This window comes from Paenibacillus sp. M2 (genome assembly GCF_046713495.1).
GTDB classification, from domain to species: Bacteria; Bacillota; Bacilli; order Paenibacillales; family Paenibacillaceae; genus Paenibacillus; species Paenibacillus amylolyticus_B.
Window position 1 is genome coordinate 4,834,437 of the sequence record NZ_CP169648.1, and the last position, 461,373, is coordinate 5,295,809.

The window sequence follows — 461,373 nt, forward strand, 5'->3', positions numbered from 1 at the left end:
TCAGACTAAGCGTTCCATAGATGCCCGGTTCGCGTACACCAAGCATGTTCAGGTTCGGACCATTGATCACAATAATTCGTTTCATCGCTGCTCCACCCTCTCTGCAAATAACCATCTGCTATTTTAACACAGCCATTGCCGGATTGAGAAGCTTTTTTGCGCTATGCCCCCGCTTGCTCCGGCTCGCGTTTGCGTTCGTCCGTGTACTCCATGGCTACCGTGTAACCAATGAACAGCCCCCACAGCAAAAAGAAACAGAGTTCCGTGATGATTGAATCCCACGTTAAACCATTCAAAGGTTTCATCATCCCCAGTTTGGGTCCTACCAGGATAAAGAGAATCAGCCACCAGACGATTCCATACACCATGCCGGGTAACGGCCCTTTCAGTTTTCTAATCGTGAACGTGTATAACAAGGATGCCAAGATGGAAAAGACGATAAAAAACAGCCAACCTGTCAAATGTCCTGCTGCGGTATATATATATTCATGTTTGAAAAAAGGCTCGGCCAGAAATCCGACAGGTACAATCGTAAAATGCAACAGATAGAATAGCCAATGCAGCCCACCCCAGATAAAACCGGCAAAAAAGCCAAGCTCTAACGCAAAGGAAAATGGCTTGGTGTAGTAGTGTGCTTGACCTTGCCTCTGGGTAGGGCGCCTGCCCTTGTACTTTGGCTGCCGCTCATTGGGTCGTTGACCTTCATCTTGTGATGTATCTTCATGCTTACGTTCTGTCATCGATATTCTCCTTCATTCAGTTGATAATCCCGCATTATGCCTCAAATTTCCGCTCCGATTCTACGAGGTAGTATGTTCAAAACAGGACAATCTTAACAACATCCTTCAAGGTTTGACTCACAAACTAGAAATTGGTCTTAAAATTCGATACAATAGGGTTATTAAACTGCCTTTGATCGCGAAGGCCTAGAACAGAATAGGAAGGTGAATAATTTGCCTCAACAATCCAAGCCTGTCAGCTATGGGGGGCAAGCTGTCATTGAAGGCGTAATGTTCGGTGGGAAACATGTCAACGTTACAGCTGTTCGTAGAAAAGACGGCGAAATTACGTATCTGGAAGTTCCCAAGCAAGACAAGTCCTGGGTCATGAAATTGCGGCGGATTCCTTTATTACGCGGAATTGTCAGCATTATAGATTCAAGTGTCAAAGGTAGCAGACATCTCAATTATTCTGCTGACGCCTATGCTGATGATGAACTGGAACCTGAAGAGAAAGCCAAGCAAAAAGAGAAAGAAGGTTCGGGCTGGAGCCTAAGCATGATCATTGGTGTGACCGCCGTCGCCATCCTTTCATTCCTTTTTGGTAAAGTTGTGCTCACATTGCTTCCTGTTGTTATCGAGAATTTTCTATTCAAAAATGCATTCGACAATCAGTTTCTGCATAATTTACTGGAAGGCGGCATTAAGCTGATCCTGTTACTCGCTTATCTGTGGTTAATCTCACAGACACCGATGATTAAACGTCTCTTCCAGTATCATGGGGCGGAACACAAAGTAATCAGCGCACATGAAGCTGGTGAAGAACTGACACCGGAGAACGTGCAAAAGTACAGCCGACTGCACTACCGCTGCGGAAGCAGCTTCATTATGTTGACTGTCATTATCGGAGTGTTTCTATACTCCCTCTTCACGTACGATAACCTCTGGGAACGGATGGGTCAGCGTCTGTTGTTATTGCCAGTTGTGCTAGGCATTTCTTTTGAACTGCTAAAGCTCACGAATTCGGTACGTGATATTCCTGTACTGCGTTATCTTGGATACCCGGGATTGTGGCTGCAATTGCTGACAACAAAAGAACCGACCAACGAACAGGTAGAAGTATCCATTGCTTCGTTTAACCGTATGCGTGAGTTGGATGCCAAGCTTGCCAATGTCTCTGCTACGTCAGAAGTACCTGTTGCAACACTCGATCCTGTGAAAGGGTGAATGATATGAACAAGCAGGCAATCTTATTTTGGACGTTCATCGCACTAGCTGCTGTTGGAGTCTTGACTTGGCTGGGGAACGCTAGTCCATCCAGGATCATTATTCCTCTGGTCGTGTTCGGAGCTGTATTCCTGCTGTACAAATATCCGCCTCGTCGCTGGGCAAGCAAAGCCAAAACACCGAAGATTAAACCATCGGCACGAACCATGGCGAAAGTTAATGCACAGTCCAGTGCCAGAAAGAGCAGCGGCTCTTCAAAGAAACGCAAGGATTATCCTTTCCAAGTGATTCAGGGACAAAAAGGGAAAAGCGATGAAGATATACCGAAATTTCACTAATATCGACTGAACATACAAAAAAGCAGTTCTCCCAACATGCGGAGAATTGCTTTTTTCACGTTTATACAGGAATCAGAGGTGGAGCTTCTGCTTGTTTCTTGCGCAATTCTTTTCTTTGTTTGTCCAGCTGTTCACCATACATTTTCATATTCCATCCGTTGAAAAATTCGCTCCCTGCGGTAGCGCCTGATCGATATAAGGCTGTGCTGTCCTGTAACGATAGATGAAATTGCGTTGGTTTAATCCCAAGCGTTGGTATCTTCACTGTCCGAAACCGGTTAATCTGTTCGATATAGCGTTCATCATGTGCTGTAAGCATCGTCTCTACAAGGGCCTGAAGCATGCTTAGCGGTCCTTTAATCCGGGCAGGTTCTACTTCCGTCTTCCCTACCATTTTGAATCCGACAACCGGAATAACGTCTCCTCCTCGTTCCGAGCGATCACCATCGAAGAGCCACAACGGGAAATTGCTAAGCAATCCACCATCCACGACATACACGAACTGATCTTGAAAAGGAAGACCTTTGGAAAATACCGGCGACTTGCGTATGACTACCGGATCGAAAAAATATGGGATACTGCAACTCATACGTACCGCCTTTGCAACATCCAGCTTCGCAGGGTCAATGCCGAACCGCCGAATATCGTCTGGCAACACCAGAATGGTCCCATTGGATATATCGGATGCGGTAATAAGCAACTTGCCTAGTGGCAAGTCAGCGAATGTGCGAATCCCTTTTTGCTCCAGCATCTTGCGAATCCATGATTCCAATGCCTCCCCCGAATACAAACCTTTCTTCAAGAACAGCCTCGCTGCGGGGCCAATCCATCGGGTATTAAATATGGGGGAACGACGAAGCAATGAAACAAAGGGTGTATTCTCGATAATGACTTTCATCTCTTCGGCCCGGTAACCCGCCGCTAGCAGAGCAGCTACAATGGAGCCGGATGATGTGCCAGCCACCCGATTGAACTGAATGCCACAATCTTGAGCACCCTGCACAGCACCCGCAAGCGAGATTCCTTTGACGCCTCCACCTTCAAACACCGCGTTAATTAACACAACAAAACCCCCGTTCTCCAGGCAGCCACGTTTCTACTGCCACTCTATGAGAACAAGGGTTTGTCTTATAACTGTATCGTTAAAATGTTCTAGAGACCATAGTACGCTTTTAATTTGGCAATTACGCCGAGAGGATTCTTCGTCAGGTGCTGTGAACTAAAGAAAATATCCCCTTTGACCGAACCATACTTCTTGTTGTAGTTCAGCTGATCGATGATCTCCTGTGAAGTCTGCCAGCCAATTTCCGGCGTACCTAACTTATAAGGAGAGTGACCGATATACAATTTTACATTTGTATTAGCCACTTCATTCGCCCACCAGTCCACAACTTTGTCGTATCGGGCTACACTCAGTGTCATACTCCAATACACCTGCGGAGCGACATAGTCGATCCATTCCTGGTTAATCCATGTCCGCACATCTGCATTCATGCTGTCATACGCGGTTACTCCCGCTTTGGTATCAGAACCTGTCAGATCAACGGATTTATTACGCCATACACCAAATGGACTAATTCCATATTCAACGTTACCTTTCACCCTGTGAATGCTCTGTCCGAGCTGCTTGACGAACTGATTAATATTGTCCCGACGCCATTCAGCACGGTCTTTGGTATTCAATGTGTTATAGGTTTTGAAGGCTGCATCATCATTAAAAGTCACATTGGATGGATAGAAATAATCATCCAGATGTACACCATCAATATCATACTGATTGACCACTTCCATGATCGTATCGATAATATGCTGTCTGGCTTCCGGGATACCCGGGTTAATGTACATTTTGCCGGATGCATTCACAATCCAGTCGGGATGAAGCTTCGAGATGTGGTTTGCAGCCAAGTTTGATGTACTTGCTGAGTTCGTTGCTCTAAACGGATTAAACCAGGCGTGGAACTCCAAACCTCGTTTATGTGCTTCCTCGACCATAAACGCGAGGGGATCATAACCTGGATCTTTACCTTGTGTTCCTGTCAATACGCTGTTCCAAGGTACCAAACCTGAAGGATAGATGGCATCCCCATTGGCTCTCACTTGGACAAATACAGCATTAATGCCCATACCTTGCAACGTATCTAGCTGTTTCGTATACTCCTGTTTTTGCTTCTCTACATTTCCCTTGGCACCGGATGAAGGCCAGTCTCCATTCACAGTGGAAATCCAGGCTCCCCGCATCTCTTCAGAAGCTGGTACAGTGCCCGTGCCTCCAGGCTCCGCTGGGGTTACCGGGGTTGGTTCAGGAGTTGGGACTGATTCGTCTCCTGTGTACAGATCAATGGTCTGGGCTGCTTGATTCCAGTTCACTCGAATGCCCAGGTTCTCACTGACAAATCGAATGGGTACCATGACCCGACCTTGTTTCAATTCGACCGATGCATCCAGACCAACTACAGCGTTATCCACGGTTGCCTGCTGGCGCCCGCTCGTCATAGAGATGACCGAATCAGATTTCTGAATGGTCACGGTACGAGTAGCTTGAGACCATAGAACAGACGCACCCAGTCCTTCGCTAATAACACGCAGAGGTACCATCGTTACATTTACTTTGGGCAGGATGTAGGGTGATACATCCGATTCCAAACGGTTGCCGTCTAGAAAAATAGCGATTTCCTTCTGCCCGGCCGCTTGTGCCGTCATGCCTGCTGTCTGTAATCCAAGTACAAAAATGAGCAGCAGCATCAATCCTTTACGAACGTTCATTAGTGCAGTCCTCCAAAATCATTATAAATTTGCGGTAAATTCTACTAGTTTAATAGACGCTCCTAGCGTTCGTTTAGTTGCGATAATCACCAAATTATGGTGTGATTGCACACAAAAAAATGCTTCCTGCCATTGAAACGGCAAGAAGCATCCTTTGATCACAGGATACAATTCATTGTATATCACCATGTGTATTCCACTGCTGAAACTTAAGACTCCGTATTACTCATGACATCCTGAAGGTTTTTGAGGTCACGCAACCGGCTCTCATCCTGACGGAAGTATTCAACCAAGGACTCAATGCATGTAATGGAGTCCCAGCTCAGATGATGTTCAATGCCTTCAACATCATTGTAGATATTTTGTTCCTGAACACCAATCGTTGTCAAAAATTGTTCAAGCAGATGATGGCGCTCCATCAAACGTTTGCCCATCTTTTTACCTTTTGGCGTAAGCACCAGTCCGCGGTACTTTTCGTAGATCAGGTACTCGTCTTTGTCCAGCTTTTGGATCATCTTCGTCACCGATGAAGGATGTACTTCCAGTCCTTCAGCTATATCAGACACACGAGCATAGCCCTTTTCATCAATTAATTTGTATATACGCTCCAAATAATCTTCCATACTGGGCGTTGGCATCTGCTTCCCTCTTTTCTCTCTGACCGGCCCCTATTCGTGCCTGGTCCCTATCTTATAATGATACATGTTATCAATACGCATTGGCAAGTCCTGCACAGTTCAGAGCGCGCTGTTACACAAGTAATTGGCAGGCGTGACTTCTCCCCAAACGAGGCAAACTAAGCAAAGTTCCGCAACGAAAGGAGTGATTTCGTGAGTACAAGTGTAGCCTCTCCGCCAGTTCGTAAAGCAAAAGGTACTAAACCCTTTATTCCCGATTTGGTGTATTTTGAACCCGGTGCGCTGGAATATGATAAAGGTAAACGGATTATGGAATGGGTCACATCCAAAAACATCCCTTATCAAATGACCACATCCCATAACCGAATCACAAACCTGCCCGGTGAAACCGAACAAGAAAAGTATCGGATGGCGAAGCGTACTCTGGTCGTTGGTGTGCGCAAAACACTCAAGTTTGACCAGTCGAAACCTTCAGCGGAATATGCCATTCCCATCTCTACCGGCTGTATGGGGCACTGCCATTATTGTTATCTTCAAACGACACTTGGTGCGAAACCTTATGTCCGTGTCTATGTTAATACCGAGGAGATCATTCAGGCAGCCAAAGGATACATCGAAGAACGCGCGCCTGAAATCACACGATTTGAAGCCGCCTGTACATCTGATCCCGTAGGACTCGAACATATCACGGAAAATTTAAGTGACTTGATCCGTTTTATGGCGGAAGAAGAATATGGGCGTTTGCGATTCGTAACCAAATATCATCACGTTGATCCGTTGCTGAACATTAAGCATAACGGCCATACCCGTATCCGGTTTAGTGTCAATTCGGATTATGTTATCAAAAACTTTGAACCGGCTACCTCCAGATTTGAGGAACGCATTGAAGCTGCTGGCAAAATTGCACACGCCGGTTATCCCCTGGGATTCATTATCGCTCCTATTATGTGGTATGAAGGCTGGGAAGAAGGATACTCGGATCTGTTGCAGAAGCTGGCAGATACGCTTCCAGAGGAAGCAACCAAGGATCTTACCTTTGAGATGATCCAGCACCGTTTTACCAAAACAGCCAAAGCAACCATTGAGAAACGTTATCCTAAAACCAAGCTGGAGATGGATATCGAGAAACGTAAGATGAAATGGGGCCGCTGGGGCCAGTACAAGTATGTGTATAAAGATGACCAGCAAGATGCGCTGCGCGAATTCATTACGGAACGGATCTTTGAACATTTCCCACTAGCCAATATTGATTACTTCACCTAAACGAAAAACAGAACTGCCCATTATAATATGCTGGTATAGGCATTCCTAACAAACGATTAAAAAGCAGGTTACATGACCCAGAATGTCTCTGGTAACATGTAGCCTGCTATGCCATACATAATAATATTCGAATTCAGTTCATCCGTTTAAATAATCATCCAGTCTGGTGTAATCTGCTGCAACCAGATCGTAATCTTGGTCATCTGATCTGTAAAAAGCAATACCCCAAGGAACAACATTAATGCTCCCCCGACTTTCATCATGACATTGGAATACCGTAAAATCCAGCGTGTCGATCCAATGAAAAAGGCCAAAATGAAGAATGGGATGGCAAACCCTGCCGTATAACCTGTAATCAACGCCAACCAGGTTGTGGGCTCACTTGCAGCCATTGCAATGATCGCTGTTAGAATAGGGCCAATACAAGGCGACCAACCTGCTGAGAAACCGATACCAAATATAAAAGAGCCCAGATAGCCTGCTGGTTTCCATTTCATATCCAGCTTGCGTTCCTTCATCAGAAACTGCGGCTTGAACACACCAAGCAAAAATAACCCCATAAGCATAATCAAAATTGCAGACAATTGCCGAATCAGTTCTCGGTTATCATTGAAAAATTGGCCAAACAGTCCAGCACCAAGGCCAAGCGAATAAAATACTGCCGAGAAGCCTAAAATAAACGCCAGCGTATGCGTCATGGTCTTAAAGCGGACTTCGCGCTGATTGCGGTCATCCTTTAATTGTTGCACCGTCATCCCTGTAATGTAGGAGAGGTATGATGGATACAGCGGAAGACAACATGGTGATATAAATGAGACCAAACCTGCTACAAAAGCCATCCATACATTAACATCAGGCATGAAGCGGATGTCTCCCTTCCCCGGGCTCACGTGCTTGCTCGTTCAGTCGTCAGGCTCGGAACCCTTTTTTCCCAATCATCGTCAGAATCAGCATCATGATCAGCAGTAATACAATCGTTGCTCCAGGTGCGAGGTTCCAGATACCTGCTACAACCAGTCCAAGGACTACGGCAATTTCGCCGATCACCACGGACAAAATAATAGCAGATTTAAAACTTCGAGCCATCAACAGGCTGACCGCTACCGGAATGGTCAATAGCGCTGACACCAGAAGCGCACCAACAATCTTGATCGCCGTGCTTATGACAAGTGCTGTCATCACAGTGATTAACATGTTCAGAATTCTCACAGGCAACCCTGTAACCGCTGCCGCATCTTCCTCAAAGCTGAGCAGGAAAAATTCCTTATGTAACAATGCCACTACAATCACCACGATCAGCGTAACCACACCTACGAGCTTCAGATCCGTAGCGTCTAATGTATATATACTGCCGAACAAATAACTCATGACATCTGCATTATATCCTTTGCCCAGCGTAAAGAACAAGGAAGCAAGAGCCACGCCACCGGACATGATAATGGCAATCGATAATTCGGCGTAACTCTTGTACGCTTTGCGCAACTTCTCTATCGCAAATGAAGCAAGTACGGCAAATATCAAGCCCACCGCAATGGGATACACTTCGATCAGGAATCCAAGGGCAACCCCGGCAATGGTCACATGAGACAAGGTGTCCCCGATCATGGATAACCGCCGCAAGACCAGGAACAGTCCAATTAACGGAGCGGTAATGCCGATTAACAACCCACCCGCCAGCGCACGCTGAAAAAAATCACTCATTAATATTTCCAAAACAAACACGACTCCTTCGGCATTACTTACTCTAATCTAATGGGCCATACATACGGCTAGCGTACCTGTGCAGTAGTATGTTGCAGATTGGTCTCTGCACAATCCTGTACCTCATGCGAATGACGGACATGAAAATTAATTTTGCCATTCGTTACGGCAGCTTCAGAACCCAGATAACTCTCCATCCGATCCATATCATGAGACACCATCAGAAAAGTCATGCGGTGATGTTCATGCATATGGGTAATCAGTTCAAAGAAACTGGCCTGTGATTCGGCATCAATACCTACTGTGGGTTCATCCAGAATCAACAGATCCGGGTGATTGATAAGCGCTCGTGCCAAAAATACACGCTGCTGCTGTCCGCCGGACAATTGACCAATACGTTTGTTCGCCAGATCTTCAATCCGCATAACCTGCATCGCATCCGTGCACTGTTGCTGACATTTGCGAGACATACGACGGAACATGTTTTTGTTATTGTACAAACCGGACATGACCACTTCACGAACGGTCGCAGGGAATAACGGGTTAAATGCATTCTTTTGTGGCACATATCCAATTCGGTCCCAGTCCTTGAACCTGCGGATCGACTGTCCGAATAGTTTAATATCTCCCTGCGCAGGAGGCAATAATCCTACCAACATTCGCAGCAATGTCGTTTTACCCGCCCCATTGGAACCGATAATCCCGACAAAGTCCCGTTCCTGGGCCATAAAATCGAGATTCTCAATCACTCGCTGGTCCCCGTAGGAAAATGATAGTTTCTCGATCTCTATAATTGGATCATGACATAGTGGCATGATTTGCTGCATGGCAAAGCCGCCCTTCTTTATATATAAGGATTGCATAGCGTTCTAAGAGCCTTCACCGCGAACGGTAAAGACTCTTCGACATGAATCCTTCATTCTATCTTATTTTAATGCGATCAGCAGATTTTGCAAATTTTTCTCCATGAGGGTGAAATAATCATCCCCGTTTGTTGCCTGCTCCTTGGTCAATCCCTCAACCGGATTAAGGACCATGGTCTCCACTCCTGCTTCACTTGCCAGTGTTTTCGCCAATTTGTCAGATACCAGCTCTTCAAAGAAAATGTATTTGATGCCTTCATCTTTAACCAGTTTCGCAAGCTTCACAATATCCTGTCCTGTCGGTTCAGCATCCGGGGAAAGTCCCATAATGGCATGCTGGGTTAATCCATAATCACGTGCAAGGTAGCCAAACGCTTGGTGCGAGACAACAATTTCATTGTTTGGTACGTTAGCCAATTCATCTGTAAAACGTTGATCCAGCGTCTCAAGCTTCGTACGAAGCTCTTCATAACGTTGTTCGTAACCTGCTTTGTGATCAGGATCTGTTTCGACCAGACTATTTTTGATGTTTTCAGCCATGATCATGGCCGATTTCGGACTAACCCACGTATGTGGATCAATATGATGATCAGCGACATCTTCACTGGTAGCCTCATCTGTATGTTCATCCGCATGCTCGTCTTCGTGCTCTTCGCCGTGACCGTGCCCATCATCACCCTCAGCGGTTAACAGCTTAACCCCTTCGCTGACTGCAACAGACTTCACCTGAGTATCACTATTCAGCGACTTCAGGAAATTCGGCACCCATCCTTCCAGTCCAGCTCCATTATAGAAAAACAGCTGTGCCTTGGACGTATTAACGATATCCTGACTCTTCGGAGTCCAGTCATGTGGCTCTACTCCCGTTGGCAGCAGGTTAATGACATTGGCATCCTCACCACCGATTGCCGTCGTAAAAGCATATACAGGATAAAATGTCGTCACAACGTTTACCTTGCCTTCCACAATCTTCGCACTATTGGAACTATCCTGCCCACACGCTGACAATACCAGCAAAGTGAGAATAAGGAAACCCGTCCACAGTAACTTCATGTTACCTCTTTTGCTCGTCTTTCCTGTCCGGTTATCCTGAACTTGATGTTGCACTTTATAAAATGTCATTATGATTCACTCCGCATCTCTTAATCGTAAACATTACTGAAAGAATTATAGGTAACCTGAACCTACTTGTCAAGCCATCTCGTCCTATTCATTCTTTCCTGAAGTACGGAGTTCATAACAGTATATGCTTGTTCTCTTCCCGTCAGATACGAATTATATCAATAAAAAAGGGACCCGAATTACATCGGGCCACCTTGAGTCATAGTTACGACAGAATTTGAATCAATTTAAAGGTATTATGAAATTGATTCTTTTTATTTTACTTGTGCGCCATTAGGCATGTTGTCTGGTACTGTAGCCAGTGTGAGCTGGTCGCCATGTGATGCTGCAAGGATCATACCCTGAGACAGTTCACCACGAAGTTTCACCGGTTTCAGGTTAGTCACACAGATGACTTTGCGTCCAACCATCTCTTCTGGCGAATAGAACTTTGCGATGCCAGAGACGACCTGGCGCTGCTCATAACCCAGATCGAGCTGCAATTTCAGCAACTTATCCGCTTTTTTGACAGGTTCGCAGGCAATGACTTGCGCTACACGCAGTTCAACTTTGGCAAAATCGTCAATCCCGATCTCTTCCGTACCTTCTGGTGCGGTTACCGGTTCAACAGCTGCTGAAGCTCCAGCACCTGCTTGACTTGCTTCAGGCTCTGCTGCTTTTTGGCCACCAGTCATTGCTTCGGAGATATAAGCAATTTCCTGTTCGGAATCCAAACGAGGGAAGATTGGATCACCTTTTTGCAATGCGTTTCCAGTTGGAACCAGACCCCATTGCTTGGCTGTATCCCAAGCCGTAAGTTCACCTTCCTGAATGCCTAGCTGTGCCCAGATTTTATGAGGAGCACGTGTCAGGAACGGTTGCAACAGAATGGAAGCAATTCGCAAGCTTTCGATCAGGTGAGCCATAACGGATGCCAATTCATCGCGTTTTGCCTCATCACGAGCCAGTGCCCATGGCTGCGTCTCATCAATATATTTGTTGGTGCGACTGACAAACTGGCTGATCGCTGTCAGTGCTACGGAAAACTGCAGGTTTTCCATCGCCTGTTCCACTTTTTCCACCGTAGCATGGCCTGCTTCTTCCAGAGAAGCATCAAATTCCGTTACATTCGAAGCAAACGCAGGGGCTTTGCCTTCAAAATATTTGTCTACCATGGCAACGGTACGGTTCAACAGATTACCCAGATCGTTTGCGAGGTCGGAGTTGACACGCTCTACAAAGCTCTCTGGTGTAAACGTACCATCCGAACCAAACGGTACTTCACGCAGCAGGTAATAACGCAGTGCATCGAGACCGTAACGGTCAATCAGAGTAACTGGATCAACAACATTGCCTTTGGATTTGGACATCTTGCCATCCTTCATCAACAACCAGCCATGTGCAAACACTTTCTTCGGCAAGGGCAGATCCAATGCCATCAACATAATTGGCCAGTAGATTGTATGGAAACGAACAATTTCTTTACCTACCAGATGTACATCCGCAGGCCAGAACTTGTTATACAGAGATGCATCGGATGAACCGTAGCCCAGAGCTGTAATATAGTTGGACAATGCATCAATCCACACGTAGACCACGTGTTTTGGATCGCCTTTAACTTTGACGCCCCATTCAAATGTAGTACGTGATACAGCCAAATCTTCAAGACCCGGCTTGATGAAGTTGTTGATCATCTCGTTCTTACGGGATTCCGGCTGAATAAAGCCCGGGTTCTCTTCATAATATTTCAACAAACGATCTGCATATTTGCTCATACGGAAGAAGTAAGATTCTTCTTTGACCAATTCAACGGGGTGTCCGCTATCCGGGCTCTTGGCCGAGATAATCTCACCCTTCTCATTCTTCTCTACATCCACCAGTTGAGTCTCCGTGTAATACGTCTCATCCGGAATGCTGTACCAGCCTTCGTACTCGCCTTTGTAGATATCTCCCTGTTTCAGCAAACGGTCAAAGATATCCTGAACAATGGTTTTGTGACGCTCTTCGGTTGTACGGATAAAGTCGTCATTGGAAATGTCCAACTTGTTCCACAGCTCCTTGATCCCCACAACGATATCGTCGATAAAAGCTTGCGGTGTCTGCCCTTTCTCTTGTGCCTTGCGCTCAATCTTCTGACCATGTTCATCGGTTCCTGTCAGATAATGAGCATCATAACCGCGTAGACGCTTGTAACGAACCATCGCATCTCCCGCCACAGTTGTATACGCATGCCCAATATGCAATTTGTCACTCGGATAATAAATCGGGGTTGTCAGATAAAATGTTTTTTGGTCAGCCATGAATGACTTCTCCTCCTTCAAATGTTCCTGCTTCATGTGATCCCTTCGTCCAAAACAACTAAAAAAGAACACAAAAAACTCCCGCCCCTATGGGACGAGAGTTGCTCTCACGTGTTACCACCCAAATTCCCCATGTTTTTCGCAAAACACAGGCTCTGTCGGTCCTTCGACCGCCCATTAACGCTGGATCACGCCTCAGCCTTACGACAGCAGCTCTGAAATCACTGTCTGCACGCTCGAAAGAGGTTCCTCCGGGACCATATTCCATCCTCCTCCCAGACCGGTTCTCAGCTCATCCGGCTCTCTGCACTGGGGGTGTGTCTGTACTTATCCCTTCACTGGAAATCATATAGAAGTTGTTCAAAAAGTCCACTTTTGATTACGAATCATGCCTACCGGCCTCATCAGCGTCGAAGTTGAAATTCAGTCGAAATGTCCGTTGCTCACGTAGGTTCCTACGCTCCGCTACTCCATTTCTAACTTCATTCCATCTTCTCGGTACTGAAAACCAGACTTTTTGAACGTCATATATAGGAAAAATATACTGAAATGCGGACCCCTTTGTCAAGTGGACAGCAACCTCAAGCTCAATCCTGGCCTGCTTCCAGGCCACCCGAATACTTCAGGCTATAACGTTACTCTGATACCAGAGTAGACTTCTCCGCCTTTGGTGGCACCAGATCTACACCGCCTGGATGAAACGGGTGACATTTGGCAATACGTTTCGCTGTTAACAACGAACCTTTGAGCGCACCGTGCACTTCAATCGCCTCCATGGCGTAAGCCGAACAGCTCGGATAGAACCGACATGTTGGCGGTGTTAATGGAGAGATATAGTTGCGGTACACCCGAATGGGTGCCTGAGCAATTCTGCGCGATAACTTCATGGTCAGTGCTTCCCATGAGCGTGTTGATGTCCCGATGCCGCTTTGGCCGGAGCATGCTCAGCACAGTCCTTGCAATATCCAAACACCTCGAACTTGTGGTCTACAACCTGAAATTGCTCAGGCGCATCCGCAAGCTGCATCGGGCAAAAAATAATAGGATATGTCTTCTGACACTTCAGACAGATCATATGATGGTGATGATGATCTTCACTACAGTGAGCTTTGAATTTGACGCCATCTTCGAAGATGACCTGTTCCAGTACACCCAGTTCCTGCATCACCCGCAAATTCCGGTATACTGTGTCAAAACTCAGTCCGCTGTAAGTCTTACCCATATATTCATAGACGTCCTTGGGTGTAAGATACCCTGGAGACTCGGCAAATAACCGGGCCAGTGTTTTCCGCTGATCGGTAATGCGAAGCCCCTGTGAGGACATGGTCGAAATAATCTGTTCTGTCGACAGCATGATCTAAAGCACCTCCTGTCATACGAGCATTTTGCATCATTCATAGAGCGACAGTTTATTCGGCAAAAGCGAAAACTTTTGCCTTCTTGTATACCTCTAATAATGCATCAAATTACGATTAGAGTCAACGAAGACACCGGGTTAGGTCATTCCAACATCACATAAAAAGGACTCCATGCACATGCATTGCCATTAGTCTAGCTTGAACTAATGACATTACATTTTGATGGAGTCCCTTCCTGACGGTTCAGATGATCAATCGTTCGGGCGACTTTTAGGGTGAACGGGTATATATGATATAAGCTTTCACTCCAAACCGTCCGTGCATGTTCATGTTATTACTTTTCAGCCGGAAGCGGCGTGAACAGCAGGTTAACAGGCAAGTTACTTCCTGGTGCCGCCGAGAAGAGAATGGTTACACTCTCGCCGTACGAACCTGTGCGATACATAACGCTTTGCTCATTAGGTGCAGTTACAGATTTACCTGTGGAAATCTGAACGACCTGTCCATTCACGAGTGCCACACCTGAATATCTGCCTCCACGAGGGTTAAATGAAATCAACGTGCGTGGAGCAACATTATTCAATGTAATTTTGTACAATACACCGAAGTTACCTGCGTTGGACGCTTCCGTGTAAGCCATAGGGTCCGTTCCCACAAGGTTTGGATCACTTGCATTGTCTCCAAGTGGAAGACGTGCAGGTTTCGACCCTACTTCTTGATCGTACGTAATGATCCGTGTTGCATTTGGATAGGTACCACGGTTGTGAACTCCATCACGATCCAGAACCGGCAGGCTCGACAACACTTCCATCGGGTCCTTGTTTTCTTCAATCATGATAATGTTGTAATCCAATTCATAATCACTGAATACATCCGAATACAAGGAAATGACTTGTCCCTGTTTCATCGGAAGAACGCTCAGATCATTGAGAATCAGCTTGCTTTCTCCTGGCTGGATGTAGACTTTCTTTTGTCCGGTACCATTCTGCATGGATTGGAACCAACGGTCAATGGACAGCTTTCCAGCTACCGTTGCAAAAGGAGACGGTCCTGCAAAACCCATGTTTTGCTGGTCAATCGACGCCGTGTATGCATTGTTGTTTGTCGCTACAACATACATTTTTACGTTTTTGCCCGTGTTGTTCACATGGTGAATCATGAAGCGTGTCTGTCCGAAGGAAGATTCCTTGTACACAATACCTTCCGTATTCACGGTTTCCGGGCTGTTACTGCGGATCAGCAGACTTGGTTCATCATAATAAGTGAAAGGTACTTTCTCCAATGCTGGTACTCCACCACCGTCAAAAGTGAACTTCTCACCAACTGGTGTGAACAATTGATTGAAGTCAGTCACACTATAAAGTGTTTCTCCCGTAATATTGATCATCTTGGTATAGCTATCGCTAGCACCATGTTTATCAGTAACTGTAATCGTTACGGTCTTCGGTCCTGGAACAAAGAATGCAAGTGCATTGTTATCCCATTCGGTTTTAACAATTGCATTCTCATCATCTGTGCTTTGATCAATATAAGTGATTTTCTCACCCATTTTGTATTCTTCTTTATCTGTCGTAAACATTGCGACAGGTGGCAGATTCGGTCTTTCAACCTTAATCGTAACCGAATACGGATCACTCCACTGACCACTTGAATCCTGGACCGCATAGGTTACTGTGTATACACCTGGTTGGTCGAATGAATCCTGACGGCCTGTCCAACGTTCATCTACAATGCTGAGTCCCTTGGGAGAGCTGGATCTGGTTGTGTAGGTTACCTGGTCTCCGGCAAAGACCTCTTTTTGTACCGTGAAGCTTGCCACCGGTTTGGTACTCAGATTCAATACAACCGTTTTGGCAGATTGATTTACTTTATACGAAATGTCCAGAGCCTGTGTAATTGAAGTCAACGGCACCATGAACGTATTTTTTTGTTGATAAGCCGCGCCCTTCATCGTTCTGGACACACCATTAACGGTATAGATCTTGCTGTTTGTTTTGAAACGCAACTCATCTTCACCACTAATAATGATTGTTTCTTTAGTTGTGTTATCATATTTGACATCATAGCCAACCCGATCAACGAGAGCACGGATCGCTACATAGGATACACCATTTTTAACAGCCATCGGCTGTCCAGCAAGATACGTTTTGCCATCTTGCATCATTTTATTACTGTTCATATAAAGAGTGAGGTCTCCACCCCCGCCTCCAGCAACAGATGAACCGCCTGTAGATGGTTGCTCCACTTCTACTGGTGCAGGTGCTGGTGTTTCCTCAGCTGTACCTTCTTCGTCCGTAGGTTCAATTACCGGCTCAACAGGAGTCGCGTCTGTTCCTGTAGGAACATCTGTCTCAGGGTTCACTTCTTCAGTTGTTTCATTATTTGATGTTGGCGTGTTTGTTCCGGATTTCACTTCGGATTCCGCGATGGTTTGTTCTTTCTTCACAACCTCCACGGATTTAACTTTGGCTGTATTCACTGATGTAGTATCGCTCTGATCTGCTGATTGTGCATTGGCAGGAATCACTGCAAACGCCTGAAACACAGCAAAAGCGGTAAGTATGGACAATTTCTTCTTCAAATTCATTCTTTGTCTTTGGCTCCTTCTGCTCCCATTTTATAAATATCCCCCTCAAAAAGTCATATTATTAGACGCTTGGAACCGGGAAAAGTTGCTAAAAAGTTAAGAGGAGAATTGTAAACTTTTAATAGAAGGAAAATACTATGAAAATAGTTATCTATCAATTATCTTTTTAGCTTTCATATCCCAAAATTAGCCAATAGAAAATTCCAACAAAAAAATCTCTCCAGGAGATGGTCAATCAGCACCATATCGCAGAGAGATATAAGGATTGATAGGTCTAGCGCAAACGGACAGGCAGACTTCCTGTTGGCTGCAGTCCACCGGTTAACACATGGGACAGTACCCGAACAACTGCAGGTGTATTCTCATACGTACACACATAACTTCCCGGCCTCGAAATCTCCAGCAGATCGTATGGATTGCGCAGAGCAATGACAATCAGCGAATGATTCTCACTCAGCTTTTCAACCAAATACTGTTGCCCTTTCGGAAGATGACCTGCAGATGTGTACGTACACACGATAACTTGCTCACTTTCCAACACTTCACCCAATATCCGATCCGCTTCATCATAGGTGGGCTGAGTAGTAATTTTGTGCTCACGAACTCTGCCTCGCAGCTGCGATAACGCCATACCCAACGATTCTGTATGGGACCATGGTTCATCCACCTCTGTCCGTTGCACAACCTCAGGCCAGATGACATATACGTCCTTCTCTGGGTTCAACGGCAGCAGCCCATCATTATGAACGATTGTAATACTGCTTGAAGCAATCTTGAACAACGTCAATTCGTTGGGCTCAGTGGGTTTAGTGGATTCAGTGCAATCAACAGGTCCAACATTGGTTGCTTCGACCGTTTCACTCGCTTTCGGCGAAACCAGATGATCATTCTGCTGGCCGCAGCGCTCTCTTTTCCATGTCATAATGCGTTCCACCGCCTGATGAATAACCTCTTCCGAAATGCGCCCCGTTCGAACTGCTTCCACAATGGCTTCCAGCGCAGCAACCTGATCTTGCAAGGTATGACTCACCAGAATCAGATCTGCTCCTGCTTCCACAGCACGAACGGCAGCTTCAGCTACCCCATATGGCTTGGATATCGCATGCATTTCAAGACAGTCTGTAATAATAATGCCTTCAAAACCCATTTCTTCACGTAATAGGCCCGTTAACACCTTATGCGACAACGTTGCCGGAATGGGCTCGGGCTCAATCGAAGGGAACATCACATGAGCTGTCATAATAGCATCAACTCCGGCCTCAATCGCCCGGCGGAACGGTAGCAACTCCATCTGTTCCAGCCTGTTTCGATCATGAGGTACTGTAACCATACCAAGATGAGAATCTACGGCGGTATCTCCATGTCCCGGAAAATGTTTGGCAGTAGCAGCTATGCCCTGTGATTGATATCCGGTGATGGCTGCTACGCCATGAGCAGCCACACTTTCAGCATGTTCACCATACGAACGCACACCAATGACCGGGTTAAGCGGGTTGTTATTCACGTCGACCACTGGCGCAAGGTTCATATCAATACCGATGCTTTTTAACTCACGACCCAGAATTTGGGCACACTCCAGGGTATATTCCGCATTGCCTGTCGCACCAAGCGCCATATTACCCGGCACTTGGGTCATTCCCTCTTTGTCAATCCGTGCAACCATGCCACCTTCCTGGTCCACCGAAATCATGAGTGGTAGGGCCCCCGCTTCAGCAGCCATATCTTGCAGTTCGGCGGACAGCCGTGTCAATTGATCTACACTTTCGACATTGCGCCGGAAATAAATGACACCCCCGACGTGATAGTCACGGATTAAGCGAGTAATCTGTTCATCTGCTTGCTGACCGTGAAATCCACACATCAACAATTGGCCTACCTTTTGCTCCAATGTCAGATCATTCAAGGGTTTCATTTGACATCTCCTCCCGTTTCCCTTGCTACTACAAACCCAATTGTTTACTCTGCCTGTACTCGGAGGGTTTCATGTGGAAGTGTTTATGAAACACCTTGGAGAAGTAACGGCGCTCCTTGAAACCTGTTGCTTCCCCAATCGCTGTAATGCTCCATTCGGTTGTACTCAACAATAAAGCGGCACTTTCCATCCGTTTCTGCGTCATGTATTCCACAAAAGTAACACCCATTTGAGTTTTAAATAGCTGGCAGAAGTATCCCGGGCTGATTCCGAGCCAATCTGAGACTTCATCTATTCCCAAGTCCTGTTGCAGTCTGGCGTTCATGTAATCACATGCAGATCGGATTAGTTCCGCTATCGAGGGACGCGGTTGAGTTTGTTTACCTTGACAGGCATGAATAATGACCTCTGCAAGTTCAATCAGTTCTCTCATGGATACAGCCTCTTGCAGCGCATTCCAGAAATTCACTTCGTCCTTTTCAGCCATGACATTGACTTCGCGCAGTTCCCGAAGCATGTGTACTAGCATATAGCGAACATGGGTTTCATCTATCTTGTCTATTGATTGCTCGGCATTCCCCATTCGCTGTTTAAGCGCATTCATTACATCTTGTAATCCTTGTTTATTCCATTGTCGAATACACCGTGTGATAAGCTCCAGATCGTCTCTTGTTATCCATGTACCGCCCCTTTTGGAAACCTCATGATCATACGATAATGAAGATCCCGCGCAGCCCGAATTCAATACCTTGTCTTCGCTTTCCGAATGTGTCATTAGAATTCTCTGACAATGCTGGTACCGTTCAAGGATTTGCTGTTCCAGTTTTACGAGTACATGATCCTGAACTACCCTTGCTTTTACACCTGAATCCATGGACAATATCGCATTCAATTCAATTAATAGTTGATGTGCCAACTCCTCTGACTGAAGTTTCCACTCGCCCGATGCGTCTAACAAGATGCACCACTCTCCTTTGCGGGTAGAAAGAACCTGGCAGCCATTAGAGATTCTATCCGTAACTTCCCTAAGCATGGAACTTATTCCCTCATGCCATCTTACATGCTGGACCTCGGACCAGCCGATGGAATGGCGAAAATAACCGACTACATCCACCAACAGCACCGTATAGCCTACAAAAGGAGGCATGAATTGAGGCACAGAAACAGGATCAGAAATCTTCATCTGGGCTTCTCCTCGCAACAAGTCCATCAACTGTTTATGTCTGATCCAACTTTCCATCTCTTGGCTGCGATAACGTTGCGATTCGTTTTCCAGACGTCTCTTCTGGATCTGTCCGACAAGCTCTCGCAGTTTATGTTCCAGATTCAAATAATCAATTGGCTTACATATGTATTCATGTACGTTATACTTGATAGCGGTTCGAGCATATTCAAACTGCTGATACCCGGTCAGTAAAATAATTTCACACGTTTCACCCTGTTCTCGCAGCAAACGAATAAGTTCCAATCCATCCATAGACGGCATCCGAATATCACACAAGAGAATGTCTGGATGACTTTCTGTTACTTTCCCCAGCGCTTCTACACCACTTCTCGCGGTACCTGTGATTTCAATCCCCATCTCTTCCCAGGGTAAAATATAGTTCAAATTCTCCAGAATCGGCAGCTCATCGTCAACCAGCATTGCAGTCAGATTCATCCGGCTTCCTCCTGCTCATATAATGGAATGATGCATCGAATAACTGTGCCATACCCCGGTGCTGAACATATAAATATGCCATACCCGGCCCCGTATTGAATACGAATTCGATCTGCCACACTTCGTAATCCCAATCCCCTTCGCTCCGTTATGGACGATAATGATTCCGCCCCTTCCGCGAGCATATCTTCCGGTGGATCTTCTGCCATATACTCAAATCGTGCGAGCATTTCCTGGGGAATACCGATCCCATTATCCTCAACACATAACACCAGATGACCCCGTTCTGCATATGCGCTTATCCGCAGTACACCTGGATAGGTGATCCCCTCAAACCCATGTTGAATGCTATTTTCCACCAGAGGCTGGAGGGTAAGCTTAAGCAGAATTGAGCTGTATAAATGGGGTGGAATGTCAATCTCATAGGTGAACAAATCACTGAACCTGTACTGTTGAATCTCCAGATAACTCTGCAAATGTCTTATTTCCTCACCCAGCGGAATCTCTTCCTGATCCTGAATGCTGATACGAAGCATATTGCCCAGCCTGGTTACCATCTCGCTTACTTTGCGCCCCTCACCACGCAATGCCAAACCATTGATCGATTCCAATGTATTGAACAGAAAATGGGGTTTGATCTGGGCTTGTAGTACACGTAGTTCTGCCTGGGCCTTCTGCTCCTGCTCTGCCCGAACACGACGGAATAATCCCCCGATTCGATCCAATAGCTCATTGAACCCTTGTGCAAGCAGTTGCATCTCGTCAAAACCTTTTCCTTCCACCCTCGCATTAAAATCACCATCGTCCACACGACGCATAAACCTTACAAGTACAGCAATGTTGCCCGTAATGCGATTCATGAAAAATAGATTAAAGATCATGGCAGCGAACAGGCACGACAGAATAATGATGACAGACCAACCTGCAAAGGCATTTGTTTCCGCAGATAAGGCTTCCCATGAGGTCACACTGACGAGACTCCAGTTATAGTTCTTCAGATGATATTGCGAAATAATGCTTTCCTTGCCGTCAAAGACCGTTCTGACACTGCTAAAGCCGGGACCGTACCTGCCGGATTCAGCACCAAGGTTTTGCATGTTCTCACCGTTATATATACCTGCAGGATCATAAACGATCAGTCCTTCTTCATTAATTAACAGGAACGACGTATCCTGTGCCGAATCGCTGATTTGCAGGTGACGGAAGATCCGGTCGATCTCTCCTTTTTTGATCTGAACAACAAGCATGCCGATATTTTGAAAATAACTGAGTTCTTTGACCAATCTGATTTGGGTGAAGACAGGTTCTACCCCGGTTAATTCGGGATATTCCAGAGGTGCGAGCCATTTAGGCACACCATTAAGTTGCTGAATTTCGTTGAATAAGGGATGCACTTTGAATTGCTGAAAAGGAAGGGCTTGAAAGTTCTCTTTGGTGAAAATGGATACAATCTGGTTGTTCTCGGAAGAACGCAAATCATATAAAAAGGCATAACTGATGAACGGATAATTATATAGAAGGGAACGGAAATTGCGCTGGCTGGCATTCAGGGATAACTGATTACCGGTCCCCAGATCCTGCTTGGTCGGATCTTTGGCGTTCAATGCCATCTGGAAAACCGATGTGGCTATCCCGTTGTCGGTCACATTGTTAATCTGCTGAAATACATTCTCGATATTGTAACTAATGGCCTGAAGCGCATATTCGGCCTGTTGATTGTATTTTTTCTCAATCGTATGTGACGTGACCAGAAACATGCCAATGCCAAGCGCACACATGGGTACAATGATCAGCAGCAGAAATGCCAAGGCCAGCTTCATTCGCAAGTTCATATCCCGTTCTCCCTATTCACTGGTTCATGGTATTAACCTTTGACACCACCTGCAGTTACGCCTTCTATAATTTTCTCCTGGAGTATGGCGTAGATCACAAGTACAGGTACAACGCTGTATACAATACCTGCCGACATCTGGGCATAGTTCATCTGATATTGATCCCGAAACTGGACCATGCCCACGGGCAGCGTACGCAATTTATCGGTGGATAAGAAATAGTTGGCGAGTAAAAATTCGTTCCAGTTCCCGAGGAAATTAACGATAAAAACGGTAACAATAGCCGGAACCGTAAGAGGTATCACTATTTTAGCAAAGATACCCGGGGCCCTCAAGCCGTCCATGACCGCCGCTTCCTCAATTTCGCCAGGCAGAGAACGCATAAATGCCGCCAGTATAATAATGGTAAACGGGATCGCATTCGCCACATAGGGCACAATCAATGCCAGATGCGTATCCAATATGCCCATTTTGCGTACAAGCAGATAGATCGGCAGCATGAGCGCATTGTTGGGAATAAGCATGCCCGCCAGAATCAGGCTGTACAGAAACAGACTCCACTTTCGGTGTCTCATCCGGGTTACGGCAAAAGCAAACATGGCCCCGAGGACAATCGTACACGCCGACGATAAAACCGAAATGTACAGGCTGTTCCAGAAATACGTGCCAATCTTGGCATTCACCCAAGCCTCCACGTAATTGTTAAACTCCCATGTTGTAGGTAACCCGAATGGATTCAGGGCGATTTCATTGTTATCCTGCTTGAAGGAAGAGAAAATTACAAATAAAAAGGGAAACAAAATCGCGATCAAGTACAACATTAACAACACATGAGGTATACTACTTTTTATGCTTTTCGGCATCAATATTCCACCTTCTCGCCCCGTCTCGCCACCAGCAGTTGATACACCGCAGTGAGCACAAGCGTCAGAGCAAAGATCAACACTGCAATGGTATTGCCATAACCATATTTGAAGTTGGTAATCGCATATTTGATCATGTATGTCGCCAGAACCTCGGTGGACCCTGCGGGCCCACCTTTGGTCATGACAATCACGATGTCGGCTGCTTTCATGGCACCTGCGATGGACAACATGATCACCACTGAAATGATCGGGCGAATCAGCGGCAACGTTATCCGCATTGCACGTTGTACCGCCGTTGCCCCATCAATTGCAGCCGCTTCATCCAAATCCCGGGGAATCGCCAGTATGGCCGCCAGCACCATGACAATGTAAAATCCCGTCCACTGCCAGGCATTGGTCACCAAAATGGACAACATGGCAAATCGGTTATCCGATAACCAGTAGATTGGATCGATGCCCAGCACATGAAGCATTTTGTTTAATAGCCCGATATTCGGTTCATAGATGAATCCCCATAAAATACCGATAACGGCTGTCGACATGATGGATGGTAAAAAAACAGCTGTTTTATACAGACCTTTCAGCCTTTTCACATTGGCAATCAGAAGCGAAAACAGGACGATTAGAGGTACCTGAATCAGTACCGAAAATCCGATGAAAAAGCCGTTATTCCGTGTGGAAATCCAAAATCGTTCATCGGTCAGTGCCTTCACATAGTTGGATAAACCCACAAAACGTGGCTCAGCCGATACCCCATTCCAACTCGTCAGACTGTAATATAGGGAGCTACCAATAGGGTATAGAAAGAACATTACAAACAGAATTAGGGCCGGCATTACAAAGAGCGTATAGATTAACGGGCTGCGGAGTGAAGTATTCATGGTCAGCCTCCTTCAGTCACTTCAACGATCGCAGTTTCAACTTGGATTGGTTTATTCCACTGAAGCGTTTGCTTCCTCCTGTACCTTTTGCAGTTCTTCAGCCATTTTCTCTGGCGTGGTCTGCCCACCAATCAACTTCTGGATTTGCAAATTACTGATCTCTGTTGTCACATCCGCCTGCACGAGTGCATCAAATGCCGGGAACGACGTCTTGGACGCATTAAGCACGGCCACGATTTCTTTCATCAGATCATCGGTAATGCTATCGGTTAACACTTTCTCATCCAGCTTCATGGCAGGCAACACACCATCTTCCACAAGGCCGCGAACCTGCATATCTTCATTGTAGAAATTTTTGATAAAAGCTTTCACTGCTTCCAGCTTCTGCGGGTCATCCGCCACTGCTGCCGAGAATCCGTATCCATTGTTAACATCCCGCATCAAGGACGTCTGATCACCTGCTCCGTTCTCTACCGGAGGCATATTGAAGAATCCAACCTTGCCAATGAGCGATTCACCGCTCTGACCTTCCTTGAATACAGATGATTTCCATGTTCCGTCATACATTAATACCGCTTCTCCACTTGTAAATTGCGTGGTATATTCGGCATACTCGAAGCCCAGTTCACCTTTTTTGAAATAACCCTTATCCACCCATTCCTTGTGTTTGGCAAAACCTTGCACAACACCCGGGTCGGTCCACTTCGCTTCACCTGTTGCAAACTTTGCGGTAATCTCCGGCCCGGCATATCGGGACCACAGATGGTTGGTTAACATAAGCGGTACCCAGCCCGCCTTGGATGCGGAAGCAAGCGGCACTTTGCCATCAGCCTTGATCTCGGCCAGTATGTTGTCCAATTCAGCCATGGTGGTTGGGGCTTTCCATCCTTTTTGTTCAAAGTACTCTTTATTATAGAAAAAACCTTCGCCGGAACCGCCAATTGGCAGTCCATAGACTTTGCCTTCATACGTAAACGGTTCAAGGGATGTAAACTGGTCCTGAATGCCCAGCTCTTGCAGGATTGGCGTCAGATCAAGCAGCATACCTTCCTTCGCATAAACTTTGGAATCCGGGCTACCGAACAGTTCAAATATATCGGGCGGGTTACCTGCCGCCATCTCTCCGCGAAGCTTCTCCTTGCGATTCACATCGGATTCGACGCCATCCAGCGTAAAGGTCAGATTGGGTACCTCTCCCTCAACTTTGTCCACAACATCCTGCAGAATTGCCAGTCTTTTCTGTTTGTCGGCCCCCACCTGTGTGTGGCGAAGAAGCATCTCAACCGGTTCCTTACTTGTCTCCTCCACAGGTGTATTGCCTGCGCCCTGTTGTGGCTCGTTACTTGAGCCTGCACATCCCGCCAAAGTCCATGAAGTGATAAGCAATAATGAAAGCAGCAATGTCATTCTTTTTTTCATCGGGTTGACCCTCCTCAAGATATTGAGCATTTGGCTTTACACTCTGATTATAAAAAGCCGGAGCTTACATCGTAAGGATGACAATTCATCAATGGAGGGATAAAATCCTTCACTGGACAAAAAACAGCCCCTGCGAAGTGTATTCGCAAGGGCTGCTTGGTTGGTATATACGTTGAACTTAAGAATATTTACACTTGCCACTTCGATGACAGAACAACCTTCTGATCGCTGTTATCCCCCGATTTTTTTGATCCACTTTTACAAAAGTGAAAATCTAGGGATAGCATATGCTTCCGATGTAGCTTTCTTGCAGAAAGCTTTTAGGCGAACGCTCCGCTTCTTCAGCTTATTTCTGTCCTCTTCGTTCTTTTGTAAATAGTTAGTTCAAATTATATACATCCTGCATATAAAGGTAATTACTTATCGGAACAAGCCACGCCAGCCGTTTCCTGGCGACCTTGTTCGATCAGGCGATACGCTCGCTCCACTTCTTCTTCACTTGGCGAAGGAACTCCATCCAGTGGATATACTTTACCGAGCGCCTCCCATTTGTAGATCCCCATCTGATGGTATGGAAGAATTTCGAACTTCTCAACGCCATTCAATGTTCCGATAAACCGTCCGAGGTTAAGCAGATCCTCTTCCTCGTTATGAATGCCAGGCACATACACGTGGCGTATCCACATTTTCCGACCTTGCTCCGATAACCACTTGGCTGTTTTCAACGTTCTCTCGTTGGATTTGCCTGTCAGCTTGATATGTTTCTCGTCATCAATATGCTTGAGATCCAGTAGAACCAGGTCTGTGTTATCCAGCAGATCGTGAATCCGTTCCGGTTCGTTAAATCCGTTGCTGTCCAGTGTCGTATGCAATCCCCAGCGACGTTTCACTTCTTTGAAGATTTCAGCTACGAAGTGAGCCTGCAACGTCGGTTCTCCGCCAGATATCGTGAGCCCGCCTCCGGAACTACGATAGTAGGATAGATATGGCTCAATCTCAGCCAATACCTCCTCTAGCGTCATTTCTTTTCCACCATCCAGCGCCCATGTATCAGGGTTGTGGCAATACTGACATTTGAGTAGACATCCTTGCATAAAAAGCACAAAGCGGATGCCTGGGCCGTCAACCGTCCCGAAAGTTTCGAGTGAATGAATATGTCCGTTAACCATGCTGCCTCTTCCTTTCTGTATCCGCATCCGCTGTGCGTTTAATATGATTTGGAATGCCTAGCTCTAGCGGTCTTCTACTTGCAAATTAATTACATCGAGCCATGGAACGTACGGTTGATGACATCCAACTGTTGTTCACGAGTCAATTTAATGAAGTTAACGGCATATCCCGATACCCGTATAGTCAGTTGTGGATAGTTTTCCGGGTGATCCATCGCATCAATCAATTGCTGACGATCAAATACGTTAACGTTCAGGTGATGAGCGTTTTGACCGAAGTAACCATCCATCATCGCAGTCAGATTGGATTTACGTGTAGTCTCCTCTTTACCCAATGCTTTTGGCACGATGGAGAAGGTATTGGAAATTCCGTCAAGACTGTGTTCATAAGGTAATTTGGCTACAGAGCCAAGGGATGCCAGTGCACCTTTTTTGTCACGACCATGCATTGGGTTCGCACCTGGAGCAAATGGTTCACCTGCTTTACGACCATCCGGTGTAGTCCCTGTTTTCTTACCATATACCACGTTGGAAGTGATCGTCAGAACGGATTGTGTTGGAACTGCGTTACGGTAAGCTTTGTGCTTGCGAATCATGCCCATGAAGTTCTCGACCAGTTCAACAGCAATGCTGTCTACGCTGTCTTCATTGTTACCGTAACAAGGGAAGTCTCCTTCGATTTCAAAATCAACGGCGATGCCTTGTTCGTTACGAATTGGTTTTACTTTGGCATATTTGATTGCACTCAGTGAATCTGCTGTAACCGAGAGACCGGCGATACCACAAGCCATTGTACGTACAATGTCACGGTCATGTAATGCCATTTCGATACGCTCATAGCTGTATTTATCGTGCATGTAGTGAATGACGTTGAGGGTGTTCATATACAGTTTCGCCAGCCACTCCATCATTGGTTTGAAGCGTTTCATAACCTCATTGTAATCCAGCACTTCGCTAGTGATGGCAGGATACTCAGGTCCAACTTGTGCTCCGGATTTCTCGTCACGACCACCGTTGATCGCATACAGGAGAGCTTTTGCCAAGTTGGCACGAGCGCCGAAGAATTGCATTTGTTTCCCGATCTTCATAGCCGATACACAGCATGCAATACCGTAATCGTCACCATAGATTGGACGCATCAGATCATCATTTTCATACTGAATTGAACTTGTTTCGATGGATACTTTACTGCAATAATCTTTGAAAGCTTCTGGAAGTTTCGTGGACCAAAGTACAGTCAAGTTCGGTTCTGGTGCAGGACCCAAGTTGTGCAGTGTATGCAGGAAACGGAAGCTGTTTTTGGTTACGCGTGTTTCACCATTCACTGACATACCACCGATGGACTCAGTCACCCATGTTGGATCTCCACTGAACAGTTCGTTGTAATCCGGTGTACGCAGGAATTTGACAATCCGCAGTTTCATTACAAAATGGTCAACCAATTCCTGAGCCTGTTCTTCGGACAAAATGCCCTCTTGCAGGTCACGTTCAATGTAGATATCCAGGAAAGAAGATACACGTCCCAGTGACATCGCAGCACCGTTCTGTTCTTTGATCGCAGCGAGATAACCGAAGTACAACCATTGGAACGCTTCTTTTGCTGTTGTCGCTGGTAAGGAAATATCGAACCCGTGCATATCGCCCAATTGTTTCAATTCTTGCAATGCACGAATCTGTTCAGACAATTCTTCCCGCAGACGAATGACATCTTCATCAATGACATCAACTTCGAGTGCGTTCAATTCGCCTTTTTTGTTACGAATCAGGAAGTCTACCCCGTACAAAGCTACACGACGATAGTCACCGATGATCCGGCCACGGCCGTAAGCATCTGGCAGACCTGTGATAATCCCTGCTTTTCGCGCTGCACGCATATCGGAAGTATAAGCATCGAATACACCTTGGTTATGTGTTTTGCGAATGTTCGTAAATATATCAATGACGCCTTGAGGCAATTCGAAGCCGTATGCTTCACATGCATCAATCATCATCCGGATTCCGCCTGTTGGTTGAATGGAACGTTTGAACGGAGCATCGGTCTGAACGCCGACGATCTGCTCTTTGGATTGATCCAGATAACCTGGTTGGTGAGAAACAATAGTCGCTGGTGTGTTCACATCAACGTCAAGGACACCGCCGTTATCCCGTTCTTTTTTGGTCAGATCAGATACGATCTCCCACAATTCTTTGGTATTCTGGGTTGCATCTGCGAGAAATGCATCATCACCGTAATACGGAGACAAGTTGTGTGCCAGAAAATCATTCACGTCTACGGATTTGGTCCATGTTCCTTTGGTAAAGTTTCTCCAGCCTGTTTGTTGTTTGACATCTTTTTCAATCACCGACATCGTAATCCCTCCACTAATTTGGATTTCTGGACACATAACATCTTGCTTCATTCGTATCATTGTGTGCCCAGAGCCGCGATTAATGTGAATTGTTTCACATAAACCGGAACATGTTCTCTCTACTTGGGAACCGGAACCGCGGAATGAATGTTTTTCTTACATTTTCAGTATACGACTTGGGGCTTTCATCATCTGTGATTTTTGTCACAAAGTCAGTGAACTAACTCACTCCACCTGCGCTGTGTCCCAATGAACCCTGTAAATTCACACTTAGCCACTGCGCGGGCAGAACAACTTCCGATCGCTGTTATCCCCGGATTTTTTCGATTTTATTTTTCAAAGGGGAAAATCCGGGGATAAAGGCGAACGCTCCGCATCTTCAGTTTTTTCTGCCCTCTCCGTTATTGTGTGAACATCTGGATCAAACAACCTCATCACGGATTCCGTGTAACCTCTTTAGGACCATTGCTCCCTTAAACTCGGAGCAAACAAGGACTTTGATCATTTCCTGAAAAACAGGTGCTTCGCTCTTCTGTTTTTCTGCCCTCTCCGTTATTGTGTGAACATCTGGCTCAAACAGCCACCTCACGGATTCCATGCCACCTCTTTAGAACCCTTTGCTCCTCTATGCTCGGAGCAAACAAGGACTTTGATCATTTCCTGAAAAACAGGTGCTTCGCTCTTCTGTTTTTCTGCCCTCTCCGTTATTGTGTGAACATCTGGCTCAAACAGCCACCTCACGGATTCCATGCCACCTCTTTAGAACCCTTTGCTCCTCTATGCTCGGAGCAAACAAGGACTTAGGATCATTTCCTGAAAAACAGGTGCTCGCTCTTCTGTTTTTCTGCCCTCTCCGTTATTGTGCGAACATCTGACTCAAACAGCGACGTCACGGATTCCATGCCACCTCTTTAGAACCCTTTGCTCCTCTATGCTCGGAGCAAACAAGGATTTAGGACCATTTCCTGAAAAACAGATGCTCGCTCTTCTGTTTTTCTGCCCTCTCGTTATTGTGCGAACATCTGACTCAAACAGCCACGTCACGGATTCCATGCCATCTCTTTAGAGCCCTTTGCTCCTCTATGCTCGGAGCAAACTAAATCTTAGAATAAATTCTGAAAAACAGGTGCTTTGCTCTCCTATTTTTCTGCCCTCTCGTTATTGTGTGTAAGACGGCAATCGGGGCTCCCCTCTCGGGGAACCCTGATCTTCTTGCCGTAAGTCACGCTTCGTTCTAGATTTGTTATTCAAACTTTCCGTAGAAAGCGTTGCGGTATACATCAGCCAGTTCAGTTACCAACGGCAACTTCGGATTGGCAGTTGTACATTGGTCTTCGAAGGCACGGTCAGCCAGATAATCTACATGTGCTTCAAAGTCTTTGGCATCAAATCCGATTTCCTGGAACGATTCTTCAATGCCCAATGTTTTGTTCAGTTTGCGAATGGCATTGATAAGACTGGTTACGCCTTCTTCTGTTGTACGTGCAGGCAATCCCAGAATCCGGGCAATTTCGGCATACCGCTCATCCGCTATAAAGTGCGAATATTTCGGGAACGATGCAAATTTGGTCGGTTTTTTCGCGTTATAACGAATGACGTGCGGCATCAGGATCGCATTGGTGCGTCCGTGTGCGGTGTGGTACTGACCGCCCCATTTATGCGCCAAGCTGTGGTTAATGCCCAGGAATGCGTTGGCAAACGCCATACCGGCAATGGTGGAAGCATTATGCATTTTCTCTCGAGCCAGTTTATCTCCTTGCAGCGCAGATTGCTCCAGGTATTGGAATACCAGTTGGATTGCTTTGATCGCAAGTCCATCCGTGTAATCATTTGCCATAACAGATACATAAGCTTCAATCGCATGAGTCAGTACGTCCATACCTGTATCGGCAACGGCTGTTCTAGGCAGGGAGTATACGAACTCCGGATCGACAATCGCTACGTCTGGTGTCAGCTCATAATCTGCCAATGGATATTTGGTGTTACCTTGATTTTTATCCGTAATAACCGCGAACGATGTTACTTCAGAACCTGTACCTGATGTGGTTGGGATCGCTACAAATTTCGCTTTTACGCCGAGACGTGGATATTTGTAGATCCGTTTGCGGATATCCATGAATTTTTGTTTCAGATCGTTGAAGTCCGTGTCTGGATATTCATAGAACAACCACATGGCTTTGGCAGCATCCATCGGTGATCCACCACCGAGTGCGATAATGCAGTCCGGTTGGAAGCGGCGCATCATTTCGGTTCCGCGATCTACTGTTGTTGTGGATGGATCTGGCTCAACATCGGAGAATACTTCGATTGCTACTGGCATTTGGCGTTGACGCAGATAGTGTTCTACCTTTTCAACATATCCAAGTTTCACCATCATGGCATCCGTAATAATCGCCACACGTGTGATATCAGGCATTTTGGCAAGATACTGTGTTGCCCCTTTTTCGAAGTAGACTTTGTTCGGCACTTTGAACCATTGCATATTCACGGTACGGCGAGCCACCCTTTTCACATTGATTAAGTTCACAGCGGTTACGTTGGAAGAAGTCGAGTTACGTCCGTATGATCCGCATCCCAGTGTCAATGATGGCATATTTGTGTTGTAAATATCCCCGATGGCACCGTGTGTGGATGGTGAGTTCACAATAATCCGTCCAGTTTGCAGACGATCTGCGAATTTGCCAATCACTTCTTCATTTGTGGAATGGATAACCGAGGAGTGACCCATACCGCCAAAAGCAACCACTTCTGCTGCACGTTCAATTCCCTCTGCTGCCGTTTTAACTTTGTAACAAGCGAGTACCGGACTTAATTTCTCAGCCGACAATGGGAATTTTGTACCTACCCCTTCAATCTCGGCCACGAGAATTTTGGTGCCTGCTGGAACTTCAATACCACACAACTTCGCAATGCTCACCGCAGATTGACCAACAATCGCCGGGTTCACCGCACATTTCTCGGCATTAATCGCACCTGCTGTCAATTTTGCTGCTTCATCTTTGTTAACAAAGTAACAGCCATTTGCAATCATTTTTTTCTTCACTTGATCGAAGATCGGTTCTTCAATGATGACCGCTTGCTCGGAAGCACAGATCATGCCGTTGTCGAAAGACTTGGACAGGATCAAATCCGTTACTGCCTGATTGATATCCGCGCTTTTCTCGATGAAACAAGGTACGTTACCTGGTCCTACGCCCAGTGCAGGTTTACCACAGCTGTACGCTGCACGTACCATGCCTGATCCGCCTGTTGCCAGAATGAGAGCCACATCATTGTGATTCATCAGTTCGTTTGTACGATCCATGGAAGGATCATCAATCCATTGAATACAATCTGCTGGTGCACCATGTTTCACAGCCGCTTCCAGCAGGATTTTGGCAGCTTCCCGGCTACAATTCTGTGCAGATGGGTGGAAACCAAAGATGATCGGGTTACGCGTCTTGATGGAGATCAGTGCTTTAAACATCGTCGTTGATGTTGGATTGGTAACTGGTGTAATCCCCATGATGATGCCGACCGGCTCCGCAATTTTCTGGAAGCTTTCATACTCGTTATCTTCAATCACACCTACGGTTTTGTCATACTTGATGCTGTGGTACACATATTCTGTTGCAAATATATTTTTGGTGATTTTATCCTCATATACTCCGCGGCCTGTTTCTTCTACGGCCATCTTGGCGAGCATCATGTGTTTATCCAGACCCGCAAGCGCCATCGCTTGCACAATCCGGTCAATCTGCTTCTGATCCATCTTCATGAATGCGGCGTGTGCTTTATTCGCTTTGTCGATTAACGTTTGAATATACTGACCTGCTGTCGGTTCTTTTGCTGGGGCGACTTCGTTCTTTACAGCCATCTCCCTCATCCTCCTAAAGGTTCGTATTAGTTTGTCTCTCTCGTTTACATTCACATCGTAACATGACAATAAACTTAATTATGTGATTTTTTTCACAAAGTATAACAAATTTAATTTAAGTTTTGTAGTGTCCTTCATACGACCATTTCCACTTCCTATTTAAAATATAGGGCTGTAAAATTCATCCTCTCCACTAAAAGTGAATTTTATCACAATGTTTGAAATTTCGTCATTTTTGCCCCCTTTCCTTCCCCCTCAAACGGTAAGATTAGGTATATACTGAACTTAAAAATTGAACCACCGCAATTTGTACCGTCCTTCCTCCCGGCCGAGATGACCTGATCAGGACGGCAACGGTTTGCGGCAAACCTCGGAGACTACTGGAAACTACAGAAGGTCGTCCGATGGACATAAAGGGGAGATAGACTTATGACAGAACTAACAACTGTACTGGAAAAGCGCGGCAATACCAATTGTTTCTCGGAAGCGAATTTCAACCATTTGCTGGTTACCATGAAAGATAGAACCTATCCGGAAGGTACACATCTGTACTGGGAAGGAGACGTCTCTGACAAACTTTATTATATGAAACGGGGCCGTGCACAGATCACCAAATCCACGGATGAAGGCAAGGAACTGATCATGTACATGTATCAGTCCGGTGATATGATTGGGCAGGCTGATCCCTTTTTTGGCTCTAAACACAGCTTCTCAGCGGAAGTGCTGGAGGATAGTGAGATCGGTGTACTGGAGCATAAAGACCTGGAGATGTTAATCTGCCAGCATTGTGACTTTGCGATCGACTTTATGAAATGGATGGGCATCCACCACCGGTTGACACAGACCAAATTCCGGGATCTCATGTTATATGGCAAACCGGGTGCACTTTGCTCCACCCTCATTCGGTTGTCGAATTCGTATGGTGAGCCGCATGGAGAGCATGTCATTATTCACAAAAAAATTACCCACACGGACCTGTCCAATATGATTGGAGCCACTCGTGAAAGTGTAAACCGCATGTTAAGCGACCTGCGTAAGAAAGATGGGATTGAATATGACAATGGCATGATTGTCATCAAAGATCTGAAGATGCTGCAAGGAATCTGTCACTGTGAACTTTGCCCGAACGAGATCTGTCGTATTTAATATTTGACTATGCTAATCGGATGTTGCTTATATATTTAATGAAAAAAAGCCCAGTTCTCTAAAAAGAGATTGGGCTTCTTGGTATACTTAGGATGCATTGGTCAATTCAAGCTTTACCGCATCACGTGGATTCAATTTCATGTCCAGACCATTTTCCATTAATTCTTTGTCATTCACCATAATGACCCATCGCTCATTCATACGAGGCGTAACATTCTCGACCGAAACAACAAATTTGTTATTCTCCGACATTCTTACAATGCCGCTGGACTTCAACACATCACGAACTGTGCACTCTTGAACGTAGACGCCGGCATATTGACGATTAAGGGTTGGCATAATGTTTCCACCGCTAACCTTGAGTAACGTTGTCTGATATGCAACGCCATCCCCCCCACTGTCAGCGGCTTTCACGTAAATGATCACTTCATCTTTGGCATGAAGTTCCATGTCCCAATCTTCCTGCTCAATATCCTTGCCATTCAATTTGACAGCCCAGCTAAGCGAAGAATCCAGAGAAACTTCACCGACGGATTGAATCCGTTTGCCATCTGCCGTAAAATCGACCAGTCCGCTATTGAGTAATGCTTTTTTGAGTGTCAAACCCTCACTAAAATCTCGCTTAATGGACTTTGTTGCATCAGGCAAAAACGTACTGCCATCTACAGCCACTGTGATTGTATTCGCTGTTTCTGTCTCTTTGACAATTGGCTGCTCAGAAGGCTGTGTCTCACTACAACCAGCCAAGATCGCCAGTAGGAGCAAACATACACCTATGTAACCGGGGATTTTCTTCATCATGTAGGTAACACCACCCTGCGTAAAATCATTCACCCTGTTGTCCATAACCTCTATTATGGCACAACCTTCGGCAAAAAAAAGTGTCAAAGCCGTTACTTTTATTGCGCGTGCCCTCCAGAGAGGGCTTATACAACAAAGAGAGCCTGCACACAGGCTCTCCAATCTAAATCATTTTTATGTTCTCATTGGTTCCGTTATCACTGGACACTAGCCTGCATATATGTCCGTCCTCCATCGCCATCTTTCAGATATGGATTAAGCCCAAAGAACTGCTCCTCAGATACGTATACACCTGTCAGCAATCGCCCTTCAAGCAATCCACCGTCCACCTGCACGCAGCATGAAGGTGCGTCTACATACTCCTGATACAAAGGAATCTGCCCATATTGTTGATGTACCTTGAACACCTTCCCTTGCTCATGCAAAGGTCGTTCCGAAAAATAGGTAGGCACAATATAACGGGCAATGACATCCAGTTCCTGCACGCTGTAAAAGGGTTCATCACCCAGCCATGGTGCAAACATTCGAATCTTCTCATATTGTGACCAAACAACCGCCTGAATCAGCATTTCTGCCTGAACCAGCCGACCTTCTCCCACATCCAGAACCAACCGCTTACCCTGGATGGTTTCTTCCATCTGAGAAGTCGTTGAATCAGGTTGTCCCAGCTCACATCCGATACACTTCCAGCCCCTGGACGTTTGAATCCATTTTTGCAGCACCGCCGGAGCTAATCTCGGACCATCGCTGTTCACAGAATGCGTATTCACTTCGGCAAGATCATCCTTAATTGAACGGGAATATGCGGTGCGCTTGAACAACTCCGCAGCTTTTTTATAAATTAGATGGACCTGAATGGATGCGCTCTCAAGTTCTGCAATATCTTCTTTGCCGTAGCGTACTTCACGGGATAAGCTTTCTTCTCTCATGACAAGTGGGCCTCCTTCGCTCCGGCCGTCTGTGGCCATTTTCTATAGATTATACTACAACTCATGACAACATGTGCATAGCCCAAGAGAAAAACGCCGATCAACCTAATACTTAAGACAAAAACCCCTGATTTCCACGGAAATCAGGAGTCTATGTCATTCATGTAACAAAAGTGGGTGATGCTTATACGTTAGTCAACCCACTGCTCAGCCCAGTCTTGAATTTGATTCATGACGGGCTGGAGCGCTCTACCTTTCTCCGTCAGTTCATATTCAATACGAACTGGCGTCTCGGGATAGACGTGACGAACCAGAATACCTTCACTCTCCAGATCTTTCATCCGTTCGGATAACATCTTATCACTCATGGATGGAATCAGATTGGAGATATCCTTGAATCGCTTCGAACCACTCATCAACGTTTGAATAATTAAACCATTCCAGCGCTTGCCCAAAAAAGAAAACGCCGTCTCGAAACGCGGACACATCCGCAAGTCTTGACCTTCCACATTAATCACCTCTTTAGAGATCACTCAAATCAACTTACATTTTGTTAGTATATTTCATAATAACATATTTAAGCTTCAAAGAAAACGCCTGCAACTAAAAAGTTTAAATTTTAGAAGCATAACATCCAAAATGGATCATACATCCCAGTATACATTACACGCTGCGTCGTAACCATGGGAAATATCGTATAACTTCCCCATAGTACTATCTTACCCAAAAAGAACCCAACTGCCACAGTCATCATCGACTCGGAGAAGGGTTCTTTTTGAATGAAACTTATAATTTCCATTTCACGATTGAGTTAGTGAATTAGACCAGCACGCCACCAAATGGTCTTACAGGTTCGCTCTTGCCAAATTCCGGCTTAAAACTGCGGGCAGGATATGCCCATTTAACAGCATTGCTGATCACTCTTAATATTTCCGGCTTGTAATAGGTCGGATACGTCTCATGACCTGGTCGGAAATAAAAGATTTTACCTTCACCACGCCGGAACGTACATCCGCTCCGGAATACTTCCCCACCCTGGAAGTTACTTACAAACACCAGTTCATCTGGTACTGGAATATCGAAGAATTCGCCGTACATCTCTTCTTTTTCCAATACAATCTTGCCTTCGATGCCATCCGCAATCGGATGAGATGGGTTAACACACCATACAATTTCCTGCTCGTCAGCTACACGCCATTTCAGATCGCAGCTGGTTCCCATCAGCGCTTTAAATGGTTTGGAGAAATGACCTGAATGGAGCACAATCATTCCCATCCCGTTCAGCACTCGCTGCGCGACCTTCTGTGAGATCTCATCGCTTACGCGATCATGTGCCATATGTCCCCACCATATGAGCACATCTGTGGAATTCAGCACTTCATCACTTAATCCGTGTTCAGGCTGATCCAGTGTAGCTGTACGAATAGCAAAGCCTTCGCCGCCAAGTCCGTCAGCCAGTGCTCGATGCAGACCATCCGGGTAGACTTCCCTTACTTCATCGTGAATTTTCTCATGGACAAATTCATTCCAAATGGTGACGTTGATCATATTCAATTTCCCCCTAGTGTAGCTCTAAACCCACCACATATCGCCCAGCGGTTCTTCGATTAATACTTGCTGGAGATTTTGCACGGCTTTAGAGAATCCTTCTTCAACCGACATCAGACCGTCTTCGTGCTCAATACTTACTACATAATCATATCCGACCAGACGCAAGGCACTCATAATATCTGCCCAAGTCTTGTTATCATGTCCATAACCAACCGAGCGGAACTGCCAAGCCCGATCCAGCATATTGGTATAGTCCTGCATATCCGTTACACCGTGTTTGTTCACGTTTACCGGATCAATTGTTGTATCTTTTGCATGGAAGTGATGGATAGCTCCTTCACGTCCCAAGATGTGAATTGCCTGAACCGGATCAATACCTTGCCACCACATGTGACTTGGGTCCAGATTGGCTCCGATCACTTCACCTGCTGCTTCACGCAATCTCAGCAACGTTGCTGGAGTATGAACGGAGAATCCACCGTGCAGCTCCAATCCAACTTTTACGTTACGATCTGCTGCAAATTTCCCCCACTCTGTCCAGTAAGGGATAACTTTGTTCTCCCACTGCCACTTCAGGATCTCCTGGAAGTCATTTGGCCATGGTGCAACAGGCCAGTTCGGATATTTGGCATCCTCATGGTCTCCCGGACAACCGGAGAAAGTATTCACTACAGGTACTTCCAACTTCTCAGCCAGTTCTACCGTTTTAACAAAATCATCGTGAAATCCTTTGGCAATATCCTTTTGCGGATGTAGCGGGTTACCGTGACAGCTAAGTGCACTGATCGTCAAACCACGTGATTCCACTGCATTTTTGAAATTTTTCAGTGCTGTAGGATTGCTTAACAACTCATCTGGCTTACAATGTGCATTGCCTGGATGTCCGCCTGTTCCGATCTCTACTGCTTTTAATCCCTTGGATGCTACATAATCAAGAGCATCCTCCAATTTACGTCCTCCGAATAGTACCAAAAATACGCCGAGTTTCAAGTGCAATTCCTCCCTGGATTAGATATCGTATGATTGCTGAATTCATGAATATTGAACTACAATTACCGTTCAGATCACATGCCTGTTTGATTAGTGTGGAAAATCGAGAGTGTTTCTATCCTGAAATTGAACGTAAGAATACTGGTTATTCTGCTTCACTCGTAAGAGCATCAAGCTTCGAATACTTTTTACTCAGACTAGTGGGATTCCACGGTTTCAATCTCAGTTTGAACTGTGCGAGTTACTGCAAAAGAATCATAGCTGCTCTCCAGATGTATGTGCTTGCCTTCAAGTGAAGAACGCTGGAATGAATGCATGGCTTCCAGTACGTGATAAGCAAGCTTGCCACTGGCTTTGTGTTCCCGTCCAGCACGAATGGATTCAACCATTTCCGTTACGCCGATGCCACGTTCGTTTTGTCCACTTTCGAAGACTGGTTTGACCGTCTCCCAAGTATCTTGACCGTATCTGCGAACCTTCACTTCCCCGTTAAAATAATTGGGGTCCGGTACACTAAGCGTACCTTCTGTACCATAGATTTCAATACGTGGCAGATCCGAAGCTCCGCGAATATCAAAACTGGTGATCATGGTTGCAATGGCACCTTCTGCAAAATCAATGGTTCCTGCCAAGTGAGTAGGCGTCTCTACTTGTAGTGCTGTGCCTTCCTTCGGCCCAGAGCCAATCTTGCGATCTGCAATCTGTATGCCTGCCGAGGCGCTGATTCTGCGAATCGGTCCAAGCAGCGTAATCAGAGCGGTCAGGTAGTAAGGTCCCATATCAAACATGGGTCCGCCGCCTGCAACATAAAAGAACTCCGGATTAGGATGCCAAGCTTCTGGTCCTCCACCCATAAAGAATGAAGTCGCTGCAACCGGCTTGCCAATCAGCCCATCCTCAATGGCTTTACGAGCTGTCTGTATGCCTGAACCAAGGAAGGTGTCCGGTGCAGAACCAACATACAATCCCTTTTCCTCAGCCAACTCAACAACCTTGCGACCATCCTCAAGAGAAATTGCCAGCGGCTTCTCGGCATACACATGTTTGCCTGCTTCGAGTGCAGCCAGATCGGTCATCGCGTGACTGCCAGGAACCGTAAGGTTCAACACAAGTTCAATTTCGTTATTTTGCAGCAACTCATCTACATTGTAAACGTTTGCGATATTAAATTCATCTGCCCGTTCCTGAGCGCGTTCACGAATCAAATCCGCAACAGCCACGACTTCAATGACCGGGTTGTTTTTGAGATTTTCCAAGTAGATGGCGCTGATGTTACCACACCCGATGATGCCTGCTTTCATTTTCTCCACTGTGACGTTCATCTCCTTACGCATGGTGAAAATCTGCGTTTGAATGGTTGAGATACATATGTTTTGTTCGATGTTTCCTGTTCCTTAAATCTAATACTATGGTATTCCGTTTCAGCTTCAATTAAAATGAATAATATGATTGAAACATGAACTATCTGGTCATAATTTTCAAATTGCAAGGAGTATGCCCATGCCGACAGATCAAACCTGCCAAGTTCTTACAGCAGGCTTTTCATTTCATCGTAAACCCTACGCTATGGTGCAGCCTGAAGGGGTGAAGAACTACCTGTTAAGACTGCAAACAGACGGACGTTGCCGTGCACGCATAGACGGGGACATGTCCCTGGTGGATGCGGGCGATCTGCTTCTTTTTGATCCTGACGAGCCCTATGAGCTGAGAATAGACAATGAAACCAATCCGATGGGAGAACGACTGGTAGAGAGTGGCGACTATCACATCTTCTTTAATGGTTCCTGGGTGGATGAGTGGTGGAAACGTCACAAACGGCCGACCCGAATCAAAGTCGAACTGACGGAAAGTCTCTTGGTCCTGTTTCGACAGCTCGTACTGGAGCAGCGCCGCATCTCCAATCCTTATCCGGAAATTTCAAGTTATTATATGCGAATTTTATGTCTCGAAGTGGATCGTCTGCTCGCGGAGCATCCAACGATAACCAACACCAATTACGTGGCTTATGAGATCAAAAACTACATTGAAGAAAACGCTTCCTCTTTATTCAAGCTCGATGATGTGGCAACACATATTGGCATCAGTGTTTCACGGGGTGTTCATCTCTTCAAAGAAGCGTTTGGCAAAAGCATCATGCAATACACGCTTGACGTACGGCTGAATATGGCCAGGGAACGGATTATTTTCAGCCCTATGACCCTGGAGCAAGTGTCTGAGTCTTCCGGCTTTAACAACTATACCTATTTTCATCGGGTATTCCGTTCCCGGTTCGGCATGTCCCCGAAGGAATTCCGCGTTATTCACCGGGAACAGATGTAATCATAGCAGTATACGTAAGTTGAACTTATTTGCGCGCGGCTATGGCCTCGGATACAACCATCGCCATATCTTCATTGCCAAACATGGACAACACGCCAAGTACCGTATCATCCGGGATCTCACCGGCTTCCTCCTTGGATACAATCAGCTTCTGCACCTGCTGCAAACGCTCATTGCTCTGCTGATTCGGGTAGGCTTGCCGGTACATCTCTTCCGGGTCCAAACCATTATTGACACACCACTGGGCAAATACGAGGATCATCATCTCTTCTTCCTGTTTATAGGTTTCTATAACAGCTTCCTCGATCTGTTTATTACGTTCCTTTTCATATTCATCCATGACTTGTATTCCTCCGTATGTGTATTCTGCAATTATTTGCGAATCAATTGTTCCGCCAGTTCATGACTGTCCATGACATGACTTGCACTGATCAGGCAATCATCAGGTGAGTCCAGACAAGCCAGGAAATTATCAACTGCTCCGCTAAAACCTCTGCGTGTTAACACGGTGTCCCAGCTCCCGAACGTTTCTTTGGTTTCCAGACTCCCCTGTTCCATGCAGCTGATCGTGTCCATGTTCACCACTTCAACAGATCGTCCACCACCATGCAATTCGATCTTCTCCAGATCTGCCCCAGCTTCACGCACCATATCGAATCGACCGTAGGCTGTTCTGCCCAGCTTGGCCGTTCCGGTTGCATGCAGCAGTCTGTCCAGATCATTCTTCCGAATCCATTGATGAAGCAACTCCACATTATGATCTGAGTACCACAACATCAGGTCCAGCATATGGATGAGATCATCATAGATGGTTTCTGCCGCAGGACGATCCTGAATGCCTGTACGATGTTTGGTCACTGTCAGGGACTCAAAGCCTTTTCCACCCTGCATCCATTCTTTCGCTTTTTGGTACATCGGTGCGAATCTGCGGTTGAAGCCCACTGCCAGCAACAGCCCTTGTGCCTCGGCAAAAGCAGTCATCTCTTCCGACTCCCGAATCGTATAGGATAATGGCTTGTCTACGTACACGGCTAATCCCTGTTCCAGACACTGCATGACAATATCAAAGTGTGCTTCCGTTGCTGTATGTACAAACACCGCATCCAGATCCCAGGACAACAGTTCTTTCAGATCCGTTGTTCCCCGTTCTAATCTATACGCCTTTTGAACGGCTTTGACCGGCTCCGGAGATCGGTTCATAATGCCTACAATCTCCACGTTCGGATGAGCTGTTAACAGCGGCAAATATACTTTACGTGCAATATCGCCGAGGCCGATAATTGCAACTCGTTTACGTTGGGTTGTTTCCATGATGATCATTCCACCTTCAGTTCGGTTCTATATTTCCACGTCCTATAGTGTAACCCTTCAGACAGCAACTTGCCAGTGATTGCAGCAGACTTCGCACGAATTGTTCAGACAATGGGCGAACGTGGTAAACTTAGGAGGAACAGCAGTACAGATCGGGACACGACCAGACCTGCCTGATCTGAAAGGAGCGTTTGGGATTTTGCGAAAATGGTTATGGCTTCTGTTATATGTTTTACTTGCAGGAGTCACGTTTATTTACAGATATGAACTGCTGGCCTGGACCGATCTTCATCAGTCCATTCCGCTGTTACTCGCCATGGCAACATTGTTTGCTCTTGTGCCTGTCATTCCTTATAAGTTTGTTATTATCGCCTTTGGTTACAGTTACGGTACCACCACGGCAGCCTGGATATGCTGGCTTGGCACCACACTTGCAGCCATGCTCGTTTATGGCGGAGCAAGAACCATCTTCAGACATCAGGCGAGATCGTACCTCGAACGCATTCGGGGTCTAAACCGTTTTACCACATGGATGGAAGCACATCCGTTCATGGGTGTCATGTCGATGCGACTGTTGCCGATCGTGCCTCAGATGGCCGTTAATATCTACGCAGGTATAACGTACACGCCATTCTGGGTCTTCATGCTTGCCACGGCCATTGGGAAAATGCCAGCGATTTTTGTATTTGCCTATGCAGGTGCACAGGCTGAAACCTCAATCTGGCTGAGCCTGGGGATTCTTGCCGGATATCTGGTGCTCATGGCCATTGTATTGCTCTTATTTCGCTTTCGATCACGCAACAAAGCCTGAATTCAGAATGCGCAAACCGTTCAGATTCAGCTTGTTTTCATTCCGGCTTGGTTGGCTTGCCAATTCAGGATATAATAGAAGAGCAAGCCTAATGCTTGTGTAACAAGTTTTAATAAAACGGTAGATTGCTGGAGCTCGAACACGAGCGCTAAATCTTCATCAGAAATGGAGTGACTATAGCATGGAACAACATTCAAGTGAGTTAGCAACTTTTGCAGGCGGATGCTTCTGGTGTATGGTATCCCCCTTTGAAGAACTGCCCGGTATTCATAAGATCGTATCGGGTTATACAGGAGGACATACCGAGAATCCAACATATGAAGAGGTCTGCTCGGAGACAACAGGACATGTAGAGGCTGTACAAATTACGTTCGACCCTGCCATCTTCCCTTATAAGAAACTGGTTGAACTGTTCTGGCAGCAGATTGATCCTACGGATACAGGCGGGCAATTCCATGACCGTGGATCTTCCTATCAGACGGCCATCTTCTATCACAGCGAAGAACAGCGCCAGATTGCGGAAGCTTCCAAAGCGGAGCTGGGACAAAGCGGACGTTTTGACAAACCAATCTTCACTCCCATTTTGCCAGCCAAACCGTTCTATGAAGCGGAAGAACATCATCAAAATTATCACCGGAAGAACCCTGCCCATTACAAACGCTACAGCAAAGGTTCTGGACGTGTAGATTTCATCGAACGCAACTGGACCGGTAACGTGGATAAAGACGGGCTGAAAGAGCGTTTGACGCCGCTTCAATATGAAGTTACGCAGAACAGCGCGACCGAGCCCGCATTCCATAACGAATTCTGGGATCACCACGGTGACGGTATCTATGTGGATATCGTATCTGGCGAGCCATTGTTCAGTTCTACCGACAAATACGACTCCGGCTGCGGCTGGCCGAGCTTCACACGTCCATTGCGTGACCACAACGTGAAGGAAAAAACCGATCTCAGCCACTTCATGATTCGTACCGAAGTGAGAAGTCGTGAGGGCGATTCCCATCTGGGTCACCTGTTCAACGATGGTCCTGCCGAAGCAGGTGGAATGCGTTATTGCATCAACTCTGCGGCACTTCGTTTTGTACCCAAAGAAGACTTGCAAAAAGAAGGATACGGTGAGTACGCCGTCCTTTTCCAATAAGTTTTAATACAAAAAAAAGCAGTGGGATGATCCCGCTGCTCTTTTTGTTGTACATTACAATTACATCATACTTACGATCCAACCGATCCAGTACGCAAATGGAATTAATAACAACTGTGCCACCATTGTACCGAATAAACGAGATACCAGCATGCAGCCATAAATCTGATTCATGCGATCCAAACGGATCTCGCCACGTAATGATCGGTCACTGAGCAAGGAAATCCGCGGATCAATCAGGATGGTTAACAAAATAGTCGCTATTCCGTTAATTAACCCGGTTGATTGGGATGCAGCTACAGCCTGCCCTGGGTAAAGGTACGCTGCATATAAGCTGGACAGGACACCTGTGGTATAGATTGCGGTTACCGCTACATTAAGCAACATTAACCGTCTTGGCATCCCATGTTGTACCAATCGTTTGGCCATCTTCCAGGATGGCGGAGTGATGTAATACGTTGCATTTCTAATCTTGCTTCGCTTCAGCATACCGCGAACCATTGCTGGGATAGAACCGGCTGCTTCAAAATGTACAACCATTCTCGACGAGAGCTTCACCATGGTTGGAAAACACAATATGGCTAATGCCGTTCCAATCGTTGCCGCACCCATCAACCAGTGCAGCTGTGCTGCAAAGTGTGGATTGGCTCCACGTGTTGCAGTATCCACCAGATTACCTACCATTGGCCCCTGGGCCATATTCGAGGTTCGAGAAACCAACAGCAAGATACCTGCCAATGAAATGGCCAGCGCGATTCTGCGGGTGCGTAATCCACCGAGGCGGAGCGCGTATGACAAGCTGTCTGCGGCATGAATCAGCATAGTGAACAACATAGGGATTGCCAGGCTAAGACTAAACATATGTATGTACTCCTTTATCTTCCTCTTATTGAATTTATTTCTTTCATGGACAGCATTATACGCCTCCAGCTTGCAAAAGTATAGGAACGAGATCCTTTTATATAAGTTGAAATAAAGAATGTTTACACCGGACACTCCGATGACAGAACAACCTTCCGATCGCTGTTATCCCCAGATTTTTGATTCCTTTTAGAAAGGGGTAAATCCGGGGATAAAGGCGAACGCTTCGCTTCTTCAGGTTTTTTCTGTCCTCTCCGTTTCGTGTAAATGTTTATTTCAATTTATATAGGTCATCGGTAAATGCACTTACGACCTCGGATATTCATCGTTTATCCCTCTCCTCACAGGGTAATATACAACTAATCCATTATTGTACAGGAGGGGTTCATATGCCTTGGAACAAACAGGATTATCCGGTATCCATGAAGAACCTGGAACCACGTGTCAGACATAAAGCAATTGAGATTGCCAATGCTCTGCTCGATGACGGGTATGAGGAAGGACGCTCGATTGCCATAGCGACAGCTAAGGCGGAAGAATGGGATGAAAATCATCCCGCACCGGAAAGTTCAAAATCGGACTCCACAACTTCTTCCGATAATTCCAACCCTAAAAAGTCGTCTTCCACGGATCGTCGTCATTCCGAGCCCGTTTCTTCGTCCAAAAGTCATGATAACATCCATGTAGTACCTACCGACTCCGGTTGGGCGATCAAGGAAGAAGGAAAGTCTACCTATCTGTACACATTTGATACTAAGGCAGAAGCTGTAGATAAGGCCAAAGAACTGAGTAGCAAACAAAATATTCGAGCGATTATCCATAATCAGGATGGTCAGATTGCTTCTTCGATCAAGCCCTGAATGAATCGGAAAACAACAAAATCCCTTTTGCTGCTGAAAAGCAGACAAAAGGGATTTTATATGAACGTTAACGATCAAGACCTGAATATGATGCATACAGGTTATGGTTGTTCTGAAACGTATGGTTAATTGGATACCCCTCTAGCCACCGTAGTCCGTTGTGAAATAGCAGCAGCGTTAACCGCCTTGGCTGCAGCCGATGGCATCGGCAATTTCACAGCTGAAGTTGTAACCACGGTTCCGCGAGCCGGAACACTAACGACGTACGTGATGACTTTGCTGGCAATCCATACGGCCAGAATCGTATATAAAGTTTCTTTTACCGGAAGAAAGAAAAGCGACAATCCCAATACAAAAGCATCGCTGACAAAGAAAACGGTTCCCAGCTTCCATCCCTTCCAGCGGCTAACCAGCACGGCGAGAATATCATCGCCGCCTGTCGCTCCGCCGAATCGAAGCACGATCCCAGCGCCTACCCCTGTCAATACACCGGATAGAACTGCCGGAATCCACAGATTTCCGTTAAACGACAATACCAGTGTGGAGTATCGTTCAAAGCCGTCATAGAATAGGGAAAATGCAGCGACGCCAAGCAATGCCTGAATCATGAATTTCCAGCCTTTGAGGAACCAAGCCAGGATCATGACCGGAATGTCCAGTAACAACATACCGATAGCAGGTGATAAGCCTGTTGCGTATTTTCCGAGCAGGGCCAGACCAACAAATCCGCCCTCCGATAAATGATTCTGAAAGTTAATGTGATAATAAGCAAAAGCTAAAATAAATGTACCGAGTAGCATAATGGCGAATTTGATCGCCTCTGTTTTAACGTGTTGTAAGGTTAACGATGTTCTCTTCATTCAGGTTCCCTCGCAGTTTGTAGGTTGGTTTTTAGACCGACCGTACCCTGCAAAAGGTAAGCCTGGAAGAACTCATCGTGTACGTCCTTCGAATATTCATTCCAATCCCCTCTTTCGCAGAGTCAGCCGTTTTTTTGAACCGGTTGGTGTACTCTACAAGGGGCGCTATGTGTATGAGAGATCGTAACGTTTCCAGATCGTCCTTGGGGAGATTGTCCTTCGGGAACTCATGGTATCCTGATCCTTTCTGTTCTGTTGTGGTTAGCTGTGCTCAGTTAAACTGAAAAATAACTACAATGCATAAGCTTGAACATTTAATTGTACACTTACACTTGGATTACAGTACCCTCTTTCGATCGCGGTTATCCCCGGATTTTTGGAATTCCATTTTCCCTCTGGGGAAAATCCGATGATAGCTTATGCTTCCCAAGCTACTTTCATTCAAAAAGCTTTCAGGCGAACGCTTCGCTTCTACAGATGGGTTCTGCACTCTTCGTTCCTGTGTAAATTGTAAATCCAACTTACAGCAGTTGCAAGTTCATTCAGTTTAAACACCAAAGCTAACTTGCTTGTTCTTCTATTATATAACACCAACGTGACCGGGTCTAAACAGCCGACCCCTCAAAAACAGGCATAAAGCAGCCTTTGGACTGCTCCAGCAGTCATACGGCAACACCAGGATAAGCAATGCTTGCTAATGGTGCAACCTGCTCCTTTATTCTATGACCGAAGCTTCCAAAAATAACTGTCAGTCACCCAACTGTGACAAATTGGGGCCTTTTTTTATTTTTTGGCCCTTTTTAAAGGAATCATTTTCCTTTCAAACATACACTATAGCAAACGTAATCGGCTTTATTCTTTGTCCAGTTCAAACGTTTCCATACTTACCCTGCTGTTTATGGTATAATATAACAATTGAATCCCACTACCGTTTAAGCGAGGCGGATTGATGAAAACGTTAAAGCCAAGAGTCTTTATTGGCTGCTCGCTGGAAGCGAAGCCGATTGCAGCCGCAGTACACGAAAACTTACGTTTTTCAGCCGAAGTTACCCCTTGGTATTCCGGGGTTTTTAATCCAAGCAGCTATACCATGGACGATCTGGAAGTAGAGGTCCGTACGACTGACTTTGCCATTTTTATTTTTCATCCGGATGATATATCCAAAATTCGCGGGAAGTACTACGCGTCGGTCCGGGATAATACAATGCTGGAAATGGGTCTGTTTATGGGTCGTCTGGGACGAAAACGTATTTTTTTCATTCTTCCTGAGGATATTACAGACATCAAGGACACAACCAAGGTCGAAGGATTGCGTATGCCCACAGATCTGCTGGGGTTAAATCCACTCGTATATGAAATCCGTTCTGACGGAAAGTGGGCACCAGCCGTGTCCGTGGCATGTTCCAAGATTGCAGACAGTATTGAGGAACAAGGACGCTGGAGTGATCCAGAATTGGAGAACATTATTGAGAAGCATAAACGCACTGAGGGAGAAGCGAGGTTACAACTGCTTAAGTTGCTGCGGTTCTTTAGGGAATTGCTGCGCACCCGCAAAGCAGATGCCAAGATGCTGGAGCGAATGAGTGATGCCCTGCGTACCGCCTTTGTCTCTCATCCTCCATTTGCCGTACGTGGCACAGCCATATACCGTACAGATGACAGTGGTTATATTGAGCAATTATGTGGTAATGTTGGAGAACCGGGAAGAAAGTATGACTTGTCCGCTAACGACGACAAACAACCGGATGATCCCAAGCGCATCCTGGTGATTGATTCTTACCGGGAGAACAAGATCAAGATCAACCTGTATGATGATTACCTTGAGAAAGAGTATCTGCTATGCTATCCTGTAGCCAAGAGGTATGTAATCACCGTTCACATTATTGGACATATTGAAGCGGATGAGGCGGTATTTCAGCAGATTGACCTACAGAATCGTCAACTGTTCAACGCCATCAACGATTTGTTAGGAGGCGAACCGGAATGAAACCGGAAACGAAAAAAATAAGCAAGCGCTGGGGCAACGAAAAAAAGGTACGCCTCAGTTCTGCGCCCGAATCATCACGACCGGTTCCGGAACCCAAGGAAGAAGATCGTTTCCACAAGCCGGCCGTACCGCTAACGACCATTGGGCCCTCCCTGAAGGGCAAGGAAAGACCTTATAAGGTCATCCTTGAAAAAGAGGCGTTCTACGAAAAGCCTCAATATCTTGCTTAATTTCTGAACACATCATCAAACCTGCCGCTGAATCGGCAGTATTCCATAGGCCCCGCCGCCCAAGGCAGGGGCTTTTTTGTTGCTCATTTTCGCTAAAATAAAACTGCTTCTACTCGTTGACCTGGTGCCATCGTGTTAAGCAAGACACCCTCTAATCATGATCGCAATTCATTGCAGTAACTCATTGCTTGTAATTACTTCTGTAGCAGACTGCATTGCATAGGGCTTATTTGGTTTATGGCCTTAGGTTTCCTGCAAAACCCATAAATTATACCTAATTTTGGAGCGGGCTTGTCCTGTTTGTTGCTATCAACAAACTAAAGAAGAAGAGGAATGATCGTAATAGTTCACTTCTTTTCTACTACTTGTTATTTCCAATTATAATATAAGAACATATGTTCTGTAAATAAAAAAAGAAAAATATATTTTGGCCTATAAGAATTTCAATAAGAGTTGATTAGACTTTAATTTCATCCACAAAAAAACAGGCAACGCACAACCTCGCACTGCCTGTTTCATTAGTCATTATTTCGCAATTTCGTACTTATACGTTGGGGCTGTCTAAATCAGACCAGACTGTTGAAGTAATCTGCGTATAATTACAGCTGTTTCGGCACGGGTAATCGATTGATTCGGAGCAATAGTATCTTGTCCACGTCCAGACACCAGTCCAGTGGAGATGCTGGCCGCTACTGCTTCTTTCGCCCAATTTGCTACCTGCTCAGCATCTGCGTAATCAGACCATTGCTGAATGTTCGCGGCAGATGCAGCTGTTTCCATTCCAGTCACTGACATCGCTCGTGCAATAAGTGCCATCGCTTCCTGACGAGTAATCTGTGTCTGTGGTCGGAATGTTCCATCTTCATAACCATCGATTAATCCATAGCTAGCCGCCGTATTCACAGCATCCGAGTACCATTCGCTTCCATTCACGTCTTGGAAAGAGTTAATCTGTTCTCCAAGTTTTATTCCTAATCCACGTACCATTATGGCCGCGAACTCTGCACGTGTAACTCCACGGTTCGGTTCAAAGGTTGTGTCCGTGATGCCTTCAATAACCATACGTGAACCCATATCATTTACTTCTGTCTCGGCCCAGTGTTGCGCCACATCGTTGAAAATATGCGGGTGCCAGATAACGGCATACACACTGTTGGTCAAGCTGTTAATCTGTGCATGGTATACCCCATTGACCTGAGTAATTTTTGTAGGTACATGACGTACAGTTCCTTCTGCATCCACGACAACACCTGTGGTGATCTGGTTAGGATCAACGTTTCCTGGTAATGCAATCGTACGCGATACATAACTATTGAACTTATCCACACTCACGGATTTGCCATCGAAGGTGGCTGTTACTTTGAAATCAACTGGTGATCCCAGAAGAGCATATCCATTTAGCTGAGCTGCTGATTGTGCTGTCTGTATGACTGCTTCTGTCGGCTGTAAAATTTCAATTTGCAGTTTGATGTTCTCCAAGGAATTGTCAGAATTCACACCTAGTTGCTGCGCGAGCTGCTCAATATTAACCTGCTGTGCAGGTAACGTGTACGAGGCAATATCCGTTTGCAGCACCAATACGGCTTGTTTCTCAGCCATGAGTTTGACTGTCTGGCCCGTCAATTCACCAATAACCAGATCTCCTTGGCTATTACCTGTTACAGGGATCGTGACAATGGCGTTGTTCCCCTCGGTTTGAAGTTTTTGTGCAATGAGAGCTGCGTCCACTGTAAGGGTTACAACTTTTCGCCCGTTCACTTCAGTAGTAGTTAAGATTCCAGCGTTCTCGGCTTTACCGTTCACGAGCACCTGAGCACCTTTAGATGGGGGAGTTACAACGGGATTAGTCACTGGTGTATTGGCACTGTTTCCACCAGAACTGGAACCACCTGAGTTTCCATTGCCACTCGATCCGCCTGAACTATCACTGTTGCGCTTGATATTGAGTGTATATGTTTTATTGCTTACTCCATCCAATGCAGTCACTTCAATAATAATTGTATTCATGCCACTGACTAACTGCACGACTGTACTATTACCACTAACACCATTAATTTTCACTGTGGATCCAGTTTGATCCGGTTTAACGCTAATTTCAGTCGTGCTAACGGAACTATTGACCGTTACTTCATAAATCTCCACATCCGGATTGAATGTCGGAGTTAATGTGATCGAAGGTATAGCTATTTCACTCAATTTGGCATTGGTGATGTCAATTCGATTGATGTTAAGTTTATAGTCGTTACTGGTGCCGTCCTCCGCTTGAACATTAATGTTTACAAGGTTTGAGCCGTATACCAGATCCGTAACTGTGTATGTGTATATACCATCTGTGACGGTTTCATCTGTAGCGCCTGTTACGTGTACGACTTGTTCTTCATTTGCTTTGCTTAGAGAGAAGTCTAAAATTGTCACGTCAGATTCAACATCTACGCGGTAATCCAGCTCATTTACAGAGAAGTCTGGTGTCAGCTGCCCTGAACTTACCGTAAGGGTGGAGAGTGTTGCAGTAGATGACATCCATTTCGCATAAAGCGTAATATTTTGCGTCAGATTCGTATTGAAGTCAAAAGGTTGAAGCAGTTGGCTATCCTGATACCAGCCCGAGAACGTATATCCTGCTTTTTCCGGAGCATCAGGATTTACTGCTGGGCTGTTATAGTTCACCTTTTGATTGTCAATCTCAGTTCCACCATTCGATTCAAATCTAATATTTACATACAGTGGTTGCCACTGTGCATACAACGTCACATCACTATCGTTCATGGAGAAGGTATCTGCTGCGCTGTAGCTGGTTCCGCTACCATCTGCCGCTGTATTCCATCCGATGAACTGATGATCTTCCTTTTCGAGCTCTCCAGTGTTATCAAGGACAGTTACTGTTGCGTCTTGTTCATATTTCAGATTATCCACAGGAGACATTCCCGTTGTTGCACCATTGGCATTGTAAGTCACTGAATGTTCTGTAGATAGCGTCATGACCGTCAGCTTGTTATTTTTATTTCCGTCCGCATAAGCAACGTAGGGGTTTCCATTTGGACCAAATGCGAGTGAAGTTTCATTGATTTGGCCAGCGGAAAATGGTTTTCCTCCAACCACGGTCCATTGAGTCCCGTCCAATTTCATCATTACACCCTGTTGCATCACCATGCCATTACTGGGTTGATTTTTAAAAGCTGTGTACGGTACACCTTGTGGGTCAAATGCTAGAGACATACTGTTTAATGTACCGGAGGAAAATCCTGGATTACCTACAAATTCCCACTGGGTGCCGTTAAACTTCATAACTGTAGCTTTAAAACTATTTGCTCCATCTTGAAAAGCAAGGTAAGGTACATTATCCGGGCTAAATGCCAGGGATGGATAGGAAGCTTCACCTGCTGTAAATAAAGAATTCCCCACACTTTTCCACTGTGCATCTAAGAATTTCATTACCGTTGCTTTTCTATTCGTTGAATCTGTGTAAGCAAGATGGAGAATACCCGCAACATCAAACACTATTGGAGATAATCCAGAAGCATTATTTGTTGTAAATCCGACTGGGCCAACATTTTCCCACTGATTTCCATTCAATCTTTTCACTGTAATCTTATTACTCACAGATTGATCACGGTACCCGACATAAGGAATGTTATCAGGACTAAGTGCAATTGATACATGAACCGCTGCCGCAGCTGAAAAACCAGCACTACCTACAATCTCCCATTGTTCTCCGTTAAATTTCATAACTGTTGCTTTACTTCCATTATCGCCATCCTGATAAGCTACGTATGGAGTATTATGAGAATCAAATGCGAGCGATGAGGTGTTATGTATCACGCCCGTAGAGAAACCTGCAAGACCTACGGATTGCCATGCTCCAGAAACGAATTTTAGAACCGTTGCTTTCCCACCTTTGGCTCCATCCTTAAATACGGTATACGGTGTACCTTCCTGATCAAAAACCAAAGTAATATTCTCCACCTGTGCTGATGTAATTCCGGCTCCGCCTACATCTACCCATGTTCCACTTGCCGCATAAGCACGATCTACACCTAACGCCCGAAACCCTGGAAATCCTCCAAAAATTAAAGCAGCCACAATTAACATCGTTATCACTTTTTTAGGTTGTAGTAAGCGCCTATTCATCACTATCATCCTTCCGTTCATCCTATTAGATTCCCTGACCTTGTATCACCTTGCTCTGACCCCGTGTCAATCTTATAAATCTTCTTAAGAGCTACTCAACTACTATGGCTCGCATATCATCAAACGTACATCCGTTGGAATATGTATTTTTTTTAATATTAGTACTCCTTTCTATGTGGTTTGAAATTTTAAAGATAGTATAACGAGTTACTATAAACAAACTCTAAACACGGGGAGTACATTCTCCTTTTATGTTCTGTATTTCGACGAGGCGAAGTTGCCTGTGATCCTTATTCCACAAGGATTTTCATGTGATTTAAACGGGTTTAAAGAGAAAATGTATATATTTTCAGATTGAAACCTGCATGACTCAGGATTATGCTGACTATAATATAAACAGGAACATCTGTTCCTAATTAGAACAATATATTTATGGCTAAGGAAGTGAACATATGGCCGCCTCTTCCACTTCAGCCCCAACGCCTGCGGACGAAGATCATCGTCTGATTAAAGGTATGGTTGTGCGTACGCTTTTGCTGGATGTACTGGAACGGGATATTCAAACGCTGGATACACTGCTTCTGAAAATGCCCGAGGTCTATATCCTGTCGCTCACCCGCATTCAGAATGAAGTACTTAAGGAGATGCTGGGACTGCGTAAACAGATGAGAACCCGTGGAGTAAAAGTTCTGGAGGAAACGCGGGGAAAGGATGGCATTGAAACCGTTTATTTGTGCAGGGGATACATGCAACGGTTCTATATGCTCTGGACATTTGCACGCAATGAGGTCAAAAATGAGCTGAGTCATCATCTGCAGATGGATCTGACACAACAGGTTTGACAATTGACGGGTTGACCATCGCTAGCTGTGTTCATTAAGATGGGGAAGAGATATCCAACCATTCCAATAAGTCATGAATTGATTTCAACTGGATATCTCTCAACGTCTTATCAATCAAGGAGCTGTACTTCATGGATCTGAATACACATTCGATTAAACGAACACACGCACATACAGGCATTGCTGCAGATGTAACCGAGCTGATCGGCCAGACACCTGCCGTTAAACTGAACCGGCTCACAGGCAGCGACTCTGCTGACGTATACGTGAAACTGGAATACTTCAACCCCAGCGGCAGCGTCAAAGACCGTGCCGCCTATAACCTGATCGTTCAAGCTGAACGTGCAGGACTGCTTCTTCCCGGTGCTACCATTATAGAACCAACCAGTGGCAACACGGGCATCGGTTTGGCCATGAACGCTGCTGCCAAAGGATACAAAGCGATCCTAATCATGCCGGACAATATGTCCAAGGAACGCATCAACATCCTGAAAGCCTACGGCGCAGATGTGGTGCTCACCCCTGCTGCGGAGCGGATGCCAGGTGCAATTCGCAAAGCGAAAGAACTTCAGGCAGATATTCCAGGAAGTTTCATTCCGCAGCAATTCGAGAATCCGGCGAACCCTGACATTCATCGAATCACCACAGCGCCCGAGATTATGCAGCAGATGGATGGCAGGCTGGACGCCTTCATCGCTACGGCGGGAACCGGCGGAACCATTACCGGGACGGGAGAAGAACTGCGCAAGCAGTTACCCGATATCCGCATCTATGCGGTGGAGCCCAAAGGGTCTCCGGTGTTGTCCGGTGGCGAGCCCGGACCACACAAGCTCGTCGGTACAAGTCCGGGGTTCATTCCGGACATCCTGAATACCGACGTATGGGATGCCATCATCCAGGTGTCCGATGAGGACGCACTGGATACGATGCGGCAGCTTGCTGCCCGGGAAGGGCTGTTGCTCGGCCCTTCCTCTGGCGCTTCGGTGTGGGCCTCCCTTCGCATCGCGAAGGAACTGGGGCCAGGGCACCGGGTGCTCTGCATTGCGCCGGATACAGGGGAACGGTATCTGAGCATGGGTATTTTTTAACAAAGAAAAAATCCGTACACAAAGTATATTGGAGAAACCATCAAAATAAAAAAATAAGCTCTTGCTCACATACGGATGATGAATCCGCAGAGAACAAGAACTTATTTTGGTAAGAAACCTTATCTAGAACAAAGCAAGAACATCTAACGTAAGCTGGTTAGTGTGTCAGGGTTGTCCATTCCACACCTTCGGGAAGCAGAGCCGCAATGCGGTCTTTGGCTTCCTTTTTGGTATACAGTGATTCATCGAGAATGACCGCGGAACCGGAATCTGTGCTTGTCCGAATCAGACGTCCGAGACCTTGCTTCACACGCAAGAGCATATACGGAAGATCGATCTCTTCGTATGGTGCAGCTGACGCACTGCGTTTTGCATTGAAGACAGGGTCCTGTGGCGGATACGGGAGCGACCAGATCATCACGTTGGATAATGACGGTCCTGGAACGTCCAGCCCTTCCCACAGATTAACGGAGCACAGCACACTCTCCTCATCCTGCTGGAACGCCGCGATCAGATCGCTGATCTCCCGGTCACCCTCATACATAAAGCGCAAACCTTCTGCTTCAGGCACATGAACGATATCCTGCTTGAACGCACGCAATTCCTCCATCGTACGGAACAGGATGAGCGCACGTCCTCCACTCTCCTGAAGCATGGACACCGCATCGCGCATGCGATTTTCATTTTCGGGATGACCCGGTATAGCTTCATCGGTAATCTTCATCTTCATTTTGTCCGCATAATCATACGGGGAAGCCACCGAGAACGATACAAAATCATCAATACCCAGGCTGTCCGCCACATAACGGAATGAACTATCCACAGATAACGTTGCAGAGGAGAACACGATTGGAATACCTGTGTTGAACACACGCTCATTCAGCATTTCCTTCACGGTACGCGGCATGATCGATAAGGTCGTCTCATCCTCGCTCTCTTCTGCCCAACAGATGTAACCATCTTCCTTACGGAACAAAGCAAGTGCAGACTGAATCATGTCCAGATGTTCTTCCACGACACGCATCTGATAACCGTCCAGCGAGAACAATCCGCTCTCGAATACCAACTCTTCACCGATCGCATCCAGCACACTGGTCAGACGTTCAATCTCACGCAGAAGCGGAGCTTCTACTCGAACTTCTTTCCGTTCCGATCCCGGAATCGCCACCGTATACGTATCGAGCAACGCAAACAGGCGTTCACTGCTCTCAATCGCTTCATCCACACGCTCGGCGAGGGATTCACGAATCTCTCCTTCAAGCAGGCGAGTCACGAGTTCCTCGAAGATGCGGTGTTTCAGCTTGTAACTCAGTGCGTTCAGGGCTGCTTCTTCCAGCAAATGTCCTTCATCAAATACAACCGAGCTGTGATCAGGCAGCAGGGGCAGTTGTCCCTCGCGTTTGCGTGCATCATAGGTCCAGACATGCTCCATGTAGTAATCATGGGAACAGATGATGATGTCTTTGGAACGACGGTAATGGTCACGCGATAGCGTCAGGCCGCAACGTTGTCTTTTTGGACAAACAAAACAATCCTGGAACGGGTCCCAGTTGATTTTGTTCCACTGACGATCGTTCAGATGTGGATACTGTTTCCGGTCACCATACGGATGGAAAGCCTGAAGCGTTCCTGGCGTGTTCACGAAGTCTGGAAGACTCTCATGCACCTCTTCAATCACCTGCGCGTCCTCATCCGCGAATCGCACTGCACTTAATTTGTTCAGACAGACGTATTGGTCCGGGGACTTGCCCAGACGTGCGTCCACTTCCAGATCCAGATGTGCAGCCAGCTTTGCAATATCTCCGCCAGGCTTCACAAGCTGTTCAATCAAGGACTCATCGGCACAGGCGATCACCGCCGGTTTGCCCGTATAACGTGCATAACAGACCGCGTAGAGCAGATAGACTAACGTCTTGCCTGTTCCTACTCCGGCTTCCGCCATAATGGTCTTTTTATCTCCATAGGCCCGTTCGAGCTGGTACGCCATAAAAATCTGTTCATCCCGTACCTCGAAGCCGAACTCAGGCAAAATATCGTAAAAAACATCGGCAACCCACTCTCCCAGACGGGATACAAAAGGTTCAGCCGGATCATATGCAAAAGGATAACGTTGTGTAGACAATCCTTGGTCAGCCTCCATTCTTAGACAAAGCGGTCCTATTTCATTTTCCCGTTCAAAAAAGGCCGCTGGACAAAAGTTAATTATCTCACGCAGCGAGGCGGGTGACAAGCTTTTTTTACGAGGGAGCTCGAAGGGCAGTTGGTTAGGTTTTTCAAAAGGTAGCTTTGATGTTCGTTGGTTGCCACGATGTATAGAACCTGCCCACAGGGAAAATATATACAGGAATCCAACTTAAGGAAAGGTGGCGTTCCACTCCATGGATAACCATTCTTCACAATCCGAGCATTCCTCAGACCAATCAAGCGAGACTTTAACGGACCGACAGGGTCACCCCATCACGGACAATCAGAACGTACGAACCGTTGGCAGCCGTGGACCGACAACACTGGAGAACTATCATTTTCTCGAAAAGATCACTCACTTCGACCGCGAACGCATTCCAGAACGGGTTGTGCATGCCCGGGGTGCTGGTGCTCATGGCGTATTTGAAGCGTATGGCACGGCCGGGAATGAACCGGTATCGAAGTATACACGGGCACGTCTGTTTCAGGAAAAAGGAAAAGAAACCCCCGTATTCGTTCGATTCTCAACGGTTATTCACGGTGGACATTCTCCCGAGACGCTGCGGGACCCGCGTGGCTTTGCCGTGAAATTTTATACGGAAGATGGCAACTGGGATCTCGTCGGTAACAACCTGAAAATCTTTTTCATTCGTGATCCGCTCAAATTCCCGGACATGGTACATGCCTTCAAGCCAGACCCGTTGACCAATGCACAGGATATGGAGCGGTTTTTCGATTTTGTCTCACTCAGTCCCGAAGCTACCCATATGGTGACGTTCCTCTTCTCCCCTTGGGGTATTCCGGCCAATTATCGCCAGATGCAAGGATCAGGTGTCAATACATACAAATGGGTCAATGAGGAAGGCACGGGCGTGCTCATCAAATACCACTGGGAACCGCTCAATCAAGGCATACGTAACCTGTTGCAAAAAGATGCGAGCGAGATTCAGGGGCAGAATTTCAACCATGCCACGCTGGATCTGTATCATGCCATTGAACAAGGCGATTATCCCGAATGGGAGCTGTGCGTTCAGGTGATGGAAGATGGCGAGCATCCGGAGCTGGACTTTGACCCGCTGGACCCAACCAAGTTGTGGCCACAGGATCAGTTTCCGTTTCTGCCTGTGGGCAAAATGACGCTCAACCGCAATCCCGAGGATTATTTCAATGAAGTGGAGCAAGCGGCATTTGGCACCGGTGTATTAGTGGACGGTCTGGATTTCTCGGATGACAAGCTGCTGCAAGGACGTACCTTCTCCTATTCGGATACCCAGCGTCACCGGGTCGGTGCGAACTACCTGCAACTGCCTGTGAATGCGCCGAAGAACCGTGTTGCGACCAATCAGAGCGGCGGGCAGATGCAATATCAGGTGGATCGTGCACCTGGTCAGAATCCGCATGTGAACTACGAACCCTCCTCTCTTGGCGGGTTAAAAGAAGCGGCGCCACGTGGTCCGGAACATGAACCGTTGGTGGAAGGCCGACTTGTCCGCGAGAAAATCGAACGTACGAATGATTTTGGACAAGCCGGGGATACCTACCGGGCATTCGAGGATTGGGAGCGGGATGAGCTGATCAGCAACATGGTCGATGCTCTGGCCCAATGCAAACCGGATATCCGGGAGCGCATGATCTCTCATTTTACCCAAGCGGATGCCGATTACGGTCGTCGTGTAGCGGAAGGACTGGCGTCAGTGCCTACCGATGATAGTGCGACAGTCCAACCGAAACATGAACCAAGTGTCGAGCAAGCGAAGAAACGCAGCCGGGAGACGGACGGATATTAAAGTGGGCAGCGTTGTAGAACTTTCGTCTATGCATCGCTTATAATGCATGAGATTGTTCGGACGATAAGTACCAGCGTTGGTTTAATGGAGCACATCGCTTGATTCGATAAGCCTTGCCATGAAGGACAATGCCTACAATGAACAGATAATGCCACTTCGAACATCGCCCCAATAGTCTCGTTGCCTCTGGCAGCCGCTATGGGGCTTTTTGTTATGCGTTGATTGCCCCATCATTTCGATAGAGGGAACGGATTACGTTTATGCCCCTATTGGATGCGTGCTACTCTTTTTTGAAAATGCGAAGTTCATTTGGGTGGATTGAGGGTGAGTCTCGTGCCTTGAGGGTTGTAAAAGCGTGCATCTCTAGGTTCATTTCAGATGATTCATCGTTAAATCAGGGCTACCAACCAATGTCAGGATTACATGTAACCTGTGAAACCCCAAGCAATGGGAGCGACTACGCCTAACCTGCCTGTGTCTAGACCCATCTGATCAAATGATTATTGAAGATAACGTTTACAACATTTACCATAAAACTATGCTGTACAGAGAGTATTCATTCCATCGCAATGATCTACTTCATCGATGCATCTGTCCGGCATACCGCAACAGCTCACGCATTCTATTTTCCATTAACCAAGGAGGTCTATTAATGAAATTATTCCCATCCACATCTACTCATGTGTCTGCACGATCTGTACATTCCCTGAAGGAGCGTTCCCTCAAATCAAAAATGGCCCAGATCTGTCTGAGTGCCGCATTCCCTCTTTTATTAATTGGTGGTGGATCGGTTAGCGCGGCGGATGTAATCGAGAGCAGCTTGCAGAATAATCCATCAGAAGCCGTGGCTACCTCAAGTGTGACACTTGCTGCGGGTGATCTCTATGTCTCCCCTAACGGCTCAGCCAGCAATCCGGGGACCATAAATAGTCCAACGTCGCTGGCCAACGCATTGACCCAGATCGCCCCGGGTAAAACGATCTATCTGCGCGGAGGAACCTACAGCTTCTCGCAAACCATTACCATTGAACGCGGTAACAGCGGCACCTCCTCACAACGTAAAAATCTGGTAGCGTATGGATCGGAAAAACCAGTCTTTGATTTCTCCGCTCAAGCCTTCGCTTCCACCAATCGTGGACTGCAAATGTTCGGAGACTACTGGTTCGTCAAAGGTCTTGAGGTGAAAGGTGCGGGTGACAACGGCATCTTCATCGGAGGCAGCTACAACCGCTTGGAGCAGATCGAAGCCCATCACAACCGGGATACGGGCATTCAAATGGGACGTTATGCTTCCACCGCCGCCAAGAGTGAATGGCCTGCGTATAATGAAGTCATTCGTTCCTACTCCCACAACAACTATGACCCAGATGACGGCGAGGATGCAGACGGTTTTGCCGCCAAACTGACCGTTGGCCCGGGCAACGTCTTCGACGGTTGTATTGCCGCCTATAACGTGGACGATGGCTGGGATCTGTATAGCAAAACGGATACAGGCGCCATTGGCGCGGTCACGATCCGTAATAGTATTGCCTACGCCAACGGCGCAACGTCAGACGGTACCTCCACCTCCAACAGCGATGGTAACGGCTTCAAGCTCGGCGGCGAGAAGATTGCCGTGAATCATATTGTGGAGAACAACATTGCGTTTAATAATAAAAAGCACGGCTTCACCTACAACAGCAATCCAGGTTCGATCCAGATGAAAAATAACACTTCCTGGAACAACGGCCAAAGCAACTTTGCCTTTGATGTAGGCACCCATATCTTCACCAACAACCTGTCCTTCCAAGGCGGCGCCAGTGACAAAACAAGCGGAATCGACGTCAGCAGCACCAACGTCTGGTGGAAAAACAAAAAAAGCGAGAACGCCAAAGGCCTGCTCGCCAGCGCAGCCGACTTTGTCTCCCTCGTGCCTTCGGTAACGCGTAGCGCGGACGGAACGCCTGTGTTGGGTAATTTCCTGAAGCTTGCGGGTGGTAGTGATCTGATTGGATCGGGTACGCCATCGGGTACTAATATTGGGGCGCGGTAGGTATGTGAATAAGTAAGATAAAAGAATAATTAAAAAGCAAATCCCCTCCCCCAATGCCAGCCTAATCGGTGGTAATGGAGGAGGGGTTTTTTGGGTTTAAGTTCGTAGTCTGCTGGCTTATGAGGTATGCAGATACTCACGGTTTGGCTAAAACCTCAATCATCAGTCTGCCGCCTGTGCGAAAACCTTGCTCAAACGCCGCTTCCACATACATGGACGTGGATTGACCGATCAAGTCGATCAGTTGTTCCAAAGCATCGTACTCGTTCCCCGTAAGCTGTGTTTTGTAACCCTGCATGAGGTCTGATATTTGACGATTGATCTCCTGATACTCAGCTTGCTCAGGATGAATTGACTCATCCAACCGCAGGTTTCCGTGAAACAAATCCTCGATCAGGTTTGACATGTTATTCTTCATGGTAAGGTCACCTCAGGAAGATTGTATATCAAGGAATGAGGTGAGATGCGAATTTAGCGGAAAATCCGCTAAGTATACATTAATACCAAGATTCTCCGTTAAGCTCTCAGGTCCAAGCCCTACTCGAAAGTGCGATAACCTATCGAGGTCTGCATTGCTTTACAATTCAAATGTTGTTTTATCGGGAAATGGTCCATTTTCTCTATGTAGCATTTTGCCAGTTTTTTTTGAGCTGCCCTATCGAAATTAAATTTCGACTCCTTATTAGCGTTTACTACTGGCTCTACTTCTTGAATGGTTTCCTTCTTTTATTTAGTTCAATCTTTCCCATGACATGTTCATTTGGACCAAAATAATAAATAACCTTTTCATCATCTTCATAATCCTTCAACAATAATACAAAGGAAGCCATTAAATTCCCCTCCTTGAGCATTTGAGATGATGTCTGAAAATTTATTTACTCTCAAAATCTTTAACTTGCTCAATCTTTTGTGCAAAATCACAAGCATCCTGAAAATCTTTTTTTGTATAAAGTTCGGTCAACTCATTCGCCTCTTCCTGCCAATCGGGTCCATACTGTAAAAGGTAATCGGTAAACCATTCATAGTAGGACAGGTTGGACGGATTCAACAGAATCAATCTTTGATACATCTTCATCACACAAGGGATCGGTAGAAAGAAATGAGTAAGCTCATAATTAATGGCTTCTAATAAATGATCTGAGTTGTTCGTATGATCTATCTCAGATAGCAATTCATTGGATAGAGATTCTACAGCCTCTCTCGTTGTTTTTAATTCTGCCTGATCTAATTTTGACCAATCCTGGTCAATCAACTGATGCAATTCTTCCACTGTCTTCTGTATAGTCAAGCTAAATATCCCCTTTATTTTTTATTTTGGATAATAGGTAGAGACCCTTAAAGTACCATCAGGCGTTTGTGTTACGGTATAGCCCATCGTTTTCTCATTTACTTGAATCGTTCGCTCAATCGTTTTAGGAGGTCTAGGGAAATCAATATTTGCCTTATTGGCTAATTCCATATCTTTAAGTATAACGGATTCAATCTGATCCATGGTGCCAATATCTTGAGCATTTCCTGTTCGATGGCCACTTCCACGGTAACCATGTCCACTATTAATTTCTACTTTAGTTCCGTCTATCTCAAAAGTACGTTTTAGTGCATCACCTTCCCCTTTAGTCCCAAGTGGCTTCAATTTAACTTCTCCGATATCAGGAGCCTGTCCCGTAACCCCAGAACCACTCTTTTGCTCATTCGCTTTCCTCGCCTCAGCCGCTTCCAAATTCTTTTTAATCTTCGCTACAGCTGGATGAGAAGAAGGTAAGCGAAACGGACCTTTGCCACCCGGCATACTCCCGCGAACCATCTGAAATGCCATGAATAGCTGGCTAAACTTTAGAGAAGTCAACATCATCTGAGCATATTTATCGGATACAGGCTCGCCTGTGAACGGATCAATTCCCATTTCAAAGCCTTTGATCTGCATCGCAAAAATATCTTCCCCTGACGCTTCAGCAGTTACAGCCTGCATTCGATTAATATCCAAATGCCCCTGATCTCTCTCATAAGCTTGGAGTGCAGACTGATCCGTAACTCCATTCTCGTTGACAGGCATCGACATCCACTTTCCAAAAACATTGACTTGTGCCATCCCATAGCCCTTATCATCCGAACCGGCATAATATCTCGAGGTCTCCATCATCGCTACAGCGCCCACAGTACCAACGGCATTACCCAGACTCACCTTCTGAGCATCAGCATTCTCAAACCGCATGGCGATATCCTCGAGTTCCTTGGAGATGCCCACCATACTTTCCAGCGCCTTCTGCAATACCGGGCGTGACTGCTCAAATTCATAGTAGAATCGCTCCTGCGTCACACCCAGCCACATCTGCTGAAGGAACATGATCTGTCTTGAGAGATCCTCCCGTATATGCTCCAATTGATGTCTCGCCTGATCTATTTGATTCGATACGTTATGTAACTGTTTAGGGGTAACTTTAATGGTACTCATCCATTTTCACCGCTCATCTAAGATATAATAAAACTATGTTAGCAGAAGTTTAATGGCAATGACATCCGGCTAACCTCCTGATTTCACTGCATCAATCCACGCTTAGAATGATTTATATCCGTCCCTCAGCCCCATACGATCTCTATTTAGGTGCACACATGTTCCTGAGGGTTTTCCTTTTACGACTACAGGATACTGTAGCATCTTTACTGCGACGAGAAACACGCTTTAACAATTCATAGAATTAATAAATAAACTTGACTTGAATTGGTAATTAGAGGTACTATATGTTTATATAAATGGAATATATTTCAATTTAAATAATTATTTTGAATTTTATATTTTCACCAAAAGTATCAGGGCCTACCACAACTAAAATATCAATTATTATAATTGAGTTTACCATTTTGTCTGCAACACATAATCATTGGCAGGCATTCATTTTACATATACATTCCTACTTCATAGAGTCTTCTAGCCTGTAGAGTTCTACCTCCTTAATTTCTTTTTCAGTAAAGAAAAAAAGGGGAAGGGCCATCTCTTTAAAAGAAAGGAGGGCAAGAGGCTTTAATCTGCAAGCAGGTTTATTTGTCGTAACCGCATGTTTTTGTAAAAGAATACCCATAACAAGAAAGGTGGAATTTATTGCTATGAGAAAATTGTTTAGTTTAGCTCTTATACTTGTTCTAGTGCTTTCGTTTAATGTAGCTGCCTATGCAGATGGTGATGTGACTCAAGCCAAACCGTTGACAAAGGAAGAAATTATTAATTCCAAAGAATTCCGTGAAGCTGTAAAAGCGGCTAAGGCTGAATTTGAAGCGCAGAAAGCTGATAATGCGGGTGGTCCAGTTCTGTTTGCGCCGGCACCGAAAGTATCTCACATTAATGTATACGGTGTTGTATCTCCTAATGGCGGTCAAGAAATTTATGGCTTCAATAACAACCCGCTCTCCACGACCAATGATCATGGGGGTGCATGGATTCAGTGTATTACGTTCCAGATCGGTTATGACAGCAGTCACTTCGGCAAACTCGCTGGCAATACAATGACAAACAACTGGTCTGAAGCTATTGATCTGGACGGTGATCGTGTCATAGATGCTTTTGCCCATTCTTGGGTTTATGAATCCCCTAATTCAACAGGCGGACAATTTGTAGGTACGGTCTATTCCATTAACATCCCAACACAGTGGACCGCTTGGATTAATGTTCGTTAACAGGAAGGATGTTATATGAATATTCGGGGAATTCGCCATCCTGGTTCTATCCTGAGTAATACGAGAAGTAAGCCCAAAAGTTCATCATCTTTGGATACGAATCGGATCGCCCCAATATGATATGACAGCTCATTCTTCTGCTAACAATTGCGTTAGTGTATTTTCTTAGACTGCCTTGAAGAAGTATGTCAAGAAGTCCAGGAAGCGTGGAACAAAGCAGAGGGAAAAACAGTGGCTTCTTCAATCCATTAACTGATGCTGATGGTAAAATTGAGGTCCCTCCTTTCTCACGCAACATATGGAGATGGAATACAACCCGATGCTTCGTTATGGTGCTAGGGAAGCTCTGTACGCATGGATAATGTGTTTGCAGACAAAGATTCCGCCAAGTCTTTAATTCTGGTTTGATGGACACGGATTTGATTCTTGATCAGACGCAGGGTTATACATCCCCCTGCGTCTTTTCTCATTGTGACATTAAAGGGCGCGACTTTGTATAGGAACCCACGTTGTATAGTAGGCTACTTTCCCTCTGCTTGTATGAATACATTCGTGTTCTCGTCAGATCGCTCTTCGGAAAAGCCAAAGTTCAACCAATCAAAGTTTCCTACGTCTTTCACATCTGTAATCTTATGCTCTGCCATATAACGAACCATTTCGCCTCTGGCCATTTTAGCCCAGGTTGCCTTTTCAACCAGCTTCCCATCGACCATTTGTCCGAATATACAAGTAATGAACCTGGTTTCCTCACTCAGAAAAGGCAAAATATTTTGCAATCTCTAAAACACTAACCACAAATTTAATAGATTGTATTTTGCCAGACTTGCATTGGAAAATGCCTAATAAATACATTATGTTTGTGCAAACTGTGCATATAATACACTCAGGACCTCTATCACCATAAATTGCATTTCTTGAGATTTGCTTTGTAAGAGTTATCTCCTCTCGTTGCAGCATTAAGCAACATTCAACTTTATAAGATGTCAAGTTTTTACGTACCTGATGGATCATTATAACAACTGATTATTACTCATGTAAGAATACAAGTTCAAACTACGTCGATCGTTCTAATTCATATCACAATTAAGCACTTCTTCTTGCTTTGCCTATTTTCATTGCAGCCGTTATCTTTTCCTTCAAGAATGAATAACTCCTCTACTTAATCAATTCTATCGGCCAAAAAGAAAAAACCTTAAGGACATTGCCCCAAGGTTTAAGCGTAGGAAACTATACATTTTCATTATACGAAATAGACTCAAATAATTGACCAAATACAGGTATTAGTTTAGTTACATACCAATTTACGTCAGTTATTTTATTATAACTTTCTACATCAAGGACTTTTCGATTGATATCAGGACTCATAAGTATGGTACCATTCTCTTCAATTAAAAATGTTCCCCCTACATCAGTATCTTTCCAAGTCATTGCCACTCCAATTAATTCTCTTTGATTATCCTTTATGACTAAAATCTTTAGTAACTCCTCTAGAGGAATTGATTTACGTTGCCAATTAAATTCATTATCATCTCCAATTGGTAGATAAGTCACTTTTCCTTGATCGTTATAAGACCAACCGAAATCTACGAGTTTGCGAAGAATAGTCATTCTTGAGATTTGCTTTGATAAACTTATTTCAATGGATATTGAAACAGACATGCAAAATCCCCCTTATCTTTAATCTAAAAATTCCTTGAATCCAATCCCTTTTTTAGTCAGCCAATCTTGATCTGCTGAGGTATTTTAGTGTTTGAATACAAGTAATATTTCGCATCATTACTATTTTCAATCTCAAGCCTAGAACCCATATCTGATTTAAACTTTGCTACTCCACCATTTATTTCCGACACCACCATCAAAGTCACGACCACCTTTTGAGAAGCTTCCATTTCCACCTAACTGCTTGCTTAAGTAAGCTTCAAGGTCTTTACCAATAAACCCTTTGGCACTCGAGACATTATTTGAACCCTTGGTGATTGTCCATTATTGAAAGTTGATGGCTTACTTTTTGCTGACCGCTTCCACCCCGACTTCCATCGCAACTTCACTCATACTCATATGTTCTTCGTTCAATAGCAGCCTCCATTTTTAATTCACAGAGTACTTTTTGTCCTTTTTATCCATGAAAAATCCCCTTCGTTTGGCAAAATTAAGTCCATCTTAACAGATGTCTTTTTACTTTTGTCTACTAAAAGGGGATGATACCATGTTTGATGGTTTTTTTAACACAAGAATTATACCAACTAAAATTTAACTTAAAAATTTTCAGAAGTTACTTCTTATGATTAAAAGCTTACTTTTACATTATTTAAACTTTTCTAAATCATAGTATGGATTTGAAATATTATCTCCAACCTCCACAATTGTCTCTTTAATTTCATTTAAAATCATTAAATCTATATTACCTTCTTCACTTATAGAGTCTTTTATTTTAATAAAACATTTTTCTAAACCCAAGTTAACAACAATTGAGAGTATAATGTCTACATCTTCATACAAAGTTGTATTCCAAAGCCTCCCCAAAACGACATCTACATCATTTCTTGTTTTCTCTTCTAAAAGCTCATAAGTCATGACTTGTCGATCTGTTAATTCGGCTAGGATTAACAAAAATTCTTTTTTATCAAGAATCTTATTTTCAAAATCTTTCAAAACATTCTTGAATAATGACAGTAAAACTTCTGGAGGTAACCTATCAGCTAACTTCTCAACATCTCCAATATTCATTTGTTCACTTCCCTTTTATTGGAATATGAACTTGATCCAAAGATTGATTTTTTGTCCAAGTTCCGTCTGTCTTCAATTGTTTATTTCCTATTTTTATTTGTGCTGTCCAACGGGTCCCCGATGCAGAACCGGGATATCTCATTCTTGCAACAGGGTCAGGCGAATGCCATCTAATTATTGCCTTCTGTCCATCAGCAAGTACAAATTCATATTTTGCCCCTGCTTTAATTGTATCTGTTTTTACAAATGTATTTTTTGTTCCCTTTGGAATCATTGACTTTAAATGAGTTATCCTAATTTCACCATTTTTCAATAATTTTTGGGCGAAACTCCTTGCTGCATCTCTTGTTAAACCATTTATAGAACTTTTTCCCGTTATAGATTTAGAGCTCTTCGGTTTTGAAGTACTAGGTTTGGATGAATTGCCGCTTCCACCTCGACTTCCACCACCTCCATTACCTCCATTAGGGCCCATACGTCCTGCGCTTGCACTACCACTACCTTGTCCCAAACCTTCTAACGAGTTTTTACCAGGTCTCTTATTATGCCCACTCGGATCCACATATTTTATCGGATTATTACTCACATACGAATACAAATTCAAACTAAGTGGATCATCCAGTTCTCCCTCATACGTATCCTCACCGATGAAACGTGCCATGCCTGGATCATACCAGCGTGCTCGTAAATATTGCAACCCTACCGTATCGTCCCAATACTCCCCTGCATAGCGAAGAACATTCGGTACGGTTTCCTCTGTTGTTAAAGGTCCACCCCAGATATCATAGGTATAGCTGTTTAGCACTTTTCCTGCATCGTCCACAAGGCCAACGACATCGCCATGACCGTTCAATTGGTAGTATTCCAGTTTACCTGTTTGCTTGTCCTGGCGAGCCCATAATTGTCCGTACAGATCATAGATATAGGCATATGTTAGCTCTGCTTTTCCAGACGTTACAGCGGCCTCAGCCATAAGTTTGGCTTCTTCATCGTAATAATAACGAATCGTTTGGTCGCCTTCCGTACGTTCATACAACAGTCCATCTCCATTATAGCTGTAGGTTACCGTTTTGCCTTCACCAGTTGCTTTAATCAGACGATTCTGGCTGTCATACGTATACTGTGCATCCTTTAGACCGTATACCTTACCACTTACAGTACTGTACCGGTTACCATTGGAATCATATGTGTAACTTTCTTTTTGGGTGCCCGTTTCTGTCTGAATTCTACTCAGTTCATCATACGTGTATTGATCGGTTTCCCCGTTTTGTGTACGGGACGTGATATTTTTGTTGCCGTCGTATTGATAGGTAAACTGTTGAACCACGGACGTCCCTTGAGAGACCGTGACTCCCGACAGGTCATATCCGCTGAACTGATAACTTGTGCTGAGTCCGTTCCCAAACGACAAATTCTCCAGTAAGCTGTTGGACGAGTAACTGAATGTCATACGATCCACAGGCGTCGTTCCCGATGCTGCGAGTGCAGAAGCCCCTCCTGAACCCGAAGTAATATCCATGGAGGTTACCCGATTCATTGCATCTACTTCGCCGTGAATGCGCAAGGATTGTCCTTTGGCATCCGTTAAGGTATACCCTAAACGTTGCTGGGTATTGTTTTCGTAATCAAGTCGTGTCCCATCCGGGAACGTCATTCCGTTCAGCATCCCATCTGCTGCTTGATAACTGTACGTGGTCTTTCCATGATCATCGGTCATCGATGTTCTGCGGCCAATCTCGTCGTACGTATAGGATACATTCGTATCCGGTGCTTTCATACCTGTGAGCATGTTGTCACTGTTATACGTATACTCTGTTACTTTCCCAAGTCGATCCTGTTTTTTAATCAGATTACTTTTCTTATCGTAATATAACGTTGTCGCATACCCGGCTGGACTCGGATGCGTCTGTTTAATGAGTCTTCCCAATTCATCATACTGTTTTGTGACTGTTTGTGTATTCGGTGATACGATCTGTGTCACTTGGCCCTGATAGCTATAGAAGTAGCGGCTTGTCTCTTGCTTCGGTGTTGTCACTGTTGCGATCTGTCCAAGCGCATCATACGTATAGGTCGTTCGTTGACCGTTACCATCGATAGATGCAATTACGTTACCATCGATATCATACTCGGTTTGTTGTAACGGAACGTAGGCACCATTCCGATATTCTTCCACCGCTGTCACTCGACCGAGTAAATCCATCTTCTCTCGTGTTTGATTGTCGGCAGCGTCCTTATAGACCACCGTTTGGGCCACAGCATCAATGTTGGTAGTTCCAGTGGTTCCGTCCGGATACTGCGTCTCAATCACTTGGCCAAACGCGTCGATCACAAATCTCGTTACGTTGCTCTCAGCATCTTCAGCAGCCGTGACATTACCTTCGCGATCATAGGCGTACTTGTACGTAGCCTCAGCCGTCTGCTCTTCTACCAAAAGACCTAACGGATTATACCGCTCGGTCGTGACAATGCCATCTGGTGATGTATTTGTAATGATGTTCTTAACATCATCGTACGCCGTAGTTGATTTCGTACCATCAGCATGGACGATTTGTAGAAGTCGCCCTTCCTTATCATACTGATACGATTCCTGTTCCCCGGACGCATCGGTTGTCTTTTCCAGTTCACCAGCATTCGTATATTCATACGATTCCACGAGAGCTTCTGCTTTACCAGCAGCATCATTCACGGTTATGGACTTGGATTTCACCAAATGCCCTGCATTAGCCACATAACTCAACGTAGCTACGCTGTCTTTAGATAAATAGCCACCCTTATCCGTGGTACTGGTGACTCTTCCTTTATCATCTAGCTTCAATTCCGATTCAGTGAGCAACTGACCACCGTATCCATTTTTGGTGGTAGTGCGTAATGCGTCACCTTGATTGTTGTATGTCGTCTCGGTATATCGCTCTAACGAGCTGTTAATTTTCGTGGTAGATCGGACAGGCTTGATCCAGTGATATGGAGCCTTACTCGTTTCATAGTCATAAGTGGATTCTTGTCCGGTACTGCGCTTTTCTGAAGTCACCATTCCATTGGCATCGTAGGCCATGATTGTGGTTAGCTTCTCACCTGCACGTCCACCCTCACTAACCCACTCCGTCATTTGAGTCGGAAGGTTTCGCTTCGTCTGGTTATCGTACTGCAACTCCGTGGAATAAGTCACGTCATCTCCAGTTAACGTGTGCTTATCTACGCGAACCAAATCTGGATGAGCTGCAGCGCTAAACGTTTTGGAGAACGTCCAAGTATCTAAAGTGTTCTCTGCTTTCACTTTCGTTGTCCATGATGCGGGTTGACCGTATGCTTCCAGGTCTTCTCCAGAATATTCAAAGTTAACCTTGTCCAGAACGCCTTCGCCTTCCGTTGTACTAAACTGGCTCTTGCGCTCTCTTACTTTGAATACGAAATGGGAGGAAGCTTCGCCAATCTGCTTCAGCGCCGGAATATATGCATAATCCGTTATAGCTGATGAAGGGCTTGTAATACGCGATAACAGCGCTGTATGCATCACACCTTGAGCATTTTGGTTGCTTTGCAACTCAGGTAAAAAGTTGAATTTGGATTCCGGATAATAATACGTATACGTCGTTGTCCGATCGAGAGCATCCGTGTATTCTCGCAAAATGCGAATGCCTTCGTCCTCGCGTTGCGTGTATGTTGCTTTCCGATCCGTTCCGGCAAGCTGTACAGTAACCTTCAGGTTGTCATAAGCAAATGTCAGCGCCTGACCTTCACTGTTTTCAATTCTTGCAATGGCTTGGTTTCCATTCAATGTCGTATAGTGAAAATTCACGCTATTGCGGTAGCCATCTGTAATTTGCAACAGTTCTCCGGCTTCATTAAATAGATAATCATAGCCGTTACGGATGGATAGACGATAACTGCTAGATACGCCATCAACAGTCACGGTCGCATCTCGCTTAACGGTTAAGTCATTCCATACGTAACCTTCCAGTTCCAGGTTCGAGTTTAAGCGGTAATAGCCCACGCCTGGAATCAGAATATATTGATTATCACCACGCTTTTCCATGAAAGGAATGTCCCAACGCCAGCCTTGCCCCAATCCAGCAGAGAGTTCTTCCTTGCGTGGCGTAACCATATTGGAATATGTCTGTGTCGTTTCGTCATATTCAACGCCCAGCTGTCCACTCGCTCTAGCGCTGTCATAGACGCGTGTCAGATCAAACGGAATGAGACCAGGTAGAGAAAGGTCAGTACTCTGAATCATCATTTCCCCTGTAGCGGTTGAGATGGATTCTGCTCCATAAGACGTCATATAAAGCGATGCGTCATCTCGGATATCGACATGGTTAAGTCCAGTTTCGTCCACGGTCGTTCCCGTACCTGGAGTATCCTCATTAAGAGCATTAATCGAGAAGTTGTTTTGCTGTGATGAACCGGAAGGGCGTAGCCCCTCCATTTGAATTGGTTCGCTTATTTCTTGTGCTTCTAGCCATTTCTCAGCAGCCTCGCCGCCTGTGCGATCTGTCTGTAAAGCTTTATACAACTGGTACAGCGAGTAACCTTGATCTAGTTTTTTCTCAATCCAATCTTCCTTGATACCAAATTGCTCTTTTAAACTATGGATAGTAATGTAGGTAGCGGAAGGAAGGGAATCCCTGCCTTCTGCCGCCGCTGCTGTTTGTCCTCCATATCCAAAAGAACCGAATCCACTAAGAACCAATATGACGCATAACCAAGTAATCGTTATTTTCTTAAACACTCCATCACCTCAACCTAGATTTAGACAATCATTAATTAAATGGGAAAATCTTTTTCGTTCGTTTCGTTAAATTACCGTTGCGATCATACTCAAACACAATTTGATCTCCTGTAAATAGAACGACTTTAAGCAATTGATTGCCATAGCCGTACTCATAGCTATTGTCATTACGAATGTTCATCCATGCTGCTTTTATGGCTCCCTGAATCGGTTTTCCTTCTTTTTCACTTAGCTTGAGATAATAATTCTGTCCACCTTCAAGCTCCCATTCAAGAACGGTATATTGCTCACCATATACCTGTTCTTGCTCTATTGAAGCAGCTACCGGAATGCTCAATTCCTTATCTGAATACAATTCGATCCGAGGCTCAATAGAAAAATCACCTGATTCCTTTATCGCAATCCGATACTTGTCAGAGCTATAGGGGCTAAAACGGTAGTACACATTCCCTTGCTGAACTGTGGGAAGCGCCGTCTCTGTATTTTCATACAAAGTCAGAAACTCCACTTCCACTTCCTTGACCGTAAAGTTACGGTAAGGACCTACAAATCTCAGCGATTGGGATGACACATTATGCACCTGAAAGTCAAACTTCCCAGGTATGTTTTGTGATCCTATCGCATTCTTCCCTTCCCTAACAACCCCTTGATTCTGATTCCGAATAACGTAATCATAGGTCAACCCTTCTACATGAGATGTAATGAGCGGTGCTGAATAAGATGATGTGTTGGAGAATAACACCGTGTCATTTGGAGCCAAACTCCGTTTGATGAGTGCAGGCTCTTGACTAGGACTAGCTGTCACAGGAATGTCATACTCAATCGTTACCGGCTCTGAAGATACTACGGTTAAGACTAGCGTTCCACCCGCTGGAACTTCCCATGTTTCAAGACTTGAACCTTCTGTTAGATACCGATATTTATCTGTTCCTTCATAGACCACAAAATCCACAATGGAATTGGTTGCTCTAATCCGATTCAACTGAGCAGGTTCCGAACCCGGATTTGTAAATACTGCGCTCTGCCCTTGGTTAACAGTGATTTCCGATTCTGGTGAAGGGACTTGATCATCTTGTCCACGGAAAACGCGGTAAATCCCACCATACGTTATGGGTTGATCCGAGATGTTGGTAACAACAACTTTTTTACCACCCAAGACATACGCCTCGATCGCTGTTGCTGTTCTACTGCTTGACACTGTTCCATCTACGTTGTAAATCGTGTAATCATACACCCGTCCCGCGCTGCTGGAAGCATCATTTCGGACCCTTTTCGAATCTGAGCTTATGTTGGTAAAGGCATAGCTCTCGCCTTTGTTCAACGTAACGCGCAGATAAGCTGGTTCCTGGCTATCCACTACAGAGAAATCATCCGTGTATTCAAATGTTACAGGTGTACTTCCCCCTACGGTAACGACGGCTTCACCACCAGAAGGAATGGTAGCGAGACTTACATTGCTATTGAATTTGTCACTATGTGCTCTGCCGTCTGCCTTATACACCACAATATCAAACAGTGCACCTAATTTTTTGGCGTTACTCCGTATTGGGTTGCTGAGTGAGCCTCCATTATGGAATTTTACCGATTGACCCGGTGATACCGTAATCTTAGTTAGTGCTTCATTTGGTCGATCCTCTACATCAAAAATGGTGTAAATCGCACCTATGGTTACAGGCTCCGCAGATACGCCTGTAATTACTGCTTTATTTCCATAGTAAACAACTGGTTCAACCGCTGTTGCTTTTCTTGTACTCCGTTCTGTGCCATCCGGATAATAGGTGACGTAATCAAATATCCGCCCTTGGGTTGTGGACGCATCACTATCTAGATATTCCCGATCGGTACTGTTATTCCAAAATGTCGCGCTTTCTCCCTGTTTGAGTGTTACGCGATGGTACGCAGGTTCCATGCTTTCTTCAACCGAGAAATCATCCGTATAACTAAACTCAATTGGGACTTGCCCAACTACGGTCACGACTGCGTAACCTTGTGAGCGAATGATCGGATTAGTATTTTTGTTGAATCCATCCGAATGAACGACGTTTTCTGCTGTATAAAGAACATAGTCAAAAAGGGCTCCATTGGTACTGCTGGCATTGTTTTTTATCGGATTGGCCAACGAACCATTATTACTGAAAATCATAGATTCTCCAGGATATACAGTGATTCGAGTAATTGCATCGCCACCGGCTTTTTGGACATCAAATGTCCGATAGGGCACACCATATGTTACAGGCGTTGCTGTAACCAAAGTTACAACGGCGGTTCTTCCTGCTGCTACAGTAGGTTTAGTGGTCGTATTCGTCCCTGTAGAACTTTCCGTTCCATCCGGAAGATAAACAACGTAATCATGCTTATCTTTGGTCGTTCCATCCGTTTGGAGTGCATCGGATTTGGAACTGATATTAGTGAACTGGTAGCTATCTCCCTGATATAGCGTTGTACGCGTATAGGCTGGCTCATCGCTCCATTCACCGGTATAGACTTCATAGGGAAATCCAACACTAACAGGCTGTGAGCCCGCTCCAGTAATAATGATTTCGTTCCCTTCTGCAAGTGAAGGTTTTCCCGTCGTTTCGAAATTGGAAGCTACAAGACTACCATCTTCTTTGTAAGAAGCGTAGTCTATCTTCCTATCCTGAGCTGTGGAAGTATCGGCACTTAGAACTCTTGACTGTGTCCCTTCATTAAAGTATCGATAGCTCTCTCCTTTGGATAACGTAACCCTAAGCATGGCTGGGTTAGCTGATACACTGTAGGAAAATTCGGAACGAATTGTCACTGTAAACGGATTTTGACCCGTAGATGTCACCACAGCTGTATACCCCGAACCTACCGACAAACTGCTAATAGAATTCATGTTTTCGCTCATGATGCTGCCATCTGGTCTATAAATAACGTAATCGTATGCACTGCTTCTTGAAGTCGCGGCATTGGTACTTAACGATCTTGCGGCACTTCCGTTATTCGTGAACGTATAGGAATCTCCGGGACTCATGGTCAAAGTTCCGTCTGCCATGGCCATAGCTTGAGGAGAGAAAGAGTTTTCCCCGTATGTATCATCAGTTACCGTCGCTTCATCTTCTGCTTCTTCGATAACTTCGTCTACACCTTCCGGTTCTTCATAGAAATCCGGATCAATATCTTCCAGATATTCGTTGTCTGTTAAAGCTGATTCCTCCATAGAAACATCAACATTCTCCGCGCTACTTTCACTTGTTATTATGGCATCCGATTGATCCGAAAGCGCATAACCGCTAGTCGGATACATGGTTCCAATCAACAACAAAGCCATCAGAAAAACAATAAAACCTTTTCTTAAACTCATGGAATTCATATTCCTCCTTTATGTTTTTTTCTCCATTTCTTCCCTCAACAGATGTATAAATGGAGTCCGATAAATCATTATCGTCATTTTCCTTATTTTAGGACATAGTAAATTAGTCCCTAAATTCAGGGACTTTTTTCCTTTTATATCTCAGATAACAATTTAAAATATAACCTGTCATTATCCTGATACAAAATAGAATAATAGATTAGATGTATTTCAAATGCTATTTCATTTGAATTAATCGTCTTTCCTATTTTCATTAGAACTTAGATTTAATATCCAAAAAATAAAAAAAGCCGCCAGTTGGCGACTTTTGGGTGAATAAATAGTTAACATTCTGATATATGATCAGCGGACAGCAGGCTACTGTCCCTCTGAATATATAAATACATAAGTACTCTCTTCCGACTTCTCTTCTGAAAAAACAAAACCTAACCGATCAAAGTCTCTTATATCCTCTACATCTGTAATCTTCCGCTCAGCCATATATCGTACCATCTCACCTCTGGCCATCTTGGCCCGGGTTGCCTTTTCAACAAGTTTTCCATCAACCATTTGTCCGAACACACAAGTGATCATCCGGGTTTCCTCTTTCAGGAAAGGCGTGATGTTCTTGCTATACTCTTTGGAAGCCAGATTCAGAATGCAGTTGCTTTCCGATTGAAGCTGATCTGCCAACTTGCTGCCCCAGAATTGATAGAGTGACTTGAAACCTGGACCTTTCAGCTTGCCCTGCATCTCCAACCGATAAGGGGTAACCCCATCCAAAGGCCGCAACATGCCATAAAAGCCGGATAATATACGTAAATGCTGCTGAAGATACGCCAGTTCCTCATGTTGAAAAACACTTGGCGCCATATATTGATACTGAATGCCCTCATAGGCATATATTGCTGGTGTCAGATTTGCTTTTAAATTCATCTTCTGAATCCGCTCCACGTTCTGTTCGGCGATTGCATCGTTACACTTCCACATCGCTTTGAGTTCGTCATAGGATAACTCTTTAAGCAGACTCAATAGCTGTTCTGACTCGTTTATAAACTGCGGCATCTGCGCGATAGCCATAAGATCGGTATCAATCTTCATCTTTTTAGCTGGTGATATAATAATTCTCATCCTGCTGATCCATCCTTAATCTACCGTTGTTTTTGTCGTTATTCATTGTACAGGATTGGCTAGGTGAATCCAATGGTGAAGCTCACGGTTTTTCCTGCGGTATCTTTAAAAAGACTCAAAAATGAACAAGTCAGCCCAAGATTGGACCGGCTTGTTCATTAGAATCAATAAATTCAATTGGATGGATGAGAAAGCAAGGTGTGCATTTCAAACCGCAATTAGGGAGATACGCTCCCCGCGCCGCTATTTTGCTCTGTTTTTGTAGTCGGCAATTGAATCATTGGCGTATTTGACCCACTTACATATGGAAGGGCTCCATCCCATTTCTTGATGGTTTCATATTCAACGAGTTGGCTCGATAAGGATTGTTGAAGCTCTTTATTAGCTTTAGCTTGACCTTCTGCTTCGATCAATAGTTTGTCTGCATTACCTTGCGCTTCCACGCGCTTGCGTTCTGCTTCTTTCTTGGCAATCTCCAGTTCAGTCGTTTTACGTTCCAGTTCTTGAGAAGCTTCGACACGTTTATCGATTGCTTCCTGAGTCTTGGCGTCAGGTTGAGGAACACCTACGGTAACGTTGGATACGATAAAGCCTAACTCTTTAACGTCATCCGAAAAACGTTGTTGCACGTCCACGCCTGCTTCAGATGACTTCTCACCATACACATCAATGACTGTAAACTTGGAAATACCTTTACGAGCTGCATCACGGAAACGTGTTTTGAGATATGTATCCTCAATTTCTTGAATGCTAATTGGCCCAAATGTGTTGAAAATAGAAGATACTTTACTTGGTTCTACTTGGTAGTTATAAGCAAAATCGATTGTGATGTTTTTTCCGTCAGACGTAGCAATCTGAATATCTCTGTATTCCACCGTTTGAATTCGGATCGGATATTTGGTTACTTTATCGAACGCTCCAACCAGTTTCCACCCTTGACTCAGTGTGCTATCTTTTACCCCTCCATTGGGTGAATACACGACCCCAACATAACCATTAGGAATTCGTGTGACGAAGAAGGTCACCAGTAATACTCCTACAATAATAACGAATGCAACTGTAATTGCCCCTACTCTAAACGTCCTTGAATTTTTCATCACCATTCTCCTCTTGTTTGAATTTATTGTATTTCTTCAGAATTCTACTACCTATTTTATTGAATAGCGGGATCATTAATGCCCATAGAATAAATGCTAGGATCAAGATTAAAATGATTCCCCCAATAAATGGCATATTCGTCCTCCCCTCTTTGGATGTAACCGAGTACAAATTTATAAATAGCAACTAATTATATCCTTCTTTATATATACTTTGTAAATTCATATTAGGTTTCAAGATATCCGGCGTCACTTCCTGTAGACCTCTTTAGATACAAACATATTCCGAACAAGACTGCCTTAGTCTTACAAAAAAAAGAGCCATCAAATTATTTGATGGCATTTACCAATGTGTAACTCTATACGAACCAAAATTTATAAACCATTGTACAACAGGCTACTGTCCCTCTGAATATATAAATACATAAGTACTCTCTTCCGATTTCTCTTCTGAGAAAACAAAACCTAACCGATCAAAGCTTTTGATATCCTCCACATCTGTAATCTTCCGCTCAGCCATATATCGTACCATCTCACCTCTGGCCATCTTGGCCCGGGTTGCCTTTTCAACAAGTTTTCCATCGACCATTTGTCCGAACACACAAGTGATCATCCGGGTTTCCTCCTTCAGGAAAGGCGTGATGTTCTTACTATACTCTTTGGAAGCCAAATTCAGAATACAATTGCTTTCAGATTGAAGCTGATCCGCCAACTTGCTGCCCCAGAATTGATAGAGCGATTTGAAACCTGGACCTTGCAGCTTACCCTGCATCTCCAACCGATACGGCGTAACGCCATCCAAAGGCCGTAAAATGCCATAAAAACCGGATAGTATGCGTAAATGCTGCTGAAGATACGCCAGTTCCTCATTTTGAAAAACACCCGGTGCCATATATTGATACTGAATGCCCTCATAGGCATAGATAGCTGGCGTAAGATTTGTTTTTATATTCATATTCCGAATCCGCTCCACGTTCTGTTCAGCGATTGCATCGTTACACTTCCACAACGTTTTGAGCTCGTCATAGGATAACTTTTGAAGCAGACTCAATAGCTGTTCTGACTCGTTTATAAATTGCGGCATCTGCGCGATAGCCATCAAATCGGTGTCGATCTTCATCTTTTTAGCTGGTGATATGATAATTCTCATCGTGCTAATCCATCCTTAATCTACCTTTGTTTTGTCGTTATTCATTGTATAGGATTGGATGGGTAAATCCAATGTCAACGCACATTCATTAATATCGTGGTGTATTTGAAAAGAACTACAAAAATGAACAAGCCAGCCCACTAATGGACTAGCTTAATCATTAAAACTAAAAAAGGCATCATCAAACTAATTGTTGTTACTGAATCAAATACTCTTGTGATGTTTAACTATATGTGGTCTATAGTTTTTCAAGCCATTTCATGCAAGAGATCTATTTCATCAAATATCCTTAAGTAAATCGTGTTCAAGGTCCCAAGGTTCTATTGTTTTTATTGCACTCAGCGGAATCAGTAATCGTGTATCATCGTGAGCCTCTTCAGGTACAATCACTATAACATTATTATGGTAATAATAATTAGTGTACATACCAATTACATTTAAGTTGTCAAGAAAAGTTATCTTGATACCTCTATTTAGATACCCCTTCATAAATATCTCTTGTTTTTCCACAATCTATCCTCCTATATCTTAATTATTAAATTTTTGTTTCCATCAGCCCAATCGTTATCGCACTTACAATTGAAAAAGCTTTTTGTTTAATAGCTGATTGGTTTTCCACTCTAATTCGACTTAACTTATTATGTATTTCCACTTCAGCCTTCCAACTTCCATAATTCCTATATATTCTAACACAATCGGTTTGATATTTTGATCTGTTCCTCCAATACATTTGATTGATACTCCTCTAAAACGGTTCTATTTATCCACTCATAATGGACCCTAGTCCTTACGGAACAAAAACTCCTTCTTTATCGCCTGGGTCCTTATATCTATGTTACTTTATCCACTTGTCAATCTTCTATTACCTGAAGTTAGGTCGTTATTCTCATTATCTCAATGCTCCATTTTGCTATGATTATTATTACTTTGACCGTGAAATCTATTCCACCAATATCATATCAGGTCATATTATTTTCAGATCACAACTAGGTGGGTTGATGATCTTATTTAAATATATTGTTAGAGAGAAAGGGTGTCTCATCCTATGTTTATTGTTCAAATACTGCTCGCTATCGCACTTCTGGGCAGCTCAGGCAGCTCAAATTATGCCACTTCTACACAACTAGAAATCAACCAAATACAGCCTATGGATTCTTCTCCTGAACAAGTCATGGAAACCGGTTTAGAACCTTTCCGGTCCGAACGCAATTATAATGGATGGGAGCCAGAACTCGATCAATTCGAGCAGGCCGCCAGCAATCTTCAGAACAAGCTATATGAAAGTGTTGTGTCACCGATACTATCAAAACCTGGAGAGACAGGAATATTTGATTATGGCGGGAATCTGAAATTACTAAAGTCTGTGCCCCTGAATACACGTTTTGAACGTGGCCCACTAACCATTCATATTGTTCATGCCCAATTATTAGAGGCCAGTGACATTCCTGAAGACTCACAGAAAAACATTTCCATTCTAAATCGAGAAGATATCGGTTCCAAGATCACTTATATTAATATTCTCTACACTGTTGAAAATACAACCGATCAGAATATCGGTTTTTACGGCTTAAACTCCGTTCATCCAAACACGGGAAAGCCGATCTCCGCAGATCGCAATTTTATGAGAAAATCATATGTCTATAATCAGTATGATGGCGTAGTTATTGATAATACGAATTACGGTTTGGTATATACCGATGACCCCGACAAGCTGGAATCCATCGAATTGGTTTTCAATAGGATCTATGACCATGACACTGGAGAAACCATTGTAGAGCCTACTTCGTTAAATATCCCTTTCACGTTCCAGAAGTAATATTAAACCCCGGCCACGTACCTGCAGATGAGCAGATTACAGCCGGGGTTCCTTGTTGTATTAAAAGAATACCTTTAATCTATTTAATAACTCTACCTATCTCATCTCGTAAAATCATGCTGCCCAATGGTCAGCAATGTCGGCCTGCTCTTACTCCATACCGAAGTGGCAATCTTCGGATTGTAATAATACAGCGCTCCATTCGTTGGATCAACACCATTTAATGCTTTGCGTGCTGCCTTATAAGAGGTTGCCGTCGGCTTGGTATTAAACTGTCCATCGTCAACCGCCGTGAACTGCCCTTTCTGGAAGATGACCTTCGAGATCGATGATGGGAAAGCATCCGAATGCACCCGATTCATGACAACCGCTCCGACAGCGACTTGTCCTTCAAAAGACTCCCCGCGCGCTTCACCATGGATCAGCTTCGCCAACTGGCGCAGTGTCTCGCCTTCGGCTTTGGCCTTTTTGTTCAGTCTGTTCAGTGTTGCCGGACCTGCAACTCCGTCCGCAGTGAGTCCTTGCGCTTGCTGGAACTTGCGGACAGCGCTTTTGGTGATCGAACCGTAATAACCGGTCATTCCGGCGTCAAAATACCCCAGGTCGCTCAATTGCTCCTGCAATTGCAGCACATGTTCACTACGAACGCCCTGTTCCAGCTTCTGTGCCCCCGCAGAAGGCGCTGCCACGGTCAATCCCAGCGTCAACGCGCAGGCACCGAGAAGCATGCTGACCCGCCCTGCTCTTTTGCCAGCCGTTCTCCCCTTCCCATGAGTAACTTTCCGACTGACGGTGATAGGTTCCATAGTGTGATCATTCGTCCGCACATCAGATCCTTCATTCAGATTACCAGCTCTAATCAGTGCATCCTCACTGCCCGTGTACTCCATATTTTTCGTATTCGTTATGTTATTCATGATATTATTGACCTCCATCTCTTTCGTAGGTTTACTTTCATCCACAACATAGACATCATACACTCCGTTTATCTCACTCAGTTGTTTACTGTTATTATCACTGTAAGTTACATGTATGTTGTTATCCCCATGTACTCGCACCATGTCAATCACGTTGATGTGGCTTCCATTTATGCTGTTCGCACGAGTCGCTTCACCCATCGTATTGTTTTCATTGAATTCATGCATCTGATCCATTTCACGCTTGGTCTGCATCTTTTCGTTACCCTCCATTTTCTGAATCCAGATCCTACTTTTTCCCCCTGAATCCTCACGGCTTTACATCCCGAGTGTCATTATAGGATATAGAAAAAGTGCCGTCTATCGGACCGATGGAGCATGTAAAAATGAGTCTTGGACATAACAAAAAAAGGCATGAGCCCATGGTCGTATCAGGGTCACACCTCTTCTTGTATCAACCTTGTACCGCTTGTCTAGCCCCCGTTTCCGTAGGCAAGCAGACCCGTACAAAAGTTGCGCTTGAATATAATGACAATTACTCGGCGAGTTCTTGTCCCTTCGTTTCCCGGCCCCAGAACAGCACAGCCGCTGCGCCAATGAGGATGGTCACGAAGAAAATGGTGAAAATCAGGCTGATTGCCACTTCACGCTGAACCAGCATACCGACCATCAGTGGAGCAAGTACGCCACCGATCCGGCCTACCGATGTGGCAAGACCCACACCTGTCGAACGAACAGAAGTTGGATACAATTCCGGGCTGTAGGCGTACAGACCACCCCAGGCTCCCAGGTTAAAGAAGGACAGACAGATTCCTGCGGCCAGGATCGTCGCTTCCGTTGTTGCCAGTCCGAACGCAATCGCACTGCATGCAGTCAACGTAAGATAAACAACAAGTACGAACTTGCGACCGTAACGTTCAATGAAGTACGCTGCGGTGAAGTAACCTGGCAATTGTGCGATCGTCATGATCAGCACGTATTGGAAGCTTTTAACCAACGTAAATCCTTTTGCCATCACAACCGAAGGCAGCCACAGGAACATACCATAATAAGAGAAAATGACGGTAAACCACAAAATCCAGAGCATCAACGTTGTACGGCGATGTGGTGCTGACCAAACGGTAGCCACTTTCTCGCGGAACGTGATTTTATGAAGCTTGGCATGATTCTTATACCGCGGCGGGTCCTGAATGGCACGACGCAGATATAGTGCATAGAACGCCGGAAGTGCACCAATGGCAAAGGCAATTCTCCATCCGTACTCCGGGATAACAAAGTTCGCAATGAGTGCTGATACAATCCAGCCCCCTGCCCAGAAACTTTCCAATAATACGACGGCACGTCCCCGTTCCGCTGTAGGCATCGACTCCGATACCAGTGTGGATGCCACGGGCAACTCTCCGCCAAGTCCAATACCCGCAACCAGACGTAGTGCACACAATACGGCAAATCCAGTCGCCAATGCAGATAGACCGCTTGCAATCGTGAAGATTAACAAGGTCCACATTAGAATGGCCTTCCGTCCAAAACGGTCCGCAAGTGCCCCTGCAAGCAAGGCACCTAATGCCATACCGATGGAGTTAATACTCGTCAGCACACCGACTTGTCCGGGACTGAGACTCCATTCCTTGGCGAGTGCAGCCACGATAAAGGAGATCATTCCGACTTCCATCGCATCAAACAGCCAGCTCATGCCGGCACTGAACAGCAGCTTACGCTGCTTGGGATTCCGCAATACTTCCAGTTTGCTCATCACTTATAGCTCCCTTGATCTCTATGTAGTCACTCTGACACTAAATCATTATTATGCAGAATGCTCCAGAAATCAATGCAAAATAAGCTTTTCCTTCCGATTTCTGTGATACCTCACCCCTTGAGTGAACCAGCTGTCAGACCTGCAACAAAGTAACGCTGGAGTAGAAGGAACAACACAATCATCGGAATCGCCGTGACCAGCACACCCGTAAGCATCATCGGATAGTTAGTTACATACTCCCCACGGAATTGCATCAGTGCTAGTGGTAAAGTCAGCTTGGACTTACTGCTGAGCATGAGCATCGGAATAAGCAAGTCATTCCATACCATGACGAGCAGGAACGTCGCTGTTGCCGCCAGCGAAGGTGCAGCAAGTGGCAGTGCAATCCGGGTGTAGAGCCTCCATTCGCTTGCTCCATCCATACTGCCCGCTTCCAGAATCTCCGAATTGAGCATGCGCATGAAGCCTGTCAGCATAAATACAGAGACAGGCATGAGCATCGCGGCGGATACGACAATCAGGCCCGTCAGACTGTCTGACCACCCAAGCGTACGCGTGAGGGAATAGATTGGCAGCATGCTCACCTGGGAAGGAACAATTAGGCCTGCCACGAACAGCGCAAATACGATTTTGCCTACGCTGCCGCCCCAGCGGACAATGGCGTAAGCAATCATACTGCTCAGCAGCAGCTCAATCGCAACCGTTCCCAGCGTTACGACCATACTGTTCCCGAAGTATTGCCACATCGGCTGATTGCGGAACATGCCAATGACGTTATCCCACGTGAACGGGTCAGGCCAGCTGAATGGGCTGGTGAAGAAGTTGCTGCTTGTTTTGAACGAAGATACGAATACAAAGTACAACGGCACAAGGATCAGCAGCGCGTACACTAACAGAATCAGGCGATTGAACCATTTTAAAAACATGTGAACTCCCTTCTGCCTCTGTTGCAGGATGAATGCTCCAACATCAACCTCAATAGCTTACCCGGTCGGCACGCAGTGCCTTGAACTGCAACAGCGTCAAGAGCGCGAGCAACACCAGGAAGATCATGGAACCGGCAGAAGCCAGACCAAATGAATAGCTGCCAAAGGCGGTATGATAGATATATGTTGTCAAAATTTCAGTTGCGTAATTCGGGCCTCCGTCCGTCATGGTGAAAATGAGGTCAAATGCCTTGAACGACTGAATGGTCGTATAGGCTACAACTATTGTTGCCGAAGGTGCCAGGAGTGGCCAGGTCACCTTACGGAATACCTGCCATTTGCTGCCGCCGTCCATACGAGCCGCTTCATACAGTTCTGCCGGGATGCCTTGCAGACCTGCGATGAATACGATCATCATCTGTCCGGCATGGGCCCAGACTTGGACCGCAGCGATGGAATAGATGGCGATCTTGGGATCACCAATCCAGTTGCGGGCGATGCTGCTCATCCCGGCTTCATTCAGTCCATAGTTGATCAATCCAATGGATGGATCATACATGAACGCCCAGATCAGTCCGACCGATACGGAGGACAGAATCGCAGGCAAGAAATACAATGCCCGAAGCACAACGCGTGTCTTGGTATTGCGTACCAAGAGCAGGGCCAGGACAAGTGAGATAAAGGTTTGTGCTATAACTACTGTTAACATGAACTCCACGTTATTACCAAAGGCTTTGCGGAATACGATGCTGCTGAGACTGTCCTTGTAATTATCCAGCCCTACAAATGCATACGACGGGGATACCCCATCCCAATCCGTAAAGGAGTAGAACAGCCCCGTCAATGTAGGAAATACGAACAGTGCCACGTACAGCAGCAACCCGGGAATCAAAAACAGGGATAGCTGAATACGATTCTTCATCGTTTATTTCCCGATATGCTGATCAATGATCGCTTGTGCCTGCTGTGCTGCTTCTTCTGGAGAAGTGCCGCTCAGCACAGCCTGAATGGAGTTGGTTACGGCTTTTTGATTATCTCCGTTCAGGATGGTAAACCGTGGCTGGAACACGGTCTTTTTGCTTGCCCATTCTCCAGCTACCTGAAGCTCAGGCGTATCGTACTTCACATCATTCACCGTTACATTCTGTCCCGTCTGGTTGGCGTAGTCACTCGCTACATCGGGATTGCTCAAAAATTCAAGGAACTTCTTCGATTCTTCCGGATGTTTCGATTTGCTATTCACCGCGAGCATGAATGTAGTGGTATGCACCCCTTCATATTTCGCCTGATCGGCACTTACCGTAATTGGTGCAAGCAGTTTTTGCTCCAGATTCGGGTTTTGCTGTTTGTTCTGAGCGAGTTGATATGATCCACTGGCCAGCATCGCTGCTTTTTCTTGAATAAACAGTGCGCCAGCCGCAGGGTCCTTCGTACCCAATGCATCCTGCTGGAAGTAACCTTTATCGTTCAGTTCCTTGATTTGAGTCAATGTTTTCACCCAAAACTCATCCGTCAGTTTGGCTTCGCCCGCTTCCACTTTGGTAAAAATGTCGTCACTTGGTGCGTTGTTCATCACCATCGTATTCATGAATTGGCCTGGGCCAATGTCCGCTCCGGCAAAGGCAATCGGAATGATGCCATTGTCTTTCAGCTTCTGGCACAACGCCAGAAACCCTTCCCAGTCCTTCGGTGGCGTCAAGCCGTATTTTTCAAACAGTTTGACGTTATAGATTGGATCGTTATATACGAGTTGATACGGGATCGCATATTGCTTGCCATCATGCTGTCCTGCTTCAATCAGTTTCGGATTGTAAGCTGACAGGAACGAGGATCCGCTCAGGTCCGTGAACAATCCCGCTTTGGTGAAGGCTTCGAATTGTGCACCCGGGAAAGATGCAAATACATCTCCTACCGAACCGTCACTGATTTTGGATTGAACAGTGGACTGATATTGATCGGAGGGCAGTGTCTGCATCTCCACGTTGATGTTCGGGTTTTCTTTTTCAAATGCGTCAATCGTCTTGTTGAGTGCTTCGGAATCTTCTCCACGCCAGTGCATGAAGCTGATCGTAACTTTACCTGACCCCGAGGAGCCGTTCTCTCCAGAAGATGCGTTATCCACGCCGCCGCAAGCTGACAGCAGGATGGACATCACCAGCATACTGACAAGCGGCAGGATCAATTTTTTATTTTTTTTCATGAAAGGCGACCTCCTGAGGATGATTAATGTAAGTTGCACGAAAGTTTTTACACGGCGCACTCCGAGTGCAGTACCATCTTCCGATCGCTGTTATCCCCGAATCTCTTTGAATCATTTTTTAATGGTTAAAATTCGGGAATAAAGGCGAGCGCTCCGCTTCTTCAGATCGGTTCTGCCCTCTCCGTTAAAGTGTAAAAAAAGGGGCACTTACTTAGATTGGTAGTAACTTAGTTAGTAGTAACTTGATGCTGCTTCTGTCTGGTTTTCCATTGCTCGCGAATGATCGGCATCACGGTACTTCCGAAGATTTCGGCCTCTTCCAGATGCGGGTAACCGGATAGAATGAACGTCGTAACGCCGAGATCTCCATATTCCATCAAGCGCTCTGCGACCTGTTCGGCTGTACCCACAATAAGGATTGCACCGCCGGAGCGCACAACGGACAAGCCTGTCCACAGGTTGGGACCTACGACAAACTGCTGCTTCTCGGACAGTTCCCGTAGCTCGTTCTGTCTGCGTTGGTTGGTTGCATCCGTCTCGGCAAAAGCGGCTTTGGCTTTCTCAATCGCTTCTGGTGGTACTTTGCTAATAATCTCCCAAGCTGCTGCCCATGCTTCTTCTTCGGTATCCCGAATGAGAACCTGAGCACGCATACCGTAACGGAGCTGACGATCTTGTCCCGTTTCCTCTTTCACCTGCTGTCGGATGACCTCAATTTCTTCGATCTGCTCCTGAATCCAGTCATGAGGCTCGCCCCACATCAGGAACGTATCCGCATGTTCAACAGCCACCTTCTTGGCAATCGGTGAACTTCCTCCCAGATAGAATGGTGGATGTGGATTTTGTACCGTCTCCGGCATGCCTACTGGCCCTTTGAAATTATAATACTGGCCGTTGAATTCAGGATTGAGATCGCTGGATGCATCAGCTCCTGATTGTGTGCCACTTCCAGCAAACTCCGTCAGATTCAGTCCCGTCGATTGCGTCCACGAACGCTTCATCACTTCCATATACTCACTCGCGCGAACATACCGTTCATCATGCGCATGTGCGAGTGGATCTCCCAGTTCCTCCAGATCCCGAACGGAACTGCCTGTCACTACATTGATCATGGCACGACCACCAGAGAGCTGATCCAGTGCCGCTCCCATTCGAGCAGCGAGTACGGGTGTAACCAATCCTGGGCGAATGGCAACAAGGGGACGTAATGTCTTCGTATGACTCATTACTGCCGAGCCAACCACCCATGCGTCCAGACAGGCTCCCCCTGTCGGAATTAGTACAAATTCGAATCCTGCCTTCTCCGCCGTCTGTGCCACATCGATCAGATAATCCAGACTCGGCTCCCGCTCCGGGGCAACCCCTACATACTTCCCATCCCCTGCTGTAGGCAAAAACCATCCAAACTCCATTTCTTCCTGTTCGCTCACAAAAGTCAATCCCTTCTATGAATAAATAAAGTCTCATGTTAAAAAAAGTTACCGTTACGCCTCCTTGACGTTCCGGATACGAATCGTTCTTCCGATCACTGTTATCCTTGAATTTTTTTGATTCTCCTTTTTAAAGGTAAAAATTTAAGGATAGCTTATGCTTCCGATGTAGCTTTCTTTCAGAAAGCTTTCAGGCGACCGTTTCGCTTCTTCAGAATCGATTTCGTCCCCTCCACTACGTTTGCCCTCGCTTAAAACTTATTTTTAAAGTGTGCCTAATTTCTAATTCATTTTCAAAGTAATTATCGAAAGCCGATTAATTAACTTGGTTTAATAGGTATGGACATCATATCAATTGATTTGTCTGTGAGCAATGTCATTTCGCGGCAATTTCATTTTGTCATTTTGTGGTCTTTTCTCAGATTTAGGTCTTCCTGATCTTGAATATATATAAAACCCACCTGTATAATAGGTTATAATCGAAACTTTTAGAATGTACAAACGATACTTATACAATAAAGAGGTGTTCCTGATGACCGAGAGCATGAAGGAGGACCACCATGAGTTTTTGGAACTTATTTTCTTCACTCCATCTGAATTCGAGAAAGCTGGTGGCGCCTGGCCGATTCGCATTGGCCGTAATATAGCCAAAACCAACTATCATATTGGCCCTCGTACGACGCCTTATTATTATTTGCTGTTTGTACTGGAGGGGGAAGGTACATTCATACAGAATGGACAGCGTCACGCCCTTCGTGCCAGGGATGCGTTCTGTCTGTTTCCACAAGTTACGCATGAATACTGGACGGACCCGGAGGACACGTTGCAGAAAATATTTATTGCCTTTGACGGCGCACATGCAGCGGAGCTACTGTCTCGAATTGGACTTACACCCGACTCACCGTATCGTTCAGGTGTACTGACGCCGGAGACTGCAAGCGCCATGCGCTCGTTCATGGAGGATGTACGCAAACCGCAGGATCGAGCGAGTGATCTGGGGCGACTCACCCGGTTTCTAAACCTCTTTGACCGGATAGCCCGTTCCCCTGCAACCAAAGGATTGCAACCGGATTCAGCCACACCTTGGCTCCAGAAAGGCAAGGAATACATGGATATTCATTTTGCAGGCGGCATCTCCGTGGAAGGTGTGTCCGCTCATGCGGGTGTGGATCGAACCCATTTTGCCAAACAGTTTCGCAAAGCCTATGGTCTGTCCCCCGTACAATACATCCAGCAATTGAAAATGAATCAGGCCAAACGTCTGCTCGTTCAGACCCCGTTAAGCTTAACGGAAGTGGCTCATTCTGTCGGTTACCCCGACTTGTTCTCCTTCTCCAAAGCGTTCAAAAAGCAAGTCGGGCTGCCGCCCAATCGCTATCGCACAGCGGAGAGCAGTAAAGAGTAAGTCCATAAAGAAAAGTGGAATCTGTTTATTGATATGGCTAGAAACAATCAAAGGCAAGTTCCTTCGATCATTTGACCGTGAACTTGCCTTATTTTTGAACTATATAATTTAATTAACGCTCCTACATATAGGTTAGCAACACTAAACAATATGTGTATATAAGAAAAATGAATATAACCTTACATAAATGAAACAAAATTCAAGTTTAGGAGTTACAGCTGGTAGATTCACATTTCATTCATATGTATAAATCCTGTGTGTCTCAACTATAGGAGATTCGTTTACGTTCAGAACTACCCTGTATAAATAGTTGAGACAATAACGAAACACAAATTGGTGCTTAGTAATTTAAAGGAAAAATCTTACTGAACGTGTTTAGATCGATTTACTGAACTAAAGTAAGAAAATTCCTGAGGGATCTACCCTAATAAAGCGGTATCCCTTTAAAAAATCTGAATTCACTTAAGAACACACATGCCAACACAATAAATTACATTATAAAAAACACTACTTTAATCTGTACTATATTTGTATAATTCGCTATTTTTCCCTTCTTTGTGACTTTCAAAGGGTAAGAAAAAAAGTGAATTTTGCTATATTCCAAATATTTTATCTAGTTCATAAGCTCTTGATGCTTTGGATTGTCACTTGAAGAGCTGAACTGTTCAATATTCCCGTCTTTGAAAATGATGTATTGATACTTATCATTAGGCTCGTCAGCGAATGTTACGGCAGCACCATAAGGAGCTTCTGAGCTTTTGAAGGAATACGTGCCGGATATATCTTTAAGCTCCTCAGGTGAATAGCCTTTTTGTTGAATTAAATAGGCTCTCACTTTCTCTTCAGCATCATTTTTTTTGATTGGATTACCAAATAAACTTAAATATCCCCATCCTGATATAACTACAACTAACGCTAGAATAGATAGCAAACTGATTTTAATTCTTTTAGTCATATAAAGTCCTCCTATTTTGAGAGTTGAAACTAGAAATAATTCACAGTTAAGCCCCAAAGGGAGCTTAACTGTGAATATAAGAAATATTTGAACTATTTAGAAGTTACTTCCCCAAGAACCAGCCAATGAGAAACCTTTTTCATTCAGAAAATGATAGGGGCCATAAATACCACTCCAAAATGGTCCATGTCCATCAATGGATACTCCTCCGCCAAAATAATAAGCATCCCAAGCAATTTTAGAGCAATATGTTTCCTTTTCGTAGGATCCAATTGTGTTTATCAAACCATATTTTACCACACTTTTATAATTTGTATAGTAGGAAGCAGCCCATGCACCCGCTTTGCTAGCTACACTTGAATTTGTATAACGCATAATCTTGGTATTCTTGTTTCTGCTTTTCCATGTAGAAATAGAAATTTTCTCTAGTGGCAAGTCGTAACCACCAATTGAGACAACACTTCCTCCAAGATCCGTTACAATGCCAGCATGTCCTGTCAGACCTTTTGAACTAGTACTGTTGGTTACTAGTACGTCACCAACACGAATAGGTGTAGAAGTTCCTGGATAATATTCATCCGGTATTGCGAATACTCCTACGGAGTCATCCTTCTGTTCTGTGATTATATTATTAGTGTTATTAAATTCTGAGGCTCTCACTGTGGGAGAGTCAGTAATTTGTTGTTCGGCATATGTAGTAGTTTCTGCACTAGCCATACCGATAGAAAAAATAGAGAAGATCATTAGCAACAAGAAACTAGTTAACAATTTTGTTTTTTTCATTATTTATCTCCAAAATGAGTATATTTCGAACTTCGGCCGATGTCGATAAAGGAATAATATTACAATATAAAATATATGTAAATAGTAGTATTCACCTATTAATAATAACAAAAAAGGATATTATTAGGTTCCGATATCAAAACCCGTATTCCACCCCAGATAATTTGAATCAAATGAAGCTTTACTATTGGCTTATATATGATTTAAGTCCTATTAAGTATTATAGCTTGGATTCGGATTTTAGGATGTATCCCATTTTTTGATAATCACTATTCCAAATAACTGTTCGCTATCCATATGATAGAAAAATAATGCTTATATAGATTTATTCACTGAAACAACTAAAAGGTAATCTCACATTGGGGTACAGAAAAAGAAAGTACTGTCCTTAAGCTCAAGCTACTATGATTAATTTTTCACTAACTGTCTTATGTAAAAAACCCTTTTGAGCTACAGACGGAAGGAACGAATTCCTTTTGCTCAAAAGGGATGGATAAATAACGTTGAAACTCGTCTTGTATGTTGTAACTATATGTCTTGTTTATGCATGTTCTCGCTTAACACTATTCCTTCTTTTCATCCTTGCGCGCAAGTGGAATACCGTTCTTCTTCGCATACCATGCTTCATAATGATGCACAGCCACACCTGCAAAAGAAGAATGAGAGGAACCGAGATCAAACACCTTCGCCATCTCTTCATTCATATTGCTAACCGGTTTACGGAAAAAGGTCAGGTGATCCCCCTCGTGTGTATCCGCGAGTTCCGCTCCGATCCAGACTTTCTTGCCGAGATCATCCGCTTCGTCCAGTTCTTCCTTGGAGAGATCATACATCTGCTGTCCACTGTCCCGATAAGCCATAATGGCCACCGCATCGAAGTGGGAGATCACCCAGCGACTGAATGTACCCTCACCTTCAGCCGACTGACGGGCATCAAGCCAGAACGGGATGGCAGCGCTCATGTACAGTCCGGCATCCTCGCCGGCTTTTGTCCAAGCCTTCATGTTGTTCTGCCACTCTCCAATGACACTGCTCTCCTCGTTCTCCCAGCGCTTCAGCTGATACGGCTCCACATCCAGTTGAATGCCTTCGAAGCGTTCATTCTTGGCGGAAGTTTCATTGTATGCTCGTACTCGCTCGATAAAAGCAAGTCCTTCATCCCGCTTTTCCTCATAAGCCCAGTCTGCATGACCGTTAAGTCCATGCACTTCAATCTCAGCCTGCCGGGCAGCCGCAATGAATTTGCGATATGTTGCATCAGGCACCTCATCCTGGATTTGCAGGAAGATGGTATCCACGCCCTGTTCTTTGGAAAAAGCAATAATCTCAGGTGTCTGTTCTGCAATAATGGACGCGTCCCACAGCCAGGTCGCTTTATGTTCCTCCGTCGTAAACCATTTGAACATCCAGGACAGAAGCAGCAGGCATAACACCACAGCCAGAATAGCCCATTTCGCCATACCCACCAGCTTGCCCCGTTGCCTCATATATTTCCTCAGACGAGCAACGCTTCACTTGGTTCAAACACAGGATGCTGAACCGAGTGACCAATTTTGTAGATGTGCGGATGTGTGTACGAACGGAATGCATTACGTGTATCCAGAATCGGTACACCCATCTCGGCAATATCAAAGTAAGGCAAATCGCTGTGGTTGGTGATCAGCACGATGCAATCGTACTTTTTGAACTGTTCCAGATTGAACACTTCGCTGTGTACGGTCTCCCCATGCTTGTCCTGGAAGGAATCCGCATGTGGATCGTAGTAGCTAACGTTAGCTCCACTTTCCTTGAACAGTTCATATACTTCCAGTCCTGGTGATTCACGCAGATCGGCAATATTCGGTTTGTACGACATGCCGAGGAGCAGAATATTTGATTTACGTACGGATTTCGCGTATTCGTTCAGAATCGTTGACGTTTTGTTCAATACATAATATGGCATGTTGTCATTGGTAGATTGCGCCAGCTCAATGAATTTGCTATAGAAACGGAAGCCTTTGGCCTTCCATGACAGGTACATCGGATCAAGCGGAATGCAGTGTCCACCGATGCCTGGGCCTGGATAGAATGGCATGAAACCAAATGGTTTCGTCGCCGCCGCGTCAATAACTTCCCAGATATCAATGCCCATACGGTCGCACATCATCGCCATTTCATTTACAAAGGCAATGTTCACGCTGCGGAATGTGTTCTCCAGCAGTTTGGACATCTCAGCCACTTTCGGCGAAGATACCGGTACTACGGTTTCTACATATTTGCTATATAACGCTGTTCCCAGTTTCAGGCAAGCTTCGGTTGTACCCCCGATGACTTTCGGTGTATTAAATGTCGTGAAACGTCCGTTGGACGGGTCCACACGTTCAGGCGAGAAGCAGAGGAAGTAGTCTTTACCTGCTTCTTGTCCGATCTTGTCCAGCTGCTGCTGGATCAATTCTTCCGTCGTACCTGGATAAGTAGTGCTTTCCAGCGTAATCAGCATACCTGGTTTCATATGCAGTTTGATCTGATCCACAACCGTCTCGATGTAAGACGTATCCGGGTCCTGATTCTCACTAAGCGGTGTTGGTACGCAGATACTGAGTGCGTCAATAACGCGCAGCATGCTGTAATCTGTCGTTGGCTGGAAACGACCGCTTTGCATTACTTTTTTCAACTCATCGGACGAAATATCGTGAATATAGGAATCTCCTTGATAGATACTGTCTACTTTGGACGCATCCAGATCAATTCCGATTACCGTGAAACCTTGATTGACCATTTCCACGGCAAGTGGAAGTCCTACGTAACCGAGCCCGACGACGCCGAGTACAGCTTCTTTATTTTCAATCGCATTCAGTAATGTGTGGAATTGTTGATTCTCCATGATATTCCCTCCGGGCAGTGTATTTGGTAGTGCTTAAAATCCATATAAATAGATGAGTGTCTGTGCTCTAAATGTTGCTCTAATCTATCTGATTCATAGTGTAAAAAAAGCTCTTACTTTGCACTTCGCACAATCAGTTGTTCCAAGCTGTCTTCTAATGCAGGCAGCGTCTGATTCGTGCATCCAGCTCTACAGGTGAGAACGGTTTGGTCATGTAATCATCGACTCCGCTGCGGAAACATTGACTAATCGTCTGCTCGACACGTTGTTCGGTCAACACGACAATTTTGGGTGGCTGCTCCATCTCCAGGTTCTGAATATGATGGATGAACGGCAGACCGTCGATGCCATACAGATTCAGTTCGGTGAGCACCAGGTCTGGTGTGACTTTCTCGATCAACTCCAGTGCAGCCAGTCCATCGACGGCTTCATAGGTTTCGTATCCCTGCATCTTCAACCGCAACTGCAGGAATTCGCGTACCGTAGGGTCGTTGTCCACAATCAAAATTCGTTCCGGCTCGTCCGCCGTATTGTCTAGCGTGTAGATATGAATCTCCGACGAATCTACGAGCTTTGAGGACTCAGCCATATGCTGAATAGTTGCCTTCGAAGGGCGCTCCCCTTCCGGGAAACTGGCCAGTGTAATCTGTGGATCGGCACCGGGCACGGTCTCTTGCAACTCATGTTTGATCCGAAGTCCTTCATAATGAACTTCATCCAGTGACAACCCTGGCAGCAGGACGGCAATTGCCTGGGTAGCCCCATCCTTCCACACCTGGAAGGATGTCTCACTCGTTTGCTCCAGATGTGTCCTGACCTGCTGCTCAGGTTGAGAGTTTCCTGCACAATGGATGAACATTAAGCCGCATGTTTCGGCACCCGTATCCTTCAATCCCTGTTCTACACTTCGGTACACATTAACGGCAGCCTCACGCTGCAATGTCGCCGTATTTGGCATGTTCTTTTCCACCCTTCTCCTCGATTATCTATACATGTCCAAAAAATGTTATTTACACTGACACTCCGATGACAGAACGACCTTTTGATCGCTGTTATCCCCAGACTTTTTTGATTCCTTTTAACAAGGGGAAATCCGGGGATAGGGTATGCTTTCGATGTAGCTTTCTTTCAGAAAGCTTTTAGGCGCACGCTTCGCTTCATCAGGTTATTTCTGTCCTCTCCGTTATCGTGTAAATATTTAGTTGAACATCTATATTGCTGTTACTGTATTTCCATGATCTCTGTACTTAAGCGGCTTCGCTTGTTTTCTTCTCATCCTCGGACCAGCTTTGGCGTGTCATGGTACCCCATGAGTTGTTGTTTTGCATGAACTGCACATGTCCCTGCAATCTCCACAGTACGCCGAGCTGGTGGTAACCCACGAATTTCAGCGCGGAGTAGACCAGCATTTTGACCAGATCGGAGAGCTTGTTATAACGCTTGAAAGCAATCTCCTCCAGGACAAGTGCGCCTACACTCAGCAGATAACCACTCACGAAGTTCAGCAGTCCGAACAGAACCAGAATCGGCCATTGCGTCATATCCAGAAGCACATATCCAGCGAGAGCCAGAAGGCCGGTAATCCGGAAATACGGGTTCAGCGCTTCAAAAAGGACGTTATAAGGCATGGTTACCATACCCATGACTTTATATTTCGGATTGAACAACATGCCGCGATTCTCAATCATGTTCTTCAGGTTCCCACGGCCCCAGCGCTTGCGCTGACTGGACAAGATCCGGTAGGAATCCGGCGCCTGCGTCCAGCATACGGCCTCAGGGCAGAAGGCTACGCGATACTTCAATTTGTTCTCCAGCATATAACGGTGAAGTTTAATGATGATGTTCATGTCTTCCCCAGGATAACCATCCCGGTAACCACCTACGGCGATAACAGCGTCCTTACGGAACATACCGAAGGCACCGGAGACAATGATCAGACCGTTCATGTGACTCCAGCCAATCCGTCCGCCCAGGAAGGCTTTGAGATATTCAATGGACTGGAACATGGGCCAGATTTTGCGTGGCAGCGATACATCTTGCACTGCCCCGTTTTCAATTTTGCAACCATTGGCGATCCTTACATCTCCACCGATGGCTACCGTCTCTTCCGGATTCTCCATATACATGCGTGCCATGCGGATCAGGGCATCCTTTTCCAGCAACGAGTCAGCATCGATCGAAGAGATCAACGGATAGTGGGACAGGTTGATCCCGGCATTGAGGGAATCGGCCTTACCGCCGTTTTCCTTGTCAATGACATACAGATCCGGGAACTCCGGGTTATGATAAATCCCACGAATTTTCTGACAGGCGATCTTGCCCCGAATCTTCGTATTGGGTACTGGCTTCAGCCGATATTCATCCAATAAAATCTTCAGTGTGGCATCACTGGAGCCGTCATTTACGACGATCACTTCATAGGTTGGATAATTCAGCGTCATCAGGCAGTTCACATTTTCAATAATCGTCAGTTCCTCGTTGTATGCCGGTACCAGCAGAGAAACCGAAGGCACTAGTTCCGAGCCTGACAATGTATTGTATTTGGAATAATGCGACCGCCGGAAGATCGTCCAGATGTTACGGAACGATAAGGCCAGAATGGAAAAATAGAGCGTATTTACAAAAACAACATAGTAGATTGCGACCATGCCGTAGATTAATAGTAGATCCCTAAGCAGTGTAATCCCCTCCTACCGTAGCGACACCTGTGCGTTTCTTGCTGGTTCTGTTCTCTCGGACAGGGCCAAAATAGCGATCGTACAGCAGTCTTTTTTTGTTATGTGCAATCATCTGCTCTACAGCTCTGTCATCGGTTCTCGTGTGCTGCATGGTACTCTCAATCTGCTGCATCGCAATCTCGCGCTCAGCAACTGTACCTTGCACCGCAGCCTGACACAGCGCTTCGAATCCCGGTTCACCGAGCTTGCTCAGACTCTCCGCACTGTTATATCGAACTCTCCAGTCCTCATCCCGCAGCGCTTTGCGCAGCAATGGAATACTGCCAGATGCATGTTTCGAACCAAGCGCTTGTACCACTTCAGCGCGAACTTCCGGATCGGGGTCCTGGATCAGCTTCAGAATGGTCTCATCCCGGAGTGCTGGACTTGCGCTAAGATACAGCTTCACCGCTTCGGCACGTACATCCTGATGTTCTGCGCCTACCAGTCTGTCGAGTGCAGGCATCACTTCAGGTACAGCCTGTCCCCACATGGCAACCAGTCCGACTTTTACAAAATCAGGATTCCGATCTTCCAGCAATTCAATTAGAATTCTGCTCGTATCCAGACTCGTTTCGAGCAGAATATCTGCTGCCAGATGGTGAATGGACTTACCTTTGGTTAACAGCAACGCGAGCATGTCTTTCAGTTCACCTTGCCGAGTCGTACATCTGGAGATGGATCGACCAATCATAATGGCCATCGGGCCCGGTTTCTCATCCTTCAGCAATTCCATCAAACCCGGAACGGCTTCAGGACAACGCATGCCACCCAAGCGATAAGCTGCATCAATCTGGCGACCATAACGCAGACGGCCCAGTTCCTTCAGATCATGCTCTACGAATCCTGCTTCACGGCACAGTGCGATTAATTTGTCGCGATACTCACCCTTGAACTGGTCGATCCATTCAATCAATCTGTCCTGAATGACTCTGCGTTCCAGCGGAGCCAGTTTGCCTGGTGGCAATTTGAGTGGACTATTCTCAGTCAAGGCTGTTTGCAGATAGGTGAAGTAGTCACGCTGCTTCAATTCATAAAACGCCGTCTTGCGTCGTTTGCCATTGTGGGACATTTTCATGGCAAACAATACGATGACGCCTACAACAACAAGTGCGATACAGATGTACAAAAACAGATAGGCCAAAGCCAAACTTGGAAACATGTGAAAAGGTCCTCCTTTATACTCATTTATTCGATCTGAAAACTAGGAATTTTTTCATAGCTCTTCTTCATTTTTTTGTAGCTTAGCTTCAGGCGTTCACTATACTGCACCTGCTCCCAAGGCTGCCAGCTATATACCGGCAAAGTCTTCAGGTCCAGGGTCGTCTGTTCACCCCCAGGCCAAGATACTTTCTTCGTGCCGCGGTCCGTTAACCACGGAATGAGAGTAACGCCTTCCACAGCAACTGTGGAGAACTCACGTCCATTCTTGAGCGGTCCATAGTCGATCGCTTGCAGCGAACTCGGATCACCGAACCCAAGCAGCATCCAGGGAATTCGCATCTCCACTTGATTGCCATTATACTGCCATGCCGTTAATGAATCCGTATCAGGCTGGCCGGGAGCCGTCGTTCCTCGCTTCAATGTTCCGACCTTTTCATTCATGAACGGTTGAGCAGATCGGGTATCCGGCGGTGTCATCCTCAGGCTGACTGCCAGATTCCAAGGGTGGAACGGATTATCTGCGGAATCTGACTGCTGATCGGGCAGCATATCGTATCCTTCTTTGCCGTACAGACGCTGATTAAAGTCATAATCCTTGGCAATCTCCACCTGTGATTCTTCATCCTGCCCCAGTGTAATCACTGTCTCAAGACCATCACTGAGTGTCCGCCCCGGGAGTAACTTATCAGGCTGACTGCCTCCAGCAAGTGTATCTGTACCAATTCGCAGCACTGTCTTCTCCGGGTCAAACGGTTGATCCAAGGTCAGCCCAATATACAGATAGGCTTCATCATGGGTCATCTTCATTTCCTGAATGCCGTCCACTTGGCCCTGCCAGGTCGTGACCTCTTCATCCTTCAGATCATTCCAGTCATCCAGTGTTCCATCGATGGTCAACTGTTCCTGTTTGCCCGGGTCCATGGCAAGCAGACCAAACATTTTCTCGTTTGTCAGCACGTTCAGCCAATATGCACGGCGATCAGCCGGTATTTCCAGTGGCATCGTGTTCCATGTTTTTTTGAACCATTCATCCTGCCACATGAACACAATAGCTCCCGAGTATCCTTCATCATAGATATCCTGCGTCAGTGACGCGTCAATATCTCCCTGCTCTACTTCGTTATGTCCACCCTGATTCCGGCCTCCCATACCCAGATGGGAAATACCAAGAGAAGAAGGTACGCCATACTCTGTAATCATTACAGGCATATCGGAAAACTCGGCTTTGAGTTTGCGTAGATAACTTTTGTACGTGTTGTACTCACCGTTCTCATCCTTGATGGTTTGAAGCGTTTTATCAATATGGAACAGATCCGGGTAATACGGGTACACATGGTAGGCTGCAAAATAACCTCCCTGCCACGCCTCCGGCTGAATATGTCGGGCATCCACACTGACGAGATCCTCTTCATACAACGGCTCGCCGGGATGATCCAGCACATCGGTCGTTACCCAGTTGGTGAAGGTCATCGGATGTTCCCACCCATACTTCTTCTCCAGGACCGCCGTATGATCCAACAGCTCTGCGAGCCAGTTCTCGAACGGTGACGCTTCTGGAGTAGCCGAGAAATGAACTCCCTTGTACTGCGGTACGTCCGCATGTTTTGCGTTTGTGTTGTCTACCATCGCCGGGTCCCATTCCGTCCCCACATGCCAGGCCATCAGGTATTTTCCTGCATTCGTTTTGTATTTGCCGCTGGACTCTCCCTGCTTGGCCGGAATGTCCGCATCGCCATAGACAGCAGATACGGCCTTTTCAATCTCCTGCTTGAACGTCTGCTCAATATGGGCTGCATAGGCATCCTGTTTCTCAATCAGCTCTTCTTCAGGTGACCATATGCCCTGTATAAAATATAACGGTTGCTCCCGGCCGCGGTTATATTCGACCAATGCGGAGTAGAAAATCGGTTCGTGAACCGTGTATACCCGGATTACATTGGCTCCCAGATCCTCGATCTGCTGGAACCACCGCAAGTAATCCTCTTTGGTCAGCGGGAATTCTCCCGGGTAATGCCCCGGTGAAGTTGCGCCCAGGTTGACACCTTTGACGAACATCTCCCTCCACGTTCCATCTGGCCCGTATTCCATGAACCGGTCTCCATGGGTCTTGAATTTCATCTCCGTGCCGTTCTCCGCTGTGTACGTAACGAGCTTGGGTTGCATATAGTGCCATCCGGCAAATATCCCACCGGTCACCACCACTGCTCCTGTCAACACCGTTAATAGCCAGCGTCTTCGTCTTTGTCTGCTCATGTCTTTAGATTGCTCACCTCTCTAATATGCATCCTGCTTCAACATCGAATGGTCCAACATGAAGTTTACGAATCAATCCGCTTCGGATGTCCGCTTGGTAGAGATGTCAGCGGTGTAGTTCTCACTATAGCGCTAAGACTCTGCATTTGTAACTAGGCTGATGGAAGCAAACATGAAATGGAACATTCTGCCCATAATTCGTAAAAAGCGCCATCAACTAGCATCCGAAAGCCTCCAGGATACATCTGATTACCAAACACTAATATTTGCTGGAATCGCATGGATTAGATGCCCTGCTGATCTTGCACTTCTGGAACCTTTATTGTTATGTGCAACGCGGGAACAGGCAACGTTTGCCGTTTGAACACATACCCCATTAAACGCGAGTTATATTTTAAAGTTGCGGACCTTTTTACAGTATTAACCATAAAGATTACAAAATTGATACTATAGTCCGATAACGCATCAGCGATATTCCGCGTCACATCAAGGTTTTCTGAAAAGTGCAGAAAATCAAAAAAGGACATCAGTCCCCCTCTATAGGACTGTACCCATTTATAACCCTTTTACAAAAAGCGAAATGAACGCCCGGTCATCACCCTCAAGTCACGGATCTCTCACAATAAATGTAAAAAAGCACATCTTATTTCCTAATTTCTGACTCTAATATGGCCTTAGGGCAATTGTGTCCAATTTGCAAAATAATTCCGGTTGCCGCATTTCGAATTGTCGGATATGCTTATAAAACAAGAACACTTGTTCCATACTGTAAATAAACTGTTAATTATAGATATTCAAATGAAGATAATCGACACTTTAAAGTAGAGTACAGCATCACGGATAAGGAGAGAAGTCTTATGCCCCGCGAAGACAGACGTGTCATCATGCTGGCCGACTGCCAGTCATTCTATGCCAGCGTGGAGAAGTCTGCACATCCCGAATACAAGGACCGCCCCCTCGTTGTTGCGGGAGATCCGGCGCGCCGTTCGGGTATTATTCTTGCGGCCTGTCCACTCGCCAAGTCCTATGGAATTACAACAGCAGAACGATTGGGGGAAGCGCTCGCCAAATGTCCGGATGTTGTTGTTGTTCGCCCGCGGATGGCCGAGTACATTCGGGTGTCCCTTCATATTACGCGTATCCTTCAGTCTTACACCGATCTGGTGGAACCCTATAGTATTGACGAACAGTTTCTCGATGTCACCGGAAGCCTGGATCTGTTCGGTAGTCCCGAGACGATTGCCCGCAGCATTCAATCCAGGGTGATGGATGAGACGGGTGTATACATTCGGATCGGCATCAGTGATACCAAAGTCGTCAGTAAGATGGCTTGTGATCTGTATGCCAAGAAAGTCCCGGGAGGCATCTGCACGCTACCTCGCAAAGATCTGCCTTCAACCATCTGGAAAAAACCTGTGCGAGACATGTTCATGGTCGGTTCCCGCATGGCGCAGCATCTCTACAAGATGGGGGTTCATACGATCGGTGATCTGGCTCAGACTCCGCTATCCCGGCTGAGAGAACGTTGGGGTGTGAATGGCGAGGTACTGTGGCGTATCGCCCGCGGTATTGACGATTCCCCGGTCAAACCCGGGACATATGCTCATCAACAGCAGGGAATCGGACATCAGATGACGCTGCCCCGGGACTATGACTCCTGGGAAGATATCAAAGTGGTACTGCTTGAACTGGCGGAACTCGTCAGTCGACGTTCCCGGGACAAATCACTCATGGGCCACGTGGTCTCGGTTGGATGTCGCGGACAGGATTATGATCGGCCAACCGGTTTCTCCCGCCAGATGAAGGTGAATGAACCCACCAACATTACGGATGAAGTATACGATGCGGCAGCAGCTCTGTTCCTGCGCCATTGGGACGGATTACCCATCCGCCGTATCAGCGTGTCATTGACCGGACTTGTACCCGATTCCGAAGTGCAGCTGTCCTGGTTTGATGACCGCGAACGTAAAAGAGAATTGGAACGTGCCACGGATGATATCAAGCGCAGGTACGGAGATACCGCCATTATGCGGGCATCCTCCCTCTGCTCGTCCGCGCAAGCCCATGAACGTTCTCATAAAATTGGAGGTCATTATAAATGAGTAAAAAATTGCAGCAAAACGGTATCTTCGAGTCCTCACGCATGATGCTCCCCGAACACCGGGAAGCCTACATTCTTCATCAGGAACAACTTGCTCCTCGTACCCGCACATCCCTGGATGCCCAGGCCGCGGAAGAAATGTCCCGTTTGCTCAGCAACTCGATGATGCTTGGAGATAGGGTCACTATTACGTTGTTTCACGAACATGACGATATCCGTTACACGGGACAGGTGCTTCGGCTGGACCGTCCTGCCCGTACCCTCAGACTACTGATGAAAGATGGGTCCCGGGATATTCAGATGAACCTCATTACAGATGTGGCCCTAGCCGATGAATGAAGGGAGATATACCCACCCCGATGTTGTGAATATTCCATGATAGATGCAGCATAGCCGTTGCCATGCAGGACTGCCTTCCTACACTTCCTGGTGAATACCAAAAGCAGCCGACGAGACATATCCTGACCATTCACTTCGTTCTAAAGAAGCAAAATATCAGATATGTGATTCATCGGCTACATATAAGGGTAAGCTTCTTTTTTCTGAAAAACTTCTTAGAAAAAACTCCAGTCGAATTCCTTGGACAGACGCTCCAGCAGATGCACGCCGGCAATACTGTTGCCTTTTCGATTCAGAGCCGGGCCAACAAGACCAATGCCGAATTGTCCCGGTACAAGGGTCAATATCCCTCCGGATACTCCACTTTTGGCGGGCAAACCGACCTCGATGGCAAATTCGCCTGATGCATTATACATACCACAGGTGGTCATGAAGGTCTTCGCAATCTGAACATAGCGACGAGGGATGAGTTCTTCTCCCGTAATTGGATCTGTTCCATTATAGGCCAGAACAAGTGACATTCGAGACAGATCTGCACACGTCACTTCAATGGAGCAATGACGGAAATACACGGCAAGCACGTCTTCAACGTCATCCTTAATGACCCCGTTGTGCTTCAAAAAGTAGCCAAGTGAACGATTCATATGACCACTCTCCGATTCGGACTGGAATACCTCTTCGTTATAGCCCAGGCGATCATTATTCGCCAGTTTGCGGAAAAACTCCAGAATGCGGCGTGATTTTTCTTCCTTACAGTCTCCTCCAACAAGCGAGGACACCGTAATCGCACCCGCATTGATTAGTGGATTAAACGGGATTCCGGGTTCGACTAGTTCAAGCTTGATCATCGAATCGTAATCGTCGCCTGTCGGTTCTTTTCCTACATTAAAGAAAACCGCTTCTTCCCCATGATCCATCAGGGCCAGAATAAGGGTAAATACTTTGGAGATACTTTGCATCGTAAATGGGACACCGCAATCCCCCGCTGACACATGGTTCCCTTCGGCGTCCATGATATGTATACCAAGCTCATCCTGAGAGGCTTTGACAAGCTCCGGGATATAAGAAGCCACCTTACCTTGCCCGGTGTGCAAACGACTGGTCTCCAGCCACTCCGGCAGTAATGCATTCAGACGTTCCATGGTTGAATTGCTCATATGTCATCTCCTCCACATCTCTATATAAGCAAGCATCTTGCATGAAAAGTGCATGGTGAACGCCCATATAATTAATGAGTAATGAGTTCCAGCCCTCTCATGCAAGATGCCCTGTATTATCTGATTACCCTCAGAACGGTCCCTTTACCGCTTCATTTGAAGATTTAACTCCAAAATCTCGCCAGGAAGACCCTCGTAATCGCCTGTCCAGGTGGATACAAAGTTCTGTCTGGTCAAGATCCGGCGGGAAGCAGCGTTACCCGGATCGATAACTGCGTAGAGGGATCCAATCCCTGCGGCTTGTGCCTGAATAATCAACCGTGAAGCTATGGATGTGCCTTGACCTTTGCCCCAATGTTCAGGCAGGATCATGTAACCTATCTCAGCCTTGGTCGGGTCCTCCTGATCCGGAATCAATTTGGCATACGCCACACCGGCACCATCTTCACTATATACTCGGTAATGTCCACAAGTGGAACGCTCATTAAACTCCAGCATAGACTCGAATTGCGTTCTCGCCTCTTGCTCAGGTACTGCACGTTCTGTAATCTGTTTCATTACTTCCATATTGGAAACCAATGCATAATAATCATCAAAATCAGGTTGTGTGTATTTAATGAACTTCATGATATGCCTCCTCTGGGGTACATAACTTATCTTGGACTTGTTGAATTCACCTAGAGTATAACAGATGCGAATGACGGAATGCACACTAGGCACCACGCTTGCAGGCAGCCAGATGGTCTGATAGGCCAACAAGTCAGCAATCTGACCACTTTAGATACCAAAAAGCGGCCTCAACTGGAGACCGCTTTGTTTACTTTGTTTTTAATTTGCTTTTTAAGATGAAGAAATATTCTCTGTTCCGTACTTCCAGTGCATGTGTTAGCTTGCCCGTGATGAAGGGTTAAGGTTCATCTGTTTTTCACGTTGACGTGCACGACGACCTTGACCCGGAGGTGTAATGATCAGTGCGAGCAACAGCGAGATAGCGCAGAGTACAGCAATCACGATGAAGGTTAGATGGAATCCACCCAGCAGGGCGCTGATGAATGAGCCAGCCAAAGCACCAAATCCAAATCCCTGATAGATCACACCATAGTTTTTGCTCTGATTTTTCAATCCGAAGTAATCGGCCACAATCGCCGGGAATACCGTAATGTTACCGCCGAAGCAGAAGGCAACGGCCGCCACACAAGCGAAGAAGATCCCGAAGGTCAATGGAACCAAACTAAGTGTCATGACAGCTACGGCTGTAACCAGCAGCGCACCAGCGATGACTTTCATTCGTCCTACTTTATCCGACAGCGCACCGAGAATAATACGTCCCGCCGTGTTAAAGATCGCAACCATGGCCACTGCGTTGGCAGCGGTAGCAACATCAAGACCTGCAAGCTGTACACCGATATCTTTGACAATACCAATCAGATACAAACCGCTCATGCAAGCCGTGAAGAAAATAACAAACAGCATGTACGCTTCTTTTGTACGTAGCATCTCTTTCACCGTGTAGTCATGACGTGCTACGACTTGTTTGGATCCTTCCTTGCTTGCCGGAGCCTGTTCACGAACAACCGCTTCACGGATCAGGAATGATCCCGCAACCACCAGAACCAGAACGATAATGCCCCAGTACATAAATGCCTGAGCAGGACCAACGGAACCAATCAATGCCGTGTTCACATATTTGAACAATAAACTACCGGTACCGAATGCGCCGACCGAGATCCCCGAGATCAGACCTTTACGCTCCGGGAACCACTTGATCAGATTAGACAACGATGTAATGTACGCCGTACCATCTGCAAAACCAACGACAAATCCAGCCAAAATGTACAGCAATGTTAGCGAAGTGACTTGGGAACTCAGAATAAGACCCAGTCCAAGCACAACCCCGGCTACACGAATCAGGCGCTGAAGACCCCAACGTTCCTGCAACCGGCCTGCAAACAATGTGGCAAACGCCAAAGCAAAACTGGTAATTGAAAAAGTTATCGCGACCGAGCTGACGTCCCATCCGAAACGATCAGACAACGGTTGATTAAATAAACTCCAAGTATAGATAGTTCCAAGACCCATTTGTACAATGATGGTCCCCAAAACAATAAGCCAGCGATTCATTTTTGTAGGTGCAGATGTTGATTCAGGTGTTGATGAAACGGATGAAATTGTTGCTTTCATCGTGATCTCCCCTTTGCCGATGTCATATACATGAATGCGTTCACAAGCTAATCATACATGAAAGGGGATTCATCACACCGTTTTGAGCATGAGTTGCATCAGATGCGGAATGAAATGCTTCTAGATGCGCATGAGTTGCCTGAATTCTTTGACCTTCCCACGACTCACGGGCACTTCAGCTTCCAAATCGCGCAGACGGAGCAGATACGTATTGTTAAACCAAGGTACAATTTCACGGATTTGCGACAGATTTACGACGTAAGAACGGTGGCAGCGAAAGAACGTATCCTGTGGCAGACGGCTGTGAAAATCCGATATGCTCACTGGCATGGTGAACTCCCCATTTTTGGTATATACCTTCGTCACTTTCTCTTGCGCTTCCGCATAGTAGATATCTGCCGTATCCGTAACAATAATATTGTCATTCCGCAGCAGATTAATTCTTCTGTCTGTATGGGAATTCGTATCTCGTTCTCGTAACAGATCTCCCTGTGCAGCAGATCCGTCCACCAGAGTAGCTGGTCCATCCTCAACATGTTGCTCCACCGGCGTATGATCACGCTTGAAAGCCATCTCCAGTTTATGGAGCATCGCAGCGATTCGTTTCTCATCATAAGGCTTGAGAATATAATCGAACGCCTCCAACTCAAAGGCTTCCGCTGCATGTTCCTTATACGCCGTAGTAAATACAATGTAGGGTTTCGTTGCAAATTTCCCAATATGATGAGCCAGCATCATACCGTCCAGCGAGGGAATATTGATATCGAGAAAAATAACATCTACTTCTTGTTCCTGCAAAAACTTCAGTACATCCAGCCCATCTTCAAGGCGATCCACCACTTCAATCTGACTATGTTCCTGGATTAAATAATTCAGTTCCTCACTTGCCAGAATCTCGTCTTCCACAATAAGAGCTCTCATTGATCCATCATCACCTTGTTACGACATCTCCTTTGGGCACATCAAATAAAATATTGGTTCCTTGTTCCAGCCGTGTAATGGTTACACCTTGTCCGTAGATAAGCTTGACCCGGCGATGCACATTATATAGCCCGATCTGGTTACCAGGCATACGGTCGTGATAGACCCGTTCAATAATATCTGCACTGATTCCTGCTCCTGTATCGCTGACACTGATTCGCACAAACTCCGGATAATCCTGAACCCGAATTCGAACAGTCCCGGGTCCTTTGACCTTGAGAATGCCATGAATAATTGCATTTTCGACGAGCGGTTGGATAACAAGACTCGGAATATGCACCGCGACTTCATCAATGTCATAGATCACATTAAGTCGGCTACCAAAGCGAGCTTTCTCAATCTCTACATAATTCCGGACCTGCTCCAGTTCCTTATGAATATCGATCAACTCATCCGACAGCTCCAGATTGTAACGCATGTACCCGGATAGATTCACAATCAGCTCCCGGGCACGATCCGGTTTGGTTCGGATGGACGAAGCAATCGCATTTAGCGCATTAAACAGAAAATGAGGGTGAATGGTTGTCTGTAACGCACGCAGTTCTGCTTTGTTGGCAGCAGCCTTGATCTCTTCTACCCGAGATACTTCCATCTGGGTTGAGATGATCTGCGATAAACCTACAGCCATCGTTTGTAATGGATACGTAATTTTGTACGCTTTGCGATAATAGATTTTGAGCGCACCTGTAATGTCTCCTCGTTCTTTGAGCGGAATGATTAACAGCGAGTGGATATCCGGTGTTTTTTCATCAATGACATCATTACTGATCGTAATCTCCCCGCTGGATATTGTCTTCTTGGTCATCTCACTTATAATTTCATTACCAATATGATATCGTTCCTCACCAAATCCTACATATGCTAGCACATTTCGGGTATCCGTAATCGCAACGGCATCAGCCTGAATATCCTCCTGAATAATCCGGCAGATTTTGCGCAGAGAATCCTCGTCAATGGAACGGAAGTACGGCAAGGTCTTGTTGGCAATCTCCAGCGCCAGCTTCGCCTGACGAGCTGCAATCATTTCCTTTTCCCCTTCGACACTCTGTACCAAGAGCACAATCAGCCCAATGTTGACTTCACCCAGAATCATAGGCAGCGCAATCTGCGAGACAATATCGGCACCCAGTGGATCGGGATAGGAAAATAGCAGGATTAGTAACATCGTGAGCGCTTCGCAGATCATTCCGGCACCAATACCGATGATCCATCGCTTAGGCTTGGGCGTGTACTTATGTATATATCCGGATACCAGACCCGCCAGGATACTCGTGATTAGACAAGGTATAGCTGTGACACCATCCATATCGATCAAATACCGATGCACACCGGACACAATCCCCGTAATAATACCCACAGGCGCCCCGAACAAAATACCACCCGATAGCACCGCTATAATGCGGACATTCACCAGTGAACCTTCAACATTAATGCCCGTATATGTCCCAAAAATGGCAAAAGCACAGAATAACAAGGTAACTGCAATAGACTCTTGCCACCTTAATTTCCCCTTTTGCAGAATCTGCCTAAATCTCGGCACCCTCGACAGAAAGAATAAAAATATAATCAACAGCGCCGCCCGTTCAAATAAACCCAGCAGCATCGTAAACATTTCCAATCGTACTTCCTCCACATCTGTCTGAAAATAAAATGCATACCGACGCAGCCACGCCTTTTTGACATAAAATCCAGGACATTGATCGCTGCTGCTCGTATGCTCGTATGCTCGTATGCTCGTATGCTCGTATGCTCGTATGCTCGTATGCTCGTATGCTCGTATGCTCGTATGCAACAGTTTACCGCTCCCCCCGGAGGAAAGCAAAGTCCATCCTGTGAAAATACATCAACTATGTTACACCATTCACACTATAGTTCATCCCTTAACTTCTATGAAATATCCGACTCCAAAAAAACCTATGTTATAATTAGTTGTAATGTTATTCCAATTATTAAGTGAGAATTAATACAGAAAGGTGTTCATGCATGCTTGCCATTATACTCCTAGGTTCATTTCTGCTTTTTAGCCTAATATGTCTTACCCTATATTGTGTCTCCAGACGATCCAACAATCCTGATCGCTCAACAAGACTTGTCCTGCAAATGATTTTATTTATCTCAATCCTGACTTTGATTGTACAGGACTACATTCTAAAAGAATTCCCTTCCAATAGCATTATCATTGTAGTTTTAATCATAACTTTAATCATCATCAGCTCTTTCCAGGATAAAAGTAGAAGTGTAGTGGATGAAAATACATAAACACAATTTAAAGCCCAACTAAAACCTTTTTCATCCCTACCTCCACCAAAAAAAGGGATGTTCCATTAGTCAGATGACTTAATGGAACACCCCTTCCTAAATTACCAAACAATCATTCATGTAATTTGGTTTTATAAAATGAACTCCAGCTACACAGTAACGGAGAGTGCAGAACCAATCTGAAGAAGCGAAGCGTGCGCCTTTATCCCAAGATTTTAACCTTTAGAAAAGGGAATCAAAAAAATCCGGGGATAACAGCGATCGGAAGATGGTACTGCACTCGTAGTGGTCACGTGTAACACCCTGTAGTTCATTTTAGTTCACCCAACGTTACATCGAATCCCTACCTAAACATCCCCCACAGCTTAATCAAATGAAACGTATTGTTCGGATCAATCTTCTGCGCGAGTACAAACGCAACAAACTGCTCCTCCTGCGCCGGAGAGAAATTCTCATTCATAATGACAGCTGAAGACTTGACCAACCTTCTGACCTTGGCCTTATCTTGCAGATCAGACTTGGTCACGCCATCAATCAACTTTTTGATACGCTCTTTGACAGCGGGATTTTTCATCTTTAATTTGATCCGCTCCACCAGCTGCGGACTAATTCCATATTGTTGATAACCCAAAACGTATAGCACCTCCCAAAGAATGAACTCACTTCTTATTCATATGTCGGGAGGGCTTGTACACTTGTCTTTTTTTACAAAGGTAATACGAAAAACCCGCTATTATGGCAAACATTAGTCAATCAGATCACCCTTGAATACTTGCTGTTGCTGTAGGAAATCACGCAAAGGTGCGTAGTCCATAGACGTCCAGAAGGTCGCATTCTCAATCAAGTGGGTTACGTCATCTCTGGCTTGTTCCAGCACAGCAAAATCGGCAACCATGTCGGCAAGACGGAATTCAGGCAATCCGCTTTGTTTTGTACCGAAGAAATCACCCGGACCCCGGAGATCCAGGTCACGCCGGGATACCTCGAATCCATCCTCCGTTTCCGTCATGACCTTCATGCGCTCCTGTCCAACCTCCGTCTTGGGATCAGCAATGAGTACACAATAGGAAGCATGCGCACCACGACCGACCCGACCACGAAGCTGATGCAGCTGGGAGAGACCGAAGCGGTCCGCGTCCATAATGACCATCAACGTGGCATTGGGCACATCGACCCCAACCTCGACAACGGTGGTGGAGACGAGCAACTGAATATCATTGCTATAAAAGTCCCGCATCATCTCTTCTTTCTCCGCAGCCGTCATCCGTCCATGCAACAGACCTACACGATATTTTGGAAAGTTCTGCTGCATCTGCACATGCAAATCAATGGCATTCTGCACATCCAGCTTCTCCGACTCTTCAATGAGTGGACAGATCAGATAGGCCTGACGCCCCTGATCCACTTCTCTGGAGATAAACCCGAGCACCCGCTCCATCATATCGTGCTTAACCCAATACGTAGAGATCGGAATCCGTCCTTTCGGACGTTCCGAGATCGTGGATACTTCAATATCCCCAAAAGCCGTAATCGCCAGTGTCCGTGGAATTGGCGTAGCCGTCATGGTTAACACATCCGGGTTATATCCTTTACGTCTTAAAACGCTGCGCTGATTCACCCCGAAGCGATGCTGCTCGTCCGTCACCACAAGGCCCAGATCACGGAAGAAAACATCTTCCTGAATCAGGGCGTGTGTACCCACCACAATATCAATCATGCCCATTTGCAACGAGGCGATCAGATCTTTACGTTTGCGTCCATTTACACTGCCCGTTAACAGCCCTACGGTTACCCCAAACGGTTCAAACAGCTTTTGCAGTGAGCGCATATGCTGTTCCGCCAGAATCTCAGTAGGCACCATCAGAGCCCCTTGGAACCCAGATCGAACAGTCGTGTATAGTGCAATTGCCGCAATAACCGTTTTACCCGATCCTACATCACCCTGCAATAACCGATTCATTGCATAGGGCGAACGCATATCATGCAGAATTTCAAGCTCCACCTTTTTCTGAGCATCTGTTAATTCAAAAGGTAAACTGCGTACAAACTCTCGAATCGTCGTATTGTCCGTGGTATGCACTACACCATCCATGCGATTCCGGTTGAGCGCGCGATACGCCTGCATTTTCAACTGGAACAGAAACAACTCCTCATACACCATCCGCTGTCTGGCCTGCTGACCTTCCCGGTTGTCCTGTGGACGATGAATCCCCGCAATCGCCTGCTTACGTGGCATCAAGCTGTATTTCTTCATCAAGGAATGAGGCAGAATCTCAGGAATCATATCTCCGAATTGGATTAACCCTTGATTGATTGTTTTCCGCATCCATTGTTGCGTCAGCTTGCCAGTTACAGAATATACAGGTTGCAATGTACCTGAACGCCCATCGCCTTTATCAGGGAACTCCGAGTCAGTCACTGTCATCTGCATGCGTTTTTGTTCCCATTTTCCCGTAATCACAATCTCACGATTGGGGGTAAGTTGTTCTTTGAGGAAATGGCGATTGAACCAGGTGGCTGTAATCATCCACTCTTCCGTCATGATCTTACAGGTAAGACGGGACTTTTTACCGTATCGTTGTAATACTGGAATACCCATTACCTGTCCCTGAACCGTAATCTTGTCCCCATCCTTCACTTCACTGAGCGAACGAAGACGATAATCCTCATAACGGAACGGATAATATTCAAGCAGGTCTTTAACAGTAGAGATGCCAAAGGCGTGAAGCTCTCCCTCTTTGAGAGCACTCACGCCGTTAATTTGCTTAACTGATATTTCTTCCAATTTCATGTCTAATCCCTCATTCCGGAACAGGCCACATAAAGATCGCAATGACACCAGGTCCAACATGACTGCCTATTACGGCTCCAATATTGGTATAGATCACTTCATTCAGTGTAAAATGACCCCGCAGCTGTTCTGCACAAGCGATCGCTGATCCCGGGTCAGCGGTATGACCTACCGCTAGGTTAACCCGTTTGCCTGCAAGATCCTTCTGGAACAGCTCAATAATACGTGCCATTGCTTTTTTATGACCTCTGACTTTCTCAACTGCGTAGATAACGCCTTCTTCATCAATAGACAGGATCGGCTTAATGTTAAGCAACGTTCCCAAGATGGCTGAAGCTTTGCCAATCCGACCGCCCTTTTGCAGATACTCCAAAGTATCTACAAGAAAGAATAACTTGCGAGATTGTTGCATCCCTTCAATAGCAGCAGCGATTTCGACTGCCGACTTGCCCTGTTCGGCAAGTTCAGCAGCCTGTACCACCATTAGACCGTATCCATACGAAGCTGACTTCGAATCCAGCACGGTGATGTCACCCTCACGCTCAAGCAAAGACTTGCCAAGCATGGCCGATTGGTAGGTACCACTCATGCCGGATGACAGGTGGATCGATACAATCGGGCGTTCCGGGTTCTCATCAAGAAGTGATTGGTACACATTCATGAAATCGGTTGGAGATGGCTGTGAAGTTGTAGGCAACACAGAACCCTTCTTCAACTTTTCGTAGAACTGTTCCGAAGTCAGATCAACGCCATCTGCATAGGTCTCTTCACCGAACAGAACACGTAGCGGAACAATATGAATCCCGTATTTGCGAATGAGTTCTTCGGGAATATCTGCCGTACTGTCTGTTACTATCGTAACCTTGTGGCTCATGACTCTCCTCCTCTTCGCCAGAGTGCTATTGGTACCTGTTCAAAAACTCAACAAGAGACGTTTTGAACAACCTTTATTAGGACTCTACGGAGAACAAATAATAATACACAGGCTGTCCTCCACGATGTACCTCTACCTCAGCATCAGGATACTGTTCTTCAAGCCATGCAACGAGGGCAGCAGTAACCTCAGGGTCCGCTTCGTCCCCTTCAAGGATCGTCACCACTTCATCTCCACTCTCCATCATCTGTTTGAGCAGACCTTCACATGCTTGAAGCATGGCTTCATCCGTCGCTACAATTTTGGAGTTATGAATACCGATATAGTGCCCCGCCTTAATATCTAATTCATCATATTGCGTATCACGAACCGCATGAGTCACTTGACCGGACTGTACCCGGCTGATGGCCTCCAACATTTGATCACGGTTTGTTTCCGCAGACTCATCTTCCTGGAAAGCAAAGGCAGCAGCCATCCCCTGTGGAATGGTCTTGCTTGGAATAACCGTAATCCGGCGCTCATCTTCAAGCAATTCACGAGCCTGCTCCGCAGCCAGTACAATATTCGAGTTATTCGGGAGTATAAATACCTGCTCCGCAGCAATGGAACGAACGGCTTTTACAAAATCCTCAGTACTCGGATTCATCGTCTGTCCACCAGACAGAACAACATCAACGCCAAGACTTTGGAAAATCTCTGCAATACCGTCACCGGAGGATACCGCAATAAAACCATACGGTGCCATCTCATCTGCAGGAAGCACAGCCTCTTCCATACTGCGCGCTGCCTCAGGTGGAATCTCTGCAAACAATTCAGGTGATGGAGCAATGTCCATGCCTGCTGTCAGGAGATCCCGATGCTGTTCACGCATATTGAGAATATGAATCTGTGTAATCTCACCATAATGCAGCGCCAAGTTTAATACCTCGCCTGGTGTCTTGGAATGGACATGAACTTTGATGACTTCATCGTCGGCAATGATAATGATCGAATCCCCATTAACTGACAACGCTTTCCGGAATGCTTCGTCATCAAATGCCACTCCTGCGTTCTCTCCAAGCTCACGATTAATGAAGAATTCCATATCATACAGGAATTCAATATCTTCCGTTTCCAGTCTCGCCTGAGCAGACAATGGCATCTCTGGTGCAATCACCTGCTGCTGTGCAGGCTTCTTGATATCCACTTCTGTCGGTGCAGCCGGTTTCAAAGCAGATGCTGCCACGGATGGGGTTACTTCTTTGTTCAGTGAAGTACGACTCCCTCCGTCACTTTGCAGCAATACTTCCATAAAGCCCTCGTAGATATATACAAGCCCCTGACCACCTGAATCCACAACACCAACCTGTTTCAGTACAGGCAGTAATTCCGGAGTCATTGCCAGTGCTTCTTTTGCTTTTAACAAAACTTCATTCATTAATTCAGTAATATCATTCGTCCGTCTTGCATAGTAGTTGGCATGTTTCGCCGCTTCCTTGGCTACGGTAAGAATGGTCCCTTCAACGGGCTTTACGACTGCTTTGTAAGCTGCGTCAACACCGTTCTGCAGGGCTGCTGCAAATTGGAGCGTATTCAGTTCCTCATAGGGAGCAGCTGAACGACTAAAACCACGGAACAATTGCGACAGAATAACTCCTGAATTCCCCCGCGCGCCCATAAGCAGGCCTTTCGATAGAATACCGGCAGCTTCGCCGATGGAGGCAGAACTTTTTCTTTTAATCTCTGCAACTCCTGCACTCATTGTCAAATTCATGTTCGTTCCCGTGTCACCATCCGGCACAGGGAAAACATTCAGGGAATTGACGTGCTCTGCATGCTGTCCAAGTTGTTCCGCTCCGGCAAGTACCATTGCGGTGAAATCTGTTCCATTTAAAGAACGTATACTCAAGTGAGAATTCCCCTTCCTAGCTTGATACACGAACACCTTGCACCAAGATGTGTCTGGTCTGTTCATGCGCTAACGCGGACTGCGTTATTCTTCGTCCATACCTTGTCCGGCACAGGCATACAATACAACATGTCAGCCGGATTAACGGTCTGGGCGGCCGGGCTACCAATATCCTGCACTCTCTGCACCCCTAACTTCGGGGCATACGGATATGCACCGGTATCAAGAGCCGGCATGAATGCCGCATGGAGACTGGTGCCAATGATGGAATGCCGCAGCTCACAGCGTTGCCAAAAAGCAGACCACCGACCTCTAAGTACGGTTTATTCTCCGACTTCCTTACGGCAACAGCCTGTTCACCACTGTATTATGGACTACTCAACATTGTACTATATTAGACAGGAGAAATAAATAAAGTTTTTGGATCAGTTGACGAAGCTTTTTTAATTATGATATTATATTCAAGTATTGTTTTATGCAGGTTAAGTAATGGAAATGATCCGGTTATGCCGGCTTAAACAACGCCATTAGCTACTGAAACCTGATCTTTATGATCAGGAAGAACAATTTAGTCCTTATGGAATGACTTTTCGTTTCTGAAGGCAACTGGTTATTTTAGGATAGGAGGTGTAATCTATGTCTCGCAAATGTTATGTGACAGGTAAGAAACCGGGCACCGGTAACCACGTATCCCACGCTAACAACCGTAACCGTCGTACTTGGGGCGTAAACGTTCAGAAGGTCCGCATTCTCGTTGACGGCAAACCAAAACGTGTATACGTAAGCACCCGTGCACTGAAAGCCGGTAAAGTGACTCGCGTATAATCACGCAAAGCTACTATAAATCGGGTAAGCAAAAAGCACCTTGTTCCTTGCAGGTGCTTTTTTGGTATTCAAAAAAGGGAATCTTGAATACGCTCATTAACATGTGGATAGCCGCCGCATGGCGCTTCGCAGGTACGAATTCCAGATAAGACTGAGCCAAAGCGGCGGTATTCCCTGTCACCTTATCAATCGGATCAGTTCTTTTGAAACGTATTAAGAATCGCCTTTACAAACCCTCCCAAAAACTTCGGCAGTTTGAATGTGTAAAATTTCATAATTCACCCTCCCCATCATGCTCATGCGTCCGCCGTATCCTATGCTTCAGGCCTTCTTTACCTCAGACACGACAAAAAAGGCTACATGAGAAACCTGCTCATGTAACCATATTTATGCGGAACCTTCGATCCCTATTCCACAATGACAAGCCCGAAGATCAGGTCATTTACGTTTGGGCAGGAATATATTGATAGACAGCGATCATGAAAACACTCAGTACATAATACAGTATGCTGAATATGACAAAAGTAACCCGATGCCCGGTACGATCAAATTTGCGGAAATACATAATAACAACGCCTACCCCGATTAATGACGTAATCGCATTAAACGGGGATTGAATAACCGCAAACAAAGCAAGCACAAGTCCCGTCACGAGACTCGCAGCCATCGTCCACAGTGTCTCCTTGAGGGTCATTGATCAGCCTCCGTAGCTACGACGAATTTCAGTAATCGCGGCAGCGCGATCCTCACGGCCAAATACGGCACTCCCGGCAACGAGCACATCTGCTCCAGCTTCCACCACAAGTGGGGCTGTATCGGCAGCAATTCCGCCATCTACTTCGATATGTACATCATGGCGTCCCTTTTCGTTCAACCAGGTACGAATCTGCTTGATTTTGTTCATGGTACCCGAGATAAATGCCTGTCCGCCAAATCCAGGATTGACCGTCATGACAAGAACCATGTCCACATCATCCAGAACTTCGAGAATGGCAGACGCTGGCGTTCCCGGATTAAGGGCAACTCCTGCCTTCACTCCTTGCTCCTTAATCAGATGAATAACGCGGTGCAAATGCACACAAGCCTCAGCATGAACGGTAATTACCGCTGCACCTGCTTTGGCAAATTCCTCAACATAACGCTCCGGATTCTCAATCATCAAATGCACATCGAGCGGCAAGCTTGTATGTGCAGCGATTGCCTTCACAATCGCAGGTCCAAGCGTAATATTAGGGACGAAATGACCGTCCATAACGTCAACATGAATCCAGTCTCCTCCTGCAGCTTGAGCTTCTGCAACTTCCGCACCAAGGCGGGCAAAATCAGCTGATAATATCGATGGGGCAATTTTAATCATATTAATACCTCCGCTTCTTATCTTTCATTTCGGTCAGGAACAGCACATAGTGCTGATATCGGCTTTCGGAGATCAGACCTTCCTCCTTGGCCGCAAGCACACGACAGCCTGGTTCATGTGTATGAGTACAACCTCGGAATTTGCATTGATCTGCAAACTGGGCGAATTCCCGGAAACAAGTGGAGAGTTCCTCCACACCGATCTCCAGAAAGTCCAGTTGGCTGAATCCTGGCGTATCTGCAACAAATCCACCATTATCCAACGGAATAAGCTCCACATGCCTGGTGGTGTGTTTCCCTCGTCCTAGACGCATGCTGATCGCATTGGTCTCCAGCGTCAGGCCCGGCATCAATGCATTTAACATTGAAGACTTGCCTACACCGGATTGTCCGGAGAATACGCTGATCTTACCAGCCAGACGGTCTCTGAGCAATTCACTGCCTTCACCGGTACGTGAACTTGTGGAGATCACTTCATAACCAACCTGTTCATACAATGCTTTCACTTCAGCAACAGTGTCTTTGGCTGGATCAGCCAAATCCAGTTTGGTCAACACTATGAGTGCATCCAGCCCCGCCTGCTCGATGTGAACAAGGAACTTGTCCAACAGGTTCAGGTTCATATCCGGTTCCTTCACAGAGAATACGAGAACAGCCAAACTTACATTGGCTACAGGAGGGCGGATAAGTTCCGTTTCACGCTTCCGAATTTCATCAACCGTTCCTTCTCCGTTCTCAGTCAACATGTAGCTGACGCGGTCACCTACAAGCGGTGAAGTTCCCCGCTTTCTGAAGATACCTCTGGCTCGACATTGAACGGCGGAACCTTCAACCGAAGGAACCCCGTTGTCTTCCACTGGCATGACATAATAGTAACCGCTTAGCGCTTTAACGATGATACCTTCTGGCATAGCTCCGACGCCCTCCTTTAGATGGTGGTACATTTACTCCAGACGCCAGCATAAGCCGCCCTTATGGACGGCTTGATGCGTTAATGACTTCCTTTTTCTTCTCTTTTTCCTTGCCGTGCCCCTTACCATTATTCATGGCAGAAGTGTCCTCATCTACGCTGTCGCCCTCACCGTCTGCCGGTGTGGACTCAGGTTCACCTTCCTGATTGGGATCAACACTTCCCTCATCTACGCTACCTTCACCTGGATCAGGCTCATTTTCTGGCGGCGTCTCAGTGCTTTGTTCCGGGTCAATGGAAGGTACGTTTACTGTTCCGTTTTTGGCTTCACTGTAGGAGACAAGATACGTATCCAGGAACTGTCCATCACGATATACGGACACAGCCCCATTTTCATTTGGAGCGAGCACAAGTGGAATGGTCAAGGTCTGGGTTGAGTTCACGGTGCGTGTTCCCCATTCCTGATTCTTGCCGCGTGCGTCTTCATATGTGATACGGATTTTACTGTTTTTGCCCTCTTCTTTGGGTGAAACATTGATATTAAAAGGATATTCCAGCGCTTCGGGCGGATACCCTGTACTGATAAAGATTGTAATCTTATCGCCAGGACTGACCTCTGTGCCCGCTTCCACAGGCCACTGCTGCGTCACTTTCCCCTGGTCCACCGTATAACTTGATTCTTCCTGCACCTGAGCAAGCACAAGTCCAGCAGATTTCAGTTTTTCTTCGGCTTCACTGCGGGTAAGGTTCTTCAGGTCAGGCATTTTGACCGTCTCAGTACCTTTACTTACGATTAACTCAATCTGAACTAAAACAGGATCAAATTCCTCATTCACACCCGGTGTCTGGGAAATAACAGAACCTGAAGCCACATCATTGGAGAACTCTTCTTTCCGCTGAATCTGATCTTCCTTAATGCCAAGCGCAGTCAACTTCTTGACAGCCTCATCATAAGTTACTTGTTTGACATCAATCATCTTCAACAGTTCTTTTTCTGCCCCAACACTGATCTGGACCTCAGAACCTTCTTTGACAACATCGCCTTCTTTTCTGCTCTGGTCATAGACAATACCCGGTTCGACACCTTCTTGGTACAGACGGATGACCTCATCACTGACGACGAGTCCTTTCTCCTCAAGCATTTCCCGAGCCTTTTCTTCTGTCTGGGTGATCACGTTAGGCACGGTTACTTCAGGTACAACCAGCATACCCTTGACATACCATACAACGCCCACCATGGCGATTAGAATAAGAACGGTTAATGAAATGAGTAGAGCTGGCTTCTTCCAGCTTTTGGATTTTGCCTTACCCTTGCCAGTTTCTTCGTCAGACTCCATCACAGGCACTGCACCCGTCGATGTAACTCCGCGAGGTTCAGGTTTGATCGCTGGCATAACGCGAGTCTGGTCTATATCATCCTCATCCGGAAAATCAATCTTCGTTTCATTACGTCTCTCCGGCATCAGGCAAGTTTCCAGATCGGTCTGCATTTCTTTGGCCGACTGATAACGTTCCTGCGGATTCTTACGCATGGATTTTAAGATGACATTTTCCACACTTTGCGGAATCAATGGATTGAATTTGCGTGGTTCATCGAACTCTTCCTGCAAATGCTTCAATGCCACACTGATAGGACTTTCACCCAGAAACGGAAGTTGCCCGGTAAGCATTTGGTAAAGTACGATCCCAAGAGAATATAAGTCCGATTTTTCACCAGTAACGATGCCTTTGGCATGCTCTGGTGAGAAGTAATGTACAGAACCAACTACGGAACCGGTCTGCGTAATCGTTGTAGATGTAACGGCACGGGCAATCCCGAAATCCGTGACTTTCACACGGCCATTCCGACCAATTAATATATTGTGGGGTTTGATATCCCGATGAATGATTTGATTATGATGTGCATGATCAAGAGCATCTGCAATCTGGGAAGCGATTCGCACCGATTCGTCCACCTGCAGAGGGGCACGTTCTTTGATAATTTCATTCAGGTTTTTACCTTCCACGTACTCCATCACAATATAATGAATGTCATCTTCCTGCCCCACGTCATAAATGCTAACTACATTCGGATGAGACAGCGATGCTGCCGACTGTGCTTCCCTGCGGAAACGGCGAATAAACTCTTCGTCATGAACAAACTGTTGTCTAAGGACTTTGATCGCTACATTCCGGTTCAACAGAAGATCCTGGGCTTTGTACACAAGAGCCATGCCGCCACCGCCGACACGCTCAATCACTTCATAGCGTCCGCCTAGCTGGTGCCCAATCATGACTCACACCCCGTTTCCGTATCCACGGAACCTTCCCTCTGCAACTCGAACAAAGCAACCGTGATGTTGTCGTCTCCCCCAGCAAGTAAAGCCAACTGAAGCAGTCGGTCTGCACGATCTTCCAATGCCAGTTCCAGATTGCCGGCAACCTGAATAATCTGCTCATTGCTGACCAGGTTACTGAGACCATCGCTACACAGGAGAAGAACTTCGCCTTCCTCCAGCTTGACGGTATCCAGATCTACCTTCACCTCGGCATCTGTTCCAAGCGCACGAGTTAGTACGTTGCGACGTGGATGATGGGACACATCCTCTTTGCTAATCTGACCATTTTTGAACAATTCATTCACCAGTGTATGGTCCTCGGTTAGCTGAATCACAGCTTTGTTCGCAATTTTGTAGGCTCTGCTATCACCGATGTGTCCAATAACACCTTCCGTATCGTTCAATAAAGCCGCAACCACCGTTGTTCCCATGTTGTGATACTTGTCATCTGTTGATGCCGTGCGGAAGATAACTTCGTTGGCATGCAAAATAGCATCGCTGAGAGCCGCAGACAGAGACGCATGTGACAGACCTGGTTCCAGTGTTCCCAGATCTTTCACCAACGTCTCTACTGCCAAGCGGCTTGCCGTATCCCCTGCAAGATGTCCACCCATGCCATCGGCAACTATACCCAGAATATATCCTGTATCGAGATTACGAATCCAGGCTGAATCTTCATTCACCGAACGCACTCGTCCGATATGGCTCACATGAACTGTTTTGATCAAAACGTTCTCACCTCAACTCCATATGCTTTGCACGAAGCTGACCGCAAGCGGCAGCAATATCATGTCCCTGTTCACGACGAATGGTTACATTAACACCCTGTTCCGAGAGAATCTTCTGAAAATTGAAAATGTCACTTCTCGATGTTCTTACGTATTTGCGTTCAGGTACATGGTTAACCGGAATCAGATTCACGTGGCATAACATGTTCTTAAGCACACTTGCCAGTTCTGCTGCATGCTCTGGCTGATCGTTTACCCCACCAATAAGTGCATACTCGAACGTAATTCTCCGACCTGTTTTGGCCAGATAATAACGAAGGGACTCCATCACGTCTTCAAAAGGAAAACGACGGTTAACCGGCATCAATTTCGAACGCAGTGCATCATTTGGTGCATGGATCGAAATGGCGAGGTTAATCTGTGTATCTTCATCCGCAAACTTGTAGATGTTCGGAACGATACCGCTCGTGGATACCGTGATGTGACGCTGACCGATGTTCAGCCCTTTTTCATGAATCATAATGCGCAGGAAAGTCATCGTAGCTTCATAGTTTTCGAAAGGTTCACCCGAACCCATGATCACGATGCTGCTGACACGCTCGCCCCGTTCATCCAAAATTTTCTGAGCCTGCACAACCTGGGCAACAATCTCCCCAGCCGTAAGGTTACGCTTGAGACCACCCAATGTGGATGCACAGAACGTACAACCAATACGACAACCAACCTGTGTGGTTACACAGATGCTGTTCCCGTAGTTATGCTTCATGATTACTGTCTCAATGGCATGGTCATCATGCAGACCAAAGAGGAATTTAACCGTTCCATCCTTGGATTCAAACTTGGTAATTTCCTTAAGCGTTACAAATTCAAATTGCTCTGTCAGTTTTTCACGCAATGGCTTGGACAGATTGGTCATTTCACTGAAATCATTCACGCGTTTTACATAAATCCAGTCAAAGATTTGGCCACCGCGAAACGCCGGCTCCCCATTCTCCACAGCCCATTGCTGCAGTTGTTCCAGAGAATAATCATATATAAAAGGTTTCATTTTGTTGTCAACACCTATTCCTTCTTTTCTTTTCGTTGGCTTCCTTCTTTTCGTTCCATTCGTCCTATTCTATCACAAAGACCACGTTACATCCATGTATACCCTTGATATCTGTACTTCATGCATTATAACATCTCAATGCCGCCGTCGCACCCTGTCATCACATTCTCTGACAATTATATCGAAGTCTCATCACAAAGAAATCCGCCGAAGTTCCCCTCGGCGGTCATACTTCCGTGCTCTATTAAACTGTTATTCCACTGTTTTTGTCAACCGTGCGATGAAAAATCCGTCACTGTGAGCGTATTGTGGCAAAATCTGAATACCACCGTTCACAACCTTCAAGTTCGCTGTCTCCGATTCAGACCAGACGGATGTTTCTGCTGGACTATATTCCGGATGTCGATTCAAGAAATCTGCAACCATATCCTCATTCTCAGCAGGCTCAATCGTACACGTGCTATACACCAGAATACCACCTGGTTTTAACAACGGCGCAACCTGATCAAGCAATTCACGTTGCAAGCCTGCGATATCTCCGATATCTTTTACGGTTTTGGTCCATTTCACATCAGGCTTGCGGCGAATAACACCCAGACCTGAACATGGTGCATCCAGCAAAATGCGGTCAAACGACGCTTCCGGATACCGCTCGTTCAGATCAAGAGCATCTCCAGTTACAGCATCGATGCAGCTCAGACCGAGACGCTCCGCCTGATCCAGGATCAACTGGCGCTTATGAACATGTACATCATTCGCGACAATACGACCGCGATCCTGCATTTTCTCCGCCATGTGAGCTGTTTTACCACCTGGAGCTGCGCAGCAATCCAATACAAGTTGGTCTACCTCTGGCGCAACTGCTTCAGCGACAAGCATGGAACTTTCGTCCTGTACAGAGAACAACCCGTCCCGATACCAGGACGTTAGAGCCATGTTTCCGCCACTACGTACAAGAATTCCATCGGAACTCAGCTGAGAAGCTTCAACGATTGCACCTGTACTAGTCATCTCATGCATCAGTTTCTCCCGTGTGGTCATTGTTGTGTTGACCCGGACACTCACCGCTGGCGGCTCATTATTCGCACGACAGATCGCTTCCGCCGTCTCTTCGCCGTACTGGGCAATCCAGCGTTCAACCATCCATAACGGGTGGGAATGCTCCAGTGAAATACGTTCGGCAACGGGCAGATGTTCTGGAATACGAAGTTCATCCCGATTGCGGATCATATTGCGGAGCACTCCATTCACCATACCCGAGATTCCCTGATGGCCCAGTTTCTTCGCCAGATTAACCGCTTCGCTCACCACGGCATGCTCCGGAATACGATCCAGGTATATCATCTGATATACGCTGATTCGCAGCAGGCTACGAACCCATGGTTGCAGTTTGCATACTCCTTTGGCGACGTAACGTTCCAGAAAATAATCAAGTGTATTTAATCTGGCGATTGTTCCATACACCAATTCGGTAGCTAGTCCAGCATCTGCCGGGCTTAAATCCGCCTCTTTCAGACGGCGGTTCAACTCCAGATTACTGTATGCTCCATCTTGCTCAACAGCACTCAGAACCTTGACTGCCAATGTACGAGCAGATGTTTTGGGTTGCTGGGAGCGAGATGCACCACCCGATTTCCCCGAATTCGGACGACGGTTTCCTTCACGTCCGGATGAATTTCCATTAGCTTTCTGGCCTTTTCCTGACGAACGACCTGGTATGTTACCGCTCATCGCAGCACCGTTCCAGGTTTCAGTGTACCCCCGCGAGCAAAGTCAGCGGCCTGCATCACCTTTTTGCCTGCAGGCTGCACTTCAGTCAACCAGAGAGACCCATTTCCTGTGCGGACTTCAATCCCTGCCTTGTTTAATTGCAGCACCGTTCCCGGCTCTGCTTGTCCAGCATCCGAAGAAGTCGCCAGGTCCACCTGATTGGGATTAGCCGCAGCCCAAATTTTAAAGACCTGATCATCCCACATCGTAAATGCACCGGAGAACGGCACAAGACCACGAATCTGATTGAACAGTTCGCGTGAAGTACGACTCCAGTCCATTTTCTCGTCATCCCGAGTCAGATTACGAGCATACGAAGCCTCAGCATCATCCTGGGGGACCGCCGTTGTCTCGCCTGCAATCAATCGTGGCATTTCTGCCTGAAGCAGTTTGGAACCAGCCTCACTTAATTTATCAAACATCGATCCTGATGTATCTTCATCCGTAATTGGCAGTTCCACACGCGAGATCATATCTCCGGTGTCCAGGCCTTCAGCCATATACATCAATGTGACTCCTGTCACGGATTCCCCGTTAATAATGGAACGTTGGATCGGGGCTCCTCCGCGATATTTCGGCAAAAGAGATCCATGCACGTTCACACAACCACGAAGAGGCATATCCAGCACGGCTTTGGGCAGAATCTGTCCAAAAGCCGCGGTCACGATCAGATCCGGCTTCCATTCAGCCAAGCGGGCTACGGCTTCCGGATCACGCAATTTAACAGGTTGAAACACCGGCAGACCATGGCGTTCTGCCGCGGCCTTAACCGGTGTTGGCGTAAGTACTTTTTTGCGTCCCTGTGGTTTATCAGGCTGAGTCACCACACCCACCACATTGTACCCCTCTGCAATCAGCATATCGAGAGAAGGAACTGCAAATTCAGGTGTTCCCATAAAAACAATATTCAAATCGATCACTCCTTAATTACGACGCGGTCCCGTTTGATCGGCTGCAATTTCATACACTTTCTCGGCGACATCCGTAAAGAGTACGCCATCCAGATGATCAATCTCATGCTGGAATGCACGGGACAGCAAGCCACTACCCGTAATGATCAGCTCTTTGCCTTCACGATCCAGACCTTTAACCGTAACGGTCTCGAAACGGCGAACATCACCATTAATTCCAGGGATACTCAGACAACCTTCAGGTCCGAATTGCTCTCCCTCACTTGCAATGATCTCCGGGTTAATCATCTTGATCAGCCCTTGCTCATCACCTGCGTCGATAACAATCAGACGTTTCAAAATACCAACCTGCGGCGCAGCAAGACCTACACCTTCCGCATCGTACATGGTATCAGCCATATCATCCAGCAATTTTTGTACGTTTGGTGTAATTTTGGTTACTTCTTTGGCTCTCTTGTGGAGCACTTCATCTGGCTCTTGCACGATAATGCGAATCGACATGTTGTAAGCACCTTCCTAATCCTCATCATAATTTCAGGACGATATCTGTATTTTTGGGGTATTCATTTTAATCTATGTTTATACCGCTTGTTTACATCCGCATTGCTGCAAAATGCTTACATTAACATCTGCGGGTCTACATCCAGACTAATAAGCAATTTCTGCGCCTGAACATCATCATCCATGCGCCGGGCCGTTGCCAGAGCGAGTCCTATGGCGTCTACATCCCCCCGCCATTTTATCATACATTGGAATCTGTATCTATTCTTGATCCGAGGAATCGGAGACGCTACCGGCCCTAGTACATCAAAGGCATCATTGCTGAATCGATCCAGACTGCCGAGCCATCCGGCTGCATTAGCCTTCTCTTTTAGTATTCGCGTGTAGTTCTCGGCAAGACGAATCAATACCGGAAGCTGCTCATGCGAAAAGGTCACCAGAATCAGGCGACAGTAAGGCGGATATTGCAAATTGCGACGGTGCAGCAATTCCTCACGTACAAACGACACGTAGTCATGCTGACTCGCATGGCCAATGGAGTAGTGTTCCGGCGTATAGGACTGAACAAACACTTCACCAGGCAATTGGTGCCGACCAGCTCGGCCAGCTACCTGTGTTAATAACTGAAACGTTTTTTCCGCAGCACGGAAATCAGGTAAATTCAATGCTGAATCCGCTGTTATCACGCCAACCAGGGTTACATCCGGGAAATCAAGTCCCTTCGCAACCATCTGGGTTCCCAGCAATACATCCGCCTTTTTCTCACGAAACTGTTTCAGCAGCTTCTCGTGCGCCCCTTTTTCCGTTGTTGTATCCACATCCATCCGAATGACCCGAATACCCGGGAAGAGCTTGGCAAGTTCTTCCTCGACTCGCTGTGTACCTGTACCAAAGTATCGAATGTGCTCGCTTCCACAATCCGGACACACTTCCGGAGCCGCTTCCGCATACCCGCAGTAATGACAACGGAGATTATTCGAGCGCTGATGATATGTTAATGAAATATCACATTCGGGACAACCTGCCACATATCCACAACTTCGGCACATAACAAAGGTCGAATATCCACGGCGATTCAGCAGAAGCACCGTCTGTTCACCACGCTCCAAGCGCTCCTCCAACCCTTTGTGTAAAGCCCTGCTGAACATGGAGCGATTGCCATCCTTCAACTCTTCACGCATATCAACGATCCGCACTTCAGGTAACTTGTTACCCAGTGCCCGTGTTGGCATCTCCAGTAAGAGTGGTGCAAAATCATCATTACTCTGCGAGCGTGCCGCGTAATAACTTTCCAGCGAAGGTGTCGCTGAACCCAGAACAACCACGGCCTGGTGCTGCTGTGCTCTTTTTACGGCTACATCACGGGCATGATATTTCGGAGTTTCCTCCTGTTTGTAGGAAGTCTCGTGTTCCTCATCCATAATGATCAACCCAAGCCGACTGAACGGAGCAAATACAGCTGAACGCGCCCCAATCGCAACCTTCACCTGACCCTCACGAATCTTGCGCCATTCATCATAACGTTCACCACCAGACAGACGACTGTGCATAACAGCAACCTGGTCGCCGAATCGCCCTTTAAAACGTTCTACCATCTGTGGTGTGAGTGCAATCTCGGGCACCAGAACGATAGCTTGCCGATCCTGCTCGATGCATTGTTGAATGGTTTGAAGATAGACTTCCGTCTTGCCACTTCCTGTAACACCATGTAACAAAAACACCCCATGGCGTTGTTCCTGCAATCGGCCATTGATATTGTCGTAGACAAGTTTTTGTTCATCGGTCAGAACCAGCGGTTCAGTCGCTTTGAACGTCCTGCCCTGATAAGGGTCACGGAAGACCTCAACATCCTCGGTGACGATTAATCCCTTTTCCTCAAGCCCTTTAATGGTTGCGGCCGATACCTGCAGTGTGGATAACACTTCTTTCATCGGCATGGGCAGCAGTTCTTTCATTTCCAGCAAAAAAGCCAGAATCTCCTTCTGCCGCTGTGCTTTCGCCGGGAATGAAGCAAGTGCTTCCTGAGCAGCAGCAATATCTACAGCCAGATCAACGGACTTCATCGTTTTTTTATTTAACTTGTCCTTGATGGCCTGACTTTCCAGCAGCACGCCACCAAGCAATAATTTCTTAATTAGTGCAGCATGATTGGGATATTTTCGACTCAGTTGTTGTAGCGGTACCTGCCCCCGACTTTTGACAAAACGGATGATATCCTGCTGTACTTTCTCGGTTGTAGACTCTTCTCCCCAAACAAATAACACCTCATCATCCGGTTGTGCACCCGCCATCTGTCCATCAAGTGCATCTCCCAGCGAGATGTATCGCTCTGCTTTCCCTTTCAATGCCGTCGGCACCATGACCTGCAATGACAAAATCCGGTTACTGGCATAACGTCTACTCATCCATTCGGCCAACTCAACCAAATCCTTTGACAATGGGGGAACAATGTCCAGCAACTCCTGAATCTGCTTAAGCTTGAATGTTTCCTCTCCGGTACGCGGCACAAGATCAATCACGAATCCCTGTACCGTCCGATGACCAAAAGGTACACCCACCCGGCTGCCAATCTCGATCCATTCCCTCATCGATTCAGGTACCAGGTAATCAAACGGCCGGTCTGTTTCCTTCACGGGAACATCGACTATGACCTTGGCAATCTCCATATCCTAATTCCTCCCGGCAATGCGCTCCGCCGCAATCCGGAGCAACCGATGAGCCACATCGTCCTTGGCCATCACTTGAAGCTCCTCCACCAAACCTTCCCGGTCATAGATATGTACCGCGTTGGTGTCTGTTCCAAATCCTGCACCCGTGCGGGTTACATCATTGGCTACGATCAGATCACAGTTTTTCCGTTCCAATTTCTCACGTGCATACATCTCAACGGACTGAGTCTCCGCAGCAAAACCAATCAAAAACTGATGGGTTTTCTGTTGGCCCAGCGTTTCAAGAATATCTATATTTTTAACAAGTTCTAGCGACAGCGTGTCGCCTTTCTTCTTGATCTTCTCGGTGTAAACTTCCTTTGGACGATAATCGGCAACTGCCGCCGCCTTAACCACGATATCAGCATCGTCCCATTCGCGTGTTACGGCTTCATACATATCCTGTGCAGACTGTACAGGGATCAACTCAACGTTCTCCGGTGGCTTGGCTTGGGTACTGCCCATAACCAATTTCACATCTGCCCCCAGATCACGCGCAGCTGTGGCTATGGCAAATCCCATTTTGCCAGATGAATCATTCGTAATGTATCGTACTGGGTCAATGCGCTCAATCGTACCTCCAGCCGTAACAACAACCTTCTTGCCATGTAACAATGGAGCTTGTCCCTGCCGGCTAATGTCTGCAGACTCGCGCTGTTCAAAGAAACGTTCCACCACATCCACAATGCTCTCCGGTTCTTCCAGACGTCCCTTGCCCACATATCCACACGCAAGCAGACCTTCACCTGGTTCGATCATCATGGCGCCCCGTTCAACAAGCAGGTTCATATTATGCTTTACAGCTGGATGATCATACATATGTACATTCATCGCTGGAGCAATCATGACAGGGGCTGTCGTCGCAAGAAGAGTTGTTGAGAGCATATCATCTGCCATGCCATGTGCCATCTTGGCAATCACATTGGCTGTAGCCGGGGCAACCAGAACAAGATCAGCCAGATCGGCCAGATGAATATGAGATACGACTGCTGGTTCACGCTCATCAAATGTATCGGTATATACGGTGTTTCGGGTTAACGTTTGCAGCGTCAATTCGGTAATAAACTGTGTAGCGGAAGCTGTCATAATGACATGAACATCCGCACCCTTTTGCACCAGTCTGCTGCATAATGTTGCTGCTTTGTATGCGGCTATGCCGCCTGTCACACCAAGCACGATTTTTTTACCGTTCAACATGTTTATTTCCCCCGATATTTATACGACGTCTAAACAATGAGTTCATTGAAATATGCTTATTCGTAAAAAAATAACAACCTCGCGGTTGTCAATTAATCCGGCTTGCGCCGTATGCAGTTGAAGAGCAGCCGCAGGCGGCTTACTCTTCTTCTTCGTCCTGTCCTTTGATGACAACGAGCAGGTCTCCATAGATTTCTTCCAGTGCAACACCAACTTGTTTATGGGATCTCGCACCTCTTAAATCCGTTTTTTCACCTTCACGTAGCTGTCTAGCCCGGCGGGAAGCAGCAACAACAAGGGAATACTTGCTGTCGACTTTGTTCATCATTTCATCAATAGAAGGATACAGCATATTAACAAACACCTCTTCGCATTAGTATAATCGCAAGTTGCCGCCTGACAGAACTGATGTGGCATGTCTTCACACCCGGGCATTCCGAGAAGGAGTGCTTCAGTATATGATATGACAACTGCCCCACTTATATCGCATTCTGCAGCGGCAAAAGGGATTATTTATTGATCTTACAATGTTCGGCGATTATGATGCTTTCTATTCTCTTGCACGCCAAATCAATTTCATCATTCACAACAGCGTAATCATACTGCTCCAGCAGACTGATCTCATCAACCGCCACGGACATCCGGTGATCAATGGTCGCTTGGCTTTCGGTACCACGGCCCTGAATGCGATCTTTCAGCTCGTCCAATGAAGGAGGAAGCAGGAAAACAAAGATCCCTTCCGGGAATTTCTCTTTCACTTTTAACGCGCCTTGAACCTCAATCTCCAGAATGATGTCGCGGCCTTCGTTAATCGTTTTCTCTACAAAATCACGCGGTGTTCCGTAATAATTACCAACATACTCCGCATGTTCCAACAATTGATCTTCAGCAATCATGTTCTGGAACTCTTCATGACTTCTGAAGAAATAGTTCACACCATGTTCTTCACCAAGACGAGGCTGACGGGTTGTCGCCGATACGGAATAGATCAATTCCGGCACCCGTTTGCGCAAAGCGCTGCATACAGTACCCTTCCCGACCCCAGATGGGCCGGACAACACTACCAGTAATCCCTTAGACATATTACACTCCATTTTATTCGTCGTTATCATCATCTTTCGAAGAAAGACGATGGGCGACCGTCTCAGGCTGAACTGCAGACAAAATGACATGATCGCTATCCGTAATAATTACGGCACGAGTACGTCTTCCGTACGTTGCATCAATCAGCATGTGACGATCTCTTGCCTCTTGTATAATTCTCTTGATCGGCGCCGATTCCGGACTCACGATGGATATAATCCGGTTCGCCGATACGATGTTACCGAATCCAATGTTAATGAGTTTGATTGCCATAATCAGGTTCTTCCCCCTATACATGCGACTCTTTTGCCGAAATGTGGCCGTTCATTCGATATTCGCAGCTTGCTCACGAATCTTCTCCAGCTCTGCCTTCATCTCGACAACACGATTCACCAGAGCCAAATGGTTGGCTTTTGATCCAATCGTATTGACTTCCCGATTCATCTCTTGAATTAGAAAGTCCAACTTACGACCTACGGGCTCATCACTCTTCAGCAGTTCCCTGCTCTGTCCAAAGTGACTCTGTAGACGCGTAAGCTCCTCTTCTATGTTAGAACGATCGGCAAACATTGCAATTTCCATACCCAATTTATGCTCATCAAAAGGGAAAGAGCCTTCTTCCTGCATTTCCGTAAGCCTCTGTCTTAGCTTGTTGCGGTAATCACTTACCACAGTCGGTGCAAGATCAAGCATCTCGGTATGCAGTGACTCCAGACGGGTAATCCGCCGTTCCAGATCACTGGCCAGATGAAGACCCTCGCGAGCGCGCATCTGTTCAAGGCTGGACAGAGCCTCTTTCAATCCTTCCTGCAGAACTCGCTCCCATTCGTCCTTCTGCTCTTCGGAAATGGAACTTGTCCCATCCGAATGAACCATGACGTCCGGCAGCCCAAGCATATCCACAATACTTGGTTTGCCTTGCATTCCATATTGGGTCTCCAGTTGCTCTGCAGCCTGCAGATAGGCCCTGACCGTCTGTTCATTCAGAACAGCGGGAAGAGCCTGGTCTTCCTCTTTTTCTTTCATTACATAAACATCAATCCGCCCACGTTTCAAACGACTCTGTACGATCTTCCTCAAACCGTCTTCATAATACGTCCACTCTCTTGGCAGACGCATCATCACTTCGCAATAACGATGATTAACAGATTTGATCTCTAATTGTACCTTATAGCCGCCAAAATGAAAGGCGGATTGACCGTATCCGGTCATACTGAATGACATCGGCATCACATCCGTTTTACTATTGTAATTGATTATTTGGGTTGAAACAAGTAGGACATTGATGCTCCGACTTCTCCCATACGTATTGAGTCAGTTCGGCCGTCATGCCGTAGAACATAAACGGTGTCATAAGATAGATCCCTTTGAAATGCGCTGTTGCTACGTCCAGCAATTCTTTGGCAATTTTTACCCCCATCGCACGGCCCTCTTCGCCTTCCAGACCTGCCATACGGGAACGCACTTCATCCGAAAGCTGAATTCCGGGAACCTCGTTGTGCAGATACTCTGCATTCCGTCCACTCGCCAGCGGCATTACACCTATAAAAATGGGTACATCCAGATGTTTGGTCGCTTCGTGCATTGCTACAATCAACTCAGGATCATAGATCGGTTGTGTCATGATGTAATCAGCGCCAGAGGCAATTTTCTTCTCCAGACGTTGTACAGCTTTCTCCAAATATTTCACATTAGGATTAAATGCTGCTCCAATGACAAAGCCAGCTTTCTGCTTCAGCGGTTTACCTGAGAAAGCCACACCATCGTTCAACTGTTTGATCATGCGGATGATTTCAAAAGAAGTCAGATCGTACACCGAGCTTGAACCCGGCAGATCTCCAAACCTTGCTGGATCTCCTGTTACAGCCAGTACATGATTAATCCCCAGAGCATCAAACCCCATCATGTGTGACTGCGTTCCAATCAGATTCCGGTCACGGCAGGCAATATGCACCAATGGACGGAGACCCGTGCGATCCTGCACGAGGTGACCCAGCGCCATGTTGCTCATCCGTGTAACCGCGAGTGAATTATCGGCCAGTGTCAGGGCATCTGCTCCTGCTGCTTTCAGAGTCTCGGCACCTTTCATGAACTTGGCAATGTCCAAGTCACGCGGCGGGTCAAGTTCAACAATGACCGTATGACGCTGCTTGACCAGATCGACAATCGTAGGCTGACCTCCACGTCCGGAACGCTCATCCACATGTTCATGCAGCACAATACGCGGTTTGGATTCTGACGGATCAGGCTCCAAAATAGGCGAAGGTATATAGTCAGCAAGCGCCTCTTTCATAGCGGTAATATGATCAGGTGTCGTACCACAGCAACCGCCGATAATACGAGCGCCCAGTTCGGCAAATTGCACTGCCGTCTGACCAAAGTACTCCGGAGTTGCACCATAACGGAACTCACCATCTACATAATCTGCTGCACCCGCATTCGGGTAGACGGACATTGGAATACCAATTCGTCCCGAGACGGTTTCCATGGCACGCATAATCCCGTTTGGACCTGAGCGACAGTTAAAACCAATGACATCCGCGCCCTGCTCCCGCATAATCCGGAAGGCTTCAGGCATCGTATATCCGTCCAGTGTATGTCCTACATCCTCTACAGCGAACTGTCCAATTACAGGCAAATCACTCAGCTTGCGCGCTTGCAAAAGGGCAATATCCATCTCTTCTATATCATAGAAGGTCTCAAGCAAAATGCCATCCACGCCTTCATCTAGCAGTGCAGAGATCTGTTGTTGATAAAAGCGTTTCAGTTCACTCGTCGACACGTTCGTCCGCTTGCCACCTCGAATGGAACCAACTGCACCAAGCACATAACCGGTATCTCCAGCTACCCCTTTGGCAATGCGTACGCCGGCACGGTTCACGTCCTCCACCTTGGACTCCAGACCGAACTTGGATAACTTGTCGTAATTGGCAGAATACGTATTTGTTTCAAATATTTCTGTACCTGCATCCCGATAACGGCGATGTACATCCGCCACCACTTCAGGTGAAATCAAGTTTAATTCTTCATATGAAATCCCCACCGGGAACCCCATTTGGTACAGAAATGTTCCCATGGCCCCATCTCCAACGAGAACCCGTTCCTGCATAACTTTGCGCAAATCCGCCTTCATCCCATTTCCCCCCGCCTAGCTGTGATCATTTACATACTAATGTAACACAAAAAACGCTAAAAAACGAAGAAAAACACAGGTTTTTGATGAGTATCCAGCTCATATGGACTTTCTTGCCATACAGCCCCCAATATGTCTCTGTACAGGAGACACGACCTGTCCTTTTTGACAAAAAAAGAGGCCCGCAGGCCCCTTTGGTTAAACCTTCCACTTTTTATGAAGTGATTCCCTTAAAAACAACTTCAGCAGGTCCAGTCATGTACACATGATTGTCAGCTTCATTCCACTCAATGTGGAGATCCCCACCCTTGAGGCTGATGACTGCTGTACGATCTGTATGTCCATTCAGGACAGAGGATACCAGTGTCGCACAAGCTCCGGTTCCACAAGCAAGTGTTGGACCCGCTCCGCGTTCCCATACACGCATGTCCACATATCCACGGTCACGAACTGTGGCGAATTCCACATTGATTTTTTTTGGAAACATCGGATGCACTTCAAGAAGTGGGCCCCAAGTTGTGAGATCAAAATTAACAGCATCATCTACATAGATAACCGCATGCGGGTTACCCATGGATACGGCAGTGAATTTAAACGCATGTCCATTCGCTTCAATGTAGTGATCAACCACTGGGTTGGCATCCACCGTTGTAGGCACTTGAAGACCGTTCAGGATCGGCTCACCCATGTCGACACGTACCGTTTCCACTTTACCATCACGAATGTTGAGGCTCACAGGTTGTACCCCAGCACCAATCGTTTCAATGGTGATCTGCTCCTGGTTCACGTGACCATGATCGTATACATATTTGGATACACAGCGAATGGCATTACCGCACTGCTCTGCTTCCGAACCGTCCGAATTCATGATGCGCATCTGAAAGTCCGCCTTCTCCGAAGGCAGTATATAAACCAGGCCGTCCGCACCGATGCCGAAGAAACGGTTGCACCATTTTACAGCCAATTCTGCTGCATCTGCCGGAAGCTCCTTTTCACCAAATACAACGATAAAATCGTTACCAAGTCCATGCATTTTCGTAAATTCCATAATCTTGCCCACTCCTTTTGGCAGTCTGCTGCCAAAGCTATATTCTTGCTCTTCTACAGGATTACCATAGAAATTCATATTCAGCATTTACACAAAAAAGCTATCCAGCAAAATGCCAAAGCTGCCGCTTTGAATCATTTTGAGGATAGCATAACGAAATAGGCCAGGAAAAGGTATTGATTTTATGCCGAAAACTTTGTACTTTTCGGTACGAAGCGGCCAGAACCACCCATACGACGGCGGTTACGACGGCCACCCCACACGCTGCCTGCGCCCATAAGGAACGTTGGAATGCCCGCAGCAACGATACAAATCGCCCATTCACGCAATCCCAGAGGTACAGTTTTGAAGATCGGCTGCAACGGTTCAACGTACATGACAACCAGCATCAGTACAACCGATGAAATCACTGCAAGAACCAGATATTTGTTCTGTAAAGGATTCCGGTGGAAAATGGACCGCGAACTACGGCAATCAAAGACATGAATGAGCTGCGCCAAAACGAGTGTCGCGAATGCCACAGACTGTGCCTTGATCAGTTGCCCCGGATTATCCGGTGCAGCCTGAAGGGTAAGCCAGAACGCTCCGAGTGTACATAATCCAATCAATACACCCCGGCTGACGATTTTCCAACCCAGTCTGCGGGCAAAAATGTTTTCCTTGGCGCCACGGGGTTTGTGTTCCATCAAATCTTTCTCAGGCTGATCTACCCCGAGCGCCATTGCAGGCAAACCATCTGTTACGAGGTTAACCCACAGAATCTGAATAGGTACAAGTGGTAGCGGCAAGCCCATCATCATCGCAAAGAACATTGTCAAAATCTCACCCACGTTTGATGCCAGCAAATAACGAATAAACTTGCGAATGTTCTCATAAATATTACGGCCTTCTTCAATGGCAGCCACGATCGTTGAGAAGTTATCATCACTCAGAATCAGCGCCGAAGCTTCCTTCGTGACATCTGTACCCGTAATGCCCATCGCGATCCCGATGTCTGCTGCTTTAATGGCTGGAGCATCATTGACTCCATCACCCGTCATGGCAACGACATGCCCTTTGCGCTGCAATGACTTCACGATGCGAAGCTTATGTTCAGGAGATACCCTGGAGAACACGTATATGCCCTCTACCTGTTTATCCAGTTGCTCGTCTGTCATGCCTGCCAGTTGTTGACCACTTAAGGAGGCACCTCCACGTGGAAGAATCCCGAGTTGATGAGCAATGGCTTCTGCCGTTGTTCCATGGTCACCTGTGATCATGACCGTTCGTATCCCCGCCTTGCGGCATGTGGCAATCGCATCTCGCACTTCACGACGCGGCGGATCAATCATACCTGCAAGTCCTACGAAGACAAGCTGACTCTCGGCGGCGTGTTCGTCAGCCACTTTTTCTTCCGGCCGCACTTCACGGTAGGCCATTCCGAGGACACGCAGTGCTGCTCCAGCCATGCTCTCGTTGGCTGCCATCACTTTCTGCCGCAGCGTTCCAGTGAAAGGCACGACCTTACCTTCCCACAAAATATAACTACAGTGTCCGATTAACACATCTGGTGCACCTTTGGTGTAGATCATTCGGCCCCCCTGATGATGAACCAGAACCGACATGCGTTTTCGCTCCGAATCAAACGGGAATTCCTGCTGGCGGGCATACAACTCTTTGAGTCCGGCAGGAGTAAGCCCCATTTTGGAGGCCAGTGTGACCAGTGCCCCTTCCGTCGGATCCCCTTTCAGCTCCCAGAATACATTGTCTCGTTGAACGGTTTCTTCTTGGAGATCACCTTTTTTTGTGTTTTTCTTGCCGTCCTTTTTGGTATCCTTGCCCTTTTTCTTGCTCCCCACCTCGCTTGCAACACTCTCGACAATACTGGCATTGTTGCAAAGCGCGCTGATCTGGAGCATTCTGCGTAGCGACTGGTCACTCTTCAGTTCTACCGTTCGACCGTTCTCCAGCATCTGTCCTTCAGGTGCATAACCATCCCCGGTAACCTTGATGCTGCGTCCCTCCAGCCATACATCCGTTACCGTCATCTTGTTCTGAGTGAGCGTGCCTGTCTTATCCGAACAGATTACGGATGCACAGCCCAGAGTTTCGACGGAAGGCAGTTTGCGTACAATGGCTTTACGTTTGATCATACGCTGCACGCCTAGTGCGAGTGCAATGGTTACAATAGCCGGCAGACCCTCCGGTATGGCCGCCACCGCAAGGCTGACCCCCGCCAGAAACATGCCAACGGCTGGTTGTCCGTGCAATATCCCTGCGACGACAACCATAATGGTTAATCCCAATGCGACAAAAATCAGAATTTTGCCCAATTGTTCCAGCCTGTGCTGTAACGGTGTTTCTTGCTCCTCCGTATTTTGGATCAGATCGGCGATTTTGCCCATCTCCGTCTCCATCCCAGTACGAATGACCACACCTTTAGCTGTGCCACGAGTGACCATGGTACCCATAAAACCAATATTCTTCTGATCACCCAGCGGAACGTCCTCGTCCGCAATCGGAAGGCAATGTTTACTTACAGGAACCGATTCTCCGGTAAGGGCCGACTCCTCAACATCCAGACTGTTTGTTTGCAGCCAGCGAACATCAGCGGGTATGCGGTCCCCACTCTCCACCATGACAATATCTCCGGGTACAAGTTGTTTGGCGGCAAGGTGTACTTCCTGACCTGAACGAAGCACTTTGGCAAGAGGTGCAGACAACTGTTTCAATGCACGAAGAGATCGTTCAGCCCGGAATTCCTGTACAAACCCCAGAATCGCATTCAGTACGATAATAGCCACAATCGTTACCGCATCCAGATACTCACCCAGCAATCCGGATACCAACGTTGCTCCCATCAACACCAGCACCATAAAATCCTTGAACTGATTCAAGAGCAATGTAATTGGAGAAATGCGTTTCCCCTCGCTCAGCTCATTTGAACCGACCACTTTCCTCTTCTCTGCTACAGCTTCATCCGTCAATCCTTCCTGCGGGCTGACGCCAAGAGTGTTACGAAGCTCTTCGTCACTAAGTTGATGCCACTTGGTATGTTCCATGCTTCAAGTTTCCCTCCCAGTCTGTATTTCATCTGCAAAATAAGCTCACATGACTCACCGGCGCGCTGGTCGACAGGCTGTACACTATGCCGGACAAACTACCTGCTCTATATGTATTCGGACAGGTCTGTGATTAGCACCCGGAAGGTGAATCCTTTCCCTGATGGACAGAATAGGCTAAAATAAAAGTCTGCGATGTTCTGCGCAGTACCGATTCCAGCGTTCAACAGGCAAGCAACGAAGAATCCGCAGCCAGTCCTTGTTTTTTTACATACCTGGTTGCACGGTTTCAGTTATATAGATGAAGCATTTGGCATGATAAATGCAGGTGCTCGATAGAGAGAGGAAGTGGAAAAAATGGCATTGGACGGCATCGTAACACGGGCCATTGTTCATGAACTGCAAGGCTGCATTGGTGGACGTATCAGCAAAATCCATCAGCCGAATGGTCATGACGTAGTTCTCACACTACGTGCTCAGCGCGGTAATAGTAAATTGCTTGTTTCGGCAAGCCCAACCTATCCCCGTGTGCATTTTACGGAAAAGACATTCCTTAACCCTACGGAAGCACCCATGTTCTGCATGCTGCTCCGCAAGCACTGTGAAGGTGCCATCATTGAGGAGATCCGTCAGATTGGCATGGAACGTATTATCCACATCAATGTGCGCCAGCGTGACGAATTGGGGGATGTTTCGGTTAAACGGATCATCATTGAATTGATGGGGCGTCACAGTAATATTATTTTGCTTGATCCTGTTACAGAAACGATTCTGGATGGCATTCATCATGTGACTCCTTCCATCAGTAGCTACCGGGTAATCATGCCTGGATTCGCTTATACTGCCCCACCCGAGCAACATAAAAGTAATCCGCTCGAAGTGAGTCGTACAGCATTCGAGGACAGCTATCATGCCGCTGAGGAAGAGGCATCACGCTGGCTTGTGAACTCCTTTAGCGGTCTTAGCCCGTTAATTGCGGGAGAGATTGCTGCCCGTGGAATTGCAGCTGAAGGTACAGTGAGCACTCAGGCTGTGGTGGAGGGTGAGAGCCGAGTTGAGGCTGGTGCACTGTGGAACGCTTTTGAAGCCGTGATGGGACCTGTCAGAGATCATATCTACACGCCTGTAACCGGAACAAACGCCAAAGGCAAAATGATTTTCTCGGCCGTTCATCTTCAGAGCATCCAGGAGTTGGAGAAAACCTATGACACGATGAGCAAGTGCATGGAGGATTACTACGGAGACAAGGCTGAACGGGACACGGTAAAACAGAGAGTAAGTGATCTGCTCCGTTTTCTGCAGAATGAGCGAAGCAAAAACATCAAAAAGCTGGACAACCTGAACAAGGACCTGCTGGAAGCAGACGATGCGGACAAGTTCAGACTATGGGGCGAGTTGCTGTTTGCCTCCCTGCATCAGGTCCACAAAGGGGACAAGAGCGTGGAGCTTGTGAACTTCTACGATGAAGACCAAGCCAACATTACCATTCAGCTTGATCCACTGCTCACACCGTCTGACAACGCACAACGTTATTTCAAGCGCTATAACAAATACAAGAACAGTCTGGCTGTGATTCATGAGCAGCTTGGCAAAACCAAAGACGAGATTGACTATCTCGATAACCTGTTGCAGCAGCTGTCCATTGCATCCATGAACGATATTGAGGAAATACGGGATGAGCTTGTGCAACAGGGATACCTTCGTGACCGTAACAAGAAGGGTAAAAAGAAGAAGAAAAGCGACCGTCCGACCGTACACCAGTTCACCTCCTCCGAGGGGATTGATATTCTTGTGGGCAAAAACAACCTGCAGAATGAATACGTGACCAACCGTCTCGCTTCTTCCAACGACACCTGGTTGCATACCAAAGACATTCCTGGTTCACATGTCGTTATTCGCAGTACGGACTTTGGTGAAGCTACATTGGAAGAAGCAGCCCAGCTTGCTGCCTATTTCAGCCAAGCCAAGGAGTCAAGCAGTGTACCTGTGGATTACACGTTTATCCGTCATGTACGCAAACCAAGTGGTGCGAAGCCAGGTTTTGTGATCTATGATCATCAGAAGACCTTGTTTGTCACGCCAAATGATGAATTGATCAAAAGTCTGCCGTCCACGATTAAAAATGGATAAGGCTATATAAGTTGAACTAAAGATTAGTTCCACTTATATAGATGTAACAGTAACAAAGACAGAAACAAAATCCCCTGACCATCAATGGTTCTGGGGATTTTTGCGGTTGCATTACTTGTTTGAATGATATGTGAAGCTCAGCTTATTTATCTTCCTTATTGAATATTAACTCATTTATATGTATAATAATTCAATTATGATGAATACAAATTGTAGTTAAAGGAGTGTACCATGACCCTACATATCAGAGAAACTCAACCTGATGATCTGAAACCCCTGATGGCATTAATGTATGACTATGTGGTGGGATTCTACAACAACCCTTGGCCTGGTGATCAATCCATCCAGCTTTTGATCAACAACCTGCTTAATCAGCAGATCGGTGCTCAATTCGTGGCAGAAGAGAACGGGAAGCTTATCGGATTTTCCACCCTGTTCTTTACTTATAGCACGATGAAAGCAGAGCGTGTCGCCATCATGAATGATCTATTTGTTACGGAAACATTCAGAGAAGGCGAAGCAGAAGCCAAATTATTTGCACACTGTCAGCAATATACACGTGACCATGGATGTGCATATATGTCTTGGATCACAGCAGTGACCAATGAGCGAGCACAGCAATTATTCGAACGTCTCGGGGCTACACGTGGCGCTTGGGTAAACTATTCCATTACATAGACTCTTTTTAACACGAAAAAGGACATGGAAACATGGTAAGGCTAACCTTACCATGTTTCCATGTCCTTTACTTCTACAATATATAAAATGTACTCAATAAGCAGAAAAACCCTCAAAGCCAGATAAAGTGTTAACCTGTCTAAATTATACTCCCCTTTGCCGGGAAGCAGCTGCCTTCAGCCTTTCCAACACATCAACCGTCACGGTCTTGCTACCCAGATCTCCGTGGAAAACAACACCTTGCCGTTTGCCATGATAATCAGATCCACCTGTTTCAATGAGGTCGTATTCCTTGGCCAGCTTACCATACCTGCGTTCCTCTTCCGGGCCATGGTCCGAATGAAACACCTCAATGCCATCTGGATGAGAGTCTTCGATAATACGTCGCACCAATTCATCATTGTTATAGAGACCCGGATGGGCAATTACAGCGGCTCCACCTGCGGCTCTGATCCACTCGCACGCATCCTTCGGCGCAACGCGGGGTACAGACACGAAGCCAGGCTTGTCTTCAGCAAGATATCGATCGAATGCATCCCGCATGTCGACAGCATATCCCTTCTTCACCAGTACATCAGCCATATGGGGTCTGCCGATACTCTCGTCAGGCTCTAGTGGTCGTCCCAGCTCATCCAGTACCTCCTGCCAGCTTATATCAAGCCCGAGTTCTTGCAACTTGGCGATAATCAGATGATTCCGCTCATCTCGAGCTTCTCGTAATCCGCGCAACCGTTGCAGGAACTGCTCATCCTCTGTATTCACATAATACCCGAGCACATGAATATCTTTCCCACCAGCCCGAGTGCTGATCTCCACTCCGGCAACAACATCAATATCGTACTCTTTTCCCGCTTGTTGTGCTTCCGCTACACCAGCTACTGTATCATGGTCCGTTAGGGCAACCGCAGATAGCCCTTTTTGTTTGGCAAGCTTCACATTATCAGCAGGTGGCTGCATTCCATCGGAAGCCTGACTATGTGTATGAAGATCACAGCGTCCTTGGCGCTGATCCATGATCAACAGCTCCTTTGTTTAAAATTGATTATGATTCAATCTTATCTACCATTGATGTTGCCAACTATTATGCCTTCCCCGTCTTATGTACCGACTTAGGCTGCTCCTGCTGACGCAGATAATTCAGGAAAGCGACTGCTGACAGGGGCAACAAGGACGATTTTAGATGGATGGCATAGAACTGCCTTTTGAATTCGAGTCCGCGGATATCCACAATATGAACAAGTCCCAGAGCCAGTTCATGCTGCACCGAAGAAGGAGATAACATCGTAATACCTACCCCTGCCTCCACGGCCGATTTTACCGCTCCTGTACTGCCAAGTTCCATCACAACATTCATATCCTGTGGATCAATCTTTTTCTTTTGCAGTTGGTCTTCCATCACCTGACGAGTACCCGAGCCCTTCTCACGCAGCACAAAAGGATAATACATTACATCCTCAATATTCACTTTGCTACGCTTAGCCAAATCATGTCCGGCAGGTACAATCAGTTTCAGCTCGTCCTGCATGACAGGCTCCACAATCATGTCCGGGTGGTGTACTGGTGCTTCAATCAGACCAAAATTAAGCTGGTGCTTCAATATATCATCCATAATTTGCGTTGTATTCATCACTTTCATGACAATTGAAATGTCCGGATATTGAAGTGCAAATGGTCCGAGCATGCGTGGAAGCACATATTCCCCAATCGTTAAGCTGGCTCCCAGCTGGAGTCTGCCCTGTAACATCTGAGTAAACGCCGACATCGCTTCGTCCGTCTGTCTGACCAGCTCTACACTCCGTTTCGCATGAGGTAATAAAGTCCGGCCAGCCTCGGATAATTCTATTTTTTTGGTGGAACGATGCAGTAACTTTGTCCCAAAATAGTCCTCCAATGATTGAATCTGCATCGTTACTGCCGGTTGAGTCATATGTAATGCTTGTGCAGCAGCCGAGAAACTCCCCTTCTCTGCTACCGTATAAAAAATATGCAATTGGTGAAAATTCATATCTTCGCCCCTCTTCGATTACACTCTCTACATTGTAGCCGATTTCCCGCTTGGCAACAAAAAAAGCATGCAGCTTGTCTGCATGCGATAATACTTGAATCTATGATTTCAACATATTGAATCTACTCAGGCTTACTTATGCTTACGGCTATTTTTGACCAACGTCATTCTTCTTGAATGTCTTAACCATGAATAATATGACTTCAGGTCCCTTAATTCAATGGTCTCCGACATACGTCCCAGAAACGTAACTACAATCATTTTGTGCAGCGGGTTGCCCGCAATATCATATTCTCCTTCGAGTTCGGAAAATTCGGCGACCACCACCAGATCCTCATCAATCAGGTAGACGTCCTGTTCATTACGGTAGTATGGTGTTATACGGTCCTGCTTCAGACACTCCCATAACCACGCCGCAATATGGTCATCATCACTACGTGCAGGCTCAATACGGTCTGCATACCGCATCTTGGCATGATGGGTAATGACGATGTCGGCCACTTTCTTGTCTCCAAGAGCCACGAAAAACGGCTCGTAGGTGCTCCAACGTTGCATCACCTTATCACGCATGGGAATCACTCTCCACCAGATAGGACTTTCTATCTATTTATTACCAAATATATTACAACATTAGTCCCGCAACCTCAAGGCGTAAGTTTAACTTTTTTTCACAATAGCCAATTTGTGTATAATTCAAGAAAAGAGCGACCCCAAAGGGTCCCTCCAGTTTCTCGTCTATATTCCGTAAAAGCTCGTTTTGTCCATCGTTTTGCTGGCATACTCGGTTTTGATCTCATTACGATACGAGCGTTCGATCTTGCGCACATAGGAAAGTCGCTTCACATTTTTCATCGTATCATCTGCCCGTTCTGCATTAACATACATGACTACATAATGCATACGGCGGGAGATATAATGCACGGTGCCATATTTTTCGAGATTACGGGCAGCTTTCAAATCACTGACCCAAATAATGAATCCTGTCCTTTCCGCAAACATCATCGTTCCCCGCCCTTCTATAATGATTACTTAACTGCAACCACACTTGCCGCCACTACCGCAGCCGCCCTTCGGATTCGGGTCATTGCTCGGTACCTTAATGGTCGTTGACACTGCAAATGCAATGGTCTCTGACATCTGGAATAACATATCATCCAGGGACTTCTCTGCCTGTTTGAAGCGGATTACCGCCTCAAAATTTTCCAACTCCTGTTCCAAAGCCTTCACCTGGTCTTTTGCTGCATGATAATCCGGGTGAAAATGACCGAAACGCTGTGTTTCTTCAAACAATTCCTTCTTGGCATTCAGCTTCCGAATCCCCATCTGAATCTCAGGGGTAGTCTCGACTTGCTGCTTCCAATATAAATAATCCGATACTTCGGCAGATTGGTTAATCATGTCGCCCAGTTCATATGCGCCCGTTAACACTTGGGCCATATCGACCGTGTTCATTTCCGCTACGCTCATGAAATATTCATCCTATCTATATATAAAGTTCTACTTAATGTAGACTATCTCATCATAGCATATCCATGAATAGTTAAGAAGAGTTTTTCCTGCAATTAGAAATAGGGGGAACTTGAAAATTCGCCTTTCAACCTGATATTCATGTGAAATAGTCAGGTTATGACATCATCTGGCAGGATAAGACGCATTGTATCCCACTCTGACGGGGAGAATGTACGCCATTCTGTCTCTGATGTATTTTCACTTGAATCCAGCATGCACCAACCGCTTAAAGTCCAGTGTTCATGACCCTCTACCTGATGTGGAATGAGGTATTGCGTACGATTTTCCTGTTGTATACCCAGCTTGGTCTGCCACTCAATGGCTTTGGCAGCAATCTGTCGGGCGGTTGAACTATGATATCGACGCCACTCCTTGTACCAGGTCTCCGGTATCTCCTCAAACCCCAACAGAGAGAACTTCTTCTCAATGACAGAATGATCACGCTCCAACCCACGCAGAGAAGCAGGGACATCAACCAGACCTAGATTATTGGGAGTGTAGAAAGAAGAATATACACCACTCAACATATCTTTTTCTAATAACTTCGGATCATCTGCAGAGCCTGTATTTGCCTCCATTACCTTCATACTCCGAATTACTGTCAACGGTGCAGCATCGGTCTCCTTTCTCCAATCTGCTAATGCAATACGCACATTCTCTGGTATGCCTGTCAGCGCATATTGTTCCAGAAACTCTATCACTTCATGTAAATCAGACCCTCTGGCTAAGGCCGAAATGAATCGTTCTCTTGTCATACGGTATATGGACATTCGATCACGCGTCACCCTCTCTGCGCATTGCTCCAGAATCCAGATCACATCAGGCCCTGCTTCGGGCGGCACCAACATTTCGAAATCAGGCTGCATGTAAAATCCACACGGCTCCGCTTCACTTACCATCTCTTGTTCTCGATATAACAGGCTCTGCGGTTCGATCAGCCAGCGGAATGCCAGATCTCCCGACTGATCTTCACCTACTTCACCATACCCCCAGCCAGCTAGTGCGTAGAGCCAGCCCCTGACTCGTGGTTTCAATTCCGAATTCTCTATACGGCACCATATATTTTTTTCTGGAGCAAACACTGCCAATTGATAACGGAATTGCTGCAAAGCGGGTTCAGCTTCTCCGTATCTTTCCATACACGCTTGATATATTTCCCGATGCATCTGTCTCCACGAGAGCTGCAACCATGTTTGTAATCGATGATCTACAATCTGAATTTGGCCATCTGACTTCTGAACGAGATTCAGACTGAGCAGTAGATCGAGAAGGATTGCTACGTGGGTCGGATACAAATCCGAATGTCCATATTTGATGCTCAAACCTTCAAAGTCTGTCGAAGATAATACCGTGATCACACTTAATTTTTGAACACTTTTCTTATGTATAGTGCCCTTCCCTGTCAAAGGAAGTCCTTCTCTTTCGATCCACGCGATCAGATGAAGCAGCTCCGCAGCAATATCCGGCTTTCCTTCCTGTAATACATGAGCATGCTGTGCCATCTGTTTAACCGTTATACCCACTCTTTGTGCGTAAGCAATCGTCAATGTGTCCATCAACGAAGCAGGAATATAAAATAATCGCTCTCCCCAACTCTTATATACAGACTCAATCCATCTTTGCTGCCTAAGGTTGGCAAATGAAGATTTGGCTTCTGCGACACTTAGTCCTTCGATGGCCCACTGTTCTCGCTGCAGGAGGGAGGAAAAAGGCTGACCGGCATGTTTGTGAAAAATTGCACCAAGCACTTTTTGTTCCACCACAGTCAGCTTTGACCATGAATCAAGGTTCAGTACCACCGGCTCATCTATTGGTTCAAATGAAGACATATCCCAATCCCTCCTCTTTTCGCGAGTATAAATGAACTATTCGTTCTCATGAACGATAGCATATTCATATCCCTGCTCCACCAAGAACATCTGACGGTTTAATGCAAACTCCTGTTCCTTACTATCCTCTGATACCAACGCATAGAAATATGCTTTGTTTTCTCCAGCCTTCGGCCTCAGAATTCTCCCCAAACGCTGTGCCTCTTCCTGCCTTGACCCGAAACTCCCGGATATCTCAAGCGCAACAGCAGCATCGGGCAGATCCACAGCAAAATTGGCAACCTTGGATACAACAATCGTTTTAATCTCTCCTCGTCGAAAAGCGGCAAACCATTTGATTCGCTCTTGCTGTGACATGGTTCCCGAGATTAGAGGTGCTTCAATTTCCCGGGCAATCAACTCAAGTTGATCCAGATATTGTCCAATCACTAGCGCAGGCAAATCCCGATGACGTTCCAGCAAACGCTTGACTACACGTACTTTCGCCGGATTCTCGGCAGCCAATCGAAATTGGTGCTTAACCTCGGCTTGCAGATAATTCGATCTTAGTTCCTGGGAAAATGGGATACGTATCTCCTGGCATTGTACATCAGCAATCCACCCTTGCTGCTCCAGTTGTTTCCACGGCATATCATAAAGCTTCGGACCAATCAGCGAGAAAACATCCTGTTCACAGCCATCCTCTCGAACCAATGTAGCCGTTAATCCCAGTCTTCGCGTAGCTTGAATATCCGCAGTTGCACGAAACACTGGTGCTGGCAGCAAATGTACTTCATCATATATGATCAGCCCCCATTGCCGCTCACTGAGCAGTTTGATATGAGTAAAATCAGCATCCTTTGATTTCCGGTGTGTCAGAATCTGATATGTAGCTACTGTCACAGGTTTCACCTGTTTTTTCTGACCTGAATACTCACCAATCTGTTCACTGGTAATCGTGGTTTTGTCTTGAATTTCCTGAATCCACTGTCGCACAGACGTTGTATTGGACGTCAAAATAAGGCATTCACATTGGAGCCGCTCCAGCACGGCCATGCCAATGACCGTTTTGCCTGCTCCGCAAGGAAGTACGAGCAAACCGCTTCCTCCCATGCCCTCACTGCCTTCGAATGCATCCACAGCCTCTCTCTGGTAAGAACGCAGCGCAAATCGCTCAGAGTGGTCCCCTGGATCATTAGACCGCCAATCAAATGAAAGTTTGGTTCCCTCCCGATACCCCACGTAATCAAGCACAGGGTAACCCAATCGTGTTAATTCCCTTTTTAATAACCCTCGCTGTTCTCCTGGGAGCAGAAGTTCATGAGCGTCCTTGCGTTCCATCCGAAAGGCAGCTATCGTTTTCAATCCACTTAATTCATCCAGCAACCGCTCATCCTCACTATAAAGACGCATTCTGGTGTGATCTGCTTCGGAATGCAGCTTTAATTTGCCATACTGATCCATGATTCTCCGAACATCCTGTATCAGTGCAGCAGGCACCTTCCAGCGGGATACCAGCTCCAGACTTGCGATGACTTGATCTGCATTCCATCCCAGCGCAGCCGCATTCCAGAGCGATAACGGAGTGATTCGGTAAGTATGAAACGCTGCTGGTGTCTTAACCAGTTCTGAATACATCCCAAGCTGCTCTCTTGCTCTTTCGAATCCGGGGTGGCCAACTTCCAGCAAAACTGTAAAGTCTCGCTGAACGATACAAGCATCTGTCCTTACCATATGTTCTGTTCCTTCCATTTGGAACCTTCCTCCTATCACAAAAAAGTCCAGTTCCGGCAGCTTCCGAAAATGAACCTGTATAATTGCGAGTTCAAAAAGTCTGGTTTTCAGTACCGAGAAGATGGACTTTTTGAACACATCTATAAAAATCCACAAAAAAACATCCTGCCCATACCTCGGTATGAACAGGATGCCCAACTAGCTATAAAGTCATTCGGCTGTGTAACCCTTGGCCATGGCGATAAATAATCTCACGGCCGTCTGCATCGCGTCTTCATCAAAATCAAACATCGGATGATGATGCGGATAGATCGCATTTTTATCCGGGTTGCCTGCTCCAACAAACATAAAGCACCCTGGCACCTTCTGCAGATAATACGCAAAATCTTCCGCTGGCATCAGCATGGGGGATGCTTGCACTCGTTCTGCCCCAAATAATTCTGTAGCTTCTCTGAAGAAACGTGCTGTCTCCTGTTCATCGTTCACCACAGGCGGATATCCCATAATATATTTCACTTGCGTCTCTGCCCCATAAGCTGCCCCTGTCTGGGCTACCATGGTAAGCACGCGCTCTTTCATCCCGTTTCGGGTCTCTTCATCAAACGTTCTTACCGTACCGCTCATTTTGCATTGCTCTGCAATTACATTCTGAGCCGAGCCCGCCTGCATTGTACCAATGGTCAGCACCGCCGGTTGCAATGGATCAACCGAACGACTGACAACGGTCTGAAGCTGCATCACAAGCGCAGAACCCGCGATGAGACTATCTATCGTGGATTGTGGCATCCCGCCATGTCCACCTTTGCCTTTGATCTCAATGTAAAAATCGTCCGCCGCAGCCATCATCGGTCCTGCTTTGCTGGCAACAACACCTACAGACAGCGGGGTCCACAGATGAATGCCATATATGACATCCACGCCTTCAAGCGCACCATCCGCAATGACCTGGACTGCACCGCCCGGAAGCAGCTCTTCTGCTGGCTGGAACAAAAAGCGAATCTCGCCTTGGATCTCCTGCTTGTGACGGCTGAAATACAATGCCGTACCGAGCAAGATTGAGATATGACCATCGTGGCCACATGCATGCATCGCTCCTGCTTGTTGTGATGCATACTCGATATTCTTCTCATCCTGAATTGGAAGTGCGTCCATATCAGCTCGCAGCATGACGACAGGACCCGGCTTGTCCCCACGGATTGTACCAATGACCCCGTGACCACCAACATGACGCCTCACTTCCACGCCAAAACTCTCCAACATATCCGCTACAAAAGAAGATGTCTTCTCCTCATGAAAGGAAACCTCTGGATTGCGATGAAGGTGACGCCGCCATTCCACCATGTGGATCTGCAGATCTTCCCACCATATATTATTAGTCATTTCTCTCCACCCTTTCAATCTTGAACGGGACTTATATCAAGCCCGAACCTTCCTCTTCAAACCTATTGCTGTATATTGTAGCAGAATTGGAAGAAAACCGATACGAAACGCCTTCGGAAGGCTTGCACGGGAAGGGGAAACATACTATCATGAACTAGAGAAATACTCGAGAAATTATACTCGGAAGCTTATGAGGAGGATCAAACGCTTATGATTTTTGAGAATACAGGCTTGGATGGCTTGAAGAGCGACTTGGCATACCTGGATGAGAGCGCCGAGAAAGTCGGATTTGTCCGGTGGCAATGGGAATATTACCGTGCTACATATGACTACAAAATTGAAGATGAACAAACCAACTCAGAATACTTTGTACGCATTAATACCCGCGCTGTGGAAGGCAAATTGGAAAAACCGGATACCGTTCTTGCTGTGGAAGCAGTATACCTCGGCAAAGCCACTTTCCCTCACGGCCTGGATTATGACTCTTCCGTTCCGCAACCAGTCGTGAAGCTGGCAGCCCAAAAATTACAGCAGCTCAAAGAACTGCTGGAAGCATAGGCTGGGCCAAACGATGAAACAACAAACGGCCCAAACGAAAACGAAGAGAGGCACGCCGGATTTTCAACTGCTAATCCTCACTTTATTGTTGGTGGGCTTTGGACTGGTGATGGTATTCAGCTCCAGTTCCAGCATTGCAATCGCAAGCGATAAATTTAACAATGATGCCCTTTACTTCACGAAAAAACAACTTATGTGGGCGATTATCGGTCTATTTGGCATGTTTTTTGCCATGAATATCCGCTTCAACAAGTACAAAAAGCTCTATGCACCCTTTTTCCTGCTCACTACGGTCATGCTGGTGATTGTTTTGATCTCAGGTGCAGTATTGAACGGTGCACGAAGCTGGATTCACATTTTCGGTTTTAGTCTTCAGCCTGCAGAGTTCGCGAAAATTGCTATCATTCTCTATCTCTCTGCTCTTATTACCAAAAAAGGTGAGAAATTCAGGGTTTTCAAGACAGGGTATTTTCCCGTCTTGTTCATCGTTGGATTCATCGCAGGACTGATTATGCTGCAACCAGACTTCGGTACCACCTTTATCCTGGTGTCCACCTGTGGTCTCTTGATCTATGCCGGTGGAGCCAGTATGAAACATATCCTGGGTTCCATTCTCCTGGTTGTACTCGGTGGGGCACTGGCGTTCGGAGCGAATTCTCTGTTTTCTTCCATGTCTCCTTCCGACACAACAACCGCTACAACAGCAGTCACTGCGGAGCAGAACTACAAGATCGGACGTATTCAAGCTTTCCTGAATCCATTATCCGATATTAATGGCGGAAGTCTTAACCTCTACCGTTCTCTTGTTGCCATTGGTGATGGCGGCATGACAGGTTCCGGGATTGGACAAGGTACGATGAAGCTGCACTATTTGCCAAATGCGTATAATGACTTTATTTTCTCCGTAATTGGGGAAGAACTTGGATTCATCGGAAGTGCATTATTCCTGCTTGTTTACCTGTACTTTATCTGGCGAGGAATTATTGTCTCTCTCCGCTGTCCCGATCCATTCGGAACATTGGTCGGCATAGGTATCATGGGACTAATCGCGATTCAGGCATTTATCAACATTGGTGGTGTAACTCAGACCATTCCGGTGACGGGGGTCACGCTTCCGTTTATCAGTTATGGGGGTACCTCACTCTTTGTGATGATGGTTGCCATGGGCATTCTGCTCAGTATCTCACGCACCAACAATCTGGACGTGATCAAGGAAGAGAAAACGAAGTCCGTAACTGTACAGACACAGACTCGTACCTCTCCTGCTCTTCGTTCACGGGAGTCCATCCGTCGGATTCGATAAAGAACAACACCAAAAAGGCTGTGCACCTAATGGATGCGCAGCCTTTTTCTGTGTACTCGGTACTATTCTGTCTATCAAGATGAAGAACAGGTCAATATGGCTCTGTCCTCCATTGCGGATTGCGATTTCTACAGATCGTCGCCTTTGAAAGATACGCCTTCTACCTTTACATTGACTTCAACCACGCGTAATCCGGTCATGGTCTCTACCGCTTCTCTTACATTCTGCTGAAGCATACGGGAAACTTCATGAATCGGGGTTTCGTACAGGACGATGATGCGCAGGTCAATGGCTGCTTCCAGCTGGCCGACCTCAACGCTCACGCCTTTCTGTACGTTTTTACCGCTGAGTCGCTTCGCCCAGCCCTCTGACAATCCTCCAGACATTGCGGCAATTCCGGGTGTTTCCATTGCAGCCATTCCGGCAATTTTTGCAACCACGTCATCGGCAATCCGGATGTTTCCGCTCTCCAGTTGAAGTTGTTCTGCCATGCCACATCCTCCTTCACTTCGTTACTCGTATTTTAAATCCTTTCCACCCCAAAAAGCAAATTAAACTCAAAAAGATGCGTTTACAACCTACCACCATTTGGTTATATTGAAATATGAAAATAATCTCATAAGCGATTTACAATGCAATTCAAAACAAAATAATTTATAACCGAGGTGTTTGTTGTGAGAAACCGGATTTCATCCATTTTGCTGATTGCGTTCTTTGCACTCAGTGCCATCGCCCACTACTTGAAATGGGATTCGATTCTACAGTTCGTGATATCAGCCATTTCGGTTATTTTTGTGGCCGGTTTTTTAGGCAAAGCCACCGAAAATGTGGCCCACTACGCCGGACAGCGGTTGGGTGGATTCTTGAATGCGACCTTCGGCAATGCCGCCGAATTGATCATCGCCATTTTCCTCGTCAAAGAGGGACTGTTCGACATGGTCAAAGCAAGTCTGACAGGTTCCATCATCGGAAATCTGCTGTTAGTGCTCGGGTTAAGTATTTTTGCCGGAGGACTCAAGTTCAAAATCCAGAATTATAATGTTTCACTCGCAGGTCTGAATGGTTCCCTGATGATTGTTGCCATCATTGCCCTGTTTATTCCGGCAGTCTTTCTCAATACACATTCCATTACACAGAAAGACACCAATACACTTAGTCTCATCGTGGCCGGGTTGCTCATCCTCGCGTATATTGCGTGGTTGCTATTCTCCATGGTGACACATAAGAACTACCTTGCAGACGTCACTGAGGATCGCGATGAAGAGCTACCTCATGAGCATGCTCCGGCGTGGTCCAAGAAAAAATCTATTCTCTACCTGGTGCTCGCAACAGTCATGGTTGCTTTCGTCAGTGAATGGCTGGTGGGCACGCTTGAAGTCTTCACTTCGGAATTTGGACTTAGCGAACTGTTTGTCGGTGCATTCCTTGTGGCCATCATCGGTAATGCGGCCGAACACAGTGCAGCCATCATGCTTGCCATGAAAAATAAAATAGGAGCCGCCGTTGAAATTGCGGTTGGCAGCAGCTTGCAGATCGCACTCTTCGTTGCTCCTGTACTGATTTTTGTCAGCTACTTCACAGGCAGAACCATGGACATCGTATTTACAACGATTGAGTTGGTCGCCATCGGCGTATCCGTATTTATTGCAAAGTCCATTACCCAAGATGGTTCAACGAATTGGTACGAAGGTTTACTCCTGCTCGTGGTATATATCATACTCGGTGTTTCCTTCTTCCTGGTGTAACCATGCCCTCACGTAGCCATCATTAAAAATAAACAAGCCGCAAGAGGCAGTCCGAATTTACATTCGGTGCTGTCTCTTTGTTTGTATACGCCTTCCGGCTGGGCTTGCATTCCAGTCCCGTTCAGACGCACAAAAAAAGCATGCATAAACGCCTGCATGCCTTCTATTCTGACCCGCGCATTTGCAGGCTATTGCTCATTCTTCTTGTTCAAGGCTTCATATAAAATTGCCAAATTCCGCTCAAGCGCGCTAACCAGCTGCTTACCTGCACCTTCTGGAAGGAGCCCTGCACGAACAGCAAAATCAACTTCCTTGGAGAACCCATACATCTGTGTATCCAATACTTCCTCATAGAGAGGGCAGTAGCGGGTAGCCAGATTCTCCATCTGTACTTCAATAAGCTTCTGTATTTTATCTGCATCTTCTTGAAGAAGACTGATCGCTTTCAAATTCAGCTGGTCCTGCAGATCAGATGAAGTCATGCATTTTTCCCCCCTATGTCCCAAAAATCGCGTAAAGACGTTCTACCTCTAATATTAGACGAAATGAAGAGCTAATACAAGAACCTGACCAAAATAAGCCCGCAAAGTTAAGCCTTTTGTTGAAGCTTAATCCACCTGTTCCAGCCACGTCCAGACGAGTATTCAGATCATTCCATGCCAAAAAACACCCCTGCCAAAAAAGGCAAAGGTGCTTCTTGAGAGCTATTACTCAGATGCGATGCTTACATTCAGTCCATGCTTGGCAAATACTTCTGACATGGCTGTTTTCGCTTCAACTGCATCTGGACCATGAACATGCAGTTCATAGCTGTGCGTGCTGATCAGCGTTGTAAACAATCCGAGAATACTTTTCACATCGATATACTTGTTCTCCGAATGAAGCACGATTGAAGAAGTAAACTTGCCTGCTGTTTGAGCAATTTCTACTACAGCCGCGTTATTACTCGACATAGGAATCCCTCCGTCTTTTTACGATTGGTATCATCTATTAATTACCACTACATGATACCGTGAATCCGCTTTCCTAGCAACAGCAAAATCCTGTTCTTACTTCAAACGGTCCGGATTCAAGCATTCCAGCTCAGGAATAACAAAGATACCGTCTTTACGAATCAGCACATCGTCAAAATAAATCTCCCCGCCGCCATAATCCGGACGCTGGATTAACACCAGATCCCAGTGGATGGACGAGCGGTTGCCATTGTCCGTTTCTTCGTATGCCTGACCTGGCGTAAAGTGCAAGCTGCCTGCGATTTTTTCATCGAACAGGATATCTTTCATCGGATGCAGAATATGCGGGTTAAATCCAATCGCGAATTCACCAATATGACGAGCACCCTCATCCGAATTCAAAATTTCATTCAAACGCTCTGTGTCGTTGCTTGTTGCTTCAACAATTTTGCCATCCTTGAACGTGAACTTGATATTTTCAAAAGTCACTCCATTGTACAGGGTTGGCGAGTTATAACTAATTGTTCCGTTCACGGAATTACGCACAGGGGCACTGTACACTTCGCCATCCGGGATATTCTTTTGGCCAGAACATTTCTCTGCACCGATATCTTTAATGGAGAAGCTCAGCTCTGTTCCAGGTCCGGTGATACGAACTTTGTCTGTCCGCTTCATCAGGTTAGCGAGCGAGTCCTGCGCTTTATCCATTTTGGCGTAATCCAGATTACATACGTCGAAGTAGAAATCTTCGAACGCTTCTGTACTAGTATTGGCGAGTTGCGCCATACTTGCGTTAGGGTAACGAAGTACAACCCATTTCGTATGTTTGACACGTTGTTCGCTATGTACCGGGTGGGAGTATAATGAATTGTACATTTTCATTTTTTCTTCCGGCACATCGGACAGATCATTCACATTTTCTCCCGCACGAATACCGATATAACAATCCATCTGTTTCATCCGGTTCAGATCAATCTCTGCCCATGTTTTCATCATTTCTTCTGTGGCATTTTTCAGCATCGCACGCTGTACGGTTTTATCAGTCAACTGTACAAAGACGTTACCACCTTTTTTTCCTACCTCTTCAATAATGGCGTTAATCAGTTCACGTTCCGATCCAATCATTTCAACCAATACATTTTCACCAGGCTGAACATCTACTGAATAGCCTACCAGGTTTGCTGCAAGCTTTTGAATTCTTGGGTCTTTCATCTTGGTAAAATCCTCCTGTCATCTGCCATACTTAAATTGAACAACGGTAAATTACGATACTATTGTAGCACGCGAACAGTCATCCCGTCAGCAGGCAGTCCCTCACTTCGTTTATTGATATGACTTGAAGTTTACATCGGTGACAAGGGCTTCTTTGTTACTTTTACGGTTGTTGTCCGTGTAACTCATCTGACTTTCAGAGGATAAACGAAGAGGCAGACTGCTCTTCCGATCTACCGTGAGATGATATACCGTCTGCACGCTCGCTTGTTTCATCATCTGTTGCATCGTTGTTTCACCCTGTTTCCAAACTTTCTCCAGATCCTTCTCAAGCTTCTCCTTACGCGCCCCTTTCACCGAAGCTGCCTTATGCATATATTCTGCCCGAATGGCGTTCATCTCGTCGTTTAGCTGGGTTACAGCCCATGATTTAGCGTCTTCCGGTGCAAGTTCAATCCGTAATGTTCTGGTTCGACGACCAGCGCCATACTCCGATTGGATGGTTTTGTGCATCCCATCGATCTTCTCCAATTGGGCAATTGGGTTAAAACGAGAAAGAGACCCACGCAGCGGCTCATGCTGCGCTGACAATGCCATCCATTGCCCTTGTTTCCGCTCGAAAGAGGCGCTAAACCCACTGGGCTGTCCATTATTTTTTACGGCAGTTGTTTGAATGCCTGTCCCCACAGCAGTTACTTCTCCAGGTAATCGGGTCTGAAGGGTCAGACGATCATGATTCTCCAGCTTGCCTTCAAACTTGAACTGATTCTCGAACAGCCCACTGTTCTCCCGTCGAAGTCCTGCCTCTCCTTCAAAACTCAACGTTTCTTTTCCCGCTATCCCCGATAAAGCCAAGGAAAAAACCTCTTCAGGCGTTTGATCTCGCTGGATTAATCCACAACCCGGAACACCAATAATCACGATGCTCACAAATAACCATAATGTACGTACCGAATGGCGGTTAAACATGTCTATCTTCATCCTTCCGTGAACTTTCTCCATAGATTGCCCCGCCCGTATACGCTTATACTTCCTTCTACACACAACTTGATTCTCCCATGCACAAAAAAAAAAGAGAACGACTCCGCAATTGGAATTGTTCTCTCTTAACGTGTTACATTCTGTTCCTCTACAACGATTCTGTTCCGACCACCATTCTTGGCGCTGTACAAAGCCATATCAGCCCGATAAAACAAGGACTCTACACTGACCTTTTCATCCATCCAATTCCACTCTGCGATGCCACTGGATACCGTAACGGGCGGTCTGGTCTCTTCTTCGACTCTCTTTCGAATCACTTCCGCATAATCTAACGCCTGCCTTACACTCACCTGTGGCATATAGATCGCCAGTTCTTCTCCACCCCATCTGGCACAGACATCCTCCGAGCGAACAGAGCTCGTGACGATCTCACTCACTTGCTTCAATACTTGATCCCCCGTCTGGTGTCCGAATGTGTCATTCACCTGTTTGAACTGATCAATATCCACCACTATGAGGGAGCCACAGAATTCATGAGCCTGTCGCTCGTGAATTACACTATCCAGATAATGCCTCACATACAGACCTGTCAACATATCCAGATTAGCCAAGCGCCGAACCTCGGCATGCAGCGTGGCATTTGACAGGGCAAGCCCGATATGAATGGATAACATCTGCAAGAGCCGATAGTTATCATATGAAAAGTAATGCTCTCTACTATGTCCCAACAAAATGGCACCCTTCACTTCACCATTAACTCTGATCGGTGATGCAATAAGTGACATGGACCCCGTATCTTCCATGAAAAAGGAGGACACTTTATCATATTGCGCATAATTGACTATAATAAGCGGTTCCTCTGTTCGATAGATCAAGCCTGCGATACCGTAGTCTACAGAAAAGGATTGGTGAAAAACATCTTTCACGTTAGATGACATCACTTCAAAGTCATTGGTACTGTCATTGAGTTGAAGAATGCAACACGTTTCAGCCTGGAATATTTCCTTTAACTCTTGCTCGGATAATTGATAAATCTCCGAAAGATGGAGGCTCTTGTTCAACCGCTGTGTAAGATCATTAATTAAACGGAGTTCCTGAATTAACATATTGGATTGTTCATGCAACTTGGCGTTCTCAAAGGCCGTTCCGGCAGTGTCTACCATCATCGTAATCAATTGCAAGTCCGATTCTTCCATAATCTCTTCATTCATTTCGATATGGAACACACCGTATATGCCTTGTTTGCCTTTCAGCGGAATCCCTACATCTACAATGCGGTTCTCTGCATCATGTGAGCGAGCAACAATCAGCTTACCTTCCATAAAAGAACGCACACAAATATCTTCTCCTCGCTCGTGGACAAGCAACGGTTTAATCCGTGGATCAGAGTTGCTCTGATCCTGAGACATATACAATTCGATATAAGTGGCCGGGTACAAGTAATCCATACTGTCAAATACCTCATCCAATATGGCCTCGACATCCATTTTGTCATGCATTCTCTGAACAATCTGAAAGAGGATGGACCTCCGGTGTTCCTCACGGGCTGTTTGTTCATGAGCATGTAACAGGTCCGTCATAAATATGTATTCGAATCTTCGGTAAAAGCAGGTGTGATAATGCAATGCCTCAGATTGAACCACAGCTTCAGACGTTTCATATCCATTGGATTCATAGATCACAGCAGTGAATACGGCAAACATATCCTTGTTAGTTCTGGAGAATAAGGGATGTGTTATTATAAGATATTCTCCGTGTTCGCTTGTCCCTTTAAGGGACAGGACCTGTCTCTTATCCAAACATTCCAATACCAGCCTGCGTGCATTTACGCCCGGATCAGCTTCATGATCGCTATCGTATCCTATGCAATCACCTTCTGTGTTCCACACGCTGTAAAAGGTTGATGGTCTGGCCAGCATTGAACCCACTCTGGAGTTCCAGTCACTGTATGCCTGCTCTAGCAAGCCGCCCAAATATGAAAAATCAAAAGGTGTGATATCCATTTTTTGCATCCACAACACATGCTCATCATGAGAACGAGGAGCTGCAAAAGATGCGGAATCGCCCGAACTTCTTGAATTCAAGCTGGCAGGTAAACTTCTTAGATGTTCTAACATGTCAGGCGCTCCTTTGCACCGTTTTTGCATCCACCAGGATGCATTAATCTGCAGACGTTATCGCAAACCTGCAAATCCGTTGCGATAACCTTGTTACATAAAGATGATTTAAAGTTAAGATACAATCTATTTTACTCTGTTTAAACCTTTTTTGCATCCATATTTCAGAAAATTGTCCCATTATTTTAGGCCCAATGACCTATCGACAAATTTAGACGTTTTTTTGCTTTTATTCTGCGCTTGACTTTGTTTCTCTTAAACTGTAATATAAATTGTTGATGAAGACTACTAAATGGGTCTTTAAATTTGGGCATTACCGGTTGTGTCACCCTCATTCTTTTTGTTGCTTTCAGGACAGCGGCTGAACTTTCCTGATCGTTCTATGCGAGGCCAAGCCCGCATCAACAAATTGGAGCGCAAACAGAGCCCTAATATGAACTTTAACTAAAAAGGAGCTACTTTAAACATGGCACGTTACACTGGTCCTAAATTTAAATTGAGCCGTCGCCTCGGCATTTCCCTTAGCGGAACAGGCAAAGAATTGAAACGCCCTTTCCCTCCAGGTCAGCACGGAGCTAACCAACGCAGAAAAATGAGCAACTACGGTATGCAATTGCAAGAAAAACAAAAATTGCGCCACATGTACGGTTTGGGCGAGAAGCAATTCCGCACACTGTTCTCTAAAGCTCAAAAAATGCAAGGTATTGCCGGTGAGAACTTCATGTTCTTGCTTGAGTGCCGCCTTGACAACCTCGTTTACCGCCTTGGGTTTGCTAACTCCCGCGCTGGAGCGCGTCAGTTGGTAGCACACGGTCACGTAACTGTAAACGGCAAAAAAGTCGATATCGCTTCTTACCAAGTAAGCACTGGTGATGTAATCGGCTTGCGTGAGAAGAGCCGCGCTCTTTCTTCCATTAAAGAAGCTTTGGAAGGCCGTTCGCATCTTCCAGCATACGTTGAATACAACGAAGCAGCTGTAGAAGGTAAATTCATCCGCTTGCCTGAGCGTGCTGAATTGTCCCAAGACATCGATGAAAAACAAATCGTCGAGTTCTACAACCGTTAATCGTTGCAATCACATTAAAGTTTCAATCCAAACAGCTGTCGAGATTTTCTCGGCAGCTGTTTTTCTATGCTTTTTTTAATTATCTTCATTATAGGAACGTAAATAACGATATAAAATATAGACTCCCTTCAGGAGAAGCACACATCCATATATACATCACAAGAATGACATCGAGGGGGATTAAACATGCATTTTTTTCGCAATCGCAAGCTCGCTGTTAAGCTTGGACTTTTACTCGGGATCGTATTACTCTGTTGTATTGGAGCCCTGATTGCATTTAATACCAAATCCATTTACGACAAAAGCCTCCAGTACGGCGAAACCGTTGCTGGACAGGCAGCAAACCGGGCTACGAATGAGTTTATGACTGACATTAATCAGGTTAAAAACACGTTGGACACCATGAGTACCACGTTATTGGATGCCGCTCAGAACGGATCACTCAACCGTGAAGAAGTCGTCAGACTCCTTGAACAATATCTGAAGAAGGACGAGAAAGTTTTTGGCTTTTATACGGGCTGGGAACCAAATGCCTTTGATGGAAACGATGCGGAGCACATCAACAAAAAAGAATATGATGATGGTACGGGGCGATTCGTTCCATACGTTATACGTGATGGCAACTCCCTGCATTTTGAGCCTATGCCTACTTATGAGGGAAGCGGTGAAACCAGTACTTACTATCAGCAGCCAAAGAAAACCAAATCCATCTATTGGTCCGAGCCTGTTACCTATACGGTTGGTGGTAAAGAAACACTGCTCGTTTCGATTGTCCTCCCTCTATTAGATGAAAACAAAAATTTTCTGGGCATTGTTGGGGCCGACTTTACCATTGATCGTTTTCAGCAAAATATAGCATCACTTAATCCGGATCAGGGTTATGCCATGCTTATTACTAGTGAAGGACAGATTGCTGCACACGGCTCCAAACCGGAACTGGCTAATGAAGGTGCCGTAATTCCATCTGAAATGAAGACAGTCATTCAGCGTATACAGTCTGGCGAATCTCAGTTTTACGCTACGGACCCTGAATTAGGTGAAGAACTGTTTATTGCCGAGCCCGCCAGGTTACAAGGAACGGATTCAAACTGGTACCTTGTATCGGCGCTGCCAAAGAGCCATATCCTTCAACCTTTCTATGACAGCTTGAACTGGTCCATACTGATTGCGGCACTGGCAGTGCTTATGCTTGCAGGTGTGGTTACCTACACCATCGTCTCCATTGTAAGGCAGTTGAATCAAGTTAATATCGTCGCTGGACAGCTGGCTGGTGGAGATTTGACACAAAAGTTACCTGTACGATCCAAAGATGAATTTGGCATCATGGCGGGTCATATGAATCAGATGATGGATACATTGCGACATACCATATCGGTTATATCCGAACATGCTTTATCTGTCGGCTCCACCTCTCAACAGTTGACCGCAGGTGCCGAAGAAACAGGTAAAGCAGCCGAACTGATTGCATTAACAGGAGTCGAACTTGCAGATAAAGCAGGTAAACAGGTGCAGGAGCTGCAAGAGTCCTCCCGTTCCATGAATGAAATATCTGCAGGGATCGGAAGAATTGCAAAGGCCGCCTCCGATGTATCCGATTCATCGCGAACTGTGGCCGAACGAACAACCATCGGAACGGATAAGATTCAGTCCGCTATGCGTATGGTCGATAGTGCCACTTCTTCTGTGCAGACGTCGATGACCGCACTGGAGAATTTCCGCCAACGTTCGGAAGAGATTGGCCATATTACAGGCATGATCACAGAAGTTAGCCGTCAAACCAACCTACTTGCACTTAATGCTTCCATTGAAGCATCGCGAGCAGGTGAACACGGGCGCGGGTTCGGTGTTGTTGCTTCCGAGATTCGTAATCTGGCGGAACAATCCAGAGTATCAGCAGCGCAGATTGCAGCGTTAATTCATAGCGTTCAGCAAGAGGTCCTTTCTCTCGTTGAAAATATGGGACATGGGAATGCCGAGGTGAGCCATATAGCGGAAGTGATTAATGAAAGTGGTGAACTATTCCTCTCCATTTCATCACAGATTACAGATGTTAATGAGCAGATTGAACATGTCTCAGCTATTGCACAGCAGATGTCAGCTGGATCACAGCAGGTTGATGCCACGTTAGTGCAACTCAAAACCATTGGTCATGAGACAGCAGATCATGCAACTCGTGTTGCCTCTGCCTCTGAAGAACAACTCGCATCCATGGAAGAGATTACGGCGGCATCTGCCTCACTGGCTAATCTTACGCAGGAGCTATTAGAACTGATTCAACGCTTCAAAACCTAATGTAGAAGACCTCCAAAACGACAAGTCATTCAGGCCACCCCTGTGAACCTCAGCATGGAGGTGGCCTGCTTATTTTGGCTTACAACTCATGAAATGTGCTTCAATATCGCATGATATATAGCATAATGCATGGCAGAATGGCAAATTTCGACCATTACTTGTATTTCTCAGGCATGCAAACCCGCCTTTTTATGCTATAATAAGTGCTGTTAAAAGGAGGAAGACACTGAATGGTTGATGTTAATAAGAAAAAGCCCGATGAACAGCCTGTACGCAAACGCAGTTTTGCCCGCAGACTGGGAAGTTTCGTCAAATGGATGGTTGTCCTTGGATTTATGGGGGCACTATTTGTAGGCGGTGCTTTGATGGGATACGTCAGTTCCATTGTGAAAGACGAGCCTGTCCGTTCAAGGGCCCTGATTGAACAAAAAGTCAGCGAAAACTCCATCACAGGCTTTGCTTACTTTGCCGACGGCAGTCCGATCGGTCAATTACGTACGGAAGAAGACAGGCGTCCGGTCACTACAGACCAGATCCCACAAAAGGTTATTGATGCTGTCATTTCGATTGAAGACAATCATTTTTACGAACATAAAGGTGTAGACATGAGCGGAACACTACGTGCCGTGAAACAGAAAGTGCTGAAAGAATCAGTACAAACCGGCGGTAGTACACTGACTCAGCAATTGGCGCGTCGTGTGTTTTTGAATCTGGATCGCACGGAAGATCGGAAAGTGAAAGAAATTTTGCTCTCACTCCGACTCGAACGTTTCCTGACCAAAGACGAGATCATGACAGCCTATCTGAACAAAGTTCCTTTTGGTAATGGTTCCAGCGGATACAACGTTTACGGAATCAAGGCGGCCGCCAAAGGATTGTTCAATATTAACGATCTGGAAAAAATCAACATTGCTCAAGCTGCTTATCTTGCTGGATTGCCACAACTCCCCTCCTCTTACTCCGCTTTTAACGGTAAAGGTGATTTTGTAGAGGAGAATTTTGACCGCGCAATCAACCGTCAGCATCTGGTACTGCGCCGTATGCTTGAACTGGGCAAGATCAATCAGTCCGAGTATGACAAAGCTCTTGCTTTTGATATCAAAAGCTCACTTGCTCCGAAGACCATCAAGGCTTACAACACTTATCCATATCTTATGATGGAAACGGAACGACAAGCTGCACAGATTTTGATGAAACAGTTGAATTCCGACACAGCTGAATCTACTGACAAAGATACGGATGCAGACACACCTCAGAAGGAAAGCAGTGCATTATTAGAGGAAGCTCAGACGCAACTGCGGACAGGTGGATATCGTATATACACGACCATCAACAAAAGTATCTACAAAACGATGCGTACCATTGCGGAAGATGACAGCAATTTCTCAGCAGATGATCCTGTCAAAGGAAAAGAACAAACTGCTGCCATGCTGATTAATCACAAAACCGGTGCTATTCTGGGCATGATTGAGGGACGGGATTTCCAGGATGAACAGATGAACTACGCAACGCAGATGATACGTCAGCCAGGTTCAACGATGAAACCTATTGCAGCTTATCTGCCAGCTCTGGATGAAGGTCTTGTCCAACCTGCTTCTATTATTGATGACTCACCGATCATTCTCAAAAATGGTCCGAGCGGCTACCACATTGCCAAGAATGCCAACAACCGGTATCAGGGACTGGTCACTGCCCGCAGAGCACTGAACTATTCTCTTAATATACCGGCTCTGAAGTTGTTTAATGAAGAAGTAGGGATCGAGAAGGCTTGGACCTTCTCCAAGAAACTGGGGATTACCACCATTCAGAAGGAAGACTATCAGGCTCAGACAGGTGTTCTCGGAGGTCTCCAATACGGTGTAACCGTTGAAGAATTAACCAGTGCCTATGGCGCCATCGCCAATAATGGTGTATATAACGATTCTTACATGATTAGCAAAATTGTAGATTCCAAAGGAAACATCGTTTATAAACACGATACTGAACCTGTCCAAGCCTTCTCGGAGCAGACAGCATACCTGATGACCGATATGCTGCGGACCGTTATTACAGAAGGAACGGCAGATAAAGTACGTGAGAATTACAAATATTCGAAGAGTGTGCCGATTGTAGGTAAAACGGGTTCCACTCAAAACTACGCAGATGTCTGGTTTGAAGGTTATACACCAGATGTCACACTTGGCGTGTGGGTTGGATACAAACAGCCAGTGAACACGCTGGAAAGTAAATCACAGAGAAAACGTGCGCAGCAACTGTGGTCGAAAATACTGAACGAAGTGATCGATACGCAAAAAGATCTGTTTGTCACGGATTCGTTCAAAAAACCATCTGGCATCGAAACGCGCACGGTGTCGGCATACAGTGGCAAGTTACCAACATCCATGACTGACAAATTTGTTACGGATATTTTCAACAGCAAGTTTGTTCCGAAGGATAGCGATGACGGTGTAGCCAAAGCCAAGTACATTACTTACAATGGTGTAAACTATATTCCACGTGACGGAACACCTTCGGACATGTTGAAGGAAAAAACAGTAATCAAGCGTAAAAAACCAATCTCGGATCTCATCAAAGAATTGCAAAATGCATTCTCACGTATGAGTCGACATGAGTCACTTGCTTATTATCTTCCTGAAGATGCTGGTGCAGACATGCCAACACAGATTGATCCAAGGACAGATAATGGCAAAGCTCCTGATGCACCAGGTAACGTACGCATCTCAACCTCAGGTGACCGAGCTGTCATTACATTTAATTCCACACCTGAAAATGATGTCGTGGGTTATCGTCTGTACCGTTCTGTAAACGGTGGAGGATTCCAGAACCAGGGTCAGGTTGTCTTGGTCGGTGAATCCAGATCATTCTCTGCATATGCAGCGCAAGGCGGCAACTTCGCCTTCTATGTAACGGCAGTGGATGTTGCCGGCAGGGAGTCTGCTCCTAGCGCTACAGTAAATAGTGCTGGTGTAGCTCCTCCTGTGGAAGAAGAGATTGATGAACCGATTGAAGTTCCGGGTACAGTCATTACCCCGGGAGAAACGCAGACCGATAATACAACAACGACAGCTCCAGGCACACCTGGTCAAGTCAGCGTATCCGCCCTCACTCAAGGACTGCGTATTCAATGGGCATCCAGTCCAAACGCAGATAGTTATACTGTATATTACAGTGAAACAGGCTCGGCTCCTTACACCAAAATTGGAACAACAGCGGGAAATACCATGGATTATGGAGTACCCGCATCGACCAGTGGATGGTTTAAGGTATCTGCCAGCAACAGTGCGGGTGAATCCGAACCTTCTGCAGCCATACATTTTCAACCCTGATTCAGACATAGCGTTCCAAAACAAGCCGCATCCTCAGACTGTATCTGAGTGTGCGGCTTTTTATTTGTATTTACAGCAGCCAAAAAGCCTGCTTCATGCCATTGGCATAAAACAGGCTTTTACAATCCATTTTAATGGGTAGAGTCACCGGATTGACTTCTCGTAGAGTATTAATCTCTCCCCACAGCCAGTTGTATTACCATCGATACCGACACATTGATGATCCTTGCACTGTCGTGTTAGTCTTCAATGGTGGATAGATCTCCTGTTGGCAGATCAAGCTCCCAGGCCTTCAGCACACGGCGCATGATCTTGCCGGAACGTGTCTTGGGCAGTTTATCCTTAAACTCAATCTCACGCGGAGCAGCGTGGGCAGACAGGCCCTCTTTGACAAAACGATAGATCTCTTCTTTCAGCTCCGGTGTCGCCTCATATCCTTCACGAAGCGCCACAAAGGCCTTGATGATCTCCCCACGTGTCACATCCGGCTTACCGATTACACCCGCCTCTGCTACCGCAGGATGCTCCACGAGCTTGCTCTCCACCTCAAAGGGGCCGATACGCTCGCCTGACGAATTAATCACATCATCAATCCGTCCCTGGAACCAGAAATATCCTTCTTCATCCATATAAGCGGAGTCACCGGATACATACCAGCCCGTAAGCCTGAAATACTCCTCGTATTTCGCAGGGTTATTCCAGATCTTCGCCATCATGGATGGCCATGGTGCCCGTATGGCCAGATTACCCATACTGTACGGCGGCAATTCCTGCCCGCGATCATCAATAATCGCTGCTTCGATTCCAGGTAACGGACGTCCCATGGAGCCAGGCTTGATCGGCATTCCGGGATAGTTACAGATCAGCTGTGCACCTGTTTCCGTCATCCACCATGTATCATGAATTCGCTGACCATAGGCTTTCCACCCCCAACGAACAACCTCCGGATTGAGCGGTTCACCGACAGACATGACATGACGCAGACTTCTCAGATCATGCTGGGCAATGGTCTCTTCTCCCGCTCCCATCAGCATACGGAAGGCCGTTGGTGCACTGTACCAGATCGTGACTTTGTTCTTCTGGATGGTGCTGTACCAATCTTGAGGACTGAAACGACCACCCCGTATCACATTGGTCACTCCGTTGAGCCATGGAGCAAAGATACCGTAAGAAGTGCCTGTCACCCAGCCAGGGTCAGCAGTGCACCAGTACACATCATCCTCACGTAAATCCAGAACAACCTTACCTGTATAATAGTGCTGAATCATGGCATTTTGAACATGGTATACCCCTTTGGGTTTCCCCGTAGAGCCTGAGGTATAATGAATAAGCAAACCATCCTCACGATTTAGCCACTCTACCTCCATCTCATCCGAAGCGGCAGACATCTCTGCATCAAAATCGATGAGTCCTTCTTCAGTCTGCGCGCCCCCACCCACAATAAATATATGTTTGAGTTCGGGCAATTCGGAACGTTTGATCCGTTTCAGTAATTCCGGAGTGGTGACGAGTGCTACTGCTCCGCTATCCTCCAGCCGATCCTTCACAGCCGTTTCCATAAAAGCTTCGAACAAAGGGCCCGCGATGGCTCCAGCTTTCAATATGCCCAGAAGACTAAAATACAGCTCAGGGCTTCGAGGCATAAAAATAAACACCCGTTCCCCTTTGGCTATACCATATTTGCGGAGAACGTTCCCGAACCGACTCGACTGTTCACTCAGATCAGCGAAAGTATAGGACTCTTCACGTGAAGCATCGCTATACAATAAAGCGGTTTTTCCGCCCCTTCCTTCCAGTACATGACGATCAATCGCTTCATGCGCCATGTTAACTTTTCCGCTGGCGTGCCACGTAAAGTGCCTTTCCACCGATTCCCAATCGAACCGGCTTCTCGCCTCCGTGTAATCGCCCAGATTAGATTCAGACACAACCGTTTGCAGCATCTCACCATGTGCTTGACTCATGCTTGCCAGCCTCCTTCAACTCGACATTTCGATTCCCGTCAGGGGTCAATTCTCATTGCCTTTGTGTTGACTGAACTTCCAGTTAGCGCTTACATTAGTAGAGAGAACTTCTCATCATGTACTTGCTCGGCCAAACAGATGTTAACTATACTGTATTGAATTGTGAACATTTTTTGTCTACGCAATTATAGCAAATCTTTTCAATTGTCGTCTATGGCTTTTCAATTTTTTGGATTTTTGCTATAACGGACCTTTTGAACAACCTCTATAAGTAGGAGAGAGAGGAGCATGAACCATGGAACATATCAAAGAACATCATATGCGTTCCATCTTCAAGTCCGGCCACCGAATTACTGTTGAAGGCCCCGTGCAGGCCGAGGAGATAACACGTCTTGCCTTCCATCCGGATCTGGATGCCTTTCGGCGCCCAACGGAGCAGCAGGAAGCTCTGGCCGAGATCGCAGCATTACCTGAAGGGCGAATTATCATTGCACATGAAAATGAAACGATTATCGGTTATGTAACCTTTCACTATGCAGATGATTGTGAACGATGGTCCGAGGGCAACATGACTGATCTGATTGAGCTTGGAGCAATCGAGGTTGCGGACGACTATCGCTCGCTTGGCATTGGTCGTGAAATGTTGCTTACGGCTCTGGAAGATAAATACATGGAGAATTACATTATTTTCACCACAGAATATTATTGGCATTGGGATCTGAAGGGCAGCGGACTAAACGTATGGGATTATCGTAAAATGATGGAGAGGCTTATGGAAACGATCGACATGACCTGGTATGCAACAGACGACCCCGAAATCTGTTCACATCCTGCGAACTGTTTGATGGTGCGAATCGGAAGTCAGGTGCCGATCACATCAGAAGAACAGTTTGATCGTGTACGCTTTCGCTATCGGTTCATGTACTAATTCAATGATCTGTTCGAAAAACGATATACATAACAAAAACCGCCTCTCGCAGCGTTACTCCATACTTCATGGAACAGCTAATCGAAAGGCGGTTTTTCAAGTTACTCCCATTACATATTTTCTAACATATGCTCCACAATACGGTGTGAACGCTGGGAAGATTCCACGGTAAATTCAGCAAAATTGACATGCGCCGAACCATCCGCTTTATCTGACATCCCACGCAGGACAACAAATGGTACTCGATTCATGTAACAGACCTGAGCAACTGCTGCCCCTTCCATCTCGGCACATGCACCGTCCATTTCGGTATATAACATGTTAACCGTATCTTTATTTGCAATGAATTGGTCTCCAGATAACACTTTACCGATCAGATAATTGGCTCCCTGAGCTTTACATGCTTCTTCAGCCAGTGTAATAAGCGAAGCCTCGGCAGGGAATGCAGATGTTTCCTGGTAAGGGATAACCCCGCGTGCGAACCCCAGTGGCGTTACATCCATGTCGTGCTGAACACATACAGACGATATAACCATATCTCCGATGTTCAGATCGGGGTTAACTGCACCCGCAACACCTGTGAAGATAATCCGATTAACCTGAAAACGATCAATCAAGATCTGCGTCGTAACCGCTGCATTTACTTTACCTACGCCTGATTTGCACACGACAATGTGCTTGCCCAGCCACTCGCCTGCAACGTATGTAATGCCGGTTTGTTTAACCGTCTCAAGCTGCTTCATACCTGCCAGCAAAAGCTCGACTTCCTCATCCATCGCTCCGATAATCCCAATCGTTTCACGCATCTTCCGATACCTCCTGTTTTACTTTTAACCTCATTCAGCACAAAAGCTCCGTCTCCGGAGCTTTCGCATATCCACTATGTAGAGAGAATGACTTCTCCCTTACTGTATATAATCCCGATTAAACTACATCTGCGTGACTTACAGACAGACGAAGAATCGTTTCATGCGGCAAAATAACCCGTGGGTTCTCTACATTTTCTTTCTTCATCAACTTGGTCAGCAAACGCATCGCTACTGCGCCAAGGTCGTACATTGGCTGAGCCACTGTTGTCAACTGAGGACGCACCATGGAAGCCATACGGATGTTATCCACACTAATAATGGAGAAGTCATCCGGTACTTTCAGACCGTCATCCTGAATGCTGTGAATGGCACCAATGGCCATTTCATCTGTAGCAGCAAAGATAGCTGATGGTTTTTTCTTGAGTCCAAGGAAATATTTCATTGCTTCCACACCGGATTCATATCGATAGTTACCAATTCGAACAAGATCCTCCTGATATTCAATCCCCGCTGCTTCCAGTGCTTTTTTGTATCCTTGGAAACGGGCATATCCATTCGCCGGATCTTGCAGTGTACCACTGATCATCGCAATTTCCTTGTGTCCATGACGAATCAGGGTGTTTACCGCGTCAAACGCAGCCGCCTCATGGTCAATATCCACCGAAGGGAATGTGCCCTTCTCATCACTCGTTGCACAAAGTACGATCGGCACAGCCGCAGACTGGAACGCCTGAATGTGTTCGTCCGTTACTGTTCCACCCATGAAGAGCAGTCCGTCTACTTGCTTTTCGAGCAACGTGTTAATAACACGAATTTCTTTTTCTTTCTTCTTATCTGCATTACACAAAATAATATTGTAGTGATACATATTCGCAATATCTTCAATTCCGCGGGCAATCTCCGCGAAGGTTGAGTTCGAAATATCTGGAATAACGACCCCGACCGTGGTTGTCTTCTTGCTTGCCAGACCTCTGGCTACCGCATTCGGACGATATCCCAACCGTTCGATCGCTTCATATACTTTTTTCCGCGTTTGCGGTTTGACATTAGGGTTATTATTAACTACCCGTGATACCGTTGCCATAGACACTCCAGCTTCACGTGCCACATCATAAATGGTTACCGTCACAGTACTTCTCTCCATTACCAGTAAATTTTCATACCATTTTCATTAAGATTTATATTACGACAAATTTTTGCATTAATCAATTAAAATAGGCTTTAGGACTCACCCAAAACATTCGTAAGTGTGGTTCTAGTAATATCTGAATGGGAAGTATGCCATACAGGAATTCCCTTTTTAATCAGGATCGCCTGTGGAGATTCGTGCTTAACACCTAGCTTATCTGCTGCTTCATTGGAAACTGGGCGATCTTCCACAACATAGATGATGCCGTATTTCACATTTTCATTGGCATGGTTATGCAAATAATCGTTCATCTCCTGATAAGCGTTTGAGCTGATCGGACAGCGCGTGCTATGCTTAAACAGAAGCAAAGGTTGATCCTTGGTAGCCTCCACTGCGGAGTTTAGCTGTTCAATACTTGTCATTTTAGTCATGTCAGCCATTAGATATACATCCCCCTTTACCAGGAATACCGCTATGTTGAGCGTTTTCACTCTTCGATATCTTAACAAAAAGTACGCGAAAAAGCCAATTTTCATGAAAACAAGCATTTTACACGTCAAAATTAGACAGCATTTGAGAAGTACTCCTGCCACACAAATCCGGATAATTGACTTAATCTGCGCTCCGTGGTCTCAATCCACGCTGTGTCACCAGACTTCGTTGCGTAGCCCATAATGTCCAGCAACAAATTGATACGCTCCTCCACTGCTTGCTGCATTCGATATTCCATCTCCCGATCAGTCGCATCCGGCCAGGCCAGCAGTAACTCATGAAACAGGTCTGCCAGTTCATTACGTTCACCAAAAGATACATCTTGTTTCACGGGCTGTTCACCCAATGTGTTAATGCATTCTGTTAAGTCCGGCTTGACCGGCGGAAGCACTTCATATGATACACAGTCTGTACACGCAAATACGGGTACGTTTCGAATCTCCACTTTTTTGGCGTATACCACTGTTCTTAATTCCAACTCCATTACATGTCCACATCTGCACGACTTGCGCACCACCATCACCTCATTCGTTCTATACTCTATATAAGTACCATTCGACCTATTTCGGCTCAAATCCTGCTATAAACGAAAGGTTGCACAAATTACCACTCCCTCCAGATGAAGGTTGTCGAATGCAGGCAGTTACTGACTTGTAATCGCTTCCTCCAAACTGAATATGCACTTCCATGAAGTCCCTTGGAGAATCTGTTACAATTAAAGACGCAACAGACCTAATCACCGCAAAAAGGAGAGATGGACATGAGATTAACTGGTAAAAAAGTCATCGCTCTGGTCGATGAAGAATTCGAGGATTTGGAATTGTGGTACCCTGTGCATCGTGTTCGTGAAGAAGGTGCAGAAGTGCATCTTGCTGGAGAGAAAAAAGGAAAAACCTATATTGGCAAATATGGTGTGCCTGCTGAAGCCGAATACAGTTTCAATGAACTCGATAGTTCAGATTACGATGGCATTCTCGTGCCAGGCGGCTGGGCGCCAGACAAGCTGCGTCGTTATCCCAAAGTACTCGAGCTTGTGAAGGAAATGAATGCAGATCGGAAACCGATTGGACAGATCTGTCATGCGGGCTGGGTGCTGATTTCTGCCAAAATTCTGGACGGGGTTACAGTAACCTCTACACCAGGCATTCGGGATGACATGGAAAATGCAGGTGCCATCTGGAAAGATGAAGCCGTTGTTGTTGATGGACATATCATCTCAGCTCGTCGCCCGCCTGACCTTCCACCTTATGGCAAAGCATTCTGTGATGCACTCGCTGACAAGTAAAAATAACCCCATTGTGCTCCCATGCACAGTGGGGTTATTTTATATAACAAGGTTTTCAATAAATAATTATCACAAATGTAAATATATTAACTTAAAGGTATTTATATCCATTTCCTCTAATCAGGATGCATTCGAACCACTTTGTTCGTCTGGACTTCCTGTGGAGTCATTAAAAACTTGCAATCGCTCCTCAATATCTCCACTGGTCCGCAGGGCGAAGCACTTTCGCGCTTCTTCTTTGGCGTCCGATGCTGTTGTGTTCAACACTCTGTGCTTCACACGTAACAGGGATTGCGGAGACATACTCAAGTGGCGAATGCCAAGCTCCAGCCAAAGTGGAATGGCACGCTCGTCCCCTGCCATCTCCCCGCACACACTGACATCAATTCCGGCCGTATGCGCCGCATCCGCTGTGGCACGAAGCATCCGCAGAACAGCCGGATGATAAGGGTGATACATATGAGCGATCTGCTCATTCATTCGATCTACTGCCAGTACATATTGAACCAGATCGTTCGTACCAATACTGAAGAAATCAGCTTCCTCTGCGAGCAGATCAGCAATCATCACCGCTGCAGGAACTTCAATCATGATCCCCACCTGAATGTGAGGGTCGTATGATAATCCCCGCTCGTCCAGATCGGACATCGCCTCACGGAGAATCTCATTGGCCTGTTGAAGTTCTTCCACCGAAGAAATCATCGGGTACATGATTTTGACATTTCCGGCAGCGCTGGCACGCAGAATGGCTGTAAGCTGTGTTTTGAACAAATCCTTGCGGTCCAGACTAATCCGAATGGCACGGTATCCCAGAAACGGATTGTCTTCCTCCGGCAGTTCAAAGTAATCCAGTTGCTTGTCACCACCGATATCCAGTGTACGAATAACAACGGATTGTCCTGCTGTTTTCTCTGCCACAAGGCGGTACACCTCATACTGTTCTTGCTCACCCGGGAACGTAGCACGGTCCATATACAGAAACTCTGTTCGGAACAAGCCTACCCCTTTGGCTCCTTGTTTCAAAGCAAGGTCCAATTCCTTCACCGAACTGATATTGGAAGCCAAGTGCAAAACGGCCCCGTCTTTGGTTACAGCATCCACGGTAGCAAGAACTTGAAGTTGTTCCTTTTTCTTCAGTTGTTTGCTGCGAAGCATGGTATAACGTTCAATTGTCTTGCGATCCGGGTCCGTAAATACCAAGCCATTGTCACCATCCACCACAAGCATATCCCCTGTCTCTACTGGCATGCCAAGACTCGCTTCCAGACCGGAAACGAGAGGAATGCCAAGGGCACGAGCCATAATCGCAGAATGTGATGTTTTCCCGCCAATCAAGGTCACAATGCCTAGTACATGGGTGGGATTCAGATGCGCCAGTTGAGATGGCGACAGTTCTTTGGCAACGAGTACATACGGCTGGGTATCCGAAGGAAGTGTAATCTCCGGTGCACCAAGCAAATGCTTGAGCAGACGGTTGCCCACATCCTTGATGTCAATGGCACGCTCCTTCATATACTCGTCTTCCAGCAAGTCAAACATCGTGACAAAATGGTCTATGGCTTCTTTGACCGCCACTTCTGCTGCCTTATATTGACGCTCAATAATACCGCGAATTTCGTTCATGAATACCGGATCTTCCAGGATTGCCAGATGTGCATCAAAGATACTGGATTCCTCTGGACCAACAACTTCTTTGAACTCATTTTTGATATATTCGATCTCATCCTTTGATGTCCGTATGCCCTCATACAACCGTTCGAACTCTTGGGCGAGATCCACCGAATCCATCTTCTGATCCGGCAGATCCCATTCCCAACTGGGCAGGACAAATGCTTTGCCGATGGCTATGCCTGCAGCTCCGTTGATGCCTTGTATCTTCATTCTACCCCTCCAACGTTCCTGTCATAGAGCACCACGGACATAACGGATGCCTGACCTTTCTTAACTTGCTTAAATGGAGCAAAACTCCATGATTTTACACGATCCGGATTCGTAATTACCATTGGTGTTGTCAGTGACGCCGCTTGCTCACGGAGTACTGCCAGATCAAACTTGATCAACAACTGCCCTGGCTCCACCGTATCGCCCTCCTGAACAAAAGCTTCAAAATGTCCTTTCAACTGAGAGGTATCGATGCCGATATGCAGTAACACCTCAAGCCCCTCACGGGTAGAAATACCCAAGGCATGCATGGTCGGGTACAGGTGCATAATCGTTCCGTACACGGGTGAGACCAGCTCTCCCTTTTCCGGAACAAAGGCTACACCATCACCGACAAGCTTGGCTGCAAAGATCTGATCCGGCACCTCTTCAATCGGGAGCATTTTGCCCTGAACGGGGGCACAGAACAGAACCTGTTGCAGATCTCTTTCCAGCAGCTTCGCGATTTCTTCCCGAATCAATTCCGAGTAGGTCCCGAATACCACCTGTACATTACCGCCACCCAGCTTGATCAGTCCAGCGGACCCCATACTCTTCATGGCACCCGTGTCGATCAGGCGGTCATCATGCACAGTCAGGCGAAGACGTGTAATACAAGCTTCAACCTGTACAATGTTACTCTTCCCACCCAATGCTTCGAGGATTAAAGGTGCCTGATAAGGAATGTTACCTACCCAATCTTCCAGCATGGAGCCCTCTTCACGTCCTGGTGTTGGAATCTTGAACGTACGAATCGCCCATCGGAACAGGAAGTAATAAACCAGCCCATATAGTATGCCAATCGGAATGAGTTTCCAAGCATTCTCCGATAGATGGAAATTGAGTATGTAATCAATAATACCTGCGGAGTAAGAAAATCCATGCCGGATATCAAGCCAGTAACTAATCCACATGGCAACGCCGGACATCACTGCATGCACGATGAACAGATAAGGTGCCGCGAACAAAAAAGCAAACTCAATCTGTTCCGATACCCCGGTTAGAAAACAAACGAGTGCCGATGTCAGAAAAGTTTTCTTGATTTTTGGTTTCAGATCTTCCCTGGCTTCCTGAATAATAGCAAAGGCTATTGCCGGAATGGCAAACATCATGATGGGAAACAAACCCGCCATAAAGAATCCTGCTGTTGGATCACCTGCAAAAAATCGGGGCAAATCCCCTTGCACAATGTTACCATCAGGCGTTTCAAACGTCCCTAACTGGAACCAAAACACATTGTTAAGCAGGTGATGAAGCCCAAAAGCGACCAGCACCCTGTATAACACTCCATAGATGAACAGACCAAACCCCCCGAGACTGTATTCCCAAGTAGCAATGCCGTTCAATCCATGCTGTAGGATCGGAGCGAGCCATAACATAAAACAGGAGAACAATGCCGAACAAAGTCCGACGATGAGTAAAACAAACCTTGAACCTCCAAAAAATTGTAAAATTTCAGGCAGTTTAATGCTTTTAAACCGATTATGCATCCCACCGGCAAGCGCGCCGAGTATGATTCCGATTAAGGAAGCGGGCTGAACAGTGCCATCCCCAAAGTTCCGAGTCACCTGATCATATATCACGATACCAGCCAGAGCAGCAAGTCCCGCTTGTCCGGCCTGGTTGGAGAGTCCCAGTGCTACACCGACAGCGAACAGATACGGTAAGAAATAAAAAATACCGTGTCCGGCCACGGTAGACACTTCACCGACAATATCCAATCCCCAGGCGTCCCAAGGCAGACTGCCAACACTGAGCAAAATTGCGGCGGCGGGCAGGACCATTGTAGGCAGCATTACCGCTCGTCCGAGCTGCTGCAAGGATCCGAGCCAATTCATGGCGACCTCTCCTTTCTATCCTAGATGGTAAGCTTTACGCAACGTTTTGTCAAAGCAAAACAGTAACCAATTGGTAATTAAATCGGCAAAAATAGAACAGAAAAAATCCCGTCAACTTCAAGTTAACGGGATTCAACCTATGTTCATTCAATTGGTTCAGATCAGGAGATCATTCGATCACAGGTGAACGAGCCTCTCAGCCGCGTCCAGCGCCGCGCAGAACGATGGAATCCTCTACCTTGATACAACGATTCGTTACCGCTGTCATGCCGTTCTCAGCAGCAATCTGGACCGCTTCATCACTATGGATGCCAAGCTGTAGCCACAGGACATTCGCTTTGATGGCAGCGGCGTCACGTGCTACATCCGCGCAGAACTCATCGCGACGAAACACATTGACAATGTCTACCGGCTCTGGAATATCCGCGAGGGTGGCATATACGGTCTCACCAAGGATTTCACCTTGCACCTGTGGGTTAACCGGGATGATGCGGTAGCCTCTGCTCTGCATGGCTTCAGCCACCATATAGGAAGTGCGATCCGATTTGTCTGATAAACCAACGACTGCGATGTTGCCTGCCTTGCGCAAAAGTTGCCCAATTTCTTCACGAGTAGGGTTGTTAAATTCCATGTTCAAGCACCATCCTTTTCTGATTAAAGTGCGTGTTCAAAAGACTGATTTTCAGTTATTACTCTTTTACCCATTGAACCGAGGCGCCAAGCGCCTGCAAATGATCGAAATATTGCGGATAAGACTTGGCTACATGGTGTGCATCCCGAATAAGAAGCGGCTCCTTGGAACGCAGACCAACGACTGTAAGCGCCATAATTACGCGATGGTCGAAGTGAGCGTTAATCTCAACGCCGCCTTCTACGCCTTCCGGACGTCCGTGTACGATAATCTCAGCTTGACGCTCTTCGACGTTCGCTCCTGCTTTCCGCAGCTCGTTCAAGTAATCGGTGATTCGGTCACATTCCTTGTAACGCAGGTTCTCTACATTATAGAACCGTGACGTGCCTTCCGCAAACACAGCTGCGGCTACCATCGCCAAAACAGCGTCTGTTGCGGCATCCCCGTCGAATTCGATCGCTTTCAGTCTGCCATTTCCTTGAACGTGTACGACATCGTTCTCATGTGTCAACGGCACTTCCATCATGCGCAGCACGTCAACGATGGCACGTTCGCCCTGTTTGCTCTGCTCCATCAGGCGCAGAATTTTCACATCAGACTGTGTAACCGCTGCTGCTGCAAGAACCGCTGCTGATCCAGGATAATCGCCTTGAACTGTGTAGATCGTTGGCTGGTAAGCCTGTCCACCTGGTACACGGAAGGACATGTAATCATCACTTGCATGGATAACGATGCCTGCCTGCTCCAGCACTTCCAGCGTCTGTCCGATAACGACCTTGGACTTCAGGTCATTCAGCACTTCAATGGTGCTGTCTTCTGCAAGCAAAGGCGTAACAAACAACAAAGCACTCAGATATTGGGAGCTGACGGAGCCGGATACACGAATGTGTCCACCCTTGGCATTGCCACCTTTGATAGTAATCGGCAGGCGTCCTTGTTCGTGCTGTACATCTACACCCAATTGACCAAGCGCATCGATCAGGTCATCATGTGGACGTTTGCCCAAAGAATCCGGGTACGTATTCACAAAAGTAACTTCAGGGCAGAGCGCTGTAACACCCATCAGGAAACGAAGTACAGCACCTGCATTCCCTACATTTAATTCACGCACATCACGTGGATGACTGCCAAAGCCCTCGATCACAATCTTGCTGTCGTCTTCTTCCAGCACTGCCCCCAGATCGCGAATACATCTGCGCATGGCGTCACTGTCTTCACTGTGTGCCGGGAAATGGATGGTACTTGTGCCTTCTGCCAGCGCAGCAGCCAGCAAATAGCGAGTCGTGTAGTTTTTGGAGGACAGAGCCCCGATTTCCCCGTTCAGAGTGGGGGTTGGTTTAACAATAACGTCCATGGATGAAATTCTCCTTCATTGATTATATTGTGGCCAAATTGACATTCCATGCATCGCTTGGGTATCATTATAGGCGTTAAGTCCATACAGAAAAGAGGACCTGAATATGACACAAATAGCTGAAATTGAAACGTCTGAGCTGCGCCGCCGTTTACAGGCGGGAGAGAAGCTGCAGATGATAGACGTCCGCGAGGACGATGAAGTGGCGCAAGGTATGATCGAAGGAGCCAAGCATATCCCGCTTGGTCAGATTCCGGACCGACTGTCTGAGATTGAAAAGTCAGGCGAGATCGTGATCATCTGTCGTAGCGGTTACCGCAGTGAGCGTGCATGCGAATATCTGCAGCAACTGGGATATGAAGGCTGTACGAATATGGTCGGCGGTATGCTTCAGTGGCAACAGGAAGACTAGAGTAGCCCGGAGAGAAGCGAAGTCATTTGTAACCTTGTGACCTCAGCTCTGCTCCACTCCCAGAAACGGGCCTATACGGCCCGTTTTGTTATATCTACCACCACCTATCAACCATCAAACTTCGATGATAACAAGCTTAGACGCGGTAATGCGCTAAAATTAAACGAGTCACTTCAGCAGCGGATAACTCGGTTGTATCCACCGTATAATGTGCGAACCGGTATGCGTCTTTCCGTTCTTCCATAATGGCCTTGATGCGTTCCTCTGCATTGCCTGCAAGAAGGGGACGATTGTCACAGCCGCTAACACGTTCCACAATCACTGCCGGATCGGCAGTCAGTGCAACAACCCAACCATTTTTCGACATCACGTCACAATTATCAGAACGCAACACCACGCCACCTCCGGTCGCTATGACCTGTGACTTCTTCTCCAGCACCGAGCATAACATGCGGCTCTCGGCATCACGGAAATACGTCTCTCCCTTGCCGGTGAACAGTTCCGGAATCGTACAGCCTTCCTCTTTTTCCACCGCGGCGTCCACATCAATCAATCGATAACCAAGCTCGCGTGCAAGCATGTCAGCGACGGTTGATTTGCCGGTTCCCATCATGCCAATGAGAATAATATTGTTAGACTTGCTCAAGGTGTACACTCCTTTAATTCAAGCAATTCGTGAGCACTTTTGTCCTATCATAACACAGCCCTGCGGACTGGGAAAGACCATCTCCTAACCGACTTGCTTTCGACCATCCGCAAGTACATTCAAGACAGATCAATTAACTCCCGGCATCTCAGCATACGTCAGATTACCCTCAAGCAGTTATGAGCCCCCAAACGTCTCAATCAGTAACCATCCCAGCAAACTAACAAACTCCAATGAACTTATTTACAGTAAAAAAGAGGCCTAGCGTTGACCGGCTATCACCGGAACGCCAAACCTCTTTTGAGCCCCTTAGCAGGCCAAAGCTCCTGCTTAAGGGCACTTTGGCCAAATCTAATAGACTTGTATAGGTGGTACTACTCCATCCAGTTGTGGTGGAAGCTGCCTTCTTTGTCCACACGTTTGAACGTGTGAGCACCGAAGTAGTCACGTTGAGCTTGCAGCAAGTTTGCTGGCAGACGCTCTGTACGGTAGCTGTCGTAGTAAGAAAGAGCGCTGGAGAAGCCAGGTACCGGAACACCTTGTTTTACAGCAGCCGCTACAACTTCACGCCATGCCCCTTGATAAGACTCAACGATGTTTTGGAAGTAAGGATCCAAGAGCAAGTTTTTCAGAGCTGCATCTTTATCATAAGCTTCCTTGATGTTTTGCAGGAACTGCGAACGGATGATACAGCCGCCACGGAAGATCATGGCAATGTTGCCGTATTTCAGATCCCAGCCATACTCGTCGGAAGCTGCACGCATTTGTGCAAATCCTTGTGCGTAGGATACGATTTTACTTGCAAAGAGCGCTTTACGCACGCTCTCGATAAATGCTTTTTTGTCACCGGAGAACGCTTCAGTCGCTGGTCCATTCAGGATTTTGCTAGCTGCTACACGCTCGTCTTTCATAGCAGACAGGAAACGGGAGAATACGGATTCCGTAATCATGGACAATGGTACGCCGAGATCCAGCGCACTTTGGCTTGTCCATTTACCTGTTCCTTTTTGTCCAGCAGCGTCCAGAATGACGTCAACCATAGGTTTGCCCGTTTCTGGATCGTATTTGGAGAAGATATCTGCTGTGATTTCGATCAGGTAGCTATCCAGCTCTCCTTGATTCCATTCCGTAAAGATCGCATGAAGCTCTTCAACGGAAACGTTCAATACGGATTTGAGCAAGTGGTACGCTTCACCAATCAACTGCATGTCTCCGTACTCGATACCGTTATGCACCATTTTCACATAGTGTCCGGCACCGTCAGGTCCAATATATGTACAACATGGATCGTCACCGACTTTGGCCGAGATCGCCGTCAGAATCGGTTCAACCAGTTTATAAGCACTTTCCTGTCCACCCGGCATAATGGAAGGGCCTTTCAGTGCGCCTTCTTCACCACCGGATACACCTGTACCGATGAAGCGAATGCCTTTGTCTTCCAACTCTTTGCTGCGACGTTGCGTGTCAGGGAAGTATGCGTTCCCTCCGTCAATGATGATATCACCCTCATCCAGGTGAGGAAGCAGTTGTTCAATGGTAGCATCGGTCGCTTTGCCGGCTTGTACCATGATCAAAATTTTGCGCGGGGATTCCAGGGATGCTACGAACTCTTCAATGGAGAATGAGCCTGTCAGGTTTTTACCTTCAGCTTCTTTCAGAAGATCATTGGTTTTCTCCGGGGAACGGTTATATACCGATACTGAGAAACCTTTGCTTTCAATGTTAAGGGCCAAATTTTTGCCCATGACAGCCAGGCCAATTACGCCAATTTGTTGTTTTGTCATCTGGTCCTCCATCCTTTGCTCCAATTAATTTTATTGAAATAAATTCTCAACAATACTCCTATTTTAACGGTTTTATGTATAGAAGTGAACCCCGTGGCACCGTGGCACAATAAGAAAACACCCCAATCAGCCGAGGTGTTCATCGTATTTTCATAAATACAACCGTAAAGACAATACAACATAACAAGGTAATCCAATTATTGTATATGTACAATGTTATAATCATATCCATGAACTCTGATCAAAAAAGGAGGAGCGTACATAATGGCGTTTGAACAGCTTTCGAACGAAGAACGGTTTTCCCTGGATATTCGAAGAACATTTCTTCTGGGGGCATATATGAATGAATGGGGGATGCCGGAGCACAGGATCGTTCTTTCCAAGCCGGACAGAAACATTCATGTAGAAATCTATTACTTTCCTGCCACGGTTCATTCAGGCATCGCAAGATTTGTGACAGTAGGCTTGTCCCAGGCATGTCGTCCTTCAGGGGAGAAGGTCGCTTCCGAGTGGATGCTCGCGCTGCAATCCAATCTCGGTGGTGAGAATGTGGAGCGTGTGAATAGCTATATGGCCGATCTGATCTCCCATCACATCGAAAATGTACATGATTCAGCGGTTCCACGTGTGATGAAATCAAGCGAATTAGCGCCAGCCCGATGGAATGCAACCGCCTTTCTTCTCGATGAACTGCGGGGAGAAAAAGAATCCCTCGAACAGCTCCATGTAGGTGATGAAACAATAGAGCTATTGTGGGCGGTACCCCTCACTTCTTTTGAAGCTGACCTGCTACTCAACAAAGGGGTGAACGAATTCGATCTTTGGATTGAGAACTCTGATTACTCTATTCTTGATCCTTGCCGCCCCTAAATGACAAAATGGTTTAACGACGATTGTACGTGCAAATGGCTTATTACATAACCACAAAGCCCTGGCATGCACCAGGGCTCTTAACTCAGATTATAATCAGAAGCTTTATCCTTCATCCTTCCAGCATCAACAGATGCCCAGACAACCGTTTCAGTACTTCACGGCAGGCATTGGCTTTATCCACATTATCTACCTGAATGGCCGTATGCAGGCGCTCCAGTTCATCGTCCAATTCCATGCGCAACAACATGAGCCTTTCCTCACCTTCGCGTGAGAGGAACATTTCTTCCATCTCTTCCGCTGTCGGCGCAGGTTCTTTTTGAAAAATGACACGCTGTTTGAACCCAGACACTTCCACGAGCCGAATGACTTCACCGAATAAAATATTCTCCACGGTCATCTGCTGATCCTTGAACCGCTTCACAACCGCATGCCCGCGTGTATCTCCAATCAGCTTCTCCAGCCACTCTGCAAGCTTTGCATCCTTAATGATATAATCCCCAGTCATCTTGTAGTTCCCCGTGCGTGTCTGTTGAAAGCGGAGCTTTACCAGCTTGCGGCCGGTCCGGACTGACAGGATAAAAAAGGATTCGTCCTCGCTCCAATATAGTGAATATCCCTCACGAATAAGGTCTCTGATCAAATTTTGGATATGCCGACGGTTGAACCGCAGCTCCAGATTGCAATATTCAACTTCATAACTCTTATTCACGGCACTCCCTCCATCTGTACCGGATCAACTCCGGCCCTCGTCTTCAATCGCTTCTACTCAATCGGCTTACCCTATTTTATACTTCATTTTATGTAAGGGTACTTGGTTATTTGACTATTTTTCACCGAAAGAGCCGCCGGATTGCAGCTTTCCGCAGGAGCACAGGGGCAAGCCCCCGATTTTGATGATATAATGGATGCGAAAAAGGGAGCTCCACAACCAAGACGGTTGGTGGAACTCCCTTTTCTTTTGTTTATTTGGCCGGAGCGGTACGAAACGGATTGCGGGATAACACAAAGTGCACAACGGCAAGTCCTGCCATGACGATGGCACTGCCAATGAATGGAGCCGGATGACTCACGTGGTCCCACAACAGTCCGGAAACAATGGGGCCTACAACCATGCCTGATCCCTGCAATGTAAGGAAGAATCCCCAGATCGCGCCCCGCTCCCCTTTGGGAATCAGCGTGGCTACAAAAGCATTCCAGGCGGGCAAAATCATGGCATAACTGATGCCCACCAGCATGACAACACCAAACACCACCGGAATGGATGTTATGGAGGAGAATGCGAACAGACTCGCCGCCGCCATCAAAAAACCAATGTTCAGGAACGGCTTAGTGCCAAACCTGTCTACCATTTTACCAACAGGCAGCAAGGCAATAACGGTTATTCCACCACCCGCAATCAGCAACAAGCTGTATAGATTCGGTGAGATGTGCAGGTCTGTGCGTGTATAGAGCGTGATTACTGGACTGAGCAGCCCGATGACAAACGACTGCATAAACAGTGCAGGATACACCAATGGATTAACATTTAGCGTGCTGCGTACCCGTTGCAGTGTGTCCTTCACACTCTTTTGCAGCCGGATGAACGGCGTGAGCAGATTCGGTTTGGCTGGATATTTTACATCACTATTCTTCACTGCTTGCTCGGCATGCTCTCCTTCAACAATGACGCGTCCAGGAAGAATCATAGCCACCAGAATAACGAGAATCGCACAACCCATCAGCACGAGGAATATAGTTCGATAATCATGATGCGTGCGCTCCAGCAGCCAGTTCATGCCTATAGGTCCAAGCCCCGTTCCGCCGAGAGCAGCCATCTCCAGCGCCCCCATTGCTGTACCATTCTTGTTCTGTGGGCCTGACATCGCCGTCACGCCTGTCATGGCGCAAGGCCAGAGTGGTGACGTACCAATGCCAAGAATCAGACAGGCCATGGCCAGTCCAACGGCACTTTTGAGAAAAAGGATCATAATAACAGCGATTAAGGTACAGATTAATGCTGTAACCATCGTTGCGCGGAACCCGATCCGTTCTGCAGCCCAGCCGGAAGGCGCCCTGAACAGATTATCTCCCAGATATTGAAGAGCAAATGCCACACCAATGACGCCTGCAGACAGACCCAGTATATTGTCCATATAGACGGGCAAAACAGCTACCAACAGGGCTCCTTTGATAATTTCAACTAGAAAAAGTGTTAGCCACATCGCGATAAAAAATGGTGATCGCAAAATTTTGGCTGGTTTTGTATCGGTTTGCATTCTTTTTCCCCTTTCGGCGTTCATTTGCCTATTCCCTATCCTTAGTGTAACCGTGGGGAATGTGCCCAAATCTCAGCAATTTAAAAAATTGTCGATTTATACTGTTGCATTCGGTTCTTAATTTGCTATACTCATCTTTGTTTACCAATTTTATTAGGAAGGGTTGTGACAGCACTGATGAATCACCACCGTACGCCGCTGTTTACCGCTTTAAAAAATCATGCGGCACTCAATCCGGTACAGTTTCATATTCCGGGCCATAAAAAAGGATTGGGAGCGGATACCGAATTCCGTGAATTTATTGGCGATAATGCCTTCTCCATAGATTTGATTAACATCGCACCGTTGGATGACCTGCATCAGCCAACCGGTGTCATTCAGGAAGCACAGATTTTGGCAGCAGATGCCTTCGGAGCCGATTATACCTATTTTAGTGTACAAGGCACAAGCAGTGCCATTATGACCATGATTCTGTCTGTATGTTCACCGGGTGACAAAATTATTGTGCCCCGTAATGTGCATAAATCGGTTCTGTCCGCCATTATTTTCTCAGGCGCCAAACCCGTATTTGTTTCTCCTTCACAAGATGCCAACCTTGGTATTGACCATGGAGTGACTACACAGTCTATCCGTCGTGCACTTGAGCGTCATCCGGATGCCAAGGCATTGCTTGTAATTAACCCGACCTATTACGGTGTGGTTACCGATCTGAAAGAGATTGTTGAGCTGGCACACAGCTATCAAGTCCCTGTCCTTGTTGATGAAGCACACGGTGTACTCATTCATTTCCATGAGGATCTGCCGTTGTCTGCGATGGCAGCAGGTGCCGATATGGCTGCAACCAGTGTTCACAAGCTTGGTGGCTCCATGACACAGAGTTCCGTACTCAACCTGAACACGAAGAATGGGTTCGTGAATCCACAGCGTGTACAGACGATCCTGAGTCTTCTGACCTCAACATCAACTTCATACATTTTGCTTGCTTCACTCGATACATCAAGACGTAACCTGGCACTCCACGGTCGTGAAATTGCACAGAAGGCGATTGAACTAGCTGAGTTTGCCAGACGTTCGATTAACGATATGGATGGCCTGTATTGCTTCGGTAGAGAGCTTCTGGGTACAGAAGCGACCTTCAACTATGATCCAACCAAAGTAACGATCCATGTTCGCCATCTGGGCATTACAGGATATGAGACAGAGAACTGGCTGCGTGAACATTACAACATCGAGGTCGAACTTAGTGATATGTACAATATTCTGTGTCTCATCACGCCAGGAGATACGGATGACAGTGTCGATATCTTGCTGAACGCTTTGCAGGATCTCTCCCGTACCTATTATCAAGTGAACCCAGCCCATGAACTGGTCGTAAAAGTTCCGGATATTCCCCAGTTGATGCTGACTCCACGTGATGCATTCTACGGAGATACCGAAGTGATTCCGTTTAAGGAATCCGCAGGACGTATTATCTCGGAATTCATCTATGTCTATCCGCCAGGAATTCCAATCCTGTTACCGGGTGAGGTTATCACCCAGGAAAATATCGACTACATCATCGATCATGTCGAAGTTGGATTACCCGTCAAAGGACCCGAAGATCGCAGTGTAACCAACGTTAAAGTGATCGTGGAAGCCGATGCCATTTTCTAAAACAACTCCCTTGCGCTGTGCAGGGTATAAACTTTAAGGACCAAGCCCTAGCTTGGTCCTTTTTTATTTTATGGGACAAGCGAGTTTGCATTTTCCCGTCTATTTCGTCGTTCAAACCGGTGGTGTACATGCTCGTATAACTCTTAAAAAACAAACAAAAGGCCCCCTGAGATCAAGGAGCCTTCATGTTATGTTCCAAAAGAATGACTATTCTTGTGATGCAACGAGTTCGTTGTAAGCCGCTTCAACGCGGTTCCACTCTTCTTCGTCTTCAATATTGTAGAGCACCATTTCCTCGTCTTCTTCTTCCATACGCAGGATGATGCCGTCAGCTTCAGGATTGTTACGTTCCAGCAGGAGCGCATAAACATGCTTCTCCACGTCAAACGTCTCCACCAAAACCATCTCCACGTCTTGGCCGTTCTCGTCTGTTAATGTGAGAAGGACTTCTTCATGCTCGTGGTCGTGGTCGTGGTCTTGCCCGCATCCGCAGCCATCGCCGTGTTCATGTGTGTGATCGCTCATTGAAATACCTCGCTTTATAAATAGAAATTGTGTAACCTTGCATATCGTAACATGTTCAATGACCCAGGTCAATTTAACTCACAGGGTTATTTCCGCTTCAATCGTTCAGCGCTGTAATGATTTTCTCCGCTACCAGGACGTAGCTGCTGTTTGCATTTTCTTTAATATGAAAGCCGACTTGATACTTGCCGGCACGACTGAAATCGTACGTAAAATCGTAAGTGCGGAACCAGAAGTTATCCTTCTGTGTCGTCAGCTCCTGTGACTGGATATCCTTCACCTGACCGCTTGGATTGGTAATCGTTACTTTCACCGCAGCTACATCTGCTGTCAGACTGTCCACTTGTGAAAATACATTGAATTTCAGCTTACCTACGTTAACGTTGCCAAATACAGTGTCTCCCTTGAAGAGAAAAATATGTACATTCGGTTTGATCACCGTTACTCTCTTGTTACTGCTGTCCCATTTGACGACGCCTCCAGCTTCTCTTACAGGTACATAGGTCGTTCCATCAATGAGATAACCTCCATCAGCTGCTTCCTTGCCGTTAATGAGAACACGAATCTTCTCGTTCACCGAATCTGCAAACAATAAAGACCCGCCGAGCAAGGAGAATACCGTGACACAAAGCAATATTCGTTTCCATTTCATCCCGTCAATATTCCCTCCCCTGCTGCTAGCTGTTGTACATTTATACTGCAGATTCATCCACAAAGTTGCGCTGTTTTTCATCATTTTTCATTTTTTATCCAGAATTTTTTCCACCCCTTGGAATGCACAAAAAGAGGCGATCCTCATTATAGGATGCCCCTGATCTATAATTGTTATATATACAGGATTATACGAAGAGTTATGAAGAAGTATGGCGGGTCAATATACAGGGAACGCCCTTGCCTAAAGCCCCTTCAATTCTCATACGTGCAGCATAATCCATGCCTCGCGTACATGGTGTCTTACATCTCTCACATACATCCGAAGTGACCAACTTCATGGATACACGAATTTTGTCACTCTTTAATGCGGGAGTTTTCTTGCCCTTTGCTTTTGCCATCCCGGATTCCCCATTTCCCCAAGTGCTTACTGATGTAATGCATCATATGGGGATTCGCCCGGTTGTGTGTCTATTTAAAAAACGTATTTAAATAATAAAAATATGACAAGGAGGATGCCTCCGAGAATGAGCCAGTTGCTGATTTCATACCAAATACCCTTGCCTCCGGACAGGTATTTCTGTTCATTCTCCTGATGACGCTGACGATGTGTATCCGTCTCAGAGCCATGGGGTGGTTTGCTAAAATCCATCATAAGTACATCCCCTTTCAGCAGTTTTGTGTAATCTTACTACCATTATAACCCATAATTGAGTATGAGTTTGATTTTTCTGCATAAAAAGGGCTGTTTCATGCCAATGGTTCTATTGGATAGCAGATAATTCTTCTTCTGTGACCCATTTGTGATTCTTTATCGAATCTCCACCTGTTGTAGGAGTATAATCAACCATATATACCGTTGTCTGTTCAGCAGAATCAATTGTGGCCTTGGCTCCCTTCATTCCTTTCATGTGATCAGCGCTCAGCAGGACCTCAGAACCTGCCGCATACGATGGATCCGTATGATCCTGTATTTCCTCATGAATAACCCATTTATGATTCTGCACGGGATCTCCACCTGTGGTTGGGGTATACGTCACTGCATATACCGTAGTCTCATATGCTCCAACGATCTTTGCTTTCGCACCCTTCATGCCCGACATGTGATCGGCACTCATCATCGCCTGGCTTCCTATAGGAAAGGTGGGATTGCTTTTCTCCCGCAGTCCTTCCGGTAGCTCTCCCGATTCAGAATGGTGCATCTCACCTGCGGTGGCTGTATGACTGTTATCGTTACTTTCAATAGTCTGCCGAGTCTCCTTGCCACATCCACTCAAAACCAAACTGCTTGCGATCATTAAAGTCGATATGGTCAGTAAATACTTTTTCATGTTCTGCACTCCTTTAATTCTATTTATATTACTCATTATACCCCCTATAGGTATATTTCAACCATTTTTTCCGGGCAAGGCTCATCTTACAACGGAACAAAATAATACAAAGAAGCCTCCGATTTCTCGGAAGCTTCTTATCAAGAACAAATCATTTCAGTGATTACGCCTTACGCCAGTTCCACGTTAACATTCACGTTCCCTTTGATTCCTTTGGAATATGGGCAGTAGTCATGGGCAAGTTTCACAAACTTCTGTGCTGTCTCCTCATCCAGACCAAGAATTTTAACTTCCAAATCAACTTGAAGCTTCACGCCGTTGTCCTCAGAGTCTGTCACCAACATAACGGTTGCAGCTACAGTACTTCTTTCAATTTCAACTTTGTGTTTCTTCAATTGAAACTCCAGTGCGGAGTTAAAACAAGCACTATACCCTGCTGCAAACAACTGCTCCGGATTGGTAGCTGTCGTCACTTGTCCTCCGAGTTCAGGCGGTGCCGCAACATCCAACATAAACACGTTATCTGGGGATTGTACGATTCCTTGACGTCCACCTGTATTGATGACTGTTGTTTCATATAATGTTTTCATTTGTGAAAACTCCTTTAGTTGATTAGATTTATTTTGACTAAATTTCACTCTCTCTTGTATCGCTAACAATTACATTGTACACAATTTAATTGCGTATGTAAATAGTTAATGTTAAAAAAATAATGCAGTTTAATGTTGCGTTTAAATGAATAGCGATGATGAGGATTATAATTGTAGTCATCAGATAACCTAAGTCGAACTTAAGGAGGAATAACAAGTTTGGAGAATAATTCATTTCTAACCCCGGACAAGCCCAAACATAAAGCCCGAGCACTTTCTGAGGTGTTGGCTGTATCAACCAAACTCGGCCTGACTTCGTTTGGAGGACCTATCGCTCATCTCGGTTACTTTCATGAAGAATATGTTCGCCGTAGAAAATGGATGGATGAACGAAGCTATGCAGATTTAGTTGCGCTATGTCAATTTTTGCCCGGGCCTGCCAGCAGTCAAGTCGGGATTGGAATTGGCATCATCCGAGGTGGTTTGCTGGGGGGACTGATGGCTTGGCTTGGTTTCACACTTCCTTCTGTCATTGCATTAGTTTTGTTCGCTTTCCTTCTTCAAGGATTTGATATCAGCAGTACTGGCTGGATTCACGGCCTTAAGATTGTTGCTGTAGCTATTGTCGCTCAGGCGATATGGGGGATGGGACAAAAACTAACTCCTGACCGCTATAGGGCAACCATCGCTATCACTACTGCAGTGGCGACTCTTGTGTGGCAGACTGCGTTCACTCCAATCCTTTTTATTGTGATCGCAGGCGTGATAGGTATGTTCCTTTTTAGTAAAATGACCGAGTTTAAAACAGTAGACTTGTCTGTCCCTGTGAATCGTAACTTGGCAATCGTCTGTTTGGCTACGTTCTTTGGAATCCTGATTTTTCTCCCGTTACTCACTCCCTTTGATCGTTCGGGGTGGCTGTTATTTTTTGATAGCTTCTACCGTTCAGGATCACTCGTATTTGGTGGAGGGCATGTTGTACTTCCGTTACTGGAACGTGAATTCGTCCCTGCAGGTCTGATTAATAAGTCCGACTTTTTGGCGGGATATGGAGCAGCACAAGCTGTACCAGGACCACTGTTCACCTTTGCCGGTTATTTAGGAGCGATGATGCGTGGGGTTTCAGGAGCTTTGGTTGCAACGATCGCTATCTTTTTGCCAGCTTTCCTTCTGATCGTAGGCGCATTGCCCTTCTGGAGTGCTTTATGTAAAAGCTCAAAAACCCAAGGAGCATTAATCGGAATTAATGCAGCCGTTGTAGGTATTTTGTTGGCATCGTTGTACGATCCGCTTTGGACAACTGCGATCCTGACTCCTGTTGATTTTGCACTGGTAAGTATGTTGTTTCTAATGCTCGTTTTTTGGAAAGTACCACCGTGGATCGTTGTCGTTGCTGGTGCAGCAGGCGGTACAATCATGAACCTTCTCTAAATAAAAAAAGGTACCCGTACACTTGAACACTTCTTTTTCAAAGTGTTCAAGTGTACGGGTACCCGATTATTCTAAGCATACCCTTTTTACTGCTCCATGCAGATTATCGATTTATCCTCTTCGTCATTCCAATCGTAAACTTCTCAAATCCCAGTTTTGCGTAGTAGGTTTCCAAACCTTCCGTGCACATCAGTTGTGGAATCACCTTATTTTTCTCGCAATGCTCAACGATTCGTTTCATTAATTCTGTACCTATTCCTTGAGATTGATAGTCAGGCAGAACGCCTAGCCCGCATATTATACCTGTTATCACTCCATCTGATATTACACGCCCCATGCCCACTAAGCGCTGCTGATCATAAGCATACATTGCATACCAACTTTGTTTGCACATACGTTCCAATTCATGTTGAGATAAATTCAGCGAATTCCATCCCAAAGATTCATATAGCGTTACTAATTGGTCGAAGCTCTCAGGTGGTTCTATTGAATAATGTATCGATTCTCTCATCAGATACCTCCTCTATCTACTCCATTTTAGTTCAGTTACTCCAGATATCCACTTTCATCTGGGCACATTTGAAATACTTGGCCTCAGCCTTGCTTGTAGTCAGTTTCAACAGACATTGCAGCTCTCCATGTTGGAATAGCCCACCACTAAGGTCAGCAGCAACACCGCCATACTGGTCATCCGCACCAAGCCATACAGATGGTCTCTCCAACCCCGCTGAGAATTGTAATCCGGTGCAGAGGAGCACAGTGAGATTCTTACGGTTCTGCGCCTCGTCTCCTGCTACGCCATGTGTGGTGAAGAATACCATGTTTTGCTTGAAATCGGTGTATGTTCCATCTGCTTTATAGGCACGGACCATACCATACTTCTGATTTACGTTTTGATAAAAGGTGATTCCGGCCTTGCTATCCTTCGATTTAATGCCAACCTGAACTGAAATTCCAATGTTTCCGTTTAATTGTAGCGCTTCCAAAGTGATTGCAATTGCTGTTACTTTTGAGCTGTCAATCAGATGTTTCATTTTTAACTCTGCCGTGGCTCCTGCCGTTGTCGGTGTTGTAACGGTTATGGTCCCTCTGTCGGGCAAAGGCTCAAACGTAGGGGTCCCCACCACCTCCACCCAATCCGGTAACGTTCCGTAAAGAAAATCGGCCACAAGCTGTTTGTGAACCTTTCCAAATGGCACGATCTGACCCGCTGCATCACGTATAACCATCTCTACACCCCCACCGAATAGGCTACACCGATATTATGATCGGTATTGTAATACACGTACACTACCCCGTCCATAACGGACACCATCAAGGATTGCATATTGGTCGTTTCCCAATTTAATGCCGGAAAATATATATCTGAAGGTTTGTCCAGCAGTTGACGAAAGTCTGCGCTGATCTTGGCAATGGCAGGCCGAGCTACAGTCGTGACCCCACCGGAAGCATAAGCCGATAACATGCCCAACCACCACATGCTCCCTTTGTACATAAATACACCAGCATTGGGTCTCGAAATGTTTTCATCCGCCGATAAAGTCGCATCATTACCACCCATTAATGGTCTCGGATCAGCTAACCAGCTACGTCCGTCATGTGAATGCCAGATACATTTGCGGCCAAAGTCGCCGCCGCCCATCACCGAGAAACCGATCCATTTGCCGCCATTTCTGAAGCATGAGAAGTAACCGGTATGACCATCACCCGGGAAGCCGGGAGGTTTGTCCAAAATCAAACCCACTCTTGTCCAGTTAACCATGTCTACAGAGGTCGCAAGTGCCGTCGATTGGTTGATCCCCAGTCCGTTTTGTTGATAATACATAAAGAATAATTGTTCTTCATCGTTCCAGATCACAAATGGCGTTTCCGTTGAATTTCCAACTACGGTATCGAGATATACCTGTCCGTGTTTGGTCCATGGTCCTGTTGGACTGTTAGAATAGGCTAGTCCAATACCACCGATGTTATTATGGTTGGTGGAATACGTGGCATAATAATCTGCTTTGGCATCAGGGATAAGCCCCTTCACTTTGATCGCCCGAAACCAATAGATCGATTGTAGACCCGCCATTGCAGCGGTATATATAGGATTGTCCATTTTTTTATCAAATTGAGGCGTGTACATCCGTCTGGATTCTGCATCGCAATAGTCATAAGGTGCAATGTCCCTATTCGCCTTCATCGCTGCGCCCAGTGCTTCCTGAGCAATATTTTCAGTCGTAGACATGGGAACTCAACTCCTTCGTGAGCAGGCTATTACCATTTACCGGTCGCGAATATAAAACATCCGAAGTGTCCTTTAATAGGATTGAAAAATCAACAACATTACCCTCATTTGCAGCCGGCTCCTGAGTAATACAAATGATAGGACAAATTCTAGCATTATATGAATACGCTTTCATTTTGTTCATTCCTTTATTTCCTTTACAGTTGTTATCAGCAACTGTCCCTTTCATTGGTACGCCCGGATAATGTTGATCCTTCATATTAAATCCCTCCTATTGTTTTCTCCCGATAAGTATATTCATGAAGTTACCTTTCTGTTAAAGCATTATGCCCATATTACAGCCTATTATTCTCAGTCTGGTTTTCATATAAAACATAAACAGGTTAACCAATACAAATTGGCTAACCTGTTTGAACGAAGAAACTGCACAACCAACTACTTATTCCTCCGCAAAAAGTGAAGATATGGGATTGGCTACTTTTTTATTGGATTTCTCCTTGCCTTGGTTATCCAATACATAGTACTGGTAAAAGTCGTTCGTGAATCCAATAGACTCCTGTGTTTTCAGCTTAAAAGCTTCAAATGCCGCATCACTCAGATGATCCTCATTCCAGAAATAATGAAGCATCAATCGATTCTGGTTATAGGGATGTTTGATAACGTATGCACCCGCGGCGAGAGGTTGGTTCATGGTATTTTTCCAAGGAAAACCCGTCTGTTTCGTTCGATCAATAATGTTAAATTTTAAAGCCTGCACCAATCCGTTTGACTTGGCATTGCCAATGACAATAAGGTTACTGTTGCCAATCTCTTTTTTCATCTTTTGCTTCAGTTTCTTGCGATCCCGTATAATGTCGTATCTCATACCGGTCATATCAAGGAATCCGGTCAACTGATTAACCATATCTTCCTGCTGTTTAGTTGCAAGCTTACTGACCTGATCGCTGAGCACAATGGTTAATTCCTCGCCTTGAAGGACTTTGTCCATCAATCGATTCATCACTTCATAAGGCAGATTAGGGATCATGCCCATGACAGCCTGATACTGTTGTTGTAACATGTCATGTACATAGGCGGCGGTCTCTTCCTGTGATAATTGGTATTCCGGCTTTAAGACAAAGTTAGGCTGATATAGGGCCATCTGCATTTCTGAACGTACTTCCTTACCAAGCACATCTTCAATGGTGTGAAGCAGCCCCTCTAAAGTTGCATTCTGGTACACGTAGCGTTTGAAATATGTTCTCATCAATTCGTCAAATTTCTCTTCGCCGACGGTACGATAAAGCTGATAGATCGCTTGTCTTCCCTTCTGATAATACACCAAACCTGCTAAATCCCCAGCTTCATCGTTTGTTGACGCAATCGCCATATCTACGGGCGCAGTATCAAACTGTATGGATCTGAACCCATTTAGCTTGTCTCCCTGTTTCTCGGCAAAATACACCATGGAGAAATCAGCAAAGCCTTCATCCAGGAAGGATTCGGTCTCCGAGTTATTACCGATCAATGCATGGAACCACTGATGCGCTATTTCATGAACAAAGGTTGTGTCTTCTTCTGGAATAGCACCATTTTGAATCTGTCCCATCTGGATGAGCCTCGCATACTCCACGGCAACGCCTTGTACATACGTCTCGACAATTCGGAACTCTGGATAGGGATACTTGCCATATTTCTCACTATAAAAATCGATGACCTTGAATGCCTGATTAATGTACCGGTCAACTATCTTTTTCTTGGATGGATCATCGTTGTAATAATAGTATTCCACCGTCAGACCGTTACGGGTAGCGCGCTCCACTTGAAGATTAGGACTGGCAAAGAAAACAAACTCTCTCGTATTCTCGGCTACGGCAGAAACAATTTTACGTCCATGTTCTGTACTGTCTTGAGTGGTGATAGAGCCAGGCATGGCTACCTGATACTCCTCAGGCACATTAAATTGAACTTCAAAGTCCGATGAGGTGTAATAATCGCTCTCAAAAGTTCGACTATACGGTGCCTTGTTCCATTGATGCTTAACCTCGTCGTAAACAGACATCACCGGGAACCAGTGCGCACCATTGATCATGTCCTTGTAGTAGGAAACTCGCTGTGAGCCATAGGGTATATTCAACTGAAACTCCAGTTGGAATGATACAGATTCGCCTGGTTGAACGGGCTCTTTCAACTGCACGGTCAACGCTTGGTTTTCCTTATGGAAATCGAGAGATTGGCTATCTGCTGTTACAGCCTGAATATCGATGCCACCCAGAAAGTCCTCCGCTGTCTTCTCCGGGTGATCTTCACTAATCTTTTCATTATGCTGTTGGTACATGCTCGCCTGTGTAGACTTGGAGAGGTTTACGTCAGCATATGTATGAAGGACCAACTGCTGGAGGGTATCCTTGCTTGTGTTGCGATATGTTACCTTCTCGCTCCCCTGGATCGTCATGTCCTTCTCATTTAATCGAGCCTGGATCTGGTATTGAATCGGGGCCTGCTCTAAAGAGTCTTTCTGTGTGTTATGTATCTTCGTAGATACAGGTGGGACTGCTTCCGCTGCCACAACCCCCATGTTGGCAAGTGGGCTTGTTGCCAGTATTAAAGCCAGTGTACCCGCAATCCCTACTCTGGCTAACTTTGATGTAAATGGGTTTGAATAATTCATTAGTTCTCTCCTTCTCCTGTTCTATGATGACCTCAGAACCAAGTATAGAAGAGGAACCTTACGTTGAATTTATGTTTTATTTAAGTTTTGTTTAAAAAAAGGAAAAGAACATGAAGCTTTCTCAAATCTCATTCATGTTTGTATGTAAAAAAAGAAAAGAAGCCTTACATCGTAAGGCTTCTCGTGTATGATCTGTAGTGGGCTCGAACCACTGACCCCTACCCTGTCAAGATAGTGCTCTCCCAGCTGAGCTAACAGATCATGATATATAAATGTTTCCCAATCAAGTAACAGTATCATATCAAGTAACCGTGTTCATTGTCAATGATTTATTTGGTTATAATTCACCCGAAATGGTGCACAATAAAGGAAAGATTACCATTTCTACAACGAGGTGAATTCCCTATGAGAAACTTAACAAAACGGTCAACATCCAATAAATATACATTTACCAAATGCTTCTTTCTCTTTGCTGGGCTTGTGATTCTCAGTACAACCGTTACGGGTTGCAGCTTGGAGAAGGACGAACATACGGTTCAATTTCAACAGTTAAAACAACCCAATGAGAATGTTGAATCTCTGCCCGTCTGGCTGGACGTATACTCCAAATCTGTAATTCAAGATGTATATTCTCCGCGAGGAAGCAGTGAAGTCTTGCCGTAAAGGTTAACAGATGAATTACTCATCTTCATCCCACTTGCGTGAGTATGCTTTCTTCGTAACGTAATACAACAGAGTAATCATTCCCGCTGACATTAACAAGGTAATGACCATGATGCCTGTCATGCCCATCACTACCCCCTCCTCTCCCAATATGTTCCAGACTTCACTATACAGGAAAAACATTTTTTTGTATAATTCAGTCTGATATGTCGCGCAAGAGCAGAAAGAAGGAATGGAATTGGCAGCTGAGATTAGTTATGTATCGACAGAAGAACAACTGGAGCAAGCCCTGGGAATTCGCCATCACGTTTTTGTGATCGAGCAACAGGTGCCTGCCGAGATTGAGATTGATCAATATGATGTCATCAGTCCAGATGTGCATCATGTATTGTTAAGTACGGATGGCCAAGCTGTAGCCACAGGACGTCTGATCTATTACAGCAAGGATACGGCCAAAATGCAGCGGATCGCGGTGCTTGAGTCTCATCGTTCATTCGGTTATGGACGTGTGCTTCTGCTCGCGATGGAGGAACGAGCACGTGAACTCGGCTTATCCTATTCTATACTGGATGCTCAATGTCAGGCACAGAAATTCTATGAAAAACTGGGTTATGAAGTGATTTCGGAAGAACCTTTTTATGATGCAGATATTCTGCATGTTCGCATGAAAAAGAGTCTGTAAAACTTCGGCATTGGCAAGTCTGATCAGCATATGATGCATACTTCCCATGAATTCGGATAGGCTAATCAGGTAAACAGATTCCTATCTCGTCATATAAGGAGAGTGTGACATCATGGATCAAACGACACGCGAGAGTTTCACAGCAGTACAGAAAAATGGTGACGGTGACCTGACAGCTTTTCAGACTTCAGCAGGACGTGTACTGGATTATCAGCAGGCACTTGCAGAAGTAAAAGCTGGTGCTATTGCCGGTGTGAATGTATTTAAAGGCAAGGATGGCGAAATGTACATTCGCGGCGATGCCGACGGTGACCCAACCAACAACCTGGACCAACTTCCCCATTTCTAAAATAGATGCACATGTCGTACATGTGACACAATAAGCGCCGATCCGGATATCCGGGTTGGCGTTTTCTTATTATGATTAGTAGTCCGTAAAATATTTTACGGAATCACCGGAAGGTTGGCTTTTGCGAATCGGCTGTTGTACCTGTTCCCATGCCTGTAAAATCTGTATACCTTCGAGAGTAGACCGATTCTCCCACGCGATGTGCCCGGTTCGTTCAAGCTCCAGCAAAGACTCATGAATGTAAGCTCTGCTTCGTCCCGTCTTGTTCTCCAGTTCATCCATACGCGGCAGCCTGCGCCGTTGTCCTGCATAGTTCACCATAATACGCAAAATCTTGCGTTCAAAGTCGTTCAGCATACTTTACCTCCCCATTCAGATCGGTAACAGGACGCCATGCCAAAATACCTTGCTCCAGAAATGTTCGGGGTGAGCCTTCTTTTCCTGCTGATGCCCTAATCATCCCGCCACGTACACTGTTAATTCGAATCTGTCGCTGCGTAATCTGCCCTGCACGATCCATGTAGACAAGCTCCACCATCTGGCCAATATATTTCCCTAGCATAATCATCCCTCCGATAAGAACGTTTGTTTGTATTTCTTATTATATGCGAACATAAGTTCTTTATTCAATAGTAAAAAAAGGATTTTGTAAAATAAAAAAAACCAGACTTTCACCTTAAAGATTAAGGTAGTCTGGTTCCTCCAATGATGTAGCTGATATGCAAACATGGCTTATAATGATCAAGTTCAGTAACGGATCAGTGTCGATCCGATTCCGAAAATTGCACTTTCTTTAACTGTTGTGTAGATGGATTAAAATCAACATTTACATAGACTGCGAATTGCTTGCCGTCTTTAGCACGAACCCACAGCTTGAACTGTTCCCGTGATTGATCCGCTGTTAGGGAGGTACGACCGATATGCTTATAGTCCAAAATATCCACATTATACTTGGTCTGTGTTTCTTTAACCGCAATAATTCCCCACTTCGCATAATCAGGGATAGCAGCACCTGTACCAGATGTAATTCCAGCTAAACTCAGGACTACCGACATAACGGTAACGATGAGCATTCTCATTTCACTCACTCCTTGGGACAATATATTTCTGTTATATTGCCCGTCCGAGTTTCATTTTACACGAATAAACAAAAGATCCAGGCAAGTGGTCGTAGGGAAAAAGGAACCACATGAACAAGCCGGCCAAACGAATCAGGAGGCTCCGTCCGGAAACTCATTCCCCAGTCACCCGAGAAAAAGTGTTGTTGTGTCTTCGGCTCCTCAGGACGTTCCAACCCGTATTTCTTCTCAAGTAACTGCCGTGTTTCTTCATCCACCTGAACCTCGTTTGTAACGTCATATGCTGTGGCAGGCTCGCTGCTTATGTACATCTGAATCATTAGAAACATCACAATCCCAACTATTTGTATCCAACGCTTATTCATCTCTTACTCCTTTATGGATTCATAACTCTCTTCTCTTGTATGTGGAGACTCGTTTGAATGTTTGATTATACATAAATTTGACCGTATTGGAAATAACAAATGGGAGAAAAGTTGGGGCATGCGTTATACGATGCTTAAGTCCCATTTGGTTGGTTTTTTGTTTAAAAAACCCAACAAACGTGTAATAGGCCATGACAGAGTGACTCCACGATCTGAAACCCTACACGATCTGCAATACCAATTTGAGGAGGTTACACCCGCATGTTCAAACGCTTGGATGAAATCCTGATTGAGATTCCCAATGTCGAGAAGCCAGATCCGAATGCTGCGGCAGCTATACAAGAATTGCTCGGCGGCAAATTCGGAGAAATGTCAACGTTGAACAATTACCTCTATCAATCGTTTAATTTTCGTTCCAAAGAAAAGCTGAAGCCCTTCTATGACCTCGTCATGAGCATTACGGCTGAAGAATTGGGTCATGTTGAACTCGTGTCTCATGGGATTAACAAGTGCCTCAGAGGCTCAACCGAGTACAAAGAACCCGACGATACGCCGCTAGGTTCGGTGAAAGATGCTCGTCTGTCGTATCACTATCTGGCAGGTGCACAAGGCGCAATGCCTTTCGACTCTATGGGTAATCCATGGACGGGAGCAAACGTCTTCAACAGTGGCAACCTGGTCGAGGATCTGCTGCATAACTTCTTCTTAGAATGTGGCGCTCGTACCCATAAAATGAAAGTATATGAGATGACGGATCACCCGGCAGCCCGGGAAGTAGTTGGTTTCCTGCTGGTACGTGGCGGCGTTCATGTTGTCGCATATGCGAAAGCACTTGAGATTGCAACTGGCGTAAATGTGACCAAGCTGGTTCCTATTCCTTCACTGAACAACAAAGCCTTCAACGAGGCTCGTAAATATGAAGAAAAAGGGGTACACACCAAGCTGTACACCTATAGTGACAAAGATTTCAACACGATCGGTCAGATCTGGAAAGGCACTCATCCCGAAGATGGACAACCTCTTGAAGTCATCCAAGGGATACCTGAAGGGTTCCCGATTCCGGAAGCTCCTGCGGTGGAAGAAGAATTCGCACCAGGCATTTCGCAAGAAGACTTTAAAGAGATTGCTCGTCGTCTGAAGATGGCGGGAAATATTGCGGATTAAGGAACAAGTTGTTTAACAGGTTCTTTCCCTATATATAAATTGTTAACTCTATGTTTAAGTGAAGCCCTCGAACCCTGCTGCTGAATGCAGAGAGGATTTGAGGGCTTTGTTATATTAAATGTATGATACAATTTTATGTTGCAATATGAGTATGTTGTATGAACTTCATTTCCTGAAAATTTAGCTGTAAAAGTAAACCGGATCTCTGCTCACATCGTTAAACTTAGCTAAACTCCAACACCGATTCCTCACGCTGACTCATGACTTCAATTAACATGTTGGCACCCAGACGAAAACCTTGTGTAAACGCTGCTTCCCTATGCATGCCCTCACATCTGCCACACAAGTCAAATAACTGTTCAAGCTCACGGAATTCGTTCTCGCTCAATCGATTCTTCCACTGCTCTGTCAGAGCTGCAATCTGCCGCCCTAACGCTTGGTATTCAGGATGTGTCGGCATCATCATCTCATCCGATCGAAGTCGTCCATTATATAATGCTTCTAATATCGAATTCATGTGCATCCTCCTGTATATCAATTCCCACCTCACTTGAATGAACGTTCTGCACATGGTAGGATATTTATGCAGTCGCTCATTCAAGTGATTGCGGGGTAGGAAGCAGCGTGTTCTTCGTGGGACTAGCGCTGCTTCCTTTTTTATTTTTGGAGATCGTCGTAAATCTTCTCAATCCCTTTGCGAACGATGTCTGATCGATTCGTATTCAGCTTCTCAGCCGAAATATCGAGCTTGTTCATAATTTCCTTGTCAACACGTATCTCAATCGTTCTGCTTTTGGGTTTGTCAGATTTAGGCCGCCCCATCTTTTTGGCGGACATTTGCTTCACCTCTTTTTTTGTCCTGACAACAATATATTATTGCCAGGACAAAAAGTCAATCGATTCATCCTACCTCTCAATAATCTTCTTCTCGACAGGTGATTTTTGATACGTGATTGCTGACTAGTGTTGAAGCAAACAGCCATTCAATATAAGATTTTAGATATTTATAACTTAATTCAATCAACATCTCAGTATAATACTTACATTACATTGCATTTCAAATAAAAAATGCCCAACATTAAAAATTATAGTTTTTTTGCTTTAACACATGCTAAAAAGGAATTAAATAAATAAATTTGTTGATATTTGTAATTTTTAATGGTAAATTATTGTAGACTTAGCTAGGTCGCAACTTTGAAAACAAGATCCTAAACAAGTATAATGTCATTCATCAGAATGATGAACCTTGTGACGACAATGGGAACCATTATACACGTGTTTCTACAGCGGTATCTATAGTATAAGTTTGTAGTCCAATTCTATTTGTGCTAATGAATATGCACTTAGATGCAGCGCGTTATTATTTCATATCAAATAGAAATTTATAAAACTCCATTTTTATATAGAGATACCTAAGTGGAAATAACACATAAGAGCACCATCTTTCAAAGTAATATCAGTTCCCTCTCTTGTTAGTTGACTGTTTATAAAATAAACTAAAAGGTGGATGATACAAAATGAAAAAATTTAAAATCGCTTCTATTGCCACAGTAGCTATAGTTCTGTCCTTATCCCTTTCTGCTCTGACGGCATCTGCTGCATCAATTGAAGCTTCTAGAAATGGTGCTTCTAATTTCGAGAAGGCATGGAAGGCTGAATTATCGACGGCAGATAAAAAAGGAAAAATGCAATATGGGTTTAATAAATTTGCAATTGACGAGGACTTTACCTGGACCATTCATGACTCAAATGGCCATACTGCTATTGTAACCAGAGGTTCAAGCAACAGTAGTTCCTCTAGTGGTTCTGCTGGTAGTTGGGCAAAAGTCGAAGTCACACATAACAACGTTTCAGTGAAATACACAATGAATTACTAATTCATATGTTTCTTTCACTCTAATAGTGTGAAATGTACACAAGGAGATCTCCTTGTGTACATTTTGTAATCTTATTACAAGGAGCGTATGGTTGTTGAAAAAAATAAAATACGGAATTAGTATCATAATGATATTAGTAGGTTTTCTCATTACTGGTGAAAGCTATCAATTATATTTAGATAATTTCGAAACTGCAAACTATAGCACTACGCTCTTTTTAAATGGATCTCCAAATAATACGGAACCCAAAATGGTCGAGGACATAACAAAAGCTGCACAACAAAATGACGTACAAGTATATACTGTTATATCGAATGTCCAAAGTATGCTATTAAGCGAACGTCGCATTTACGGCACTTCAGGTGCATTTCAGTACATACAGGAGCATCTTCATGTCAATGAAAGAAGTTACCCAAGCTTATTATCTGGGACAAAGAATGTCGTTTTTAAAACATTAAACGAACTGCCAGAGAACGAAGATTTATCAAATATATCTCAATACTATCTGATTGGAAGTAAGGATAATATTTTCAATTTTAAGGATAGTTTGAATGGTATATATGCAGGAAACTTCCCACAAGAAGGATATGAAAGTTCAAGCAAGATGAACATTTTTTTTGTGTGGTCTCTTATTTCAATTGTTTTACTTTTCCTCTCTTATTATGATGTAATTCTGCAAAAAAAAGAAAGCTTTATACGTATCTCTCTTGGAGAAAGAACTAGCTCCATTGTTGCAAAAAATATAATTCTGGACACGTTTTCTTACTCTCTTATTTTTTCTGCGTCCCTTCTTATTCTCCAATATTACACAAATTCTTTTTTTTATCTTATTATTTCTGTTAGCATTTTTTCGAGTATGATGTTTCTGAACGCACTTTTGTATTCCTCTCTTTATTTCTACAATATTAAAGAAGCCTTATCGGATACAATTAGTTCAAAAAAATTATTAACAATAAATTACTTTTTAAAAACAATTAGTGTTATCATCACTTTAACTATCGTTTCTAGTAATATTGTTGTAATCGTTGAGGGGGTTCACTTTTATCAACAACGATCTTTTTTTGAAAACCATGCTGATTATTTTTATGTAAAAACACAATACGCCCAAACAAATGAACAAGATCAAAACTCCTCCTTTGAAGAATCACTATTTGTGACTGAAACGTTTTACCGGAAGTTCTTTAAAGACTTTGATGCGACACAACTCGTTACTTCTGGGGTGTTTGGAAAAAACGTGATTTTGTCGAATCAAAATAATTTGTCTTACCTCCAAGAACAGATACCTGAACTCAATCAAATAAACACAAAAAAGGGATTATATCTAGTTTTACCAGAGCATATGAAAGATGATACGGATATAATTAATCAATTGAAAAAAAATTATCAGATGATCGAACAAAATGGCATTGAATACGACTATGATATTATTTATTACGGTGGAAATCCAAAAGTCATAGCCATTGATGAGTTCTCATTAAATGGTAGCTTTTATATAAACAGTCCCGTTATTATTTTGAACAACATAGATTGGAGTCAATATGTTGATTCGGCAAACGCTAGCCACTTTCGCTGGGACTTTGCTCATGATATTTTGTATAAAGTTTCACCCGATCAACTAGCCAACTTTATTGCGGAAAATACCACAGAGACAAACCGGCTTTATTATCAACTAACTAACGCACTCGAAAAATATGAGTATCAATGGAATATCATTAAGAGAACGCTCTATTTAAATATCATACTTACTTTCTTAATTCTATTTTTAGAGTTTGTTACGATTACAACCATTCTTCGTTTAGAATATAAAGTGAATGCGGTAGAATTAAGTGTAAAAAAAGTACTGGGATATACCTTATGGCAGAAAAATCGAAAGATTCTACTTATCACTTTAATTCCTACTATCCTAGGCATCATTGCTGCTTCTGTAGTTCAATTATTTAACGATTCCGGAAGTTATTTTATATATTTATTTTTTGCAAGTTTAATTATTCTTGTCCTTGAAACCTTTATTATTCTGTACTATATACGAAAACTTGAAAGAACTTCTGTTCCAAAAATTTTAAAGGGGGGAAGTCTATGATTGAAGTTACAAATGTATCGAAATCATTTGAAGGTAATATGCTCTTTTCCGATCTAAATTTAAGAATTGATAAAGGAGAGTTTGTGGTGTTTTCTGGACCTAGCGGCTGCGGAAAGACAACCCTTCTTAACATAATTGGAGCAATTGAATCCATCGATCGTGGGGAAATTAAAGTAGACGGCATCAATATTCGCAAACGAAAAAATCAACTTTTTTATTTCAAATATAAATTAGGACTTCTTTTTCAAAACTTTGCACTTGTTGATAATAAAACAGTAAAGGAAAACCTAAGTTTTGTTCGGAAAGATTGCCAGTCAGGAGTATCCATTGACCAAGCATTAGAGAGGGTTGGAATTAAAGACAAACTAAACAAAAAAGTTTATACATTATCGGGAGGGGAGCAGCAACGAGTAGCATTAGCAAGATTGATGATTAAAAAGTGCGATATCATCTTAGCAGATGAGCCAACTGGTTCGCTAGATGACAAAAATGCAGAGGCTGTACTGGATATTATCAAGCAACTCCACTTACAGGGGAAGACCATTGTTATGGTAACTCATGATGAGAAATTAAAGAAGAAAGGGGATCGGATAATCCACTTATGAAGATGACACGAAAGAAAAAAATAATTTTTCTTATAACTGGTATTGCCCTTCTGAGTTTTATAGTATGGAACCTTGTATGGTTTGTTTTTGTCTCAACTATATACACTCCTTTTACTAAGGAGGTTACTAAGGACAAGTATGGTTCCCATCACATTGTTGATTCGGATGGATACAACTATAACGTTGCAATGCCAATATATTTGTTCTTTAGTGGGAACTTGGCTGTAGTGGCTCCCGAAGCAAAATCCACATTAATTATCTGGCCGAAAGTATTTGGAGGGTATGAATACGGTGTACGGATACAAGATGCAAGTGGAGGCTACGAAATAATGATTGATGCTGATGGAAATCCCATCCGATTACCTCAGCAAAGTAATAAGGAATTTGACACGTTGGTAAGTATTATTGAGAACAATAAGAAAGATGTTCAAGAAATACTTAAAAAAGCACATAATGTTTGGGAATTAAATTAAACCATATTTACAATAAAATATGAAATGTAGCATAAACAAATTATCATATAAAAGATTTTTGAACAGCCCTGTTACATTATGAATAGGGCTGTTCATGCTTATTTTCCATCACAAGAAGTTTTTTTATACTCAGTAATAGTATGTTATTTCATACATAATTTTAAAAATAGTAGGAAACTTCAGCATCCTTTCTAGCTCATCTTGCAATTCTATTAGATATTGCAAAGGCAATTTACTAATCTGACATGCCATCATAATGCCATGAATCCCCTCATTCTCCGCCTTGTACCTTAACTTGCTCCTCGTCCTTCACGGTCACATGAACTACTTGCCCTTCATTCGCTGCCTTCGCATCTCGCATCTGAATGGTCCATGTCCCTGTATCAGCATCAAACCGTGTGTCCTCTATGACGAAAATATGCATGTTCTCTGCATCAAGTGAACGCAGTCCGCTACGAATCGCATCCGCATCCGTCATGTGTGCACCATCCGACGCCACTGGCCAAGATACCGCTATCGTTTCTGCTCAGGCCTGCCCGGAATATGGTTGATTTTCCGGGCTTCCATCCGTCCAAACTTCAACATAGGAGCCGATCTGCGGATCAGGCGCATTGGAGAACCATTTTTCCAGATAATACCTACTTTTACCCCATTGGAACTGTACTCTTGAATGCAGGAACAACAACAAGAATGGATTCGTCCTTACGTTTAACCACATAACCAACGGAAACGAAAACCGTTTCACTTGTTCATTGGTTTTCCATATCTCACTAAGACATGCCAAAGTAATTTTAATTCTTGTAGAACTTCTTTGTAGGTTCCTCTATCACTCCAATGACTTGGATTTCGTTTCAGGTCCATAGCTGCAGAACCAATCATATTTGCATCAATCAAATCACTTTTTGCAATTCTCTTGGCTAGTGAAGGCATCGAAGGACCTCGAAAATCCATAGGAACGTCATCTACCAATAGTGTAAAGCCCATGTGCCAGTGGAGATCAATGGAATACTTTAAACATATCTGCTCTAAGATTCGTCCTGTATGTGTGCCTTTAAATGATGGGTCGGCAACAAGAATCTTTACATCTTTTTCAAGGGAAATATCACCATGAACCTGAGCTTCGATATAATGGTCCAGATTTCGGTTTGGCTCTTGGTTGGATGGATTTCGGAATGATTTCTCAAGATTGATGAGCATATGGTCAATTAACTTTTGAACTGTTAGATTTCTTTCACCAATGGCAAAATTATTATAAAATACATCCCTCATAAGAGCAGCCAAAACGAGGTCAAATTCCTCATACGTTCCCTTTTCCTCAGGGTCTTGGTGAGAATCCAAATATGTATACGTGCAACGCTGAGAGACCTCAGTGGATAAAAGGAAATAACATGATCCAAAACGCGGAGCAGGTCCATCGGGATGTAACATGACATTGAGTGCCCCATACTTGGGACGTTCGCTATTGGTTGAGCCATTAATTTGGTACGCTCCGCCAAACATTTTATTCTCCCAAACGTCACGTTCACCGCCTGAAAATGCGGATACACTTCCATTCGATAAGAAAGTCTCAAACTGACTTTTATAAACCCCCTGCTCAAGTAGTACCTCAGCCACGCTTTTCATATTCGGATCTAATCGATCTGGGTGAAAGTGTAGCGCGATACTTGCATGAGATTTTAGTTTAGTGATAGCATCTTCAAATGTCTTCAGCTCGATGTTGGACATACGAAGGATTTCCCTAATGGTTTGCTCCGCCTCATTTTTGCGGCTTCTTGCATAATTGGTTACATGCTCTTGAGCTAATTGCTGAGACCTTGATAATTCCATGTGCAGAAGATTCCTTTCCATTTTTATAAAATCATAATACATGATGGACAGTAAGGGAACTTACAGGCGGTTCAAAAATCATGATAGCCTGCAATGAATCTAATCCACATCATTTCTTTCAATTTGAATCATATTCATGTGCAACGCGCGTTCCTCCACCATCATAAAGCTATGAGCCCCTTATTCTCCGCCTTGTGTCTTAACTTTCTCCTCATCCTTCACGGTCACATGAACTACTTGCCCTTCATTCGCTGTATTCGCATCTCGCATCTGAATGGTCCATGTCCCTCTATCTGCATCAAACCGTGTGTCCTCTATGACGGGAATATGCATGTTCTCTGTATCAAGTGAATGCAGTCCGCTACGAATCGCATCCGCAGCCGTCATGTGCGCACCATCTGGTGCCACTGGACAAGATACGGCTATCTTTTCTGCTCTGGCCTGCCCAGGATAGGGTTGATTTTCCGGGCCTCCATCCGTCCAGACTTCAACATAGGAGCCGATCTGCGGATCAGGTGCATTGGAGAACCACTTTGCCGGATAATACCGACTTCCTCCTCCGTTCGCACTGAAATCCTCATATGCAGAATCAACCACAAGAATGGAATTGTCTTTACGATCAACTACATAACCAGTAAATCCATCTTCACTAGGTGCATTTGCTTGAGACTGCACAGAGTTGCACTCGATATGTCCTGAACATCCCGTAAGACATACGAACAGAATAGAGAGTAATATAAGGACTCGACGAAGATGGATCACATGTAAATCCCCCTTTAATAACACTTCTTTCTAAATTTAACGTACCCGGTCAGATTATTGTTGCATTCACTTCCTCATATCCCTTTTATACACGTACCTTCCCCAGATCACCAATGTTGCGCATAACAAGACAGCACAGTAGGCCCAGACAAATAACATGGCGAGTCCTAACCCGATGTTGGCATCCAGGCGTTCATCAAAGATCTCTGTGAATAGCGAAAAACCAAGTGGCACGGCGCCAACAATGAAAAGTCCAATGGACCATCCACCCCAGCGTCGAAAACCAGACCCCTCACGAGTACTTGAAAGTTTGCGAATCCCTTGAGTCAGAAGCCACCAAATCAGAATAAATAATAGACAGGTTAGAAGAATTTTCAGCATATCGTTCAACTGCATATCGCGCACCTCCTACATCTTGCAAGATGATGAACATATCTTACACGTTAAGTGTTCTCTTTACTATATTACCCGTTTCCATATCCATGATCACAGGCAGATCAGAGCGCAGTATCCCTGACTCACACTTGATCATGAAAAAGAAAAAAACGCCACCGTCCTGACTCCTTCCAAGTCAAGAACGATAGCGTTACTTCTCATATTTACATTGTTACATCCACATAGGATAGGATAGGTTACGCACCAAACTGCGCATAGTGAAGGCGGCTGTACACCCCACCTGCTGCGAGTAATTCTTCATGACCTCCCTGCTCCGTAATACCTTGTTCAGCAACGACAATAATACGGTCTGCATTTTTGATCGTTGCCAGCCTGTGAGCGATGACCAGTGTAGTCCGACCTTCGGACAGCTCAGCAAGGGATTGCTGAATGGCTGCTTCCGTTTCTGTATCCAGCGCGGATGTCGCTTCGTCCAGAATCAGAATTGGCGGGTTTTTCAGGAACATACGTGCAATGGACAAGCGCTGTTTCTGTCCACCGGACAGTTTCACGCCACGTTCACCAATTAACGTATCCAATCCTTCCGGCATCGATTGAATCAAAGGTTCCATCTGTGCACGTCTGGCAGCCATCCAGATTTCTTCTTCGGAGGCATCAAGCTTCCCGTAGGCAATGTTCTCCCGAATGGTTCCATCGAAGAGGAATACGTCCTGTTGTACAATTCCGATATGACTTCGCAAGGAATCCAGCGTCATATTCTGAATCTCCTGCCCATCGATCGTGATGCGACCTTCCAGCACATCATAGAACCGCGGCAACAGACTGCACAGCGTTGTTTTACCTGCCCCCGATGGACCTACAAGCGCTACGGTTTCACCTGCACGCACGTTTAGATCGATACCTTTGAGAACAGGCTCCTGATCCGAATATCCAAAGGTCACTTGCTCATAACGAATATCTCCACGCAAATGGGATACCGCAACGGCCCCTGGACGATCTTCCACATCCGGTTCCATATCAAGCAACTCCGTATAACGTTTGAAGCCTGCAATCCCTTTGGGATACGTCTCGATAACCGAGTTGATCTTCTGGATCGGTGTCAAGAACACATTGGACAACATAATAAATGCAATGAACTGACCGTAGGTCATACTGCCTTGAATGACAAACCATGTTCCGCATACCAGGACAAAGAGGGATACCAACTTCATCAGCATATAACTGACAGAAGAGTTCCAGGCCATGATTTTGTATGCAATTAACTTGGTTTGACGGAAACGACCGTTGTTCACAGCGAATTGTGCTTTTTCATGCTCTTCATTAGCAAAAGCCTGAACAACACGGATACCTGTAATATTGTTCTCTACACGAGCGTTGAAGTCCGCAATATCACCGAACATTCGACTGAATGCCTTGGACATTTTGCTACCAAAGTAGAGCGACAGATAAATAATCAGCGGTACAATAATAAAGGTTAATACCGCCAGATTCCCGTTAATGCTCATCATGATGCTGAATGCACCAATTAGCGTCATGACCGCGATAAATACATCCTCTGGACCATGATGGGCAATCTCACCGATATCCATCAGATCGTTAGTCATACGGGACACGAGGTGTCCTGTTTTGGTATTATCGAAGAAACGGAACGATAACTTCTGCACATGATTAAACAGACTTTTACGCATATCCGTCTCAATGTTAATACCGAGCTTGTGTCCCCAATAGGTAACCACGAAATTCAAAAATGAATTCAATAAGTAGATGCCGAGCAATGCCAGACATGCCCATAGAATCCAGTCCCAGCGACCGCCTGGCAGCAGATCGTCGACTACCCGGTTGACCGCCAGTGGAAAGGCAAGCTCCAGCAAGGCGACTAAAATCGCACAACTGAAGTCAAGAATAAAGAGCTTTTTGTAAGGCCTATAATAGGCAAAGAAACGGCGAAGCATGGACTGAAGTCCTCCTTATGCAACCACACAATGATGATTACGTTCTATTTCGTCTTGCTTAAGAGGTACAGGAAGTATGGCGCACCAATAATGGCAACCAGGATCCCCGCAGGAATCTCCGAAGGCTGTAGGATGACACGACCCAGCGTATCTGCAACCAGTACAAGCAATGAACCGATCAGTGCAGATGCGGGTAACAGGAATTGATGTTTTGGACCCACCAGACGACGCGCCAAATGCGGTCCGATCAGACCTACAAAACCGATCCCCCCACTCACAGATACACATGAGCCGGCAAGTCCTACAGCAGCCGCAAGCAAAATCAGTCGCTCACGCTCAACCGGAGTCCCGAGTCCACTTGCAGTCTGGTCCCCCAGATTCAGTACGTTCAACACACGTGCCTTATACAGAACAAGCGGGACAAGAATAATAAGAAACGGTAGCAATGCCGTTACAAATTTCCAGTTCGAACCCCAGATGCTGCCTGCCATCCAGGTAGCTACAAATTGATACTTTTCCGGACTAAGCCTTAACGTAAGCACGATCATGGCAGAACTGATTCCCGCCGCTACCCCGATCCCCGTAAGCAACATACGTGTAGGCAGGATGCCCTCTCCTTTTTTGTAAGAGAGAATGTAGATCAGAAATGCAGCAAAACCGGAACCGATCAGGGCCAGAATTGGCAAAAGAAATACCGGCGCTGCTGTCGTTGTCGGGAAAAAGGAAACAAATAACATGACGACCAGACCAGCACCTGCATTAATCCCGAGGATCCCCGGATCGGCCAACGCATTCCGAGATACTCCCTGCAAAATACAACCAGATAACGCAAGTCCAGCCCCGACCAGCACCGAAATCACAATCCGTGGCAGACGGAATTCAAACAGGATCAATTCCTGTTTCGCCGTGCCTCCACCAAACAGGGTTCGCATCACCTCAAGCGGCGAAAGCTTGGTAAAACCTGTGTTCATGCTCACCACAAAAGCCGTAATAATTAATAGGGCAAGCACAATGAGGACAATCGTACTCTTGGTTCTCTTCTTGCGCTCTGCTCCAACTATTGTTGAGGATTCCATCGTTACAGAGTCCTCCTTTCTTTACGCGCCAGATACAGGAAGAATGGTACCCCGATGAGGGCAACCAATGCGCCAATTGGCGTCTCGTACGGCGGGTTAATCATACGTGCAGCCAAATCCGCAAATACAAGCAACAGACTGCCCATCACAGCGGAACATGGAATAATCCAGCGATAATCGACCCCAACCAGCTTCCGCGTGAGATGGGGAATAATGAGTCCAACAAAACCGACCGCACCCACCACGGACACAGCCGTACCCGCGAGAATCAGTACAACAATCAGGCCTATGAGCTTGATCAGCCCAGTACGTTGCCCCAAGCCCACCGCAATATCTTCTCCGAGACTAAGCAGAGTAATGGAACGGGAGATGAGAAGACCTGCGATTAGTGCAGCGAGTACCCATGGGAACATGACCTCAAGTTGAGACCACTTCGTTCCGGCTACACCACCCGCCGTCCAGAAAGCCAGATCTTGTCCAATCCTGAAATATAATGCAATCCCTTCACTGAGTGCCGACAACATCGCTGATACAGCCGCACCTGCAAGCACAAGGCGTAGTGGTGTAAGACCCGATTTGGAAGCTGCACCAAAACCATACACCAACAGGACACCAAGCCCTGCTCCAAGGAAGGAATACATGATGATATACATAAATGGCAAGCCAGGGAAAAAGGCAAAACAAACTGCAAGCGCAAATCCAGCTCCCGCATTCAACCCAAGCAGACCTGAATCGGCCAGCGGGTTACGAGTCATGCCCTGCATGATCGCACCAGCTACAGCGAAACATGCACCTACCATTGCTCCTCCAAGGATGCGTGGTAATCGAATCTCCCATATGATCTGATGTGGAGTCAGCTCAGGATTGAAATCAAAGATAGCCTTCCAGACTACACTAAGCTTAATATCAGCAGCGCCAAATGAAATGGACAACGCCATACCCAGAGCGAGTAGCAAAACTCCCCCTGTAAGAATAAGTGTGGCTGCCCACGGACGAGTGTGTATCTTCGCTGTGGGTGAATCCGGATTATGTTTTTCTGGTGAAGCTTGTGAACTCATACGCGCCCACCCTCGTTATGAGTGGAGCTGCCCAAACCTATGTACATAACAATCACCTCTCTATAAATACCGAACTTTAATGATATTGATTCTCATTCCCATAGACCATTGTAAGTGAATCCACGGGCTCTGGCAATGGACAAATAGGACATGTTTATTGCATATATGAAGATTTTCACACAATTTTACACGCAAAAAGGCCGTGTAGGAGCCAAAAAGCTCGAACACAGCCTTATCATTGCCTATGTAGAACATATATCATACAGACTCATTTAACGAGCATGTACCGTGATCAAAGATGCCAGGACATCCGGAACATCGGTAATGATTCCTTGCACACCCATGTCAATCATGGCCTGCATCTCGGCAGGATCATTCACCGTAAATGGATAGGTAACAATGCCATGTGCCAGTGCAGCAGCAATATCTTCTTGTGTGACTGCCAGCTTGTAGGGATGAAGGCCGGAAGCTTCGAGTTTGGCGGCATAATCATAGGGACGGTACAACTTTTCCATATATAGAAGTGCTGTACGAATCTCCGGGGCAAGACGTTTACATCTCACGAGCGAAGCATGATTGAAGCTGGACAGCACGACCTGTTGCTCCAGGTTCCACTCCCGGATCGCCTGTATAACCTTCTCTTCCATCCCCTTATAACTCACAATGCCATTTTTCAATTCCAGATTAAGCAGTGTTCCTTTCCCCTGTACGAGCTTGAATAGCTCCTCCAGAGAAGGAATACGTTCCCCAGCGAAATCAGCATGGAACCAGGACCCGGCATCCCGTGTGCGCAATTGATCGTAAGTCGTATCCTTAACCCAACCTTCTGCGCCGCCAGTTCGACTTAACGTCTCATCATGAATCAGTACCAGTCTGCCATCATTCGTCATCTGCACATCAGTTTCAATACCTGTTGCTCCAAGCTCCAGACTCCGTTCAAAAGCACTCATCGTGTTCTCCGGGCATACGGCAGATGCACCGCGATGGGCAATGATCTCCACGTTCCTCATTCCAGCACCTCCTGTGTTCAAGCTTCACTCTATGATTAACACTATAAACACGGTTTGTTAGACCTGTATTAACGGGGCGTATAATGGGTTGCCTGCTTCGCTAATACTAGCGGCCAAGCCCAACATCTAACGGGCTGGGGATTCACTCATTTTTGCGAACTCAATCTGAAAATCGACATAACATAGTATGAACGATGGAAGCACTGAACTCCGTTATAAGGAGGTTGACTATTGAATCCCTCAAAGAAAAAATCGATACCTACGCGTGCTCACACCTCCCAGTTACAGTCGGCTTCCAGGCTTTCCAGATCATCTGTCCATATCAAAAATAAATCCGGCAAGACGGCTAATCAGCGTTCTTTTAACTCCACTTCATCCAGCACACTGGATCAGCTGGCTATTGTTGCAGCAATACTCTCCTTAATTGCAGCCGCCATCGGGCTATATATCGCCTGGAAATCGTTAAGTGTTCCGGATCAAACTGCTGTTGTGGTGTAAGCTGCTTGTTGTGCAGCTAATGGCTCAGGAGGCTCTCTCCTGCTTCTGACCTCATTCAGGGGCAGGTTTTTGCTTTTTCAATTACTTAACGTATGCTGGAAACGTCAAAAAACCGTTCCCCTGAAACGCCGGGATATACCGGCGTCTCTTTGGAAAGGTCATTTTTTATTCGGGCGCTGCCTCTGCAGCGTGATCCCCGTCCCGGGATTTGACCGAATTACAGAATGAATGTGCGAGAGATAATAACCAACAGAATGAACAATACCAGAATTGCACCTGTTGATGTCCATGCTCCACCACCGAAGCCTCCGCAATATCCGTAACCTGTACCTTTGAGTTCGCTCATCAGTGACACTCCCCTCTTCATCGAAGTACACTATAGACTATGTCCGATAGCGCAACTTGCTTGGGCAGATCGAAAATTCTCCCGAGGAACGAGTGGGTTCAGGCCCGTCTTCTTATGCACTCATTTCCCGTTGAGTTGTGACCACTTCTGAGTCAGCTCTGCAGGAATGTAGGATGACATTTGTTTGATCAGTTCAGCCGGATCAGATTCCAGAATCCACAGACTGAGATGCGAGGTGTTAGAGAATCCCTCCTGTACACTATGTTCTACCATCTTCATCAGCGGTCCATAATATCCGTTGACATTCAATAAGCCAACAGGCTTACGATGAATGCCGATCTGTGCCCAGCACAGTACCTCAAATAGTTCTTCAAATGTACCCATGCCTCCGGGAAGCGCAATGAACCCATCGGATAATTCAGCCATCGTAGCCTTGCGTTCATGCATGGTTCCCACTTCAATCAGTTGTGTAAGCCCTCCATGAACAACCTCACCCCGGAATAATCCCGTAGGCATAACCCCGATTACTTCTCCCCCTTGCTCAAGAGCAGCATCGGCTACTGCACCCATCAAGCCCATGCAAGAACCACCATAGACCAGTGCATAACCATTATCGGCAATCTGTTTGCCAAGTTGAACAGCCTTCTCTGTATAATCGGGGTGATTTCCCGGATTGGAGCCTGCAAAAACAGCTATACGTTTCATTGGGTTTCACTCCTTCTCATGATCTTTTTAGATTGAACTAAAGAATATTTACACTTGCCACTTCGATGACAGAACAACCTTCCGATCGCTGTTATCCCCAGATTTTTTGATTCAATTTTACAAAGGTGAATATCTTGGGATAAAGGCGAACGCTCCACTTCTTCAGGTTATTTCTGGCCTCTACGTTTCTCGTGTAAATGTTTAGTTCAATTTATCTATTTTAATAATATATATCATGAATGTAATGGGTATGTACAACAGGTTAACAGAACCCATGGACAAAAAAATACCCGACCGTTTGCAGCCGGCCGGGCTCCCGTTTTATTACACATCAATTTAGAAGGGGTTGTTACTACCTAATATACAGACCAAACATTAAATCCATATGATCTTTGCATGAAATGAATATTAAATCTTCGAGGTACTAACGTATCCCGCGGCGTGAACGTACGACAAACATATGCTTGTCTTTACGAAGAACCCGACCATCTGCAAGTTCAACCTGATCCTCGTCATGACGCAGAATCGTCGTGGATAACGCTACAATTTTGGCCCGGCGCCAGATCATAACCTGTGACTTGAAATAGATCGCATTTTCGAACTGAATTGCCTTTTTCATCACATATCCAACCTTGTGCACCTCAGAACGTGCTTTCTTTAAGGGAAGACTCTCTTCGGGAAGAGGTCTGATCATTGCGATATTGTCAAACGATACCTTGATCCGTTTCGGTCCGATCCGTACACATTCCGCTTCTTCATCCCACTCGACCAGCGTTCCCTTCAATGGCTCCCGTATGCCTGTTGCACGATATACCGCTACTTTTCGTCCTATCCAATGTCGCAATGTTCTCACCTCCATCTGTCTATATAAGTTGACTACAGATTATTTACACAGACACTACGATGACAGAACAACCTTCCAATCGCTGTTATCCCCAGATTTTTTCGATTTCCTTTTCCGAAGGGAAAAATCCGGGTATAAAGGCGAACGCTTCGCTTTTTCAGGTTTTTTCTGTCCTCTCCGTTATTGTGTAAATGATTAGTTCAACTTATATCGTTTTCAGGTATCTTCCAATCGATCGGTTCAATACCTTTGGAGGTCAAGAAATCATTGGCTTTGGAAAAGGGACGGCTGCCGAGGAATCCGCGATGCGCAGCCAGCGGACTGGGATGTGTAGACTCCAGTACCAGGTGCTTGTCCCTATTAATAAAAGCACCTTTCTTCTGGGCATGACTGCCCCATAGCATATATACCATTGGCTCTGAACGTTCATTCAGCGCACGAATTACAGCATCCGTAAATGTCTGCCACCCTAGTGTCTGATGCGAGTTAGGCTGACCTTCACGAACCGTCAGAACAGCATTTAATAGCAGGACTCCCTGCTGTGCCCAATGAACCAGAGATCCATGATTCGGAATGGGCAGGTCCAGATCGGCGTGAAGTTCCTTGTATATATTTTTCAGAGAAGGCGGTACGCGTACCCCCGGTCTAACCGAAAAGCTTAATCCATGAGCCTGTCCCGCACCGTGATAAGGGTCCTGACCAATAATAACGGCCTTAACCTGATGATATGGCGTCAGCTTCAGTGCGGAGAACAGGTCTTCTTTGGGCGGAAAGACCGTCTGTGTTTTGTACTCGGCGGCTAGGGTGTAACGAATCTTGTTGAAATACTCGGCTTCTGTCTCTTCCTGAAGCACCTTGTCCCAATCGTTTCCAAACATATGTATAGGCTCCTTTCCCCTGATGAATGCAGTTACGTGTAGCCCAACTACCGGGCTCTTCCTTCTGAGAGCCGCATGTCATGCAACTCATAGACTATCCACCATTTTAACATAACCGGGGGCAGCAGACCAGAATTGCGCATCAGGGTATGTTCACCTCTAAATAAAACTTGTTCTTGCTGCATTCCGTGTACTCATCCGAAAAAGCCACCACGCTGTTGCGTGATGACTTGATGACTTTACACTTGAACGGGTACCTCTTCGACTTCTTTTACAAGCACACTACTGATTCTCCGTAATCCTTCCTGAAGGACAGAACGCGGACAGGCCAGATTCAACCGAATACAACCCTCACCATTCGCTACAAACATATGGCCATCTTCCAGAAGCACACCTGCTTGCTCAGCGAAGAATAACGGTAAACTTACATGTTGGGGAGCATAGGCTGAAATGTCAATCCAGGCCAGGTATGTGGCTTCCGGAATATGAAAGACAGCCAGCGGCAGATGTTGCTTCACATATTGTTCTACACAGGCAAAATTGGCGTCGAGATAAGCTTTTAATTGTTTCAGCCATTCATCACCCGTTTCATAAGCTGCTTGAGTGGCAGCAATGCTCAGTGGGTTTTTGAAACCATAATGGCGTGCCTGCCAGATGTCTCGAAGTTCCTTATTCGGAATGATGACATTGGAGAACATCAGTCCAGCCATATTGAATGTTTTGCTCGGGGACATGCATGTAATGATTCGATCCGTATCCGGGAACAGCTTCGCAAGTGGCGTATGTCTTTTGCCAGTCCGCAGCAGATCACAATGAATTTCATCCGAAATGACCCATACATTGTTCCTCAGGCAGATCTCACCCACACGCTGTAACTCTTCCGTTGTCCAGACGCGTCCAGACGGATTATGGGGGTTGCAGAAAATACATACCCTTACCTTCTCATCCTTGGCCTTGGCTTCAAAATCCTCAAAATCAATCGAGTACCGCCCTTGCTTAATGTGCATATCCGAACATACCAGTTCAAGATCATTATGCTCCGCGGCTGACTTGAAGAAACCATAAGACGGGGTAACAATCAGTACTTTCTCATCCGACTGACAGATGTATTCCACCAGTTCATATAAAGCGGGGATGATCCCGTTTGAGGTCTCCAAATGATCCTTGGGGAAGGACCAATCATAGTACCTTTTCATCCAATTCGAGACAGATTCATAGTATGCCGGATCAAACACCTGGGAGTAACCCATAATTCTGCGGTCCAAACGTTCCTTCACTGCATCCAGAATCTCGGGAGGTGTAGCGAACTCCATATCTGCAATCCACATGCGAATGAATTCTTCGTCCTTAAATGGAAATGTCATATCTTCTGAGGCGTTAAAAATATATTGACGGAAACCATCCGTATTCATGGCATTTGTACCTGTGCGATCTATAATCTCATCAAAGTTATATTTCATAGTAGCTTCTGCTCCTCTGTCTGTTCAACTTTTCATTGTCGGTTCATGTCGTATGAGATCTATTATTCCATGACGTAGAAATTGCATCAAATGCGATACAATCTATTCTGACGAAACAAATAAAGTTTATTGTTTCTTCAGAATAGGTTTTTCGGTGAGAAAGTGATATATTTCTCATATAACATCATTTTTATGAATGACTTTCACCATTTTCACGTACTCTCAAGAAACATTGCATAAGGAGAACCAGTTATGAACAATATCAATCAGGAAGTTGGCAAGAAAATACGAAACTTTCGGAAGTGGCGGGGACTGACCATTCAACAGCTTGCGGATCAGATCTTCAAGAGTAAGGGTACGCTGTCCAAGTATGAGAGCGGAGATATTACACTTGATCTGGTGACGTTACATCATATTGCGAACGCACTCAACATCCAGGTGGAGCAACTCTTGTACCAAGAACCCAGACACGCTTCCCCCCTGATGAATGCGGTCCCGTCCAGCTTTTTCAAGAATTCCACACGTTTCTATTCCTACTTCTATGACGGGCGTAACAACAGTCTCATTCGATGTGTCATTGACATGATGGCTCAATCGGATGCCAACCGTTATCGCACCGTGATGTATATGAATGTGAAGGATTTTGAGAACTACCAGGAGTGCGAGAATATGTATTGGGGTCACACCGAGCATTATGATACACTCACCACGCTGATTTTGAAAAATCAGGCCACGCCGCTGGAGAATCTATATATTAATATTCTGGCGTCTTTTCAGGAATCAGAGAAAAAGTGGGGACTGATGGCTGGTGTCTCCTTCAGACCTTTCATGCCGATCGCGCTCAAAATGTTATTCTCCAGAACCCCGTTGCCCGAGAATCAGGAGTTATATAATGAATTAAAAATCTCAAAGGAAGATCTGCGGACCCTGAAAATATACAACATGCTCGCTGTCACTTGAACAACGCAGCGTATCACCCATTCTCATTATGGGTCGGCGACAGTTGCTCCACATTCCTCCTCATTAAAAAAGGCACTTCTATAAGCTGTTGAAACCAGCTCATAAAAGTGCCTTTCGCTTTGATGCCTATCGATTCGGGGATAAGCGAGACAAACGTTTAGTTTTTGATTAAATCCAGCGTTTCGTCAAACATTTGCTTCTGTTCCTCAATCTTGTTCTCATTACCGATCACGCAGCGCTGTTGCTGTTCAAGTACAGCCGATAAAAGCTCAGCAAAACCGATAATGTCGCTTTCCTTCGTGCTTAACACTTCGTCACGTTCCTGTTGCAGATCCGCTTCAGTCACATTCGACAGATAACACTCCAGAGAGAATGCTCCTTCGCCATAAGGTGTTCTCGGCGTATCGAGATCCTGAATCGCACCAATGATATAACGCGTCATCTCACGCTCGTCTGCCCGGAAATCGGTCAAATATTGCGGAATCTCTTCATATACTTTGTACGTTTTATCTAGATTCGGATCACGATACGATGCAACATAGCTGTCTCCGTTCCGTCTGAAGCCTGACATACAGCCATAAGCTCCGCCTTTGGCGCGGATATTGGTCCACAAGTAATCCAGAGACAGGATACCCTGCAAGACCCGTAGGGAACCGGTGTATTGATATCCTTTGTTGATATAATTGCCCGTTTGCACCACGTACTGCACCTCTGAAGGAGAACGGAATCCTTCCTTATGCGTAGCCGGTGTGAACGTAAACTCTTCCTTGGCAACCTCATGTGTGAACAGCTTCGCTTTCAGATCGGATACCTGTTGCTCCAGTCCTTCATATCCCTGCTCATCGGCAGTGTAACTAACAAGCAAGTTCTCCGGTCTGAAAATATACCCTGTCAACTCTTGCAGGCTGGAAGATAACTCTTCTTTTCTGGCCTCAAAATTCGCCTGAAGATCCTCCAACCACTGGTAGAAGGCGATCCCACTTACAGCTTCCCTGAAATCGGCAACCGCTGAATGTTTGGACGAAGACCGGCCAATTCCCGCAGAGTGTCCGCTGTTGATCAGATTACGTTGCAGATTACCTTTCATCTGAGAGATGATCTCATATAACCGCTTCGAATTATCGAATTGGGATGTGAACACAATTTCTTTGATCATGTCAAAGGCAAATCCAAGCTTGTCATACAACACTTTTGCGTTGAACTCATAGGTAGCCTTGAATTCATTGTGCTTATGCGCGTTGGCATAAGATCCAATCCCGCTATGAATACCGCCCGAATGGATATGGATCTCATTGGACAGTTCATTGAAGGAGTATTTTTGAGTATCCACGTAACCCAGCACATTCTTCAGCAATCCTGCATACGGCAGCAGATGACGTGGCACTTCTTTGATATCGAACAGCAGCCTCAGATAACCAATCCCGTTTGTATAGAGGTTATGATGCAGAATGGTTGTGCCGTCGACCTGGTTCACCGTTTGATGCAACGTAGAAGCCTTCGGTTCAATATCTTCAATCGATAACGTCGGAATAACCTGCTGCTGCTCTTTGGTTGAAGGTGTATTCTGATACTCGGCAAGGGCTTCCGTTTTCTGAATCAGCGTCTGAACTTCTTCCTCGCTAAGCCCGGCCTGAATGGTTTTCAGACGTTCTTTCAACGCTTCCTCCTTGCGTGAGTTCAGCCCCTTATCCGGGGTAAGCGCCACAAAAGAAGTATGTGTGTTTTGCAAAATATATTTCTCAATCAGTTGCTCGAAGTAACCTTCGTTCATTTTTGTACGCAGTTCAGCAAATACGTCATTGGCTTCCAAATGAGTGAAAGGCGCTTCTTCATCGTACAACCAGCTTTGCAGGGAAGAGAATCCGTAGATCAGGCCCTTCGGCATTCTGCCATAGTCCGCTTCCCTGTGATTGAACTCATACGAGTTAATTCCAGCAAGCAGCGCTTTTGGATCAAAACCTTCTTTCACCACACGCTCAAGCACTTCTTTGACCGTTCCCAAGAAATCCTCTTTGCTCGCCAGATTGCTCTTCTTCAGTCCCACAGTGAATACAGGCTGATACAGACTGTCATCATAGGAACCGTAGACGTCCTTCGCAATGCCCTTATCCAACAACGCCTGTTTCAATACCGCTCCCGGAGCGTTCAACAGTGCGTATAACAAAATTTGGAAGGAAATGTTCAGTTCCTTGTCCAGACTTGTGCCGATCACTGCATTGTAGGTCAAAAAGCTGTTATCCACTTCCGATTCCGTACTTCCAGCAGAGTAAGTCTTAACTGTGTCTACCCGTTCTGCAAAGGCAGGTTGAAGTTGAATGGCCGAATCAATCTCGATTCGATCATATGCACTCAGGTAGTTTTCATCCAGCCATTGCAGCTTCTCTTCCATATCCATATCCCCGTAGAGATAGATGTAACTGTTGGAAGGATGATAGTATCTCGTGTGGAAATCCAGCAACCCCTGATACGTTAGATCCAGGATAGCTTCCGGGAACCCGCCAGACTCGGAGGAGTATGTGGTATCCGGGAAAAGGGAGTTCAGCACTTCTCTGCGCACCATTCGTTCCGGTGAAGAAAAGGCCCCCTTCATCTCATTATATACAACTCCGTTGTAGGTTAACTCATCGTCAGCAGAGGTCAGGTTGTAGTTCCAGCCCTCTTGCAAAAATATCTTTTCATTCTCATAAATATTTGTATTCAATACTGCATCCAGGTAAATATCCATCAGGTTATGGAAGTCATGATCATTACGACTCGCGATCGGATAGATCGTCTTATCGGGATACGTCATGGCGTTAAGGAATGTATTCAATGAACCTTTCAGCAACTCAACAAAAGAATCCTTGGCCGGAAATTTCTTGGACCCACAGAGCACGGAGTGTTCGAGGATATGGGCTACCCCTGTATCATCTTCCGGAGGTGTGCGGAAACCGATACTGAATACTTTGTTGTCGTCCTGATTGGACAAAAGTACAATTTTGGCCCCGGATTTCTGGTGCTCCAACAGATACGCATCCGATTTCAGTTCTTCAATTCTGCGCTCTTGTAACACCTTGTATGGCTTAAGCTGTTTCAACATAAACTTGAGTCCTCCGTCCATAAGATTGTTTTATTGGTTTTGTGACTCTACATAAGTTCACATATGGTTATTTACACGGGCACTCCGATGACAGAACAACCTTCCGATCGCTGTTATCCCCAGATTTTTTTGATTCCCTTTTGAAAGGGAAAATCCGGGGATAAAGGCGCACGCTTCGCTTCTTCAGGTTTTTTCTGTCCCCTCCGTTATCATGTAAATGTATGTTTGAACTTATATCGTTCAGCAAGGTAAAGGTAATATATGCCTACGGATAGTATACACCATTGTTCCGTCTCTTCATAAAAAGCGAGTTAAAGAAACATTACTTTGCATGGTTAAACCATTTCGGTTCAGAATATGCTAATAGATCTTTAACATGCCCTGATATAAGAGTGGCTTCATAACTTTACAAAAAAAAGACATCAGAACAATTTCTAATTCTGTTGTCTTTATCAAATTATTTCCCCAAATATGTCTTGTGGGAAGTCTCCGTAGAGGAATAAATGGAAACAAGAAAAATAAAATATATTCATATACTAAATTAAATTTCTATTACTAATGGTGACATCACGTATATTCTATATTAACTCAAATTTAGTTCTTAATGATTGTTAATAAACTCAAAAATTCTAAACTACAGTATGAGAGATACAGAAATTTTAAGGAGGTACTTATGAGGATCAATTGGTACGACCTTAATACCGAAGAACGTAAAAAACTGATTGAACAACAAATTCTTGGATTTGAAATCAATAAATTGTCTGAGGATGTTTCGATAAAAATTTTAAAGTGTTTCTCAACTTACCAAGTAACTAAATTATTTCCAACAAATTATAGAGTAATTGTTGAAAGTAACACAAATGTCGCTTTTGCCAAGAATTTAGTTGACGCGGTTTGTATCGCAGCTTTAAAAGCTAAAGGATACTACTGACTAATTCCAAGTTAATGAAACTTAATGTGTTTTATATTATCTTTTGTAAGAGTTGGCGAATCAATCATGAAAAGTTGAATTTGTTCTCTTCTATGTTCATTTTTCTTTATAAATAATTTAACAAAATCAAGATCGTGTGTGGAAAATAAAAGTTGCTTTTTTATAATACTTAATACATCACAAACTGAGAATTGATTTACGTCATCCATATTCTGTATCGGATCATCAATTCCTACAAAATCTAGAATACTCACTTTCTGCGATTCGTTTATTGCCAGAAATATCGAGATAGCAAGAACATTTAGTTGACCTGAACTCAAAGTATATTGCGCGTTTGAAAGCCCCTCACCCTCGTTAGGAAGTTGAACCATGATTTTCAATTCTTCATTTCCACCCTCAAATCTTATGGGAACTGTGCTCGGAAGCGGATTAAGGTAACGGAAATATCGCTGAATAGTAGAATAAGAACTATTAAGTATATCTTCTGCAGTAGTCCCTAATTGTAATGCTACCTTATTAAGAAACTCCGATATCTTAGACAATTTCAGATCATACTTTTGCTTTATCAAAGCATCTTTCTTCTCCTTTTCTAAGGAAAGCTCTTTTATCTTGATATTAACTCGTTGATTATTTGAAAATTTTTCGGAAAACGACGCCACCAGATTAAACTCTATTTGTAGATCTATTTTCTTTTTCTGATACTGTTTAATTAATTCATCAATGGGATAAGTCAATTCTAGTTCTGATAAAATATCGGGAATGGGAGTAAGTACTTTGTTAAAATTCTGCACCTTTATTTGAGTAGTTTTAATTTCCTCTTTCATGTCATTTATGTAAGAGACTACTCGATTCTGTGCACGTTGCAGACGGTGTAATTCACCGGGAACATCTGCATCATCAAGTGCATGCTGGAGACCCGTAACAGAACGAAGATTATCCAAATCTTTTCTTACCATTGCTAGTGACTGAATTGCCTCTTTTGACACTTCATCCATTTTAATGTGAGAAAGAAGATTATTCCTGGTCTTCTCAAGTTCAGGTTTCGTTCCTAACAATAGTTCATTATCATAATTAGGGAGGTTTTGAATTGCATTCAATCTTTCAATTGAAGAGCGATGTTTATTGTCAATTTGTTTAATTTCATCTTGATGAGAAATAAGCTCTCTATTGTTACTTTCAATTCTCATTGACAGTCTCTCTTTATTTTGTATTAACTCCTCCGTAACCTCAGCATATTGCCTTATCTTTTCTAAGTGTTCTTCAATCGATGAATAAATTTTGCTCTTTAGTTCACTTCCATGGTTAGCAGAGCATACTGGGCAAGTTCCATCTTTGTCATTATTTTGTATGGAAACATATTCATACACACTTCGTACATCTGCTACTAGTTTTATCATAGGCCCGCCAGAATGATTTTCTATCCTTTTATTCACAACCTGAAGCATTGCTTCAAGTCGTTTACTTCTACGCACAAATTTTGAGAGCCTTTTTTCTGCACCTAACTTGCGGTTAGGAAGATCTTTTTTTTCATTTCTCAACTTTTGATATTCTTCAAGATAAGATATAGCTAAATCATATTTAACTAATTCCTTTTGCTTATCAGAAATAGATTTTATAATATTATCCAAATCAAGAATTTCCGGGGAATTTGATGAAGATTGAAGCAATCTTATAAGCCTTTTTTCTTCTTTCTCCATTTTTCTAAAACGATCATTGTGATTTTTTGCTTCATTAACTCCTTTTATTTCCAAATTAATTTGGAGTAATAATTTTTCCGCTCTTTCTAGGCGTGAAGTATAACTTCTTAAGTTATCTCTACAATTCTTTTCTTCAGTAATGCAATCACCAATGTTTGAAAATTCTAATTTTCCGACTTTATCTAAGCGATCAAGCTTATCAAGAACTACGCTGGATTCTTGTAATAAGCGTTCTTTAAGTTTGTTTAAATTTGCATATACTATATTTATATCCGGAGATATATTCAGTAAATTTGCCCACTCTTCAATCTTAGATAAATCCAAAGTTAATAAATCTGCAGTCCTTTGTTCAATCATGGATTTTAGTTGTTCAGATTCTATTTCTATTTTTGAACGTTGAGCTGAAAGTTTAGAAGATACTTCCTTAATGTTATTCGTTAAATTCAAAACATTCTTTAAGCCCATTATATCTGCTAGAGCCTCGAACCTACTTTTAGCATCGTCATGTGAAACAAACTCTGTTATTTGATCTTGGGATAAAATATGTGATTGTTTTATTAGCCCTCCCATCATCCCTTTACCTTCAGTACGATAAAATTCCCTCCTCAAAAATGTGTCTACTTTCCCTTTTGTGCGAATAATTTTTCCATTTGGAGGCTTTATTGAAACAGTAACGCTTTTCGCTTTTCCATTTTCCACTCGGAAACTACGTTTTAATATGTGCCCCTCAAACTCGATTTCCACAAAACAAGTCTCTGCGGTCTTAACACATTGGAAACATATAATATCCTGCTCTGTGAAATCTTTTTGTTTAGAAAATCTACTAATGCTTCCTGACAAACACCACTCTAAAGCATCAAAGAAAGTACTCTTTCCAAATCCATTAGGACCATAGAAAATAGTTATTTGCTTATCTAAATTAAATTCATGTAAACCTAAGTATTTGCGAAAATTTTGAATCCTAACTTTATCAATTTTCATTTTATTTCTCCTTATCTAACAAGTCATTAATCACACTCTCAATTTCTTTTTGAGAGAGCTTTTTTCTTTCCCCTTCTTTATCACGAAGATTTTTAAGTAAATATGATATGGTAGGATCCTGTTCAATATCATCAATTGAATTTTTATTTAACTCTGTATATGTATCATTGTTGTCATCCAAGAATGGAATACGTCGAATATCTGCCATTGACCGAATGACAAACTTCCTAATAGACAATGAATCTCGTTCAATAGTATAGATTGTTTCTTCATCAATTAAACGATCTCCACCAGTACATAGTAAGTAATAAGAATTCCAAACATTCAATTTCTGGCGTAAAAGAATATCCCTCACAAGACTAGCTTCAAGAATAATTTTTCGTGCTGGTGTTTCATTTTCCCACCTTTGTAAAACCACAAAATTCAGACCATTAGTAAACAACTTAACTCCTATATTCAAAAGATCACTATTAATAACATGAGAAAAACCTAAATCTAATAACAATTTATTTGTTAGAACATATGCCTCCATATTACTCGTTTAACTCCTTCCAAAACTCACATAGATGAGTTCGTAGATCTTCCATAGTGTTGAAAGTAAATAAGTTATCAAATTCATCATTTAACCTTCCACCCGGTACAAAATCCATAATTATTTTCATATCTTTAAGTGAGTCACTTTGCGGAAGTCCCGATACTTCTGGCTTCTCCTCGCAAATAATAACAGATTCTATTCTCCCCTTATTTCCCGCAAAACTCCCATTCAAAATAATACTAGATGGTGGATTCAGTAAAATATCTGAACACTTTTCAGGTTCTTGTAACAATTGACGGATTTTATCAACTGCAGTGTTTAAAGTATCTCCCCGGCTTAAGCTCAAAAATGATAAATATTGAGAGCTAATCTGTTTAACTAAAAGTGACGTGTGATTAGTTGATACTTTTAATAAATCTTTATTAATTAAGATTAATAATAATGCACAGTTAAAGAGTTCTAAGAGTCTTCTTGTTTGATCATGTTCTGTTATTTCTCTGTATTTACTAGATATAGGTCTACAATCTAAATACCTATTGACAAGATCTCTTATCGTACCTCCTCCATCAATCCATTCAATCATATTCTCTTTGTAGCCAATAATATCTCGCTCCAATTCTATAAATAAATCTATATCCTTAATATCAAGTATCATTTGATCAAAAACTTTATTTATAACTTCTTTTGTTTCACTCTTTCTTACAGATTCCCCAGTTATCGCAAAAGCATTATCATGGATTAATTGTCTTATTTCCTCTACTTCTTCAGAGCCCAAATATAGAATAAGATTATCTCCAATTTTTTGACATTTTTCCATCAGAAGTCCAATTAACCATTGAATATTATCTACTTCAACTCTGACCCCAGGCTCAATATTTTTTCCCAGTTCATCTAATAGAAATCCGACATATTCACGAGTTTGAAGTAAATCTAACCTTTTGCGAATATGAAATCTTGATAGTAATTCAGTAAGTTTTTCACCACACAACGATTCATAAGTTAAGAGTGAATTATCATGCTTATCGTAAAATTCTTCAGATAGACGTCTCAGTAAATGATCATCCTCAGGAACGGAAAGGTTATAACTATAATTTTTGGTATAAGGTGTAACATTTGCTTCCTTTGAAGGTGTGACAACAAAACTAGTTAGTAATTCAAACTGTGTTTGAAACTCTTTGTTCGGAAAGTATTTTGCTTTCATTAAAAGCTTATCTAACCAGCTATCCGGTCTTCTATATTTAAATCCATCTTCCTCTTTAAAAGACCTGCTGTAGATTCCAGTTTCACTTGTCTTTAGATCAGTTTGGGCACTTGTTTTCACTTGAATAAAACGTATAAGATTATCTTTTCCAACTATAACATCTTCGTGCAGTTCCATCGAAACAAAGTCCCACGTACCCTTCATTACTTCAATCATGTATTCAATGGTTACTAAAAATTGATAGTAAAAACCTGCCAGTGCAACTCTACCACCTATTTCTTCTGGTTCATTAATTAATAATAATTCCTGAACTAAGTCCTTAGGATTATTTTCTACTCTCTTAATCAGAAGATTCTTCTCAGGCTCCCTTTCTGAGTTTTCTGACAAAACTGAAACAACTAGACTTTTAAGCATATTCCCCTGCCAACCACCCTTCATTAAGCCCTTTTCTTTTTTGATTTTTTTCAATTGCAGAATCGCTAATCAACCACCTTGCTCATATCTTCTTTTAACTTAACCATGCTTAGGTCTTCAATGCTTCAAACTCATTTTCAACCTTATGAATCAAAGCGCCTTTTTTTCATATAAAACCCATTATGTAAATTATTTAAAATTCACCAATAAAAATCAATATATCTACCTTCCAAAGAAATGACATTATTATATCTAGTTCTACACTTTCCTTAATTATCCTCCAAACTCCCATCAATTATAATTTCATATTTCTTTGAAAGTTCACTTTGTATAATAACCAAACTAATTCTTCTAACGTTTTAAACTCCATAAAATTCTACTTTCATTTATAATTTTTTATTGTATTTTCATTTTTCTTTTCCCATCCCTTATTCTCTCAGTCTTTTCAAAGCCAGAGGAGAAACAACAGCAGGGTATAAGATTCACCTGAGAAACTGCATAAAACCTAAAAAATCTAGAAAGTACGTGAACAGATTAAAAAATCTGCAAAGAAATTCGTTTAGATCTGTTACACTAACCCCAATATTAAAATAGATAATAAGAACGAATCTAATGAACTGGTAAAAGCGGATTCAATATGCAGCAGCTATTCTAAAAATCCGACATTTATTCACACTTAAAATACAACTCTGAAGCAACTCCAGCAACAATTTATTATTCTTATCTTTTAATACAAAATAAAAAATACAAAAAAAAGACGTATGACTCTCAATATTTCATAAGAGTCATACGTCCTTCATTTCGTTCTCTTTTTCAAGAAAACCTTTTAAATGCAATATGCCGAGGACCGGGATCGAACCGGTACGGTAGTCACCTACCGCAGGATTTTAAGTCCTGTGCGTCTGCCAATTCCGCCACCCCGGCAGGATTATGTATTTCTTGGCGACAAGAAATATCTTACCATGAACTAATTAACTTTGCAACACTTTTTATAAAATAATCTAACTATATAAGTTTAACTAATGATTTACACGATAACGGAGAGGACAAAAAAAACTGAAAAGCGAAGCGTTCGCCTAAAAGCTTTCTGAAAGACTTATATAAATGAAACAGGCACTGCAAGCGTCAGCTCACAGTGCCTAGAAAGTCCGAGTTGCGGTCCCGGACTTCCGGTAAACCAATCTATATTAAGGGAGGTGTGAGATAAGAATACCTCCCCAACATTAAAGAAACCTAAAATCAGCCTTAAATTAAACTAAAAAAGTAAAATCGGGCGAACACGAGCTGCCTCTTCCTCACTGCACTCCACGATAACCAAGATATGGTCCTTTAACAGCCAATCTTCATAATACCGTGCGTCTTCTTCCGAGATCCCCGCTTCAGTCAGTGTAAGCACCAAATCATCGGTCTCACTCCCGATCTCATTGCCAGCGAGTCTACGGACTGCTTTTCCGATCGACATCGTCTGATCCATTCGCTTCCCCAGACCAGCCAATATGCCTTTCAGAGCGCCAAAGGCACCATCCGTTCCGGCACCCTTCAAAGGTTTGGGCAGCCCCGTCTTTTCGCTCACCAGCTCCAGATTAAGCTGCTCCTTCGCCACCGCTCCCAAGTATTTTTCCTTGATGCCTTCCTCTTTCACCTGATTCAGCATCAATATAGCCTCGTTCTCCGTACGGGCCAGCCCAATCATCAATTGTGTCATTCCGTTCCCCTCCTTTTACCCTAATATAACCCCGTAATGCCTATTCAAAAACGGATCATCCATAGCTAAGACAAATCACCTAGAAGAATGTTGATTTCTCTTCTGGAAATCTATACCTAGTTCTGATAGACTAGATAAAGAAGACAAATTAACCATTGAAAAAATTGACATATGTATTTAACATCTCATAATCAGGAGCAATGACTTATGAAAAAAGAGGTAGAAATTGCCATCCGGCGCAAACAACAGATCATGGTTCGTAATACAAGCGGTCAGACGGTAACCGGATTTCCCGAGCGTACCGCTGATTCATCCATTCTCTCCTTACGTACGGTTCACGGCAGTCTGTGGATACCGTTTGATGAGGTTGAACATGTTACGCGTCTGTTAAGCATACGGTCTCATCATTTAAGCGGAATGCAACTCGTTTAGCCGGATATGTAATCCTTGAAACTCCAGTTCCCGTATAGATACGTTAACTAGATCTATTTATGCCAGCACTTTATACCAAAAAACCAGACGCATGCACGTCTGGTTTTTCTCTTCTTGTTACTTCACTACAAACTTCACTCGTGTTCCATCCGGATATGTACTTAACTGATTCCCTACCCATGAACCTGCACCACGATTATCTTTCGGGGTAATGTACTGGATATCTGCACCTGTTCCTCCTTCAGCACACATCGCCATAGGCCACTCGTCACGATCCTTACCTTTTTTGACCGGAACACCTTTAAGGGATAAATCCCGATTGCCTTCCGCTCCATTACGATCAATGGTGCATACATCCGAATGCCCTGCCTTGATAGCAGCTTTAATATGTTTGGCTGTTTCGGGATAACGCTCTGAAGGGAACGTAATGGTGTGGTCCACACTCTTATTAGCCCCTCCGAATGGATTAGGTATCTCCTCCGGCCATTCTCCCCCTGCCCAGGCGTAGAGGGCTACCAGCAGCATCGCTACCAGTGTCAGTACCTGCTTTTTGAAGCCTTGTTTACCTTTTCGTTTTCGTCCTGTGCGTCTCTTACTCATGCTGTGTCTCCCCCATTCAACACTTACATTATAACAGAACGCCCGTTCGTAAAACAATTCAATACAATAAAAAAACAGCCGAGACCACCCGGCTGTCCTGCTTGATTATTATCCTACATTGGGAATGGCCTGTTGGCGCAGCAAGGGCAGTGTCACCTCAAACTGTGTACCTTTCCCTTCTGTACTTTCCACCGAAATCTGACCATTCATCAGTTCCAGCAGTTCTTTGCAGATGGTCAGACCAAGACCGCTTCCGCCAAATCGGCGCGCATGGGAGATGTCGGTCTGGGTAAATGCATCAAACAATTGTTCGATCTGATGCTGAGGAATGCCAATTCCCGTATCACGCACAGAGAATACCAATACAACGGTATCCATCAGTTGATGCCTCACATCCACCTGTAACTGCACTTCACCTTGTTCTGTGAACTTGATCGCATTACTCAGCAAATTATCCAGTACCTGCCGAAGTCTTAGCGGATCACCGATAAGCACATCAGGAACATTCAGATCAGCATGACAGAGCAAACGTATGTGTTTATTCTGTGCCGCAGGTTCATGTGTCTTCACAATCTGTTGAATCAGCTTCAGAGGTTGAAACTCAATGTTTTCAACATCCATTTTGCCTCTGCCCAGCTTCGCCATATCCAGGCTATTGTTAATGATGTTCAGCAGCGCCTCACCTGATTGACGTGCAAGCTCCAGATATTCTTTCTGCTCATCCGTAGTTTCACCCATACTAGCAAGTTCGATCATGCCCATAATGCCGTTAAGCGGGGTACGAAGCTCGTGATTCAACTTGCCGATGAATTCCAATTGCCCTCTGCTGTTCATCTCAGCCATGGAAGTTGCAAACTTCAACTGCTGTTCGGCATACTTCCGTTCTGAAATATCGTATTGAATGCCTACAAAATATAAACACTCTCCGGATTCATTAAAGATCGGATCAATATTCAGTTCGTTCCAGAACTTCTGACCACTTTTTGTATAATTTAAAATATCAATCTTAATGGATTGTTGTTTCTTTAATGCATCACGAATCTGCATTACCGTTTCGGGGTCTGTATCCTGCCCTTGCAAAAATCGGCAATTGTGTCCGACAGACTCTTCATACGTGTATCCTGTCAGTTGGGTAAAGTGTTCGTTTACATACATGAGCGGAAGCTCAGGCAAGGTAGCATCGACCACCGTCACGGAGGATTTCACTTTCGAGATGATAAATTCCCATTGTAATGAGAGTTGATTATGTTGGCTCATGCCTTCCTCCTTCATCTCACACACATTAATGTTTATATATTCTGCAATCGTACATTATAAGGAGAGAAAACTAACCAAACGGAATGTGTTGATATTAAATCAATATATTTTAATTGTAACACAGTTATTCAAGTCATGTGGTTCTTGGGTAATAGTTGATAACTAACATTACACAATAACCTAACTATTCATCAGGAGGAACATACATGAAATTTCTGTTAATTATCATCATTATCATTTTGATTGTAGTCTTTTTTACCAGACGCAAACGTTAAGATGAGATCCGTTATGTAAGTGAGAAAGGAAGATGGGTATGAGAACCCTCTTTTTTATATTCATGGTACTCTGTATCATCAATCTCTGTTTCCCAAAATTCGGCTGGTATCTACGTTATGGCTGGATTTCCCAGGGTGAAGCCGAACCCAGCAGGCCTTATATGACTTTGGTCAGAACGACCAGCCTGCTGATGTTGCTTATCGCCTTCACACTCGCTATGGCATGAACTATAGGCATTAGAAGATGACTGCCCTGTTGGGCAGTTTTTTTGTGGTGAAATGACGGGAAAATGATAACTTTGTTTGTGGTGCAATGATGACAATGCCCGTAATATAGATATATCGTTTCGGAAAGGACATCATTGGCATGAACATCGCATTTTATCCGTACTGGGCCGCCAAAACGCTGCTCTCACTTATTAATGTCATATATATCATGGTCATTACTACGTTTATATACGGTCTCACTGGATCGGTACTCTCTGCTGCAATGTTTCCACTGATTCAGATCACTGCACGCATAATAGCAGGTTTCTCTTTGCCATTACTTGTGAACCGTTTCCCATTCTCCAAACTATTGATCAGCATTTCCATAGCCAAAACATTCATCATGACCTGTATAGCCATTTCGTTGAATCATTTGATTTCACAACTGCCACTTCTATTGATCGGAGTGGTCATACTATCCTTATTGGACGGATGGGAAACTCCGTTACTGAAGATTTTAACGCCAAGATTGGTTCAAGGTGAAGACCTTATAAAAGCAAATAGCCTTCTATCTTTCTCCAATCAGACTGTAACCATTGTCGGTTACGCCATGACGGGATTCGCCGTGATGAACTGGGGGGCGTCACAGACCTTCTGGGCAGCTACAAGCCTGTCCTGGGCCGTTCTGATTTTCATGATTGCCATGGGTTCGCTCACACAGAATGTAGAAAAACTCCAGAAATCTGCTGTATCCCGAAATGTATTGAGGGAAGGCTGGAGTATACTTTGGAACAACCCATCATTACGACTGATCACGCTTATGGACATTGCCCAGGCTCTTGCGGGTTCCATCTGGATCGGAGCTGTTACGCTAGCCTTTGCAAAAGAAGCTCTGGGACGAGGAGAAGGTTGGTGGGGACTCATGAACTCGAGTTACGCTGCCGGAACCATGCTTGGAGGTATTCTGGCTCTTGCACTGGCCAAACGTATTCAGAAGCATCTAATCGCTAGTATGACCATGGGTTCCCTTCTCTTCAGCCTGCTGACCGTCGTTTATGGTCTAAACAACCTGCCATGGCTCGCTTTGGTGTTATGCATACTCATGGGTCCAGTTCATCAGATTCGTGATGTGGCTCAGCAGACAGCGCTTCAGAACAGTGTACCTGTCGAATCCCTAACCAAGGTATACGCCACCCATGGCGTCCTGATATCCACGGTGATGAGTGTATCCATAGTCATCTTTGGTCTAGTCGCCGATCAACTGGGCGTTCGGTGGGTATACCTTATCGGTGGAGCCTTGTTTATTATGTCTGCGATATGCTCATTATCGTTGAGCAGGGCTCACAGGAACCATCCCATTGCTGAACGTACAAAAAATATGTAAATCAAAAGAGACGAGCAATATTCTGCTCGTCCCTCACAATCTCAATCCAATCGATAATCTGTCAGCGGCCTGCCTTTTTTATAATACAAAGTAGGTGACAATATATTGAAGAAAATATGCACATCCGGCATGTATGCTTCTTCCAAAATAGCTTGCACCGACGATGCAATCCGATTATGAATCTCCTGGTCACGTTGAAACATTAGAATCTCTATAGAAGCCGGAGAAGGTGTTAGCGCTTGTACATCATGACGCTCTGCCTTCATTCTCTCCCTTGGAATATGAGTAATTAGGGCCATCTGCTCTGTAATTTGGGGTACAACTTCCTCTAGTTGAGGACCTGTGAATCCTTTAAAGCGAATAAACGGCATTGCTATCCCTTCAATCTCTGTTAATAGTCTCTTATGTGATTTTAAGCACATTGTTTTCAGTTGTCAAATGTCATGGATGGCATATGTTGCTTCTTATAAACAGGAAAAGCCCCGCTGAAGTCTCAGCGGAGCCACTGTTTGCACGTTTCTATACGTGACTTACAGCCAGAAAGATTTTGTGATAATCACGAGCAGAATGAACAGTACGAGAATTGCACTTGTGGAAGTCCATCCGCCGCCACCAACATTACAACAACCGTATCCAACTTGACTCATTTGATTGGCCTCCTTTGAATTTCAAGGTATGCCATAACATATGCGTATTCTGCGCAAGTGATCGGGCTATTCGACAAGTTCATCAGCCCATTCATCTGGGATTCATACCCGGTAACTTAACCAGATGGGTCGATGGAGATTTTCAGTGGTTTTTCTTGTGACTCCTGAGGTGAAGGGTCTGTATTTCCTCTTTCCAGAAGGATTGTACGAGTACGTGTATCACTTCGGGATGCCAGAACAACCTCTCCATCAGGTGTTATACAATAGGCGATCGGAATGGAGATCTCGCTATCACGGTACGAACCATCCGCATGGCTTGTCCCCATGACAATACATTGATGCTTCATGGCGATCTGCCGAGCCTCTTCGACCCACTCACTGTACTGCTCTTCACTGAACATGCCCACACCAATGGAATGCATCACAATGTCCACATTCCCTATATTCTCATTTCCAAATCCTTGCAGGACCAGCTCATCACACAACAAAGTGCTTATTACCAAACCCTGTTCCTCAACCGTCTCAGCAGGTGTATACTTAGCTTTCTCCAACACAATCTCTCCAGCCTTACTGATGATAATCGATCGGTCTTTTGGACGTTCGTCCAGTCTGCGATGACCTGATACAATCATAGTCCCATATTCAGCCGCCAACCTGCAAGCTTCCTCAACATTCTGGTTCAGATAACCTTCAGGAAAAAACAATATATCCGCATCAGAGTGTTGCTTGAGTTCGGCTTCAAGCTGCAGCAGGTGCTGTTCCAACCTCGGTTGTCCAATGATAACCTTCATCTGGTATCCCCCATTCATAAATAAAAGCCGGTTCATACCTGAATAAGGTACGAAACCGGCTTAAAGGTTGTACGGACAGAACTCCTGCTCACCGTACTTTGCTTTAAGAGTAATTGGTTCTCATGTTATTGCTCGACGACACAATTACCTTTACAGTTGAATGATATGTAGTTAGGCATTTCTACGTTCAATACTATCATAGATAGCCTGCCCATCATAGCTTCGATCTGTAGCGATATCCTTAGCCAATAGAGCGCTGTCTGCGACACTGTTTGCATTTCCAGATAAGATACTCAGTGCCCCCAGCACCCAAGCAAGTGGATATAATGCAACGGATAACATTTTCTTCATAACTCTGTCTCCTTTTCTGCTTAAACAGATAATTGGTTGAATATCCCATTAATACGATTACAATCCAATTAGGTTTCAATTTTATATACAACCATCACTATTTCTAGACATATAGGAGACAAACTAAAATTGTTCTGTTCAGATCAACTCGAAACTCTGGAGCAACGCTGCTGCCTCTTCATGATCAGGTTCCAGAGCCAAAACTTTATGGGTATATGATAGGGTTTCTTCTTCCAGTTCAAGTTCATAACAGCACACAGCCAAATCGTATAAGACGGCTGGATTATGGTTACTCGGGTCTGCAACCAACGATATCTCCAGAAACCGTTTCGCATCCTCATACATATACATTTCATATAATAACTGCCCTGCCAGAAATGCGAGCCCCCCTTGCTGCTCCATCACATAGTAGGACGACCACATCGTATGAATACCAGATTGAATATCAAGCATTTCCTCATCACTTGCATCAGGAAGAAGACTTGAAATGTGCGTTGCACTGTGGATCAAGAACTCTGCATCATACCCGCCCAGACGCCAAAACGGTAAAATATGCTTCAACTCCATACTTTCTATTCGAGAGTCTACCCATTGTTTCATGCTGAAAAAGTCATCCGGGCCAAAACGTTCGACAAATCGATGGTAGGCCAAACGTGTGTTCACATAACTGATGGGTTCGTCCAACATCAACATGCACCCAACATTCAGGTCTTTATAATGATGTGTTGTGAATCGTGTATGGGCACCCTGTTGTTCCAAGACATATTGAATGGCATGATAGTTAGCAGTTAGCGAAAAACTCCCGTGAAGAACAAATTCAGGTGGCTCTGCGAACTTCCAGTTATCCAGCCGATGATCCCCTTTATCAGCGGTAATCAGCACATAACCTGACTGTGACAGCTTGTTCAACCGTTCGAGACAAGACAACCCGATTGCTGGGAACAAAATGTGAGAATCCTCCAGTTCCTCTTTGTACAATGTGATAAGCTCCTGATAAGGATAGTTATCCTCACTGTATTCCGGTGCTCGGCGATACTCATAACTCAGCGTCATGTTCTTCAGCATCTCAGCAGGCTCAAGATCGAGACGACGATCCGGAGACTGTACAAGCAGATCGCACTCATAGATCTCGCCATCCCCAATGTAGATTAATTCCTGTGGGATGCTGTCAAAAAAGTAATTAGCAATCAACAACAACGGTTGTTTCAGATCACCGGGCCGAATAACCGTGCCTGCAACGACCAGATTTAATTCCGTATCCACTACAGCGTCAAAACGTGCAAAATCCACTATACCTTGTTGAATAAAGGATTGCATGGATGGATGCTCCTGCCAACCCAGCACATTCTCCGCTACCAGATCCGTCATCACATATCTGAAAGGCGGTAACTGTATTGCGGCAAATTCCTTTAACTCAAGCAGTTTCAGGAGAATTTGGTGTGCCAACCGCCCTACCCCCGCTCCAAGTTCCAGAATGGTTACGGTCTCGCTGATCTTTCCCTTGTTCGAGAGGTCCTGAAGAAAGCCAAAGATCATCTCTGCATACGCCGTGGCAATCACCGGATTACTCGTAATATATTGAGGGACTTGATTCTCTGTCCAAGCTTGTAACCCCTTCTGTTCATAATAAGCTCTCTGCCAATCCCAGACCGGAGCTTCACTGTAACGAAAACGTTGACTTTCATTTTGCGTCATTAAAGGTAAACCTGCTTTCTATCACTAATTTCGTAAAATTCTCAAAAAAATTCATGTTTTACTTTATTCGTAAATACCGTTCCAATCTCTGTAATGCATTATATCATAGAACCCTACCTACTCGATGAAGTTCAGTTTTCCCCTTCAACAGGTAAAAAACCTGCTTTTGAGGGCAGGTCTGTTATTACCTTCATTTAAAAAGAATATTAATCTAGTTTCACTTAGGCATGAGCGCTCAATATTAGTCGGAATACAACACTCCGTCAAAGTTCTCAGGACCTACACGGATCGTACCGAGCAAGTTGGAACTGACAAATGCAGTGTACGTCAATTGAGGCGTGATAGGCGGATTGAAGTCATCTGCAGAGAACGTAATAATCTGAGGGGCAAGTATACTCAAGCTGAACGTAGACGTTGCGGAATAAATCACAGGATCCGTAGCCAAAGTTCCCCTAACAATTGTGATGGTTATACCAACAAGTGCCAAAGGAAGTTGCACAGACACCGTTCCTTTGAATTGTACCCGTGGGTTAGCTCCAATGCTGCCACCTGTGACTAGACCAATCTGGCCAAATAATTGTGGTGTGTTAATTACAAGGATTGGAATGGCGATAGAGTTAGCCAAACTCGCATTCTGCGAAGTTCTTGCATCAATAAATTGACTCATGAAATCTACCTCCTATGGGTTGGGATAAGGTAGTATATGCGAGATTTGAGATATGGCATGGACATACACTGACATTCGCAAAAAAAGGCATATTAGAAAGATACCATTTACAAGTTACCTTTTTGCTCTAGCACCTAATTGTAGACAGAAAAAAACCCTTGCTAGGCAAGGGTTTCAAGAGTATGGGCCCTACAGGACTCGAACCTGTGACCAATCGGTTATGAGCCGACCGCTCTAACCAACTGAGCTAAGGGCCCTAGACATAATGTATAACGTGCAGATGATGGCTGTAAATCATCCAAGTGAAACTAAATTGCGGGGGCAGGATTTGAACCTGCGGCCTTCGGGTTATGAGCCCGACGAGCTACCGGGCTGCTCCACCCCGCGTCAGTAAAAAATATTAAAACAGCGACTTAATTAATATACACTATCGTCACCCTATAAGTCAAGGGGTAATGTCAGGGAATAAAACGCACACCGTAACGTCCTTTACGTGATCGATAAACTTCCACTTCCGCTGGTTCATTATGACCGTAAATCCACCCATCCTGCTCCATACGTTTGGCCAGACATCCTGCCTGAAATTTGGTTGCATACAACTTGCTGAAATATACCCAGTGCATACCGCTCGTCCTTTCCGGAGTCGTCATTTATTCCTGCTTTTTGTAGAATACCCCATTTTCATAAAAATAGCCGCCAAAGATTAAAATCTTCAGCGACTATATCCTTAACTTATGATATGACTACTTCATCAAATCTCATTGAAACGTAGCTTTAGGATCTTTTTTCAATTTCTGCAGCATCTCGTTTCCTTTCGCTGCCCACTCACCAAGTGCTTCTTTTGGTGTCTTTTTGTTCTCAAGTACCTGATTGAAATATTCCATGCCTTTTTCATTGACTTGCCATAAGCCTGGGGATTTTTGATACATTTTATCCAGATTGGTATTGGTTGGCGGAATCGGCTTCAAAGAATAGAATGCTTGAATGTTGTAATCCAGGCCGTCTTTGGGCTTAATGAAGCTCTTCCGGGATACCATCTCATAGCTGCTACGCGCCTTGATTTTAGCCCAATCTTCACTGTTCATGTACTTGATCAGTTCCCACGCATCATCCGGGTTCTGAGCCGCACTATTGATCGCCATGAGATTGCTCAGGTAGATACTGCCTCCAATTTCAGGAGCTTCCGGGTGAACTGGAGGTGTTACCACATCCCAATCCACTTTCGTAAAGTCTTTCATTTTATCCGCATTTTTATTGGCATCAATTAATTGATTAATATAGCTGTAATCACCAATAGCCATGGCTGCCTTGCCACTCAGGAACAGGTCACCCTGTACTGGATCATAACGTCCACTCGGATTCTGATCCTGTGGTTCGTCGCCTTTAGGGATGACTTTGTCAATGGCAAGTTTGCTGATGGTGCTCCACACTTTCTCCCATTGAGGAGAATCTACGGTCATCTTCTCTGCTTTGTCATCAAACGTCTTCAGCTGCAACGCGCTGTAGTACTGCTGCATGGAGTAGTAAGGCGAACCACCCTGATATGTCGTGAAGGCGAAACCAAATACGTGATCTTTACCCTCACCTTTTGTAAGTCGGGTACCCAGATTGAAGATATCGTCCCAAGTCATATTGTCCGTTGGCGGTTCCACACCTGCTTTTTCAAACATGCCCTTGTTATAGAACAAAGCGGAAGATGAGAACGTTGGTGTCAATGCATAGATGCTCTGATCCCCCAGATCTTTGATACCCTCCAGCACACTAGGAACAATGTCAGTGGTATCAAACTTGTCTTCTTGCATTAATGGGTCCAGCTGTTTCACCAGATTCTCCTGAATTAATGATTTGACAGTAGCGGTATCCGCCACGATGACGTCAACCGGGTTATCGCCAGTCATAATCTTCTTCAGACTTTCCATCGTATCCGGAACTTCCGGCTGTTCTTCGGTGTTGCCATACCCGTACATGCTGCTCTGATCAACAGCAGCTACAATCTCAATGGTTACATTGGGATGGGTCAGCTCAAAAGCATCAGTAAACTGTTGACGGAAATAACTGTCGTCTTGTCCTCCCCACATTGTAGCCACACGTAATACACGTTGCTCTGTATCTTTCGCCTCACTTGCCGTACAGCCAGCAATCAGCGGCAATGCTAGCGTCGCAGTAGCCATGACAGCCAGCACACGTTTTCCCCACAACCTGTTCTTCATTTCCCAATTCCCCCTCATTAATTATCTTGGCGGTGTAATAACAATACGTTCACCGTCAAATTCCAATGTCGCCCGGTTATCAATGGATAAGGCCTCCAGATACTCTTTTGGTACCTGAAGTCGTCCTGCACGGTCTATAATGACAAATGCTTCATGGATGTCCGGCATACCCGCCTCGGACAAGTTATGCTCATCATCCAGATTCGGGTTGCGCTTCACAAACTCGGTACTGGTCAAGCCGTCCCGAATCGCAACGATCCGGTCTACCTTGCCAGCAAGCGTCAAGTCATGGGTAACGATGACAATCGTAACGCCGAGCTCCTTGTTCATTCTTCGGAAAATGCCCATGATTGTATCACATGTCTCGGAATCGACCGAACCGGTAGGTTCATCTGCAAGCAGAATTTTGGGACGATTGGATAAGGAGATCGCAATCGCTACCCGTTGTTGCTCTCCTCCTGACAATTGATGCAATTTGTTATGCATCCGATCCTTAAGGCCTACCCATTCAAGCAACTGTTTTGCATAAGCACGATCTCGCTTGCCTCCCAGAATCATGGGAGTCTCCACATTTTCCAGTGCAGTGAGATAAGGCAGCAAGTTACGACCGTTATTTTGCCAGATAAAACCTACCGTATGACGTTTGTATTCGACCAATTGGGCATCTGTCATCTTGAGCAAATCCCAGTCTCCCACAACGGCCGTACCAGCCGTAGGACGATCAAGCCCGCCCAGAATATTCAGCAGTGTGGATTTACCGCTACCGCTGTTACCGATGATGGCCATCATTTCACCTTGATTGACAGTCAGGTTGAGACCCTGAAGGGCAACGACTTCCACATCGCTGGATTTAAAAATTTTGACAAGTCCTTCGCATTGGATCACGTTTACCTCTCCTCTCCCATTTTGACTGCCTGGTGAACCCGCAATCTGCGAATCTGCCAGAGCAACATCGTTGCACCAATAACCAGCATCACTACGGTGACCCCATACAGTTGCAACATATCTTGCTGTTCAAACACAATCCGAAACGGAGGTACCTGAGCAGATACATTATCCGTCGTTTGCAGGAATGGCAGGAATAAACGACTGGATACCTGACCAATTCCAATACCTAGCAGGATCGATAGCCCCGCTGTGAACACCTGCTCCAGCAGCAGCATACCGCTCAGTTGTGCCCGGGATAAACCCATGGCCCGTAATACACCAAACTGCACAACACGTCCGGACAGGTTGAAGAACCAGTACAGCACGTATCCGATCAACGAGATGATAACCGATACCAGGAATCCAAGGCTCAGTATTCCGAATACGCCACCTCTTGACGGATGTTTACCCTGAGATACCAATTCGGTACGTACGTCACGCACAGAAGATAACTCAATGCCTTCTGCTGCGAGTTTCTCCATTAATGGAGCCACTTTGGCATCCGGTTCCATTTTCAGCCATACCTCATAAGGAATCAAAGGCACCTGATCATAGATATAATCCAGATTCGCCACGAAGAATGGCATCTGATCCGGATATTGGGCTGGCCAGTAAGGAATGATCCCAAACACGACGAATTCAATCGCCTGTCCCTGTACACCCATGGAGACGAGGTCTCCAGTTTTCAACTTAAATTTGTCAGCAAATTTGGAAGAGATCAATACAGCCCCTTCATATTTACCAAGCAAGTCAAGGTACTTGTAGGGATGTGCCGGGAACAGATCATTGCGGAACCATGCCACTTGAGCAAAATCCACATTATCAATTCCGACCAGCATCCCCTGTCCGCCCGATTTACCAGAGACGATAATATTACCTTTGGTCTGCAGCACTCGTGCTGCATGTTCAACCCCGTCTAATCTGCGGAACACTTCGAATGGAGGTTCGGAGTAGATGACTTTGGATGGCTGCGAAGAACCGCCACCACCTGGAGCACCTCCACCGCCATTGCCTCCGCCGGAACCACCACCAGCAGAACCTCCTCCTCCATTGCCACCACCTTGTTGACCTCCACCAGAACCGCCATTCTGTCCAGAACCACCGGGTTTAACCTCAGGTGTTCCTTCCCACACCGTCTGCATAATCACATCAGAACCATAACGGTACAAGGTACGCTCAGTGGAATTCAGATCAATCGTCCGAGCAGCAGCCGAGTTGTACACCCCAAGTCCCAGTGTCAGTACAAGAAGGATCATCAACGGATAATAAGAAGATGATGAACGTGATAACTGCGTTAAAGTCAGATACAACGGGACCGGGAGAAATTTGCGACCGATCAGCTGGATGAGCTTTAAAATCCACGGGAACAAGCGCAGGAAGAATAGTCCGAGCGCAAAAATCGCGAGTGCCGGTACAAAGAACAGAAACGGCTGTACCTGCAGCTGATCGGTTGTCATTCCGGTCTGGAAGGTCAACATCTGACGTTCATAGAACAGGTAATATCCATATCCAGCCAGACCCAGTAACACAACGTCCAGGAACCAGCGTTGCCATACTGGAGCACGGTCTGTCCGTGCTTGCCGCCGTTTGGCAGATACAATGGTTGCCCGTGCATAGGTTATCGCAGGGATAAGTGATGCGATGATCGCAACAAGGACCGCTGCTACGCCCAGGAGAATAGCTTCTTTTGATACACCGATCGGAATAGACTTCCGATCTACGAACGAGAGAAAGCCACTTGCTGAACCGATACTCTTGGCCATAAACCAACCAAGCAACGGCCCAATAACCAGCGCAATAGCGCCCAGAAATATGCCTTCAAGCAGGTAGAGAGAGAAGATCTGCCGAGCTGAAGCTCCACGGCTGCGCAATACCGCAATATCACTCTCTTGCTTCTGTAATGACTGTCTGGCATTCATCGCAATAAAATAAAAGACCATCGCAATCATCGGTGCTGCCAAGGTAAACAACATCGTCTGCAGTTGCAGACTCTGACTGCGGAACTGCTTGAGCAGATCACCAAAGGTGATGTCCACTTTTGTATCTTTCAGCCGCTGGTACAGATCGATATCCAGCCTTTCCAGCATGGAAGTCAGACCTGATAACTGGCTGGTTTGAATTTCTTTCAGATCAAAGGCATAATACCAACGTGAATTTTGAAGTGGAATCCCTTTTTCCTTCAGTAAAACATCATTAAAAACCGATTCATCCACATAAAGTCCATTCATCATGCCGTCAAATCCTTGTACCCAGTAAGGGCTGTTCGGATCATCTGCCTTGAACGAACCCGTAATCTTCACACGTAACGTGATATCAAGACCGCTATACACCGGATATTCCAGAATGTCACCGATATGCAGGTCGTTACGGTACATGCCCTCTTCCAACATGACTGCCTCGATCGTGTCATCTTTGACCTGGTTTCCAGGTTTCACCCCGGCAGAGTAATTCACCTGTGCATCCAGCCCACTCATCGTACCCAGACTCATACTGCGCGCCCTGCTGGCATCCACTTTGGTTGGATCTTCCGGGCTCACCTCTGTGCTGCGAATAGATCTTGAATTCACATACGTATGAAAAGGAAAACCAATATCGCGAGGGACATCCTCACGAATATAACGATCTACTTCATCCAGACCCCGTGTGTCTGTCTTCACGCCACCGGGTGCCTGATAACTCATAAGCAACGAACCGGCTGGCAACCCTTCACTGTTATCCTGCAGCGTTTGCGCGACGACCCGTTTCAACGCACCATCGGCATACATTGGAATACTGACGGTGAACGCTACCGCCACAATCAATCCGATCAGTGTGCTGAAGGTCATCCAGCGCGTGTTCCACATTTTGCGGAACAGCAGCCGAAGCAATGGCAGCCCCATTAGCGTCCCACTACTTTCTGGCCTACGGTCAGACCTTTCAGAATCTCGACATCTGTCGATGTCTGCTGACCAACTTCAACGTCCACTTCACGCTTGCTGCCATCACTCTCCACCACTTGCACATACGTTCTTGAACCGATGGAGCGTAAAGCGGATACAGGAATCACAATTGCGTTCTCGGTACGCTGCGTTACAATCGAGACCGATAGTGGTGTACCACGTTCGACGCCTTTTGGCATTTTCGCAAGTGTAACGATAACATACTTATCCAGCGTTTCCTTGGTTGGAGGCGTACCGCCTTCACCCGTCCCTTCGCCACTGCCGCTTCCCGATGCTTCCGCGATAGGCATAACTTTAATTTTGCCAGAGACTTTACCAGCTCCATTAATATCTACTTCTGCCTTCATACCCGCGGAGAACTTCTCCAGATCTTCCTTGGCAAAGGTAGCTGCCACAACCAGATTGGATGTATCCGCAATCGTAGCAATCGGATCATACGCTTTCACGGCTGCACCCTTCTCTACCTGCACAGCAATAACGGTACCGCCAAACGGAGCTGTCAACGTGGCTTTGCCCAGTTGTTCCTCCAGATCAGCGAGTTCCTGGCGCAGTTCTTCAAACGCAATCGTTGATTCTTCAAACTCCACCGGGTCCATCTCATCCTTCTTGCGAAGTGTTTCCTTCATTTGAACTTCGGATTTGCGAATAGCCAGTTTCTTGCCACGGATCTCCTTCTCCACACTCTCCACATCCAGGACAGCAAGAAGTTGACCCTTTTTCACTTTATCCCCTGGTTTAACATTTAACTCTTTGATATGCATGCCATCAAGCGTGAAGTACACCTTCTCTTCCCGCTGACTCATCATTTTTCCACTGCCACTTACTTTTTTCTCCAACGTTTCCGTCCGGACTTCATATTCCGGTTTCTTGGAGATCGTTGGTGGTGTAATAGGCGGAAGTACTTCTTCCTCTGTTTCTGACGGCAGCAATGAGCAGCCGGACATCGTTGCAAGCATTATCGCACCAAGTACAATAAGTGCTGCGCGTTTCCCCCTCTTCGGAGCGGCCCCTTTACTTGATAAATCTGCCGTCCGCCATTTCATAAACATGGTCCGCAACCTCCAAAATTGTAGGATCGTGTGTAGTCATACATATCGTTACTTGTTCTACTTCAATAATATTGCGGAATACGGCCATGACCTGAGCGCCCATCTTGGAATCCAGTTCCGCTGTAGGTTCATCCGCAAGCAATAATCTGGGTCTATGGGCAATCGCCTTGGCTATAGCCACCCGCTGTTGTTCTCCCCCGGACATCTCGAATGGCCGGTGCTTCACCCGTTTGGATAGTCCAACCAGATCCAGACAGTGACCAACCCTGTCCTTCCACTCCGCTCGCGGAACATCCGCCATTCGCAGCGACAGTTCTACATTTTCCCAAGCAGATAATAAGGGCATGAGTGCATATGCCTGAAAAATGAAACCGATCTCTTTGCGCCGCAAAGCGGTTCGCCGCCGGTCTCCCCAATCCTGAAGAGGCTGGCCAGAGAACAGAATGTCTCCACTTGAAGGCTGATCCAGTCCACCGAGCATATTCAGCAGTGTTGTTTTGCCCGAGCCCGATCGCCCCTTCAGCATGACTAGTTGTTGCGGATTCACTTCCATATCAATGCCTTTGAGCACATGGATAATGCGACTGCCTGTCTGGAAACTGCGATGCACGTTACGCACCTCCAGTACAGGTCCATCATATGGAGGCAACATATCCTTCTTTGGTTTGATCTTCTTCTGGGGTTCATCAACGGTGGTGACAGCCGTTGCAGCCACTTCATCCGAACCAATTCCACTTTCAGATAAAGATGCTTCACTTGTCGGGTGCGCTGGGTCACTTATGTATGTATTTTCCCCCGACTCCGTCGATGCTTCCAACGGTGTTTCCTCTTGTTGATGTTCATCGCCTGACTGGCTCTTGGCAGGTCTTTTTCTGAGAAATAAATTCTTCATGCCAGCAATCACGCTCATCCTTTCTTGATATCCCGATCATTTCTTCAAAAAACCTAAAATTAGAAATCTGTTCCAACCTACACTGAATTATAAACGACCGATCCCAACTAAAAGTTACAAGCTTTTTACAACGGTAGAGAGAAAAAGTTAATATTTTGATGAACAAACGAAAAAAGCACCCCAAAGTGCGGGATGCCTCTTGCATATTCGATGCTTTTGCCGCTATGACGGCAATCATTACAATTTTGATACCGTTCATTCATGAACATTTTTTCGAGGTATCAATGATATTATTTACCAAATGAAGAAGGATCTTCACGCCAGGATTTTAGCAATTCAAAATCGCTTTCCTGAATCGTTCCCTGAGCCAAAGCCACATCCATCAGCGCGGTGTAATTAGATAGCGTCTGAAGTGGAATTCCAGCATCTTCAAATGCTTTAACACCTTTATCAAGCTGGTAGCTGAAAATGGCAAGCACAGCCAACGGTGTTGCACCTGCAACGCGTACAGCTTCGGCTGCTTTGATCGAACTTCCACCTGTAGAGATCAGATCTTCGATGACAACCACTTTCTGTCCTTCGGTAATCAGACCTTCAATCAAGTTCTCCTTGCCGTGTCCTTTCGCTTTATCACGAATGTAGGCCATCGGCAGATCCAGCTTCTGAGCCACCCAGGCAGCATGCGGGATACCCGCGGTTGCCGTACCTGCAATGACTTCTGCATCCGGGTATTGGTTACGAATGATCGTTGCAAAGGCTTCAGCGATATCGTTGCGAATCTCGGGATAGGACATCGTTAAGCGGTTATCGCAGTATATTGGTGATTTGATGCCGGATGTCCATGTAAATGGTTGCTGCGGACGTAACGCCACGGCTTTAATTTTCAACAGTTGGGAAGCAATATGATTCGGAATCTCATTCAGTTCGATCATGCGTTCAACATCTCCTTCAAAATGGTTTCTGCCGCTTCACGCGAATTGGGAGCGCCTGTAATGGGTCTGCCTACAACAATGTAATGACTTCCTCTGGCAATGGCTTCACCCGGCGTCAAGACTCGTGTCTGATCTCCCAGACCACTACCCGCTGGACGAATTCCTGGTGTAACGGTGTGAAAAGCACTGCCACACGCTGCCCGAATTGCGGGCACTTCCAGTGGAGAAGCAACAACCCCATCCAGTCCGGCCTCTTGGGCCAGTCCTGCATAACGGACCACAGCAGCTTCCACACTTCCCGGGATGCCAATCTCGTTATTCATCGTTTCCAGACTTGTACTGGTGAGTTGGGTGACTGCAATGATCTCGGGCTTGCTAAGGGAAGGATCGGCAGCGATTGCTGCCTCAGCACCTTCACGTGCAGCACGCATCATGATCGTTCCACCCGCGGCATGCACATTAAACATGTCTACCCCAAGACGTGTGATACTCTCAGCACCGCCACGAACGGTGTTGGGAATGTCATGCATTTTCACATCCAGAAAAACGGAATAACCTTTGGATTTCAGCTCCCGAATGAAGTCCGGTCCTGCTGCGTAGAACAGCTGCATACCCACTTTCAGATAACAGGGAATGCCTTCAAGAGCTTGTACCAATGCTTTCGCTTCTTCCGCTCCAGGATAATCGAGTGCCACCATCAGACGGCCAGCCATTTCATTGAAACTCGCTTGATTCATCACCAGCGCTCCCCTCCACTTGCTCATTTTTTCCATTTTCGCCCGATATAAAGGACATCCCGCCAGCCCGCAGGCTGACTGATGTCCTTCATCAGTGGATATTTATTTTATAAAGGCAGGCATTGCTTCAGAAGAGAAGTTGATCGTTTGCAGCATGATCAGCAGCGCACGAATCGTATCCAATGAAGTCATACATACAATGCCGTTTTCTACCGCTTCACGACGGATACGGAATCCATCACGTTGCGGTGTTTTGCCTTTGGTGAGTGTGTTGAAGACAAAGTTTGCTTCGCCGCTGCGGATCATATCCAGAATGTTCGGCGAACCTTCACTTAATTTGTTCACAGTCGTTACCGGAATGTTCGCTGCTTCAAGCGCAGCTGCTGTTCCGCCGGTAGCCATGATTTTGTAACCCAGTCTGTAGAAACCTTCGAGCAAAGGAACTGCTTCGTCCTTGTCTTTGTCTGCTACAGTCACAACAATCGCTCCGGTTGCCGGAATTTTCATTCCTGCGCCGATCAGACCTTTGAACAATGCTTTAGCGTAATTCGGGTCACGGCCCATAACCTCACCTGTAGACTTCATCTCAGGTCCGAGGGTTGGCTCTACACGACGCAGCTTCGCGAAGGAGAAGACCGGAACTTTAACAGATACATGATCCGATTCAGGCCACAGCCCGTCAACATAACCAAGATCTTTTAGTTTCACACCCAGAATGGCTTGAGTTGCCAAGTTCGCCATCGGAATGTTGGTTACTTTGCTCAGGAATGGTACGGTACGGGATGAACGCGGGTTCACCTCGATAATGTACACTTGGCCATCATGGATAACAAACTGGATGTTGACCAAACCTACCGTTTTCAGTTCTTTCGCAATTTTGATTGTAATCTCTACAATTTTCTCTTTCAAATCCTGGGACAGGTGTTGAGGAGGATATACCGCGATGGAGTCACCCGAGTGGACCCCTGCACGCTCGATATGTTCCATGATTCCCGGGATCAATACCGTTTCACCATCACAGATGGCGTCAACCTCAACTTCTTTACCCATCATGTAACGGTCGATCAGGACCGGATGCTCCGGATTGATTTTAACTGCCTGTTCCATGTATGTCAGCAATTCAGCATCGGAGTATACAATCTCCATCGCACGACCGCCGAGTACATAGGAAGGACGAACCAGTACCGGGTAGCCCAGACTTTGAGCCGTTTCTACCGCATCATCAACGGAAATGACCGTTTTACCTTTTGGCTGTGCAATCTCCAGACGGGAGAGCAGACGTTCGAATTTCTTGCGATCCTCCGCCTCATCGATGCTTTCCAGATCCGTTCCGAGAATGGTTACACCTGCATTACGCAGTGGCGCTGCCAGGTTGATGGCCGTTTGACCACCGAACTGTACGATAACCCCTACTGGTTTCTCCTGTTCAATCACGTTCATGACATCTTCGAAGAAGAGCGGTTCAAAGTACAGGCGATCCGATGTATTAAAGTCCGTAGACACCGTCTCCGGGTTATTGTTGATAATAACTGCTTCATAGCCTGCTTTTTGCAATGCCCATACTGCGTGTACAGTAGAGTAATCAAACTCAATCCCTTGACCGATCCGGATTGGTCCTGAACCCAGCACCACAACTTTTTTCTTGTCTGAAGGGATAACTTCATTTTCTGTCTCGTAAGTCGAGTAGTAATATGGCGTTGTTGCTTCGAACTCAGCTGCACATGTATCTACCATTTTGTACACCGGGCGCAGGTTCTCTGCTTCCCGACGAGTTCTAACTTCCGCTTCAGTTGTTAATGTGCCTCCTGGTTGACCTTGCGCACGCAGTTCGGCAATGGCACGGTCTGTGAATCCAAGGCGTTTCGCTTGATACAGAATATCGGAAGACAATTCGGATTCTTCGCGAATGCGATCTTCGAATGCGATCAGACCTTCGATTTTGTCCAGGAACCACCAGTCAATCTTGGTCAGATCCTGCAGTTGTTGCAACGTATACCCTCTGCGGAATGCTTCGGCAATCAGGAAGATACGCTCATCATCTGCTTTGATCAGACGCTCGTTCAGGGTATCTTCGTCCAGCGTTTCGGCATCCTTCAGGTAGAGGCGATGTACGCCAATTTCCAGGGAACGAACTGCTTTGTGAATCGACTCTTCGAATGTCCGGCCAATAGCCATTACTTCGCCTGTTGCTTTCATCTGAGTTCCCAGTTTACGGTTCGCCGAGATGAACTTGTCGAACGGCCAGCGTGGGATTTTGCTCACGATATAATCCAGCGTAGGCTCGAAACAAGCATACGTTTGACCTGTTACCGGGTTCACGATTTCGTCCAGTGTGTAACCCATGGCAATTTTGGCAGCCATTTTCGCAATCGGATAACCCGTTGCTTTGGAAGCCAGAGCCGATGAACGGCTTACCCGTGGGTTAACTTCGATAACATAGTATTGGAAGCTGTGTGGGTCCAGTGCGAACTGTACGTTACATCCACCCTCGATGTTCAGGGCACGGATGATTTTCAGTGAAGCTGAACGCAGCATTTGATATTCACGGTCCGACAAAGTTTGGCTTGGTGCTACAACGATACTGTCGCCTGTATGAACACCTACCGGGTCAAAGTTTTCCATGTTGCAGACAACGATACAGTTATCGTTTTTGTCCCGCATAACTTCATACTCGACTTCTTTCATGCCTGCAATGCTCTTCTCGACCAGACATTGCCCAATTGGGCTATAACGAATTCCCGCTGCCACAGTTTCGCGCAGCTCTTCTTCGTTCGCACAGATTCCGCCACCTGTTCCGCCCAGCGTATAAGCTGGACGCACGATGATTGGATAACCAATCTCATTTGCAAATTCAAGTGATTCTTCAAGTGTCGTTACAATCACACTCTCAGGTACAGGCTGTTCAAGTTCACGCATCAGGTCACGGAACAGATCACGATCTTCCGCTTTCTCGATGGATGTCAGCTGCGTTCCGAGCAATTTTACATTTTCACGTTCCAACACGCCTGCACGTGCCAGTTCTACCGCCATGTTCAGACCTGTCTGACCACCCAGTGTTGGCAACAAGCCATCTGGACGCTCTTGACGAATGATTTGGGTCACGAAATCCAGTGTAATAGGCTCGATGTATACTTTGTCAGCCATGTTTGTATCCGTCATAATGGTCGCCGGGTTGCTGTTGATAAGTACAACTTCCACGCCTTCTTCTTTCAGAGCCTGGCAAGCTTGTGTACCGGCATAGTCGAACTCGGCCGCTTGACCGATGACGATTGGACCGGAACCAATCACCAGGATTTTTTTGAGATCTTTGTTAATCGGCATGTTATTGTGCTCCTTTCACTGCGGCTGCCAATACGGCTTGACGCGGCTTTTGCGGGTTAGTGATCTTGTGCTCGCGAATCATCTCGATGAAGCGGTCGAACAGATAGCTGTTGTCGTAAGGACCCGGGGCTGCTTCAGGGTGATATTGAACCGAGAATGCCGGGAATGATTTATGTTTCAGACCTTCAATGGTCTTATCGTTATTGTTGATATGTGTAACTTCCAGATCTGTGTTCTTCACAGACTCTTCGTTTACGGTAAATCCGTGATTCTGGGATGTGATGAAGCAACGTCCGCTCTCCAGTTCTTTCACCGGGTGGTTTCCTCCGCGATGTCCAAACTTAAGTTTTTCGGTGTCTGCTCCTGCCGCAAGTGCGAACAACTGGTGACCCAGGCAGATACCGAAGATCGGGTATTCGCCAAGCAGTTCACTGATCATCTTAACTGCGTGAGGTACGTCTTTCGGGTCCCCAGGGCCGTTGGACAGTTGAATGCCGTCCGGGTTCAAGCGACGAATCTCGTCTGCTGTTACATCGTGTGGAACAACAACAACGTCACAGTTACGTTTGCTGAGTTCGCGCAAGATTCCTGTTTTCGCACCATAATCCACGAGCACAATACGCTCAGCCGTTCCCGGGCTGTTGTAGACATGCTCTGTAGAAGTCATTGGCACTTGGTTACGCAGCTCGGCAATGGTAGTGTCTCCCATCATCTCCAGCAGTTCTTCCACAGGCTTCGATCCTGTTGTGAGAATTCCCTTCATTGTGCCGTGGTGACGAATCCGGCGAGTCAACATGCGTGTATCAATTTCGCTGATTCCTACGATACCGTATTCTTTAAGCAGATTGTCTACGCTATATTCCGCACGCCAGTTGCTTGGCGTTGGCTCATGACGACGTACAACGAAACCGTGCACGTATGGACGAATCGACTCAAAGTCATCACGCGTAATGCCGTAGTTTCCGATCAGCGGATACGTCATGGTTACGATTTGACCGCAATAGGAAGGATCCGAAAGCACCTCTTGATAGCCTGTAATTCCCGTATTAAAAACGACCTCACCTGTCGTTTCACCTTCAGCACCAAATGCTTTCCCGGTGAACAGTGTGCCGTCTTCCAACAATAATCTTGCCTGTGCCTGCATCCCATTTCACTCCTCTGTGTTTATCAACGTTGAATGGCATTTGGGTTGAACGTTAGCATACAGTAGCGTGGCACTCCGTGGACAGAAAACCCTTCAATCGCTGTTATCCCCGAATTACTTTGATCCATTTTCAAATGGTGTAATCCGGTGATAAAGGCGAACGCTTCGCTTTTCAGGGTCCTTTCTGTCCACTTCGTAAGCTAATGTGGCGCACAAATTCAAAATCATGACATTCAACTTTGCTTGTTTCGTATGTTAGACTCTCGGCATGATTTGCCTCGAGTTAGTCGCAAAGATGTTACTGGTGTAAAAGTTATAGATATAGAGATATAAAGACTTGATGTTATAAAGAGTTAATGATAGAAACTTTATTAATTTGATGAGTTGCCGTTTTACTGTTGTACCGTGTTATCCCACACGCTTTTGCCATCCACCCAAGTTTGTACGGCCCAGCCTTTAAGCTTCCAGCCTGTGAATGGTGTGTTTCTTCCTTTGGTTGCAAACGTTGCAGGATCAACCGCTTTTTCCTCGTTCAGGTCAATCATTGTGATATCGGCTGGTGCTCCCTCTTCCAGTTTGCCTGTATCCAGTCGGAATACACGTGCCGGATCAGCTGTCATACGTTTCACCAGGAAGTCCAAGCTCCACAGTCCTGTTTCCACAAACTTGGTGTACAGCAGTGGGAAGGCTGTTTCGAATCCTACGATTCCGAAAGGTGCCAGCTCCATGCCTTTGGCTTTTTCTTCTTCACTGTGTGGCGCGTGATCAGTTACGATCATATCCAGCGTGCCGTCCAGCAAACCTTCGATACAAGCCTGCACATCGCGTGGTGAACGCAGCGGTGGGTTCATTTTCCAGTTGGCATCCATGCCCGGGATATCTTCATCCGACAACACCAGATGGTGCGGACATACCTCAGCAGTTACTTTAATCCCGATGGACTTCGCAAGACGAATCAGACGAACCGATTGTTCTGTACTTACGTGGCAGACGTGGTAATGAACTCCCGTTGCTTCTGCGAGCAAGATATCACGGCCAACGTGGATGGCTTCGGATTCATTTGGAATCCCTTTGATTCCGTGACGCTTCGAAAACTCACCTTCCGTCACATATCCACCAACAACCAGTGAGTCATCTTCACAGTGAGCGATCACTGGCATATCCATGCTTGCCGCGAGGCTCATGGCATCTTTCATCATTTGAGCGTTCTGTACGCCTACACCGTCATCCGTGAATCCAATAGCGCCTGCTTCTTTTAATGCGGCAAAATCGGTAAGTTCACGACCCAGTTCATTTTTTGTAATGGCTGCATAAGGCAACACTTTAACCAGATCAGCTTCTTTGGCCTTATCCAGTACAAGCTTCACAACTTCCGCTGTATCTGTTACTGGTCTTGTGTTAGGCATGCAAGCGATTGTTGTAAAACCACCTTGTGCTGCTGAACGGGCACCTGTCTCGATCGTCTCTTTGTGTTCGAATCCAGGTTCACGCAGATGTACGTGCATATCGATCAATCCCGGAATAACCAGTTTGCCTGATGCGTCTGTCACACTTTGCGCTGACTTTTCGGCATCCAGAACGGCTTGGTCTTCCAGACCAGCGATCTTTTTAATTTTACCTTCATCTATAATGATGGTTTTCCGTTCAAGTTCCCCTTTTTGGTTCAAGACGTTCGCGTTTTTTATAATCTGTAGCATAATTGCCCTCCGCTTCGGTTCTGTCCGACTTACCAGGCAAGCCGGATGATTTTCTTTATCGTGTACTCTCTTATTGCTCTATAAGAACTACCGTACCGTCAGCCTATGACCCACAGCCAGACCCTGTTACAGTTTCATCGCACGTTCCATAACCGCCATGCGGATTGGAACGCCGTTTGCCATCTGTGGGAAGATCCGCGATGCTTCACTCTCCACAACCGCATCATCTACCTCGACATTGCGATTCACAGGAGCAGGGTGCATGATAATGGTGCTTGGTTTTAGGCGTGATGCCCGTTCTTCCGTCAATCCGTAGTGTTCGCGATAATCCTCAGCTGAAGTAATTAAGCCATGTTGATGACGTTCCAGTTGAACACGGAGCATCATGACCACATCTGCATCCAGCGCTTCTTCAAGACCGACATAAGGAGCATGCTCTGCGAGTTCCGGTGCCTGCATCGTTTGCGGAGCACAGAAGCGTACATCTGCACCAAACTTTTGCAGTGCCCACAGATTGGAACGAGCTACACGGCTATGCAGAATGTCACCAATGATGGAAACACGCAAGCCTTTCAGTTCGCCAAATGCTTTCCTCATCGTGTAGAGATCCAGCAACGCCTGTGTGGGATGCTCATTGTTGCCGTCTCCGGCGTTCACGAGTGGTACATTCACTTTCTGAGCCAGTTGTTGCAGAACGCCTGCCGGTTTCAACCGGATCACGCCTGCATCAATGCCCATCGACTCAAGTGTTCGTACCGTATCGTAGATGGACTCTCCTTTTTCCACACTGGATGCGGCTGCCGTAAAGTTCAGCACTTGTGCACCCAGGCGTTTCTCTGCCATTTCGAAGGAGAAGCGGGTACGTGTGCTGTTCTCGAAGAACATGTTCGCAACAAAGCGTGATTCCAGTACAGGAGCCAGTTTCTCTTTCTGCGCTTCCCAGTGAGCCGCTCTGTTCAGAATGGACTCGATTTCTCCTCGACTAAGTTCCTTCAGTCCAAGCAAGCTTCGGTCTCTCAATGCTGTCTGTGTAATCATTATGCTTGCTCCCCCCGGTTCTGAGTGATTTTGACTTCGTCCTGTCCGTCCGTTTCCATGAGTGCAACTTCGATCTCCTCTGATTTGGAAGTCGGCACATTCTTGCCGATAAAATCAGGTCGAATTGGAAGTTCCCGGTGTCCGCGGTCTGCGAGTACCGCCAGCTGAATGTTCTGCGGTCTTCCACAGTCCATCAGGGCATCCATCGCTGCGCGAATCGTCCGTCCGGTATAGAGCACATCATCGAACAAAATCACTTTTTTGTTATGGATCGAAAGTGATTCAGGTGTCATAATCAACATTTCCTTGCGATTCGCTTTATTTTCGTCCAAGCGGTCATCGCGGTAAGGAGTCACATCCAGTTCTCCCCAGGGGACTTTGGCGCCTTCGATTTCTTCAATCTTGGCGGCAATCCGTTCCGCGAGGTAAACCCCGCGTGTGCGGATACCGACCAGCACACAATCGTCGATTCCTTTGTTTTTCTCCAATATCTCATGGGCAATCCGTGTTAGTGCGCGGCGGATCGCCGTCTCATCCATAATGACATGTGTCTCTGTGCTCATGCGTTCAGCCTCCTCAGGATTTCCCTTCAGCATCATGGCCCCGTGACGAGGAGAAAAAAAAAGACTCCTTGCCGTGTTTATTGGCAAGGAGTCTCCGAACTTCAGACCGCTCTGAAGAAAGTTTACTCTCGGGGATGCATCGCTTCATTTGCCGCAGCAAAAAACGATGTATCGTTCACGTTACCTTGCCAGTCTCACGGGACTGATTTAAAGGTGCTATTCATGTCGTTCATATTGCAGGACCTCACAGGGTTCTATAATCAATATGTCCGTTTGTCTACATGAATTATGACAGAAAGACAACCCCCTGTCAACACCTCACCATCGCAGGTGAAAACCCTCTGCTACGTTCTTCTTAGAATCAGCAGTTAGGCTGAAAAACATCCATGCACAATACATCTCATTGGTTATTCATAATTATACAACATTTCTGCATATTTATCCATAGGCAAATGAGAAATTTGAAATAACCAAAATAAACCTCTGACTATACTTAAGTAGAGACAAAACACTTCTTTTGAGAACAAACGGTGAGTTTCGTTTTACGCGATATATGAAGGCTCTGAATTAGTACCAAGTGAAATGGGTACAGTTTATAAACATGAACGCATTCATAGATGCTGCAATAATGCCGATATACATAAGATTCACAATTATGCGACATGGAAATAAGATACGCCCTACATTTATGTACATTTAGGAGGAAGTCATGCGTCACATTTGGCACGTTTACAAAACAGACTGGTTACATATTCTGAAGGTTCCCACAGGTATATTTCTAATTGTGGCTATTATTCTACTCCCCGGGGTGTATGACTGGGTCAATGTGAAGTCCGTATGGGACCCGTACAGTAATACCCAGGGGATCAAAATTGCTGTGACAAGCGAGGACGCGGGTGCGACTGTTGAAGGAACCAATATTAATATCGGAAACGAACTGGTATCCAGCCTCAAAAACAACGAAAAGTTGGGCTGGACTTTTGTAGATCGAGCTGAGGCTAGTCGGGGGGTACAAACAGGAGAATATTATGCCAGCCTGCTCATTCCTGGAGACTTTTCGTCCAAAATTACAGGTATCGTTGACGGAAAGCTGGAACGCCCAGAGGTAATCTATACCGTTAATGAAAAGGTGAATGCCATTGCTCCTAAAATCACTGGCTCTGGTGTATCTGCCATAACAACACAAATCAATGAAAATTTCACTGAAGCCGTCAGTGAGGCCGTTCTAACCAAGTTGAATGAAGCCGGGGTTGAGATTAATTCCCAGCTTCCAACATTACGCAAAATGGAGAATGGCATTTTTACACTGGAGAAAAATCTTCCGGCTATTCAAGCCGCAGGTCAAAAGGTTCTGGAAGTAGAAAAAGCCATGCCCGAGATTGTAAAAGATGCTCAAAAGATCGTTGACATCGAGAAAAAACTGCCTGAAATCAATGAAGCAGCACAGTATGTGCTCAAGGTGCAAGAGTATTGGCCACAAATTAATGATGCGGCTTCCGAGGTGCTGGCTATTCAAGGGCGGATACCGGATATACAAAAAGCGGTAGAACGCATTCGAGAAGTGGATGAAAACTTTGGTCAGGTATCAGCTGTCATCCAAACGGCGCTGGATAAAACCAACAAAGCTCTGTCTATCGTAACGGCCGCAGAACAAGATCTGGACAAAGTATCACAAATCGCTGGCAACGGGATTGAGCTTGCAGAGGGATTAAATCAGTTCGTGGATTCCAGTGAAGAAGCGTTTCAGACAATTAGCCCGGCGATCCACCAAAATCTGCTGCTGGTGCAGCAGATTACTAACGCTGCAGGAGACGTATTTACACAATTGCAAAAATCGGATCTTAATAACCTGCCTACAGCAGAAGATCTCGACCGGATTGCTTCACGTTTAGGGATTGCGGTAAAACTCGTCGACAGTATGGCAGAACTACTGGGCAAAATAGACAACTTGCTTCCAAGCCATCCACTTGCCGATAAAATTACACAACTGAACTCCATTTCAGATAAACTTCAGTTGCAAATCCGCTTGGCTGGCATCATCAGTGATGCCATGCGTCGTAATACAACTCCACCGACAGACGTCATCGCTCAGTTAAATACTCTCTCGAAGGACATTAGCAGCGGGATTGGAAATATCTTAAACACCTATGAAAGTGAACTATCGCCTGCACTTGCAGCTGGTGCGGATAAACTCAGGTCTATCCTCTCCACTTCAGCAGAAACTCTACAAGGAGCAAAGGATCGTATTCCGGATATTGCGGACATTCTTGCATCTGCCAAAGAAGGGATTACGTTTGGGCAGACCGAGTTGACAAAAATCCAGAGCGAACTGCCTCAAGTACAATCGAAGATCCATGAGGTATCAGAGACACTCGCGAACAAAAGTGAAGGTTTTATCCAAGCTTTGAACACCGTGTCTTCATTAATTCGAAACGATCTGCCCAAGCTGGGAAACAAACTGAACGAAGCCGCTGATTTTGTTCGTAATGATCTGCCTAATGCCGAGAAACAGATAGGCAAGGCATCCGATTTTGTCCAGAACCAGCTTCCGGAGGTCGAGAAAGGAGTACATCGTGTTGCCACGCTGGTACGTGATGATCTGCCAGCATTAGAACGTGCCATCAGTAAGGCTGCTGACAAACTTCGGGAAGTCGAAGGTAATAACCAATTTGCCGAACTTGCCAAACTTTTGCGTGGCGATATCGAAGAAGAAAGTGCTTTCCTTGCAAGTCCGGTGCAAATTAAGGAACAACAGCTTTACCCAATTCCGAATTATGGATCGGCTATGTCACCATTTTATGGCGTGCTGTCCTTGTGGGTTGGCTCAACACTGCTGATATCTCTGCTTCGTGCCGAAGCCGAAAATCCAGAGGGCAAGTTCCGGGGATATGAGTTGTATCTTGGACGTCTTGCTACTTTTCTGACCATTGGGTTACTTCAGGCGTTATGCGTCACCCTGGGAGATATCTTAATCCTGGGTACCTATGTTGCAGATAAACTGTGGTTTGTCCTGTTTGCCATGCTGGTGAGTGCCGTATTTGTCACCATCACGTACACCCTGCTGTCCGTTTTTGGGAATATCGGAAAAGGGATCGCCATTATCTTCATGGTGTTCCAGTTCTCCAGCTCCGGCGGTACGTTCCCAATCAGCATGACATCACCCTTTTTCCAGGCATTGAATCCGTTCATGCCCTTCACGTATGCAATCAGTCTGCTGCGTGAGTCGGTAGGCGGCATATTGTGGTCTACTGCCATCAAGGATATTCTGTGGTTGTGTATGTTCATCGCGCTGAGTCTCATTGTTGCTCTCACTTTGAAACGTCCACTCAGCAGTCTCACCAAACGTTCAGCCGAGAATGCCAAGAAGACCAAAATTATTGCTTAACTCATTTGCTCAACACGAAATAAGATAAGGCCATTGGACTTTCCATCCCATGGCCTTATCTTATTTCATTTCATTATATGAATCGATACATTTTGATTATTTCACTGAGCGTTCCTGTTCCAACTGATTATAGGATTGTTTGATTGTTGTTAATGTTTCTACATGGCGATAGATGTTGTTACTTGCCGTAACGATAACACATAACATGATCAAGCCTATAACCACTTTTTTCCCCAATCCCGGACGAAGGCTGATGACAAAACCTCCACCCAACAGGAAGAACACAAACAGATAATGCCCCGCATACAGGTACATATCATATTGAAATACAGCCAAACCAAAGCCCACGACTACGTGAAGCAAAAAGGCAAACAGAATATATGGCACAAGGGTCCACACTTCTCGTTCACGAATCCCTTTAATGAAGCCCATGAATGCCAGTAGTAAAACAAAGATACCTGTCATCTGCACAACGATTGGATTGGAACGGGATAGATCCGTAACAAAGGCTGCCATGCCCGGGTCCAGTAAATGCATCTTCGGTGTCAACATCGGATTAATAGTTAGCATGTTCAATGCTTTCCAGTGAACAGCGAACTGGAATGGTGTTGCATAGCTTGTTCCACCATTTTGAATGCCCAACAGCCAGTTACTTACCCAACTGCGACCTCCAAAGGCAACATACTGAATACCAGTTAATACGACGATGATCAGAACCGCCAATGCCATGATACCGATGTATTTTTTCAAATTCGTCTTATTTCGCCATGCATGCATATTGAAGAATGTGGCAGCAGCAAATGGTACGATATTGGTCGAGGTTAGTCCAAAGTTAATCGATGCAAGCAATGCATTGGGTACATAACGTACGTCCTGACGCTCACGAGTATACTGCATGTAAACTACAGAGAGAAGGATAACGAACTGGACATAAGGATACGAATCCGGAATCAACGCAGTATACATCAGGTAGGAACTGAAACCAAACAGTAAGGCCAACAGTAACGGTACGATGGTCGGTTTATCTTCTTTTTGACTCAGGAACAGATAGGCCAGCACCACCGAACCGGCATTTATCATCGATTGCAAGATTAGAAAGAACCAGTTGCCTCCCAGCAGTTTTGCTACAGCCGCAAGGGTGACTGCAAGAAAGGAAATCAGCGGATGGATCACGGAAGAACTGTTGTCCCCATAATACATTGAAGGATCAAAGTTGAATAAATTAATTGGAAACAGCGTTGTATTAAATGGGCTATACGCCCCCAGCATCTCTGCATTATTTTCAATGTACAGAACATACGAGCCGTTCATTAAACCATAGAACAAAGCAAATCCTGCAAACAGGTAAAAGGCTGTCCAGTTGGCTCTGCGATTATAAAATAAGTAATCTAAAAAGTTCATGCTTTCATTTCACATCCTGATTAATTAAGTTCTAGAACACCAATAAACATAGCCCGCCCATAATACATGCCACACCTATCCAGCGTAAAGGGCCCACTGTCTCTTTAAATACCAACATCGCAATGATGAGAGTCCACACATATGTTAATGCGTTCGCAGGCAACACTACGGTTAATGGAAGAAACTTCAGCAATACAATATTCAGCAACGCACCCGTTCCGTAGAATCCAAGTCCCATGAGTACATGCAGACGATTGCGACTGGATGCATAAGCTTTCAGTCCGGCCCCGCCCAGTGCACCACACAACGTCATGACAATTAATACGGCAATCATCCAGCTATCGATCAACACTGGTTAATGTCACCCCGATTCCAAGCAACACAACTGCTGCCAGCTTCTGCACCGTAATTTCTTCCCCAAGCAAAAAATATCCATAGATTAAGGCAAATACGTAGCTGGCACACATCAGAGGATAAGCAACAGAGAGTTTTTCCAGAGCAAAAGCTTTAATCATTAAAATCGCTCCAAGTCCATAACAAAGAAAACCAACACCCAGGTAGATCCACTCGGTTAGTCCCCATTTCCAAAACAATTGACCCGTTGCTGTCAGAAATGCGGAAACGAGCATCAACCATTTACCCGTATGACGCGATTTTATTTCCCCCACGTTAATGCCTCCATGTCCGGAACACGCTTGTTAATAAAGTATCGTTGACTCACTAGCTGCATGACTGGAAGGTCGGATAAGGAGTCCGAGTAGGAACATGACTGGTCATAATCAATGACCATATTTTTCTCACTCAGATAAGCCTGAATTCGGCGTACCTTCTCTTCCCCTTTGCAATTGCTGCCATCAATTCTGCATGTGTAACCATTCTCATGTCGGACAAGTTCAGTTCCAATGACATGATCCACCCAGGGAAAGTTTTTAAAATATTTCATATAGGCATGCGGAGATGCGGTTACCAGCAAGACATGATAGCCTGCTTCTTTACGATGTTGCATCTCTACACTGGCCTCGGCAAAAATGGATGTACGCAAGCGGGTATCAAAGAAATGTTCGAGATCTTTTTCAGACATACGCTCAATTTCTTGAAAGTAGGATCGTTTGACTTGTTCAACCGTCATGAAGCCTGCCTTGAATAACACGGTATGTAATGCAATGACAGGTAATCTCCATACCTGCCACGGGTAACGGCGAACACCGTAATGCACAAATTGAAACATGGAATCACTGCGTATGATCGTTTTATCAATATCGAAAATTGCGACTTTCGTGCTTTTCACCCTGATCCCCCTCAGCCTTTATTCAAAGATTGCAAAGATTGTAATAACACTTATCACATACAACATAACCGTAATTAATATGGGCTTGTCCTCAAATAGCACTCGATCGGGCGAGCCACCTTGGTTCTTCATGTGGATCAGATACAGATAACGGAACATGCCATAAATGACCAGTGGAATTGTCCACATCAGGTGAATGGTCCGATCTGAAGTGAATGTGAACAGGGAATAACTGATAATCGTAGCTGTCGTCACAATCGTATTGAATTGATCCAGTAACGTAATGGAGTAGTTATCCAAAACCTTACGATGCGATCCCGTATTTCCCTCAAGCAACGTAAGTTCATTTCTGCGTTTGCCAATGGCCAGAAATAACGACAACAGCATTGTACAGATCAAAAACCATGGTGTGAACGGCACATGGATCAGCACACCACCTGCAATGGCACGAAGTACAAACCCGGCTGCAATGGTCATCATATCCAGAATAACGAGATGTTTCAGCACAAATGAATACGATACATTCAACAGGAAATAGACGATACATAACACCCCGAATAGAGGGTTCATCATGAAGGCCGTTCCTACGGAAAGGATTAATAGAATAATGCCAAACAACAAAGCATGACTCGGATTCACCTGCCCAGAAGCCATAGGACGAAACTTTTTCACCGGATGCTGTCGATCCCTGTCCTGGTCTACAAAGTCATTTAAAATATACACACAGCCTGCAACAAGGCTAAATAGAATAAAACCGAGCAACGTCGCAAGAATGGTTTCAGCCCGAATCTCCTCAAAAGAGAATAATAACGCAGCAAATAACAGCAGATTTTTAGTCCACTGTTTGGGTCTTAACAATCTGAATAATCCTGACAGTGTACTGCCTGTTCCTGTAGCCGGTGAAGACACCGTACTTGTTCGTGATGATAACAATTGTAATAACTCCCTTCAAAAACAACTTCTGTATATAAAAAATAACGTAAAGATCTAATCATATGTTGCTTGTATAATTTTGTAAAGGGAGTAAATGAAAAAAATCTAATATGGGCATAAAAAAGAGACCGTTTCCGGTCTCTTCGTTAGTACTTGATTTAATTATTGGGTAATACGATTAAAATTCGAATTGTACGTCGCTCAGACGACGTTTGATCTCAGCAATAACACGTTTCTCTTCCTCTTCACCTTTCGCCTCAAAGGTTACGGAGAAACGAACAAAGTTACCAGCATCATCCCAAGGTACGGATGAGATCAGTTTCTCACGGATCAGGAATTGGGAGAAATCTTCGCCAGATTCGAAGCGACGTCCGCCAACCACACCTTTTGGTGCTTCTACATACAGGAAGAATGAACCTTTAGGTTTTTCAGCCTGGAAGCCCAGTTCGTTCAATGCGGCAACGAGCATATCGTGACGACGGGAATATTTCTCTGCAATTTTTTCCGTAATTTCAGGGTGATTCAATCCATAAGCAGCAGCCTTTTGAATCGCGATGAACTGACCGGAGTCATTGTTGTCCTTCACGTCGCTGAATGCTTTGACTACAAGCGGGTTACCCGCTACGAATCCGATTCTCCAACCCGTCATGTTGTAGGACTTGGATAGCGAGTGCAGCTCTACGCCGACATCCTTCGCTCCAGGTACCGACAGGAAGCTGAACGGTTTTTTGCCATCATACGTCAATGCTGCGTATGGAGCATCATGTACAACCACAACATTGTATTTCTTAGCCCATTCCACAACTTCAGTGAAGAATTCCACCGTTGCACTTGCGCCTGTTGGGTTGTTCGGGTAGTTCAGGTAGAGCAACTTCGCACGTTTTGCGATGTCTTCCGGAATAGCCGTCAGATCAGGCAAGAAGTTGTTCTCTTTCGTCAATTGGATGTTGAACACTTCTCCACCCAGATACTTTGTATGTGTACCCATAACCGGGTACCCCGGAACGGTCATGATGGTCACATCACCTGGATTGATGAAGCATGAAGGCATCATCGCCAAAGCCGGTTTGGAACCAATGGAGTGCACGATTTCAGTATCTGCATCGATACCTTCTACGTTAAACACGTTTTTCAAGTAGGAAGCAGCAGCAGCTTTGAATTCAGGAATACCATTGTCGGCATAACCACGGTTCTCAGGTCTGGAAGCTTCTTCTGCAAGTGCAGCTACAATGCCTGGATCAGCCATTTCGTCAGGTTCACCTACACCAAGGTCAATCAGTTCCACATCGGGAAAATCTTTTTTGGCCGAAGCTTTGGCACGTTTGATTTTCTCGAATTTATAAATGTTCGTGTCTTTACCATAGTTGGAGCCACCGATACGGTCGGCAAAATTAGTCTGAATGTAAGTTTCTTGATATTTATCGATACTCATAACGTTGTTCATCTCCTCATTTGACGCAAATTTCTACACTTTAATATGAAGCATTTGCGTAATCAAAGCCATGGACAAAGTATCCGAACATTTGTACTTTCTTGGAGCTGTTAACGACTGCGTAGCGATGCAAGCACGTCTTCCATATCTTGCGGAATCGGAGCTGAAAATTCAAGGTATTCTCCCGTTGTTGGATGCACAAATCCAAGAATGGCCGCATGAAGAGCCTGTCCTTGCATTTTGATGCCTTTATTCCGTCCATAAGTTGGATCTCCTACAAGCGGATGACCAATAAATTTCATGTGAACCCGAATCTGGTGAGTACGTCCTGTCTCCAGTTTTAATTCCAGCAAGGTGTAATCATTAATCCGCTCTGTAACGGTAAAATGCGTAACGGCATGTTTACTGTTACGTTCTGTGACCGTATACATTTTGCGGTCATTGGTATCTCGTCCAATCGGTGCATCAACGGTCCCTTGATCATGGTTAAGATGACCATGAACAAGCGCGATATAACGTCTGTTCACCGTATGGTCTTTCAACTGGGCAGCCAGTGATGCATGCGCACGATCGTTCTTGGCAGCCATGATCAGGCCAGATGTATCCTTATCGATACGATGCACAATACCAGGACGCAACTCCCCATTAATACCCGAGAGGTCTTTGCAGTGATGCATAAGTGCATTAACGAGGGTACCCGACGTATGTCCCGGTGCTGGATGCACCACAAGACCACGCTGTTTGTTAATCACGATTAGGTCGCTGTCTTCATATACCACTTCCAGCGGGATATCTTCGGCAACGATCTCCACAGCAGCTGGTTCTGGGATCTGTAACTCAACCAGATCCCCTTCGGATAACTTGGCGTTGGCTTTGACTACAGCACCATTTACCGTAACCATCCCGTCTCCGATCCACAATTGAACCTGGGAGCGAGATACGTTATCCACAGCTTCCGTAATATATTTGTCAATTCGTTCTTTTTTATGTTCAGGGGCAACGGTCCATTCCATACGTTCATTGCCATTCATTAGTTCTTCGTCGTTAATCTGTTCCTTATTCGGATTACTCATGATGTTCATTCCCTTCAATCTTCGCGGCTGCTTTTTCGCGCCGTCCTTCAAGCAACGTCTCCACAATGATCAACGCTACACCGATGCAGATTGCCGAATCGGCGATGTTAAAAATGGGAAACGTATAACTTCCAAAATTAAGTTGTACAAAATCTACAACTTCTCCGGTCAATGCCCGATCAAGGAAGTTGCCAATTGCTCCACCAAGCACCAAACTAAGCGCCACAGGCAGCAATCTGTGCGGGGTATCTTTTACCTTTTGTAAATACCAAATCAAGGCAACGACCACAATCAACGTAACCACGATAAAGAACCAACGCTGGTCTTGCAGAATGCCAAATGCTGCTCCTGAGTTACGATGTGATGTGATGACAAAGAAATTGCCAATGACCGGAATTTCTTCTCTGAGTTCCATCCGGGTTGCAATCAGATACTTGGTTCCCTGATCCAATAAAAATACGATAAAAGCGAGGATATAATACACCACGTTTGTTTGTCACTCCGTTCTTGTCTTTTCCAAACCATACCAGGCTTACGCCAGACTTGTTTATTGTAGCACAGCTGTTTGGAAATCGTCCACGACGCGCTACATCGCCATGCTCATGGCAAAAACGATAACATTTCCCTTCTGTAATCTTGCCCATAATGGCACATCCTACAATAGAGTCAAAATCCGGATTCCAGCATGAAATCAGAAAGGGGAAAATCATGTCACATTTTACAACCGAACAAATGCATTTTTTACGTTCCCAACTGATGTCCGATAAGCGCGATATTGAACATAGACTGTCGGAAAACGAGCATTATGGCCTTGGAGACTCCCTTAAACTACAGACAGGTGAATTATCACCGATTGATAACCATCCTGGCGACTTAGCCACGGAAGTGTATGAGCGCGAGAAAGATATTTCCCTGCTGGAACATGATGAATTCCAATTGGAGCGAATTGATTCTGCACTGCACTCCATCGAAGAAGGACATTATGGTACATGTGCGGTCTGCCAGCAACCCATTCCTTATGAACGCATGGAAGCTGTTCCCTACACGAAATACTGCAAAAAACATCAACCGGAAACCGTTGTCTCCGAAAACCGCCCTGTAGAGGAAGAGTTCCTCGCCCCGGCATTCGGTCGAACAAGTCTGGACGAGCGTGATGATCAAAACGGCTTCGATGGTGAGGACACTTGGCAGATTGTTGAAAGCTGGGGCACATCGAACTCACCAGCCATGGCTGAAGGACGCGATATCGACAGTTATGATGTTATGGCCATTGAAGCCACCGATGAAGTGGAAGGCTGCGTTGAAGCGTACGAAAGCTTCGTTGCAACGGACATCTATGGACATGACGTATCCATCGTGCGCAATCGTCAATATCGCCAGTATCTGGAGAACCGTGAGGGCGAGGGTCTGTTAGAACCGGATATGGAGACGGATGACATTTACTAACTGCACTTTGATATCATTCACCTTTAATCGCTTAGTAGGTGTTCATATCAAGCTGACGCTGGACAATGCGCACAATATCAGCGATGTAGTCTCCAACAATGGGAAGATTAAGCGCCCCAAGTAGCTGCAAAACGTAAATAATCGTTGCTGCGAAAAAGGTAAAACCAATCGCAATCCCCACACCTCTTGCGGCTCCAGACAACAAGTTAAGTCCGATTAATTTCCATGGTCTGTTCAGCAATTCTGTGTATTGCGCAATGCGTGAACGTTCCAGTTCATTCGCCAGACGGTTAGTCAAGGTATGTAGCTCTTCAATTTTGTCATGCGAATTCAGATGATCTGATGTTGATTGTTGTGAAGTGGATACGGTTTGCTTATCATGTTCGCTCATGTTTTGGTCAGTTCCTTTGATCAATATAGATTGACTGCACTATAGAATCATTGCCTTTTTGCTTAAAAAACAAACGAGCCCAGAACCAGGGAATATGTCCCTGCCTCTGCGGCTCGTTTGTACTCTATATTCTATCCCTGTTGAATGGGACATGCTCCGAATTACGCTTCGATGTAAATACCGATCGATTTGCCTCCAGCTTCAACGCGTTCCATGGCCTCATTGGTGCCAAATGTCACTTCGGTTACGAGAACATTTTCACGCAATACATCATCAAACGCCTGAATAGCTTCCTGTAGGGATGCATCTACATCCAGTGTCAAACGTACTCTTTTTTCAATCGGCAAGTCGAGTCGTTTCCGGGTATCCTGCACAGCACGAACCACTTCACGGACCCAGCCTTCCTGTTCCAGTGATGCTGTGATTTCGGTATTGAGCGCAACCGTCAGACCGTAACCTGATGCAGAAGCAAAACCAGATTTGGCCTGCTTATCAACCAATAATTCTTCGCTCGTCACTTGCAGCTCTTCGCCTTCCGGAGAAACGATGTTCAGCACGCCTTCCGAAACCACTTTACGCGTCTCATCGGCCGACATTCCCTTGAAGAAGTTTTGCAGAAATCCTACGTTTTTACCGTATTTCTTACCTGCAACTTTCAGGTTCAGCTTCAATGTAAAGTCAACGAATTCCGCATCATTATGCTCCGTACGGATTCCTTTTACATTGATCTCTTCCTTGATGATTTCTTCATAACTTGCCAGGTCAAATCCTTTATCTAGAGAAACGATCAATTCGGACAGCGGCTGACGTGTCTTGATGCCTGTTTCGTTACGAACGTTACGGGCAAGTTCAACCACGCGGCGAGCCGTCTCCATATCTTGTTCCAGACCTGCATCAATCAGCGATTCATTAGCTACCGGATAGTCTTCCATGTGCACACTCTCACCTGTTGCAAGGTTCAGATAGATGTCTTCTGCCAGCATCGGTGTGAACGGAGCAACCAATTTCGCAGTAGTCACCAGTACCTCAGTCAATGTGCGGTAAGCGTCGAGTTTATCCTCTGTCAGGCCACTTCCCCAGAACCGGTCACGGGAACGACGGATATACCAGTTACTCAACTCATCAACAAATGCTTCAATCGCTTTGGAAGAGTTCAGATAGTCGTTAACCAGCAACGCTTTTTCTACAACCAGGATCAGGCTGTTCAGTCTCGACAGAATCCAGCGATCCAGCTTGTGTGCGGACAGTTGGAACGGGTGCTCCTGTGGATCAAATCCATCAATGGTAGCATAAAGCGTCAGGAATGCATGGGTGTTAACCAGCGTATCCACCATTTTGGATTTGGCTTCGCCTACGATACCTTTGGAGAAACGTTTGCTGTTCCACGGTGCACTGTCAGACAACAAAGCCCAGCGGAATGCATCTGTACCATATTCTTCAATCACTTCCCAAGGATCGATAACGTTACCTTTGGATTTGGACATCTTCTGTCCGTTCTCGTCCAGAACGTGTCCTGTAGCCATAACCGCTTTGTAAGGCGCTTTGCCTGTCAAAAGGGTGGAAACCGCCAGCAAGCTGTAGAACCAGCCACGTGTCTGGTCAATTCCCTCACAGATCATATCAGCAGGATACTGCTGTTCGAATACTTCTTTATTTTCAAATGGATAGTGCTGCTGAGCAAACGGCATGGAGCCGCTGTCGAACCAGACATCGATCACTTCCGGTGTACGTTTCATCTCATATTTGCCACAAGAGCTCATGACTTTAACGTCATCCACATATGGTTTATGCAATTCAAGATTCTCAGGCACATCACCTACCGCACGGGCACGCAATTCTGCAATGCTGTGTGGAGCAAATTGTTCGCCAGTCTCCTCGCACACCCAGATGTTCAGCGGAGTTCCCCAATAGCGATCACGGCTGATATTCCAATCCACCAGATCCTCAAGGAATTTCCCGAATCGACCTTCACGAACATGACCTGGATACCAATCCACTTCACTATTGTTTGCAATCAGTTGGTCCTTGATGGCTGTTGTTTGGATAAACCAGCTGTCCATTGCATAGTACAGAAGTGGTGTATCACAACGCCAGCAGAATGGATAGCTGTGCTCATATTTTTCTTTGCTGAACAAACGTCCATTCTCGGACAAGTATCGCACGATATCAATATCACAATCCTTAACGAAACGTCCGGCAAAGTCAGTAACCTCAGCGACAAATTTACCTTCCAGGTCCACCATGTTCACAAAGCTGATCCCATTCTCACGGCATACACGGTAGTCATCTTCACCATGGGCAGGAGCCATGTGTACGATACCCGTACCACTTGCATCCGTTACAAAGCCTGCGCCAAGAATGATGTTGGCTTTCTCAGCCTGTACATAGTTAAACGGAGGATCATACGTTTTGCCAACCAGATCGGCACCTTTCAGTACACCGATGATCTCATACTCACCCTTGGTATCTTTCATCACTTTTTCAACCAGATTGGTTGCCATGATGTACACTTCATCACCTTGACGAACACGGGAGTAGTCCATATCCGGATTCACGGCAAGTGCAACATGTGAAGGCAGCGTCCAAGGTGTTGTTGTCCAAGCCAGTACAAATTCTCCGCTATCATTCAGTTTAAATTTCGCTGTAGCGCTCAGGTCTTTGACGTCTTTGTACCCTTGTGCAACTTCATGGGAACTCAGTGTTGTCTGACATGATGGGCAATACGGACTCACACGGTGACCACGATACAACAGGCCTTTCTCATGAATTGTCGCCAGGATGTTCCATACACTCTCGATGTAGTTGTTATCAAGGGTGATATACGGGTTATCCATATCCGTCCAATATCCGATACCTTCTGTCAAATCACGCCATTGTTGCTCATACTCGAATACGCTCGCTTTACATTCGTTAATGAATTTTTCCACGCCATAATCTTCGATTTCCCACTTGTGGGAGATACCAAGCTTCTTCTGTACACCCAGTTCTACTGGCAGACCGTGTGTATCCCAACCCGCTTTACGAACAACACGGTAACCCTTCATCGTGTTATAACGACCAACGAAATCCTTGATTACGCGTCCCAGAACGTGACCGATATGCGGTTTTCCGTTCGCTGTAGGTGGCCCTTCATAAAATACGAAGTTTGGTTTGCCCTCCCGGTTTTCGATGGATCTTTTGAATGTATTCTCCGTTTTCCATTTATCTAACACGCGTAATTCTCTGGCACGTGCCTTCTCTTTGACGTCAACTCGTTGCATGATGATCATCTTCCTTTCAATTGTGATAAATTGTGGACCGTCCACAAAAAGCGTTTCAATCCCCCTAAATCCCCCTTGCCAAGGGGGACCCCATAGGCGCTCCGCCCTCTGGACACCCGGGATGGGTGGTCGTTGGGGGATTAGTTGCGCTTATGGGCGTGGGTTTATGTGCGTAGTGGCGGCCATTTTGCGGCTGTTCCCTGCGTGAACGCCGCATGGCCTTGCCGCGTGGCGGGTGTTGCCGGGTGCTTCGCTTTCCCGGCGGGCGGCTCTCTCCCTGAGGTCCCTGCGGACCTCATGGGCGTTCGCCTTGGCGAAACCCCGGTTGCCGGGTGCTTCGCTCCCCCGGCGGGTGGGCTCTCTCCTTGAGACCCCTTCGGGCCTCATGGGCGTTCGCCTTGGCGAAACCCCGGTTGCCGGGTGCTTCGCTCCCCCGGCGGGTGGCTCTCTCCTTGAGACCCCTTCGGGCCTCATGGACGTTCGCCTTTTTTGGACACAAAAAAGCCCCGTCCCTGGAAAGGGACGAGGCTATACTCGCGTTACCACCCTAATTCTGTTCATCACAAACCACATCCAGGCAAGCCTGGGTATGCTCTGTCATCAACAGCGCTTATGCCCCGCTATACTACCGCAGGGTGCCGTTATAACGTACGGCTTACGGTTCGGCTTACACACGGCATTCAAGATCACCGCTTCAGCGTCACTTCTCCGGGGAGATATTCGGCTATAACTCATCCATTGGTTTGCACCAACCACCAACTCTCTGAGGGATGAGATCATAACGTACTGAACCCGTCATGGAATCACTATTCATTATGAATATAGTTATAGCCTCTTTGCAGACAAAAGTCAACCAGGCGACAGACTAGTAAATTTCTTTCATCTCCCGCTCACGGTCACGCACTTCCTGCTCCCGGCTCTCCAGCACTTCCCAACCATCCTGAGTCAACAGTTCAAGCTGCGCTTCAACAAGCGTGCGGAAACGGGCACGATAAATCGAGGCCTGCTTTTTCAGTTCTTCCACTTCCAAAGCAATTTTACGCGATTTTCCCAATGATTCGTTCACGATCCGGTCTGCATTTTTCTCTGCTTCCTTCACGATCAACTGCGCTTCTTTCTTCGCATTACCCTTCACATCATCAGCAGCTTCCTGCGCAATGATGATCGTTTTGCTAAGCGTCTCTTCAATTGTAGAAAAATGATCCAGCTTTTCCTGAACGGACAGCAACTGATTGCTCAGCTCTTTGTTCTCGCGAATGACGCCTTCGTAATCTTTGATGACTTGATCCAGGAATTCATTGACTTCATCCTCGTCATACCCGCGCAAACGTCGGGAAAATTCCTTGTTGTGTATGTCCAGCGGCGTTAATGGCATGCTGTCCACCTCCTGTTAAAGTTCCTTCTCGTCCAGAGAAGGTTTGCAGCATAAATCTTTGACTTAATGTATATCGGATACACCGCGTATTTTCTACACCTTTATGATAAACATTTCGACAAGAAAGCGGATTTTCCTGCAACAGACTCAGGCAAATTTGCCGATTTTCACTCGGCAGCGCCCTTTTTTAGTCATCCCATCCTGTTCCATAACCTTGAAACGGCCAAATCCCTGAATGGATACGACATCACCCGCTTTTAGCGATTTGGAGGGATCTTCCTCAACTTTCCAGTTCACACGGCAGCGACCAGCTTTGATCGGCACCAGCACTTTACTGCGGCTAAGCCGATACACATCTGCGCAGATTCCATCCAAACGAAGAGAAGCGACCGTAATGTCCATCGTCTCCAGTTTGCTCTCTGACCATCGCATCTGATCCAAAGGAAGTAACTCTGTGAACACATGTAACCGATGCACCTGATTCAGTTGAAGCGATAAAAAAGCGCCGGTTTCCGCCGCCACCACTGTATGGCAACCGTCCTCCAGCACTTGGATATCCCCGATCTTTCCACGTTTCATCCCAAGCCCGAGCAGGGAACCCATATAGTCCCCATGTTCCAGCTCCGAGATTTTCTGATCATCAGACGTGATACTGAGCACCTGCATTCCCATATCCTCATCATCCAGATACATATAATCAGGTGCAACCAGCGCACGCTTGCGTTCAGCAGCTTCGTAACCACCATCCAGACGAATCTGAACGTCGTTACGACGATTGGCAAGAGTCTGTAAGATAAAAACCTGTCTTGGATCAAGGAAGTCAGTTAGCTTCATGTCATGATACTTGCCTGCCCGCTCAACCCAATCCGAAGCCTTATCTACAAAATCTCGCTCATCATGGCTAAAATGTTCGTAAATTTCACCGCTCATCTATATCACCCTACCCTAATATGCAAAATACCGGAGTATGGAAATCAGCCCATTAAGCGCGAGTTGGAGAACGATCAGCGCCACAATTGGGGAAATATCCAGCACACCGAACAAAGGGGGGATAAATCGACGGAATGGTCTTAGATATGGCTCCACTAATTTGCCCAGCCATTCACCGATGAAGCTTTCCCGCGCATTGGGAAGCCAAGACATCAATATGTAGACAATAACCATGTAAAAGTAAATCTGGTATAACGTGTACAACACGCTTTCGATCTGATACAAAAGTGGCTCACCTCATTCTGTTATAATCTTGCTCGCTGTCAGCCAGTATTTCCGTAATTGAGCCCTGAATTTCAACCGTATCTGGCGTACAGAGAAAAATGTTTCCGCCGATTTTGGAAATACCGCCACCCAATGCATATACCGTGCCACTCAAAAAATCAATAACGCGCAGCGCTTGGTCCTGGCGAATTCGTTGCAAGTTCACCACAACAGTACGATGCGAACGCAGATGGTCGGCAATTTCCTGAGCCTCGTCATAAGAACGCGGTTCATACAGGACAACTTTAACATTTTTCTGGGAATGAATGCTCACCACATTATTCCCCCTTTGGTTTCTACGTTTATCGAGACTGGAGGTTTCAGCTTCCTGATGTTCAGACTCATTTTCCTCCTGCGCAGCCATTCGTTCACGTTCCACAATCTCTTCCTCTTCCTGAAGTCCGAGGAAATTCATAAATTTATTCATTACGCCCATCGTGAACCCTCCTCTTTTCCTACGAGAATCGATCCTAGCCGTACCCAGGTTGCACCTTCTTCAATGGCCACTTCAAAATCATTGGACATCCCCATTGACAGCTCAGTCAATGGCTCTGCTGTAAGGGCTTGTCCATTCAATTGATCTCTCAGCTCACGCAATCCACGAAATACGGGACGTGTCAGCTCCGGATCTTCCTCATGAGGTGCCATAGTCATCAGGCCAACGACCTTGAGATTGTTGAACGAACGAATATCACGCAAAAAAGAACTTGCCTGTTCAGGCTGTAATCCATACTTGCTCTCTTCACCCGAAATATTCACCTGCAAAAACGTTTCCACCTGGATGCCAAGTGAAGCTGCTTTTTTATCCAACTCCTTCGCCAATGACAAACGATCCAGTGAATGGATGTAACGAAACTTGCCAATCACGTCTTTCACCTTGTTTGTCTGCAAATGACCGATAAAGTGCCAGGTACCCTGCTGACCAAAAGCTTCCCATTTGGCCTGTGCATCCTGCCACCGGTTTTCTCCAATATGCTCAAGACCATGATTCAGCACCGATCCCGTTGTTTCAAGTGAGACATATTTCGTGACCGCAATCACATTCACATCATCACGATGACGGTTACTGCGCCGACATGCGTCCTCGATCTTCTGATTTACCTGTTGAATACGCTCCTCCAATGACACAGAGGGTCACCTCTCTTCCAGCCCAATCCAGCTCGCCATCCGCCCTGTAACACCATTTTCCTTCCGATAGGAGAAAAATAGTTCGGGATGACAACTTGTACACCATGTTGTACATTCGATATGATCCGGCATTATTCCTGCTTTCATCATAATGTGTCGATTACATTCTTTCAAGTTTAACATCGTTTTACCGTTATTCACGGCTCGATATGCTTGTTTGGAAGCAGAATCCTTGTATTCATCATTAACCTGGGAATCATCAAACCAAACCCGTACATGCTGCATGACCGCCTCATCCACTTCATAACAGCAATCCCCAATCGACGGACCGATTGCAGCTCGAATGTCCTGCCTACGGCTGCCATACTCCCGTTCCATCGTCTCCACCATGGATACAGCGATACCCGCGACTGTACCTTTCCAGCCGGCATGAGCAAGACCTACCGCCTGCTGTACAGGGTCATAGAAATAAAGCGGCACACAGTCTGCGTAGAAAGAAGTCAGCAGCACACCAGGCACATTCGTGACCAATCCATCCGTATCCTGCAACGCAGATTGACGATCAAGTAATCCTCTGCTCCGATCTTCAGCGGTAATTACTGCGACATGTTTGCCATGCACCTGCTCTCCACAGGTCCAAGCTTCTGCTGCAAAACCAAGCTTCTCGGTTACAAGCCTGCGGTTGTTAAGTACAACTTCAGGGTCATCCCCCACATGATAAGCACAATTGAGCGTAGCATACGGAACTTTTCCAACTCCACCATGCCTCGTCGTAAACCCGACTGACAACTGTTCAAATTGCTGTGTCCAGGGCTCAACATATAATAATAACGGATCAGGACCGAAATCTGAATTTGGGTTCTTGGTCCGTTCAAGTAATTCTTTATCCAATACAAAGGGTTCCATTATCTCACCTCACCACTTCCAGTGTACCAAATGAGCCACATTCTGTCTCCTTTATATCGTTCGACGCTGATTACGTTCCGACCGTTCAATGCGTTCCACTCGCTCTGTGCGGTTATGCTGCTGTTCATCATACAGGCGCGCTTCGCGATCACGCTCGTCATACGTATTTTCCTTCACCTCATCCATCTTCACCAGTATCACATCTGAACCAATCTTCACAATGTTTCTCCAAGGAATGACCAGGTCTGTTCCCCCGCCAAAGAGACCCATAAAACGGCTGTACCCTGGCACAACAATCGCTTCAATTCGTCCCTGCTTCAGATCCAGTTCCAAATCACTGATCTGACCGAGGCGTTTACCATCCGTAATGTTAATGACATCCTTTGTCTGAAAATCCGAGATTTTCATGCCTCGTGCCGCTACTTCGCTCGTATTTACTTTCATTCATTCCCGCCCCCTGTTATTCCTCTTCTGCCCGTTCTTCACGCTTCTATACAATATATGTTTCAAGGGCGAAAAATGTCCTGTTTTTCATCGAATGTGGAAACGGTCCATAACAAAAAGACGACCAACGGTATACACTGCCCCGATTGATCGTCCTTCTGCCTTTGCATCCTGTTATGACTTTACATGTTTTTGCATCTGCTGTATTGCTGATTTCTCCAGACGTGATACCTGAGCCTGGGAAATGCCAATTTCATCAGCCACTTCCATCTGGGTTTTCCCTTCGAAAAACCGCATCGACAGAATCATTTTTTCCCGCTGACCAAGACGATGCATCGCTTCACGAAGTGCAATTTCCTCGATCCATGACACGTCTTTGTTTCTGTCATCGCTGATCTGATCCATAACATAGATCGGATCACCACCATCATGATAAATCGGTTCGAAGAGCGAGACCGGGTCCTGAATGGCGTCCAATGCAAAAACAACATCTTCCTTCGGCACATTCAGTACTTCCGCAATTTCGAATATCGTCGGTTCCCGAGAGTTTTTATTCGTCAGGCTGTCACGGACCTGAAGTGCTTTGTAAGCAATGTCCCTCAAGGAGCGAGATACCCGAATCGGATTATTGTCACGCAGGTATCGACGGATTTCACCGATAATCATCGGCACCGCGTAGGTTGAAAATTTGACATTCTGGGATAAATCAAAATTATCAATGGCTTTCATCAGGCCGATGCAACCAACCTGGAACAGATCATCGACAAACTCCCCCCGATTGTTAAAACGCTGAATGACACTGAGCACAAGACGCAGGTTGCCATTCACTAATTTCTCTCTTGCTGAGCGATCATGGTGTTGCTGAAGGGAATGAAACAATTCCCGCATTTCAGTGTTGGTGAGGACAGGCAATTTTGCGGTGTCCACGCCACAAATCTCGACTTTGTTTCGGGTCATCGTGATTTACCTCCCAAGGAGAAACATTAATGTACATTATCTCCGGGGCAGGCTTTTTTATTCGTACTTGGCACCCTTGCCAGTAATACCCATTCTGACCAATGATGTATTTCAGACCATTTTATTGAACTCTTTGCGGAGTCTTTTAATGATTCTTTTTTCGAGACGAGAGATGTAGGATTGGGAGATTCCGAGGAGATCTGCTACATCTTTTTGTGTCTTTTCTTCCCCATCCGTCAGGCCAAAACGAAGCTCCATAATCATTCGCTCGCGCTCCGTTAATTTTTCCAGTGCCTTGTGCAGAAGTTTTCGGTCTACCTGCTCTTCAATATTCCGATAGATTGTATCGTTTTCTGTACCCAATACATCGGATAATAATAGTTCATTTCCATCCCAATCAATGTTGAGCGGTTCATCAAAAGAAACTTCAGTTCGGATCTTACTATTACGTCTTAGGTACATCAAAATTTCATTTTCGATACAACGTGAAGCATAGGTTGCCAGTTTGATTTTCTTTTCCGGGTCAAATGTATTCACTGCCTTAATCAATCCGATGGCTCCAATGGAGACCAAATCCTCAATATTGATTCCTGTGTTTTCAAATTTGCGTGCAATGTACACCACCAGACGCAAGTTGCGCTCAATGAGCATCGCGCGAATGGCCGAGTCTCCCGAAGATAATTTTTGCAGCAAAAATTCTTCCTCTTCCCGGGTCAATGGCGGCGGAAGTGCCTCACTTCCCCCAATATAATAGATCTCTTCGCTTTTGAGTCCCAATAAAAATAACAGACGGTAATATTGCAGCTGCGCCACCAGTTTCCATTTCACAAGCATGTACGTTCCTCCTATACCACATTCAGCGGCTTTTCTGTTGCTCCCGCAGAGAGAGCCGTAGACTGCGCAGAAGCAGCGTCTTGCACAAGTTCAGGATGAATCACGGCCTGGTATTTCCCATCCGACGACAAAACACCTCCATCCAGCCCAATAAGTACCCTTGTCGTCTCATAACATGTTTCCTCCATCGTCACCTTCACCCGGTCCGGCTTCATTGCCAGCATAAACGCAGTCCCTTTGTTAATGCCCCGATAAGGCACTAGCCGCAGTCGATCCTGCCACTGAAAACTTTCCTGATCAAGCTCCAGAATAAGGTTGTCCGGCGCCTCGTCCTTGAGTCTACCCTTCCATGAAGCAGGTAACATGTCTTGCCATAACGAAACCTCCATCACCATGACCGGCATGCGCGATAAGGGATCTGTAAGTTGATTGCCCGTATCCAGAAGGCCTGTACAAGAAATGACTACCTCATCGATGCAGACCTCAACTTTGCCCAAATAGGTCGTCATGCGATCCGTTTTCCGTTTTGAACTCTGCACAGCTTTAAATAAAAACAGGACAGCAAAAAATACGATAAACGTGAACCAGAAAGCAATTTTCAGATCAAATGACATACCGCCAGAAGCCGTGAACCAAATGCCGTTAAACAACTCACCGGAGCTCTGAAGCATGTAATGCACACCCAGAATACCTCCAGCAGCGACAAAATTAATCACATAGAAGGTACCCAGCGTCCTCGCAAAAGCCTGCAGACCTTTAAACCCAAAAGCAATCGTAAGCATGACCAGCGAGAACCCGAACTTGATCAAAAAGGTGAACATAAAATCAAACTCCGGTACAAACATCATGACAACGTATAATGCACCGACAATGGCTGACAGCAACCATCGCCACCAAACCAGCTTTGTCTTGCGCATCCAGGCGGTCATTCCGATGAGTGCACCGTCAATACACAGGTTTGTCAAAAAAATTAGATCCACATAAACAACCAAAGTCTTCACCTGCCTGCGCGCAACATATCGAAATACCGGTACCCGATATCCTGATATTCATGAGCATATTCACAAGTATACGGAGCCCCCTGTTCAAAGTCTGTCTAATCATGGGGGTGTGGTTCCAACTTTTTTTGTCGGAATTGCTCAGGCCCTTTGTTCAGAATTTGTTCATTGCTGTATGCTATGATATCTAAATAAACAGAAAAAACCCGGTCACTCCATAAGGAGTACCGGGTTTCCAATACATTGATTTGCGTATTAATCGTTGTTATTATTGCGTGAACGATTGCGTAAAAATGTCGGAATGTCCAGCTGATCATTGCTCGGCTGATTTCCAAAAGGACGCAGGTTCGGCGAACGCGTATCTGTCGTCTCCGCTGTTGCTGGAGCTGGCTTACGTCCTGGTGGTGGTGGAGCAGGTTTATCTTCAAAACCGGTTGCAATAACTGTAACCTTAATCTCCTCTTTCAGGTCTTCGTCAATGATGGCACCAAAGATCATGTTTACTTCCGGGTCGGAAGCAGACGTTACGATCTCTGCCGCTTCATTCACTTCATACAGGGACAGATTAACGCCACCCGTAATGTTCATGATTACCCCGCGAGCACCTTCAATAGAAGTTTCAAGCAAAGGACTCATAATGGCTTTACGTGCTGCTTCTGCGGCACGATTCTCACCAGTTGATTCACCAATCCCCATAAGGGCTGAACCACGTTCATGCATAATCGTTTTGACGTCAGCAAAGTCAAGGTTGATCAGACCCGGTACAGCGATCAAATCAGAGATACCTTGTACAGCTTGACGAAGTACGTTATCCGCTTGACGGAATGCTTCAAGCATAGGAGTCTTTTTGTCTACGATTTCGAGCAAACGATCATTAGGAATCACGATCAGTGTGTCGACTTTTTCCTTGAGAGCTTCAATACCTTGCTCTGCATGACTGGAACGCTTGCGTCCTTCAAATGTAAATGGACGAGTTACGACACCCACTGTAAGTGCACCACACTCTTTAGCGATTTCGGCAATAACCGGAGCCGCACCTGTACCTGTACCGCCGCCCATACCGGCTGTAACAAATACCATGTCTGCACCTTTCAACGTGTTCATGATCAGATCTCGGGACTCTTCCGCTGCTTTTTTACCTACATCCGGGTTGGCACCAGCACCAAGACCACGAGTCAATTTATCACCGATTTGCAATTTATGCTCGGATTTCGCCAGGTGTAACGCCTGCGCATCCGTATTTACCGTAATAAATTCAACACCTTGTACACCATTTTCAATCATACGGTTGACTGCATTGCTTCCGCCGCCGCCTACACCGATGACTTTAATTTGAGCCAAGCTCTCCATCTCGAAATCAAATTCCAACATATTATTCCATCTCCCCCTCAATGTGCATGGATGGCCCGTCCAATTTTTGATTTGAACCGAATCAATTTCATATATCGACGAACGAAAGCGTTTATTTTAGTACCGGCGCATTCAGACGGCTTCAAGAATGTATGAAATGGATCCAACCTGTTATATAAATTCGCTGAACATATTCTTCAGCCGCTCGAACAGACCGGGTTTTTGCTCCGATTCCTGTGCCGTATTTGGCTTCGGACGGTTGGTCGGTTTCTTGTTGTTATTATTGTTGTTGTTATTATTTCCACCGCCGTTATTGATCGAGGGACGAATGCGCAAACTGCGAATTACACTGTGCAATATGCCGACTCCGCTTGTAAACCCGGGGTCACGCACACCAATATAATCCGGAACTGCGACTCGTACCGAAGCAGCAAGCTCATGCTGAGCGACCTGCAGAACCCCCGGCATAGAGACCGTACCTCCCGTTAGTATATAACCTCCAGGAAGCTCGTTGTAACCAAGACGCTTCACTTCTTGGGATATCATCTGGAATATTTCTTGAACCCTAGGTTCAATAATTGCTGCCAGATCCTCCTGTGAAAACTCCTTGTCTACATTACTGCCAATTCGGGTGACTTTGAACATCACATCCGCAGCAGCATCATCCAACCAGGCGCAGCCATATTTCAGTTTCACTTTCTCTGCCTGATCCGTTAACGTGCGTAAGCCATAGGCGATATCATTTGTTACGAATTCCCCACCTATAGGCAATGTTGATGTTGCAACAAGACTGTCTTCTTCAAAAATGGCGATGGTTGTTGCACCTGCTCCAATATCAACAAGCACTGAACCCATCGTTTTTTCATCTTTGGACAAAGCCAGTTGACCCGCTCCAAGCGACATGAGAACCAGATCGCTTACTTTCAGACCCGCTTTTTCCACGCAGCGCAAAAGATTATGTATCGCGGTTTTTGCACCCGTTATGATCGTTGCTTCAACTTCCAGACGAACACCAATCATACCACGGGGGTCCTGTATGCCCTCCAAGCCATCTACAACATATTGCTTGGCGACAACATCAATAATTTCCCGTTCCGGCGGAACTGCAATGACTTCGGCTGCTTTCAACACCCGTTCCATGTCTTCTTCTCCGATTTCACGATCCTCGTTAGACACAGCCACGACGCCGTGACTGCTCATCAGTCCGATATGATTTCCCGAGATTCCAACATACACTTCGGATATTTGAATACCTACCATACGTTCTGCATGATCCACTGCGTTGCGAATCGACTGCACCGTCTGATCGATATCTACGATTACACCTTTGCGAATTCCCTCCGAGTCGGCAGATCCAACTCCTATAATATTAAAGGTTCCATTATTCATTTCCCCAATAATAGCGCGAATTTTGGATGTACCGATGTCCAAACTAACAATGATGTCATTGTTGCTCAAGTCTGTGGCACCTCCTGACTCCAATAGTAAATTACGTTCGAATTTAAACACTCTTAAAACATATTCAACACACTTCAGGCTTTCCCTCTTTTTTCTACAATGTTTTTGGGTGTCAAAATCTGGTTGCCAGACATAAAACATTGAAGAAAAAAGAAGGAGGCAACTCATGTGCCATAAGTTCAAGTGTATCATTTTTTCTTCATCTCAGAAAGAACAAGTTTCATTGCTCTGACGGGGTCAAACCCCGACCTGCCTAGGCTTTCATATTCAGTCCAGCCTCATTATGGCAAAGATCAGGGGGTTGCTCCTGGTTCAGCATCATCTTCCGGGTCATCCGGGATGAAAGGGACATAGGTATCTGCCTCAAGCATGGTGATTTTCCCAGGCCGTTCGGTCTCAATCACCTGATTCAGATACTCCACTTTATCCGATAAAAGAGAGACGGTTGTAATCACTTCAAACTGTGATTTGGTATACATCCGAATCTGATCCGGAAATGAAGGCGTTGGATTGGGAATAATTTCCGAAATATCCGTCGTCAATTCATTCGGAATTTTAGCCAGTGTCTGGCTCAGTTTGGCTTTGAGTGGATCATCAGCCTTCCATTGGGTCAATATGGGCTTCTCCACAGCAACACCAATTGTTGCCGGAACCGTCAAGCTTGTCCCACTGGCTAATATCGCTTTTAACGTACCGTCAGAACCAAGCTCATAAGCAACCGTGGCATATTCCTGAACCTTGATATGGATGATACCCGGGAATTGCTTGTCCACGGTAACGGTGGAAATCGCCTTGATGGTCTTGAGACGCTCAATAACCTCGGCAGTACTTGTCCCAAAAAATTGTTCGCCTTCTTTCAGCCCGCTTTTCTCCAGCAGTTCTGAAGTTGCTGTATATACATTACCCGTAATTTCAATTGCCGAAATCCGACTCATGGAAGAACGAAAGAATAATACAGCGAGCAATACAATAAATAATAATAAGAGAATAATTACAATTTTTCGGCTTGTGTTTCCTTTTGGCCGATTCTTCTTCAGAACCGGAATTTGACTTTTAGGCATAAGTAGCGCTCCACAAAGCCTCAGGTCCCCTCCCTTCAAGAAGGGGACGCCAAGGACGTTAATTGGCAAAATCCAACTGTTTCGAAACGGACGACTGTCGCTCAACCGATGCTCCAAGACTTTGGAATAACTTCTCGATCTGATCGTAGCCCCGGTCAATATGATGCACTTGCTCCACAACCGTTTTGCCTTGAGCAGCCAGACCAGCAATGACCAGAGCTGCACCTGCACGAAGATCGGTTGCTTCTACTGTAGCCCCGTACAGACGGGGAACACCACGGATAAATGCTGCGTTCAGATCGACTGAAATATCAGCCCCCATCACATTCAGTTCATCCACATGTTTGAACCGACCCTCGAATACCGTTTCCTTCATCACACTGAATCCGTCTGCCAGACTGAGCAGCACCATGATTTGCGATTGCAAATCTGTCGGAAACGAAGGATACGGAGAAGTCACAATACGGTCTACTGATTTGGGACGGCTCATACAGCTCACCGTCATTATATCATTGCAGACTGTGATTTGAACACCAGTGCGCTTCAATACATGTATAAGTGAAGTAAGATGAGCAGGATTGCAGTGTGTAAGCGTAACATTGCCTCGTGTTGCTGCTGCTGCAATCATCACAGTTCCGGCAACGATTCGATCCGGTATAATCTCATAGGAACAAGGCTTCAGTTTCTCAACGCCATTGATCGTGATTGTATCCGTTCCTGCACCAATAATGCTTGCACCCATAGCATTCAAAAAGTGTTGCAGGTCCTGTATTTCAGGTTCTCTTGCCGCGTTGCAGATGGTTGTCGTCCCTTTAGCCATAACGGCTGCCATCATAATATTCTCGGTCGCACCCACACTCGGGAAATCCAAAAGAATATCTGTACCCACCAGATTACGTCCATGACAGATAATCTGTTGGTCCTGCTCTTCAATCAAAGCTCCGAGCGCTTCCAGGCCCCGGAGGTGAAGATCAATTTTGCGTTCTCCGATGGCACAGCCTCCTGGCTGATACACTGACACTTGCCCAAACTTAGCCAGCAATGGTCCCATCAAAAAAATGGAAGAGCGCATCTGCTTCATTAGATCTTCTGGCACATCATATGACCGGATAGACGAGGTATTAATCGTCACTGTTCCCTGTTCATGCCGACACGTGCATCCAAGCCGTTCCAGGATATACAGCATCACTTCAATGTCCAGCAAGTGTGGAACGTTATGCAGTGTAACTTCTCCATCTGCCAACAAACTTGCGGCCATAATCGGTAAAGCGGCATTTTTTGCTCCATGGATGCGTATGGATCCTGAGAGGGGTTTCCCGCCTTCAATCACCAATTTGTCCAATGTATCACCTCCGGGGTTTACCGCTCACCCACTACGAAGACTTCCGGTACCAGGTTAATACCGTTTTGAGATGATATAGTGCTCTGTATCTGCTGCATTAGGGTGATAACGTCCTCTGCTGTTGCTTGGCCTGTATTGACAATGAAATTGGCATGCATGGTGGATACCTGTGCGCCTCCCTGGGTCATTCCTTTCAGCCCTGCTGCTTCAATCAGGCGGGCTGCATGATCACCCGGTGGATTTCGGAATACACTACCTGCACATGCCATCTGCAGTGGCTGTGTGCGGCGCCGGCGATCTTTGTAAGCCGCCATGGTTTCCGAAATGACGTTACGCTCTCCATGCTGGAGTTCAAATGCAGCTTCCAGCACAATGCCTCTCCGATCATGCAGAACAGAGTGGCGGTAGGCAAAATCCATGTCCTCCTTGCTGTAACGTACCAATTCCCCTGTCTCCAGTACAATCTCAGCGAATTTGAATATCCGTGACACATCCGATCCATGCGCGCCTGCATTCATGTACACAGCTCCACCGACAGTGCCGGGGATACCGCTGGCGAATTCCAGACCGACCCATTCCTTTTTGGCAGCAACCACACTGAGTTTAACAAAAGAATGCGCCGCTCCGGCGGTTACACCACCTTCGTGAAATTCGGCATAATCAAAGCCCTCGCCTGGTTTCACCACAACACCACGTATTCCTTTGTCTGACACCAGCATGTTTGAGCCCCGTCCAAGTTGCATCCACGGAATCTGATACGTGTGAAGCAATTGAACGAGATTCATCATCTGCTCTTTATTCTCGGGAATGACCAGTGCATCCGCAGGACCGCCGATCTTCCATGTGGTGTATTTGGCTAGTGATTCGTTTTCAAGAACTCTGCCAACATTATTCTGGGATAGTAACGATATCCACTGATGCATGTTTGCTTCCTCCTTTGCTTCAAAACCGATGAGCACGGTATGTTCTGTTGTGACAGACCGTGTTCTGGCGCCATGGAACGATGGTCACGATTTATACGGTATCTTATGTCAGCCCCGTCTTGTGTGTGACAATCGCCCACAATCGCACTTTATCGGCGTGCAGCAAGACGCTGAATTTCATGAACAAGCACTTCAGCTGCATCAGGTTTCCCCAGTTTCCTAGAGGCTTCAGCCATCCGTTTGCGTCCCGATTCATCATTCATAATCTTGGCGATGGCTTCATACAGGACTTTGCCTGTAAGATCCTTCTCCAGCATCGTGAGTGACGCACCTCCACCTTCAAGCGTGCGTGCATTGGCTTCCTGATGATTATTAGTCACGTTAGGTGAAGGAATCAGGATCGAAGGAATACCCAGTGATGTGATCTCCGCAAGGAATGATGCACCTGCACGGTTTACAATCAAGGATGTGCAGGCAAGCACCTCAGGCATATTATGCACGTAAGGCAGGACATGCAGGTGGTTTGGCATCGTACCCAATGAGCTGCGAATGGCTTCACGCGTTTCATCAAAATAGGTATCCCCTGTCACGTAAACTACATGTACATCGTCCAGTTGTTCCAGCATTGGAGCCATGTCCACCATGGCCTGATTGATTGCTTTTGCCCCGCGACTGCCCCCAACCACAAGAACAACACGGCTATCCATCGGTACACCTAATGTGGCAAAACCACGATCACGGCTAGCCTGGGCTACCGTAGTCGCTCGCGGATTACCGGTATAGATCACCTTTTTTGCGCCGGAAAACGATGTTTCAGAACCTTCAAAGCTAACGGCAACCGTGTCCACATAACGCATCAAAAATTTGTTCGTCAGACCAGGAATGGCGTTCTGTTCATGAATTATACTCGGAATTCCCAGTTTTGTTGCTGCATATACCACAGGTCCACACACATATCCACCTGTACCAATCACAACATCCGGTTTAAATTCCTTCAGCATTTTTTTGGACTTGCGTACACCTTGAATGAAACGCATGACCGTTTTCAGGTTGTCGATGGACAATTTCCGTCGAAAGCCGGTAATATCAATGGATTTAAAAGGAATATTTTCTTGGGGAACCAGTTTACTTTCCAGCCCTCTGGTTCCTCCGATGTACAGAAATGTCGAGTCCGGGTTCTCCGCCTCGCATTGTCTTGCTATGGCAACGGCCGGATAGATATGTCCACCCGTACCGCCACCGCTTAGAACGACTCGCATCGCATTAGTCACCTCGCATAACGGGATAAATTCACTAAAATGCCCAGTGCTGTGAGCATGAGGGTTAATGATGATCCGCCGTAACTGATCAGGGGCAATGTAATGCCCGTAACAGGCATCATGCCAATGACAACACCAATGTTAATAATGACCTGTACGGCGACCATACCTACGATACCAACACCAAGCAGACTGCCAAAGGCATCCGGAACGGTCATGGCTACACGCATTCCTCTCCACACCAGCACCAGAAACAACAATAATACAATCATTCCACCTATAAAGCCGAGTTCTTCGGCCAAAATACTAAAAATAAAGTCCGTTTGCGGTTCAGGTACATAACTGTACTTCTGCCGGCTCATACCCAGTCCCAATCCCGCCAGTCCACCAGGACCAATTGCGTATAAGGATTGAATGATCTGATATCCGGCACCCAGCGGATCGGACCACGGGTCCAAAAACGCTGTGATACGCTGCAACCGATAGGGTGCTGCTGCAATCAAAGCTGCAAACCCCGCTACGCCGCCAAGAGCAAGCAAGCTCAGATGTTTCATTCGCGCTCCGGCTGTAAAAATAATAAGCATCGATGCGCCCATCATCACGGTGCCAGTCCCTAAATCAGGTTGCAGCATAATAATCCCAAAAGCCAGACCGATCAATCCCAGCGGTGGCAGAAGCCCCGTTGTGAAGTTTTTGATTTTACCCGGTTCCTTGCTCAGCCAGTGAGCGAGAAACAGAATCATGCCCAGCTTCATGAATTCCGAGGGCTGAATACCGAACGAACCAATGCCCAGCCAACTTCGTGCACCACCGCGAACCACACCGATTCCAGGAATGAGCACCGCAATGAGCATTATAAAACAGGCAATCAATATAGGCTTGGCATATTTCCTCCACACCCGGTAGTCTACATTAGCAGTTACGAACATGGCCACAAGCCCAAGCACCGCAAACAGGGCCTGTCTTTTTACAAAATAAAATGAATCGCCATAGTCATGAAAGGCAAGCACCGAGCCCGCACTATATACCATAATAATGCCGATGGCAAGCAATGCCAAAATACAAATCAGCAACCAAATATCTGGTGCCGGTCGCGTCTGTTTCATCAGGAGGCCACCCCTTGCATGGAAGTAGGGGCTTTTCCACCCCCCTACTTACAAGTTATGCGCCGCCTCTTTAAAAATGCGTCCCCGCTCTTCATAGGAAGCAAACATGTCCCAACTTGCACATGCCGGGGATAACAAAACGACATCACCGGCACTGGCAAGCTTCGATGCTTCCTGCACAGCAACGGTTAACGTCAGGGCAGCGTCCTCCTCATTATCGACGACCTTAATTTGCTTTAATCCGGCAAGTTCCGCGACCTTGGCAATTTTTGTCCGTGTCTCTCCAATTGCAACGACAGCTTTTACCCGTTCCTGGAACAAGGGCAACAGCTCCATCATGTCTGATCCACGATCTAGCCCTCCGGCAATTAATACAACTGGCTCCTTGAACGAGTTCAGAGCCATGACCGTAGCCTTCGAATTGGTCGCTTTGGAGTTGTTGTAATACGCAGCGCCATTATGATCTAGTACATATTCAAGGCGGTGTTCAACTGCCTTGAAGTCTGCGAGCGGCGCTGCCAGTACCGCTGGATCAGCTCCTGCAGCCACGGCAATAGCCACAGCCGCCATTGCATTTTCCACATTAAATCGTCCAGCTATGCCAATGTCCTCAATATCGATGATCATGTGCTGATCTCCGTTTTCATCCGCGTAGATAATCTGGCGCTTCACATCATCCTCTTCTCCATCCACATAAGGTGGATCTGCATACACACCTGTATCCAATTTCTCAATCATTGAGAAGGGAAGCAATCTGCCTTTGATGTAAGGAACCAGACCACGACATACCGAATCATCCCAATTCAGGATGGCTACGTCATCAGGCTGCTGATTGGCGAACAGTTTGGCTTTGGAAGCCACATAATCATCCAGATCCCCATGATAGTCCAGATGCGTCTCTGCAACGTTAAGCAAGCTGGCGATCCGGGGACGGAAATCAACCGTTCCTTTGAGCTGGAAACTGCTAAGCTCAACAACCATCCAGTTATCTGGAGAAGCCTGCTCTGCCGCTTCACAGAGAGGTGTTCCGATATTACCGGCAACGATCGGTTTGAGGCCGGCATGCTCCAACATTTTACCCACCCAAGTGGTCGTTGTTGTTTTACCGTTGGAACCCGTAATCCCGATCATGGGTGCAGCACATAGATGATAAGCTACCTCTACTTCGGTCACCACTTCAATGCCCAATGCCATAGCTTGCTGCACAGGAGCTGCATGGTATGGGATACCCGGGTTTTTAACGACCAGCTTCACACCACTGTGAATCAGATCATCCGGATGTCCTCCGCATACAACAGAAATTCCCAAAGCCTCCAATTCGGAAGCTTCGGGACATTGATCTCTCTCTTTTTTATCATTTACTGTAACCTTCGCTCCGGCGCGATCCAGCACTTTGGCGACCTGTACGCCACTTTTCGCCAATCCGAGCACGACTACTTGTTGTCCGCGATATGATTCAGGATGATTCATGATCTACAACCCCTTGTTGAGATAAAGTCCAAGAGCGGCCAAAATTGCGCCTACCGCCCAAAAGGTAATAACAACCCGCCACTCTGACCAACCACTTAATTCAAAGTGATGGTGAATGGGGCTCATTTTGAATACACGCTTGCCACGAGTCTTGAAAGATACCACTTGAATGATGACAGACAGGATCTCGATAACAAAAATACCGCCAATGATGACAAATAGAAGCTCTGTCTTGGTTACAATGGCTACCGCACCAATCGCACCACCAATACCCAGAGAACCGGTGTCTCCCATAAACACTTTAGCCGGATGTGCATTGTATACCAGAAAACCAAGCACAGCTCCGATCATCGCTGCTGCACACACTGCTGCCGGCATCGACGTCGCTTGCATCGCCACAATGGCAAACGCGCCAAAGGCAATCGCACTTACCCCTGATAGCAAACCATCCAGACCGTCGGTAAAGTTAACGGCATTGGTAATAGCAAGCATCATGAATACAACAAACGGATAATAGAACCATCCGGTCCAGTCAAACGAGAATGACGTACCCGGAATAGAGATGGCTGTGCTGTGTCCATTCTGGATCAGCAAGAAACACATCACTGCACTGAAGAACAATTGACCCAGCATTTTTTGTCTGGCCGTCAGTCCCAGCGAACGTTTGAACACAATTTTGATGTAGTCATCCAGGAAACCTATAAGCCCGAATCCCAGCGTAGCCACAAGCAAGACATAAAAGTCTGTATTCTTGACTGCCGAAAATTTCAAAAAGGCCAATGTGAACGCAACCAAAATGACGACACCACCCATTGTAGGTGTTCCGCTTTTTTTCAAATGGCTCTGAGGCCCATCTTCCCTAACTTGCTGTCCGAATTTCATCCGGCGTAACAGCGGAATCAGGAGCGGTGCGGCAATCACCGCCAGAATAAATGAAACGCCGATTGTTAACAGTAATACCTGAAAATCCATGGGTTCACCCCTCTAGTCTACTCGATTCTGTAATGGTGCTATTTGTAGTGCTTCGACCACGTCCTCCAGCTTCATGCCTCTTGAAGCTTTGAACAAGACAACGTCTCTGGGATGTAGTTTCTCCAGTAGATAACGGGTCATTTCTTCTTTATCTATAAAAGCATGCACAGCCTCTGCCGGCATATGCTTTCTTGCTCCTTCAGCAATATGTGCTGATAGGTGACCATATACGAGCACCATGTCCATTTTGGCAGATGTAATATACTCACCAATTCCAAGATGCAGATTCTGTTCTTCAGGTCCAAGTTCAAGCATATCACCAAGCACAGCCACTTTCATGCGGTATCCTTTCAGACCCTCTAGTACATCAATTGCGGCCTTCATGGAGGTTGGACTTGCATTGTATGCATCATTCAGCAGGGTTAGACCACTAACGCCTTGAGTAACCTCAATACGCATGCCTGTCAGTTTCAAGCGAGACAATCCCGCTGCAATCTGCTCTGTCGTCACTTTGAAATGACGGGCTACAGCCAAAGCAGCCAGACAGTTAACGACATTATGCGTTCCCAGCAGAGGTAGCGTAAATGCATGTTCTCCAGACTGTTTGGTGGTGAAAACTACACCGTTCTGCGCATTCATAATTCCGGTAGGATAGTCATCATTATCGGTTTGCAGACCAAATGTAAACCGCTGCAATCCCTCAGGTTGTTTCGTTGCGGGCTCTTCAAGGACTTGTGCAATTAAAGGCTCGTCTCCGTTGTAGATCAGTAACCCGCCAGGCTTCAATCCCGCGGCAATCTCGGCTTTGGCTCTGGCAATCTCCAATCTGGACCCCAGCTGAAGCAGATGAGATTCACCAATATTGGTTATAATCGCTACATCTGGCTGAGCAATAACCGACAAATCGTTAATTTCCCCGCGACCACTCATACCCATCTCCAAAATGATAATCTCGGTATCCGGGTCCATGCTTAGTACAGTCAGTGGTAAACCAATGTGATTATTAAAGTTGCCTTGTGTCTTATGCACTTTGAACGTCGTTGAGAGAATGGCATCCACGATGTCCTTTGTTGTTGTCTTGCCGTTGCTGCCTGTGATGCCGACTACAGCCGCTTTATTCTCCGTTAGATAAGCCGATGCGAGTGCTTGCAGTGCGACAAGTGTGTCGTCAACAACAATGACAGCTCCTTGTGGCGGAATACCATGATCCTTTTGCCAGATCGCGCCTGCAGCCCCCTTCTCTAGACAGGCTTGCACAAATTCGTGTCCGTCAAACCTTTCACCCACTAGCGGAATAAATAAACTGCCTTCCAGAGGTTTACGCGAATCGGTAAACACCCCTTCGACCATTACATTGCCATGAGCGGCAACATCACTTAATGTTCCTCCACACATCTCGGCCAATTGTGCCAATGTTCTTTTTATCAATTGGATTTGCCCCTTATCGCTTCTTTGGCTATGATTCGGTCATCAAAATCGGTTTTGGTTGTGCCGATAATCTGATAGGTCTCGTGACCCTTGCCCGCAATCAATACTACATCGGCTGGGCTTGCCATTTCAATAGCTTCATGAATCGCCTGGCGTCGATCCACAATCATCGTATAACGTTCAGCAGGAACGGATTCTTCAATCAGGCCCTGTTCAATGTCTTTGAGAATCAGATCCGGATCTTCTGTCCGTGGATTATCGGAAGTAACCAGTACAAAATCACTATAATTCGCAGCAATTTTCCCCATGAGAGGACGTTTGGTACGGTCCCTGTCACCACCACAGCCAAACACGCAGATTACACGCCCTTCAGCAAATTCTTTCACCGTCCGCAACACATTCTCCAGTCCATCCGGTGTATGGGCATAATCGACAATAACAGCAAATGGCTGTCCTTCGTCCACTCCTTCAACACGTCCATCCACGCCCGGAACCGTCTCCAGACTGCGCTTGATCTCTTCCAGCGGAATACCTTCCACCAGCGCTGCAGAGATTGCTGCCATTGCATTGTACACATTGAATTTGCCTACCATGCGCAAGCGAATATCCGCGCTGCCTGCAAATGTATCCACGTGGAAGGAAGTTCCCTGAGACGTGATTGAGATTTGGGATGCGCGTACATCCGCCTTTTCACCCATGCCATATGTAATCACTTCAGCCGCAGTCACAGAGATGAAATAATCCGCTGCCGGGTCATCTGCATTGATAACAGCGAATTTACGCTGTGAGACATCTTCCGTATAACCGTTACCCAGTCGTGCAAAGAACAATCCTTTGGCCCCGCGATATTCCTCCATTGAATGGTGGTAGTCCAAATGATCCTGCGTCAGGTTAGTGAATACCGCAGTACGGAAATTCGTTCCCTTTACTCGCCCTTGTTCCAACGCGTGAGAAGAAACTTCCATAACACAGCAGTCCGTACCCTTCTGAACCATATCATGCAGACTACGCTGCAGATCAAGCGCCTCTGGTGTTGTTCCTGACATCGGGTAGGTGCGACCGTCATACCGCATTTGAATGGTACCGATCAATCCCGTCTTGCGCCCGTAATCACTCATGATTTTTTCAATTAAATAGGTGGTCGTTGTTTTTCCGTTCGTTCCCGTTACACCAATCATATTCATCTTCTGGCTTGGCGAGTCAAAAAAGAAATCTGCCAGAACAGCCATCGCAAATCGGCTGTCCTTCACCAGCAATTGTGGTACAGGCAGATCCAGCTGCCGTTCAACCACCAATGCAACTGCACCTGCATTTACAGCTTTTTCTGCATAATCATGACCATCTACCGTATGTCCCGGAAGACAGATAAACAGATCACCCGGTTTTACCTGCCGGGAATCTGTCTGAAGGTTTTGGCATTCTGTATTTGATTCGCCCACGAGGCGGGCGGTGGTCAGCATCGATGCAAATTGTTTTAAAAGCACATGAATAACCTCACTTTTCCAATTATACTTCTGTTTTAACATATGTCTGTATTTATTAATATCGTCAATACAACCCAATAATGAAACGCACCTGGATGAATTTTGTTGCGCTAGAAGCTTCAAACTACCCCTAAGCCCCGTTATTCATCCTTTGTGTGATCATGTGCATCGTTCAGTACATTCCCCATATAAATGCGGATGGTTGATCCCTGATCTACCCTCGCCCCAGGCTTAGGTGCCTGATTAATTACGTATTTACCACTGCCAGACTTCGCCAGCATAAAATTCATGTTCAGGTCTTCGTACAGATCTTCAACAGTAGCTCCTGTCAGGTCTGGGACTGTCACGATTTTGGTTTCACCATACTTGTATTCTTTGGCGACCTGATCCTTCCGCACAGGGACATTCATATAATGCAACGCATCTTCAAGGATGTTCTGCACAATCGGGGCGGCAACCACGCCTCCGAACTGAATTCCTTTGGGATTATCCACAGCGGTATAGACTACAATCTGAGGGTCATCTGCAGGTGCAAATCCGATAAAGGATACGATATGCTCGGTTGAGGAATAACGTCCGTTGATGACCTTCTGGGCTGTACCTGTTTTGCCACCGACCCGGTATCCATCAATGAACGCTGGACGTCCTGTGCCTTTGGCGACAACACTCTCGAGTGCTTCACGTACTTGCTTGGACGTATTCTCCGAGATCACCTGACGAACCAGTTCCGGCTTGGCTTCTTCCATGACTTCTCCCGTCACCGGATGAACCCACGCTTTTGTAACATAAGGCTTGTAAAGTTTACCCCCATTGATGGCCGCTGACACAGCTGCTACTTGCTGAATGGGCGTTACCGATACACCTTGACCAAAAGCAGTCGTTGCAAGCTCGACAGGTCCCACTCTGGACAGTTTGAACAGAATTCCACTGGCTTCTCCGCTGAGATCGATCCCTGTCTTGGTACCGAAACCAAAATCTTTAATATAGGAGAAGAGCGATTCTTTGCCCAGCCTCTGCCCCAAAGCCACAAAGCCCGGGTTACATGAGTTCTCCACAACTTGTAAGAAGGTCTGACTTCCGTGGCCGCCCTTTTTCCAGCAACGCAGACGGGCTCCACCCACCTCAACATATCCGGGATCAAAAAATTGATCCTGTTGCAGATTGACCTTTTTCTCTTCAAGCGCTGCTGCCAAAGTAATGATCTTAAATGTGGAGCCGGGCTCGTAGGTCATCCAGATCGGTAAATTACGATTGTATATCTCCGCTGGATATTGCTGATAATCGGCAGGTTCGTATCCCGGCCTGCTGGACATCCCCAAGATTTCACCCGTTTTGGGATTCATCGCTATGGCCAATGCTGAGTTCGCCTGGAACTTCACCATGGCCTGATCCAATTCTCTCTCCATGATGGACTGAATGGATTTATCAATGGTCAGCTTGAGGTTAAGGCCGTCCTTCGGTTCCACATACTTCTCGGATGAGCCCGGCATTAGCCTTCCGGCCGCATCGGACAAGTAGGACACACTGCCATTCAAACCATTCAGCTTCTCATCATATTTCTTCTCGACACCTGTTAAGCCCTGATTATCAATGCCCGTAAAACCAAGAATATGGGCAGCCAAATCATCATAAGGATAAAAACGTTTATTGTCCTCAGCAACAACGATACCCGGAAGCTTCAAATCACGGATGCGCTGAGCTTTCTCCATCGTAATTTTGCGGCCGCCGGGTTGTAGTCGTACAATGAGTTCTCGTTTCTTGATGGTTGCGAGCACTTTTTCTTCCGTCATCCCAAGCAATGGGGCCAGCGCTTTAGCTGTCTTTTCAGCTTCTTTAACCTGAGCCGGAATGGCCATAATGGTCGGTGTTGTCACATTATAGGCCAGAGAGGTTCCATTTCGATCCAGGATCTCCCCCCGCTTGGCTGAGTAAGGAATATTACGCCGCCAGGATTCTTCTGCTTTTGCTGACAATTCAGGGCCTTCCCCGAGCTGTACATAAGCAAGCCTGATCATCAGGGCCGAAAATAACAAAACTAAAATCATTAAACTCCATAGCAACCTGCGCCGCAGATTTACGCTTGATCCTTTCACGAAAAGATCCCCCCACTCGTCCCAAAATCATGACATTCGTTCCATTCATGAATATTCAGGACAACCGGGGGTTAGAACAAGCTGTCAGAGCTCCCTATGGAAGCGAAGCTCCGTTTGTGGCTGGATCATTAGAGGATTCGGATTCATTGGCAGGAGCCTTGTTGTTATCTGTTTTATCTGTTTTGTCTGTTCCGTCGGTTTTACCTTCTCCGCCCGAAGGCTCTTGTTCCTCCACTTCAGCTTCTGACGACGGATCAGAAGAGATCGGAGCCTCATCGGCTATACCTGTCACTGCAGCTTTGGCAGTTTGCAAGTTCAACTGCACAGTTCTCTGCTCACCTGCGACCTGCTCGGTTTGCTTCACGACATAGCCCTCACCCTTGACCGTAACCCCCACCTTCATGAGAGAAAGCACTTCAAGGGCATCACGGAGAGATTCACCTGTTAGATCGGGAATCTTCATCTTGCTGCTTTCTTCCGTTAGCAGATAGATTCGTTGTCCTGGATTCATAGAAGCGCCTGCAACCGGATACTGCCGAATTACATTATCACCTTGACCAAGAGTCACATAAGCAATACCTGCGCTTAGAAGCTGGCTTCTGGCCTGTTTGGCTGTCTTGCCACTCAAGTCAGGTGCCTTGGCTTGCACGACAGAGACTTCTTTTGACTTTTTGTCAGGAGTTTTGGCTGTATCTTTGGGTATTCCCATATATTGAAGAGTCTGGCTGACAATCTTTTTGAACACCGGTGCAGCTGCGGTTCCTCCCCCAATGTTGGTTCCATCCGGTTGGTCAATGACAACAAGTATAGCAATCTTAGGATTATTCACGGGCGCGAATCCAATAAACGATACAACGTCTTTTGACTTGCTGTATGCTCCATTAACAACCTTTCTTGCCGTACCTGTCTTACCAGCTACACGGTAACCTTCAATATAGGCGTTACGACCAGTACCAATCGTTTGGTCTGCAACCACTTGTTCCAAATAACCACTCACCAGTTTAGAAGATTCCTTGGAAATCACCTGACGAACAACTTTAGGTTTGATCACTTCCGTTGTCCCATCATTCGGGTTCTTGATCTCCTTCACCAGATGTGGCTCCAGCAATTTGCCGCCGTTGGCGATCGCAGAGATGGCTGCGACCTGTTGAATTGGTGTTACCTGTACAAGACCATGCCCATAGGCTGCCGTGGCAATCTCAGATTTGTATACAAGTGGCTTGATCGGTGACGCTGACTCATTCGGTAGATCAATACCTGTCTTTTTACCAAAACCGAATTCGTCTATGTAATGACGCAGACGTTCACCACCAAGCATGTTATAACCCAAGTTAACAAAGGCAATGTTACTTGACCGTTTGACACCTTCAAGATAAGATATCCAACCATAGGCATGTCCATTATCACTAATTGGGAAACCACCGATATACATGCGTTTGGATTCGAAACTTGCATTGGGATCGAAAAGTTTTTCTTCTACAGCCCCTGCCAGCGTAACTATTTTGAATGTACTACCTGGCTCATAGATGGATTGAGTAGCATGATTGATAAAATTCTTTTGATCAGGTGTACTCCCATACGAATTCGGGTTAAAAGTTGGCCAATTCGCCATGCCTAGAATCTCCATCGTGCTCGGGTCTGCTGCAATGACCGTCATACTCAGTGGATTATATTTGGCAACGGCTTCTTTCATTGCATCCTCAATGTAGAACTGGATCGTGTCATCGATGGTTAGCGTAAGGTTTTTACCATTCTGAGGTGGCAGATAGTTATCCTGTGAATCCGGAAGTTTAATGCCTTTGGCATCCTTCTGATAATTCAGATATCCGTCTGTACCAGTCAGTGCTTCATCATATGAGACTTCAAGTCCATTGACAGCTTTCCCATCACGGCTCATATATCCCAAGAGGTGAGAGGCAAGTGTTTCTTCAGGGTAAAAACGCTTCGACTCCTGAGCCATCACAATTGCATTACGCGCCTTATATTCATCTTGCAGTTCTTCACGCAACTCGTTGACTTGTGCAGCAAGTTCAGGACTTATCTTATATCCTTCACTGCGTACTTCACGTTGCTGATAGAAGACTCCATCTTTATTTTTGGCTGTGACCAGAGCACGCATCTCACTCTCATTTTTCCCAAGAAGGGCAGAAAGTTTCTCCGTAACAACATCCTGAATTCCAAGTTCATTAATTAATAACGGATTAACAGAAACCGTATACGCAGGCGCGTCAGTAGCCAAAATGTTACCATTTCGATCCGTAATCGTTCCACGTGCAGCCTTAATCGTCTGTTCCCGCTCTACCAAACCGGCTGCCCGTTCCTGCCATACACCGCCATTCACAACTTGAATGAAAAAGATTCGGGTTACGAGTACAAGAAAAAAGAGGGTAATACATCCCCCTATAAGCAACGTGCGCATCTTTATTCTTTTTATCATCGGAACACCTCTTTACTTACTGCTTGCTGTATTCGAGGACGACTCAGTACCAGTTGATTTCGTACTTGTTGAGCGAGGTACATAAATGACATCCTTACCGGAAGCTTCAACGTAACCAAGTTGTTTTGCATTTTCGATAACCTGGTTGTTCAATGTTTCTTTTTCCACCTGCAGGTCTGCGATCGTCTTTTCATACACCTTGATATCCGAAATAGTGGACTGCGCCTGCTTGTTCAGATCGTAGATATGAGCATAACGAGACATCAAGGCTCCTCCAACAAGGATAACTGCAACCAGGGTAATCAGATACAAAATCTTCTCGCGCGCCGGAAGACCCGTACGACGGGTCACCACTTTGGTGGTTTCTTTGTATCGTTGCTGGGTCACACGTTCCTGGGACGCTTTTTCTTTTACAGCGAGATTACCACGTGTATATGCCATACTCCGATTCTCTCCTCCACTCTTGATCTACAATTTCTCGGCTACGCGCAGCTTGGCTGAACGAGCACGTGAATTTTCGGTCAATTCCGTTTCCGTTGGAATCAACGGTTTTCTGTTAACTAATCGCAGGGTCCCCTTGCCGCCGCATACACACAACGGAAAATCGGGTGGACATGTACATTTTTCCAGATAACTGCTGAAAATCTGTTTACATATCCGATCCTCAAGGGAGTGGAAGGTAATAACAGATACACGTCCTCCTGGTGCCAGACAACGAACAGCCTGATGCAAACCTTCCTCAAACGCACCCAACTCATCGTTGACAGCAATGCGTAGTGCCTGGAAGCTGCGTTTGGCAGGATGTCCACCAGTACGTCGAGCTGCCGCCGGGATGCCTTCCTTGATCAGTTCCACGAGTTCACCTGTCGTCTCAATGGTAGACTGCGCTCGTTTTCCGACGATAACACGGGCAATTCTTCTCGAAAACTTCTCTTCACCATAGCGATACAAAATTCGAGCAATCTCTTCTTCTGGCCACTCATTCACAATCTCTTTGGCCGTCAGCATTGCATCCTGGTCCATTCGCATATCGAGCGGAGCATCGTGATTGTAACTGAATCCACGTTCTCCTTCATCAAATTGCGGAGATGACACACCCAAGTCGTACAAAATACCGTCGACCTGTGGCACACCATCCATCATTGGTACATCCAGATCCTTGAGTACCTGTTCCAGATCCCGAAAATTGGTTTTCACCAATGTTACACGTTCTCCATAAGCAGCGAGCTTCTCGCGAGCATTATCCAAAGCCCAATCATCCTGATCAAGTGCGATCAGACGTCCCCCTGGACCGAGCTTGGAAGCAATCACGGAGCTATGTCCGCCACCGCCTAAAGTGCAGTCCACGTATATACCGTCCTGCTTGATGTTTAATCCCTCTGTTGCCTCTTCTTTGAGTACGGTTATGTGGTGAAACAACCTGCACCCCTCCTGACTTTATAAATCAAAATTAAAATCGACCAGCTTTTCGGCAATGTCGTTGAATGCTTCTTCGGATTGATTGAAATAACTCTCCCATATGCCTTTGCTCCAAATCTCCACCCGGTTCGACACGCCAAGAACAACACAATCCTTGTCCAGCTTGGCATACTCTCTTAAATTGCCCGGCAGATTTACCCTGCCCTGTTTGTCCAGTTCACATTCGGTTGCACCCGAGAAAAAAAACCGGGTAAACGCACGTGCATCAGATTTCATCAATGGCAGTGCTTTGAGCTTCTGTTCCATGACCCCCCACTCCTCCATGGGGTACACGAAAAGACACTGGTCCAAACCCCGTGTGACAACGAAAGACGATCCCAGAGATTCGCGGAATTTAGCCGGAATGATAACCCGACCCTTATCATCAATGCTATGTTGGAACTCCCCCATAAACATTGGCCCACTCACTCCTCACCCGTTTCTCCCACTTTGCCCCACTTTCCACCACCTAAGCATAATAGATTCGCACAAAAAAATCAAAACCCTTCTTGCATGACTTGATTTTTTAATTTTTCAGCATAAAAAAACGTCCTTGATCCTGTCACTCAGGATCAAAGACGCTTCCCGTAAACGGGCAATCGTATGTCTACCCGCACATGAGCCATATCATCAATAAACCATTCTATACCTATTGAATCATTTCATCAGCTTGTAATTATTGGATAGTGCTTAAAATTTCCAGCTATCCAGGTATTTCACTTGCTCAGTTGACAAGGAGTCGATGCCAATATTCAGGCTTTCAAGTTTATAGCTGGCAACCTGCTGGTCAATATCATAAGGTACATTAACAACGTTTTTACCCAAGTTTTCATAATTCTCACTCACATAACGCAGACCAAGTGCCTGCAAGGCAAACGTCGTATCCATGATTTCGGCAGGGTGACCATCTGCTGCACCCAGGTTCACAAGACGACCTTCTGCAAGAAGGTACATCTTACGACCGTCTTTGAAACGATATTCCTCAATGTTGCGGCGAACTGTGCGAATCGATTCCGAACGTTTAGCCAGTTCAGGTTTATTCACTTCAACATCAAAGTGACCTGCATTACTCAGGATCGCTCCATCCTTCATCACATCGTAATGCTCCCCTGTGATAACATCCTTATTGCCTGTAACCGCAATAAAGAAATCGCCCAATTTGGCGGCTTCCACCATTGTCATGACCCGGAACCCGTCCATGTGTGCTTCTACCGCTTTGATTGGATCGATCTCGGTTACGATCACATTCGCACCAAGACCTTTGGCGCGCATCGCTACACCTTTACCACACCAGCCATAACCTGCTACCACTACGTTTTTACCAGCGATAACCAAGTTGGTTGTACGAATAATTCCGTCGAATGCAGATTGTCCTGTACCGTAGCGATTATCGAACAGATACTTGCAGTATGCGTCATTAACTGCAACCATTGGAAACTTCAATTGGCCTTCTTTCGCCAATGCTTTCAAACGAATAATACCCGTTGTCGTTTCTTCTGCTCCGCCGCGAATTGTTGCTGCGAGGTCAGGGCGCTCGGATGCAATAATGGTTGCAAAGTCTCCGCCATCATCAATAATGAGATCAGGCTTCACTTCAAGGGCACGCAGTTGCAAAGATTTGAATTCCGCAGGTTCCGGATTGTATTTCGCATATACTGTAACACCGTCTTCCACTAATGCTGCGCAGACATCATCTTGTGTAGACAATGGGTTACTGTGCGTAATCGTTACTTCCGCCCCACCCGCTTGGATCACTTTTGCCAAGTAAGCTGTTTTTGCCTCCAGATGAAGACAAATCGCGACCTTCAAACCTTTGAAAGGCAGATCCTGTTCGAATTGGCGACGAATGCGGTTTAATACCGGCATATGTGCCTCTACCCAGTCTATTTTCAGATGACCCTCTGAAGCGAGTCCCATATCTTTAACAATACTGTTTTGCAACGCAGGTGTAGTCATTTCATATCCTCCTTGTTTATGTGTTTCTTCTATTATAAAGAGCTCTATAGTGCAATAACCTTGTGCTCTCCAAGGAATTCACTTGAGGCCTTAATCAGTTCATCGATCCACTCGGTGCCATAACGATTCAGGTAAAAGAGTGCATTATGTACTCGTTCCTGTGGTTTGCCCATTGGGAATAAGGAGTTTTGAATGCCGTTCCAGTGCCTTAGACTCACATGGTGTTTATCTTCGATAGCTTTGTGAGTCTGCTGTTTCAGATACTGCATTTGCTCGTTGATTTTACTCAAATTGGTATCGCCAATTCGTTCCAGCCCAGGATGAATCTCCGCAATCTCATCTAGCAACGGTCCATACAGATCAAGAAACGCCTCCTGAACCTTGTCAAACTGTTCATCTACCTGGAACGTCTCCTGCTGTGCGAGCCACTGCTCCTTCTTTTTTTCCATATGATATTGAACATCCTGAAAAGAAAGTCCATATTGTTTCATATGTTTGTGATGAACATCTTCCATAATGGTGAAAGACAACCGCGGCAACAAAATGGGCATTTGCAGGCCGAACTGACGGAATGCTTCCCGAGTCAAACCCCAATATGCAATTTCACCTTGCCCCAAAATAACAGCGGCTACAGGCAACACGGAATCTTGCATTAATGGTCGTGTCAATACGTTGTTACTGAAGCGCTCCGGATGTTCTCCCAGTTCCTGAAGCAAACGTTCCTCTGTGAAAGAAACCAAACCTTTGCGATCACTATATAGACCGTCCTTCAACAACAAGAGCAGACGCGTACCTTCATGAATATAGAACAGATTGGCTCCATCCTCCGCTACTTCTGCAGGCATAGCATAACCAGCTTGTTGTACCAGCGAAGCACCTTGTGTGTATGCGCTGCGCAGCACTTCATTTTTTCGTATCAACCGCTCAAACACGGGCTGTTCCAACCTGCGTAAATCTGGATCCGATGCATCCATTAGAACAAGTCCACTACTGGCAAACAAGGCAGATATCATGCGAGCAAACGCATCACTCAGATTTGAACTGGATTGATGGATCTCTGTGATGCATTTCATCAGTCCTGGTTTATGTATCGTATCAGGTAAAAGATGTTCCACCTGTTCGAGTACATTCACCCACTGCTGCGAATCCACATGAACATTACTCACAGAATCCCTTCCTGCGAATCGTCCTTGTAACTTAACCTTCTTCATGTCTCCCTGATGATCAGGTAGATAAGTGTGGTTAACCTCATCCCAGTCATGGTCTTCACCGGCAATCCAAAATACTGGGACTACCGGGCGTTGAAGTCTTTCTTCCGCTTCACGCGCAGCTGCCACTACGCTGGCGGCTTTGTATATGACGAACAGAGGTCCGGTCAACAGACCGCTCTGCTGTCCTCCTGTAACCACTAGTGCATCTTGTTCTGCAAGACGTGTGATGGACGCATGAACCTCTCCATGGTCGTTCACCCGCTTATTATATATACGTAAATACTCTGCCAGATCACGACGATCAATACGTGTGTTTTCCGATTGATCCACCCACTCGGCACGCGCCTGAAGTCCTGATTCCCAGCGAATGTCATACTCGTAAAGGCCACGCGCAGCGTCTCTTGAACAGATATAATCTTCTGCAAGTCTTGATCCGCTGCGGAGTGCCTCGGTAATACCGTTCATGAGGTCTGCCTCCTATTCTGCTTCAAAGAGCCTTTCTTGATTGTACCGAATTCAAGGCCGCTTCGTCAAAAGAAAGTGATCAAAATACGAAAAAAACCGCCGAACGAGTCGGCGGCATTTAATACATCAATAATAGCATATCGCTTTAATATTCCTATTATACGTAAGGTTCTGCAACCCAGTGACCTTTGGAAACCTCAATCAATTGAGAATTTTCCAGGTTGTACGGATCATTTGCAGGACCGCCAGATCCATTCTGAATCGGGCTCATATGCTCTTCTGGCAGCAAGATGCGACGTTTGTTCGCTTCCACTTCCGGATCAGGTACAGGGATCGCGGAAAGCAATGTTTTGGTGTAAGGGTGGACAGGGTTCGCATACAGTTCTTCACTTTCTGCGAGCTCAACCACTTTACCCATGTACATTACAGCTACACGGTCACTGATATGTTTAACCATTGACAAGTCATGCGCAATAAACAGGTATGTCAAGCCGAGACGTTGCTGAAGTTCTTCAAGCAATTTAACGACCTGCGCCTGAATGGATACATCCAGTGCAGACAATGGCTCATCACAGATGATGAATTTAGGGTCTACAGCAAGTGCACGCGCAATCCCGATCCGTTGTCTTTGACCACCGGAGAATTCATGTGGATAACGAAGTGCATGACTTGGATTCAAACCTACAAGATCAAGCAGTTCCTCCACTCGTCTCTTGCGCTCTTTAGAGCTGGAAGCCAGGCCATGAATATCGAGTGACTCTCCGATAATATCCATAACATTAAAACGCGGGTTAAGAGATGCATATGGATCTTGGAAGATCATCTGCATATCTTTACGCATTTCTTTCATTTTGCGCGGGGACAACTTATAGATATCCGTTCCGTTGAAGTTAACATTTCCGCCAGTTGGCTCATAAAGACGAAGAATGGTACGACCTGTTGTTGATTTACCACAGCCAGACTCGCCTACAACGCCAAGTGTTTCACCTTCAAAGATATCAAAGCTTACGTCATTGACCGCTTTGAGAATGTTACCTTTACCCAAATTAAAGTACTGTTTCAAGTTTTTCACTTGTACCAGAGGCTTATTGCTGCCTTTGATAATACCAGCCGGAGCTGGTTTTTCCTTTTTGGGCTCGTCCAGACGAGGCAGAGCATTCAGCAATTTAATGGTGTATGGATGTTGAGGGTTACTAAAGATTTCAGCAGTTGTTCCTGTTTCAACAACTTCGCCTTCCTTCATAACAACAACACGGTCACACATACCCGCTACGACACCAAGGTCATGCGTGATCAGCATGATCGATGTTCCCAGCTTTTGCTGCATGTCTTTCATGACATCCAGAATTTGAGCCTGAATTGTAACGTCAAGTGCAGTTGTCGGCTCATCCGCAATCAGAAGAGATGGACGACATGCAAGCGCGATCGCAATCATGGCACGCTGACGCATACCACCAGAGAATTGGTGAGGATAATGATTCATGCGAATAGCCGCATTTTTAATACCTACAAGTTCCAGCATCTCCAAAGCCGCTTTATTCGCCGCTTGTTTGGACATGTTCTGATGCTTGCGCAATACTTCAGTAATTTGTTTACCAACTTTAATGGTAGGATTCAATGAAGTCATTGGATCTTGGAAGATCATACCGATATCTTTACCACGAATCGCTTCCATTTGTTTGTCTGTCTTATTCAGCAGGTCTTGCCCGTGAAAAGTAATTTCTCCGCTTTTGACCTTCGAAGGCGGGGAGGGAATCAATTTCATGATGGTTTGGGCGGTAACACTCTTACCACTACCCGATTCACCTACGATCCCCAGCGTCTCTCCTTTGCCAAGTTCAAAACTCACATGTTTAACGGCATCAAATTCACCAGAACGTGTTGAGAACGACACACTCAGGTCTTTGACAGTTAAAATCGGCTCCATAATCCCACCTCCTGTTTCTATTTACGTAATTTCGGATCTAGTGCGTCGCGCAGACCGTCTCCGAGCAAGTTAAATGCAAGCATTGTAAGAACCATCAGACCTGCTGGGAACCACATCCGCCACGGGAATAGCGTCCAGCCTGTAAGTGCATCATTGATCATAGAACCAAGTGAAGATCTTGGTGCTGATACACCCAATCCAAGGAAGCTCAGGAACGCTTCGGCAAAGATTGCATTTGGAATAGACAATGTTAATGTTACAAGAATCGGTCCTATTGCATTGGGTAGCAAATGACGGAACAATTGACGCCCTGTGCTTGCTCCCATGGACCTTGCAGCAAGAATAAAGTCTCTGTTTTTGAGTTGCATAATTTCACCACGCACAATCCATGACATGCTGATCCAGCCTGTGATGGTGAGGGCAATGATAATCGTTGTCAGACTTGGTTCCAGTACAACCAGCAACAAAATTACAACAAGCATGTACGGCAATGAGTAAAGGATTTCGGAAAACTTGTTCATAATTCCATCTACACGTCCACCGTAGAAACCCATGATCGCTCCATAAATAACCCCGATAACAAGGTCAATCAAGGCTGCGGCCAAACCTACAGTAAGGGATACACGTGCTCCTACCCAAGTTCTTACCCACACGTCACGACCAAGCTCGTCCGTACCGAACCAGTGCTCCGCACTCGGCGCTGCATTGGCATTCAACAAATCATTGGAATAATAATTATAACTTGTAAACAAAGAAGTTGGACCAATCAAAGAGAAAATCACGACAAGAACCAATACACTCAGACTGATCATAGCAGCCTTATTGGTTGCAAGTCTGTACATGGCATCTTTAAAAAGGGATACACTTTCTTGCGGTTTAACCGCTGCCTGACTAGTCAGGTTCGTGTTCGCCGTTTCATTCTTTTTATTATTCGTGCCAGACAACGTTATGCCCCCTTCCGGCTTTCCAGCTTAATTCTAGGATCAATCAGCACGTAAGCGATATCCGTAAAGAAACGAGCCAACATCAGGAGGATACCATAGAAAATCGTAATCCCCATGATCATAGTGTAATCACGGTTTGTGATACTCTCTACGAATACTTTACCAATTCCCCCGATGTTAAAGATCTGTTCAATTACAACGGAACCTGTGATGATATTCGCTGTCATTGGACCAACATAAGTTACTACTGGTAGAATACCGTTTCTTACAACGTGTTTAAACATAATTGCAGGCCATTTCAGACCTTTGGCTTTAGCTGTTTTGATATAATCTGCATGTAATACTTCAAGCATGCTTGAACGCGTCAAACGAGCGATAAAAGCAATCGGAGATGCAGATAGCGCTGCAACCGGAAGAACATAATCCAATGGACCATCAAAGCCCATAACGTTAAACCAGCCTAATTTAGTAGCAAAGAGATACTGCAATAGTGAAGCAAGCAAGAAGCTCGGAACAGCAATACCTATAACGGCAAAGACCATCGTGACATCATCAAGCAATTTGCGATGGTAAACCGCTGCCAGAAGACCCAGCAACACACCAACAATAATGGAGATAATGATCGCAAAGATTCCAAGCTTCAGCGAAGCGGTGAAAGTCTGGACAATCATGTCAGACACGCTTTGATTAAGGTAGTTCATTGAAACCCCGAAGTCTCCCTTTAAAATACCACCCATATACTTCAGGTATTGTTCATACATCGGCTTGTCCAGACCATATTTCACCTCAAGAAGGGCCCGAATTTCAGGTGATACTCTTTTTTCGGATGTAAAAGGATCACCCGGAATGGCCTTCATCAGGAAAAAGGTAGCTGATGCGAGTATGAAAAGAGATAGCAGCATAAATAGTAGTTTTTTCAATACGTACTTAACCAACCCTTGCACACCTCCACAAACAATATTTTGTATACAAATCGATTGTAGAATTAGACAGAAATAAAGTCCAATCCATTTATCGGAAATTTCAAGAATTATAAGGAAAATCGGTGCACATACAAAAAAATCGGGATATATATGGAATTCCACATATATATCCCGAAGTAATCATATTAGACTTCAGAACAACTTATTTCTCTTCCAGATATGCACGAGTGTAGTCAATAGCTCCACTGAAATCAAGTTGTACACCTTTCAGGTAAGGCTTAGTCAAAGATACGTTAGTGTAGTAATAGATTGGCATAACGCCCATTTCATCTTGAATCAGAACTTTCTCTGCGTCAGCAAAAGCACTCATACGTGCAGCAACATCAGTTGTTTTTACAGTATCTTCGAGGTCTTTATCATACTGTGCGTTGCTAAACTTGGAGTCATTGTTTGTATTTCCAGTTTTCCACATTTCCAAGAAGTTGAACGGATCGTTGTAATCAGCAGACCAGCCCGCACGAGCAACTTGGAAGTTTTGTTTTTGACGGTTATCTAGGAAGACCTTCCACTCTTGGTTTTCTGTTTTCACATCAACACCAAGATTTTGTTTCCACATGTCAGCAACCGCCAAAGCGATTTTCGCGTGACCGTCACTTGTGTTGTAGATCAAAGTCACTGCTGGCAGTGTTGTGTAGCCTTCTTCCTTCATACCTTCAGCAAGCAATGCTTTAGCTTCGTCCACATTTTCAGTGAAGTAATCGTCTTTGTGCTCATCACGGAATTCACCGTTTTCACCACGGATACCTGGAGGTACAAAGCCGAATGCTGGAATTTGTCCACCTTGTGTTACTTTGTCAACAATCAGCTGACGGTTAATGGACATTGCAAATGCTTTACGGATTTTAGCATTATTAAATGGTGCTTCGTTTACGTTGAACTGGTAGTAGTACGTACTTGCAATACCAGTAGCTTTGAACTCGTCCGGCAATTCCGCTTTTACAGAAGGAATTTGGTCGGATGGAATTTCACCGTTAGGTGCACCAGTGTAGTCCAATTGTCCTGATTTGTAAGCTTGCAGTTCGGAAGCACTACTATTTGTCAGGGACATATTAATTTCAGCCAATTTGATGTCAGCAGCTGCATGATAGCCTTCGTTTTTCTTCACAACAATTTTTTGACCTTTAGCGTATTGATCCATTACAAATGGGCCGTTAACGATCATGTTTTTGTAGTCTGTGAAGAATTTGTCATTGGTATCAGCAGATGCATGTACTGGGTAGTACGTGTAGAATGCTGTCAGACCCAAGAAGTAAGGTGTTGGGTTTTCCAACGTTACTTCAAGTGTGTGCTCATCAGTAGCTTTAACGCCTACTTGTGAGAAATCTGTGATTTTAGTACCTTTGAAGTCTTTGTCTTGGCTCATATTAAAGCCTTCTGCACCTTTGATGTAGTACAATTGGTAAGCATATGGAGAAGCTGTTTCCGGTTTCAAAGCACGTTCCCAAGAACGAACAAAGTCTTCAGCAGTAAGTGCATCACCGTTGCTCCATTTTGCTTCCGGGTTAAGGTTGAAAACATATTTCAACCCATCTTCGGAGATTGTCCAGTCTTTAGCAACACCTGGAGCTTCTTTTCCATCAGCATCGATGCGTACAAGACCTTCATACAAGAATTTCAAAACTGTGTTAGTTTGGCTGTCTTTTGCTTGAGCCGGGTCAAACGTAGGAGGCTCAGCTGACAGGTTGATTTTCAGAATTTGATCTTTAGCAAGACCATTTCCTTCGTTTGCAGAACCAGTATCGGTGTTACCTGTGCCTTCGTTTTTCGATCCGCACGCTGCAAGTACGGTACCGAACGCCAAAATCAGCGTCAAAAGGACTAATAGACTTTTCCTTTTCATCTAACACGTTCCCCCTAAATTGATATGGTTTATATGTTTATAGATTATACAACCACCGGTCAAAAAAATCTACATTACTTTTTCAGAAAGTAATGTTTTTTTCAGTATTCGACAAAATCGACACATTTTTTGCCTCTTTTGCGTTATGTAACCTTACATCTGTTTCATGAAGTATCTAAATAATCCAAATAAAGTAAACAAAATATACCCGAAACTCATAATGATGAAGGCCATGCGCCATACGGCCCGGAACATCCTCCCCCCATCGACCTTCCCCTTTAGTCGATTTTGCGCACCTCCGATAAATCCAAGTGCTAGTAGTATGAGTAATAATGTCAGATAAAAACCAAAACTCGAATCAAATGTTAAGTTGAATAACGCCGATACTGAAAAAACAAGAAAAAAAGTAGTTACATCCATTGCCATCCGCATGGCGTTCCGTTTGTCTTTTTTCCATACGTACATGCCCCAATAGACAAGAAAGAACGGAAAAAAGGGCAATATGCTCAACACAATAAAAAGTCCCATTAATTCACTCCTTCCGGTTGCATTCCTTCAATCAGATGAAGCAGTATTTCATGTGTAGGTGCAACAAGGTCCAACTTCTGCGCCATATTTACAATATGACCGTTAATTGACCTCACTTCTGTACCACGTCCAGCGAGAACATCTGCGAGCATGGAGGAAGTATTCGTGGCAGTAGAACGACAGACCGATATCAGTTGATCCCACATATCCTGATCCAAACATATTCCACTTGCAGAGTAGATTAACAATACTTCATCATATAACTGGCGCATTAGCCTCTTTCGTTCTTCTTTAACGATCAATTCTCCATTAGGGATTCGCCATACTGCCGTGAGCGGGTTAATGACTGAATTAATCAATAGTTTCCTGTATATCAGCTTATCGATTTCATTCGACACTGTACAGTCAAATCCTGCCTGCTGCAACGATCCCGACAGAGTAAATGTTCTCTTCTCCTCTATAGAGGTAGAAGCTACTATATGTATGTTGTACCTCCCCAGCCTGGTTTCACCTGTACCTGCACGAGTCACCTGACTTTGTGTACGCTTCGCACCTTCTGTTGTAACTGCACTACACAGAAGCGACTTTGGCAAAGCGGCTTGAAGTTTTGCCAGATGGCCCATCCCATTCTGAAAACAAGCGATATTCAGCACATGATCTTGTAATGGACTCATCTCATGAATGAAATCATCCATGCTTGTCTGCTTAACCATGAGCAGTAACCATTCTCCTGGTGTATTCTTCCATGTGTCAGTCAGCTCAGTTATTGGTTTCGCCTGTATTTGATCCGGTAGAATATGTATCTCCTCGTCTTGTTCTACAATGGTTACTCCATTATGGCTGAGGAGGTCTGCCTGAGCTGTTGTTCTGGTCCAAAATCTGACCTGGTTACCTGACGCCAGCAGTTTCCCGCCATACAAAAGACCCAGTGCCCCCGCTCCTACGATGTCAATGATCATATGATGCACTCCTCTCCGCTTCAGTAGTTTCTCTTCTATTATCTATAATAGAACAAAAACACCAAACTAAAAACCCGTCATACCTGCCGTTTTGTAACGGAGGTGTGGCGGGTTTATACCTGACTTTCACAAATCAAACGTCTGAATTTGTTACTCAATTCGTTCCAGATTTCCGTTGGCATCCATCTTGAAACGTGTCTTAAGTTCCTCTTCTTCTTCGGACAAGAATGCGAGTCTGCGAGCCCGATCCATAATCTGAATCAAAGCTTTGTAGTCGTCATTCACCACACGGTAATCCGTCTGCACTTCATTCACTTCCTTGGAAAGACGGTCATTCTCAAGACGTAGTTCAAGCAATTCATCTTCTTTCTCGCGAAGCTCCTTCTCCAGCATCTTGAGTTGACGATTGCTCTCCTGCACTGTTCCCTTCCATTGTCGCAGGAAGCGGATTACTGCATCCATCGATAATGAATCGTCTGAAATCCCATCTGATTTGTACAGATGTTCTTCAGTGTCCAGGGTAGACAATGCTGCAACCTGCGGTCCGAGCATAGCTGGTTGCTTTCTGAGATAACTTCGTTTTTGTCGTTGTGCCTTGGCGTTACTGATGGCAGAATCATACTTTTTACGTACACAACTGTTCCAGCGAAAACCGCATGCGGCAGATGTTCTGCCTATTTTTTCGCCTACCTCTTCAAAAGCGGCCAATTGTGTACTGCCTTCCCGAATATGACGCAAAGTAACCTCAGCCAATATCAAATCGTCCTCTGTACTCCAAGCATCCTGTCTCACTGCAGTCATGCTATAATACCCTCCTAACAACATCCTAAAATAACCGTCCGCATTACCGGAAGCCCGGTATGTGAATTAGGTATAAAAGCTGCTTCATTCATTCTTATGCCTCTCATAGAGTTCATAGAATTGATTTCATACTAAAATGTATTTCCACATTCAGGCTTGCTCATACGTGACTCACGTAAAACATATCCCTCTATACTTACTTTGAGCAAAAAAAGAATTCGCTTTCATATCCAAATTTGTTTACACGTTTTTCCTTTCCCGGTATAATGTTGTGTAGACAATCTATGAACGTACTTAGGAGAGGAGGATTTACCGTGGCACGCATGTTTCGGGTACTCGGGTTCTTCACGCTTGCGATTGGCCTGATGGCTTTTGCGGGAGATCTGGTCGAAATGGCTTTGCTTTTTTTCCTGCAGACTGCGTTTTTTGTCATTTTGGGATACTTGAAATTTACTGAAAGAACGTACATATTGCTCTTCTGGGGTTATATGATCGTCACATTCACGGGGTTCAGCTACTGGACCGTATTCCAAATGGGTTTGCCGCTATAATCCACCTGCAGCATCAAAGTAATCCGATATCTGTCGGGTTGCTTTTTTGTTGTGTTCAGATTAAATGGTTGTTCATGGTGTTATGTAACCACTAAGGATAATTCACGTAATTGTTTCATATATTGTCTGGAAGACAACTAGCCTGTACTATTGTCATTGAAGAAGTGGAAAGGAGAATGATCGGTGAGACGTCATAACGGCATTGCCGCATTTATATTATGCATCATCGTATTCCTGCAACTATCCTCAACCTATGCCTATGGAGAGTCTTCACCTGAGGATACACGTGAGATATTGCAAAAAAGTCTATCCATCGTTGAAATCGATCATGAAATTGAACGTATCGCAGGCAGACAGAAGCAGCTGGCTCAACAATACGAGACATTATCTGTCCAGCTTCAGGATCAAGAAGAACAGATACATATTCAGCAAGATCGGGCCGGAGCTGTAGTGAGGTCCTACTATACTGGAGAACGCGACAGTCTTCTTATGACTGTCCTGGGAGCCCGGTCATTCAAAGACCTGTTTGTACTGTATGATTATTACCAGATTATTATTGGACGGGATCAGGCTGTGCTGGACAAGTATCAGGACTGGTACCGCAACCTGCAACAGACTTCCACTCAGATTCGTCAGACTACAGCAGAACTAACCGAAATGAAGACTAATCTTCAAAACCAGCGGGAACGTGTAGTCACCTTGCAAAAAGAAGTAGATGCCCAAATAGCCACCAGCGGAGATGCGGCAGCGATTCAGAAACTGATGGATGAACTGACCCTCTATTGGGAGAATATCGGCATCTATGAGGTGAAACGATATTTCAAAGCATTGGCATCTGCCATGCAGAACCTGCCTGACTTTATCCAAAAACAAAACGGAGGCATATCCACAACTGGAACAACGTATACGATTCGTATTGGGCAGGATGAGCTTAATGCATTTTTACGTTCGCAAAATCCCATCTTTGAAGACTTTGCCTTTCAGTTTAATCAGGATAAGATCATAGCTTCCGGTCAGCGGGATCAGTTGCAATTAAGCATTGAAGGACATTATACGGTAGAAAATGAACCTCAAAACTCCATTCGTTTTCATGTGGACAAACTTGTATTCAACCAGCTTGAATTACCAGACACCACTCGCCGAATGCTGGAAAAAGAATTTGACCTTGGGTTCTATCCACAGAAAATCCTCTCGTTTGTGAAAGCAACCGATGTTTCAACAAGTGAAGGCATACTGGAAGTAAAACTAGCTATATCATTTTAAAGAGATTGTTCCAAAAGTCTGCTTAAATTAAAAAGGATGCCTAATGGCATCCCTGGCATTAAAGTTAAAATCCAGACTTTTTTTTGAACAGGAACTTAAAGGTTAGTTCGTCGTTCTAATACTATTTACGTATTGATTCGCTGTAATCTCTCCCTTTAAGAATTGTTGTACCTTTTTATGAAAACGAGTGATTAGATCATGACTTTCGGTTGTTGCGGCGGGGGCATCTTGGGTAGTTGAGAACCATGAATGTCTCTTTGCCATTTCATAACGTCGAGCAAGTTTATCAGACTCCAAATCCAGTTCCTGTTGCTTTGCCGGCAACCGGTTGACCTGCTGGTACCATTTTAACTGTATCGTAGCGGACGTCATTCCTTCAATCCATCTACTGGCCTCCTCTGCCTCAACCGAACCCGAAGTAATGACAAGACTTCTGGAGCTTACAGTTTCCAAGGATTCAAAAGAAATGCGCTCCAAAGAATCTTTATGAACTGTACTCGATTGATCAGCACTTAATAATTGAGATAACAAGGATACAACCATTGGTATGTTATTCTCATCAGCAGTTGATGAGAACATCGGATAGGTAGACTGGGCCATTATATGAGGTTGAATGTGATTCATCAATTGAATGCCCTGCTGGAGATCCCCCGGTTGCGAATCTAATTGCGTTTGATTAACTTGATCAGGTGCCATCCTCGGTTCCAAATGATTTAACCACGCATTTGTCCCGTACATATCATTGATGTTCATTGTAATTAAAGGGATTCCTTCGGCAATGGCTTGTTGAGTAAGTTTGATCCACTGATCTTTATTGTGAGGTAATGACTCTATTCCAGCTCTCTTCAGAAATGAAGATTGTGCAGCCAGAATGTACGGATCAAAATCAAAAGGCATCCCCCATTGATAACCATTCCACTCTGTCATTCCCCGTAATCCAACTACCGTATCTCCAAGCGACTTTGATAATGTTGTTCCGTTTAACGGATACAGGTACCCTTTTTGGGCATAGTATTGCACTTCCTCACTATCAAGCAGAACAACATCACCGTTCTCTCCTAGTGAAAATTCAAGATCCAAAACATGCTTATATGTATCCGGCTTCTCATTCCGAAGATTAATCTCTACCAGCTGGGAAGCAGCAACTTCTTTAGCTATTTTTTGAAAGGCTTGAAACTCTTCATCTGACATGGCGACTACAATCTCCAGCGGAGCTTGAGCATCTTCGTTACGGGACGAAGACCCAGGAAAAGCATCCTTCTCCTGATCGCGTTCCTGATTGAGCTGCGAACCTCTAAAGTCAAAACTCGGCGACAAGATCGTTAACGAAAGCAGCAATACCGCGAACAAAACAACCTGATGTCTACGCTTCATTAACTTCCCTCCCTGTTCCACCTAGTTTTTTCCTGCAGCAATTATTGTAACAAATAAGTAGTGCTCTTGTCCTACCCTGCCGAAAAACACTTTTTCTGATTTTTGCATAATACGAGCATATCGAGTTCTGTGTAATAACACTTACTTATTTTTTCAGCAAAAAACCGGCTCCAGGAGCCGGCTTTAATAACAACATTTTCCGGGAAATAAATCCCCTGAATTTTACAACAAATCAGCTGCAAGCTGTGCCAGCTTGGACCGTTCTCCTTTTTCGAGCATGATGTGTCCGCTGATTCCCTCTTGTTTGAATCGTTCCACGATATACGTCAGGCCGTTACTCGCAGAATCAAGATACGGATGGTCTATCTGCTCGGGGTCTCCCATCAAAATAATTTTACTGCCTTCACCGACCCTTGATACAATGGTCTTCACTTCGTGGCGCGACAGATTCTGGGCTTCATCAATAATGATAAACTGTCCAGGTATCGATCTTCCACGAATATACGTTAAAGCCTCCACCTGAATACTGCCAAGCCCCATTAGGATTTTATCGATATCTCCGGCTTTTTTGGTGTCAAACAGAAACTCCAGATTATCATAAATCGGCTGCATCCATGGACGAAGCTTTTCTTCCTTCTCACCAGGCAAATAACCGATATCTTTCCCCATCGGAACGACAGGACGAGCGATCAACAGTTTTTTGTATTTATGATCATCCTCTACCTTAAGCAGACCTGCTGCAAGTGCCAGCAAGGTTTTCCCTGTTCCGGCTTTACCAGTGATGGTAACAAGCGGGATGTCATCATTCAAAAGCAGTTCCAATGCCATACGTTGTTGTGCGTTACGTGCGCTAATGCCCCAGACATTATCATTACTGAGGAAAAGCGGCTCCAGCTTTGTTCCCTCTGTGTTCACTTTAAGCAAAGCCGATTTATTGGTTCCCATCTCATCTTTAAGAATGACAAATTCATTCGGATACAACGAATAAGACAACTGCAACGGTTTGATTGGTAAAAAACGATATGTGTAAAACTCATCAATCACTGACGGATGAACTTTTAGGGCCGTATATCCTGGATATAACTCACTGAGTCCTGCCGTCCGATCTGATAAGTAATCCTGTGTGAACAGACCAAGTACATCCGCTTTAATACGCACAAGTACATCTTTACTGACAAGCACAACCTGACGTTCGACTACTTCCTTTTCATTCTCCTCAATCTGATAATTCAGTGCGACAGCCAAAATACGATTATCATTGGACACTTCACCAAACATTTCCTGAACTTTCACGAAACTCCGATGATTCAGCTCTACTTTCAGGTTACCTCCATTAGCCAAAGGTACCCCACTGTGCAAGTGACCCAGCTCTCGTAATCCATCTAACAGTCTGGATACATTACGGGCATTACGCCCAATTTCATCAGCATTTCTTTTTTTGGAGTCGATCTCCTCCAGTACAACCGCGGGAATGATTACCTCATGTTCCTCAAAGGCAAATATGGCATTGGGGTCATGCAGAAGCACGTTGGTATCCAATACAAAAATCTTTTTCATTCAATCCCCTCCAAAGCGGCGTCGTTAAAGGCATGAATAGTGTGATCTTTCAGCAGCGGCATGGACAATCATGATCCCATACATAAATGTATTCGACTAGGGCAAAATAATTGTCAACCATTCTGAAAAACTCCAAGAAAGGATGAACATTTATGAAAATATGGGTTTGCACGCTGCTTCTGATCTTTATACTTACAGGTTGCAACAGTTCCACACGCAGCGCTTCTCAGGAACCGCATACGTCACATCCAAGAAGCTACGGAGGAAATGTAACAACTCAGCAAGATCAAGGGAAAGGATCTCACATGCTCAATGCACAGGAAGATCGGATGAATCCTTCACGTTTGGATCGTCTCAATGAGAATACAGGTGAAGTCCATGATACCAACATTGCTGATGATGCACAGAGTGGCCGGATGCCAAATGAAAAACGAATCAATCACCTTAAAGCCCTTGCCAAGCAAGTAGAAGGTGTTGAAGATGCGAACTGCGTCATACTCGGTAATACAGCCGTAGTTGGCATCGATGTTGATGGTGAACTGGAACGTGCTCGGGTGGGTACCATTAAGTACGCTGTTGCCGAAGCACTTCGCAAAGACCCCGAAGGTATAGATTCCATCGTTACTGCTGATGCAGATGTCACTGAACGAATTAAAGAGATCGGTGAACATATTCGTCAAGGGCACCCAATTTCGGGTTTTGCTTCAGAACTCGCTGACATGGTGGGACGAATTATCCCTCAACTCCCGAAAGACGTCAAAGTCCGTCAAAATCCGGATGAACACGTGAGTCAAAAACAACAAATGCAGCAGCTGCATTCATCAGACAAAAGACAACAAAAAGCCCAGTGATCTCTCACTAGGCTTTTTTCATGGCAGCAAAAACCTGCTCATCTAATTTCTCAGCAGCACGCTGATCATATATTTTGACATATTGAGGCACAGAGGACAATTGAGCGCCGTAAAACAGAGCATTCCTCACCGCTTCAATGGTAATGTCGAAACAGCACATATTAAATGGAACATCCAGTAGCGGATCTTGTCGTACCGCAGCACGTCCGTTCACTGCGTACACCGTCTCTTCTCCAAAGACAGTAACCGTAATGAGCGGATTAGTCATCATGTTATTCACTAAACGTGAACGATGATCGATCGCTACACGAAAAGTAGAAGCATTCTCCGCATAAATCCAGGAGATGGCTGTTGAAGTCGGACCTCCGGATTCTACATCCACTGTGCTCAAAAGCACAAAGGTCTCATTCTTGAATTGCTGTAAAAGAGATTCAGTTAATTGTGTGACGGCTTCGGACATTCAACCAGCCCCCTAACCTTCTTTATGCAATTCTTGTACTTGGTTTATGTTATTATAGCATACCGATTAACGTGCTTCCAATCCTAAAAGAATGAAGGTTATTCGCCTGAAGGTGAGGCCGTTACTTTACCTGAAAGTGTATCTTGTAAAGCCTGCTTGGCATTGGCGAGTTCCGTTTCATTAATATACACATATGGACTTCTCCACTCTCCAGTAACCGGAGTATAATGCACATCCGAAGTGGAAATGTTCCAATACGTCGAGATAAAGTTTTTCATTTGTTCCGATTCCACATCTGTCGTCATATTCTTGTCAACTGCACCAATCACTTTGCTGATCTTTGTAATACCCCCAAGAGATTTCATCTGATCCAGCATGGAGTTCAGCACTTGGTTTTGACGTTTGTTACGATCAAAGTCGTTGGATTCATCAGTCTTCGGATTACAATTGGATTTGCGGTAACGAACAAAATCTAGTGCTGCTTTACCATCGAGATGTTGTGCCCCTGCGACCAGATTGATATCTGTACCATCGGCTGTATCTCTATAACACATATTTTTATCCACAGTCACATCCACGCCACCCACGGCATTAACAGCATCACGGAACGCCTGAAAATTCAGGACGGTTGTATAATTAATATCTACATCCAAATACTTGCCCATCATTTCTTTCATCTGATCCTCTGCATTTTTGCCAGTGGTTTTCTCTTGTGCTTTAAACCTCGGATAATATGAATTCAACTTGTTGGATTTGTACCCATCCAATTGAATACGCGTGTCTCGTGGCAAAGATACAATGGTTGCCGTCTTGGTCTCCGGATTCAACGAAGCTACCATAACAACATCCGAGAGATATGTGCCCGTTTCAGGACGGTTATCTGTGCCTAATAACAGCATCGTGATCGGTTTGGTTGTGGCTGACATCCCGGGAGGTACCGGTTTATCGATGCCTGTATCCACGACTTGATTGTATACCCAGTACGTATATCCACCGCCTACCACAATAGCAATAACCAATAGACTTAAAAGGATTCTGCCAAAAGCATTCATTCTCTTTTTCTTCTTAGGCTGCTTGCCCTTGCCATTCTTCGATCCAGAAGCACCGGATTGCGTTGGTGCCTGTCTCCGTGGAGGCAGTCCGTTCGAATTTGAGTTCATATCTTCAACACCTTTATCACATCTGTTTTTGTCTAAATAAAAGACAACCGCTTTCCCTAAGGAAAACGGATGGTCTGTACAAGACAGGATTTATGAGTTTCGAGCGGCAGCTTCCGCTTTTTTCTTTTGACGGCCTTCGATAAAATAACGCACTCTCACTAACAACATCAAACCAACCGCGACCAACAAACATTGAATGATGGGAAGCTTGTCGATCTGAAAAATAAGAAGCATGAATGTGCCCATCGCCATCAAAATATAGAGAACGATTTCCTTACCAAGTGGCAATTTCTGACGTACCCGAAACACCTTGTTATATACGTAAGTAATCAATACAAAGATGACGATGTAGGCTACGATCGGGTGTGATGCGAACCATGCTTGCATGCACAGCCAGCTCCTTTCGTGTTCATGCTAGGATATAAGTTAACTGGTTGATGGAGCACCACCAACAACATTAATTACAAAGCTCTCTATGTGACCGTTTCGGATTCGGATCGTTCTTTTGGTCGCTGTTATCCCCAGATTTTTTTGATCCATTTTTCAATGGTAAAATCCGGGGATAAAGGCGAACGCTTCGCTCCTACAGAATCGATTCCGTATCCTCCACTACTTTAGTGGGTTGTAATCAACGTCGATGGTGCATGTGTGTTTCATCAAATGCTAGCTTATATAAATTATTTTGTTGTTATTAAGCTTTAGAAGCCATTTTGCGTTGTTTTTCTGCACGTTCACGCTCGGATTTATTCAGGATCTTCTTACGAAGACGAATAGATTTTGGTGTAATCTCACAATATTCATCTTCATTCAGATATTCAAGCGCCTGTTCCAACGAGAAGATAATCGGAGTTTTAATTTTAACCGTATCATCTTTACCGGAAGAACGAACGTTAGTCAGTTGTTTTTCTTTGCAGATGTTAACAACGATATCATTGTCACGTGTATGTTCACCAACAATCATACCTTCGTAGATTTCAGTACCCGGCTCCAAGAAGAGCGTACCGCGATCCTCAACGCCCATCATACCATAGAACGTAGATGTACCCGTTTCAGTTGAGATCAACACGCCTTGGTGACGTCCACCCACTTGACCGGATACTACTGGAGCGTAGCTGTCAAATGCATGGTTCATTACACCGTAACCACGAGTCAATGTCAGGAAGTTGGTGCTATATCCGATCAAACCACGTGCTGGAATCAGGAACTCCAGACGAACTTGACCACTACCTGTGTTAACCATGTTAACCATCTCTGCTTTACGTGCGCCCAGGCTCTCCATTACGGAACCCATGCTCTCTTCAGGGATATCAATCAACAAGCGCTCAACAGGTTCCATTTTCTTACCGTCAACTTCTCTTACGATAACTTCTGGTTTGGATACTTGAAGCTCATATCCTTCACGACGCATATTTTCAATCAGGATACCCAAGTGAAGCTCACCACGTCCAGAAACGATAAATGCATCTGGGCTATCCGTTTCGTCAACACGAAGGGAAACGTCTGTTTCCAATTCTTTTAACAAACGCTCACGAAGTTTACGGGAAGTTACCCATTTACCTTCACGACCTGCGAATGGACTGTTGTTCACGAGGAACGTCATTTGCAGTGTTGGCTCATCAATTTTCAGAACTGGCAAAGCTTCCGGGTTGTTAGGGTCGGCAATGGTTTCACCAATGTTGATGTCCTTGATCCCTGCAATGGCAACGATGTCGCCTGCTCCTGCTTCTTCCGTCTCAATACGTTTGAGACCTTGGAAACCAAACAGTTTCTCGATACGTGCAGTTTTGCTCTTACCATCACGCATAATAACCGTTACCGATTGTCCTTGACGGATCACACCGCGGTTAACACGACCAATGGCAATACGGCCAAGGTATTCATTGTAGTCCATCAAAGTAACGAGGAATTGAAGTGGTTCTTCAACATTTTCGGTAGGGTGTGGGATATGACTAACGATGGTATTGTAGATCGCCATCATGTTGTCATCTTGTTTGGCAGGATCATTATCCATGCTGGATGTTCCGTTCAACGCGGAAGCATATACAACAGGGAATTCGAGTTGTTGATCGTTGGCACCCAGTTCAATGAACAGGTCCAATACTTCATCAATAACCTCAGTCGGACGAGCCGCTGGACGGTCAATTTTGTTTACAACAACGATTGGTGTCAGGTTATGCTCAAGTGCTTTACGAAGTACAAACTTCGTTTGTGGCATACAGCCTTCATAAGCATCAACAACGAGCAATACACCGTCAACCATTTTCATGATACGTTCCACTTCACCACCGAAGTCGGCGTGTCCTGGTGTATCCACAATATTAATCAGGTAATCTTTATAAGTTATAGCCGTGTTTTTGGCCAAAATCGTAATACCGCGTTCACGCTCCAAATCGTTGGAGTCCATTACGCGCTCCTGTACCGTTTCGTGATCTCGGTAAGTACCGGATTGCTGGAGCAACTTGTCAACGAGTGTTGTTTTTCCGTGGTCGACGTGGGCAATAATCGCAATATTGCGAATGTGTTCTCTTGAATGCATGTTTTGTATCCATATCCTTTCCAATTTCAAATCATATCTACTTAAACTTCCCGCAATTTCGCAGGTTACTCACAAAATAAGCGTCGGTGATATCCCGACGCATGTCTATATCCCTTATATTATAGTTTATTATAGGTAAAAATCAAGATATTTCGCACGAAAAGACCACTGGGAATGTTACCAGCCTCTCCCTTGACGTCCTCGTCCAAGTAATAACCAAACTCCACCCAAGATCAAAAGGACAGCAAGTACATAGATTATTCCCGTTTGCAGCAGGGTAAATCCGAATAATATGATGGACACCGCACCAAAGATCAAAGCTGCAGGTAACACATATTCCGGTCTTCGTCGTTCAGCCATTCCATATTCGAGTAACCCTATGGCGATCCCAAGCAAGAATGCTGGCCACAGCCTGCTCATAAGTCCAGCACCCCATGTATTCGTTATACTGAATAAAACACCATACACCGTTAGTATGCCGGCAGGAACGAGTGACCACGATGGTGAAATACGCGCATAATATAACGCATGAAGGGCGATGCCTGGCAGCAGGATCAGCAAAGGCCAGAAATTACGACCAATAAATCCAAACACGCCAAACTTGCCAAGCAGAATAATAATTCCCGCAGCTACAATAAATAGTCCAATCGCTTTTTCATTTCTCATCCTCAATCACCTCTTATACTATGGCTATGTACTTTATTTCTTCATAAACGATACGCATTCCATGCTGACTGTTGTTTTTCAAACCTGTAATCATGCTTCTAGTGTATCCGATGTTTCGGCAAAAAACTATACTCTATGTCGCACTTTGCGTGCGTCCTTTATCTGTATTACCCTAAAATGTGCAACTTATGACCAGCCCAATGATTGTTGTATTGACAAGCGTATCCTCTCACCACAAAACCGCCTAAACCGGACGGTTCAGACGGTCATATGTTCAAGCTTTTATCCAAAATTAAACTATGCGTTCTTCCGCACAAATTTATGTGCGCCTCCAATCGCAACCACAAGACAAGCCATGGCTACGGGTAACAGCGTATGCACCTCTGATGCCATACCTCCCAGCCATTCTCCTAACTTGGGGTCTTTCATCACCATCTCACCTGCTGTGAAAGCCAGAATGCCTGATCCAACGAATACAAGAATCGGAAATCGCTTCAACAAACCAACAATTAACCCGCTCCCCCATACAACAATGGGGATACTGATTGCAATCCCGATGACGATCAAAGCCAAATCTCCATCTGCCAAAGCCGCTATGGCCAAAACATTATCCAGACTCATTACAAAATCCGCGATCAGAATGGTTTGAATAGCTTTCCAAGTCGTAGAAGCTTCTCGAATATGTACCTCATCATCATTTTGAAGCAGCAGCTTTACTGCAATCCAGAGTAGCAACAGACCACCTGCCGCTTGGATAAAGGGAATTCCCAGCAATAATACCGCTACAAAGGTTAACACACAACGCAGCAGTACGGCACCAAAAGCTCCCCACCATACCGCTTTTTTGCGTTGTATTGGTGGCAGATCCTTGCTGGCAAGCGCAATAACAACCGCATTATCTCCACTTAATACCAGATTGATCATTAAAATTTCAGTTAACAGCCATAGTGTATCCATGTCCTCATCCCCCCACATTAACTTGTATGTCAGAGTTGTCCATGCTATTCTTAATGATTGAACCGTATATAAGGAGTGACATATATCATGGAGCTATTTAGTCCCACATTCTGGCTGGCTTTGCTGAACGTTGTCTTTATTGATCTAATTCTGGCTGGGGATAATGCCATCGTCATTGGTCTCGCAGCTCGAAATTTGCACCCTTCCGTGCAGAAAAAGGCGATTCTATATGGAACTGGCGGCGCACTTTTAATTCGAATTTTAGCAACAGTTGTTGTTTTATGGTTGCTTAAAGTTCCGTGGCTCTTGCTTGTGGGAGGCATACTTCTGATCTGGATTGCCTATAAATTATTGGCGGATCAGGGAGATGAACACAATGATGTCCAAGCAGGAACTTCCTTGTGGACCGCTATTCGTACCATTGTGATCGCGGATGCAGCCATGGGACTCGATAACGTGATTGCAGTTGCTGGAGCAGCGCAACAGCATCTCGTGCTTGTCATCCTTGGACTCCTGATTAGTGTACCTATTATCGTCTGGGGCAGTACCCTGTTTATCAAGCTAATTAATCACTTTCCTTGGATTATCTATGTCGGAGCCATCGTTCTCGGGTATACGGCTTCCAATATGATCACTGAGGAACAGCGACTCTTGCCTTACTTCACTGAACATCCGGCACTGCGCATTCTATTTATCGTTGTGGTTATTGCAGGTGTAGTCTTTGCAGGTTATCGCAAACGCTCCAGCAGTTCCAGCCACAAGGGATCTGGCGGGGAACAGCAGCGCTCCTATTCGTAGGCTAATTTAAACTAAAAATTCATCTGAATACAGCAAAGGACTGAACGATATTTCATCGAACAGTCCTTTTTTTTGCAGTTAACATAGCCCTTATTATGTCAGCCATGCTAATTTTTATTGAGTTTAGAACCAATCATCCTTCATGCCATTGTCTTCTGTCTGATTCGTTACCACAGAAGTTTCACCGGCGTGCAGTGTGATCGTTTCAGTTTGTTCCACCGCCTGATCCACCCATTCTGACAGATGGCTCATTGTTGATTCTATTTTATCCACAATTCGAAGATTCGGATTGGTTGAAGGTGACTTTGGCACAAAGAGAGTACAGCAATCCTCATATGGCAAAATAGATATGTCATACGTCCCGATCTGTTTGGACAGGGTAATGATCTCCTGTTTATCCATCATAACCAGTGGTCGCAACAGTGGCAGATCCGTCGCACGACCAATGACATTCATACTTGGAAGAGTCTGACTCGCTACTTGGCCCAAGCTATCCCCGGTAATCAGCGCGAGTGCCCGCTCACGCTCGGCAAGTTTGGATGCAATTCGCAGCATTGAACGTCGCATCAGCGTAATAATCAGATTATCCTGACCCAGCTGGGTAAATGCCGTTTGAATCTCTGTAAATGGAACAAGATGCAGCTTGATTGTTCCTGCATGATCAGCAAGGGCACGTGCCAAATCAATGACTTTCTCTTTGGCGCGCTGGCTTGTGAACGGATAACTGTAAAAATGTACACATTCCACTTCAAGTCCACGGCGCATGGAAGACCAGGCTGCCACCGGGCTGTCTATTCCACCTGATAGCAGTACCATTGCTTTGCCATTCGTACCCAGTGGAAAGCCACCTACTGCCGGAATGGTTTCGTTGAAAATATAGGTACCCTGATCCCGAATCTCCACTCGCAGTTCAATATCAGGTTGACGAACATCAACACTTAATTGCTGAAACTTCCGAAGGATCGGGGAACCGACCAAATGGTTCATTTCATGGGAAGAGTTCGGGAATTCCTTCCATACCCGCCTTACATTTACCTTAAATGTAGTGCCTTCTTTGAAGTCGTCTTCCCTTTCGTCCATAAACGAAACTGCAGTTTTCACAATCTCATCTAGCTCGGATGGAGTAACTTTAACCGGACTAATCGACATCACACCAAATACCCGCTTCAGCACCTTAATCAGTTCAGTATGTGATTCACCGCCAAGATCCACATAAACACGGCCATATTCTTTGCGAAGGCTCGCTCCTGGATAAGGTTTAAGCAAAGCTTTCACCTGTGTAATGATCGTTTTTTCAAATCGGGCACGATTTTTCCCTTTTAACATAAACTCTCCGAAACGGAGAAGCAGCATATCATAGTTCATATCCATTACATCCGCCTTTCGAGGGGCCGCAACTGCGCCACCATCTGATGTAAAGCCTGTTCAAGCAAGGCTACATCTTTTTCTGTATGTTCATCTCCAAGACTAATACGCAATCCGCCACCAGCACAAGCTGCATCTCTGCCCATCGCAAGTAAAGCCCGACTCGGTTCAGCCGAACGCGAAGAACAGGCAGATTGGGTCGATATGGTTACGCCAAGTTGCTCCAAGGTGTGCAGCGCCACTTCTGCCTTCATCCCGGGATAGGAGAAGTGCACAATATGAGGTGCACCCTCTGTGCGACTGTTCAATTCAAATTCAGGAATAATACGTATCGTTTCCATCAATCGATCACGGAGCACCGTTGTACGCCGGGCAAAATCAACCTGATCTTCTGCTGCCATTCGCATGGCCTTTGCCATGCCTACCAGCAAGGCCACGTTTTCCGTGCCTGCTCTTAGGCCTTGTTCCTGTGATCCTCCTGACAATAGTGGCGTAAGCTCCACTCCACTTCGCACATACAGGAGACCTGCTCCCTTCGGTCCACGAATCTTGTGAGCAGACAGACTGTACAGATCTGCACCCCAAGCAGCAGGTGTCGCCTCCATTTTCCCAAAACCCTGAACACCATCTACATGGAAAAGCACGCGTGGTGCTTTCTTTTTGAGCTGTTTGCCGATCTCTGCAATCGGATGGATGGCTCCTGTTTCATTGTTTACATGCATCAGACTCACAAGCACCGTGTCGGGCCTGATCGCGTCTACAACCTTCTGAGCGTTCACTACTCCATCGGAATTCACAGGAACTAATGTCACTTCCCATCCCCACTGCTGCAATTGCATAAAACTTTCGTACACCGAGGCATGCTCGGTAGCCGTAGTGATGATGTGTCTGCCTCGTGACTGATAACGTAATGCCGCACCTTTTATCGCGAGATTATTACTCTCGGTCGCACCGGAAGTAAATACAATCTCTTCAGGCTTAACGCCGATTGCCGCAGCACAGCCGGATCGAGCACGACGCAGCAACTGATCGGCACGCTCTCCATACCCATGGATGGAGGATGGATTACCAAATTGTGTCTCCATAATTTCGGCCATCGTACGAATTACATCCGGATGGGGAGGCGTGGTTGCAGCATAATCAAAATATTTCAAATGAGGTTAGACCTCCCTTATCTCTTCGTTCATGAACCTACAGTGAGCATTGTAACACGATACCCGTACAACACAAAAAGACCAACCGGGAACAGGCGTTTCAAGCGCTACTGCTCCCACATTTGATCTTGTCCTGCCTATCAATGTTATCGCGAAATGTCTATCTGTGAGTTTAGATCACATATTTCGACTGTGCCTTCTCCACCTTGGAGATATAATTCTGAGTTTCGGAAGGCAAACGGTTAAGTACACTCATCAGTTCGCTATCACTCGACACGCCTAGACGTGAAACACGGCCCGGTCCTGCATTATACGCGGCAAGTGCCATCTTCACTTCTCCACCGAAACGCTGGAGCTGAAGGGAAAGATACTTCGTACCCGCATCAATGTTCTGGGCAGGGTCAAATGAATTACTCACACCCAGCCCTGCAGCCGTGCCATCCATTAATTGCATAAGCCCCTTGGCACCGGCGGAGGACACGACATTTGGGTTAAAATTGGACTCTGTGTCAATGACGGCCTTGATCAATGATTCAGGAACACCGTACTTCGCACTTGCCTCGGCAATTAAAGATTCATAATCCGTAGGTACAGATGCACCGGAATTCACGATTCCTGTATTGGATGAAGATAATAAAGACTCAACGATGTTATTGGAGACAGAGGACGATCCTGCCGTATTTATATCTGGATTGTACGTGCTTCCGAGTTGCAGCCACAACAGACCATCACTGGATCTTTTGGAGACCGTCGCGGTGGAATCTGTATTGCTCGTCGTATTGGCACCCGTACCTAACAGCCCGTCCATCACATTGGCGAAATCCACTGTTGAACCAGCATCCGATTGTGATCCACTGGTTTGGTTATTCACATTGGACAATTGCAGTTCCAACAACTGCCGCGATCCGTTTGGATCAATCTGCATGAGTTATACCCACTCCCGTATAATTAAGCGTATTATGACCTTATTCTACATCGTTTTACAGCAAGGTTCCATTGTTTTCATAAAAATAGTTAAACCTCTCCACATAACCTGCGCATATACGAAAAAAACCTTCTGTAATTCACCGCAAATGGGTGAGAACAGAAGGCTTTTGAATGAATCATTTTACACGTTAGCGAGCGAATGGAATCATGAAAAAATAACTCAGCGTAGCTACAACACCCAGTCCAATGGACCAGGCTCCCGCTGTCTTACGACCATTCACATAGGCATAGTAACCCAGTACGGCTGCGGCCGGTCCAAGTACGATTGACCACATGAACAAAGACGCGATCCCGAAGGCAAGTCCCATGTAACCCGCAACCTTACCTGTTGATTCCATGACACGGTCTGCCTCATGCTTCTCAGGTACAGGCTCTGCCCGTTCGGTACCTCCAGTTCTTACGACAGTCGGAGGAGCAACCTCTGCCCCGTATTCTTCGCGATGTACTTTTCTTGGATAATCGACACGCATACGCTGTTTTTCACTTTCAACCTTGGTTTCAGGGCGATCTTGAAAATTAAACTTATTATCGTCATTTTTCATTGGGAAGCACCTCCGTTATGAATAGGGATGACTGCTCACTTGGGTTTAAACGTGTGACAGCATGTTGCAGAGGATGTGCGTGCGTGATCATGGTGATCGGAGTCAAATGTCTCACCGGCAAATTCCTCATGCAGACGACGGGTGGCATGTTGGTCAATGTCAATCATGATGGCATCAGCGTGGCAGAAGTTGTTCTCTCCCCAAAAGTTGCAGTTGGAGACGCTGCATTTGACAATTGGCTTGTCTTGGCTCATTTTTATCACCTCGACTACTATTGTCTCCTCGCCACAAACCTGATATTCCCCGTCAAAATGCCAGATGATGACATGATTACACCTCGTCTGATTCTCACTAAAAACACAAAAAAACCGCCACAAGGGCGGTTTCGTCCAATTTCATATTCAGGTTTAAACGTTAATTAGGCGTGATTCCGTTGATTTTGCATACGGCGCTGAGTCAGGTAATCACTTTCATAATATGCCAGATCATCGCGCAATTCTTCGTACGTTTTGGAAACCTCCAGAATAACATCCCGTACTGCACGGATTGGCTTATCACGGAAACGAATGGCATCTTGTCCTGTGTAAGCGTATCTTCCGTCTTCGGAATAACATTCATTTTTGGGATAGAAAAAGCTGTTTACGCATTGGTGATACGTATTATAAAGAGCCTTTTCGGCAAAATCGACATCAAAGTTGGCACGACGCAGCACAACGCCAAGTTTTTCGTAAGAAACTTCAGAAAAAACGAGTAAATGACGGAGATCTGAAAGAAATCCTTTGTAGAAGACTGTTGATTCTTCCGTCTGATTCTGATCCAGTTCAGGCAAAGCATTCTCATTCAAAAATTTTTCAATCCGATCGATAGCCGGTTTTAACTTTTCCCTAGTTGACTCACATGTTTTCTGTACATTGGCTGCTGACATAAAGGTAGCTCCCCCTTAAATAAGTCCTTACATATAGGTCGGCCAACGGTGGTTTTCCCCTGACCTTTCAATTCTCAGCTATAATCCTACCATAAAAAGTTGACGAGCGGTATACCTTAATCATGCTTTCCGTTTCTGCCATTGAACATGCCTATTATACGCAGTCAGACTCGAACTCGTTTGCATAAAACGTTCCGCTTTTTCTAACGATAGATATAACCAGTGACAACGATGAAGCACGGTTAACGATTGTTCAAAATGAACGAAGGAGGTTCCATCCATCATGTCCAGACCGAAATGGATTAACTGGGCCCTTGCAGCTGGTGCGGGAGCACTCGCCCTGACGCTTTTGCTCCCAACATCCAATCGTCAAGAACCTAAGCCTAGTGCGCTGTCCGACTCTGCTCATGAAGAGCATACAAGTAAGCAACGTCTGAAAGTACAGGATGTCAAAGCAACAGATCTCTTGACCCGCATGGACGCCAAGCAACATCTAAGTATCATGCTGGAGAAAACCGCCACAATGAATGCTGCGCAGGTTAGCCGATATGTGAATGATCTCCAAAGTTCACATGAACATATCAGATCCATTCATCTCATGAATACCAATGGCTCTTTTGACAATCCCTTTGATCAAGCGACCTCACAAGGAAGCAAGTTGGAACAACAGAAGCTTCAACATTCGCTCAACCTTGCCAAAAAAGCGGTAAAAAAACGTCAAAGTTTTGAGTCCTCTTCTTTTCCTTTGGGAAAAGAAAAATATTTTGTGATGGGACAACCCTCCAAAGATGGCAAAAGAGCTGTAATTGCCTTGTTTAGCCAGAACGTATTAAATGCTGTTGAACAACATCAGCGCAAAAATCTGCGCATGATCCCTTATCCGCGTGAGGGTAAATTCAAAATTGAGTCTGTTCACCCTGATACGCTTAACGAAATTACAGTGAAGACCGGACATGATAATGCAAATGCCAGTCATTTTTACGAAAATGAAATCGTCATCCGTTTTCGCCAAGATCCCGGTGAACGGGATATGCGTATCATTAAATCCGATCTGAGAGCGCAATCTGCGCGCAAGCTGGGATACACGTATGTTTTTCGGTCAGAACACATGAGTTACAAACAATTGCATAGTTATTTCGAAAGCAAGTGGAATCCACTTTATATGGAGCCCCACTATATGTATTTAACCAATGATACTGTAACTGAACAAACCGATGTAACGATACCCAATGACATTTTGTTCTCCGATTATCAGTGGAACCTGCCTGCGATTGAGACAAACAGAGGTTGGAATATTACCAAGGGAAACAAAGATGTCATCGTAGCAGTAGTTGATACGGGGGTTGATATGAATCATCCTGACCTGAAGGGCAAGCTCCTTGAAGGTTATAATGTGGTCGAGCCAGGAAGCAAACCGATGGATGATGTGGGACATGGCACACATGTCGCAGGCATTATCGGCGCTATTGTCAACAATAACGAAGGCGTGGCAGGCATGAGCTGGTATAACAAGGTACTACCGGTTAAAGTACTCGACAACTCAGGTTCTGGTACCACGTATGCCGTTGCTGAAGGCATCATCTGGGCAGCCGATCATGGAGCCAAAGTTATCAACATGAGTCTGGGCAATTATGCTGATGCGCAATTTCTTCATGATGCCATTAAATACGCTTTTGATCGGGATATCGTCCTGATTGCAGCCACGGGGAACGATAATACAGAGCGTCCAGGATACCCTGCTGCTTATCCGGAAGTATTTGCCGTATCTGCTACGGACCCGGATATGAGCAAAGCTTCCTATTCCAACTACGGGGACTATGTGGATGTGATGGCTCCGGGGTCCAGTATCGCCAGTACCTACCCAAACAATCAGTATGCGGCCTTGTCTGGAACGTCCATGGCCAGCCCTCATGTAGCCGCACTTGCAGGTTTGATTCGTTCGTTGAACCCGGACTTGACTAACACGGAAGTGATGGATTTGATGCGCCAAAGTGTTATTGACCTCGGTGATCCGGGTCACGACAAGTATTTCGGCTATGGCCAAATCGATGTCTATAAGGCACTGCAAGCCGCATCAGGCAACAGCGCTCCTTTGCAATTCTGGCCGCAACATGTCAGACAACAAATGGATAAAACGATGAAAAAGTATACGCAGTAAGCCTAATGAAGATAATCTGTAAAAAATACAAAAGCAGCTGCGCCCCGGGGCGTACGCTGCTCTTTTGGTTTATATCCAATTCCCCGGGGCACCCGCTGCAATTAGCGCTTGCGAGAAGATGTGCGGGCTTTACTTGATTTTTTCACGGATTTTTTCTTCGGATTATGGCTGGATACATAACAAGGGTCTTCTTCTTTGACAACAACAGGATACATGTGGTGATGAATCGGAACACAGTGATGTTTTTTGATCACTTCAATCGGGTGGATGACAGGCACGATTTGTGGGATGTAATAATCCTCAACAACCTGGATCGGGTCAAATACAATCGGGCAAAGCGGTGGACAGTAATGGTTCATTTCAAAACCAACTCCCTTTCTGGTGATACTATAACCTATTGCAACAGATCGAAAGTGGATTGGATGTATGTCCATAGTCCGAAAAATTATATGAGCGGTAGCCTGTCCGCCACTGTCCCACCCTGCCCAGGTGTAACTCTGTCAATGACTTGGCACAGTACACGAAGTCCTTCACACAAAAGCTCAACATTTGTTACAGTGAAGCAAATACGCAGACTTGGTGTATCCATCTCTCCTACATAACAGGCGGAACCCGGGAGGAAAGAGACCCCTGCAGCAAGTGACTGATGATGCAACTCACGCATATCCAAGTTACTCGGAAGTTGGAGCCACAGATTGAGTCCTCCCTCTGGCAATCGCCATTGCATGCCCATAGTAGCATGCTCTTCCAGCACTTCAGATGCTGCGCACAAGCGAGAATACAATTCATCCCTCAATCGGGATACATAGACACCGTACTGATTCTGAATAAAAGATTGCAATGCCTTTTGTGTAAGCAGCGGACTCCCCAAATCCGCCGTAGATTTCGCAGCCACAAGCCGGGTCAATACACTTCCGTCTGCAATGGCGCAGGCTATACGGCAACCAGGAGACAGCACCTTGCTGAAGCTTTTGATATATACGACATGACCTGTCCCATCCATCGATTTAATGGATGCCGGAGGAGGGTCCCGAAAATAAAGATCTGCAAACGGATCATCCTCCAGAATGAGGCAGTGGTAGCTTTGCGCGAGATTCAAAAGCTGTGCTCGCCTTCTTGCACTCATCGTGATACCTGTTGGATTGTGATAGGTCGGGATCGTATAGATCAGCTTGGGCGGATAGGTATCACATAACCGGGTCAACAGATCAATACGCATGCCTTCGTCATCCATCGGGACCGTAATGATCTTCGCGCCTCTACTCGTAAATACATCAATAGCTCCGGTATAGCTTGGTGCCTCCATGTATACAACATCCCCAGGTCCGACAAAAGTCCGTGCCACAAGATCGATCCCCTGCTGAGCACCACTTGTAATTAACATGCGTTCAGGTGCAGCCTGTAGTCCACGCTCGGCAAAATGTTCGGCCAAGATCTGTCTAAGCTCACGATCCCCCTGAAAAGATCCGTAAGCTGCCATACGCTCTGTATGATCAGAGGAGAGTCGGTAGGCGCTGTCGATAATCTCTCGTGTAGGCAACAGTTCAGGCTGAATCGCTGACATATGAAGTTCATACCGCACTTGAGGTGACGTATCAAAATGTCTCCAGAGCTGCGCTCGCGGTAAATAATCCACCAGTGCCATCTGCCAATTCCATGACGTACCGGATTCACTGTTGGCATTGTTTCGCTGGGTTCGGTCCACATCCTCCATCTGATCCACGTTCAATGTACCTCTCACATAACAACCTTTCCCCTGGGAGCAGGTGATCAATTGAATCGCTTCAAGTTCAGCATACGCTTTGGATACAGTGACCAGGCTGACACCCAAATCCGCGGTCATTTTACGAACAGATGGAAGTCGGGTTCCGGGTTCAATGAGTCCTGATCGGATGCGATCGGCAATCGTTAGCGCAATCTGCACGTACAATTTGGTACTGCTTCCCCGCTTTAATTCAATATGCATATGTGCTCCCCCAACTGTTATGATCTTCATTTTACTGTTATAGTGTAGTCCGTCTATTATAGTTTATAATATCAGTATAACAGTGAATAACAGGAGATGAGAATAACATGAGTATCCCTTGGTCCAAAATGGCACAAAACACCCCGTCCTCTGTCGTTCGCGACATGCTCCAGGCCGCTCAGGCACCTGGAATGATCTCACTAGCCGGTGGATTACCAGCCCAGACTTCATTCCCGCTGGAAGCCATCCGCGTTGCATATGAAAAAGTATTTATGAGCGGAGCAGCCGCTCTTCAATATGCGGAGACTGAGGGTTACCGTCCTCTTCGCGCCAAAATCGCTGAACGTCTTGAATCCAAGGGCATTCCTGCTTCACCCGATCACATGCTTCTCACTACGGGTTCACAACAATCCATTGACTTGGTTTGCCGCATCCTTCTCGACCCGGGTGACCGCGTATTGGTTGAATCACCAACCTACCTCGCTGCTCTGCAAGTCATTCATTCCTATCAGGCTGAATCTCACGGCGTAGCTTGTGATGATCACGGCATGTTGCCTGAATCTCTGGAGGAACAGCTCCAGTTGCATCGTCCAAAACTTGTCTATATCAATCCCACGTTCTCCAATCCTACGGGAAAAGTATGGTCACGAGAAAGAAGACAGCAGGCTGTGGATCTGTGCCGCAAGTACGGCGTACTTATTCTGGAAGATGATCCCTATGGTGAAATTCGGTTTAATCCGGAGCAATTGGATGTCCCTGCTCTCGCAGAACTGGATGCAGTATCCTATGACGGCTCTTCCAATGTTATCTACACCAGTACATTCTCTAAAACGGTAGCACCTGGCCTTCGTACGGGATGGATTCTGGCCGCTCCCGATATTGTCAAAATGGCAGCACGAGCCAAACAAGGTGCCGACTTGCACTCCAGCAGCATTGACCAAAGAGCGCTTCATGCACTACTCGAATCTTTCGATCTGGATGCACATATCCGCCATATTTCAGAGGATTACGAAAAACGCATGAGAACACTGACTACTCTTATGGCAGCCAAAGCATGGGAAGGTATCTCGTGGAATTCACCACAAGGTGGCATGTTCTTGTGGCTGCAATTGCCTGAAGGCATGCTTGCAAGCAATCTGTTCACTTACGGTATCCAGGAGAAAGTGTGCATTGTGCCAGGTGATTCTTTCTATGCAGGTACACCGGAGTTAAACCGCATGCGGATCAACTTTACTCATACGGACCCTGAGCTCCTTCCGGAAGCCGTGGAAAGAATGGATCGCGCCATCCAACGATGGCATGCTTCCTTAACATCGGACAGTGTTGTTACACTGTAATGAACTGTCATAAACGTTTGACTATTCCATTAGCGTATGAAGGTTAATAACTTGATATGAGAAACAAAAATAAGGCGGCAGGCCCGAGAATCTCGGAACTGCCGCCTTATTTTTATAGAACCTGCTATCAACAGGAGTTATGTTTTTTTTTTAGATGTTCATGGGTCCTTTCTGATCAGTCAGGTCATCGGATGATTCATACGAGTTGTCCTCGACTGATAGATGGACTACATTGTGTTGTGTTGTTGTTGCAGTTAGGAAAGCTTACCGTAAGCCGGGTTCTGTGCTCTTCGTGGTTCATACGGGAACTACCCTCCCACCAGAAGCGACAATCATCTATCTAGGCCATACATTGCTGCACAGCTCAAGCGACCAACCTAGACACACCTCGGGCTAAGGCTGCCTCCTCCGAAGAGGGGACTGTGTCCCATTAGGTCTTGCTCCAGATGGGGTTTACCAGGAACGAAGTCACCAGCGTTCCTCGGGGTCTCTTACACCTCGGTTCCATCCTTGCCTGTGCCGGAAAATCCGGCCATCGGCGGTCCATTTCTGTGGCACTATCCTTCAACTCGCGCTGACTGGACGTTATCCAGCATCCTGCCCTGTGGAGCCCGGACTTTCCTCTCGTGGCAACAAAGGCCACCAGCGATTGTCTGTCAAGCTTTCCGAACAACATTACATAGTATACAGGCATTTGAGTTCCCAGACAAGCTTAATATTACTGGGAATCACTCAGCAACTGTCTTTTTAGATAAACCGGAATACCTCCGTATTGACCTCTGAAGCTGTAACTTGCGTATCATATCGTTTTTCTTCCAAACGGGAACGAAGCCAATCGGCCGTTTTTGGTTTCATAATCTTCTCTGAATTATGTCCCGGGTCGATGATACACATACCTGCCATTAATGCATCATGAGCCGTGTGATAATCAATATCTCCGGTCACAATAACATCCGCACCTTTGAAGCGGGCAGTGAGCGCATAACGGCTGCCAGAGCCGCCAAGAACCGCTGCTTTTTTGATCTGCTTGTTCAGATCTCCTACTACACGGACATGAGGCACATTGAATTGGGTCTTCACGACCTCCACTAGCTCACCTAATGTCTTAGGCTCCCTAAGGGGTCCCAAGCGTCCCAGGCCGAGCGTACGGCCTTTTAAATCCATGGCATAGAGGTCATAGGCCACTTCCTCATACGGATGAGCCTTAAGCATCGCCTGAACGACCTTACTTCTCAGACTTTGGGGTACGACGGTCTCAATACGCATTTCTTCCACACGTTCCATCTGCCCTTGGGTACCGATAAACGGTTGAGTCCCTTCACCAGGTACAAATGTTCCTGTACCTTCCGTGTTAAAGCTGCACTTGTTGTATTGACCGATACTCCCCGCTCCGGCTTCCAGAATGGCCTGAAGAACCTGCTCATGATGGGTACGAGGCACAAAGACAGCCAGCTTGTACAGATGATCTGTGTGTACATCTTCCAGCGATTCTTTACTCTCGATGCCAAGTGCCTCGGCCATCCAGTCATTCATACCACCCTCGGCCACATCCAGGTTTGTATGACTGATATAGACAGCAATATCATGCTTAATCAGCTTTTCATACAATTTACCCATAGGTGTATCTGTACTCAGTGACTTAACCGGACGGAAAATGATCGCGTGATGAGCGATAATCAGGTTGGCTCCGACGCGAATCGCTTCGTCCACCACTTCATCCGTCACATCCAAAGCTACTAACACGTGACTGATTTCTTTTTGCAAACTGCCGAGCTGGAGACCAATGCGGTCATCCGGTACAGCCAGATGTTTGGGAGCGAGTTGCTCCATCAGTTGAATTACAGTTTGACCTTTGGCAAACATGCCAAAACCTCCTTCAAGTTTGCGATAAGACGTTCTACCTCAGCCGCCTTGTCCCGGGAAGAATCCTGATCGGATTTGGAGATGGAGTTAACAACCCCCTGCAGTTTGACGATCTCACTTTCCCATTTGGCAAAAAATACATCCGTCGGTCGATCAACCAAATAAGGTCCCATCCGCAGCAGCAAATCTTCCGTCAATTCTGTCCCGCCTTGAAGCGGACGTGCACGATACACCTCTACATTGGCAATCGGGCTTACAGATTGTGGCATCGCCGTTATAATCTCATAAATCTTGCCATCTTCTTCGAGCAACTGTTCTGCTACAACCACCCAGTGATGCTCCAGTAACCAGCGTCTGAGGATATCCTCACCCACATTTGGTTGCAAAATAAGTAACTGGACTCCTTCCAGTTTGGATATACCTCGGTCCAAAATAGAGGCAATCAAGGCGCCGCCCATGCCTGCGATGGTGATGACATCCACTTCACCCGCAGAGATCACATCAAGACCGTCTCCACGACGCACCGTGATTTTTTCTTTCAAGCCAGCATCGCTGACTTGTTTGCATGCAGCATCATAAGGGCCAGGATTGACTTCACCGGCTACTGCACTTGCAGCTTTCCCACTGCGGATTGCGGCTACTGGCAGCAACGCGTGGTCTGAACCGATATCAGCCATGCGGCTGCCATCGGGAATTTGATCATGTATTTGCTGTAATCGATTCGAAAGTTTCATGAAGCACCTACACCATTCATTTAATTTATTGATTTGCATTGAACAAGGAAAAGCGATAAAATAAAATCCAATAAAACATTTCAAGGATGAATTTCCAAAACCAAGAAATCAAGACGTTTAAATTAAAAATAAAGGAGACCCCGCCGCCGCTAAAGCGTCTTGCGGAAAGTCTCCCATAGTTCGATTATTCGAGGAAATCCTTGAGTCGTTTACTACGACTCGGGTGACGCAACTTACGAAGAGCCTTGGCTTCGATCTGACGAATACGCTCACGCGTAACACCAAATACCTTGCCGACTTCCTCCAGCGTTCTCGTCCGTCCATCGTCCAGACCAAAACGTAGACGAAGCACGTTCTCTTCACGTTCAGTCAATGTATCCAACACATCTTCGAGCTGTTCTTTCAGCAACTCATACGCAGCAGCATCCGCCGGAGCAAGTGCTTCCTGATCCTCAATGAAGTCACCCAGATGGGAATCATCTTCCTCACCAATTGGTGTTTCCAGAGAAACCGGTTCCTGTGCAATCTTCGTAATTTCACGAACTTTCTCTACACTCAGATCCATCTCAGCAGCGATTTCTTCTGGTGTCGGTTCACGACCAAGTTCCTGCAACAGCTGACGGGATACCCGGATCAGCTTATTAATCGTCTCCACCATATGCACAGGGATACGAATTGTGCGCGCCTGGTCAGCAATAGCACGAGTGATCGCTTGGCGAATCCACCATGTTGCATACGTACTGAACTTGTATCCTTTTTTGTGGTCGAATTTCTCAACCGCTTTAATCAGACCCATATTACCTTCCTGAATCAAATCAAGGAACAACATTCCACGTCCAACGTAACGCTTGGCGATACTGACAACGAGCCGTAAGTTAGCTTCAGCCAGACGACGCTTGGCTTCTTCATCCCCGTTCTCAATCCGTTTAGCCAGTTGTACTTCATCATCTGCCGACAACAGTGGCACACGACCAATTTCCTTGAGGTACATACGGACAGGGTCATTGATTTTGATACCTGGCGGCAAGCTCAGATCATCATCAAAGTGGAATTCGTCCTCTCCCTCTCTGGTGTTGTTCTCGGAATCTTCACTAGGACGAAGTGTAACCTCTTCATTGTTTTCATTCACTACATCAATGCCCAGATCGCTCAGTTGCTCATAGAACTCATCCATTTGCTCTGCATCCTGCTCAAAAGGAGAGAGTTTCTCTATAATTTCCTTGTAATTCAGCGAAGCTCTTTTCTTACCTGATTCAATCAATTGATCTTTAACCTGATCCAGTGTCAATTCTGTTTCTAGTTCAGTATGCTGATCATTCGCCATAATTCGACTCCCTCCTCCCTAGAAACATCTAATCATCAGACGTTCACTGTCTCTCTAGGGCAATCATTTCAATTGCAATCTGTGCCGCGCGTACAGAATCACCTGCCCGCTCTGCAGCAATCATTTCTTCTTTTTTCAAATCGTACTCTTTCTTACGCGGATGCTTCAGCACTTCTCTGATGCAATCATCGAGCATTTGAATACTCCATTCACCTGGACCATCCATCATCGAGATCGAACTGACCGTTTTTTCCAGGCGATCGTCATGCAGTGAAGACATAAAACGGCTTGTATCCGACGGTTTGCCTTGCGCATAGTAGGCATATAGATAAGCAGCAATAGCTGCATGATCATCCAAGTTAAAAGCTTCACCAAGATGCTCATTCACGTACTGGGCAGCCTCATCATCCTGCAACATCCAGGCGATCAGTTTGCGTTCAGCTGCATGGTAAGCCGGCAACAGATTGGGTGTAGGCACCTGCCTATTTTGTTGCCTACCATTATTCCACCTTTTCGGGTTATTATCCCCATACTGGAGGTTATTTTTCATCGCCTCCCGTTCTTCATTACACTCCTGCTTCAATGTTTCGAAGGATACGTCCACTTCTGCAGCCAGTTCACGAAGATACACTTCCCTTTCTGTTGGAGAAGGTAAGGGTGCAATCAACTTTACTGCTTCTTTCGAATAGGCGATTTGTCCGCCACCCTCTAGCAGTATATGGTTTTTTTTTAAGTTTATAAGTTTAAATTTTGTAGTTGTCACGGCACCATCCACAATCTGGTTTCGGAACCGTTCACCACCATGCTTCCGGATAAAATCATCCGGGTCAAGTCCCTCGGGAATGAGAGCCACTTTGACCTGCAATCCAGCTTCCTCAAGAATAGGGAAGTTTTTGAGTGCAGCAGCCTGTCCTGCTCTGTCGCCGTCATAACATATGATGACTTCGTCGCACATCCCTTTGAGCATCAGTGCCTGATTCTCGGTTAGCGCAGTACCCATTGCCGCTACACCATTCTGGATGTCCTGATCCCATGCGGAGATGACATCTCCATATCCCTCGAACAAAATGGCTTGTCTTTGTTTGCGAATTGCATTTTTGGCATGATGCAGATTATAGAGAACACGGCTTTTGTTAAATAACCGGGTTTCCGGTGAATTTAGATACTTCGGTTGCCCATCTCCCAATATGCGTCCTGCAAATGCAATCGGCTTACCGCTCCTGCCATTAATCGGGAACATAATCCGGTCTCGGAATCGATCCACATATCCCTGACCTTCATTTCGCGGTGACAGAAGTCCACCCTTTTCCATCTCTTCGAGTGGATAGTTACGTTTCTCAAGAAATTGTACCAGTGTGTCCCAACGATTTGGTGCAAAACCAATCTGGAACTGGTCGATCAACTTATCGCCAAAACCTCTTGAGCGTAAATACTCCATGGCTGACTTGCCGTGCTCTGTATTTTTCAACAAAAAATGATACAGCTTCGCGGTAAGCTCATAAGCCTCCAACAGACGTTCCGTCTCCGGATTCACATGAGCAGATTCACGCCCTTGCCAGTCCCCCATAGAGATGTGACTTTCTTCCGCCATCGTTTTGACAGCCTCGGGAAAGGATAACCCTTCGATTTCCATCCTGAATTTGATGGCATTTCCACCCGTGCCGCAACCGTAGCAGTAGAAAATTTGTTTCTCAGGTGTAACGGTGAACGAAGGCGTCTTCTCGGAATGAAAAGGACAGAGGCCTTTCATATACTTCCCCTGTTTGGTCAGATGCACAAATCGGCTCACCGTATCGACAATATCATTCTGCTGTAACACCGATTCAATAATACTTTCGGGTATACCGCCTTGTCCGGTACTCATCTCTGGCCACCTTCATCTCTTCAACACGTAAATATAATTCGATAAACTTACACATTCTCCTGCAAATCTTTTAAAAGTTTTGTCAGTTTATGTTGAAACATTTCTCGATCCTGCTCTGTGAAAGGCTTTGGGCCTTTCCCGTAATGACCTCTTTTTCGTGCTTTGGCCGCAGTATGACGAGAATCCAACATGAAATCAATGTCACGATCGTTGAACTCACGACCACGAAAGGACAAAACATAACAACGTTTGCCAAGCGCAAGTGCCGCAAGTCCATAGTCCTGAGTGATAACCACATCATATGGCTTAATATGATTAGCAATATACAGGTCTGCGCTCTGATCACTGCGATCCACTTGCACGGTTCGTACCCCTTCTCCTCCTTGAAGCAAATGATCAAATGAAGAGACTAACAATACGGGGATGTTGAAAAGGCGAGCGGTTTGCGCAATCTCGGTTTTGACCGGGCAAGCATCACCATCCACAACAATGTGGCGTATATTTAACTCACTCAAACCCAGACCACCCGGTTTCATAAAATAGCTGCATATTGTTATATACGACCCCGGCCAGGCAAAATCCTTCTGCCGGAACGAGGGAAATCAAAGGCTAAAATACGGAGCGGTTGTCAAAAATACATTTCACAACCCGTTCCGTATATTTATACCCTCATATATCCTTCTTTAATACTGAATTTTAGCTTTGCGCCAAGTCTGTGGAAAAGGACTCATGAAATATGTCCAATTACCAAACCAACTTGGAAAAATCAGCAAATCCTTTCAAGTCACGATCAATAGCCGCGAGCAAGGCAAGTCGATTCGCTCGAACGGCTTCATCTTCAGCCATAACCATGACCGAATCGAAGAATGAGGTAATACCATCCTTCCAGGCAGATGCAATAGCCAGTGCTTCAGCAGCATGATGCTGAGTCAACGCCTGACGATATTCTGCATTCGTTTTGCTCCATGCCTCATGTAGCTGACGTTCTCCATCTTCTGTGAACAGTTCTGGATGTACGGAAGCATTGGATGCTTTGGCAGCCAGATTACCCACACGGTTGAACGATTCAACCGTTGTTTTGAATGCGTCTCCTGTCAGAACAGCCGCCATCAACGCTTCACCTTTTGGAACCACGGCGCTGATATCATCGAATCCGGAAGAAATTACGGCATCCACTACGTCGTAGCGAACGGTTTCGGACAACAATTTTTTCACACGAAGACCAAAGAAGTCTTGCAGATCTTTACGAACCTCTTCATCTGCACGTTTCAACAAGTTCATCTGGGCATGTACTTGAAGTGCTACTCCGAACACGTCTGACAATGTCAGCGGAAGCTTGTGATCCAGCAAAATCTGTACAATACCTGCAGCCTGACGGCGCAGCGCGTACGGATCCTGAGAACCCGTTGGAATAATGTTGATGGAGAAACAACCCACGATTGTATCCATTTTGTCCGCTGCACTCACAATGGCACCAACAAGAGAAGCAGGGGATTGATCTCCAGCGAAACGTGGCTGATAGTGTTCGAATACCGCTTTGGCCACTTCTTCTTTTTCGCCGGCTTTACGAGCGTAATCCTCACCCATCACACCTTGCAGTTCAGGGAATTCTCCCACCATCAGTGTCACCAGATCGAATTTGCAGATATCTGCTGAGCGGCTAACGGATTCGGCAACATCACCGGATACTTGCAGTTTGGCAGCAAGACCATCGGCAATCTTGCGAATACGACGCACTTTATCTCCAACCGTTCCCAATTCTTCCTGGAAGACGATACTTTCTAGCTTCGACAATGCATCCTTAATCTGTAACTTCTGATCTTCCTCATAGAAGAACTTGGCATCAGACAGACGTGCACGCAGAACTTTTTCATTCCCTCTGGCAATAACGTCCAGTGAATCACTTCCACCGTTACGTACCGTCACGAAGAATGGCAACAATTGTCCTTCACTGTCCAGTACAGGGAAATAACGCTGATGCTCACGCATGGAAGTAATCAATACTTCTTGTGGAATATTCAAGAATGAGGAGTCAAATGTCCCGAACAATACGGTAGGTGTTTCCACCAGGAACAGAACTTCCTCCAGCAAGTCTTCCTTAATCGCAATATCCCATTTTTTCTCAGCAGCCAGTGCCTGAATCTGGGATACAATCATCTGTTCACGTTCCTGGATATCAGCAATGACATGTTCGGAACGCAACACTTCCACGTATGAAGACGGAGTGGAGATCACAGCCTCCTTACCGAGGAAACGATGTCCACGAGTTACATTACCCGACTTAACACCTGTCACTTCCAGATCGATAACCTCACTGCCGAGCATAGCCACAATCCAGCGGATTGGACGTACAAATTTGAAATCATAGGAAGCCCAACGCATGAATTTCGGGAACGTCATGGCATGTAATACAGAAAGTAATCCTTCGCCAACTACAGAAGCCGTCTCCACACCTTTGCTGCTCTTCGTTGCATAGATATATTCAACACCGTTCAGTTCCTTGAACGTGAACTGGTCGGGTTCAACACCTTGACTGCGGGCGAATCCGAGTGCAGCCTTGCTCCAATTGCCACTGTCATCCAGGGCGATTTTGCGTGAAGGACCTTTCACTTCTTCCTCGATATCTTCCTGCTTTTCAGCCACATTGTGAATCAAAACAGCCAGACGGCGCGGTGTAGCATATGCATTCACTTCACCATAAGCAATGCGGGATGCGTCAAGCCATTTCACGACACGTTCTTGCAGCTGTGCGATTGCTGCGCGCATAAAGCGTGCAGGTACTTCTTCCAGCCCGATTTCAAACAACAGATCCTTAGACATGCTCGGCTCCCCCTTTCTTGATCAGCGGGAAGCCTAGCTTCTCACGCTCTTCCATATATGTTGCAGCGACTTGGCGAGCCAGATTACGAACACGTGTGATGTAACCCGTACGTTCCGTTACACTGATGGCTCCACGTGCATCCAACAGGTTGAACGTGTGGGAACATTTCAGCACATAGTCATATGCCGGGAATACCAGATGCTGCGCCATGGCCTTGTTTGCTTCTTCTTCATGCATGTTGAAGAGTGTAAACAGCATTTTGACATCAGATACTTCAAACGTATATTTAGAGTGTTCGAATTCTGGCTGACGGAATACATCACCATAAGTGATACCTTCCACCCATTCCAGATCAAACACATTCTCTTTATCCTGAATGTAAGAAGCCAAACGCTCCATACCGTACGTAATTTCAACAGCTACCGGATTTGTCTCGATACCACCAACCTGTTGGAAATAGGTAAATTGCGTAATTTCCATGCCGTCCAACCAGACTTCCCAACCAAGACCTGCACAACCAAGGGAAGGATTCTCCCAGTTATCTTCAACAAACCGAATATCATGTTTGAGCGGGTCAATGCCCAGACGCTTTAGACTTTCCAGGTAAATTTCCTGAATATTGTCCGGAGAAGGCTTGATGATTACCTGGAACTGATGATGCTGGTAGAGCCGGTTAGGGTTCTCACCATAACGTCCGTCCGAAGGACGACGGGAAGGCTCCACATAGGCCACTTTCCAAGGTTCGGGTCCAAGCGAGCGTAAAAAGGTCATCGGGTTCATCGTACCTGCCCCTTTTTCCGTATCGTATGGCTGGACAATAATACAGTTATGCTCGGCCCAGAATTGTTGCAGCGTTAGAATCATCTGCTGAAAATTCATAATCATGCTCCTTTTCAATGGTTTGTTAGCAAGCTTAGGACGGTGAAGACAACAATAAATAGCCCCCGTCCTACGCCTGTTGTACAGACGTAGGGACGAGAGCTATTCCCGCGGTTCCACCCTACTTGGCTTAGATCAAACAGGATGATCCTGTTCGTTCCAGCCCACTTTTCCGTGTCCATTCATGCTCCCGAGTGCCGTTTCAAAGACCGATTCAGCCAGGCTCCCACCATCCCCGGCTCGCTCATTCATGATTACCAAGTGTTAAACAAAGACTTGTCTCCATAAATGCAATAAATCCAGTCTTTTACTTTCTCGTTCAATGCATGTCTCATAAAGAGAAATTATATTTCATAATATATAAAATCTAGTATGAAGTCAAGATATAGTTTCACTTCCACCAAAACGCCTCAAATCCCGTACTTCTCCATCTGATCGAGGAAAGAACGGGATTTAAGATTCAGACCAAGCTGATGATCCATAAAGGCACGCATCAACTTTTTGATCTCATCACGGGTAGACTCACTCACTGATATATTCCCCAAGCGCTGCAGATCCAACTGCGCGAACAAACGCATCAACTTCAGAGCCCTTGGACTTACTGAAATCGCTGGAGGATCGAAATGTTTGCATGCTCGACACAAGACGCCACCAAGTCTGGGACTTATGAACAACTGCTCATCTGGTCGCTCCTGGTTGCAGGAGATGCACTCATCGAACTGTGGACCATATCCGGATGCCTGTAATATTTTCATTTCGTACAGACTTGTAATAACAACCGGGTCTTTCTCTTCCTTCAACGCCTGCAAACACGCCTTTAACTGTTTGAACCAAAATGTACCTGTCTCTTCATCCTGAAGCACCCGATCCAATAGTTCACACGCATAAGAAGCATATGAGGCCTTGACCAGATCTTCACGCAACTCATGATAAGATTCAACAATTTCTCCAGCGTTCAGTGTGCCTAGACCTGTATTGCGAAAATATACATATTGACCATACGTAAACGGCTGCACCAGTGCAGCATGTCGGCTCTTGGGCTTTTTGGCACCGCGGACGAGTACCCCTACTTTCCCGCCGCTTTCGGTGCAAAGCGTAATGATTTTGTTCCCTTCGCCGTAGTCCATGCTGCGGATGACAATCCCTTCCACCCTGTATAGCATGCCTCGTCACCTAACCATTCCCGAATCAGCCAGTTATCCTTCGGCTTCTTCATCTTCAATCACTTCCCTTGCATGATCCGACTCCTGTCCTAACGAGTTACACGCCTCGGTATATAACAAATAGGACTCTACATCCCCCGTCATCGCAAAAACCTTCCACGAAAAATCTCGCATCGGAATTTCATCCTCTCTTCGGAAATGACGTCTGCATCTACCAAATAGGATGGAGTCTTGCAAGGTAAACTATGTGTTGCAATTACTGGATACAATTCCGACGATCAGTCGCGGCCAAAGCCAAGGTCACGCAGAACTCTATCCTGATTTCTCCAGTCTTTTTTCACTTTAACCCACAGGTCCATGAAAATTTTGGAGCCGAGCAAGTTCTGAATATCGTGTCGAGCTCGTTTACCTACTTCTTTCAGAAGGGCACCCTGCTTCCCGATAATGATCCCTTTTTGGGAATCCCGTTCTACAAAAATGACAGCTGAGATATAAACGACACCGTTATCTTGCACTTTCATATCTTCGATCGTTACAGCAATAGAGTGAGGCACTTCTTCACGAGTCATTTGCAGAATTTTCTCACGAATCAACTCGGCACATACAAACTGCTCCGGATGGTCAGTAACCTGGTCATCAGGGTAGTACTGTGGACCTTCTGGCAAATACTTGCCGAGCTGTTCCAGCAACGTGCTGACATTGCTGCCAAGCATGGCAGAGACAGGAACGATTTCAGCGAAATCGTGAAGCTTGCGATACGTCTCAATGAGTGGCAGCAGTGCTTCCGGCTCAATTTTGTCAATTTTATTCATGACAAGAATGACAGGTGTACGGATATTTTTCAATTGTTCCGCAATGTAACGGTCACCGCCACCCAAACCCTCCGAAGCGTCAATCAGGAACAGTGCTGCTTCTACTTCTCCGAGCGTATTCAAAGCAGTCTGGTTCATATAATCGCCAAGTTTGGATTGACGTTTGTGAATACCGGGTGTATCCAGGAAAACGATTTGCTGATGTTCGGATGTATACACACCATGAATTTTATTACGTGTGGTTTGTGGCTTGTCCGACATAATCGCAATTTTCTGTCCGATCACCTGGTTCATCAATGTGGATTTACCTACGTTTGGACGTCCAATAATGGCTACAAAACCGGATTTAAATGCTTGTTTTTTCATATGTTCCTCCTCAGGCGCCTAGGCCTGGAATATTGGTTTATTTTTTGGCAGAATTCAGATCAGAAGGCCCAAAAGCCCAAGGTAACAGTTCAGCAACGGTGGTCTCTTGCAGATCACCTTTCAAGTTCCCCAAGATGACTTTCATATCAGGTTCACACAGTTCGTACATGACCTGACGACATACGCCACATGGAGCAATCGGACCATCCGTGTCGCCCACAATGGCAATCGCTGTGAAGCTGCGAGGCTTCTGCCCACCTGCAATGGCACTGAACATCGCCGTACGCTCAGCACAGTTACCTGGTGTATACGCAGCATTCTCAATATTACAACCATGATGCACATGACCTTCACTGTCAAGCAAAGCCGCGCCAACACCAAAATGGGAGTAAGGCGTATACGCCTTCGTACGTGCCTTAATTGCTTCTTGCATTAACAAACCGTTATCCATTAATGTTCTCTCCCTTAGGGTGCAATATAAAATAAAACTAGTGCATTTACACTGGACACTCCGCTGTCAGAACAACCTTCCGATCGCTGTTACCCCCAGATTTTTTCGATCCCTTTTAATAAGGGAAAATCCGGGGATAAAGGCGCACACTTCGTTTCTTCAGGTCTCTTCTGACTTCTCCGTTATCGTGTTTGCATCAAGTAAATTTATATTAGTGTGTAGTATTAAAATCAAACAAAACGAATCAAAACAAAGTTAATACAAAATCAGTACAAACCTAACCAGTTCATCACCGGCTTAATGAAAACGATACAACCGATGATGACGGCGAATACCGCAGCCAGAAGAACTGCCCCGGCCGCGGTATCCTTTGCCGCTTTTGCCAGCGGATGGATATGGGGATGTGCCAAATCAACTGCTGCCTCTACAGCCGTGTTCATCAATTCAGTCACCAGGACCAAAAATACAGCGGTCAGCACAAACATCCAATCCGTTCTTGAGATTTTGAAAAAAAAGCCGGCTGCACACATCAAAATAGCCACTCCCGTGTGAACTCTCACATTACGCTGAGTCCGCAACCCATATGCGATTCCTTCCGCAGCATTGCGGAATACCAGACCCCAGGAGCGTCTTTTCATTATCGTGTCAACCCGGCCTGGGCCAATACCGCTTCTTGTTTGCCCATCATTTCAGCCTCACTTGCTTCATCCTGATGGTCGTATCCGAGCAGGTGCAAGAAACCATGGACAAACAGAAAACCAAGTTCACGTTCAAATGAGTGTCCATACTCTTCACTTTGCAGGATGGTCCGTGGTACGGAAATGATGATGTCTCCAAGAACATCCGGCATTTCTTCCATTTCTTCATCTTCGTCCAGCTCATAGATAATATCTAGTTCTTCATCTACCGTTTCGTTCATCGCAAATGACAGTACATCCGTAGGACGGTCAATGCCGCGATAATCACGGTTCAACTCATGAATCTGCTCATCATTCACAAAAGTCAGAGCCACTTCTCCGTCTGCAACACCTTCCGCTTCTCCAGCTAGATTAAGCAACTGTTCCAGCATTGCAATCATCGGTTCTGTAATTTCTTTATCCTGTTGTTCATTATTCCATGCCAGGTTAAGACTCATTCTTTCATAACTCCTGTCTACTAATATTAGAGGTTGTTCAAAAAGCCCTCTTTTGATTACGAAGGATGCCTAGGGGCATCCTCAGCATCGAATATGGAATTCAGCCGAAATGTCCGTTGATCACGTAGTTTTCCCTACGCTCCGCTACTCCATTTCTATCTTCATCCCATCTTCTCGGTACTGAAAACCGACCTTTTTGAACACGAACTATTATTGAATTAGCCTGCTTCGGGTGAAGTGGGCTTTGGTTTCTTAATCTCCTCCGGATATTCTATCCTGGAGTGGAAGATACCCATCACCGTTTCCTTCAATGTCCTAGCGACGATATCCAGTTCACGCATCGTAAGGTCACAATCATTGAATTGATGATCGTCCAATCGTCCTTTAATAATCTTCTCAATCATGGACTCCACTTGCTCCACGGTCGGTTTGCGCAAAGATCTCACAGCAGCCTCCACACTATCGGCAATGCCAACAATAGCCGATTCCTTGGACTGAGCCTTCGGCCCAGGGTAACGGAAATCTTCTTCCGTGAAATCAGGCTCAACGCCTGCTTCTTCCGCCTGGCGCAGTGCTTTGTGATAGAAATAGTGGAGAAATGTCGTGCCGTGATGCTGTTCCGCAATATCCCGAATAGGTCTGGGCAGCTTGTAATCCTTCTGCATTTCCACCCCATCGCGCGCATGGGCAACGATAATGGATTTGCTCAGTTTCGGATCAATTGAATCATGCGGATTCTCCATATTGTTTTGATTTTCAATAAAATAGATGGGCCGCTTTGTCTTGCCAATATCATGATAATACGAACCCACTCGGCAGAGCAATCCGTTAGCTCCTATGGCTTCTGCTGCTGCTTCGGACAGATTACCTACCATAACGCTGTGATGATAGGTACCCGGTGTCTCCGTCAACAACTTGCGAAGAAGCGGATGGTTCGGATTAGATAGTTCTACCAGTTTGAGCGCTGACAAAATGCCAAATGAAGTTTCGAAAAATGGCATCAGCCCAATGACCAGTATGGCAGTCAGCACTCCACCAGCAAATGCAAACCCAACGCCATACAGTGTCGTAGTTCGATTCCAATCGCCCGAGTCAATCAAAGCCAGGGTGAAGACGGCTATGGACCCGAACAGACAGACCATAATGGCCCCTTTCAGGATCGTTGATCGCTGGCTAGCCTTATGAGTTGCGAAGATCGCAACAAATGAAACCAATACAGCGAAGAAACCCAGTTCGAAGTCAAAAAGTTGACCCTGATGCGTATTCAAAATAATGCTGGACAACATACCGATCAAAATCGAACATACAAAGGCAAGCGACGTATCCAGCAAGAGCGCAATTAACATCGCTCCTACCGCAACAGGTGCAAGGAAGCCAACATAAGACCTCTCATTGGTCTGGATAATCGCCGTCACATGCATAACCACAATCGTAATAATAAAAATGAGAACAAGCATCAACAGCTGGGCATTATTATACTTAAAATGTGTTCCGCTGCCTTGCTGAATATACATCAGAATGGCTGCTGACAACAGGCAGGAAAACATAAGAAGCCCAAGCTGCGGCCAGTAGTTCACTTCATTTTTCAGCAAATCATTTTCATCCAGCAAAGTATACATCTCCGGAGTGATCATCTCACCCTTGGCAACTAATGTGTCCCCTTGCTTGATAAAGACGGTTTGCGTGTTCTCACGCGCCTGTACTTTGGCTTCCTTGGTTCCCTCTTCATCGTAGAAACGGTTCGCTGTCACCACTAGGCGAGCAAGCTCTTGCACGACCTCACGTTGCGTTCGCTTACCAAGAGAGCTGACACTCACCATCTCAGCTACTTTGGCACGGGCAGTGGTTGCATCGCTGATCTGATCCGTCATTAACCGGGCAACAATATCCCTCGCAACCGGTTTCATCTCCTGGATATCATCCGATGTCAGACGCGAGATTTTGATGTAAGTTTCTTCGGGAATACGGTAGCTTTGCTCCTGTACCACATTTCTGATCTCTTCCAAAAGAGTCTCGGAGTATGTACCGGCTTTCCGATTATTATTGATATAGTTGGTCACAAAGTCCTTCTGACGCTGCGGAATTTCATCCTTATAAATATCAATCTTGTCCTGACTTGAAATCTGATCATCCTGATTTAATCGATCTACACGGTCAAGCAGGGTAGTCATCAAATTTTCGTTTCGCAACTGAACAATCTGAAATATCGGCTGTACCCGTTCTGCAGCTTCTTCCTGTGCTTTGAGTGTGGCCTTGTTATTCGGAATCTGCATGGGCGCAGCAATATCCACTTCACTCCGTGTACCTTCCTGAATATCATACCGCTCAGGGAGCAGCTTGGAAGCCAGACTCACGTAGAAAAGAATCACCAGAAACAAAAACAGAAGATAGCGTGCCCACACGCTATACTTCCATCCTGTAGCCTTATTCTGAAAAGATTTGCCTTTTGACGGTTCCTTCGAGGTCACTTTAGACAATCCCTTTCTATGCTTGATTTTCTGCGGCGTGGTTGTAAGCCACGATAATTTTCTGGACAAGGGAATGCCGGACAACATCTTGCTCGGCAAAATAGACAAATCCAATCTCGTTAACTTCGTTCAAGATCGTATTCGCTTCCACAAGTCCGGATTTCTTACCACGCGGTAAATCAATCTGTGTCACATCTCCGGTGATGACCATTTTGGAGCCAAAACCAAGACGGGTTAGAAACATCTTCATCTGTTCCGGCGTTGTATTCTGTGCTTCATCCAGAATGATGAAGGAGTCATCCAGCGTACGCCCCCGCATATAGGCGAGTGGCGCGATTTCGATCAACCCTCGCTCCAGTGCCTTAGCGGTCTGTTCCTGTCCCATAACGTCATACAGGGCATCGTACAGTGGTCTCAGATACGGGTCTACCTTCTCCTGAAGATCACCTGGCAAAAACCCAAGACTCTCTCCCGCTTCAACAGCAGGCCGTGTGAGTACAATGCGTTTGACGCTGCCTTCTTTAATTGCAGCAACAGCCAGTACAACAGCAAGGTAGGTTTTACCCGTACCGGCAGGACCAATGCCAAATACAATATCACGTTTTTTAATTGTAGTTACATAGTGCTTCTGTCCAATGGTTTTAACACGGATTGGTTTACCTCGGTATGTCGTCGTAATCTCGCCCTTGAACAGATCCAATAGCTGGTCTGCCCGCATATCCTTGGCAAGTTCAATCGCATACTTCACATCTCTTTCAGTTAACACATATCCGTTGCGTATCAATTGCAGTAACACATCAAATAATTGTTCAAGCGATTCCACCTGCTGTGCGTTGCCAAAAATCACAATCTCCGCTTCACGGGATGCAATCTGGGCGGGAATCTCGGATTCAATCAGTTTAAGAAAAGTATCTTGGGGTCCAAAAAGAGATTGGCCCTCTCCCGCACTCTGGAGGGAGATTTGTATGCTGCGTGTTTGCTCTGACAAATATCCTCATTCTCCTTGACTATGGACTAGCGGAAGTTCTTCCGCAATGCTTTCTTCTACTTCAAATAAGACTTTCATATAAACTTTACCATTCTCTTTCTTCTCATGCAAAATTTTTTCACTTATAATTTTTGTGCCTTTGCCGTTTTTGGCGATAATGTCGTTCCTTGCTCCTTCCAATCCTTTCGTTCTGGCCCATTCTATCGTCTGCTGTTCCTCATGCTCTCGGGTCTCCAGATCTTTCTCTGTCAGCCAACCCATCGGGAGTGTGAAGGATCGCCACGTCAATGGTCTGTGATTACTCTCGGTATCAAATGAACTGAACGGTGTACTACCGTACCCCCACAGTTGGATCGCCCAATTCCCCAGCACCATGTAAAAACGTTCTTTGCTCTCACCTGTCATTGTATTATGTTTTTGCACCAGTGGAACCTCTACCTGATACTCACGCCACACCAGACCACGAACTTCACCTTTGGCAACGATGGTTTTGGTGTTCTCCTCATCCCCGAGAATCCCCGAGATCAATACCTGACCCTTTTTGACACGCATGTCCTTCTGAACTACAGGGCGTCCCTGCTCCGCATAGATTTGAGTGACAACAGCATCTGACTTGCTAATCAGATGTCTAGGGTTCAGTAATGGTTCGCGCTTTGGTTGGGCAGATTCTACGACCTGAATGGTAATGGTTGTCCCCTCTTTGCTGACGCCAATCCAGGTTACATCCGGCAGAGCGAGTGCAAGCTGCCTGGAGAGCTTGTCTTGGCTTTCCAGACGGAACCCCCATTGGAAAGGATATATGCCCTCTTTCTTCGCTGCTGCGAGCACCTCGTCGGTGGGAATGGTGACGTTACCCTTGACCTCCACATCCCATACCATGGACGACAACGCAAACAAAGCTACCACAAAAAACAGCATCCCCCCAAGAAAGAACTTCCTCCGCAATAAACGGGCCGCAAAAAAGGGGAAACCGCTGCGATGGGTTACTTTCACCCTGCAGCCTGTCCGTTTCAACACAGGACGCAACCTGAAAAAATGCGGCAGCAGAATGTTCATCTCTGCCACGCGTCCATCGTGAGCACGCAGGTTCCAAACTTCCAGTCCCTGCTCTGCCACCGTGTTAATTAATGTTTCAATGTCTCCCCCAGTGACCGTGATTCGGACTGCTCCCCGCAGTTTATACAGACTGGGCTGCTTCATCCGTTCCCCTCCACTCCATTCATATGAATATCCAGAATCGTTCCTTCAACAGCTACTTCATCCGGCAAAATATTACGTATCACCAAGGCAGTTCCTTTGATCTCTAACTGGCCTTGGGAAAGAGCCAACACGATACGATCCGGCGTGAAATGGATGACACCGCGATGATTCTCTATATACAGTTGCTTACTGCCGATCAGGGTTAACCGTGGCATATCATAAAGCACATCCTGCGGCAGATCCAACACTTCACTGGTCCATCTGCGCAGCTTGCGGCTGATCCGGGTCATTCGAAGGTCTTCCCCCTTCCTCTACAGTTCAACTTATGCGCAGATTCATGAATTTATGAAAATTCCGGAGAGCGTGTTAGGTAGGAATGTTGAGAAAAAAGTGAAGAACACAGAAAAAGCCGTCTCTGGCGCCTTTTGGCTCACCAGAGACGGCTCTATTCCCGTCCAACAGCATAACTTATTACAGTTTCCCTCTTGTACCAAACGGCTGCTTGGAACGGGGGGGACCCAGTACTTCTGCCCATAATACACCTGTGCGGACATCTTCAGAACGAAGTGGAGACACTCCCGATTCACCCGTGCTGGGTATATCCCAACTGGAATCAGACACAACAGGTTTATTCGCAGAAGAGAAGCGATTTAATCTCTCTTGAATCAAGCGCTGCTGTTCTTCCATACCTCTCATCTGTGCCTCAAGTGAATTCTCCATGGCACTCATCGTGCCCTCACTTCTGTAGTCAGTTTCGGGGCGAGAAGATGCAGCAGGCTCTGAATACGGCTCATCATACTGATTCTTATATTGCACGTCATCATACCGATCGTCATACTGTTCATCATAGCGGGGGTCTGCAGGTCCGGAAGACTGCTGCGGAGATGAATTGTCTCTTGAACGTTCATCCCGGCCTGAATCACCACTGCCTCCAAATGTAGGCATCCCGTTGGCAGGACGCTTTTTGTTCGGATCAGCCGATTTGGCAGCTTTCCCCAAGAAGGAGAAGAGTGCAAAACCGATGACGGCCACAATATACAGATTATTAAAAATCCATTCAAATAGGCCCATATGCACTCACCGCCTATCTTCCGTTTTTGGAATCACCCTGATCGTTGGAATTCGAACCTTCACCAGGTTTTCCTAATGTGTTGCGCATCTGAGTATCCGCTTCAATATTTTTGAGATTCATGTAATCCATAACACCAATTTTCCCACTACGTAAAGCCTCTGCCATTGCAAGTGGTACTGCGGATTCAGACTCAACAACACGCGCTCTCATTTCCACAACGCGCGCTTTCATCTCTTGTTCTTGGGCTACAGCCATTGCACGACGCTCTTCTGCTTTCGCCTGAGCAATTCGCTTGTCAGCTTCTGCCTGCTCGGTTTGCAGGAATGCACCAATATTTTTACCAATATCCACGTCCGCAATATCAATGGACAGGATCTCAAAGGCAGTTCCAGAATCCAGTCCTTTGGACAGGACTGTACGAGAGATCAGATCCGGATTTTCCAACACCACTTTATGCGTTTCTGCTGAACCGTTGGTACTTACGATCCCTTCACCAACACGGGCAATGATCGTCTCTTCACCGGCACCGCCGACGAGTCGGTCAATATTCGCACGAACTGTAATTCTTGCTCGAACTTTAACTTCAATACCATCTTTTGCCACCGCAGATACAACAGGCGTTTCGATAACACGCGGGTTAACACTCATTTGGACCGCCTGTAATACGTCACGACCAGCAAGGTCAATCGCAGCAGCACGTTCGAATTCAAGTGGAATGTTTGCACGCTGAGCAGCAATCAGAGCGTTTACAACACGGTCAACATTACCACCCGCCAGAAAGTGACTTTCCAGTTGGTTCATGGTTAATTCAAGGCCCGCTTTTCTTGCTTTAATCAGAGGATTTACGATCCTGCTAGGTGTTACACGTCTAAGTCTCATGGCTACCAGTGTAATGATACTAACACGGACACCGGATGCAATAGCTGAGATCCAGAGCATGACCGGGAAAAAGCTGAAAAATACGCTCAGTACGATAATCGCAACTACCGCAATGAGCAAAACCGTAATCATAGTTGGTTCCATAGTAAAATTTCCTCCATTTGCAATTCAAATTTGATAAATACTTCAACAGTCATTCATGAATCCGCTGCTAAAATAAAGAATGCACCACCTCGCTGGCAGCTTCAGCGAAGTGGTTATGTACATTGCCGAAACGTTAATCCGCTTCGACAACAGAGCGGGTTACACCGGTAATGCTTGCTGAACCACAATCCGGGTGCCTTCCGCTTTAATCACAATAATCGGGGTATCAATGGGAATAAAGTCTCCATCCGATACAACATCAATTCGCTCACCCTCAAACATCGCTGTTCCAGAAGGTCGAAGCGGTGTAAGACTGATGCCTTGTAGTCCAATCAACTCTTTACGCTCGGTAGCGGATGAGTATCCACGCTCAGCTGACAGACTGTCACTCAAAATGAATCGATTCCATATCCCTCTATCTTTAAACAGTACTGCAATAATCGCAATCACTACCAATGCTGCTCCGAAAGCGATACCCAGGGAAACGAATGCGTCACTCGTATCATAAGCAGCCCTCACAACACCTGCAACAAGCGCAATTGATCCCAGAATGCCCAAAATACCCATGCTTGGTATAAACATCTCCAGAATCATCAAGATGAGTCCAACAGTGAACAATACCCACGTCTCTGCTCCTGCAAAACCGGCAACGTAATTTCCTGAGAAGTACAGGACAAAACATACAATACCGACAATACCAGGTACTCCGAACCCAGGAACGATCAATTCAATGGCCACACCTGCGATTCCGAGGAACAACAATATGGTCATGACAACCGGATTCGTAAGAAAGGATGAGATATTCTCTGCTGTCGTCCGTTCTACCTTAAATACATCATCCTGGCTGTAACCGAGCCACGTTGCCGCTTCTTCCGGTGTGTTGCTGATGTGGTCGGCATAACCAACTTTCAGCGCTTCTTCAGCCGAGAGAGCAATAATTTCACCTTTTTGCTTGGTTTTATTAATCTCTGGCATTTCAACAACCATGTTAACATCCGTCATTCCAGCTGCAATCTTGCCATCACGACCACTGATCTCAGCTGCTCCCTGCATTTTGCTTTTCCAGAACGCAACAAGCTTTGGATCCTCAACATGTTTACCCGTACTGTCCACCATTGCTGCCGCACCAATCATACTGCCTGGTGACATTACGATCTTATCTGCATTCAGAGCCAGAAAACTCCCGGCTGAAGCAGCATCTCCACGAACAAATGCAACAGTCTCAATCGGACTGTCCTTGATCAGGGTACCCAATGCTTCTGCAGTGTCGACACGGCCTCCCGGCGTATTGATATCAAGAACGATCAGGCCAGCATTCATCTCTTCTGCTTGCTTGAACCCGCGTTCCATGAACTTGCCAAGTCCCTGCTCGATTGGTTTATCAACCGGAATAATATATACGGCACCACTCTTCTCAGCTGCATGCGCTGACGGTGATCCAATCCAGACAGGAAGCAACAGCGTCAGCAGCATTAAGAGCATCAATGGCCCCGTAAGCTTCTTCCGGCGCTTTCCCTTCACAATAGTCCCCCCTTTTCCATTAATGTTATACTGTCCAGCTTATGGTATTTATTACGTGCAATGCAACATTTCGTTTCAAAATCTTAAAATTATATTTGAAAACTCGATCAATTGCAAGAATAAAAATCCATAATAATATATATTAACCATTAAAAAGAAATTTCGTCATCCCAAGGACATCATGCTTTCTGATAAATGGAAAAAACACCTCCTGACAAGTCAGAAGGTGTTTATTGATTTGCTTTATTGCAGAAATTGTTGAACTGCTTGATTTACCAGTTTGCCGTCCGCTTTGCCTTTAACTTTCGGCATAAGGGCCGCCATGACTTTCCCCATCTCGGCTTTCGAAGAAGCACCGGTTTCCTGGATGGTCTGCTGTACAATAACTTTAATTTCTTCTTCGGTAAGCTGTGTGGGAAGGTACTGGATGAGTACTTCAATTTCCGCTTTTGCATTTGCCGCGAGATCTTCACGGCCCGCTTTGTCAAATTCTTGGAGGGCATCTTTGCGCTGTTTGATTTCACGACTCAGGATATCAAGCACTTCGTTGTCATCCAAATCTCTTTTCAAATCTATTTCAAGATTCTTGATCGTCGAACGAATCAACCGAATGTTGGAGAGTCTGAACTTGTCCTTACTCTTCATCGCTTGCTTCATATCTTCGTTCAATCGTTCGCTAAGATTCATGTAATTAAAATCCTCCTAAAACTTTCTCTTACGAGCAGCCTCGGACTTTTTCTTGCGCTTTACGCTTGGCTTCTCATAATGCTTACGTTTCTTCACCTCAGCCAATACGCCATCTTTAGCGATGGAGCGTTTAAAACGACGAAGTGCAGCATCAATAGTCTCGTTTTTGCGAACTTTAGTTTCAGACACCAGTTTTCCCTCCCTCCGACCAGACCGTCCAAGAGCAATAACACGGTTCATCATCTTACATTATAGGCGAAAGATAATAAAGGTGTCAACCTCAATGTAATGATCACTTATTTGAATCCATTTTAAAACTCAAAGGTATTATGAAATGAATTCATTATATAAGCATTTGGTCACACATTCGTGGATTTAATGCATATGACTAAATCCTCAATATTAGTACCCATTAGCTCGTTTATTTGTGAGAATCGGACAGACTTGTCAACACGCCAAGTCTGGTACCACCCAACAAATGGTAATGCAGATGATGAACGGTTTGTTCTCCATCCTTACCACAATTGTTGATCAAGCGATATCCTGTTTCCTCCACGCCAAGACGCTTCGCCGCTTCTTGAGCAGCCAGATGAATCTCGCCGATCAATGGCAGATCTTCTGCAGTAACTTCATTCATGGAAGCAATATGTTTCTTCGGAATGACAAGAACATGTGTCGGTGCAGCGGGCTGGATGTCATGAAAAACGATAACATGGTCATTCTCCAGTACTTTATTGGAGGGAATGGTGCCCTCTACAATTTTGCAAAATAAGCAATCCATAGTTCATACCCTCCTTTGTATTCCAGTGTATGTATTCCCTTCTATCATACTAGAAGTAAAAACCCACGTCCAATCTCTAGACACACAACCAGGCATTCCAGGTCAACTCTCCATTCCCCTGCCTTTCAGTGATCTATTTCATTAGATTGCAGGTGATGAGACAACAATTAGGAATTCATCATAATCAGTCATATATAGAGGTATGTATTACAGACCATTTTATCGAAATATGATTTTAACACGCACCTTTCCCAAGTAAACCAATATGTATAGTTAATAAACTCCAAAAAGGAGATTGGTTAATTTGACCGTTTATCAACATGTACAGGAACTTATAGGTAATACACCTCTGCTTGAATTAACCCGTTATCCATTACAGGAAGGAATCCGCCTATTCGCCAAGCTGGAATTCATGAATCCCGGAGGAAGTGTGAAAGACCGGATCGGCAAGTTTTTATTGGAGAAGGCCTTGGCACGAGGAGATGTTAAGCCAGGTGGAACGGTGATCGAAGCTACCGCAGGCAACACAGGAATTGGTCTTGCAATGGCGGCTGTAGGCCTGAATTTAAAGGTCATTTTCACCGTACCTCAGAAGTTCAGCGTTGAGAAGCAGCAGTTGATGAAAGCCCTTGGAGCTACGGTCGTGAACACACCCACATCCGAAGGAATCACCGGTGCCATACGCAAGGCGGAATCGCTGGCGAAAGAAATACCGGATTCGTATATTCCAGGTCAGTTCTCCAATGCGGATAATCCACTCGCACATTATGAACATCTGGGCCCTGAGATTTGGCGTGATCTGAACGGGCAGGTGGATGTATATATCGCCGGAGCTGGGTCTGGCGGAACTTTCATGGGAGTATCTCGCTATTTGAAGGAGCAAAATTCGTTAATCAAAACATGTATCGTAGAACCCGAAGGTTCGATTCTCGCAGGAGGTCCCTCGGGACCTCATCGTACAGAAGGAATAGGAGTCGAAACGTTATCTCCTTTTATGGATGTGAATTATTTTGATGCCATTCATACGATCTCAGATGAAGATGCCTTTGAACGTGTCAAGGATCTAGCCTTGTTGGAAGGCTTACTGGTAGGAAGTTCCTCAGGTGCAGCTATGCAAGCCGCATTAAACGAAGCTGTTCACGCAGCTCCCGGAAGTAACATCGTCGTTATTTTCCCGGATAGCAGCGAACGGTATTTAAGCCAAAATATCTATAATGGAGGACAATGAAATGAGACCAAAAACCAAGTTGATTCATGCAGGTATTGTTGGTGATCCACACACTGGAGCAGTGAGTGTACCGATCTATCAAGTAAGCACGTATGAGCAGGAATCGGTTGGCGTACACAAAGGATACGAATATTCACGAACAGGTAACCCTACCCGTCATGCGTTGGAAGAAGTCATTAAAGAGCTGGAGGATGGCGTTCGAGGGTTTGCTTTTAGTTCGGGGATGGCTGCAATTCACGCTGTACTGTCTCTGCTGGAAACTGGAGATCACGTCATTCTGACGGATGACGTATACGGCGGGACTTATCGCATTTTCACCAAGGTGCTGAATCGTCTGGGGATCGAGTCTACCTTTGTAGATACTACCTCACTACAAGCACTGGAGCAGGCTTTGCAACCCAATACAAAGGCCATTTATGTAGAAACACCTACTAATCCGTTACTCAAGGTCACCGATATTGCTGCTGTAGCGAAATGGTCAAAACAACATGAATTGCTGTTCATCGTGGATAACACGTTTAGTACGCCTTATTGGCAAACCCCGCTGGCTCTGGGAGCAGATATTGTACTGCACTCTGCAACGAAATATATTGGTGGTCATAGTGATGTCGTGGCAGGACTTGCGGTTGTCAACAGCGAGAAACTTGGTGAAGATCTGCATTTTATTCAAAATGCAATTGGCTCAGTCCTGGGACCTATGGATTCCTGGCTGTTAATGCGAGGTCTTAAAACATTGGGATTGCGGATGGAAGCGCAAGAACGTAATACAGAGCAGCTTGTGACATTTTTAAATCAGCATCCAACAGTGAGCAAAGTCTATTATCCCGGGTTGCCCGACCATCCACAGCACAAGCTCGCTTCCACGCAAGCGAGGGGTTATGGCGGTATGGTTTCCTTTGATGTAGGCAGTGCTGAAAAAGTAGATGACGTGTTAAGCAAAGTTCGTTATTTCACATTGGCTGAAAGTCTGGGCGCGGTGGAAAGTTTAATTTCTGTACCTGCCCGAATGACACATGCTTCCATTCCCTATGAACGTCGGCAAGAATTGGGAATCACGGATGGTTTGATTCGGATCTCCGTTGGGATCGAGGATGTTGATGATTTACTTGAGGATTTGAAATTTGCATTAAGTTGAGGGCATTTTGAAGTCCATGCTGGTTTGTCGTCGATCTTATACTAATTAGGTTCCAAAAGGTCATACCTTACAGAAGTTCGCTTCTGCACAGGCATGACCTTTTGGATGTTCGTATGTTGCCAGTTGTATTGCAATGACTGTTGCGATACATCAGGCTGAGACTCCGTATGTGATAAGACCTCTCTATCTCATGCTGTACGGTACCATGAATGAAACATCCATCCTCAGCTTGTTATTTTCAAGATTTTCATTGGATGCCCATAGGTACATAAGAATGTTTCACTTGCAGTTATGACTGTTTTTTCTAATTTCAATAGTACGGTAAAAGGGTTAACGCTGTAAGCGCAAATAACGGGAGCACCAGTCGGTTAAAACGTCTACGGCCATAACCATAATACGGATAAGGCGTAGGGTAGCCGTAACCTGGATAAAATCCGCGAGTATGACCTATTGGATAGTTCCCTCCAGGCATTGCATTTGGAGCCCAGTTCGCATGATTCACCATGGCTTCCGGTCCAACGGGAACAGCCAGGTAGATCATTTCGTCATCCACATTTTCCATAATGCCATCGTAGTGCATACCGTCATTCATCTGTACACATACATAACGGTGCATGTGTTCCTTGCATATTTTCTTCGCTTCCACTTTTTCCACTTGCCAACGCCTCCCTGATTCTGCTCTTGATCACCTTTTCATGGTATTCAGAACTGGGCGAATTGACACTACTGACGAGAAAACACAAAAAAAAGAAGCACCCCGTGAGCGGCTTCCTTGGAAGGCTGCTGCGCGGACATCTATTCAGGAAACGTCCTGATCAGATGTCCGCCGGGGTACTTAAAACAAGTTTGTCGGCTTAACTGTAGTATAACAGCGGGATGAACCTGTATCTGTGATGTAACTCACTCCGCTATATTATAAAAGCAAGAAAAGAAATATTTTTACAAAAATAATATTCCGTAATAGTGCGTGTTTAAAAAAGGCGGTTTTCAGTATCAAAAAGACGCTTATTTCGGCTGAATTCCATATTCGATGTTGATGATGCCGCTAGGCACCATTCGTAATCAAAAGCGGACTTTTTGAACAACCCCTATTATTCATTTTGCTTGGACTATTAGAGGCGCTTCTATGTTCTATATTGCTTACACATTTGCCCTCTACAGAGTCTCCAAGACCACACGTGAGCCGTTTCCGGCCTCCCCTGCCGGAATTACCACAAGTTTGCGCGGCAAGCGTGCACGCAGTTCAGGCACGTGACTGATTACACCAACAGCCAATCGGTCGTCATGCAACTTTTCCAAAGATGTAATGACGGTATCCAACAGTTCAGGATCAAGGGTACCAAACCCTTCATCCAGGAAGAAGAATTGAAGTGGGTACTGACCTCGCAGCTGAATCTGGGCCGACAGTGCCAAGGCCAGTGACAACGAAGTCAAAAACGTCTCGCCACCGGATAACGTCGATACCGGTCGTTTGACTCCTCCGTTGGCATCATCACAGATCACAAAACCACCACCGGAATCCACCTCCAGTGAATAACGTTGTTTAGTCAGGAAGCGCAGACGCTGAGATGCCGCATGACTGACCTGCATCAGTTGTTCCTCTGCAATATATTCAACAAATGCATTACCTCTGAATGCGGATTGAAGTTTGCTGAGCAGTTCGCCTTGACGGCTGACCTCCAACCTCTTGTTCTCCAGTTCGGTCCAGCGAACATGTCGCTGCTCCACATCCTCCAGATCACGTTCTGCACGTGCTTTCGCACGTAGGGCAGTCTCATCCTGAGCCCGGACCTGCTGCAAACGTTCAGTGCAGGCTAACCACTGCTCCTCCGATACAACTGCACCACCCAGCTTTTGTTCCAGTTCACGCAATTGGGATGCCAATTCACGCTCACGTTCACGGTGCTGCTGGATCTCGCCCGCCAGTCGTTCCGCTTCCTGGGAAGGTATCGCCGCGGACACAACGGCATCATCCGAGTCGAACGGGGATTGTTCCAGCAATTGATTCCACCGTTCCTGTGCCTGTTGCAGATGCTCTGTTGCCGAGGCGGCAGCCTGCTGAGCCATGACATCTTTCTTGGCTGATTCCTGCTTCAGATGATCCGCTTCTTTGAAGCGTTGTGCCGACTCCGCAGCTTCTTTCCGCAGTCCATCCAGACGAGCCTGAGCCGCAGCAATCAGGTCTTCTACCCGCTGCTGCCCAACCCACTGGCGCAAGCGTTCTTCTTTCTCGGCGAGCAGTTTGTTATTGCCCTGCCACTGCGTTTGCCACTGGATCAGTTGTTTGTCCAATTCCACCAGCTTCTGCTGAAGCGATTGAATGATCTGATCTTTTTCCTCAAGGAATGTCACGCTTTTATTCAGACGTTCCTTGATGTCTTCGGCGCGCGCATCGCGCTCCTGCATCGCCTGATAGAGGGCCTTGGCCTCCTCCTGAGCGATGCCCGGCAGTTCCGCGGTCCAGCGGCCCTGCAAGGCAGCCGCTGCGGCCTCGCTCTCGGCCAGCTTGCGCTCCGCCTGGGCGAGCCCGGCACGGCCGGCCTCTTGCGCAGCTGCCGCTTCCATGCGGCGCTGCTGCGCGCCCACAGCCGCCTGCTGCAACGCGGCGGCTTCGGCCTGGAGCGGCGCTGCTGCGGCAGCCAGCGCCTGCGCGGCTTCGCGCAGCGCAGCGGCACGCGATGCCCAGCTTGCCGGGGGTCGCCCGTATTCGGGCGACCCGGCGGGCTCGGGCTCCGCTGCCGCAGGCGCGGCCTCGGCTGCGGCCGGAGCATCGCCGGCCGCAGCGCCAAGCTGCGTCAGCAGGCTGCGACGTTCGTGCAGCTGCTGGCGCAGCCCAAAGCGCAGCTCCTGCAGCTCCGCGTGCAGGCTGCGCAGCAGTTCCAGGTCCGCATCGCCTGCGTGCGGACCTTCTCCCGTCGGCGCAGCCGGGAGTGGGTGATGCGGCGAGCCGCACACCGGGCATGGCTCGCCATCGCGCAGCTCGGCGCGCAAGGCGGAGGACAGCTGATGCAGCTCCTGCTCACGCATTGTGCGACGCAGCTGTTCCTCCGCAAGGGCCAGCAAGCTTTGTTCCCGGCTAATATCCTGCTCACAGGCAAGCAAGGCCTCAAGACCTGCTGACGCCTGTTCTACCAGATGCTGACGCTGATCACTCAGGCGTTTTTCTTCTTCAGCCGCCGCCTTCAGCTTGCCGGCTCCCTGTTCTGCCGACTGATTATAGGCTTGCATGTCAGCCTTGTTTTGCTGTAATTGCTCCGCAGCAGTATCGACACGATGCTTCAGTTCAAGCGCAGCCTGAAGTTGCCTGCGTTCCTCTGACTTCACCTCATTCGGCTTGAGGCTCTCCTGTAGTTCCTCACGCCGCTTGCGCCCGCGCTGCTGCAGCTCCTTTTCTTTCTCAAGTTGCTGTCCCAGCGCAGTCTGTTCGCCCTGCCCCTGTTCCAGAAACTGAGCAAGGCGCGAGCAATCGGCTTGAAGCCCGTCCCGTTCCCGTTGCAGCTCTTTCGCTTGTTCGAGCTGCTCCAGACGCAGCAAAAGTTTCGGTTCTTCCTCAGTCATTTGCTTACGTCCCGCCTCGGCCTTCTCCGCTTCCTGAACAGCCAGACGCTCATGTTCCAGGGCTTGCTGATGAGCTGTCTCGGCAATATCCTGCCGCTGCTTCTGTGTAGCTGTAGCATCTCGAACCGTCTGCAACGCAGGCAGTATGGCATCTGCCGCAACGGATTGTTTTAGCCGTTGTTCGCCCGCCTCAACCTGTGGTTCCAGAGCTTTCAGCTTCTGCTGTTCCTCTGTACGGGCCTGCCGTTCGTGACTTAACTCACGAATTTTGCCCAGTTGTTCGGCTTCCTTTGCAGCTTCATCCAGCGCTTTGCGGGACAATTCAGACTGCTGTACAGCGGCTTGAAGAAGACGTTTCGTCTCATCCAACGTTTCCTTGCTGGCATTGCCAAGTCCCTGTTGCTCCGCAGCAAGGGATTGGTGAACCATATCATTATCCTTGACCCGTCGACTTAATTTGATGGCCAACTGGTCCCCATACTTCTCCAAATGGAATAATCGTTGCAGCATCTGGCGACGTTCACTGCCTTTGAGTGACAAAAACTCGGCAAACTTCCCTTGCGGAAGCACCACTGCCCGTGTAAAGTCATCCATCTTCAAACCGATCACATCTTCAACACAGCGATTCACATCTGCCAATTTGTCGGCAAGCACCTGCTCTTCGCCATTGACCGTCTCTATGAATTTACTGATCGTGTTACTCACCGACACTTCATTATTTCGTTTGAAACGTCGCTCTACCCGGAACCTTCGAGTGCCTTCCGCCGACATCAGTTCAAATGTAAAAGCAACCGACAACGAATCCTCTGCATGATTCATAATACCCTGCGTCCCGTTCACTGCACGTTCCACTTTGCCATACATGGCGAGTGTGATGGCATCAAGCAAGGAAGATTTACCACTACCCGTTGGACCGAAAATACCGAATAGTCCCGTCTCCGTCAGCACGGTAAAATCAATCTCCTGCATCTCCCGATAACTTTGCAGTCCGGCAACTTTTAATAGAATTGGCTTCATCTTTCCTCGACCTCCTCACGCACACCTGGCTCGTCTTCATCCACAAGTTCCAGGAAAAGCTGTACCAGGCTGTCTTCCGGCTGTGCACCACCTGTCTGACGCTGATAGAATTTACGGAACAGTTCATGTACAGGCAGCTCGGATCGTTGTTCCAAAAGCCCTGCTGCAGCCATTTCGGGATACACCGGGCGAATATGAATGATACCTTCATGTGATTTTCGCAGCTGCTGAATCTCCTTCAGGGACATCGCCTCGTCCAGCCACACTTCCATGTCGATAAAAGCCTGTGGATCACGTCCCTCATCCAGCCAGCGATATACTTCTGCCAGACCACCACGGGCCTGCCAACGCACAAGCGGACGCCCGGACGTTAACAAAACTTCCTCTACCTGTGCAGCTCCGCCCGGCGCCAGATCAACCATCGTGACAGACTTGCTCTGCCCTGCTTCCGAGAAGCTGTAAGCCAGCGGAGAGCCGCTATATCGAATCACACCGTCTCCTTTGACAGCCTGTGCACGATGAAGATGCCCAAGCGCCGTGTATTGCGCACCAGTCGATAAAGACGAAGGGTCCACCGTGTAGGCCCCACCGATCTGAATCGGACGTTCCGAATCACTCTCAAGACCGCCGAGCACATAGATATGACTCATGGCCAAGTTCACGGTATCCGGGCGAAAAGAAGCGGCCAGACGCTGCATTAACATCCCCACCCGTTGACTGTATGCCTGACGAAGCACATTTTCGTCCCCATCCGTTGTCAGCAATTCATTCAATCTTGCTTCAGAAGGATAAGGTAATGCGGCAATCTGTGCAATTTCTCCGGTTCGTTTGGCATGGATAGTCACCGCTTCTGAAGTAGGCATCCCTACGAGTGTGATGCCCTGTCTGTTCACAAGCGGAGTCACAGAAGCCACACGCTCTGGCTGATCATGATTTCCTGCAATCACCACGAGGGGTCTTCCATGCTCCGTCAGACGCGCTGCCGCTTCATAAAAAAGTTGTTCCGCCGCTGCGGGAGGATTCACCGAATCATATACATCTCCGGCCATCAATATGGCATCCGCCTGCTGCTCATCAGCCAACCTGACGAGTTCATCAACGAAATCTTCCTGTTCACGCAGTCGGCTTCGTCCTTCCAGCGTTTTTCCCAAATGCCAGTCCCCTGTATGCAAAATACGCATCGTCCGTTCCACCCCTCTCCCATATGAAATCCAAGGTTTTAAATTCCCGATCCAGTTCTTTTACAATTCCACTGCATGTCCACCATCAAAAAAGTACAGCCATTTCCGGTCAACTTTCCTTCCCAATATATCTTCAATGGCCCGTCCATACAGATCCAGCTGGAAGCGATAATTTTTGGTGAGTTGATCCAAACCACCACGATGCTCCAATACCCGATCCGTCTTGTAATCAAGCAAGACAAGCTCGCCGTCCACCTCATACAGACAATCGATAATCCCCTGTACAAGCACGGTTTCATTTTCAATCGTTGCCTGCATTTTGCTATCTTCTTTTAGCATCTGTATATCTGAGTTCGCCTCCCGTTCATTTAGCCATTCCACTGGAGACTGATGTGCCGGAAGTCCATACACAAACGGAATCTCCCGTTTCACCCACGCTGCACGCAATAATTCTTTCCCTGGTTCTGTATTGAAAAATCCGCCCAGTTCTTCAGGTTCGATAGCCTCCACGTGGTGGGGCAGCAAAATCTGAAGCTCTACCAATCGCTGAGTGGTCTGCTCAATAAGCTGTGAATCAATGGCCGATCCATCTAGAGGAAGATGTTGCATCAACGTATGATACACGTTCCCCCGTTCTGCCCCTGTCAGCTGCGTTGCCTCCATGAATTTCGGACGACGCAGGTGCAGTTTGAAAGACGTACCCGCAGATCCCGCATCTGGAAGGTTCACCGTACCGTTTGAATCTGCCCCTGATCCAGTCTCGCGCTCGTTAGATTGATCGGATACGCCACGTAGCACATGGCCTGCTTCATCTTTGGTGTAATTGATTCCTGGGGTGTTGTGAGCCATTAATTTTTCGGACTGTTCTCCCAGTTCCTCCATCACCTCTACGGACTGGACATCGTGCATCGCAAGTAACGTTTTCAACTCCGTGACAGAAGTACTGGCTGCTACTTGAGTTGCTGCTTCATAGGGGTACGTCCATGAAAGTCGTTGATCAACCTCGTTGATCAGCCGTGTTTCCTCTTGTTGAAGAGCTACTGTATCTGCACCTTCATCTTCAATGTTTTGGTTAGCCGTATCTTGTACACTCTTCGTCAGCTCTTCTACAGTTGAGGATGTAACCACCTTCACAGGCTGAACAGCTTTTAGCGCAGCAATTCGTTCTTTCCGTACCTCAGTCATTCCGTCTTCTTCTCCGAGTGTCTGATCCACCACATGTTCACGGGATACCTGATCGGCGGAAATAATAGAGATCGCCCATCGTGATTGATCATCTGCAAGACAGGACGAGAACGAATCATGACTTCCAGCAAGTTCACGCAGCACAGCCGCATCTGGATGTCTCATCAGGGATGGTCCAATCCAGTCCAGGTAACTCCGTCCTGCAGCAAGCAGATAATCTGGCAATGCCAGTTCAGGACTATCCTTGACTTGAGACCATGCCAGCGCTTTTTTCGCAGCATCTTTTACAGTACCTAGCAGAATCATTTTCTCTTTGGGACGGGTCAACGCAACGTACAACACACGCATCTCTTCAGCAAGCAATTCAAATTGCGCACGACGACGTATCGCCAGATTGGCTAATGTAGGATAGGCAACCCGGTTCTCACGATCCACGAACCTCGGACCAAATCCCAGTTCCTTATGCATGAGAAACGGTGCGTTCAGATCCTGCTGATTGAACATCTTGGATGTGCCACCGACAAAGACGATCGGAAATTCCAAACCTTTACTCCGGTGAATCGTCATGATACGTACGGCGTTGTCCTGCTCCCCCGAACTACCTGCTACAGTTCCGAGGTCTCCCCCGTTTTCCCGCAATCTTGAGACATAGGTCAGAAAACGGAACAAACCGCGATTTGCAGTTGATTCCTCATACTGTCGTGCGCGATCGTACAATGCCTTAAGATTACTCTGACGTTGCAGTCCTCCAGGAAGACCACCAACCCAGTCTAAATACCCGGTTTCTCGGTACATACGCCAGATCAGTTCACTTAGACTGCCTTGTCTTGCCTCAACTCTCCACTGCTGCAATTGACGCAAAAAGCGAATTAACTTTTGCTGCAACTCTGAGCCTGAAATCTCCGTAACACCCATATCCTCGCTTGCATTTCCAGTAAAACCAACATCTTGAATTCCTTCTGTATGCGCATCGGATTCATAGACATCATCCAGGATCTCAGCCTGGACTGAAGCTGCTGTCTCCCGCTGTCCCTGTTCCATCTCTGCCCAGGCTTCCGGCCACTGCAACTGGACCATATTGGAATCAGGATGATTATCCTGCCGGGATTGTTGTACAGCATTAGTGGAGGAATCGCTCAAATCTCCCGCAGCCGATATAACCGCATCATAGAATGATTGTCTTTTGTCACCAAGTCGAATCTGTGCCAGTTCCTCTTCATCCAGTCCGACAATCGGGGAACGAAGCACGGAAGCAAGCGGAATATCCTGCCTTGGATTATCAACAAGCTGAAGCAGAGACATCATGATTTCCACTTCTGTAGCCTGAAAATAACCCTTGCTCTGTTCTCCTCCAGCAGGAATTCCCTGCTGTCTGAATTCCTCAATCATGAGCGGAGCCCACATCAAGGTTGAACGCAGCAAGATGACCATGTCACCGTAACGTGCCGGGCGCATCGTTTGCAGGGCTTTGTCGTATACATGGAGGGCAGGTTTGTCCGTATCCCCAACCATCTCACGAATACGCCTTGCGATGACCCTTGCTTCCAACTGGGCCGTTTCAAGTTCGGCACTCTCCAGTTCTGCGGAAACCAATGCATCCCCGTTCTCATCCGTACTCTCCGTTAGATCAGGTCCACCGCCCTGACGATCAATCAGCATGAGTTCAGGTGTATACGCCTCATCACCAAGTGTTTCTGACGGAAAAGTAGCCCCATATGCCAGTTGAGCTCGTTCATCGTAAGCAATCTCTGCCACACCTTCGTTCATGAGTTGCCGGAATATCATATTGACCGAATGCACGACTTCCGCACGACTGCGGAAATTCCGCGCAAGATCAATACGTTGACCTGTACGATGCAAACGATCTTCCACTATTCCATCTTCACGTGTACTCGCTCCATATTGGCGATACTTGTTCATAAACAAACCTGGCTCAGCCAACCGAAAACGGTAGATACTCTGTTTGACATCACCGACCATGAATCGGTTACCCGGGTTTTCTCTGGAGATCAGTTTCACGATATCTTCCTGAACCGTATTGGTATCCTGATATTCATCAAGCAACACTTCATCGAATCGCGAACGGTACTCCATAGCCGCATCGGAAGGCATCGACAGTTCAGGCGTTGAATCCTCATGTCGCAAAATGTGAAGACAGTAATGCTCCAGATCACTGAAGTCAACTTGCCCACGTTCCTGTTTGGCCTGTCGATAACGTTCTCCAAATGTACTAACCAACCTCGATAACTCCTGCATGAGTGGTGCCGCTTGCTCCAGCTCCTGCCAGAACGAAAACGCACTTCTTCCGAACAATGAACCTTTCAGGTCGATAACTGCCTTTTTCGCAGCCTCACGGAGTTCCTTCACCTGATCTTGTAAAGCAGGGTCCGTTTGATCCTTTTTACAGGGTTTCAGTTTGCCAAATGCAGCGGGTTGAAACACTTCAGGCAACCTTTCCCATGGCATAACCTGGGCCGCAGACAACAGCTCTTCTACCATCACCAGGTCTTCTTTTAACGTATCCGCATAAGGTGCCGGACCTTCAGGCTGCATGGAAATATGGATGCCTTGACGGAGCAGTCCTGCTGCACCACTCAAAGCAAGAGCCGCATCACGCAAAATACTCTGAACCCATGCTGAATGCCCCAGCTCCTCCACACTCTCCACCTGAAAGGCGGATGCCATCTCTGAGAGCCAATGATCCGGCCAGGAATGACTGCGGGAGAAATCATACAAGCGTTGCACCAGTCGATGCATGGCATCATCGTTTCGCTCTCCACTGAACCAGTCCACCAGTTCACGGAATGTACTCCCTTCATCTTCTTGGCCATACTTTTCCTCAAATAGTTCTTCGAGCAGTTCCTGCCGCATGATTTCCGCTTCATTTTCATTCAGGATACGAAAAGCCGGGTTCAACGGAATTTGCTGATAATAGCGGCGAATGACTTCCATACAGAATGAATGCAGCGTTGTAATAGATGCCCGTCCAAGCAGCGACAGCTGCTTGCGCAGATGCTCTTCTCCAGGCTGTTCTTCCAGCGCACGTTCCAGCGCTTCCCGAATCCGTTGTTTCATCTCGGCGGCGGCGGCTTTGGTAAACGTAGCTACAAGCAAGCGATCCACACTGAATCCTTGGGAGGGATCTGCGATCTTGCGAATAATTCGTTCAACCAGTACAGCTGTCTTGCCTGATCCCGCCGCAGCGGCAACCAGAATGTCTTCTCCGCTTTCGGAGATGGCACTCCACTGGTCATCACTCCAGAAGCTTCCTTCCGGTTTTGGCATATTCGTCATGATGTTTCCCCTCCCTTGGTGTGAGATAACATATCCCAGATTTGCTGTTTACCCGGTTTGGACAACAGGTTGTATTCATTTCCTTCTATATTCTCATCAAACTGACATACAGGCTTATACGGACAGAACGTGCATGCCACTTCCTGTTGAATACGATAAGGCTCAATGGCCACATCCCCATCCGTAATTCGGGTACCAATCTCACGGATATTACTGCGAACCGAAGCAAGCAGCGTATCCCATTGCTCTGGCGTAGCTACAGCGGCGCTGCTATAAAAGCTTCCGTCCGCCTTAAGGGCAACTGGAATAATGGCTGAATACCCCTTATCCAGGGTGTTGTCCATTTGAGCGATTGCGTCCCGATCCGCCAGCAGCAAACCTTTCATTTTGAACCGTTTCAGCAGTTCTTGTCCTGCCTGCTCTGATGTCATTCCGTTTGCGGATTGCAACAGCGGGTTATGCACGTGGAAATACAACGTTCCTCCCGGCATCGCCGTTTCCCCAAGCCATTCTTCGGCAGCACTAAGCAGCACCTCCAGATAGGTGAGCATTTGCAATGACAGACCATAGTACACTTCATGTAACTTAAGGTCCGTCTGGCTTGATTTATAGTCAATGACACGCAAGAGCAGACCATTCTCGCCTTCTGCAACATCCACACGGTCAATCCGACCCACGATCTCCATCACACAGCCGTTCTCCAGTTCAAAACGCAGTGGCGGCAGTGTTTTATCCGGTCCAAAATCAAGCTCCAACCCAATCGGTTCAAAACTTCCACGTCTGGACTGTTCCCCGAGAATAACAGATGCCCGGCTAACAATGTCCTTCAATTTGCGGAAAATATAACCGTATCGCTTGGTGCTTAGCAAAATCTCCCCTTGCAGCTGTGGAGCAATCTGCTCCACCGTTTGCTCGGCTTCCTGACGGCATTGGTCTGGAGTCAAACTGCCCCAACTACGATTTTCTTCGCGCAACCGCATAGCCAGCTGGCTTAGTGCAGCATGAAACAGCTGTCCGATATCAGGAGCCTGAAGGCGGTACAATTGCCGTTCTTTGAGACGCAGCCCATGCGAGGCAAAATGGGAGAACGGACAAGCTACGAACCGCTCCATTCGTGAGACACTCGTCCTTACCTCTGTGCCATACAGTCTGCGACTGGTGGCTGTACGTAGTGGTAATGCTCTATTACGATAAAAGATCGATCCCATCAACCGCTCCAGCTGAGGTCTGCTTGTCTCTCGAGATACATGCCAATTGTAGACCGCCCACCACATTTCAGGAATGTCTTCTCCGCGGCGCCATTTGCGCAATTGTCCAATGAGCGTTGACAGACTCTGACCCGGATGGGTGACATAGGACCAATGCGTTTCTTCTGAGTTCGCAACCGGTGGTTGAGCGAGCAATGGCTGTTCTTGTAGACCAAACATTTTCCGTACATGGCGGACAATCTCGGAAGGAAGCAGTGCTTTTCCCTCATCATCTGCAACCGGGTAACTCAGCCACAACTGGCTGCTTGCCGCTGTAAGTGCCGTGTAGATCAGAAAACGTTCATCCAGCATCTGCCTTGTTGCACCTGGTCCAAGCGCCATGCCACGTTCAGTCAGTAACACTCTCTCCAGTTCCGTTAATACGCCATCATCCTGAGGTACGGCGGGTAATTCACCATCAACGGCGCCAAGGATAAATACGTATTTGATGTCCTGAAGGCGTGTACGGTCCATGGAACCGACCAATACCTGATCAAGTGCTGGTGGTACCAGACCCAGCTTCAGTTCCGTCAATCCGGTCTCAATCATCCCGGCAAACAGCGTGATATCCAGCCGTTCATTCCCCATCATATCGACCATCTGATCCAATAAATCCAGCACAGCTCCCCACATCTGCCGATGTTCTCTTGACCGTTCGGGGTCACCTTGAGCCTTAGCTTCAGCAGACATGTTCTCCAGCTTCCATGGGATCTCAGCATCTTCCAGCAGTCTGTATAGTGCCTCGCACTGGGCTTTGGCTGTCTTTGCCTTTTTCATTCGTTTCTCAAAAACACCCAAGGAATCTGTAATGACCGTTCGGCAGTTCTCCATTAATGAAAGCATCTGGTCCCGTCTTCGACTACGGCCATCCTGACCGTTGTCTTCCAGCGACAGGCTTGGTACATACTTCCATGGTTTGCCATCAGTCCAACGATACCCGTGAATACCACAAGCCAGTACATAATTCTCAAGCTGGTCCATATCTTCACGAGTGATGGAACCATCACGCGGAAGCAGCAGATCCGTTTTGACACAGCGAAATACATCCTCGTAACGCCAATGGCGCCGAACAATATCCAGTGCGGAACGGATAAACTCGGATAATGGATGATGAAGTTCATTTCTTCTGCGGTCCAGAAAGACGGGTACGTCATAATCCCTGAATAGAGGTTCAGCTATATCAGCGTAGGTATCCAACTGACGAACAAGTACTGCCATATCCCGATAACGCGCACCTTCGTTTTGCGCCAGACGCCGCATCTCACGCAGTGCTCCCTCCATCTCAGCTCGTCGGTTCTCCGCTGCAACCAGTCGGATTCCGGAATCAAGGCCATCACTTTTCCAACGAATTCGGCGGTCGAAACCAGCCTCCAGATGAGCAAGTCCCGGACGATCCTTGTATCTCGGTGGAATCTCCGAATCTAGCACGGTTATATCGCTCGGTACACCCAGTTCTTCAGCCATTCCTTTCAGACGCGCGTAGGCACTCCCCGTGGGATAGAACAGCTCCAGTTCTCCAGGCAGAGCCCCCTGATCATATGGACGATCCAATGTCAGTGCAATCGTCACGGAAGAGCACTGCAACATCAGGCGACCAATCACACTCATTTCCTGTGGCGTGAATCCCTGAAAACCATCAATCCAGACCTGTGCATCCTGCAGCAATGCACTTTCCGACAAACGATCTGTCAGCTCGGTCAACGTGTCTTCATCATCAATATATAAATTGGTCAGTTCCTGTTCATAGTCACGATATATCAGATTCAAGTCATGCAACTTGTCCTCCAGAATTGGCGAAGTGGATGAGGTATTCCCTCCAGACAGCCCTTCTTCCAGCAATGATGGATCAACTTCATAACGTTTAAATTCACTATATAAGTCATTTAATTCGCCTATAAAACCCAGCTGGCTGCCGGATGCACCAAACAGCTTTAATTCTTCCTTACGACGCTGGATTACTTTATAGAGCAGCATCTTTTTGCCTTCGGCTCCGATCGGAATACGAGCAGAACCACCTGCTTCCTGCATTACACGATAGGCTAAACGGCGAAAGCCGAGCACTTCTGCACGCATCGTACCTTTAATTGCTCCAGAAGACACCAATGCCTGCTCTGTTCGAAAAGAACTCTGTTCTGGAACGAGCAAAATCAAAGGTGTGCCTTGCGGTTCTTGTTGAAGCAGGGATGTAATTTCCCGGGTAATCAGCGAGCTCTTGCCGCTGCCTGCCCGGCCAATAACAAAACGAACGGACATGTCTAATCCTCCAAACCACACGTACAAGATTTTAATTCCCAGTATAACATATCTGACTTGGTTCGGAACATACGTTTGCCACTATCCGGTAAAACCGGAGATCATCTCCGTTAACACAGCAAAACAGCAAAAAGCCCGCAGCTAGCACACACTGTGGACTTTTGACTTGATCTATAGATTAAATTAAAGATAATTTACACTTGCCACTCCGATGACAGAACAACCCTCCGATCGCTGCTATTCCCAGATTTTCTTGATTCAATTTTTAAAAAGTGAAAAAAAACGAGAATAAAGGCGAAGATTATGCTTCCGAAGCAGCTCTTCAGAAAGCTTTTAGCTTCACTCCTTCAGGTTATTTCTGTCCTCTACGTTCTCGTGTAAATCTTTAGTCCAATCTATACAGTGAAATTTGAACGGAAATCATACGATTAATTCTTTTTGCTGCGCACTTCGAAAATAGCAAATTTGAGGTAATGTCCTTCATCCACACCCAAAATTTGCGGGTGATCCTTACCAGCTGCCTTCCAGTCGATTAGACGCAGTACTTTTCCTGCATCTTCTGCTGCATCGGCAATCGTGTCCAAGAAAAGGTCAGGACGCATGTGATACGAACAGCTGGCTGTTACCAAATATCCGCCCTCATTAACCAGTTTCATACCTTGCAGGTTGATATCCTTATATCCGCGGCATGCACCTTTAACTGCTGATTTCGTCTTGGCAAACGCCGGGGGATCGAGGATGACTACATCAAATGTTTTACCGCCAGCTGCAAGCGCTTTGGAAGTATCTACTTTTTGTTCGCCAGCGCGCGCACGTGCAGTACGTTCATCCAGCCCCTTCACTTGTTCACGCAAGTACTGGAATGCATCAGCAACTACGAATTCGACCCGGTCGGTGAAACCGTTCAACTCCACATTTGTTCGTGCACTCTCAATGGCATGCTCCGAAATATCAAGACAAGTCACTTTTTTAGCTCCATACTTGCAAGCATTCAACGTAAAGCTGCCCGTGTGTGAGAAACACTCCAGTACAGTGGCACCATCCCAATATGGGAATGTAACTACCTTTCCGCTTTTATTCACAGGCAAGAGCTGCTCTGTGCCATCCTGCTCAGTCGTTTGAAGTGTGATTCCACTCTTGTAGCCCCAACCCTTCATGAGCGGTTCGATCGCTGCACGATTCTCACGTTGATCGAAGAAGTAACCTGTCTTCTGTCCTTCCACGATATCGACTTTAATGAGTAGTCCATTCTCTGTAACCGTGACATGCCGTGGACACTCTCCGTACAGCGGACCTTTGGTCTGCTCCAAACCTTCCAGTTCACGAATCGAGACATCACTGCGCTCGTAAATGCCTTCAGGCTGCATTACTTCAATGAGTGCCTGTACAATGGCTTCACGGCAACGATCCATGCCAAGTGTAAGCAACTGTACAACGAGAATGCTGCCGAATCGGTCAACGATTAATCCTGGCAGAAAATCAGCTTCGCCGTAAACGAGACGGTAAGCCTCTCCATCCTGGATAAAACGTTCCCGATGACGCAAGCAATCGCGGAAACGCGCTGCAAAAAACGCCGTATCCATTTTTTCGGACTCCAAAGGTTGATAAGCTACAACCCTTACAGTGATTTGAGATGCGGGATTGTAATATCCTGTCGCCAGATAGCGACCTTGATGATTCAATACATTGACCAGATCTCCCGGTTCCGGGTTTCCGTCAACAGAGGCAATTTCGTTGTTAAATATCCATGGATGTGCATGTTCAAGCCGCTTTTTGCGACTGCGTTCGAGTGTAACTGATGGCAAGGTAGATCCACTTCCTTTAATTTAATAGTTCAAAAGATAGGTTTTGTGCGGCGCGTAGGTGGCGTTCCGGGTTCGAATCGATCTTCCGATCGCTGTTGTCTCCAGATTTTTTTGATTCCCTTTCTTAAAGGGAAAATCCGGAGACAAAGGCGCACGCTTCGCTTCTTCGGCAACAATTTCGTCTTCTTCGCTACGTTTGCACGAATCACCGTATCTTTCAAATTGAGGTGGGGTAACTTAGGTCGCTTCCCTCTGAATTCCTATAGGCTTGTCATGGTTGTCTTTTCTTACTCATAGGATGAGTTAAGGAACCGGACGGAAGGAATGATGTTTCTATGTTTAGAGATGTTATATTGCCCCTACTATATGGGCTTATTATCTTTTTTGGTGGCATGAAGCTGATGGAAACGGCCTTGCAGCGCATGGCTGGGCCCATGTTGGAAAGTTGGCTCAATCGTGCCACCTCTGCTCCATGGAAAGGCATGGCCTTCAGTGCGGGCGCAACGGCTCTGTTACAGAGCAGTACTGCAGTCACCGTACTCACCATTGGACTGGCTAATGCCAGATTAATTACCTATGGGCGGACACTCGGCATCATCCTCGGCACCAACATCGGGACATGTCTGACAACGGAGCTGGTGGGACTGCAGATCGGGCGAGCTTCCCTGCCATTGCTTGTCCTGTCGCTGACGGGCTGGGCCATGTTTGTTGTACTTGGTGAACGCAATCTGACCGCTCCTGAACGTACTCGCCAGACTCTGTTTAACATCCAGTATAGCTTCCTCGCAGCTGCGGGATTTGCACTTGTTATGACAGGCATTCAGGTGATGCAATCCATTGCCTTACCCTTGCGGAGCATGGGCGTATTTCAATGGTTTCTCGACCGCTCGGCCGACAGCTTGTGGTGGGGCTTCCTGGCAGGTGCCTGTCTGACAGCGCTCATTCACAGCAGCGCTGCTGTCATTAGCATGGCGATTACGCTCGCAGCCACAGGGGTATTACCTGTGGAAATCGGCATCGCCATTGTGATCGGGTCCAATGTGGGGACCTGCATCACCGCTGTGATCGCTGCCGCGGGCGGAGCATCCGCAGGCAAGTTTGTCGCTGCCTCCCATGTTGTATTAAACATTGCGGGAGCGCTGCTCTTTATGCCGCTGATCGGCCAGCTGCATGCAGCTTCGGCCTGGCTGTCAGCGGACAACGGGGCACAGATTGCACATGCCCAGACCCTTTTTAACATCACCAGTTCACTGCTTGCTTTACCGTTCTGTTACTTGCCAATATGGCACAAAAAACCACCGGTCCACGCCCCCGCGGCGAAGTCACCCGTGGCTTGATGATCTGCCTATCAGACCCACAGAGCGCGAGGGCTAACTGACTCGAACCAGAACTATAATGCGTTATACGTTAATACCTAACTTGTTCAGGGCTACACGCAAGATATCATCGTTATTATCATATCCGCTCTGCTGCTGTAAGGACCATGCTTCTTCCGGAGCATACCAATCCACACCCTTGATTTCTTCAATCTGAGGCTGTAGATCACCACTCTCGGCTTCAACGAGATAATAATGGACTTCCTTGTCCACCGGGCCAAAATCTGCATGTTGGTACGTGTAAGCAATGATATCGACTGGCTCTACAATGCGACCCACCATACCTGTCTCTTCCAAAATCTCGCGCAGTGCCGTCTGTTCGATTGTTTCTCCATCTTCCATTTTGCCCTTGGCGAGAGTTATTTTACCGTAACGATCTACGATAAGCTGAATTTGAAGACGTCCGTCTTCCCCTGTTCTATAAACAACTCCGCCTGCTGAAATTTCTTTTTTGTTCATCGCGCTCTCCCCCATCAACTTCGATATCTTTATCTTATTTTTTGCAAAAGAAGGACCTCATCTCCCCGGGTAAGCTCCCCAAGGAAATGAAATCCTTGTTTCTGACGCCTCGATCACATCGCGGCGGACTTAAGATTCTCTTCCAATACCCGTACCAGCGTTGCCTGACTCTCGTTGACGCCGGCTTCAACCACTTTGACTCGGCACACTTTACCGACCATATCCATCGTTCCGTCAAAGACCAGTTGAATGTAGTTGTCGCTATAACCGTGCAGCTTCCCACTTCCCTCGCGGCCTTTGGCTTCACCTTCGGGAATAACATCCAGTACATGTCCGACAAACTGCTCAGCATACTCCAGCTGCATCTGCTCAGACAAGTCAATCAGTTCATGCACACGTGCATTTTTGACCTCTTCGTCCACCTGATCTTCCATTCGTGCTGCTGGCGTACCCGTACGCTTGGAATAAGGGAATACGTGCATTTCGGAAAAACCGATCTTCCGCATCAACTCATAGCCATTACGGTACATCTCATCCGTCTCACCCGGAAATCCAACAATGATGTCTGTTGTAATCGCTACATCCGGCATTGCTTCCCGAATGCGAAGCATCTTGTTGTAAAACTCTTCTGTCGTATATTTACGGCGCATGCGTTTCAACACCGTATCATCACCCGCTTGCAGCGGAATATGGAAGTGACGAACCAGTTTGTCTGAACGTTTGATCACGTCAAGCATACGGTCATCAATCTGGCTGGCTTCAATCGAGCTGATTCGAATACGCTCCAAACCCTCCACCTTATCCAAATCCCACAACAGATCGGTCAGATCATAGTTCTCCATGTCATCCCCATATCCACCTGTATGAATACCAGTGAGAACAATCTCCTTGTATCCGGCGTGTACGAGTTGATGCGCCTGTTGAATAATGCTATTCGCCTCACGACTGCGTGAGAGACCACGAGACCACGGAATGATGCAGAACGTGCAAAAGTTATTGCATCCATCCTGAATTTTCAGGAAAGCTCGGGTACGATCAGCAAAATCAGGTACATCCATTTCTTCAAACACACGGGTTTTCATAATATTACGCACCGCATTAACCGGTTGACGGGACTCCTGAATTTCATTAACATATGGCAAAATCTTGTCACGGTCCTGTGTACCGATAACCAGATCCACCCCTGGGATGTCCAGAATCTCTGCCGGTGAAGTCTGCGCGTAGCAACCTGTAACGGCCACAATCGCCTCCGGGTTGCGCCGAATGGCACGACGAATAATTTGACGGCTCTTTTTGTCGCCGGTATTGGTTACTGTACAAGTATTAATCAAGTATACATCCGCTGTCTGTTCATCAAAGTCCACTTGATCGTAACCTTCGTTTTTGAACAATTGCCAAATCGCCTCTGTATCATAGAAATTAACTTTGCAGCCTAAGGTGTAAAACGCCACGGATGGCATAATTACATTCCTCCCATTTCTCCGGATTCATATAACACGCAAGTTAGTGCTGCCATTCCAGCTGTCTCAGCACGCAAAATGCGTTTGCCCAGTCCAACAGATACAGCACCTGCCTGATCAGCCTCTGCCGTCTCCTTCTCAGAAAATCCACCTTCCGGTCCAACAACGATCAGTACTTCTGCACTTGCATCAGGTGCAAGCTGCTCAACAAACGGTTTCAATGCATCTCTCAACTGTTTACCGTTTTCTTTCTCATAACAATAACATACCAGGCTATAGCCCTCAAAAGAAGATAACAGCCCTTTCCAGGAAAGCGGCTGCTCGACGGAAGGAATGCGATTCCGGTGACTCTGTTCGGCAGCTTCCTTGGCAATTTTCCGCCACCGTTCCAACCGTTTGCCTTCTTTCTTGGCATCATATTGCACAATTGTACGTTCTGATAGGAATGGTACAAAGGATACCGCCCCAATCTCAGTGCATCTCTGGATGACTGTTTCCATCTTGTCGCCCTTGGGCAAACTCTGCGCCACAGTTACACGAATCCGTGCTTCATGGTCCATCTCGAGAGGTTCCACAATATTCGCTGTCACTTGGCCAACTTCAATGGTCTCAATTTCCACGAGTGCTTCTCTGGAGTTTCCGTCACTGACAATCAGTTTATCTCCAGGTTTACCACGCATGACCTTGCCGATATGGCGTGCATCATCACCTGTGATGATCACAGCGTGTTCATTAAACTGTTCTGCAGATACAAAATATCGCTGCATTAGTCAATCCACCCATTCTGTCCTGTTATGACTGGAATTCACCCCGCCTAATGACAAGCGTGAATCCAATCGCCACAGATGATCATACAACTTTTACGTGTTTCTGACCAGTATTCCGGTCCAATACAAGATGCGCTTTTAGCGATATAGTTCAATAACCAGCTTTGCCAAGTCCACATACATTGTTTGCGCAAACTCATACAAAGGTTGAATCGTCACATTTTGCAACGGAGGAATAACAAGAATCAATAGGAAGATAAAAATGGACCATTGCTCCACCCCTTGTAGCTTGCGGCTGATTGCAGGTGGCACTAAATCTTCCAGAATCCGATAACCATCCAGTGGGGGCAACGGAATCAAGTTAAACAGGAACAGGAAAAAGTTGGTTAAGTTAAAGATAGCGAAGAACGTTGTGATTGCTGTCAGCAACCGCTCATTATCAATGCCGCCGAGTGCTCCCGAACCAACCAGTGAAGCATAGATGATTGTACCAATGATCGCGAGCAACAGATTGCTCAGAGGCCCTGCTGCGGATACGATGATGCCCATCAATCTAGGTTTTTCGAAGTTAGCCCGATTAACCGGAACTGGACGTGCCCAACCAAAGCCAGCAATAATGAGCAACAGCACACCAAATAAGTCAAAGTGTACAACCGGATTCAGTGTGACCCGACCCAACAGCTTGGCTGTTGGATCACCGAATTTGTTGGCAAAATACGCATGCGAGAATTCATGCACCGTAAATGCGATCAGAATGGTCAGCAGGAAAAACGGAAGCTGATCGATCGGATAACGAAAGAACGAATTCCAAAAGTCCATACGTTACCCCTTTCTGGCTACAAACGCGAGCCAATCCTCATCACGGTGGATGGCACTTACTTCAAACCCGGAGGCTACCAGAGCATCGTGTACAACCTGCTCTTTGTTCTTCCAAATGCCAGATACAATATAGGTGCCACCCGACTCAAGTGCATTGTACACATCGTCCACGAACAACAAAATGATCTCAGCTAGAATGTTCGCCACCACAACCTTAACCGGTAATTGCACACCAAGCGCAGGGTCCTGATTCCCAAGGACGGACAACAGATCACTTTCTTTAACCGTAATTTGTTGCTCCAGCCCGTTCAGTTCCACATTCTCTCTGGCACTGATTACCGCAACCGGATCAAGATCGAGCGCCAGCACATGTTTTGCCCCGAGTTTAATCGCGCCTATAGCCAAGATGCCAGAACCTGTACCTACGTCAATGACTTCCTCACCGCCCTGAATAACCGTTTCCAGTGTGCGCAAGCAGAGGGAGGTCGTTGGGTGGGTTCCTGTACCAAAGGCCATGCCTGGGTCAAGCTCAATAATTTTCTCATCCGAACTTTCTGGCGTATACTCTTCCCACGTTGGTTTAATCGTGAGACGTTCCGATACACGTACCGGCTTGAAATATTGCTTCCAGGCTGTTGCCCAGTCATTTTCATCCACTGTACGCGTCTCATAACGAACCTCACCCGTATCAATTCCGAATTCAGAGAGTTCCTCAATTCTCGGATGAACTTCTGATTGAAGTTCAACCATATCCGTTCCTTCGGAGAAGTAGCCTTTGATGACTGCAAAACCTTCCGGAATATCATTCAAAGGAACGTCGTATAACTCACCATATGTTGTGTCCCGTTTTTTATTTAAAGTACCGGACTCTTCAATCGAAACCCCTCCAGCACCCGCTTCATGTAAAAAATTCGAAATCATCTCCACAGCTTCTTCTGTGGTATGTATTGTTAGTTCATGCCATAACATACTTGGTTTTTCCTCCTCATTTTTCAAACATCCCAACTATTGTACTACACAAGCTAGCCGGAGCACAAAGCCGTACCAGTAAAAGAAAAACAAAACAGGATATCCGCAGCCTGACTGCTCGAATATCCTGTCATCTATTCATACATATCTGTTTCATTTACTTCAGCATTTTGCAACATTCGAATCTCAGTTAGCAAAAACGTCCACCATTCTGCGTGATCATCTCTGCGGCTTGCGGGAACGAATCGTTGGATACGGACACGGTTAGCAAAATTTCCTGTTTTAGCCTGTTGGCCGAGTCCTCTTTGGGTGTATCATAAACCTGACCATTGGACAACATTTCCGTTTCATCACTAATCAGGGCAAGTACATTCAATTCGCCACTAAATCCTCCGACGACGGCTGTAGGAGAATTATCGAAGCCCTTAACATCGTTTGAATCCAATGCAGACGATTCATTGCCAAGACTCTCTATACTCAATTGGTTTGGGTGCAACAATTCCAGGGCTCTGCGTGCAGACTCGGCCTCAGTCCAGCTTGTAAAAACAGCTTCGAGGGTCACTGCCGAGCGATCTTCAGTCATGAAGCTCCCGTCCCTGACGTCGATCAGCCGCTTCACTGCGGCGTAATGCTTCGATATCTTCATGATCCGCAGCTTCAGCGCTGAATTCCACGTCCTCATTTTTTGCGGATTGCATACGTTTCATCTTTTCCGTTTTCGTTAAAATCTTGCCTGGACGTTCATGTTCTGCCATTGTAATGCTCCTCCTTCAAATTGTATAAGTTCAACTAAATCATATTTACACTGACACTCCGATGACAGAACAACCTTCCGATCGCTGTTATCCCCAGATTTTTTTAATTCCCTTCTTCCAAAGGAAAAATCCGGGGATAGCGTATGCTTCCGAAGTAGCTTTCTTGCGAAAGCTTTTAGGCGAACGCTTCGCTTCTTCAGTTTTTTCTGTCCTCTCCGTTATTGTGTAAATGTTTAGATTGAATCTTATATTGTGATCTAAATATAGATTTCTTGAAACTAGATCATTCCACCGGCTTGTTCGATTATAGACATGGCGCGGTGATGTACCGATTCATCTACGATGACCGTTAGTAATACATCCCTTCCCGTAGGTCCACCTTGTCCACCATCACTCATGCCGCTTGCAGAAGGGTCCGCCGCAGCCATGATTCCAGCACTGGCATTTGTTTGCATCGAATCGGGCACCCATGATGAAAAACTGCCGGAAACGCCCGGCTTGTAGGAAGCCCCGCTTGGTCCTACACCCGCATAACGGCTGAATCGATTAATGGACAGGTCCTCCACTCGCAATGCCTCCAGTTTTTTGGCTGCCCCTTGGGCCTGCTCTGGGCTGTGAAAGTACGCCAAAATATTTTTCTCGGTCATCCGCTTCACCTGCTTCCTAATTTCTCGCATATCAGCTATGCATATCATTCTCGCCATGCTATCTTTCCGCAAGTTCGCTCAGAATATACCGAAATGCTCCCACAAATTACTTTCGTTCTTCGTAGCATATATCCATGGACTTTGCCAAAACCACTGAACCACTAAAAAAAGGCGTACAAAAAAGGACACCCTGCGGTAAAAACGCTGTGGTGTCCTTTTGGACTTGCTATATGTTATTCTCAGTCGCCGCGGAAGGCGCGTTTCACTCGATCAAAGAAAGATTGTTCATGCTCATGTGTTTGCTCTCCATCCAGCGCAGCAATTTGGCGAAGCAGATCTTTCTGCTCGTCATTCAGCTTACTAGGTGTAACTACAACCACTTTCACATGTTGATCCCCTTGCCCCATACCGCGCAGGCGTGGTACGCCTTTGCCTTTGAGACGGAAATACGTTCCCGTTTGTGTACCGGCTGGTACTTTCAACTTCACTTTCTCGGTCAACGTCGGGATCTCAACCTCATCTCCCAGAGCTGCCTGAGCAAAGGTAAGTGGGATTTCGCAATAAATATCGTCGCCTTCACGCTCGAAGAAATCATGTGTCTTCACGCGAATGACAATATACAGATCTCCGGCTGGTCCGCCACGCAGGCCTCCCTCGCCCTCACCTGTCATACGCAGTTGCGCGCCGTCATCTACACCCGCTGGAATGCGAACATGGATTTTGCGTTGCTTGCGGACTTTACCGCTACCACTGCACGTCGTACATTTTTCTTTGATAATTTGGCCCGAACCACTACAGTTCGAACATGCACGACGATTAACCATACGACCAAACGGTGTATTTTGCACGACTTCCTGCTGACCGCTACCTTGGCAGACCGAGCAGGTTTCCGGTTTCGTTCCAGGTTTGGCACCTGAGCCATGACAGGTATCACAGCCTTCGGTACGCGGAATCGTAATATCGGTTTCTTTACCAAATACGGCTTCCTTGAACTCGATCGTCATTGTGTACTGCAGATCATTTCCCCGTTGCGGAGCATTAGGATCACGTCGTCCACCGCCACCGCCGCCAAAGAACATGTCGAAGATGTCGCCAAATCCGCCACCGCCAAAATCACCGCCACCACCGAATCCACCTTGATTCGGATCGACATGACCATATTGATCATATTGTGCACGCTTCTGACCGTCACTCACTACGTCGTAAGCTTCTTTAACTTCTTTAAATTTAGCTTCCGCATCAGCAGCCTTGTTTACGTCAGGGTGATACTGACGGGCAAGCTTACGGTAAGCCTTTTTAATCTCATCGTCGTTAGCCGTTTTACTAACGCCAAGCACCTCATAATAATCACGCTTTTCAGCCACTCTTCCACCCCCATATCATTCACCTTATCGCACATCGTGACAAAAGGAAAGCCAAAGCACGGGAGCCCCGGCTATGACTTTCCCTCTAATTCGAACGTCACCGATGTTTAATTCGCGTAGAACTACGAATTAGTTTTGTTTTTTATCTTCATCCACAACTTCGTAATCAGCGTCTACGACGTTGTCACGTTTTGCGGAACCTTGTTGCTCTTCAGCACCTTGCGCTTCTTGCTCTTGCGCCTGAGCCTGCTCATACAGTTTCACGGACAGTTGTTGAACGATCTCTGTCAGTTCTTCTGTAGCAGCTTTGATATCTTCCAGGTTGTCGGAAGCCAGAACGCCTTGCAGTTTTTCTTTGGCAGCATTCGCTTTTTCAACTTCGCCAGCATCAGCTTTTTCGCCAAGATCTTTAATCGTTTTGTCAACAGAGTAGATCAATTGATCTGCACTGTTTTTCGCTTCAACGAGTTCTCTGCGTTTTTTATCTTCTTCAGCGTGCAACTCAGCATCTTTCATCATTTGCTCAACTTCAGCATCGCTCAAACCGCTGGAAGAAGTAATTGTGATTTTTTGAGTTTTGTTCGTACCTTTATCCGTTGCAGATACGTTAACGATACCGTTGGCATCAATATCGAAGCTAACTTCGATCTGTGGAACGCCACGTGGAGCTGGTGGAATATCACCCAACATGAAACGTCCAAGCGATTTGTTACCCGCTGCCATCTCACGCTCACCTTGCAGAACATGAATCTCAACACTTGGTTGATTGTCTGCATAAGTGGAGAACACTTGAGATTTGCTTGTAGGAATCGTAGTGTTACGCTCGATCATTTTAGTGAATACGCCACCCGCTGTTTCGATACCCAGGGACAATGGCGTTACGTCGAGCAATACAACGTCTTTCACGTCACCTGTCAGTACGCCCGCTTGTACAGCAGCACCCAAAGCTACAACTTCATCCGGGTTAACGCCTTTGTGTGGCTCTTTACCCGTCAGTTTTTTGATAGCTTCTTGTACTGCTGGAATACGTGTCGAACCACCAACCAATACGATCTTGTCGATATCGTTAGGCGTCATACCCGCATCACTCAATGCACGACGAGTTGGTTCAAGCGTACGCTCAACCAGACCTGCAGAGATTTCTTCAAATTTCGCACGGCTCAGGTTCAACTCCAAATGTTGTGGAACGCCATCAGCAACTGTGATGAACGGCAAGGAGATCGTTGTTGTCAATACGCCGGAAAGTTCTTTTTTCGCTTTTTCCGCTGCATCTTTCAAACGTTGAACCGCTGCCTTATCTTTACTCAAGTCAATGCCTTGATCTTTTTTGAATTCACTTACGAGGTAATCAATGATTACTTGGTCAAAGTCATCCCCGCCTAGTTTGTTGTCCCCGCTAGTTGCTTTAACTTCGAAGAAGCCATCACCCAGTTCAAGAATGGATACGTCGAACGTACCGCCACCCAGGTCATATACGAGGATCGTTTGGTCTTCGGATTTCTCCATACCGTATGCCAAAGCTGCTGCTGTCGGCTCGTTGACGATACGCAGAACTTCCAAACCTGCAATTTTACCAGCATCTTTAGTCGCTTGACGCTGACTGTCATTGAAGTAAGCTGGTACAGTGATAACTGCTTGAGTTACCGTTTGACCCAGATAAGCTTCAGCATCAGTTTTCAATTTTTGCAGAATGATTGCAGAGATCTCTTGTGCGGAGTAGTCTTTGCTATCGATTGTTTCCTTGTGGGAAGTACCCATGTGACGTTTGATCGACATGATGGTACGATCCGGATTGGTGATCGCTTGACGTTTTGCTGTTTCACCTACAACGCGCTCTCCATCTTTTTTGAAACCGACTACGGATGGAGTTGTACGTGCGCCCTCCGGATTTGGAATTACGACAGCCTCGCCGCCTTCCATTACTGCTACGCATGAGTTTGTTGTTCCTAAGTCAATACCAATTACTTTGCTCATCCGAAAATTTCCTCCCTCAACAATTTAAAATGAATGGGTCTGATCTGACCCTTATTTAGATGTTCATGTTGCTAATCGTGCTCTATGTGTACAAACCTTTATATTAAACTTCGCCCACATTGTTCAACTATGGAGCCGACTCATTCCTTCCTATAAGGAATTTATGAGCTGACTTTAACCATAGCTGGACGAAGCACTTTATCTTTCAGCATGTAGCCTTTTTGGACTTCCTCAACGACGATACCTTCTTCGTACTCGTCGCTCTCCACTTGCATAATGGCTTGGTGGAATTCAGGATTGAACGGTTGTCCTACCGATTCCATAGCCGTCAGACCTTCATTATTCATCACGGTTTCCAATTGACGGAAAATCATTTGGATGCCCTTGGAGAAAGATTCGACCTCTGCTCCTTCCGGTACAGTAGCCATGGCACGCTCGAAGTTATCAATAACCGGTACCAGTTCGGTGACCAGCTTCATCGAAGCGTATTTAGCCAATTCTTCTTTTTCCTTCTGAGTACGACGACGGAAGTTATCAAAATCAGCCTGTGCACGGACATAACGCTGTTGTTGCTCCTCAGCTTCTGCCTTCAAACGTGCAAGCTCATCCTGCTCCTGATCAGCCATCTCTTCAGCTTGTGCTTCTGCAGCGCCAGCTTCATTAATAGGCTCCTGCTCAGCTGCTGTTACCTCTTGTTCTTCTGTAAATGATTGCTCCTCTTTCAAGATGTTCACCTCCTTATACGAATGAAATGGTTCATTCCCGAATCTTATTTGAAACGATGTGTCAGCATCGCCGTCAAGTCACGGGATAGTGTATTTAGAATATGAATGACACGTGCATAATCCATCCGCGTGGGTCCTAGAATACCGATCGAACCCAAAGCCTCACCGTCCAATGAATAGGAAGCTGTAATCAGGCTGCAGTTGGCAAAGGCTTCATGATCATTCTCAGTGCCGATTCGCACTTGAATACCAGATCCACCCGGCACGGGCATCATCAATTTCATGAGTGTTGGTGTCTCTTCCAGCAGGTCAAGAATATCTTTTACCTTTTCGATATCTTTAAACTCCGGTTGAGTCAACATATTGGTGGCACCACTGAGGAACAGACGATTATCATGTTCGTTATCAAAGGCACTGTTCAGCACCTGCATAACTTCCTCATAACGTGTAATATGCCGCTCCATCTCTTGCCCAAGTTCGGTATAAAGACGGGACTTCAATTTGTAGATGGGTACGCCCACAAGCTTGGTATTTAACAAACGAACCACATTTTCCATCTCGGCAACCGAGATTTCTGGTGGAATCTGTACCGTCTTGTTCTCCACCTGACCTGTATTGGTCACGATGATTGCTACAGCCTCACTCTCGTTCAGCGGAAGCAATTGAAAGTGACGTAAGGACGTATGGAATACTTCCGGTCCAAGCAGGATCGAAGTATAATTCGTCATATGTGACAAAATATTGGATGCATGCTGAATAACTTGCTCCATGACGTTCAACTTTTCAGCGAAGAACGACTTCAGATCATCCAACTCCTGAGGCTCCACTTGATTCCAAGGAACCAAATGATCGACATAATACCGATAGCCTTTATGGGATGGAATGCGTCCAGCCGATGTATGCGGCTGTTCCAGAAAGCCCATATCTTCAAGGTCCGCCATTTCATTACGGATCGTCGCCGGACTGTATCCAACATCTCCCCTTTTGGAAATGCTCCGGGACCCTACGGGCTCAGCTGAACGGATATAGTCATCCACTATAGCGTTCAGAATCATTCGTTGACGCTCTGTTAACATGGTGAGTATTCCCTCCTTCTGACTGTACTGTCCCATGTCGTTAGCACTCCGGTTAGATGAGTGCTAAGCGGTAATACAAAAATACCAAACTGACGTGAACATTGTCAAGTGAGTTTGATGAGTGGGCTCATCTATTTATAGTATAGACCAATGTCGACGAGTCCTAACAACTTTATTGAACATACTTTGAAGTAAAAAAGGACTGCATGTAGGGCAGAGGTTGACTCGGCTCGATCCATGCAGTCCATTCAGTTATTAGGCTGAAACGTTAAGCTCTTTTAATACCGCGATCTCGTCACAACAATCCTGCTTGCTGCAATGAACACAGTCAGTCCATACTTTCTCGGGGAAAATCTCTTTTTCCACCACGGCAAAGCCGTTTTTGAGGAAGAAGGATACTTCATATGTCAACGCCATCACCTTAGGAATCTGTTGTTTCTCTGCTTCTTCTACCAGTCGGTCCAGCAATCGGGAGCCAATACCGAGCCCTTTGTGTCCTTCCGAGATACCGAGTGACCTGACTTCTACCAAATCATTCCCAAGACGACAAAGTGATCCGCAACCCACCACTTCACCATCAACTTCGGCTACAACAAAGTGCTCCAGCTGTCGGTGCAGTATTTCCCGTGATCGCGGAAGCATGATCCCACGCTCTGCATAGCCCTTAATCATTTCATACAGTGGTTCAACATCTTCCGGCACAGCTTTTCTGCATATTACCGACATCCTGCTCTCCTCCTATTACCAAGCTTTCCAGAGGAAAGCTGACTTCGTAGTTGTTAAATTAACACGCTCTGTAAAATCAATATGAATAAATATACAACAGAGCGTATAGAATTTCAAGCTATGAATTCAGCGATATGGACCCGATAAACTCCGCAAAAACGTCATTTCCGAACAGGATACCCTGCTCGCTCAGTCGGAAGCCGTCTGCCGTCCGCTCAAGCAACCCTGCGTTCAACATTTTGCCCAAAGGCTTCGCAAACACTTCTTCCATGGACTCTCCGAACTGTTCGCTAAAGCGTGAGGCCGAAGCTCCCTCCAACATTCGCAGTCCAACCATCAGATAATCTTCCATAGCTTCCGGGCGAGCAATCTCAAAATGATCCAGACGAGGCAGCCCTGCACGTGAAGCTTCAACATAAGGATTTATACCTTTAATATTCATATGCCGTTCGCGGCCCACATATCCATGTGCACCTGCACCCAGACCGTAGTAGTCCTCATTACGCCAGTAGGTAATATTGTGACGACTCTCAAAGCCCGGCTTGGCAAAGTTACTGATCTCGTATTGTCCATAACCTGCTTCTTTCATACGTCTCATTAATAGAAGATACATCTCCAGTTCATCATCTTCATGAGGAAGTGGTAACTGGTTCTTCTGATACAGTGTATGGAAAAGGGTATTCTCTTCCACTTTCAGGCTGTAAATGGAGTAATGCGGCAGATCCAGTTCCAGCGCTTTGTCGATACTTTCATTCAACATCTCTACAGTCTGGTTCGGCAACCCGAACATCAGGTCAATGGACAGATTAGTCAGTCCCGCTTTTCGAGCGTTCTCCAGACTCCGATATACATCATCCGTATTATGAATACGGCCAATGCCTGTCAGCAGATCATTCTGAAAAGCCTGCACGCCAAAGCTGACACGGTTGACGCCGCCTTCTTTCATTGCAGCGAGTTTCTCCGCATCTGTTGTTCCCGGGTTGGCTTCCATCGAAAATTCAATATCGTCCGCCCAATTGGGGAAATACGTCTTCACGGAACGAAGAAATACGGCCATCTCATCCGGTTTCAAAGCCGTTGGCGTACCCCCACCTACAAATATGGTCTTGATCTCACCCGGTGGATTGGCCTTGACTGTATGTTCCATCTCCCGTTCCAGCGCTTCGAGATATTGCATCACGGGCTGATCTTTCAGAACGTAGGAGTTAAAGTCGCAATAAAAACATTTATTCGTGCAAAAGGGAATGTGAAGATACACCGCTTGGGGCGCACCTGTCTTCCGGCTGTGTGCTGCCAATGTCATGGCAAGTCCCCCTCTATTTGAAAAAAGGAAAGCCATCCGGCTTCCCTTTCAGCTTAGTTATTTAATATTCTGTGTTGTAACCATGTTGCAAGCAAACGTCCTAATCATCAATTTTCAGTACCGCCATGAATGCCTCTTGCGGCACCTCAACGTTACCAACCTGCTTCATCCGCTTCTTACCTTCCTTCTGCTTCTCAAGCAGTTTCCGTTTCCGCGAGATGTCACCACCATAACACTTGGCAAGTACGTTTTTACGCATTGCTTTTACCGTCTCACGAGCAACAACCTTGGTACCTACAGATGCCTGAATTGGCACCTCGAACATTTGCCGTGGAATCAGCTCGCGCAGTTTCTCACAGACAATGCGTCCGCGATTATAGGCACGGTCACGGTGAACGATGAAGGACAGAGCATCCACCTGTTCGCCATTCAGTACAATATCCATTTTCGCCAGATTGGACTGACGGTAACCGGACAGTTCATAATCCAGGGATGCATATCCTTTGGTACCGGATTTCAACTGGTCGAAGAAGTCATATACAATCTCTGACAACGGAATCTCATAGGTAATGGTAACCCGGGTTGTGTCCAGATATTCCATATTTACATATTCACCGCGTTTAGTCTGACACAGCTCCATAATGGTACCTACATAATCATTCGGCACGATAATATCTGCCTTGACGTATGGTTCCTCGACGTAATCAATCCGTCCCACCTCAGGATAGTTGGATGGGTTGTCGATTTTCATCACTTCACCATTTGTTAAGGTGACGTGATAGATTACACTTGGTGCCGTTGTGATCAACGGAATGTTAAACTCCCGCTCGATCCGCTCCTGGATAACGTCCATGTGAAGCAGTCCAAGGAATCCGCAACGGAATCCAAAACCGAGAGCACTGGATGTTTCCGGTTCAAAGCTTAGAGACGCATCGTTCAACTGCAATTTCTCCAACGCTTCACGCAGATCAACATAGTCCGATGTTTCGATCGGATAGAGACCACAATACACCATTGGGTTAATTTTACGATAACCCGGCAAAGGTTCCGGTGTTGGATTTTTGGCATCCGTTACCGTATCCCCGACTTGTGTATCGCCAACATGCCGGATACCTGCAACGATAAATCCAACATCACCCACGTTCAGCTCGTCCACGATGGTCATGCGAGGTTTGAACGCTCCAACTTCAATGACTTCAAATGATTTACCTGTTGCCATCATTTTGATTTTGGAACCGGATTTGATTTTGCCGTCAACAACACGCACATATACGATTACACCTTTGTACGGGTCGTAGTGCGAGTCAAAAATCAGCGCTTTCAAAGGCTGGTCAGGATCACCAGTCGGTGCCGGAACACTTTTCACCACTTGTTCCAAAATTTCTTTGATTCCGATTCCTGATTTGGCCGAAGCCAAAACCGCATTACTTGTGTCCAAACCAATAACATCTTCCACTTCCTGCTTCACCCGTTCAGGATCAGCGCTCGGAAGGTCAATTTTGTTGATAACCGGTAAAATTTCAAGATTGTTATCCAATGCCAGATACACGTTAGCAAGTGTTTGGGCTTCAATTCCCTGAGCCGCATCCACAACCAGCAGAGCACCTTCACATGCAGCAAGACTGCGTGATACTTCATACGTGAAGTCTACGTGTCCCGGTGTATCAATCAGATTCAATAAATACTCTTCACCATCATCCGCTTTGTAAGTCAAGGCTACTGCTTGTAGCTTGATCGTTATTCCACGTTCACGTTCAAGGTCCATTTTATCCAGAACTTGTTCCTGCATTTCACGTGAAGTGAGCGCACCTGTGTGCTCCAAGATCCGGTCCGCAAGTGTTGATTTGCCGTGATCTATATGTGCAATAATAGAAAAGTTACGAATTTTACGTTGTCTTGCCCGAATGTCAGTCATTCCTTACCCCCAGAAACAGCCTAGTGTCAATCACTTCATTATAACAGTTGAAGCACAGTGCATCAATCCCGTGATGTCTCAACTTTATAATAAAGTGTCATCATGCACTCCCAGAGGTTATATTGTACCTTGAAATTATGGTATTTTATTCAGCAACACCGCTAAAAAGAGAGACCACCCACTTGATTCCACTGTGTGAGAGATTTTGCAATAGTCCAGCCGTTTTGTCTGCCAACACATCAACCGGAGCCTTATTTTGATCTGCCCCAAGCACTTGGCTTGGTGACTGAACAGGTACAAATGGTGGTTCTTTAATTTCCTTTTGGACAGGTGCAGTCGGAACAGATTCGGTCACCGATGAAGTTGGCTCAGTTGTCACAACGGTTGACGTGCCTCCTGATGGATTGCCCATATGAAAGTTGCTGCCAGCCAGCTGCATTCCAAACAGAATACCCAGCAACATTAATACAGCGATGGATAACAGTCTTTTACCGAATCTGGACATGTACATTGCCTCCTGTCACGCTCTACTATTTTTCTTTCTTACATATATGGTTCCTATCCACCCTGCGACGAAGTTTTGGCACTGGCTTTGTCCACCTTCTGATCTTCCCAATACACTTGGGCAATCATGTCTGCTAGAATCTTCGATGTCCGTTGGAGCTCAGCTCCTGTGTTGTCGATGCCACCAATCTCAATCAAAATGCTATTTGGTGAAAGGGTTTGGTTATACTCTCCATTGTTGGCTCCTCCGCCATCTTTGCCCCACACACCACGGGATACCCCAGGATACTTCGATTCCAGTTTCTTATGAATTTTCGCTGCAAAGGCTTCATTCTGCCGCCAATTTGGATTTTCATGTCCAATAATGAAATATACTTTGGCGTAGCCCAAGTCATTAATAGTGGTTGTTGTTTTGCCATGACGCTGTGAATCGCGATGAATGTCTATGAGATACGTCAGATCATCATTTTGAGCGAGTGCCGCTTTTACCGTTTGACGGGAGTATTTATAGGAATAGTTCCAGTTGTAGTCCTTAACTTTAGTGGGGTAATCATCCTTGGCGTGTTCTACGCCGATTCCCAGCTTCTTCAGACTGTCTGAGAGGTAGGTTCCCACTTGAAACACATTGCCTGTTGATTTGCCTGATGATGGATTATCACTTTTTGTACCTAGTAGTGGATTGTAGCCTTCACGTGGATGGGAATGATAGATAAGAATTGACTTTTTACCTGTTGTCGGTGAGCCTGAATTGTCTTTCTCACCATTCTTCGCTGGGGGATCCTCTTTACCTTGTCCATCTCCAGGCTCACTCGACTCAGGTGGATCCGTATTGTCCTGACCTGGTGGAACATGCAGCTCACTACCGGGTTTTCCTCCACCTGCAGAAGCCGTATCCGTAAGACCGGGACCTGGCTGATAATCTTCGGGAGCCTCGGCTTTTTCGTTACCAGATCCAGGACGGAGCAGAACAGGTTGGTTGGAACCCATGCCCGGCATTTCTCTCGCAATCAGGCTCTTCGGATCTTGAGGATTTACATTTGTTAGTAATTGGAAAACAAAAGAGGTGAGATTCTCACCGGATATGGCAGAGGTCTGTTCCTTCTGGGTGAGATGGGGCATCTCCATACCGAGCATATCGACAAAAAAGCGGCTTGATACGGCACTCGCAAATCCTTTCATGGAAGAAACGGGGGAATTATTCAAGCGTTTCTCTGCCATCCCCCCCAGACCCAGTACGACAAAAAACAAGGCAGATATGATCATAAGCAACAACAACGTACGGCCCATGGCCAGCACGTGCAGACATCTTTTTTTCCACTTCCCAATATTCCAGGCCAATATCTTGTTCATTCTGCTGTCTCCTTCCCTGCTGGACAACTCTTATACTTCAACTCTATGAGCCCGCCCAAATTGATAGAACAGGAAAATGAAAGATTCCAGAAACAAAAAAAAGAAAGTCCGATAGATTCGGACCTTCTTCTCAGCAGTTTTAGTTTTAATGTGTATAGGCGGCTACGTTATCCGGATTCACGGCATCATGGAGTGCGGCGTTAAGTCCTGTAGCGATAACATTGGCAATTCCCTCAATAAACTCATCGATTTCCTTTGGGGTAACAATGAGGTCATGACCCAGTGGCTCCAGTACCTCTTTGACCAGACTCAAGCGATCTTGCTCACCGATGTCGTCCAGCATACCCATGATCTGTTTGGTCTGATCCGTTTCCTGGCGGAAGTGTGAGCGCATCATCTCAATCACATTGTTCACAATGGTGGACGCATAACATACGGTTGGTACTCCGATGGCGATGCAAGGCACACCTAATATCTCACGGGTCAGGCCACGCCGTTTGTTTCCAATACCGGAACCAGGATGAATACCAATGTCCGCTACCTGAATCGTTGTATTTACACGTTCCAAGGAACGGGAGGCCAAGGCATCAATCGCAATAATGGCATCCGGCTTGGTCCGGTCTACAATTCCCTGTACGATGTCACTGGATTCAATGCCTGTTGTTCCTAACACGCCGGGAGCAATCGCGCTGACTTCCCGATACCCTGGCGCTACCTGATCTGGCACCAATTCGAAATACTGACGGGTTACCATCAGATTTTCCACAACAAGTGGACCGAGTGAATCCGGGGTGACATTTAAGTTGCCCAGGCCAACAATCAAGACCTTGGATGTTTTGTTGATTCCGGCCTTAACCATAAAATCTTCCATTTCACGTGTGAACTCGGCAGCAACTCGCTCCTGTAACTCGGTATCACCATTCCGGAGGGAAGGTACTTCCAAGGTGACATAGTGACCTTTCACCCGACCAATGGCCGTGGCTGCTTCTTCAGTCAGGACATCAATACGTGTAATCGTAATGCCCTCTTTTTTCTCCACATCTTCCCGCAGTCCGGGAATCGTCTGTTTCTGTCCACCTTGCGCCATTTCCTTGGAGTCGATCGCCAAATCGGTACGAACTGTATAGTTTTGCAAATCCAGTGTCATTCTGTCCCTGCCTCCCTTACCGCATTTGAGCATATTGTGTGGGAAAAAGGGTTTCTTTATACAGCATGTCGAACATCGTAGGAATATCTGTTGCATTTTACATGCTAGCGTGATAGAATATTTTAAGTTGTGAAACGTTTGTATTCATGCAAATGCCTTACAGGAGGTGAATGTAATGCCAAACATCAAATCCGCTGTTAAACGCGTAAAAACGAGCGACAAGCGCCGCGCACTCAACGCTTCCCAGAAGTCTGCACTCCGTACAGCTGTTAAAGCTGCTGATGCTGCTCTGGTAAGTAACGAAGTTGATACTGCAAAAGCTGCGATTCAAGCTGCTTCCAAAAAGCTGGACAAGGCTGTAACTAAAGGTCTGGTTCATAAAAATGCTGCAGCACGCAAAAAGTCTCGCTTGGCGAAAAAACTGAACGCTCTTTCCGCACAAGCGTAAGAAGCGTTACTTATACGATCCAATGGAAAAATCCTGAACAGCATAGGCTTTCAGGATTTTTTAGTATCTGATTCGATAAGTATAAGACACAGACAAAGCGACCTTTATTCCGATGATCTAACCATCATGGAGCAAAGGTCGCTTTGTTTGTTATTCACACTAGTAATCTATTACGGTTACTTATCCATTCATGCACCAAGTCTCAATAAGAACAGCTCCAGACCAAGCACTTTATCCACCGCTCCTGTTTTCATCTGGTAATCCAGCTCGCTGAGGTGACTCAGAATCATTCTCAGACGTTCCGGCTGAAATTTGCGGGCTTGCTCACCTGCAATCTTAACAGCATACGGATGCAGACCTAGCTGACTGGCAATCTGCTGCTGGGAGTAACTTTGTTGTCCCAACTCTTTCACCTGGATCATGATCCGAAACTGACGAGCGATTAAAGCCGCAATTTTAATCGGTTCTTCCCGCTGCTTCAGCAACTCATAGAAAAGAGCCAATGCTTTCTCCAGTCGCAAATTTGCGAGTTCCTCCACTAGTGAAAATACATTCTGCTCTGTACTGCGGGCAACCAGTGACTCGATATCAGCACGCTTGATTGTCCCCCCATTACCCGCAAACAAACATAACTTATCTACTTCAGCAGACAGGGTCTGAAGACCTGTTCCTGCATAGCTGATCAACGTTTCCGCCGCTCCCGTCTCCAAGGAAACATCCCGCTGCTTCGCCAGTTTCACTATCCAATTCAATAACTCTTCTCCACTGAGTGGAGCAAAAGCAAGAACGACTGCCTGTTTCTTGACAGCTTTCACCAGTTTCTTACGCTCATCCAGCTTATCCCCTTGGGCCAGGAAAACAATCGTACTGTAATCTGCCGGATTTTCCATATATGTAAGCAGACGATCAACCTGATGTTCAATCTTGGATTCTTTACCTGCGGTGAACAGGCTCGCATCCCTTACAATAATTAATTTGCGTGGAACCAGAAAAGGTACAGTCTCCGCTTCTTCAATAACGACCTCCACAGCCGTTTCAGACAAATCATATGGAATAATCGCAAAATCACGATGTTCTTCTTCAATAACCTGCTCTTTTAACATATCCGTAAATTGCTGTATCTGGTACTTCTCCGTTCCGTACAGCACATAGATCGGTGCCGTTTCTCCATTACGTATTGCCTTTGTTGCACTTTTTACATCCATTCACGGCGCCTCCTTATCCCTCTTATCCTACCAGAAAACATGCAAGACAACAAAGGGACCTTACATCCAGTTATGGATGAAGGTCCCCTGTCCTACATCTATATAAACGCAGACACCAGCAGTTCTAGAAAAAGCCGGAGCGCGGTCATACGACGTCAGTTGTTTGAACTGAGATAGGACGTTTTGTTACTCCACTATATGCTTGTCATACTGAAAATGTTCTTTCGTTGAGAGGAGCGCACTCCCCAATTTTAATTATTTCGAAGAAGCTCCACCTGAAACAGCAGGCACATTAAACGAGTTCTTCGCCGTTGTTCCGTCCTTGTCCGTTTCGTAATTAAATAGGGTACCATCCTTCGACCAACTCGCTGACTTCAGTGTCCCATCTATACTGCGTTGTTCAACCAAATTTAGAACATCCGGTTCGCTCGCAGGTTTGGAGTATATGCTGATTTGATCACCAATAAGCATAACTACATAAGAGCCGTCAGGGGATTTCCATTCTTTTGGTGCTGCCGTTGTTGTCATTTCCTGATCCTGTCCTGCTGCAAAACCTTTGTTTCCTCCAGAAGCGTCTGCACCTGCACTTGAATCAGGTACAGTGTTACCTTCAACCGGAACATCTTCAGTCATATTAGGTGTTGTATCCTGAGAAGTGAAGGATTGCGCATCTCCATTTTCCGTTTCTGTTATTCCATTCTCTTCGCCATCTGCAGAAGATTTAGGAGAATCTCCTGATCCCTGAATTCTCTGCTCAGAATCTTGGTTCTGAACCTGATTATTCTGATTATCCGTCGAAGGAGTTCTGGACGAATTATCCTGCGGCCCTTTATTCGGAGCAGGCGTTGATTCTGTAGCCGGTTGTTTAGGTGTCGGATCTGACTGAACTTCAGGCTCCTGTACCCCATCTCCACCGTTCTCTTCAGGAATTGTTTCTACGTCTTGGTTATCTGGTTTAGTTGGTGAAACATTCGATTGATCCACAAACACATCGTTGCTGCTTGGTTGGGACGAAGGGGCAGGATCATAATTTTCAATATTCTTGCTTAATGAATTCTCATCCAAATTGCCGCCCTCTTGAGAAGCTCCAGAGCTCATTAGCATGGAATCGGCATTCTCAATCTGTTCAGGCGGATTCCCCCAGATGGCGAATCCCAATATAACTGCCGCAGCCGCTGCACCCATGGACATACGTCCCGCCATCGAGTTAAGCCATTTTTGCTTCGTTTTCCGCTCACTTGAACGTTGTAAATTCTCAAATGTAGCGGGGACAGGATTCATTTCCTGTATGGTGCTACTTTGTTCCTTCCGCGCTTCGTCAATGGCATCAAGTTGTGGCATAATCGCATCAACCAGACTAAATTTCGGGCTTACTTGCGGTAATTCTTCCAGTTCTCTGGAAAGAGCTCTGAGTAAACTAAAATTCTCGGCGCACTCCGGACACTTTGCCACATGCTGTAGCATCTGCGCGGTTTCCGCCTCGCCCAGATCATGATCCAGATAGCGGTGCATCCATTCCACCACCTCTTCGCATTTCATCCTGTCACACCACCTTTCTGATATTCCTGTAGTAGATTCTGTAACTGCTGTCTGGCTCTAAATAAATAAGATTTCACCGTATTCAACGGAAGATCGAGACAATCCGCAATTTCATTGTAGGATAAGTCCTGCAAATATCTTAGAACAATAACGGTACGATGGTGCTCGGGAAGCTTGTTGATCGCATCCTGAATGTCCTGGGCCACATATGTAGACATGACCTCGTACTCCACATCCTGATTATCCTGAAAAACCATGTCATGTTCGTCAATGGAGACGGACGGCTTGGTTCTTCTGAATTTATCAATACAGATGTTCGTGACGATGCGTTGTACCCATGTTTTGAATTGGGCCTTTTCTTCGTATGAATTGATTTTGGTGTAAATTCGGATCAACGCTTCCTGAGCAGCATCCAAAGCGTCCTGTTCATTATTTAGAATGTAATATGCGGTCCGATAGACATGTTGTTCAATCTCCCGCAATAGGGTAATTAGAGCGTCGCGATCGCCCGATTGAGCGGCTCTGATGAGTTCCGGCTCTACCACAAAGGATCCCCCTCTCCCTGCAACCTTACAGACGTGATCATCAATAAAATTGTTGCAAAGTTAAGTATTTTTTTAATTTGCCATAACAAAATAACGGCGTATGTATTAGGGCCGCTGAAATCTTCTCTTAGAATAACAGAAATTGCATAACGAGTCACCAAACGTATCCAAAAACGATTCCATTACTTACACGACTCAATTCAAATGCAATGGCATACATTATAGATAAGCACTTTTTTGGTTCCTAAAATAAAAAAAGTCGAAATTTGTCCAAATTTAAGCTGATTTTAATGCAATTTTCATGAAAATAGTGTATTGTAAATTTACATTCATAAACACGAGGTGATGAGCATGCCAGCTCTTGCGAAAATTCAAGCTTTAAAAGAACAAATGCCCAAAGAATACCAAAGTATTTCCCACTTTGTGGAACATGCATTGGAGTCCATTGATACTCTGGTCGAGGAACATCGGAAGTACGTAGCTGCACAGGCATTATACGGCGATAAAATCGTTGGATCGGAAGAACGCTTGTACAGAGAAACCGTACTTGATGTCAGAGCACAGCTGTTGATGACTCTTGAGAAAACGGTAGAAGATCTGTTGCACAAGGGAGATAAACACTGGAACAAACACTTTAAGGACGGCGTTGAATAGTTCTTATATCTCTTCTACAATTTGAAAAAATGGCCCGTTTTCCGATATTCTCCCTCGTGGAGTGTAACGGAAAGCGGGCTTTTTTTGTGCTGTGCTGTAACCTGCAATCAAATGAAGTGATGAATTGGTATATTCATCAGTAAATCGCCATCAGTTTGCCATTGAGAAACCCTAAAGCTCTTATGCCTGCTGAGCTGCCATACACCCAAACTTCGATTTTGCCTTTTGAACTCGTTTCATACGTAATGTTCGATGGATCTCCCCATGCAAGGCGCACCTGAGTTATGTTCATTCCTAGAGCTACCTCTCCACCAATGATTTTATTCCAAGTGGACTTGGACCAATTGTATTTCTTATACGGATCAGAAGAGAAGAATTGGTTGGAATCGGCAAGCATCTCCGTCACACTGGAAGGTGTACCTCCTGCGTAAGCGGAAACGGTTTTTCCTTTTGCATTACGGAAGATAATAGAGTAACTTCGATCACCGTATTTAATCTTCTCAATTTTGATATCTGATATGGTCACTTTACTGAATCGTTGCCCTAAACTCGTATCACTGTTGATCCAGTAGGACTTGCCAATGAAGCGAGCAAGATTCCCCAACTCTTTTTTCTTAATCAGTGCAAGTGTATCCTTCGATTCCACCACAATAGAAGAATTTCCAACCAGCACCTTGGCCTGTTTTAGCTCAGCATCCCATTGAACCTGAATACCCGCAGCCCGTCTTAACAAGTCTGCTGGAAATACAGTTTGTCCTCCAATGGTTTGTACTTTCCCTTTCAATTTCAGCTCTTTGTTGTTTAATCGCGCAACAGCACTTCCCTTTTGCAAAGTAATACTGTCATCTCCAAATTGAATCTCAAAAGATGAGCCCTTCACATCAATTGTGGCTCCCAATGTTTTGAACACCGACTGTACTGGCAAGTATACATTTCCATCCAGCAATGTGGCCCCTGATAACTTTTGCTCTGAATCAACGTTCAGTTGAAGACTTGAAGCCAAATCTCCTATCTTCAATGTCACTTTGGTTGTTCCCATGCCCGTAACCTTTAGTTTGCCTCCTGCCTGAATCTGTGCAACTTGGGGCTGCTCCACTATAAGTTCTTCAGGCAATGGCGCACGTTTGTTTTTGAATCCATTACTATAATTCTCCTGAACGGTAAGGGTAATCGTATCCCCAATATTAGCGTCCTTGGAAGATGCCGCAAGTGTCACTTGATTTAACGCAGGAGCTGATAGAGGAGCTAACTTTCCATTATCATATGTAGCCCATGATCCATCCTGTAACTGTGCATATAGTTCATCCAGATTAGGCGCATACACCATCCGCGATACGTTACTTAAACCCGGCAGTTGCTCACCCTTATATTTGGCAGTTCGATCGTAGCTCCAGACGGTTCCATCCTGCTTCACCGTGAGCAGCTTATGCGTACTCCCCCACCAAATCAAAGATTGCACATTATTTGCAACCGTGATGTAGTCATCCTCATATAGCATACTTACGATCACTACCGAGCCATCATTTTTCAGCACAGCTGCGTAAACACCATTTGTTGCAATTGCTTTACCATCAGGTACATTTCCAGCTTTACGTATTTTGTTGTATTTGTCATAATATATATCTCCTGATGAAGATAATGCAGTATAAGAAGAATCTCTCCCAGAACTATCCCGATAAGAATCCGCATCGATAATCGATTCCAAAACCTTAGCCTGATCATCAAAATTATAAAGGTTTCCATCCTGAAGCTGAACCCATCCATGGCCATATACCTTAATCACACCATTGAATTGTTTCGTTACTGGTTTATGCGCATTGTCCTTATCCCACCGAATCACTTGGCCATCGGCAGTCCACCCAAAGATGAAATGGTTGTCAGATTTTGAAATACCAATCAGTTTTCTATTTTGTGTCCATACTCCACTTATGATCCCTTTAGACCAAAGTGTACCATCGTCCAGCAAATAGTCATTCCGGTCAAGAACTGAAGTGATGGAGTTACCCGATCCAGATGATGCCAAAGCGGAGGACTGTCCTGCGATCAAACCGATAACTAAAAATCCAATCCATAGGGCTATCGCTTTTCTAATCCATTTCACTCTAAACTTCTGAGTTGCATTACAGTTCCTTTTACTTTGTGTCATTTCTACAAGTTCCATTTTCTTGATCCCCTCATTATTATGTATAGTGCTAGTGCTACGATCACTAAGTATCTCTATCCCTCCTCGAAGGTGGGCCTAACTATTATTCGGTAAAAATAACCATAATCCTGCAACAAAACTCACCTAACAATAATAAAACCGCAACTAAACCATATTTTCACATAACTCTAACAAACCAAATACAAATGATTGCATTTAATAATCTAAAATAGAAAATATATTACAGACTAAATAGAGCGTGCAACCGTAACAAAACTATAAATGGATATGCGGGAGATTAAATGAATCTAATCATATTTTTCAAATACTTCTTGGGATTCTTTCTACTCAGTAGTGTGTTATTGATTGCATTTAATATGATAATCTGGCATAAAAGTTGGGATCAAATTGATCATATACTAAACTTATTCAGTGCAACTATAATTAGCTTGCCGATTAGTATCTCAAATGCAAGAGAGTGAGAGTAGTTCCTCCCTAGTCAACTATACTAACTGACAGCCAAACTATCCTCATAACGCATAAAGATTGAAATGTGTTATTATCATGAAATTCAGAAAGAAGTCGTTCGCAACGGAACGACTTTTTTCTGTTATGGATTAACCAAGTACTACTTTCTCAATATCCCTCACTCATTCTTTCTCAGCCTGTGTATGCTAAAATATAGTAAGTCCCTAAGTCTATCAGTTGTTGAATATAGTTATTCAAGATGGAGGTCAATATACGAATGACAAAAACCCATAGAATCAATAGGCCGCGCGGAAAAATACTTGCAGCTGTACTAACTGCAGTGTTCATTTCACTTGCAATGGGGATATATCACTATGTCCCTATAGATGAAAGATTAGAGAATACTTACTATTATTCATTCGGGTATCAATTTGCGGTTGGATTATTGATTAACCTCGCTATTTTACTTTTCTTACTTACGCCACTTTCTATATTGGTGGATGGATTACGTTTATACAGAAAAAAAGATAATACGTATATGAGATTGCTTGTTGCAATCGTTGCATATGGTCTATTAGGCTTCATAGGTGGGATCATCTACTCGATATTTACACTTAACTTCAATACTTTTTCTGCTCAAACTATCCACATTGTTCTATGTTCTCTTGTCTTTTTAACCTTCCAGTTGGTATTAAATCGGAGTTTTCTTCACTCATCTTCACACCGATAAATAGATCGCGTGCCGTCATAACCGTTTTATAAACACTTCAACCTGGTTATTATGCAGCCTTGTAAAATCGTCACTCAACCCCGACCAACTTGTACCGGATAGCAATCTCCCCATCTTTCACCCTCATCTGAACCTCGCCCATCTGATCTGTCCGATAAATATCTGACCCGGCAGCTTCCAGACGTTCCATCACTCCCGGATTGGGATGCCCATATGTATTGTTAACTCCTGCAGATATCACGGCGGTTCTGGCATTCCAGTATTGGAGCCAGGCTTCGGTTGACGACGTTTTACTCCCATGATGAGCGACCTTTAGAACGTCAATGGATACAGATGCTGAAGCATCATTTAAATTACCTTGCAACGGGCGTGTAAGTACCCTTTGTACAACCCCCTCTGTAACTCCAATATCTGCACCTTTCTGTTCAAACTGGGCAGCCAACGAGCCATCCTGAATCATATAGAGCAGGTCCTGCTCGGCTGCTGCATCCATATCCCCAGTGAACAACATGGAAGTGCCAGCCATGTCCAGCAAAAAAACAACGGAATCATGATTCTGGTGTTCAGACACAGGCAAACTGCCCGATACATTTACATCCATATGTGCCAGATCTGGAGCTATAAAATGTAAACTTGTCTCCTTATCAACCTTATAGGACATGCCCTGCCGAATGGCGTACAGAGGAATCTTCCGTTCCATGGCTGTATTCAGCAGCTTATCAAAGCTATCCTTACCGCTGGTCGTGCCATTAAACATGAAACGTTTAACTGGAATCTGTTCCAGCACAGCCTGTAGTCCTCCGGCATGATCTTGGTCAGCATGCGTGACAATGACAGCATCCAGTTGATGGATGCCTCTTTTTTTCAATAGAGGAACAACCACCTTAGCCCCCACCTCATACGGATCACGTCTTGTTTTCCATGATTGTTCGGTGTTCCCAAAACTAACCGTTCCCCCGCCATCCACCAGAATGTGTTTGCCTTCCGGGGTTGTAATCAATGTGCTGTCTCCCTGACCAATATCCAAAAATTGCACGATGCCGGTTCCAGCAGGCTTGGGAGTCTGATATGCCCACCACAATCCAGCAATAAAGCTGATTGCGAGCAACCCGCACAACCATTGCTGAGCTTTACTCATTCGTTCACTTGAATAATAACCCGCACCTCGTGCGGTAAATGCACTTGTATATTCCGGCCAGGCAATACTGGCTCCTAATGTCGTTAATGAAGATTCTTTTCCATCTACACGGTTCTTACCTTGATCCTGTGCCACCACCGTAGACACTGAAGAGCGAATGCCCATATTCGTCATTGAAACTGAAGGTTGTCCCCTCACAAGAGGAGCCGTCTCTTCCTCAACAAACGCTGTTTCTTGCTGCTCACCATTGCCACGATGCAACAGGTAGAGTAAGGTATACAACACAGCATAATATGCGGCAATCCATAACAAGGGCGGTGTTGCCCAGATCAACACAAAACCTGGCAGACTGTTCATCCACTCCACGCTTACAAATGTCAGTTGATTCAATTGCATCGCTATCCATGCGAGGGGTTTCGCCAAAGGAACCCATATGAATGACAATAACATGGCGACCGTCCCCAGAGGTAATACAATAGCACTGATCAACGAAACCAGCAGAAAGTTGGCTACAAATGAAAGTAGTGAGAACTGGTTGAAATACAAAATGGTTACTGGGAACGAAATCAGCTGAGCGGTCACGGTAACGGATGCCGTTGCAGCCAGAGACTTCGGCCAGCTGCTGAACAGCCGGTTAATCAATGGCATGTATATCATCAGACCTGCGGTAACGAGAAAGGATAACTGGAAGCTCACGCTTAGCAAAAAGTACGGGTCCCACCACATCATCAGCAATGCTGCTGCACTGATCATCTGAAGACCGTCTCTGGCGAGGCCACGGCGTGCCATGTACAACCCAATCATGGACATAATTCCTGCCCGAATCACCGAAGGTGAACCTCCGGATAACAGCACATAAGCTGGCACCAGGATCAGAACAATTGTGAGTGCCGTCTCTCTGGTAAGCCTTAGCCAAGATAGAATGAGAAGCAACGAAGCAACATATACAGCGACATGGGTTCCGGAGATTGCCAGGATATGCGTTAGACCGAGTTGTGAAAACTGACCATAGGTACCTGGATCGATATCAGTAGCCATCCCGATAATCAGGCCCTTCATATATCCAGCATGAGGCTCTGGAAATAACAGCTCAACCGCCGAGCCCAACTTATGCCTAGTCCAATCCGTCCACCGTAGTACGTTATATTGTCCAAGTCCCTCAGGAGCAACTACTGTGACCGAACTGGCTCCCTTCACTTTGAACAACCAGTGGATATGCAGGGTGCGCAAGTAACTGCGATAATCAAACCCGCCAAAGTTCCTGGCTTCACCAGGAAGGACAAAAGAACCATTAAGCGTAATCAAATCGCCCCTCTTCCATCCCGCTGCTACCTGTTGTTCTTCTTCCTCCAACAGTCTGACTTGTACCATCAATTGTTCATCTATGTTGAATGCAGATGATGCTGCCAGATCTGTATCTGCTGATGAATCCGATAAGGGCAATATTGCAGACATCTGAATCTTAAAGTCAGCCCGATCTCCATCAATGCGTACATCTGACACCAGCTCACCCTGAATTTCAGCTGACCATCCGTCCAACTCATAAGCTGCGATATGCAGGGTCTCCGGCAGACTGCTATGATTGCGTGAGTCATTCCACTCCCAATGTGTAGCGCCTCCAATAAAGGCAGCGAGTAAAAATAAAACAGACCATCCACGCACATCTATAAAACGAAGTAAAAGTGGCAGACATGCCAGAGCTCCAATTAACCCCCAGATTAATGTCCAGCCTGTTAACGCGCATGCTATTACGCTCCCGCACATCCAACAAATCGTAAAACTTAATAACGGTCTGCCTTTCATTTCTACCCCTCCTTCATTTCACCCGTTGAACGCAGAAAAACCCCCGGGAAGCCGATTCAGGCTTACCGGAGGTTCTCCCTCACGTATTCGATCATATTTACATTAATTGCTCACGGTCATCATCGTTTCCCGCGGGGGCTGGTAATTCTCCAGCCTGCGAAACGTTATTCCCTTCTGTTCCATCATATTTGTAACCTTGCCGGTATCTTTAGGATAAGAACGATGAAACACGATTTCTGTAATCCCGCTATTCGCCAACATATTGGCACATGTCCAGCACGGTTCGTCAGTCACATACACAGACGAGCCTTCGCGGTCGATTCGATCTGTGAATAAAAGCAAATTTTGCTCCGCATGAATTGTGCGAATGCATCGTTGTTTTTTCACCATTTCTTCTTGCCCATCGGTCACGACCAACTCATACTCTTCCGATATCATGCAACCTGCTTCAGAACAATCCGGGACGCCGGTGGGTGCACCATTATAGGCTGTTCCCAGCAGTTTCTTTCCCTGAACAAGAACGGCACCCACATGACGACGCGAACAGCGGGAACGGGTGGAAACCATATACGCGATGTCCATAAAATACGTATCCCAGTCCTTGCGTACCTCTGTACTCATGCTGCTTTCCTCCCGCTTAATACAATTTATATTTTATATTTTACCGGATCTGCACATACGGCGCCATCTTCTCCAGCATCTTCATCCCGATTCCTTTGACCTTTGTCAGATCACTGACTTTTGCAAAAGGACCATGTGTATTCCGATAGTCCACAATAGCTTGAGCTTTCTTCTCCCCAATTCCGGGAAGCTCAATAAGCTTGGAGACAGGAGCGGTATTCACATCAATCTTGCCATTGTCGCCAGCTTCCTCACGAACTACAGGTGGATTACTGCTTGATGCCGTCTCCGAAGTAACCGAAGGATCAGAATTCGTACCCTGCTTAACTGGTTCAATCGAAGTAGCAGCATCTGAAGGGTTATCGTTCGTCTGATTTGGAGTTTGAACAACTGAATCACCTTCAACCCCAACGCTCGCAAGCTCTTTAGACTCATCTGCCTTTGCATCATTTCCAGTCTGCAGCCCACTTGCCTCGGTTCCCGAAGAAGATGCTCCTGTATTGCCCTGAACCGAATTAGCCGACAGTACAGCAGGGAGTTCCTGCTCTATCGTCGGCTTCTCGGTGTCGAGCTGCAAGGCTTCCCAGCCACTAGGTGGTTGTTCACTTTTGCCCGACCATAATATTAGTATACTTCCAACCACCGCAGCAGCAATGGTCATCCCTTTGTTCCATCTCATTCTTCCACACCTCTCCCTGAATTCAAAGTCATTCATTTCGAACACGGGCGGTGCTTCCGAACCGTTGTACTTTCCTGATGAAACAAGTTGTGCATTTTTCATGTCATGTGAAACAGGTCCTCACGCATAGAATAGAGGGAATGAACTGCGCCAGTACCGTAAAGCATGAAAGGAGGCCTGAAACAATGAAGGTTGGATTTATCGGAACCGGCAGCATGGGCAGCCTGCTAATCTATGCCCTGATCCAATCGGGTGCACTTGAGCCCCGGCAGATCGCCGCCAGCAATCGAACCCCGTCCAAAGTACGTCAGTTATCCCTCCGTTACCCCGGTCTGCATGAATCCCAGAGCAATCGGGAAACGGTGATCCGAAGCAACATCATCTTCCTGTGCGTGAAGCCGCTTGAATTCAAACATGTTATTGACGACATCCTGCCTGTCGTGAATCCCAATCATATAATTGTCTCGATCACCAGTCCCGTGCAGCTGCGACATCTGGAATCTTCACTTCCTTGCAAAGTCTCCAAGGTAATTCCCAGTGTCACACACCAAGTCGGCAGTGGAGCGTCACTCTGCATACACGGCGAACGAATGACCAGTGAAGACCGCGCTGTGTTAGAAAGTCTGCTTAGTCATATAGGCAGGCCGTACCAGGTGGATGAAGCCTGTACACGAATTACATCCGACTTCTCCAGCTGCGGACCTGCATTCATATCGTTCTTTTTGGAACAGTGGATCGAAAGTGCCGTGAAGCTGACAGGCATCAAAAGGGCAGATGCCTGCGCTCTGGCTGGCGAAATGCTCCTGGGAACAGGCAAGCTGCTCACCGAAGGAGGATACACCCCGCAAGAGCTTCAGGCTCGTGTCGCTGTACCTGGCGGTATTACCGCTCAGGCACTTGCACTGCTGAAGGTAAGTCTCGACGGTGTTTTCGACAGCCTGATCCACACGACACATGACAAATATGATGAAGATTTGTTAAAGCTGGATGAACTATTCCGAGCCGGTGAGATTAACCGGCAACAATATTAACGAGTTTGCCTGGAACGGCAATGACCTTGCGAATGGTCTTGCCTTCCAGTGCCTGCTTAACAGGTGCCAGCTCCATCGTGAAGTCCTGCATACCCTGTGCATCCAGATCCTTCGCGATCGTAGCACGAGTTACGATTTTACCGTTTACCTGAACAACGATTTCTACTTCAGCATCCACTGTCATGGACTCATCATATTCAGGCCAAGCCACGTAAGAGATTCCACCTTCATGACCCAAACGGCTCCACAGTTCTTCTGCCATATGCGGTGCCAGTGGTGACAACAGCTGCACAAATTTCTCCATCGCTTCACGAGGCAGTGTGTCCGCTTTGTATGCATCGTTGATGAAAATCATCAGCTGGCTGATGGATGTGTTGAAGCGCAGATGTTCCAGATCTTCCGTAACTTTTTTGATCGTTTTGTGAGCAGTCCGTTTGAACTCATCCGTTCCACCGTCCACTGTAATCTTGTCATTGATGGCTCCTGTGTCTTCGTTAATGAAGAGACGCCATACACGTGACAGGAAGCGGTGCATGCCTTCAACCCCGTTTGCATTCCACGGTTTGGTCGCTTCCAATGGTCCCATGAACATCTCGTACAGACGCAATGTATCTGCACCGAATTCATTCACGATTTCATCCGGGTTAATGACATTACCACGGGATTTACTCATTTTCTCATTATTAGTACCCAGGATCATACCTTGGTTCACCAGTTTGTGGAAAGGTTCTTTGGTCTCCACAACACCCAGATCATACAGCACTTTGTGCCAGAAACGAGCGTACAGCAAGTGAAGTACCGCGTGCTCTGCTCCGCCAATGTACAGGTCAACTGGCAGCCACTGCTGCTGTTTCTCCTTGGAGATCAGTTCCTTGTCATTGTGCGGATCGATAAAGCGCAGGTAATACCAGCAGCTACCCGCCCATTGTGGCATGGTGTTGGTCTCGCGACGTGCCTTCATTCCCGTTTCCGGATCTACCGTATTCACCCACTCCGTAACATTCGCCAGTGGTGATTCTCCTGTACCCGAAGGTTTGATCTGGTCGATATCAGGCAGCAGCAGTGGAAGTTGATCCTCCGGTACGGTCTTCATCGTTCCGTCTTCCAGATGCAGAATCGGGATTGGCTCACCCCAGTAACGCTGACGGCTGAACAGCCAATCACGCAGACGATAGGTTACTTTCCCTTGTCCTTTACCGTTCTCTTCCAACCAAGCAATCATCTTGGCAACCGCTTCTTCATTATTCAGTCCGTTCAAGAAATCGGAATTCACATGCGCGCCATCACCGGAATAAGCCTCTTGTGTAACATCTCCACCTTGAATAACTTCGATGATATCCAGACCAAACTGCTTCGCAAATTCCCAGTCACGTGCATCATGACCCGGAACAGCCATAACCGCACCTGTACCGTAACCTGCAAGAACGTAATCAGCAATCCAGATCGGCAGTTTTGCACCGTTAACGGGATTGATTGCATAAGCGCCAGTGAAAACACCTGTTTTGTCTTTGGCCAAATCTGTACGTTCCAGATCACTTTTACGAGAAGCCTGCTCCTGATAAGACTGAATCGCCTCACGTTGGTCATCGGTTGTAATTACTTCTACCAGTTCATGTTCAGGAGCAAGTACTGCAAAGCTCGCACCGAACAATGTGTCCGCACGGGTAGTGAACACCTTGATGACTTCCTCGCGACCCTCAATGGCAAATACAACTTCCGCACCTGTCGATTTACCGATCCAGTTGCGCTGCATATCCTTGATGCTTTCAGACCAATCCAGCTCTTCCAGGTCTTCCAGCAGACGCTCTGCATACTCGGTAATTCTCAGAACCCATTGACGCATCGGTTTGCGTACAACCGGATGTCCACCACGTTCACTCTTGCCATCAATAACTTCTTCATTAGCAAGTACCGTTCCAAGGGCTTCACACCAGTTAACTGCAACTTCATCCACATAAGCCAGGCCTTTATTGTACAGCTGGATAAAGATCCATTGTGTCCATTTATAATATTCAGGGTCCGTTGTGCTGATCTCACGATCCCAGTCATAGGAGAAACCAAGCGATTTGATCTGGCGACGGAAATTGTCAATATTACGGAATGTAATATCTCGTGGATGTTCACCTGTATCCAGTGCATGCTGCTCAGCAGGCAGACCGAAAGCGTCCCAACCCATTGGGTGCAATACATTGTAACCGCGCATACGTTTGTAACGGGAAACGATATCCGTTGCCGTATATCCTTCCGGGTGGCCTACGTGCAGACCTGAACCGGATGGATAAGGGAACATATCCAGTGCATAAAATTTCGGTTTAGCAGGGTCCTCACCCGTTTTAAACGTTTTATTTGCATCCCAGTATTGCTGCCAACTTTTTTCCATAACTTGTGGCTGATAGCCGTGTTTCGGCTGGTTATTCTCACTCATCTATTGTTCCTCCTTCAGGTTATTCGCTTTAGCTTTAATTGCAACAAAAAAACCTCAGCATCCCGTAGCGTTTGCAGCGCTAGGGACGAGAGGTTGAATTCCCGTGGTACCACCCTAGTTAGCGGACGAACGTGCTTCGTCATCCACTCCCTTTGGACCTGTAACGGCGGTTAACCGATGCGGATTTCCATTCCTGAACCCAAGCTTTATACAAGCAGGTTAAACAGAATGGTGTAATCACCGCATTTCTCCAAGGCGAGTTCGCAAATCACTGTCAACCGGCTTGCACCAACCGCCGGCTCTCTGTTATGTACAGGAATTACTACTGATCCTTATCATCGAAATATGTATACAATATCGGGACCATTATATAAAAAAGCAAGCCCAAAGTCAATATTACACGTTATAATCGCCATCTTGAAGTCTAAGGTTCGTACCGTTCATAACGCTGGTTGCTGTTCAGGATAACCGAAAACGCTCAATGCCTTCCTCCAGATTATGAATGGTCCAATTCACATGTTCCTGATTATCATATTGACGATAAGCGCACTCAATGCGTAGCACCAGATCAAAGTACAAGTCATAGAGGCTTCTTCTTTTCAGCTCACTTTCAGTCGTAATCGCATGCCCATACCCTTTCACAAAACCAGGCGTATAGTTAAAATGACTGAAATAATGCTCCATCAGAGGATCTGCCCATAGTGAACGTTCAAAATCAATAATCGCTGTGATACGACCTTTGTCTACTAAAACATTGCCATCCCACAGATCCCAACTCACAAGCACAGGTTCTTTGACATCATCCAGCACATTTGATTTTTCTTCAATCAAGCGTCTCAATTCAGGGTAATCGATCGAAAATGTAATTCCGGCTTCTTCACCATCGGTAAGAATGTCATCCATCAAATTCATAAATGCTTCTTTCCATGTGGAATAACGCTGTTTTTGCTCCGAGAAATATCCAAACTTCTCACCCTTGATTTCATTAATTCGACGATTGTACCAACCGAGTTGTTGTTCAATGGTCTCCTGCTCTTCCGCAGAATACTGATCCTTGACCTGATTATAGGGTGTTCCAGACATGTACTCCATGATAAAATAACGCGCTGAAGCCTTGGTTAACGAATCATCATAAGCCAGCACTTGGGGTACGGGAACATCCTGTAGCTCCGTAATGAGGCGTAGTGCCTCAACCTCGGCAATCATGAGATCCTGCTCACAGCGCATCAGATTTGTCGAAGCCGATGGAGCAATCTTGAGTACCACTCGCTGTGCGTCACTCAGTGTAATGAGATATGCATGATTGGCCCAGCCATCCACCATTTCCTTGTAGTCCTGTATACCTGCAGAGAAATGCTGCTCTATTATGGCATTCAACTGTTCTGACGTAAGTCTTGTTTTATATGTACTTTCCATTTTCACACCTCACATTGACAATTGATTTATTTTCTCAGAAAACGCTTTCTATCCGACTATTATCGCCTCCTTTACTTTAACTGGCAATACTTTTTGTCACGTCGTTATGTCTTTTCTTGTACTCCTTTACCCTATTTAAGAATATTGCTATTCACTCTCCATGGAAAATCAAACAAAAAAACTGCCCTTATGCACCATACATAAGGACAGTTGTCATCTTTCGTTCTTACTTCACAGCAACGTAGAACAAGCGCTGAGCGCTGTCTTTGGCCTCTTTCCATTCAAAATCCGCATATACCTTCACGTCTCTAAAACCTGCCTTGGATAACTCCAGCTTCATCCAGTCCGGATTATATGCACGCTGGACATGAACTTCTTCAAACCGTTGATACATATCCTTGCTACCATCATCCACACGCGAAAAAATACTGAGATGATGTTCGATCTCACAGCGATCCTGATCCAGATCACAAGTCCAAATATACGACACGGAGCGCTCATCCAGTACAAAAGGCTGCTCCTCATCATAACGAATAAGGGTATTGGGATGATGCACATCAAACAGGAACGTTCCATCAGGCTTCAGCATCTCATATGTGCGCTGGAATGTACGAATGACATCTTCTTGTTCAAGCAAATAATTGACACAATCACAGAAAGATATCACCGAATCCACAGGTTCCGGAACTCGCCATTCCCGCATATCCTGCTGCACCCAACGGACACTGCCTTCCCGATACAAACGATGACCTTGAGGCGTAGCCTCCATCTTGCTGCGTGCAACCGACAGCATATCTGCTGAGAGATCAATGCCTGTAACTTCGAAACCGGAGTTCACGAGCGGGATCGTAATGGAGCCCGTTCCACAGCCAAGTTCAGCGACACTTTTGGGCATTCCATGCTTTTCCCATGCTGTTCTTGCAAACCTTATCCAGTCCGGATAAGGCATATCTTCCATTAATTCATCATACACATAGGCAAATTTCCGGTAAGACATGTCAGGCACCGCACTTTCAATTTCATTTTCTAATCCTGCTAACAAAAGAAAAAGCAGGGGCATCCGGTGTTTACCCAGCCTATCCCTGCCTTATCCGAGTTCCATATTACAACTATTTAATCAAGAAGATTATTTGTTTTCACTTTGATCCGCAGGAGCATATTCGGACAGATACGTCCAGCTTTCCTTTTGGACCACCAGTCCGTCCTTCATCAATTTGCCCAAGGCACGCTTGAACGCAGACTTACTGATGCCGAAGCGCTGCTTGATGATATCCGGCGGAGTTGCATCCGAGTATGGCATGCCACCCATAGGGCGTTCTTTCATGAAAGCGAGCAGCTTGTCTGCATCTTCGTTACGTCCAACTTGTTTGAGTTGAGTCATGGCCAGATTCACACGTCCGTCTTCACGTACCAGTGTCACTCGACATTTCACTTTTTCACCAAGGCGCAGCATATGACTGCGTTCGGATGAATGAATCATACCAATCGCGCCAAAGCCCAGTACACCGCCCTCTACAAGTACAAAAGTACCCATCTGCAGTGGCTTGTATACCGTCGCTTCAACCCACTCGTTTAACCATGAAGTTGGCGCATGGAAAGACAATGGTGAAAGCTCACGTTCCCCGGCCAATTTGGCACGCAGACGTCCCTGCTTGTCATGTTCCATGATTACAAAGACTTCATCCCCTACTTGAGGACGCAGTTCTTCCAGTTCAGGCAATTCACGAATAGGAAGCAGCAATTGCCGTCCAAGTCCCATTTCCAGGAAACAACCCAGTCTTGGGTGAACATCAGCCACAACCAGTCGTGCCATTTCGCCAAGCATGAGATAAGGCTTTTTCATCGTTACGGCCAGACGATCTTCCGTATCAAAGAACACAAATACTTCAAGCGTCTCGCCAATCTTAATATCCCGCGTTAACTCGGTGTAGTGAAGCAGTACATCTTCCGATCCTGTCGTCAAAAAGAAGCCAAACGGAGACACTTCACGTGAAACCGGCAAAGAGACGACTGTTCCAGCAATCAAACTCATACAGTTTCCACCACTTTGGCATCAGACCATAGACGCTCAATATTGTAGTATTCACGCTCGTCGCGGTGGAAGATATGAACAACAACGTCGCCCATGTCCATCAGTACCCAACGTGCGGAATCCATACCTTCGATACCTTTGATCGTCGCTCCGGCTGCATGAGCCTGTTTGCGAATCTCAGTGGCAATGGCTTGTACCTGTGTATCGGAATTCCCGTGACAAATAACAAAATAATCCGCCACCAGAGAAACATTAATCAGATCCAACGCTACAATGTTGGATGCCTTTTTGTCGTCAGCGGCAGCAACCGCCATATTCATAAGTTCTTTCGATGATACTGTCATGAACCAACCTCCATAATCTATAATTGTGTGTTTAAAAAGATCCTTCGTAATCAAAAGTGGACTTTTTGAACAACTCTATAATTGTGCAATTAAGTCATTCCGCGACAGCATGGTCAAAGGATAAATGACACGTCTTTGCGATATCAGCAAGCTGATCGTCGAATCGAATCCGGCAATTAAACCTTCCTCCAGACTACGTTCAGCCTGTTCGCGAATGTGATCCACTCCCGGGAAATCTCGTCCCGGTTCAATGTAATCGGCAAGACATACCACTTTGTCCAGCAGGCTCATGCCTACCCGACCCGAGGTATGCCACCGGATGGCATTAATAACTTCGGAATCCTCTACACCGTAATCACGCTCGGCTACAAAAGCACCGACTTCGGAATGCCAGAGCTGTTTGTCATGCTGCAGAAGTTCCTGGTTTAATCCGTTATCACGGATGACCGCTTCCATCTCCGCTACGGGCCAGTACTTCGCCACATCATGCAATATCGCTGCCAGATCTGCTTTCACAGGATCAGCACCGTATTTTTCAGCCAACATCACTGACGATTCCATTACACCCAGTGTATGCTTCCAGCGTTTTTCCGGCATTTGTCCGGATACGGCTTGAATCAGTTCATCACGGCTTAGTGCCATATAAACCGCTCCTTACAATGTATTGGTGCACTTCATCAGGAATCATGAAGCGTACCGAATGTCCTTTGGCCAGACGTCTGCGTACGGCTGTCGATGAAATATCGACCAAGGGCATCTCGGCCAGCAGGACCCGATCCTGTAACTCGTCTGGTAAATCATCCAGATGTAACTGGAAGCCCGGCCGACCAACTCCGATAAAGGTTAAGCGTTCTGCAAGCTCTTCAATCTGCTCCCATTTGGGAAGATAGTTCACCATATCCGCCCCGATAATGAAATAAAATTCATGTTCAGGATGGCGACGCCACAGTTCCTTCATCGTATCGATGGTATAAGACACTCCGCCCAATTCCATCTCGATACCCAGCACCTCATATTGCTGCACACCCTTCACAGCCGCTTCCGTCATATCGAGACGTTGCTGTCCCGAAGCTCCGGCTCCGCGTTTGTGAGGTGGAACATGGGAAGGCATGAACCAGATCTCATCCAGTGCATGTGAGTCCCTTGCCGCTTCAGCTGCCAGGAGGTGTCCCATGTGGATCGGATCAAACGTACCACCCATGATGCCGATCTTCACCCGCGTCACGCTCCCTTATCTAGGTAGTTCGATTTGTTTATTATCGCGAGATTCTTTGTACAGGATGATTGTGTTACCGATGAGTTGTACAAGCTCACTTCCCGTTTCACGGGCAACTTCTTCTGCCATCTCTTTTCTGTCCTCGTCATTGTTGTTGAGCACTTGCACTTTCATCAATTCGCGCTTCTCAATCGCATCTTCAATGTGACGGAACAGGTGCTCGTTTGTTCCACCTTTACCAATCTGAAATACAGGGGTCAGGTGATGTGCCTGTGACCGCAAAAAGCGCTTTTGTTTACCGTTTAACATGAATACTCCATACTCCTTATGTTGAGCAGGCCCTGATCGACAGCGCAAAAACTGTCCGGACCTGACCATTCAATTATTATTTTTCACTGGTGAAAATGATCACTGAGACACAAGGTGACTCCGATTGCAGTACCATCTTCCGATCGCTGTTATCCCCAGATTTTTCTGATCCCTTTTCACAAAGGGAAAATCCGGTTATAGCTTATGCTTCCGAAGCAGCTTTCTTGCAGAAAGCTTTTAAGCGACCACTCCGTTTCTTCAGATTGGTTCTGCACTCGTCGTCTGCCTGTACTCTTAATATCATTTTCACACTTCAAAACTGTTTAGTACCGCTCGTCTCATCGTTTCCACAGGAGCCGGGATGCCGAGCCAATGTTCAAAAGCTACGGCGCCCTGGTATACAAACATCCCCAGACCACCGTGCACTGTGCATCCACGTAACCGAGACTCTCGAAGCAGACGGGTCTCCAGCGGATTGTAGATCAGATCACTCACCGCTGCTCCTTCACGGATCAGTTCAGGATCAACCGGAACGTCATCAACATGAGGATGCATACCGGCAGCCGTTGTGTTAATCACGATATCAGCCGTAGCCAGTACCGTTGCAGCGTCTTCCATGCCACTGCCCGAGATTTCTCCCAAGCCATGGCCACGTAAATCCGAAGCAAGTGCAACAGCCCTGTCCGCTGTACGATTCAGAATGTGGATCTGCTCAGGCTTCTCCAATGCAAGTGCGTATATAACGCCTCTTGCCGCTCCACCTGCTCCCAATACAGCGATACGTTTGCCCGCAAGCTCAGGCACAGCCTCTTCCTTCAGCGATCGGACATAACCAATACCATCGGTATTGTACCCTGTCAGTGTTCCACCTTCATTAACGATGGTATTCACCGCACCAATCAGGCGAGCACTTTCATCGATCACATCCAGATACTGCATCACCTGCTCTTTGTGCGGGATGGTGACATTAACACCACGATAGCCCAGTGCCACAATTCCCCGAACGGCCGCTTCCAGTTGATCCGGATGAACATGCAGTGGCATATACATTCCATTCACTTCTGCAGCCTGCAGAGCCGCATTGTGCATTGCCGGAGACTTGGAGTGAGCAATAGGATCACCCATAACACCAAGCAACACGGGAAGTGAAGAGTTGAACTTTTTCTGCTCAGACATAGTGTTCCGCCTCCGATCCATCTGATGTACAGCTTCTGAGATTACTAGATCAAGGATGGGCGGATCTGTACACGAATGCCTTTTGGAGCATGAACAGCAACAAGCGCTCCAATATCGCCATTAACCTTAATCCAACCCAAGCCAGAGATGAATACATCAGATTGACTGCCGCGTTTGATGCGGAATTCATGTCTGGTCCATTCAGCCATCTCTGCTGCATCCTCACGGGTTGGCGGAGACAACAATTCTCCCAGATGGTCGCGGTACAGGTCATCTGCACGCTCCAGCTTCGTCCGGTGAATATCAAGCGCAGTGCTGATAAAACAAGTGAACGACTGGCGATCACCTTCCACAAAGTCAAATCGAGCCATGCCGCCGAAGAACAGCGTCTGACCGGAATTTAACTGATACACAGCCGGTTTAAGCGGCTTTTCAGGCATGATGGCGGCGAGATCCTTACGTGAAACAATCTCGCTGAAACGCCATGGATACACGATTCCAGGCGTATCAATAATATATTTTCCATCATCCAGCGGAATGTTCACCATATCCAGCGTTGTTCCCGGATAACGGGACGTGGTCAGCTCCTGCTCCAGATCGCTGTAATCACGGATCAGACGGTTAATCAGTGTGGATTTACCCACATTGGTACCGCCAACCACGTAGACGTCACGATCTTCGCGATAGGTTCCAACAAGCTCAAGCAGACGGTCAAAGCCCTGATTTTGCTTCGCACTGCACAAGACGACATCCACGGTGCGCAAACCCTGTTCTTTGGCTTGCTTCTGTACCCAGTTGCGAACCTTGTTCCAGTTGGTTACTTTCGGAAGCAAGTCCGTTTTGTTCACAGCAAGCAATACCGGATTGTTGCCTACAAAACGTTGCAGACCGGAGATAATACTGCCATCAAAGTCAAACAAATCAACGATATGGATGACAAGTGCATCCTTATCCCCGATTTTGCTAAGCAGAGCCAGGAATTCGTCCTGATCCACCGTAACGGATGATGACTCATTGTAGTTTTTGATGCGGAAACAGCGCTGGCATATAACCGGTTCACGATCCAATGCCTTCTCAGGGATAAACCCTGGTAATTCCGAATTTTCTGTTTGCAGATGCACGCCGCATCCGCTGCACCTTACGGCAAGATTGCCGTTATGCGGTTCTGTCATTTCTTCTTTTCCTCCTCAAGCCATAAGCCTTTCCTGCGTAAACTCGTTAGAGCAATCCGTTCCACGCGTCGATTGAAGCGGGTCATAAAACCTTCGTCCCCAATGGAGATTGGCAGTACCAGAACGGTATATAACCCCATTCGGTTCCCTCCATAAACGTCCGTAAGCATCTGATCGCCTACTACAATCGTGTTTTCAGGAGATAACTCCATCATTTTCATTGCTCTACGAAACGGTACATTCGATGGTTTGCGTGCACTATGCACAAACTGGATATCCAGCGGGGTCGCAAACAGGGATACACGATTCAAATTGTTATTGGACACAATCATCAGCTTGAAACCGGCCTCTTTCACACGTGCAAACCATTCAATCAGTTCGGGCGTAGCGTCAGGGGCTTTGGCTCCAACGAGTGTGTTATCCAGATCAGTTATAATTCCACGGTAGCCTTGAGCGTACAGCTCTTCCAGATTAATGTCAAAAACCGTGTCTACACGCAGCTTGGGCATTAACATTTTAAACAAAGAAGTCACCTCAGTTTCATACGACACACTATATCACAAATCCGTCTTTCCTGAAAATGCATACAGCGCCTGATGGCATAGGAAAAAAGGAAAAACGGGACGGGCAACAACTATGCCCGTTCCGCTTTCAGTTCCTTCCGCAGCTTCAAGGCGGTCTGATAGACACCCTTCCAGTCGTCGGCAGTTACGGACGCCGGACTGTAACGAGTCTGTTCAAACTTCGTGAGAAGCTCATACAATGTTGCTTCTGCAGCAGGTTTTGTCTGGCTCCAGCGGGCTACCGATTCACGAAGTGTCTCGTCTCCGCTCCGGGTTAACCCTTTGCGTTTCACATACTGAATCCAACGCTCGGTCTCTGCCACTACCTTCTGTTCAGGGGTGAGCGGTCCACCTGTCCGTAGACGAAGAAGGAAGAATCGCATGGAGAAACGATTACGCCAGAACATGTATGCTACCCACATTACAATAATGGCTCCTGCAGCCCAGATAACAAAAGTCGGGATGGCAGACGATGTCTGCTCAGGTGCAGGGGTCTGCTCCTCCTCTTGTACCGGCTCCTCTTCTGGCTCTTCTTCTGGCTCATCTACAGGCTGTACATCAGGCTGTTCCGTCAGCAGCGGCATATCAAAGCCCGGCGTTGCCTCAACAGGAATCCATCCATATTCACCAAAGTAAACCTCTGCCCAGGAGTGTGCATCTGCATTGGTAACGGTGTAGCTCGTCTCAATCTCCGCGCCAGGTTGACGTGGAGCCTGCATGTCCGAATTCAGGGACAATTGTCCAGGCGCATAACCTTTAACCCATCTTGCAGGAATGCCCTCCGAGCGCGCCATCATCACCAGCGCAGTGGAGAAGTAATCACAGTAGCCTTCCATAATATCGAACAGGAAACCTTCCACAAAGTCGCTGCTTACTTTTCGAGATAAATCCGGATTGTTCGTGTATTCAAAATTAGTTTGTAAATAGTTTTGCAGTAATGCCACTTTTTCATACGGAGTATTCGCAGATGCCGTTATCTCGGCTGCTAGATCCGAAACCCGGTCAGGGAAACGGGATGGTAACTGCAAGTACATATCATCTGCCGGATTACTGTTATACAGATCTTCAAATGACTTCGTACGAAGCTCATCTTCCACAATCACAGGGGCTTCCGATACGATAGTATACGTCTTGGGATACTGCGGTTGCTGACGGTCTGTCACCACATGCAGTTCAGCCTGTTCAGCATTCCACAACATCCGTTCCGTTCTGTCCTCACCATTAATGGAGCTCACTTCCGAGATCGAATAAGCACCAAAGAGAATCGGATAGACATTATCATTCAGCATCGTTACGTTCTGAGTTACTTGCTTGGTATTCACATTACCGGATTCTTGGTTCTCCAGAGGCTGTCCGGCTTCAACATTCTCTGTCGCACCCCGTCCACGGTCATCCCAGCCTGTACCTGTATACTCTGCACGTGTCTCACCGCGCCAGTAACTACGCTCATTGGTGGTGACAGACATAACAGGGGTATAGTCGAAGTTGAACCCTCCACCAAGCTGATTGTCTTCCCTGCTGTATCCCGATTCGGTAGCCGCGGGAATATCAAGGTTTCCGTTACCAGTCTGACTTGTGGAAGTTCCTGTATAGTTACGCCACGCCGTATATGGGTCCGTCAAGGTGGGTGGAATCTCCGGCATATTAACGCTGGCTACAATAATTAAAGAAAAGATAATGGCAATATTGGCCAGGACTTTATAAGGATACCGGATGATTCGTTTCCAACCTTGTGGATACTGTAGCTGATAGTTACGGAAATGCTGACATACGAGCCATCCCATCCCCGCAAACATCACCCACGCGATTTCAATCCAGAGTGGAATCTGGGTGAAAGAATCGAGAATCCCCATCGAAATGATGTTAACACCCAGAAAAACAAGAATGCGACGTGTTGTGGTCACGAGTCGAAGCGCAGCTTCAAGCATCACCCATGCACACAGGGAGAACCAGATGTACGGCGTCATGTGTAATATGAATTGCTCCGCTCGGTCCGTTAAAGAGCCATAAGGGATGTACACCGTATAATCAATCAGCGTTTTATGCAAAATGTAACCAACAACGACCGCCTTGATGATCGCCCGATACATCGTTTTGAAGGGCAGAATGACCTCCAGCACACTGACCGCTGCAAGTGTCCATAACACCAGAGAAGTTGTCTCCGTGTACCACGATTCCTGCGTAAATGAAATCCACTGCATGCCAATCAGGAAAATCCAGAGCAATGACGCTGCATGATACCAGGATCGTTTGCCTGCAATACTTTCATTTCCTTTTGTACTCATACAGAACCTCCCCCCATCACCGTTGGAAGCTCCTGCAGGTGAGAAACAGTGAATGACCTCGTGCCTCTTCCACGCAGCATTGCATTCCACTCGGCACTCCGGCGAGATTCACTGGTATCGATCAGAATATGACATGGCGTCATGCCCCTCGTATCGGCCCAGCGCAACAGTTCCATTATTTTTTCATCCTTCTGGGGAGAAATCACGACAAAGTAAGCTCCCTGAGGCAGTTGACGTGCGATTCTTTCCACGCCGGGCAACAGATGGGTATCCTGACCGTTATATTGAATATCCACCAGATGATGCATCATCTTCTGTCGTTCCATCAGACTTTCACTGGGGACCATGAAGGATGTCTGTTCTGACAATGTCAACAATCCCATCCCCATTCGTTCCCTGACACCATATTCCAGCAGAGAGGCAGCCGTGGAAACGGCAATTTCAAATGCATCCCCATGTTCATAACTTGATGCCAGCGCATCCAGAACCAGAACGGTTTTGGGCACAGACTCATGTTCAAACTCCTTGGACTTCCAGTTCCCTGTCTTTGCCGTTGCATTCCAGTGAATGCGGGAAAGTCGATCTCCGTATACGTAGTCACGTACACCATTGATCTGAGTAGTCTCTCTCCGTGAGCGGGTTAACGCCGTCTGAGGACCGGATAGCCGTGATTTGCGGTCGTAGAGCTGCCAATATGGAATAAATACCGTTCTTGGCAGTACGCGAAACTCACCTTTGGCCTTAAACTTTCCTCGATGTTCAATCAGTCCAAATATGTCCTCGCTGGCACATTCCGTTTCTGAAAAAACATACTTCCCCCGCTCAAGTGGCGGTGTCTGAAAAGACAACTCGCCATTACCTCGCATATTGGGAATCAAACTTTCCTTGAACGACCACGATTCTCCGTTATGCCGATGCAGCATTTCACGTACAACAACATAGGGAAGCGGGAGGAATCCCGGAATCGTAAGACTCAGCTGTACTTGAACCTGGTCACCCGCATGCAGCAATTCTTCGTGGTCTGGACCAGAAGATAACCTACGAACTCCTTGAGCACGTCTTACCCCGCTAAATCCAGCAATGGCAAGGTACACACAGAGCAGGGTCACCATTGACAGCAACATAAGGGATGTCTTCCCGCCCTGAAACAAAACATAAGCCAGACAGCACATCCACACCATTGCGATGCTCCATACGCGTGGGTGGCGTAACCCTCTATTGACTGTTCTCAAAAGCGGCTTCATGAACTATTGCCCCATGGAGACGGGCACGCGTACTTGCTGGAGTACGGCATTCAAAACGGCCTCGGAACTCATACTGTCCAGTCTCGATTCAGGACGAAGCACAATACGATGAGAGATCACATAAGGGGCCATCGTTTTTACATCATCCGGAAGCACATAATCACGTTCCTGCAAGAAAGCAAAGGCTTTTACGGCCATCATGAATGATATGGCTGCACGTGGGCTGGCACCCAGCAATACAGATGGGTGGGAGCGGGTTTGACGAACAACATCCAGCAGATAGTCCATGACAGGATCACCGATAAAGACTTCTTTGATCTCCTGTTGAATTGCCGAGATCTGATCCATATGGGTCACGGATTCAAGCCGATCTACAGGCTGGCCCAACTGATGTGTCTTGAGCAGTGTTTTCTCAATTTCTTTATCGGGATAACCTAGACTTATTTTCAACATAAACCGGTCGAGTTGTGCTTCCGGCAAAGTATACGTACCTTCAAAATCAATCGGATTCTGAGTTGCACAGAGCATGAATGGATGTGGCAGATCATACGTATCGCCATCAACGGTGACGCTGCGCTCCTCCATCACTTCGAGCAGAGCCGATTGGGTTTTTGTTGTGGCCCGGTTAATCTCATCAGCTAGCAAGATGTTGGTCATCACAGGACCTGGCCGGAAATAAAAACGCTCATCCTTCGGATGGAACACAGATACGCCCGTAATATCACTAGGTAAAATATCAGGATTACATTGAATACGCCGGTATTCACCACGCATGGATTTCGATAATGCCTTGATTAATTGCGTTTTGCCAGTTCCCGGTACGTCTTCAATCAGAACGTGCCCGCCTGCAAGCAAAGCTGTAAGTAAAAGTTGAATTTCAAAGGATTTCCCCATAATACAGGATTCCAGATTTGAACGAACTGCGGATATGATTTGGATCGACTCTTTGCGCACAGGCATGTGGTCTAACCTCCTAAAAAAGCATACAGATTTCCTTTTATTGTACATGATCCAGAGTCACGAGTACACTCGAAGGAACTCACAATTTGTTTCCAGCCCGTCAGATTCACCGCAGTTCTCGCATGAATACGACAAAAAAGCCCCGGATAGAAGTTATCCGGAGCCTCTGCTGAATCGCAATATGTTCAAGGAGATTTCTCATTCTATGTTAGCCTTTTGGTCTAACGACCAATGCCGCGAGAAAAGAAAAGATGATCGCTGACGAAATCCCCGCCGCAGTCAGATCGAAAATCCCTGTAATCACACCCAGCCATCCCTCTTTTTCCAGCTCCGTCAATGCCCCGTGCACCAAGGAATTACCGAAACTTGTGATGGGGATGGTAGCACCCGCACCTGCAAATTTAACCAAGGGGTCATACACGCCAAATGCATCCGCAAGCGCACCTGTCACAACAAGTGTACTCATGGTATGAGCTGGCGTCAGTTTAACCCCATCCATTAGAAGCTGTCCGACAACACAGATTAAACCGCCAACGATAAATGCCCACAAGAACTGCATTACCTTTATTCCTCCTTTTCAATAGCTACGGCATGTGCAATACAAGGAATACTTTCACCCTGCTGGTACGAAATCGGAGATAACAGCGCACCCGTAGCAACGACGAGCACCCGTTTAAGATCACCCTTCTGCATCCGGTTCAAAATGTGACCATAGGTGACGGTGGCAGAACATCCGCAGCCACTTCCCCCGGCAACAACATAAGGCTGCTTCTCCCGATCATAGATCATCAGGCCGCAGTCATTAAAAACCGTCTGTTCCATGGGAATGCCTTCTTTTTGCAAAAGCTCTTTCGTAATTGGCAGACCGACGGAGGCCAGATCCCCAGTCACAATGAGATCATAATAGCCGGGTTCCAATCCCGTATCCCTGAAATGAGAGATTATAGTGTCGGCTGCTGCTGGCGCCATGGCTGAACCCATATTAAAGGGATCTTTGATGCCCAAATCCATAATGCGTCCAATAGTGGCTTTGGTAACAACGGGACCATCACCAGTACGGGAGACCACACCACACCCTGATCCTGTGACGGTATATTGCGCATAAGGCGGCTTCTGGGAGCCATACTCCGTCGGATACCGAAATTGTTTCTCAACCGTACAGTTGTGGCTCACCGTTCCTGCAAGGACATAATCTCCAGCTCCGGAGTCAACAATCATGGACGCTAACGCTAACGTTTCCATGGAAGTAGAACAGGCTCCAAAGACACCAAGGTAAGGCACACCCAGTTTTCGCGCTGAAAAGGAACTGCTGATAATCTGGTTCATCAGATCTCCACCAACAAAAAATTGAAGCTCTTCCTTGGTGATATTTGCATTTACCAAAGCAAGTTGGGAGGCCTGTTCGAGCAGTTTGCGTTCTCCCTTTTCCCACGTTTTCTCGCCGATCTCGAGATTGTCGTAGACATAATCGAAATCAGATGACAGTGGACCCTCGCCTTCTTCTGGTCCTACAACTGCGGCTTTACCAATGATCCGCGGACGATTCTCAAACTGCCATGTCTGGCGACCCAATCGCTTCACAGGTGCCCACCTCCAAATCCCAAAAAGGCGTAAACAATCCCTACGACAAATGCTGCCACGACACCAAACACGATAACGGAACCAGCAAGTTTAAACATGTTGGCCCCTACACCGAGCACCAGTCCTTCAGCACGATGTTCCAGTGCAGCAGAACACATGGAATTGGCAAAGCCGGTAACCGGCACAGCAGTTCCTGCTCCTGCCCATTGAGCCATTTTATCGTAAACGCCGAGACACGTTAGAATAACCGATATGAGAATCATGACCGCCACCGTAGGACTGGAAGCTTCCTTCGATGTCATGTCGAAACCGGCCATAAAAGCTTCTTGAATGGCCTGTCCAATCAAACAGACGGTACCCCCAACCAGAAATGCTTTGAGGCAATTTTTCAGGATTGGACGAGGCGGTTCATGTTTTTTTGCGACTTTTTTGTACTCCTTTTCATCCATGGACAGGGACGACGATTTTTTTTCGCTTCCGGATGCGGATTGAGCTGGCAAGATACAAGACCTCCTCTATGTGAAATGGTTCAAAGCTACGGCTGAATGCCAATGTGTGTAATCCTATATTCATTGTTTGTTAATCATCGGAAGGTTATGTATCCGGCGACAGACAGCATATGTTTCCAACAAGATCATGTTGTGGAAGCAAGATGGGAATACGCCGGATCTAAGGACTTTTAGATACGTCTATAAATAAAGAAGAACAATCACGAGCAAGATAAAAAGAACGATAAACAGTACTTTTTCCGTGCCCTCTTCTGGAGGCTTCATTGTATATTTAGCTCCTTCCTGTAAACAGACAAACAAATATTGAAATAAAGAACTTCAAAAAATGATGACATCTCCTCCATATATTCATATTCATTGAAGTGGCATCAGGACCGCGACTACAGCGGATAGAATCATGAAACTTGGACACGGTAAGCGCCCAAAATATGCCTTAAATACGTGACATAAACATGGACAATCACTTGCGCAAGGTTCATACTGTAATGTGACCAGTGGTTAAATAACAAGTCCTCAGCATATTAAAGTGCATGTTGAAAAAGTCTAGTATTCAGTACCAAGAAGATGGGATGAAGATAAAAGACTTTTTGAACTACATCTTAAAAGGACAACAGGCGGGTAGCCGTTCTACTGTGACCTGAAATACATACCAACAGAGGAGTTGTTGACACATGAATGAAAAAACGATGGATATGTTTCGTACGTTGACGGAATTTCCTTCCGCATCCGGTTTTGAACGTGAGCTTCGCGGCTGGATGAAAGATAAGCTTTCCGCTTATACCGATGAGTTCGTCCAGGATCGCCTGGGGAGTCTATTTGGTGTATTACGCGGGGAGGAATCCGGTCCTAAAGTTATGGTAGCCGGACACTTTGACGAAGTTGGTTTCATGACTACAGGCATTACGGAAACGGGTATGGTCAAATTCCGTCCACTGGGTGGATGGTGGAGTCAGGCTGTACTGTCTCAGCGACTGGAAATCATCACACCTGATCGTCGGATTACCGGAGTTGTAGGTTCTACTCCTACACACTTGCTGGACGAGTCCCAGCGGAGCAAGCCTGTTGACCTGAACACCATGTATCTCGATATTGGAGCAGACGACCGTGCGGAAGCAGAATCTTGGGGCATCCACCCAGGTATGCAGATCGTACCGATCTGTGAATTCACGCCGATGGCGAACCCGAAGAAAATTATGGCTAAAGCGTGGGATAATCGTTACGGCGTTGGACTTGCACTTGAACTGGTTGAAGCGCTGCACAAGGAAAAACTGCCTAACACGCTTTACGCTGGTGCAACGGTTCAGGAAGAACTGGGGCTTCGCGGTGCACGTACGGCGGCCAATCTGATCCAGCCTGATATCTTCTTTGCACTTGACTGTAGCGCGGCGAATGATATGACAGGTGATAAACAGTCATTTGGACATATCGGAGAAGGCGCATTGCTTCGTATTTTTGACCCGGGTATGTTCACCCATCGCGGAATGGTGGAATATGTTCAAGATACGGCTTCATCCAATCAGATCAATATGCAGTATTTCATCTCACCAGGTGGTACCGATGCAGGTCAAGTACACCTGAGTGGAATTGGTGTACCATCAACAGTTATTGGTATCTGCGCACGTTATATCCACACCTCTTCTTCCATCATTCATACGGATGACTACGATGCGGCCAAAGAACTGATCGTAAAGCTGGTCAAAGGTCTGGATCGGACAACGATGAATACCATAATTAATAACGCGTAGTTTGGTTAAACGGAACGTCCTTAAATATGATGTACCTGAAAGAGATGTCCCGTCAGACCGGGATGTCTCTTTTTTGGGTTTAATCAACTAGATTAATAGGTCGAACATTATGGAGAATGCCACATAAGATATACGATAATGGAAGATCAATAACCAAACACCAACCAGTGGGGGACCTGTTATGGCAGTGAGAAGGAATGGAAAATCGAATAAAGGTTCCAAAAAAACAAATGCCGCAAACACCCTTCTCAATGGCAACCTTAAAGGAAGAAATCTGGAACTAATTGTAGCGGCGTTATTGGTGAGCGGAAAGTTGAGAGTGGATGCAGTCACGTTGTTTCGTGAGGCTACATTGGTTGTAGAATTGGTTGGTCAATATAAAACACTTCAAAAGGTCACACCCTCCAATTCAGACAAACTGGTACAATTCCTGGATGAAACTGGCGGGGATATGACGCTTAATGATGTTATACAGGCATTTCAGCAGAGAATCAATTCTTAATAAAGAAATGAGGTGGGCAACATGTCCGAGTTTGACGGAACCGGGTTCGCCGAACTGTTAATTGTGCTTATTCTTGTTGTTTTATTTGTATTTGGCTCCTCCGATATTGAAAGTCTATCCAGCACTCCAACAGCAACTTGATCCCATTACCCTCTCATGGCTTACAGGTAAATAACAAAAAAGAAATACCAGCCCTTATGCAGGACTGGTATTTGGTCATTACAGAAATAGCGGTGAGAATGCAATCCAGGCCAAAATAAGAGTAAGCACAATGCAGACATTCTCTACAACGGCCCCACGTTTGGTCCCTGTACTCATCAGATTCACCCGTATGCGCCACTTGAGCGGTGGTAACGGACGAATCCCCCGATTGGTTAGTGAATCGGCCAACAAGTGCATGGCATATGCTGTACCTCCTGCTACCCAGATCTCCGGTCCCTGCTGCTGGGTCGTGCTGTAAAGCAAGCCGGCCCAAATGGCTGTTCCATATAGGGTATGCGTTAATCCCCTGTGAGTTAGCGTTGTACACAGCATAAGTAGGCTGCCTGCAATCAAGTTCCACGGTGCAAACGCATGACCATAGAAGACAAGCCCTAGTCCAATCGCAAACATCAACACTTTGCGAAGCGAACGCGAAGGCAGGAATGACACAAGCGCAATGAGGATCGCAAGTAACAGGTTCCATGGTTTGGCATGAACATAGAAGTACACAAATACAGCTGTGGGCAACAGAATCGTCTGTAACAACCTGATCAGACTGTTAGGCAAGGCTCTGGATACCAGCAGCGAATTTGGCTCATCAATGTCAGGCAATAACGAACCAATCAGTGCAACCGTAACTGCCGGCGCAGTCACCGGCATGCCGGCCAACTGCAGAACAGAAAGCGACACGCCTGTCCCGATAATAAGGTGGGATCTTCCCATCATGATGCAAAAACGTCCTTTCGAAGAAATCGGGAACAATACGGCCCAATTCCGATTTTACAACGAAAACAAAATAAGAACAATAGTTCGCATTTCTTATTTGTATGAAAATTAATATAACTTTCTGTGATGGGGCTCACATTATTATATTTATGACTCTTTTATCTTTATTAGTGAATTAAATCACATAAATTGTCGTCAACTACTTGTATAATTTCAAATATAAACCACTAAAATTTTGAGTAATGTACAGCGTCTATTCAAGGAGGCATACACACATGAACGGAAAAAAAGAGAACCTCATTATCATTGGTAACGGTATGGCAGGAATCAGTACCGTTGAGCAAATTTTGAAATTAACTACGCGATTTGATATTACTGTTTTTGGCACAGAGCCCTATCCTAACTACAACCGCATTATGTTGTCTTATGTACTGGAAGGAAGCAAAACACTGGACGATATCGTGCTGAACGACCTTCACTGGTATGAAGATTACGGCATTACGCTGCACACAGGCACAACGGTTACACGAATCGATGCCGAGACACACGAAGTTGTGACTGAAGATGGAACTCGCGTTCCTTATGACAAAATTATCATTGCAACAGGCTCCAACTCCTTCATTCTCCCCGTACCGGGACATGACAAAGAAGGTGTTGTCGGTTTCCGCGATATCGCCGATTGCAATGTCATGCTGGAAGCTGCTAAGCAGTATAAACGAGCGGCCGTTATCGGGGGCGGACTGCTAGGCCTTGAAGCTGCCAAAGGGTTGGTACAACTTGGCATGGAAGTTACCGTAGTGCATCTGATGGAAGATCTGATGGAGCGTCAGCTTGATCCACAAGCTTCAGCCATGTTGAAGGCAGAACTCGAACGTCAGGGTATCCGGTTCAAGATGGGTGCGCAGACTTCCGAACTGCTGGGCGGCGAACGCGTTGAAGGGATACGTTTTGCAGATGATACGGTTCTGAATGTTGATTTTGTGGTCATGGCTGTAGGCATTAAACCCAATACGACTGTAGCCCGCGAAAGCGGTATGGAAGTGAACCGGGGTATTGTCGTGAATGACTATATGCAGACTTCACTTGAGAATGTGTATTCGGTCGGGGAATGTACAGAGCACCGCGGGGTATGTTACGGCCTCGTTGCCCCCTTGTTCGAACAAGGCATGATTCTCGCGAAACATATCTGCGGTGTAGAGACCGCTCCATATGAAGGTTCTGTAGTATCTACGAAATTGAAAATTTCGGGTGTAGACGTGTTTTCAACGGGTGAATTCATCGACAGCCCAGAGCACACGGTCATTTCGCACAAAGATGACTGGAAACGAACCTACAAAAAAATTCTGCTTCGTGATAATAAAATGGTCGGCGCTGTTCTCTTCGGTGACATTACGGATTCTGCCGAATTGCAGAAACTGATTAAAAATCAAACCGAAATGACCGAGGAATTGTACGGTTCACTCATGGGTACAGGCTGCGGCGGTCATAAGAAAGCAACCTCTGTTGAAACGATGCCCGAGGACGAGATCGTCTGTGGATGTAACGGGGTAACTAAAGGCACGATTGTCGATGTAATTACAAACCAGGGCCTTACCACTGTAGATGAAATCAAAGCCTGTACCGGTGCAACACGCTCATGCGGTGGATGTAAACCGGTTGTGGAACAGATTCTGCAATATGTGCTGGGAGACGGCTTCAGCAGTGGAGCCAAACAGGGAATATGCGGATGTACTTCCATGGGACGGGATGAGATTGTAGCTGAGATTCGTGCAAAAGGATTACAAACGACCAAAGAGGTCATGAATGTACTGGGTTGGAGTCAGCCTGAGGGTTGTTCGAAATGTCGCCCTGCAATCAACTATTACCTTGGCATGATTGCACCAGACACACACGAAGATGAGAAGGAATCCCGTTTTGTTAACGAACGCATGAATGCAAATATTCAAAAAGATGGAACGTATACGGTCGTACCTCGGATGTATGGCGGAGTGACTACACCAGCGGATCTCAAACGCATCGCTGATGTTTCAGTCAAATATGATGTGAAAGCAGTCAAAGTTACCGGCGGTCAGCGCCTCGACTTGATTGGTGTCAAAAAAGAAGATCTGACTAAAGTCTGGGCTGAACTGGATATGCCTTCAGGTTATGCATACGCCAAATCGCTGCGCACGGTCAAAACATGTGTCGGCTCCCAATTCTGCCGATTCGGTACACAGGATTCCATGGCTATGGGTGCTCGGATTGAACGGAAATTCGAACGTCTGGATCTGCCTGCCAAGTTCAAATACGCTGTCAATGGCTGTCCACGGAACTGTGCAGAGGCATGTACAAAAGATATCGGTATCGTTGGTAATGACGGCGGCTGGGAAATCTTTATCGGTGGTAACGGCGGTATTAAAGCAAGACTTGCTGATTCCCTATGCAAAGTGAAAACAGATGAAGAGTTGATTGAATTGTGCGGAGCCATCATGCAATATTACCGCGAGACAGGTAACTATCTGGAGCGGACTTCCGAGTGGGTGGAACGTATGGGTCTGGAGCATATTCGTTCGGTTGTCGTGGATAATCTTGAGGAACGCAAAGCGTTGATGCAACGGATTGAATTCGCACTTGAGCATGTGGAAGAACCTTGGCAGAAAGCGATTCGTAATGAGGAAGGCCAAAGCAAAATGTTCCACGGCATCGAAGTATCGGCTCGTCCATAAGTAAGCTCGCAAGATAACACTACCGGAATGTTAAATATAGATAAGGAGTGGTTTTAGATGACGACAAAACAATCAGGCACCTACTTCCCTGCCGGAGTAGTTGAAGAATTCCTGCCACGAATCGGAAGAGTAGTTGAGATTAAGGACCATCAGCTTGCTGTCTTTCGTGCATCGGATGGCACCATCTTCGCTGCGGATAATCACAACCCCCACCCCAAGGGTGGGCCGCTGGCAGAAGGCATCGTGTCCGGACATTATCTGTACGATCCACTGTATGATTGGAAAATCGATCTGACGACCGGTCTTGTGCAAGCACCGGATAATGGTCAAGTCCAGATGTATCCAGTCAAGGTAGAGAACGGCCAGGTCTGGATTGCTGTATAGCTCCATTGAAACGTTCAAAGATTGATGCAAAATAATGGGGGAAACCGTGATGTATACACCAAGTGTTGAGGGAATTATTGAAGCTGCAGTTAAAAAACGGGATCAGATGAACTCCAATCTTTCACGCTACATGGTTGCCGCCTTAATGGCGGGTGCCTATGTAGGACTTGGCATCGTGCTGATCTTCAGTATCGGTGCTCCGCTCCTTGCGGCACAGTCACCACTGCAAACCATGTTGATGGGCATGTCCTTCGGACTCGCGCTCACGCTGGTCATCTTTGCCGGATCGGAACTGTTCACAGGTAACAATATGTTCTTTACCATGAGTACACTGGCAGGCCGGACCACAGTTAAAGATACACTGAAAAACTGGGGGCTCGTCTTCCTCGGCAACTTGTTAGGTGCGATCCTGCTCAGCCTGCTTATTGTAGGCAGTGGCCTGTTCAAAACGGCTGCGCCTGAACATCTGTTATTCGTCGCTTCAGCCAAAAAGATGGCTGCTCCCGTATCGGAGTTGTTCTTCCGCGGCATTCTCTGTAACTGGCTCGTCTGTCTGGCGATCTGGATGGCTGCTCGCACCAAAGAGGATATCGCCAAAATTGCTCTTATCTGGTGGTGTCTGTACGCCTTTATTGCAAGTGGGTATGAGCACAGTGTTGCCAATATGACTTTGCTGTCCTTGTCCTGGCTGTTGCCTAACCACCCGGATACCATTACTCTGGCAGGCTGGTTTCATAACATGATCCCGGTGACACTTGGTAATATCATCGGCGGTGCCCTATTTGTCGGAATGGCTTACTGGTATACTTCACCGGTACGTAAAAGATCATAATTCTTTATTCAACAGCAATTATGTAGCGCCAGGTAACACAACATCTACACACTGAAGCCACGATGGATGCCGAACTTACGTTCAGTCACACATCGTGGCTTTTTATGGTTTGTCGATAAGCATCGTACTCTCTCGCATGGTTCCCCTTTCATCCTCTCGTCCTTCTATAAAGAATTAAAATTCATTTTACCTTCGTCGCTATCCGCCTTAATCCACAGTTGACATAACTGGTGTATAGTCGATGGATACTCACATTTATACTCAATCAGCAAAGGATGATCGCTTATATGGGAATCCATACATACTTCAGGTCACTGAATGATCTTGAACGTATTATTCGTACACCTGGCAAATTCAAATTCGAAGAACACAGCGTCTCCGCTCATTCCTGGAAAGTGGTACAGTACGCCAAAACACTCGCAGATATTGAGGAACAGCATGGAGTCATCGTGGATTGGAAGAAGTTATACGAAATTACGAGCAGTCATGATTATGGTGAAATCTTCATTGGTGATATCAAAACACCAGTCAAACATTATTCACTGGAGCTGCGTTCGATGCTGCAGAAGGTGGAAGAAGGCATGGTTGAACATTTTATTAATGAAAATATTCCTGAAGAGTTCCAGCCTATATTCCGCAGACAGCTGCGTGAGGGCAAAGACCAATCGGTTGAAGGACTGATTCTCGAAGTCGCAGACAAGATGGATCAGGTATATGAAGCCTTTGCTGAGCTCCAACGTGGCAATACGGAGAAAGAGTTTATCGTTATGTACCGTTATGCCTTGGTCAAAATCAAAAATATCGACCTCCACTGTGTGCAGTATTTCCTGGAACAGATTCTACCCGACATGATTGAAGAAGGTATTCGCTCCCCGTTTGATATTCGCAAAATAACCGAAGAAGCTCTGGCCCAGTAATCAGCTCAGGTCAACATGGTTCTCCTCATCCATGGACAGGGCTTTTTTTCGTTCCTGCAATTGCAGTCGGTATTCGCTAGGGTACAAGCCCGTTTTGTTTTTGAAGATCCGGCTGAAATAGTGGGAATCACTATACCCTACCGCTCCACCAATCGTCTTGATATCCATATTCTCATGGGTGACAAGCATACGTTTTGCTTCATTGATCCGCAGACCTGTCATATATTTCAGCGGAGTCTCCCCCGTTACTTTCTTAAAACACTTTCCTAGATAGTCCACAGTAAAATGCATCTGTCCCGCCATGTCCTGGAGTGTAATCTCATGCATGTAATTCTGCTTCAAATACAACTTAATGGCCTCTGCGATATCCTCCGGCTTCACCTGCTCGTCCAGCACGGCACTGACGTGGGCAAGTGAATCCACAGCGCTCCCAAGCTTCAATTCCATCGCATCCAGCAGTGTCCGAAGCTGTTCTTCCGATAATGGTTTGAGCAGATAATCCTCCACCTTGTAACTGATTGCCTGCCGTGCATATTCGAATTCATGGTAACCACTCAGAATGACAATCTTTACATGCGGATAGGCAAAATACAGATGTTTGGCGAGCTCCAATCCATTCATTACCGGCATCTGTATATCAGTTACAACCAGATCAGGTACGGAATGTTCGATCAGCTGTAACGCTTCCTGACCGTTCCGCGCTTCACCGATCACCTCGAACCGGGTGTCCAGCTCTCTGAATTTGCGCGAGACATTCCGGCGAATCAGGGCTTCATCTTCCACAATAATCGTTCTGTATTTGATTGTCATGGGTTCAGTCATGCTCCTTTCGAATGGAACCGCCTATGGTAATCTGGACACCGCCGGAAGGCTTGTTCGTGATCTGCATGTGGGCTGCCGTGCCATACCATAATTTCAATCGGACCCATATATTTTTGAGTCCCATGCCGTTAATTTCGAGATCAGGCATACGCTCCCACTCCTGTGATTGTTCGATGTAATGCATGATCTTGGCAAGTGCCTCCGGTTCCATGCCAGGCCCGTTGTCTTCCACGTGGATCTGCCAGGTCTGCTGTACCGCATCCATATCTCCAGTAATATTCAGTCTCCATGGAGGGGAATCACCCAGTCCATATTTCATGGCATTTTCGAGTAGTGGTTGTACCATCAGCATCGGAACCTGGATATACTTCATCTCTTCTGGAATATGAAACTCATAGTGTAGATCATCCTCGAACCTAATCTTCATACACTCCAGATATCGCTCACAATAATCCAGTTCTTGGGACAGGGGAACCCCATTCTTTCCCGGAGTAGAAATATAACGCAGCATAGACGCAATATTGGTGCAGAACGCGACAATCTGCTCATTCATGCCTTCTTCCGCCATGATGCTAATATTTGTGATGTTGTTATAGAGAAAATGCGGGTTCATCTGGGATTGCAGCGCCAGTAATCTCGCTTCTGTCTCCTGAGATTTCATCGCCAGCCTGTCCTGAAACGATTGCACAAGCTGTTGATTCAGCCGGATAAACGTATCATTCAGCTCATCCATCTCCCGAATAGAACCGGGATGCTCCAGCTTGAACAACTGACCGGAATCCTGACCGGATACCAGATCATTCTCACCCGTTTTCTGAATAATGCGCTGCAAACGATGAAGCGGCAAAGTAACCCGTTTGGAGATGAGATACGAGAGAACCAGAATCAGCATGAGAGTAGCTAACGTGGCACCGATAAACATCACAGCCATCCGGTTGAGACTCGCGAAAAGGGACTGTTTGGACTGCATGACAACAACGGTCCATCCCGTCTCCTGTGATGTCATGTACGTCATCATTTGTTTGGACTGACTCAAAGGATCGGTGATCTCCTGCATCGTATCAGGAGGAAATGAAAGATTTTGAATCAAGTCCACATCATCGAAATAACCTGCTTGAGAAGCATCGGCATCCGAAGAAAGTGGGTACAACCGTGTATTTTGTTCATCCACTACATAGATCCGGAGATCGTTGTTATTCGCCTGCAATTCATTCAAATGCTGAAACAGGGTTCCCGCATCCTGCAAAATCTCAACGACGCCTTGGCTGACATAATTTCCATCTTTGTATACACGGGTAAGCGAAATGTAAGGTTGATCTGATTTTCCCTCGCCGGTCGGAATGGGCAAGGCTCCACCCTCTAACAATTGGATCACTCGCCAGCCACTCCGCTCCCAGGTTTCCTTGTACCACGGTCGCTGAGTCAGGTCTACCGACAATTGACCGTTGAATGCACCCGCTCCCAACATCTTGCCGTTCACGTCATAGATATTGGCCTGCTTGGCTGTATTGGAGCTGCTGATGATCGCGAGAATGACGTCAATTAGTGTGGTTGTATCCTTATACAATGCTGGATCACTCGTCATTGTCTGCTCACTGCCTTCTGCTGGTGCCAAGTAGTGACTGAAGTGTTCTTTGACCAGATTGGAGTACACAATATTCATGGAGAAGTTGTTCATTTTCACCACTTCCTGATCCAGATTACTGACGATTGATACCCCCAGTTGTCTCTGTTGTTCTTCACTTCGCTGACGAATGTCACTTGCGAGAAAAACATACAGAAGCCCCGCCACAATCAGCGAAAAGATAATAAATACCGCAGAGTAATAGGCAAACAGACTTTGCTGAAGCGTTCCAAATCGATATCGCAATCCCCTCACACCTCGTCCTATGATGATCTCTGTCACACCATTCGAAAATGTCCACCCAACAGAACGCTTTTGTCTATTGAGCACATCCCTTGTTCACAGTAAAGTTATCCACATAAGAATACGCTTACATTAAGCGTTTCGGCAAGTGACAATTTTCTTTATATTTCGGGAGGTTCAATGATGAGAAAACGATTTCTATTTTCGCTTGCAAGTGTGCTCCTGCTCTCCACCCTGCTGCTTGCCGGGTGCAACTCAGGTAAAAGTACGGAAGGTTCGGGTAAGGTGACACTCACGTTTGGAACAAGCCAATCCGGTATTCCGCGTACAGGCATCATGCAGACGATGGCCAAGGAATATGAGCAGGAGACCGGTATCAAAATTGACTTCCAAGTTGTCCCTGACGCACAGTGGCGTGACCTGATCAAGGTGAAGCTGGCCTCTGGTGAAGCACCTGACATTTTCAATGTCGATGTGGACCCACTGAGCATGCCGGCTAACGTAAGACCGGAGGAAAATGCCATTGACCTGACCAATGAGGAATTCACAGGTCGGATGTCTGAAGAGATTTTGCCAACCGTCAGTCACAATGACAAGGTGTACGGGGTTTCTTTTGCGCCAACGAAAATCTGGTATGTGTACTATAACAAACGTATCTTCCAGGAGCTCGGCATAGAGCCTCCTACATCCTATGCCGAATTCAAGGCAATCAGCCAGAAAATTAAGGATAAAGACATTATTCCGTTCTATCAAGCACCTGCCAGCGGGTGGTATCAGGTTCTGCCTTTGTTCGAAACGGGACCTAACTATGAGCAAACAACAGCGGGAACGTACGAGAAACTGAATAATAATGAGATGAAAGTCGCAGATATGACGCAACTCAAGACGGTCATTGAACAGTTGAAAGAATTTGCGGATCTAGGTTATTTTGGCAAAGACTTCTTGTCCAATACGGTAGAAGCGGGAATTGAAGCGTTTGGTCAGGAGAAAGCAGCGATGTTGCTGCGGGTTCCAGGGACGGAAAAGGAAGTCTCCGAAGCGTATCCGGCAATGAAAGATAATATGGGGTTCTTCGTCATGCCGTGGGGAGATAATCAGACGATTGGTGTGAATCCGGGCGGTTCAGCTGCGATGTTTGGTAACAAAAACAGTAAACATCCCGAAGAAGTGCTGAAATTCTTCCGCTGGATTACCGAGCATGATCATCTGCAACGTGTGTTTGATGAAGGTGAAGGTAACCTGACCATTTGCTGGCCGGAAATCGAACCAAAGCTGACACAGGATTATATTGATTATGAGAAAAATCATGAAAAAGGAACGGTCATGCAGGCCGCTGTGAAATATATTGATCCACAATGGATGGATATTGGCAAAGACTTGTCGGGCATGTTCGCCGGAGCCATGACACCGGATCAGATTCTGCAAAACATTGATAAACGCCGTGCTGAACAAGCCAAAGTGCTGAAAGATGAGAAGTGGCAGTAATAGCGCATATTGCAGATAAACATAAATGCTGAACAGCGTTACATGCAGCGGGCATTTGCCCGCTCATGTATTTTATTTTGGCAGGAAGGAAAGGTGTTACCGGTTATGAATGCAAACAAAATCTATCCCTGGTATTTCTCATCTGGAGCGATTGTATTATATCTGCTATTTATCGTTGCTCCCGCCCTGCTGGGCATCTATTATTCCTTCACCGACTGGAACAGTTATAGTTCGGAGAAGAACTTTATCGGTCTGGAGCATTTCCGTACCATATTGGCGGGTGATCCGACCTATCTTCTTTTTATCAAAAACACAGTCCTGTTCACCCTCGTGACATCCATCGCCAAGACTGTTCTGGGATTGTTCCTGGCTCTGCTCCTGGTCAGCGGTGTAAAGGCCGCAAATGTGCATCGGATGATCATTTTCTCGCCGCAAGTGCTGTCGTTCCTCATTGTTGGACTCGTGTTCAAAAGTCTGCTCGATCCCAACAACGGGTTCGTTAACGTGACCCTGCGTTCCATGGGACTGGATGTTCTCGCCCAGAACTGGCTGGGTTCCCTAACTTGGGCCATGCCATCCATTATGGCGGTGGATACGTGGAAAGGCATGGGATACATCATGGTGCTGTTTATCGCCGGACTGCTCGCCATTCCACGGGATTACTACGAAGCAGCATCCATTGATGGCGCCGGCTTCGGGCAGAAGTTGTTCCGGATCACGATTCCGATGCTGATGCCTACCATTACAATCGCAACGGTACTTAATATTACGTATGGGTTACGGGTATTCGATGCCGTATACGTGCTAACCAACGGTGGCCCCGGTAACGCAACAGATGTCATTAACACGGCGGTCTATTCCTCTTTTGCCAAAGGGTATTGGGGACTCGGAAGTGCGCTATCTACCATTCTGTTTGTCATCATGGCGATCATCTCCTTTTTCATCATTCGTTTGATGAACCGAAAGGTGGAATACTAACATGCGATTGAGAAAAAGATTGGCTTCCATCGGGTTAAATGCACTCGCCTGGCTGCTCAGCCTGGTGGTCCTGATTCCTTTTGTCGTCATTGTACTGAATTCATTCAAGTCGGACGCCGAGGCCAAAGTGCTGAAGCTGACGCTGCCCGAGAAGTTTATCTTCGAAAATTACAAAATTGTCTATGAACAGGGACATTTGGGCGGTTCCTTTTTCAACAGTCTGCTGCATTCCGGAGCCTCTTCCCTGCTGCTGGTGTTTGTTGTAGCCTTCTCGGCCTTCACGTTATCCCGCAATTATTCGAGGCTCAGCAAGTTCCTGTATTTCTTCCTGATTCTTGGTATCACACTTCCGCTCAACTACATTCCGCTGATGGAAGTCATGAAGTCGATGAGCATGATCAATTCACATCTCGGCATGATTCTGCTCTACACCGCCATGGGGATTCCAATCTCGCTGTTCATTACGTATGCGTTTGTGTCTAACATCCCGAAGGAGCTGGATGAAGCTGCGATCATGGACGGATGTAACGGTATCAAGCTGTTCCTGAGAATTATTGTACCTCTGCTCACGTCCGTTTTGGTGACGGTATTTGTTCTTAATTTTCTGAGTGTCTGGAACGAGTTCACCGCCCCACTCTATATGCTGAATACGGTCGAGATGTGGCCGATGACGCTTGCTGTATATAACTTCTTCGGACAATTCAGTGCCCAGTGGAATCTGGTCAGTGCCGATATCGTGCTCACGTCATTGCCTGTGTTGATTGTGTTCCTCATTGGGCAAAAGTATATTGTAGGAGGACTAACTTCAGGGGCAGTTAAAGGGTAAACTCCACCGACAATCCAAATACACAAACACTCTTGTCTGAGTACATCTTCTGACTCCCCGGCACAAAAAAGCCCTTGTCTGCTCATCGTGTGATACTTCTTCGTACAGAAGATGTATCACACGATGCTGCGGACAAGGACTTACGCTGTTGGATTCGAATTAATCGTGCGCCAACCCGCCAACATCGGATGGAGCTGTTATATCTGGGCTCTGCTCCAGAGATTTGATCATTTTCAAACGGGATGTGATTATTGCGATCAGAATAACAAACAGACCCGCGATGATAAACAGAAAGGCAATACCTCTGCCTGGCCCAGTTCCAATAATTTGACCAACAGACGAAGCCAGTGCTCCCCCTTCCATCAACAGTGGATTAAACACATGGTCGGCCAGAAATCCAGCCAAACTGTATGCAATAATAAACCCGAGTTGTGACAGAATACCAATGATTCCCCATACCCTGCCCTGCTTTTCGTTGGCGATATTGTTTCGCACCAGCACATCTGCGCTCATATTGACAAACGGCAGCGATGACAGGAACAGAAAACCTGCGAAGATAATAAAATAAATATTGGTAGATATCCCCAGAAGCGAAAAGGACAAACCGCACAAAATCAGACCCATCACAAGCACACTAGCGTATCTCTTTGTTATTGTAAATATGCCGATGCACAAGCTGCTAATGAGCATGCCGATGGCACTTACAGACTGAAACGTTCCAAGTGTCTTTGCATCCGTGAATGACAGAAGCATCGGACCAATGAGTGTCTCCAGGAATCCCAGATAAAAGGTGACAAGTGAAATAATCACCACCAGCAACAGTACTCCCTTGTTGGTTACAACTTCTCTCCAGCCCTCTTGAATATCGGTGATCCAGTTTTTTCCTTCTCGATCCTCTCGCTCCACTTTCATGCTCTTCCGAATAACCAGCACAGCCAGAATGGCAACCAGGAATGTCAGAATATTAATGACCAGAATGACTTCAATGGTTGTTATACTAAGCAGAATGCCCGCAATGATGGGTGAAAACAGAAACTTCGAGGATTCAGCCAGTTGTACAAGACCGCTTCCTTTTGAGAATTGATCCTTATCCAGCAGGTCCGTAGCAGAGGCCTTGTATGCCGGGCTCTGCAACGCGGAAAACACCGAACTAAAGGCCACTCCCACATAGATATGCCATAATTGGATATCACCTGTGAGCATAATGGACAGAATGAAAATCAAACCGGCTGCCGACCCCAGGTCGCCGATAATCATCATCGTTCGACGGTCGAATCGGTCTGCCAATACCCCTCCAATAGGTCGAAGCAGGATATTCGGCAGAAACGTGAATAAGGTAATCAATGCAACACTTGTTGCCGTATTCGTTTTTTCGAAAGCATACACCCCCAGGGAGAAGGCTGTAAGTCCAATCCCAATCATGGAGATGAGCTGACCGAACCATACTACCAGAAACTTTTTAAATGATTTTTGAACGGTATGTTCCATGGATGATACTCCTTTCTCGGCTAACCTTGATTCGGAAAATAGAGACGAGTGACGTAGGCGAAGCTTCCTTTTTCTGCTCCCAGCACACGTTCCATAATCTGTGTGAATGCTTCAACCTTTTTTTCGAGTTCTTCCTCCTCCCATTGAAAGATGCCTCGATCCAGCAAAAATTGTGACGATACGAGCAGGAATTCGATGGATTCCTTTGGGTTAGGTGTATGAAATACCCCCTCCTGAATGCCCTGCTCTACCACCTCGGCCAAGATGGGACTTAATCGAATTACCGTCTCTACAAGACTCTTTTGGTGCATCTCCACATTATGAACACTGTGCAATTGCTCGATGAGATCATGTTTTCTGCCGTCAGGCTGATTCTGCGCCATCATGATGCGAAAAATTTTGTCATGGGCATTCAGTTTGGGGTCGGACACCACGTGCCTGGCCGATGCCTCCCCGCTCAGAATAAAACGCATGACGATGGCGTTCATGACCTCTTCCTTGGACTGAAAATAATAATAAAATGTACCCTTGGCAATGTTGCACGCCTGAAGGATATCCATGACCGTAGCTTTGGTGTACCCCTTTGTTATGAACAGAATCTCGGCGGCATCCAAAATCTCGTTCCTTCGTTCTTCCGGATTTTTTATCAATCTCATATCCTGGCCTCCGATACGTTCGACCGACTGTCGGTCTATTGTAGTCATGGAGTTCTTTTTTTAGAACCCCATTTCAGTCAACCATTGCGCCAAATGGCTTTCCCTTGTTTTTAGATCCTGACGCTCTCTTGCATATTTTCCAATATTTCTGTCTGCAACAAGCTTACCGTCCATCATAAACAGTACACGTTCCGATCTGGCAGCGACTTTCACATCATGGGTCACCAGCAGAATGGTTGTACCTGTTGCATTAATATCGCCCAGAATATCCATGATTTCATACGTTGATTTGGAATTCAGCGCCCCCGTTGGTTCATCGCCGAATAAAATATCTGGATTATTGATCAGCGCACGGCAGATGGCAATCCGTTGAAGCTGTCCACCTGAGGCTTGGGTGATGTTATGCCCAGCAAGCTCATCAATCCCCATTTTTTTCATTAATGACATTGCCCGTGTATTAATCGTTTCTCTGCTGCTATTCTTGGCCAGATACGCGGAAAGTACGATATTGTCTAATAGATTCAGATTCTTGAGCAGATGAATATTTTGAAAGATGAATCCCATCTTGGTCAAACGTAGACTTGCCAGATCCCTCTCCTCAAATGCCGATATTTTTTTGCCATTAAAATAGACACTTCCAGCACTAATCTGATCCATACCACTTATGTTGTACAGTAAGGTAGACTTGCCTGAGCCAGATGGCCCCATGATGGAAACAAATTCTCCCTTTTTTAATTGAAGGTTGATATCTTTCAAGATGTTATGTTCTTCATTCTCGCCGATCGCTACGGATTTATTCACGTCTTTAGCCTCAAGTATAGTTGTCATCGTTGATCCTCCCTATTCGACAATCATTTTGGAGATGCTCGTTTCTTTGATCGATTGGATGCTTATCCATGCTGTTAGTACAATCGTGCCTGCAAGTAACAATGGACACAAAACATATGCCTGTAACGGGTTAACAACAAAAACAATATTGGAAGCACCAAACGTCGACATAATGGCACTAACCAACAACGGACCCAACGTATTGGACAATATCGTTCCAGTAACAACCCCTAAGATTAATATGACAAGTGACATCACGACATACTTGAACTTGATTTTAGACAAGGCAAACCCAAGACTTCTTAGTACAGCAATGTCGTTGTTGTCCTTGGCTACTAACATCTGAAGGAACAGTGCTGTAATTAAAATAGATATGAAGACACCGATGACCAAGGCCAGCATCGTCACCAATTTCAATTGTTGGATGGTTCCGCCTAACGTCTGATCCAGATAACCTTGAAGATCGGTTACTTTGGCCGGCGAGAAAGCCGCCTCATATTCAGCAATTTTGGTAGCCATGTCCCCGCGATTATTCAGATCCAAACTGACCACATACCACAACACACTATCCTTGTTGTAGGGCAATAAGGCCTTCGCCGTTTTCCCACCATTCGTAACGTCCTGGTATATCCCGCTGACTGTCATCATCTGGTCCTTGCCATTAACCAGCAAGGTAAGTTGCTCACCAGTCTTCAGGCGCAGCTCGCTACTGTTGGCATCAGATAACGCAATTTCATTCTCAGTTGTTGGCGCATTACCGCTAACATAAGACAATGGGAAAATACTGAAATCCCCAGTTTCTACACTCAGATTGTCGTAACTTCCTTCCGCATTTTTAATCTTGAACTGGCTTGTTACCAATGGGGAATATGTTTTGATGTCTTTATCATTTTGGATCTGGGCAACCAGATTGTCATAACGCTGCTCCACATCATCTGTATGCCTCAAGTCAATGCGAATATCACTTTGTCCAACACCCATATAAGAAATAAAACTTGGCGCCTGCAAAGTGTTCAGGAAGTTGACCGGCACAATCATGATAAATGAACTGACTACAAAGACGAATAACAATAATCGGAACATCTTGATTCGCTGTATGACTTCCTTCAGACCAAGAAAGACAGGTACAGAAGACCAGCGATTGCGGGACAAACTAAGCCGGTTTCGAATGATCTGTGTATCTCCCAGGCTCCCGGTACGGAGAGCATCCACTGCGGAGATGGAACGAAAACGTCGCAGTACCGTTCGACAGAACAGAACAACCATGGCAAATATGATTCCAGCGGCTAATAACGGAATCGCGAAATGCAACAGGGTTGCAGGTGCTTTTCCCATATACAACATGATGTTGGAAACAAATAATCTGTTAACGCCAAGTGATGCAATGTAACCAAGTACGGATGCAAATCCGGCCATAAATACATACTTCATCAGATACAGTCTCTTAATATCCTTCTCTGCGATCCCAATCGCTTTCATGACACTAATCTCACGATAATCCTCTTCGATGGTCGCAAGCATCGTGAATCGGATGCAAAGCATCGCGATCAGAATCAGCACAAGACTGACCAAAATAATAACGGCTGCAATAACTCCGTCGGTCATGGCATTCAATACCTGGAACAGCCCATAGGTTACGACTGGACCCGCATTGGGAAGCCCTGCATTTTGGTAAGCCTGGGTAAATTCACTCGTCAGTCCGGGATCCGTCAACCGGAATTCAATGAGATACTCCATCTCTCCGATGCTCTGCTTCAGTTCCTGCAAATTCCCTGCACTCACGATAAAACGTTTGGAGTGCACAACCGATGGATTCATCTGAGCATCACGGACAAAATCAACGATGGTATAAGAACGCTCAAATTGACCATTATCGATCCGAACCTGGTCGCCCACGCTCAATTTTTTTTGCTGCATGTAATATACCGGAACCGCGATCTCGCCATCGTTAACCTGAATAATCTCACTGTCCAGATTCAACAAATAGTCGAAACCCTGATTCTGTGTAACAAAGTCAATGTCCATAACGCTGTTCTTTTCGGACTCTGCTCCGAGAAACAGATTAGAGCCGTCAATGTTGACCATTTCCACAATCTGATGCTGCTGGACCATGGCATTTTCTTCAGCCCATGTGTTCACTTTGGCCTGATCGAGTTCTCCGGCATGCATTTGCACAAAGTGTGGTGTTTTGGATTCAGAAAATAGATATTGGATGGAACTCGTCAGTTCCATAATCATTCGTGACCCCGAAGATACCAGCAAGGCGGCCAGCAGTACAAAAATAAATAACGCAGCCGTAATCCCTTTTTTTCTCGTTATATCGTTTCTCAGCATTCGTAGCAGCATAAACGAACATGGCTCCTCTCATCTACAAGTTGTTCCTATTTATCTGGAGTCATAAAGCTTGTCAGACAATGCGCCACCATTGAAGGTTGATGCATCATGAACATGTGAGCACCCTCTTTGATGGTTTGAAGCTTCATGGATGTGCGAAAATATCGGCCCCATCTCAACGCTGATTGAAGGGTAACCGTACGATCCAGTTCTCCCCACAGATACAATACCGGCAATGAGAGCGGCTCATATTCAAGCGTTGCTGCAGATTCCAGCATCCTGAAATCCGCACGGATGACGGGCAGAAAATAATTCAATAATTCTTTTTCATGTATCAGTTCTTGCGGAAGAGCTTCATAGGAAAACAGATGATCAATCAGATTTTCGTCTGACATCCGATCATAATTCTGCATCCCGCATTCGTCAGGCGTGTTGCAGGCAGATAACACAAGCCGTAGCGTTTTAGCTACATCTGGACGTTCCTGACATAAGCGCTGCGCAACGAAGTAGGCTGTAACCCCTCCCAGACTATGTCCAAATAACAGACTGCCAGGTTGTATAACATCCAGCAACTTGCTGGTATACAGTTCTACGAGTTGCTGCATATGCTCCAGGGGTGTTTCGGTGTTCAGACCATGACCCGGGGGCGTAAACGCCCAAATTTCCGTGTCAGGAAGGTACGGCACTAGGGGCTGAAAACTGTTGGAGTTGCCACCGAGATAAGGAAAACAGACCATTTGTCTGTCTCCCTTCCCCTTTTGTAGCTGCTCCAAATAGATCGGTTCCATCACTTATCCACCACCATAACCAGGCTTACTTTCTTTCCAGAACATATGCAGGGAATGTCTGAAGTGAAGTATCCACATTTTTACGCTTGAAGATGACATGAATGACAATAGCCGATATTGCAAAAAAGAAAAATTGCATAATTTGAACTTGCGGATTAAAGTAGTACAAATCAATTTGACTTCCTGTGGCTACAAGCCAGAATGCAAGCAGATAAAACAGAAGTGTACCTTTGGTTGCATTGAAGATATAACTTTGGAACACGATAAATGCCATAAGCTGAACAACGTAGTATATGTAAGTGGTTGAGGTGCCAAAAGAGGAAATCAAGTATCCCGGAAGCACCCATAATCCGAACAACAGGCCGGTAATCAGACCACTTGTTATATTATTTTTTAACTTCCCTTGCAAGAATGGAAGCAAAAATCCGATCCAGCCAAACAGCCCACCAATCAGCCCCGTCTCCTTGATCAGATTCACAATCCCCAACCAGATCATTTCAGGTACACTATATGTCAACTCAGGAACCGGTATGCCGAATAACAAGGAACCAAAGTGCATTGTTGATGCAAAGATGATGGAAATTCCGATAATTAGCGGTATCCAGAACAGGTCCTGTCTGCGCGGAACCAGCTTCATAAACATTCCTTTTAATGCTTCCGTTCCGCCCATCACATAACATGTAATTAATCCGGCAATGGAAGGTGAATACAGAGCAACGATCGCAAGTGGATGCATCAAGGTTAACTCACCTGTTATGGGTACAATAAAATCCGCAAAGAACATGAACAAACTTGCGATTCCATAACATGTGCCAAAGGAAATTCCCAAAAACAAATACATATATTTGTTGGACGGGCTGGTTGCCGGACTTGTGACTGGACGAATGGATGCCTGATTAGCTGTAATCATAGTGCCGCCTCCTTCTCAGTCAACTTTCTCTCAATAAGATCATGCAAACGGTTAATCGTGCAGAAATTAGCCAAATCCAGATCTTCATTTGCGATCTCAATCTGGAATTTACGCTCTACAAAGTCCACCAAACGCATCGCAAAGAGCGAATTGACGAACCGCTGCTCAAAATAATTGTCATTATCATTAATTTGAGTGTCCTCATGATCCATGGTGAGGTTGTTCCCGATAAACTCCCGAATTTCCTGACGATAATCCACTGCCCTTCCCCCTTGTTATTGATGTTGCCCCTCGGGCACTAAAACCTCAATGTAATCTGGAAACTCTACAGCCTGCTGCAAATCATGATAAAACAGTACTCTTCCTTCCTGATCTGCAGATTGCTGCTTGAAACCGGCAAAGCGATAGCTGATATTCATCATTCGGTTCCTTCCGGTATCCCTAAAGTCCGCAAGCATCTGTTTGCCCTGCTTCTGAGCTTCACGCATGATATACGTTAGCAGCACACTCCCTGCTCCCCTGGACATTACTCTGCAAGACATCAGAAGCATGTTTAGCCGCCATACTTTCTGCTGCATGTGAATTAGTGCAAGTCCAATTTTGCCATACGTTCCGTATTTGTCTTCGAGTTCACACACCAATAACATATGGTCCTGCGAGGTCATCAGTTGATGCAGCTCCTCGTAACTGTAGGTAATTCCCGTTGCATTTAGCTGATTGGTACGGACAGTAAGTTCCTCTGCACGTTGAAGATCATCCTCAGTAGCCTCGTAGATGGAAAATTTCATGCCGAGCGTAGCCAGAAATTGTTCTGAAGGTCCTTCATACTGTTCCTCAGCCTGTTTACGGAGCGTATCCGCCTGATACATCTGCCTTCTGCACGCAGAGTCGGCTGTAATGAATCGGGGCATCAGCCTTGGGTCATCAAGCATGGCTTCATATTGATCCGCATGAAGTACCTGGATATCAGCATGTACACTTTGCACTTCTTCCAGTTCAAAAGGTTGATCATCCACAAACAGAATGGCATCCATGCCGATATTAATGTTCTGCTGAATCCGCTGAACAGAGACGGACTTCGCATCCCAATGGATTTCGGGATACAGAAAATATTCGGCGATGCCCAGTTCGTTTAGTTTCGCCCAAGCCAGCTCTGCATCATTTTTACTGGCAACAGAATGCAAAATACCTCGCTGGTCCAGTTTTTCAATCACCTCCTTTAAGCCCGGCTTCAGTTGCACATCTGCAGATTCAAGCAAAACTCCATCCCATATGGTGTGGTCCAGATCCCAAACGATGCATTTGATATCCTTGAGCTTTTCCATGGTCATGCCACCCTTCATCTTAGTAGGCATAGAATCCTTGACCCGTCTTACGCCCCCACTGTCCTGCATCAACCATTTTCTGCAACATCGGACAGCATCGGAATTTAGGGTCCTGATAGCTGTCGTACAATACTTTCAATGAATGCACGACCGTATCCAGACCAATCAGATCCGCCGTCTCCAGCGGCCCCATCTGATAATTGAAGCCCTTCTTCATAATGGCGTCTACCTGCTCGGGTGTAGCGATCCCATCCTGCACAATGTACGCCGCTTCATTCATTAACAAGTGCGAGAGGCGATTAGAGACAAACCCAGGCAAATCCTCTATGACAACTGGACTTTTATCAAGAGTTTCCAAAAACGCTACCATCTCATGTTCCGTACCCTGCGTTGTATGATGTCCTTTGATCACCTCCACCATGGATTTAACAGGAACCGGATTCATCAGATGCACCCCAATGACTCGACCTGGGTCAGGCAAAAATGAAGCGAGCTTTGTCACGGAAATACAACTTGTATTTAGCGCAAATAAAGCATCCGGACGAGCCGTGTGGTATAGTCGTGCGTAAACTTCCTTTTTCAACTCCAGATTTTCAGTTACATTTTCAATAATGATGCTTGCCTCTTCCACACCTTCATCTTGTGTCTGGAACGAAATTCGTTCCATGATCTGATCCAGGGGCACCTGACCGTACCCTTGCTTCAGGAAGCAAGCTGAACGATATTCACGACGTATAACATCAGGAGCGTGTTCGATGACCGACGCCGAAATATCCTGCAAAATCACACGATAGCCAGCCCTCGCGACATCCAGTGCTGTGGCGCATCCCATCACACCTGCGCCAATGATTGCAATGAGTCGATTATGCATGCCTAATCACCTCCTTATTGAGCTACCATCAGATCAGCTCGTCGTAGAGCTCTTTCATTTCTGCAAGTGCTGCTGGGACACGCTCACTAAACCAGGCAACATCCTGCATATCAAGCAGGATATTCGGATACATCCGCGAGAGCGTAGATACCAGAACACCGTGCTCAGCAAGCTTGCTATTTAACAAAATATCAAAAGACATCAATTCAAACGTATAATCAGCCGTATCCGTAAGCGGCTCCGTGCAACAGTGATAAGAAGCACAGCCAGACGGACCCTGAACAATTAAAGGCAGACCTACCTTCACTGCTTCCTGGCAGAGTATGTCATGCATCATCTCAGCGTGGCGGTTCATGCTGTTCATCGCCTGTCCTCCATTGCGGCCCAACATTTCCAGCGTAGCTTTTACAGCAGCTGTACCTAATGGATAGCCATTAAACGTACCCGCATGAATTACTTTTTTGTCTACAAGCAACTTCATGATATCCGCTCGGCCAACCAGGGCTGACACCGGAACTCCGCCACCGGCGATTGCCTTCCCAAGTGTAGTCAGATCGGGTGTTACACCGAATAACTGTTGGGCACCACCGAGTCCCATACGGAATCCTGTTATAATCTCATCAAAAATGAGCACGACCTGGTACTGGTCACATAACTGTCTGACTTTTTGCAGATAACCCGGAGCAGGCATGACTCCGCCTCCATTTACACAAACCGGCTCCATGATTACTGCTGCAATGTCGTCTCCATGCTCGCGAAATAGTTCCTCCAGACGGACTGCGTCATTCCATGGCAGGAGGTAGGATTGAGATTCCATGGCATCCCTTGCCCTCCCCTTTGTTCCTTTCATGTCACCAGGATAGTCTGAAGGTACAGGCAAACCTGTACGTGCAGTCTTGCCACCCATAATATTGTCCGCATTGCCATGATAATGGCCTTCAAAACGTACAAAGCGATTTTTACCTGTCCACGCCCGGGCAAGACGAAGTGCATTCTGGACAATCTCCGTGCCTGATAACCCAAAACGAATCATCTCTGCTGAAGGTACATATTGATGGATCAGTTCCAGAGCCTCTGCATCCAGATCGCAATGACTTACGGAAAGAACACGGTCAATGGTATCCTTCAGACACTCGTTATACTCCTCGTTGCCGTGGCCAACAATGAGGGCACCAAAGCGGGCATATAGATCCAAATACTCGTTGCCGTTCATGTCCGTCACTCTGCTTCGGGAAGCATGCTTGAAATGGAGCGGCGTCTCTTCCCAAGGAAGGTGAAAATTATAGTGGACACCGCCAGGCAGCCATTGTTTCACCCGCTGATTGTACTGCATCATCTCCGTGATCATCCCTTATCGCCTCCCCCACTTGTCTGGTTTACTGCTTCATATCGCTCCAATAACCTGATCCGATCTTGCGGATCATCCAGCGAATAGGCTGCAGGCAAGGTCTTATTCTCAGCCATCATATTTCTTACGCTCTGGCCTGGACCGATATCGATCCATACCGTCGCTCCCAGATTTTGAACGCGTGCCAATGCCTGATTCCAGCGAATAGGTTGCAAAAGCTGGCTGCTCAGCAGCTGAGGAATGTCCTCGGCTCCGCGAATGAACTCACCATGTACTGTAGAGCATATGGGAAACACCGGTGCAGAGAAGGAAACCCCTGCAAGCATCTCTTCAAGCTCAGGCTGAATGAACTGCATCAACTCGCTATGATAAGGTGCATCTGCCTTCATTGGCATCATACGAAAAGGAATGAATTCCCCACCGTAGCCATCCACCTGATCATCCAGCAGTTGAAGACCCTTCACAGTACCTGCGACGACAAACTGTCCCGGTGAATTATAACCGGAGATCGTCACATACTCGTTCTGACGAATATTCTCGACTAATTCTTCAAGCGCTTCTTGGGTTACATCAACAACAATACCCGCTCTTCCTTTTTGCTCCTGAATGGAGCGATGCATCAACGCACCACGCTGAGCTGTAAAACGGATTCCATCAGCAAATCGCAATGCACCCGCCGCTACTAAAGCCGAAATCTCCCCCAAACTGTGACCTACTGCATAATCTGGAGTCATTCCAGTCCGGCGAACAAATGAGTCAAATAGAACGTAGCTTGCCGTCAGTACAGCAGGCTGAGCATATTCAGAGACCGTCAATTGATCCAGGGTCCCTTCCATAACCAGTGCCTTCAAATCAAATCCAATCACCTCGCTTGCTTCCGCAAAGATCTGATTCGCCTCCGGCTCACTGTCCAACAACTCGCTGCACATTCCGATATACTGGCTTCCCTGGCCAGGAAATAGCGCACAAAACGTCATACGCCACCGCCACGCTTGTAATAGGCTTTTAATCCGTAATGCGAGATCATCTCCTGCTGCATCTGAGAAGAACCTTCAATAATCTCCAGAATTTTGGCTTCCTTATACAGCCTGGCAACAGGATATTGGTTACTAATTCCGTTCGCACCATGCACCTGTAACGCATCGCTTGCAACTTCAACAGCAACTTTGGACGTAAAATATTTGGCGATTGTTGTCTCCATGGCAGCCTGCGGGTCCCTGGCTTCTCTCAGCTCGGCTGCCCGTAAACATAATGCTCGTGCTGCATGGACTTTTGTCACCGCATCTCCAATCATGCCGCGAATCAGCTGAAAATGACTCAGCTTCTGATCAAATTGCTTCCGCTTCCTTGAGTAAGTCACCATGGCATCCAGCGCTTCCTGCGCAATCGCCAGCCCTGCCCAGGCTATGCTATATCTGCCCTGATCCAGCGCCCCGGTTACGATGTACTCAAAACCTTCATTTAGACGTCCAATAATGTAATTCTTTGGTACACGCACCTCATGGAGATCAATCTCAGCTATACCTGTCTCTCCCGCAACCATGACACCTTCAATAGGTTTGGTCTGTACACCCTCAAACTGGCGTTCTACCCAAAAAGCAGTGCTTCGTCCCTGATTCGAGGCAATAATGATAAATACATCTGCCAAATGTCCAAACGTGATCCACTTCTTTTTTCCATTCAAAACATAACAGTCCGATTCTTCTCTCCACTCGGTCTTTACACTTTTGGCATCCGAACCAACTTCCGGTTCAGTCAGGCCAAAGGCAGCAATCCATTCTCCCTTCACCAACTTGGGCAGCCAGGACGATTTTTGCTCAGGCGTTCCGAAACGTACCAAAGTTTCACTTACAAGTGAAGTATGTACCGTTAACAAGCTGCGAACGGCTGGAAGAGCCTTGCCAAATACTTCAGTCAACAGCCCGTACGCCCTGGGGCCGAGACCCATGCCGCCATATTCAGCGGGGATCGAGGCAGCCAAGTAACCTTTTTCAGCCATGGCACGGATCAATGTTCTGGGAATGGCTTGCTGCTCTTGAATCTGTTGAGCATACGGACGAATTTCACGGGCAGCAAACAATTCAGCTTCATGAATGATCTCTTGCTCTATATCCGCTTCAATCATTCGGCAACCCCCTCTTGAAGAAGAGATTCATTGAGATAAGCGGCGAACTCGGCAATTGTTTTGTATTCAAACAACGCAACCGGACTGATGTCAACTTGAAGATGCTTGCGCGCACGGTTAATGATCTTGAGCGCCTGCACAGATGAGACACCAATTTTCAAAAAATTCATCTCTTCATCAATGTCTTCTGGCTCCTGATTCAACGCTGCTGCAATCTCGCTTTTGATAAAAAGCTCAATTTCTTCTTTTGTCATATCATGACCTCCGTTCCCTGATTCACATCTATCCAATGTACATACGGCTCGAATGGATGTGCTGGCAGATGTACAATCTGGCCAGAGCCATTCGGATGTAACTGTTCCCAATCCAGCGCAGCACCACGTACATAAAGCTGTCCCAGTAATAAAGCAAGCTGATCCTCCATGGTAAGCGTCGACTTGGCAGACAGGCGAATGAAGCTCTCCTTGCCACTGTATTCAAGCTGCTGCACTGTCTGATCTGCAGCAATCATAATTACAATGTCGGCGCTTGCCATCTTGCCAGGTGTGTCTTGCAGACTGTCTAACGTCACTCTGTTGTTCACTGGAATGGATTGGCTTGCATGAGCGCTGTGATGTTCCTCGCCATCCAGATGTAAACTGGATACAAGCTCCTCTCCTGCAGCTATTCCTCGAATCTCCTGAATGGAAGGGACCAGACGTACAAGTGTCTCAAGCAAGGTCACCCAGTAGTTCAAGGTGGATACCGTATCTTCATTAGAATCGTCTGGCCTGATTACCTTACGAGCTTGAGCCTCATCTTCTCCGCAAATCTCATGCCCCCCAACCACAATATTGACACGAGCAGCTCGGTTTCTAGGCTTGAAGCCAAATTCCATCTCTTCGATGTTCCACTCTCCGGTTGAGCTGACAGTTACTGCTGCACGATGCCGATAATGTTTTCTATATCTGTTTCGGGTAAAACAAAGATCCTCTGGTGCCAGGTCCACATGTTTCTTCACATACTGCTCCGTGTTATCAATCAGCTTTTTTAAAGCATGCTCTGATTTGGCAGAGAACGTTAACAACTGGCCTCGTGCCGGGGCAACTGCACGGACAGGGGCTTTCCATTCCTCCAGCACAATGTGGGCATTCGTACCTCCCAGTCCAAATGAACTGATGCCTGCCTTCCGTGTTTTTCCTTCAGGTACATCCCACGTTTTATGCTCGCTAACAATATGGAACGGCGATTGGTCCAGTCGTAGGGCCGGATTCGGATTATCCATATGCAGACTTGGTGCCAGTTCACCATGCTGCATACTGAGCAGAACCTTGGCAAGACTGGCTCCACTGGAGGCTGCAAATAAATGACCAATATTGGTTTTGACTGAACCTAATCCAATCGAATTGTCGCTTGTGCATCCCTTTTCCCGGAACAGTCGGAGCAAGGCATTCACCTCAATTGGATCTCCAATCCTTGTCCCCGATCCATGGGCTTCAATATAAGAAATCTCGCTCGGATTTAGGTTGGCATCGCGATAAGCGGCACGGAGCACCTCATATTGTCCCTGAGGGTTGGGTGCCATAATGCCCAGGGAATATCCGTCGTTATTCACCGCTGTCCCGCGAATCACACCATAAACATGCTTATTGTTGCGAACTGCCTCTGTTAGCGGCTCCAGATATACAACAACAGCACCTTCTCCCAAGACTGAACCATCTGCTTCCCGGTCAAATACCTTCGTATGTTGAGTGGAAGAACAGATTCCAGCATTGCGTGATAGTTGATGAACATGCGGTGTAGCCAAAATGTTCGCTCCACCTACAACTGCTCCAGAGATACGCTTGTCCTGAATGGCCGCCACAGCTTGTGTCAGTGCTACCAGAAAAGAAGAACATGCTGTATCTATCGACAGTGCCGGCCCTGTAAAATTGTACATGTGTGAAATGGAGGCCGCTGCAATATTGGACATATTGCCTACCATAGCGTGAGAATGAACAGCCTTTCCAAGGCTCCGGTTCATATAATCAACAACCAGATCGAAGTATGTGCTTGGGTTAATCCCTACATACACACCCACATCACGCTTCTCCTCATGATCCACGAGCATACCTGCATCCTCCAGCGCCTCATGAGCAACTTCCAGCAACTTCCGATGTTGCGGATCCATAAATGCAGCTTGTTCAGACGGGATTTCAAAGAAGTCGTGATCAAACGTATCCGGTTGCTTCAGTTCCCCAATCCAGTCATCCCAACCGGGTTGCTTGGAACGTGTTGCACGCTCTAAGCTAACCCGGTCAACACTATCTAACCCGTTAACCAGATTGCTCCAGAACTGCTCTTGGGTGTCGGCATCAGGCAGACGCAGAGACAGCCCGGTAATAGCAATAGCACGATGTACATTCAGGTGATTATCTGTTGTTTCAGCTTGTTCAAAGTCCTTCTTTTCTGCTGGAAGTTCCTGCAGATATTCCACCATCTCACGTACTGTACTGCAAAAAACAAGTAGTTCTTGTCCTAATTCACGCCCCATATGTGCAGACAGCTTGTCAAGTAATTGATAGGAGAGAATGGAATTGCCTCCAAGTGCGAGAAAAGAAGTATCCATCTCAATCTTTCCTGCGGGTAATTGAAGAATTTCGGCCCAGGCTTTACGTACGGTATATTCCAAAGACGATGTGGAAACCGTCTCGTGTTGTTGCTGTTGTGTGTTTTGGCGAATCAGCTCTTCAATGGCCTCGATGTCCTTGGTAAATACTCCACGCTCATATTCGTTTCTCAGCATGAAGCGCTGGACCTTGCCACTCGTCGTTTTGGGAATAACCTTGATTGGGAGAACATGGGTGATCTCAATACCCAATCCAGCCCTCATACGTTGGATCAGATCCTGACGTACATCCAGAAACTGTGGAGTGCCCGATTTGTATTTAACAAATACAAGCAGCTCTTCTACTTGTTTGAGGCTGTTAAAGTGCCCGACTACCGTCAGATTCCCTCTAGGAATGCTGCTATTCTGGTACAAAATTTCTTCAAGATCATGCGCATAATGGTTCTGTCCCCGAATAAACACAATGTCCTTGATTCGTCCGCTTACAACCAGGGAGCCATCAGCCATATAACCCAAGTCTCCAGTGCGAAGCCACCCATCCATATACATTTCACGATTGATCTCCGGGAGACTGTAATATCCGGAGGTTACCGATTCCCCACGGATCTGGATTTCGCCAACAACTCGCTCATCCAGCACTTCACCCTGTTCATCCGCAATCCGGATTTGAATCCCTGTCATGGGATATCCTTCATGAACAAATTCGATCACATCCGAAGTATGGCTATCACTGCTAGGCAGCTGGACTGGCACAGCCAGTCCATCCTGCACCAGCCGCGAACGTGAAATACGTTCAATTCGCGGCTCTTCCCCCAGTCTGGAGGTACATACACCTACTGTCGCTTCGGCCATGCCATACGCAGGAAACATCATATTGGGACGATAGCCACAAGAGCTGAATTTTCTGACAAATCGCTCAATAACAGACGTTGATATAGGCTCTGCACCATTCAAGGTCATACGCAGTGAAGACAGATCAAGCGTTGAGAGCTTGGAATCCGGGATCTTCTGAACCATCCATTCGAAACCGAAATTGGTACAGCAAAACCATTTTCCCTGATGCTCCGTAATCTTGCGCAAGAACAGATAAGGCGACCGTACGAAGGTATAAGGTGACATCACCATGATGTTGGCTCCACTCAGGACGGGTGTCAGATGCTGTCCAAATATCCCCATATCATGCGTATGCGGCAACCAGGTAAACACATTATCTCCTTCTTCAGCTCCAAGAAAAGTCTTGCATGCAATACTGTTGGCGATAATATTGTGATTTGTTAACTGCACACCTTTGGGAATTCCCGTGCTTCCTGATGAGAATTGCAGGAACACAATGTCATCAGGAGAGGTTGGGCATAGATCAGCCATCTGCTGGCCTGCTTGAAGCTGATTCACGCTAATCAACATAAGATCTTTGAATACCGGACTTTCCGCAAGCTGTTTATACTTGGGCATGTAGGCTTCCTCGACGATCACAACCGGACGCCCGAGTACCTCCCACACTTTCGTGAATTTCTCCAGACCAGCTGAGCCTGGTTCCCAGGCGGCTGGAGGACTAACAGGGGCGACAATAATGCCCCCCAGCATACAAGCCCAAAATGTACGGTAAAATTCCTGTGACTGGTCAATTTCCAAAATAACGACCTGTCCTTGTTGAATGCCTTGCTCCTGAAGAGACTGCAGGTACTTGCGCGCCTGCATCAGTAATTCAGGATATGATTCAAACTGTTCGTCACCTGAAGAGCTGATATAGGTCATTCCCTTTTCTGGATGAGTATCTGCAATGTAGATTAACATCTCAGCCACTGTTGAATAATGCTCTGGCACAATCAGCTCGGGTCCTCGCTGTATGGATTTACTGGACATGTTGCACCTCCATTGCCTCATTGTGAACTACCACTTTCACATCGCTACCAAGCTTGTCATCAATCAACTGTTTCATACGTTTGATGTCCAGACCAGCCTGACAGGCCAGATGTACGTACAGACACTCTTCGTCGTAGCGAATAACCCATTCGAATTGGGCGAGTCCCGAATTCGAATCTTGGTCATCCGACGACTGAGACGACATTGGGATCGCTTCGCTACTGGAGATGAAGCCTTGATAATTGAACAGAATCATCTGACGCGGCTCCTGTTCTGCTTGCCTGTAGGCAGTTCCCAATTGTTCCTGTATGCCATCATATTGTGCCGAGAGGGAAGAATCATGTGTAAGTGCCATAAAGTTAATGCTGTGTCGCTTCGTAAATCCCAGACGTTCCAACAGATCTTCCTGTGTGAATTCACTGTCTACCAGCACTGGAATCAGATCAAGGAATTCTCCCACATATTCGTAGTAGGATTCTTCGCCATACTCCCTTCCGTAATGCACTAGGGCTATTGGCAATTGGCTTATGTTCAGATAAGCCGCAATGATGTTGGCAAAAGTTTCAAAGCATGTCCACCAAACATCTACAGGCTCCTTCCCTGCAAGGGACAACTCGACAGTCATCGCTGAAGGCGACAATGTTTCTGTTTCCTTCAACTTGTTCATGACGATGGTGTTACATCTATGCCATGCCTGAAGTGAAAATTGTTTCTTCATTTCATCTTCTGATACCCCTATGGGGCCTTGAGACAGAAAATTTACATAATCCTCATAATTTCGATCACTCTCGAGCTCTACACCTTGCGGTCTATATAATGCCTTCGACTCAAGTTGTTGTTTGATGATTTGGGCACTCATACCATCAAACGCAAGGTGATCAAAACTCCAAATCAGCTTATGCTCTGTGGCTCCTGTACGCAAAATACATAGACGCCATGGTAGTTCCTTCAACGTATACGTTTTGTGTAACAGAGACTGAACCAGTCTGTACTCCAGCTGCTCCATTGTAGCCGAAGCATAATGACGAATATCAAGATACGGGATAAGCTGTTGCAGCATGTCCGCCGCTAATGACATATCACATGGATGCCAATACAATTGTTCTTCCTCATATATTATGCTGTGCAGTAACTGATGCCGGGATATAACCCCAAGTATCAGGTGTTTTACAGCTTGTTCATTCAATTCGCCTTCCAGCGTTGTTGTAAATCCGCTTGCTCGTGAAGTCGTAGAAGCATGTGCTTGTTGAATTGGAGATAGTCGGAATTGACCCATAGGGGTCATGCCAGCCATAAAAGATGAAACCTGATTGCAGCTGTTTAAGACATGCAGGACCAGGCTGTCCAGTTGTTTCTCATGAAGTGTTATGTCCTGTGGTATGACTATCGGGGACTGAATATGCAGGCTATCTTCGGACCAAACTGACGCCGGAGGATTAATATCTACCAATTTGGCAAGTCCTCTAACTGTCGGATATTGGAATAATTCGTTCACATTGATGGCAATTCCTTCTTTTGCCAAAATTTGAGTGAATGCAATCGCTTTGAGCGAATGCCCCCCATTTTGAAAGAAGTGATCTTCCACACCAATGCCTGGATTACCCAGGATCTGTTGCATGGCGGCAAGAATGACACGCTCTGTTTTTGTCTGAGGTGAACTCACTTCCATAGACCTCTGCTGCTCTTCAACCAAATGCTCGGACAATGCTCTTCGGTCCACTTTGCCATTGGCATTAATCGGAAGATGATCCATTCGAATAATTCGTGCAGGCACCATGTACTCTGGCAGTTGCTGGTGAAGTTCTCTTCGAATATACTCAACATCTGCCCCAGTGTCGCTTGTATAAAAAGCGGCAATGTATAGACTTCCTGATGGTTCTGTAACTGTCATGACAAAGGCATCACGAACTCCCGAAAGACGCTCCATGCAATTGCCTATCTCCGATAACTCAATGCGAAAACCTCTAATTTTGACCTGGAAATCCGAACGTTCAATAAAAATCAGACTGCCGTCAGCCAGACGTTTGACGATATCACCTGTCCGATACATTCGTTCTCCCTTGCGGAAGGGATCATCAAGAAAGTGTTTTCGGGTAAGATCCTCACGGTTAAGATATCCAATACCCACCGCATCCCCACTGATATACAGTTCACCTGGAACGTTGGGTGGCACAGGCTTCAGCTCATCATCCAGAACATACAAAGCTGTGTTAGACAGGGGGTAACCAATGGGCAGTGAGCCAGTATAAGGCTCTGTTTGCTGTAATAAGTGGTAGGAGGCAAAAAAGGTTGCTTCCGTTGGCCCATATCCATTCAATAACCTGCCCGGACCCACACATGCAAGCGCTTTGTTGGCATGACTCACCGATGCAGCTTCACCACCAAACATCACTCTACGCACATTCTTCAAGCATTCAGCATCCCAATCCACCAGCATATTAAACAAGGATGTCGGAATATAAAATACTGAAATCCGTTGCTGTCGGATGACATCCGCCAAACGAGCCATATCCAAAATGGTCTCTTTTGAGATTAATACAAGAGTAGCGCCATTTATTAATGAAGCAAAAATATCGAAAATGGAACCGTCAAACGCATAGTTAGAAATTTGCAGGATACGATCCTCTGGCACGACGGTGACAAAATTGCTATTTTTCATGACTTTGGTGACATTGCGATGACTCATCACAGTCCCTTTCGGGGTTCCTGTAGACCCTGATGTATAAATGATATAAGCCGGGTCAAGAGCGGTCGTGTTCATATCTTCAACGGGCTCCTGCATGTCTCCTGAATCAAATGCTGCCAGTTCATCTGCCGGCACGATACAAGGAACTACAGATTGCCATGTGGAGGCATAAGCCGTTTCAGTCAATAACACAGCCGCATCGCAATCTTGCAAAATAAATTCAATTCTCGATGGCGGCGAAGCCGGGTCGATCGGAACATAACTGCAACCGAGTTTGAGTGTAGCAAGAATACTGATCATCTGGATCGGTCCACGGTCCAGAATGAGAGCAATACTGGAGCCTGATTTTATCCCTTGTCCAAGCAACCTGAACGCCAGCCACTGAACACGTTCATTCAGATCCGCATAGCTCCATTCACCGTCTTCCCAGACCAATGCTGTCTTCTGTGCATGCACATGAACTTGTTCCTCGAATAATTGGGAAATGGTCGCATCTCGCGGATACTGAGCGGCATTATCGTTGACTCCGTACAGCAGCCATTCCTCTTCCTCCGGTGTAGTGAGCTTAATCTGACCAATTCGTTCATTATGCCCTGTTGTGATCTGAGACAGGATATACCGGAATTTATCCAGCATCAGTTCCATGGACTCCGCTTTAAACAAATCCGAGCGATAGTCAAGTTCAACCGTGTACCATTGCTTGTGCTCGACCAGTGTCCAAGTCAGATCAAATTTGGCATCCACCTTACCTTCGACCCATGGTTCAAGCATTAGTTCCCCGGCTTCAGGATCATCGGTTCCCATATTAATGTAATTTAACACCACATCAAATAGGGGGTTGCGGCTTAAATCACCGAATAGACCAAGTTGTTCCACCAGTGCTTCATAAGGATAATGTTGATGCTCATAACAGGATAACAGCTTGCCACGCATCTCATTCAAATACGTCTCTGTGGACCATTCTCTGTCCATGCTGGTGCGAATGGCAAGCATGTTCACGAACATACCCATAACGTTGTTGAGTTCTGGCTTCTCACGCCCCGCAACCGCTGTACCAACGACCAAGTCGTCTTGACCCGTATACTTCCAGATTAATAGATTCAAAGTTGCCATAAACAACATATAAGGTGTAAGCCCTTGTTGAGTACAGAAGTCATTGACCTGTGTGCTTAACGACTCACCAAGTTCAATGGAACGTCTGTCTCCGCTGTAAGATGACGCGCCATGTCTTGGGAAGTCTGTAAGCAATTCAACCGGTGCAGGCTTGTCCTCAAATTCCCGTATCCAAAACTTGGCGTCTTCAACAGATTGTCCGTGTGACGCATCTTCATCACGCCATTCCGCATAATCCTTATACTGAATGTCAAGAGATTGTAATGTTTCTCCTCTGTACATGCGAGCAAAATCCTGCATCAGGATCGCAATGGAACTCTGATCCGAAATGATATGATGCATGTCGATGAATAAGATGTGTTCCTCTTGAGAAAGGCGAATGAGCTTAACACGAACCAATGGTGCGCTGGTCAGATCAAAAGGCTTTATCCATTCCATGACCTGTTCTAACCCTGCTGTTTCTAATTCCAGCAACTCCACCACGCTTGGAACCTGCTCCTCGACAATTTGGAAAAGCTCACCGTCAATCATTTCAAACCTGGTACGGAATGCTTCATGTCTCTCTACCAGTGCATCCATGATTACTCTGAATTGGGCAGGGTCAAGTTTTCCTCTTACCATATAAGAGCTGGCGAGATTGTACGCCGTACTCTCACCTTTCATCCACTCATGTACCACATACATTCTTCGCTGTGCAGAAGTGGTCTTGTATTTCTCTTTCTTAGTAACTGGCAAGATTGGGTCCACTGAATTGGAGTCACTTGTAGCCTGGTGTTCAGCAATCCATTGAACCATGTGTTCAAACACAGAATGATCAAAAATCTCTTCCAGCCCCAAATTTAGTCCAAACATTTCTTTAATCCTCGACGCCAAGGAAATCGCTTTTAAAGAATGACCTCCAAGCTCAAAGAAATCATCTTCAAGGCTGACTGTTCCATTACCAAGCAACTCCTGCCATAATTGCGATAATACATGCCTTATCTCATCATCAGTCCGTTGAACCGTGACTTTCCCAGATGGAGATTGGTCTAATGCTGCGATAGAACCCGCTGCAACCTGCGACATACCTGCAAGCTGATACAACGCAACATCATGTTGATGAACAATGGGATCAAAGGAATACGTCGGCAGGGAGATTTTTTGCCTACGCCCCGTTCCGTTTAACTGTTCCCAATCCAACTCCATGCCAGAGCACCAGCAAAAAGCAAGTACTTTCATTAAATACACGTCTGCCTCAAGCAAGCTCTGACGATCTCCAGTAAGAGCAATGATGTTTGGCTCTGATAATGAATCCGGGGCTATTTGTTCTGTATCCTGCAGCTGATTCGAAACGATCCACAGCGTATGCCCAGCAGATTCAGAAAGCGTCTTGCGATTTAGCAGCGTGAACAGGAAATTTGGAGATAACAGTGGTGCAATACTCGACGCAAGGTCTGTTACATTTGCATCTGTCATCCTTCCTGTCAAAGCATCTGACAATGCTCCTTCTTGTAGTGACCAATGCTCCAGATTGTATAGAAGCCCAACGGCATGTACTGGATCAAGTGCATCACTAATAACCAATCCCACCAGTTCGCCAACGCCTTGTCCACAGACAGCATCCGGCTTGATACCAAGCTGCATCACGGTTTTATAAAGAGCATATTGCACAACAAAGCACTGCATGCGCTCAAGCCTTGAATCGGTTAACGATCGCCCTATACCCTGGCGAATGGCATACTGTTCCTTGGACTCAAAGAGATTCAGTATCTCTTCAAAGTGCTGCTTGAATATCTCTGAGACCTGGCTGCGATACACAGAAGCATATAGTTCCCGAATCTTGCGCGCTTCCCAACTTGCATTTCCGCTGAGATAAAACATGACCTTAGGCTTCCCATTCATCACACTTGCCTGTGTCTCAAACTCTACAGACTGCTCGCTTGGCGGAATATAACCATCTACAACGATTAGTGCTTTACGATGAATGAATCTGCTTCTTCCCTTCTGTAGTGTCCATGCAGCATTGGGCAACTGCTCCGGCAATGCATGGATCGCCTGTAGAACCGAATCGTACGTGCGTTCCAGCGCAGATTCACTTTTGGCCGAGAAGGGCAGCAGAAGCAATGATTCATAATTGGCTTGGCTCTCTTGGACGGGCGGTTGCTCCAGAATGACGTGAGCATTAGTACCCCCGATCCCAAACGAACTGACACCTGCTCGCAGGACATGCTTCGCGTCTTCTAATGACTGTGGCTCCTTGTTGATATAGAAGGGACTATGCTCCAGTTCCAACATCGGATTCGTCCGATTCATATGAATCTGTGGCGGAACCACCCGGTGATAAAGCGTCAGTACGGTTTTAATAAAACCGGCGACACCTGCTGCCGCATCAAGATGCCCAATATTGGCTTTCACAGAACCTAGAGCACAATAATTTCTACGATCTGTTCCCCATGACTGCCTGAGTGCTTCGATTTCAATCGGGTCACCCAGTTTGGTTCCTGTTCCATGCGCCTCCAGATAGGAGATCTCTTTTGGAGACACTCCCGAACGATGAAGAGCTGATTGAATAACCTTGACCTGCCCGGCCACACTCGGTGCCGTATATCCAATCTTGTCCATGCCATCATTATTAATCGCTGAACCTTTAATGACTGCATAGATATGATCTCCATCTCGCTGTGCGTTGCGGAGTGACTTGAGCACAACCATTCCGCATCCATTACCAGACACAGTACCAGATGCCTGCTCATCAAACGGCCTGCAATGACCATCCTTTGAATAAATCATGCCTTCATGCCAGCGATAACCTTCTTTGAGCGGATAGGAGATAGAGACACCTCCCGCAAGTGCCACATCACACTCCCCACGAATCAGCGATTCAGCAGCTTGGTGGATAGCGACCAAGGAAGTTGAACATGCGGTCTGTACGGCCATACTCGGCCCTCTCAGATTTAATTTGTGAGATACTCGGGTTGTAATATAGTCCTTTTCATTTAAAGTCATGGCTTCAAAAGCATGTAGCAAATTACCGGAACGACCTAGAAATTGCACCATCCATGGTAAGCTCAGTCCACTTCCGGCAAACAATCCTATAGATCCCTCATAACTGTAAGGATCACACCCGGCATGCTCAAGCGCCTCCCATGAGCACTGATGCAGCAGCCGTATTTGCGGATCCATCATGTTGGATTCCTGATGCGGATATTCGAAAAATCCGGAGTCAAAATACTCAGTATCTTGCAGTACACCTTTGGCCCGTACATAATCGGGATGTTTGAAGTCTTCCGGTCGTACACCCGCAGCGTTTAGATCCTCCTCATTCAGACGGGTGATGCCGTCCTTACCTGCCATTAGATTATCCCAGAACTCCTCAATATTTCCTGAGCCGGGAAAATGCCCTGCCATGCCAATGACTGCGATATCCGACAACGAAGAATCTCTGCTACTGTGGTCTGAAGCAAACGAGATACTCTGTTTTGGTCTACTCTGTGCCGGTCTGTTCTGCTCCACTTTGCTGTGTTCAACTGTGCTCATCACATCATCTTTGGGAGCTGTTGTCGGGTCCGGGTTCGTAACAGGATATCCAGCCGTAGCGATATGCCCGCTCTCCTCTCGCACCTGTTGTGTAACTGTCGGCAGCATCTGCTCAGCCACCAGATGAGTGACCAGTGATGCAATGGAGGAATGCTCAAACAATTGCACCAGCGGAATGCTTTGATCCAGATAGGCATTCAGCCGATTATTAATCAGAATAAGCCCCAACGAGTTGCCTCCGATGTCAAAAAAGTGATCATGGATATTAACCGTATCCAGATTCAATATTTCCTTCCAAGCTGCAATGAGCATCTGCTCCAAATCAACTTTTGCCCGCTCCATTCCTTGAATCGATGAGCCATAAACCATAGCAGGGTTATCCCTCTCTGCCGTTTCAAAATCAGCCAGACGAAGGGCATTGCGATTCAGTTTGCCATTAGGCAGCACAGGCAGATTTTCCAGACAAATCAAGCGAGAAGGCATCATGTACTGTGGAAGCCGCTGCTTTAACCAGGTCCGAAGCTGTACGTCTTCATCTTCCATAACGGAAGGCCCAATCCCAGGCTTCAGACTGTAGAAAAGGATTAATTGCAATGAATGTTGCTCGGCCCCTTCTACCTTAACGACAGCTTCTCTTACACGTTCATAATTCATCGCTGCCTGCTCAATCTCGTTCAGTTCAATCCGGTAGCCACGAATCTTCACCTGCTGATCCAACCGTCCCATTAACTCAACATCCCCATCCGGCAGTATACGGGCCAGATCGCCAGTTCGGTACAAACGGCCTCCCAACACATTCGAGTTTGCAATGAATCGGGCATCGGTCTCAGCTGCATTGTGCAGATAACCGCGGGATAATCCTTTTCCTGCAATGCACAGCTCTCCATAACTTCCAGGTGGCAGTATTTCACCTTCATCATTCAGAATATAAATCTCTGTATTGGTAATGGGCTTGCCAATGGTAATCGCGGCTGTGTCATTCAATTCTTTGGTCGTTGACCAGATCGTAGTTTCCGTTGGTCCATACATGTTAAAGACTCGAGCGGGCGTAAGCCGCTTCAGATCGGTGAGGAGTCCCACAGGGACATTTTCCCCTCCGGTAAGAACACACCGCAGATTGCCCAGCGCCTGAGCAAATTCCGGATTTTCGACAAATGCCTTAATGCGTGAGACCGTGCTAAGAATGTGCGTAACACCATGTTCACGTATTCGACGTGAAGCAAGAGCCGGGTCAAGCTGTTCCTGCTCATTGGCCAGATACAGCGAATATCCGGTACATAGTGGTGCCCACACTTCAAATCCGAAAATATCAAAAGATATGGTCGTTACACTGATGATGCGATCTGTCTCATGTGCAAAAATATGTCGGTGCCTGATGTCCTCAACAAAATTGACCATCGCCTCATGAGTAATCATGACCCCTTTGGGACGACCCGTCGATCCTGAGGTGAAAATCACACAGGACAGGTCCGAAGACACGAAGTTTACGTCCGGGTTAACGGATGCGCGCACATCCTGGGCAGTTGGATCATACACGAATCGCTCTCCGCTAAAAGTCACTGTGCCTTCTTCATCAGGCGTACACAGCAATACGTTCATTCGGCTATCTTCGATCATATTCACGATGCGCTGCGGCGGAAAAGCAGGGTCCAGAGGCACATAAGCCGCCCCAGCTTTCAGCACTGCCAATAGCATAATGATCAACGATTCATCACGTCTGGATAATATGCCCACAGGTTCATCCCGGCGTACACCTTGATCAATAAGCTTCCAAGCCAGCGTATTAGCTTTTTCATTAAGCTCCCTGTAGGTAAAAGCGGCTCCGGATGATACAAGGAGAGCTTTCTTGTCTGGTGTGTGTTCTGCCTGCAGCTCGAACAGCCGATGCAGACCCACCGCAGGAGTGTAATCCAGACGTGGACCAGCAAGCAGATGGACTGGGTGCTCATGAGAACCAATGTTTCTCTCAAACAGTTCGCTCAGAGACAGATTAGGCTGTTGTACAACCTCCTGGCAGAGTCCGATAAACTCCTGCATCATACCTTCAACTGTGTCCCGGCGGAACAGATCCATCGAGTATTCGATATATCCTTCAATCACCTGCTTCTCCCTGTTTTCTTGACAGGTCATTAACAGATCATAAGTAGACGTACCCGTCTCCACCGGGAAAGAACTGAATTGCAAACCATGAAGTTCGAGTCCATGCAAATCCATGTTCTGATAATCAAAACAAACATCAAATACCGGATTTCGGTTCAACTCACGTGTCACGCCCAGTTGTGCCACAAGCTCATTAAACGGATACTCCTGATACGCAAAAGCATCGAGTGTATGTTGTTTGAGTTCGCGTAAAAAATCAGTGTACGTACGATCAAACGTTGGAAAATTCCGCATCGCAATCATATTGACAAACATGCCTACCGTCTCTTTCCACTCCTCTTGCATCCTTCCTGCAACAGGCGTTCCTACCACAATGTCCTGCTGACCTGAGCGGTGTGCTAGAAGAAGATTCCACACACTTAGCATTACCATATACATGGATGCTTCCGATGAGGAAGCCAGCTTGTGCAAGTTTTGTGTTAACGAACGATTCAACGTGAAATGAAGACGTCCCCCTTGCATGGATCGCTGTGATGGGCGCTCCTGGTCAAGTGGAAGCTCCAGCACAGGTAATGAAGGGCCAAGATGGTCCAGCCAGTACGTTTGATGTGAATTGTATTCATTTGAAGCGAGACGCTGCTGCTGCCATACCGCGTAATCTTTGTACTGTAATCGGACTGCATGCTCTTTGCCAAAATATAAATCATTGAAGTCACGAGTAATGATTTCGACAGATGTACCATCTGCGACAATATGGTGAATATCAAAGAATAGCAGGTGCTTGCGCTCGCCTATCTTAATCAGTTCAACCCGCATAAGCGGAGCACTCCCCAGATCAAAAGGACGAATCAATGTCTCGATCATCGCAGGCAACTCTTGGTCATCTGCCACATGCTGCTCTGCATAGCCCATACTTAAGCGAACCGAAGGTTGGATGATCTGAACGATCTCAACGCCCCGTATCTCAAACGATGTTCTGAGCGCCTCATGATGCTGCATCAACTTTTGCAAAGCAGCCTCAACTCTTATACGGTCCAATTCACCTTCAATAATGGTTACAGACGGTAGGTTGTATGCCGTATTGCCTGGATCAAGCATCGCTTGTGTGAACATACGCATCTGTGCAGAAGAGATTGGATACGCATCCATAGTGGGTGCAGATTGAATTGTCTGTTGGTCCACTTTTGGTTTCGCAATGACATAGAGATGCTCCGCCAATTGAATAGGCGTTGAATGATTGAAAATATCTGCTACC

General features: G+C 46.0%; 396 protein-coding genes, 4 tRNA genes, 1 other RNA gene and 2 other annotated features (2 of these 403 running past the window's edge). Of the genes, 71 read left to right on the forward strand and 330 right to left on the reverse strand.

What is annotated here, in order from left to right:
* Together aroQ and ACETMN_RS22435 are read right to left on the reverse strand one after the other, a co-directional pair.
* Positions 1-85, reverse strand: the start of a protein-coding gene (aroQ, locus tag ACETMN_RS22430; protein WP_036614400.1) for a type II 3-dehydroquinate dehydratase. The gene continues 359 nt to the left of window position 1, outside the view; only the first 85 of its 444 coding nucleotides appear in the window; it begins with the start codon at positions 83-85; the stop codon falls past the left edge of the window.
* Positions 86-161: 76 nt separating this feature from the next.
* The gene (locus ACETMN_RS22435) at positions 162-740 is read right to left on the reverse strand and encodes a YqhR family membrane protein (protein ID WP_091018144.1); all 579 of its coding nucleotides are present in this window, start codon (positions 738-740) and stop codon (positions 162-164) included.
* A gap of 213 nt (positions 741-953) precedes the next feature.
* Here ACETMN_RS22435 and ACETMN_RS22440 point away from each other — a divergent pair, with 213 nt between their 5' ends.
* Both ACETMN_RS22440 and ACETMN_RS22445 read left to right on the forward strand, forming a co-directional pair.
* A complete protein-coding gene (locus ACETMN_RS22440) occupies positions 954-1,946 on the forward strand; it encodes a DUF1385 domain-containing protein (RefSeq protein WP_047843628.1) in 993 nt (330 codons plus the stop codon).
* Between the two features lie 5 nt (positions 1,947-1,951).
* Positions 1,952-2,284, forward strand: a complete 333-nt coding sequence (locus tag ACETMN_RS22445; protein ID WP_091018145.1) for a hypothetical protein — start codon at positions 1,952-1,954, stop codon at positions 2,282-2,284.
* Between the two features lie 61 nt (positions 2,285-2,345).
* Here the strand turns inward: ACETMN_RS22445 and ACETMN_RS22450 are convergent, their stop codons facing one another.
* From ACETMN_RS22450 to mntR, 3 genes are all read right to left on the reverse strand, one after another.
* Positions 2,346-3,347: a patatin-like phospholipase family protein gene (locus ACETMN_RS22450; RefSeq protein WP_091018148.1), complete on the reverse strand. Its 1,002-nt coding sequence runs from the start codon at positions 3,345-3,347 to the stop codon at positions 2,346-2,348.
* A gap of 89 nt (positions 3,348-3,436) precedes the next feature.
* Positions 3,437-5,047 (reverse strand): family 10 glycosylhydrolase, encoded by a 1,611-nt coding sequence (locus ACETMN_RS22455; protein ID WP_091018149.1) that lies wholly within the window; start codon positions 5,045-5,047, stop codon positions 3,437-3,439.
* Between the two features lie 209 nt (positions 5,048-5,256).
* Positions 5,257-5,685, reverse strand: a complete 429-nt coding sequence (mntR, locus tag ACETMN_RS22460; protein ID WP_036614415.1) for a transcriptional regulator MntR — start codon at positions 5,683-5,685, stop codon at positions 5,257-5,259.
* Between the two features lie 192 nt (positions 5,686-5,877).
* Between mntR and splB the strand changes: the two genes are divergently transcribed.
* Positions 5,878-6,948 carry a spore photoproduct lyase gene (splB, locus tag ACETMN_RS22465; RefSeq protein WP_062835285.1) on the forward strand — a complete coding sequence of 357 codons (1,071 nt, stop codon included), beginning with the start codon at positions 5,878-5,880 and terminating at the stop codon, positions 6,946-6,948.
* 146 nt (positions 6,949-7,094) lie between these two features.
* Here splB and ACETMN_RS22470 read toward each other — a convergent pair whose 3' ends face one another.
* From ACETMN_RS22470 to adhE, 18 genes are all read right to left on the reverse strand, one after another.
* A complete protein-coding gene (locus ACETMN_RS22470) occupies positions 7,095-7,808 on the reverse strand; it encodes a cytochrome c biogenesis CcdA family protein (RefSeq protein WP_036614418.1) in 714 nt (237 codons plus the stop codon).
* Positions 7,809-7,857: 49 nt separating this feature from the next.
* Positions 7,858-8,661 carry a metal ABC transporter permease gene (locus ACETMN_RS22475; RefSeq protein ID WP_017687569.1) on the reverse strand — a complete coding sequence of 268 codons (804 nt, stop codon included), beginning with the start codon at positions 8,659-8,661 and terminating at the stop codon, positions 7,858-7,860.
* Between the two features lie 56 nt (positions 8,662-8,717).
* A complete protein-coding gene (locus tag ACETMN_RS22480; protein ID WP_091018152.1) occupies positions 8,718-9,476 on the reverse strand; it encodes a metal ABC transporter ATP-binding protein in 759 nt (252 codons plus the stop codon).
* A gap of 99 nt (positions 9,477-9,575) precedes the next feature.
* Complete coding sequence (locus tag ACETMN_RS22485; protein WP_411735159.1) at positions 9,576-10,634, reverse strand: metal ABC transporter substrate-binding protein; 1,059 nt, start codon at positions 10,632-10,634, stop codon at positions 9,576-9,578.
* Positions 10,635-10,888: 254 nt separating this feature from the next.
* Entirely contained in the window at positions 10,889-12,949 is a 2,061-nt protein-coding gene (metG, locus tag ACETMN_RS22490; protein WP_091018156.1) for a methionine--tRNA ligase, read from the reverse strand.
* Positions 12,950-13,548: 599 nt separating this feature from the next.
* Entirely contained in the window at positions 13,549-13,800 is a 252-nt protein-coding gene (gene yidD / locus ACETMN_RS22495; RefSeq protein WP_091018158.1) for a membrane protein insertion efficiency factor YidD, read from the reverse strand.
* Between the two features lie 2 nt (positions 13,801-13,802).
* On the reverse strand, positions 13,803-14,267 hold the full coding sequence (locus ACETMN_RS22500; protein WP_074095707.1) for a Fur family transcriptional regulator: 465 nt from the start codon (positions 14,265-14,267) through the stop codon (positions 13,803-13,805).
* 338 nt (positions 14,268-14,605) lie between these two features.
* A complete protein-coding gene (locus ACETMN_RS22505) occupies positions 14,606-16,858 on the reverse strand; it encodes a stalk domain-containing protein (protein ID WP_105599548.1) in 2,253 nt (750 codons plus the stop codon).
* Positions 16,859-17,132: 274 nt separating this feature from the next.
* Entirely contained in the window at positions 17,133-18,770 is a 1,638-nt protein-coding gene (nagZ, locus tag ACETMN_RS22510) for a beta-N-acetylhexosaminidase (RefSeq protein ID WP_411735160.1), read from the reverse strand.
* A gap of 28 nt (positions 18,771-18,798) precedes the next feature.
* Positions 18,799-20,430 carry a response regulator gene (locus ACETMN_RS22515; protein WP_411735161.1) on the reverse strand — a complete coding sequence of 544 codons (1,632 nt, stop codon included), beginning with the start codon at positions 20,428-20,430 and terminating at the stop codon, positions 18,799-18,801.
* Positions 20,427-22,262 (reverse strand): sensor histidine kinase, encoded by a 1,836-nt coding sequence (locus ACETMN_RS22520; protein WP_411735162.1) that lies wholly within the window; start codon positions 22,260-22,262, stop codon positions 20,427-20,429. The genes ACETMN_RS22515 and ACETMN_RS22520 overlap by 4 nt, the downstream gene beginning before the upstream one ends.
* Positions 22,263-22,294: 32 nt before the next feature.
* Positions 22,295-23,125: a carbohydrate ABC transporter permease gene (locus tag ACETMN_RS22525; protein ID WP_222215675.1), complete on the reverse strand. Its 831-nt coding sequence runs from the start codon at positions 23,123-23,125 to the stop codon at positions 22,295-22,297.
* Positions 23,125-24,009 carry a carbohydrate ABC transporter permease gene (locus ACETMN_RS22530; RefSeq protein WP_036674966.1) on the reverse strand — a complete coding sequence of 295 codons (885 nt, stop codon included), beginning with the start codon at positions 24,007-24,009 and terminating at the stop codon, positions 23,125-23,127. Before ACETMN_RS22530 ends, ACETMN_RS22525 begins: the two co-directional genes overlap by 1 nt.
* Before the next feature lie 51 nt (positions 24,010-24,060).
* Entirely contained in the window at positions 24,061-25,428 is a 1,368-nt protein-coding gene (locus ACETMN_RS22535) for an ABC transporter substrate-binding protein (RefSeq protein ID WP_192134028.1), read from the reverse strand.
* Positions 25,429-25,844: 416 nt separating this feature from the next.
* Positions 25,845-26,597 (reverse strand): pyruvate formate-lyase-activating protein, encoded by a 753-nt coding sequence (gene pflA / locus ACETMN_RS22540; protein WP_091018172.1) that lies wholly within the window; start codon positions 26,595-26,597, stop codon positions 25,845-25,847.
* A gap of 89 nt (positions 26,598-26,686) precedes the next feature.
* Positions 26,687-28,945, reverse strand: coding sequence for a formate C-acetyltransferase (pflB, locus tag ACETMN_RS22545; protein ID WP_411735163.1), 2,259 nt, complete (start codon positions 28,943-28,945; stop codon positions 26,687-26,689).
* A gap of 421 nt (positions 28,946-29,366) precedes the next feature.
* The gene (locus tag ACETMN_RS22550) at positions 29,367-29,543 is read right to left on the reverse strand and encodes a hypothetical protein (protein WP_411735164.1); all 177 of its coding nucleotides are present in this window, start codon (positions 29,541-29,543) and stop codon (positions 29,367-29,369) included.
* A 645-nt stretch (positions 29,544-30,188) separates the two neighbouring features.
* On the reverse strand, positions 30,189-32,801 hold the full coding sequence (gene adhE / locus ACETMN_RS22555; protein WP_091018175.1) for a bifunctional acetaldehyde-CoA/alcohol dehydrogenase: 2,613 nt from the start codon (positions 32,799-32,801) through the stop codon (positions 30,189-30,191).
* Positions 32,802-33,230: 429 nt separating this feature from the next.
* Here adhE and ACETMN_RS22560 point away from each other — a divergent pair, with 429 nt between their 5' ends.
* Positions 33,231-33,947 carry a Crp/Fnr family transcriptional regulator gene (locus ACETMN_RS22560; protein WP_091018177.1) on the forward strand — a complete coding sequence of 239 codons (717 nt, stop codon included), beginning with the start codon at positions 33,231-33,233 and terminating at the stop codon, positions 33,945-33,947.
* A gap of 87 nt (positions 33,948-34,034) precedes the next feature.
* Here the strand turns inward: ACETMN_RS22560 and ACETMN_RS22565 are convergent, their stop codons facing one another.
* The 6 genes from ACETMN_RS22565 to ACETMN_RS22590 form a co-directional block, all read right to left on the reverse strand.
* Positions 34,035-34,781 (reverse strand): hypothetical protein, encoded by a 747-nt coding sequence (locus tag ACETMN_RS22565; RefSeq protein WP_411735165.1) that lies wholly within the window; start codon positions 34,779-34,781, stop codon positions 34,035-34,037.
* 164 nt (positions 34,782-34,945) lie between these two features.
* The gene (locus tag ACETMN_RS22570; RefSeq protein ID WP_091018181.1) at positions 34,946-35,677 is read right to left on the reverse strand and encodes a hypothetical protein; all 732 of its coding nucleotides are present in this window, start codon (positions 35,675-35,677) and stop codon (positions 34,946-34,948) included.
* Between the two features lie 191 nt (positions 35,678-35,868).
* Positions 35,869-36,165, reverse strand: a complete 297-nt coding sequence (locus tag ACETMN_RS22575) for a winged helix-turn-helix transcriptional regulator (protein WP_167483707.1) — start codon at positions 36,163-36,165, stop codon at positions 35,869-35,871.
* A 331-nt stretch (positions 36,166-36,496) separates the two neighbouring features.
* Complete coding sequence (locus ACETMN_RS22580; protein WP_017687549.1) at positions 36,497-37,225, reverse strand: ThuA domain-containing protein; 729 nt, start codon at positions 37,223-37,225, stop codon at positions 36,497-36,499.
* A gap of 24 nt (positions 37,226-37,249) precedes the next feature.
* Positions 37,250-38,218 (reverse strand): sugar phosphate isomerase/epimerase family protein, encoded by a 969-nt coding sequence (locus ACETMN_RS22585; RefSeq protein ID WP_036674961.1) that lies wholly within the window; start codon positions 38,216-38,218, stop codon positions 37,250-37,252.
* Positions 38,219-38,415: 197 nt separating this feature from the next.
* Entirely contained in the window at positions 38,416-39,528 is a 1,113-nt protein-coding gene (locus tag ACETMN_RS22590) for a Gfo/Idh/MocA family protein (protein ID WP_036614448.1), read from the reverse strand.
* A gap of 190 nt (positions 39,529-39,718) precedes the next feature.
* Here ACETMN_RS22590 and ACETMN_RS22595 point away from each other — a divergent pair, with 190 nt between their 5' ends.
* The gene (locus ACETMN_RS22595) at positions 39,719-40,537 is read left to right on the forward strand and encodes an AraC family transcriptional regulator (RefSeq protein ID WP_036674960.1); all 819 of its coding nucleotides are present in this window, start codon (positions 39,719-39,721) and stop codon (positions 40,535-40,537) included.
* A 25-nt stretch (positions 40,538-40,562) separates the two neighbouring features.
* Here the strand turns inward: ACETMN_RS22595 and ACETMN_RS22600 are convergent, their stop codons facing one another.
* Both ACETMN_RS22600 and ACETMN_RS22605 read right to left on the reverse strand, forming a co-directional pair.
* Positions 40,563-40,877: a hypothetical protein gene (locus ACETMN_RS22600; RefSeq protein WP_411735166.1), complete on the reverse strand. Its 315-nt coding sequence runs from the start codon at positions 40,875-40,877 to the stop codon at positions 40,563-40,565.
* 32 nt (positions 40,878-40,909) lie between these two features.
* Positions 40,910-41,848, reverse strand: a complete 939-nt coding sequence (locus ACETMN_RS22605; RefSeq protein ID WP_411735167.1) for a Gfo/Idh/MocA family protein — start codon at positions 41,846-41,848, stop codon at positions 40,910-40,912.
* A 121-nt stretch (positions 41,849-41,969) separates the two neighbouring features.
* Here ACETMN_RS22605 and ACETMN_RS22610 point away from each other — a divergent pair, with 121 nt between their 5' ends.
* A complete protein-coding gene (locus tag ACETMN_RS22610; protein WP_411735168.1) occupies positions 41,970-42,659 on the forward strand; it encodes a TVP38/TMEM64 family protein in 690 nt (229 codons plus the stop codon).
* A 181-nt stretch (positions 42,660-42,840) separates the two neighbouring features.
* Positions 42,841-43,803 (forward strand): peptide-methionine (S)-S-oxide reductase MsrA, encoded by a 963-nt coding sequence (msrA, locus tag ACETMN_RS22615; RefSeq protein ID WP_036614455.1) that lies wholly within the window; start codon positions 42,841-42,843, stop codon positions 43,801-43,803.
* A gap of 60 nt (positions 43,804-43,863) precedes the next feature.
* Here msrA and ACETMN_RS22620 read toward each other — a convergent pair whose 3' ends face one another.
* Positions 43,864-44,664 (reverse strand): lipid II flippase Amj family protein, encoded by an 801-nt coding sequence (locus tag ACETMN_RS22620; RefSeq protein WP_411735169.1) that lies wholly within the window; start codon positions 44,662-44,664, stop codon positions 43,864-43,866.
* 389 nt (positions 44,665-45,053) lie between these two features.
* Between ACETMN_RS22620 and ACETMN_RS22625 the strand changes: the two genes are divergently transcribed.
* A complete protein-coding gene (locus ACETMN_RS22625; protein ID WP_105599566.1) occupies positions 45,054-45,524 on the forward strand; it encodes a DUF2188 domain-containing protein in 471 nt (156 codons plus the stop codon).
* A 125-nt stretch (positions 45,525-45,649) separates the two neighbouring features.
* Here the strand turns inward: ACETMN_RS22625 and ACETMN_RS22630 are convergent, their stop codons facing one another.
* Positions 45,650-46,384, reverse strand: coding sequence for a YitT family protein (locus tag ACETMN_RS22630; protein ID WP_091018198.1), 735 nt, complete (start codon positions 46,382-46,384; stop codon positions 45,650-45,652).
* Positions 46,385-47,333: 949 nt separating this feature from the next.
* Here ACETMN_RS22630 and ACETMN_RS22635 point away from each other — a divergent pair.
* Positions 47,334-48,371, forward strand: a complete 1,038-nt coding sequence (locus ACETMN_RS22635; protein ID WP_051447360.1) for a nucleotide-binding protein — start codon at positions 47,334-47,336, stop codon at positions 48,369-48,371.
* On the forward strand, positions 48,368-48,601 hold the full coding sequence (locus ACETMN_RS22640) for a hypothetical protein (RefSeq protein WP_091018200.1): 234 nt from the start codon (positions 48,368-48,370) through the stop codon (positions 48,599-48,601). The genes ACETMN_RS22635 and ACETMN_RS22640 overlap by 4 nt, the downstream gene beginning before the upstream one ends.
* Positions 48,602-49,162: 561 nt before the next feature.
* Here ACETMN_RS22640 and ACETMN_RS22645 read toward each other — a convergent pair.
* Positions 49,163-52,729 carry an S-layer homology domain-containing protein gene (locus tag ACETMN_RS22645; protein WP_411735170.1) on the reverse strand — a complete coding sequence of 1,189 codons (3,567 nt, stop codon included), beginning with the start codon at positions 52,727-52,729 and terminating at the stop codon, positions 49,163-49,165.
* A 452-nt stretch (positions 52,730-53,181) separates the two neighbouring features.
* Between ACETMN_RS22645 and ACETMN_RS22650 the strand changes: the two genes are divergently transcribed.
* Together ACETMN_RS22650 and cysK are read left to right on the forward strand one after the other, a co-directional pair.
* Entirely contained in the window at positions 53,182-53,571 is a 390-nt protein-coding gene (locus ACETMN_RS22650) for a hypothetical protein (protein WP_091018203.1), read from the forward strand.
* Between the two features lie 131 nt (positions 53,572-53,702).
* Positions 53,703-54,659, forward strand: coding sequence for a cysteine synthase A (cysK, locus tag ACETMN_RS22655; protein ID WP_411735171.1), 957 nt, complete (start codon positions 53,703-53,705; stop codon positions 54,657-54,659).
* Between the two features lie 157 nt (positions 54,660-54,816).
* On the opposite strand, the gene ACETMN_RS22660 is transcribed toward cysK, so the two are convergent.
* On the reverse strand, positions 54,817-56,781 hold the full coding sequence (locus ACETMN_RS22660; protein ID WP_256975209.1) for an ATP-dependent DNA helicase: 1,965 nt from the start codon (positions 56,779-56,781) through the stop codon (positions 54,817-54,819).
* Positions 56,782-57,037: 256 nt separating this feature from the next.
* Here ACETMN_RS22660 and ACETMN_RS22665 point away from each other — a divergent pair, with 256 nt between their 5' ends.
* Together ACETMN_RS22665 and ACETMN_RS22670 are read left to right on the forward strand one after the other, a co-directional pair.
* Positions 57,038-58,630 (forward strand): catalase, encoded by a 1,593-nt coding sequence (locus ACETMN_RS22665; RefSeq protein WP_105599573.1) that lies wholly within the window; start codon positions 57,038-57,040, stop codon positions 58,628-58,630.
* Between the two features lie 652 nt (positions 58,631-59,282).
* Positions 59,283-60,662 (forward strand): right-handed parallel beta-helix repeat-containing protein, encoded by a 1,380-nt coding sequence (locus tag ACETMN_RS22670; RefSeq protein WP_411735172.1) that lies wholly within the window; start codon positions 59,283-59,285, stop codon positions 60,660-60,662.
* A 136-nt stretch (positions 60,663-60,798) separates the two neighbouring features.
* Here the strand turns inward: ACETMN_RS22670 and ACETMN_RS22675 are convergent, their stop codons facing one another.
* The 4 genes from ACETMN_RS22675 to ACETMN_RS22690 all read right to left on the reverse strand — a co-directional run bounded on the left by ACETMN_RS22675 (position 60,799) and on the right by ACETMN_RS22690 (position 63,114).
* Positions 60,799-61,080 carry a DUF6809 family protein gene (locus tag ACETMN_RS22675; RefSeq protein WP_091018212.1) on the reverse strand — a complete coding sequence of 94 codons (282 nt, stop codon included), beginning with the start codon at positions 61,078-61,080 and terminating at the stop codon, positions 60,799-60,801.
* A gap of 283 nt (positions 61,081-61,363) precedes the next feature.
* A complete protein-coding gene (locus ACETMN_RS22680) occupies positions 61,364-61,492 on the reverse strand; it encodes a hypothetical protein (protein WP_256975210.1) in 129 nt (42 codons plus the stop codon).
* 41 nt (positions 61,493-61,533) lie between these two features.
* Complete coding sequence (locus ACETMN_RS22685; RefSeq protein ID WP_091018213.1) at positions 61,534-61,950, reverse strand: hypothetical protein; 417 nt, start codon at positions 61,948-61,950, stop codon at positions 61,534-61,536.
* A gap of 21 nt (positions 61,951-61,971) precedes the next feature.
* Positions 61,972-63,114: a WXG100 family type VII secretion target gene (locus ACETMN_RS22690; RefSeq protein ID WP_091018215.1), complete on the reverse strand. Its 1,143-nt coding sequence runs from the start codon at positions 63,112-63,114 to the stop codon at positions 61,972-61,974.
* A gap of 650 nt (positions 63,115-63,764) precedes the next feature.
* Here ACETMN_RS22690 and ACETMN_RS22695 point away from each other — a divergent pair.
* The gene (locus ACETMN_RS22695) at positions 63,765-64,331 is read left to right on the forward strand and encodes a DUF4879 domain-containing protein (RefSeq protein ID WP_091018217.1); all 567 of its coding nucleotides are present in this window, start codon (positions 63,765-63,767) and stop codon (positions 64,329-64,331) included.
* Between the two features lie 521 nt (positions 64,332-64,852).
* Here ACETMN_RS22695 and yaaA (ACETMN_RS22700) read toward each other — a convergent pair.
* The 10 genes from yaaA (ACETMN_RS22700) to ACETMN_RS22745 form a co-directional block, all read right to left on the reverse strand.
* Positions 64,853-65,044, reverse strand: a complete 192-nt coding sequence (gene yaaA, locus ACETMN_RS22700) for a peroxide stress protein YaaA (RefSeq protein ID WP_411735173.1) — start codon at positions 65,042-65,044, stop codon at positions 64,853-64,855.
* Positions 65,045-65,558: 514 nt separating this feature from the next.
* Positions 65,559-65,990: a hypothetical protein gene (locus ACETMN_RS22705; protein WP_411735174.1), complete on the reverse strand. Its 432-nt coding sequence runs from the start codon at positions 65,988-65,990 to the stop codon at positions 65,559-65,561.
* Between the two features lie 56 nt (positions 65,991-66,046).
* Entirely contained in the window at positions 66,047-66,226 is a 180-nt protein-coding gene (locus tag ACETMN_RS22710; protein WP_143786546.1) for a hypothetical protein, read from the reverse strand.
* Positions 66,227-66,635: 409 nt separating this feature from the next.
* Positions 66,636-67,058 carry a hypothetical protein gene (locus tag ACETMN_RS22715; RefSeq protein WP_091018221.1) on the reverse strand — a complete coding sequence of 141 codons (423 nt, stop codon included), beginning with the start codon at positions 67,056-67,058 and terminating at the stop codon, positions 66,636-66,638.
* Positions 67,059-67,062: 4 nt separating this feature from the next.
* Complete coding sequence (locus tag ACETMN_RS22720) at positions 67,063-71,784, reverse strand: RHS repeat-associated core domain-containing protein (RefSeq protein WP_411735175.1); 4,722 nt, start codon at positions 71,782-71,784, stop codon at positions 67,063-67,065.
* Positions 71,785-71,815: 31 nt separating this feature from the next.
* Positions 71,816-75,112 (reverse strand): hypothetical protein, encoded by a 3,297-nt coding sequence (locus ACETMN_RS22725; protein ID WP_091018224.1) that lies wholly within the window; start codon positions 75,110-75,112, stop codon positions 71,816-71,818.
* A 366-nt stretch (positions 75,113-75,478) separates the two neighbouring features.
* Positions 75,479-76,231 carry a peroxide stress protein YaaA gene (gene yaaA, locus ACETMN_RS22730; protein WP_411735176.1) on the reverse strand — a complete coding sequence of 251 codons (753 nt, stop codon included), beginning with the start codon at positions 76,229-76,231 and terminating at the stop codon, positions 75,479-75,481.
* A 218-nt stretch (positions 76,232-76,449) separates the two neighbouring features.
* On the reverse strand, positions 76,450-77,328 hold the full coding sequence (locus tag ACETMN_RS22735; RefSeq protein ID WP_366349032.1) for a prohibitin family protein: 879 nt from the start codon (positions 77,326-77,328) through the stop codon (positions 76,450-76,452).
* Positions 77,329-77,725: 397 nt separating this feature from the next.
* On the reverse strand, positions 77,726-78,478 hold the full coding sequence (gene yaaA, locus ACETMN_RS22740) for a peroxide stress protein YaaA (protein WP_105599586.1): 753 nt from the start codon (positions 78,476-78,478) through the stop codon (positions 77,726-77,728).
* A gap of 279 nt (positions 78,479-78,757) precedes the next feature.
* The gene (locus tag ACETMN_RS22745; protein WP_105599588.1) at positions 78,758-78,988 is read right to left on the reverse strand and encodes a hypothetical protein; all 231 of its coding nucleotides are present in this window, start codon (positions 78,986-78,988) and stop codon (positions 78,758-78,760) included.
* Between the two features lie 535 nt (positions 78,989-79,523).
* Between ACETMN_RS22745 and ACETMN_RS22750 the strand changes: the two genes are divergently transcribed.
* Positions 79,524-80,294: a hypothetical protein gene (locus ACETMN_RS22750; RefSeq protein WP_411735177.1), complete on the forward strand. Its 771-nt coding sequence runs from the start codon at positions 79,524-79,526 to the stop codon at positions 80,292-80,294.
* A gap of 101 nt (positions 80,295-80,395) precedes the next feature.
* Here ACETMN_RS22750 and ACETMN_RS22755 read toward each other — a convergent pair whose 3' ends face one another.
* The 6 genes from ACETMN_RS22755 to ACETMN_RS22780 all read right to left on the reverse strand — a co-directional run bounded on the left by ACETMN_RS22755 (position 80,396) and on the right by ACETMN_RS22780 (position 87,505).
* Positions 80,396-81,022 carry a cell wall hydrolase gene (locus ACETMN_RS22755; protein ID WP_105600002.1) on the reverse strand — a complete coding sequence of 209 codons (627 nt, stop codon included), beginning with the start codon at positions 81,020-81,022 and terminating at the stop codon, positions 80,396-80,398.
* Positions 81,023-81,746: 724 nt separating this feature from the next.
* Positions 81,747-82,964 carry an MFS transporter gene (locus tag ACETMN_RS22760; RefSeq protein ID WP_091018234.1) on the reverse strand — a complete coding sequence of 406 codons (1,218 nt, stop codon included), beginning with the start codon at positions 82,962-82,964 and terminating at the stop codon, positions 81,747-81,749.
* Between the two features lie 113 nt (positions 82,965-83,077).
* On the reverse strand, positions 83,078-83,893 hold the full coding sequence (locus tag ACETMN_RS22765) for a carbohydrate ABC transporter permease (protein ID WP_091018236.1): 816 nt from the start codon (positions 83,891-83,893) through the stop codon (positions 83,078-83,080).
* A gap of 49 nt (positions 83,894-83,942) precedes the next feature.
* Complete coding sequence (locus ACETMN_RS22770; protein ID WP_411735178.1) at positions 83,943-84,815, reverse strand: carbohydrate ABC transporter permease; 873 nt, start codon at positions 84,813-84,815, stop codon at positions 83,943-83,945.
* 3 nt (positions 84,816-84,818) lie between these two features.
* Positions 84,819-86,093 carry an ABC transporter substrate-binding protein gene (locus tag ACETMN_RS22775; RefSeq protein WP_411735179.1) on the reverse strand — a complete coding sequence of 425 codons (1,275 nt, stop codon included), beginning with the start codon at positions 86,091-86,093 and terminating at the stop codon, positions 84,819-84,821.
* A 227-nt stretch (positions 86,094-86,320) separates the two neighbouring features.
* Complete coding sequence (locus ACETMN_RS22780) at positions 86,321-87,505, reverse strand: LLM class flavin-dependent oxidoreductase (protein WP_411736433.1); 1,185 nt, start codon at positions 87,503-87,505, stop codon at positions 86,321-86,323.
* A 550-nt stretch (positions 87,506-88,055) separates the two neighbouring features.
* Between ACETMN_RS22780 and ACETMN_RS22785 the strand changes: the two genes are divergently transcribed.
* Positions 88,056-88,928 carry an AraC family transcriptional regulator gene (locus ACETMN_RS22785; protein WP_411735180.1) on the forward strand — a complete coding sequence of 291 codons (873 nt, stop codon included), beginning with the start codon at positions 88,056-88,058 and terminating at the stop codon, positions 88,926-88,928.
* A 613-nt stretch (positions 88,929-89,541) separates the two neighbouring features.
* Here the strand turns inward: ACETMN_RS22785 and ACETMN_RS22790 are convergent.
* The 8 genes from ACETMN_RS22790 to ACETMN_RS22825 form a co-directional block, all read right to left on the reverse strand.
* Positions 89,542-89,883, reverse strand: coding sequence for a DUF3139 domain-containing protein (locus tag ACETMN_RS22790; RefSeq protein ID WP_091018242.1), 342 nt, complete (start codon positions 89,881-89,883; stop codon positions 89,542-89,544).
* Between the two features lie 96 nt (positions 89,884-89,979).
* Positions 89,980-90,666 (reverse strand): hypothetical protein, encoded by a 687-nt coding sequence (locus ACETMN_RS22795; RefSeq protein ID WP_411735181.1) that lies wholly within the window; start codon positions 90,664-90,666, stop codon positions 89,980-89,982.
* A gap of 563 nt (positions 90,667-91,229) precedes the next feature.
* Positions 91,230-92,153 carry a hypothetical protein gene (locus ACETMN_RS22800; protein WP_411735182.1) on the reverse strand — a complete coding sequence of 308 codons (924 nt, stop codon included), beginning with the start codon at positions 92,151-92,153 and terminating at the stop codon, positions 91,230-91,232.
* 8 nt (positions 92,154-92,161) lie between these two features.
* A complete protein-coding gene (locus tag ACETMN_RS22805) occupies positions 92,162-93,529 on the reverse strand; it encodes a nucleotide sugar dehydrogenase (protein WP_091018247.1) in 1,368 nt (455 codons plus the stop codon).
* A gap of 154 nt (positions 93,530-93,683) precedes the next feature.
* Entirely contained in the window at positions 93,684-94,487 is an 804-nt protein-coding gene (locus tag ACETMN_RS22810) for a response regulator transcription factor (RefSeq protein WP_105599597.1), read from the reverse strand.
* Between the two features lie 289 nt (positions 94,488-94,776).
* Positions 94,777-96,177 (reverse strand): glycosyltransferase family 2 protein, encoded by a 1,401-nt coding sequence (locus ACETMN_RS22815; RefSeq protein ID WP_179198584.1) that lies wholly within the window; start codon positions 96,175-96,177, stop codon positions 94,777-94,779.
* A 22-nt stretch (positions 96,178-96,199) separates the two neighbouring features.
* Positions 96,200-97,408: a HEAT repeat domain-containing protein gene (locus ACETMN_RS22820; protein WP_091018251.1), complete on the reverse strand. Its 1,209-nt coding sequence runs from the start codon at positions 97,406-97,408 to the stop codon at positions 96,200-96,202.
* Positions 97,409-97,434: 26 nt separating this feature from the next.
* Positions 97,435-99,663: a hypothetical protein gene (locus tag ACETMN_RS22825; RefSeq protein ID WP_411735183.1), complete on the reverse strand. Its 2,229-nt coding sequence runs from the start codon at positions 99,661-99,663 to the stop codon at positions 97,435-97,437.
* Between the two features lie 857 nt (positions 99,664-100,520).
* On the opposite strand from ACETMN_RS22825, the gene ACETMN_RS22830 reads away from it, so the two are divergent.
* The gene (locus tag ACETMN_RS22830) at positions 100,521-101,765 is read left to right on the forward strand and encodes a DNA polymerase IV (RefSeq protein WP_411735184.1); all 1,245 of its coding nucleotides are present in this window, start codon (positions 100,521-100,523) and stop codon (positions 101,763-101,765) included.
* The gene (locus tag ACETMN_RS22835) at positions 101,762-102,103 is read left to right on the forward strand and encodes a YolD-like family protein (protein WP_411735185.1); all 342 of its coding nucleotides are present in this window, start codon (positions 101,762-101,764) and stop codon (positions 102,101-102,103) included. Before ACETMN_RS22830 ends, ACETMN_RS22835 begins: the two co-directional genes overlap by 4 nt.
* Before the next feature lie 215 nt (positions 102,104-102,318).
* Here ACETMN_RS22835 and glsA read toward each other — a convergent pair whose 3' ends face one another.
* From glsA to ACETMN_RS22880, 9 genes are all read right to left on the reverse strand, one after another.
* Entirely contained in the window at positions 102,319-103,260 is a 942-nt protein-coding gene (glsA, locus tag ACETMN_RS22840) for a glutaminase A (protein WP_091018260.1), read from the reverse strand.
* 144 nt (positions 103,261-103,404) lie between these two features.
* Complete coding sequence (locus ACETMN_RS22845) at positions 103,405-103,887, reverse strand: GNAT family N-acetyltransferase (RefSeq protein WP_091018262.1); 483 nt, start codon at positions 103,885-103,887, stop codon at positions 103,405-103,407.
* A gap of 258 nt (positions 103,888-104,145) precedes the next feature.
* Positions 104,146-105,381 (reverse strand): OFA family MFS transporter, encoded by a 1,236-nt coding sequence (locus ACETMN_RS22850; RefSeq protein ID WP_210109141.1) that lies wholly within the window; start codon positions 105,379-105,381, stop codon positions 104,146-104,148.
* A gap of 180 nt (positions 105,382-105,561) precedes the next feature.
* Positions 105,562-106,362: a LytR/AlgR family response regulator transcription factor gene (locus ACETMN_RS22855; protein WP_091018264.1), complete on the reverse strand. Its 801-nt coding sequence runs from the start codon at positions 106,360-106,362 to the stop codon at positions 105,562-105,564.
* 10 nt (positions 106,363-106,372) lie between these two features.
* A complete protein-coding gene (locus tag ACETMN_RS22860) occupies positions 106,373-108,025 on the reverse strand; it encodes a sensor histidine kinase (protein ID WP_076251217.1) in 1,653 nt (550 codons plus the stop codon).
* Positions 108,026-109,024: 999 nt separating this feature from the next.
* The gene (locus ACETMN_RS22865; RefSeq protein WP_036614589.1) at positions 109,025-109,312 is read right to left on the reverse strand and encodes a stage VI sporulation protein F; all 288 of its coding nucleotides are present in this window, start codon (positions 109,310-109,312) and stop codon (positions 109,025-109,027) included.
* Between the two features lie 114 nt (positions 109,313-109,426).
* On the reverse strand, positions 109,427-111,472 hold the full coding sequence (gene recG, locus ACETMN_RS22870) for an ATP-dependent DNA helicase RecG (protein ID WP_091014330.1): 2,046 nt from the start codon (positions 111,470-111,472) through the stop codon (positions 109,427-109,429).
* A gap of 10 nt (positions 111,473-111,482) precedes the next feature.
* Positions 111,483-112,346, reverse strand: coding sequence for a DegV family protein (locus ACETMN_RS22875; protein WP_091014328.1), 864 nt, complete (start codon positions 112,344-112,346; stop codon positions 111,483-111,485).
* Positions 112,347-112,422: 76 nt separating this feature from the next.
* Positions 112,423-114,234 carry a DAK2 domain-containing protein gene (locus ACETMN_RS22880; RefSeq protein WP_091014325.1) on the reverse strand — a complete coding sequence of 604 codons (1,812 nt, stop codon included), beginning with the start codon at positions 114,232-114,234 and terminating at the stop codon, positions 112,423-112,425.
* A gap of 636 nt (positions 114,235-114,870) precedes the next feature.
* Here ACETMN_RS22880 and rpmB point away from each other — a divergent pair.
* Positions 114,871-115,059, forward strand: a complete 189-nt coding sequence (gene rpmB / locus ACETMN_RS22885; RefSeq protein WP_017687459.1) for a 50S ribosomal protein L28 — start codon at positions 114,871-114,873, stop codon at positions 115,057-115,059.
* A gap of 194 nt (positions 115,060-115,253) precedes the next feature.
* On the opposite strand, the gene spoVM is transcribed toward rpmB, so the two are convergent.
* The 19 genes from spoVM to ACETMN_RS22980 all read right to left on the reverse strand — a co-directional run bounded on the left by spoVM (position 115,254) and on the right by ACETMN_RS22980 (position 136,811).
* Positions 115,254-115,334, reverse strand: coding sequence for a stage V sporulation protein SpoVM (gene spoVM / locus ACETMN_RS22890; RefSeq protein WP_019424875.1), 81 nt, complete (start codon positions 115,332-115,334; stop codon positions 115,254-115,256).
* Positions 115,335-115,501: 167 nt separating this feature from the next.
* Positions 115,502-115,753, reverse strand: a complete 252-nt coding sequence (locus ACETMN_RS22895; protein WP_091014322.1) for a hypothetical protein — start codon at positions 115,751-115,753, stop codon at positions 115,502-115,504.
* A gap of 3 nt (positions 115,754-115,756) precedes the next feature.
* Complete coding sequence (gene rpe, locus ACETMN_RS22900) at positions 115,757-116,416, reverse strand: ribulose-phosphate 3-epimerase (protein WP_091014319.1); 660 nt, start codon at positions 116,414-116,416, stop codon at positions 115,757-115,759.
* A 1-nt stretch (position 116,417) separates the two neighbouring features.
* Positions 116,418-117,326 carry a ribosome small subunit-dependent GTPase A gene (rsgA, locus tag ACETMN_RS22905; protein WP_017687455.1) on the reverse strand — a complete coding sequence of 303 codons (909 nt, stop codon included), beginning with the start codon at positions 117,324-117,326 and terminating at the stop codon, positions 116,418-116,420.
* Positions 117,327-117,387: 61 nt separating this feature from the next.
* Complete coding sequence (gene pknB / locus ACETMN_RS22910) at positions 117,388-119,598, reverse strand: Stk1 family PASTA domain-containing Ser/Thr kinase (RefSeq protein ID WP_091014317.1); 2,211 nt, start codon at positions 119,596-119,598, stop codon at positions 117,388-117,390.
* On the reverse strand, positions 119,595-120,371 hold the full coding sequence (locus ACETMN_RS22915; protein ID WP_036614606.1) for a Stp1/IreP family PP2C-type Ser/Thr phosphatase: 777 nt from the start codon (positions 120,369-120,371) through the stop codon (positions 119,595-119,597). Before ACETMN_RS22915 ends, pknB begins: the two co-directional genes overlap by 4 nt.
* Positions 120,372-120,378: 7 nt before the next feature.
* Positions 120,379-121,419 (reverse strand): 23S rRNA (adenine(2503)-C(2))-methyltransferase RlmN, encoded by a 1,041-nt coding sequence (rlmN, locus tag ACETMN_RS22920; protein ID WP_036614609.1) that lies wholly within the window; start codon positions 121,417-121,419, stop codon positions 120,379-120,381.
* A 252-nt stretch (positions 121,420-121,671) separates the two neighbouring features.
* Entirely contained in the window at positions 121,672-123,150 is a 1,479-nt protein-coding gene (gene rsmB / locus ACETMN_RS22925; RefSeq protein ID WP_411735186.1) for a 16S rRNA (cytosine(967)-C(5))-methyltransferase RsmB, read from the reverse strand.
* Entirely contained in the window at positions 123,147-124,100 is a 954-nt protein-coding gene (gene fmt / locus ACETMN_RS22930) for a methionyl-tRNA formyltransferase (RefSeq protein WP_091014311.1), read from the reverse strand. Before fmt ends, rsmB begins: the two co-directional genes overlap by 4 nt.
* Positions 124,101-124,112: 12 nt before the next feature.
* The gene (gene def, locus ACETMN_RS22935; RefSeq protein ID WP_017687449.1) at positions 124,113-124,601 is read right to left on the reverse strand and encodes a peptide deformylase; all 489 of its coding nucleotides are present in this window, start codon (positions 124,599-124,601) and stop codon (positions 124,113-124,115) included.
* A gap of 116 nt (positions 124,602-124,717) precedes the next feature.
* A complete protein-coding gene (priA, locus tag ACETMN_RS22940) occupies positions 124,718-127,267 on the reverse strand; it encodes a primosomal protein N' (protein WP_091014309.1) in 2,550 nt (849 codons plus the stop codon).
* Between the two features lie 3 nt (positions 127,268-127,270).
* Positions 127,271-128,506, reverse strand: a complete 1,236-nt coding sequence (gene coaBC / locus ACETMN_RS22945) for a bifunctional phosphopantothenoylcysteine decarboxylase/phosphopantothenate--cysteine ligase CoaBC (RefSeq protein ID WP_091014307.1) — start codon at positions 128,504-128,506, stop codon at positions 127,271-127,273.
* Positions 128,507-128,645: 139 nt separating this feature from the next.
* Positions 128,646-128,858 carry a DNA-directed RNA polymerase subunit omega gene (gene rpoZ, locus ACETMN_RS22950; RefSeq protein ID WP_036614619.1) on the reverse strand — a complete coding sequence of 71 codons (213 nt, stop codon included), beginning with the start codon at positions 128,856-128,858 and terminating at the stop codon, positions 128,646-128,648.
* A gap of 157 nt (positions 128,859-129,015) precedes the next feature.
* A complete protein-coding gene (gmk, locus tag ACETMN_RS22955; protein ID WP_017687445.1) occupies positions 129,016-129,588 on the reverse strand; it encodes a guanylate kinase in 573 nt (190 codons plus the stop codon).
* Positions 129,589-129,601: 13 nt separating this feature from the next.
* Entirely contained in the window at positions 129,602-129,862 is a 261-nt protein-coding gene (remA, locus tag ACETMN_RS22960) for an extracellular matrix/biofilm regulator RemA (protein WP_006209218.1), read from the reverse strand.
* 51 nt (positions 129,863-129,913) lie between these two features.
* Positions 129,914-130,813 carry a YicC/YloC family endoribonuclease gene (locus ACETMN_RS22965; RefSeq protein ID WP_091014305.1) on the reverse strand — a complete coding sequence of 300 codons (900 nt, stop codon included), beginning with the start codon at positions 130,811-130,813 and terminating at the stop codon, positions 129,914-129,916.
* Positions 130,814-130,832: 19 nt separating this feature from the next.
* The gene (locus ACETMN_RS22970; protein ID WP_091014302.1) at positions 130,833-132,722 is read right to left on the reverse strand and encodes a bifunctional homocysteine S-methyltransferase/methylenetetrahydrofolate reductase; all 1,890 of its coding nucleotides are present in this window, start codon (positions 132,720-132,722) and stop codon (positions 130,833-130,835) included.
* Positions 132,723-132,936: 214 nt separating this feature from the next.
* A complete protein-coding gene (gene dapF / locus ACETMN_RS22975; protein WP_036614947.1) occupies positions 132,937-133,770 on the reverse strand; it encodes a diaminopimelate epimerase in 834 nt (277 codons plus the stop codon).
* 182 nt (positions 133,771-133,952) lie between these two features.
* On the reverse strand, positions 133,953-136,811 hold the full coding sequence (locus ACETMN_RS22980) for a cation-translocating P-type ATPase (RefSeq protein ID WP_091014299.1): 2,859 nt from the start codon (positions 136,809-136,811) through the stop codon (positions 133,953-133,955).
* Between the two features lie 357 nt (positions 136,812-137,168).
* On the opposite strand from ACETMN_RS22980, the gene ACETMN_RS22985 reads away from it, so the two are divergent.
* Together ACETMN_RS22985 and ACETMN_RS22990 are read left to right on the forward strand one after the other, a co-directional pair.
* Positions 137,169-138,941, forward strand: a complete 1,773-nt coding sequence (locus ACETMN_RS22985; protein ID WP_091014296.1) for an NFACT family protein — start codon at positions 137,169-137,171, stop codon at positions 138,939-138,941.
* Positions 138,942-139,172: 231 nt separating this feature from the next.
* Positions 139,173-139,619 (forward strand): GNAT family N-acetyltransferase, encoded by a 447-nt coding sequence (locus ACETMN_RS22990; protein WP_091014294.1) that lies wholly within the window; start codon positions 139,173-139,175, stop codon positions 139,617-139,619.
* A gap of 144 nt (positions 139,620-139,763) precedes the next feature.
* Here the strand turns inward: ACETMN_RS22990 and ACETMN_RS22995 are convergent, their stop codons facing one another.
* From ACETMN_RS22995 to ACETMN_RS23030, 8 genes are all read right to left on the reverse strand, one after another.
* Positions 139,764-140,633, reverse strand: a complete 870-nt coding sequence (locus ACETMN_RS22995) for a PHP domain-containing protein (RefSeq protein ID WP_091014291.1) — start codon at positions 140,631-140,633, stop codon at positions 139,764-139,766.
* A 67-nt stretch (positions 140,634-140,700) separates the two neighbouring features.
* Entirely contained in the window at positions 140,701-141,624 is a 924-nt protein-coding gene (locus tag ACETMN_RS23000; RefSeq protein ID WP_091014289.1) for a selenium metabolism-associated LysR family transcriptional regulator, read from the reverse strand.
* 132 nt (positions 141,625-141,756) lie between these two features.
* Positions 141,757-142,194, reverse strand: a complete 438-nt coding sequence (locus ACETMN_RS23005) for a hypothetical protein (protein ID WP_017687436.1) — start codon at positions 142,192-142,194, stop codon at positions 141,757-141,759.
* 165 nt (positions 142,195-142,359) lie between these two features.
* On the reverse strand, positions 142,360-142,623 hold the full coding sequence (locus tag ACETMN_RS23010) for a YlbG family protein (RefSeq protein ID WP_026080981.1): 264 nt from the start codon (positions 142,621-142,623) through the stop codon (positions 142,360-142,362).
* A 30-nt stretch (positions 142,624-142,653) separates the two neighbouring features.
* Positions 142,654-143,091, reverse strand: coding sequence for a YlbF family regulator (locus tag ACETMN_RS23015; protein WP_036614642.1), 438 nt, complete (start codon positions 143,089-143,091; stop codon positions 142,654-142,656).
* 152 nt (positions 143,092-143,243) lie between these two features.
* Positions 143,244-144,962: a helicase-associated domain-containing protein gene (locus ACETMN_RS23020; protein WP_091014286.1), complete on the reverse strand. Its 1,719-nt coding sequence runs from the start codon at positions 144,960-144,962 to the stop codon at positions 143,244-143,246.
* A gap of 36 nt (positions 144,963-144,998) precedes the next feature.
* Entirely contained in the window at positions 144,999-146,675 is a 1,677-nt protein-coding gene (locus ACETMN_RS23025) for a DNA repair helicase XPB (RefSeq protein ID WP_411736434.1), read from the reverse strand.
* A gap of 210 nt (positions 146,676-146,885) precedes the next feature.
* Entirely contained in the window at positions 146,886-148,055 is a 1,170-nt protein-coding gene (locus tag ACETMN_RS23030) for a M20 family metallopeptidase (RefSeq protein ID WP_091014280.1), read from the reverse strand.
* Positions 148,056-148,265: 210 nt separating this feature from the next.
* Here ACETMN_RS23030 and ACETMN_RS23035 point away from each other — a divergent pair, with 210 nt between their 5' ends.
* A complete protein-coding gene (locus tag ACETMN_RS23035) occupies positions 148,266-148,613 on the forward strand; it encodes a YugN family protein (RefSeq protein WP_017687430.1) in 348 nt (115 codons plus the stop codon).
* 13 nt (positions 148,614-148,626) lie between these two features.
* On the forward strand, positions 148,627-149,916 hold the full coding sequence (gene ftsW, locus ACETMN_RS23040; protein WP_091014278.1) for a putative lipid II flippase FtsW: 1,290 nt from the start codon (positions 148,627-148,629) through the stop codon (positions 149,914-149,916).
* Between the two features lie 128 nt (positions 149,917-150,044).
* Here the strand turns inward: ftsW and ACETMN_RS23045 are convergent, their stop codons facing one another.
* Positions 150,045-150,407: an Asp23/Gls24 family envelope stress response protein gene (locus tag ACETMN_RS23045; RefSeq protein ID WP_017687428.1), complete on the reverse strand. Its 363-nt coding sequence runs from the start codon at positions 150,405-150,407 to the stop codon at positions 150,045-150,047.
* Between the two features lie 183 nt (positions 150,408-150,590).
* Here ACETMN_RS23045 and cax point away from each other — a divergent pair, with 183 nt between their 5' ends.
* Positions 150,591-151,661 carry a calcium/proton exchanger gene (gene cax, locus ACETMN_RS23050; protein ID WP_036674882.1) on the forward strand — a complete coding sequence of 357 codons (1,071 nt, stop codon included), beginning with the start codon at positions 150,591-150,593 and terminating at the stop codon, positions 151,659-151,661.
* Between the two features lie 188 nt (positions 151,662-151,849).
* Here cax and ACETMN_RS23055 read toward each other — a convergent pair whose 3' ends face one another.
* The 5 genes from ACETMN_RS23055 to ACETMN_RS23075 form a co-directional block, all read right to left on the reverse strand.
* Positions 151,850-152,143 (reverse strand): YlaN family protein, encoded by a 294-nt coding sequence (locus tag ACETMN_RS23055; RefSeq protein ID WP_017687426.1) that lies wholly within the window; start codon positions 152,141-152,143, stop codon positions 151,850-151,852.
* Positions 152,144-152,368: 225 nt separating this feature from the next.
* A complete protein-coding gene (locus ACETMN_RS23060) occupies positions 152,369-152,614 on the reverse strand; it encodes an HPr family phosphocarrier protein (RefSeq protein ID WP_411735187.1) in 246 nt (81 codons plus the stop codon).
* Positions 152,615-152,710: 96 nt separating this feature from the next.
* Positions 152,711-153,826: an aminopeptidase gene (locus ACETMN_RS23065; protein WP_091014275.1), complete on the reverse strand. Its 1,116-nt coding sequence runs from the start codon at positions 153,824-153,826 to the stop codon at positions 152,711-152,713.
* A 111-nt stretch (positions 153,827-153,937) separates the two neighbouring features.
* Positions 153,938-154,795: a hypothetical protein gene (locus ACETMN_RS23070; protein WP_091014273.1), complete on the reverse strand. Its 858-nt coding sequence runs from the start codon at positions 154,793-154,795 to the stop codon at positions 153,938-153,940.
* 137 nt (positions 154,796-154,932) lie between these two features.
* A complete protein-coding gene (locus ACETMN_RS23075; protein ID WP_091014271.1) occupies positions 154,933-156,924 on the reverse strand; it encodes a sensor domain-containing diguanylate cyclase in 1,992 nt (663 codons plus the stop codon).
* A gap of 466 nt (positions 156,925-157,390) precedes the next feature.
* Between ACETMN_RS23075 and rpsD the strand changes: the two genes are divergently transcribed.
* The 3 genes from rpsD (at position 157,391) to ACETMN_RS23090 (ending at position 163,608) form a co-directional block, all read left to right on the forward strand.
* Positions 157,391-157,990 (forward strand): 30S ribosomal protein S4, encoded by a 600-nt coding sequence (rpsD, locus tag ACETMN_RS23080; protein WP_076211410.1) that lies wholly within the window; start codon positions 157,391-157,393, stop codon positions 157,988-157,990.
* Positions 157,991-158,176: 186 nt separating this feature from the next.
* Positions 158,177-160,282, forward strand: coding sequence for a methyl-accepting chemotaxis protein (locus ACETMN_RS23085; RefSeq protein ID WP_091014268.1), 2,106 nt, complete (start codon positions 158,177-158,179; stop codon positions 160,280-160,282).
* 230 nt (positions 160,283-160,512) lie between these two features.
* Positions 160,513-163,608: a transglycosylase domain-containing protein gene (locus ACETMN_RS23090; RefSeq protein ID WP_091014264.1), complete on the forward strand. Its 3,096-nt coding sequence runs from the start codon at positions 160,513-160,515 to the stop codon at positions 163,606-163,608.
* Positions 163,609-163,847: 239 nt separating this feature from the next.
* Here ACETMN_RS23090 and acsA read toward each other — a convergent pair whose 3' ends face one another.
* Positions 163,848-165,572, reverse strand: coding sequence for an acetate--CoA ligase (gene acsA, locus ACETMN_RS23095; protein ID WP_091014261.1), 1,725 nt, complete (start codon positions 165,570-165,572; stop codon positions 163,848-163,850).
* A gap of 295 nt (positions 165,573-165,867) precedes the next feature.
* On the opposite strand from acsA, the gene ACETMN_RS23100 reads away from it, so the two are divergent.
* Positions 165,868-166,500, forward strand: a complete 633-nt coding sequence (locus ACETMN_RS23100) for a GNAT family N-acetyltransferase (protein WP_091014259.1) — start codon at positions 165,868-165,870, stop codon at positions 166,498-166,500.
* 110 nt (positions 166,501-166,610) lie between these two features.
* Here the strand turns inward: ACETMN_RS23100 and ACETMN_RS23105 are convergent, their stop codons facing one another.
* The 4 genes from ACETMN_RS23105 to ACETMN_RS23120 form a co-directional block, all read right to left on the reverse strand.
* Complete coding sequence (locus tag ACETMN_RS23105) at positions 166,611-167,306, reverse strand: 5'-methylthioadenosine/adenosylhomocysteine nucleosidase (RefSeq protein WP_091014256.1); 696 nt, start codon at positions 167,304-167,306, stop codon at positions 166,611-166,613.
* A 118-nt stretch (positions 167,307-167,424) separates the two neighbouring features.
* Positions 167,425-168,438 (reverse strand): catabolite control protein A, encoded by a 1,014-nt coding sequence (gene ccpA / locus ACETMN_RS23110; RefSeq protein ID WP_036614690.1) that lies wholly within the window; start codon positions 168,436-168,438, stop codon positions 167,425-167,427.
* 92 nt (positions 168,439-168,530) lie between these two features.
* Positions 168,531-168,878, reverse strand: a complete 348-nt coding sequence (gene ytxJ / locus ACETMN_RS23115; RefSeq protein ID WP_091014252.1) for a bacillithiol system redox-active protein YtxJ — start codon at positions 168,876-168,878, stop codon at positions 168,531-168,533.
* A 122-nt stretch (positions 168,879-169,000) separates the two neighbouring features.
* Positions 169,001-169,414, reverse strand: coding sequence for a hypothetical protein (locus ACETMN_RS23120; protein ID WP_091014249.1), 414 nt, complete (start codon positions 169,412-169,414; stop codon positions 169,001-169,003).
* 276 nt (positions 169,415-169,690) lie between these two features.
* Here ACETMN_RS23120 and ACETMN_RS23125 point away from each other — a divergent pair, with 276 nt between their 5' ends.
* Entirely contained in the window at positions 169,691-170,215 is a 525-nt protein-coding gene (locus ACETMN_RS23125; protein ID WP_091014246.1) for a type 1 glutamine amidotransferase domain-containing protein, read from the forward strand.
* A gap of 120 nt (positions 170,216-170,335) precedes the next feature.
* Here the strand turns inward: ACETMN_RS23125 and ptsP are convergent, their stop codons facing one another.
* The 4 genes from ptsP to aroA all read right to left on the reverse strand — a co-directional run bounded on the left by ptsP (position 170,336) and on the right by aroA (position 175,958).
* On the reverse strand, positions 170,336-172,096 hold the full coding sequence (ptsP, locus tag ACETMN_RS23130) for a phosphoenolpyruvate--protein phosphotransferase (protein WP_091014243.1): 1,761 nt from the start codon (positions 172,094-172,096) through the stop codon (positions 170,336-170,338).
* Positions 172,093-173,973, reverse strand: a complete 1,881-nt coding sequence (locus tag ACETMN_RS23135; RefSeq protein WP_036674872.1) for a glucose PTS transporter subunit IIA — start codon at positions 173,971-173,973, stop codon at positions 172,093-172,095. Before ACETMN_RS23135 ends, ptsP begins: the two co-directional genes overlap by 4 nt.
* Positions 173,974-174,169: 196 nt before the next feature.
* Positions 174,170-174,604 (reverse strand): CoA-binding protein, encoded by a 435-nt coding sequence (locus ACETMN_RS23140; protein ID WP_091014241.1) that lies wholly within the window; start codon positions 174,602-174,604, stop codon positions 174,170-174,172.
* 58 nt (positions 174,605-174,662) lie between these two features.
* Complete coding sequence (gene aroA / locus ACETMN_RS23145; protein ID WP_091014237.1) at positions 174,663-175,958, reverse strand: 3-phosphoshikimate 1-carboxyvinyltransferase; 1,296 nt, start codon at positions 175,956-175,958, stop codon at positions 174,663-174,665.
* A 106-nt stretch (positions 175,959-176,064) separates the two neighbouring features.
* Here aroA and ACETMN_RS23150 point away from each other — a divergent pair, with 106 nt between their 5' ends.
* Positions 176,065-176,370, forward strand: coding sequence for a rhodanese-like domain-containing protein (locus ACETMN_RS23150; protein WP_017687407.1), 306 nt, complete (start codon positions 176,065-176,067; stop codon positions 176,368-176,370).
* Positions 176,371-176,506: 136 nt separating this feature from the next.
* Here ACETMN_RS23150 and ACETMN_RS23155 read toward each other — a convergent pair whose 3' ends face one another.
* Together ACETMN_RS23155 and gndA are read right to left on the reverse strand one after the other, a co-directional pair.
* On the reverse strand, positions 176,507-177,016 hold the full coding sequence (locus tag ACETMN_RS23155) for a shikimate kinase (RefSeq protein ID WP_223199736.1): 510 nt from the start codon (positions 177,014-177,016) through the stop codon (positions 176,507-176,509).
* A 374-nt stretch (positions 177,017-177,390) separates the two neighbouring features.
* On the reverse strand, positions 177,391-178,800 hold the full coding sequence (gene gndA, locus ACETMN_RS23160) for an NADP-dependent phosphogluconate dehydrogenase (protein ID WP_091014235.1): 1,410 nt from the start codon (positions 178,798-178,800) through the stop codon (positions 177,391-177,393).
* Between the two features lie 264 nt (positions 178,801-179,064).
* Between gndA and ACETMN_RS23165 the strand changes: the two genes are divergently transcribed.
* Positions 179,065-179,670: a suppressor of fused domain protein gene (locus ACETMN_RS23165; protein ID WP_091014233.1), complete on the forward strand. Its 606-nt coding sequence runs from the start codon at positions 179,065-179,067 to the stop codon at positions 179,668-179,670.
* A gap of 112 nt (positions 179,671-179,782) precedes the next feature.
* Here the strand turns inward: ACETMN_RS23165 and ACETMN_RS23170 are convergent, their stop codons facing one another.
* Both ACETMN_RS23170 and ACETMN_RS23175 read right to left on the reverse strand, forming a co-directional pair.
* Positions 179,783-180,382: a hypothetical protein gene (locus tag ACETMN_RS23170; RefSeq protein ID WP_091014231.1), complete on the reverse strand. Its 600-nt coding sequence runs from the start codon at positions 180,380-180,382 to the stop codon at positions 179,783-179,785.
* Between the two features lie 253 nt (positions 180,383-180,635).
* Complete coding sequence (locus ACETMN_RS23175; protein ID WP_192134125.1) at positions 180,636-181,928, reverse strand: MFS transporter; 1,293 nt, start codon at positions 181,926-181,928, stop codon at positions 180,636-180,638.
* A gap of 177 nt (positions 181,929-182,105) precedes the next feature.
* Between ACETMN_RS23175 and ACETMN_RS23180 the strand changes: the two genes are divergently transcribed.
* Positions 182,106-183,581 (forward strand): aminotransferase class I/II-fold pyridoxal phosphate-dependent enzyme, encoded by a 1,476-nt coding sequence (locus tag ACETMN_RS23180; protein WP_047844430.1) that lies wholly within the window; start codon positions 182,106-182,108, stop codon positions 183,579-183,581.
* 207 nt (positions 183,582-183,788) lie between these two features.
* Here ACETMN_RS23180 and ACETMN_RS23185 read toward each other — a convergent pair whose 3' ends face one another.
* The 6 genes from ACETMN_RS23185 to ACETMN_RS23210 form a co-directional block, all read right to left on the reverse strand.
* Complete coding sequence (locus ACETMN_RS23185; RefSeq protein WP_036614722.1) at positions 183,789-184,106, reverse strand: DUF1292 domain-containing protein; 318 nt, start codon at positions 184,104-184,106, stop codon at positions 183,789-183,791.
* Positions 184,107-184,203: 97 nt separating this feature from the next.
* Positions 184,204-184,758, reverse strand: a complete 555-nt coding sequence (locus tag ACETMN_RS23190; protein ID WP_036614723.1) for a copper amine oxidase — start codon at positions 184,756-184,758, stop codon at positions 184,204-184,206.
* A 199-nt stretch (positions 184,759-184,957) separates the two neighbouring features.
* A complete protein-coding gene (locus ACETMN_RS23195; RefSeq protein ID WP_091014226.1) occupies positions 184,958-185,158 on the reverse strand; it encodes a hypothetical protein in 201 nt (66 codons plus the stop codon).
* A gap of 74 nt (positions 185,159-185,232) precedes the next feature.
* Positions 185,233-185,409: a hypothetical protein gene (locus tag ACETMN_RS23200; protein WP_411735188.1), complete on the reverse strand. Its 177-nt coding sequence runs from the start codon at positions 185,407-185,409 to the stop codon at positions 185,233-185,235.
* A gap of 112 nt (positions 185,410-185,521) precedes the next feature.
* Complete coding sequence (locus ACETMN_RS23205; RefSeq protein WP_411735189.1) at positions 185,522-186,088, reverse strand: YdhK family protein; 567 nt, start codon at positions 186,086-186,088, stop codon at positions 185,522-185,524.
* 170 nt (positions 186,089-186,258) lie between these two features.
* Complete coding sequence (locus ACETMN_RS23210) at positions 186,259-186,678, reverse strand: organic hydroperoxide resistance protein (protein ID WP_017687397.1); 420 nt, start codon at positions 186,676-186,678, stop codon at positions 186,259-186,261.
* A gap of 219 nt (positions 186,679-186,897) precedes the next feature.
* On the opposite strand from ACETMN_RS23210, the gene ACETMN_RS23215 reads away from it, so the two are divergent.
* A complete protein-coding gene (locus ACETMN_RS23215; RefSeq protein WP_411735190.1) occupies positions 186,898-188,109 on the forward strand; it encodes a chromate transporter in 1,212 nt (403 codons plus the stop codon).
* A gap of 103 nt (positions 188,110-188,212) precedes the next feature.
* On the opposite strand, the gene ACETMN_RS23220 is transcribed toward ACETMN_RS23215, so the two are convergent.
* The 6 genes from ACETMN_RS23220 to ACETMN_RS23245 all read right to left on the reverse strand — a co-directional run bounded on the left by ACETMN_RS23220 (position 188,213) and on the right by ACETMN_RS23245 (position 193,250).
* On the reverse strand, positions 188,213-188,620 hold the full coding sequence (locus tag ACETMN_RS23220; protein ID WP_091014222.1) for a GNAT family N-acetyltransferase: 408 nt from the start codon (positions 188,618-188,620) through the stop codon (positions 188,213-188,215).
* A gap of 31 nt (positions 188,621-188,651) precedes the next feature.
* The gene (locus ACETMN_RS23225) at positions 188,652-189,338 is read right to left on the reverse strand and encodes a hypothetical protein (RefSeq protein WP_105599650.1); all 687 of its coding nucleotides are present in this window, start codon (positions 189,336-189,338) and stop codon (positions 188,652-188,654) included.
* A 2-nt stretch (positions 189,339-189,340) separates the two neighbouring features.
* Complete coding sequence (locus tag ACETMN_RS23230; protein WP_091014213.1) at positions 189,341-190,339, reverse strand: hypothetical protein; 999 nt, start codon at positions 190,337-190,339, stop codon at positions 189,341-189,343.
* Complete coding sequence (locus ACETMN_RS23235) at positions 190,326-190,598, reverse strand: hypothetical protein (RefSeq protein ID WP_411735191.1); 273 nt, start codon at positions 190,596-190,598, stop codon at positions 190,326-190,328. The genes ACETMN_RS23230 and ACETMN_RS23235 overlap by 14 nt, the downstream gene beginning before the upstream one ends.
* Positions 190,599-190,778: 180 nt before the next feature.
* Entirely contained in the window at positions 190,779-192,989 is a 2,211-nt protein-coding gene (locus tag ACETMN_RS23240) for a M1 family metallopeptidase (RefSeq protein ID WP_091014208.1), read from the reverse strand.
* Between the two features lie 188 nt (positions 192,990-193,177).
* Positions 193,178-193,250 (reverse strand) — tRNA-Val (locus ACETMN_RS23245).
* 144 nt (positions 193,251-193,394) lie between these two features.
* Here ACETMN_RS23245 and ACETMN_RS23250 point away from each other — a divergent pair.
* The 3 genes from ACETMN_RS23250 to ACETMN_RS23260 all read left to right on the forward strand — a co-directional run bounded on the left by ACETMN_RS23250 (position 193,395) and on the right by ACETMN_RS23260 (position 194,683).
* On the forward strand, positions 193,395-193,652 hold the full coding sequence (locus ACETMN_RS23250; RefSeq protein ID WP_411735192.1) for a hypothetical protein: 258 nt from the start codon (positions 193,395-193,397) through the stop codon (positions 193,650-193,652).
* Between the two features lie 238 nt (positions 193,653-193,890).
* Complete coding sequence (locus tag ACETMN_RS23255) at positions 193,891-194,334, forward strand: GNAT family N-acetyltransferase (protein WP_411736435.1); 444 nt, start codon at positions 193,891-193,893, stop codon at positions 194,332-194,334.
* Between the two features lie 112 nt (positions 194,335-194,446).
* The gene (locus tag ACETMN_RS23260) at positions 194,447-194,683 is read left to right on the forward strand and encodes a DUF3892 domain-containing protein (RefSeq protein ID WP_017687389.1); all 237 of its coding nucleotides are present in this window, start codon (positions 194,447-194,449) and stop codon (positions 194,681-194,683) included.
* Positions 194,684-194,758: 75 nt separating this feature from the next.
* Here the strand turns inward: ACETMN_RS23260 and ACETMN_RS23265 are convergent, their stop codons facing one another.
* The 4 genes from ACETMN_RS23265 to ACETMN_RS23280 form a co-directional block, all read right to left on the reverse strand.
* Positions 194,759-195,040, reverse strand: coding sequence for a hypothetical protein (locus tag ACETMN_RS23265; RefSeq protein ID WP_047843713.1), 282 nt, complete (start codon positions 195,038-195,040; stop codon positions 194,759-194,761).
* Entirely contained in the window at positions 195,024-195,245 is a 222-nt protein-coding gene (locus ACETMN_RS23270; protein ID WP_017687387.1) for a hypothetical protein, read from the reverse strand. Before ACETMN_RS23270 ends, ACETMN_RS23265 begins: the two co-directional genes overlap by 17 nt.
* Before the next feature lie 196 nt (positions 195,246-195,441).
* Positions 195,442-195,762, reverse strand: a complete 321-nt coding sequence (locus ACETMN_RS23275) for a DUF3889 domain-containing protein (RefSeq protein ID WP_036614744.1) — start codon at positions 195,760-195,762, stop codon at positions 195,442-195,444.
* A 56-nt stretch (positions 195,763-195,818) separates the two neighbouring features.
* Entirely contained in the window at positions 195,819-196,127 is a 309-nt protein-coding gene (locus tag ACETMN_RS23280; RefSeq protein WP_411735193.1) for a hypothetical protein, read from the reverse strand.
* 261 nt (positions 196,128-196,388) lie between these two features.
* On the opposite strand from ACETMN_RS23280, the gene ACETMN_RS23285 reads away from it, so the two are divergent.
* Complete coding sequence (locus tag ACETMN_RS23285; protein WP_036614750.1) at positions 196,389-197,291, forward strand: manganese catalase family protein; 903 nt, start codon at positions 196,389-196,391, stop codon at positions 197,289-197,291.
* Between the two features lie 223 nt (positions 197,292-197,514).
* Here the strand turns inward: ACETMN_RS23285 and ACETMN_RS23290 are convergent, their stop codons facing one another.
* On the reverse strand, positions 197,515-197,808 hold the full coding sequence (locus ACETMN_RS23290) for a DUF6809 family protein (protein WP_411735194.1): 294 nt from the start codon (positions 197,806-197,808) through the stop codon (positions 197,515-197,517).
* 140 nt (positions 197,809-197,948) lie between these two features.
* On the reverse strand, positions 197,949-198,128 hold the full coding sequence (locus ACETMN_RS23295) for a CopG family transcriptional regulator (protein WP_411735195.1): 180 nt from the start codon (positions 198,126-198,128) through the stop codon (positions 197,949-197,951).
* A gap of 680 nt (positions 198,129-198,808) precedes the next feature.
* On the opposite strand from ACETMN_RS23295, the gene ACETMN_RS23300 reads away from it, so the two are divergent.
* The 4 genes from ACETMN_RS23300 (at position 198,809) to ACETMN_RS23315 (ending at position 202,326) form a co-directional block, all read left to right on the forward strand.
* Positions 198,809-199,168 (forward strand): hypothetical protein, encoded by a 360-nt coding sequence (locus tag ACETMN_RS23300; protein ID WP_091014187.1) that lies wholly within the window; start codon positions 198,809-198,811, stop codon positions 199,166-199,168.
* Between the two features lie 94 nt (positions 199,169-199,262).
* Entirely contained in the window at positions 199,263-201,248 is a 1,986-nt protein-coding gene (locus ACETMN_RS23305; protein ID WP_411735196.1) for a hypothetical protein, read from the forward strand.
* Positions 201,245-201,853 carry an ABC transporter ATP-binding protein gene (locus ACETMN_RS23310; protein WP_091014180.1) on the forward strand — a complete coding sequence of 203 codons (609 nt, stop codon included), beginning with the start codon at positions 201,245-201,247 and terminating at the stop codon, positions 201,851-201,853. The genes ACETMN_RS23305 and ACETMN_RS23310 overlap by 4 nt, the downstream gene beginning before the upstream one ends.
* Positions 201,854-201,855: 2 nt before the next feature.
* Positions 201,856-202,326, forward strand: coding sequence for a hypothetical protein (locus ACETMN_RS23315; RefSeq protein ID WP_143786474.1), 471 nt, complete (start codon positions 201,856-201,858; stop codon positions 202,324-202,326).
* A gap of 271 nt (positions 202,327-202,597) precedes the next feature.
* Here ACETMN_RS23315 and ACETMN_RS23320 read toward each other — a convergent pair whose 3' ends face one another.
* The 9 genes from ACETMN_RS23320 to ACETMN_RS23360 all read right to left on the reverse strand — a co-directional run bounded on the left by ACETMN_RS23320 (position 202,598) and on the right by ACETMN_RS23360 (position 210,407).
* Complete coding sequence (locus ACETMN_RS23320) at positions 202,598-202,804, reverse strand: hypothetical protein (RefSeq protein WP_091014174.1); 207 nt, start codon at positions 202,802-202,804, stop codon at positions 202,598-202,600.
* Positions 202,805-202,852: 48 nt separating this feature from the next.
* Positions 202,853-203,050 carry a hypothetical protein gene (locus ACETMN_RS23325; RefSeq protein ID WP_411735197.1) on the reverse strand — a complete coding sequence of 66 codons (198 nt, stop codon included), beginning with the start codon at positions 203,048-203,050 and terminating at the stop codon, positions 202,853-202,855.
* 17 nt (positions 203,051-203,067) lie between these two features.
* Complete coding sequence (locus ACETMN_RS23330; RefSeq protein WP_341073677.1) at positions 203,068-204,153, reverse strand: DUF3626 domain-containing protein; 1,086 nt, start codon at positions 204,151-204,153, stop codon at positions 203,068-203,070.
* A 180-nt stretch (positions 204,154-204,333) separates the two neighbouring features.
* Positions 204,334-204,828 carry a DUF3221 domain-containing protein gene (locus tag ACETMN_RS23335; RefSeq protein ID WP_411735198.1) on the reverse strand — a complete coding sequence of 165 codons (495 nt, stop codon included), beginning with the start codon at positions 204,826-204,828 and terminating at the stop codon, positions 204,334-204,336.
* 153 nt (positions 204,829-204,981) lie between these two features.
* A complete protein-coding gene (locus ACETMN_RS23340; protein WP_210108872.1) occupies positions 204,982-205,311 on the reverse strand; it encodes a hypothetical protein in 330 nt (109 codons plus the stop codon).
* Between the two features lie 236 nt (positions 205,312-205,547).
* Positions 205,548-207,263, reverse strand: coding sequence for an ABC transporter ATP-binding protein (locus ACETMN_RS23345; RefSeq protein ID WP_341073679.1), 1,716 nt, complete (start codon positions 207,261-207,263; stop codon positions 205,548-205,550).
* A 44-nt stretch (positions 207,264-207,307) separates the two neighbouring features.
* Positions 207,308-208,339: a FecCD family ABC transporter permease gene (locus ACETMN_RS23350; RefSeq protein ID WP_074095819.1), complete on the reverse strand. Its 1,032-nt coding sequence runs from the start codon at positions 208,337-208,339 to the stop codon at positions 207,308-207,310.
* Between the two features lie 2 nt (positions 208,340-208,341).
* Positions 208,342-209,397: a FecCD family ABC transporter permease gene (locus tag ACETMN_RS23355; protein ID WP_036614761.1), complete on the reverse strand. Its 1,056-nt coding sequence runs from the start codon at positions 209,395-209,397 to the stop codon at positions 208,342-208,344.
* Between the two features lie 272 nt (positions 209,398-209,669).
* Positions 209,670-210,407, reverse strand: a complete 738-nt coding sequence (locus ACETMN_RS23360; protein ID WP_091014161.1) for a glycerophosphodiester phosphodiesterase — start codon at positions 210,405-210,407, stop codon at positions 209,670-209,672.
* Positions 210,408-210,638: 231 nt separating this feature from the next.
* Here ACETMN_RS23360 and ACETMN_RS23365 point away from each other — a divergent pair, with 231 nt between their 5' ends.
* Positions 210,639-210,905 carry a hypothetical protein gene (locus ACETMN_RS23365; RefSeq protein WP_091014158.1) on the forward strand — a complete coding sequence of 89 codons (267 nt, stop codon included), beginning with the start codon at positions 210,639-210,641 and terminating at the stop codon, positions 210,903-210,905.
* A gap of 217 nt (positions 210,906-211,122) precedes the next feature.
* Here ACETMN_RS23365 and ACETMN_RS23370 read toward each other — a convergent pair whose 3' ends face one another.
* From ACETMN_RS23370 to ACETMN_RS23390, 5 genes are all read right to left on the reverse strand, one after another.
* The gene (locus tag ACETMN_RS23370; RefSeq protein WP_255319930.1) at positions 211,123-211,251 is read right to left on the reverse strand and encodes a hypothetical protein; all 129 of its coding nucleotides are present in this window, start codon (positions 211,249-211,251) and stop codon (positions 211,123-211,125) included.
* A gap of 120 nt (positions 211,252-211,371) precedes the next feature.
* Positions 211,372-211,956: a TIGR00730 family Rossman fold protein gene (locus tag ACETMN_RS23375; protein WP_411735199.1), complete on the reverse strand. Its 585-nt coding sequence runs from the start codon at positions 211,954-211,956 to the stop codon at positions 211,372-211,374.
* 424 nt (positions 211,957-212,380) lie between these two features.
* Entirely contained in the window at positions 212,381-212,800 is a 420-nt protein-coding gene (locus ACETMN_RS23380; protein ID WP_017687369.1) for a hypothetical protein, read from the reverse strand.
* Positions 212,801-213,000: 200 nt separating this feature from the next.
* The gene (ung, locus tag ACETMN_RS23385; RefSeq protein ID WP_411735200.1) at positions 213,001-213,678 is read right to left on the reverse strand and encodes a uracil-DNA glycosylase; all 678 of its coding nucleotides are present in this window, start codon (positions 213,676-213,678) and stop codon (positions 213,001-213,003) included.
* 239 nt (positions 213,679-213,917) lie between these two features.
* Positions 213,918-215,138 (reverse strand): MalY/PatB family protein, encoded by a 1,221-nt coding sequence (locus ACETMN_RS23390; RefSeq protein ID WP_411735201.1) that lies wholly within the window; start codon positions 215,136-215,138, stop codon positions 213,918-213,920.
* A gap of 252 nt (positions 215,139-215,390) precedes the next feature.
* On the opposite strand from ACETMN_RS23390, the gene ACETMN_RS23395 reads away from it, so the two are divergent.
* Positions 215,391-216,098, forward strand: coding sequence for a helix-turn-helix domain-containing protein (locus tag ACETMN_RS23395; RefSeq protein ID WP_017687366.1), 708 nt, complete (start codon positions 215,391-215,393; stop codon positions 216,096-216,098).
* A 157-nt stretch (positions 216,099-216,255) separates the two neighbouring features.
* Here ACETMN_RS23395 and ACETMN_RS23400 read toward each other — a convergent pair whose 3' ends face one another.
* Positions 216,256-219,177 (reverse strand): insulinase family protein, encoded by a 2,922-nt coding sequence (locus ACETMN_RS23400; protein WP_411735202.1) that lies wholly within the window; start codon positions 219,175-219,177, stop codon positions 216,256-216,258.
* 673 nt (positions 219,178-219,850) lie between these two features.
* Between ACETMN_RS23400 and ACETMN_RS23405 the strand changes: the two genes are divergently transcribed.
* Positions 219,851-220,108 (forward strand): hypothetical protein, encoded by a 258-nt coding sequence (locus ACETMN_RS23405; RefSeq protein WP_341073684.1) that lies wholly within the window; start codon positions 219,851-219,853, stop codon positions 220,106-220,108.
* An 11-nt stretch (positions 220,109-220,119) separates the two neighbouring features.
* Here ACETMN_RS23405 and ACETMN_RS23410 read toward each other — a convergent pair whose 3' ends face one another.
* From ACETMN_RS23410 to ACETMN_RS23430, 5 genes are all read right to left on the reverse strand, one after another.
* The gene (locus ACETMN_RS23410; protein WP_341073685.1) at positions 220,120-222,786 is read right to left on the reverse strand and encodes an SMC family ATPase; all 2,667 of its coding nucleotides are present in this window, start codon (positions 222,784-222,786) and stop codon (positions 220,120-220,122) included.
* 1 nt (position 222,787) lies between these two features.
* Positions 222,788-223,318, reverse strand: coding sequence for an ABC-three component system middle component 1 (locus ACETMN_RS23415; RefSeq protein WP_341073686.1), 531 nt, complete (start codon positions 223,316-223,318; stop codon positions 222,788-222,790).
* 1 nt (position 223,319) lies between these two features.
* Entirely contained in the window at positions 223,320-224,990 is a 1,671-nt protein-coding gene (locus ACETMN_RS23420; RefSeq protein WP_341073687.1) for a dsDNA nuclease domain-containing protein, read from the reverse strand.
* Positions 224,991-225,774: 784 nt separating this feature from the next.
* Positions 225,775-225,860, reverse strand: a tRNA-Leu gene (locus ACETMN_RS23425).
* Positions 225,861-226,191: 331 nt separating this feature from the next.
* Positions 226,192-226,641 carry a hypothetical protein gene (locus tag ACETMN_RS23430; RefSeq protein ID WP_341073688.1) on the reverse strand — a complete coding sequence of 150 codons (450 nt, stop codon included), beginning with the start codon at positions 226,639-226,641 and terminating at the stop codon, positions 226,192-226,194.
* A gap of 207 nt (positions 226,642-226,848) precedes the next feature.
* On the opposite strand from ACETMN_RS23430, the gene ACETMN_RS23435 reads away from it, so the two are divergent.
* Positions 226,849-227,073 carry a hypothetical protein gene (locus tag ACETMN_RS23435; protein WP_036614778.1) on the forward strand — a complete coding sequence of 75 codons (225 nt, stop codon included), beginning with the start codon at positions 226,849-226,851 and terminating at the stop codon, positions 227,071-227,073.
* Between the two features lie 117 nt (positions 227,074-227,190).
* On the opposite strand, the gene ACETMN_RS23440 is transcribed toward ACETMN_RS23435, so the two are convergent.
* Positions 227,191-227,673, reverse strand: a complete 483-nt coding sequence (locus ACETMN_RS23440; protein ID WP_091014144.1) for a NucA/NucB deoxyribonuclease domain-containing protein — start codon at positions 227,671-227,673, stop codon at positions 227,191-227,193.
* Between the two features lie 108 nt (positions 227,674-227,781).
* The gene (locus ACETMN_RS23445; protein WP_341073689.1) at positions 227,782-228,930 is read right to left on the reverse strand and encodes a sensor histidine kinase; all 1,149 of its coding nucleotides are present in this window, start codon (positions 228,928-228,930) and stop codon (positions 227,782-227,784) included.
* Between the two features lie 313 nt (positions 228,931-229,243).
* Here ACETMN_RS23445 and ACETMN_RS23450 point away from each other — a divergent pair, with 313 nt between their 5' ends.
* Positions 229,244-229,432, forward strand: coding sequence for a DUF6199 family natural product biosynthesis protein (locus ACETMN_RS23450; RefSeq protein WP_341073691.1), 189 nt, complete (start codon positions 229,244-229,246; stop codon positions 229,430-229,432).
* Between the two features lie 140 nt (positions 229,433-229,572).
* Complete coding sequence (locus ACETMN_RS23455) at positions 229,573-230,796, forward strand: MFS transporter (RefSeq protein ID WP_341073692.1); 1,224 nt, start codon at positions 229,573-229,575, stop codon at positions 230,794-230,796.
* Between the two features lie 41 nt (positions 230,797-230,837).
* Here the strand turns inward: ACETMN_RS23455 and ACETMN_RS23460 are convergent, their stop codons facing one another.
* From ACETMN_RS23460 to pyrR, 21 genes are all read right to left on the reverse strand, one after another.
* Positions 230,838-231,167 carry a DUF1904 family protein gene (locus ACETMN_RS23460; RefSeq protein ID WP_017687348.1) on the reverse strand — a complete coding sequence of 110 codons (330 nt, stop codon included), beginning with the start codon at positions 231,165-231,167 and terminating at the stop codon, positions 230,838-230,840.
* A gap of 159 nt (positions 231,168-231,326) precedes the next feature.
* Positions 231,327-231,443 (reverse strand): YjcZ family sporulation protein, encoded by a 117-nt coding sequence (locus ACETMN_RS23465; protein WP_017687347.1) that lies wholly within the window; start codon positions 231,441-231,443, stop codon positions 231,327-231,329.
* Between the two features lie 116 nt (positions 231,444-231,559).
* Positions 231,560-232,234: a hypothetical protein gene (locus ACETMN_RS23470; protein WP_091014136.1), complete on the reverse strand. Its 675-nt coding sequence runs from the start codon at positions 232,232-232,234 to the stop codon at positions 231,560-231,562.
* Positions 232,235-232,405: 171 nt separating this feature from the next.
* A complete protein-coding gene (locus ACETMN_RS23475; RefSeq protein ID WP_091014133.1) occupies positions 232,406-232,585 on the reverse strand; it encodes a hypothetical protein in 180 nt (59 codons plus the stop codon).
* Between the two features lie 138 nt (positions 232,586-232,723).
* Complete coding sequence (locus ACETMN_RS23480) at positions 232,724-234,280, reverse strand: hypothetical protein (RefSeq protein WP_091014131.1); 1,557 nt, start codon at positions 234,278-234,280, stop codon at positions 232,724-232,726.
* Positions 234,281-234,521: 241 nt separating this feature from the next.
* Positions 234,522-234,947: a hypothetical protein gene (locus tag ACETMN_RS23485; RefSeq protein ID WP_091014129.1), complete on the reverse strand. Its 426-nt coding sequence runs from the start codon at positions 234,945-234,947 to the stop codon at positions 234,522-234,524.
* A gap of 183 nt (positions 234,948-235,130) precedes the next feature.
* Positions 235,131-235,204 (reverse strand) — tRNA-Ile (locus tag ACETMN_RS23490).
* 56 nt (positions 235,205-235,260) lie between these two features.
* Positions 235,261-235,334: transfer RNA gene (locus ACETMN_RS23495), tRNA-Met, on the reverse strand.
* Between the two features lie 71 nt (positions 235,335-235,405).
* On the reverse strand, positions 235,406-235,597 hold the full coding sequence (locus ACETMN_RS23500) for a hypothetical protein (RefSeq protein WP_047843730.1): 192 nt from the start codon (positions 235,595-235,597) through the stop codon (positions 235,406-235,408).
* Between the two features lie 108 nt (positions 235,598-235,705).
* Complete coding sequence (locus ACETMN_RS23505; protein WP_091014127.1) at positions 235,706-237,157, reverse strand: ABC transporter substrate-binding protein; 1,452 nt, start codon at positions 237,155-237,157, stop codon at positions 235,706-235,708.
* Between the two features lie 21 nt (positions 237,158-237,178).
* Entirely contained in the window at positions 237,179-238,042 is an 864-nt protein-coding gene (locus tag ACETMN_RS23510; protein ID WP_036614799.1) for an ABC transporter ATP-binding protein, read from the reverse strand.
* Between the two features lie 2 nt (positions 238,043-238,044).
* Positions 238,045-240,963 (reverse strand): ABC transporter permease, encoded by a 2,919-nt coding sequence (locus tag ACETMN_RS23515; protein WP_091014125.1) that lies wholly within the window; start codon positions 240,961-240,963, stop codon positions 238,045-238,047.
* Entirely contained in the window at positions 240,963-242,072 is a 1,110-nt protein-coding gene (locus ACETMN_RS23520; protein ID WP_192134151.1) for an efflux RND transporter periplasmic adaptor subunit, read from the reverse strand. Before ACETMN_RS23520 ends, ACETMN_RS23515 begins: the two co-directional genes overlap by 1 nt.
* On the reverse strand, positions 242,035-242,964 hold the full coding sequence (locus ACETMN_RS23525) for an ABC transporter ATP-binding protein (RefSeq protein WP_223199737.1): 930 nt from the start codon (positions 242,962-242,964) through the stop codon (positions 242,035-242,037). The genes ACETMN_RS23520 and ACETMN_RS23525 overlap by 38 nt, the downstream gene beginning before the upstream one ends.
* Before the next feature lie 290 nt (positions 242,965-243,254).
* Positions 243,255-243,896: an orotate phosphoribosyltransferase gene (gene pyrE, locus ACETMN_RS23530; RefSeq protein ID WP_036614805.1), complete on the reverse strand. Its 642-nt coding sequence runs from the start codon at positions 243,894-243,896 to the stop codon at positions 243,255-243,257.
* The gene (gene pyrF, locus ACETMN_RS23535; RefSeq protein WP_091014117.1) at positions 243,893-244,633 is read right to left on the reverse strand and encodes an orotidine-5'-phosphate decarboxylase; all 741 of its coding nucleotides are present in this window, start codon (positions 244,631-244,633) and stop codon (positions 243,893-243,895) included. Before pyrF ends, pyrE begins: the two co-directional genes overlap by 4 nt.
* A 102-nt stretch (positions 244,634-244,735) precedes the next feature.
* Positions 244,736-247,954, reverse strand: a complete 3,219-nt coding sequence (gene carB, locus ACETMN_RS23540; protein ID WP_091014114.1) for a carbamoyl-phosphate synthase large subunit — start codon at positions 247,952-247,954, stop codon at positions 244,736-244,738.
* Between the two features lies 1 nt (position 247,955).
* Positions 247,956-249,098, reverse strand: a complete 1,143-nt coding sequence (carA, locus tag ACETMN_RS23545) for a glutamine-hydrolyzing carbamoyl-phosphate synthase small subunit (protein WP_091014111.1) — start codon at positions 249,096-249,098, stop codon at positions 247,956-247,958.
* A 392-nt stretch (positions 249,099-249,490) separates the two neighbouring features.
* Positions 249,491-250,795: a dihydroorotase gene (locus tag ACETMN_RS23550; protein WP_192134157.1), complete on the reverse strand. Its 1,305-nt coding sequence runs from the start codon at positions 250,793-250,795 to the stop codon at positions 249,491-249,493.
* Between the two features lie 126 nt (positions 250,796-250,921).
* Positions 250,922-251,833, reverse strand: a complete 912-nt coding sequence (locus ACETMN_RS23555) for an aspartate carbamoyltransferase catalytic subunit (RefSeq protein WP_036614815.1) — start codon at positions 251,831-251,833, stop codon at positions 250,922-250,924.
* A complete protein-coding gene (gene pyrR / locus ACETMN_RS23560) occupies positions 251,833-252,396 on the reverse strand; it encodes a bifunctional pyr operon transcriptional regulator/uracil phosphoribosyltransferase PyrR (RefSeq protein WP_017687330.1) in 564 nt (187 codons plus the stop codon). Before pyrR ends, ACETMN_RS23555 begins: the two co-directional genes overlap by 1 nt.
* Before the next feature lie 709 nt (positions 252,397-253,105).
* On the opposite strand from pyrR, the gene ACETMN_RS23565 reads away from it, so the two are divergent.
* Complete coding sequence (locus ACETMN_RS23565; protein ID WP_091014106.1) at positions 253,106-255,781, forward strand: YhgE/Pip domain-containing protein; 2,676 nt, start codon at positions 253,106-253,108, stop codon at positions 255,779-255,781.
* Between the two features lie 96 nt (positions 255,782-255,877).
* Here ACETMN_RS23565 and ACETMN_RS23570 read toward each other — a convergent pair whose 3' ends face one another.
* The 8 genes from ACETMN_RS23570 to lspA all read right to left on the reverse strand — a co-directional run bounded on the left by ACETMN_RS23570 (position 255,878) and on the right by lspA (position 262,395).
* On the reverse strand, positions 255,878-257,182 hold the full coding sequence (locus ACETMN_RS23570) for a DUF6080 domain-containing protein (protein WP_091014103.1): 1,305 nt from the start codon (positions 257,180-257,182) through the stop codon (positions 255,878-255,880).
* Between the two features lie 31 nt (positions 257,183-257,213).
* Positions 257,214-257,516 (reverse strand): EamA family transporter, encoded by a 303-nt coding sequence (locus ACETMN_RS23575; protein ID WP_411735203.1) that lies wholly within the window; start codon positions 257,514-257,516, stop codon positions 257,214-257,216.
* Positions 257,517-257,520: 4 nt separating this feature from the next.
* The gene (locus ACETMN_RS23580) at positions 257,521-257,811 is read right to left on the reverse strand and encodes an EamA family transporter (protein WP_197997836.1); all 291 of its coding nucleotides are present in this window, start codon (positions 257,809-257,811) and stop codon (positions 257,521-257,523) included.
* Between the two features lie 26 nt (positions 257,812-257,837).
* Positions 257,838-258,470 (reverse strand): HAD family hydrolase, encoded by a 633-nt coding sequence (locus tag ACETMN_RS23585; protein ID WP_082762814.1) that lies wholly within the window; start codon positions 258,468-258,470, stop codon positions 257,838-257,840.
* Positions 258,471-258,488: 18 nt separating this feature from the next.
* Positions 258,489-259,379, reverse strand: coding sequence for a decaprenyl-phosphate phosphoribosyltransferase (locus tag ACETMN_RS23590; RefSeq protein WP_091014405.1), 891 nt, complete (start codon positions 259,377-259,379; stop codon positions 258,489-258,491).
* Positions 259,380-259,581: 202 nt separating this feature from the next.
* Positions 259,582-260,835, reverse strand: a complete 1,254-nt coding sequence (locus ACETMN_RS23595) for an LL-diaminopimelate aminotransferase (protein WP_091014098.1) — start codon at positions 260,833-260,835, stop codon at positions 259,582-259,584.
* Between the two features lie 110 nt (positions 260,836-260,945).
* Entirely contained in the window at positions 260,946-261,908 is a 963-nt protein-coding gene (locus ACETMN_RS23600; RefSeq protein WP_373419812.1) for an RluA family pseudouridine synthase, read from the reverse strand.
* A complete protein-coding gene (gene lspA, locus ACETMN_RS23605) occupies positions 261,901-262,395 on the reverse strand; it encodes a signal peptidase II (protein WP_091014094.1) in 495 nt (164 codons plus the stop codon). Before lspA ends, ACETMN_RS23600 begins: the two co-directional genes overlap by 8 nt.
* A gap of 221 nt (positions 262,396-262,616) precedes the next feature.
* On the opposite strand from lspA, the gene ACETMN_RS23610 reads away from it, so the two are divergent.
* A complete protein-coding gene (locus ACETMN_RS23610; RefSeq protein WP_091014091.1) occupies positions 262,617-263,354 on the forward strand; it encodes a TraR/DksA C4-type zinc finger protein in 738 nt (245 codons plus the stop codon).
* A gap of 31 nt (positions 263,355-263,385) precedes the next feature.
* On the opposite strand, the gene ACETMN_RS23615 is transcribed toward ACETMN_RS23610, so the two are convergent.
* The 37 genes from ACETMN_RS23615 to ACETMN_RS23795 all read right to left on the reverse strand — a co-directional run bounded on the left by ACETMN_RS23615 (position 263,386) and on the right by ACETMN_RS23795 (position 306,356).
* Positions 263,386-263,745 carry a DUF5665 domain-containing protein gene (locus tag ACETMN_RS23615; RefSeq protein WP_091014089.1) on the reverse strand — a complete coding sequence of 120 codons (360 nt, stop codon included), beginning with the start codon at positions 263,743-263,745 and terminating at the stop codon, positions 263,386-263,388.
* Positions 263,746-263,906: 161 nt separating this feature from the next.
* The gene (ileS, locus tag ACETMN_RS23620; RefSeq protein WP_411735204.1) at positions 263,907-267,005 is read right to left on the reverse strand and encodes an isoleucine--tRNA ligase; all 3,099 of its coding nucleotides are present in this window, start codon (positions 267,003-267,005) and stop codon (positions 263,907-263,909) included.
* 515 nt (positions 267,006-267,520) lie between these two features.
* Positions 267,521-267,813 (reverse strand) — a binding site (T-box leader).
* 57 nt (positions 267,814-267,870) lie between these two features.
* The gene (locus ACETMN_RS23625; RefSeq protein WP_017687316.1) at positions 267,871-268,380 is read right to left on the reverse strand and encodes a DivIVA domain-containing protein; all 510 of its coding nucleotides are present in this window, start codon (positions 268,378-268,380) and stop codon (positions 267,871-267,873) included.
* 147 nt (positions 268,381-268,527) lie between these two features.
* Positions 268,528-269,310 (reverse strand): RNA-binding protein, encoded by a 783-nt coding sequence (locus tag ACETMN_RS23630; protein WP_091014083.1) that lies wholly within the window; start codon positions 269,308-269,310, stop codon positions 268,528-268,530.
* Between the two features lie 15 nt (positions 269,311-269,325).
* A complete protein-coding gene (locus ACETMN_RS23635; RefSeq protein WP_036674839.1) occupies positions 269,326-269,595 on the reverse strand; it encodes a YggT family protein in 270 nt (89 codons plus the stop codon).
* A gap of 7 nt (positions 269,596-269,602) precedes the next feature.
* Positions 269,603-270,070, reverse strand: a complete 468-nt coding sequence (locus ACETMN_RS23640; protein ID WP_017687313.1) for a cell division protein SepF — start codon at positions 270,068-270,070, stop codon at positions 269,603-269,605.
* Positions 270,061-270,762: a YggS family pyridoxal phosphate-dependent enzyme gene (locus tag ACETMN_RS23645; protein WP_017687312.1), complete on the reverse strand. Its 702-nt coding sequence runs from the start codon at positions 270,760-270,762 to the stop codon at positions 270,061-270,063. The genes ACETMN_RS23640 and ACETMN_RS23645 overlap by 10 nt, the downstream gene beginning before the upstream one ends.
* A 6-nt stretch (positions 270,763-270,768) precedes the next feature.
* Entirely contained in the window at positions 270,769-271,668 is a 900-nt protein-coding gene (pgeF, locus tag ACETMN_RS23650) for a peptidoglycan editing factor PgeF (RefSeq protein ID WP_091014081.1), read from the reverse strand.
* A 51-nt stretch (positions 271,669-271,719) separates the two neighbouring features.
* On the reverse strand, positions 271,720-272,112 hold the full coding sequence (locus tag ACETMN_RS23655; RefSeq protein ID WP_017687310.1) for a YlmC/YmxH family sporulation protein: 393 nt from the start codon (positions 272,110-272,112) through the stop codon (positions 271,720-271,722).
* Between the two features lie 174 nt (positions 272,113-272,286).
* A complete protein-coding gene (gene sigG / locus ACETMN_RS23660; RefSeq protein WP_017687309.1) occupies positions 272,287-273,069 on the reverse strand; it encodes an RNA polymerase sporulation sigma factor SigG in 783 nt (260 codons plus the stop codon).
* A 111-nt stretch (positions 273,070-273,180) separates the two neighbouring features.
* Positions 273,181-273,903: an RNA polymerase sporulation sigma factor SigE gene (sigE, locus tag ACETMN_RS23665; protein WP_017687308.1), complete on the reverse strand. Its 723-nt coding sequence runs from the start codon at positions 273,901-273,903 to the stop codon at positions 273,181-273,183.
* An 11-nt stretch (positions 273,904-273,914) separates the two neighbouring features.
* Positions 273,915-274,895 carry a sigma-E processing peptidase SpoIIGA gene (gene spoIIGA / locus ACETMN_RS23670; RefSeq protein ID WP_091014080.1) on the reverse strand — a complete coding sequence of 327 codons (981 nt, stop codon included), beginning with the start codon at positions 274,893-274,895 and terminating at the stop codon, positions 273,915-273,917.
* A gap of 261 nt (positions 274,896-275,156) precedes the next feature.
* The gene (gene ftsZ / locus ACETMN_RS23675) at positions 275,157-276,272 is read right to left on the reverse strand and encodes a cell division protein FtsZ (RefSeq protein WP_017687306.1); all 1,116 of its coding nucleotides are present in this window, start codon (positions 276,270-276,272) and stop codon (positions 275,157-275,159) included.
* Positions 276,273-276,422: 150 nt separating this feature from the next.
* Positions 276,423-277,709, reverse strand: coding sequence for a cell division protein FtsA (ftsA, locus tag ACETMN_RS23680; RefSeq protein ID WP_074095848.1), 1,287 nt, complete (start codon positions 277,707-277,709; stop codon positions 276,423-276,425).
* Between the two features lie 293 nt (positions 277,710-278,002).
* A complete protein-coding gene (locus ACETMN_RS23685) occupies positions 278,003-278,770 on the reverse strand; it encodes a cell division protein FtsQ/DivIB (RefSeq protein ID WP_091014077.1) in 768 nt (255 codons plus the stop codon).
* A gap of 58 nt (positions 278,771-278,828) precedes the next feature.
* Complete coding sequence (gene murA / locus ACETMN_RS23690) at positions 278,829-280,112, reverse strand: UDP-N-acetylglucosamine 1-carboxyvinyltransferase (RefSeq protein WP_091014075.1); 1,284 nt, start codon at positions 280,110-280,112, stop codon at positions 278,829-278,831.
* A 17-nt stretch (positions 280,113-280,129) separates the two neighbouring features.
* A complete protein-coding gene (gene murB / locus ACETMN_RS23695; RefSeq protein ID WP_091014073.1) occupies positions 280,130-281,035 on the reverse strand; it encodes a UDP-N-acetylmuramate dehydrogenase in 906 nt (301 codons plus the stop codon).
* A gap of 149 nt (positions 281,036-281,184) precedes the next feature.
* Complete coding sequence (murG, locus tag ACETMN_RS23700) at positions 281,185-282,294, reverse strand: undecaprenyldiphospho-muramoylpentapeptide beta-N-acetylglucosaminyltransferase (RefSeq protein ID WP_091014070.1); 1,110 nt, start codon at positions 282,292-282,294, stop codon at positions 281,185-281,187.
* Between the two features lie 8 nt (positions 282,295-282,302).
* Positions 282,303-283,400 carry a stage V sporulation protein E gene (spoVE, locus tag ACETMN_RS23705; protein ID WP_091014067.1) on the reverse strand — a complete coding sequence of 366 codons (1,098 nt, stop codon included), beginning with the start codon at positions 283,398-283,400 and terminating at the stop codon, positions 282,303-282,305.
* A 48-nt stretch (positions 283,401-283,448) separates the two neighbouring features.
* A complete protein-coding gene (gene murD, locus ACETMN_RS23710) occupies positions 283,449-284,870 on the reverse strand; it encodes a UDP-N-acetylmuramoyl-L-alanine--D-glutamate ligase (protein ID WP_105599704.1) in 1,422 nt (473 codons plus the stop codon).
* A gap of 3 nt (positions 284,871-284,873) precedes the next feature.
* Positions 284,874-285,842 carry a phospho-N-acetylmuramoyl-pentapeptide-transferase gene (mraY, locus tag ACETMN_RS23715; RefSeq protein ID WP_047843751.1) on the reverse strand — a complete coding sequence of 323 codons (969 nt, stop codon included), beginning with the start codon at positions 285,840-285,842 and terminating at the stop codon, positions 284,874-284,876.
* Between the two features lie 12 nt (positions 285,843-285,854).
* On the reverse strand, positions 285,855-287,267 hold the full coding sequence (locus ACETMN_RS23720) for a UDP-N-acetylmuramoyl-tripeptide--D-alanyl-D-alanine ligase (protein WP_341074262.1): 1,413 nt from the start codon (positions 287,265-287,267) through the stop codon (positions 285,855-285,857).
* Entirely contained in the window at positions 287,267-288,754 is a 1,488-nt protein-coding gene (locus ACETMN_RS23725) for a UDP-N-acetylmuramoyl-L-alanyl-D-glutamate--2,6-diaminopimelate ligase (protein WP_411735205.1), read from the reverse strand. The genes ACETMN_RS23720 and ACETMN_RS23725 overlap by 1 nt, the downstream gene beginning before the upstream one ends.
* 140 nt (positions 288,755-288,894) lie before the next feature.
* Positions 288,895-290,847: a stage V sporulation protein D gene (locus tag ACETMN_RS23730; protein ID WP_411735206.1), complete on the reverse strand. Its 1,953-nt coding sequence runs from the start codon at positions 290,845-290,847 to the stop codon at positions 288,895-288,897.
* A 94-nt stretch (positions 290,848-290,941) separates the two neighbouring features.
* Positions 290,942-293,284, reverse strand: coding sequence for a penicillin-binding transpeptidase domain-containing protein (locus ACETMN_RS23735; RefSeq protein ID WP_411735207.1), 2,343 nt, complete (start codon positions 293,282-293,284; stop codon positions 290,942-290,944).
* 12 nt (positions 293,285-293,296) lie between these two features.
* A complete protein-coding gene (locus ACETMN_RS23740) occupies positions 293,297-293,725 on the reverse strand; it encodes a hypothetical protein (RefSeq protein ID WP_036614881.1) in 429 nt (142 codons plus the stop codon).
* Between the two features lie 27 nt (positions 293,726-293,752).
* The gene (gene rsmH, locus ACETMN_RS23745; protein ID WP_091014057.1) at positions 293,753-294,703 is read right to left on the reverse strand and encodes a 16S rRNA (cytosine(1402)-N(4))-methyltransferase RsmH; all 951 of its coding nucleotides are present in this window, start codon (positions 294,701-294,703) and stop codon (positions 293,753-293,755) included.
* A gap of 18 nt (positions 294,704-294,721) precedes the next feature.
* A complete protein-coding gene (gene mraZ, locus ACETMN_RS23750; protein WP_091014054.1) occupies positions 294,722-295,159 on the reverse strand; it encodes a division/cell wall cluster transcriptional repressor MraZ in 438 nt (145 codons plus the stop codon).
* 273 nt (positions 295,160-295,432) lie between these two features.
* Positions 295,433-296,698, reverse strand: coding sequence for an adenosylhomocysteinase (locus tag ACETMN_RS23755; protein ID WP_091014053.1), 1,266 nt, complete (start codon positions 296,696-296,698; stop codon positions 295,433-295,435).
* Positions 296,699-296,742: 44 nt separating this feature from the next.
* Positions 296,743-298,374 carry a bacillithiol biosynthesis cysteine-adding enzyme BshC gene (bshC, locus tag ACETMN_RS23760; RefSeq protein ID WP_091014051.1) on the reverse strand — a complete coding sequence of 544 codons (1,632 nt, stop codon included), beginning with the start codon at positions 298,372-298,374 and terminating at the stop codon, positions 296,743-296,745.
* A 157-nt stretch (positions 298,375-298,531) separates the two neighbouring features.
* Entirely contained in the window at positions 298,532-300,301 is a 1,770-nt protein-coding gene (locus ACETMN_RS23765) for an ABC transporter ATP-binding protein (RefSeq protein WP_091014049.1), read from the reverse strand.
* A 17-nt stretch (positions 300,302-300,318) separates the two neighbouring features.
* On the reverse strand, positions 300,319-301,200 hold the full coding sequence (locus tag ACETMN_RS23770) for an ABC transporter permease (RefSeq protein ID WP_370511422.1): 882 nt from the start codon (positions 301,198-301,200) through the stop codon (positions 300,319-300,321).
* Between the two features lie 47 nt (positions 301,201-301,247).
* The gene (locus ACETMN_RS23775; RefSeq protein ID WP_074095856.1) at positions 301,248-302,180 is read right to left on the reverse strand and encodes an ABC transporter permease; all 933 of its coding nucleotides are present in this window, start codon (positions 302,178-302,180) and stop codon (positions 301,248-301,250) included.
* A 190-nt stretch (positions 302,181-302,370) separates the two neighbouring features.
* Positions 302,371-304,068, reverse strand: a complete 1,698-nt coding sequence (locus tag ACETMN_RS23780) for a peptide ABC transporter substrate-binding protein (protein WP_074095857.1) — start codon at positions 304,066-304,068, stop codon at positions 302,371-302,373.
* A gap of 153 nt (positions 304,069-304,221) precedes the next feature.
* On the reverse strand, positions 304,222-304,596 hold the full coding sequence (locus ACETMN_RS23785; protein WP_091014048.1) for a DUF3397 domain-containing protein: 375 nt from the start codon (positions 304,594-304,596) through the stop codon (positions 304,222-304,224).
* Entirely contained in the window at positions 304,596-305,555 is a 960-nt protein-coding gene (locus tag ACETMN_RS23790; RefSeq protein ID WP_091014045.1) for a ketopantoate reductase family protein, read from the reverse strand. The genes ACETMN_RS23785 and ACETMN_RS23790 overlap by 1 nt, the downstream gene beginning before the upstream one ends.
* A 150-nt stretch (positions 305,556-305,705) precedes the next feature.
* Positions 305,706-306,356: an RsfA family transcriptional regulator gene (locus ACETMN_RS23795; protein ID WP_076211575.1), complete on the reverse strand. Its 651-nt coding sequence runs from the start codon at positions 306,354-306,356 to the stop codon at positions 305,706-305,708.
* A gap of 314 nt (positions 306,357-306,670) precedes the next feature.
* Between ACETMN_RS23795 and ACETMN_RS23800 the strand changes: the two genes are divergently transcribed.
* Positions 306,671-306,907, forward strand: coding sequence for a DUF2626 domain-containing protein (locus tag ACETMN_RS23800; protein ID WP_076332330.1), 237 nt, complete (start codon positions 306,671-306,673; stop codon positions 306,905-306,907).
* A 183-nt stretch (positions 306,908-307,090) separates the two neighbouring features.
* Positions 307,091-308,170 (forward strand): hypothetical protein, encoded by a 1,080-nt coding sequence (locus tag ACETMN_RS23805; RefSeq protein WP_411735208.1) that lies wholly within the window; start codon positions 307,091-307,093, stop codon positions 308,168-308,170.
* A 102-nt stretch (positions 308,171-308,272) separates the two neighbouring features.
* Here the strand turns inward: ACETMN_RS23805 and ACETMN_RS23810 are convergent, their stop codons facing one another.
* A complete protein-coding gene (locus ACETMN_RS23810; RefSeq protein WP_411735209.1) occupies positions 308,273-309,544 on the reverse strand; it encodes an extracellular solute-binding protein in 1,272 nt (423 codons plus the stop codon).
* 222 nt (positions 309,545-309,766) lie between these two features.
* Complete coding sequence (locus ACETMN_RS23815; protein ID WP_024628438.1) at positions 309,767-311,101, reverse strand: PhoH family protein; 1,335 nt, start codon at positions 311,099-311,101, stop codon at positions 309,767-309,769.
* Between the two features lie 152 nt (positions 311,102-311,253).
* On the opposite strand from ACETMN_RS23815, the gene ACETMN_RS23820 reads away from it, so the two are divergent.
* Positions 311,254-311,952, forward strand: coding sequence for a YhcN/YlaJ family sporulation lipoprotein (locus tag ACETMN_RS23820; protein WP_091014038.1), 699 nt, complete (start codon positions 311,254-311,256; stop codon positions 311,950-311,952).
* Positions 311,953-311,959: 7 nt separating this feature from the next.
* On the opposite strand, the gene ACETMN_RS23825 is transcribed toward ACETMN_RS23820, so the two are convergent.
* From ACETMN_RS23825 to ACETMN_RS23850, 6 genes are all read right to left on the reverse strand, one after another.
* On the reverse strand, positions 311,960-312,412 hold the full coding sequence (locus tag ACETMN_RS23825) for a pyridoxamine 5'-phosphate oxidase family protein (protein ID WP_091014036.1): 453 nt from the start codon (positions 312,410-312,412) through the stop codon (positions 311,960-311,962).
* A 98-nt stretch (positions 312,413-312,510) separates the two neighbouring features.
* Positions 312,511-313,572 (reverse strand): LCP family protein, encoded by a 1,062-nt coding sequence (locus ACETMN_RS23830; RefSeq protein ID WP_091014035.1) that lies wholly within the window; start codon positions 313,570-313,572, stop codon positions 312,511-312,513.
* A gap of 90 nt (positions 313,573-313,662) precedes the next feature.
* A complete protein-coding gene (locus ACETMN_RS23835) occupies positions 313,663-313,959 on the reverse strand; it encodes a YlaH-like family protein (protein WP_036614990.1) in 297 nt (98 codons plus the stop codon).
* Between the two features lie 304 nt (positions 313,960-314,263).
* Positions 314,264-316,108: a translational GTPase TypA gene (gene typA, locus ACETMN_RS23840; protein WP_036614992.1), complete on the reverse strand. Its 1,845-nt coding sequence runs from the start codon at positions 316,106-316,108 to the stop codon at positions 314,264-314,266.
* A 177-nt stretch (positions 316,109-316,285) separates the two neighbouring features.
* Positions 316,286-316,780, reverse strand: coding sequence for a hypothetical protein (locus ACETMN_RS23845; RefSeq protein WP_091014032.1), 495 nt, complete (start codon positions 316,778-316,780; stop codon positions 316,286-316,288).
* Between the two features lie 291 nt (positions 316,781-317,071).
* Positions 317,072-317,731: a TerC family protein gene (locus ACETMN_RS23850; RefSeq protein ID WP_091014030.1), complete on the reverse strand. Its 660-nt coding sequence runs from the start codon at positions 317,729-317,731 to the stop codon at positions 317,072-317,074.
* A gap of 87 nt (positions 317,732-317,818) precedes the next feature.
* Here ACETMN_RS23850 and ACETMN_RS23855 point away from each other — a divergent pair, with 87 nt between their 5' ends.
* A complete protein-coding gene (locus ACETMN_RS23855; RefSeq protein WP_047843768.1) occupies positions 317,819-318,529 on the forward strand; it encodes a TerC family protein in 711 nt (236 codons plus the stop codon).
* Between the two features lie 123 nt (positions 318,530-318,652).
* Here the strand turns inward: ACETMN_RS23855 and thiI are convergent, their stop codons facing one another.
* The 6 genes from thiI to ACETMN_RS23885 form a co-directional block, all read right to left on the reverse strand.
* Positions 318,653-319,894, reverse strand: a complete 1,242-nt coding sequence (thiI, locus tag ACETMN_RS23860) for a tRNA uracil 4-sulfurtransferase ThiI (RefSeq protein WP_091014397.1) — start codon at positions 319,892-319,894, stop codon at positions 318,653-318,655.
* 5 nt (positions 319,895-319,899) lie between these two features.
* Positions 319,900-321,048, reverse strand: a complete 1,149-nt coding sequence (locus tag ACETMN_RS23865) for a cysteine desulfurase family protein (RefSeq protein ID WP_091014027.1) — start codon at positions 321,046-321,048, stop codon at positions 319,900-319,902.
* 172 nt (positions 321,049-321,220) lie between these two features.
* Positions 321,221-321,973 (reverse strand): lytic transglycosylase domain-containing protein, encoded by a 753-nt coding sequence (locus ACETMN_RS23870; protein ID WP_091014024.1) that lies wholly within the window; start codon positions 321,971-321,973, stop codon positions 321,221-321,223.
* Positions 321,974-322,163: 190 nt separating this feature from the next.
* Positions 322,164-322,577: a hypothetical protein gene (locus ACETMN_RS23875; RefSeq protein WP_091014021.1), complete on the reverse strand. Its 414-nt coding sequence runs from the start codon at positions 322,575-322,577 to the stop codon at positions 322,164-322,166.
* 35 nt (positions 322,578-322,612) lie between these two features.
* A complete protein-coding gene (locus ACETMN_RS23880) occupies positions 322,613-322,831 on the reverse strand; it encodes a DUF1540 domain-containing protein (RefSeq protein WP_074095869.1) in 219 nt (72 codons plus the stop codon).
* Positions 322,832-322,995: 164 nt separating this feature from the next.
* Entirely contained in the window at positions 322,996-323,502 is a 507-nt protein-coding gene (locus ACETMN_RS23885; RefSeq protein ID WP_091014020.1) for a YpuI family protein, read from the reverse strand.
* A 283-nt stretch (positions 323,503-323,785) separates the two neighbouring features.
* Between ACETMN_RS23885 and ACETMN_RS23890 the strand changes: the two genes are divergently transcribed.
* Positions 323,786-325,660 carry a S8 family peptidase gene (locus tag ACETMN_RS23890; protein ID WP_091014017.1) on the forward strand — a complete coding sequence of 625 codons (1,875 nt, stop codon included), beginning with the start codon at positions 323,786-323,788 and terminating at the stop codon, positions 325,658-325,660.
* Between the two features lie 101 nt (positions 325,661-325,761).
* Here ACETMN_RS23890 and ACETMN_RS23895 read toward each other — a convergent pair whose 3' ends face one another.
* Together ACETMN_RS23895 and ACETMN_RS23900 are read right to left on the reverse strand one after the other, a co-directional pair.
* Positions 325,762-326,019 carry a hypothetical protein gene (locus ACETMN_RS23895; protein WP_091014015.1) on the reverse strand — a complete coding sequence of 86 codons (258 nt, stop codon included), beginning with the start codon at positions 326,017-326,019 and terminating at the stop codon, positions 325,762-325,764.
* 86 nt (positions 326,020-326,105) lie between these two features.
* Positions 326,106-327,626, reverse strand: coding sequence for a PLP-dependent aminotransferase family protein (locus ACETMN_RS23900; protein ID WP_091014013.1), 1,521 nt, complete (start codon positions 327,624-327,626; stop codon positions 326,106-326,108).
* A gap of 107 nt (positions 327,627-327,733) precedes the next feature.
* Between ACETMN_RS23900 and ACETMN_RS23905 the strand changes: the two genes are divergently transcribed.
* Positions 327,734-328,963, forward strand: a complete 1,230-nt coding sequence (locus ACETMN_RS23905) for a PLP-dependent aminotransferase family protein (protein ID WP_091014010.1) — start codon at positions 327,734-327,736, stop codon at positions 328,961-328,963.
* A 255-nt stretch (positions 328,964-329,218) separates the two neighbouring features.
* Here the strand turns inward: ACETMN_RS23905 and rnpB are convergent.
* The 24 genes from rnpB to ACETMN_RS24025 form a co-directional block, all read right to left on the reverse strand.
* An RNA gene (gene rnpB / locus ACETMN_RS23910) (RNase P RNA component class A) lies at positions 329,219-329,628 on the reverse strand.
* 82 nt (positions 329,629-329,710) lie between these two features.
* Complete coding sequence (locus tag ACETMN_RS23915) at positions 329,711-330,826, reverse strand: Nif3-like dinuclear metal center hexameric protein (RefSeq protein WP_091014006.1); 1,116 nt, start codon at positions 330,824-330,826, stop codon at positions 329,711-329,713.
* Positions 330,802-331,560 carry a tRNA (adenine(22)-N(1))-methyltransferase gene (locus tag ACETMN_RS23920; protein WP_091014004.1) on the reverse strand — a complete coding sequence of 253 codons (759 nt, stop codon included), beginning with the start codon at positions 331,558-331,560 and terminating at the stop codon, positions 330,802-330,804. The genes ACETMN_RS23915 and ACETMN_RS23920 overlap by 25 nt, the downstream gene beginning before the upstream one ends.
* Positions 331,561-331,744: 184 nt before the next feature.
* A complete protein-coding gene (rpoD, locus tag ACETMN_RS23925; RefSeq protein ID WP_017687256.1) occupies positions 331,745-332,884 on the reverse strand; it encodes an RNA polymerase sigma factor RpoD in 1,140 nt (379 codons plus the stop codon).
* A gap of 43 nt (positions 332,885-332,927) precedes the next feature.
* Positions 332,928-334,748 carry a DNA primase gene (gene dnaG / locus ACETMN_RS23930; RefSeq protein WP_091014001.1) on the reverse strand — a complete coding sequence of 607 codons (1,821 nt, stop codon included), beginning with the start codon at positions 334,746-334,748 and terminating at the stop codon, positions 332,928-332,930.
* Positions 334,749-334,795: 47 nt separating this feature from the next.
* The gene (locus ACETMN_RS23935; protein WP_017687254.1) at positions 334,796-335,263 is read right to left on the reverse strand and encodes a YaiI/YqxD family protein; all 468 of its coding nucleotides are present in this window, start codon (positions 335,261-335,263) and stop codon (positions 334,796-334,798) included.
* Between the two features lie 229 nt (positions 335,264-335,492).
* Complete coding sequence (gene glyS, locus ACETMN_RS23940) at positions 335,493-337,568, reverse strand: glycine--tRNA ligase subunit beta (protein ID WP_091013999.1); 2,076 nt, start codon at positions 337,566-337,568, stop codon at positions 335,493-335,495.
* Positions 337,561-338,448 carry a glycine--tRNA ligase subunit alpha gene (gene glyQ, locus ACETMN_RS23945; RefSeq protein WP_017687252.1) on the reverse strand — a complete coding sequence of 296 codons (888 nt, stop codon included), beginning with the start codon at positions 338,446-338,448 and terminating at the stop codon, positions 337,561-337,563. The genes glyS and glyQ overlap by 8 nt, the downstream gene beginning before the upstream one ends.
* A gap of 410 nt (positions 338,449-338,858) precedes the next feature.
* Entirely contained in the window at positions 338,859-339,611 is a 753-nt protein-coding gene (gene recO / locus ACETMN_RS23950) for a DNA repair protein RecO (protein WP_091013996.1), read from the reverse strand.
* A 33-nt stretch (positions 339,612-339,644) separates the two neighbouring features.
* A complete protein-coding gene (locus ACETMN_RS23955; RefSeq protein WP_091013993.1) occupies positions 339,645-339,785 on the reverse strand; it encodes a YqzL family protein in 141 nt (46 codons plus the stop codon).
* Positions 339,786-339,889: 104 nt separating this feature from the next.
* Complete coding sequence (gene era / locus ACETMN_RS23960; protein WP_047843779.1) at positions 339,890-340,789, reverse strand: GTPase Era; 900 nt, start codon at positions 340,787-340,789, stop codon at positions 339,890-339,892.
* Between the two features lie 37 nt (positions 340,790-340,826).
* Positions 340,827-341,240, reverse strand: coding sequence for a cytidine deaminase (locus ACETMN_RS23965; RefSeq protein WP_036615035.1), 414 nt, complete (start codon positions 341,238-341,240; stop codon positions 340,827-340,829).
* A gap of 266 nt (positions 341,241-341,506) precedes the next feature.
* The gene (locus tag ACETMN_RS23970; RefSeq protein WP_105599729.1) at positions 341,507-341,878 is read right to left on the reverse strand and encodes a diacylglycerol kinase family protein; all 372 of its coding nucleotides are present in this window, start codon (positions 341,876-341,878) and stop codon (positions 341,507-341,509) included.
* Positions 341,878-342,375 carry an rRNA maturation RNase YbeY gene (gene ybeY / locus ACETMN_RS23975; RefSeq protein WP_036674804.1) on the reverse strand — a complete coding sequence of 166 codons (498 nt, stop codon included), beginning with the start codon at positions 342,373-342,375 and terminating at the stop codon, positions 341,878-341,880. The genes ACETMN_RS23970 and ybeY overlap by 1 nt, the downstream gene beginning before the upstream one ends.
* Before the next feature lie 218 nt (positions 342,376-342,593).
* Positions 342,594-344,843, reverse strand: a complete 2,250-nt coding sequence (locus tag ACETMN_RS23980) for an HD family phosphohydrolase (protein ID WP_091013988.1) — start codon at positions 344,841-344,843, stop codon at positions 342,594-342,596.
* A 16-nt stretch (positions 344,844-344,859) separates the two neighbouring features.
* Positions 344,860-345,831 carry a PhoH family protein gene (locus tag ACETMN_RS23985; RefSeq protein WP_017687243.1) on the reverse strand — a complete coding sequence of 324 codons (972 nt, stop codon included), beginning with the start codon at positions 345,829-345,831 and terminating at the stop codon, positions 344,860-344,862.
* A gap of 6 nt (positions 345,832-345,837) precedes the next feature.
* Positions 345,838-347,031, reverse strand: a complete 1,194-nt coding sequence (gene yqfD / locus ACETMN_RS23990) for a sporulation protein YqfD (RefSeq protein ID WP_091013986.1) — start codon at positions 347,029-347,031, stop codon at positions 345,838-345,840.
* Positions 347,028-347,321 carry a sporulation protein YqfC gene (gene yqfC / locus ACETMN_RS23995; RefSeq protein WP_017687241.1) on the reverse strand — a complete coding sequence of 98 codons (294 nt, stop codon included), beginning with the start codon at positions 347,319-347,321 and terminating at the stop codon, positions 347,028-347,030. The genes yqfD and yqfC overlap by 4 nt, the downstream gene beginning before the upstream one ends.
* A gap of 181 nt (positions 347,322-347,502) precedes the next feature.
* Complete coding sequence (locus tag ACETMN_RS24000; protein WP_091013984.1) at positions 347,503-348,102, reverse strand: hypothetical protein; 600 nt, start codon at positions 348,100-348,102, stop codon at positions 347,503-347,505.
* A 13-nt stretch (positions 348,103-348,115) separates the two neighbouring features.
* Positions 348,116-349,126, reverse strand: a complete 1,011-nt coding sequence (gene floA, locus ACETMN_RS24005; protein WP_091013981.1) for a flotillin-like protein FloA — start codon at positions 349,124-349,126, stop codon at positions 348,116-348,118.
* A gap of 159 nt (positions 349,127-349,285) precedes the next feature.
* Positions 349,286-350,608 carry an NfeD family protein gene (locus ACETMN_RS24010; protein ID WP_091014395.1) on the reverse strand — a complete coding sequence of 441 codons (1,323 nt, stop codon included), beginning with the start codon at positions 350,606-350,608 and terminating at the stop codon, positions 349,286-349,288.
* Between the two features lie 282 nt (positions 350,609-350,890).
* Positions 350,891-351,334 (reverse strand): GatB/YqeY domain-containing protein, encoded by a 444-nt coding sequence (locus tag ACETMN_RS24015; RefSeq protein ID WP_017687237.1) that lies wholly within the window; start codon positions 351,332-351,334, stop codon positions 350,891-350,893.
* A 15-nt stretch (positions 351,335-351,349) separates the two neighbouring features.
* Positions 351,350-351,523, reverse strand: coding sequence for a 30S ribosomal protein S21 (rpsU, locus tag ACETMN_RS24020; RefSeq protein WP_005547957.1), 174 nt, complete (start codon positions 351,521-351,523; stop codon positions 351,350-351,352).
* A gap of 232 nt (positions 351,524-351,755) precedes the next feature.
* Complete coding sequence (locus ACETMN_RS24025; protein WP_017687236.1) at positions 351,756-352,115, reverse strand: histidine triad nucleotide-binding protein; 360 nt, start codon at positions 352,113-352,115, stop codon at positions 351,756-351,758.
* A gap of 304 nt (positions 352,116-352,419) precedes the next feature.
* On the opposite strand from ACETMN_RS24025, the gene ACETMN_RS24030 reads away from it, so the two are divergent.
* A complete protein-coding gene (locus tag ACETMN_RS24030) occupies positions 352,420-353,343 on the forward strand; it encodes a PLP-dependent cysteine synthase family protein (RefSeq protein ID WP_411735210.1) in 924 nt (307 codons plus the stop codon).
* A 1-nt stretch (position 353,344) separates the two neighbouring features.
* Entirely contained in the window at positions 353,345-354,478 is a 1,134-nt protein-coding gene (locus tag ACETMN_RS24035; RefSeq protein ID WP_411735211.1) for a bifunctional cystathionine gamma-lyase/homocysteine desulfhydrase, read from the forward strand.
* A 310-nt stretch (positions 354,479-354,788) separates the two neighbouring features.
* On the opposite strand, the gene ACETMN_RS24040 is transcribed toward ACETMN_RS24035, so the two are convergent.
* From ACETMN_RS24040 to ACETMN_RS24065, 6 genes are all read right to left on the reverse strand, one after another.
* Complete coding sequence (locus tag ACETMN_RS24040) at positions 354,789-355,133, reverse strand: hypothetical protein (RefSeq protein ID WP_105599735.1); 345 nt, start codon at positions 355,131-355,133, stop codon at positions 354,789-354,791.
* Positions 355,134-355,633: 500 nt separating this feature from the next.
* Positions 355,634-359,053 (reverse strand): AAA family ATPase, encoded by a 3,420-nt coding sequence (locus tag ACETMN_RS24045; protein ID WP_411735212.1) that lies wholly within the window; start codon positions 359,051-359,053, stop codon positions 355,634-355,636.
* On the reverse strand, positions 359,050-360,234 hold the full coding sequence (locus ACETMN_RS24050; protein ID WP_091013971.1) for an exonuclease SbcCD subunit D: 1,185 nt from the start codon (positions 360,232-360,234) through the stop codon (positions 359,050-359,052). The genes ACETMN_RS24045 and ACETMN_RS24050 overlap by 4 nt, the downstream gene beginning before the upstream one ends.
* Positions 360,235-360,294: 60 nt before the next feature.
* The gene (gene addA, locus ACETMN_RS24055; protein ID WP_411735213.1) at positions 360,295-364,713 is read right to left on the reverse strand and encodes a helicase-exonuclease AddAB subunit AddA; all 4,419 of its coding nucleotides are present in this window, start codon (positions 364,711-364,713) and stop codon (positions 360,295-360,297) included.
* Entirely contained in the window at positions 364,710-368,213 is a 3,504-nt protein-coding gene (addB, locus tag ACETMN_RS24060; RefSeq protein ID WP_411735214.1) for a helicase-exonuclease AddAB subunit AddB, read from the reverse strand. Before addB ends, addA begins: the two co-directional genes overlap by 4 nt.
* Positions 368,214-368,641: 428 nt before the next feature.
* Positions 368,642-370,018 carry a class I SAM-dependent rRNA methyltransferase gene (locus ACETMN_RS24065; RefSeq protein ID WP_411735215.1) on the reverse strand — a complete coding sequence of 459 codons (1,377 nt, stop codon included), beginning with the start codon at positions 370,016-370,018 and terminating at the stop codon, positions 368,642-368,644.
* Positions 370,019-370,353: 335 nt separating this feature from the next.
* On the opposite strand from ACETMN_RS24065, the gene ACETMN_RS24070 reads away from it, so the two are divergent.
* A complete protein-coding gene (locus tag ACETMN_RS24070; RefSeq protein ID WP_411735216.1) occupies positions 370,354-371,355 on the forward strand; it encodes a Na/Pi cotransporter family protein in 1,002 nt (333 codons plus the stop codon).
* Between the two features lie 63 nt (positions 371,356-371,418).
* Here the strand turns inward: ACETMN_RS24070 and ACETMN_RS24075 are convergent, their stop codons facing one another.
* From ACETMN_RS24075 to gpr, 18 genes are all read right to left on the reverse strand, one after another.
* Positions 371,419-371,853 (reverse strand): NUDIX hydrolase, encoded by a 435-nt coding sequence (locus ACETMN_RS24075; RefSeq protein WP_411735217.1) that lies wholly within the window; start codon positions 371,851-371,853, stop codon positions 371,419-371,421.
* 113 nt (positions 371,854-371,966) lie between these two features.
* The gene (gene mtaB / locus ACETMN_RS24080) at positions 371,967-373,313 is read right to left on the reverse strand and encodes a tRNA (N(6)-L-threonylcarbamoyladenosine(37)-C(2))-methylthiotransferase MtaB (RefSeq protein WP_411735218.1); all 1,347 of its coding nucleotides are present in this window, start codon (positions 373,311-373,313) and stop codon (positions 371,967-371,969) included.
* Between the two features lie 2 nt (positions 373,314-373,315).
* A complete protein-coding gene (locus tag ACETMN_RS24085; protein WP_192133644.1) occupies positions 373,316-374,080 on the reverse strand; it encodes an RsmE family RNA methyltransferase in 765 nt (254 codons plus the stop codon).
* Between the two features lie 138 nt (positions 374,081-374,218).
* Positions 374,219-374,899 carry a site-2 protease family protein gene (locus ACETMN_RS24090; RefSeq protein WP_091013958.1) on the reverse strand — a complete coding sequence of 227 codons (681 nt, stop codon included), beginning with the start codon at positions 374,897-374,899 and terminating at the stop codon, positions 374,219-374,221.
* A gap of 3 nt (positions 374,900-374,902) precedes the next feature.
* The gene (gene prmA, locus ACETMN_RS24095; RefSeq protein WP_411735219.1) at positions 374,903-375,868 is read right to left on the reverse strand and encodes a 50S ribosomal protein L11 methyltransferase; all 966 of its coding nucleotides are present in this window, start codon (positions 375,866-375,868) and stop codon (positions 374,903-374,905) included.
* Between the two features lie 190 nt (positions 375,869-376,058).
* The gene (locus ACETMN_RS24100) at positions 376,059-376,451 is read right to left on the reverse strand and encodes a hypothetical protein (RefSeq protein ID WP_411735220.1); all 393 of its coding nucleotides are present in this window, start codon (positions 376,449-376,451) and stop codon (positions 376,059-376,061) included.
* Positions 376,444-376,623, reverse strand: coding sequence for a YfhD family protein (locus tag ACETMN_RS24105; RefSeq protein WP_017687220.1), 180 nt, complete (start codon positions 376,621-376,623; stop codon positions 376,444-376,446). The genes ACETMN_RS24100 and ACETMN_RS24105 overlap by 8 nt, the downstream gene beginning before the upstream one ends.
* Before the next feature lie 278 nt (positions 376,624-376,901).
* Positions 376,902-377,270 (reverse strand): hypothetical protein, encoded by a 369-nt coding sequence (locus ACETMN_RS24110; RefSeq protein WP_017687219.1) that lies wholly within the window; start codon positions 377,268-377,270, stop codon positions 376,902-376,904.
* 239 nt (positions 377,271-377,509) lie between these two features.
* Positions 377,510-378,634: a molecular chaperone DnaJ gene (gene dnaJ, locus ACETMN_RS24115; RefSeq protein WP_091013948.1), complete on the reverse strand. Its 1,125-nt coding sequence runs from the start codon at positions 378,632-378,634 to the stop codon at positions 377,510-377,512.
* Positions 378,635-378,763: 129 nt separating this feature from the next.
* The gene (dnaK, locus tag ACETMN_RS24120; RefSeq protein ID WP_105599753.1) at positions 378,764-380,608 is read right to left on the reverse strand and encodes a molecular chaperone DnaK; all 1,845 of its coding nucleotides are present in this window, start codon (positions 380,606-380,608) and stop codon (positions 378,764-378,766) included.
* Positions 380,609-380,769: 161 nt separating this feature from the next.
* A complete protein-coding gene (gene grpE, locus ACETMN_RS24125; RefSeq protein WP_076211668.1) occupies positions 380,770-381,333 on the reverse strand; it encodes a nucleotide exchange factor GrpE in 564 nt (187 codons plus the stop codon).
* A gap of 44 nt (positions 381,334-381,377) precedes the next feature.
* The gene (hrcA, locus tag ACETMN_RS24130; RefSeq protein ID WP_036615092.1) at positions 381,378-382,409 is read right to left on the reverse strand and encodes a heat-inducible transcriptional repressor HrcA; all 1,032 of its coding nucleotides are present in this window, start codon (positions 382,407-382,409) and stop codon (positions 381,378-381,380) included.
* A gap of 255 nt (positions 382,410-382,664) precedes the next feature.
* Complete coding sequence (locus tag ACETMN_RS24135; protein ID WP_017687214.1) at positions 382,665-383,135, reverse strand: N-acetyltransferase; 471 nt, start codon at positions 383,133-383,135, stop codon at positions 382,665-382,667.
* A 118-nt stretch (positions 383,136-383,253) separates the two neighbouring features.
* Positions 383,254-384,438 (reverse strand): radical SAM family heme chaperone HemW, encoded by a 1,185-nt coding sequence (hemW, locus tag ACETMN_RS24140; protein WP_091013944.1) that lies wholly within the window; start codon positions 384,436-384,438, stop codon positions 383,254-383,256.
* 100 nt (positions 384,439-384,538) lie between these two features.
* Positions 384,539-386,353, reverse strand: coding sequence for a translation elongation factor 4 (lepA, locus tag ACETMN_RS24145; protein WP_036615097.1), 1,815 nt, complete (start codon positions 386,351-386,353; stop codon positions 384,539-384,541).
* A 145-nt stretch (positions 386,354-386,498) separates the two neighbouring features.
* Positions 386,499-386,858: a hypothetical protein gene (locus ACETMN_RS24150; RefSeq protein ID WP_091013942.1), complete on the reverse strand. Its 360-nt coding sequence runs from the start codon at positions 386,856-386,858 to the stop codon at positions 386,499-386,501.
* Positions 386,859-386,911: 53 nt separating this feature from the next.
* Positions 386,912-388,207 (reverse strand): stage II sporulation protein P, encoded by a 1,296-nt coding sequence (locus ACETMN_RS24155; protein WP_091013939.1) that lies wholly within the window; start codon positions 388,205-388,207, stop codon positions 386,912-386,914.
* 145 nt (positions 388,208-388,352) lie between these two features.
* On the reverse strand, positions 388,353-389,354 hold the full coding sequence (gpr, locus tag ACETMN_RS24160; protein ID WP_091013937.1) for a GPR endopeptidase: 1,002 nt from the start codon (positions 389,352-389,354) through the stop codon (positions 388,353-388,355).
* A gap of 175 nt (positions 389,355-389,529) precedes the next feature.
* Here gpr and rpsT point away from each other — a divergent pair, with 175 nt between their 5' ends.
* Positions 389,530-389,802: a 30S ribosomal protein S20 gene (gene rpsT / locus ACETMN_RS24165; RefSeq protein WP_024628504.1), complete on the forward strand. Its 273-nt coding sequence runs from the start codon at positions 389,530-389,532 to the stop codon at positions 389,800-389,802.
* A gap of 188 nt (positions 389,803-389,990) precedes the next feature.
* Here the strand turns inward: rpsT and holA are convergent, their stop codons facing one another.
* From holA to ACETMN_RS24180, 3 genes are all read right to left on the reverse strand, one after another.
* Complete coding sequence (holA, locus tag ACETMN_RS24170) at positions 389,991-391,007, reverse strand: DNA polymerase III subunit delta (protein WP_036668560.1); 1,017 nt, start codon at positions 391,005-391,007, stop codon at positions 389,991-389,993.
* Between the two features lie 255 nt (positions 391,008-391,262).
* Positions 391,263-392,546 carry a zf-HC2 domain-containing protein gene (locus ACETMN_RS24175; RefSeq protein WP_091013935.1) on the reverse strand — a complete coding sequence of 428 codons (1,284 nt, stop codon included), beginning with the start codon at positions 392,544-392,546 and terminating at the stop codon, positions 391,263-391,265.
* On the reverse strand, positions 392,543-393,091 hold the full coding sequence (locus ACETMN_RS24180) for an RNA polymerase sigma factor (protein WP_017687205.1): 549 nt from the start codon (positions 393,089-393,091) through the stop codon (positions 392,543-392,545). The genes ACETMN_RS24175 and ACETMN_RS24180 overlap by 4 nt, the downstream gene beginning before the upstream one ends.
* A gap of 351 nt (positions 393,092-393,442) precedes the next feature.
* Here ACETMN_RS24180 and ACETMN_RS24185 point away from each other — a divergent pair, with 351 nt between their 5' ends.
* A complete protein-coding gene (locus ACETMN_RS24185; RefSeq protein WP_062835531.1) occupies positions 393,443-393,745 on the forward strand; it encodes a hypothetical protein in 303 nt (100 codons plus the stop codon).
* A 136-nt stretch (positions 393,746-393,881) separates the two neighbouring features.
* Here the strand turns inward: ACETMN_RS24185 and ACETMN_RS24190 are convergent, their stop codons facing one another.
* The 4 genes from ACETMN_RS24190 to ACETMN_RS24205 form a co-directional block, all read right to left on the reverse strand.
* The gene (locus ACETMN_RS24190) at positions 393,882-395,846 is read right to left on the reverse strand and encodes a copper amine oxidase N-terminal domain-containing protein (RefSeq protein WP_411735221.1); all 1,965 of its coding nucleotides are present in this window, start codon (positions 395,844-395,846) and stop codon (positions 393,882-393,884) included.
* Positions 395,847-397,156: 1,310 nt separating this feature from the next.
* The gene (locus ACETMN_RS24195; protein WP_411735222.1) at positions 397,157-400,027 is read right to left on the reverse strand and encodes a ComEC/Rec2 family competence protein; all 2,871 of its coding nucleotides are present in this window, start codon (positions 400,025-400,027) and stop codon (positions 397,157-397,159) included.
* 102 nt (positions 400,028-400,129) lie between these two features.
* Positions 400,130-400,648: a deoxycytidylate deaminase gene (locus ACETMN_RS24200; RefSeq protein ID WP_017687196.1), complete on the reverse strand. Its 519-nt coding sequence runs from the start codon at positions 400,646-400,648 to the stop codon at positions 400,130-400,132.
* A gap of 40 nt (positions 400,649-400,688) precedes the next feature.
* Positions 400,689-401,327, reverse strand: coding sequence for a helix-hairpin-helix domain-containing protein (locus ACETMN_RS24205; protein ID WP_179198431.1), 639 nt, complete (start codon positions 401,325-401,327; stop codon positions 400,689-400,691).
* 185 nt (positions 401,328-401,512) lie between these two features.
* Here ACETMN_RS24205 and comER point away from each other — a divergent pair, with 185 nt between their 5' ends.
* Entirely contained in the window at positions 401,513-402,358 is an 846-nt protein-coding gene (gene comER, locus ACETMN_RS24210) for a late competence protein ComER (RefSeq protein ID WP_036615122.1), read from the forward strand.
* Here the strand turns inward: comER and leuS are convergent.
* The 17 genes from leuS to spoVAC all read right to left on the reverse strand — a co-directional run bounded on the left by leuS (position 402,339) and on the right by spoVAC (position 419,581).
* A complete protein-coding gene (leuS, locus tag ACETMN_RS24215) occupies positions 402,339-404,783 on the reverse strand; it encodes a leucine--tRNA ligase (protein ID WP_091013926.1) in 2,445 nt (814 codons plus the stop codon). The genes comER and leuS overlap by 20 nt on opposite strands.
* Before the next feature lie 78 nt (positions 404,784-404,861).
* Positions 404,862-405,131, reverse strand: a binding site (T-box leader).
* A gap of 111 nt (positions 405,132-405,242) precedes the next feature.
* On the reverse strand, positions 405,243-406,199 hold the full coding sequence (locus tag ACETMN_RS24220; RefSeq protein ID WP_091013925.1) for a phosphotransferase family protein: 957 nt from the start codon (positions 406,197-406,199) through the stop codon (positions 405,243-405,245).
* 226 nt (positions 406,200-406,425) lie between these two features.
* On the reverse strand, positions 406,426-407,196 hold the full coding sequence (locus ACETMN_RS24225) for a class I SAM-dependent DNA methyltransferase (protein WP_091014390.1): 771 nt from the start codon (positions 407,194-407,196) through the stop codon (positions 406,426-406,428).
* Positions 407,197-407,325: 129 nt separating this feature from the next.
* Positions 407,326-408,231 carry a S1 RNA-binding domain-containing protein gene (locus tag ACETMN_RS24230; RefSeq protein ID WP_091013922.1) on the reverse strand — a complete coding sequence of 302 codons (906 nt, stop codon included), beginning with the start codon at positions 408,229-408,231 and terminating at the stop codon, positions 407,326-407,328.
* On the reverse strand, positions 408,228-408,575 hold the full coding sequence (gene rsfS / locus ACETMN_RS24235) for a ribosome silencing factor (RefSeq protein ID WP_036615136.1): 348 nt from the start codon (positions 408,573-408,575) through the stop codon (positions 408,228-408,230). The genes ACETMN_RS24230 and rsfS overlap by 4 nt, the downstream gene beginning before the upstream one ends.
* Before the next feature lie 75 nt (positions 408,576-408,650).
* Positions 408,651-409,217 carry a bis(5'-nucleosyl)-tetraphosphatase (symmetrical) YqeK gene (yqeK, locus tag ACETMN_RS24240; RefSeq protein WP_091013921.1) on the reverse strand — a complete coding sequence of 189 codons (567 nt, stop codon included), beginning with the start codon at positions 409,215-409,217 and terminating at the stop codon, positions 408,651-408,653.
* Positions 409,201-409,791 carry a nicotinate-nucleotide adenylyltransferase gene (locus tag ACETMN_RS24245; RefSeq protein ID WP_074095918.1) on the reverse strand — a complete coding sequence of 197 codons (591 nt, stop codon included), beginning with the start codon at positions 409,789-409,791 and terminating at the stop codon, positions 409,201-409,203. The genes yqeK and ACETMN_RS24245 overlap by 17 nt, the downstream gene beginning before the upstream one ends.
* A 15-nt stretch (positions 409,792-409,806) precedes the next feature.
* Positions 409,807-410,100, reverse strand: coding sequence for a ribosome assembly RNA-binding protein YhbY (gene yhbY, locus ACETMN_RS24250; RefSeq protein WP_017687186.1), 294 nt, complete (start codon positions 410,098-410,100; stop codon positions 409,807-409,809).
* A gap of 306 nt (positions 410,101-410,406) precedes the next feature.
* Positions 410,407-411,276 (reverse strand): shikimate dehydrogenase, encoded by an 870-nt coding sequence (gene aroE / locus ACETMN_RS24255; RefSeq protein WP_091013919.1) that lies wholly within the window; start codon positions 411,274-411,276, stop codon positions 410,407-410,409.
* Between the two features lie 44 nt (positions 411,277-411,320).
* Complete coding sequence (yqeH, locus tag ACETMN_RS24260; protein ID WP_017687184.1) at positions 411,321-412,448, reverse strand: ribosome biogenesis GTPase YqeH; 1,128 nt, start codon at positions 412,446-412,448, stop codon at positions 411,321-411,323.
* Positions 412,445-412,972 (reverse strand): YqeG family HAD IIIA-type phosphatase, encoded by a 528-nt coding sequence (locus tag ACETMN_RS24265; protein ID WP_036615148.1) that lies wholly within the window; start codon positions 412,970-412,972, stop codon positions 412,445-412,447. The genes yqeH and ACETMN_RS24265 overlap by 4 nt, the downstream gene beginning before the upstream one ends.
* A 110-nt stretch (positions 412,973-413,082) precedes the next feature.
* Complete coding sequence (locus ACETMN_RS24270) at positions 413,083-415,296, reverse strand: DUF4129 domain-containing transglutaminase family protein (RefSeq protein ID WP_091013916.1); 2,214 nt, start codon at positions 415,294-415,296, stop codon at positions 413,083-413,085.
* Positions 415,293-416,477 (reverse strand): DUF58 domain-containing protein, encoded by a 1,185-nt coding sequence (locus ACETMN_RS24275; protein WP_244661007.1) that lies wholly within the window; start codon positions 416,475-416,477, stop codon positions 415,293-415,295. Before ACETMN_RS24275 ends, ACETMN_RS24270 begins: the two co-directional genes overlap by 4 nt.
* A gap of 66 nt (positions 416,478-416,543) precedes the next feature.
* Positions 416,544-417,500 (reverse strand): AAA family ATPase, encoded by a 957-nt coding sequence (locus ACETMN_RS24280; protein WP_062835567.1) that lies wholly within the window; start codon positions 417,498-417,500, stop codon positions 416,544-416,546.
* Positions 417,501-417,708: 208 nt separating this feature from the next.
* Complete coding sequence (spoVAE, locus tag ACETMN_RS24285; protein ID WP_047843814.1) at positions 417,709-418,059, reverse strand: stage V sporulation protein AE; 351 nt, start codon at positions 418,057-418,059, stop codon at positions 417,709-417,711.
* Positions 418,060-418,064: 5 nt separating this feature from the next.
* Positions 418,065-419,081, reverse strand: coding sequence for a stage V sporulation protein AD (gene spoVAD, locus ACETMN_RS24290; RefSeq protein ID WP_091013914.1), 1,017 nt, complete (start codon positions 419,079-419,081; stop codon positions 418,065-418,067).
* Positions 419,078-419,581: a stage V sporulation protein AC gene (spoVAC, locus tag ACETMN_RS24295; protein ID WP_036615164.1), complete on the reverse strand. Its 504-nt coding sequence runs from the start codon at positions 419,579-419,581 to the stop codon at positions 419,078-419,080. The genes spoVAD and spoVAC overlap by 4 nt, the downstream gene beginning before the upstream one ends.
* A 680-nt stretch (positions 419,582-420,261) precedes the next feature.
* Between spoVAC and ACETMN_RS24300 the strand changes: the two genes are divergently transcribed.
* Positions 420,262-421,335, forward strand: a complete 1,074-nt coding sequence (locus ACETMN_RS24300; RefSeq protein WP_091013913.1) for a M42 family metallopeptidase — start codon at positions 420,262-420,264, stop codon at positions 421,333-421,335.
* A gap of 181 nt (positions 421,336-421,516) precedes the next feature.
* The gene (locus ACETMN_RS24305; RefSeq protein ID WP_091013910.1) at positions 421,517-421,837 is read left to right on the forward strand and encodes a hypothetical protein; all 321 of its coding nucleotides are present in this window, start codon (positions 421,517-421,519) and stop codon (positions 421,835-421,837) included.
* A 219-nt stretch (positions 421,838-422,056) separates the two neighbouring features.
* Here the strand turns inward: ACETMN_RS24305 and ACETMN_RS24310 are convergent, their stop codons facing one another.
* On the reverse strand, positions 422,057-422,764 hold the full coding sequence (locus ACETMN_RS24310) for a metal-dependent hydrolase (RefSeq protein ID WP_036615169.1): 708 nt from the start codon (positions 422,762-422,764) through the stop codon (positions 422,057-422,059).
* 275 nt (positions 422,765-423,039) lie between these two features.
* On the opposite strand from ACETMN_RS24310, the gene nirB reads away from it, so the two are divergent.
* From nirB to ACETMN_RS24330, 4 genes are all read left to right on the forward strand, one after another.
* Complete coding sequence (gene nirB / locus ACETMN_RS24315; protein ID WP_091013907.1) at positions 423,040-425,469, forward strand: nitrite reductase large subunit NirB; 2,430 nt, start codon at positions 423,040-423,042, stop codon at positions 425,467-425,469.
* Between the two features lie 57 nt (positions 425,470-425,526).
* Entirely contained in the window at positions 425,527-425,853 is a 327-nt protein-coding gene (nirD, locus tag ACETMN_RS24320; protein ID WP_091013905.1) for a nitrite reductase small subunit NirD, read from the forward strand.
* A gap of 49 nt (positions 425,854-425,902) precedes the next feature.
* Positions 425,903-426,685 (forward strand): formate/nitrite transporter family protein, encoded by a 783-nt coding sequence (locus ACETMN_RS24325; RefSeq protein ID WP_091013903.1) that lies wholly within the window; start codon positions 425,903-425,905, stop codon positions 426,683-426,685.
* A 287-nt stretch (positions 426,686-426,972) separates the two neighbouring features.
* A complete protein-coding gene (locus ACETMN_RS24330; RefSeq protein ID WP_091013902.1) occupies positions 426,973-427,602 on the forward strand; it encodes a YfbR-like 5'-deoxynucleotidase in 630 nt (209 codons plus the stop codon).
* On the opposite strand, the gene ACETMN_RS24335 is transcribed toward ACETMN_RS24330, so the two are convergent.
* Positions 427,603-428,412 (reverse strand): response regulator, encoded by an 810-nt coding sequence (locus ACETMN_RS24335; RefSeq protein ID WP_091013900.1) that lies wholly within the window; start codon positions 428,410-428,412, stop codon positions 427,603-427,605. It lies immediately after the preceding gene.
* A 4-nt stretch (positions 428,413-428,416) separates the two neighbouring features.
* A complete protein-coding gene (locus tag ACETMN_RS24340) occupies positions 428,417-430,294 on the reverse strand; it encodes a sensor histidine kinase (protein WP_091013897.1) in 1,878 nt (625 codons plus the stop codon).
* 180 nt (positions 430,295-430,474) lie between these two features.
* On the opposite strand from ACETMN_RS24340, the gene ACETMN_RS24345 reads away from it, so the two are divergent.
* The 3 genes from ACETMN_RS24345 (at position 430,475) to ACETMN_RS24355 (ending at position 433,580) form a co-directional block, all read left to right on the forward strand.
* The gene (locus tag ACETMN_RS24345) at positions 430,475-431,776 is read left to right on the forward strand and encodes an ABC transporter substrate-binding protein (RefSeq protein ID WP_091013895.1); all 1,302 of its coding nucleotides are present in this window, start codon (positions 430,475-430,477) and stop codon (positions 431,774-431,776) included.
* Positions 431,777-431,881: 105 nt separating this feature from the next.
* Positions 431,882-432,754 (forward strand): carbohydrate ABC transporter permease, encoded by an 873-nt coding sequence (locus ACETMN_RS24350; RefSeq protein ID WP_091013891.1) that lies wholly within the window; start codon positions 431,882-431,884, stop codon positions 432,752-432,754.
* Position 432,755: 1 nt separating this feature from the next.
* The gene (locus ACETMN_RS24355) at positions 432,756-433,580 is read left to right on the forward strand and encodes a carbohydrate ABC transporter permease (protein ID WP_091013890.1); all 825 of its coding nucleotides are present in this window, start codon (positions 432,756-432,758) and stop codon (positions 433,578-433,580) included.
* A gap of 159 nt (positions 433,581-433,739) precedes the next feature.
* Here the strand turns inward: ACETMN_RS24355 and ACETMN_RS24360 are convergent, their stop codons facing one another.
* The 15 genes in view from ACETMN_RS24360 to ACETMN_RS24430 are tightly spaced (at most 60 nt apart) and all read right to left on the reverse strand, a layout consistent with a single transcriptional unit that may run on beyond the window.
* Positions 433,740-435,068, reverse strand: a complete 1,329-nt coding sequence (locus tag ACETMN_RS24360; protein ID WP_076214246.1) for an MFS transporter — start codon at positions 435,066-435,068, stop codon at positions 433,740-433,742.
* Between the two features lie 20 nt (positions 435,069-435,088).
* Positions 435,089-435,724, reverse strand: a complete 636-nt coding sequence (locus tag ACETMN_RS24365) for a TetR/AcrR family transcriptional regulator (RefSeq protein ID WP_091013887.1) — start codon at positions 435,722-435,724, stop codon at positions 435,089-435,091.
* A 60-nt stretch (positions 435,725-435,784) separates the two neighbouring features.
* On the reverse strand, positions 435,785-436,552 hold the full coding sequence (locus ACETMN_RS24370; protein ID WP_047843824.1) for an ABC transporter ATP-binding protein: 768 nt from the start codon (positions 436,550-436,552) through the stop codon (positions 435,785-435,787).
* A 12-nt stretch (positions 436,553-436,564) separates the two neighbouring features.
* Positions 436,565-438,898 carry an ABC transporter permease gene (locus tag ACETMN_RS24375; protein WP_091013886.1) on the reverse strand — a complete coding sequence of 778 codons (2,334 nt, stop codon included), beginning with the start codon at positions 438,896-438,898 and terminating at the stop codon, positions 436,565-436,567.
* Between the two features lie 35 nt (positions 438,899-438,933).
* Complete coding sequence (locus ACETMN_RS24380; RefSeq protein WP_091013883.1) at positions 438,934-439,674, reverse strand: thioesterase II family protein; 741 nt, start codon at positions 439,672-439,674, stop codon at positions 438,934-438,936.
* A 25-nt stretch (positions 439,675-439,699) separates the two neighbouring features.
* Positions 439,700-440,584, reverse strand: coding sequence for a hypothetical protein (locus ACETMN_RS24385; protein ID WP_179086485.1), 885 nt, complete (start codon positions 440,582-440,584; stop codon positions 439,700-439,702).
* Complete coding sequence (locus ACETMN_RS24390) at positions 440,581-440,844, reverse strand: acyl carrier protein (RefSeq protein WP_091013881.1); 264 nt, start codon at positions 440,842-440,844, stop codon at positions 440,581-440,583. Before ACETMN_RS24390 ends, ACETMN_RS24385 begins: the two co-directional genes overlap by 4 nt.
* Before the next feature lie 15 nt (positions 440,845-440,859).
* Positions 440,860-441,939: an HAD-IIIC family phosphatase gene (locus ACETMN_RS24395; protein WP_374954407.1), complete on the reverse strand. Its 1,080-nt coding sequence runs from the start codon at positions 441,937-441,939 to the stop codon at positions 440,860-440,862.
* Entirely contained in the window at positions 441,929-442,780 is an 852-nt protein-coding gene (locus tag ACETMN_RS24400) for a 3-hydroxyacyl-CoA dehydrogenase family protein (RefSeq protein WP_091013879.1), read from the reverse strand. The genes ACETMN_RS24395 and ACETMN_RS24400 overlap by 11 nt, the downstream gene beginning before the upstream one ends.
* 28 nt (positions 442,781-442,808) lie before the next feature.
* Positions 442,809-444,128: an aspartate aminotransferase family protein gene (locus ACETMN_RS24405; RefSeq protein ID WP_091013876.1), complete on the reverse strand. Its 1,320-nt coding sequence runs from the start codon at positions 444,126-444,128 to the stop codon at positions 442,809-442,811.
* Complete coding sequence (locus ACETMN_RS24410) at positions 444,125-445,105, reverse strand: ACP S-malonyltransferase (RefSeq protein ID WP_091013874.1); 981 nt, start codon at positions 445,103-445,105, stop codon at positions 444,125-444,127. The genes ACETMN_RS24405 and ACETMN_RS24410 overlap by 4 nt, the downstream gene beginning before the upstream one ends.
* A complete protein-coding gene (locus tag ACETMN_RS24415; RefSeq protein WP_091013872.1) occupies positions 445,102-446,253 on the reverse strand; it encodes an acyl-CoA dehydrogenase family protein in 1,152 nt (383 codons plus the stop codon). The genes ACETMN_RS24410 and ACETMN_RS24415 overlap by 4 nt, the downstream gene beginning before the upstream one ends.
* Entirely contained in the window at positions 446,250-446,507 is a 258-nt protein-coding gene (locus ACETMN_RS24420; RefSeq protein ID WP_017687150.1) for an acyl carrier protein, read from the reverse strand. The genes ACETMN_RS24415 and ACETMN_RS24420 overlap by 4 nt, the downstream gene beginning before the upstream one ends.
* Positions 446,504-450,703 carry a beta-ketoacyl synthase N-terminal-like domain-containing protein gene (locus ACETMN_RS24425; RefSeq protein ID WP_179198428.1) on the reverse strand — a complete coding sequence of 1,400 codons (4,200 nt, stop codon included), beginning with the start codon at positions 450,701-450,703 and terminating at the stop codon, positions 446,504-446,506. Before ACETMN_RS24425 ends, ACETMN_RS24420 begins: the two co-directional genes overlap by 4 nt.
* Positions 450,693-461,373, reverse strand: the 3' portion of a protein-coding gene (locus tag ACETMN_RS24430) for an amino acid adenylation domain-containing protein (RefSeq protein ID WP_411736436.1). The gene runs 6,098 nt beyond the window's last position; 10,681 of the gene's 16,779 nt are visible here — the last part of the coding sequence; its start codon lies off the right edge, out of view — the gene reads right to left on this strand; its stop codon occupies positions 450,693-450,695. The genes ACETMN_RS24425 and ACETMN_RS24430 overlap by 11 nt, the downstream gene beginning before the upstream one ends.

Bases quoted from the DNA above. Each gene is read 5' to 3' on its own strand.
- ACETMN_RS23570 (WP_091014103.1), bottom strand. From the start codon at position 257,182: ATGAACTTTTTAGATTACTTATTTTATAATCGCAGAGCCAACTGGACA.
- ACETMN_RS23070 (WP_091014273.1), bottom strand. From the start codon at position 154,795: ATGTTTAACCGCCATTCGGTACGTACATTATGGTTATTTGTGAGCATC.
- ACETMN_RS23015 (WP_036614642.1), bottom strand. From the start codon at position 143,091: ATGAGCGTAGCGGAAATGAACACGGTCGATATGGCCCAAGTGTTAACG.
- ACETMN_RS23005 (WP_017687436.1), bottom strand. From the start codon at position 142,194: ATGCGTGATAAGGTGATGCAACGTTGGAGCACCTACGAGCCGTTTTTC.
- ACETMN_RS24395 (WP_374954407.1), bottom strand. From the start codon at position 441,939: ATGCCTACTAAGATGAAGGGTGGCATGACCATGGAAAAGCTCAAGGAT.
- ACETMN_RS24100 (WP_411735220.1), bottom strand. From the start codon at position 376,451: ATGACTGAAGATCGCTCGGCAGTGACCCTCGAAGCTGTTTTTACAAGC.
- ACETMN_RS24335 (WP_091013900.1), bottom strand. From the start codon at position 428,412: ATGACAATCAAATACAGAACGATTATTGTGGAAGATGAAGCCCTGATT.
- ACETMN_RS23045 (WP_017687428.1), bottom strand. From the start codon at position 150,407: ATGGCAGAACAACTTCAACTGGAGAGCGGAAACATCCGGATTGCCGAT.
- ACETMN_RS22515 (WP_411735161.1), bottom strand. From the start codon at position 20,430: ATGAATCTGACTGCAATGCTGGTTGACGATGAGCTGCCGATTCTGGAG.
- rlmN (WP_036614609.1), bottom strand. From the start codon at position 121,419: ATGAAACCTTTTATATATGATTATTCTCTGGAACAACTGCAGCAATGG.
- ACETMN_RS24415 (WP_091013872.1), bottom strand. From the start codon at position 446,253: ATGATTGAAGCGGATATAGAGCAAGAGATCATTCATGAAGCTGAATTG.
- ACETMN_RS23520 (WP_192134151.1), bottom strand. From the start codon at position 242,072: ATGTTTATGAAATGGCGGACGGCAGATTTATCAAGTAAAGGGGCCGCT.
- rpoD (WP_017687256.1), bottom strand. From the start codon at position 332,884: ATGGCGAATGATCAGCATACTGAACTAGAAACAGAATTGACACTGGAT.
- mntR (WP_036614415.1), bottom strand. From the start codon at position 5,685: ATGCCAACGCCCAGTATGGAAGATTATTTGGAGCGTATATACAAATTA.
- ACETMN_RS23415 (WP_341073686.1), bottom strand. From the start codon at position 223,318: ATGGAGGCATATGTTCTAACAAATAAATTGTTATTAGATTTAGGTTTT.
- ACETMN_RS22875 (WP_091014328.1), bottom strand. From the start codon at position 112,346: ATGAGCCACAAGGTTACGATAGTAACAGACAGTACGGCAGATATTCCC.
- ACETMN_RS23460 (WP_017687348.1), bottom strand. From the start codon at position 231,167: ATGCCGTTTATTCGCTTTAAAGGATTCACAGGTCCTCAACTAGAGGAA.
- ACETMN_RS23085 (WP_091014268.1), top strand. From the start codon at position 158,177: ATGCATTTTTTTCGCAATCGCAAGCTCGCTGTTAAGCTTGGACTTTTA.
- ACETMN_RS24370 (WP_047843824.1), bottom strand. From the start codon at position 436,552: ATGACAACTATACTTGAGGCTAAAGACGTGAATAAATCCGTAGCGATC.
- ACETMN_RS24360 (WP_076214246.1), bottom strand. From the start codon at position 435,068: ATGGAACATACCGTTCAAAAATCATTTAAAAAGTTTCTGGTAGTATGG.
- bshC (WP_091014051.1), bottom strand. From the start codon at position 298,374: ATGAACGGTATTACCGAGGCACTCCGCAGCGGATCAAGACTTGCAGAA.
- gndA (WP_091014235.1), bottom strand. From the start codon at position 178,800: ATGACAAAACAACAAATTGGCGTAATTGGCCTGGCTGTCATGGGCAAA.
- ACETMN_RS22895 (WP_091014322.1), bottom strand. From the start codon at position 115,753: ATGACCCTCAAGGAGACACTGTGGACGATGGCTGCGAGTCTCGTGACG.
- ACETMN_RS23175 (WP_192134125.1), bottom strand. From the start codon at position 181,928: ATGCAAACCGATACAAAACCAGCCAAAATTTTGCGATCACCATTTTTT.
- ACETMN_RS23900 (WP_091014013.1), bottom strand. From the start codon at position 327,626: ATGCATATTGAATTAAAGCGGGGAAGCAGTACCAAATTGTACGTGCAG.
- ACETMN_RS22970 (WP_091014302.1), bottom strand. From the start codon at position 132,722: ATGAAGGCGGATTTGCGCAAAGTTATGCAGGAACGGGTTCTCGTTGGA.
- ACETMN_RS24175 (WP_091013935.1), bottom strand. From the start codon at position 392,546: ATGAAATGCGAAGAGGTGGTGGAATGGATGCACCGCTATCTGGATCAT.
- ACETMN_RS23970 (WP_105599729.1), bottom strand. From the start codon at position 341,878: ATGAAAAGACGCTCCTGGGGTCTGGTATTCCGCAATGCTGCGGAAGGA.
- rsmB (WP_411735186.1), bottom strand. From the start codon at position 123,150: ATGAGCGGTAACATACCAGGTCGTTCGTCAGGAAAAGGCCAGAAAGCT.
- ACETMN_RS22750 (WP_411735177.1), top strand. From the start codon at position 79,524: ATGTTTATTGTTCAAATACTGCTCGCTATCGCACTTCTGGGCAGCTCA.
- ACETMN_RS23205 (WP_411735189.1), bottom strand. From the start codon at position 186,088: ATGAAAAAGTATTTACTGACCATATCGACTTTAATGATCGCAAGCAGT.
- prmA (WP_411735219.1), bottom strand. From the start codon at position 375,868: ATGTTATGGCATGAACTAACAATACATACCACAGAAGAAGCTGTGGAG.
- ACETMN_RS23165 (WP_091014233.1), top strand. From the start codon at position 179,065: ATGGCGTTTGAACAGCTTTCGAACGAAGAACGGTTTTCCCTGGATATT.
- ACETMN_RS24425 (WP_179198428.1), bottom strand. From the start codon at position 450,703: ATGTCCAGTAAATCCATACAGCGAGGACCCGAGCTGATTGTGCCAGAG.
- ACETMN_RS22725 (WP_091018224.1), bottom strand. From the start codon at position 75,112: ATGAGTTTAAGAAAAGGTTTTATTGTTTTTCTGATGGCTTTGTTGTTG.
- ACETMN_RS22795 (WP_411735181.1), bottom strand. From the start codon at position 90,666: ATGAAAAAAACAAAATTGTTAACTAGTTTCTTGTTGCTAATGATCTTC.
- ACETMN_RS22850 (WP_210109141.1), bottom strand. From the start codon at position 105,381: ATGAATCGCTGGCTTATTGTTTTGGGGACCATCATTGTACAAATGGGT.
- pknB (WP_091014317.1), bottom strand. From the start codon at position 119,598: ATGATTGGGCACCAGCTAGGCGGACGCTATGAAGTGATTGAGCGTGTC.
- glyS (WP_091013999.1), bottom strand. From the start codon at position 337,568: ATGTCTAAGGATCTGTTGTTTGAAATCGGGCTGGAAGAAGTACCTGCA.
- ACETMN_RS23035 (WP_017687430.1), top strand. From the start codon at position 148,266: ATGATTTTTGAGAATACAGGCTTGGATGGCTTGAAGAGCGACTTGGCA.
- dnaG (WP_091014001.1), bottom strand. From the start codon at position 334,748: ATGAGTACCGGACAAGGCGGTATACCCGAAAGTATTATTGAATCGGTG.
- ACETMN_RS22735 (WP_366349032.1), bottom strand. From the start codon at position 77,328: ATGAAAAATTCAAGGACGTTTAGAGTAGGGGCAATTACAGTTGCATTC.
- ACETMN_RS24325 (WP_091013903.1), top strand. From the start codon at position 425,903: ATGTATACACCAAGTGTTGAGGGAATTATTGAAGCTGCAGTTAAAAAA.
- ACETMN_RS24090 (WP_091013958.1), bottom strand. From the start codon at position 374,899: ATGGACTTTTGGAATTCGTTCTTTCGTTATCCGATCGATCAGCTTCCG.
- acsA (WP_091014261.1), bottom strand. From the start codon at position 165,572: ATGAGTCAAGCACATGGTGAGATGCTGCAAACGGTTGTGTCTGAATCT.
- ACETMN_RS23905 (WP_091014010.1), top strand. From the start codon at position 327,734: ATGAGTATCCCTTGGTCCAAAATGGCACAAAACACCCCGTCCTCTGTC.
- ACETMN_RS23055 (WP_017687426.1), bottom strand. From the start codon at position 152,143: ATGACTTCATCTGATCTGCAGGACCAGCTGAATTTGAAAGCGATCAGT.
- ACETMN_RS24350 (WP_091013891.1), top strand. From the start codon at position 431,882: ATGAATGCAAACAAAATCTATCCCTGGTATTTCTCATCTGGAGCGATT.
- yaaA (WP_105599586.1), bottom strand. From the start codon at position 78,478: ATGAGAATTATCATATCACCAGCTAAAAAGATGAAGATCGACACCGAT.
- holA (WP_036668560.1), bottom strand. From the start codon at position 391,007: ATGGATGTAAAAAGTGCAACAAAGGCAATACGTAATGGAGAAACGGCA.
- ACETMN_RS24270 (WP_091013916.1), bottom strand. From the start codon at position 415,296: ATGAGTACAAAAGGAAATGAAAGTATTGCAGGCAAACGATCCTGGTAT.
- ACETMN_RS22455 (WP_091018149.1), bottom strand. From the start codon at position 5,047: ATGAACGTTCGTAAAGGATTGATGCTGCTGCTCATTTTTGTACTTGGA.
- yqeK (WP_091013921.1), bottom strand. From the start codon at position 409,217: ATGGCACTAAGCCGTGATGAACTGATTCAAGCCGTATCCGGACAAATG.
- ACETMN_RS22550 (WP_411735164.1), bottom strand. From the start codon at position 29,543: ATGGAATCCGTGAGGTGGCTGTTTGAGCCAGATGTTCACACAATAACG.
- rpe (WP_091014319.1), bottom strand. From the start codon at position 116,416: ATGATTAAAATTGCCCCATCGATATTATCAGCTGATTTTGCCCGCCTT.
- ACETMN_RS22665 (WP_105599573.1), top strand. From the start codon at position 57,038: ATGGATAACCATTCTTCACAATCCGAGCATTCCTCAGACCAATCAAGC.
- ACETMN_RS22845 (WP_091018262.1), bottom strand. From the start codon at position 103,887: ATGAAGTTCATTAAATACACACAACCTGATTTTGATGATTATTATGCA.
- metG (WP_091018156.1), bottom strand. From the start codon at position 12,949: ATGAAGCAGGAACATTTGAAGGAGGAGAAGTCATTCATGGCTGACCAA.
- ACETMN_RS24365 (WP_091013887.1), bottom strand. From the start codon at position 435,724: ATGAGATTGATAAAAAATCCGGAAGAACGAAGGAACGAGATTTTGGAT.
- yqfC (WP_017687241.1), bottom strand. From the start codon at position 347,321: ATGACCCGGATCAGCCGCAAGCTGCGCAGATGGACCAGTGAAGTGTTG.
- ACETMN_RS23565 (WP_091014106.1), top strand. From the start codon at position 253,106: ATGCGTCACATTTGGCACGTTTACAAAACAGACTGGTTACATATTCTG.
- adhE (WP_091018175.1), bottom strand. From the start codon at position 32,801: ATGGCTGTAAAGAACGAAGTCGCCCCAGCAAAAGAACCGACAGCAGGT.
- carB (WP_091014114.1), bottom strand. From the start codon at position 247,954: ATGCCGATTAACAAAGATCTCAAAAAAATCCTGGTGATTGGTTCCGGT.
- ACETMN_RS24230 (WP_091013922.1), bottom strand. From the start codon at position 408,231: ATGAGTTTGATTGCTGGAACAGTCGTCTCTTTGCCGGTTTCACGTGAA.
- ACETMN_RS23735 (WP_411735207.1), bottom strand. From the start codon at position 293,284: ATGATAAAAAGAATAAAGATGCGCACGTTGCTTATAGGGGGATGTATT.
- ACETMN_RS23515 (WP_091014125.1), bottom strand. From the start codon at position 240,963: ATGGGGCTGCCATTGCTTCGGCTGCTGTTCCGCAAAATGTGGAACACG.
- ACETMN_RS22470 (WP_036614418.1), bottom strand. From the start codon at position 7,808: ATGCCTGATGTTAATGTATGGATGGCTTTTGTAGCAGGTTTGGTCTCA.
- ACETMN_RS23555 (WP_036614815.1), bottom strand. From the start codon at position 251,833: ATGATTACACAGACAGCATTGAGAGACCGAAGCTTGCTTGGACTGAAG.
- remA (WP_006209218.1), bottom strand. From the start codon at position 129,862: ATGGCAATCAAACTCATTAACATTGGATTCGGTAACATCGTATCGGCG.
- ACETMN_RS23280 (WP_411735193.1), bottom strand. From the start codon at position 196,127: ATGAATAAGCGTTGGATACAAATAGTTGGGATTGTGATGTTTCTAATG.
- ACETMN_RS23525 (WP_223199737.1), bottom strand. From the start codon at position 242,964: ATGAAGAATTTATTTCTCAGAAAAAGACCTGCCAAGAGCCAGTCAGGC.
- hemW (WP_091013944.1), bottom strand. From the start codon at position 384,438: ATGACATTGGCAGCACACAGCCGGAAGACAGGTGCGCCCCAAGCGGTG.
- ACETMN_RS24195 (WP_411735222.1), bottom strand. From the start codon at position 400,027: ATGAAAGGCAGACCGTTATTAAGTTTTACGATTTGTTGGATGTGCGGG.
- ACETMN_RS22715 (WP_091018221.1), bottom strand. From the start codon at position 67,058: ATGAATATTGGAGATGTTGAGAAGTTAGCTGATAGGTTACCTCCAGAA.
- ACETMN_RS23225 (WP_105599650.1), bottom strand. From the start codon at position 189,338: ATGGTTATACGTGATGCAGCGGGTCAGATCGTGCCATTTGGAAAGGTT.
- ACETMN_RS24310 (WP_036615169.1), bottom strand. From the start codon at position 422,764: ATGATGGGAAGATCCCACCTTATTATCGGGACAGGCGTGTCGCTTTCT.
- floA (WP_091013981.1), bottom strand. From the start codon at position 349,126: ATGGAACCAACTATGATTACGGTTTTGCTCATTGCGGTAGTTGCGATT.
- glyQ (WP_017687252.1), bottom strand. From the start codon at position 338,448: ATGAATTTTCAGCAGATGATTCTAACGCTGCAACAATTCTGGGCCGAG.
- ACETMN_RS22445 (WP_091018145.1), top strand. From the start codon at position 1,952: ATGAACAAGCAGGCAATCTTATTTTGGACGTTCATCGCACTAGCTGCT.
- ACETMN_RS23285 (WP_036614750.1), top strand. From the start codon at position 196,389: ATGTTCAAACGCTTGGATGAAATCCTGATTGAGATTCCCAATGTCGAG.
- ACETMN_RS23830 (WP_091014035.1), bottom strand. From the start codon at position 313,572: ATGAACTCAAATTCGAACGGACTGCCTCCACGGAGACAGGCACCAACG.
- ACETMN_RS22645 (WP_411735170.1), bottom strand. From the start codon at position 52,729: ATGAATAGGCGCTTACTACAACCTAAAAAAGTGATAACGATGTTAATT.
- ACETMN_RS23430 (WP_341073688.1), bottom strand. From the start codon at position 226,641: ATGACACAATTGATGATTGGGCTGGCCCGTACGGAGAACGAGGCTATA.
- ACETMN_RS22790 (WP_091018242.1), bottom strand. From the start codon at position 89,883: ATGACTAAAAGAATTAAAATCAGTTTGCTATCTATTCTAGCGTTAGTT.
- ACETMN_RS23850 (WP_091014030.1), bottom strand. From the start codon at position 317,731: ATGGATACACTATGGCTGTTAACTGAAATTTTAATGATCAATCTGGTA.
- ACETMN_RS24035 (WP_411735211.1), top strand. From the start codon at position 353,345: ATGAGACCAAAAACCAAGTTGATTCATGCAGGTATTGTTGGTGATCCA.
- ACETMN_RS23390 (WP_411735201.1), bottom strand. From the start codon at position 215,138: ATGAAATATAACTTTGATGAGATTATAGATCGCACAGGTACAAATGCC.
- ACETMN_RS23250 (WP_411735192.1), top strand. From the start codon at position 193,395: ATGAGAAACTTAACAAAACGGTCAACATCCAATAAATATACATTTACC.
- pyrE (WP_036614805.1), bottom strand. From the start codon at position 243,896: ATGATCGAACTGAATGAGATTCCGAATCATATTGCTTCCCAACTGTTG.
- ftsW (WP_091014278.1), top strand. From the start codon at position 148,627: ATGAAACAACAAACGGCCCAAACGAAAACGAAGAGAGGCACGCCGGAT.
- ACETMN_RS23290 (WP_411735194.1), bottom strand. From the start codon at position 197,808: ATGAATTCGATATTAGAAGCATTATATAATGGACGACTTCGATCGGAT.
- yaaA (WP_411735173.1), bottom strand. From the start codon at position 65,044: ATGGTCGATGGGAAGCTGGTTGAAAAGGCAACCTGGGCTAAAATGGCC.
- ACETMN_RS22995 (WP_091014291.1), bottom strand. From the start codon at position 140,633: ATGGATCAGCGCCAAGGACGCTGTGATCTTCATACACATAGTCAGGCT.
- rsgA (WP_017687455.1), bottom strand. From the start codon at position 117,326: ATGCCAGAAGGTATCATCGTTAAAGCGCTAAGCGGTTACTATTATGTC.
- ACETMN_RS23370 (WP_255319930.1), bottom strand. From the start codon at position 211,251: ATGAGCGAACTCAAAGGTACAGGTTACGGATATTGCGGAGGCTTCGGT.
- sigG (WP_017687309.1), bottom strand. From the start codon at position 273,069: ATGACCCGAAACAAAGTCGAGATTTGTGGCGTGGACACCGCAAAATTG.
- ACETMN_RS23820 (WP_091014038.1), top strand. From the start codon at position 311,254: ATGAAAATATGGGTTTGCACGCTGCTTCTGATCTTTATACTTACAGGT.
- ACETMN_RS22435 (WP_091018144.1), bottom strand. From the start codon at position 740: ATGACAGAACGTAAGCATGAAGATACATCACAAGATGAAGGTCAACGA.
- lepA (WP_036615097.1), bottom strand. From the start codon at position 386,353: ATGACTGACATTCGGGCAAGACAACGTAAAATTCGTAACTTTTCTATT.
- spoVE (WP_091014067.1), bottom strand. From the start codon at position 283,400: ATGAAACAGACGCGACCGGCACCAGATATTTGGTTGCTGATTTGTATT.
- ptsP (WP_091014243.1), bottom strand. From the start codon at position 172,096: ATGAAGATACAAGGCATCAACGGAGCTGCAGGCATAGCCATCGGCAAA.
- ACETMN_RS23000 (WP_091014289.1), bottom strand. From the start codon at position 141,624: ATGAATTTTCACCAATTGCATATTTTTTATACGGTAGCAGAGAAGGGG.
- ACETMN_RS24010 (WP_091014395.1), bottom strand. From the start codon at position 350,608: ATGCTCTTAATGCTGCTGACGCTGTTGCTTCCTGTCTGGATTGGATCA.
- ACETMN_RS22705 (WP_411735174.1), bottom strand. From the start codon at position 65,990: ATGTCTGTTTCAATATCCATTGAAATAAGTTTATCAAAGCAAATCTCA.
- ACETMN_RS23470 (WP_091014136.1), bottom strand. From the start codon at position 232,234: ATGAAGGTTATCATTGGACAACCGAGGTTGGAACAGCACCTGCTGCAG.
- comER (WP_036615122.1), top strand. From the start codon at position 401,513: ATGAAGGTTGGATTTATCGGAACCGGCAGCATGGGCAGCCTGCTAATC.
- msrA (WP_036614455.1), top strand. From the start codon at position 42,841: ATGGAACAACATTCAAGTGAGTTAGCAACTTTTGCAGGCGGATGCTTC.
- carA (WP_091014111.1), bottom strand. From the start codon at position 249,098: ATGCAGGCACAGGCAAGATTATTGTTGGAAGACGGCACACTGTTCACC.
- ACETMN_RS22695 (WP_091018217.1), top strand. From the start codon at position 63,765: ATGAGAAAATTGTTTAGTTTAGCTCTTATACTTGTTCTAGTGCTTTCG.
- ACETMN_RS24225 (WP_091014390.1), bottom strand. From the start codon at position 407,196: ATGTCTTACCGGAAATTTGCCTATGTGTATGATGAATTAATGGAAGAT.
- def (WP_017687449.1), bottom strand. From the start codon at position 124,601: ATGTCGATTCGCATTATCGTGCAAGAGCCAGATGAAGTGCTCCACAAG.
- ACETMN_RS22580 (WP_017687549.1), bottom strand. From the start codon at position 37,225: ATGATCAACGTCACCATTTGGAATGAATTTGTCCATGAGAAAATTCAC.
- yidD (WP_091018158.1), bottom strand. From the start codon at position 13,800: ATGAAGTTATCGCGCAGAATTGCTCAGGCACCCATTCGGGTGTACCGC.
- ACETMN_RS22820 (WP_091018251.1), bottom strand. From the start codon at position 97,408: ATGTTTCCAAGTTTGGCTTTGGCCTATCTGTTTTTGTACATCTGTATC.
- ACETMN_RS22770 (WP_411735178.1), bottom strand. From the start codon at position 84,815: ATGAAGAATCGTATTCAGCTATCCCTGTTTTTGATTCCCGGGTTGCTG.
- ACETMN_RS23060 (WP_411735187.1), bottom strand. From the start codon at position 152,614: ATGTCGAGTAATAACGCGGCTGTAGTAGAAATTGCTCAAACAGCAGGC.
- spoVM (WP_019424875.1), bottom strand. From the start codon at position 115,334: ATGAAATTTTACACATTCAAACTGCCGAAGTTTTTGGGAGGGTTTGTA.
- cysK (WP_411735171.1), top strand. From the start codon at position 53,703: ATGGATCTGAATACACATTCGATTAAACGAACACACGCACATACAGGC.
- mraY (WP_047843751.1), bottom strand. From the start codon at position 285,842: ATGGATTTTCAGGTATTACTGTTAACAATCGGCGTTTCATTTATTCTG.
- ACETMN_RS23795 (WP_076211575.1), bottom strand. From the start codon at position 306,356: ATGACTGCAGTGAGACAGGATGCTTGGAGTACAGAGGACGATTTGATA.
- ACETMN_RS22815 (WP_179198584.1), bottom strand. From the start codon at position 96,177: ATGGTCGCAATCTACTATGTTGTTTTTGTAAATACGCTCTATTTTTCC.
- ACETMN_RS24220 (WP_091013925.1), bottom strand. From the start codon at position 406,199: ATGGAAAGTACATATAAAACAAGACTTACGTCAGAACAGTTGAATGCC.
- ACETMN_RS23140 (WP_091014241.1), bottom strand. From the start codon at position 174,604: ATGGAATTTAACAACCCTACTCGTGAAGAAATTGGGCAACTTTTGCGC.
- ACETMN_RS23965 (WP_036615035.1), bottom strand. From the start codon at position 341,240: ATGGATAACGGTTTGTTAATGCAAGAAGCAATTAAGGCACGTACGAAG.
- ACETMN_RS23440 (WP_091014144.1), bottom strand. From the start codon at position 227,673: ATGAGTAAGAGACGCACAGGACGAAAACGAAAAGGTAAACAAGGCTTC.
- ACETMN_RS23855 (WP_047843768.1), top strand. From the start codon at position 317,819: ATGGAGCTATTTAGTCCCACATTCTGGCTGGCTTTGCTGAACGTTGTC.
- ACETMN_RS22690 (WP_091018215.1), bottom strand. From the start codon at position 63,114: ATGAGTACCATTAAAGTTACCCCTAAACAGTTACATAACGTATCGAAT.
- dnaK (WP_105599753.1), bottom strand. From the start codon at position 380,608: ATGAGCAAAGTAATTGGTATTGACTTAGGAACAACAAACTCATGCGTA.
- ACETMN_RS23580 (WP_197997836.1), bottom strand. From the start codon at position 257,811: ATGCTCGTTTCCGCATTTCTGACAGCAACGGGTCAATTGTTTTGGAAA.
- ACETMN_RS23455 (WP_341073692.1), top strand. From the start codon at position 229,573: ATGAACATCGCATTTTATCCGTACTGGGCCGCCAAAACGCTGCTCTCA.
- ACETMN_RS22500 (WP_074095707.1), bottom strand. From the start codon at position 14,267: ATGCTGTCGACAGAACAGATTATTTCGACCATGTCCTCACAGGGGCTT.
- ACETMN_RS23275 (WP_036614744.1), bottom strand. From the start codon at position 195,762: ATGAGAATGCTCATCGTTACCGTTATGTCGGTAGTCCTGAGTTTAGCT.
- ACETMN_RS24015 (WP_017687237.1), bottom strand. From the start codon at position 351,334: ATGAATCTTAGCGAACGATTGAACGAAGATATGAAGCAAGCGATGAAG.
- ACETMN_RS22620 (WP_411735169.1), bottom strand. From the start codon at position 44,664: ATGTTTAGTCTTAGCCTGGCAATCCCTATGTTGTTCACTATGCTGATT.
- ACETMN_RS23190 (WP_036614723.1), bottom strand. From the start codon at position 184,758: ATGAAATGGAAACGAATATTGCTTTGTGTCACGGTATTCTCCTTGCTC.
- ACETMN_RS23010 (WP_026080981.1), bottom strand. From the start codon at position 142,623: ATGTTTGCGGAAAGGACAGGATTCATTATTTGGGTCAGTGATTTGAAA.
- ACETMN_RS23240 (WP_091014208.1), bottom strand. From the start codon at position 192,989: ATGAATTATTCAAACCCATTTACATCAAAGTTAGCCAGAGTAGGGATT.
- gpr (WP_091013937.1), bottom strand. From the start codon at position 389,354: ATGACACTGGATTTGCAAAACTATACAGTTCGTACCGATTTGGCGATC.
- pflB (WP_411735163.1), bottom strand. From the start codon at position 28,945: ATGTCGGTGATTGAAAAAGATGTCAAACAACAAACAGGCTGGAGAAAC.
- leuS (WP_091013926.1), bottom strand. From the start codon at position 404,783: ATGAGTGAGAATAACCAGCCGAAACACGGCTATCAGCCACAAGTTATG.
- ACETMN_RS23350 (WP_074095819.1), bottom strand. From the start codon at position 208,339: ATGGAATCCTCAACAATAGTTGGAGCAGAGCGCAAGAAGAGAACCAAG.
- rpmB (WP_017687459.1), top strand. From the start codon at position 114,871: ATGTCTCGCAAATGTTATGTGACAGGTAAGAAACCGGGCACCGGTAAC.
- murG (WP_091014070.1), bottom strand. From the start codon at position 282,294: ATGCGAGTCGTTCTAAGCGGTGGCGGTACGGGTGGACATATCTATCCG.
- ACETMN_RS22525 (WP_222215675.1), bottom strand. From the start codon at position 23,125: ATGCCGAAAAGCATAAAAAGTAGTATACCTCATGTGTTGTTAATGTTG.
- ACETMN_RS23355 (WP_036614761.1), bottom strand. From the start codon at position 209,397: ATGAGTTCACAAGCTTCACCAGAAAAACATAATCCGGATTCACCCACA.
- ACETMN_RS23870 (WP_091014024.1), bottom strand. From the start codon at position 321,973: ATGCAGATTGATCCAAACGGATCGCGGCAGTTGTTGGAACTGCAATTG.
- ACETMN_RS23575 (WP_411735203.1), bottom strand. From the start codon at position 257,516: ATGATTGCCGTATTAATTGTCATGACGTTGTGTGGTGCACTGGGCGGG.
- ACETMN_RS24375 (WP_091013886.1), bottom strand. From the start codon at position 438,898: ATGCTGCTACGAATGCTGAGAAACGATATAACGAGAAAAAAAGGGATT.
- ACETMN_RS24110 (WP_017687219.1), bottom strand. From the start codon at position 377,270: ATGACCGAGAAAAATATTTTGGCGTACTTTCACAGCCCAGAGCAGGCC.
- ACETMN_RS23505 (WP_091014127.1), bottom strand. From the start codon at position 237,157: ATGAAGAACAGGTTGTGGGGAAAACGTGTGCTGGCTGTCATGGCTACT.
- ACETMN_RS22855 (WP_091018264.1), bottom strand. From the start codon at position 106,362: ATGAGAGCTCTTATTGTGGAAGACGAGATTCTGGCAAGTGAGGAACTG.
- ACETMN_RS22560 (WP_091018177.1), top strand. From the start codon at position 33,231: ATGACAGAACTAACAACTGTACTGGAAAAGCGCGGCAATACCAATTGT.
- ACETMN_RS23310 (WP_091014180.1), top strand. From the start codon at position 201,245: ATGATTGAAGTTACAAATGTATCGAAATCATTTGAAGGTAATATGCTC.
- ftsZ (WP_017687306.1), bottom strand. From the start codon at position 276,272: ATGTTGGAATTTGATTTCGAGATGGAGAGCTTGGCTCAAATTAAAGTC.
- yhbY (WP_017687186.1), bottom strand. From the start codon at position 410,100: ATGTTAAACGGTAAACAAAAGCGCTTTTTGCGGTCACAGGCACATCAC.
- ACETMN_RS24275 (WP_244661007.1), bottom strand. From the start codon at position 416,477: ATGGTGTGGATGTGCTGTCTGGCTTATGTTTTGTTTCAGGGCGGGAAG.
- ACETMN_RS24280 (WP_062835567.1), bottom strand. From the start codon at position 417,500: ATGCCTGTGCGCAAAGAGTCGATCCAAATCATATCCGCAGTTCGTTCA.
- priA (WP_091014309.1), bottom strand. From the start codon at position 127,267: ATGGAGATTGCCAAGGTCATAGTCGATGTTCCCGTGAAGGAAACAGAC.
- pyrR (WP_017687330.1), bottom strand. From the start codon at position 252,396: ATGAGCACAGAGACACATGTCATTATGGATGAGACGGCGATCCGCCGC.
- ACETMN_RS23825 (WP_091014036.1), bottom strand. From the start codon at position 312,412: ATGTCCGAAGCCGTCACACAATTAACTGAATCTCTTTTACAGCAATTC.
- glsA (WP_091018260.1), bottom strand. From the start codon at position 103,260: ATGAGCAATTCAACCATGGAACGTCTGAATGCATTACTGCCGGAGTGG.
- aroA (WP_091014237.1), bottom strand. From the start codon at position 175,958: ATGGACGTTATTGTTAAACCAACCCCCACTCTGAACGGGGAAATCGGG.
- mtaB (WP_411735218.1), bottom strand. From the start codon at position 373,313: ATGCCATCCGTGGCGTTTTACACCTTAGGCTGCAAAGTTAATTTCTAT.
- ACETMN_RS22670 (WP_411735172.1), top strand. From the start codon at position 59,283: ATGAAATTATTCCCATCCACATCTACTCATGTGTCTGCACGATCTGTA.
- dapF (WP_036614947.1), bottom strand. From the start codon at position 133,770: ATGGAATTTACGAAAATGCATGGACTTGGTAACGATTTTATCGTTGTA.
- ACETMN_RS22505 (WP_105599548.1), bottom strand. From the start codon at position 16,858: ATGAATTTGAAGAAGAAATTGTCCATACTTACCGCTTTTGCTGTGTTT.
- ACETMN_RS23740 (WP_036614881.1), bottom strand. From the start codon at position 293,725: ATGGCATATACACGTGGTAATCTCGCTGTAAAAGAAAAAGCGTCCCAG.
- ACETMN_RS24085 (WP_192133644.1), bottom strand. From the start codon at position 374,080: ATGCAGCGATATTTTGTATCTGCAGAACAGTTTAATGAACACGCTGTG.
- ACETMN_RS23340 (WP_210108872.1), bottom strand. From the start codon at position 205,311: ATGCAGTTGAACGATATGCTGAAAATTCTTCTAACCTGTCTATTATTT.
- ACETMN_RS22985 (WP_091014296.1), top strand. From the start codon at position 137,169: ATGGCATTGGACGGCATCGTAACACGGGCCATTGTTCATGAACTGCAA.
- ACETMN_RS23030 (WP_091014280.1), bottom strand. From the start codon at position 148,055: ATGACTAATAATATATGGTGGGAAGATCTGCAGATCCACATGGTGGAA.
- ileS (WP_411735204.1), bottom strand. From the start codon at position 267,005: ATGCAACGAGTTGACGTCAAAGAGAAGGCACGTGCCAGAGAATTACGC.
- ACETMN_RS23815 (WP_024628438.1), bottom strand. From the start codon at position 311,101: ATGAAAAAGATTTTTGTATTGGATACCAACGTGCTTCTGCATGACCCC.
- ACETMN_RS22680 (WP_256975210.1), bottom strand. From the start codon at position 61,492: ATGGCTTCCTTTGTATTATTGTTGAAGGATTATGAAGATGATGAAAAG.
- ACETMN_RS22980 (WP_091014299.1), bottom strand. From the start codon at position 136,811: ATGGAACATACCAAGTGGCATCAACTTAGTGACGAAGAGCTTCGTAAC.
- ACETMN_RS22520 (WP_411735162.1), bottom strand. From the start codon at position 22,262: ATGAACTTGCGAATGAAGCTGGCCTTGGCATTTCTGCTGCTGATCATT.
- ACETMN_RS23465 (WP_017687347.1), bottom strand. From the start codon at position 231,443: ATGAGTCAAGTTGGATACGGTTGTTGTAATGTTGGTGGCGGCGGATGG.
- ACETMN_RS23915 (WP_091014006.1), bottom strand. From the start codon at position 330,826: ATGTTTGCCAAAGGTCAAACTGTAATTCAACTGATGGAGCAACTCGCT.
- rpsT (WP_024628504.1), top strand. From the start codon at position 389,530: ATGCCAAACATCAAATCCGCTGTTAAACGCGTAAAAACGAGCGACAAG.
- ACETMN_RS23615 (WP_091014089.1), bottom strand. From the start codon at position 263,745: ATGAGCGAACATGATAAGCAAACCGTATCCACTTCACAACAATCAACA.
- ACETMN_RS23150 (WP_017687407.1), top strand. From the start codon at position 176,065: ATGACACAAATAGCTGAAATTGAAACGTCTGAGCTGCGCCGCCGTTTA.
- sigE (WP_017687308.1), bottom strand. From the start codon at position 273,903: ATGCTTGTGAAATGGAAACTGGTGGCGCAGCTGCAATATTACCGTCTG.
- ACETMN_RS22830 (WP_411735184.1), top strand. From the start codon at position 100,521: ATGCCCCGCGAAGACAGACGTGTCATCATGCTGGCCGACTGCCAGTCA.
- coaBC (WP_091014307.1), bottom strand. From the start codon at position 128,506: ATGTTGAACGGTAAAAAAATCGTGCTTGGTGTGACAGGCGGCATAGCC.
- ACETMN_RS22480 (WP_091018152.1), bottom strand. From the start codon at position 9,476: ATGCAGCAAATCATGCCACTATGTCATGATCCAATTATAGAGATCGAG.
- era (WP_047843779.1), bottom strand. From the start codon at position 340,789: ATGAAAAAACAAGCATTTAAATCCGGTTTTGTAGCCATTATTGGACGT.
- ACETMN_RS22535 (WP_192134028.1), bottom strand. From the start codon at position 25,428: ATGAAAAAAAGAATGACATTGCTGCTTTCATTATTGCTTATCACTTCA.
- ACETMN_RS24355 (WP_091013890.1), top strand. From the start codon at position 432,756: ATGCGATTGAGAAAAAGATTGGCTTCCATCGGGTTAAATGCACTCGCC.
- ACETMN_RS23655 (WP_017687310.1), bottom strand. From the start codon at position 272,112: ATGAAAGTAAATACGAGCGAAGTAGCGGCACGAGGCATGAAAATCTCG.
- ACETMN_RS24070 (WP_411735216.1), top strand. From the start codon at position 370,354: ATGTTTAGAGATGTTATATTGCCCCTACTATATGGGCTTATTATCTTT.
- ACETMN_RS23880 (WP_074095869.1), bottom strand. From the start codon at position 322,831: ATGAGCCAAGACAAGCCAATTGTCAAATGCAGCGTCTCCAACTGCAAC.
- pyrF (WP_091014117.1), bottom strand. From the start codon at position 244,633: ATGAATCAAGCGAGTTTCAATGAAATGGCTGGCCGTCTGATGGTGGCA.
- ACETMN_RS23300 (WP_091014187.1), top strand. From the start codon at position 198,809: ATGAAAAAATTTAAAATCGCTTCTATTGCCACAGTAGCTATAGTTCTG.
- ACETMN_RS23780 (WP_074095857.1), bottom strand. From the start codon at position 304,068: ATGAAAAGGAAAAGTCTATTAGTCCTTTTGACGCTGATTTTGGCGTTC.
- ACETMN_RS24345 (WP_091013895.1), top strand. From the start codon at position 430,475: ATGAGAAAACGATTTCTATTTTCGCTTGCAAGTGTGCTCCTGCTCTCC.
- ACETMN_RS23630 (WP_091014083.1), bottom strand. From the start codon at position 269,310: ATGAGCGGTGAAATTTACGAACATTTTAGCCATGATGAGCGAGATTTT.
- ACETMN_RS22635 (WP_051447360.1), top strand. From the start codon at position 47,334: ATGAAAACGTTAAAGCCAAGAGTCTTTATTGGCTGCTCGCTGGAAGCG.
- ACETMN_RS22530 (WP_036674966.1), bottom strand. From the start codon at position 24,009: ATGAATACTTCACTCCGCAGCCCGTTAATCTATACGCTCTTTGTAATG.
- ACETMN_RS22860 (WP_076251217.1), bottom strand. From the start codon at position 108,025: ATGCTGCTGGGTTTATTTGAACGGGCGGCGCTGTTGATTATATTTTTA.
- ACETMN_RS23135 (WP_036674872.1), bottom strand. From the start codon at position 173,973: ATGAATTGGCTCGGATCCTTGCAGCAGCTCGGACGAGCGGTAATGCTG.
- ACETMN_RS23450 (WP_341073691.1), top strand. From the start codon at position 229,244: ATGAGAACCCTCTTTTTTATATTCATGGTACTCTGTATCATCAATCTC.
- ACETMN_RS24000 (WP_091013984.1), bottom strand. From the start codon at position 348,102: ATGGGCCTATTTGAATGGATTTTTAATAATCTGTATATTGTGGCCGTC.
- ACETMN_RS22785 (WP_411735180.1), top strand. From the start codon at position 88,056: ATGACCGAGAGCATGAAGGAGGACCACCATGAGTTTTTGGAACTTATT.
- ACETMN_RS23395 (WP_017687366.1), top strand. From the start codon at position 215,391: ATGAACAATATCAATCAGGAAGTTGGCAAGAAAATACGAAACTTTCGG.
- ACETMN_RS22625 (WP_105599566.1), top strand. From the start codon at position 45,054: ATGCCTTGGAACAAACAGGATTATCCGGTATCCATGAAGAACCTGGAA.
- ACETMN_RS23765 (WP_091014049.1), bottom strand. From the start codon at position 300,301: ATGGAGCCGATTTTAACTGTCAAAGACCTGAGTGTGTCGTTCTCAACA.
- ACETMN_RS24400 (WP_091013879.1), bottom strand. From the start codon at position 442,780: ATGCATAATCGACTCATTGCAATCATTGGCGCAGGTGTGATGGGATGC.
- ACETMN_RS23075 (WP_091014271.1), bottom strand. From the start codon at position 156,924: ATGTTAGAACATCTAAGAAGTTTACCTGCCAGCTTGAATTCAAGAAGT.
- ACETMN_RS24420 (WP_017687150.1), bottom strand. From the start codon at position 446,507: ATGACAAAAGAAGAAATTGAGCTTTTTATCAAAAGCGAGATTGCAGCA.
- ACETMN_RS23200 (WP_411735188.1), bottom strand. From the start codon at position 185,409: ATGGATTTTAGCAAACCACCCCATGGCTCTGAGACGGATACACATCGT.
- ACETMN_RS22630 (WP_091018198.1), bottom strand. From the start codon at position 46,384: ATGAAGAGAACATCGTTAACCTTACAACACGTTAAAACAGAGGCGATC.
- recO (WP_091013996.1), bottom strand. From the start codon at position 339,611: ATGCTATACAGGGTGGAAGGGATTGTCATCCGCAGCATGGACTACGGC.
- ACETMN_RS24410 (WP_091013874.1), bottom strand. From the start codon at position 445,105: ATGACGTTTTGTGCGCTATTTCCTGGCCAGGGAAGCCAGTATATCGGA.
- ACETMN_RS22760 (WP_091018234.1), bottom strand. From the start codon at position 82,964: ATGAGCAAACTGGAAGTATTGCGGAATCCCAAGCAGCGTAAGCTGCTG.
- ACETMN_RS23020 (WP_091014286.1), bottom strand. From the start codon at position 144,962: ATGTCTTCATTTGAACCAATAGATGAGCCGGTGGTACTGAACCTTGAT.
- ACETMN_RS22640 (WP_091018200.1), top strand. From the start codon at position 48,368: ATGAAACCGGAAACGAAAAAAATAAGCAAGCGCTGGGGCAACGAAAAA.
- ACETMN_RS23885 (WP_091014020.1), bottom strand. From the start codon at position 323,502: ATGTCAGCAGCCAATGTACAGAAAACATGTGAGTCAACTAGGGAAAAG.
- ACETMN_RS22835 (WP_411735185.1), top strand. From the start codon at position 101,762: ATGAGTAAAAAATTGCAGCAAAACGGTATCTTCGAGTCCTCACGCATG.
- ACETMN_RS22810 (WP_105599597.1), bottom strand. From the start codon at position 94,487: ATGCCAAATACGGCGACATTGCAGCGTGAGGCTGCCGTTAATGTGTAC.
- ACETMN_RS22675 (WP_091018212.1), bottom strand. From the start codon at position 61,080: ATGAAGAATAACATGTCAAACCTGATCGAGGATTTGTTTCACGGAAAC.
- ACETMN_RS23265 (WP_047843713.1), bottom strand. From the start codon at position 195,040: ATGCTGAACGACTTTGAACGCAAGATTTTGCGTATTATGGTGAACTAT.
- ACETMN_RS23610 (WP_091014091.1), top strand. From the start codon at position 262,617: ATGTCACATTTTACAACCGAACAAATGCATTTTTTACGTTCCCAACTG.
- ACETMN_RS24305 (WP_091013910.1), top strand. From the start codon at position 421,517: ATGGCAGTGAGAAGGAATGGAAAATCGAATAAAGGTTCCAAAAAAACA.
- ACETMN_RS22805 (WP_091018247.1), bottom strand. From the start codon at position 93,529: ATGGAGAATCAACAATTCCACACATTACTGAATGCGATTGAAAATAAA.
- ACETMN_RS22570 (WP_091018181.1), bottom strand. From the start codon at position 35,677: ATGAGAGAAGAAAGCTTATCCCGTGAAGTACGCTACGGCAAAGAAGAT.
- ACETMN_RS22990 (WP_091014294.1), top strand. From the start codon at position 139,173: ATGACCCTACATATCAGAGAAACTCAACCTGATGATCTGAAACCCCTG.
- typA (WP_036614992.1), bottom strand. From the start codon at position 316,108: ATGCATTCAAGAGAACACATTCGCAATATTGCGATTATTGCCCACGTC.
- ACETMN_RS24205 (WP_179198431.1), bottom strand. From the start codon at position 401,327: ATGAGATGGAACAAAGGGATGACCATTGCTGCTGCGGTGGTTGGAAGT.
- ACETMN_RS23185 (WP_036614722.1), bottom strand. From the start codon at position 184,106: ATGAGCGATCACACACATGAACACGGCGATGGCTGCGGATGCGGGCAA.
- ACETMN_RS23475 (WP_091014133.1), bottom strand. From the start codon at position 232,585: ATGAAGAAAATGTTATCCGTTGCATTATATCCACTTGCTTGGGTGCTG.
- nirD (WP_091013905.1), top strand. From the start codon at position 425,527: ATGACGACAAAACAATCAGGCACCTACTTCCCTGCCGGAGTAGTTGAA.
- ACETMN_RS23920 (WP_091014004.1), bottom strand. From the start codon at position 331,560: ATGAAACTTTCGAATCGATTACAGCAAATACATGATCAAATTCCCGAT.
- ACETMN_RS23640 (WP_017687313.1), bottom strand. From the start codon at position 270,070: ATGGGCGTAATGAATAAATTTATGAATTTCCTCGGACTTCAGGAAGAG.
- ytxJ (WP_091014252.1), bottom strand. From the start codon at position 168,878: ATGGCTGACATGACTAAAATGACAAGTATTGAACAGCTAAACTCCGCA.
- ACETMN_RS24300 (WP_091013913.1), top strand. From the start codon at position 420,262: ATGAATGAAAAAACGATGGATATGTTTCGTACGTTGACGGAATTTCCT.
- ACETMN_RS23480 (WP_091014131.1), bottom strand. From the start codon at position 234,280: ATGACGCAAAATGAAAGTCAACGTTTTCGTTACAGTGAAGCTCCGGTC.
- rpsD (WP_076211410.1), top strand. From the start codon at position 157,391: ATGGCACGTTACACTGGTCCTAAATTTAAATTGAGCCGTCGCCTCGGC.
- ACETMN_RS24385 (WP_179086485.1), bottom strand. From the start codon at position 440,584: ATGATTACAGCTAATCAGGCATCCATTCGTCCAGTCACAAGTCCGGCA.
- gmk (WP_017687445.1), bottom strand. From the start codon at position 129,588: ATGTCTAAGGGATTACTGGTAGTGTTGTCCGGCCCATCTGGGGTCGGG.
- ACETMN_RS22755 (WP_105600002.1), bottom strand. From the start codon at position 81,022: ATGCTTCTCGGTGCCTGCGCGTTGACGCTGGGATTGACCGTGGCAGCG.
- ACETMN_RS22605 (WP_411735167.1), bottom strand. From the start codon at position 41,848: ATGGAAACAACCCAACGTAAACGAGTTGCAATTATCGGCCTCGGCGAT.
- ACETMN_RS23180 (WP_047844430.1), top strand. From the start codon at position 182,106: ATGAATCACCACCGTACGCCGCTGTTTACCGCTTTAAAAAATCATGCG.
- ACETMN_RS24150 (WP_091013942.1), bottom strand. From the start codon at position 386,858: ATGTCCAGATTCGGTAAAAGACTGTTATCCATCGCTGTATTAATGTTG.
- ACETMN_RS23330 (WP_341073677.1), bottom strand. From the start codon at position 204,153: ATGGAATTATCAAGGTCTCAGCAATTAGCTCAAGAGCATGTAACCAAT.
- ACETMN_RS24050 (WP_091013971.1), bottom strand. From the start codon at position 360,234: ATGCGTATTTTGCATACAGGGGACTGGCATTTGGGAAAAACGCTGGAA.
- ACETMN_RS23410 (WP_341073685.1), bottom strand. From the start codon at position 222,786: ATGAAAATTGATAAAGTTAGGATTCAAAATTTTCGCAAATACTTAGGT.
- ACETMN_RS23790 (WP_091014045.1), bottom strand. From the start codon at position 305,555: ATGATCATTGACATCGTAGGAGCGGGGGCACTGGGTCTTTTGTATGGC.
- ACETMN_RS23625 (WP_017687316.1), bottom strand. From the start codon at position 268,380: ATGCCATTAACGCCGCTGGACATACACAACAAGGAATTTTCCCGACGT.
- ACETMN_RS23405 (WP_341073684.1), top strand. From the start codon at position 219,851: ATGAGGATCAATTGGTACGACCTTAATACCGAAGAACGTAAAAAACTG.
- ACETMN_RS23065 (WP_091014275.1), bottom strand. From the start codon at position 153,826: ATGAAAGACCCAAGAATTCAAAAGCTTGCAGCAAACCTGGTAGGCTAT.
- hrcA (WP_036615092.1), bottom strand. From the start codon at position 382,409: ATGTTAACAGAGCGTCAACGAATGATTCTGAACGCTATAGTGGATGAC.
- murB (WP_091014073.1), bottom strand. From the start codon at position 281,035: ATGCATCAGTGGATATCGTTACTATCCCAGAATAATGTTGGCAGAGTT.
- thiI (WP_091014397.1), bottom strand. From the start codon at position 319,894: ATGAACTATGATATGCTGCTTCTCCGTTTCGGAGAGTTTATGTTAAAA.
- nirB (WP_091013907.1), top strand. From the start codon at position 423,040: ATGAACGGAAAAAAAGAGAACCTCATTATCATTGGTAACGGTATGGCA.
- addB (WP_411735214.1), bottom strand. From the start codon at position 368,213: ATGTCCGTTCGTTTTGTTATTGGCCGGGCAGGCAGCGGCAAGAGCTCG.
- ACETMN_RS22775 (WP_411735179.1), bottom strand. From the start codon at position 86,093: ATGAAAAAAAATAAAAAATTGATCCTGCCGCTTGTCAGTATGCTGGTG.
- ACETMN_RS24200 (WP_017687196.1), bottom strand. From the start codon at position 400,648: ATGAGTACAGAGGTACGCAAGGACTGGGATACGTATTTTATGGACATC.
- yqfD (WP_091013986.1), bottom strand. From the start codon at position 347,031: ATGAAGCAGCCCAGTCTGTATAAACTGCGGGGAGCAGTCCGAATCACG.
- ACETMN_RS22600 (WP_411735166.1), bottom strand. From the start codon at position 40,877: ATGGATGAATATGAAAAGGAACGTAATAAACAGATCGAGGAAGCTGTT.
- recG (WP_091014330.1), bottom strand. From the start codon at position 111,472: ATGAAATTGGAAGAAATATCAGTTAAGCAAATTAACGGCGTGAGTGCT.
- rsfS (WP_036615136.1), bottom strand. From the start codon at position 408,575: ATGACAGTATCATCGAAAGAACTTATGAATATGGCGGTTGCTGCCGCT.
- ACETMN_RS23755 (WP_091014053.1), bottom strand. From the start codon at position 296,698: ATGACTACACCTGCGTTGCAAAACAGTATTGTTAAAGATATGGGACTC.
- ACETMN_RS23895 (WP_091014015.1), bottom strand. From the start codon at position 326,019: ATGAACCATTACTGTCCACCGCTTTGCCCGATTGTATTTGACCCGATC.
- ung (WP_411735200.1), bottom strand. From the start codon at position 213,678: ATGTTTGGAAACGATTGGGACAAGGTGCTTCAGGAAGAGACAGAAGCC.
- nagZ (WP_411735160.1), bottom strand. From the start codon at position 18,770: ATGAAACCCTTGAATGATCTGACATTGGAGCAAAAGGTAGGCCAATTG.
- ACETMN_RS24155 (WP_091013939.1), bottom strand. From the start codon at position 388,207: ATGAACAAGATATTGGCCTGGAATATTGGGAAGTGGAAAAAAAGATGT.
- ybeY (WP_036674804.1), bottom strand. From the start codon at position 342,375: ATGAGTCTTAACCTGGCATGGAATAATGAACAACAGGATAAAGAAATT.
- ACETMN_RS23230 (WP_091014213.1), bottom strand. From the start codon at position 190,339: ATGTCTACGACTGAAAATATTGCTCAGGAAGCACTGGGCGCAGCGATG.
- ACETMN_RS23445 (WP_341073689.1), bottom strand. From the start codon at position 228,930: ATGAGCCAACATAATCAACTCTCATTACAATGGGAATTTATCATCTCG.
- addA (WP_411735213.1), bottom strand. From the start codon at position 364,713: ATGACGAATATGCCAAAACCGGAAGGAAGCTTCTGGAGTGATGACCAG.
- ACETMN_RS23435 (WP_036614778.1), top strand. From the start codon at position 226,849: ATGAAAAAAGAGGTAGAAATTGCCATCCGGCGCAAACAACAGATCATG.
- ACETMN_RS23500 (WP_047843730.1), bottom strand. From the start codon at position 235,597: ATGACGACTCCGGAAAGGACGAGCGGTATGCACTGGGTATATTTCAGC.
- ACETMN_RS23120 (WP_091014249.1), bottom strand. From the start codon at position 169,414: ATGGAGTTGGAATTAAGAACAGTGGTATACGCCAAAAAAGTGGAGATT.
- ACETMN_RS23345 (WP_341073679.1), bottom strand. From the start codon at position 207,263: ATGCTTCGCCGTTTCTTTGCCTATTATAGGCCTTACAAAAAGCTCTTT.
- mraZ (WP_091014054.1), bottom strand. From the start codon at position 295,159: ATGTTTATGGGGGAGTTCCAACATAGCATTGATGATAAGGGTCGGGTT.
- murD (WP_105599704.1), bottom strand. From the start codon at position 284,870: ATGAATCATCCTGAATCATATCGCGGACAACAAGTAGTCGTGCTCGGA.
- ACETMN_RS23595 (WP_091014098.1), bottom strand. From the start codon at position 260,835: ATGAGTATCGATAAATATCAAGAAACTTACATTCAGACTAATTTTGCC.
- ACETMN_RS23485 (WP_091014129.1), bottom strand. From the start codon at position 234,947: ATGAGTCAATTTATTGATGCAAGAACTTCGCAGAATGCGAGTTTGGCT.
- yaaA (WP_411735176.1), bottom strand. From the start codon at position 76,231: ATGAGAATTATTATATCACCAGCTAAAAAGATGAAGATTGATACCGAT.
- pgeF (WP_091014081.1), bottom strand. From the start codon at position 271,668: ATGGAACCCTTTGTATTGGATAAAGAATTACTTGAACGGACCAAGAAC.
- ACETMN_RS23810 (WP_411735209.1), bottom strand. From the start codon at position 309,544: ATGAAGCGTAGACATCAGGTTGTTTTGTTCGCGGTATTGCTGCTTTCG.
- ACETMN_RS24330 (WP_091013902.1), top strand. From the start codon at position 426,973: ATGGGAATCCATACATACTTCAGGTCACTGAATGATCTTGAACGTATT.
- ACETMN_RS23400 (WP_411735202.1), bottom strand. From the start codon at position 219,177: ATGTTGAAACAGCTTAAGCCATACAAGGTGTTACAAGAGCGCAGAATT.
- ACETMN_RS23220 (WP_091014222.1), bottom strand. From the start codon at position 188,620: ATGAGAGAATCGATACATTATTCAATAGAACCACCTGAGAGCTTCGAC.
- ACETMN_RS22800 (WP_411735182.1), bottom strand. From the start codon at position 92,153: ATGAGGCAACGGGGCAAGCTGGTGGGTATGGCGAAATGGGCTATTCTG.
- ACETMN_RS23195 (WP_091014226.1), bottom strand. From the start codon at position 185,158: ATGGCAAAAGCAAAGGGCAAGAAAACTCCCGCATTAAAGAGTGACAAA.
- ACETMN_RS22965 (WP_091014305.1), bottom strand. From the start codon at position 130,813: ATGTCATTCAGTATGACCGGATACGGTCAATCCGCCTTTCATTTTGGC.
- ACETMN_RS23875 (WP_091014021.1), bottom strand. From the start codon at position 322,577: ATGAAAAATGACGATAATAAGTTTAATTTTCAAGATCGCCCTGAAACC.
- ACETMN_RS23210 (WP_017687397.1), bottom strand. From the start codon at position 186,678: ATGAAAACATTATATGAAACAACAGTCATCAATACAGGTGGACGTCAA.
- ACETMN_RS22595 (WP_036674960.1), top strand. From the start codon at position 39,719: ATGCCGACAGATCAAACCTGCCAAGTTCTTACAGCAGGCTTTTCATTT.
- ACETMN_RS23375 (WP_411735199.1), bottom strand. From the start codon at position 211,956: ATGAAACGTATAGCTGTTTTTGCAGGCTCCAATCCGGGAAATCACCCC.
- ACETMN_RS24045 (WP_411735212.1), bottom strand. From the start codon at position 359,053: ATGAAGCCAATTCTATTAAAAGTTGCCGGACTGCAAAGTTATCGGGAG.
- ACETMN_RS23260 (WP_017687389.1), top strand. From the start codon at position 194,447: ATGGATCAAACGACACGCGAGAGTTTCACAGCAGTACAGAAAAATGGT.
- ACETMN_RS23600 (WP_373419812.1), bottom strand. From the start codon at position 261,908: ATGAGTAATCCGAATAAGGAACAGATTAACGACGAAGAACTAATGAAT.
- ACETMN_RS23315 (WP_143786474.1), top strand. From the start codon at position 201,856: ATGACACGAAAGAAAAAAATAATTTTTCTTATAACTGGTATTGCCCTT.
- ACETMN_RS23360 (WP_091014161.1), bottom strand. From the start codon at position 210,407: ATGAGGAACGTGGAGATCATTGCCCATCGCGGTGCATCTGCCGTATGC.
- ACETMN_RS22825 (WP_411735183.1), bottom strand. From the start codon at position 99,663: ATGAGCAGACAAAGACGAAGACGCTGGCTATTAACGGTGTTGACAGGA.
- ACETMN_RS23270 (WP_017687387.1), bottom strand. From the start codon at position 195,245: ATGCTAGGGAAATATATTGGCCAGATGGTGGAGCTTGTCTACATGGAT.
- ACETMN_RS23890 (WP_091014017.1), top strand. From the start codon at position 323,786: ATGTCCAGACCGAAATGGATTAACTGGGCCCTTGCAGCTGGTGCGGGA.
- yqeH (WP_017687184.1), bottom strand. From the start codon at position 412,448: ATGACAGAACCGCATAACGGCAATCTTGCCGTAAGGTGCAGCGGATGC.
- ACETMN_RS22765 (WP_091018236.1), bottom strand. From the start codon at position 83,893: ATGTTTTTAAAATGGTTCAATCGCCTGATTCTGTTAGTGTACGCGCTG.
- ACETMN_RS22575 (WP_167483707.1), bottom strand. From the start codon at position 36,165: ATGTGTCCGCGTTTCGAGACGGCGTTTTCTTTTTTGGGCAAGCGCTGG.
- ACETMN_RS24135 (WP_017687214.1), bottom strand. From the start codon at position 383,135: ATGTCGGTAATATGCAGAAAAGCTGTGCCGGAAGATGTTGAACCACTG.
- ACETMN_RS23320 (WP_091014174.1), bottom strand. From the start codon at position 202,804: ATGACGGATGCGGATGCGATTCGTAGCGGACTGCGTTCACTTGATGCA.
- pflA (WP_091018172.1), bottom strand. From the start codon at position 26,597: ATGGTTAACGGACATATTCATTCACTCGAAACTTTCGGGACGGTTGAC.
- ACETMN_RS23125 (WP_091014246.1), top strand. From the start codon at position 169,691: ATGAGATTAACTGGTAAAAAAGTCATCGCTCTGGTCGATGAAGAATTC.
- aroE (WP_091013919.1), bottom strand. From the start codon at position 411,276: ATGTCTGAGCAGAAAAAGTTCAACTCTTCACTTCCCGTGTTGCTTGGT.
- ACETMN_RS22485 (WP_411735159.1), bottom strand. From the start codon at position 10,634: ATGACATTTTATAAAGTGCAACATCAAGTTCAGGATAACCGGACAGGA.
- ACETMN_RS24380 (WP_091013883.1), bottom strand. From the start codon at position 439,674: ATGGAACCGATCTATTTGGAGCAGCTACAAAAGGGGAAGGGAGACAGA.
- ACETMN_RS24075 (WP_411735217.1), bottom strand. From the start codon at position 371,853: ATGAACAAAAAAGAAATTTCAGCAGGCGGAGTTGTTTATAGAACAGGG.
- ACETMN_RS23105 (WP_091014256.1), bottom strand. From the start codon at position 167,306: ATGCGTGAAACGATTGGGATTATCGGAGCGATGGATGAGGAAGTCGAG.
- ACETMN_RS23550 (WP_192134157.1), bottom strand. From the start codon at position 250,795: ATGCTACAGATTATAAAAAACGCGAACGTCTTGAACCAAAAAGGGGAA.
- ACETMN_RS24405 (WP_091013876.1), bottom strand. From the start codon at position 444,128: ATGATCACGGAGATGATGCAGTACAATCAGCGGGTGAAACAATGGCTG.
- ACETMN_RS22780 (WP_411736433.1), bottom strand. From the start codon at position 87,505: ATGGAGTTTGGATGGTTTTTGCCTACAGCAGGGGATGGGAAGTATGTA.
- ACETMN_RS23955 (WP_091013993.1), bottom strand. From the start codon at position 339,785: ATGCGAGATTTTTCGTGGAAGGTTTTTGCGATGACGGGGGATGTAGAG.
- ACETMN_RS23835 (WP_036614990.1), bottom strand. From the start codon at position 313,959: ATGCAAGCATGGTTCGCATCACACCCGATCGTAGCCTACATCGTCATC.
- ACETMN_RS23685 (WP_091014077.1), bottom strand. From the start codon at position 278,770: ATGCCTAAAAGTCAAATTCCGGTTCTGAAGAAGAATCGGCCAAAAGGA.
- ACETMN_RS23100 (WP_091014259.1), top strand. From the start codon at position 165,868: ATGGAACATATCAAAGAACATCATATGCGTTCCATCTTCAAGTCCGGC.
- ACETMN_RS23090 (WP_091014264.1), top strand. From the start codon at position 160,513: ATGGTTGATGTTAATAAGAAAAAGCCCGATGAACAGCCTGTACGCAAA.
- ACETMN_RS23235 (WP_411735191.1), bottom strand. From the start codon at position 190,598: ATGAAGGATCAACATTATCCGGGCGTACCAATGAAAGGGACAGTTGCT.
- ACETMN_RS23295 (WP_411735195.1), bottom strand. From the start codon at position 198,128: ATGTCCGCCAAAAAGATGGGGCGGCCTAAATCTGACAAACCCAAAAGC.
- ACETMN_RS24105 (WP_017687220.1), bottom strand. From the start codon at position 376,623: ATGGCAGAACATGAACGTCCAGGCAAGATTTTAACGAAAACGGAAAAG.
- ACETMN_RS23785 (WP_091014048.1), bottom strand. From the start codon at position 304,596: ATGGGACTTTTTATTGTGTTGAGCATATTGCCCTTTTTTCCGTTCTTT.
- spoVAE (WP_047843814.1), bottom strand. From the start codon at position 418,059: ATGCAGTTCTTGTGGGCATTTATCGTTGGCGGTTTAATCTGTGTTGTC.
- ACETMN_RS24025 (WP_017687236.1), bottom strand. From the start codon at position 352,115: ATGGATTGCTTATTTTGCAAAATTGTAGAGGGCACCATTCCCTCCAAT.
- rpoZ (WP_036614619.1), bottom strand. From the start codon at position 128,858: ATGCTGTATCCTTCTATTGATGAAATGATGAACAAAGTCGACAGCAAG.
- ACETMN_RS23025 (WP_411736434.1), bottom strand. From the start codon at position 146,675: ATGGTAAGGACAGATGCTTGTATCGTTCAGCGAGACTTTACAGTTTTG.
- ACETMN_RS24185 (WP_062835531.1), top strand. From the start codon at position 393,443: ATGCCAGCTCTTGCGAAAATTCAAGCTTTAAAAGAACAAATGCCCAAA.
- ACETMN_RS22650 (WP_091018203.1), top strand. From the start codon at position 53,182: ATGGCCGCCTCTTCCACTTCAGCCCCAACGCCTGCGGACGAAGATCAT.